This window comes from Massilia sp. Dwa41.01b (genome assembly GCF_014171775.1).
In the GTDB taxonomy this organism is placed as follows: Bacteria; Pseudomonadota; Gammaproteobacteria; order Burkholderiales; family Burkholderiaceae_D; genus Telluria.
On sequence record NZ_CP050454.1, the window covers coordinates 57,672 to 519,044 of the forward strand.

Genomic DNA, 461,373 nt, shown 5'->3' on the forward strand with positions numbered 1-461,373 from the left:
ACCGCCTGCTCGGGGTGCCGCAGCGCGGCGGCGGCGCGCTGTCGCGCAATGCCTTGGAAGACATGAAGGATGCGGTGGCGCGCGACCTCGAGGCGCTGCTCAATACCCGCTCGGTGATACCGGAACACCTGTTGAAGGGTTTTCCGGAATGCGTGCGTTCGGTGGTGGGTTACGGCTTGCGTGACTTCGCCGATTTGTCGCTGTCGAGTCCGTCGGACCGCGCGGCGATCTGCCAGTGCATCGAAAAGGCGATCGCCTGTCACGAGCCACGCCTGCGCAAGGTGAAGGCGCACCTGGAACTGCGCGACGGGGCCGTCAACCGCCTGAACTTTTCGATCACGGCGCTGCTCGTGGCCAGTGCGTCGCAGGAATCGGTGAATTTCGACGCCGTGCTGCAGCCTTCCACACTCAGCTACAGCATCAGCAAGGCAGGGCGCGCGGCGCCCGCGGGAGCGTAAATGGAACAGATGCTGCCCTATTACGAAAGCGAGCTCGGCTACCTGCGCCGCACCCTGCGCGAATTCGCCGAGCGCTATCCGAAGATCGCCGGGCGTCTCTTGATCGGCGGCGAGGTCTGCGAAGACCCGCATACCGAGCGCATGATCGAGTCCTTCGCCCTGCTCAACGCGCGCATCGCGAAGCGCCTCGACGACGATTACCCGGAATTCACCGAAGCACTGTTCGACGTGCTCTACCCGCACTACCTGCGCCCGTTTCCCTCTTGCTCGATCGCACGCATGGACACGGCCGGCGCCGGGCAGCAGAGCACGGCCGGCACCATCCCCCGCGGCACCGAGCTCACCACCCGCCCGGTGCGCGGCGCCGCCTGCACTTTCCGCACCGTGTATGAGGTGACGGTGGCGCCGCTGGCGCTGAACGCCGCCGCGTTCGCCGACATCCTGCGCGCACCGATTGGGGTGCGCGCGCCGGCCAACGCCAGCGCCTCGCTCAGCCTGAGCCTGGCCTGTACCGGCGCGCAGACGCTGGCGCAGCTGGCGCTGCCGACGCTGCGGCTGTTCATCGATGGCGAACCCTCGTTCTGCGCGGCGCTGCGCGACGCCCTGTTCATGCGCGCCTGCGCGGTCTGGGGGAAGCGGACGGCAATGGCCGCTGGCTGCCACTGGGGGCGGTGCCCGTGTGCCCCGCCGGCTTCGACGAAGACGAGGCGCTGATCGACTTCCCGGCGCGCTCGCACGCGGCTTATCGCCTGTTGACGGAATACTTCTGCTTTCCCGAAAAATTCAATTTCTTCGATATCGACCTGGCCGCCGTCTGCGCCGCCCTGCCCGCGAGCACCAAGTCGGTCACGCTGCACCTGGCCTTGTCCAGCATCCGCAGCGACTCGAACACGGCCCGCCTGCTCGGCACCCTGTCGGCCCATAACGTGCTGCTCGGCTGCACGCCGGTGGTGAATTTGTTCCGCCAGCGCGGCGAGCCGATCCGCCTGACCCACGCCACGGCGAGTTACCCGGTGCTGGCCGATGCGCGCCGCGCCTTTGCCTACGAGGTGCAGGCGATCGATTCGGTGAACCTGGTGCGGCAGACGCCGCAAGGCGAAACCATCGTTGAATTCCGCCCCTTCTATTCGCTGCAGCACGCCCAGACGGCAGAGCAGCACGGGCATTACTGGGCGATGCGGCGCGACGAGACCCTGCTCGAGCGCAGTCCCGGTTTCGAGACGCACATCACCATCGTCGACATCGACTTCGACCCCGCCGCCGTCGAGACCGACACCCTGAACCTGGAACTGACCTGCTCGAACCGCGACCTGCCCGCCCTGCTCAGCTACGGCCAGGCTGGCGGCGATCTGTTCCTGGAAGGGGGATCGAGCGTGCGCAGCATCAGCTTCCTGCGCAAACCCACGGCTTCCTGCCGCTTTCCCAGCGGCCGCGGCGCGCACTGGCGGCTGATTTCGCACCTGTCGCTGAACCACCTGTCGCTCAGCGCCGGCGGCGTGGATGCCTTCCGCGAAATGCTGGCCCTGTACGACCTGCCGCGCTCGCCCGCATCGCAGCGCCAGATCGGCGGCATTGTCGCCATCGAACAGAAAGCCACCAGCGCCTGGCTGGCAGGCAATCCGTTTACCTGCCTGGTGCGCGGCGTGCAGGTGCGCTTGAGCATCGACGAGGAAGCCTTCATCGGCAGCGGCATCCACGGCTTTGCCCACATCGTCGAGCGTTTTCTTGCTCTGTATGTGCATGCCAACAGTTTCACGCAACTGGTCATCGTGTCCGCGAAAAGCGGGGAAGAATTATTCACATGCACACCCAAAAGCGGCGATTTGAGCCTGCTGTAATCGAGCGCCTGTTCCGCGAGCCCTACCGCTTCGAGTATTTCCAGGCGGTGCGCCTGCTCGAACTCTGGTTGAAACGCAATGGCGCGCCCGGTCAGGGACTGGTGGCGAATTTTTTGCGCTTCCAGAACTCGACCTCGCTGCGCTTTCCGGCAAGTCAGTTGGAAGCCATCCAGACCGAGCCACGGGGCATCGATCTCAAGGCCAGTACGCTTGGCGCGGCGCTGGCCTCTAGTGAAATGAAATGGATCCGCATCACGCCTTCCTTCATGGGCCTGCTGGGTGGACACGGGGTGCTGCCGCCGCACTATACGGAACGGATCGCCGACCACCTGTTCAACGAAAAGGACGAGGGCGCGCGCGCCTTTCTCGACACCTTCTCGAACCGCTCGCTGGCGCTGTTTTATGCGGCCTGGCGCAAGTACCGCCTGCACCTCAAATATGAACTTGGCGGGCAGGACCGCTTCCTGCCGCTGCTGCTGTCGCTTGGAGGCTTGGGCAATACCGCCCTGCGCGCGCGCCTGGCGCAGCCCGAACGAGGTGCCGTACTGGACGAGTCGCTCGGCTACTTTGCCGCCTCGCTGCGCCAGCGGCCGGTGTCGGCGGTGCAGGTCGGGCGGGTGCTGTCGGCATATTTTGGCCAGCTTGTCCGGGTCGAGCAGTTCGTCGGTGCCTGGTACACGGTGCCGCTGGAACAGCAGACCCTGCTCGGCAGCGACAACGCCGTGCTCGGCAGCCGCGCGATTGCCGGCGAGCGCGTCTGGCAGCGCGACCTGCGGCTGCGCCTCGTCGTCGGGCCACTCGACTATGCCGGTTTCATCGGCTTCCTGCCCGGCGGGCAGGCAGCGCGCGCCCTGGCCAGCCTGCTGGTGCTACTGGTGGGTGTGACGCTCGAAATCGAAGTGGAACTGGTGCTGCGCGCGGCCGATGTGCGCCCGGTGACCATGCGCGAAGGCAGCACGCTGGGGCGGCTCGGCTGGGATACCTATCTGGTGGCCGGCCAGGAAAGCCAGGACCGGCAGGATGTGCGCTACGCGATCGCCATGGAGTAAGCGCGCGCCACAAGCACCCCGGCTGCGTTGCAGCGCCGCACCGCAGCGGCTGCTAGAGGCTCCCTCAGCGTGCATCCGCCGTGCATGCTTACAAAAAAAGCACTTTCTTCTGGAAGCCCGTCTGTGCCTGCGATATGATGCTTTTTTGCAATTTTGAATGCATCGGAGCGCAGCATGATCGTCGGGATTGACCTGGGCACCACCAACAGCCTGGCCGCGGTATGGGAAAACGGCGCGGCGCGCCTGATTCCGAACAGCGTCGGCGAATTCCTGACACCTTCCTGCGTCAGCGTCGACGAGGACGGCTCGATTCTGGTCGGACGGGCCGCGCGCGAACGCCTGCAGACGCATCCGAAGGCGAGTGCCGCCAACTTCAAGCGTTTGATGGGCAGCGACAAGACGCTCCAGCTGGGGAAAAAAAGTTTTCGCCCTGAGGAACTCTCCGCCCTGATCCTGCGCTCGCTGAAGGAAGACGTCGAGGCGGCGCTGGGCCAGCCGGTGCTTGAAGCCATCATCACCGTCCCTGCGTACTTCTCCGACGCGCAGCGAAAAGCGACCCGCGCCGCCGGTCAATTAGCCGGCCTGAAAGTCGAACGCCTGCTCAACGAACCCACCGCGGCGGCAATGGCCTACGGCATCCACCTGCGCGACAGCGAATCGAAATTCCTCGTCTTCGACCTGGGCGGCGGCACCTTCGACGTGTCCGTGCTCGACCTGTTCGAAAACGTGATGGAAGTGCGCGCCTCGGCCGGCGACAATTACCTGGGCGGCGAAGATTTCGTCGGCGTCCTGGTCGAGCGCTTCTTCCAGGAAGCGAAAGTGCCGCAAGCGCTGCGTGGCGACCCCCAGTTCATGCAGCGCCTGCACGCCCAGGTGGAACTGGCCAAGCGCGCGCTGAGCGAGGCGCCGCAGGCATCCATCCGCGTCGGCGACGGCAAGGCGGATTACGGCATGACGCTCGACGAAGCAAGCTTCGAGAAAGCCTGCGCCGATTTGCTGGCACGCCTGCGCCACCCGGTCGAGCGCGCCCTGCGCGACGCCCGCCTGCCGATCGCCCAGCTCGACAACATCGTGCTGGCCGGCGGCGCGACGCGGATGCCGATCGTGCGCCGGATGGTCGCGCGCATGTTCGGGCGCTTCCCGTCGGGCGACATCAATCCGGACGAAGTCGTCGCCCTGGGGGCGGCGGTGCAGGCCGGCCTGAAGATGAACGATGCGGCCCTCGACGAAGTCGTGATGACCGATGTCGCCCCGTATTCGCTCGGCACCGATACGTCGATCAGCCTCGACAACGGGAACATGTCGCACGGCCATTTCGACCCGATCATCGAACGCAATACCGTGATCCCGGTCAGCCGCGTCAAGCGTTACTACCCCGTGCAGGACAACCAGGCCCAGGTCGACCTGAACATCTACCAGGGCGAAGCGCGCATGGCGGCCGACAACATCAAGCTCGGTCAACTGAAGATCAAGCTGCCGCCCGGCCCGCGCGACCAGAACGCCGTCGATGTGCGCCTGACCTATGACGTGAACGGCCTGCTGCAGGTGGAGGCGACGCTGGTGCGCACGGGTGAAGTGCACACGCTCGTGATCGAAGGGAATCCCGGCCTGTTGACCGAGGCGGAGATCGCCCAGCGCCTGGTGGCGCTGTCGGAACTGAAAATCCACCCGCGCGACCGTATGGAAAACCGTACCCTGCTGGCACGTGGCGAGCGCCTGTACCAGCAGCTGCGCGGCGTGGCGCGGGAACAGCTCGGCAAGCAGATCACGCATTTCGAAACGGCGCTGGAATCGCAGGACCGCCACGTGATCGCTCCGGCCCTGGTCGAATTCCGCAAGGTGCTCGACTACTTCGAGCACCAGAGTTTCCTGCTCCCGGACGATTGAGATGGAAGCGACGCACGACTTCCTGCTTGCGCTCGGACTGGACGAACAGGCCGACGAACGCGCCATCCGCCGCGCTTATGCGAAAAGGCTGAAGGGGATCGACCAGGCGCAGGATGCAGCCGGCTTCCAGGCCCTGCGCGATGCCTACGAGACGGCGATGGACTGGGCGCAGTACCGGCAATACGAGCACAGCGGGCAGGAAGAGTCAGCGCCTGGCGAGCACGAGCCGACGCATGCCGTCCATGCCGAGCTGCCTCCTGCACACAGCGGGACCGTCGCGCTCGACAGCGCCGGCACCGCAACGGTGGCCCAGGAAGCGGCAGCTGATCCGGTCGCGCCTGTCGAAGAGCCGGCCGAAGCCCTCAGCGAGGCCGAACGGGCGCTGGACGCCGTCTGGGAGCGTTACCTGGCCGACGTCAACGCGCTTGCCGCACGGGAGCAACTAGCCGACGTCGACGCCTGGGAGGCGGTATTGCGCACGCGCCTGGCCGACGCTGAACTCATCAACATCGATGCTCGCCTGCAGTTCGAATGGCGCATCGTCAGCATCCTGGGAAACGGCTGGCGTCCCGGCCACGAAACCCTGTTCCCGGCGGCGATCAATGTCTTCGGCTGGGACCGCGAGCGCCGCGCGCTGGCGCAGTTCGGTTACTACGGCAATCTGCTGAACCAGGCGATCGACGAACGCACTGTGTTCTTCGCGCAGGAAATCACGATGCGCTCGGTGCAGCAGAGAATTACCATGCTGCTGCGCCGTGAAAAACAGGCCGATACGCTCGAGATCGTGCAGAGCATGCGCGAGCTGCGCTCGATGCAGGCGCGTTTTCCGGCGCTGCTGTTCCTGGTCACGAATCCCGACAACGTCGCGCACTGGGACGCCACCTGGGCCGCGCACGATCCCGACCAGCCGCGTGTGTTCAGTCCACGCGAGAAAGCGGCACGCTGGTTCCTGCGCATCGTGCTGGTGGCCTTCGCGTTCAAGTTTTTGCACTTCATGTACGAACTCGATTCGCCACTGGTGCCGGCCGAGCCTGCGGCAGATGCCGCGCATCAGGAAGCGGGGCGCGGCGAACCGCCGACGCACGCCCAGCTGCTCGAGCACCTGGCACCCCTTGCTTACCAGCTGCCGGGGAATGCGCCTCCCGGCAACTATATGGTCAAGCTCGGCGTCTCCCTGGACGAGGACGGCAAGGTCAAGACCGTGACCACGCTGACGCAAACGGCGCTGCCCGGCTTTGACGAGGCGGTTGCCGCCGCGATCTGGGCCGCCAAACCCTTTCCGGCCACAACTGCCAGGTTTTTTTTCGTCGACATGACCGCGCATATCGCGCCGCCGGCCAAAGGCAAGCAGTCTGGCACGAAGGCGCTCTAAACCTACACGATCCCGCCATTCACCCGCAGCGTCTGCCCATTCACCCATTCCCCTTCCGGTCCGACCAGGAAGGACACGGTGTTCGCAATATCCTCGGGCGTACCGAGCCGCTCCAGCGGCGCCGCCTTGGCCAGGCGTTCGACCAGTTCCGCCGGCTTACCGTCGAGGAAGAGTTCGGTCGCGGTCGGCCCCGGTGCCACCGCCATCACCGAAATACCCTTGCCGCGCATTTCCTTGGCAAAGATGTTCGTAAAGGTCTCCACCGCCGCCTTGGCGCCCGCGTACACGGCATAGCCCGGCATGGCCAGGCCGATGACGCTGGTGGAAAAGTTGACGATGCGTCCGCCATGGCGCAGGCGGGTGGCGGCCAGGCGCAGCATGTGGAAGGTGCCGCGCGTGTTGATCGAAAAAATGCGCTCGTACAGGGCGTCGTCGGTATCGGCCAGCAGCGTCGTGCCGGGCTGGATGACGCCGGCGTTGTTGATGACGACATCGATCTCGCCAAACGCTGCCTGGGCTTCGTCGAACAGGCGCGCCGCGTCCGCGCTGCTGGCGACGTCGGCCTGGATGGCGACGGCGCGTCCGCCCCGGGCGGCAATCATGTCGACCACTTCCTCGGCATCTTCTCGCCGGCTGGCGTAATTGACGGCCACTGCGAAACCATCGTGGGCAAGGCGCAGCGCGATGGCGCGGCCGATGCCGCGTGAAGCGCCGGTGACGATGGCGGCTTTTCCGTTGGACATGCTCTTCTCCAATTCAGAATGAGGATCGCAGTGTAGAGCTTCGCCCAGGAGCGTGCTGGCGTCCCTTCAGTTCCACTTGCCGGCGCGTCCGCCGACGCTGTAGCGCCCCGCTCCTAGCAGAGCGACGGCGATGGCTGCGATGAAATACATGCCCTGCAGTTCGAGCGCCCAGCCACCCGTGGGCGACATCGTGAAGAACTGGGACGTATGCACCAGCAGCACGGCGACGACCATGTTGCCGGCCACGATCAGGGCCGCGGGCCGGGTCCAGATGCCGAACAGGATCAGCAAGGGCGCGATGATTTCACCCACATAGACGAGGTAGCCGATCGCTGCCGGCAATCCCATCTGCGCCAGTGCTCCGGTCACGAAACCGATGCCGCTGCTGAGCTTGGAGAAGCCGTGAAACAGGAGCAATATCGCCAGGACCACGCGCAGCAGCAGCTTGCCGAGGTCCTCGCGCTTGGCTGCGGCGGGCGCAATCGTCTGGGTGTTCATCGCTCTGCTCCTGTGGCGGGTGGTGGCGGAAGCCGGTGTACGGCCTGTATTGTCGTTCAGTCACGGCCATCTTAGGGGGAGCACACTGGCACCGGCGCACAGTTCGGTGGCGATGCGTTCACGAGAGGTAGTTCGCCAGGCCGTAGACGTCGATGAAGTCGAGCAGGGCACTCAGCGCCGCCGGACGGTGGCTGCGTCCAGGATAGACGGCGTAATAACTGTTGTCGGTCGGGCGGTGTTCCGGCAGCACCAGCGCCAGGCTGCCGTCGGCAAGCGCCTCGCGCACCATGAACCAGGGCAGCAGCGCGATGCCGGCGCCAGCGAGGGCCAGCCCGCGCAGCGTGTTCAGGTTATTCGCACGCAGCGGCGCGTGGGCGGCGTTGACGGTAATGACCTTGCCTTCGCTGTGCAGCGGCCACTGCGGCAGCACCCCGTGCAGCAGCAGGCGGTGGCGGTCCAGTTCGAGCGGATGGGCCGGCATCCCATGCGCGCTCAGGTAGCCAGGCGCCGCCACCAGCACGCGGCGGATGGTGCCGACGCGGCGCGACACGAAGCTCGAGTCGCCCAGCTGGCCGGTGCGCAGCGCCAGGTCGATGCGCTCGGCGACCAGGTCGAGGTGGGAATCGGTGATCACGCATTCGACGGTGACGACCGGGTGGCGCGCGTGGAAGGCGGCCAGCAAGGGCGGCAGCAGCAGGATGCCCGAGGCTTCCGGCGCCGTCAGGCGCAGGTGGCCGCCGGGCTCGTCGCGCAGGCGCGAAATGGCGGCGTCGGCGGCGTTCGCCGCCTCCAGCATGGCGCGGCAATGGCTGAGGTAAACCTGGCCGGCGGCCGTCAGGCTCAGGCGGCGCGTGGTCCGGTGCAGCAGGCGCATGCCGAGCGCGGCCTCGAGTTCTGCCACGCGGGCGCTGACTGTCGATTTCGGCAAGCCCACCGCCGCGGCCGCCGCCGTGAAGCTGCCGCTGGCAGCCACCTGGGCAAACAGCGCCATCGCATCGAGTTTCATTGTCCGGCTTCCTGGATAGTCTTTTCGGATTATAGCGACTAATCAGATCAATCTCGGGTGGGTACACTGGCTGCCATCCAATTCGATAACAAGGAAACACCATGAAAGCCATTGCCGCCTTTGCCTCCCTGCCCGCCGACAACGAAGCCGCCCTGCAGGACGTCACCCTGCCCGACCCGGTCGCCACCGGCCACGATTTGCTGGTCGAAGTGCATGCGGTCTCGGTCAATCCGGTCGATACCAAGATCCGCCGCGGCTTGCCGGCCGAGGGGCAGCTTGATGCGAAGGTGATGGGCTATGACGCCAGCGGCATCGTGCGCGCCGTCGGTCCGGAAGTCACGCTGTTCCGCCCGGGCGACCGCGTCTGGTACGCCGGTGCGATCAACCGCCCCGGCAGCAACAGCGAACTGCACCTGGTCGACGAGCGCATCGTCGGGCGCATGCCGATCAACCTCGGCTTTGCCGAAGCAGCGGCGCTGCCGCTGACGGCAATTACCGCCTGGGAACTGCTGTTCGACCGCCTGGGACTGGAATTCGGCGCGCACGCCGGACAAAAACTGCTGGTGGTGGGCGCGGCCGGCGGCGTCGGCTCGATCCTGGTCCAGCTGGCGCGCCAGCTGACCGGCATCACCGTGATTGCCACGGCTTCGCGTCCGCAGACCCAGGAATGGGTGCGCATCCTCGGTGCCCAGCACGTCGTCGACCACAGCGGCCCGATCGACGCGGCGCTGAACGCAGCCGGCCTGGGCGAAGTGGATTACGTGGTCAGCCTGACCCACACCCACAAGCATTTCGAAAGCCTGGTGAATGCCCTGAAACCGCAGGGAAAACTGGCGCTGATCGACGACCCGGAACCGATCGACATCCGCATCATGAAGCGCAAATGCCTGTCGCTGCACTGGGAACTGATGTTCACCCGTTCGCTGTTCACGACGCCGGATATCCAGGAGCAGCACCGCCTGCTCAACGAAGTGGCGCAACTGGTCGAAGATGGCCGCATCCGTACCACGCTGGCCGAGCACTTCGGCCCGATCAATGCCGCCAACCTGCGCCGCGCCCATGCCTTTATCGAAAGCGGGGCGGCCAGCGGCAAGGTGGTGCTGGAGGGTTTCGAAGGGTAATGCGGCCCGTTTAAGGTTGTCTCCCGGCATTTTTAGAAGGCTGCGCCGGGAGTGCGAAAACAAGCGCAGTCAACGATATTACTGTTTATAACATTTATATGAAATAAATTGAATAAACAATATGGTCATTGCGGGGACGAAGAAGCCTCCGGCAGCGGCACCGGACAGTTTTCCTTGACGATCATGTCGTTGATGCCGCGCTTGTAGTCCTCCAGCGGCGGCAGGCCGGCTTCCTTGCGCCGCAGTTCCACCTGCTTGCGGTCGTCGAGCGGATAATAGTTCCAGTTGCAGGCATCGACCTGGCGCAGCTGGGTGCCGAAGAGCTGGGGACGTTCTTCCAGCAGGGCGACACGGTCGGTCGTGATGGCCAGGTAGAGCACCGGCGCTTGCCTGTGCGCGACGGCCGATTCGAGGTGACGCAGCAGGCGGCGCTGGAAGGGCAGGTCGGTGCTGGCCGTCTGCGCCAGTGCCCAGGCCAGGCCGGCTGCGCGTGCACCCACGCCCGGGCCTGGCCAGCCGCAGGCGTCGAGCAGTTCCGCCAGGCGCGCCGCATTTTGGCGTTCCACCCATTCCAGCTGCTCGATGCGGCGCGCCGCCAGCGCATCCTCGGGCGGCGCCAGGTAATCGACGCCCACCCGCAAGGCTTCGGCCGACTCGCGCATCCCCGCCAGTTCCTGCGCGTAGCCCGCGCAGACCGGTGCCGCCTGCGCCGCCACCGGCGCCATCAGGGCTGCCAGCCAGAACACTGCCGCCTTTCCGAGGTGTGCCATCGTTCTGTTCTCAAAATTGCAATGATTAAAGCCTAACACGGGTCTGCGCAGCGGGCGGGCGCACGCTTGCCGCGGAGTGCGGCAGCAGGCGCGGTGTTGCGGACGGACGCGCCGTGGCCACGCCCTGCCCTGCCTGTCGCCACAGCGCCCGCGCCCGCCTTCTGCTACAGTAACCGCTCCCATTCACCGCCTCCGGCCCAGCATGCTGAAACCCTCCGTCCTCGTCGCGTTTGTCCTCTCGGCCTGTGCCTGCCACGTTGCTTCGGCCGCGATTCCCGTCTACGGTTTCATCGTCAAGAACACCTATCCGCACGATCCGAAAGCGTTTACCCAGGGCCTGTTCTTCCGCGACGGTCACCTCTACGAAAGCACCGGCCTGACCGGCCAATCGACGCTGCGCCGCGTGGAACTGAAAACCGGCAAGGTGCTGCAGAAGACGGCGCTGCCGCAGGACGTGTTCGGCGAAGGGTCGACGGCCATCGGCGACAGTATCCTCGGCCTGACCTGGCAGGCGAAGACGGGCTATATCTTCGATGCCAAGACGCTCGCCATGAAGGGCCGCTTCCCCTACGAGGGAGAGGGCTGGGGCCTGGCCAGCGACGCGAAATACGTCTACATGAGCGACGGCAGCGCCAGTATCCGCGTGCTCGATCCGAAAACGCTGAAGGAAGTTCGCCGCGTTCCGGTCAGCGCCGACGGCAAGCCGATCGACTCGCTGAACGAACTGGAAATGGTCGACGGCGAACTGTATGCCAACGTCTGGGGGACCGATGTCATCGCCCGCATCGACCCGGCCTCGGGCAAGGTGGTCGGCTGGATCGACTTGAGCGGCCTGCTGCCGCGCGAAAAACGCGGCACGGGTTCCGTCGATGCCGTCCTGAACGGCATCGCCTACGATGCGAAAACCCGCCGCCTGTACGTCACCGGCAAGCTGTGGCCGAAATTGTTCGAAATTGAGCTGGTCAAATTCGAAGGCCGCTGAGTTCGCTCAGGCGGTGACGGCAATCACCACCTTGCCGAAGTGCGAGCCCGATTCCATGTAGCGGTAGGCTTCTTTCGCCTGGTCGAAGGTGAACACGCGGTCGACCACCGGCTTCAGGTCGGCCACCGCTGCGAAGCGCATGACTTCCTCGAGCATGGCGCGGCTGCCGACGAAAATGCCGACCATGCGCTTGGCGCCGGCCAGCAGGGCGGCCGGATTGACTTCTCCCCCGAAACCGCTGACGCCGCCGATGATGGCGACGCTGCCGCCCATGGCGCAGGAGGCGACCGAACGGTTCACCGTGCCCTGGCCGCCCACTTCCAGCACGACGTGCGCGCCGATGCCGTGCGTCAGGCGCAGCACTTCTTCCTGCCACTCGGGCGTGATGCGGTAGTTGATCGTGTGGTGTGCGCCCAGTTCGCGCGCGCGCTGCAGCTTCTCGTCGCTCGAGGAGGTAATGATGGTGCGCAGGCCGGCCGCTTTCGCCAGCTGCAGGCCGAGCACCGAGACGCCGCCGGTGCCGAGCAGCAGGACGGTGTCGCCCGGCCTGATGTCGTTGCTCGATTCGAAAATCGCATTCCAGGCCGTGACGCCGGCGCAGGGCATGGTGGCCGCTTCCACATAGTTCAGCTGCGGCGGAATCTTGACGAGTGCCTCTTCGTGCAGCACGACTTCCTCGGCGAGCATGCCGTCGATGTCGCCGCCTAAAGCATGGCGGATCTTCGCCGCCGAGCTGCGGCCATCGAACCAGTGCGGAAAGAAGGAGCCGGCAACGCGGTCGCCCACCTGCAGGCGCGTCACGCCGTGGCCGGTGGCCAGCACTTCGCCGGCACCGTCCGAGCACGGAATGATGGGGTTATCCACATTCACCAGGTAATTACCGCTGGCCACCATCAAGTCGCGGTAATTCAGCGACACCGCATGCACGCGCACGCGCACCTCGAACGGGGCCAGTTCGCGCTGCGGAAAGTCCACGCACTGCAACCCGTCGATGTTGTCGCCAGGGAGAATCTGGTAAGCCCGCATCATTGCCTCCTGTGAGTGAGCGGTAAGTGAGAAAAGTCGCGGTCCATTCTACGGCGGCCGCTGCCCTGTCCTGGTTCGCTTGATGTACTTACATCGGTTTCGCCACCATCAGCCAGAAGATCGCGACAAAGGCGGCAAAGGCGGGAATGCCGAGCGCAACCCAGGTCCTGAAATAGCGCCAGTACTGCGGCGGCAAGGCGGTGTTCGTGCGCACCGCTTCGGCGGCCAGGTCGCGCAGGCGGATCTGGATCCAGACCACTGGCAGCCAGCAGGCGCCGGCCAGCACGTACAGTGCCACCGACCACATGATCCAGGTGCTGTGGAAGGGGTAGCCCGCCAGGTGGATCATGTAGAAGCCGGTGGCCGGCTGGATCACGGCGGTGGTGGCCGTAAACAGCCAGTCGGCGACCACGACATTGCGGCTGACCACGGCGATCGCGCGCACGTCGCGGCTGATATTGGCAAACAGCATGTACCAGGCCGAACCGATGCCGGTGCCGAACAGGAAGGTCGACGACAGGATGTGCAGCCACTTCACGACAACATATTCCAATTTACTGTTCCTCCAGTTCGTACAACAGCCAGATCGCGGCCAGCATGGGTAAATTCTTGGTCAGGGGACCATAGGGGTGCAGCAGGAATTCGGGCAGCTTGAACGCTATCACGACCGTATAAAAGCCGATCAGGACCAATTGTGCGAGCCAGAGCGGGCGGCGCCGCGGCAGGAAGGCGATGCCCAGCCCCAGCAGCAGGTCGAAGCCGGCCGCGCCGTACAGCATCAGCGGCTGCAGGCTGGCGGGAATGCCGGTGCGCGCCAGCAGATCGTAGCTGGCCTCGACCGGGTACAGGCCGAAGGAAACGATGGCCGTGGCGATCCACACGGCGACGATGCTCCAGCGTAGCAGCGGCAGCAGCCAGCCCAGCTTGGCCAGGGTGCGCTCGGCCTGCGGTTCGGCGATGAATTCAGCGATGCCTTTCGGCGGGCGGCCCAACAGCGCGGTGATGGCGGCAGGGTCGCCGGCGTTGCCGCGGTCGAGCATGCGCAGGGCGTCCTCGTCCAGCAAAGCGCCGGGCAGCCAGCGCCCGCCTTTCGCCATCAGGCGCGCCAGCGCCCCGGGCAAGGGCAGCACGCGCAGCCGGCCCATGCCCATGGCGCTGCGCAGCGCCGCCAGGTAATCGGTGAACGGCAAGGCCTGGGGACCGACCAGGGGCACCCGCTGCGCCCTGCCACCGGGCACGGACGGCTGCCGCAACAGGGCCAGGATCGCGCCCACCACGTCGTCGATGTGCACCGGCTGCACCAGCTGCGGCGCGTTGCCGAAGCGCACCGCGAACGGCAGGCTGGCAAGCATCTTGAACACCCGCGCGCTGGTGCCCTCCTTCCCGTACACCAGCGAGGGCTGGACGATCCAGGCGCGTTGCCCCGCGTGCAGCGGCAGGCTGGCCAGGAAGTCGTCGCCGGCTTTCTTGCTCAGGTGGTAGCGCGTCTCGGCCTCATCGTCCGCGCCCAGGGCCGACAGCTGGATGATGGTCTGCACCTGCGGGGAGTCGGCGCAGGCGGCGAACAGGGCGCGCGGGGTTTCCAGGTGCAGGCGTTCGAAGGTCTGGCTGCCGGACTCGCGGAAGATGCCGACCGTGTTGATGACGGCGTCGATGCTTCCCTCCGCGGAAGTCAGGCGCGCCAGCCAAACCGATTTGCCGGTATCGTTTGCGAAGTCAGCCTGCACGTAGTTCAGGCGCGGATCATGGCTTGTTTTCGGTGTGCGCACCGCGCACACGACCTGGTGGCCGTCGGCCAGCAGCGCCTTCAGCAGGTGCTGCCCGATGAAACCGCTGGCGCCGGTCAGCAAGATCCGCATGCAACTTCCTTTCACCCGAGTCGAAGAGGATTATCAATATGGCAGATTGGTCAACATCCATGCAACGCGGCCTGGTCGGTGGTGCCGCGTCCAGTATCGTCTCCACCGCCGCGCTGGCCCTGCTCGGCCGCGGCGAGGCCGGCAGCGCCTACGCGCCGACGAATGCCGTCAGCCACTGGATCTGGGGCGACGAAGCGGCCGAACACGACGGCTTTTCGCTGAAATACACCATCACCGGCTACCTGATCCACCATGCCAGCGCCACCTTCTGGTCGGTGCTGTTCGAAAAGCTGGCCGGCGAAAAGCTCGACCGCAAGGACCTGCGCGTAACGCTCGCCGCGTCCGCCGCTACTTCGGCGATCGCCTGCTTTGCCGACTACAAACTGACGCCGAAGCGCCTGCACCCCGGCTACGAGAAGCGCCTGTCGAAAAAGTCGCTGGCCGGCGTGTATGCCGCCTTCGCAGTCGGCCTGGCCATCGGCGCCATCGCCCTGCGCCGGAATTGACCGTTCGGCCAGTCTAGAACAGACGGGAAAATCGTGCCGCCGCCCTTTATTTGTGCGCTGCTGCTGCACGGCCTGCTTGGCCTGGCCGATATTGTCGTCAACCACGAGCTGCTGGCGAAATTGCCGGCCCGGCCCGGGGCCGCCGAAGAGGAAGGCCTGCACGCGGCGCGCGAAGCGATTTTCGCCTGCCTGTTCGCCTCGCTCGCCTGGTACGCGTGGCACGGGGACTGGGTGTGGTGGATTGGCATCCTGCTGCTGGCCGAGGTGATCGTCTCGGCGCGCGACGTCGTCGTCGAAGGCGACACACGGGTGCTGCCCGTATCCGAGCGCGTCCTGCACCTGCTGCTGTTCATCAACCTGGGCGTGCTGATCACCCTCGCGGCCTATGTCGCGACCGGGTGGCATGCCGCCCCGGCCGGACTGGCGCGCGTCGATTACGGCTGGGCAAGCTGGATTTTGTCGGCGCTGGCGCTGGGCGCCGCCGCCTGGGCCTGCGCGACGCCCGCTCGGCGCTGCGCCTGGCCCGGCATGGCATGGCATAAGGCTGGGCGGCTTCACCGCCCAGCCACCATCGGGTCTTAGAGCCTATCCCGGTAGTCCGGAGTCGCTGCTGGCGCGCCTGACAAACGCGTGCTGCGTTGCTCGTCGTTGCATGGCCAGCCATGCGGCCTCCTCGCGCCTTGCCCGCGCTTGCCATGCATCGCCACCAGCTTTCCCCGGACTACCGGGATAGACTCTTAGAACCCGTAGTTGGCCCGCGCGTACACGAAGCGTCCCGAACGGCCGAATGGCGAATAGTTCGAGAACGGCGTGTTGCCGCTCGGGTTCAGCGCCGGCGGCAGGGTTTCCGGATACTGGTCGAACAGGTTGTCCGCACCGAGCGCCAGCGTCAGCTTGGGCGTGACCGCATAGCGCGCTTCCAGGTCGACCACGGTGCGAGCCGCCAGCGGGAAATCGGCCGCGGGCGTGGTACCCGGCGTCATCGTCTTGCCGTAGCGGGTAGCGCGGAAGGTGGCGCCCAGGGGACCGAGTTTCCAGTTCAGGTTGGCGCTGAGCTTGCTGCGCGGCTGGCCTTCCTCGATCGCGATGACATTCGCGCGGTCGAACAGCACCGGTGCCGGATTCAAGGCCGCGAGCTGGGCCGTGACCGGTACTTTGGTGACCTCGGTGCGATTGAAGTTCGCCGCCAGCGTGGCGTCGAAGCGCCCTGCCGTGCCGGCGGCGATGGGCCAGTTCATCACGATGTCGACCCCGTCGGTGGTGGTGTCGACGCCATTGATGAAGAAGCGCCCGCCGGTGACGCCGATAAACCCCTGCGAGGCGATATAGGCGGCGACATTGGTCTGCAGCAGATTCTCGGACAGGACGATGCGGTCGCGGATCTTGATGCGGTAGGCGTCGATCGTGATGCTCACCGGGTCCAGGCGCAGCACCGCGCCGAGCGACAGGTTGAGCGACTTCTCGGCATCGAGCGGCTGTGCGCCGAGGGCGGCCGCGACCGGATTGGTCGGCTGGAAGGTCGCGATTTCGTAGGGGATGCCGTCGACGAAGTTGGTCGAGGTGGAGGTGAAATTCTGCTGCTGCGGCGACGGCGCGCGAAAGCCGTTCTGCACCGAGCCGCGCAGAGCGAAGCTCTTGCTGAAGTCGTAGCGGCCGGCGAGCTTTCCTGCCAGGCTGTTGCCGAAGTCCGAGTAGTGTTCGGCACGCACGGCTACCGAGGCCAGCAGCTGCGGCGTCAGGTTCGCTTCCAGGTCGACAAAGGCGCCGACCGCGCTGCGGTGGGTATCGATCTCGTTGGCCGGGCGAAAGCCGGGGAACACCTGGGCGCCGGGGGCCGCCGGCTTGCCATCGGCCAGCTTCTGGCCGCCATAGCTCCACGATTGTTCTTCGCCGGCGAAGAGTTCATAGCCTTCGCGCCGCACTTCGGTGCCGACGGCAACGTTCAGCGGCGACGACAGGCCGGGCACATCGAAGGGACGCACGCCGGTCAGGTTGAACACCAGCTGGTCGTACGAGAAGCCGCCGGCATCGAAGACAGTCTTGCTGGTCGGTCCGATCGAGCGGTTCAGCGTGTTCTGGATTTCGAATTCCATCCGGTTCTTGCCGTAGCCGAGGGAGGCGTCGAGGTCCCAGCTGCCCATTGCCCAGGTGACGCCGCCGGTGACGGAAAAGTCGTCGACGGTGGGCGCGATGATGGGCAGGAAGCCGTTCGGGTAGATCGAGGTCAGGTTGCGCACGTCCTGCGGGATGCGGAAATAGCCGGCCGAACGCGCTTCGCGGTTCTGGTAGCTGGCCCAGCCATAGACCTTGACGCCGTTGCCGAGGTTGTTGCCGGCGTTCGCGAACAGCGTGGTCTGCTGCATTTCCGGGTCGCCATACCAGGCATTGAAGCGATTGATCGTGTTTTCGCGCGGATCGAAGGCGCCGTTGGCCAGGCGCGCGTATTGCTGGCGCATGTCGTAGCCGCTGCGTTCGGTGCGGTTCTGGTCCTTGTACTCGGCGGCGATCGTGATGTGGCCGCTCTCTCCCCAGGGCAGGCCCTTCCAGGCACTGACCGTCGTGCTCTGGCCGTCGGTGCGTTCGCGCGAGGCCGGGCCGCTCCAGGTAGCGCCGCCAGGTGCCACATCGTTCCGGAGGTCGTATTCGGTGATGCGCGCGCCATAGGTAATGGCCGCTTCGCCGCCGTCCCGGTCGGTACGCAGGCGCAGGTTGACGACGCCGGCGATCGCATCCGACCCGTACTGGGCGGCGGCGCCATCGCGCAATACCTCGATGTTCTTGACGATCGCGGTCGGGATCGTGTTCATGTCGACGGCGGCCGAGCCGCGCCCGACGCTGCCGTTCAGGTTGACGAGGGCGGAAGAATGACGGCGCTTGGAGTTGACCAGCACCAGGGTCTGGTCGGGCGCCATGCCACGCAGCGTGGCCGGGCGGATGGTGTCGGTGCCGTCCGTCAGCGAGGGACGCGGGAAGTTCAGCGAAGGCAGCGCGACCGACAGCGCCTGGTTCATCTCGGTGGTGCCGGTGTTCTTCAGGGTGTCGGCGGAAATGATGTCGACCGCGGACGCGGTGTCGAGGGCGCTGCGGTTCGCTACCCGCGTGCCCGTCACGACGACGGTGGCGGCAGTGCCTTCGGTGGCGGTGCTGTCCTGCGCCCAGGCGGTGCTTGAGAACATCGCGGCGATCGAAAACGCCAGCACCGTCTTCTGTGTCACTCTTCTTTGCATGTTGTTCCCTCACGTGGATTGGCCAAGCGGAAAGTGCTGGAACCAGTCTGGAGGGCACGTTTGGAAGTGTCAAACTGCAACACGATCCTTAGTGAAAAATGCAACAGTTGTACTTACGTAAGGTGTCTGTAAGGCGGATCGGCCTACGGCTCAGTGCGCGGCGGCAGGTGTTTTCTTGCCGCGCAGTTTATTGACGATCGTGACGACCAGCAGCACCAGGGCACCGACGACGACGCCGGCCAGCGCGTCGATGACGGTCGGGGTAATCGCATGCAGCAGGCCGCCGAGAACGGGCACTTCTCCCATGCGCTCGGCCGCGCTCTCGGCGAAGTGGTGCAGCGGTTCCCAGTTGTGGCCGATGATGCCGCCACCCACCATGAACATCGCGGCCGTGCCGACGACGGACAGGAATTTCATCAGGCGCGGCGCCGCCGCCAGCAGCAGGCGTCCCAGGCCGCGCGCAAAGCCGCTGCTGCGCTGGCTCAGGTACAGCCCCGCATCGTCGAGCTTGACGATGCCGGCCACGAGGCCGTACACGCCGATCGTCATGACCAGCGCAATGATGACCAGCACCGCCACCTGCTGCATGAACGGCATGCTCGAGACCGTACCGAGGGAAATGACGATGATTTCCGCCGACAAAATAAAGTCGGTGCGAATGGCGCCCTTGATCTTGTCTTTCTCGACCGCGCACATGTCGACGTTCTGGTCGGCCAGGGCTGCCGCCAGGCGTTCCTCGTTGGCCGCGTCTTCCTCCGGGCTGTGCAGGAATTTATGGGCCAGCTTTTCAAAACCCTCGAAGCAGAGGAAGGCGCCGCCGATCATCAGGAGGGGCACGATCAGGGCCGGCACGAAGGCGGAAATCAGGAGCGCGGCCGGCACCAGGATCGCCTTGTTCATCAGCGAACCCTTGGCCACGGCCCACACCACGGGCAATTCGCGCTCGGCGTGCACGCCCGTCACCTGCTGGGCATTGAGTGCCAGGTCGTCGCCGAGCACGCCAGCGGTCTTCTTCGCCGCCACCTTGCTCATCAGGGTGACGTCGTCCAGGACGCTTGCGATGTCGTCGAGTAATGCCAGCAAACTGCCTGCAGCCATGGGTCCTGCTCCTGTGATTATCAATATGGCAGCATCTTAACCGAGGGCAGGGTCATTCAGCACACAGTTCAGCCTCGTTAATTGCGTTTCAGTCCCGAAAAAACGCAGCTCGTCGCTTTCGCAGCGCGGCAATAGCGGGACGTACGTATAGTCAGTATCAAGGGCTGCGGTAGGGCAGCCTCCCCCAGACGAAGGAGACCAGGATGAACCAGACCCACGCCGCCGCCAGCCAGCTTGCCCCAGTTCACGCCGCGCCGGTGCGCCGCACGCGTCCGCCGAAGCGCAAGACCCGCATCACGATCTATCTCGACGACGAGGTGCTGAACGAGTTCCGCAACTTGTCCGAGCGCTGCGGTACCGGCTACCAGACCCTGATCAACGCCGCCCTGCGTACCCGCCTGGCAACCGGGGGCGCCGAACCGAGCCTGCTGTGACGGGCGCGCCTTGAAAATGCCCCCGCGCGCGCGGGAGCGTGAAAGATTACACGTGGCAATTATTTGTGCTACTCTTTCTGCTCTTTCAACCCCGGAGGCACCATGAAAAAAGGCGAACTGATCGCGGAATTTGCCAAGCGTACCGAGATGTCCGGTACCGCTGCCAACAGCGCGGTCAACACGATCATCGAGATCATCACCGAGCGTCTGAAAAAAGGCGACACGGTCGGCATCACCGGCTTCGGCACGTTCTCGGTGACCAAGCGCGCAGCGCGCAAGGGTCGCAACCCGGCAACCGGCGAAGTCATCAAGATCGCCGCGTCGAAGACCCCGCGTTTTGCTGCCGGCGCCACCCTGAAGGCCGCCGTCAATCCGCGCAAGAAGTAATCCCGTCACACCGTATTGTCGGCATGCAGCCGCGGCCCCGGCCGCGCGCATGCCGTTTCTGCTTTACCCTTTCCTTCTCTTCGACTCCCGAGTTGCTCCCATGAGTTTCGCCACCTGGATCGCCTTCGTCATCGCCGGCACCGTCATTGCCATTTCTCCCGGTTCGGGCGCCGTCCTGTCCATGTCGCATGGCCTGGCTTACGGTGTGCGCAAGGCCAGCGCCACCGTGCTGGGACTGCAGCTGGGCCTGATCCTGGTGTTGATCATCGCCGGCGCCGGCGTCGGTTCGCTGGTGCTGGCCCATGAAGGGGCGTTCAGGGTCGTCAAGTGGACCGGCGCGGCCTACCTGGTCTACCTCGGCGTGTCGCAATGGTTTTCGAAAGTCGCTACTGGCCCGGTGGCCAGCAGCGCCGGCCTGGCGGCGCATCCGTCCTTCGGCAAGCGCGTGCTGACCGGTTTCCTGACGAATGCCACCAACCCGAAGGGCATCATCTTCATGGTGGCGATGCTGCCCCAGTTCATCTCGAAAGATGCCCCGCTGCTGCCGCAGCTGCTGATCCTGGGCGTGACGATGGTGACCATCGACAGCCTGGTGATGCACGGCTATGCGACGCTGGCCGCCTCGATGCAGGGGCTGTTTCGCAACCCGCGCGCGATGCGCATCCAGAACCGCATATTCGGCACCGTGCTGGTGGCTGTTGGCCTGACCCTGGTCTTCGTCGAGCGCGGCGCGTAAACTGCCTTTTTGCGGCAAGCGCAGGCGTGCTCGTGTTTCAGTCACGCACCAATTGCAACCTTCTGTAAGCCCGATTGCCGCGACAGGCACCGTTGCGGTGTAATCAGGTCGACGCATTCCGTCCCACCCGCCTGGAGCCCATGATGAAACGCCGTTTATCGACCACCGCAACGCTGCTGGCATTGGCGGCCTTTTCCACCCTGGTGCTGGCGGACGAAGCCCCCGGCCGGGTCGGCCGCGTTTCTCTCACCCAGGGCCAGGTCAGCATCAGCACGCCGGGCGAAGCCGCCAGCACCGCGCTGGTCAACTGGCCCGTCACCTCGAACCACACGATTTCCACCGCGCCGGGCGCGCGCACCGAGCTGCGCATCGGCTCGACCGCGATCCGCCTGGACGGCGATTCCGCGCTCGACGTCGTCGAACTCGACGACGACCGCTTGCGCCTGCGCCTGCATTACGGCAGTGCCAGCATCCGCGTCGTCAATCCCGAGGTTGCCGCGGCTTTCGAACTGAGCACCCCGCAGGCACGGGTGATCCTGCAGCAGCCCGGGCGCGTGCGCGTCGATGCCGAACGGGTGCGCGACACCAGCAGCGTCAACGTGTTCGACGGCGTGGCCGTGGTCGAGGGCGGCGGCGAGCGCCTGACCCGTGCGCGCCGGCCGCAGTGCCGAGATGCAGGGGCAGGATCTGCGCACCACGCAGGCGGTGCCGGACGCGTTCGACGACTGGGTGGCCGTGCGCGACCGCGCCAGCGACGCCGTGCTCGCCACCCGCTACGTGCCGGCCGAGATGACCGGCTACGAGGATCTCGACCGCTACGGCAGCTGGCAGAGCAGCAGCGAATACGGCAGCCTGTGGCTGCCGGCGGTCGCCAGCGACTGGGTGCCCTACCGCGACGGCCGCTGGACCTGGATCGCCCCCGGGGCTGGACCTGGGTCGACAACGCTCCCCGGGCTACGCGCCCTTCCACTATGGCCGCTGGGTGCACGTCAACCGGCGCTGGGCCTGGGCGCCGGGCCGCCACGACCGCCATCCGGTGTGGGCGCCGGCCCTGGTCGGCTGGGTGGGCGGCAGCGGCTGGAACCTGAACTTCAGTGCGCGTCCGCAGCTGGCACAGGGCTGGTACCCGCTGGCCCCGCACGAGCGCTACGTGCCGCCCTACGTCATGTCGGAGGAACGCCTGCGCCGCCTGAATGCGCACGGCTGGGGCGATGGCAAGCACGATCGCCGTGATGGCAAGCACGACGGCAAGCACGACTACCGCCGCCGGGGCCTGACCGTGGTGCCGCAGGACCGCTTCGCCCAGCGTGGCGAAGTCGTGGTCGGGCGCGAGCCGCGCACCACGCCGCCGGCGGCCTGGCAGGGCGCGCCAACGGCCCTGCCGCCGGCTCCGCTGCAGGCCTGGCGCGGGCGTGACGGACGCGACGAGCGGCATGGCGGCGAGCGCGATGGCCGCTGGGAGGGCCGGCGCGATGGCCGCCAAGACAACGCCGAGCGCACACGCGCACCGGTCGCCATGCCCGCGCCGGTACCGAGGGCGCAGCCTGCGCCGCTGACGGCGGCTGCGCAGGCGGCCGGCCAGGCGGCAGCTGCGGCAGCCGCGGCCACATCCCCGCAAACAGGTTACGTGCGCCAGCCGGGCGTCATCATGACGGCACCGCCGGCGGGGTTTGCCGGACGCGAAGCGCAGCGCGAAGCACGTGAAGAACGCGATGGCTTCGAAGGCCGCCAGCGCCGCGGGTTCGCGCCGGCGCCGCGCGACGAGGGCGCCGCGGGCGTCATCGGGATACCGCGTCCGGCACCAAGCGCCAGCCCGGCGCCGCAGCGCAGCAGCGCAGCCGCGGTTCTGGAAGCGGTGTCGGCCAATGCGCGGGCGCAAGCGCAAGCGCAAGCGCAAGCGCAAGCGCAAGCGCAAGCCCGGGCGCAAGCACAGGTCCAGATGGCGCGGCCGGTGGCCACCGAGGTGGCACCACCGCAGCGGGTCATGTCGGCGCCGACGCCCTCCCCGGCCCCGTCCGCCGCGTCCTCGGCGGCCCAGTCGGCCGCATCGGCCGCGGTCGGACGCCGCTCCGACAGCGGGCCGAGCCCGCGCGCCGGCTTCCACCAGCGCGAGCGTTGACGCGGGCGGGCGGCAAGGCAGCCGCCTGCCCGGTCCGCACACGCCTGCGCGGACCGGGCTACAATACCCTTTTGCACTGGAATTGCCATGGACCCGAAAGAATCCCTCATCGAATACCCGAGCGACTTCCCGATCAAGGTGATGGGCCCGACGCACGAGGCCTTCGCCACCACGATCGCCGAGGTGGTGACCGGCTTCGACCCCAGCTTCCACCACGGCCGCATGGAAGTGCGCCCTTCGGGCAAAGGCAACTACACGGGCCTGACCTGCACCGTGCGTGCCACCAGCCGCGAGCAGCTCGACGACATCTACCGCACGCTGTCGGCGCACCCGATGGTCAAGATCGTCCTGTAAGCACTGCAGCAAGGGCGGCGGCGCCTGCCCGTCGCCGGGCAAGGCCGGGTACGCTGGCATATAATGACGGAGCTGAGCGTGCAAGGCGCTCGAAACCATTTCCGACCGGATTCCCATGCAACCCACCCGTCCCGCCGGCCCGATCATTCGCGCGCTGGGCCGCGCCGACTACGAACCCACGTTTGCCGCGATGCGCGCCTTTACCGACGCGCGCACGCCGCAGACGCCGGACGAACTCTGGATCGTCGAGCATCCGCCGGTCTTCACGCTGGGCCTGGGCGCCGACCCTGCCCACCTGTTGCAGGGGGAAGGCGTACCGGCGCATGACATTCCCGTGGTGCAAACCGATCGCGGCGGCGAAGTGACCTACCACGGTCCCGGCCAAGTGGTGATCTACCTGCTGATGGACCTGCGCCGCAACAAGCCGGGCGGCAAGTTGTATGCCCGACAGTTTGTGGAAAAAATCGAACAGGCGGTCATCGACGTGCTGGCGGCGTATAATCTCGCCGGTGAGCGCATCGCCGGCGCGCCCGGCATCTATATCGCCGAGGGCCCGCGCCGCGGTGCCAAGATCGCCGCGCTCGGCTTGAAAGTGCGCGGCAATGGCTGCACCTATCACGGAGTCTCGCTGAACGTGGCGATGGATTTGGCTCCGTTTTCATGGATCAACCCCTGCGGTTATTCCGGCCTCTCCACCGTCGACATGCGCACGATGGGCATCGAGGCGCCACTTGCCGATGTGCAGGCTGCACTGGCGCAGGCGCTGGTGCTGCACCTGGCGCAAGGCCTCAAGCCTGCCGAACCGAACAACTCCAACTGAAGCCCGTCTGGGCCCTGAGCGACATGACTACCGAAACCGAAACCGGTCTGAATTCTGCCTCGAACGCCGCCTACAACGCCAGCGACAAGCAAAAAGGTGCCAGCAAGACTTCGCGCATCCCGATCAAGATCGTGCCGATCGCCGAGGCCGAACGCCTCAAGAAGCCCGAATGGATCCGAGTAAAAGCGGCCACCGCCTCGTCGCGCTTCTACGAGATCAAGGACATCCTGCGCGCCAACAACCTCGTCACCGTGTGCGAGGAAGCAAGCTGCCCGAACATCGGCGAATGCTTCGGCAAGGGCACGGCCACCTTCATGATCATGGGCGACAAGTGCACGCGCCGCTGCCCGTTCTGCGACGTCGGCCACGGCCGCCCCGACCCGCTCGACGTCAACGAGCCGGGCAACCTGGCGAAAACGATCGCCGACCTGCGCCTGTCGTATGTCGTGATCACCTCGGTCGACCGCGACGACCTGCGCGACGGCGGCGCCGGCCACTTCGTCGAGTGCATCACGAAAACGCGCGCCCTGTCGCCGAATACCAAGATCGAAGTACTGGTGCCGGACTTCCGCGGCCGTTTAGAGAAGGCACTGAACATCTTCGCCGATGGCTTGCCCGACGTGATGAACCACAACCTGGAAACCGTGCCGCGCCTGTACAAGGAAGCGCGCCCGGGCGCCGACTACAAGCATTCCCTGGTGCTGCTGCGCGACTTCAAGAAGATGTACCCGAACGTGGTCACGAAGTCCGGCATCATGGTGGGACTCGGTGAAACCGACGAGGAAATCCTGCAAGTCATGCGCGACATGCGCGAGCACGACATCGACATGCTGACCATCGGCCAGTACCTGGCGCCGTCGAACTCGCACCTGCCGGTGCGCCGCTACGTGCACCCGGACCAATTTAAAAAGTTCGAGGAAGCGGCCTACGAGATGGGTTTTGTCCACGCCGCCGTCGGTGCGATGGTGCGCTCCTCGTACCACGCGGACCAGCAGGCGCACAACGCGGGCGTGGCTGCCGCCTGAGCGTCCACAACAAGAAGACAGCCTGGCGCATTGCATTGGTGGGCAGTCAGGCTTGTCGGATTGATGTCTGCAGCATCTTCAACGCGCTGTCGGGATTTATTCTTTATCTTCCCGAACGCTGTTCAGCCGATGAACACGGCCTTATCATTCATGCATGGATGATAAGGCCGTTTCATTTGGTGGCGGCGACGACGCGCTCACGTGCGGGAAGAAGTTGAGTGGTTTCCGGAAAGGACGAGAACGTGAAGTTCAGTATACGAAAACCGATCGAGCTGACCTTATTTGCGGCCATCGTCATATTATTGGCTTTTTCATCACTTATTTTTAAAGAGCCGACATTCGATGCATTGCAAGAGGAATGCAGGGCTACTTGCCTGAAGCAGGAAAAATTTGGAAGAATGGTCAAGCGGGACGAACCTTTCACTACCAAACCATCTGGACAACACTTTGACTGTGTTTGCGGAGCGTGAGCCGTACACGCGCTGCCGCAGCGTCTATTCCCACGGTGACCATGGCGCGCGCGTCTTGTATGGCTGCCAGCGCGTTTGTCGCTTGGGTTCACACTTCCATGTTGCGACAAGCAAGGCAGTAATGGGCCAGAGTCAAACGCACACCTGACCAACCCGGGCACGACAGGGAGGCCGTTTTGATTGCGACGCCCCATCCACACCTTGCGGAACGAGAGCAATATCCCGTCCGCGCTATAGTGATAGCAAGCAGACATCACCTTCAATGACACATGAGTAATTCCCGCTACGAAACTGACGAGAACGACACGGGCGACGACGACGCCTTCCTCGGACGCGAGCTCGGCCTGGCCGAGCGCGGCATCGAGCTGGTCAAGATGGAAGGGCGCGTGTTCCTGCGTTTTTCCGGAGAAGTGCGCTACGAAGGCTTGCGCGTACCTTATGCGCTGGTACCGGCGCGCGGCGTGCTGGCCAAGCCAAGTAAATGGCGCAAGATGGATTTGATTGCCCGGCGCGAATTGATCGAGGAACGCACCGGCGACAAGGCGCTGGCCGAGCTGCACATGGACGCCGAGGAATTCGTGCGCGACATCGCCGAGCAGGCCGACGATGCCGGCTTCGATCCGCGCCTCTTCCTGGGTGTGCTGGACGAACTGGAAACCTCGGAGCCGGCCGACTACGTGTTCGAGCGTATCCGCCAGCGCGTCGAACACGCGATCGAGCGCGAGCAGGAAGAGCGCCACGCCGCCCGCACCAAGGAAAGCATCAACCTGGCCGAGTACCCGCAATCCTTCGAAGTCGCCAGCCGCATGCAGCGCAAGTTCATCGCCCTGCTCGGCCCGACCAATTCCGGCAAGACCCACCGCGCGATGGAAGCGCTGGCGAAAGCGCAGAGCGGCGCCTACCTGGCGCCATTGCGCCTGCTGGCGCTGGAAAACTACGAACGTTTATTGGCGGCGCGTCCGCATGGCGAGGAACTCAAGGTCAGCCTGATTACCGGCGAAGAACGCCGCATCGCCGAGGGCAGCACCCACGTCGCCAGCACCGTCGAGATGCTCGACAGTAAAACGCCGATCGAAGTCGCCGTCATCGACGAAATCCAGATGCTGGCCGACCGCGACCGCGGCGCCGCCTGGACCGCCGCCGTCTGCGGCGCGCCGGCGTCGACCGTCTACCTCGTTGGCGCACCGGAAGCGCGGCGTGCCATCGAGGCCCTGGCCGAGCGCCTGGAAGTGCCGCTGGAGGTGCATGTGCTGAAACGCATGGCACCGCTGGCGATGGAACCGTCGCCCGTACGCAAACTGACCAATTTGCGCCGTGGCGATGCCGTCATCGCCTTTTCGCGGCGCGACGTCCTGATGTGGCGCGACATGATCACGGAAAAGGGGCTATCGGTCGCCACCGTCTACGGCAACCTGTCGCCGGAAGTGCGGCGTGCCCAGGCCGAGCGCTTCCGGGAAGGAAAGGCCGACATCGTGGTCGGCACCGACGCGCTGGCCATGGGCCTGAACATGCCGATCGCGCGCATCGTCATGACGACGGCCGTGAAATACAACGGTGTCGAGGAAGAAGAGATTTCGGCGGCGCTGGCCAAGCAGATTGCCGGCCGCGCCGGCCGCTACGGCGTGCACGAGGAAGGTTTCGTTGCCGGTTACGACGACGACACCCATGAAGTGATGCGCGCCCTGATGAAGGAAAAGATCCCGCCGGTGCCGTCCAGCGGCTTCGCGGTCGCGCCATCGCTCGAGCAGTTGCACCGGATTTCATCGGTCACCCACGAAACCTCGCTGGTGAAACTGTTAAAACGGTTCGTGCACAACATCGACGTGCCGGACGGCTTCTTCTATCCGCGCATCACGGAAGACCAGAACGAGCGCGCCGAATGGCTCGATACCCTGGACCTGTCGGTGGCCGAGAAATTCATGCTGTCGCTGGTACCGATATCAAGCCGGGTGCCGATGCTGCAAAGCGCCTGGGAGCACTGGGCCCTGTCGCTGGCGAAGAAAAAGGTCTGCAAGCTGACGCCCCATTCGCAGGAATTGTTCTGGATGAATTTGCAGGAGGTGGAAGACACCTGCCGCATGTATTCGGCCTACGCCTGGCTTGGCTACCGCCAGCCCGACTTTTTCCCGAGCATCGAAGAAGCGCAGAAACTGGCGCGCGAGGCGGCCGAGCGCGTCGATTCCCTGCTGCAGCAGCAAAACGCGGCCACGCGCAAGCGTCATGCCGGCAGTGGCGGGGGCAAGCCGAAGCGGCGCGCGTAGGGTGGCCGGCTCCACCCGACGCCAGGCATTCCCGCTGCTCCAGCGCCGCCCACGCGTTCACACCATGCAAGCACCGGGGCGGCTGGACACCAGGCTGCGGCTATTGCGCGAAGCAACCCCAGCCGTCGTTCTGCCCGCCGAGCTCGGTAGCATCGCGCGCCAGCAGGCGTTCGTAAGCGGTGACGTTGGCGTGGGTGGGAACGATGACCGGGTGCGCCTGCACCTGCCAGGGAAAGCCCGGCTTGTCGTAGCGCGAGAACGAGACCTTCTGGCCTTCGCGCAGCAGGTAGTTCGCAAAGCGTAGCGCATCTTTCTCTTCCGGGAAGATGACCGAAAAGTCGACCTCGCGCGCCTTTGCCAGGTCGTCGCCGTCGTGTCGCATGTTCCACAGGACGTTGCCGTTTTCGTCGTCGGGAAATTGCAGAAAGTCTCGTTCCATGGTGTCCCTGTGTGCTGCGCCGCGTTGCCCCTGGCGTGGGGCGTCTTGCACGCGCTGGCGGCGCCCGGTGTAGGATGCCTGATTCTACAGTTGGGAATACCATATGGACAATAAATATACGCCCGAAAGCCTGAACCGCTTCGGCCAGGGCACGCTGCCTGCCCACCTCGGCATCGAGATCACGGAAGTTGCCGAAGGCCGTGTCGGTGCGCGCCTGCCGATCCAGCCGCACCTGCTGGCGCCGAATGGCTACCTGCACGCCGGCAGCGTGGTGACGCTGGTCGACACCGCCGCCGGCTATGCCTGCATCGCCCACCTGCCGGAAGGGGCGCACAGCTTTACCACGATCGAGCTGAAATCGAACCACCTGGGCACTGCGCGCGCCGGTGCGATCGCCTGCGTGGCCACGCCCGCCCACCTGGGCCGCACCACCCACGTGTGGGATGTGACGGTCACGGACGAAACGAATGGCAAGACGATCGCCCTGTTCCGCTGCACCCAGATGATCCTGTATCCGAAAAACGCCGCTTAAGCGTTTCGACGTAACGGTGCTGGCGGGGCGATCTTAAGGTTGCGGCGGCACGCAGGCCGCCGCCATGCCGGCGGCGGTGCCGCCCACGGCGGGTAAATCGGATGGCGCCTTGCCGTTGCCGACGAGGATGGCCGGCTGGCCTTTGTAAGTCAGGGTCAATTGCTCGCCCGCGTAATTGGCCGGGGTTTTCGGCACGAACACGGCGAAACGGTAGTTCAGGTCGGGATAGAAACCGCTCTGGAAAATCTGCTCGGGCGGGCCTTCCTGGATTTCGGCGGCAATCGCGTCGAGGAGGGGCGTGGCGTCGCCGCGCGTGTTCAGCTCGGCCTGGCCCTGGTAACGCAGTGTGTACGGGGGCAGGCCGCCGTATTCGCGGCCTTCATAGCTGACGCGGAAATTGTTGACGTTGTAGTGGAAGCCGCGCCGCGCGTGCTCGGTGACGTCGACGTTGCACAGCACGAAAATGGCCCAGAAGCCGTGCGCATCCACCGGCGACAGGTGGCCGACACGGTACAGGGCCGCCGACAGCGGGATCGGATTGGTAAAGCGGATCTCGTGTGCATTGGCCACATGCTGGTATTGCAGGACAGCCAGCGGCTGCGGGCGCGGCCCGGCGCACGCTGCCAGGCCGAGCAGCGCGGCAACGACGGTTATCCTGCGAATTGAGTGACCCATCCTATCTCCTTGGCGAGCATGAACGCAGGCTCGCGCTCAGCGAACGCATCAAGCTTGGCCGATTCCGGCGCCGCAGGCTTGCGTTAAGTCAGGCGTGCTGTGGCGCTCGCGCCTATACAGCCGGGCCTGCGAGCCAGTTTAATGACAGATCGGCATCACGGCAAGGCGGACACGACAGTAGAGGGCAGCCGCACGCTGTTTCAGCCGGCAGCCAGCGCCTGGCGCAGCAGCGCATGGACTTCGGCGAAATCCGGTTCGCCGACATAGCGTTTGAGGATGCTACCGTCCTTGCCGATCACGAAGGTGGTCGGTGTCAGGGTGACGTCGCCGAAGGCTTTTGCCAGGTCGCCGCCAGCGTCCAACGCGACAATGAAGGGCAGCTTGCGCGTTTCCGTGAAATTGAGGACGTAGTTGGGCGGATCGTACTGCATCGCCACGGCGACGAATTCCAGGCCCTGCCCCTTGAACTTGTTATACGTGTCGACCATCGCCGGCATCTCGCGCACGCAGGTCGTGCACGAGGTTGCCCAGAAATTGACCATCACCACCTTGCCGCGCAAGGCCGGCGTGCTGATCTTGTCGCCGGCAATCGAGATGAAGGTGACGTCCGGCGCCTTGGGTGTGGAGAAGAACGCGGCATAACCGCCGCCCGCCAGCGCGAGCACGAGCGCGCCGATGGCGGCGGGCCGGATCCATGAGCGGGTGGTGCGAGCGGTCATGAGGTCAGCGCAGGATTACAGGGCGACCGAGGAGGTCTTCGGATACTGGGCCCGCAGTTCCTCTTCGGTGAGGTACTCGAAGATCTTGACCACGCGCTGGACGCCGGAGACGCTCTTGGCGATGTTCGCGCCGAGGTCGCCTTCGCGCTGGGTCACGCGGCCCATCAGGTAGACGGTGCCGCGCTCGGTGACGACCTTGAACGAGGTGGCCGAGATGGTCTTCATTTCGACCAGGCTGGCCTTGACGTTGCCGGTGATGATGGCGTCCGAGGAGCGCGAGGTATAGCTCGACGGGCCGGAAATGGCCAGCTCGTTGATGACGTTCACCACGTTCTCGATCTTGCGCACTTCCTGCTCGACGGCGGCTTTCATCGCCTCGTCGCGCACTTCACCGGTGAGCAAGACTTTGCGGTTATAGCTGGCGATGTTGACGTGGCCGGCCGAACCGACCAGTTTCGGCACCTGCATCTCGGCCTTGACGGTGATCGCCTTGTCCTCGGTCTGCGCGCCCAGCGTGCGGCGGTCCATGGTGGCGGCCGCACCCATGGCGGCGCCACCGATGACCAGCGGCACGCAGCCCTGGAGCGAGCCCAGCAGGGCTGCGCACAGGACGGCTTTCGCCAAAGGGCTGTTCAGGCCGCGTTCATTCATTCTCGTCTCCTCCGAATAGCGCGACGTCGATGCCGTCGCAAATAGCGTGAATTGCCACCAGATGCACTTCCTGGATGCGCGCGGTACGGCTATGCGCCACGTTGATGTGCACGTCGGCGTCGGTCAGCAATTTCGCCAGCGCGCCCCCGTCCTTGCCGGTAAAGGCGACGATGCGCATTTCGCGCTCGAGCGCGGCTTCGACGGCGGCGAGCACGTTGCCCGAATTGCCCGAGGTCGAGATCGCCAGCAGGATGTCGCCGGCCTGGCCGAAGGCCTGCACCTGCTTCGAGAAGATTTCCTTGTAACTGTAGTCGTTGGCGACCGCGGTCAGGATCGAGGTATCGGTGGTCAGGGCGATGGCGGGCAGCGGAAAGCGCTCGCGCTCGAACCGGCCGACCAATTCGGCCGCGAAGTGCTGGCAGTCGGCGGCGGAACCGCCATTCCCGCATGCCAGGATCTTGTTGCCGTTGGACAGGGCGCCGAACATGAGTTCGATCGCCTGCGAAATAGGGAGCGTCAGGCTTGCTGCCGACTTCAGTTTGAGGTCGGCGCTCTCCTGGAAGTGAGCGAGGATGCGTTGAGTGTTCATAGCCGAAGATTATAGTGCAGTGGCAAGCCGGGACGGCAAAGCGTTTTAAGAATTGCTTACATTTCAACGGTGTACTGGTGTTTCGTACGGGGCCGCGTACGGTTCGTCGCGCTCACGCTTCGATCACGTTCTGCAGCCACTCCAGCTGGTCGCCATCGATGGCAACGACGTCGAAACGGCAGGGCGGCGTCACAGGCAGGCGTTGCAGATATACCTGGGCGGCGCGCACCAGGCGCCGGATCTTGGCCGGGGTGATGCTGGCGGCCGCGCCACCATGGCGGCGGTCGGCGCGCTGGCGCACCTCGACAAAGACCGGGGTGGCGCCGTCGCGCATGACGAGGTCGATTTCCCCGCCCTTGCAGCTGAAATTGACTTCCACCAGGGCGCAGGCCGGCGCGCTCGAGGTGGCGCAGCGCCGCCTGTTCCCACTCGCGGCCTGGGCCTGCTTCGGCGAGAGGCGCGGCGGCCACATGTCATCTCCCGGCCGCCACCGGCTCGTAGCCGATACCGTCGCGGTACACGGCCGTGGCCTCGTCGCGCCGCAGCGACCAGGCGCCATTGTTCATGCGCACGCTCAGGCGCCCGGTCACGCCGTCGAGCTCGAAATTGCTGCCGGGGCGCTGCACCAGTTCGCGCGCAAGCCGGAAAGCGTCGATGCCGAGCGCGTACAGGCGCTGCATGTCGAGCGACTCGAGGTCGACCGGGCGTGGATACACCATCACGCTCGGGTGGTCCGGCTGGATGGTCCAGGGCAGGTCGAGCAGGCGCACGCCGTCCAGTTCGGGTACCGCCAGCCCCGGTTCGCGGCCCGGGTTGGCGGCCGAGACGCCATAGGTCGGCAGGGAAGTGCCCAGCGCGCTGCGTACCTGGCGCAGCCCGCCGGCATCGAGCGCGGCGAACACGAGTTCGGGACGCTCGCTTTCCAGCGCGCACACGCAGCGCGGCCAGCGCATTGCCGTCGACATAGCCCTCGTTCACGGGCAACTCCACGCTCAGATTGGTGCGGCCGAGCCGGTTCCAGCGCGCCGCGAAGGCGCCGGCCACGCGCTGCTGCCACGCCGCGCTGCCGCCCAGCACCGGGCGCGGCCACCGGGGTGTTCCGCCGCGGCCCAGTCGGCCACCTGGCGCGCTTCGTCTTCCAGCGACAGGCCGACCACCAGCATCTGCGCCGGCAAGGGCCGGTCGAGCTGGGGGGTGGGTCAGCGCCAGCGTCGGCTTGGTCACATACTGGCTACCGGCCACCGCGGCGACATTCGGGCGGGCCAGCGGGCCGACGACGATGTCGTTGTCGGCCACCGCGCGCGCATAGGCGGTCCAGCGTGGACTCGGGCGAATCGCCGCTGGCGACGATGTTGACTTCGATGCCGGCGCGGTCGCGCTCATGGCCGGCCAAAAAACCGGCGCGCACCGCATCGGCGGCGCGGCCCAGCGCGGGAGACTGCAAGGGCAACAGCAGCGCAACGCGCGCGCCGTTGCCGCTGCGGGCGCTCGCCTGCGGACCATTCCCTTCGTCGGGGTAGAGTTCCACGGGAGACGTCACCGTTTCCGAGCGCTCCGGCTCGGCGGGCGGCGGTGGACGTACCGCACTTGTGTTTGGCACAGCGGGCGCGCACAATCCGCCCGGTACGCCGCAACCCCGATCGGGGGGCAAAGGTGTATTGCCGCAGCCGGCAATCAGGCCGAACACGGCGGTGGCCAACAGGCCGTTTAGTATTTTTATACGCATCGCATCCTCAACATGACCGAGAATCAGTCTTCCCATCAGCCCATCGATATCGCCAAGCTCCCTGTGATGGCCGAGGCAGCCCAGCAGTCTTATCCTACAGCAACACTGTACGTCGTGGCGACGCCGATTGGCAATGCTACCGACATCACGCTGCGTGCGCTGCACCTGCTGGCCCTGGCCGACGTGGTTGCTTGCGAGGATACGCGTAAAACCGGCGCCCTGCTCACCCGTTACGGCTTGAACAAGCAGATGGTGGCGGCGCACCAGCACAACGAGCGCGAGGTGGCCGACAAGCTGGTCGCGCGCCTGCGCGCCGGCGAACGGTGGCGCTGGTGTCCGATGCCGGCACCCCGGCCGTGTCCGATCCGGGCGCGCGCATCGTCGACGCCGTGCGCGCGGCCGGCCTGCGCGTGATCCCGCTGCCGGGCGCCTCGGCCTCGGTGGCGGCGTTGTCCGCGTCCGGCCTGGTCAACGACCGTTTCAACTTCGTCGGCTTCCTGCCGGCGAAGTCGAAGCAGCGCGAAGCGGCCCTGCTGGAACTGGTACGGGAACCCGCCACCCTGGTGATCTATGAAGCGCCGCACCGCATCGTCGACTGCGTCGAGGGGCTGTCGAGCGTGTTCGAGCCGACCCGCCAGGTCGTCTTTGCGCGCGAGCTGACCAAGATGTTCGAGGAAGTGCATCGCTGCCAGTTGCAGGAGGCGCTGGCCTGGGTCAGGTCCGACCAGCACCGCGAACGCGGTGAATTCGTCGTGCTGGTCGAGGGCGCGACGCTCGAGACCGACGCCCAGGATATCGAGGCCGAACGGATCCTGCAGATCCTGCTGACCGAATGCAGCGTCAAGCAGGCGGCCAACCTGGCGGCGCAGATCACGGGGCGCAAGAAGAACGCTTTATATGAGCGTGCCTTGCAGATCAAGGGCGAATGATCGAACGACGTAGGGCGGCCTAAGCCACCGCCACCGGCCGCAAATGCGCGCTCTGTCGGCTGCTGCCCTGCAAGGCCCCATTGAAACAGGCGGCGAAGCTGGCCTTGTCGGCGAAGCTGGACACGAGCGAGTGGCCATAGGTCACCACCGCTTCGTTGACCCCATGGCGGCGGCGCTGGTAGGCGTCCAGCGCCTCGGTCAGCGGCAGCATGCCCGACAGCGCAAGCCCGAGCTGCTGCGCCAGTTCCCCCGCGTCTTCGATCGCCAGGTTCATGCCCTGGCCGGTGATCGGGTGCACGTTGTGGATCGCGTCGCCCAGCATTGCCACGTTGTGCCGATGGTAGGTGTCGAGGTTGATGCGCCCGATCGGAATCCCTTTGAAGATGCCGGTGTCCGTCACTTCGTCCACCGCGTCGGCGCTGGCCTCGCCGACGAAATGCCGCAGGCGTGCGCGCAGCAGGGCGCCGCTGCGGTCGGCCATCAGCTCGCGCATTTCTTCTTTCGGAAAACTGACCACCACCCGGCCCTCGCTGGCGCTGACCGGATAAAAATAGGCCAGGCCGTGGCGGGAGTCGACATACAGCCGGTTGCACTCCTCCACGCTGGGCACCAGCCGCGTCGTCCCGAAGCACATCGGCGCCGGGTAGACGGTGCGTTCGGTGGTGATCGCCAGCAGCCTCCTCGTATAAGACGCGAAACCGTCGGCGCCCACCATCACCGTGGGGGCGACCGTGTGCCCGTTATCGAGCGTGACGGTGGCGACCCCGCCGTCGGCACGCGATGCCACGCTGGCGATGCGGGTATTGAACAGGCATTCGATGCTTTCGAAACGCGTCATCTGTTCCAGCACCAGGTTGCGCAGGCGCTCGCAGGGAATCAGGATGAAGTAGCCCAGTTCGTCGTTGGCGCGGTAGTCCACCGTGCACAGGGGTTCGCGGTCGTGGAAGACGCGCAGCAGCTCGCGCCGGCGTCCGCCGATGGCGGCCACCTCGTCCAGCAAACCCATGTTCTCGATGACGCGGATGCCGGCCGGCTTGAGCAGGTCGGCGCCGCTGAGCATGCGCCCGCGGTCGGCATGCTCGACCAGCAGCACGCGCCGCCCCTGGCGTCCCAGCAGGTAAGCCAGGGTGGCACCGGCGATGCCGCCGCCGTTGATGAGGACATCGACCTGTTCGTGTGCCATTGTGGCCCTATGCCTGGACGGGAACGTAGTTGGCGATATTGAAGAAGCGGTAGGCGTTCAGGGTATCGAGCCCGGGGAAGCCTTCCGGATGGATGCGCCCGTGCACGGCGCCGCTCGGCGTGAAGCCCGCCAGTGCCAGCGCCAGGCGGAACTCGTTATACGGCATCATGAACTGGCGCGACAGGAAGTGCATGCCCCAGTTGAAGGGATGCGGCAGCTTCTCCACTTTCATCCAGGCCGCGTCGTCCTGCGGCGTCTCCTCGATCAGGTTTTCGGCCCAGGGGCTGTGGGCCTCGACCGTCAGGAAGCCGTGCTCGATGAAGGGCTTCCAGCGTCCCATGAAGTCGACCAGGTCGGCCGCGGCGACGAAGCCGGGCACCAGTCCCTGCGCGTCCGAATAGGCCACGCGGAAGGCATTCTTGAGCGTGGCGAGCGTCCATTCGCCTGCCGGCAGCGCCGCGCCGTAGAAGGTGGCGGCGACATCGGCCAGCAAGGCACGGTTGGCGCTGTCCGGTGGGCCTGCAGCACGCGCTCTGCATCGGCGTCGCTGCGGATCTGCAAACGCCGGTTATGGACCAGGAACATGAAGGTGTGGACGAAGTCGCGCAGGCCGGGCGCGCGCAGGCTGCCGTCGGCGCCGCGCATCCGCAGGCCGCTGTCGCGCACCGCCTCGTCGTATTTGGCCGGGTCGGAGATGTCGGCGTGCAGCACGCGCGTCTGCACGCCCTCGTGCCCGTCGAAGGCCGACAGGGTTTCGCGCGCGCGGCTGCGCGCCGATTCGTTGTAGTCGGCGCCGATCACCAGCAGCGGGTGGGTAGCCAGATGGCGGCCGCGCGCCGTGTGCCCGATGACGTAGTCGGCCAGGCGCTTGAGTGCCGTGCCGTCGCCGCAGCCCATGTCGGCAAGGCCGGCGGGCTGCTGGTCGAGCGGCGTCTCGTCGAAGATGCGGTGGATGATCTTCTGCGAAATCTCGCGCGAGGCCGGGCCCGAACCGGCACCGCTGGAGGCGTAGATGTTCATCACCCGGTCGATATGGGTGTCCTGGTCGATGCCGAGCGGGTCGGGGTCGCCGAACAGCAGGTCCTGCAGGCGCGCGTACGAGCGCAGGTAAGAGGCGGGCAGGGCGGCGAAGGGCGCCGCGATCGGGCGGTACACGTCGCGCGCGCTCGGTCAGGCGCACGCAGGTAGCGCCGGGGTTGAATTCCACCTGGCCGAGGCGCGCCAGCAGGCGCCAGGCTGCCGCCGGGAAGACCGGATCGGTGTTGGCGCTGCCCGGGGCCAGGGCGATCCAGGTGCGCTCGTTGCCGACGGCGCCGAAGATCGACGGCGCCACGGCCGTGCGCTTGTTGTTCTTTGTTCGAACACGGGCATGTCGAGCGCGATCAGGTCGGTCCGGCCAGCAGGCCGTCCATGGCCGTGACGAGCTGGGTGCGTACGCGGCGGGCGAGGGCGGTGTCGTCCTGGTTCTCGCCCAGGCCCCAGCCCTGCGCGCTCGTCGACCAGCGCCACATAGGTGGCCAGCGCTTCCGGATCGATCAGGCGGCGGTGGCACAGTGCGTGGCAATGCTGCAGCACGGCGGTGGCCGCGGCCAGGCGCTTGAAGGTGGCCAGGTGGGCTTCGACGATACCGACCGCGCAGGCGCCGGCCGGGGTCAGCGAATAGCGCATGGTCCGGTCGCCGCCTTCGCAGCGCAGCCAGCCTTGCAGCGCCAGCAGGTTGAAGGCGCCCCACAGCGTGCCCGGGTTGCGCTCCGGGTCGGCCTTCTGGCTGCGGGCAAAGGCCAGCATGGAGCGGGTTTCGCCCGGTGCCAGGTCGCGGAAGGCGCCGCTTTCCACCAGCTTGGTCAGCGTGGGAACGATGACGATCCCGTTCGCCCACTGGAAGCTGTGGCTGTAGGCGAGGATTTTCAGAGCGTCGGCGCTCTGCATGCGCAGGCTGGCGTCGCCGTCGGCCTGGACGCAGGCGATCGGACCGGCGCCCTCATCGAGTTCGACCCGCAGGCCGCTTGTTGCCGGCAGGCCGAGGAGGGCGCGCGCCTCGGCGCCATGCGAGTGCAGGTAGGCGTTCAGTTGCGCGGCCAGCAGGGTGTCGCGGCACGGAAAATCGAGTGGTTTGTTCATTTTTCTGTCCCAAGCTTGGATGAAGTGTGTTGGTGTTATCGGGTTCGCTCACCGAAGGCGCCGGGCAGGGCTACTGTTCCAGCTTGCTCTTCGATGCCTTGCCTACCGTAAGCCTGCCGCGTACGCAGCTCTTGCCGCCCTGGCTGGCCAGGACCTTGAAGTGGACGAATTCTCCCAGGCGCTCGTCGACGTCCACGCGCAGTTGCAGCAGCGTGCCGGGAAACACCGGGCGGGTATTGCGCACTTCCGTGCGCAGCAGGATGTAGATGTCGTCCGGGTCGGGTGGCGAAGCCGCCCGGCGCGCTTCCAGCGCCATGAACATGGCGCAGGTCTGCGCCAGCGCTTCCGTTACGAGCACCCCGGGCATGACCGGGAAATCCGGAAAGTGCCCCTGGAACCAGGGCTCGGCACGCGAGACGGCTTTCACCGCGTCGAGCGATTCGCCTGGCAGGTAGGCACCCAGGGCGTCGACCAGCAGGAAGGGCTCGCGGTGCGGAATCAGGCTTTTCACATCGATGCGGCGCACGTCGACCGGGTCGGCGTTCCCCGATTGCAGGGCGAGGTGTGCGCTCATGCGCGGCGCTCCATCACCAGCGCGCCGAACTGCCCCTGTTCGTCGAGCGAAACGATGCCGAGCCGGCGCAGGACCGGCGGCTGGCTGCCGAGGATGTGCGTGCGCACCAGGTCGGCATCGCCCCACAGCACTTCGCGCGCCAGTCCCGGGGCCAGCAGCGTGCCGCAGGATTCGCCATAGCCGTACAGGCGCTCGCCCGGCAGCAGGCTGTTGCTCACACCGAGCCCGCCGATGGCGCTGCACAGGGCATCCATGTCGAGCAGGGCGCTGCCGCAGGCGAGGATCACCGCGTCGAGCGCGGGCGTGCCGAAGCGCGCCTGCGCCTCTGCCTTCAGCGCCTGCGCCAGCTCGAGCGCGCCGGCAGCGGCCTTCATGCGGATGCGCGGCGCGTAGAACACAAGGCCCGCATCGACCGGGGCGGGAACCAGCGCGTGCACCACCGCCACCTCGCGCTGGACGGCAAACGCGGCCCGGTGATAGTCCGACGCCACCTCGACCCCGCCGACGAGCGCGCAGTCGATCGCCCCTTCCACCAGGCCGTGCAGGGCTGTTTGCAGCGCATGCATGCCGCCGCTCTGGCCGGCGGCGATGGTGCAATTCGGCCCCGTGATGCCGATATAGCTGGCGAAATGGCTGCCCACCACATTGGCCAGGGTATTCGGCGCCAGCAGCGGGCTGGCCTCGTCCGGACCGTGCACCTTGATGCACAGGTCGAACTGGTAGTCGTCGCGCAGGTTGACGGTTTCCTCGCAGGTGTAGACGCCGATGCGCTCCGGTGCCGAGGAGAGCAGCTGCGCCAGGCGCGCCTCGTCGAGCACGGCCACCGCGGCGCCGCCGAACAGGCGGGTGGCGTCGCTCAGGTAACGGATCTTGCGGCCGAGGCGGCGTTCGCTGTCGTAGTCCGCCAGCGGCGCCTGCAGCGCGGCGTGGCGCTCCGCCAGGCCTGGCAGCAGTGCCGGGCTGCTGGTATCGGCCGCCAGCGTGTAGCGGCTGTTTGCAATCGCAAATTCCATCGTGGTCTCGCTCTGTGTGGTTATGGGTGGGCGGGTTCGAATCGGCTGAACAGCACGGTGGCGACATTGCCGCCGAAGGCGAAGGCGTTGCTCATCACATGGCGCATCGGCAGCGCGCGCGCGGCCGGGCACGACGTCGAGCCTGACGGGGAAGGCGCTGTCGATCTCGGTCGTGTTGATGGTCGGCGGGGCCACCTGGTGGTGCAGGGCCAGCGCGCAGGCCACCGCTTCGAAGGCGCTGGCCGCGCCCATGCAATGGCCCAGGCTCGACTTGATCGAACTGACCGGCAGGCTGGCGAGGCGCTCGCCGAACACGCGGTGCATGGCGACCGCTTCGGACTGGTCGTTGGCGGCGGTACCGGTACCGTGCGCGCTGACATAGTCGATGTCGTCCGGGCTCAAGCCGGCCAGCTGCAGCGCGCGGCCCATGGCGGCGACCGCGCCGCGCCCTTCCGGATGCGGTGCGGTGGCATGGTAGGCATCGCAGGTCAGCGCATAGCCGGTGACTTCGGCGTAGATGTGGGCGCCTCTAGCGAGGGCGTGTTCGTATTCTTCCAGCACCAGCATGGCCGCGCCTTCGCCCACCACCATGCCTTCGCGCCGCTGGTCGAAGGGACGGCAGGCGGTCGAGGCCGAGGCGCTCAAACGGTGGAAAATCGTGTAGCAGGCGCGGCTGAACGGGTCGGCGCCACCCACCGGGGCCATGCTTTCCTGGCCGCTGCGGATGCGTGCGAAGCCGCTGCCGACGGCGTAGTTGCCGGCCGCGCAGGCGTTCACGAAGGTCATCGCGCCGCCCTGGCAACCGAAGCGCCGGGCCACCACGGTGGAGAGGAGCGAAGCGCCGAAGTTGGCCAGTCCTTTGCCCTCTTCCGGCGTCAGCACGGATGCTTCGTTCAGGTCGTGACGGTCGATGACCTGTTCCACGAGATCCTGGTTGCCCATCGTGGTACCGATCAGGACCGAGCAATCGTTGCCGTCGGCGAGCACCGCACCCAGGCCGGCGTCGCCCAGCGCCATGCGCGCCGCCGCCAGCGCATACCCGACCGCCTGGCCATACTCGCCCAGGCTCGCGTCCTGCGCTTCCGGCAAGTCTTCCCAGTCCTTGATTTCCGCCGCCAGGTCGCGCGGATACAGGGCGTTGGGCAGGCGGGTCAGCCTGTCCACGCCGCTGACACTGCCGGTCAGCGCGTTCCAGAATGCCTCGGTGCTCGATCCGACCGGGGAAACCACGCCCAGGCCGGTGATGACGACTCGTTTATTTGCCATTGGAAGTCTCCTTATGCGCTCATGCCGCCGTCGATGACGAGGGTCTGGCCGGTGATGTAATCGGCGTGCTGCGACAGCAGGTACAAGACGGCGTCGGCGACTTCGTCGACGCGGCCCATGCGCCGCAGCGGAATCCGTTTGTGCAGCTTCTCGCGCGCCGCTTCCGGCATCGCGCCGACCATGTCGGTGTCGATGAATCCGGGCGCGACGGCATTGACCTGGATGCCGAAGCGGGCCACTTCGGCCGCCAGCGTCGCCGTCAGCGCCAGCAGGGCCGCCTTGCTGGCGGCGTAGTTGGCCTGGCCCGGAGACGCGCGCAGGCCCGAGACCGAGGACATGTTGACCAGCTTGCCCTCGCTGCGGCGGATCATGCGCTCGAGAACAAAGCGCGCCATGTAGGCGCTGCCGTTCAGGTTGACGTCGATGACACGGTCCCAGTCGGCCAGCGGCATGGTCAGAAAACTTTTATCGCGGGTGATGCCGGCGTTGTTGACCAGGGCGAAAATCGGTCCCTGCGTGGATTCGATCTGTTCGACCAGTGCACTGGCGGCGTCGGGGTCGCTGATGTCGGCGCGGTAGGCGCTCACCTGGCGGTCGGCGCCGCGCAATTCGGCCACCATGGCGTCGGCGATAGCCGCTTCGTTCTGGTAAGTAAACGCCACGCGCGCCCGCAGTCGGCCAGGCGGCGCACCACGCCATGGCCGATGCCGCGGGTGCCGCCGGTGACCAGCACCAGTTTGTTTCTCAAATCTACGAACATGCTTGACTCGGGAGGTTGAAGAAGAGGCCGCCGCGATCAGGCCGGCCATCCGGCGCATGCTGGCCAGGTGCAGGTCGGCGGGAACGAAACCTTCCGATTGCGGCGCCCATTCGCGGTGCAGGGCGCGGGCGAGCAGGTCGAGCCGGGCGCGATGCTCGGGATGCGCTTGCTCGAGGTGACCGATGTGCGCGTGAATGCGTTCTTCGAGGCGCCGGCAGGCTCGCAACGCGTCGGCGACGCCGTTCGTGGCGGCGGCACCGGTGAGCATGCCGCCGTGCCCGGGGATCAGCTGACGCAGCGGCAGGGCGCCCAGTGTCGCCAGGGTGCCCGGTAGCGGGAATAATCATCGAACACGAGCGGGTGCCATGCGCCGCTGGCCTCGTTGCGTTCGCCCAGCGCATCCGAGGCGAACAGGCGCGCACGGCGTTTGTCGTGAAACACGATCTGATCGTCGGCGTGGCCAGGCGCGGCGATCGCGCGCAGCGCATGTTCCGGTCCCAGCACCAGCAGCTCGCCGGCCGCCACGGGCGTCACCGGCAGCGTCTCCCGGTGCGCGCGTCCAGCCGGCCGGCGCCGGACCGATGCGCGCATTCATGCTGTCGATGAAAGCTTGCGCGCGCGGACTGCCCCATCCGGCGGCGCTGGCGCTGGACGCGAGGATGCGTACCCGCGGCAGGCGCGGTACCAGCCAGGGCAACAGGGCGCAGTGGTCGTAGTGCATGTGGGTGACGAGCCAGTGGCGCACGTGCGCCGGGTCGCCGACGATGGCGAGCAGCTGCTCCCACACGATCGGGGCGGCGGCACTGACGCCGCCTTCCACCAGGCCCAGGCGGCGGGGCCGGTACGTAGCAGGAACACCGGTACTTCGCTGTCGCCCAGCAGGTACAGGTCGTCGTCGATGCGGCCGGGCCCACGCAGCAGCGTGGCGCTCATGGCTTGCGGTAGAGGGCTGCGCCCCAGGTCGCACCGGAGCCATAGGTGAGCATCAGCACCAGTTCGCCGGATGCGATGCGGTCCCAGTTCATGGCCAGCGTCGCGGGCATCGAGGCCGAGGCCATGTTGCCCAGCTGGTCGACCGTCAGGTGCAGCTTTTCGGCCGGGATTTCGAGGCGCAGCTGCACTTCGTCGAGGATGCGCAGGTTGGGCTGGTGGCAGATCACGTGGTCGATGTCGCGGATGCCCAGGCGATGGCGCGCCAGCATCGCGCGGGCGATGCGTACCAGGGTGCCGCTCGCATGCTCGAACATGGGCCGTCCGCGCATGACGAATTCGGTGCGGCCGGCGTCGATGTCGGCCGGGCTCAGGAAACGTTCGCCGGCGGTACCGGGGGCGGCGGTCATCAGGAGGTCGAAGTAATGGCCGTCGGCGCCGAGTTCGAGGTCGATGATGCCGCGGTCAAGCGCGGCACCGCCCTGGACCACGGCCGCCGCGGCGCCGTCGCCGAGCAGGATGGCGAGGTTGCGCCCCGCATCGGAGCAGTCCATGCGCTTGGACAGCACCTCGCCGCAGACCACCACCACGTTGCGGTATTGCCCGCCCCGGAGCAGGCCGTGCGCCAGGCGCAGGCCGTACAGGAAACCGCTGCACTGGGCGCGGATGTCGACCGCCGGCGTGTGCCCGAGGCCGAGCTCCGCCTGGATCAGGCAAGCCTGCGAGGGATCGTGGTGGTCGGGCGAGAGGGTGTTGACGATCAAGAAGCCGACCTCGTCGGCCCCGATGCCGGCGCTCGCCAGCGCGCGCTGCACAGCCGGCACCATCAAATCGCGCGTCGTTTCACCGGGAGAAACATGCCTGCGCGTGATCACGCCGGTTCGTTCCAGAATGAATGCCTCGGTCGTATTCATGCGCTGCTCCATCGCAGCGTTATTCATCACATTATGCGGCAAACATAATCCGATCCCGCTAATAAACGAATTGCTCATAAGTAATTATCCTTATTATTGTGCATTCATTCGACCAGGCAAATTCCGCAGAAAGATACGCAGCATTCCATCCCTCGTCAATCGATAAATTTATTTTTTGTAAACGTTGACTCTGCAGTATTTCTTGGGTTTAATGAGCGGCCTTTAGGATTGCTCGGAATGTACGGAATAATCAAAACGGGTAATCCATGCCGATAGAATAATCAGGTCGCATGAATATGCACGGGGGATGGCGCTGATAATGAAAACCGCTATTTATTTCGGTTCCACCTCCGGTAATACGGAGGAGGTAGCCGATTTGATTGCCCGCTATCTCGGCATGCATCAGGTCGACAAATACGACCTTGCCCGTACCGGCCTGGCCGGCGCCGATGCCTATGACTTGCTGGTCTTCGGCATCCCGACCTGGGATGGCGGCAACCTGCAGGGGGACTGGGAGGACCGCTGGCAGGAGTTGTCCCGGATTGATTTTTCGAATCGCCTGGTGGCCCTGTTCGGGCTGGGCGACCAGTACGGCTACAGCGAGACTTACCTCGACGGCATGGGAATGCTGCATGCGCATTTGAGCGGACTGGGTGCGCGCATCGTCGGCAGCTGGCCGGCCGCCGGCTACAGCTTCGAGAGCAGCAAGGCGCTCTGCCAGAGGGAAGGACGCTTCGTCGGGCTGGCGCTCGACGTGGAATCGGAGGGGCACCTGACCGAGCCACGCGTCATGGAATGGTGCCGTCAAGTGGTTGAGGCCGCGGCCGAACGGACCGTCTCCGCTGCTGTTACCTGTGCTGTTACCTGATTCCTAGGAAGCAAATGTCACCAGATAATCTTGCACGTGAATTGCTTGAGCGAAATATCGTGCCCGACGCACCGCTGTATTACTACGGCAACGAGATCGTCACGCATGGTGCTTTCAAGAAACAAGTGCTGCGTTATGCCAGTTTGCTGGAGGAGCGCGTACAAGCCGGTCAATTCGTCGTCATCGCATTGAACGATTCGCCGGTATTATCCGCGCTATTCCTGGCGTGCATCGCGCTCGGTGCCGTCCCGGTCATGGTCAATCCACGTTTGTCGGCCGGCCAATTACGGGCGATATGTGTCGATTGCCAGGCCAGCATATTCATTGGGCATGAAGAGCGTTATGAAACCGTCCAAAATATGCTTGGGGAATTGATTCCCCAGCCTGTCTTATATATGCGCAGTACCAGTAATTATCTCGACCAGGACCAGGATCTCGACATTTTCCTGATGGGCGGGTCCGAACGCTGGAATGATTTCCACTTATCCGCAGCGGATAGCCTCTGCTATCTGCAGTACACCTCCGGCTCCACCGGAACGCCGAAGGGCGTGATCCACACGCGGGCGACGACGCTCGGGTTTTGCCAGAGTTTCGCCGGCGCGCATTTAAAGCTGCGAAGCGAAGACCGCCTGTACTCCGTACCCAAGATGTTTTTCGGCTACGGCATGGGCAACAGCCTGTTCTTCCCCCTGTTCAGCGGCGCCAGCGCGGTACTCGACGAGCGCTGGCCCGACCCGCGCGCTGTCGCCGCCAACCTGGCGCGCTACCGTCCCACCGTCTTCATGGCCGTGCCCGCGATGTACCGCGCCCTGCGCGCCGATGCCGCCGTGCTGGCATCCTGCGTGCGCATCGCCTTCTCGGCCGGCGCCTCGCTGCCCGCCGCCGAATTCCGGGCCTGGCAGGAGCGCGGCGTGGAGATCTGCGACGGTATCGGCGCCACCGAGGTGGGCCATGTATTCCTTGCCAACGCGCCGGGCCGGGCCCGCCCCGGCGTCACCGGCCTGCCGCTGCCGGGCTATCGCTGCGCGCTGCTGGGCGAAGAGGGCCAAGCCGTGACCGACGCCGGCGGATCCGGCGTGCTCGTGGTGAGCGGCCCCGGCGTGAGCCCCGGCTACTGGAACAGCCCGCGCCATGGCGACGCGGCCTTTGCCGGCGGCACCTACCGCACCGGCGACCTGTTCCTGCTCAACGAAGACGGCAGCTATACCTACCAGGGACGCGAGGACGACAAGTTCAAGGTCAACGGACGCTGGGTGGTGCCGATTTCGGTCGAACGGGCGCTATGCGACCGCTTCCCCGACGTGGCCGAAGCGGTGCTCGTTCCCTCCACCCGCGAGCACGATGGCGCCAAGCCGACCCTGTTCATCACGCTGCAGCCGGGCGGCCAGGCGCTCGACAAGGACGGCATCGACCTGTGGCTGCGCGGCAGCTTCGAATCGCACCACCTGCCACGCCGGATCGTCCACCTCGACGCGATGCCGCGCAACGACAACGGCAAGCTCGTGAAACACGAATTGATCGCCCGGGCCGCGGCCCTGCTCGGCGAGGAGGCACACGCCTGATGCGTATCCTGAACTGCGCCGTGCAGATGCCGGCCGAAATCGACATGGCGATCGACGCGCTGCTGCCTGCGGCCCAGGCGACGCTGGCCGGTGCCGGCCTGGCCGCTACCGACATCGACATGATCGTCACCATCTCCGTCTCGCCCGACCACCTGGCGGTCGACCCCTGCATCATCGGCCCGCGCATCGGCCACTCGCTGCAAAGGCCCACGGGTGCCGAGCACGCCTACGTGTTCGACCTGATGGACGCCAGCGTGGCCAAGGCCCTGCACCTGGCCGACATCTTCGCCTTCCAGCAGGGCTACCGGCGCGTGCTGTTCGCCCGTGCCGAATGCGGCCACGGTGTGCGGCCCGATCCCGTGTCCGGCTTTGCCGTTCCCGATGGTGCCATGGCGCTGCTGTGCGAGCCCACCGGCACCAGCCGCTGGTGCAGCCGCACGCTCGACGGGGTCAAACCGCTGATGTTGATGCTCAACGAGACGATTCGCCACGCCGGCGACCAGACCACGCAGGTGCGCTTCGCCCCGCCGCCCGACATTGGCGCCCGTTACGCCGAGGCGGCGCGCGCCTGCGTGGCCGAACTCCACGGGCAAGCGTGGGACGGCGCCCGCCATCTCGTCGAGCACTGGCAGATGGACGGCAGCGGTAGCGGCCCCTTCGACAGCGCCCTCGGCCTGGCGCCGCTGCTGGCGGAGGGCGCCGCGGGTGAACTCACCCTGCTCAGTTTCGACCCCTTCGGCCCCGCCGCCGATGCCGTCACCGTGAGTTACGGGAGGAGCGCATGATGGAGCACCGCGTCAAGATTGCCGCCATTACCTGCGAGATGCCGCGCGAGCGCATCCGCAACGATTCCCCGTGTTCGCACGCCTGCCGGAAACGCCGGCGCGCTGGTGGCGCTTCTGGGGCATCGAGGAGCGTGGCCACTTCAGCGCCGCCAACGACGAGAGCGAGCTGCTGGCCGCCGAACGCGCCTGCCAGCGCATCCTGGCCACGATGGGCTTGCGCCCGGACGACATCGACATGCTGATCTGCTCGTCGTCGGCGCCGACCCTGAGCGACAGCGCCGGGGTGCTGCCGCACGCGGGCGTGCGCATGCATCCGCGCCTGTCGCGCGTGCTGCGCGAGCGCCTGGGCGTCACCCGCGCGCTGGCCTTCGACACCCAGGTCGAATGCGCCAGCTTCATGCTGAACATGAACATCGGCGCCAGCTACATCCGCAGCGGCCGGGCCGAGCGCGTGCTGGTGGTGTGCAGCGAATACGTGTCGCAAATGCTCGACTTCACCTCGCACAGCTGCACGATCTTTGCCGACGGCTGCGCCGCCGCCCTGCTCACGCGTGGGGGCGAAGGCGACGTGGCCGACCTGATCGCCGTCGACCAGTTCTCCAACGCCGATCACTACGAGGTTGCGACTGGCCGCTTCCGCCACGAGGAAGGCGATACCCGCAAGGAGGGGCCGGTCAAGCCCTACTTCACGCTGTCGGACAACGGCCAGGCCGAGCTGCAGGAATTCGTCCCCGAAAACGTACCGAAAGCCGTGGCACGCGCGCTCGCCAGGACGGCGCTGACGCCGGCCGACATCGATTTCTTCGTCTTCCACCAGCCTTCGCCGATCCTCGTCTACAGCTGGGCGAGCGGCATCGGCATCGGCGAGGACAAATACCTGATCAGTACCCGCGACACCGGCGTGATGGTGTCGGTGGCGGTGCCGCACAACCTGTGGATGGCGCTGGAGCAGGGACGCATCGCGCCGGGTGACACCATCGTGCTGGCCGGCGCCGGGATCGGCTGGGGCTTCCTTGCCCAGGTATGGAACGTCGACGGCATCGTCGCGTGTTAATTCACCTTGATTCACTTTCATTGAGAGAAGCCACATGCTAGACCTGCACACCACCATCCGCAACCTGATCATCGAAGCCGCCGAACTCGATGAGGACACCGAGATCGGCCTGACCGACTCGCTGCACGACCACGACGTCGATTCCCTCGCCGGCCTGGAAGTGACGGTCAACCTCGAGAAGAAATACCAGATCAAGATTCCGCCGGCACGCTATGAGGAACTGGTCAGCATCGGCGCCATCGCCGCGATCGTGCAGGAACTGATCGACGCCAAAGCGGGAACGGCGGCGCAAGTGGCGCAGCCTGCCTGACAGCGTCCATGTCCGAGGAACGCCTCAAGGTCGATGAGCTGGTGGTGGGCGCGGGCCTCACCGGCCTGGTCTACGCCAACGTCGCCGCCGCCCACGGGCGGCGCGTCGCCGTCGTCGAAAAGCACACCAAGCCGGGCGGCTACGCGACCAATTTCGATCGCAAGCGCAAGTTCGTCTTCGACTGCAGCCTGCACAAGATCACCGGCTTCGGTCCGCGCGGGAATTTGCAGGACGCGCTCGAGCGCGCGGGCCTGATGCAGCACATCGACTTTCACTACTACGACGAGCTGACCACCTTCATCATCGGCGAGCGCCGCATCGCGCTGCCCTGCGACGGCGAACGCCTGGTCGCGGCACTGCTCCAGCACTTCCCGCACGAACGCGCGGCCCTGGCCCGCTTCATGGCCGACGTCGGCAGCTACGGCTACCAGACCTACATGCTGGCACGGGTGGCGCTGGGCGAGCACCAGCTCGACATGGAAAGCTTCGCCGAGTCGCGCCGCCTGGCGCGCATGACGGCTTTCGATTACTTCAAGGCCGTGTTCAGCGACCGCCAGCTGATCACCCTGCTGTGTTCGCTGGCGATCAACCTCGGCGTGGAAGCGATGGAGGCCGATGCACTGTACTTCCTGCACTTCGCCTACACCTTCATGCTGACCCGCAAAGCCTATGTGAAGGGTTCTTCGCAATACCTGTCCGACACCCTGGCGCGCGAGCTCGAACGCCGCGGCGGCACCCTGCTGCTGGGCGAACGCCTGCTCGGCATCGAGACGGCAAGCGGCCGGGTGGCGGGTGCGCACACGCGCCGGCGCCGCTTCGAGACAGATCACATCGTGTTTACCGGTTGCCCCCATCACGTCGTCGAGCTGCTGCCGCCGGCCGTGGCCGTGGACGACTTCCAGAAAAAGCTCGACAAGCTCGAATTCGGCCTGGGCGCCTTCATCGTCTACCTGGGCCTGTCGGCGCCGCCGGCGGCGATCGGCATGCTGCAGTCCGATTACCTGATCGCCGACGAAGCTTATCTCGACGGCGCTGCGGCCGGGGCGGACTGCCCGCTGCGCTACCAGCGACGGCCGCTGTCGGTCTCGAACTACCACGCGCTCGACGCTTCCTACGGCTACGTGGTGCAGCTCGAGATCCTCGAACAGCAGGACGACTGGCTCGACCTGCCGCGCGAGGCCTACAAGGAAAAGAAGCGCGAGATCGCCGAGCAGGTCATCAACCGGGCCTGCCGCTATTTTCCGCAACTGCGCGATGCCATCGAATACATGGACATCTCGACCCCGCGCACGAACAAGAAGTACACCAATTCCGGAGGGGGCTCGTCCTTCGGCTACAAGCCCGTACCGAAGCGCAACGTCAGCTTCCTGAAAAGCCCGCCGGTCGACGGCATCCAGTTCGTCGGCACCTGGGTCAACGGCGCCGGCTACGAGCCGGCCATGTGCCTCGGCTTCACCGCCGCGACGCTACGCCACGAAAAGCTGCGCAAACTGAACGAACAGAACCAACAGATCCAACCAAGGGGACATGCTGAACATGGAAGCACAAGTGGAAGCGATATTCGCAGAACCGAAGAAGCAGCGCCTGTTCTCGCTGACTAGGAAGCTGATCGACACCTCGGAGCGCGGCGGCATGACCATGCTGGCGCACCACCCCTGGGACATGGAAGTCGGCACGCCCTGGATCCGCAAGAAGGAACGCGTTTCCATCTACGGCACCCCCTACTGGGACCTGGCGAGCGAGGACGAGATCCGCCGCCTGGCGCTGGAGGAAACGGTGTCGTGGTGGTCCGGCTTCATCGGCCTGGAAGGACTCGTCATCGAGTACTACATGCGCGTGGTGAACCGCGGGACGTTCGCGAAGCTGCCGCACATCGAAGAGTACATGAAGCACTTCATCAAGGAAGAGCTGATCCACACGCTGGTGTTCAAGAAGGCGATCGCCTACTTCGGCTCCGAAGTGTTCCCGATGCCCGAGTTCATGCGCAGCTTCTACGACGACAACGCCGGCACCGGGGAATACCCGCTGATGGCGGTGTACATGACGATGCTGATCGAATGGGTGGCCGACCTCTACCAGCAGCTCGACGTCGACGCCGACTACATCCACCCGCTTGCCAGCGCGGTCGTGCGCGAGCACTGGAAGGAAGAGGTACGCCACATCAAGTGGGGCCAGAACATGATCATCGGCCTGGCCGATACCGACCCCGAGTTCCAGCACGCGATCCGCGAATTCACGCCGATCTACATGCGCCAGCTGGTCGACCAGGGCGTCACCAATGTCGACTGCTTCAACCGCGTCGGCATGGCCCATCCGGCCTTCCAGGACCACGAGGCGCTGCTCGAGGCGGTGCTCTACAGCGAACACCGCAAGCGCCTGAACATCGAACTGTGCGTGCCGATGGTGCGCTACTTCGTCGCCGCCGGCATCTACGACGAGGCCTATCACGACCTGTGGGTGGAGCAGGGCTTCGGCACGGAACTCGACATCGTCCTCAACAAAAGGAGCCTCGCAGCATGAACAGCGCACGCCTGAACACCATCGACGAGGTCATCGCCTCCATGCCCCAGCGCTTCCAGCCGGAAGCGAGCCGCAAGCTGCAAGCCGATTTCCAGTGGCAGATCAGCGGCCCCGGCGGGCGCAACTTCTGCCTGCGCGTCAACGACGGCAGCCTGCAGGTCGTCGATGGCCTGGTGCCCGAACCGAGCGTCACCTTCTCGACCGACGACGTCACCTACCTGCGCCTGGTGAATGGCGACATCAAGGGCATGACCGCGATCCTGACCCGCAAGCTGACCATGCGCGGCAGTATCTACCTGGCCAGCAAGATGGACGTCATCTTCAAATAAGCCCCATTGCACGACAAGGAACACGATGCGTTTACGACATTTGCTGTACATGAGCGGCTCGGCGGCGCTGGTGCTGGTCGGCGCCGGCCATCTGGCCACCGCGCTGCTGGCGCCGGTCACCCCGGCCCAGCAGGCCATGATCGATTCGATGAAGGGTTTTGCCATCGCCATGCCGGGCACGGTGGCGAACCTGTACCAGTTCCACCAGGGCTTTTCGATCATGATGGGCGTGCTCCTGATGAGCTATGGCGCGGTCACGATGCTGTTCGTGAAGGCGGCCTCGATGGCGGCGGCGCTGCGCACCCCGGTGCTCGGCTTTAACATCCTGGTGGCGCTGGTGTCCCTGCTGTTGTCGATCCAGTTCTTCTTCGTGGTGCCGGTCGCGCTCACCGGCCTGGCCTGCGCCTGCTACGCGCTGGCCTGGCTGCTCGGCCTGGGTGCGCCCAAGGTGGTGCATCCATGAGCCACGCCGCCCATTGCGTCAGCCTCAGCGGCGTAAACAAGACCTATTACCTCGATACCGTGGGCGTGCCGGCGCTGCAGGACATCCACCTCGAGATCCGCCCCAACCGGTTTACCGTGCTGTCGGGCGCCTCGGGCAGCGGCAAGACCACCTTGCTGAACCTGATCGGCTGCATCGACCGTCCCGACAGCGGCGACATCGTCGTCGCCGGCGAGAGGGTAGCTGCGATGGACGACAACGCCCTGTCCGACTTCCGTGCGCGCCACATCGGCTTCGTGTTCCAGAACTTCAACCTGCTGCCGGTGCTGTCGGCCTATGAAAACGTCGAGTATCCGCTGCTGTTGACGGGCATGTCCGCAGCGCGCCGGCGCGAACGCGTGCGCAGCCTGCTCGACGCGGTCGGCCTGTCCGAACGCGGCAACAACCTGCCGGGCCAGCTCTCCGGCGGCCAGCGCCAGCGCGTCGCCATCGCACGGGCCCTGGCTGCCTCGCCCAAGCTGGTGCTGGCCGACGAGCCCACCGCTAACCTCGACAGCAACACCGGCGCCGCCATCATCGCCCTGATGCGCAGCATGCAGCGCGAGCACGCGGTGTCGTTCGTCTTTTCCTCCCACGATCCGCAGGTGCTGGCCGAAGCCGACGACGTCGTCACCATCCGCGACGGCCGCATCGCCGCGGTCGAACGGCTGGCCCTGAAAGGCGTCGCATGAAGACCCTGATCCTCGCCCTGCGCAACCTGATGCGCAACCGCCGCCGTTCTCTCACGACCTTGCTGGCCATGACCATCGGCGCCTGCGCCGTGCTGCTGTTCGGCGGCTACAGCACCAACATCAACTACGGCCTGCAGACGGATTACGTGCAGCGCAGCGGCCACCTGCAGATCCAGCACAAGGATTATTTTGTGTACGGCACCGGCAACCCGGCCGCCTATGGCATCGAGAACTACCAGCAGGTGATGGATGTGGTGCGGCGCGACCCGGTGCTCGCGCCCATGATCGAGGTGGTCACGCCGACCCTGCAGCTGGGCGGCATCGCAGGCAATTTCGCGGCGGGCGTGTCGCGCACCGTGCTGGGCGCCGGCGTGGTCGTCGACGACCAGAACCGCATGCGCGGGTGGAACGACTATGCGCTCGACTTCCGGCGCGAGCCGCTCGGCCTGACCGGTACCAGTCCTGAGGCGGCCGTCATCGGCACGGGCGTGGCGCGGGTACTGCAGCTGTGCGAGCCGCTGAAGGTCGGCCGCTGCGAGCAGACGGGCCAGACTCGTCCAGCCGCCGCGGCCGGGACGCCTTCCGACACCCCGTCCGACATCGCATCGCTGGCGGCACTGGAAGGGCCGGCGCCGAAGGCCGAGGGGCAGGCCCGCATCGAACTGCTGGCGGCGAACGCGCATGGTGCGCCCAACGTCGCCGCGCTGCAGGTGGTCAAAGCCGAAGACCAGGGCATCAAGGAACTCGACGACGTCCATGTCGCGCTGCACCTGGAGCAGGCCCAGCGCCTCGTGTACGGCAACGAGACCCCGCGTGCCACCGCCGTCATGGTGCAGCTCAAGCACACCAGCCAGATGCCGGCGGCCCAGGCACGCCTGCGCGAACTGCTGGAGACACACTTCAAGGGCCGCAATCTCGACATCCTGGAATTTGCCACCCTGAACCCCTTCTATGGCCAGGCCACCGACATGTTCGCCGCCATCTTCGGCTTCATCTCGCTGCTGATCGGCGCCATTGTCCTGTTCACCGTCGGCAACACGATGAGCATGGCGGTGGTCGAGCGGACCGTGGAAATCGGCACCCTGCGCGCCATCGGCCTGCGCCACAGCGGCATCCGTCGCCTGTTCGTGTGCGAAGGCGTGCTGCTCGGCTCGATCGGCGCCCTGGTCGGCGTGGTCGCGACCTGGGCGCGGCCTGGCTGATCAACCACAGCGGCTTTACCTGGACGCCGCCGGGACGGGTCGAACCGATGCCGCTGCAACTGAGCGTCTGGGGCGAAACGCCGATGATCATCGGCACCGGCATCGGCCTGATGCTGGTGGCCACCCTGTCCGCCTGGCTGCCCGCGCACCGCGCTTCGCGCCTGAACATCGTCGACGCCCTGCGTCATGTTTGAGAAAGTCCCCGCATGAACTTGCCTACTCTGTTCACGGTGGCCGCCCTCCTGGGCGGCGCCGCCCTCACCGTCGCAGCCGCCGAAACGCCGTCTGCCCAGGCGATCCTGGCGGCCAGCGACAAGATCCGCAACCCGGAAAAATCGTTCAGCATGAACGCCACGCTGATCGAATACCGCGCCGGCAAGCAGACCGACAGCAATGTGCTGGCGGTGTATTCGAAGGCTGACCCGGCGAGCGGGCAGTTCAATAACCTGATCCGCTTCGTCACGCCGGCGCGCGATGCCAACAAGCTGATGCTCAAGAACGGCAACGATCTGTGGTTCTTCGACCCGTCCACCAGCGCCAGCGTACGCATCTCGCCGCAGCAGCGCCTGCTGGGCCAGGCGGCGAACGGCGACGTCGTCACGGTCAACCTGTCGAAGGATTACCAGGCGACGCTGGCCGGCGAAGAAGAAGTGGCCGACGGCGAAAAGAAGCCCCGTGCCAGCTACAAGCTGGACTTGCGCGCCGCCGCCCCGGACGTCACCTATGAACGCATCGAGATGTGGGTCGACAAGGCCAGCAGCCGGCCGATCAAGGCACGCTTCTATACGGCGAGTGGACGCCTGCTGAAAACCGCCTATTACCGCCACTACAAGGCCCAGCTGGGCCAGGAACGCCCGACCGAGACCGTCATCATCGACGGCCTCGATCCGGGCTGGGTGACAGTGATGCGCTTTGCCGACTATGCCTGGCGCGACATTCCCGACAGCTGGCTGCAGCGCGATTACCTGCCGCGCTTCCGGCCATAAGCCGCGATGAAACTGGTTTTCATGATGGCGGCCGCGCTGCTGGCCGGGCCGGCACATGCCGGTGCGCCGCCCGACACGCGCGATGACACCGACCTGGCGGCGCTGGCGCTGGCCGACGCCGCGCCCGATGAAAGGGCAAGGCCGGCGACTGGCAGGTCGCGCTGGAAGCTGCAGGGGTAGTTGCCGAACCCCGCGACGGCAGCGGCAGCTACAGCGACCGCCGCGCCACCGTCGACCTGCGCTTCGACAAGGTGGTGGCACCGGGCTGGCGCGTCGTCCTTGCCAACCGCCTCGACGTCTTCGGGCGCCGCACCGAGGCCGGGCACCACGCGGTCAATACGCTCAAGGAAGCCAGTATCAGCTGGCAGAACACACCCAACACCATCGTCGACCTTGGCCGCATCAACGTGCGCCAGGGCGTGGCCACCGGCTACAACCCGACCGATTATTTCAAGCGCAACGCGGTGCGCGCGATCACCTCGGCCGATCCCGACACGGTGCGCAAGAACCGGCTTGGCACGGTGATGCTGCGCGGGCAGGTATTGTGGGACAGCGGATCGCTGTCGGCCCTGTATTCGCCCAAGCTTGGCGACCGTCCCAGCGGCGCCCCATTCGCCTTCGACGCCGGCGCCACCAATGGCAGCGAACGCTGGCTGGTGAGCGCGAGCCAGAAGTTCGGAGCGCGCATCACGCCGCAATGGCTGCTGTTCAAGGAAGAGGGACGATCGCCGCAACTGGGCATGAATCTCAGTGCGCTGCTGAGCGACGCGGCCGTGCTCAATCTCGAATGGTCGGGCGGGCGCGCGCCGACCTGGGAAGCGGAGCTGTTCGGCGTGGCCGGACCCGCCCGCTACGCCAACAAGGCCGCTGCCGGCGTGACCTACACGACGCGCAGCAAGCTCTCGCTCACGCTGGAAGCCGAATACAACGGCTGGGCGCCCGACCGCGCGGGCTGGGACGCGCTGCGCGCCGGGTCCCTCGTCGACTACAGCCGCTACCGCACCCTGATGCGCGACCGGCTGGACCTGCCTACCCGGCGTGCGCTGTTCTTTTACGGTAGCTGGCAGGACGCCGGGCTCAGGCACCTCGACCTGACGCTGATGCGCCGCCATAACCTCGACGACCGCAGCGGCCTGGCCTGGCTGGAAGGGCGCTACCACTGGACGCACGCCGACCTGGCCCTGCAGTTCCAGTACAACGGCGGCCGTGAGCGCAGCGAATACGGCGTGCTGCCGGATCGGCGCCGCTGGCAGCTGGTGTCGACCTTTTACTTCTGACGCGCTGGCGCGGCGCCTACCACTTGCAGCCGCTGTCCTTCTTGTCCGCCAGGATCAGGAGCGGGCCGAGCAAGCCGCCCGGCAGGCCATCCTTGCACAGGGGGCGCTTGGCCGCGCCGATCGCGCGCGCTGCCCGGCTTTCCGTCTCCAGCGGCTTTTCCGGGAACTGGCCGATGGCCGTGCCTTCCTTGGCGGGATCTTTCATGTTGGCCAGCGAGCGTGCCATCTTGCGCGCCGCGTCGGGGTCGAAACGCGGCACATCGGTTGGCGCCTCGGTTGGCGATTCGGGAGCCTGCCGCACCGTGAACGCATCGGGCTGCGCCGGCGTAGGTACGGGATCGACCGCGATCACGGGACGCGGCCGTTGCGGCTGCGTACGCCGCGCTGAAGACGGAGCCGGCCGCGAGGGCGGCGCTGCCTCGACCTGTGGCGCAGGCAGCGGCTGGGGAGGCGGCCGCAGGCGCACCGCGAGCGGACGCGCCGGCGCCGCGGGTTCGCCAGGTGGCGCGCTGCGCTGCAGGTTCAGCACGAGCAGGTGCAGCGCCAGCGAGACCGCGATCCCGGCCGCGATGCGTCGGTTCGACCAGTTGCTTTGTTCTTCGGGCGCGATGCCACTCCCTGCTGCCAGTTTCACAATGCTTTCATCCCCGACGTAAGAAAATTCCACAAAATGAAAACCCGACCTTGACCGGATGAGTCCCAGCCGCTATGATGCGTGTCTTCGGAGTGTAGCGCAGCCCGGTAGCGCACCTGGTTTGGGACCAGGGGGTCCAAGGTTCGAATCCTTGTACTCCGACCAGTATTAAGAGAAAAGCCGACAGCGAAAGTTGTCGGCTTTTTTCGTTTTCGCCTTTTTTTTCATGGACATTGCCGGTACGTAGGGTGGGCTCCGCCCACGCGGTGATCGTTATCGTCAAGATCATCGATCGCCGCGTTGGAACCGTTGGCGATCACCGCGTAGGCGGGGAACCCGCCTGCCCTACGATGCCGGTTCAACCCGCCCGTTTCGCCGCCAGCGCATTCCCCGCGCGGCTGGAACCCTTGCGTCCCAATACGCCTGAAATGAACTGGCCGGCATCGACCACCTGGTCGAGGTCGATTCCCGTCTCGATCCCGAGGCCATTCAACAGGTAGATCACGTCTTCGGTGGCGACGTTGCCGGTGGCGCCTTTCGCGTAGGGGCAACCGCCCAGGCCGGACACCGACGAGTGGAAGATCTGCACGCCCACTTCCAGGCTGGCGTAGATGTTCGCCAGCGCCTGGCCATAGGTGTCGTGGAAGTGGCCGGACAACTGCTGCAGCGGGAATTCACGGCTTGCCGCCAGCATCACTTCCTGCGTCTTGCGCGCGGTCGACACGCCGATGGTGTCGGCGATGTCGATCTCGTCGCAACCGAGGTCGCGCATGCGGCGCACCACGTCCGCCACGGATGCCAGGGGCACCTCGCCCTGGTAGGGGCAACCGAAGGCCGTGCTGATGCTGCCGCGCAGGCGCATGCCGTTCGCTTTCGCCGCCTTTGCCACCGGCTCGAAGCGGGCAATGGATTCGGCGATCGAGCAGTTGATGTTCTTTTGCGAGAAGGCTTCGGAGGCCGAGCCGAAGATCACGACTTCGTCGGCCCGGCTTGCCAGCGCCGCCTCGAAACCCTGCATGTTTGGGGTCAGCGCCGAATAGATCGTGCCGGGCTTGCGGGCGATCCCGGCCATCACCTCGGTGCTCGTTGCCATCTGCGGCACCCATTTCGGCGACACGAAGGAGGCGGCCTCGATATTGACGAAGCCGGCACGCGTGAGGCGGTCGACCAGTTCGATCTTGACCTGGGCGCTGATGGTGTCCTTCTCGTTCTGCAGGCCGTCGCGCGGACCGACTTCGACGATCTTGACCTTCTTCGGCAGGGTGGCTTGGCTGTTCATGTCGACTCCTCGGTATCGTTCAGTATCTGCTTAATATCCCAGTGCGCGGTCGACGATGTCCGCGACCGGCCGGCCCGCTTCGAACGCGGCGATTTTATCCACGATCTGCAGCACCGCTTCCTCGCGCAGCGTGACGGCGGAGATGTGCGGCGTGATCGTGATGCGCGGCTCGTCCCAGAACGGGTGCTGGGCCGGCAGCGGCTCGTTGCGGAACACGTCCAGCGTGGCGCCGGCGATGTGTTTCGCGCGGATCAGGGCCAGCAGGTCCGGCTCGGCCACCTGGGCGCCGCGCGCGACGTTGATCAGATACGCCCCCTGCGGCAGCGTTGCCAGGCGACGGCGGTCGAGCAGGTTGTTCGTTTCGCTCGTCAAGGGCAGCAGCGACACCAGCACCCGGGTGCCACGCAGGAAGTCGTCGAGCGCATCCAGGCCGGCATAGCAGGCGACTCCCGTCACTTCCTTGGGCGTGCGGCTCCAGACGCGCACCGGAAAACCAAAGGCGCGCAGCGCCTCCACCACCGGCAGGCCCAGTTTGCCGATGCCCATGACGCCCACCGTAAAATCTTCTTTGCGGTACACCGGCAGCGGCGACCACAGGCCGTGGCGGCGCTGCTCCTCGTATTCGTCGAAGCGGCGGAAGTAGCGCAGCAGTGCCCAGGTGACGTATTCCGCCATCTGCATCGCCATGCCGGCGTCGCCCAGGCGCACGATCGGCACGGCGGGCAGGGCGTCGCCGAATTTCAGCACCGCGTCCGCTCCCGCGCCCATCAGGAAGATCGCCTTCAGTCCTGCCAGCTGCGGCAGCAGGTTGGGCGAGGGGCTCCACAGCACGGCGTAATCGCAGGCGCCGAGCGTATCGCCTTCCTGCCAGCCGACGGTCTCGGCGCCGGGCAGGGCGCGCGCGAAATCCTCGGCCCAGGGACCGATCTGCCCATCACCACGGTACAGCAGGACGCGCATCAGGCAGCCTTGAAGGCCAGCAGCGGCGCGCCGTCGGCTACCTGGTCGCCCACCGCGTACAGCACCTCTTCCACCAGGCCGTCCCCAGGCGCGGCAATGGTGTGCTCCATCTTCATCGCTTCCATGATGACCAGCGGCGTACCCTTCTTGACTTCCTGGCCCGCCGCCACCATCACGGCGACGACCTTGCCCGGCATCGGCGCGGTCAGGCGGCCGCCGGCGGCCTCTGCCTCGCCGGCATGGGCCATCGGGTCGTTATAGGCAAGCGCGACATGCTCGCCCCCCGTGAATACATGGAACAAATCGCCGTCGCGGCGCACGGTGCCGTGCATGGATTGCTCGCCCAGGCGGATCGACAGCATGCTGCCCTCGCGGCCGTTGACCGTCAAGGGCTGCTTTCTGCCGTCGATGTCGAGCTCCCAGCCCTGCGGATGATAGGTCACGCCGACCTGGTAGGCGCCGCCTTCGAGGCTGGCAGCATGCTCGTCGGCGAAGGACAACTGGCGGCGGTAGTCGCCGTTCAGGCGCCAGCCTTGCGCCTGGCCCCACGGGTCGGCGGCATGGTTCGATGCGCGGCTCGAGCGCGCCTTTTCGGCCTCGATCAGCGCCACGGCGGCCAGGGCCAGCGCGCCGTGTGGCGCCGCTTTCGATGGCGGGAACAGGGTGGCGCCATTACGCTCGATCAGGCCGGTGTCCAGATCGGCCGTCGAGAAGGCCTCGCCTTCGACCAGGCGCTTCAGGAAGGCGATATTGGTGGCCAGGCCCACGATCTGGAATTCGGCGAGCGCCTGCGACAGCCGCGCCAGCGCTTGCGTGCGGTCGGCGCCCCAGACGATCAGTTTCGCAATCATCGGGTCGTAGAACGGAGAGATCGCATCGCCTTCGCGCACGCCCGAATCGATGCGCACGGCAGCCGGCGCCACGCCCGCCACGCCGCCCAGCTCGAAACTCACGGCGTTCGGCGTGTCCATGTGGCGCAGCGTGCCGATCGATGGAAGAAAACCTTTTTCCGGATTCTCGGCGTAGATGCGCGCCTCGATCGCATGGCCGTGGATGCCCAGTTCATGCTGCTTTTTCGGCAGCGGCTGGCCCGCGGCCACGCGCAGCTGCCATTCGACCAGATCGGTACCCGTGATCATTTCCGTCACCGGATGCTCGACCTGCAGGCGCGTGTTCATCTCCATGAAGTAGAACGAACCGTCCTGGTTGGCGATGAACTCCACCGTGCCGGCGCCGACATAGCCGACGGCGCGCCCGCGGCCACGGCCGCTTCGCCCATCGCCGCGCGGCGGTCCTGCGCCATGCTAGGGGCCGGTGCTTCTTCCAGCACCTTCTGGTGACGGCGCTGCACCGAGCAGTCGCGCTCGTGCAGGTAGACGCAGTTGCCACGGGTGTCGGCAAACACCGGATTTCGATGTGGCGCGGGCGGATCAGGTATTTTTCGACCAGCACCTTGTCGTCGCCGAAGGAGCTGATCGCTTCGCGCTTGCAGGAGGCCAGCGCGGCGACGAAGTCCTCGCTGCGCTCGACCACGCGCATGCCCTTGCCGCCACCGCCGGCGCTGGCTTTGAGCAGCACCGGATAGCCGATGCGGTCGGCCTGGGCGTTAAGAAAAAGCGGATCCTGGTTGTCCCCGTGGTAGCCCGGCACCAGCGGCACGTTGGCGCCTTCCATCAGCTGCTTCGCCGCAGACTTCGAACCCATCGCGCGCATCGAGGAGCCCGGCGGGCCGATGAAGACGAGACCGGCGGCGGCAACGGCTTCCGCGAACTCGGCGTTCTCGGACAGGAAGCCGTAGCCCGGGTGGATCGCCTGGGCGCCGGTGGCTTTCGCTACTTCGATGATCTTCTCGCCGCGCAGGTAGCTTTCCTTGGCGGCGGCGGGGCCGATCAGCACGGCCTCATCGCAGACCGCAACGTGCTTCGATCCGGCGTCCGCTTCCGAATACACGGCGACGGTACGGATGCCCATGCGGCGCGCGGTGGCGGCGACACGGCAGGCGATTTCGCCACGGTTGGCGATCAGGATTTTGCTGAACATGCGTTGGTCTCGCTTTATCGTTTTTCGTGTTGGTGAAGAGGGGTTCAAGCGCTGCAAAGCGGCTCCGCAGCCGCTTTTGCTGGTCGCTCAGCAGCCGCAGGCTTCCTTCGGCGCCGACTCCAGCGTGGCCGAGCGGGTTTTCAGGCCCAGTTTCGCCAGCAGCGCGCGGTCGTCTTCCGCTTCCGGGTTGCCGGTGGTGAGCAGCTTGTCGCCATAGAAGATGGAATTGGCGCCTGCCATGAAGCACATCGCCTGCACCGCTTCGCCCAGCTGGCGGCGGCCGGCCGACAGGCGTACGCGCGCCTGCGGCATGGTGATGCGCGCCACGGCAATGGTACGCACGAATTCGAGCGGATCGAGCGGGTCGAGCCCGTGCAGCGGCGTGCCTTCGACCTGCACCGTGGTTCACGGGGACGGACTCCGGATACGGGTTCAGGTTGGCCAGCTGGACCGGGAGGCCGGCGCGCTGCTCGCGCGTTTCTCCCATGCCGACGATGCCGCCGCAGCAGACCTTCAGGCCGGCCTGGCGCACGCGGCCCAGGGTATCGAGACGGTCCTGGTATTCGCGCGTCGAAATGACGTTGTTGTAGAAGTCCGGCGCGGTGTCGATGTTGTGGTTGTAGTAGTCCAGGCCCGCGTTTTTCAGCTGTTCGGCTTGTCCCTCTTCCAGCATGCCGAGGGTGGCGCAGGTTTCCATGCCGAGCGCTTTCACTTCGCGCACCATTTCCTCGACCTTGGCCATGTCGCGCTCCTTCGGGCTGCGCCAGGCGGCGCCCATGCAGAAGCGGGTGGCGCCGCTGGCTTTCGCCTGGCGCGCGGCGTCGAGCACGGTGTCGATGTCGAGGATTTTCTTGGCTTCGACGCCGGTGTCGTAGCGCGCTGCCTGCGGGCAGTAGCTGCAGTCTTCCTCGCAGCCGCCGGTTTTAATCGACAGCAGGGTCGCCAGTTCGACGTCGCCGTCGGGGAAGTGGGCGCGGTGCGCCTGCTGGGCGCGGAACATCAGTTCGTTGAACGGCAGTTCGAACAGGGCCATCACGTCGGCCAGCGGCCAGGTGGCGTTCGGACGCTCGGTGATCGGCGCGGTCGGGCGGTGCAGGGCGATGGTCTGGGGTGCGTTCATGAGGTCATTCCTTGGTAACGGGACCGCGCGTCGACGGCCAGCCCGGCAGTCCCGCGAGATCGATGAATCGGGCCGCGTTGGCGGCGCTAGCTTGTTCGAGGCGCGGCACGACTCCCAGCAGCGGGGCCGGGATTCGGGCAGACAGCGCCTCGATGTTCTCGTCGAAAAAGCGCATGTCGGGGTCGGCGGCATTGGCGACCCAGCCGGCCAGCACCAGGCCGCGCGCGACGATCGCCTCGACCGTGAGCAGCGCATGGCTGATGCAACCCAGGCGCATGCCGACGACCAGGATGACCGGCAAATTCAGCTGCGCGGCCAGGTCGGCGCTGTCGAAATCGTCGTTGAAGGGCACGCGGAAGCCGCCCACGCCTTCGACCACGACCGCGTCGGACGCGGCCAGGATCTCGGCATAGGCCGCGATGATCGGCACGGCGGTAATCGTCACGCCTTCGAGGGCGGCCGCGATATGGGGCGCGGCCGGCTCGCGCGCAGCATGAAGGGCGTCGTGATATTGGGCGGCAGGTGCACGTTACCGGCGGCCGCGAGCATGTCGGCGTCCTCGTTGTGGAGTTCACCGTCGCGCAGTTCGGCACCGGCGGCAACCGGCTTCATGCCGCAGGCACGGCGGCCGCGCTCGACCAGTTTATGCAGGATCGCGCTCGAGACCAGGGTCTTGCCGATCTCGGTATCGGTGCCGGTGACGAAACAGCAAAAGCGCGATGGCAGGCCTTCGGCGGCGAGCGCTGGTACCAAGGACGGGACCGCCGTCACCGCCGGTTTCGTTTGCGCGAGCGGCAGCGCGGCCGTCTCGACCGGTTCCTGGGGTTCGTTCAAATTCTTCATCACGCTCCTTCCAGTTCGTTCAATGCGCCGGCCAGGCGCGCGACCTCGTCGTGGGTGTGCACGGCCGACAGCGTCACGCGCAGGCGTGCCGTATTGGCAGGCACCGTCGGCGGCCGGATCGCCGGCACCCACAGGCCGCGTCCGTACAGCAGCGCGGCCGCCACCCGCAGGGCCTCGTCGTTGGCGCCGATGATGACCGGCTGGATCGCAGTGTTCGATGCCGGCCGCTGCCAGCGCCGCAGCGCCAGTTCGTTGCCGAGCTGCTCGACCAGCGAAGCCAGGTGCGCGCGCAATGCTGCACCCTCGTCGCTGGTGATGATGTCCAGGCTGGTGAGCAGCGCGTGCGCCAGCGCCGGCGGCGAGGCCGTCGTGTAGATGTAGGGGCGGGCGCGCTGCACCAGCAGTTCGATCACGCTCGCATGCGCGGCCACGAAGGCCCCGGACACGCCGGCGGCCTTGCCGAGGGTGCCCATGTAGACCAGCTGCGGCGAGCGCAGGCCGAGGTGTTCCAGCGCGCCGCGTCCCCGGGCACCGAGCACGCCAAAGCCGTGGGCATCGTCCACCACCAGCCAGGCGCCGTAACGTTCGCACAGCGCCAGCAATTCGCGCAGGGGCGCCAGGTTGCCGTCCATGCTGAAGACGGAATCGGTGGCGACGATTTTTGTCGTGGCGCTGCTGGCGGCCAGCTGCGCCGCCAGGGCCGCGACGTCGCCATGGGGATAGATCGAGACTTGCGCACGTGCCAGGCGCGCACCGTCGATCAGCGAGGCGTGATTCAGCGCCTCCGAAAAAATGGTGGCATCGGCATCGGCACCGAGCGCGGTCAGCATCGCCAGGTTCGCCATGTAGCCGGTGCTGAAATAGAGCGCGCGGGCGTCCTCGATATGCGGGCTGGCCAGTTCGGCCAGGCGTTCCTCGAGGATGGCATGGGCGCGGCTATGGCCGCTGATGAGGTGCGAGGCGCCGCTGCCGGCGCCATACAGCTGGGCGCCTTCGCGCAGCGCTTCGGTCACGCGCGGATGCGCGGCCAGGCCCGGTAGTCGTTGCTGCAGAAGGCCAGCACGGCGCGCCCGTCGACCACCTGCAGCGGCGCGCAGCGGGTGTCGGCCACCCGGCGCCTGCGCGTCAGGCTCTGCGCTTCCAGGTCCGCCAGCCAGCTTGCGCTGGACGCTGTCGATGAGGTTCATGGCCGGGCCCGCGCTCACTTTGCCATCACCGCGTCGAACACCGACTTGACGCGCACGCCGACCAGGTCGATTTCCTCTTCGCCGAGGATATAGGGCGGCATCAGGTAGACGGTGCGTCCGATCGGGCGCAGCAGCAGTTCGTTGTCCAGCGCCGCCGTGAAGAAGCGGCGCGCAAACGTGGCCGCGCGCGTGCTATCGGCCTCGATTGCGTCGAACGCGAAGATCATGCCGCGCTGGCGAAAGTGGTGCGCCGCCTCGTGCTCGGCCAGGGGCGCAAGCGCGATGGTGAGCTTGGTCGCCAGTTCGCGGTTGCGTGTGAGGACGTCGTCGTCGCGGAAGATCTGCAGCGTCGCCAGCGCGGCGCGGCAGGCCAGCGCGTTGCCGGTGTAGGAGTGCGAATGGAGGAAGCCGCGCGTGATGTCTTCGCTATAGAAGGCCTGGTAGATCTCGTCGGTGGTCAGTACCAGCGACAAGGGCAGGTAGCCGCCACTGATGCCTTTCGACAGGCACAGGAAGTCCGGCCAGATCGCCGCCTGCTCGCAGGCGAAGAAGGTGCCGGTACGGCCGCAGCCCACCGCGATTTCGTCGGCGATCAGGTGCACGTGGTGCTTGTCGCACAGCTCGCGCAGCAGTTCCAGGTACAAGGGGTCGTACATCGCCATGCCGGTCGCGCACTGCACCAGCGGCTCGACGATCATTGCCGCGATCTTGCTGCCGCGCTCCTCGAACAGGCGCTCGACATCCTTCAGTGCGCGGCGTGCCACGTCCTGGCTCGATTCGCCTTCAACGGCGTTGCGCGCGTCCGGGGACGCCACCACGTGCGAGGCGCGCAGCAGCGGGCCGTAGGCGTCCTTGAACAGCGGGACGTCGGTGACGGACAGGGCGCCGATGGTCTCGCCGTGGTAGCTGCCCTGCAGGCAGACGAATTCCTGCTTGTCGGGGTAGCCGGCGTTGCGCCAGGTATGAAAGCTCATCTTCATCGCGATCTCGACCGCCGAGGCGCCGTCGGAGGCGTAGAAGGCATGGCCGAGCGCATGCCCGGTGAGGGCGGCCAGCTGCTCCGACAGCTCGACCACCGGCTCGTGGGTAAAGCCGGCCAGCATCGCGTGCTCGAGTTTATCGAGCTGGTCTTTCAGGGCCGCGTTGATGCGCGGGTTGGCGTGGCCGAACAAATTCACCCACCACGAGCTGATGCCGTCGAGGTAGCGCCCGCCCTCGTGGTCGTATAGCCACGCGCCCTTGGCATGGCTGACCGCGATCAGCGGCACCTCTTCGTGGTGCTGCATTTGCGTGCACGGGTGCCAGACGCTGCGCAGGCTGCGGGCAATCCAGTCGGAGGAGGTCTGTTGCTTCAAAATGAATCCAATACTTCGTCAGTTCAGCCAGGACGGCTTGCGCTTGTCCAGGAAGGAGGCCACGCCCTCGCGTCCTTCGCTCGACGCGCGGATCGCCGCGATGCGCGCGGCCGTGTCCTGCAGCAGCGCATCGGTGACCGGCAGGTTCACCACTTCGCGCACCAGCTTTTTTGCTTCCACCACGGCGTTCGGGCTGTTCGTCACCAGCGCTTTCACGAGGGCGGCGACGGTCGTGTCGAGCGCATCCGGTTCCACCACCTCGTGCGCGAACCCCATGCGCGCAGCGCTTGCAGCGTCGAAACGCTCGGCCGTCAGGAAGTAGCGGCGCGCGGCCTGCTCGCCCATCGCCTTGATCACGTACGGCGAAATCGTCGCCGGGATCAGGCCCAGCTTGACTTCGGACAGGCAGAAGTTTACTCCAACGGCGGCCACCACGATGTCGCAGGCCGCCACCAGGCCCATGCCGCCGGCGTAGCAGTCGCCCTGCACCTTGGCCACCGTGGGTTTGGGGCACAGGTAAATCGTGCGCAGCATGTCGGCCAGGCGCGCGGCGTCGGCCAGGTTTTCCTCGTGCGAATAGCCGGCCATCTTCTTCATCCAGTTCAGGTCGGCGCCGGCGCAAAAGGCCGGGCCGTTCGCGGCCAGGACGATGGCGCGCACCAACTCATTCCTGCCGAGTTCGTCGAAGGCCAGTGCCAGCTCGGCGATGGCGGTCTCGTTGAAGGCGTTGCGCAGCTCCGGGCGGTTCAGGGTGACAGTCGCCACCTTGTCGGTGATCGCGATGGTGAGGGTCTGGTAATCCATGCTCATTGTTCTCTCGTCCTTACATCCGGAACACGCCGAACTTGGTCTCTTCGATCGGCGCGTTCAGCGCCGCCGAGAGACCCAGTCCCAGCACCATGCGGGTGTCGGCCGGATCGATCACGCCGTCGTCCCACAGGCGCGCGCTGGCGTAATAGGGGTGGCCCTGGTGCTCGTACTGTTCCTTGATCGGCTGCTTGAAGGCGGCTTCTTCTTCAGCGCTCCATTGGCCGCCCTTGCCCTCGATGCCGTCGCGTTTCACGGTGGCCAGCACCGATGCCGCCTGGTCGCCGCCCATCACGGAAATGCGCGCGTTCGGCCACATCCACAGGAAGCGCGGCGAGAAGGCGCGGCCGCACATGCCGTAGTTACCGGCACCAAACGAGCCGCCGATGATGACGGTGAACTTCGGCACCGAGGCGGTAGCGACAGCGGTCACCATCTTGGCGCCGTTGCGGGCGATGCCCTCGTTTTCGTACTTGCGGCCGACCATGAAACCGGTGATGTTCTGCAGGAAGACCAATGGAATCTTGCGCTGGCAGCACAGCTCGATGAAGTGGGTGCCCTTCAAGGCCGATTCGGAGAACAGGATGCCGTTGTTGGCGATGATGCCGACCTTGACGCCATAGATGTGGGCGAAGCCGCATACCAGGGTGGTGCCGTATCTCGCCTTGAATTCGTCGAATTCGCTGCCGTCGACCACGCGCGCGATGACTTCGCGCACATCGAAGGGTTTGCGGGTATCGACGGGAATGACGCCATACAGCTCTTGCGGCGGGTATGCCGGCTCCACGCTTTCGCGGGTCGCGCCCTGCACCAGTTTGGTGCGGTTCAGGTTCGAGACGATGGTACGGGCCAGCGACAGCGCGTGCAGGTCGTTCTGGGCCAGGTGGTCGACCACGCCGGACAGGCGGGTGTGGACGTCGCCGCCGCCCAGGTCTTCGGCGCTGACGACTTCGCCGGTCGCCGCTTTCACCAAGGGAGGGCCGCCGAGGAAAATCGTGCCTTGCTCCTTGACGATGATCGACTCGTCGCTCATGGCGGGAACATAGGCGCCGCCGGCCGTGCAGGAACCCATGACGACGGCGATCTGCGGGATGCCTTTTGCCGAGAGATTGGCCTGGTTATAGAAAATGCGGCCGAAATGGTCGCGGTCCGGGAAGACGTCATCCTGGTTCGGCAGGTTGGCGCCGCCCGAGTCGACGAGATAAATGCAGGGCAGGTTGTTCTGCTCGGCGATTTCCTGGGCACGCAGGTGTTTTTTGACCGTCATCGGGTAATAGGTGCCGCCCTTGACGGTGGCGTCGTTACAGACGATCACGCATTCCTGGCCGGCGACGCGGCCGATGCCGGTGATGATGCCGGCCGCTGGCGCCGCATTGTCGTACATGTCGTAGGCGGCCAGCTGCGAAAACTCGAGGAAGGGCGTACCCGGATCGAGCAGCATCTGCACGCGGTCGCGCGGCAGCAGCTTGCCGCGGGCGACGTGCTTGGCGCGCGCCGCTTCGCCGCCGCCTTCGGCGATTGCCGCCACTTTCGCACGTAGATCGTCGACGATGGCCTGCATGGCCGTCGCGTTCGCTTTGAAGTCTTCACTGCGCGGGTTGAGTTTGCTCTCGATGTGGGGCATTGCCGTCCTCTGTGTATGCGTACTCGGGTCTTGCTCGGGTTTTTATTCGGGGAAAGTGCCGTCCAGATAAAACCAGCGCGGCGTACCGCCGAGAATCGGATCGGCTTCGCGCAGGAAGCGGCTTACTTCGTGCAGCCGGTGGGCACGACCACCCACTTTGAAGCGGGCGACAAATTCCACCGTAGCCCGATCGCTGTCTCGATCGCTATCTGGATGATCCGGCAATTCTGCTTTACGTTGACGTAAACGTAAAGCAGATTTTATCTCAAGGCCGAGCCAGCGCAGCTTCTCGTCCTGATCGAGGATCGCGTCTTGCGGCCTGGTGCTCGGGTGCCAGGTGGCGCGCAGGTAGGCTTCGTTGCGCTGGGTATAGGCGGTATAGCGCGAGCGCATCAGCGCTTCGGCCGTGGGCGGCAGCGCCGTGCCTGCGATATAGGGACCGCAGCAGGCGGCAAGCGAGGCGCCGCCGCAAGGGCAGGCGCCGGAGGTCTGTGGTGTCGGCATGACGCGATTATCCGCGATTTCGGCAACATGCAGCCGCCGCGGGCAATGCGAGGCAGCACCCGCCCAGCCACCGCCGCCGCGGTGCGGCAGGGTCCTCGCTCGGCGACTTGTTCAGGTGCCGGCGTCGCGCACGGTCAGCGTGACCGTAAACGTGCTGCCGGTGCCGGCGCCGTCGCTGTGCGCGGTAACCTTGCCGCCGTGCAGCGTGACGACGTTCTTCACCAGCGCCAGTCCGATGCCCAGGCCGCCCTGGGAGCGGTCGGGCGTGCGCTCGGCCTGGGTGAACAGGTCGAACACATGGGGCAGCAGGCTGGCATCGATGCCGATGCCGTTGTCCTGGATGCGGATGTGCACGAACTTGTCGTCGCGTTCGACCGTCAGCACGATGCGCCCGCCGCGCGGCGTGTACTTGGCCGCATTGTTGAGCAGGTTGGCCACTACCTGCACGAGGCGGTTCGGGTCGCCCATCACCTCCACGCCGGCATCGGCGGGCGCGATCACGAGGGCGTGTTCGCGCGCCTCGACCAGGGGGCGCGACTGCTCGACGGCGCTGTGCACGATGGCCGCGATGTCGACAGGAACGTTTTCCAGCTGGATCAGGCCACGGGTGACGCGCGAAATGTCGAGCAGGTCGTCGACCAGCGAGGTCATGTGTTTCACCTGCCGGCTGATGACTTCGCTGGAGCGGCGCACCCGGTCCTCGCTGGCGATGCCGATCTTCAGCAGTTCGGCGGCCGAGGCGATCGGCGCCAGCGGGTTGCGCAGTTCGTGGGCCAGCATGGCGAGGAATTCGTCCTTGCGCAGGTCCTGTTCTTTCAACGAACTGTAGAGGCGCGCGTTTTCGAAACCGTTCGCGGCGATCGAGGCCAGTTGCACCAGGATCGCTTCGTCCTGTTCGGTGAACTCGCCCTCGATCTTGTCCGATGCCTGGATCAGGCCGATATTTTTCCCCGTGCGGTCGATCAGCGGCACGGCCAGCCAGCCGCGCATGGCGGGGTGCTCGCCGGCATGGGCACCGAAGCCGCGCCAGGCCGGATGGGCTTCCAGTTCCTGCTGGGTCAGGCGCATGGCGCGGTTGGTGCGGCAGACCTCGGCATAGATGCCGGTGCCCTCGGTCGGCGCCCGATAGCCGCGGTAACTTGCATACTTGTCGGACAGCGAGACCGCGTTGATTGCCTGCGTCCGGTTGTCGCCCTCGGTCAGCGAGACCACCGCCTGGTGCACGCGCAGGATGGCGCGCACTTCCTCGACGAGGCCGTCGGCAATTTCCGTGCTCGACAGGGCGCTGCCCAGGGTGCGCGAGGCTTGCGCCACCTTGGCCAGCAGGGCCGAATGGTGCTGCTCGCGGCCAAGCCGCTCGGCCAGCTCGGCCTGGGCCATGACCATCTCGTGGATGTCCTTGTTGGCACCGATCCATTCGCGCACGCTGCCGTCGGTGTCGATGATCGGGATGCCCTTCACGGCGGTCCAGCGGTAGCTGCCGTCGGGCTGGCGCAGGCGGTATTCGGTCTCGAAGACGTCGCGCCGCGCGACGCAGTGGAGCCAGATGCGGCGGGTCTGTTCACGGTCGTCCGGATGCAGCGCGTCCAGCCAGCCGTACTCTTTCCACTCGTCGTAGGTCTGGCCGGTAAGGGCCCGCCACGTGGGCGAATCCTCGAGCACGCGGCCGTCCGCGGTAGTGGTCCAGACGGTCTGGGAAGTGGCCATCACGAGCGAGCGGAAACGCTCTTCGCGGATGCGCAGCGCCTGCTCGGCCTTGACGCGGTCGGTGATGTCCTCATGCATCAGCAAGACTTCGAGGATGCGCCCTGCGCTGTCCTTGATCGGGTGGGCACGCGCCGTCACCCAGCGCGCCCGCCCGCTGCCGCCAAGGGCGACGACGTCGTAGTGGTTCGCCGGGATGACGACCGATTCCCCGGCCATTGCCCGTTTCAGGTAGTCGGCGACCCCGTTGTCCAGCAACTGGGGATCGGTCAGGACGTTGTAGTCGGCGCTGTGGACGAGGTGCCAGAGTGCCGAGTCCCTGGGGATCTGCCACAGCTCTTCCCAGGCGCGGTTGACACGCAGGGTACGGCCATCGGGTGCCAGGATCTGGAAGCTGGTGGGCGCCTGCTCGAACAATTCCCGGAAGCGGGTGTCGGAACTGGGTTGCTGGTCGAGACCGGAGGGTGGCAGCGGAAGGTCGAGCGACATGTCGGGATCGTGTGGGCCGGGACCGTACGGAACAATAGGGTAGATGAACAGGATTGCTGCGGCTGAGCTGCTCGCGAGCCGCATCATGTCATAGTTTGATGTTCCCCGCAGGATTTATCCTTGCCCGCCGGCAGCAGCGGGAGGGAAGACCTGGAGCGCCTGACAAAACCTTCATGGCAAGGCGCAGCGGCGAAGACAGTACACCTGTACGGCGAGACGCTGCAACGCAGCTATGGAGTTTTTGTTGGGCGCTCTCATTGGTGAAACTCCTCGGCCGAGGCGAACAGGTCCCAGGAGGCGATGAACAGTGCCGCAATCAGGGGGCCGATCACGAAACCGTTCAGGCCGAACAGGGCCATGCCGCCGATGGTGGACAGGAGTACCAGGTAGTCCGGCATCTTCGTGTCCTTGCCCACCAGCAGCGGACGCAGCAGGTTGTCGACCAGGCCGATCACGATCACGCCGAAGGCAATCAGCACCACGCCCTGCCAGACCGCGCCCGTGACGAGGAAATACACCGCCACCGGCGCCCAGACGATGGCCGCGCCGACCGCCGGCAGCAGCGACAGGAAGGCCATCACCACCGCCCACAGGAGCGGCGCCTGCACATCCAGGAACCAGAAGATCAGTCCACCGAGCGCGCCCTGGGCCGCGGCGACAAGCACGTTGCCCTTGACGGTGGCACGGATGACGGTCGTGAAGTTATTGAACAGGCGCTGCTTGTAAAACTGGGTCAATGGAAAAGCCTGGCGGATGCGCCCGGCAATCGACTGGCCATCGCGCAGCAGGAAGAACAGCAAATACAGCATCACCGTCAGGCCGACCAGGAAGTCGAAGGTATTGCGGCCGATATTGACGGCCTGGCGCGCCGCCGTCTGGCTCAGCTGGGTGGCGCCTTCGGACAGTTTTTGCTGGAGAGAAGCGAAGTCGGTGACCTCGAAGCGTTCCAGCAGGCCAATGACCCAGTCGGGCAGGGCGCTGACGATGCGCTGGAAATAGGCACCGAAATCGATGTGGCCGGAACCGACCTGGGCGTAGATCGCCAGCGCCTGCTTGACGAGCGAGGCGCCGATCAGGGACATCGGCAGGATCACCATCACGATGATCGACAGCAGCGTGAGCAGGGCCGCCAGCGTCGGCTTGTGCCCGGTCTTGCGCAGCAGCCAGCGGTACAGCGGCGCGAACAGGATCGCCAGCACCACGCCCCAGAACACGGCGCCGGAATACGGCAGCAGGATCCAGCCGAAGGCGAGGGTGACGAGGGTCAGCAGTAACAGGAAGAATTTTTGCTGCAGGGTGAACTGGTTCATGGGCTCGGCGATCGTTGTGTCATTTCGACACCATCATAGTCGATCCGCCCAGCGGTGGCCGCAATTGCGGCATGTACCGCGCCGCGCGGCCGGCTTCAGCGCTGCAGCGCCAGCATGTCGAGCGCGAAGGGCGGCGCCTTTCCCAGCATCAGGTCGGTCAGTATGCGCGCGCTGCCGGCGGCGAAGGTAAAACCGAGGGGGCCGTGGCCGACGTTCAGCCACAGGTTCGACAGGGGAGAAGCGCCGATGATCGGGGCGCTGTTCGGGGTTGCCGGGCGCAGGCCGGCCCAGGCGGATACCTGGCTGTAGTCGGCCGCGTGCGGCATCGTTTCCTGTACCTGCCGGGTCAGGCTGCCAATGCGCTTCGGATTCAATCGCAGGTCTTCGCCCACCATGTCGACCATCGCCGCCACCCGCAACTTGTCGCCAATGCGCGCATACAGCACCTTGCGCTCGAAATCGGTCACGCTGATCTGCGGCGCGGTGTCGGTGGTGCGGATCGGCGCCGTCAGGCTGTAGCCTTTCAGCGGGTACAGGGGCAGCTTGACACCCAGGTGCGCGGCCAGGTGGCGGCTTTCGATGCCGGCCGCCAGCACGAAGGCATCGCCGCCGATGGCGCCGGCCGTCGTATCGAGGCCGACGACGCGCCCACCGGTGGCGGCAATATTGACTACCTCGGCCTGGATGAAGCCCCTGAAACGGGGATGTGCCCCGATGCGCGCGGCCAGCGCGGTGCAGAAGGCATGGCAGTCGGCCACCGCCTCGCCGGCGTTATGGATGCCCCCGCGAGCAGGTGGCGCGCCGCGCCCGGGCCGGTTCGCGTTCGGCGCATTCGGCCGCGCTCCAGATGGCGCCGCCATTGGCTTTACGGGCCGCCGCGTCGAACACCTTGGCCGAGCGGTACACCACCAGCTTGCCGGCGTCGCGCCAGGCAAAGTCGCTTGGGGAAACGATCGATCCCAGCTGCTGCATGCCGGTGCGCGACAGTTCTCCCAGTTCCAGCAGCTTGGCCGTGGTGCGGCGGTTGGCCGCGGCCGTGCACTGGCCGAGGAAGCGTGCCAGCCAGGTCCACTGGCGCAGGTCGAATTCGGGCCTGAAGCGCAGCGGGCCATGCTCCCGAACAGCCAGGCGACCGCCTTCAGCGGCACGCCGGCATCGGCCAGCGGCGACACATAGCGGTAGCTCAGCTGGCCGCCATTGCCATAGCTGGCGCCGCTGGCCACCTGGGCTGCGCGCTCGACCACGGTCACGCCGAAGCCCGCTTCGAGCAGCCACCAGGCCGAACTCAGGCCGACGACGCCGCCGCCGATGACGACCACCTGTTCCCTTGCTTGCGACATGTTTTGCTGGATTCCTCGCTGCATCCCGACACTTTATTGTTGTTGACCGACGTGGGTACCCGCACCAGGGAAGAGCTTAGGTGCAAGACCGTATCGCCCGCCAATGAAAGTGGCAGCCCACCTCATAACCGGCAGTCATGTGCGTTCTGCCGGCCATCCCCCTGCATCAGCCGGCAATGGCGTGACGAAACATGCTGCTCAAGATCTGCTCCTCGAAGCGCGCCAGTGCCGAATAGCGCCCTTGCTGCGTTTCCGGATCGGCCGAGGTGCCGCCGACGAGCACGATCAGGCCGTTGCGGCGCTCCCGGTCCAGCGCGAACACCGAGCGCAGGCCATAGGCGTCGCCGAGGTGGCCGACGGCGTCGAAACCTTCCACCAGGCGCCGCCCCGGTTCGTCCGGGAACTGGGCATTGCCCAGCCCCAGACCTTGAAGAGGCCATGCAGGGTGTCGCCATTTTGCCCATCGGCGCGCCACCCGGGTGTGAACATGCGCTCGAGCGTGGCCGCCTGCAGGATGCGCTGGTTGCCATGGCGGCCGCCGTTCATCAGCATCAGCATCACGGTGCCGAGCTCGCGCGCCGAGATGCGCAGGCCGCCGGTCGGGCTGAACGGGGTCGCGTTCTCGCCGAGGACGTAGCGTTCGAGGCCAGGCGGGGGCGGTGGGGGACGAACAGCGTCGGTTCTGGGCGATCCAGGGACCATTCGCATCCCACACTTCGGTGTCGACGGTGCGCTTGCGATACAGGGTGGCAAGGTTACCGAGTGCCGCCGGCGCCAGTTCGGCCGGGTTGTAGCCGGCCTCCAGACCGAGCGGCGCCAGCAGCAGCTGCCGCATCAGGCGGTCGAAACGCGCGCCGGCCACGCGCTCCATCAGGGTGCCGATGATGCCCCAGCCGAGATTGCAATACGTGAAATAAGCGCCGGGCGCGGCCGCGTTTGCCCACATGCGGCCCTCCCCATGCAGCGGGCCGCCAGGCATCAGGAAATCGCGCAGCGGGGTACCGGCCGGGAAGGAATAGCCGGCGTCGTCGCGCAACGAGGACGTGTGGGTCAGCAACTGGCGCAGGGTGATGGGGCGGTCGGGGAAGTGCGGGTTGCGCAGGCTGAAACCGAGCGCTTGGGAAACGTCCTCGTCCAGCTTGACCTTGCCCGCCTCGACCAGGCGCATCAGGCCCAACGTCGTCATCATTTTCGAAACCGAGGCGATGCGGTACAGGGTATCGGGCGTGGCGGGGGCATCGGCTTCGCCAGGCCCGCCGATGCGACGGCGGCCGAAGGCGCGCGCATACACCGGTTTGCCGGCGCGGATGGCCAGCACCGACAGGCTGGCCAGTTCGCATGCCGGGTCGGCGGCGATGGCGGCCAGCTCCGCGTCGAGCCGGGCGAAACCGCTGCGCTTGCCGGAGGCCGGCGCAGCCGCCAGCACCGGCCCCATTCCGCCCAGCAATGCAAGTCCGAGCAGTGCTCTCCTGCTTCCGTTCATCTGTCCCCCGAGTTGGCGCCCGCCTGGGCCGGTCGAGCATACGACGCGTTGCCCGCGCCTCCCAATGAAATGGCGTGAACGCGGCATAAGCTTTTGTTATGCTGCCGCGGCGGGCGCATCCGGACGATGCGCCTGCAACATTCTACGGTCGCAGCTGCCGGGCTGCCGTACACTTGGGCACAGCACCGCCACCAGAACATGAGTAAGCCAATGACCGACTTCAAGGTCGATGCCAACGACAATTCGCCGCTGTACATGCAGCTGGCGCGCAAATTGACCCAGGACGTGCGCGAGGGCCGCTACCAGGCCGACCAGGCGCTGCCTTCGGAGCGCACCCTGTCCGAGCAGCAGGGCGTCTCGCGCGTGACCGCCCGAAAAGCCATCGACCAGCTGGTCGAGCAGGGCCTGGTGGTGCGCCGCCGCGGTTCGGGCAACTATATTGCACCGCGTATCGAGCAGCCGTTGTCGAACCTGTCGAGCTTTTCCGAGCAGTTGCAGCAGCGCGGCTATACCCCGAACTCGCACTGGCTGAAACGCGAGGTCGCCGCGGCCGACCCCGACGAGCAGCTGGCGCTGGGCCTGTCGCCGGGCGCGCGGGTGGCGCGTCTGGCCCGCCTGCGCCTGGTCGACGAGGTCGTCATGGCCTATGAAACGAGCGTCATTCCCGCCAGCGTGCTGCCGCGACCGCAGGAAGTGGCCCATTCGCTGTATGCCTACCTGGACGGCAGCGGCCAGATGCCGGTGCGCGCCCTGCAGCACATCCGCGCCATGAATGCATCAAAAGAACTCGCTGCGCGCCTGGGCGTGCCGGAAGGGCAGGCAGTACTATTCATTACCCGCGTCGGCTATCTGGAATCGGGGGTGGCCGTCGAACTGACGCATTCTTATTGCCGCAGCGATTACTACGATTTCGTGGCCGAGCTGCGCCGCGCTCCGGGCTGAAGTCAACGAGCAGGCGCCGCATAACTTTTCGGAATAATGACGGGCCTTCCTTTCATGGAAGATGTTAGTCAATTGGTATTACACTGGTTTTGTCAATCATTCCGTTAGAACCATTTCCGCCATGCTGAAGACCGAAACCCCAGCCCAGGACCACGCCCTGCTCGACCAGTACCCGACCGTGGAGCTGGTCAATGCGCTGGTGGACGATCAGCGCACTGCGGCCGATGCGGTGCGCGTCGCCGCCCCCGCCCTGGCCGCCGCCGTCACGGCCGCGCTGCCGCGCATGGAGGCGGGCGGGCGCCTGGTGTATGTCGGTGCCGGCACCTCTGGCCGCCTCGACCTGCTCGACAGCGTGGAACTGTATCCGACCTTTTCCTGGCCGCACGAGCGAGCCGTCGCCCTGCTGGCCGGCGGCAACGAGGCGATGTTCGTTGCCGTCGAGGGCGCGGAAGACGACCTGGAGCAGGGCGCGGCCGACCTGTGCGCGGCCGGCGTGAATGCCGATGACGTGGTGCTGCTGATCGCCGCTTCCGGCGCCACGCCCTATGTATTGGGTGCCCTGCGCGCCGCGCGTGAACTCGGCGCCCTGACGATCGGCTTTGCCAACAATGTCGACGCCCCGGTGGCGAACGAGGCCGAGATCGGCGTGACGCTCGACACTGGCCCGGAAATCATTTCCGGCAGTACCCGCCTGAAAGCGGGCACGGCGCAAAAAATTGCCTTGAACACTTTTTCGAGCGCCTTGATGGTGCGTTTGAACAAGGTTTATGGCAACCTGATGGTAGACTTGAAGGCGACCAACGCCAAGCTGGTGCAGCGTGCGATCCGCCTCACGGCCTTCGCTACCGGTGCCGACGAGGCCGCTGCCCGCGCGGTGCTGGAAGAATGCGATTTCCACGTCAAGACCGCGATCGTGGCCTTGTCCAGACAAACAGGTGTCGAGCAGGCAAAAGCCTTGCTGGAAGCGACGCACGGCAGCGTACGCCTCGCCCTGGCCGGTTAAAACGGGCCATGGCCGGTTTGCCGTTGGCCTGATTCGCCGCGCTTGCCCGATCACGAAAGCCTTATGCAAACGTCTCAAGCAAAAACTCCCTGGCTGTGGGTGCCCTCGCTGTATTTTGCCCAGGCCATTCCCTATGTCGTGGCGATGAGCCTGGCCACGGTCATGTACAACGACCTGGGTGTCTCGAATACCGAGATGGCCTTCTATACCAGCCTGCTCTACCTGCCCTGGGTCATCAAGCCGCTGTGGTCGCCGATCGTCGACATGCTCGGCACCAAGCGCCGCTGGACCATCCTGCTGCAGGCCGTGGTGGCCGCTTCCCTGCTGGGGCTCGGTTTCGCGCTGAACCTGCCCTCCTTCTTCATGATCAGCCTGGCGGTGATGTGGGTGATGGCCTTCAGCTCGGCCACGCACGACATCTCGGCCGACGGCTTCTATATGCTCGGCTTGCGCCAGAAGGACCAGGCGGCCTTCGTCGGCGTGCGCAGCACTTTCTATCGACTGGCAACGATCGTCGGCGGCGGCCAGATCCCGATCCTGGCGGGGTTGTTGACGGGGTATCTCGGCAGCAAGCACCAGGCCTGGTCGATTTCCTTCTTCGTGCTTGCCGCCATCTTCACCGCCGCCTGCATCTGGCACGCCTTCGTGCTGCCGCGCCCCGACAGCGATCACGCGATCAAGCGTGGCGCCAACCCGCTCGGCGATTTCTTCGGCACCTTCGTCGCCTTTTTCCGCAAGCGGGACATCTGGTTGATCGTCGGTTTCATTTTGACTTTCCGCCTCGGTGAAGCCCAACTGCTGAAACTCGTGGCACCGTTCATGAAGGACTCTCTCGCCAAGGGCGGCCTCGGGCTCTCCACCACCCAGTACGGCCTGGCATATGGCACCGTCGGCATCATTGCGCTGACCATCGGCGGCCTGGCCGGCGGCTATTTGATCTCCCGTATCGGCCTGAAGCGCGCACTCTGGCTGATGGTGCTGGCGGTGCACTTGCCGGACCTGGTCTTCGTCTACCTGTCGCAGGCGCAGCCGCAGAATTTCTACGTCATCTGCGCCTTCCTCACCGTCGAGCAGTTCGGCTACGGCTTCGGTTTCACCGCCATGATGCTGTACATGATCATGGTGTCCGATGGCGAGCACAAGACGGCGCACTACGCGATCTGCACCGGCCTGATGGCGCTGGGCATGATGGTGCCGGGCATGTGGAGCGGTGCCTTGCAGGAATATCTCGGCTATAAAAACTTCTTCATCTGGACCTGCCTGGCGACGATTCCCGCCTTCGTCATGGCGGGGTTGGTGAAAATCGATCCGGAGTTCGGCAAGAAGTAAGCATCCGGCCCGGGCCGCGGCGCCCTTGCCGGTCAAGCCCGTGGGGGCCTTCGTATTGTGCGCGGATGAGCGCCGCGCATTGCTGGTATTCTCCGCATTCTTCCGGCTGCCTGGCGTGAACCGCATGTCCGCCTGTGCACGCCGGCAGCGCCCGTTCACGATCGATGGCATGGATGTGCTGGCCCGGGTCGTGTGCTGCCGGAAGTAGTTTGTCAACGTATAAAAGATCAGGGAATCGAGGAGCGGTAGTGGGAGCAGATTTGAAGAAACGGGCGTTCACGCTGGCGGCCCTGGCGGGGATGTTGGGCGCGGGAGGCTTCCTGGCCAGTTGCTCGACGCCGCAGCAAAAAGGGGCAACGACGGCCAGCGGTACCATCGTCGCCAGCGGCCCCCTGCCGCCGGCCGCGCCGCGCGAATTCCGCGCCGCCTGGGTGTCGACGGTGGCGAACATCGACTGGCCAAGCCGGCAGAACCTGAATGCGGCCCAGCAGCAGGCCGAGGCGATCGCCATCCTCGAGCGCGCCAGGGCGATGCGCCTGAACGCGATCGTGCTGCAGGTGCGCCCCTCGGCCGACGCCATCTATGCCTCCAAGATCGAACCCTGGTCGGAATACCTGACTGGCGCCCGGGGCCAGGCGCCGCAGCCCCGGGTACGACCCGCTGAAATTCTGGGTGACCGAGGCGCATGCGCGCGGCCTGGAACTGCACGCCTGGTTCAATCCCTACCGCGCACGCCACGATGGCGCCCGCTCGCCGGCCGCGCCGAACCACATCACCCGCTCGAATCCGGCCGCCGTGAAACGCTACGGCAAGTACATGTGGATGGACCCGGGAGAAGAAGCGGCATCGAAGCAGACGCTCGACGTCATCCTCGACGTGGTGCGCCGCTACGACATCGACGGCGTCCACATCGACGATTATTTTTATCCTTACCCGATCGAGGCGACGCCGAACGGCGCCGGCAACGAGGCCGCGCTGGAGGGCAAGGCGGGCGCGAAGGAGCTCGACTTCCCGGACACCCCGGCCTGGGAGCGCTACCTCGCCAAAGGCGGCAAGCTCGACCGCGCGTCCTGGCGGCGCCAGAACGTCAATACACTCATCGAGGACATGTACCAGGGCATCCACCGCGAAAAGAGCTGGGTGCGCTTCGGCATCAGCCCCTTCGGCCTGGGCCGTCCGGACCGGCGCCCGCCCGGCATCCATGGCTTCTCGCAGTACGATAAATTGTATGCCGATGCCGAATTGTGGCTGCAGAAGGGCTGGCTCGACTACCTGTCGCCCCAGCTCTACTGGCCGCGTGCACAGCCGGCGCAGGCCTATGACGTGCTGCTCGACTACTGGATCAGCCAGAACCCGCAGGGCCGTCACATCTGGCCGGGCCTGTTCACCAGCCGCATTGGCGCCGCGACCAAGGAATATCAACCGCAGGAAATCCTCGACCAGATCGGGGCAACCCGTGCACGGCCCCAGGCAGGCGGTCACGTACACTTCAGCATGGTGGCCTTGATGCAGAACCGCAAGGGCATCACCGACCAGCTGCGCAATGGGTCCTACGCGACGCCGGCGCTGGTGCCGGCCACGCCCTGGCTGGGCAACGCCAAGCCCGGCCTGCCCAAAGTGAAGGCAACGCGGGCGGCCAAGGGCATCGAGCTGACGTTTGCGGCCGGCAAGGCGAATGCCTTGTATGCCGTGTGGGCGCGCCATGGCGGCGAGTGGACCTTCGAGGTCGTGCCGGCGTCGAAGGTCGAGTGGACCCTGCGCGCGACGATGCCCGGCTGGGGGCGCCGGACGCCGTGTTCGTCGGCGCCGTCGACCGCCTCGGGATCGAAGGCGACCGGGTGCAGGTGTGGGGCAAGGCGTAGGGAAGCGCTGATCTATTCACGGCGGCGTCTCGGCCACGACAAAATGCGCCCTGCGGCGTTGCAAATCCTCGCGATACCACGCGGTATCGCTGCGGTTTGCGCCTTGCACGGCACATTTTTCGTGACCGATTCCGTCCAGCCGGAATAAATCAGTGCTTCCCAAGGCCTTGGGCGTCCAGCCATCGCATAACCTGCATTCATGCAATAACGGCAAGCATTCATTCGCAATGCATGCCGACAGGACGTAGACTTGTTCCAAATGACTTCTTTTCCTGATTCCGGCATCGGCCTGGGCATCGATGCCGGCGGCACCCAGACCCGCTGGGCGCTCGCCGGTGCCGGTGGCGCCATCCTTGGCGAAGGTACCGTTGCCGGTCTGTCCGCCCTGCAGATGGCCACGCATGAAGGCCGGGCGCGCGTGCATGCCACGTTTACCGGGCTGGCGCAGGCGGTACTGGCGGTGGCGCAACCGCTTCGCGTGCGTGCCGGCCTGACCGGGTTCGGCGGCGATGGCGAACAATTGCAGGCCTGGCTGGCCGCGTTGCTGGGCATCGAGCCCGCGGCGGTAGCGATGTGCAACGACATCGAGATCGCCTACCGCGCCAGTTTCGAACCCGGCAAAGGCTACCCGGTCTATGCCGGGACCGGATCGATCGGCGCCTTTATCGATGCCGCCGGCGCTTTCATCGCGCCGGCGGGCGCGGGTAGTGCTCGACGATGGCGGCGGCGGCTTCTGGATTGCCCGCGAAGCACTGCGCGCCATCTGGCGCCGCGAAGACGGGTGCCCGGGCAGCTGGGAAACGTCGCCCATGGCACGTGCCGTGTTCGATTACGTCGGCGGTGCCGACTGGGCGTATTCGCGCCAGTTCATCTATGGCCGAACGCGGAGAAATCGGCAAGCTGGCCGTGGTCGTGGCCGCCAGCGCCGGGCAGGACCCGGTCGCCGACGCCATCCTGACGGAGGCCGGCCGTGAACTGGCACGCCTGGCACAAGCCCTGATTGCGCGCTTCGGGCCGCGTCCGGTGGTCCTGTCGGGACGCGCCGCCGAGCTGCATCCGATCATCGCTGCCAGCATGCGCGCGAGTCTGCCGGCCGCCACCATCACCCAGCGCGCCACCCGTGCCCACCATGCCGCCGCGCGCCTGGCTGCGGCCGATGCCGCGCAGGGCGCTACCGCTGCGGCAGCGGGCGCCACCTGATCAATCAATCAACGGACAACTGATGAAAAACCTAGCAGCCACCCTCCTGATCGCCTTGCTGGCCGGTTGTACCACTACCGGACCGAATGTTGTCGACAAAACCTTTAACGCCAAGGGCCAGGCCAGCCGCGTGCGCTTCCTGGTGCTGCATTACACGGTGTCTGACAAGCCGGCCTCGCTGAAGATCCTGACCGAGCAGCAGGTGAGTGCTCACTATCTGCTGACCGACGACCCCACGCCGAAGATCTTCGGCCTGGTCGATGAGAGCCGCGCCGCCTACCACGCCGGCAACTCGAGCTGGAAAGGCTTTACACAGCTCAACAACAGCTCGATCGGCATCGAAATCGTCAATCCCGGCTGGCAGGACACCCCGAACGGGCGCGTGTATGCACCCTTCCCGCAGTCGCAGATCGACGCCCTGATCCCGCTGGTGAAAGACATCGTCGCGCGTCACAAGATCGCCCCGGAAAACGTGCTCGGCCACAGCGACATCGCCCCGCTGCGCAAGCAGGATCCGGGACCGATGTTCCCCTGGTACCAGCTGGCGCAAGCCGGGCTGGTGGTCTGGCCGGACGCCAACCGCGTCGCCGCCGTGCGCCAGGTGTTCGACATCCAGGCGCCGGACGCGGCCTGGTTCCAGAAAAACTGGCCAGCCACGGCTTTTCGCTGACCCAGAGCGGCGTGTTCGACGAACCGACCCGCACCGTGATCGCCGCCTTCCAGATGAAGTATCGCCCGGCCAATATTGCCGGCGAACCGGATGCGGAAACGGCCGCCATGCTGGAAGTATTGACGACCCCGGTCAATGCGCCGCTGCCGCCGGTGCCGCCGCCACCGGTGCCGGTATTCCGTCCGGCTCAGCCGGAGGGCAGCCTGCCCGTGGACCCGGGCGTGCCGCCGGTACCGCCGGTACCGACAACGCCTGCCGTGCCGCCGCTGCCCCAGGTACCTGGCTTGCCGGCCGTGCCACCCGTGTCGCCGCTCCCGGCCACGCCCGCCGTGCCGGTGCCGCCGGTGCCGGCGCCGCTCCCGGCGGGCGCACGATGACCATCGCTGCGTTTCCTGTTTCCCTGTATCCTTCGGCCAGTTCGCGCCTTGCGCGGGCGGTCTTGTCGAAGGATTGAAGCAATGCGCCTGCGCCACATCGAAGTTTTCCACGCCATCATGCAGGTCGGCACCATCAGCGGTGCCGCCCAGGTTCTCCACATCTCCCAGCCGGCCGTCACGAAAGTGCTGCAGCACGCCGAGCTGCAACTGGGCATGCCGCTGTTCGAGCGTGTACGCGGCAAGCTGTATCCGAAACCGGAAGCGCACCTGCTGTTCGCCGAGGCCGAAAAATTGCACCGCAACCTGCAAGGCATCCAGCGCCTGGCCGCCAGCCTCAAGGGCCGCGCCGTCGAGACCGTGCGCCTGGTGTCGACGCCGACACTGGCGATCAGCGTGCTGCCGCAGGCGATGACGGCCTGGCGCCGCCGTTTCGCCCAGACCCGCTGCGAACTGGCGACGTATCACACCAGCGAGATCGTCAACGCCTTGCGCCTGGGCGAAGCCGACCTGGCCCTGTCGTTGCAGGACCCGCGCCACCCCGGCATCGTCGCCGAACCGATCGCGCAAGGGCAATTGACCGTCATGGCGCCCGTTGGTACCTGGAGCGACGCCGAGTGCGCGCAGCCGCTCGATGCCGCCGGCCTCACGGGCGAACTGATCGGCCTGGCCGACAACGATCCGCTCGGCGAAATGGTGCTCGCTTCCTGCGAGGCGCAGGGCATCACACCCGTCTTCCACACCGTGGTGCAGACCTACCAGATCGCCCGCTCGCTGGTCGAGGCCGGTGCCGGCACGGCCGTGCTCGACCCGTTCACGGCGGCGTCGGCAAACGCCGCCAAGGTGCAATGCCGGATCTGGGCGCCGGCCATGCCGGTGCAGCTCTACCTGCTGACCGCCAGCCACCCGCGCCGCTCTCGCACGGCGCGCGCGAACTGGCCAACTGCATCGGCGCCACCGCGCGTGCCTGTCTTGAACGAGGATGTCAATGAGTCAGTCGAGCCCGGGCCAGTCCTTGCCCGGCCTGAGCCTTGCCAGCGAAGACATCGCCGGCAGCCCGGAATTTCGCCACCTGTCTTCGATCGCGGGCATCGCGGTCGACCTGCGTTACGCCGGACCCAACAACTTCGTCGGACGCGACCTGTACTCCCCCCTTCGACTGCGCCTGGCTGCACCGCGACGCCGCCGCCGCGCTGGAAACGGCGGTGGCCTGGCTGGTCGTCCAGGCGCCCGGCCATACACTGCTCGTGCTTGACGCCCTGCGCCCGCAGCGCGTGCAGCAGCAATTGTGGGATGCGCTGGAGGGGACGGGCCTGCAGATGTACCTGGCCAATCCGGCGCGCGGCTCGATCCACTCCTACGGGATGGCGCTGGACGTCACCATTCTCGATCCGCACGGCGCCGAGCTCGACATGGGCACCGGCTTCGACGACATGACGGATGTGTCGCATCCGGCGCGGGAAGAAGCATTCCTGGCCAGCGGCCAGCTTCATGCATCCCACGTGGCCAACCGCCGCTTGCTGCGCGGCGCCATGCTCGCTGCCGGCTTTTCGGGCATCACCACCGAATGGTGGCATTTCGACTGCGGCGACCGCGAACGCGTGCGCGCTACCTTCCGCCGCGTCCTGTAGCGGTTCCTTGCTTCCAGCCTGCGGGCTGGGCCGATGTCCGGATGCCGCCTTGCGCGCCAATTCGGTCCTCCGTTTTGGTTCCCATCGGGTGCCCGCGCACACTTGAGTTGTCTCAGCCTTTGGCAGGCCCGCACCGGGACAATCTCCTTATCGACGAGAGGTTGATGGTGAGGCTGGACGTGCAGCCCCGTTTCCTCTCGCGCAATGGCTTGGAGCGCCAGGCACCATCTTCGGCAAGGCAACCCGTCGACGTCCGCATGCGACCACGACGCGGTGATCTCTTGCGACGATAGGTTTGCCCGGCGTTCCCATTCCCCAACGGACAGGAGAGGTGCGCAATGAAACGTTTGATGATGGCCGCGGTCGTGGGCTCGGCCCTGGCAGGGTGTGCCACGGGCGGCGGCGAGCTGTTCGCCGCGCGCGACACGACGGTGGAATACGTACGGGTGTTCGACATCAAGACCGGGGCGCCGGGTCCGGCGGTGGTGCGCGCCGCCAGCGAAGGCATCAGCCGCAACATCGGGAACGCCGCCCTCGCCACGCCCCTGCCCGACACGGCCGAGCTGCAGGAACAGCCGGGTCGCTTCAAGCTGGCCGAAACACCCGGTACGGCGCTCGGGCCGAGCTGCGACGGCGCCAGCTGGACGGCGAAAGCGCGGCCGGAAGTGCGCGGCGGACAAGACGTGCAGATCGTCGCCTGTCTGTTCCCGTACAAGCTTGGCTACCAGCTCGACATGTACGCCGCTTTTGTGAAGAAGGAAGGCGGCTGGCTTGCGTGGCCCCGTCGCGCCGTCGGCAAGATCATGGGCACGCCCGAGAAATACGTCGAGAAAACCATGCTCGACGTCGTACGCAGCATCCGCGAAACCACCAGGGGACAGGTGGCACTGGTCGAAGCGCGGCCCGAGGTCGCGGGTGCGCCCTGGCTGGAACCGATCGGCAGCGCGCCACGGACGAGCGACGCTGCCAAGCCTTAGCGTGCGCGGATCCGCTCCCGTCCACAGCCCGTGCCCGAGGGCGCGGACCGCGGCGCCGCGTCTTACCCGCCCCGGGTTTTCCGCGGCGACCAGGCAGGTCTGTGCCGCGTCGGTAAAATTTACAGCGCGAAATTAACCAGATGTATAACTAGAGAAGGATCAACAGCTTACACGGCTGGCACGACAATTGCTGAGCTGGTTGCGCAGCACCTGCACATGCTTTGCAAATAAGCAGGACATGCATTGCACATACATGCACATAACGCGCATCAGCAAACTAGGGGAAACCATGAAGATCCAACGCATCCTGAAGCAATTGTTCGTTGCCGGCGCCCTGGTCGCCGGCGTCAGCCAGGCGCAAGCCGGCGTGATGACTTTTTCGGACCTGGTCGATTTCGAGAATTATTCGGAAGCGGGCATGGACATGTACTCGTCGGATGTCTGGAACTGGCCGGAAGCGCAGATGGCCCACATCGACTTCGGCGAGGCCGGTTTCGTCCTGAACAGCGGCGCGCAGTTCAACCTGAACAGCATCGACCTGCTGGCCGACGGCGGTGGCGGTACGGCGCGCTTCTCGGCCTACCTGGACGGCGAACTGCTGGGCTGGATCGACGTGGCGACAGCCGGCACCTACGCCTTCGGCAACCTGTTCCAGGGCATCGACGAGCTGCGCGTATCCGTCATCGACAACCACTTCAGCTTCGATAACCTCGTCTTCAACGAAGACGGCAGTACGGACGTGCCGGAACCGACGAGTGTCGCCCTGCTGGGCATGGGCATGCTGGCCCTGGCGGCACGCCGCCGCAAGCAGGCCTGAGTGTATTCCCGCCAGGCCTGAGCGGTCGTTACGGCCCGGCCGGGCAGGTTGCAGGCCGGTCCCGTTGACCAGGAGGGCCTCATCCGACAAGAGTTGCTCCCCGTCACGCACCAGCGGGACGCCAGTGCACGGGCCGGCCTGCGGCGCTCAGCGTGCGCTGGCGGCTACCGGCATGGCGGCCGGGGCGATGCCGCTGCGCCGACGCCGGCGCCGGCAATGGCGGCTGGCCGCCCGAGCGCGCTACCCAGTCGACCAGCGCATCGACCACGGCGCGCCCGCGGCCTCTCCGGGCGAATTCGTCGTTCACGAAGGCCACCACCACGTTCTGCACGCCCGTTGCGTCCGGCACATACCCGGCCAGCGCCACCACGTTGCGCAGCGTACCGGTTTTCAGGCGGGCGCGACCGGCGGCCGGGCTGCCGTTCAGGCGCCGGCGCATGGTGCCGTCCGTTGCTGCGATCGGTATGCTGGCCAGGAATTCCGGTGCCCAGTTGCTGCGCAGGCCAGCGCGCAGCAACTGTCCCATTTGTAGCGGGCTGATGCGCTCGATGCGCGACAGGCCGGAGCCGTTTTCGATCACGAAGCCGCTGTCGTCGATGCCGTGTCCGCGCATCCAGTTGCGGATGGCCATATCGGCGCGGGCATAGGTAGTCTGGGGCGCCTGCGTCAGTGGATCCGCCAGCGGCGGCAGCGGCCGGCTCCCCAGGACCGGGTCCGATGCCAAAGCCCCCATGGAGAGGAAGAGGGTACGCGCCAGTGCGTTGTCCGAGGGTTTGTTCGTGTCGCGCACGACTTCCGGCAGCGCGCGCGCCCTGTGTTCGGCCAGCAGGCGCGCATCCTGCGGCGTACTGCCAGGGAGCGTCCTGCCGCTCAGCTTGCCGCCAAGCTGTTTCCACTTCAGGCGGAACAGGCCGTCGATATAGTCGTCGCGGTCGAGAACGTTGATGCTGTTAGTCCGCGCACAGTTCTTCGGATAGGTGCCGTTCAGCACGACCTTGATCTTGCCATCGCTGCCAGGTACGGCTTCGGGCAGCTTCCAGCCTTCTTCCCAGCGGGCGCAGTCGGCGTCGATCAGGCGCATGTTCGAACTGATCGTCACCCCCGCCAGCGCCGGCTGCATGTCCAGCTGCAAGCGCGTGCTGGTCGAACGCATGTCGATCTGCAGCATGTTCTTGTTGATCAGGAGCGCATCGGGAATGACGTTGTAATACGCCTCGGGTGACTCGTCGAAGGGCGGCAGGCCGACATCAACTCGCGCCGGATTGAACAGCGTGCGGTCGAGCACCAGGTTGCCCTCGATGCGGCGGATACCGGCATTGTGCAGGGCGCGCAGCATGCCTTCCAGCACCTCGCCGGACAGGTCGGCGTCGGCGCCGCCGCGCAGCACCAGGTCGCCCTTTAATATCCCGTTGTTCAGGTCGCCGTTCGTCAGCAGCTCGGTACGCCCGCGAAAGACCGGGCCCGGTGCTCGAGGCCGACCAGGGTCGTCACCAGTTTCATGGTCGAGGCCGGCTGCATGGGGCGCTCGGCCAGGTGTGCGAGCACGGTCTGGTCGCCGCGCAACACCAGCAGGCTCACCGCGTCGGACGCCAGGCCCTGCTCCGCCAGCACCCGCGCGACCGGTTCCGGCAACTGGGCGGCAGCCGGCAGGCAGGCGGCGAGGGCGGCAAGGACGGCAACATGAACGAAGTGGCGGCGCATGCAGGTCCTTAACCGAAGAAGAGGTAGGCAACGAAGATGGCGGCGACCACGCCCGCGAAGTCGGCAAACAGGCCGCAGGAGATCGCGTAGCGGGTCTTGCGGATGCCTACCGAGCCGAAGTACAGGGCGACGATATAGAAGGTGGTGTCGGCCGAGCCCTGGAAGATGCAGGCGAGACGGCCGACGAACGAATCCGGGCCGTAGGTCGTCATGGTGTCGATCATCAACGCGCGCGAGCCGCTGCCCGAGAGCGGCTTCATCAGCGCGGTCGGCAGCGCCGGGATGAAATCGGTGTTCATGCCCAGCTGGACGAATAACCACTCGAAACCGCGCACGACGAAGTCGAGCACGCCGGCGTTGCGCACCACGCCGATCGCCACCAGCATGCCGACCAGGTAGGGAATGATGGTGAGCGAGGTCTGGATGCCGCCCTTCGCGCCTTCGATGAACGCTTCATAGACGTTGACGCGCTTCTTCAGGGCGCCGACCATGAAGGTCACGATGATGGTGAACAGGACCAGGTTGGCGGTCACATTCGATACCAGCTGAATCTGGTCCTTGGTCAAATAGTTGCTGAAGTAATAGATCAGGCCCCCAATCGCTGCCGTCATCGCCGCGATCCAGCCGCCCAGCACCGGATCGAACAGGTTGATGCGCTGGCGGATGCCGACGATCATGATGCCGGCCATGGTGGCCACATAGGTCGCGATCAGGCAGGGGATGAAGATATCGGCGGGATTGGCCGCGCCCAGGATCGCCCGTTGCGCCATGATCGCCAGCGGAATCAGGGTCAGGCCCGAGGTGTGCAGCACCAGGAACATGATCTGGGCGTTACTTGCCTCGTCCTTGTTCTGGTTCAGGGTTTGCAGGCTTTCCATCGCCTTCAGGCCAAAGGGCGTGGCGGCGTTGTCCAGGCCGAGCAGGTTGGCCGAGAAGTTCATCACCATGTGGCCGTTGGCCGGGTGGTCCTTGGGCACTTCCGGAAAAATGCGGGAGAAGAAGGGAGCGATGATGCGTGCCAGCACGTTGATGGCGCCGGCCTTTTCGCCGATGTTCATGATGCCAAGCCAGAGCGTCATGACGCCGGCCAGCGGCAGGGCGATGTCCATCACCGCCGTCTTGGCCGACGAGAAGGTGCCGTCGACGATGCGCTTGAAGATTTCCGTGTCGCCGAGGAACAGCCATTGTCCGAGAGCGGCGACGAAGCTGACGAGGAAGAAACCAGTCCAGATGTAATTGAGAGCCATGAGTCAGTCCAAATGCGGGCGCATTGCCCCGGGCAGTGCCGCTGGGGGATGCCAGGGCGCTTGCCACGCGTTGTATGGCCGCCTGATCCGCCGATAGCGCGCGATCATTGCAGCTTTCCTGCGCACGATTGTGCAGCGGAGAGTATAGGCGCAGAGCAAGCTGCAAGGATGAAAGAATGCAGTTGCGCCATGCGGAAAAGTTATGTGTGCCGGGTTGCGTTTGCTGTCGTGCCTTGTCGCGCATATGATACGCAAGGCCCAACCACGACCTCCACACATGAGACTTTGCACGGCCTGCTCTTCCTTGTTGCTTGCACTTGGCGCGCTGATGCCGTCCTTGCCATGCACCGCGCAGGCGGCTGGGGGAGCAGGCGCGGACACGGGTACGCCGAAAGTGCTGCACATCTTCCTGTCCACCAGCGAAACCGGCCTCGATCCGGCGGTGGCGTCCGATAATGCCACCCTGTCGCTGCTGGAAAACCTGTTCGACCCGCTGCTGCGCTACGACTACCTGGCGCGCCCGGCTCGGCTGCGCGGCAATACGGCGACCGCCCTGCCCGAGGTCAGCGCCGACGGCCGCACCTACACCTTTCGCATCCGTCCCGGTATCTATTTCACACCTGACCCGGCTTTTAAAGCGAGCAAGCGCGAGATGACGGCGGCAGACTATGTATATAGCCTGAAACGCCTGTACGACCCGGCGCTGAAATCGCCCTGGTTGTATATGTTCGACGGCAAGATCGAAGGCGACGCGGTATTGAAGCGCCGCTTCGATGTCGACGCCGACGTACCCGGCCTGCAGGCGCCGGACCGCTACACGCTGCGCATCCGCTTGGCGGCGCCCGACAACAATTTCCTGTTTTATATGGCAACGCCCGCCTCAGGCGTGGTCGCGCGCGAAGTCATCGAAGCGTATCCCGGCCAGGCCGGCAACCATCCGGTCGGCACCGGTCCCTTCATGGTCGGCGACTGGAAGCGCAGCGACCGCATCGTGCTGCTGGCCAACCCCGCCTCGACGGCCGTGTTCCACGCGCAGCCGGGGACGAATCCGGAAGACCGCGCGATTGCGGCCGCCCTGGAGGGCAAGCGCCTGCCGCGGGTCGACCGGGTAGAGGTCAAGATCGCCGAGGAATTCCAGGGCCGCATGCTCGGTTTCCTGAACGGCGAATACGATTACCTGGAGCAGGTGCCGGAATCGATGACGGACATGGTCATTCGCAATGGCCAGCTCAAACCCGAGTTGGCCGCACGCGGCATGCAGCTGTCGCGTTTCCCCGTGCTACAGACCTATTACATGTGGATGAACATGAACGATCCGGTGCTGGGCGGCTACAGTCGCGACCGGATCGCCCTGCGCCGCGCGATCGCGCTGGCCTACAACAGTGCCGAGGACATCGCGCTATTGAAGAAGGGCTTTGCCATCAAGGCCGAGTCGCCGCTGCCGCCGAATGTGCTCGGCTACGATCCGCACTACCGCAGTCCCGTCCCCTACGACCCGGCGCTGGCGAACGCCCTGCTCGACCGCCACGGGTATGGCAAGCGCGACGCCGAGGGCTTTCGGCGCGCACCGAACGGGCAGCCGCTGACGCTGACCATGCACAGCGAAGCGACCGTAGGCGGGCGCCTGCGCGACGAACTGTGGAGAAAATGCCTGAATTCCATCGGACTGCGCGTGGTGTTCAAGTCCGACAAGAAGACGGAGATCATCAAGGCCTCGCGCCTGGGCCAGGTGACGATGTTCGAAAGTAACTGGATCGCGGATTTCCCAGACGGCGACAATTTTTACCAGCTGCTGTACGGCCCCAATGCCGGCCGCGCCAACTACGCGCGCTTCAACTTGCCCGCCTATAACGAACGCTATGAAGCGGCGCGCCAGCTCCGGGACGGCCCTGCACGCCAGAAGCTGTATGGCGAAATGAACCAGCTGATCCACGCCTATAACCCCTGGGTACCGCTGACCCATGTGCTGTCGGCCGATCTGCGGCACCCGTGGCTAAAAAACTACAAGCGCCATCCAGTGGAATTCACCAACTGGCGCTACCTGGACATCGATGTTGCGCAAAGGGCACGCTCGACCCGGCAGCCTTGATAGAAAGTGTGAGTTTTCCCTCTATTAACATTCCCGGAAGTTATACTTCCCGCCGGTTATTTCATTGGATGGCGCCACACCCCGCGCGTACTCTCGAAACGAACCATGCCGTCATGACATGGCGGACCCAACAAGCGACGCACCGCCGCATTATCCACAGATCAAGATCGCGACACCTTAGGAGAGACCGCGTGAAGTTAAAGAAGCTAGCACATCTGATTGCCCTGATCGGGGCAGTAAGCCCGGCAGTCGCACAGGAGCTGCAACAGAACACCCCGATGGCGCGCGTCGAGGTGACCGGCAGCAGCATCAAGCGCATTGCCAGGGAAGGCGCGCTGCCGGTGCAGGTGATCACCTTCGACCAGATCCAGAAGCAGGGCATCACGACCACTGAAGAGCTGGTGCGGACGATTTCGGCCAACGGTACCGGTGCCGACAACATGACCTCCGGTAATAACGTCTTCGGCGCCGATGCCGACCGCGTCAGCGGCGGCGCCTCGTTCGCTTCGCTGCGCGGCCTCGGCCCGAACAGCACGCTGGTGCTGCTCAACGGCCGCCGCATCGCCACCCACGGCGGCAGCGGCAAGGCGGTCGACCTGAATTCGATCCCGCTCTCCGCGATTGCCCGCGTCGAGATCCTCAAGGATGGCGCCTCCGCGATCTACGGTACCGATGCGGTTGGCGGCGTCGTCAACTTCATCCTGCGCACCAATTACCGGGGCATCGAAGCGTCGGCCACCGTCAACGCCACCGAAGCCGGCGGCGGCACTACCCGCCGTGCCACCCTGCTGGCCGGTCATGGCGACCTGGACAAAGACCGCTTCAACGTCATGGCGGCGGTCACGGTCGACAAGAACGACATGCTGCACTCGCACCAGCGCGGCTTCGCCAACGGCTTCCAGCCGCAGCGCGGCCTGTCGCCGGACACCACCGGCACGCCGTTCGCGAACCAGCTCAGTGGCGCGGGCACGGCGCTGGGCGCGAACTTCACGGTACCGGGCGACGCCACCAAATACCTGCAGGCCAACCTGCTGAGCTTCCAGAACAAGTGCGACACGATTCCCTACATGTCGCAATACCAGAGCCAGCTCTGGCCGGACGTCACGCCGGTGACGCGCACGCGCTTCTCCTGCGCCTATGACTACGGCGCCGACTACGTCATGATGCCGCCGGCCGAGCGCGCCAACGCGATCGCCCGCGGTTCCTTCCAGATCGCGCCGGGCCATCGCCTGTTCGTCGAAGGCATGGCCTCGCGCTCGCAGGTGACGTCGATCCTGACGCCAATGCAGATCTCGGCCTCGCTGGCCAACGGCGCCGTCTACCCTGTCGGCGGCCCGTACTACCAGGACCTGTCGCAATACGTCGCCACCTTCGATAGAACGAAGCCGATCGCCTACAAGTGGCGCGCCGTCGATTTCGGCAACCGCGAGATGGACAACACCACCGACAGCGCACGCCTGCTGGTCGGCCTCGAGGGCACCGTCGACAAGTGGGACTACAAGCTCGGCCTGTCGCGCGCGATCAGCAAGACGCAAACCACGCTGACGAACGGCTATGCCTACACCACGCCGATGTACCAGGCGCTGGGCACCGGCAAGATCAATCCCTGGCTCGCTCCCGGCCAGACCCAGACCGCCGAGGCGATGGCGCTGATCGAGTCGACCAAGTTCCGTGGCGACCTGCAGCACGGCCGCACCTCGCTGACCCAGCTCGACGGTTCCGTGTCGGGCGAAGTGTTCAACCTGCCGGCCGGCGCCGCCGCCGCTGCCGTCGGTTTCGACCTGCGCCGCGAAGGCTATGGCTATGGCCAGGATGCCGACGCCACGGTCGTCTGGCAGGCGCCGGGCAACGCCGCCCTGCAGGAAGCCACGCGCGACGTCAAGGCCGTGTATGCCGAGCTGATCCTGCCGGTATTCAAAAACCTGGAAGTCCAGCTGGCCGTGCGCCGCGACGACTACAGCGTGATCGGCGCGACCACCAATCCGAAGGTCGCCTTCCGCTTCCAGCCGGCGAGCTGGCTGCTCTTCCGCGGTTCGGCCAACAAGGGCTTCCTGGCGCCGAGCTTCACCCAGCTGTATTCGGCCTCCCTCGACGGCGAACTGCCGAACGGGACGATCGATCCGGTCGGCTGCCCGCTGAACCCGGGGAACCCCGACTACTGCGCCATCGCGCGCCTCGACTTCAAGGCCGGCGGCAATTCGTCGCTGCGTCCGGAGACCTCGAAGCAGGGTACGCTGGGTGTGGTGGTCGAGCCGGTCAAGGGCTTCTCGGCTTCGCTCGACTACTGGATGATCAACACCCAGGACAAGATCCTGAACCGCACCCCACAGGTCATCCTCGCGAACCAGCCCGCGCTGGCGGAAAACGTGATCCGCAACCCGGCCAACGGCGCCAACATCGGCACCATCGAGTACGTGCGTTCGGGCTGGATCAATGCCGGTGGCGCCAAGACGCGCGGGCTTGACCTCGGCCTGCGTGCCGACGGCAAGTGGACCGACGTGAAGTGGAGCGCCGCCCTGGACGGTACCTGGACCCAGAGCTTCAAGTTCGCCGAGATCGCCGGCCAGCCGTACAAGGAATACGTTGGCCAGTTCTACACGCGCGACCTGTACCTGCGCTGGAAGCACAGCGCGACGCTGACGGCCACCCGCGGGGACTGGAGCGCCATGCTGAGCAACTACTTCGCCAGCGGCTACAAGGACCAGGTACCGAACGGCGGCAAGGGCACGCCGCCGGCTGGCTTCGATCCGGACGTGTCGAGCTATACCCGCTTCGGCCTGTCGACGACCTACACCGGCTTCAAGAACACGTCGATCACTTTCGGCATCCAGAACCTGTTCGACCGCGACCCGCCGTTCACGGCGCACAACGTCGACGAAGTCGTCGGTGCCGGCTGGGATCCGCGCGTGGCCGATCCACGCGGCCGTTCGTACTCGCTGACGCTGAAGTACACCTTCCTCTGATCGCAGGAGGCGATAAGCTGCAGGCAGGGCGAACACGCGCCTGGCCTGCAGCTTTTTTCATTTCCGATTCCCGCCACCACGCCATCGATGCCCACGTTCCGCAGCCCGCCTCCGCAGGGTGAACCTCTTCTCGGCGAAGCGCTGGGCAGGCGCGCGTTTTGCGCCCGCCTGGCGGCGCTGGCGCTGGCGGGCAGCTGCGCGCCAGCCCTGGCCGCGCGCGCGCAGGGCTGGACGTCGCACAACGCACCACGCCATGACAACCCTGATCAAACCCCCACGCCTGCGCCAGGGAGACGGCGTCGCCCTGATCGCGCCCGGCGGCTACGCCACCGACAAGCTGATCGCCAAGGCCCGCGCGAATATCGAGCAACTGGGACTGCGCGTGCACGAAGGCGCGCACCTGCGCGAGGTGTACGGCAACTATGGCGGCACCGTCGAACAGCGCCTGGCGGACCTGCACGCCGCTTTCGCGAACCCCGACGTGAAGATGATCTGGCCGATCCGCGGCGGCTCCGGCTGCATCTCGCTGCTGGCGCACCTCGATTACGCGCTGATCCGTGCTAACCCGAAAATCCTGTTGGGCTACTCCGACATCACGGCGCTGCACCTGGCCATCCTGAGGCATGCGGGCCTGGTGAGCTTCCACGGGCCGGTGGCCTCGTCCACGCTGAGCGACTACACGCGCGAGCACATGCTGGCGGTGCTGTCCGATCCGCAGCCGAGCTACACGATTCCGATGGCACTGGAAAACAGCCGGCGCGCCCTGGAAAAACCCCATTTCGGCCTGCACACCGTGCACGGCGGCGTGGCGACCGGCCCCCTCGTGGGCGGCAACCTGAGCCTGGTGGCGGCGCTGGCCGGCACGCCCTATGCGGCCGATTTCAAGGACAGCATCCTGTTCCTGGAAGAGGTCAACGAGGCGCCCTACCGGATCGACCGCTGGATGACTCAGCTCGACCTGTCCGGCGGCTTGTCAAAAGCGGCGGCGCTGATGGTGGGCATCTGCGACGACTGCGGCCCGGAGCATGAAGAGATTTCGCTGACGCTGGAACAGACGCTCGACCTCCACCTGCAGCCGCTGGCGATTCCCGCCGTGACCGGCTATTCGATCGGGCATATCCGCGACCAGTTCACGGTCCCGATGGGTATCCGCGCCACGCTCGATACGGAGCGGCAGACGTTGACGTTGCTGGAAGCGGCCGTCAGCTGACCGGCGTCACGCTGCGGCGCGTCAGCGGAACATGGGAGGCCGAACGTCGTCAATGGTGTCTACCACCGTAAAACTGTAATAGGTTGCATACGCCATCTCACAGGGCGCCCCCCGGCACATGGCAGGTTTGTACTCATCGAGCATCATCACGCTGGCGATATACTTGACCAGTTTTTCCCCGTCTTCCTGGTCTTCCAGGGTCGGTTTGCGCAAGACCATCGCCTGCTTTGCCTTGCCGTCCGCGCCGACGATGATGCGAATTAACAGGTCACCTACCGCGTTGCCCGCGGAGTGATTGAGCTTGTGAACCGCTTCGAATACCTTGCGCGTCCCATTGCGTGGATAAGGTGGGTCGTCACCCTGTTCAAGCGCGGGGTATTGAATACGGACCCTGTTGCGCTGTCCTTCGGTTAGGGCTTCCCAGGTCGCGTCAACCGGGGTGGGTCCCGTCACCGGGTATGCCCCTGGCTTAGTAGTGCTGAAATAGGGAGTAGAGTCGATTACCGGCGCCGGAATTCCGGCGGGACGGCCATCTTCGAACTGACCATCGAACTTGCGATTGCTTCCGGCAAAGGTCATGATCCCACGTCCATGCGGCTTGTCGTCTTTCCACTGGCCGGCGTAGCTGCCGCCGAGGCTATAGGTCGCCTCGCCCCAGCCGTTGAGCTGGCCGTTCTTCCACTCGCCCTTGAACTCGGAGCGGTCGTAGCGCACCAGGATCCCTTTACCTTCATACTTGTTGTCGATCACGTCGCCTTCGTACTGGTTGCCGTTCACGAATTCGATATAGCCGTTCCCATGCGGCTTGCCGCGGCGCAGTGTGCCGGTATAGGTATAACTTACGGTCTTCAGCTCGCCTTCGCCCTGCAGCTCGCCACGCAGCAGGCTGCCTTTCAATGCATAGCGGCGGCCTTTCTCGTCCTTCCATTCCAGCGTGCCCGTGCCGCTGGCGAAACCGTCCTTGCACATCCCGTTCCAGTCAACCCGGTTCTCGCGCGGAGCCGGCTCCAGCGGGGCAATCTGGCAATCGTCGGTACCGGCATGACCGGCAAGGCGCGCCGGCGCAGCCAGTGCCTCCGGCATCGCGGCAAGGCCAAGCAGCAGGGGCAGGATAGCCGTCTTCATCATGGCCATATCAGTCCTTGTGGAAGTTGAAGGGCACGCGCGGCAGCGTGCCGAAATGGATCGCCATTTCGTAGGCCATCTCGCAGGGTTCGCCCTGACAGCGCGCGGGTTTGTACTTGTCGAGCATGAGCAGGCTCGCGTAGGCCTCCGCCAGTTCCTTGTTCGGGTGGCCGTTCCCGCCCTCGGGGATCTGGTACACGGCCGCGCTCCTGGCCTTGCCGTCCTTGCCGACCAGGACATGGATGCGCAGCATGCCATCGGCACTGTCCAGGTTGCTTGACGCCTTCTGGAAAGCTTTCATGACTTCTTCCGGGCCCTTGCTCGGGTAGGGCGGATCGTCACCGGCCGCGAGCGTGGTGTAGGGGTAGCGCGCCGTGTTCTTTTGCGCCTCGGTCAAGCTGTCCCAGGCGGCGTCGTGCTGGCCGCCATAGGTCGTGCTGCTCGAACTCCAGCGCGTGGGAGTGGCGAGCGTGCGTTTGGTGTCGTCGAATTCGCGCGGACCCTGGCCCGCCACATAGCCATAGGCAAACCGGCCTTCGTACTGGCGGCCACTGCCGGCATACACGATCTTGCCCTTGCCGTGGAAGCGGTTGTCTTCCCATGTGCCGCTGTAGCTGCCGCCCAGCGTGAAGGTCTCTTCGCCCCAGCCTTCGCGTACGCCGTTCTTCCATTCGCCCGTGTAGCGCGAACGGTCGGCACTGATGAAGATGCCCTTGCCTTCGCGCTTGCCGTTCACTACACCGCCTTCGTACATGCCTTCGCCGCCGGCATACTTGAAGAAACCTTCGCCATGCGGCACGCCCCTACGGACCGTGCCGGCGTAGTCGTATTCTCTGGTCTTGAGCTCGGCCTCGCCGCTGACTTCGCCACGCTCGAGCGTGGCCGCAAGCGTGACCGGCTTGCCGGCAGCATCGCGCCACTTGAGCACGCCCTTGCCCTGGGCGTGGCCGTTGGTGCAGGCACCGTTCCAGCGCAGCTCGGCGCCGGCGGGAACGGTATCGAGCGCGCCGATGCGGCAATCGGCCTTGCCAAGGGGAGCCGGCGGTTCGGCGGCGAGTACGCCCTGGGCCAGCAGTGAAGTGGTGAGAAGGAGGAGAAGTCTAGGCATGCGGACACCGGGAATAGTTTCAACTACCAAGAATCTACCATGTCATCTTGATAATCAGAAACTATTTTCCGAGCCAGTCGCGGTGGCTCAGAGCTTGCGCGTCATGTACACATACCCGTGCTGCTCGCCATCGATGCGATACAGGTCCGGCAGCTCTCCGGCGAAGACGAAACCGCAGCGCTCATACAGCCGGCGCGCCGGGGCGTTCTGCGACAGCACTTCCAGGTCGACCCAGTCGATGGTCTCCTGCGCGCGCGCCCAGTCGAGCGCAGCGGCCATCAGGTGCTCGCCAAGACCCCGGCGGCGCCAGTCGCGGTGCACGCCCATGCCGAGCAGGCAGCGGTGGCTGGCGGCGCGCTCGGGGCGGGCGCGCAGGTCGACGTGGCCGGCAATGGTGCCGTCCGGCGCCAGCGCCATCCAGGCGCGGCGCCAGCCGGGCGCGCCGACCGCGGCGCCCAGGTCGATGGCAAAGGCGCCCCGTTTATCGAGCGGAAAGCGCGAGTCGGCGCGCGCCATCGGCTGGAACAGGGGCGTGCTGTCGCGGCCGTTGTCCTGCAGGTGGTCGTCCAGGTAGAGGAACAGCGCCGGGAGGTCGGCTTCCCTGACCTCGCGGATGGCGGGCATGAACTGGTCGCCCATGTCAGCGCAGCAGGAACAGCAGGCTCGCCAGCAGCAGGCCGCCGCTGACGGTGCCGGCAAAGGCGAAGCCGAGGAGGACCAGATTGCGCTTGCGCCGTTCGTTCACAGCGCGCGCGCGATCAGGATCTTCTGGATGTCGCTGGTGCCTTCATAGATCTGGCACACGCGCACGTCGCGGTAGATGCGCTCGATCGGGAAATCGGCCACGTAGCCATAGCCGCCGAAGACCTGCATCGCGTTCGACACCACGCGCTCGGCCATCTCGGAGGCGAACAGCTTGGCCATTGCCGCTTCCTTCAGGCAGGGCAGTCCCGCATCCTTCATCGAGGCCGCATGCAGGATCAGCTGGCGCGCCGCTTCGATCTGCATCGCCATCTCCGACAGGCGGAACTGCACCGACTGGTGCTCGAAGATCGCCTTGCCGAAGCTTTCCCGCTCCTTTGCATAGCCAAGCGCCGCCTCGAAGGCTGCACGCGCCATGCCGACCGACTGCGAGGCGATGCCGATGCGTCCGCCCTCCAGGCCGGACAGGGCGATCTTGTAGCCCATGCCTTCTTCGCCGATCAGGTTTTCGACAGGCACGCGGCAATTCTCGAAGACGATCTGCGCCGTGTCGGAAGAGTGCTGGCCCATCTTCTGTTCCAGGCCGGCGACGATGTAGCCCGGGGTATCGGTCGGCACCCAGAAGGCGCTGATGCCTTTTTTACCCGCCGCCCTGTCGGTGACGGCCATGACGATGGCCACATCGCCGTATTTGCCGCTGGTGATGAACTGCTTGGTGCCGTTGATGATGTAGTGGTCGCCATCGCGGACCGCCGTGGTGCGCAGGGCGGCGGCGTCGCTGCCGGTATGCGGTTCGGTCAGGGCAAAGGCGCCGAGCAGTTCGCCTTGCGCGAGGGGACGCAACCAGCGCTGCTTCTGTTCTTCGTTCGCGTACATCATCGCGATCGAGCAGACCGGGCAGTTGTTGACCGAGATGATGGTCGAGGTGCCGCCGTCGCCGGCCGCGATCTCTTCCAGCACCAGCGCCAGCGACACGTAGTCGAGACCGGCCCCGCCATATTGTTCCGGCACCGCCACGCCAAAGGCGCCCAGTCCTGCCAGCTCCTTCAGTTCGGCCTTCGGAAAATAGTGTTCCTTGTCCCAACGGGCGGCGTTGGGCGCCAGGCGCTCCTGGGCATAGCTGCGCAGGGCGTCGCGGATCATCTGGTGTTCTTCGGTCAGGATCATGGTGTCTCGTTGAGGTGTTATTCAGCTTGTCGTTCGCGGCTTACCAGGGAATCGGGCTGCCGTCGTGGTTCAGGAAAGTGCCGTTCGCTTGCGGGCCGGCGTTTGCCAGCAGGGAGCGCAGGTCGCGCACGCTCTGCTCGACCGGCACCGGGGCGCTCGCGCCGCCCATGTCGGTCTGGACCCAGCCGGGGTGGAAGGCGATGCAGGTGGCGCCTTGCGGGCCATAGGTGAGCGCGGTGTCGCGCAGCACCGAGTTCAGGGCCGCCTTGCTGGCGCGGTAGAGCGAACCGTTGCCGCTCGTGCGCGCGCCGATCGAGGCCATGACGGAGGACAGCACGCCGAGCTTGCCGCGGGTGGCGGCCACCAGCGGCGCGACGACCGGCAGCAGGCGCATCGCCGCCAGCACGTTCGTGTGCATCACGGCGTCGAATTCATCCTGGGTGGGGAAGCCGTCGTGGCGCGGGCCGTACAGGCCGGCGACCAGCCAGGCGGTGTCGATCTTTTCGTCGTCGAGCTTCCAGCCGAGGCCAGCGATGGCATCGGCATCGGTGACGTCGAGTTGATGTGGCTCGGCGCCGAGCGCGGCCAGTTCGTCCAGGTCCTGCGCCTTGCGTGCGGTGGCGATCACGCGCCAGCCATCAAGCCGGTATTGGCGCGCCAGCTCGTGGCCGATGCCTCGCGAGGCGCCGATGATGAGGGCAGTTGGCAAGATCGTTTGCTCCGGTTTGCTTTGCAGTTTGCGACGGTACGACCGCGTGGGCATGAATGCCCACCCTACGTTACGCCGCGGTCTCGATTCTTTTCACGCGACGGTTGCGCATCGTAGGGTGGGCATTCATGCCCATGCGGTACAAATTACGCCAGGTGGGCGCGCCATCGAAGCCACTGGCTTCAATGGCCCCACGCGGTACAAATTACGCCAGGTGGGCGCGCCATCGAAGCCACTGGCTTCAATGGCCCCACGCGGTACAAATTACGCCAGGTGGGCGCGCCATCGAAGCCACTGGCTTCAATGGCCCCACGCGGTACAAATTACGCCAGGTGGGCGCGCCATCGAAGCCACTGGCTTCAATGGCCCCACGCGGTACAAGGTCTCCGAGTCGAAGACACCCCGGAGACCGCTACAACTTACACCATCTCGATCGCCATCGCCGTCGCTTCACCGCCGCCGATGCACAGCGATGCCACGCCGCGCTTGCCGCCGGTCTTCTTCAGCGCGCCGAGCAGGGTGACGATGATGCGCGCGCCGGAAGCGCCGATCGGGTGGCCGAGGGCGCAGGCGCCGCCGTGGATGTTCACCTTCTCGTGCGGGATCTCGAGGTCGCGCATGGCCGCCATCGGCACGGCGGCAAAGGCCTCGTTGATCTCGAACAGGTCGACATCGCCCGGCATCCAGCCGGTCTTCTTGAACAGCTTGTGCATCGCGCCGATCGGGGCGGTCGTGAACAGGTTCGGTTCCTGGGCGTGGGTGGCGTGGCCGATGACGCGGGCGATCGGAGTCAGGCCCAGTTCCTTGGCCTTCGATTCGCGCATCATGACCAGGGCCGCGGCGCCGTCATTGATCGACGAGGACGAGGCGGCCGTGACGGTGCCTTCCTTCTTGAATGCGGGCTTCAGGGACGGGATCTTGTCGATCTTCGCCTTCATCGGACCTTCATCCTTTTCGACCAGCAGTTCGCCGGTACGGGTGGCCACGCTGACCGGCGCGATTTCCCAGTCGAAGGAGCCGTCGCTGTTGGCGGCCTGGGCGCGTTTCACCGAGGTGATGGCGAAGTTGTCCTGGTCTTCGCGCGAGAACTGGTACGTCGCCACGCATTCTTCTGCGAAGGTACCCATCGAACGGCCTTCGCCGGTCTTTTCGTTGCGCGAATAGGCATCTTCCAGGCCGTCGTACATCATGTGGTCGAACATCGGCGCGTGGCCGATGCGGTAGCCGCCGCGGGCTTTCGGGATCAGGTAAGGAGCGTTGGTCATCGACTCCATGCCGCCGGCGACGACGATGTCGGCGCTGCCGGCCACCAGCTGGTCATGCGCGAAGATCGCGGCCTGCATGGCAGAGCCGCACATTTTCGACAGGGTGACGGCGCCGGTCGACAGCGGCAGGCCGGCCTTGATCAGGGCCTGGCGCGCCGGGGCCTGGCCTTGTCCCGCCATCAGGCAGTTACCGAAGTAGACGTGTTCGACCGACTGGGCATCGACGCCGGCGCGTTCGACCGCGGCCTTGATCGCTACCGCGCCGAGGTCGCTCGCGGACTTCGAGGAAAAATCGCCCTGGAAGGCGCCCATCGGGGTACGGGCGGCGCCAACGATAACGACTGGATCATTCATTGCAAGGTCTCCAAAGAGGATGGCGCCGCTTCGAAGGCGGGCGCCGGGGTGGTATGCGCGGTATGCGTGGCGTGATGAAAACGGATCTGCTGCGGGTAGGGGAAGATGTCCTGCACTTCGCCCCCCAGGATGCGGTCCTTGTGCGCTTGCCAATAGGCGCGCGTCAGGAGTTCCGCATGGTGCTTCATAAAGTAGTGCCGGATCTTCGGATTTCCAAGTAGAAAACGTCCGAATTGTTCCGGAAAGACGTCGTGCTTGCCGATCGGGTACCAGGGTTCGGACGCCATTTCGTCTTCCTCGTTGCGCGCTTCGGGAATGTCGCGGAAGACGCAATCGGTGAGGTATTCGATTTCGTCGTAGTCGTAGAACACGACGCGGTTCTGGCGCGTCACGCCGAAATTTTTATACAGCATATCGCCGGGAAAAATATTCGCGGCGACCAGGTCGCGGATGGCGTTGCCGTATTCGCGGATGCCATGCTCGAGCATGGCCTCGTCGCCCGCTTTTTCCGCATTCGTGAGAAAAATATTCAGCGGCACCATGCGCCGCTCGATGTACAGGTGCTTGATGATGATGCGTTCGCCCTCGATCTCGACCAGCGAAGGGCAATGGTGCTGCAGTTCGGCCAGCAATTCCTCGCTGAAGCGCGCCAGCGGAAAGGCGACATCGGAATATTCCAGCGTATCGGCCATACGTCCGACGCGGTCGTGGTGTTTCACGAGCAGGTATTTTTCCTTGACCTGGGCGCGGGTCGTCTCTTTCGGCGCCGGATAGAAATCCTTGATCACCTTGAAGACATAGGGGAAAGAGGGCAATTCGAAGACCAGCATCACCAGGCCGCGAATGCCGGGCGCGCTCTGGAAACGGTCGGAACTGTGCTTCAAATGCTGCAGGTAATCGCGGTAGAACAGCGTCTTGCCCTGCTTTTGCAGGCCCAGCACGGTATAGATTTCGCTGCGCGGTTTACGCGGCAGCAGGTTGCGCAGGAATTGCACATAGGCCGAGGGCACTTCCATGTCGACCAAAAAATAGGCGCGCGTGAACGAAAACAGCACGGCGATCTGTTCCACCTCGGTGAGCACGGTATCGAGCACGAGTTCGCCGCGGCGCTTGTGCAGGATCGGGATCACGAAAGGATATTCGCGTGCGCCATTCACGGCACGACCGACGACATAGGCGCCCTTGTTGCGGAAGAAGAGGCTCGATAGCACCTGGAACTGCAGGTTCGGCTCGGCCCGATCCAGGCCGAATTTCTCGACCATGCGCGCGGCGACTAAACCGATATCGCGCTCGAGTGCGGCAAACGGGCGATCGAGCTGGAAATTCGTGACGATGCGGCGCAGGGCGAAATGCAGGCCGTCCGCCGCCGGGTAATACACGCGGTAGGTCGGCAGCAATTCGTCGGTTTCGATGTACTCGGTGGAGATCACCGGGCGCACGAAGATGTAATCGTTATGGTAATAGCTGCGGTGCAGAATCTTGCAGCTGACCGAATTGAAGAAGGTTTCCGCCAGTTCCGGCTGCTTGTGGCCGGACAGCAGGCCAATATAGTGCAGCTTGATCTCGCGCCAGACGCCTTCGTGCAATTCTTCCGGCACGTATTCGGCTTCGAGGGCTTGCACGGCTTCCTTGACGCGCTCGTCGTAGTAATCGATGCGGGCACGGGCGGCAGCCTGGGCGGTTGGCCAGTCGCCGCGCTCGAAATGACGCCGCGCCGCCTGGCTGGCCGCGCGGAACAGGCGGTAATGCTTGTCGAAGCCATCGAGAATGGTGCGCGCGACGTCGAAGGCTATCTGGGACGATAGCAGCTTGGGGAACGCAACTTGTGTCATCGTTCGTCTCGCGCGGTGTCTGGTGGAGCGGCTATTTTATTGCATCGTAGGGTAGGAGGCTCTGCCGCCTACGCGTTCAACGACAAGGTGCTAAACGGCGACGTGGTGTGCATCCGCTGTTTGAACGCGTAGGCGGGAGGACCCGCCTACCCTACGATGCGCGACCGTTCAGCTTACGCCGTCTCGCCAAACAGCTCGCGGCCGATCAGCATGCGGCGGATTTCGCTGGTGCCCGCGCCGATTTCGTAGAGCTTCGCATCGCGCCAGAGACGACCGACCGGATACTCGTTGATATAACCATTGCCGCCCAGGGTCTGGATGGCTTCGCCCGCCATCCAGGTGGCCTTTTCGGCGCTGTACAAAATCGCGCCGGCGGCATCCTTGCGCAGGGCACGCACGGCAGCGGCGTTGTCGGCGCGGTCGCAGGCCTGGCCGACGGCGTACACATAGGCGCGGCAAGCCATCATGGTCGAATACATGTCGGCGATCTTGCCTTGCATGAGCTGGAATTCGCCGATCGCCTGGCCGAACTGTTTACGTTCGTGAATATAGGGAACGACCACATCCATGCAGGCCGACATGATGCCGAGTGGGCCACCGGACAGCACGGTGCGCTCGAAATCGAGGCCCGACATCAGCACGTTGACGCCCTTGCCGACGCCGCCCAGCACGTTTTCGACCGGCACTTCGCAATCCTGGAACACCAGTTCGCCCGTGTGCGAGCCGCGCATGCCGAGTTTGTCGAGCTTTTGCGCGATCGAGAAACCTTTGAAACCTTTTTCGATCAGGAAGGCGGTCATGCCGCGCGGGCCGGCTTCCAGGTCGGTTTTGGCATAGACGACCAGGGTGTCGGCGTCCGGACCGTTGGTGATCCACATCTTGGTGCCGTTCAGGACGTAATGGTCGCCCTTCAGGTCGGCGCGCAGTTTCATGCTGACGACGTCGGAACCGGCGTTTGGCTCGGACATGGCCAGGGCACCGACGTGCTCGCCCGAGATCAGTTTTGGCAGGTATTTGCGCTTTTGCTCTTCGCTGCCGTTGCGCTTGATCTGGTTGACGCACAGGTTCGAGTGGGCGCCGTAGGACAGGCCGACCGACGCCGAGGCGCGCGAGATTTCTTCCATCGCGACGATGTGGGCCAGGTAGCCCATGTTGGCGCCGCCGTATTCCTCGCTGACGGTGATGCCGAGCAGGCCGAGTTCGCCCATTTTCTTCCACAGGTCCATCGGGAACTGGTCGCTGCGGTCGATTTCGGCAGCGCGTGGCGCGATTTCGCTTGCTGCAAACTGTTGGACTGCTTCGCGCAGCGCGGCGATGTCTTCGCCATGGTCAAAGGTCAAGCCTGGAAGATGCAGCATGTCGTCGTCCTCTCGGTGAACGGGTTAGCAATTTTGAACCTGGTTATCATACTCGCGTGTGACGTTAACGTAAACGTCAAGTAAAGGCGGGGGCAGGGCGCCCTCGGCCGAGCCGATCAGGCGGCTTTGCTGGCGCCGGTCGGCCGGTTGTCCGCCGCGTTCTCGGCCAGCAGCCGGCGGCATTCTTCCTCGTGTGCGGCAATTTCTTCCAGGGCCATCTCGATGTCGGCGCGCTGCTGTTCAAGGGTTTCGCGCTGGTGCGCCAGCACGCCGAGAAAACGGTCGATCTGGGCGGTGGTATCTTTCGGCGACTCGTACATGTCGACGATACTCTTGATTTCCGACAGAGTCAGGCCCAGGCGCTTGCCGCGCAGCGTCAGTTTCAGGCGGGTGCGGTCGCGCGGGGTGTAGACACGGTTGCGTCCGCCGACGCCTTCGCGGCTGGGACTGAGGAGTCCCTGGTCTTCGTAGAAGCGGATGGCGCGCGCGGTGATGTCGAATTCGCGTGCCAGTTCGGCGATGGTGTAGGTCGTGGCCATGAAAGTGCGGGTGAAAGTGGCAGAGCGCGGAATCGCTTAGAATCCCGATTCGGGCCGGTTGCGTTTCCGTTTACGTCAACGTCAACTCCATTGTAGCGCGCCCGACCCATCACGAATACGAAAGATTGTCATCATGAACCCGCTCGAGTCCCAGCTGGCCTATCCCTTCGGCGACGAACTGCCCACGCCCGGCACGGTGCGCATGGTCGCGCCCGGACTGGGCTGGCTGCGCATGCCGCTGCCCTTCGCGCTCGACCACATCAACCTGTGGCTGCTGGACGACGAGCGCGAGGGCCGCGCCGGCTGGAGCGTCGTCGATACCGGCGTCGCCACCGATCCCACCCGCGCCGCCTGGGAACAAATCTTCACAGGGACGATGGCGGACAAGCCAGTGCTGCGCCTGTTCGCAACCCACTGCCACCCGGACCACGTTGGCCTCTCGGGCTGGCTGTGCGAGCGTTTCGCGGCGCCGTTCTGGACGACGGCCGGCGAGTTCGGCTTCGCCCGCATGATGGCGGCCGCCTTGCCGGGCGTCGATGGCCCCTCGGCCATTCCCCATTTCGAGCGCCACGGCCTGACCGACCCGCTCATGCTCGAACAGATGCGCAGCCGCCGCAATTATTATCCCTCGCTGGTGCCGAGCGTGCCGGAAGCCTATACCCGCCTGCAGGATGGCCAGCAGCTCCGGATCGGGCAGGCCGGCTGGCGCGTGATTACCGGTTTCGGCCATTCGCCGGAACATGCGGCCCTGTATTCGGACGCGTTGAAGGTCTTGATTTCAGGCGATATGGTGCTGCCGCGCATTTCGACGAATGTGTCCGTGTTTGCCGTCGAACCGGAGGGCAATCCGCTGCAGCAATATCTCGACTCGCTGGACAAATTCGCCGGCCTGCCGGAAGACACATTGGTGCTGCCTTCGCACGGGCGGCCTTTCCGCGGCCTGCACACCCGCATCGCGCAGCTGCGCCAGCACCACGTGGCGCGCCTGGCCGAGGTACTCGAAGCCTGCCGCACGCCGCACAGCGCGGTGGACATCGTACCGATCATGTTCCGCCGCCAGCTCGACGCACACCAGCTCAGCTTTGCACTGGGCGAGGCACTCGCGCACCTGCACAAACTTTGGAATGATGGTATGTTGGAGCGAGTAACCGGTGCCGATGGCGTTTTACGTTTCCAACTAATCTGATTGATCACTGATCAACTGATCTTAAACCAGCCAGAGCCGGATTCCGTGGGTGTCCCAGCCCACTCCGGCCTCGACTAGACCGCGATTTGCCCACACGCGTATCTATCGTGCGACAAATGTTGTTTCCTATTAGATACAATTCAGATACATTCATGCTGACTAGAAATTTTGTGGCATGATCGCGAGTTCCGCGAAAAATCTCTTCAATCTCCACTTCTTTGTTAAGTAACGCTCGGCCCGATGTCACACAAATGGTCTTAACGGCTATGCAACTGACATTTATGGTCGAGCATGAAATAGTGCCATCATGAACTCCACGAACGAACGGGAGAGCTTTAGCGAGCGTCTCCAGCAGGCGCTGAAGAACGCCCATTACTCACCGGACAGCCCGACCCGCCTTGCGCGCGAATTCAATATTCGCTTCGAAGGCCGTCCGATCACGGTCCACGCTGCCCGCAAATGGCTGGTGGGCGAAGCCATTCCGACCCAGGAAAAGCTGCGCATGATTGCGCAATGGCTGGGTGTGCCGGCTGATTGGCTGCGCTTCGGCGGCCCGGAAAACCCGGGTGCCCAGGCCGACAGCGGCGGCGGCGCGCGCTTCGAATCGGCCGACGTCAAGCTGATCGCCGATCTGCAGCGCCTGGACGAGCACCATCGCCAGCTGGCACGCGAATTCATCCGCATGCTGGTACGGGTCAACCACCAGGCAACGACGAAGTAAGCCGGTTCCTTCCCTACTATTGCTTTTTCGCTTACAAATTTTCCTCCGAATCAGGCAGTACAAACGCCTGTGACTGGCGCATAATCAATTCGTCACAGCAGAGGATCGTGCCGCCAATGAAAAGCAACTACATGAATACCGCCCAGCTGAAGGAACTCATGACCGCGCCGCCGATGACGGCTGCGCGCCATGCCGAGGTGATGCGCAAACGTATCGCCCAACGCAGGATGCTGGAGGAAGCAAGGGAGTTGAAGAAGGCCGAAAGCGACTACCTGAAGCGTTAAGCGTTGAGGTGGGCGCTGGCGCGGCAAGTCGCTGGTTTGCCGTCTGGCGTATCCGTGTGCCTGGTTGGCGCCGGGGTGGTATCCGGTCGAGCCGCCGGTCCGGTATCGAACCGGGCTGAGGAGACCGGCTGCCGATGTGGCAGGGTGGTTCCAGTTGTCCGTCAGTTGCCGCTGTCGGCAGCCCCGCGTATGCCCGACCAGCGCGGCGCTTCGCCGTTTTCGAACCCGAGCAGGTCGAGCACGCGGTCGATGCTATGGTCGACCAGCTCATCGATGCTGGCCGGACGGTGATAAAAGCTGGGCAGGGGCGGAAACACGATGCCGCCCATTTCGGTGACGGCCGTCATATTGCGCAGGTGCGCGAGGTTGAGCGGCGTTTCGCGCACCATCAGGATCAGGCGCCGGCGTTCCTTCAGGATCACGTCGGCCGCGCGTGCGACCAGGTTGTCCGCCAGCCCATGGGCCACGGCGGCCAGGGTCTTCATCGAGCAGGGCGCGATCACCATGCCGTCGGTCTGGAATGAACCGCTGGCAATCGTCGCGCCAATTTCACGGTGTTTATGCACGACGTGGGCCAGCGCTTCGACCTCGCGCCGTGCCATGCCCACTTCCTGGTGCAGGGTCAATGCCGCCGCGTCGGACACCACCAGGTGGCTCTCGACGCCGGGCAGGGCGCCCAGCCGCTGCAGCAGCCGCACGCCATAGACCGCGCCGGTCGCGCCGGTGATGCCGACGACAATACGGCGGCCGGCGTCCCGGCGGGGTCGGGTGCTGCTCATTACTTCTTGAACATTGCCTGCAGTTCGCCGGATTCGTACATCTCATTCATGATGTCGGAACCGCCGATGAACTCGCCGTTCACGTAGAGCTGCGGGATGGTCGGCCAGTTCGAGAAGTCCTTGATGCCCTGGCGCACTTCCGGATCGTCCAGCACGTTGACGGTGGCGATGTTGTCGACGCCGCAAGCTTTCAGGATCTGGATGGCGCGGCCCGAGAAGCCGCACTGCGGGAACTGGGCGGTGCCCTTCATGAACAGCACGACCGGGGTGTTGGTCACGGTGTCTTTGATCCAGGTTTGTACGTCGCTCATGTGAGTATGCCTTCGGTGAGAAATGGAATGGATGGCGCCATTCTATAAGAAATCGCCCGCGCCGGTGCGGCGCCAGGGTCCGCCGCCGCGGGGCAATTGCGGTATGATCGCCCCCGCTTTCCCTTTCCGCTTTTCCTCTTCCCGTACCGCTCGGAGTCATTCATGCAACAAGCCCCCCGTACCGCGCCTTCCGCGGGTTTCAATCTCCTGCTGGGCGTGCTGCTGGGCGCCCTCGGCGTGTTCCACCTGGCGACCGGCGCCCAAGGCGATGGCCTTGGCGGCATCCTGAAAGGGCTGGCGCTGCTGGCCTATGCCCTCGTGCTGGTACGCGACGCCCTGCACATCAGGAAAACCGGCCAGCCCGCCATGCCGCGCCGGCGCCTGAACACGATCGGCCTGGCTTGCCTCGCGCTGTATTTCGTTGGCGTGCTGGTCAAGAATGGTCCGGCAATGATGTAGGCTTGCCCAGGCAAACCGCATCTTCGCGGCCGACATAGCGCCCGTAATGCGGGATGACGCGGTAGCCGTGGCGTTCATAAAAAGCCACCGCGCGCAGGTTCACGCGGCGCGTCTCCAGCCAGATCTCGCGGTAACCGAAAGCCCGTGCCTGCGTTTCCAGCGCGGCCAGCAGCTGGCGGCCGGCGCCGCTGCCGGGCTGCGCATACATGCGCTTGATCTCGGCAACGTCGGCATCGAGCGGACGCAGGGCGCCGCAGCCGAGCGCCGTGCCTGACGCGTCGCGCGCCAGCAGGAACACGGCACGCGGCATGCGCACGTCGCCGGCATCGAAGGATGCCGCTCCGCTGTCGCCGCAGATCGCGGCCAGCGCCGCATCGAGCGCCGCGATGAGCGCCCGGGCCTCCAGGCTGTCCGGATCGGCGGGCGCGCAGGCGAGCATGGCTTACTTCTTCAGCTTGGCAAACGCCGCCGCCATCGCGCCGCTGCTCGGCGCCGGCGCCTCCGTTCCTGGCGCCCGTGCTGGGCCACGCGCTTGCGGTCCTCGCGGTCGCCGCGCTGCTGCGGCTGCGCGCCCGGCTGCGGCGCCGCGTCCGACAGGCGCATGGTCAGCGCGATGCGTTTTCTCTTCGGGTCGACTTCCAGCACTTTGACTTTCACGACCTGGCCCGCCTTGACCACCGTGTGCGGATCCTTGACGAAGGTGTTCGACAGCGCCGAGATGTGCACCAGGCCATCCTGGTGCACGCCGATATCGACGAAGGCGCCGAAGGCGGCCACGTTGGTGACCACGCCTTCGAGGATCATGTCCGGACGCAGGTCCGAAATGGCTTCCACGCCTTCCTTGAAGGTGGCGGTGGTGAACTCGGGCCGCGGGTCGCGCCCCGGCTTTTCCAGTTCCTTCAGGATGTCGCTCACGGTCGGCACGCCGAATGTCTCGTCCGCATATTTGGCCGGATTCAGGGTCTTGATCAGGGAAGTGTCGCCAATGACCGCCTTCATGTCGCGCTTGACGTCGGCCAGGATCTTTTCCACCACCGGGTAGGACTCAGGGTGAACCGCCGAGGCGTCGAGCGGATTTTCGCCGCCCACCACGCGCAGGAAGCCCGCCGCCTGCTCGAAGGTTTTATCTCCCAGGCGCGGTACCTTCTTGAGGGCTGCGCGCGAGGGGAAGGCGCCCTTCATGTCGCGGTAGCTGACGATGCTCTGGGCCACGCTGGAAGACAGGCCGGAGACGCGCGCCAGCAGCGGTGCCGAGGCCGTGTTCACGTCCACGCCCACCGCGTTCACGCAATCCTCGACGACGGCGTCGAGCGAGCGCGCCAATTGCGTTTGCGAGACGTCGTGCTGGTACTGGCCGACGCCGATCGATTTCGGGTCGATTTTCACCAGTTCCGCCAGCGGATCCTGCAGGCGCCGGGCAATCGACACCGCGCCGCGGATCGAGACGTCCAGATCCGGCAGTTCGCGCGACGCGAATTCCGAGGCCGAGTACACCGAGGCGCCCGCTTCGGAAACGACGATCTTCGTGAGCTTGAGTTCGGGTCTCGCCTTGATCAGGTCTTGCGCCAGTTTATCCGTCTCGCGCGAAGCGGTGCCGTTGCCGATCGAGATCAGCGACACATTGTGTTTGGCCGCCAGCTGGCCCAGCACGTGCAAGGAACCATCCCAGTCGTTCCGCGGCTGGTGCGGGTAGATCGTCGCGGTGTCGACCACCTTGCCGGTGGCATCCACCACGGCGACCTTCACGCCCGTGCGCAGGCCGGGATCGAGGCCCATGGTCGCGCGCTGGCCGGCCGGTGCCGCCAGCAGCAGGGATTTCAAATTGCGCGCAAACACCTGGATGGCATCGAGTTCGGCCTTTTCGCGCAGGGCGCCCATCAATTCCGTCTCGATGTACATGAAGCTTTTCACGCGCCAAGTCCAGCGCGCGGTGTCGAGCAGCCATTTGTCGGCCGGACGCCCGCCCGCGCTAATGCCGAAGCGCGCGGCGATGCGGCCTTCGCAGGGGTTCAGGGGCGCGTCCCACTTTGGCTTTTCCGCCTCGCTGTCCAGGCGCAGGGTGACGTCGAGGATGCCTTCGCGGCGTCCGCGCATCAGCGCCAGCGCCCGGTGCGAAGGGATGTTCGCCAGCGGCTCGGAATAATCGAAATAGTCGGCGAACTTCTCGCCTTCGTCCTGCTTGCCCTCGACGACTTTCGAGTCGACCACGCCATGCTCCTGCACGTATTCGCGCAGCGACTGCAGCAGGGTCGCGTCTTCGGCGAAACGCTCCATCAGGATCTGGCGCGCGCCGTCCAGGGCTGCCTTGGTGTCCGGTACGCCCGGATTGTTGACGCCGTCGGCATTCGTGAACGCCTCGCGCAGGTATTGCGCCGCCAGCGTTTCCGGGTTGAGCGTCGGGTCGGCCAGCAGCGCGTCGGCCAGCGGAGACAAGCCCGCTTCGACCGCGATCTGCGCCTTGGTGCGGCGCTTCTGTTTATAGGGCAGGTATAAATCTTCCAGGCGTGTCTTGTCCTCGGCCAGTGCGATCGCTTCGAGCAATGCCGGCGTCATCTTGTTCTGTTCGGTGATCGATTCGATGATCGCGGCGCGCCGGTCTTCCAGCTCGCGCAGGTAGCGCAGGCGCTCTTCCAGCAGGCGCAACTGGATGTCGTCGAGGCCGCCCGTGGCTTCCTTGCGGTAGCGCGCGATGAAGGGAACGGTGGCGCCTTCATCCAGCAGGGCGATGGCGGCGGCCACTTGCGCCGGCTTGGCGGCGAGCTCAATGGCGAGACGTTGTTCGATGGTAGGCAGCATGGGACAGCAATCCGTGGTGAGCGTGAGTCAGGCGGGCAATGATACGCAAACCGGCGCAATGCGCCAGTCTTGACAGCCACCCCTGAACATGCACCCATGCATCGTGGATGTGGTGAAATTTCATGCAGTAAAGATTTCTCGGCTACGTGCGATTCCGAACAAAACTGAAGTGCCCGTATGAGAGATAATGTCGTTTGTTGTTTTTTTTCATACAGACTCCAGAGACCCATGCACACAGTTGATTCCCCACGCGAACACGCGAGCGATGCCCCGGCACCGCGCGCGACGCCGGCACGCGCCCCTGCACTGCCCGCACCGGTGGCGACCTGGCTGCAACGGGTGGAGGCGGCTGCCCATCCGCAACCGAAGCTGACCATCGAAGTTGCCGATCCGAAGGCCACCCAGTACAAATTTGTGTACGTGATGGCGCCCACCAGTGGCGGTCGCCACGTCGCTGTCTGCCTGTGCAAGGCCAGGTTGCGCCCAAATGGCGAGGTGGCGGCGGCCAGCCCGGTCAACGAAGTGTTTTCGCTGCTGTCGGCACCGCCGGCCTATCTGGAGGGTGAAGACGAAGACCTGGTGCGTTTCTTCATCGCCATGCGCAGCGGTTCCTCGCAGAGCACCAGCGCCACCGAGCCGAAGGGCAAGGTTGGCGCCATCCTGCTCGAGATGCTGCTCGCGCAAGGAAAATTGTTGTGGGCGAACTCCTGGTCCGATATGGCCAATGGCCTCGTGTACCCGTTGCAGGCCGGGCCGACCCGGCAAGCCAACCTTGCTTGGCGCGACGAAGGCCGCGCGGTCAAGCTCGGCTGGTCGGTGGAGCCGGCCAATGGCGCCAATCACCCCGGCGCCGACCTGATCGACTACATGCTGCCGACCGATCCGCCCTGGTACATCGACAACCTGTCCTGCGGGCCCTTGTCCCTGAACCGTGGCGGCGTCGACATTTCCCTGGCCGAGCTGCAAGCCCTGGTGGCCCAAGCGCCTGTCCTCACCGGCAACGACAAGAAACGCGTCTCGCAATTGCTGCTGGCCCATGGCCTGCAAGCCTTGATGCCCTTGCCGCAGCCGCTGACCCAGCGCCTGCGCGACGACGTGCTGCCGCAGCCTTTCCTGATGCTCGATGCGGTGGCCCTGGCCGACAGCGGCAGCCAGCGCTGGCACGATTTCGCCGTGCTTTCGTTCGATTACGACGGCCAGCGGGTGTCTTTCGATCCGGCCCAGCGCGTGGTGCGCCAGATCGGCGACGTCACCGAAATCATCGAACGCCATGCCGCCGCGGAGGCGCAGGCGCTCGAGAAACTGACTGAACTCGGCTTCCGCAAGCCCGCCACCGCGCCCCTGAACGGTGTGGCTGGCGCCTTGCAGCTCGACAGCCAGGCGCACTGGCTGCGCTTTGCCGAAAACGACCTCGATGCCTTGCTCGATGCCGGCTGGCACCTGCAGAAATCGAACAAATACCGCTACGACGTGGTGCCGGTCGAGGACTGGTATGCCGAGATCGACGAACCCGAGGAAGCGGGCAAAGCCTGGTTCGAACTGGAACTGGGGATCATCGTCAATCGCCAGCGCGTGCCGCTGCTGCCGGTGCTGGTGCAACTCATCCGCAACGCGCCGCTCGAATTCGACCCGGCCGTGCTGGCCGCGCACGGCGAAACCGACCAGATGCTGGCTACGCTGCCGGAAGGCCTGCGCGTCGCCCTGCCGTGGGCGCGCGTGAAACCGATCCTGGCCACGCTGGGCGAACTGTATTTCAACGACAAGATCAAGAACCGCGTACGCCTGTCGACGCTCGACGCCAGCCGCCTGGAAGAACTGGCGCGCAGCGTCGAATTGCGCTGGTCCGGCGGCGAGCAACTGCGCGAAACCGGCCGCAAGCTGAGCCAGTTCGGCTCGGTGAAGAAGGTCGCTGCGCCCGCCGGCCTGCAGGCTACCCTGCGCGACTACCAGCTCGACGGCCTGTCGTGGATGCAGTTCCTGCGCGAATACGACCTGGCCGGCATCCTTGCCGACGACATGGGTCTCGGCAAAACCGTGCAGACGCTCGCCCATATCCTGACGGAAAAGGAAGCGGGCCGCCTGACGCACCCGGCTCTCGTCATCGCGCCGACCAGCCTGATGACCAACTGGCAGGAGGAAGCCGCCCGCTTCGCGCCGAGCCTGCGCGTATTGCTGCTGCAGGGCAAGGAACGGATGGACCTGTTCGACCAGATTGAACAAAGCGACATCGTGCTGACCACCTACGCGCTGCTGCCCCGCGACGAGGAAAAGCTGCGCGAGCACCATTACCACCTGGTGATCCTGGACGAATCGCACTACATCAAGAACACCCGCTCGAAGGCGGCGCAGACGGCCGGCTCGCTCAGTGCCAACCACCGCCTGTGCCTGACCGGCACGCCGCTGGAAAACCACCTGGGCGAATTGTGGTCGCAGTTCCATTTCCTGCTGCCGGGCCTGCTGGGCGAAGAAAAAGCCTTCAATACCCAGTTCCGCCACCCGATCGAGCGCCAGGACGACCCGGTGCGCCGCACCCTGTTGAATCGCCGCATTCGCCCCTTCCTGCTGCGTCGCACGAAAGACAATGTGGCCAAGGAATTGCCGGAGAAAACGGAAATGGTGCGCCGCGTGGAACTCACCGGCCCCCAGCGCGACCTGTACGAAACCGTGCGCCTGGCAATGGACAAGAAGGTGCGCGAGGAAATCGACCGCAAGGGCGTGGCGCGCAGCCAGATCGTCATTCTCGAAGCCTTGCTGAAACTGCGGCAAGTCTGCTGCGACCCGCGCCTGGTGAAAACCATGCCTTCCAAAAAGAACACGGCCGCGATATCCGCCAAGCTGACCGACCTGATGCAGATGGTTGACGATTTGCTGGAAGAAGGCCGCAAGATTCTTGTCTTCTCGCAGTTCACCAGCATGCTGGCGCTGATCGAGGAAGAACTGGCTGCGCGTGGCATCCGCTATGCCCTCCTCACCGGCGAAACGCGCGACCGTTCGGCGCAGGTGGCTGCCTTCCAGCAGGGTGCGGTGCCTATTTTCCTGATCAGCCTGAAAGCGGGCGGCGTCGGCCTGAACTTGACGGCCGCCGACACCGTCATCCACTACGACCCGTGGTGGAACCCGGCGGCGGAAAACCAGGCGACCGACCGTGCCTGGCGCATCGGCCAGGACAAGCCGGTGTTCGTCTATAAACTGATCGCGAAAGGCACGCTGGAAGAAAAAATCCAGCAGCTGCAGCAGAAAAAGTCGGAACTGGCGCAGTCGATCCTGGCCGAAGGCGAGTCGCAGAAGATGGCGCTCACCCAGGAAGACCTGCAAGCGATCTTCGCCCCGCTCGACGAGCAGTAGGCCACACGCGACGCAGTGCCCCGGCCGCCCGCCACGCCACCTTTTTCCCGGCCTTGTTGGCTGTTCCGGGACAGAAGGCGGCTGGCGGGCGGCGTGCATTTCGGGGCGCCGGATGGGTCCCGGCACGCTGCCATTTAACAACGTTTAACGTTTTGTAGTAATGTTCAATTTTAAGTAAATAATATTGCTGCAACGCCTGCCTATACAAAAAGCCGTTGCCAGCGATATACTCGTTGGCTGCAAGCATCCTGGGTAAGCCAGGTTTCCACATTTTTGGAAGGTATTGGATGAACCGCAGTGCCAGCATCGACTGTTCCGGCAATGCCGGTCCGCAACTGGCCGAGCAGTTCCGCGTCATCGCCGAGCTCGGCGGCGACATCGCCTTCAGCATCGATTGCGCCAGCGGTGAATTGCGCTACGTCAGCCCTGCGATCGAACAACTGCTCGGATACACCCCTGCCGAAGTCATCGCCGGCTTCATGCCGGACGCCCGTGGTCCGCTTGCCGGGCTGGTCGCCGGCTTGCCGGAACGGATGCGCCGCCTGCGTGCCGGCGACCGCAGCCGTTTGCGCCTGGTGCGCCAGACCGAGCTGCGCGGTCCGCACGGCTATCCGGTGCCGGTGGAGATCATCTCGTCGCTGCTGTGCGGCGATGACGGCGAACCGTCGGCCCTCGTCGGCCTGGTGCGCGACCTGTCGCCACGGCGCCTGCGCGAAGCCGAGCAGAAGCGCTTTGCCAGCATGCTCAACCACGAGTTCCGCACGCCGCTCTCGACCATCGACGGAGCGATCCAGCGCCTTGAGGCGACCGCGACCCATGCCGACGAATCCACCCGTGCCCGCTACCGCAAGATTGCCCTCGCCACCGATCGCCTGATCGCCATGCTCGACGACTATCTGTCGCCCGAGCGCATGGCAAGTATCGGCGCCGAGCGCCAGCCGACCTCGCTGGCACCAGGCGTGCTGCTGGAAGAAGGTGCGGCCCGGTGCGCGCCGCCGGACGCGTCGCCAGCATCCACACGGGGAACTGCCGGCCGCGCTGCGTTGCGAGCCGGAAGGCTTGCGCCTGGCCTGAAGAAGGTCCTGGTCGATAATGCGATTGCGTATTCGCCGCCGCTATCGACCGTCACCCTGTCCGGCCGCCTGGCCGCCAGCGGCATCGAACTGGCGGTGCGCGACCATGGCCCGGGCGTGCCGCCGGGCGAAGCCGAGCGCGTGTTCGAAAAGTTCTACCGCGGCAGCAACGCCGCCGGGTTGCCCGGCAGCGGGCTTGGCCTGTACATGGCGCGCTCGGTGGTCGAAGTCCATGGCGGCGTGCTCAGCCTCGTCAGCCCGCCGGGCGGCGGCGCCGAGTTCCGCATCTGGTTGCCGGTGGCGGCGTCCAGCCTCGCCGGCGCCAGGCAGCTTGCGCGGCAACAGCCGAGCAGTGATAATCCCGTGCGACCTGTCATTACGGACAGGGAAGCCAACACGAAGAACATGGCCACTCCATGACGCAGATACTGATTGTTGAAGACAATGGCGACTACGCCGGCGACATGGCCGAGTTCCTCCGCGAACTCGACCACGAAGTCACCATCGCCACGTCTGCCGGCGAAATGTGGGCCGCGCTGACCCGCACGCCGGCCGCCGTCGTCGTGCTCGACCTCGGCCTGCCGGATGAAGACGGTTTTACCGTGATTCCGCGCATGCGCCAGCTGTATCCCGAAATCGGTTTACTGGTACTGACCGGACGTGTCGCCTTCGATAACCGCATTCTCGGCTTGCAGCTGGGGGCCGATCACTATCTCACCAAGCCGATCAAGTTCCCCGAACTGGCCGCCCACATCGAGGCGCTGGGCCGGCGCGTGCGTCCGAGCGAACCGGCCCCGGCGCCCATCAAATGGACCTTGCGCGTGAGCGCGCGCCAGCTGGAACTGACCGGCAAGGTGATCGACCTGACCGAAAAGGAATTCAATTTCCTGCACCTGCTGACCATCAACACCCGCCCGGTTCCGCGCGCGACGATCGTCGCCGGCATGGGCGGCGACGACCCGGACGCCAGCCGCCGCGTCGACATGCTGGTGTATCGCCTGCGCAAGAAGGCGCGTACCGTGCTGGGCGAAGATTTGCCGCTGCGCAGTGCGTATGGAGAAGGGTATAGCTTGTCGGCGGGGTTTACGCTGGCGTAGTTGCTTTGCAGTTGTAGGGTGGGCTCTCGAGCCCACGCGGTATAGGACTATTGCATGCGAGGGACTTGGCAACCACCCCGATGCGCGAACGTTGGACAGCGTGGGCACGAGTGCCTCGCCGGCCGCGCCCACCCTACAAAATCGGGACAGAGTCGTATCTGATCCCGGGCCGTGCCAAATCAATTGGGGACACAGCCGCACGAGCGCGCTAGAATAGGCAAATCCGCCTATATCGATCCTCATCATGGCCCGCCAACCTCGCCTCATCCTCCCGAAACAGCCCCACCATATCGTCCAGCGCGGCAATAACTCACAGGCCGTGTTCCGCGAACCCGAGGATTACGAACGTTTTCTCGGCTGGCTGAAGGAAGCGGCGAAGTTCTACCGCGTCGCCATCCACGCCTATGCCCTGCTGCCGAACCACGTGCACCTGCTGGCCACGCCCGACGACGAGGCAGGTCTGGCGGCCATGATGCAAAAGCTCGGCCGCTTCTATGTTCCCTGGTTCAATAACAAATACGCCCGCACCGGCGGCCTGTTCGAAGGCCGTTTCCGTACCGCCGTGGTCGATACCGACCGTCATTTCCTGATGTGTAGCCGTTTTATCGAGCTGGCGCCGGTGCGCGAAGGCGAGGTGGCCGACCCGGCCTTTCACGCCTGGTCGAGCTATGCGCATCACGCCGGGCTGCGTCCAAGCGAGGTCGTTACGGACCACGCCCTGTTCTGGAGACTGGGCAATACGCCCTTCCAGCGCGAAGCAGCCTATATCGACCTGGTCGGGCAGGGCATTGCCGCGGACGAGCTGGAACAGATCGCCGGCGCCGTGCGCAAGGGCCAGCCGCTCGGCTCGCACGCCTTCAAACTCGAGCTCGAGCGCAAGAGCGGGCGCCGCATCCTGCCCGCCAAGCGTGGACGACCCTTCAAGGTCCAGCCGCCGCTCTCCCTGTAAAGATCACTGCCGCGCTGCAGCGCAGCGCGTAGCGTCCGCCCGCATCTGCCGTCCGCCAGTTCAGCACAGGGGAAACGACGAAAAAGCGGGCTCGCAATTTCCTGCCGCCGAGCTCCGCCAAAAATGAATTTTCGCTGTCGAGAGGGCGTCTGTTTCGCTGCTTTCCGACCTGTCCCCAATTGGATGTTCACGATCCAAGTCAGCAGTTAATTCTACTCCGACCCCTATTGTTGTTCTTGCCGTCTCTGTTGCGTTGCACTATTCTCGGCTTTCAACCCCTGAAAAAGCTGTGGAGAGATGCGCATGATTGCCCAAGGTTTATACGATCCCGCCAATGAACACGACGCCTGTGGTGTCGGCTTCATCGCCCATATCAAGGGCAACAAAAGCCATTCCATCATCGACCAGGGTTTATTGATCCTGAAAAACCTGGACCACCGCGGTGCCGTCGGCGCCGATCCGCTGATGGGCGACGGTGCCGGCATCCTGATCCAGATTCCCGACGAATACTTCCGCGACGAGATGGCAAAGCAGGGCGTGGAGCTGCCGCCGCCCGGCGAATACGGCGTCGGCATGGTGTTCCTGCCGAAGGAACACGCCTCGCGCATCGCCTGCGAACAGGAAATCGAACGCGCCGTGCGCATCGAGGGCCAGGTCGTGCTCGGCTGGCGCAACGTGCCGGTCGACGACAGCATGCCGATGTCGCCGCGCGTGCGCGCCAAGGAACCGGTGATCCGCCAGATTTTCATCGGCCGCGGCCCCGACATCATGGTGACCGATGCGCTGGAACGGAAGCTGTACGTGATCCGCAAGTCCTCCGGCCACGCGATTCAGGCGCTGAAACTCCTGCACGGCAAGGAATTCTTCGTGCCCTCGATGTCGGCGCGCACGATCGTCTATAAAGGCCTGCTGCTGGCCGACCAGGTTGGCGTCTATTACAAGGATCTGCAGGATCCGCGCTGTGTCTCGGCCCTGGCACTGGTGCACCAGCGTTTTTCGACGAACACTTTTCCGGAATGGCCGCTGGCCCACCCCTACCGCCTGATCGCGCATAACGGCGAGATCAACACCGTCAAGGGCAATTTCAACTGGACCCGCGCGCGCGAAGGGATGATGAAGTCCGCCGTGCTCGGCGACGACCTGCATAAACTCTTCCCGCTGATTTACGAAGGCCAGTCCGATACCGCCTGCTTCGACAATGCGCTCGAATTGCTGGTCATGGCCGGTTATCCGATCGCCCAGGCGATGATGATCATGATTCCCGAAGCCTGGGAAAACCATACGTCCATGGACGACAACCGCAAGGCATTCTATGAATACCATGCGGCGATGATGGAGCCCTGGGACGGCCCGGCCGCGATGGCATTTACCGACGGGCGCCATATTGGCGGCACGCTGGACCGCAACGGCCTGCGTCCGGCGCGCTATGTCGTCACCGAAGACGACCTGGTCATCATGGCGTCCGAATCGGGCGTGTTGCCGATTCCGGAATCGCGCATCGTCAAGAAATGGCGTCTGCAGCCAGGGAAAATGTTCCTGATCGACCTCGAAGCGGGCCGCATCATCGACGATAAGGAATTGAAAGACACCTATTCCAACGCCAAGCCGTATAAAGCCTGGATCAAGTCGGTGCGCATCAAGCTCGGCGAAATCAAGCTGTCCGAGTCGCAGTTGGCGCAGGGCCGGGTAAAAGACCAGCCGGCACAGGGCGACAAGGCCGCCATTTCGCTGCTCGACCGCCAGCAGGCCTTCGGTTATACACAGGAAGACCTGAAATTCCTGATGGCGCCGATGGCGGTACTGGCCGAAGAGGCAACCGGTTCGATGGGCAACGATTCGCCCCTGGCCGTGATGTCGAACAAGCTCAAACCTTTGTATAACTACTTTAAACAGTTGTTTGCACAGGTAACGAATCCGCCGATCGACCCGATCCGCGAAAGCATGGTGATGTCGCTGGTCTCCTTCATCGGACCAAAGCCAAATTTGCTCGACACGAACAACGTCAACCCGCCGATGCGCCTGGAAGTGTCGCAGCCGGTGCTCGGTTTCGACGACATGGCGCGCCTGCGCGCGATCAGCCTGCACACCGGTGGCAAATTCAAATCCTACGAACTGAATATCTGCTACCCGACCGCCTGGGGCAAAGAGGGTATCGAAGCCTCGCTCGCCTCGCTGTGCGCGGAAGCGGTCGACGCCGTGAAATCCGGCCACAACATCCTGATCGTGTCTGACCGCGCACTGTCCGGCGAACGGGTCGCGATTCCCGCGCTGCTGGCCACCTCCACCATCCACCAGCACCTGGTGGCACGCGGCCTGCGCGCCTCGACCGGCCTGGTGGTGGAAACCGGTTCGGCGCGCGAAACCCACCATTTCGCGCTGCTGGCAGGGTATGGCGCCGAAGCCGTGCACCCCTATCTGGCGCTGGAAACCCTGGTCGACCTGGCCCAGCACCTGCCGCACCCGATGGAGCCAGCCACCGCGACCTATAACTACACCAAGGCGATCGGCAAGGGCTTGCTGAAGGTGATGTCGAAAATGGGTATCTCGACTTATATGTCGTATTGCGGCGCGCAGATTTTCGAAGCCGTCGGCCTGAACAAGTCGCTGGTCGACAAATACTTCCGCGGCACTTCGTCCACCGTCGAGGGCATTGGCCTGTTTGAAGTGGCGGAAGAAGCGCTGCGCCTGCACCAGCTGGCCTTCGGTAACGATCCACTGCTGGCCCATGCCCTCGACACCGGCGGCGAATACGCCTTCCGCGTGCGCGGCGAAGACCATATGTGGACGCCGGACGCGATCGCGAAACTGCAGCATTCGACGCGTGCCAACAATTTCAGCACCTATAAGGAATATGCCCAGCTGATCAACGACCAGAGCCGCCGCCACCTGACGCTGCGCGGCCTGTTCGAATTCAGGATCGATCCGAGCAAAGCGATTCCCCTCGGTGAAGTCGAGCCGGCGAAGGAAATCGTCAAGCGTTTCGTGACCGGCGCGATGTCGCTCGGTTCGATTTCGACGGAAGCGCACGCGACGCTGGCAATCGCCATGAACCGCATCGGCGGCAAGAGCAATACGGGCGAGGGCGGCGAAGATCCGCGCCGCTACCTGAACGAATTCAAGGGCATCAAGATCAGCAAGGGCGAGACCCTGGCTTCGGTATTGGGATCGGATCGCGTCGCGGTGGACATTCCTCTGGAAGACGGCGATTCGCTGCGCTCGAAAATCAAGCAGGTAGCATCGGGCCGTTTCGGCGTGACCGCCGAATACCTGAACGCGGCCGATCAAATCCAGATCAAGATGGCGCAGGGTGCGAAACCGGGCGAAGGCGGCCAGCTGCCGGGCCACAAAGTATCGGAATACATCGCGTCCTTGCGTTTCTCGGTACCGGGTGTCGGCCTGATCTCTCCGCCGCCGCACCACGATATTTATTCGATCGAAGACCTGGCGCAGCTGATCCACGATCTGAAAAATGCGAATCCGAACGCCTCGATTTCCGTGAAGCTGGTGTCGGAAGTGGGCATCGGTACCGTGGCCGCGGGCGTGTCGAAGGCCAAGGCCGACCACGTGGTGGTGGCCGGTCACGACGGCGGCACGGGCGCTTCGCCGCTGTCGTCGGTGAAGCATGCCGGCACGCCATGGGAGCTGGGTCTTGCCGAGACGCAGCAAACCCTGGTGCTGAACGGCTTGCGCAGCCGCATCCGCGTGCAGGCCGACGGACAAATGAAGACGGGGCGCGATGTGGTGATTGCCGCCATGCTGGGCGCCGACGAGATCGGTTTTGCGACGGCGCCGCTGGTGGTGGAAGGCTGCATCATGATGCGCAAGTGCCACCTGAACACTTGCCCGGTCGGCGTCGCCACGCAAGACCCAGTGTTGCGCGCGAAGTTCCAGGGGAAACCGGAACACGTGGTGAATTACTTCTTCTTTGTCGCCGAAGAGGCGCGCCAGTTGATGGCGCAGCTGGGCATCCGCACCTATGAGGAACTGATCGGCCGCGCCGACCTGCTCGACAAATCGCAGGCGATCGGCCACTGGAAGGCGCAGGGTCTGGATTTCAGCAACATCTTCTACCAGCCGAAGAGCGATGCGCCACATAACCTGTTCCACAGCGACGCCCAGGACCACGGCCTCGACCGCGCGCTCGACCATAAGCTGATCGCGCAGGCCAAGGCGGCGCTGGAGAAGGGCGAACGCGTCTCCTTCATTTCGCCGGTGAAAAACGTGAACCGCACGGTGGGTACCATGCTCTCGGGTGAGGTGGCCAAGCGCTACGGTCATGCCGGGCTGCCCGACGACACCATCCACATCCAGCTGCAGGGTACGGCCGGGCAATCGGCGGCGGCCTTCCTGGCGGCCGGCATCACGCTCGACCTGGTGGGAGAGGGTAATGACTACGTCGCCAAGGGCTTGTCGGGCGGGCGCGTGATCGTGCGTCCGAACACCGAGTTCCGCGGCTGGGCGGTGGACAACATCATCGTCGGCAACACCGTGCTGTACGGCGCGATTTCCGGCGAAGCCTTCATCAATGGCGTGGCCGGCGAACGCTTCGCCGTGCGCAATTCGGGCGCCACGGCCGTCGTCGAGGGCCTGGGTGACCATGGCTGCGAGTACATGACTGGCGGCACCGTGGTCGTGCTGGGCGAAACCGGGCGCAATTTCGCAGCGGGCATGTCCGGCGGCGTCGCCTATGTCTACGATCCGAAGGACGAGTTCGCCGGCCGCTGCAACACGACCATGGTCAACCTCGAGCGTGTGGCGTCGACCAAGGAACAGTCGGATGTGTCGAGCTGGCACAGCGCCACCCGCAACGGCGCACGCGAATCGGACGAAGCGATCCTGCGCCGCCTGATCGAGCGTCACTTCAAGTACACGGGCAGCACCCGCGCACGCAACCTGCTCGACGACTGGGCCAACAGCCGCGGCAAGTTCGTCAAGGTCTTCCCGACCGACTACAAGCGCGCGCTGGAAGAAATGCACAACAGCAGCATGGAAGAAGCGAACGACAAGGTCGAGCTCGCGGCGTAAACGTATGCGCATACCGTAGGGTGGGCGGCTTTGCCGCCCACGCGTTCAACGATCGCATGCTGTACTGCGCAAATGATAAAACCGGTTTATTCCGGCATCGCATCAAAGGATAACAACGTGGGCAAAATCACCGGCTTCATGGAATTCGCGCGTCAGGAAGAAGATCACCTCGACCCTGGCGCACGCCTCAAGAACTACAAGGAATTCGTCATCACCCTGACCGATGCGCAGGCCAAGGTGCAGGGCGCGCGCTGCATGGATTGCGGCATCCCCTTTTGCAACACGGGCTGCCCGGTCAACAACATGATCCCGGACTGGAACGACCTGGTCTACCACAGCAACTACGCGGCCGCGGTCGAGAACCTGCACTCGACGAATAATTTCCCGGAATTCACGGGACGCGTCTGCCCGGCCCCCTGCGAGGCGGCTTGCACGCTCAACATCAACAATGAACCGGTCGGCATCAAGTCGATCGAGCGCAAGATCGCCGATGCCGGCTGGGAACGCGGCCTCATCACGGCGCAGCCGGCTGCCGTAAAAACAGGCAAGACGGTGGCGGTCGTCGGCTCCGGTCCTGCCGGCCTGGCCGCCGCCCAGCAACTGGCGCGCGCCGGCCACGCCGTGACGGTATTCGAGAAGAGCGACCGCATCGGCGGCCTGCTGCGCTACGGCATCCCCGACTTCAAGATGGAAAAGGACCTGATCGACCGCCGCATCGCCCAAATGCAGGAAGAGGGCGTGACCTTCCGCACCAGCGTCCTGATCGGCAAGGATTTCCCCGCCAGCGTCAGCAACATGGCACGCGACACCATCTTCCCGGAAGACCTGCATAAGGACTTCGACGCCGTCGTCATGGCTGGCGGCGCCGAGCAGCCGCGCGACTTGCCGGTACCCGGGCGCGAACTGAAGGGCGTGCATTTCGCGATGGATTTCCTGCCGCAGCAGAACCGCGTGAATGCCGGCGATAAATTGAAAGACCAGTTGAAAGCGGCCGGCAAGCACGTGGTCGTGATTGGCGGCGGCGATACCGGTTCGGACTGCGTCGGCACCTCGAACCGCCATGGCGCCGCTTCCGTCACCCAGTTCGAACTGATGCCGCAGCCGCCGGAACTCGAAAACAAGCCGCTGGTCTGGCCTTACTGGCCAACGCGCCTGCGCACCTCGTCCTCGCACGAGGAAGGCTGCGAGCGCGACTGGGCAGTGGCCACCAAGCGCTTCGAGGGCAGGAACGGCAAGGTGGAAAAGCTGATCGCCTGCCGCGTCGAGTGGAAGGACGGCAAGATGATTGAAGTTCCCGGCAGCGAATTCGAAATGAAAGCCGACCTGGTGCTATTGGCCATGGGATTCGTGTCGCCGGTACAGCAGGTGCTGGACGCCTTTGGCGTGCAGAAGGATGCGCGCGGCAATGCGCGGGCGCCGGTCGAAGGCGAGACGGCGTACCAGACCTCGGTGCCGAAGGTGTTCGTTGCCGGCGACATGCGCCGCGGCCAGTCGCTGGTGGTGTGGGCAATCCGCGAAGGACGCCAGTGCGCCCGCGCCGTCGACGAATTCCTGATGGGCACGTCGGTGCTGCCGCGCTGACATGCCGTGCTCGGCTGCGCATCGGGAACCCTGGCCCCATGCGCAGCGCCTGTCAATACACTGATGTTGTAAGGAAATGTTAGCTTGCGTCAACGAAATGCAAGCTTGACAAATATGCATATCTCAACAAAAACAGTGACTTACGGCACGAAATATCTGACTTTTCGGTTAGTAGTGTTGTAGGCATACGTCGGAGGGCTGGCGGAAACGGGGGTGCGCCAAGCAGGGATTGCCGTTTCTGCACTACAATACGGGATTCCCCAAATCCGAATAGCCCCAGTGCCTAACCTTGTAGAAATACGTGATCTCGAGTTCGCCTATGGTGATCGCAAGATCCTGTCGAACCTGCGCATGGACTTCCCGCGCGGCAAACTCATTGCCGTCATGGGCGGCTCCGGTTGCGGCAAGACGACGGTGCTGCGCCTGATTGGCGGACAGATCCGTCCGCAACGTGGCGCAGTGCGGGTCGGCGGCGAGGTCGTTCACGAGCTGCGCACCGAAGGCCTGTACCGGCTGCGTCGCCGCATGGGCATGCTGTTCCAGTTCGGCGCCCTGTTCACTGACCTGACCATCTTCGACAACGTCGCCTTCCCGCTGCGCGAGCACACCGATTTGCCGGAAGAACTGATCCGCGACCTGGTGCTGATGAAGCTCAACGCGGTGGGACTGCGCAATGCCCATAAGCTGAAACCGGGCGAAATCTCCGGCGGCATGGCCCGCCGCGTCGCCGTCGCGCGCGCCATCGCGCTCGATCCGGAACTGATCATGTACGACGAACCCTTCGCCGGCCTCGATCCGATCTCGATGGGTGTGACCGCTAACCTGATCCGCAACCTGAACGATGCGCTCGGTTCCACGTCCATCCTCGTCTCGCACGACGTCAACGAAACCTTCGCCATTGCCGACTACGTTTATTTCATGTCCGCAGGCAAGATCGTGGCCGAAGGCACGCCGGCCGAACTGCGCGTCTCGCAAGACCCGTACGTAAAACAGTTCGTCAATGCCGAGCCCGACGGTCCGGTGCCCTTCCACTATCCAGGTAAATCGCTGGCCGACGACCTGGGCCTGGGAGCGAAGCGATGATCGTCCGTATCATGGAAGCGTCCGGCCGCACCGCGCGCGAAGCCATCGAAAGCCTCGGCTTTGCCACGCGCGCCTTTTTCACCCTGCTGCGGTTTTCGCCGGGCGCGTTTCGCCGTCCGTCGCTGATTTCCGAGCAAATCCACTTCATCGGCAATTACTCGCTGCTCATCACCATCGTCTCCGGCCTGTTCGTCGGCATGGTGCTGGGCCTGCAGGGCTATTACACCTTGACCCAGTTCGGCGCCGAGCAGAAACTCGGCCAGGTGGTGGCGCTGAGCCTGGTACGCGAACTCGGCCCGGTCGTGACGGCGCTGCTGTTCGCAGGCCGCGCCGGCACCTCGCTCACGGCCGAGATCGGCCTGATGAAGGCAGGCGAACAGCTGTCGGCCATGGAAATGATGGCCGTCAATCCGGTGCAGCGCGTGCTGGCACCGCGTTTCTGGGGTGGCGTCATCGCCATGCCGGTGCTGGCGGCCGTGTTCTCGGCGGTCGGCATCATCGGCGGCTACCTGGTCGGCGTGAAGCTGCTCGGCCTGGACCAGGGCGCATTCTGGTCGCAGATGCAGGCTGGCGTCGATGTCGGCAAAGACGTGATTTCGAGCATCATCAAGAGCTTCGTGTTCGGCATCGCCGTCACCTTCACCGCGCTGTTCCAGGGTTACCAGGTCAAGCCCACCCCCGCCGACGTGGCGCGTGCGACGACCCGCACCGTCGTGATCGCATCGCTGATGGTGCTGGGGCTGGACTTCGTCATGACCGCACTGATGTTTAATCACTAACTGTTTCGTTTGGCCGCGCACAGACGGCCGGATTATTAGGAAATACTATGCACCGTAAAATCATCGACGTCTGGGTCGGCCTGTTTGTCCTGCTGGGCGCTGCCGCCGTGCTGTTCCTCGCCCTCCAGGCCGGCAACATGAGCACGCTGTCGTTCACCAAGACCTATGCCATCGTCGGCAAGTTCGACAACATCGGCGGCCTCAAGCCGCAGGCGCCTGTCAAGAGCGCCGGTGTCGTGGTGGGTCGCGTGGGCGAGATTTCGTTCGACGATAAGAGTTATCAGGCGCTGGTGCGCCTCGACATGGACCAAAGCTACAACTTCCCGAAAGACTCGTCGCTCAAGATCCTGACGGCGGGCCTGCTGGGCGAGCAATACATCGGCATCGAACCGGGCGGCGACACCAAGAACCTCGTCGACGGCGATCGAATCAACCGTACGCAATCGGCCACCGTGCTGGAAGACCTGATCAATCAGTTCATCTACAGCAAGGCCGCCGAAGGAAAGGAAGGCGAATGAACAGCAATAACATGAACACGCCGCGCTGGCGTGGCCTGGCCCTGGCGCTTGCCGCCGGCGCCCTGCTGGCCGGTTGCGCGAGCCCGAACAACCCGCGCGATCCGCTGGAAAAATTCAACCGCGCGACCTTTGCTTTTAACGACACGGTCGACCGCGTCGCCCTGAAGCCGGCCGCGACCGCCTACAAGAAAGTGCTGCCGGGTTTCGTGCAAACGGGCGTGGGCAATTTCTTCGGTAACTTGTCGGATGCCTGGAGTGGTGTCAACAACCTGCTGCAAGGCAAGGGCGAAGCGGGCATGACCGATTTGACCCGCTTTACGCTCAATTCCACCTTCGGCATCGCCGGCATCCTCGATATCGCCTCGGAAGCCGGGTTGCAAAAACACAATGAAGACTTCGGCCAGACGCTGGGCGTATGGGGTGTTCCTTCCGGTCCCTACTTGATGTTGCCATTGTTGGGCCCATCTACCATCCGTGATACCGCTGCATTGCCGGCAGACATGTGGGCCGATCCCTGGTCGCACAAGACGCCGGTGAACTGGCGCAATGTCGGCACCGGCGTGCGTGCGGTCGACCAGCGCGCATCCGTGCTCGAGGCATCGAACCTGTTCGAGGAAGCCGCCCTCGACCGTTACGAATTCATCCGCGACGGTTACCTGCAGCGCCGCGAAAGCCGGGTATTCGACGGGGACAGCGAGCGTGCGGACGAGGCGAAGGACGCCAGGGACGCCACGCAGGCCAAGGACGACGCGGCTGCCGACGCCGCCGACGCCGCCAAGGCGGCGGCGTCAGACTCGCCGGCATCGAATACCCAGGTGACGCCCGAGCCGGCCTCGACCGAGACCGAAACGCAGCGCAAGTAATGTTGTAGGAAGCCCGTGCATCGCATAACGCGCGCCCGGCTTCACCCCGCAACCGACCAGAAAAGAGAGATCCCAATGAAACCAATCGCCCACCTCATCGCCACCGCAGCAACCGTCGCATTCGCCACCAGCGTGATCGCCGCCCCGGCCCCGGCCACCAATGAAGCCCCGGACGTGCTCGTCAAGCGCATCAGCGCCGACGTCATCGACACCGTCAAGGCCGACAAGGATATCCAGTCCGGCAACCGCAACAAGATCATGGAACTGGTCAACTCGAAGATCCTGCCGTATGTCGACGCCGAAAAGATGACGGCGCAGGCCGCCGGCCGCTTCTGGCGCCAGGCCACCCCGGACCAGCAAAAGCGCCTGTCGGAAGAATTCCGCACGCTGCTGGTCTACACCTATTCCGGCGCGCTGTCGCAGATCAAGAACGAAACCATCGAGTTCAAGCCGATGCGCGCCAGCGCCGAAGACACCGACGTCGAGGTGCGCTCGCAGGTGAACGTCACCCGCGGCGAGCCGATCACGCTGAACTACCGCCTGGCCAAGGGTGCACAAGGCTGGAAGATCTATGACATCAACGTGCTGGGCGCCTGGCTGGTCGAGACCTACAAGGGTACCTTTGCCGCCGAGATCAACAAATCCGGCGTCGACGGCCTGATCACCAAACTGGCCGACCGCAACAAGCAGCTGGCCAGCAAGCCGCTGAAAGCACCGAAGTAAATGGCCGAAGCAAACCCCATGCTCTCGCTCGACGCCCTGACCTTCCAGACCGCGAACGCGGCGCTGGAGCAGGGCTACGCGGCCATCACCGCCGGCGAAACCGTGTTCGACCTGGGCGGCGTGCGCCAGGCCGACTCGTCCGGCGTGGCCCTGCTGCTGGCCTGGCAGCGCCACGCGCGTGCCGCCGGACGCAAGCTCACCTTCATCAATGTGCCGGCGAATATCGATGCGCTGACGCAGCTGTATGGGTTGGACGGGGTGCTCGAGCGGGCGTGAGGTTTACGCATGGCGCTGACGCGATGATTTTCGTAGGGTGGGCACCCTGTGCCCACGCGTAAAATTTGCGCACCTGCGACGCGTCACCTGGGAGCAAGTCCGATAACGCTTATTCCCTGCTGCGTAAGTTATCGGTCCGCATTTGGCACTGAATTCGCGGAGCAAACATTTCCACTGCCGCGAACGTTTTCGATGACACTGCTTTACGAGTGGGCACGGGGTGCCCACCCTACGTCTCCACGCCCCAGTAACGGTCGGGGCACCTCCAGCCTCTTGCATTCCTGATTTCCCCTATAATGGGTCGTTTCCCCGCTCGGCCCTTGCGCGCCTGTCGCCGCGGCCACCCCGAACAAGAATGACAGCGATCCAGATAAACAGCGTCGAGAAAAGCTACAAGGGCTTCCAGGCCCTGAAGGGCGTTTCCCTGACGATCGAACAGGGCGAGTTCTTCGGCCTGCTCGGGCCGAACGGCGCCGGCAAGACCACCCTGATCTCCACCATCGCCGGCCTGATCCGGCCCGATGTCGGCAGCGTGACCATCCACGGCCACGACGTCGTCACCGATTTCCGCGAAGCGCGCAGGAAACTCGGCGTGGTGCCGCAGGAACTGGTGTTCGACCCCTTCTTCACGGTGCGCGAGACGCTGCGCCTGCAGTCGGGCTACTTCGGCATCAAGAACAATGACAAGTGGATCGACGAGGTCATGGACAACCTCGACCTCACGAACAAGGCCGACGTCAATATGCGCGCGCTCTCGGGCGGCATGAAGCGGCGCGTGCTCGTGGCGCAAGCCCTGGTCCATAAACCGCCCGTGATCGTGCTCGACGAGCCGACCGCCGGCGTCGACGTCGAACTGCGCCAGACCCTGTGGAAGTTCATCGCGCGCCTGAACCGCGAAGGGCACACCGTGGTGCTGACCACCCATTATCTGGAAGAAGCGCAGGCCATGTGCCAGCGCGTGGCGATGCTCAAGCTCGGCCAGGTCGTCGCGCTCGACAGCATGAGCGCACTGCTGCGCCGCGTGTCGGGCTCGCAGCTGATCGTGCACCTGAAAAGCGGAGAATTGCCGCCGGAGCTGCGCCACCTGGTCTCGCACGACGAGCATGGCAACGGTACTGGCAACAAATACAGCCTGCGCGTGAACGACTATTCCGAAGTCGAGCCGATCCTCGCGCGCCTGCGCACGAGCGGCGCCGTCGTCGACGAAATGCAGCTGCAGCAGGCCGACCTGGAAGACATCTTCCTGCAGATCGTCGGCGACGGCCAAGCCGGAAAGGGCGCACTGTGAATTTCATTTCCACTGGTTTCCGCACCCTGTTCTACAAGGAGATGCTGCGTTTCTGGAAGGTCGCTACGCAAACCATCGCCGCGCCCATCCTCACCGCCATGCTGTATCTGCTGATCTTCGGCCACGTGCTCGAGGGCCGCGTCGAGGTGTATAAAGGCGTGAGCTACACCGCCTTCCTGATTCCGGGCCTGGTCATGATGAGCGTGCTGCAGAACGCCTTCGCCAACGCGTCCTCGTCGCTGATCCAGTCGAAGATCACCGGCAACCTGGTGTTCATCCTGCTGCCGCCGCTGTCGCACTGGGAAATCCTGTCGGCCTATGTGCTCGCGGCCGTCGTGCGCGGCGTCGCCGTCGGTGCCGGCGTGTTCGCCATTACCGCCTGGTTCGCGCACCTCTCCTTTGCCCAGCCATTGTGGATCATCGTGTTCGCGCTGCTGGGCGCAGCCATTCTTGGCACGCTGGGCGTCATTGCCGGCATCTGGGCCGATAAATTCGACCAGCTGGCCGCGTTCCAGAATTTCCTGATCATGCCCGCCACCTTCCTGGCCGGTGTGTTCTATTCGATCCACTCGCTGCCGGCCTTCTGGCAGGCGGTCTCGCATTTCAATCCGTTCTTTTATATGATTGACGGGTTCCGCTACGGCTTCTTCGGCGAGTCCGATGTTTTGCCGTGGACCAGCCTCGCCGTCGTCTCCGTATTCTTCGCCGTGCTGGCGGCGGTAGCGATCAACCTGCTCCAGCGCGGCTACAAGCTGCGCCACTGAACGTATAGCACCCGACAAGCATCACACAGATAACTAGGAATTAACGTGGCGACCACTCCCGAACTGATCCACAGCTACATCAGCAATGGCCTCGAATGCACCCACCTGCAGGTGGAAGGCGACGGCCAGCATTTCACTGCCCTGATCGTGTCGCCCGCCTTTGCCGGCAAGCGTCCGATCCAGCGCCACCAGCTGGTGTACGCGGCCCTCGGCGACCGCATGCGCGAGGAAATCCACGCGCTGTCGATGAAAACCCTGACGCCTGAAGAATACGGAGGCTAAGCATGGACAAACTGCAGATCGTGGGCGGCAAACGCCTCAATGGCGAGATCGCCGTCTCGGGCGCGAAGAATGCGGCCTTGCCTATCCTGTGCGCGGGCCTGCTCACCGCCGGCGACGTCGAGCTTTCCAACGTGCCGCGCCTGCACGACGTGAAAACCATCCTCAAGCTGCTCGAGCAGACCGGTTTGAAGGTGACCCAGGACGACGAGAACGTCACCCTGAACGGCGCGAACATCACCAGCCTGGAAGCACCCTACGAGCTGGTCAAAACCATGCGCGCGTCGATCCTGGTCCTGGGGCCGCTGCTGGCGCGCTTCGGCGAAGCCAAGGTCTCGCTGCCGGGCGGCTGCGCGATCGGTTCGCGTCCGGTCGACCAGCACATCAAGGGCCTGCGCCAGATGGGCGCCGAGATCACGATCGAAGGCGGCTACATCCATGCGAAAGCCAAAAAGCTCAAGGGTGCGCGCATCCTGACGGACATGATCACCGTCACCGGCACCGAGAACCTGCTGATGGCCGCGACCCTGGCCGAAGGCGAGACGATACTGGAAAACGCCGCGCGCGAGCCGGAAGTGACGGATCTCGCGAACCTGCTGGTGGCGATGGGCGCGAAGATCGAGGGCATCGGCACCGACCGCCTGGTGATCCAGGGCGTGGCCGAGCTGCATGGCGCCAAGCACGCCGTGATTTCCGACCGCATCGAAGCGGCCACTTTCCTGTGCGCCGTGGCGGCGACCGGTGGCGACATCCTGCTGACCAACACCCGCACCGACATTTTCGATGTCGCGCTGGGTAAGCTGCGCGAAGTCGGCCTGCAGCTCGACATCAAGCAGAACACCATCCGCGCCCGCATGGATGCGCGCCCGCAGCCGGTATCCTTCCGCACCACCGAATACCCGGGCTTCCCGACCGACATGCAGGCGCAGTTCATGGCTGTGAACACCATCGCAGCGGGCCCCAGCCAGGTGACCGAAACGATTTTCGAGAACCGCTTCATGCACGTGCAGGAGATGAACCGCCTGGGCGCATCGATTGCCACCGAAGGCAATACCGCCTTCATCAAGGGCGTCGAGCGCCTGGTAGGCGCACCGGTCATGGCCACCGACCTGCGCGCCTCGGCTTCGCTGGTCATTGCCGGCATGGCCGCCGAAGGCACGACCCTGATCGACCGCATCTATCACCTCGACCGCGGCTACGACCGCATGGAAGTGAAGTTGTCGAAGGTCGGCGCCGACATCGTGCGCATCAAATAAGGTGCTTATGGGCATTGCAACGCAATCGAGCGACCAGGGCCTGATCCTGGCGCTCTCGAAAGGCCGGATTTTTGAGGACACGCTGCCGCTGCTCGAAGCGGCAGGCATCACCGTCACGGAAAATCCGGAAACCTCGCGCAAACTCATCCTGGCAACCAACGACCCGGCCGTGCGCGTGCTGATCGTGCGCGCCACCGACGTGCCGACCTATGTGCAGCACGGCGCGGCCGACTTCGGCGTGGCCGGCAAGGACGTGCTGCTCGAGCATGGCGGCGAGGGCCTGTACCAGCCGGTCGACCTGAACATCGCCTGCTGCCGCATGTCGGTGGCGGTCAATGCCGGTTTCGACTACGAAACCGCCGTGCGCCAGGGCGCGCGCCTGCGCGTGGCGACCAAGTTCGTCAACACGGCGCGCCAGCACTTCGCCAGCAAAGGCGTGCACGTCGACCTGATCAAACTGTACGGCTCGATGGAGCTGGCGCCCCTGGTCGGCCTGTCGGACGCGATCGTCGACGTCGTCTCCACCGGCGGCACCCTGCGCGCCAACAACCTGGTCGAAGTCGAGAAGATCATGGAGATCTCCTCGCGCCTGGTCGTGAACCAGGCCGCGCTGAAACTCAAGCGCGAGCGCCTGCAACCCATCATCGAAGCATTCGAACGAGCTTCCAAACGAACGCAACAAGGCTGAGCCATGGCTGTCCAGATCCGCACACTCGATTCCACCGCAGCGAACTTCAAGGAGGAGCTGCATGCGCTGCTCGCCTTCGAGGCCGCCACCGACGATGCGATCGAGTCCGCGGTAGCGCAGATCCTGCGCGACGTGAAAACGCGCGGCGACGCTGCGGTGCTGGAGTACACCAACCGCTTCGACCGCGTGAACGCGTCGGGCATGGCCGCTTTCGACCTGAGCCAGGACGAGCTGCAGGTGGCACTGGACTCGCTGCCGGACGCCCAGCGCGCCGCGCTGCAAACGGCCGCCGAACGCATCCGCGCCTTCCACGAACGCCAGAAGCAGGAACTGAACGGTTTTACCTACACCGAGCAGGATGGCACGCTGCTCGGCCAGCGCGTGACGCCCCTGGACCGCGTCGGCATCTATGTCCCCGGCGGGAAAGCCGCCTATCCCTCGTCGGTGCTGATGAACGCCATTCCCGCCAAGGTGGCGGGCGTGAAGGACATCGTGATGGTGGTGCCAACCCCGGATGGCGTGAAAAACGCGATGGTACTGGCCGCCGCCGCGATTGCCGGGGTCACGCGCGTGATCACCATCGGCGGCGCCCAGGCAGTCGGCGCGCTGGCCTATGGTACCGAGACAATCCCCGCGGTCGACAAGATCGTCGGCCCCGGCAACGCCTATGTGGCCGCCGCCAAGCGCCGCGTGTTCGGCACGGTCGGCATCGACATGATCGCCGGACCGTCCGAGATCCTGGTGCTGTGCGACGGCACCACCGACCCGGACTGGGTGGCGATGGACCTGTTTTCGCAGGCCGAACACGACGAACTGGCCCAGGCCATCCTGCTGTGCCCCGACGCCGGCTACATCGCCCGGGTCCATGCGAGCATCGACAAGCTGCTGCCCACGATGCCGCGCGCCGCGACGATCTCGACCTCGCTCACCGACCGTGGCGCGCTCGTCAAGGTGCGCGACATGGAAGAGGCCTGCGCGATTGCCAACGACATCGCCGCCGAGCACCTGGAAATCTCGGCCGAGAACCCGCAGCATTGGGCCGAGCAGATCCGCCATGCCGGCGCCATGTTCCTCGGCCGTTTCTCGTCCGAATCGCTCGGCGATTATTGCTGCGGCCCGAACCACGTGCTGCCGACTTCGCGCACGACGCGTTTTTCTTCGCCGCTGGGCGTGTACGACTTCCAGAAACGCTCGTCGATCATCCAGGTGAGCGAAGCGGGTGCCCAGACCCTTGGAAAAGTGGCGGCCGAACTGGCCTATGGCGAAGGCTTGCAGGCGCACGCACGTAGTGCGGAATTAAGGCTGCAACCCGTCCCCCTGAAACAAGCATCATGACGGACTGGGTCGACCAGGTCTTCTGCGAGGATGCGCTGTCCGGGCTGGCGCGCATCCCTGATGCCTCGGTCGACCTGATCCTGACCGACCCGCCCTACAATCTCGGCAAGGACTACGGCAACGCCTCCGACCAGCAAAGCGTCGAGGCCTATCTCGCCTGGACCGAGGAGTGGATCGCCGCGGCGCTGCCCAAGCTGAAACCCAACGGCAGCCTGTACATCTTCCTGACCTGGCGTTTCGCGCCCGAGATCTTCGTCATGTTGAAAAAGCGCATGACGATGATGAACGAGATCATCTGGGACCGGCGCGTGCCCTCGATGGGCGGCAGCGTGCGCAGCTTCTCGTCGGTGCACGACACCATCGGTTTTTTCGTGAACCGCAAGGATTACTATTTCGACCTCGACGCGGTGCGCATCCCCTACGACGAGGCGACCAAGAAGGCGCGCTCGCGCTCGATTTTTGTGGGCGCCAAGTGGCTCGAAGTGGGCTACAACCCGAAGGACGTCTGGAGCGTGTCGCGCCTGCACCGCGAGCATCCGGAACGCGCCGACCATCCGACCCAGAAGCCGCTCGAGATCATCGAGCGCATGATCAAGGCCTCCTGCCCGGCGGGCGGCGTCGTGCTCGACCCCTTCATGGGCAGCGGCACCACGGCGCTGGCGGCCAAGCGCCTGGGGCGCCGGTTCGCGGGCTTCGAACTCAATCCCGCGTATTGCGAGATCATCGAAGCACGCCTGGCCGCGCCGGAACTGCCGCTCACCATCAAACAGCGCAAGAGCATCGCCCGCGCAGCCAAGGCGGCCGTCAATCGCCTCATTGAGCCAGCCACTGAGCCAGCCACTGAGCCGGCCACTGAGCCCGCCATCGACCCCGCCACCGAGGAACAAGCATGAGCTTCATCGACAACCTGATCGCCAACGTCATCCGCGCCGACATCCGTTCGATGGGCGCCTATGCGGTGCCCGATGCGAGCGGCTTCATCAAGCTCGACGCGATGGAAAACCCGTACGAACTCCCGGACGCGCTGCGTGCGGAACTGGGCCGGCGCCTGGCCGACGCGGTGCTGAACCGCTACCCGCTCGGCTCCTACGCGACGCTGAAAGAAAAGGTCCGCGCCACGCTGGGCGTACCGGCGGGCTACGACGTCCTGCTCGGCAATGGTTCGGATGAGCTGATCCAGATCATCGCCACCACGGTGGCCAACCAGGAGCGCCGCGCGTCCATCCTGGCGCCGGTACCGGCCTTCGTCATGTATTCCCGCTCGGCCCAGTTTGCCGGCGCAGACTTCGTCGGCGTGAAGCTCAATAAAGACTTCTCGCTCGACATGGAAGCGATGCTGGCGGCGATTGCCCTGCACCAGCCGGCTGTCGTGTTCCTGGCCTATCCGAACAACCCGACCGGCAACCTGTTCGCCGTCGAGGACATCGAAGCGATCCTGCACGCGGTGGGCGAGAACGGCATGGTCGTGGTTGACGAAGCCTATCAACCGTTCGCGCGCGCGACCTTCATGGACCGCCTCGGCGAATTCGAGAACCTGATCGTGATGCGCACGGTGTCGAAGCTGGGCCTGGCCGGTATCCGCCTCGGCTACATGGCGGCCGCACCAGGCCTGCTGGCCGAATTCGAGAAGGTGCGCCCGCCCTACAACGTCAACGTGCTGACCCAGGTGGCGGCCGAGTTCGTGCTCGAGCATGTGGACGTGCTCGACGCCCAGGCCGAGCGCATCAATGCCGAGCGCGAGCGCCTGGCGAGCGAACTGGCGGCGCTGCCTGGAGTCGAAGTATTTCCGTCGGCAGCGAATTTCATCTCGCTGCGCGTACCCGATGCGGCTGCCGTCTGCGAGAAACTCCTCAACGAGAAGGTGCTGATCAAAAATTTGAGTAAAATGCACGGGATGCTGGCCAATTGCATCCGCGTGACGGTCAGTACGCCGGAAGAAAATTCCGCATTCCTTGACGGCCTGCGGGCAGCCTTGCAGCCCGACACCTGACTTCACGAGCACCCTTTCATGACCCGCACCGCAGACATCACCCGCGACACCAACGAGACGCAGATCCGCGTCGCGCTCAATCTCGACGGTACCGGCCGCCAGAAGCTCAACACCGGCGTGCCTTTTCTGGACCACATGCTCGACCAGATTGCCCGCCACGGGATGATCGACCTGGAAGTCGAGGCCGTGGGTGACCTGCACATCGATGCCCACCATACGGTCGAGGACACCGGCATCACACTGGGCATGGCCATTGCCAAGGCGGTCGGCGACAAGAAGGGCATGACGCGCTACGGCCATTCGTATGTGCCGCTGGACGAAGCGCTCTCGCGCGTGGTCATCGATTTCTCCGGCCGTCCCGGCCTGGAAATGCACATTCCCTGGACGCGCGCGATGATCGGTAGCTTCGACGTGGACCTGACCGGTGAATTCTTCCGCGGTTTCGTCAACCACGCCGGCGTGACCCTGCACATCGATAACCTGCGCGGCGTGAACGCGCACCACCAGTGCGAAACCGTCTTCAAGGCGTTCGGGCGCGCGCTGCGCATGGCGACCACGCTCGACGAGCGCGCCGCCGGCATCATCCCTTCGACCAAAGGCAGCCTGTAAAGGGATTGACGAAGCGATGACAAACAAGATCGTGGTGATCGATGGCCTGGGCAACCTGCGTTCGGTAGCGCAGGCGCTGCGCGCAGCCGCGCCCGAGGCTGACATCCTGGTGTCGAACACGGCCGCCGATATCGATGTGGCCGACCGCATCGTGCTGCCGGGACAGGGCGCGATGCGCGATTGCATGCGCAGCCTGCGCGAGTCCGGTGCCGAGGAAGCGCTGCTGCGCGCGATGAAGACCCGCCCGATCATGGGCGTGTGCGTCGGCGAGCAGATGCTGTTCGACGCGAGCGAAGAAAACGAGGGCACGCCGGGCCTGGGCATCCTGCCGGGGAAAGTCGTGCGCTTCCAGCTCGATGGCAAGCTGCAGGCGGACGGCTCGCGCTTCAAGGTACCGCAGATGGGCTGGAACCGCGTGCGCCAGACGCGCGCCCACCCGCTCTGGGACGGCGTCGAGGACGGCAGCTATTTCTACTTCGTGCACAGCTATTACGTCGCCCCGGAAGTGGCGACCGACACCATCGGCGAAGCCGACTACGGCGGGCCGTACACCTGCGCGGTGGCGCGCGATAACATCGTCGCCACCCAGTTCCACCCTGAAAAGAGCGCGGCCGCCGGCCTGCGCCTGTATGCGAATTTCATCCACTGGAATCCTTGATCTCCACGCCCACTTTTTCGTCACCTAACTCACTACGACCATGCTGCTGATCCCCGCCATCGACCTGAAAGACGGTCACTGCGTTCGCCTGAAACAGGGCGATATGGACCTCGCCACCGTCTTCTCCGAAGACCCCGCCGAAATGGCCCTGCATTGGCTCAAGAAAGGCGCGCGCCGCCTGCACCTGGTCGACCTGAACGGCGCCTTTGCGGGTAAACCAAAGAACGAAGCGGCGATCAAGGCTATCCTGAAAACGGTGCAGGCCTACGCGCTCGAGAACGACATCGAAGAGATCCCCGTGCAGCTGGGCGGCGGCATCCGCGACCTCGATACCATCGAGCGCTACCTCGACGACGGCATCAGCTACATCATCGTCGGCACCGCCGCCGTGAAGAACCCGGGCTTCCTGCACGACGCCTGCGGCGCCTTCCCCGGCGCGATCATCGTCGGCCTGGACGCGAAAGACGGGAAAGTGGCCACCGACGGCTGGAGCAAGATGAGCGGCCACGAGGTCATCGACCTGGCCCAGAAATTCGAGGGTTATGGCGTCGAATCGATTGTCTACACCGACATCGGCCGCGACGGCATGATGGGCGGCGTGAACATCGAAGCGACCGTGCGCCTGGCGCAAGCCGTGCGCATTCCGGTCATCGCCTCCGGCGGCCTGCACAACCTGGCCGACGTCGAAGCGCTGTGCGCGGTACAGGACGAAGGCATCGAGGGCGTCATTTGCGGCCGCTCGATCTACGAAGGCACGCTCGACCTGGAAACGGCGCAGGCACGCGCCGACGAACTGACCGAGGGCGAGGAAGCCTGAGGCTTTCAATCGAATACTTATGCTGGCAAAACGCATCATCCCCTGCCTGGACGTGACCGGCGGGCGCGTCGTCAAGGGCGTCAATTTCACCGAGCTGCGCGATGCCGGCGACCCGGTCGAGATCGCGCGCCGCTATGACGGCCAGGGCGCCGACGAAATCACCTTCCTCGACATCACGGCGTCGAGCGACGGGCGCGACCTGATCCTGCCGATCATCGAAGCGGTGGCCTCCACCGTCTTCATTCCCTTGACGGTCGGCGGCGGCGTGCGCAAGGTCGAAGACGTGCGCCGTCTGCTCAATGCCGGTGCCGACAAGGTCAGCATGAACACCTCGGCCGTGCAGAACCCGCAGCTGGTGCGCGAAGCCTCGGACAAGCACGGCTCGCAGTGTATCGTCGTCGCCATCGACGCCAAGCAGGTCGCGCCTGGTCAATGGGAAGTGTTCACCCACGGCGGCCGCAATGCCACCGGCATGGATGCGGTGGAGTGGGCGACGACGCTGGAAAAGCTGGGCGCGGGCGAACTGCTCTTGACCAGCATGGACCGCGATGGCACCAAGTCCGGTTTCGATCTGGGCCTGACGCGCGCCGTGTCGGATGCGGTCGGCATTCCGGTGATCGCCTCGGGCGGCGTCGGCGGCTTGCAGGACCTGGCCGACGGCATCTTGCGGGGCCATGCCGATGCCGTGCTGGCGGCCTCGATTTTCCACTACGGGCAGCACACGGTCGGTGAAGCGAAACGCTTCATGGCCGAACGCGGCATCCCGATGCGCCTGGCCTGACTATGCCGAACACGATCACAACCAGCGCCGCGGCGAATGCCAGGTGGCTCAAAAAAGTCCGTTGGGACGAGAACGGCCTGGTGCCAGTCATCGCCCAGGAAGCCTCCACGGGCGACATCTTGATGTTCGCCTGGATGAACCGCGACGCCCTGGCGCGCACCGTGGAACTCGGCGAAGCCGTCTACTGGAGCCGCTCGCGCAGGAAACTCTGGCACAAGGGCGAAGAATCCGGCCACACCCAGAAGGTGCTGGAAATGCGCCTCGATTGCGACGAGGACGTGGTGCTCCTGAAAATCGAGCAGGCCGGCGGCATCGCCTGCCACACCGGGCGCCACTCCTGCTTCTTCCAGAAATTCGATGGCGAAGAGTGGCAGGCGGTCGAGCCCGTGCTGCAGGATCCGGAAACGATTTACTCGAACACGAAGAAGACCCCATGAGCACCACCCTCGCGCGCCTGGCGCAGACGATCGAATCGCGCAAGCTTGAAAACGGTGGCGACCCGGCCACCTCGTATGTGGCAAAACTGTTCGCCAGGGGCGACGACGCGATCCTGAAAAAGATCGGCGAGGAAGCCACCGAGACCGTGATGGCCGCCAAGGATGCGCGCGTCTCCGGGAACCCTGCTGGCCTGCTCTATGAAGTGGCGGACCTGTGGTTCCACTCGATGGTGCTGCTGGCAAAATTCGACTTGCATCCGCAGCAGGTGCTGGACGAACTGGCACGGCGCGAAGGCCTGTCCGGACTGGAAGAAAAGGCGGCGCGCAAAGACGCGTAAGCTGTGCGATCGTCATCGCAGCGTCACCGTTCGCATGTAAGATGGATCGGATTGCCCGGCGCAGATAGCAGCACTTGCCGCAGCAACACAGACTGGAGACAACATGGATAACTGTATTTTCTGCAAGATCGTCGCCAAGCAGATTCCGGCCGCCGTCGTCTTCGAAGACGAGGACGTACTCGCCTTCAAGGACATCAACCCGGCCGCGCCGGTGCATTTGCTGGTCATTCCAAAGCAGCACGTGAGCACGCTGTCGGACGTGACGCCCGAGCACACGGCGGTGCTGGGCAAGATGCTGGCGCTGGCGCCGAAACTGGCGGCCGAGCACGGCGTGGGCGTGACGATCGACGCCGATGGCAAGCCCAGCGGCGGCTTCAAGACCCTGATCAACAGCGGTCCGAACGGCGGCCAGGAGGTGTACCACTTGCACTTGCACATGTATGGCGGCCAGCGCCCCTGGCGCGGCCTGGGTACCTGATACGTAGCTGCAACTTTTGAAGCTGCCGCGGTCGTCCCGCATGGCTTATACTGGTGCGGTACGCTTCAATGATCGAAGGGCGCCCTGCGCCCGCTGAGGAGAAAATGATGGGTTCGATGAGCATTTGGCACTGGGTAATCGTGCTGGTCGTGGTGGTGCTGCTGTTCGGTACCAAGAAGCTGGGCAATGTCGGTTCCGACATCGGCAAGGCCGTGAAAGGCTTCAAGGACGGCGTCAAGGGCGAGGAAGACAAGACGGTCGTCAATCCTGGCACGACGGCCCAGCCGCCCCAGCAAGTGGCGGACAAATCGACGATCGACGTCGAGACCCGCGAAAAGCACCGCTCGTAATCCGGCCGTCGCTCCATGATCGACCTGGGACTGTCGAAGATTGCCATCATCGGCGTGGTGGCATTGATCGTGATCGGCCCTGAAAAGCTGCCGAAGGTGGCGCGCATGGCCGGTACCTTGTACGGCCGCGCCCAGCGCTACCTGCACGACGTCAAATCCGAAGTCAGCCGCTCGATCGAGCTCGACGAACTGCGCAACCTGCAAAAGGAAGTGCACGAGAGCGCCGACGAGTTCCGTGCCGACGTCGAATACCATTTTTCGAACGCCGCCAAGGAAGTCGAGTCGGCCTGGCATGGCGACATCCAGCCCTCGATTGCGCCACCCAGCGCCACGGTCGATAACCTCGAACGCAAGGCCAAGGACTTCCGGCGCAAGAAGCTGGTGCGTTCGTCCGCCATTCCCGCCTGGTACAAGCACCGCCACGGCGGCAAGACCCGGGTGCTGTCGGGCGCCGCGCGCGTGCGCAAGTTCCGCCCGGGCGTCAAATCCAATTCTTCCTTTTTCTAAATGAGCGACGAAGCACCGGTCGAAGAAACCTTCATTTCCCACCTCGTCGAGCTGCGCGACCGCCTGGTCAAGGCCATCATCGGCGTGGCGGCGGTGTGCATCGTGCTGATGATCTGGCCGGGGCCGAAGGAGGTGTACGACTACCTGGCCGCGCCCATGCTGGAGTCGCTGCCGACCGGCGCCAAGATGATCGCCACCGGCGTCATCTCGCCCTTCCTGGTGCCGATGAAGGTGACCTTGATGTTCTCCCTCATCGTGGCGCTGCCCTGGGTGTTCTACCAGCTGTGGGCATTTGTCGCGCCTGGTCTGTATGCGCACGAGAAGCGCCTGGTGCTGCCGCTGGTGATCTCGTCCTCGCTGCTGTTCATTGCCGGCGTCGCCTTCTGCTATTTCTTCGTCTTCAAGCGCGTCTTCCACTTCATCGCCACTTTCTCGCCCTCATCGATTGCGGTCATGCCCGACATCGAGAACTACCTCGATTTCGTGATGTCGATGTGCCTGGCTTTCGGCGCCACCTTCGAGGTGCCGATCGTCGTCGTGATCCTGGTGCGCATGGGCATCGTCAGCATCGCGAAGCTGAAGGAGATCCGCCCCTACATCATCGTCGGCGCCTTCGTCATCGCCGCCATCGTCACGCCGCCGGACGTGGTGAGCCAGCTGGCACTGGCCATTCCGATGTGGCTGCTGTTCGAACTGGGCTTGCTGGTGGCGCCGCTGTTCGTGCGCATGACCCAGGCACCGGAAGAGGCGGCCTGACGCCGGCGGGCCAAAAAGGAAAACCGGGCACGCCCGGTTTTTTTTCGTCCCCGATCGGCTAAAGCCGGCGCCTAACGCGCGCCCGGCTTTAGCTTGCCGACATGCTCGAGCAATTCCTGCGTGCGGCCCTCGTTCACCAGCACGGCCGGCGTCTGCCCGCCCAGCGGCGCCAGCGGCGCATTCATCCAGGCATCGGCGGCATCGTCGCTTCCGAGCACCCCACGGGCGGCATGCATCACCGTGTAATAGGCCTGCGCCTTGCGCGATTGCGCTTCGAAGCGCGCCCGCAATGCGTCCATCGAGGTACTGCTGATCGGTTCGTCTTTGCTCATGAAATTCCACAGTCGTTTGGTGCCTAGCGCATTCCGGGATGATACCGGAACGGTTGTCAGTGGAGGACATCCTCTAAGTGCAAAAAAGCATCATATATTCGCTTTTGTATATACATCCATATCTAATTGATATAATTAGCGGTTCGCAATTAGCAGAAAATCAATAGCTATCTGCTGCCTGCCTGTCAATCGCCCGTTTGCTCACTAGCCAAGGAACAGTATGAAAGATTCCCGATCCGCCCTGTCGCTGCCCCGTTGCCGCACCCTGATGTTCATGGCGATTGCCGCTGCCTTCCCGATGGGCGCCGCGCTGGCGCAGGAAGCGGCCGCGGCCCAGGAAACCCCTGCGGCCCAGGAAACCCCTGCGGGCCAGGAAAACGCCCAGGGCGGCCAGCGCCTCGACGTCGTGATCGTGACGGCCCAGCGCCGCGCCGAGAACATCAAGGACGTGCCGATGGCGATCACCACCCTCAGCGGCGACAAGCTCGAGTCGATCTCGGCCGGCGGCGTGGACATCCGCTTCCTGGCCGGCCGTTCGCCGAGTCTGAACGTGGAATCGGATTACGGCCGTTCCTTCCCGCGCTTCTACATCCGTGGCCAGGGCAATACCGATTTCGACCTGAACGCCTCGCAGCCGGTCGGCCTGGTGGTCGACGACATCGTCCAGGAAAGCCCGATGCTCAAGGGCTTCCCGGTGTTCGACACCGAGCAGGTGGAAGTGCTGCGCGGCCCGCAGGGCACGCTGTTCGGCCGTAACTCGCCGGCCGGCGTCGTCAAGTTCGATTCCGTCAAGCCGGTGCTCAAGCAAACCGAAGGTTATGCCAGCGCCGGCTTCGGCAACTACGGTGCCTTCAATGCCGAGGGCGCGTACAACCTGCCGATGGGCGACACGGTCGCCGCGCGCCTGTCGCTGCAGAGCCAGAACCGCGACAACCGCGTGCACAATCCGCGTCCGACCGGTACCCGCGAACTCGAAGGCTACAGCGATAACGCGGCCCGTTTCCAGGTGCTGGTCCAGCCGAGCAAGCAGTTCTCGGCCCTGTTCAACGTCCACGCCCGTGACCTCGACAGCAACGCCACCCTGTTCCGCGCGAACATCATCAAGCAGGGGACCAACGAACTGGTCGACGGCTTCGACTACGACAGCTACCCGACCGACGGCGTCAACAAGCAGACCTTGCGCACCAAGGGCGCCAACATGCGCCTGCGCTGGAACCTCGACGGCGTGACCCTGCATTCGATCACCGGCTACGAGTCGGCCGACTTCTACAGCCGCGCCGACGTCGATGGCGGCTACGGCGCCGTGTACGCGCAGCCGATGGGCCCTGGCTTCATCCCCTTCGTCGTCGAGACGGCCGACCTGCTGCCGAAGCACAAGCAGCTGACCCAGGAATTGCGCGCCGAGTCCAACTCGTCGGGCCCGCTGCAGTGGATCGGCGGCCTGTTCTACTTCAAGGAAGACATCCAGATCGACAGCATCAGCTTCGATTCGCTGGCACCTGGTAACCCGCAAAACCCGTTCTACGCGACGCAGAACCAGGACACCAAATCGTGGGCGGCCTTCGGTTCGCTGAACTACACGGTGTCGGACAAGCTGAAACTGCGCGCCGGCCTGCGCTACACCAGCGACAAGAAGGAATTCTCGGCCAAGCGCGTCGAAGCGACGACAGCCGGCCCGTTCGGCATCGACAGCGATTCGAACAATGTCAGCTGGGACGTCAGCGGCACTTATGCACTCAACAAGGACACCAACCTGTTCGCCCGCGTGGCCACCGGCTACCGCGCGCCGAGCATGCAGGGCCGCCTGAACGGCCTGGGTGACCGTCCGTCCTTCGCCGACGCCGAAAAGGCGCTGAGCTACGAGGCCGGCATCAAGCAGGAACTGTTCGACCGCCGCGCGCGCGTCTCGGCCAGCGTGTTCCAGTACCGTGTAAAAGACAAGCAGCTCACCGCCGGCAGCGGCGTGGTCAACATGAACCAGCTGATCAACGCCGACAAGGTCACTGGCCAGGGCGTCGAGCTCGACTTCCAGGCCGTGCTGAGCGACACCCTGCGCATGAGCCTGGGCGGCAGCTACAACGATACCGAGATCCAGGATGGCTCGCTGTTCGTCCAGCAGTGCGGCAACTTCGCCAACACGGCCGGCGTCGCCGGCTGCACCGTGACCGACCCGGCCGGTCCTTTCCCGGGCACCGTGCGCATCGACGGCAACCCGATGCCGCGCGCACCGAAGTGGCAGGCGAACTTCACGCTGCGCTACAGCGTGCCGCTGGGCGATGGCGACTTCTTCGCCTACACCGACTGGGCCTACCGCAGCACCTACAACATGTTCCTGTACGAAGCGAAGGAATACAAGGCCAAGTCGCTGCTCGAAGGCGGCCTGCGCCTGGGCTACAAGTGGGGTGACGGCAAATATGAAGTGGCCGCCTTCGCACGCAACATCACCAATGAGGTGCAGGTCGTCGGCGCCATCGACTTCGACAACCTGACCGGCATCCTGAACGAACCGCGCACGCTGGGCGCGCAGTTCAAGGTCAACTTCTGATTCGGCGTGGGTGCAAACGTCCGCGGCGTTCAAGCGGACGATAAAAAAGCCGGCTCCCTTGGGGCCGGCTTTTTGTTTTCTGCCGATACCACAGGGGCAAGCGGCCAAGCCAGGTTGGCGCTTATCCGGCCACGGTATTCCTACCTGCGCCGGTGCCGCGGCGCGGCCAGTAGGTCCACAGCACGCCGCCGAGGCAGGCCAGCAGGATGAAGGGCCATTCCATGCCGCCGGTGCCGCCGCCGACCACGAACCAGCCATTCGGATAATGGAAATGCACCAGCCCGAAGCCGACCACGACCATGTGGCCGATGCAAGCCGGTACGACCCAGCGGTTCGCCAGCAGCGCGAGGCTGCAAACCGTTTGCAGGACGAGCACGGTCCACGCGAGGACCAGCCCGAAAGGATAGCCCAGCGACCCGAGATAGCTGCCGAAACCAGCGATGTCCGCGTAATGGGCGAAGCCGTGCAGCGGATGCATCAGGATGATCAGCGCTACCCCGATGCGGACGATGTCGATTCCCTGGGCTGGGCGATGCTTCGGTGTGTCGACGGGCGAGTACGGCATCTGGCCTCCTTGTAAATACGGCAAGTATGGCACAGGACAGGTTGTGTAGAACATTGGACTTGCCGGCATCAGGCCTGGCAATCAAGCAGGGACATTGCCTTTCACGGAACCGTATCGTTGAACCCATTTCTCAATGTCGGACCTGCCCACGGTCTCCCGTCGCCATCTGCCTATCCGCCCAAGGACACGCTAGACAATCTGGAGTAAGCCAAACAAGACCGGCGCCAACGCAAAACCAAGCAAGTAACGGCTCGGCAGATGTGCTGGACGGGGAATGAACGACAGGACGATCCCGCCAATGAGAATGGCCACGTACGCGCCAAAGCCCATCACCCAGCTGGCACTCGCCATATTGCCGGGCGCCGGCTCGGTCAACTGGGGGTAGGCAAGATAGGCCAGCACAAGGATGGCCGGTGTGAGCGCTCCCAGGACAACGACAGCCTTGTGCCGCATGTAACCGGCGATAACGCACAGCAGGATCATGGCAGTGGTACCGACCTCGAACAGCGCGGCGGCGACCGTGAACTGGGAATCTGACATGGTGTCCGTATGGTGGGGTTGGGTGAACGGAGCTCTTCGCGGATTGTGGACGCATCGTAGCGTCCGTTTTGGGCCCAGAGCAGACCTGGACGAGCTATCTCTGAATTCAGGCACCACTTTTAGGGGAGTTCACGCTGGAGTGGTCAGCGTTTTTGCGCAGTCGATGGAATGGAAGGGTCGGGCTGATCCGGCAGGCTGCGCTCGCCGTCCGCGACACCACGTGCGAACGCTTCGCCAACGGCACCCATCGACATGGGACCGACTTCGCGCTGGGCGCGGCGCTGGTCCAGGTAGAACTCGATATACATTCCCTTCGACGGACCCTCCGGCAGGCGCCGGATGCGCCCGCGCAGGTATCCCAGGCGATACGCTGCATCGACAAGTGCACTTCCTGCTTGACTCTCATCCATGTGTACGTTCCGTCTCAATGCGGTCATTACGTGCGCTCAGCGTGCGCCAATCATCCTGGCCCCATGCAGCGGATTGCTGAGGCCGTGTCTGAATGTCAGGCCTGACCCCGATTTTCGAATTTCAATTCGCTCCGCTTATGCTGGCCAGTGACGTCAACTTCTTCTCGGCCTTCTTGTCACCCTGAGCGGCCGCCTGCTTGAGCAGCTTCATGGCGGCAGCCACATCCCCGGGTTGTTTGCGCTCCAGCCGGATGATAGCGGCGTTATAGGCTGCCACTGGATTATTCAGCGCAGCACTCTCTTCGTACGATTCCAGTGCGCTTTCAGGACAAAGCATGAAGATTTCCTTCGCGGCAGCTACCTGCAACAAGCCGGCGGCATCACGGGTTTCCTTGAATCTGGCTTCCAGATCGATTGCCCAGCCGGCTACCAGCGAGGCCATCACATCCTCATTTTTGCCCACCCAGTAAGGGCCGCTGAGACGGGCAGTAAACGCCTGGTGCGTTGTGCGCAGCGCGCCGTTCTGCGATATCCACACAAACCCATCCTGGCCGGTAACAGGTTTTCCACCGAGTGCCGCCGACAGTTTCTGCGCCAAGGACCTGGAGCCAGGGGCAGGTGCAGCATCGCTCCAGGACGCGACGAGATCGACGCGCTTGAAATTGCTACCTTGCTGACTCACCATGGCCGCTACCTCATCAATGTCGAGGATGCGGTAGTCCTGATCATATAAATGCCATGGACTGCTATGGCTAGCGATGGAAAGCACTTCAGGCCCGTCGTCAGGGACTGCACGCATGTATTCTTGCAGAACTTCATCCGCGCGCCTGCACTGGCCGCTCGCAGGGTCGCACTGTTTAACGTTGACGGCTCCCTGCAATGGAATCGCAGTAGAGCAGGCGGCCTGCGCGTTGCAGCAGGAAGCAACAGCAAACAGAAATGCGGCGAGTTTCATCATCGGGATTTCATGTCGTATTTGGAGGGTCGCTCCGAATGTCTTTGGTCAGATGACCTAACGCAGGTTCTGCCCGAAGTGCACTCGAAGCTTGGGATGGTCAATCGACGCTGTTCTGATCTTGTTTTCCCATCGCCGCGCTAGTTGGGATTTCGCGAGGCAGAGTAGCGTCGACACATGACGCCATGCGCGGCGTCGGTTTGATCTTGTCGCCCAGTTGCCGGACCAGTTCGGATTCAGCGATGTCCAGTTTTTGCCTGATGAGCTTTTGTGCCGCGCCGTATTGCTCAAGCCCGTAGTCGTCGCCTACGTTCACATGCATCAAATGGACCCCGCACGGATTGCAGGTGCGGCTCGCGCCTAGGTCAAAGGCGATGTCGAGTTTTCCGTCGTTTCTTTCCGCAAACCCTGGCAGCGCGAATTTGAAATGCATTTCGATATGATTGCGAAAGCGATTTTCGTTCACATACTGGAAGCCAGCCTGGTGATACGCCGCACGATACACGGCCAGCAGGGACTTGGGCGCTATCTCGACAATGGGGCGCTCGGGCGTCACGGGTCGGCATGCAAGCGCATCGGACACGATGGCAGTATTGGCGACCAAGAGCAGGACATACGCCCGTAATGCAATCTTGCTCGTCATGGTAGGTCTTCCTGAAAATTTCATTCGCATGGCGCGCATGCAGGTTTATGCCTTCCCGCGCCTGAAGAACTTGCCGATCGCGGCCAGCAGGCCGAAGGCGGCGATGGCGATGATCTTGGCGAATTTCAGGGCGAAGGCGCCGATGACGGCGAACAGGCCAAGCTTCTTGGCGGCGACGCCCGTTACCAGCGCGGCGATGCCGTATTCGGCCACCTTGTCGGTGGAGGCATTGAAGTCCGCATAGGTCTTGCCGGGATTGAAGCTGGTGCGCGCGAGCAGGGCCTGGGCGAAGGGTTTGTTCGCTTCCAGCGAATCGAAGCCGGACACCAGGTTCATCGACAGGTAGCCTTCGCGGCCCAGCACATAGGTATTGTAGTTGGCGCCGTGTTCCTCGTTCGACGCGCCCTTGTCCTTGCTTTCGATGGCCCAGACCAGGCGGTGCGAGGCCTTGTCGTAGACCGGTTTCTGGCTCCAGCCGACGATCTCCATTTCCGGCATGCCGCGCGCCTGGCGCTCCTTGTTGCCCTCTTCGGTGCCTTCCCTGATGCTGGAGAGGAGTTCGTCCGCCTTCCAGTCGGCCGCTTCGTCGTCCTTGATATAGCCGGCGTCGATGTAGCGCGGCACCACGAAGCTGTTGCTGTCGGGCGGGACGATGATGCCCAGGCGCGAGGCATCCTCGCCATTGCCCATCGCCTTCATCAGCCCGTTTGCCTGCGGCTGGGGGATGAAGGCATACCCTGCGGGCAGTTTCAGGCTGGCCTGCTTGCCCAGGGCGATCTCGGCCGGTCCGGTCTTCGCCACCGCCTTGGCAGCCGCGATGGCCGCGTTCATCTCGGCTTCCTGGTCGATCTTGCCTGTTTGTGCACCGGCGCTCGTGGCGGCAAGGAGGAGGGCGGCGCAGGCCGTGCGTGCAAACCGGGCAGTGTTCATGACGTTCCTGTTGGATGGCCGGCCGCGCCGGCGGTGGTGATCGAATGAGGGTGAACGCAGGACGGTGCAGGCGTCTGCTTGTATTTTAAGCGGCGTGGAACTGGCAAATACTCACCAATTGTTGCTCATCTGAAAATATGCATGCGGCGGCCTGACGCTGGGGCGGCGCCATCGCCAGAGGGACAGCCATAAAAAAACCGGGGCCGCAGCCCCGGCAAGACTTGCACCTGACGGGATTTACGGGCAGTTGCCGATGACGTAGTAACCGGGCGCGGTCTGCGCCAGCGTGGTCGTATAGAAGGTGTTGTTCAGGCCCATGTTCTGGTTCGAGCCGTTCGCCAGTGCATAGCCGCCGCTCGCATGCGCGCGACCGGCCGTCACGTGGGCATAGTTACTGGACGTGGTTGCGGTGCAGCTGCCCGTAGTGCTGGCGGTGACGCTGGCCGAACGTGCGCTTTCCACGCCGCCGTTGCCGAGCGCGGACACCTGGTAGCTGTAGCCCGTGGAGGCGGCCAGGCCGGTATCGGTGTAGCCGGTCGCCGTCACGGCCGCGCCATTGACCTTGCTGCCGTTGCGGTAAACGTTGTAGCCAACGGCGCCGTTCGAAGCGTTCCAGGTCAAGCTGATGCTGCTGGCGCTGCGCGCGCTGATTGCCAGGCCAGCGGGCGCCTGCAGGGCGGGTGCGCTGCCGACCAGGAACTGGCTGATGCTGCAGGCGTTCGAGGTCAAGCCGGTGCTGCTGTCGGTGGCCGTGACGCTGCCGCTGTAATAGCCGTCGGCGCGTCCCGCATACGCCTTGCTGAAGCTGGCGCCGCTGCCGGCGGCGGCGTCGTTCACCGGCGTCGGCCCGTTCAGCACCACCTTGTAGCTGCCGATGGTGCCGCTGCCCGCCGCGCCATTGACTGTCACGGTCGACCCGGACACGCTGGCGCTGCACGAGGCCATGGTTGGCGGCGCCACGCGGGCCACGCGCAGGTTGTTCCTGAACCAGAAATCCATCACGAAGGACGGGTAGTTGACCTTGGTCGCATCCACGTAGTTGCCGTTCTGGCCGCCAGTGCCGGCGGGCCAGGCGTGGCCCATGCCGGTGACCGTGATTTCCGAGGTGCGCACTTTACCGTTTGCATCCGTATAGGGAATGTTGCTGCCGCCGGTGGGCACGCTCACGGCCGCGCCTTTGGTGTAGCTGCCGCCGTAGGCGATGCGCATCGCGGCCGCGTCGAGGGGACCATAGCCCTGCGCCACCGTATAGTCGTTGGTTCCCCAGATGACGCCGGCGATCTGGCTGCCGAACTGGGACGCATTGGTGCCGGCCAGGTTCCTGCAATTGTTGGCGGCCGTGGTGGCCGTGTAGCCGGAGGGGACCATGCCGATCTGCGAGGTCGACACGCCAGGCGGCGGACCGGCATTGATGCCCAGGCCCGCGAACACGTCCGGCGCCAGGCAGCCCATCACCATGGTCTGGGCGCCGCCCGAGGACAATCCGGTGACGTACACCTGTTTCGGGTCGATCGCGTACTGCGGGTTGCTCAAGAAACGGTTGATCAGGTCGAGCAGCACGCCCGAGTGGCCGGTGCTGCGGCTGTGCGTCGATTTCGCCCAGTCCCAGCAGTGCACACCATAGACATTGCCGGTCGCATTCGGCGCCAGGATCACGGCGCCGTACTGGTCGGCGGCCGCTTTCCAGTTGTAGCCCCTGTCGCTGCTGCCGTCGATGACGTCGCCGGCGGCGGTCTGCGAGCAGCCGTGCAGCACCAGCACCAGCGCGCGCTTGCCGCCCAATGCCGGCGCGGTGGCCGGCCAGTAGTAGTAACCGGTGAGGGCGCCGCCGTTGACGGTGTCGCTCGCCCAGGTCTGGTTGCCGGACCAGGTGCCGGGACCTGCTTGAACCTGGGCCTGGGCGATGGCCCAGGGGGCGAGTGCGGCGAGCAGCACCGCCTGGCGCGCGGTCCTGTTGAAAAAGCTGAATGTCATGGAAGCCTCCGTTGCGTGAAGCACGTTGAAGAGCCGGGCGTAAGGACGTGACGAGGCCACTCGGATCGCGCCGGATCGGTGAGACAAAAAGAGAAGGGGAAGCAGCGCGAACAGCGCTAGGAGGTGGGCGAGGGAAGGGTTTTCATTGATGGTCTCCGCATGTAGATATAGTTTTGTTGTGGCGACGTGAAGTCGCCAAACTTATTCTAGGCTTCGACGAAACGCCCACAAGCGGCGCACAGGCACGCCGTTTGTGCGCTTTTGCACAGCGCGCGGAGCAGGACGGAAGCGGCGTGACTTAGAGCCTATCCCGGTAGTCCGGGGAAAGCTGGTGGCGATGCATGGCAAGCGCGGGCAAGGCGCGAGGAGGCCGCATGGCTGGCCATGCAACGACGAGCAACGCAGCACGCGTTTGTCAGGCGCGCCAGCAGCGACTCCGGACTACCGGGATAGGCTCTTAGAGCGCCTAACAAAACCTTCAGAGCAAGGCGCAGCCGCGAAGACAGTACGCCTGTACGGCGAGCGGGTGCAACGCAGCTATGGAGGTTTTGTTAGGCCCACTTAGGCCGTCTGTCCGCCGAGGAGGCGCCAGACCCCATAGAAAACCAGCGCGCCGACCAGGCCGTGGCAGCCGAAGCGCAGGATCTCTTCGCCGTAGCTGAGCCAGGCATAGGTCGTGGGCTGGCCCGCGATATAGGTGTCGACATACACGCCGTGCCAGTTGTGCCCGTCCGAGTAGTCGCCGAGCGGGCGCGGCCAGAAGAGGGCTGCCACCGGAAGCGCGCCCGCCAGCAGGCCGGCCAGGGCCAGCGATGGCCAGCTTAGCCAATCAAGCTTGCGCATCACCAGGAAGATGGGTACACCGCCAACGAGGACCACCGCAGCGGCGACGGCAATGGTCATGACGGCGAATGCGCCGATGAAGTTCGGCTGGGACTGCGCAGCGGACAAGGCATCGGGGTGGAGGGCGGCGAACACCAGTGGCTGAACCAGGGCGGCGGCGATGGCGGCGACAATGATACGCATGGGCTTCTCGGGTCGGGGCGCTGCGGCGGCAAGCTTGCCGGACCATGGCCAGCGCAGGCGGATTGGAATGCGCCAGTGTAGGTCGATATTGATGAGTTGGCAACATCTTTGCAGGCATAAAAAAACCGGGACACAGTGTCCCGGTTGTCATGTGCGGCGCCTGCCGGCTTAATTGCGCATCAGCTCCGCGATCACTTTCACCGGCGCATTGCCGTAGCTGAGGAACTGGTCGTGGAAGGCCTTCTGGTTGAAGCGCTCGCCCAACGCCTGCTTGCGCTGCTCGCGCAGTTCCATGATCTCGGCGTAGCCACTGAAGTAGCTGGTCAGCTGCACCGACGAGAGCTGCACGCGGCGCCATTTTTCGGTCGCTTCCTGGCGCGTCTGGAAGGCCTGGCGGGTCAGCAGGTCCAGGGCCTCCTCGCGTTCCATGCCGTTCACGTGTACCGAGTAGTCGAGGATGGTGTTGGTCACGCTGCGCAGGTTCCACTTCGAATACATCAGCCACATCTCGGGCGCGTTGCCGCCGTAGCCCGATTCCAGCATCATGCGCTCGCCGTACACGGCCCAGCCCTCGACCATCGCGCCATTGCCGAACAGGGACTTGATCAGCGAAGGCGAACGATTGGCGTGCACCAGCTGGGCGTAATGGCCAGGGATGGCTTCATGGATGTTCAGGATCTGCAGGATCCACTCGTTGTATTCGCGCAGGCTGCTTTCGGCCTGCTCGTTCGACAGGCCGTCGAGCGGCGTGACGTTGTACCAGGTCTTGTCCTTCGAACGGTAAGGACCGGGCGCATCGATGCTGGCGCCGGCCACGCCGCGCTGGTACATCGGCGTCTCGCGCACTTCGAGGGGTTTGCTCGGATCCAGCGTGAGCAGGTCGTTCTTGACGACCCAGTCCTGCAGTTGCGGGATTTGACGGCGGATCTCGGGGAAGAAGTTTTCGCGCGCGACGTGGCGGCTGGAGAGCCGGTCGATCAGCATGCCGATCTTCTGGAAGCGGTCGTTCGGCTTCTTCGTGTCGGCCATGTAGCGCGGCCACAGTTCGTCCGAGATCGCGTTCATGCGGGTGAGCAGTTCCTCGCGCGCGGCCAGCGCTTTGCGGTAGGTCTGCTCGGCGCTGCTGGCCGACTGGATCTCGAGCGCGAACTTCTGTTCATACAGCGCCTTGCCGATCCTGAACGAGCGCGCCTGGCCGTTGGCCGCCTGCGTCTTTTCCAGGTTGGTCAGGAAGTCGACGTAGTTCAGCACCGCGGCGCCGGCATTGGCAACGCGCTGGGCGAAGATCGTTTTTTCCTGCGTGTTCAGCGTCGATTCCGCCGCAGCCTGGCCGATATCAGCCAGCACCACCAGCGTGCCCGGCGCCTGTGCAATGGCGAGCTGGGTGTGTTCGCGCGTCGGGTTGACGATGCTCGCCTGCGCCGCCTGGTAATAGGCCGGCACGTTGGCCAGGCGCTTGAGGAGGGTGCGCAGGCGCTGGGGCTTGGCCGCGTACTCGGTGGTCAGGATCAGGTCGAGCGGCTGGGCGATGTTGTACAGCGCCGGATTCCATTCGAATTCGCCGAAGGTGGTCAGGCGCCAGCGGTCGTTCTCGAGTTTATTGATCAGGAGGGCGATGTCGGTGCGCTGGCGCGGCGACATCTGGCGCTGGTCGAGCTTGCGGAATTTTTCCAGCCATTCTTCGGCAAAGGCGAGCTTTTTCGCGCGCGTGGAGGCATCAGGAATGGTCAGCGTGGCAGCGGCGTCGAATTTGCCGACGGCGATGCCGCCTTCCGGGTCGACGCGCCAGAGCGCGGTCAGGAACTGCATCGACAGGCTGTCGGCGCGGCGGTCGAGGCGTTTTTCGCCCGACGCCGGCGCCGTGCTCGCGACGGTTTCGCGGCTCGGGGCGGCGACTGCGGCGGTGACCGCGACGGCTGCTGCGCCGGTTGCGGCAGCTTTACCCTTCTTCGATGTGCTCTTCTTCGAGGTGCCCTTGGCAGCGGCCGGCGCGCTGCGCTTGGCAGAGGCCTTGGATTTCACGACCTTCGCCGCCTTCGGTTTGGCGGTTTTCGTCGCGGTCTTGGCAAGTGCGGCGCTGGCGGGCGCCAGTGCCAGGCTGGCAAGCATGACTGCCAGCGCGAGTTTCGTCTTCATCATCTTCATCGGCCCTGTGAAATGGAGTTCAAGGCGCCGCCCAATACAGGCCAGCGCGCCAGAGTAGCACCATTCGCCTTCCCTGCGGGAGGCTGAAACAATACGTCACGTCGGGGGCCTCGGCAAACCTACTGCGCGTTGCACTGTCGGCCTGCGATGCTCGCTGTACTCGCGTACAGCTGCGCGTCTCGGCCAACATTGCTGCCGCTCGCTACGGTTTTCCGAGGCCCCCGTTGCTGGTCGGCCCGCACTTCTAGCGGGAGACCACGGTTTTGTGGCCGCGGCATGTGCGCCGCCGCGTCACCCGATATGGATGAATCGGCCACAAAGGCGGCATGATCACATGGATTGCCCGACAATGCCAGAAGCGGGGCTGTTCGCGTCAGCTATTGAAACCCTGCCGCAGCATCGCCAGCATGTCGCCGGGCGACAGGCGCGCGGCCAGGTCGCCGCCTTCGAGCAGGCTGTCGGCAAGGTCGCGCTTGTGGTGGTGCAGGTCGACGATGCCTTCCTCGATCGTATGGCGCGCCACCAGCCGGTAGATGGTAACTGGACGCTGCTGGCCCATGCGGTGGGCGCGGTCCGAGGCCTGGTCTTCCACGGCCGGGTTCCACCACGGGTCCATGTGGATCACGTAGTCGGCGGCGGTCAGGTTGATGCCGACGCCGCCCGCCTTCAGGCTGATGAGGAAAAGGTCTCCCTCTCCGGCCTGGAAAGCGTCGACGCGTTTTTTCCGTTCCTGCATCGAGGTCGAACCATCGAGGTACTGGTATTTGATGCCACGCGCGTCGAGGTGCTTGCGTATCAACGACAAGTGATCCACGAACTGGCTGAACACCAGCGCCTTGTGGCGGTTCTCGAGCAGATCGTCCGCCAGGCGCGCGAATGCGGCCAGCTTGCTGCTGCCGATGCCGAGACCCGGCGCAACCAGTTCCGGATTGCAGACGGCGCGGCGCAGCCGCATCATCTCGGCCAGGATGGCAATCGACTTCTGGCTTTGCGGTGCTTCCAGCGAGGCCAGCTTATCGAGCGCCTCGCGCCGCAGCGATTCGTACAGCGCTGTTTCTTCCGGCGTGAGTTCGACCGGCAGCACGATCTCGGTACGCGGCGGCAGCTCGGTGAGCACCTGGCTCTTGGTGCGGCGCAGGATGAAGGGCTGCGTCAGGCGGCGCAGGCGCGCACGGGCCGCGCTCTCGGCCCGCTTGTCCTGGGCTTTTTCGATCGGCCCGGCAAAGCGCAGCTGGAACTGGTCGGCCGTGCCGAGCAGGCCCGGGTTGATGAACCTGAACAGGTTCCACAACTCGCCCAGGTGGTTTTCCAGCGGCGTGCCGGTGGCCACCATGCGGAAGTCGCCCTGCAGCGCCATCACCGCAGCTGAACGGCGCGTGTGCGCATTCTTGAAGGCTTGCGCTTCGTCCATCACGATCGTGTGCCAGCGCTTTTTCGCAAACAGCGGCGCTTCCAGCTGCAGCAGGCCATAGCTGGCGACCACCACGTCGAAGGGACCGGCGTCCGCGATGGCGGCGGCACGCTCGCCGGGCCCGAACAGGGTGACGTTCAAGGTCGGCGCAAAGCGCGCGGCTTCCGCGATCCAGTTGGTGCACACCGAGGTCGGTGCCACCACCGGTGGTAGGGCCGTCCGGAGCGCGCAGCAGGATCAGGGCCAGCGCCTGCAGCGTTTTACCGAGGCCCATGTCGTCGACCAGGCAGGCGCCCACGCCCCAGTGGGCCAGGCGTGCCAGCCATGCGAAACCTTCGCGCTGGTAGTCGCGCAGTTCGGCCTGCAGCGTGGACGGCAGCTGCGGCTCGTAGTGGGCGTTGTCCGCCATCTTTTTCAGGTGCGCGCGCCAGCCCTTGTCGGCTTCGACGCCACCGGCTTCCAGCGCCAGCTCTTCCAGTACAAAACTGGCCAGCGGATGCACACGCAGCGCCTCGTCGTTCGCGTCCGTGTAGGCGGCGAGATCGGTCAGGCGCCGGTGCAGTTCGTTCGTCAGCGCCACGAACTGGTTGTCCCCCAGGGCGACGAAGCGGCCTTCGCTATGTCGAACCTTGTCGAGCAGCGAGCGCAGGTCGAGGATGCGGCCTTCGTCCAGCACGACTTCGCCGTCGGCCGCGAACCAGTCCTTGTCGCGCTTGATATTCAGGCGTACGGATTTCGACGTCACCTTCTTGCTGACGCGGAAAGGCTCGCCTTCCGGCCAGGCGATGACGACCGCGTTCGGGTCGAGCTCCTGCAATTCGCTCACCAGTTCCAGGCATTGCATCGGCTGACCGAGCAGCCACTCGTCGTGTTCCTGCTCGGCGAATTCGAGCGCGCGGCAGGCGGCGACCAGCTGGCGTTCGGCCTCGCGCTCGGCGTTGAGAATGCGTCTGGCCTCGGTGCGCACGCCATTGACGTCGGCAATGACACGTTCGGCACCGCTGCCGGGCGCGTAATACGCACCGGTGTCCGGTAGCGGCCGCACCAGGATGCGCAGGCGCAGGCCCCGGTTATAAGGCAGCAGGTGCAGGTGCAGGCGCGCGTCGGCATCGATGCGCTCGATGTCGGCGGCGCTGGCGCCGATGTCCGACTGCACCGTGACGATCGAGGAGATCGCGCCGATCGCCTGCAGCACGCGCACCTCGGCTTCCAGCGGCACCTGCAAGCCGTCGCCGACGATGGCGCCGATGCGGCGGTGCTCGTCGCGGATGCGCACCACGCGCAGGCGCGTCGGCGTCTCGCGCGTGACGACGACGTCGCCGACGCCCTCGCGCACCGGCGGACGCAGCGAGATCGTCACCTGTCCCTGCGCGGCCTTCACCAGCAGTTCGGGTTCGCCCGGCAGCAGTTCGACGCGGGTACCGGGCGCGTCGAACCAGAACAGCAGCGGATGGCCGATCAGGGCCGCTAAAGCCTTGTCGAGGTCGATTTCGTAGCGCAGGCCGCTGCTGTAGTACTGGCGCGCCGCGCCGATGCTCGATACCACCAGCAGGTCCTGCGCGGTGAGGAAGTCGAGCGTGGCGGCTTCGTCGAGCAGGCGTTTCAGGCCTACCGGCCGGCCGCGGCTCCAGGCGCCTTGCGCATCGCGCTTCTGCTCGCGCGGCTCGATTTCCTGTACGCCCAGGTGCGGGTCGTAGCGGATCAGCCAGACCAGGCGCGATTCCTTCACCACTTCGACATTGGTCGCCGGCTGCAGGTTGATCAGCGCGTTCAGCTGGCGCTCCCAGGGCTGCTCGCGCTCGAACCAGAGCGTCATGTCGGTGTAGCGGCCTTGCTGGCGCAGCGAAATCGCGCGCTGTTCGTGCTTGACGCCGCCCAGCTGCCCCAGCAGGCTGGCGAATTGGGCGCTAAGGAAGTCGAAGCCGGCGCTTTCCGCCAGCGCCAGCGCTTCTTCCAGCTGGGCGCGGCGGCTGGACAGTTGCGGCATGCCCAGCCACCAGTGCAGCAGGGCGCGGAACAGCACCGGCTGCAGGGCCGTTTCCCAGTTGCGCGAGGGGAGCACCTCGGCATCGACCGTGCCGCCACGGATCTGGCGCAGCATCGACAGTTGCTGGTAGACGGCCGTGTCGTGGCTTTGCACGGCGCGCGTGGCGCTGTCGAGATAACTTTCCGCCGCCTTCTGGTACTTGCTTTCCGTGCGCCGCAGCAGGGCCGCCACGTACAAGTGGCCGCCGATGCCGCCGAACACGGCCTTTCGCTTGCCGGTCTCGCGCCGCAGCAGCTTTAATGCAGCATCGAAACCGGCCAGCGCGGCATCGACGTCGTCGCGGAGCAGCAGCAGCAGGCTGCGGTAGAACAGCGCGCTCGAATCGTCCAGGTCCACCAGCAGGCTTGCCGCCTCGTCGAGGCGCCCACACAGGATCAGGTGCTCGGCCAGTGCCGCGCGCAATGCCATCGACGGCGCGCTGCCCGCGGCATGGTCGAGGGCATGGGCGCGAATTGCCGGCGCGCTGGCAGGTTCGCGCTGGACATGGTCGACCAGGATAGCCAGCACGTCATCGCGCAGGGCCGGGTTGATGCGTTCGATGAGGAGGCCGGCTCGAAGGGACGCGCGCAGATGTCGACCAGCGGATGCAGGTAGGCCGCTTCATGGCAGCGCAGGCAGGCCGCCAGCAGCGGCGCCACCGTCTTCGGGCCGTCGCCGCCGACCAGGGCCATGCGCAAGAGCGCCACCCCTGGCGGTAGCTGCGCAGCACCGGGTTGCCTTGCCAGTCGCGCCGCAAGAGGGTGGTGCTGTCGTAGACCTCGCGCAGCTCATTGAAGCGGCCAGTGCGCAGCAGGTAATCGATGGCCGGCCAGGCCACGCCGGGTGCATTGACGCTGCCGCGCGCGGCCACCTCAGTCGCCAGGCCCAGCGTGCGCAGCTGCGCCAGGTCGCCGACCAGCGCGCCTTCGTTTTCGTAGGCACCGAGCGGCTCGAGGTGCTCGCGCAGGCGCGTGAATCCGAACGGCTCTCCCGCCAGCGCCAGCAAGCCGAGGATCAGTTTCTGGCGCGTGCTGGTGGCGGCGAAGGCCTCGTGCAGTGCGGCTTCGGTCATGCAGCCAGGTTCTCGATCTCCAGCGCAGGCAGGCCGGGTGGCAGGGCAATGCCGAACACGCGCAGGTAGAAGGCCAGTTCCGCTTCCAGGGTGCGCACGACGCTATCAAGCTTGCGAAAGCCGTGGCCTTCGCCTTCGAGCGTGATGTACGCCACCGGCACGCCGCGTGCGCGCAGGGCGTCGACCATCGTTTCCGACTGCTGCGGCGGCACCACCTTGTCGTCCAGGCCCTGGAAGAAGATCATCGGACGGTTGAGGGCATCGGTATGGTGGATCGGCGAACGCGCGCGGTAGATCGCATCGGCCTGGGCTTTCGGCGCAATCAGGTATTCGTTGTAGTGCGACTCGAATTTGTGGGAGTCGGCATCCAGCCCGGCCAGGTCCGACACACCGTAATAGCTGGCGCCGGCCTTGAAGACGTCGTGGAAGGTGAGGGCCGACAGGGTCGTGAGTCCGCCGGCGCTGCTGCCGCGGATCAGCAGGCGCTCGGGGTCGACCAGGCCTTGCTGCGCCAGGTGGCGCGCGCCGGCCACGCAGTCCTCCACGTCGATCACGCCCCACTGGCCCTTCAGCAGGTCACGGTAGGCGCGCCCGAAACCGGTGCTGCCGCCGTAGTTTACGTCGAGCACGGCGAAGCCGCGGCTGGTCCAGAACTGGGTGGCCAGCTTCAGGGTGCTGGTGGCCATGCCGGTGGGGCCGCCGTGGCCGATGACGATCAATGGCGGCAGTTCGCCGTCCACCGCCTGGAAATCGGCATTCGCCGGCGGATAATAGAAAGCATAGGCGCTGCGGCCCTTCGCGCTCGGGTAGCGGATGCTGTGCGGGACCGACAGGTAGCCCGGCTCCGGCAGCTCCGCGATCGAGCGCGCCAGCACGGTACGCGCACCGGTAATCGGGTCGATCAGGGCGATTTCGACGGGAAGCGTCGGCGAGCCGGCCAGCACTGCCACCGCGGTGGGAGACACGCGCAGTTCGCGGATTTCCTCGTAGGGGGTGTCGATGGGCGTGAGGCTGCAGTCACGCGTGGACAGGCGTGCCAGGCGGCTGACGCCGTCCTCGATATAGGTGCAGACGATCTCGTCTTCCGAGCGGAAGCCGTACATCGAATTGCCGAAGCTCCAGTGCGGCCCGCCGAATTCGGCCTCGCGCGAACACAGCGGGTGCACCACGCCCCCTTCGAAGCGGTACAGGTTCCACCAGCCGCTGCGGTCGGAAACGAAGTAGAGCAGGCCGTCGGGCGACCACTCGGGCTGGCAGATCGATTCTTCCAGGCCGCCCGCGATCAGGCGGCCGTTGACCAGGCTGCCGTCGTCGGCGAAATCGGCCACCCAGAGTTCGGTGCCCTGCCAGGGCATGCGCGGGTGGTCCCAGCACAGCCAGGCCAGCTGGCGGCCATCGGGAGACAGGCGCGGCGCCGCATAGAAATCGTTGCCCTCGACGAGGATGGTCTCGGCGCCATCGAAGCCGACCGCGCAAATCGTATTGACGGGATAAGCCTCGCCGGCCAGGTGGTCTTCGCGTACCGCCACCAGGCGGTGTCGAGCCCGGTCGGGCACGAAGTCGGCGTAGCGCACCTGCTCCTCGCGCGTGAGCATGACGGGTGTGCCGTCGCCCTCGACCGCATATAGATGGTTGTCGGCAAAGTGCGAGAACCAGACCGTGCCGCCATCGGCCGCATAGGCGCCGCCGCCGTACTCGTGCACGCGGCTGCGCACGTTGAAGGGCGCCGGCGTCGGTTCGCCAACGGCGCTGGTGGCGGCAGCAGCATTGATGCGCAGGCGCTGCAGCGTGGTGCGGCCCGCTTCGCTGGCGCGTCCTGCCAGCCATAACACGTGCTCCCCGTCGAGCGCGATCTGCGACAGCGGAATGGCACCGGCCGCGACGACGGCGGCGCTGATCGGGGAAGTCCAGGTGCCGCAGGGGGCGGCCTGCTTGCTTGTCGGCTCGGTCATGGCGCGGGATTCGAAAATAGGGAGAACCACATTATAAGAGCGCAGGGTAGGGAGGGCGACGCGCCACGTGGAGCGTGTGAAAGAATGGTCAGGACAAGGCGCATCGTCGAAGACAGTACAAAGGTACGGCGAGACCATGCAACGCCGTCATGGCCATTTTTTCACACGCTCGTGCGCTGCGTCCGCGGGGCTCCCGCCATGCGCGGAGAATGCGATAATAGCCGTCCTCCGACGCCACCCATTGTCAGCCATGCCACAATTTGCCCCGCTCAAGAACGATACTTTCCTGCGCGCGCTGCTGCGCCAGCCGACCGACTACACCCCGGTGTGGCTGATGCGGCAGGCCGGGCGCTACCTGCCGGAATACCGCGCCACGCGCGCGCGCGCCGGTTCGTTCCTGGGCCTGGCGAAGAACCCGGACTATGCGACCGAGGTGACCCTGCAGCCGCTCGACCGCTATCCGCTGGACGCGTCGATCCTGTTCTCGGACATCCTGACCGTGCCCGATGCAATGGGTCTCGGCTTGTATTTCGCCGACGGCGAAGGACCGAAGTTCGAGCGTCCGCTGCGCAGCGAAGCCGAGGTCATGGCGCTGCAGGTACCGGATATGGCGTCGCTCGACTATGTCTTCAAGGCCGTCACGCAGATCCGCACCGAGATCAACGGCCGCGTGCCCCTGATCGGCTTTTCCGGCAGCCCGTGGACGCTGGCCTGCTACATGGTCGAGGGGCAGGGCTCGCGCGAATTCCACACGATCAAGAAGATGCTGTACGCGCGTCCGGACCTGATGCACCGCATCCTCGACATCAATGCCACGGCGGTCACGCAGTACCTGAACGCGCAGATCGACGCCGGCGCCCAGGCTGTCATGATTTTCGACTCCTGGGGCGGTGCCCTGGCCGATGGCGCCTACCAGGAATTCTCGCTGCGCTACATGGAGAAAGTCGTCAGCGGGCTGCAGCGCGAGAAGGATGGCGTGCGCATTCCGGCGATCGTCTTCACCAAGGGCGGCGGCATCTGGCTGGACGAGATGGCGAACATCGGCGCCGACGCGCTGGGCCTGGACTGGACCGTCAACCTGGGCCATGCGCGTGCGCTGGTGGGCGACCGCGTCGCGCTGCAGGGCAATCTCGACCCGGCCATCCTGTTCGCTTCCCCCGAGCAGATTCGTGCGGAGGTGGAACGTTCGCTCACGGCCTACGGGACGCCTGCCGCCGGGGCCGGCCATGTCTTCAACCTGGGACACGGCATTTCACAATTTACGCCGCCCGAATCGGTCAGCGCCATGGTGGAAGCAGTGCACAACTTCAGCCGCGCGCAACGTACCACTCGCTAGCCGGGCCGGTTTGCGGGGGCGATGTCTTTATGACACCACACATCGCTTCGCAGCGCAGCAAAATCACACTTGTTCACAAGTTTTAAAAATGCAGGCTTTGAACCTGTGGACATGTCAGGCGCAACCTTGATTATTCTAAGTGGTTGAAATTGCTGGGTTTTATGCTTCAGTTCGCTGAAGAATGCGCTTCCGGAAGCAGATTTTTCGTAACAGAAATCATAGCTGTGCCAGCCTTGTTCACAAAGTTATCAACAGCATGCGCCACTCATCAATAAAAAGTGCTGCGTTTACGGGCACTTACGCTATGCAGTGCAGATACTTGTTTAATTGGACATGCGTTTCGCGCATTTACTAGAAGAAAAATCGAAGTTATACACAATCGTTGCGTCAGAGGAAGTAGGTTGCTGTGGACTACTTTAGTTCTTGTAAGTGTTTGAAATTAAAGCGCTAATTGCGACATGAGTTTCGCTGATGCCGCCAAGGTTTGACTTAACGTAAACTTCTCCACTGGTCAAGTACAGCGCTTTCCACAAAGTTTTCCACAGGCTCTTTAGCAAGGTCGACATTGGCGTACTGCATTTTACAAATCGCGATCGATACGCCGCTCAACAGCGTGTTCGATTACGGCTGGCCTTATGAAGGCGCAGCGCCGCAGGTCGGCCAGCTGGTCCTGGTCAGTTTCGGACGCCGCGAAATCGTCGGCCTGATCGTTGCCATCGCCACCGAAAGCACGGTCCCGCCCGACAAGCTGAAGAACGCGATCGCCGTGCGCGACCAGTTGTCTCCCTTGTCCAGCCGATGGATCGCCCTTGCCGCTTTCGCCGCCGATTACTACCAGCGTCCGCTCGGCGAAGTGGCGCTGCCGGGGCTGCCGAAAAACCTGCGCGTGCCGACAACCGTCGCGCTCGACCGCGCGCTGAAAAAGCTTGCCAAGAGCGCAAACGCGGGCGACCCGGCCCCTTGCGGCATGCCGGCCTTGAATCGCGAGCAGCAGACGGCGGCCGATGCCATCGGCGGTGCCCGGGGTTTCACGCCGATCCTGCTGTACGGCGTTACCGGCAGCGGCAAGACCGAGGTGTATCTGCAGGCCTGCGCCCAGGTGCTGGCGCGCGACCCGCAAGCGCAGATCCTGATCCTGGTCCCGGAGATCAACCTCACGCCTCAACTGGAAGGCAATATCCGCGCGCGCTTCCCGGGCCTGATGCTGGCGACCCTGCACAGCAGCCTGTCCGAAGGCGAACGCATGCTGCACTGGCTGGCGGCGCACCAGGGCCAGGCGCGCATCGTGCTCGGTACCCGGCTGGCGATCCTCGCGTCCCTGCCGCACCTGCAGCTGATCGTCATCGACGAGGAGCACGACCCGTCCTATAAACAGCAGGAGGGGCTGCGTTATTCGGCGCGCGACCTGGCCGTGTGGCGCGCGCGCCAGCTCGCCATTCCCATCGTGCTCGGTTCGGCCACGCCCTCGCTGGAAAGCTGGCACCATGCCCAGACGGGACGTTACGACCTTTTACCGCTGCGCGAACGCGCCGTGCGCGACGCCGTGCTGCCGAGCGTGCGCCTGATCGACATGGAGCGCGACAAGCCGAAGGAAGGCCTGACCGGCGGCCTGCTGGCGGCACTGAGGCAGCGCCTGGAGCGTGGCGAACAATCGCTGCTGTTCCTGAACCGGCGCGGCTATGCGCCGGTGATCACCTGCGAAGCCTGCGGCTGGATCAGCAACTGCACCCGCTGCACCTCGTTCATGGTGCTGCACAAGCCCGAACACCGGCTGCGCTGCCACCACTGCAGCCTGGAGCTGCGCATCCCGCGCCATTGCCCGACCTGCGGCAACGTCGACCTGCAGCCGCTCGGGCGCGGCACCCAGCGCTTCGAAGAAAACCTGACCGCGATGTTTCCCGACGCGCGCATCCTGCGCATCGATGCCGACTCCACCCGCAAGAAGGGCAGCGCCCAGGAAGCTTTCGATACCGTGCACCGCGGCGAGGTCGATATCCTGATCGGCACGCAGATGGTCGCCAAGGGGCACGACTTCAAGAAGCTGACCCTGGTCGGCATCCTCAATCCGGACACGGCCCTGTTCTCGCAGGACTACCGGGCCAGCGAACGCCTCTTCGCGCAGCTGATGCAGGTGGCGGGCCGCGCCGGCCGGGCCGGCCTGGCCTCCGAGGTCCTGATCCAGACCCGCTACGCGGCCCACCCGCTGTATTCGGCCGTGGTGCGCCACGACTACGAGCGCTTCGCCATGAACCTGCTGGAAGAGCGCCACCAGGCCGCGCTGCCGCCCTACATGTACCAGGCGCTGCTGCGTGCCGAGGCGCCGGAACTGGCCACCGCCATCGCTTTTCTTGAAGAGGCGCGCGGCATCCTGCCCGTCGATCCCGAATCGATCACGCTGAACGACCCGATCCCGATGACGATGACGCGCGTGCACAATGTCGACCGCGCCCAGTTGCTGGTGGAATCGAATTCGCGCCCGGCGCTGCAGGGCTACCTGAAGGAGTGGCTGCACCTGCTGCGGGCGATGAAGACGCGCGTGCGCTGGTCGCTCGAGGTTGATCCGCTGGACATCTGAGCGCGCCCGCCCAGTCTCGGGCCACCGCTGTGAAACTGGCAAAATAGGCGTATCGTCATGGCGGCACAGCAAACGGAGTACAAGATGAAAAAACTACAGGTCGACGTGGCCGTCATCGGCACCGGCACCGCCGGCATGTCCGCCTACCGCGCCGCGCACGCGCAAGGCGCGCGCACCGTCGTCATCGAGGGCGGCCCGTACGGCACCACCTGCGCCCGCGTCGGCTGCATGCCGAGCAAACTCCTGATCGCGGCGGCAGACGCCGCCCATACCCTCGACGTGGCGCCGGGCTTCGGCGTGCATCCGGGCGAAAAACGCATCGACGGTCGCGCCGTGATGGAGCGGGTGCGGCGCGAACGCGACCGTTTTGTGGGCTTCGTGCTCGAGAGCGTCGAGAGTTTTCCGGAAAGCGACCGCATTCGCGGCCACGCCCGCTTTACAAGCCCGCATACGCTCCAGGTGGACGAGCACACCGAGATCGAGGCGGCCAGCTTCGTGATTGCCACCGGTTCGACGCCGGTCGTGCTGCCGCAGTTGCAGGACGTCGGCCCCGGCATCGTCACCAGCGACGACGTCTTTTATTGGGACGATCTGCCGCGTTCGGTGGCGGTGATCGGCACCGGCGTGATCGGCCTGGAACTGGGCCAGGCACTGACCCGCCTTGGCGTGCGCGTGCGCATCTTCGCGCGCGGCGGCAGCGTCGCCCACCTGAGCGATCCGGAAGTACTGCACGCGGCCACCCGCACTTTGACCCAGGAACTCGATCTGCAATTCCAGACCGAAGTCGTGCGCGCCGAGCAGCAGGGAGAACAGGTGCTGCTCACCACGCGCGACGCGCTTGGCAAGGAAACAAGTGAATCCTTCCAGTACGTACTGCTGGCAACCGGACGCAGCCCGAACGTCAAGGACCTGGGACTGGAAGAGACGGGACTGGCGCTGCAGGCAAATGGCGTGCCGGAATTCGACAGCCGCACCATGCAGTGCGGGAGCAGCCACATCTTCATTGCTGGCGACGCCAACAACGAACTGCCCCTGCTGGCCGAAGCGGCCGACCACGGCAAGATCGCCGGAGAAAACGCCGGCCGCTATCCGGACGTGCGCCCCGGCCTGCGCCGCACCCCGCTGGCGATCGCCTTTACGGAACCGAACATCGCCACGCTCGGCAGGAGCTATAAAACGCTGTGCGAGGGCGGGCGGCCGAAGTTCGCCATCGGCCAGGTCTCGTTCGAGAACCAGGGCCGCAGCCGCGTCATGTTGCAAAACAAGGGGATGCTGCGCGTGTACGCCGAATACGGCAGCTGCCGTTTCCTCGGTGCCGAGATGATCGGCCCGCGCGGCGAGCACCTCGCCCACCTGCTGGCCTGGGCCGTGCAGGCGAACCTGACGGTCCCGCAGCTGCTCGACATGCCGTTTTATCATCCGGTGATCGAGGAAGGCGTGCGCACCGCGCTGCGCGACCTGGCCGCCAACCTGGCCAAGGGCGCGAACCACACCGACCCGGCCGATTCCGAGCCGGGAACCTGAAAACGAACTTGTAGGGTGGGCGCCCCGGGTCCACGCGGTATCGCCGCTCGCGCAGAGGTATGGCGGGACAACGCGACCTTGAATGTGCTGCAAGAAAGCAGCCAATGAAACGCGTATTCCGGGTCCGCGTGGGCTCGGGGCGCCCACCCTTCCACAGCACGGTTCCGCTTCCGTCCACGCGTTCGACGCACCTCAGCGCACCTCAGCGCACCCGAGCCGTTCAGTTCAGATAACTCGCATCGAGCTTTCCGGCCGCCGCCATCTGGCGCAGGATGCGCACCGTGTCGAGGTCCGCTTCCTGGTAGGCTGATTTCTTGAATTCGTCGTACATCTTGTTGGCGGCGTCGACATGTTCGCCGGTGCCGTCGTCGTAGCTGAAGCGCACGTAGAGGCGGCCTTCGGCGGGGCACTCGATCGTCATGGTGAGGAGGGATGCCTGGATCTCGCCCTGGGCCGGCACCTCGTAGCGCACTTCCTGCAGCGGCGTGAGCAGGACCGTGTCGAGCACCACCAAATCGCCGTAGCGCAGGCGGCGCTGGAAACTGCCCGACTCGCGCTCGCCGATTTCGCATTCGTCAAGGTGCGGCACGAACAGCTTCGGCGATTCCGCGCGGATGACCAGGCCGCGCCACAGTTGCTCGCGGGTGATGGTGTCCATCAGCGGGTTGAGTGGGTCGTTAATTTCAATCAGGTGTTCAAATTTCATTGTTCGTGCTCGTGTTCGTGGGCGCGTGGCCGAAGGGGCGATGGTAACCGATCGAATCGGTGGGGGAAGTCTAGTTCGATAGCAGGATCGCGTTCTGCCGTCGTTGCAGGAAGGCGATCCCGACCAGTATGGCGAAGGAAATCGCCAGCAATACCAATGCATATGCGTGCGCAGCGCCATAATTCAACTTCTGCGCTTCATCGTAGAGCGCAATCGAGGCCACCCGCGTCTGGCCCGGGATATTCCCACCCAACATCAGCACGACGCCGAATTCGCCCATCGTGTGCGCAAAGCTGAGCGAGACGCCGGTGAGAATGCCGTGCTTCGACAGCGGCAGCACGATGGACCAGAAGGCCTGCCGGCGCGTCAGGCCCAGCGCCAGCGCCGACTGCACCATCTCGCGCCCGACGCCGCGAAACGCCGCCTGGAAGGGTTGCACCGCGAAGGGCAGGCTGTAGAGCACGGAGCCCGCCACCAGGCCGGCAAACGAAAACGGCAACGGATGGCCGAAGGCCTTCAGCCAGGCCGCACCGACGGGTTGCGTCGGCGCCATCAAGGTCAGCAAATAAAAGCCGATGACGGTGGGCGGCAGCACGATGGGCAGGCTGACCAGGGTTTCAATGAAGATGATCCCGCGCATCCGGCTGTTGTTGAGCCAATTGGCCAGCGGAATGCCAATCACCAGCAGCACAATGGAGGTAACGGCCGCCAGGCGCAGCGTCAGGCCAATCGCGTCCCACAGCTCGGGCGGGAACTGCCAGTCGGTCATTCGCGCGTGCCCGTCGACAAGGCGAAACCGTTGCGCGCCAGGATGGCACGTGCCGCGGGGGACCCGAGAAAGCGCACGAAGCCGAGCGCATGCGGATTGCCGGCGCCGGCCCGGGTGACGATGGCGCCTTGCTCGAGCGGGGCCAGGCCGTCTTGCGGCATCAGCGCAAAGCGGCCGACGCCCTTCAGTTTGGTGGCGTGCAGGGTGGCGTACGAGACGATGCCCACCTGCGCATTCCCCGTCTGGACGAACTGGGCCGTTTGCGCGATGTTTTCGCCAATCACGAGTTTCGGCTGCACCTTGTCCCAGAGGCCATCGAGCTCCAGTAAGGCCTTGGCGGCGCGGCCATACGGTGCCGTGGCAGGGTTGGCAATCGCAACGCGTTTTACACGGGCATCCGCCACCAGGGCGGCCAGGCCGCGGTGCGGGTCGACTTGCGGGTCGAGCGACCACAGTGCCAGGCGGCCGATCGCATAGGGGGTCAGCGTGGCGCCATCGGCGGCGCCGAGCTTGGCCAGTTCGCGCGGATAGTCCATGTCGGCCGAGAGCAAGACGTCGAACGGGGCACCGTTGCGAATTTGTGCAAAAAAGTTGCCAGACGCACCAAGCGATACCTTCGGCTCGACGTCGGGCGCGGTTTTGCGGTACGCGGCGACGAGTTCATCGATACAATAGCCGAGATCGCTGGCGGCAGCGACCAGTAGCGGGCGCGCCAGCGCCGGCAGGGTCAGCATGCTTGCAAGCAACAGAATAAGCACTTTTTTCATGCCGAACATTGTAGCGCGCAGCCCTGGCGGCTTCGCTACAATGCTCGGCTGCCTTCAAGAATATTTCCCATGTCCAATGCACCAAAGTTCGGCCTGAACGGGCCGCAAAGCGAAGCCGTGCTCTACCTCGACGGCCCCTGCCTGGTGCTGGCCGGTGCCGGCTCGGGCAAGACGCGGGTGATCACGCAAAAGATCGCGTACATGATCGAGCACTGCGGCTACGATCCGCGCACCATCGCCGCGCTGACGTTTACGAACAAAGCCGCGCTCGAGATGCAGGAGCGCATCGCCAAGCTGCTCAAGCAGCCCAAGCAGGCCAAGCAGTTGACGGTGTCCACCTTCCACTCGCTGGGCGTGAAAATCCTGCGCCAAGAAGCGGCTGGCGTCGGCCTGAAGGACAAGTTCTCCATCATGGACAGCGACGATTGCTACACCATCGTCTCCGACCTCGCGCTCACGACCGACAAGCAGGAAGTGCGCCGCATCCAGAATGCGATTTCGCTGTGGAAGAACGGCCTGGTGGATCCGGACGACGCGATCAAGCAGGCCAAGGACGAGGACGAAGCCCAGGCCGGGCGCGTCTACCGCAGCTATGTCGCCACCCTGCAGGCCTACCAGGCGGTCGACTTCGACGACTTGATCCGCCTGCCGGTGGAACTGTTCCGCAACAATGACCCGATCCGCGACCGCTGGCAGAGACGTTTGCGCTACCTGTTGATGGACGAGTACCAGGACACGAATACCTGCCAATATGAACTGGTGAAACTGCTGGTGACGGGCATCGGCAAGAAGCCGATGTTCACGGCCGTCGGCGACGACGACCAGGCCATCTACGCCTGGCGCGGCGCCTCTGTCGAAAACCTGAAAACGCTGCAGACCGATTTCCCCGACCTGCGCGTGATCAAACTCGAGCAGAATTATCGGTCGACCACGCGCATCCTGCAGGCGGCCAACGCCGTCATCGGCAACAACCCGAAGCTGTTCGAGAAGTCGCTCTGGTCCGAGCATGGCCTGGGCGAGCCGATCAAGGTACTCGGCATGCAGAACGACGACCAGGAAGCCGAGCAGGTTGCGATCATGATCTCGGCGGACCATTTCCAGCGCAAGAACAAGTGGTCGGACTACGCGATTCTTTATCGCGGCAACCACCAGGCACGCGTGATGGAGCAGGCCTTGCGCAAGGAGCGCATTCCCTACACCATGTCCGGCGGCCAGAGCTTTTTCGACAAGGCCGAAATCAAGGACATCATTGCCTACCTGCGCCTGATTGCGAACCAGGACGACGATCCTGCCTTCATCCGCGCCGTCACCACGCCCAAGCGCGGCGTCGGCATGGCGACCCTGGAAGTGCTGGGCGAAGTGTCGAAGCAGTGGAACTGTTCGCTGTTCGCCGCCGCCAGCAAGGGTGGCCTGGAAGCGCGATTGCAGGACCGACAATTGCACCCGCTGCGCGACTTCTGCCGCTTCATCGACGACCTGGAAAGCCGTGCCACGCGTCCCGGCCCGTCCGGCAGCGGCGACCATGCCGCCGAAGTGCTCGACGACATGATGAAAGAAATCAATTACGAGCACTACCTGTACGAGGGCTTCGATGACCGCGCGGCGCAAGCCAAGTGGCAGAACGTGATGGAGTTCACCAACTGGCTGAAGGAGCGCGGCCGCGGCGGGCGCGAGCGCGACGGCGAAGAGAAAAACCTGCTGGAACTGACGCAGATGGTGGCATTGATGTCGATGCTCGAGGGCCAGGACGAGGAGCAGGATGCGGTGCGCATGTCGACCCTGCACGCCTCGAAAGGGCTGGAATATCCGCACGTGTTCCTGGTGGGCGTGGAAGAGGGCATCCTGCCGCACAAGGGCGACCCGGACGATGCGGTCGAAAAGATCGCCGCGCGCATCCAGGAAGAGCGGCGCCTGATGTACGTCGGCATTACGCGCGCCCAGCGCACGCTGCAGATCACCTGGTGCAAGAAGCGGAAGCGCGCCGGCGAACTGGTGCACTGCGACCCTTCCCGCTTCATCAAGGAGATGGCCCTCGACGAGGGCATCGCCGCGCCCCAGGAATCGGAAATCATCAGCCCGAAGGACCGCCTGGCGAGTTTGAAGGCGCTGCTCAACACGCCGAAGCCGGACGCCACCAAGCTGATGTCATAATGCGGCCCACCTATTTGCCAGACATCTCAACAGGAAGCGCCGTGGAACACGAAGACCGTTTTGTCGATATCGAAATCAAGCTGGCGCACATGGAAGACCTGGTCGACACCTTGAACACCACCGTCTACCAGCAGGCGCGCCGCATCGACCAGCTCGAGGGCATCGTGCAGCAGCTGGCCGAGCATGTGCGCACCTTGCGCGAAGCGGGGCAGCAGATGCCGGTGAACGAAAGGCCGCCGCATTATTGATGGGGTTGTAGGGTGGGTGCGGCCGGCGAGGCACTCGTGCCCACGCTGTCGTACCGTCGTGCGCCGCATGGATAACCCAGGATCGGTGCGTCCGCGTTCAATGTTTCAATCGTTCCGATCCGCACGCGCTGTACCGCGTGGGCTCAAGAGCCCACCCTACCTAACCACCTGGCACCGTAGGGTGGAGTCCTGACTCCACGCGGTCGTACCGTAACGGGCCGCACCGTTAATTGACATCGGCACGTCTCCATCTCGATGCTTTTTATATGCATCGATACGCACGCCCCGTACCGCGTGGAGTCAGGAGCCTAGGCGGCCCCCTCCGCCCTACGTGTAGCGGCTAGCGAGCTTCCTAGCCGCTTGCCCAGGCACAGCAACGTGAGGGTGGGCGGCAAGCCCCAGGGCTCCGGAATCACGGACGCGTCGCACACGTACAGCCCGGGCGTGGACGTCTGCAAATCGGCGTCGACGCCTTCCCCGATGCGCACGCTGCCGCCCGGGTGTGCCGCGAAATGCCAGGATTTGAAGATGTGATGCGCGCCCGCTTCGCGCAGGATCGCCTTCGCCATGCCGACGCCATGGGCCAGCTTCTTGCGGTCGCTGTCCGCCAGGGTCTTGTCCGCCCAGCGCGGCCCGACGCCACCGCCGATCTCGTCGCGGATCTTGACCATCATCGACAGCGTCCGCTTGTGCGCGAACAGGCGGTCAACGCGGCCGACCTGCGCCGCGAAGGCCGCGTACATCGGTTGCGGCAAGGTCAGGTCGGCCAGCGCGATGCCTTCCTCATGCAGGGACAGGCCGGCCGCCATCGGCACTTCGGCACCGCCGTCGATGTCGTCGACGCTGCCCATCACCGCCACCACCGGGTCGCTGAAAAAGGGAGAGCAGCGCGGCCCCAGGCCGGAGGCATGCAGCAGGCGCGGGCTGCCCAGGCCACCTGCCGCAAGCACGACGACCGGCGCCCGCACCGCATGGACCTTCCCCTGCACCTCCACCTCGACGCCGGCCGCGCGGCCATTCTCCACCAGCACGCGCAGTACCCGCGCACGGTCGGCCAGATGCGCGCCATCGCGGCAGGCTTCAATGATGAAGTCGCGCGCCGTCCACTTGGCGCCGTACGGGCAGCCGTACACACAGCGCCAGCAGCCGGCGCGGCAGGACGCGGGCCGGATCATCTTGTCGAGCTTGCGCCACGCCAGGCCGAGCGCGCGGGCCGCCGCCATCATGCGCGCCGCCATCGGGCCGACCAGCTCGTCGGGCGGGGGGCGCCAGCGGCAGGTCGGCGCGCAGTGCCGCCAGCGCCGGTTCCAGGTCGATGCCATGGCGGGCGAACAGCGCCTGCGGCGGTGGCGCGGCGGTGGCGAAGTTGATCGCCGAGCTGCCGCCCAGCGTGATGCCGGCCACCAGCAGCGAGGCATCGCGGTGCAGGTAGGCGCCCTTGCCGGGTACGGCGGCGACATGGCCGCCATCTGCGTCACCGTGCCCGTCAGGGCTCGGCGCCGCCACGCTCGAGCACCAGCACGCGCAGGCCGCCCCGTGCCAGTTCGCGCGCGGTGCTGGCGCCGCCCGGGCCGCTGCCGACGACGATGGCGTCACACGAGAGGGGGAGGGCGGCGGGCATGGCTGGTCACTTCTTCGAAGGCAGGACCGAACGCAGGCCGTGCGTCACCACGAGCGGGAACACGCTGGCATGGTCCTCGTCGGCAAACACCTTCATCTGCATGCGCAGGCCGGGATAGCGGTGCGATTTCAAGGTGCCGTGCAGGTCCTGCAGGTCGGCCACCATGTCGGCCTCTTCCTCGGCGCGCGAGCGCTTCTTGCCGGGCGCAAGCCGTTCGAGGCCGCCGATGCCGAAGAAGACGCTGGCCGGCAGGTCGCGGTGCCGCTCCGAATAGACGTTTTCGCGGTCGAACATCACGCCGCCGTCGTACCACAGCGAGGGGCTGCCGAGAATGTAGTGTTCGAAGGTGCGCGGCTCGGTGAGCAGGATCTGCAGGCCGAGCAGGCTGCCGTAGGAATGCCCGACGAAGAATTTGCGGCCCATGTCGGCGCGGTAGTGTTTCGCCACCAGCGGCAGGACCTGGTCCTTGAGGAAGCGCGCATAGGCGGCCGCTTCGCCCAGCGCGACTGGCCGGCCGGGCATGTCGGAGCGGTAGTCGTGCTTGCGCGGCACCGACGGCGTGTAGTCGCGGCGGCGGCTGTACACGCCGGTATCGCCCTGGGCATACGACAGGCCCACCACGATGGTCTCTTCCATGCCCGCGTGTTTGGTCAGGCGCTGGGCGATGCCGCGCACGATGGGAAACGCATAATTGGCGTCGGTGACGAAGACGACCGGATAGCGGCGCGTGGTATCGCGGTAGGAATCGGGCAACGCAACAAACACCTGGTAGTCGCGCTTGAGCGCCGGCGCGCGCACGTCGCGCACTTCCGTGTTCTCCAGGACGTAGGGCCGGGGCGCGGCCGGGGCTGGCGGTGCGGATGCCGCGGCCGCCGCGCTACCAGCCCAGGACAAGACGATGGCAAAGCAAAGCGTTTTCAATGGTGACTCCGTGGTGGCGGCAAACCATGCCCGGAGCGTGGAACGGGGCTGGCGCACTGCGCCCGATTATAGCTTCGGGCTTCCTGTCCCTTCGTTCCGGAGGGTAGCCGTGCGTGCGGCCAGGCTGGTATGCGTGGCGCATCGGCGCAGATGACAGCATTGGCAGGAATTGACCGTTTTATGTCATTTCGCCACGCCTGCCGGCCCGGATAATCCCGATACGTCAACCCGAGGATCATCCCATGCGCCATCTGCTGTTCGTCCTGTTGCTATGTTGTCAGTTCGCCGCCGCCGCGGTCATTGCCCCCTACGAGGCGCGCCCGGGGCGCGAGCAACCCGTGGTCGCCGTCGTCGGTTTCAATGGCGGCACCGAGCTGACCGATTTCGTCGTCCCGTATGGCGTGCTGGCGTGGGCCGGGGTGGCGCAGGTGCTGGCCGTCGCCACCGGACCCGGCCCCCTCATGATGCGGCCGGCCTTGCGGCTCCAGCCCGACCTGACGACCGCGCAGTTCGACACCCGCTTTGCCGACGGTGCCGACTACGTGATCGTGCCCGCGGTGGTCAAGCCTGCGGACACGGTGCTGGTGGCCTGGATCGCGGCGCAGGCGGCCAAAGGCGCCACGGTGGTCAGCATTTGCGACGGCGCGCTGGTCGTGGCCAACGCCGGCCTGTTCAAGGGGCGCCATGCCACGGCCCACTGGGCGACCGCCTCCTACCGCAGGCAGCACTATCCGGATACGCACTGGGACGAGAATGTGCGCTATGTCGCCGACGGCAAACTCGTGTCCAGCGCCGGCATCAGCGCCGCGCTGCCAACGGCGCTGGCGCTGGTCGAAGCGATCGCCGGGCATGAACGCGCGGCCGGGTTGGCGCGCGAAATCGGCGCCGGCGACTGGAGTCCGGCGCACGACAGCGGCGTGTTCCGCCCGCGCTTCGGCGTCAATCTGAGCGCCTACCTGACCGGTTATGCCAACGGCTGGTTCCATACGCCCGAGCGGGTCGGCATCCGGGTGGCGGACGGCGTCGACGAAATCACGCTCGCCTTTACCGCCGATGCCTGGGCGCGCTCGAAGCGTAGTCGGGTGCTGGCGGTGGCGAGCGCAAATGCGCCGCTGCGCTCACGTCATGGCTTGACGATCCTGCCCGACCTGGAGGCGGGGGCGGCGGACGCGCCGGAGATGCTGGACGCGAGCGCGTTGGCAGTTTCTCCAGGCCAGGCCCGGCACGCGCCCTCGATGCGCTGGCCGGGCGCTATGGCCGGCAGACGGCGCGGCTGGTCGCGCTAGAATTCGAGTATCCACAATATCGCTAATGCGCCGCTGATGCGCCGGGCCTGCCTCATGTCATCGAAACCCACCCTGCGTGTCGTCCTGCTGGCCTACGACGACATGAACCTGCTCGACCTCTGCGGCCCCCTGCAGGCGCTGGCCACCGCCAGCCGCCGCCATGCGGGAAGTGGCAAGCCGCTCTACGAGACGGTCGTCGCCTCCGCCGCCGGTGGCCTGATCACGACCAGCGCCGGCCTGCCACTGATGACGGCTGCCATAGCGGACCTGGATCACCTGGCCATCGACACCCTGATCGCGCCAGGAGGCTGCAAGGGCCAGGACTTCTATGCGCCGCCGGCGCTGGTCGACTGGATTGCCCGCCGTGCACCCGACGTGCGGCGCATCTGCTCGGTCTGCACCGGCGCCTTCCTGCTGGCCGCGGCCGGGCAGTTGCAGGGCCGGCGCGCCGCCACCCACTGGGAATGGGCCGAGCGCCTGCGCCGGCGCCATCCGCAGGTCGAGGTCGACGCCGACCGGATTTTCGTGCGCGATGGCGCAGTATGGACCTCCGCCGGCGTCAGCGCCGGCATCGACCTGACGCTGGCGCTGATCGAGGAGGACTACGGGCACCAGGTCGCCATCGAAACGGCGCGCCAGCTCGTCATGTTCGTCAAGCGCAGCGGCGGCCAGTCGCAGTTCAGCGTGCCGCTGGCGGCGCAGGCGCGCGAAGGCGGACGCTTCGACGCGCTGCACGCCTGGGTGGCCGCCAACCTGCGCGAACAGCTGACCGTGGAGCGCCTGGCCGAGCAGGCGGGCATGGGGGCGCGGACCTTTGCGCGCAGCTATGCCAGCCAGCTGGGACGCACCCCGGCCAAGATGGTGGAAGCGATGCGCCTGGAAGCGGCCTGCCGCGCACTCGAGAACACCGCGCTGCCGCTGAAAACGGTGGCTGCCAGTAGCGGCTACGGCAGCGAGCAGAACCTGCGGCGCGTGTTCCAGCGCCAGCTCGGCGTCAGCCCGGGGCAGTACCGCAGCCGCTTTTCCGGCCATGCCGGCACTGCCTAGCATCCGCCGCCCGCCCGCTGCGACAGACAGCAGGAGCCCCCGAGCAGGCGCGCCGGAGCTGTCTATACACTTTTGTATGCAGATTGTTTCATGGTGATTGCACGACAATAAAGCCTGCTATGATCTGGCGCGCACCTGTCGGCGGCGATCGTCGCGGACAGCCTTTTCGAGTTCGTGAGAGAGACCATGAAACGACCACAAATGCTCATCATCGCAGCCAGCCTGGCGTTCGCCGGCGCGGCCTTTGCGGCTACCCCCGCGGCACCTGCCGGCGCCACGCTGGACGCGTCCAACCCGTTCGCCAAGCCGAGCGCGCTGCCGTTCAACTACCCGGCCTTCGACAAGATCAAGGACGAGCACTTCCTGCCGGCCTATGCCGCGGGCATGCGCGAGCAGCTGCGCGAAGTGGCAGGCATTGCCAATAACCCGAAGGCGCCGACGTTCGACAACACCATCGTCGCGCTGGAGCGTTCGGGCCAGATGCTGTCGCGCGTGGGCGCCGTGTTCTCGAACCTGCAGACCGCCAACACGAATGACCGCCTGAATGCCATCGACAGCGAAATGTCGCCGAAACTGGCCGCCCACAACGACGCCATCTACCTGAACCCGAAACTGTTCAAGCGCGTCGAAACGCTGCACGCCAAGCGCGCCAAGCTGGGCCTGGACGCCGAGTCGACCTTCCTGCTCGAGCGCTACTACAAGGAATTCGTGCGCGCCGGTGCCAGGCTGTCGAACGCCGACAAGGAAAAGCTGAAAGCCTATAACGGCCAGATCGCCAGCCTGCAGTCGGAGTTCTCGCAGCGGGTGCTGAAGGAAGCGAATGCCTCGGCACTGGTGATCAACACCCGCGAAGAGCTGGCCGGCCTGTCGGACGCGGAAATCACGGCTGCCGCCACGGAAGCGAAGAAGCGTGGTTTGGACGGCAAGTACGTCCTGACGATCGCCAACACCACCATCCAGGCGCCGCTCGCGCAGCTGACCAATCGCGCCGTGCGCGAACGCCTGCAGGCGGCCTCGATGAACCGCGGCTCGCGCGGCGGCGAATTCGACACGCGCGAACTGGTGCTCAAGCTGGCCAAGCTGCGCGCCGAACGCGCCACCCTGCTCGGCTACCCGAACTACGCCGCCTATTCGCAGGAACTGGAAACGGCGAAGAACCCGGCCGCCGTCAACAAGCTGCTGGCCGAACTGGCCAAGCCCGCGATCGGCAACGCGAAAAAAGAAGCTGCCGAGATGCAGAAGATCGTCGATGCCGAGAAGGGAGGCTTCCAGATCGCCGCCCATGACTGGGCCTTCTACACCGACAAGGTGCGCGCGGCCCGCTACAACTTCGACGAAAACCAGCTGCGTCCGTATTTCGAACTGAATAACGTGCTGCTCAACGGCGTGTTCTTCGCGGCGAACAAGGAATTCGGCCTGTCGTTCAAGGAGCGCAAGGATCTGCCGGTCTACGACCCGGACGTGCGCACTTTCGATGTGATCGATGCCGACGGCAAGCAGCTGGCGATCTTCATCTTCGACCCGTATGCCCGCGCCAACAAGCAGGGCGGCGCCTGGATGAACGAATACGTGTCGCAGTCGCACCTGCTGGGCAAACACCCGGTGGTGGCCAACCACCTGAACATCCCGAAGCCGCCCGCTGGCGAGCCGACCCTGATGACCTATGACGAAGTGCGCACCGCCTTCCACGAATTCGGTCACGCGCTGCACGGCATGTTCTCGAACGTGAAGTATCCGCACTTCTCGGGTACGAACGTGCCGCGCGACTTCGTCGAGTACCCGTCGCAGGTCAACGAGATGTGGGCGATCTGGCCCGAGGTGCTGTCGAACTACGCCAAGCACCACAAGACCGGCGCGCCGATGCCGAAGGAATTGCTGGACAAGGTCGTCGCTTCCAAAAAATTCAACCAGGGCTTCATGACCAGCGAATACCTGGCCGCCTCGCTGCTCGACCAGCGCTGGCACCAGCTGACCCCGGCGCAGGTGCCGACCGACGTGCTGGCCTTCGAGGCGCAGGCGCTGAAGGAAGCCGGCGTCGACTACGCTCCGGTGCCGCCGCGCTACCGCACGACCTATTTCTCGCACTCGATGAACGGCGGCTACTCGGCCGGCTACTACGCCTACCTGTGGAGCGAAAAGCTCGACGCCGACACGGTCGAGTGGTTCAAGGAAAACGGCGGCCTGTCGCGCAAGAACGGCGACCACTTCCGCAAGACCCTGCTCTCGCGCGGTGGTACCACCGAGGCGATGAACCTGTTCCGCGATTTCCGCGGCCGCGATCCGATCATCGAGCCGCTGCTGGAACGGCGCGGGTTGACCGGGCAGTGATTGCCGGCGCGGGCTGCGGCCTGCGCCAACAATGATCATCGTTCCGCGTGGGGCGGAGCTGGGAATTCGGGCAGCATGCTGCCCGCCAGCGAAGCGCCCTGCCCGACAGGGCAGGGCCCGGAGTGCCCACCCTACAAATGCGACCGTAGGGTGCGCACCCCGTGCGCACGCGGAAGCCGGCATCATGCTGGCGCCTTTAGACACCGAAAACGGTCGCGCCTCGTTGGCGCTTCAAGAAGTGCACCCACGCCTCCGTAAGACATTCACTCTTCTGCAACATAAAACCACACGAGACACCATGAACCGTCCCCACATCCTCCTGATCGCCGCGGCCAGCGCCGCTGTCGCCAATTTCGCCGTCGCCGCCCCCACGGCCCCGGCCTCGCAACTGGAAGCCTCGAACCCCTTCGCCAAGGAGAGCGCGCTGCCTTTCCACTACCCGGCCTGGGACAAGATCAAGAACGAGCATTTCGCCCCGGCCTATGCCGAAGGCATGCGCCAGCAGGCCGCCGAGATCGAGAAGATCGCCGCTAACCGCGCCGCGCCAACCTTCGACAACACCATCGTCGCGATGGAGCGTTCCGGCCAGCTGCTCAACCGCGTCGGCAGCGTGTTCAACACGCTCACCGGTTCGTACACCAACGACACCCTGATCGCCCTCGACAAGGAACTGGCGCCGAAGCTGTCGGCCCACAGCGATGCGATCCGCCTGAACCCGAAACTGTACGCGCGCGTGAAAGCCCTGTACGACAAGCGCAACAAGTTGGGCCTGGACGCCGAATCGAAGTACCTGATCGAGCGCTACCACACCGATTTCGTGCGCGCCGGCGCCAAACTCTCAAGCGACGACAAGCAGAAGCTGAAAGCGATGAACGGTGAACTGGCCGCGCTGTCGACCCAGTTCGCGCAGAACGTGCTGAAGGAAGCGAATGCGTCGGCACTGGTCGTCGACACCCGCGCCGAGCTGGCCGGCATGTCGGACAAGCAGATCGACGTCGCCGCCCTTGAGGCAAAGAAGCGTGGCCTGGACGGCAAGTTCGTGCTGCCGGTCGTGAACACCACCCAGCAGGCGGCCCTGTCGGTATTGACCAACCGCGCCACCCGCGAAAAGCTGCTGGCTGCATCGCTGGCGCGCGGCTCGCGCGGCGGTGAATTCGACAACCGCGAGGTCGTGCTGAAAATCGCCCGCCTGCGCGCCGAACGCGCCACGCTGCTGGGCTACCCGAACCACGCCGCCTACAACCTGGAAGACCAGACCGCGAAGACCACTGGCGCCGTCAACAGCCTGCTGGCCGAATTCGCCAAGCCGGCCGTGAACAACGCGCGCAAGGAAGCGGCCGAAATCCAGAAAGTGATCGACGCCGAGAAGGGTGGCTTCCAGGCCGCCGCCCATGACTGGGCCTTTTACAGCGACAAGGTGCGCCAGCAGCGCTATGCCTTCGACGCCAGCCAGCTGCGTCCGTATTTCGAACTGAACCGCGTGCTGCAGGACGGCGTCTTCTTCGCCGCCAACAAGGAATTCGGCATCAGCTTCAAGGAACGCAAGGACTTGCCGACCTATGACGCCGATGTGCGCGTCTTCGACGTGTTCGACACCGACGGCAAACAGCTGGCGATCTTCACCTTCGACCCCTACGCGCGCCCGATCAAGCGCGGCGGCGCCTGGGCCAATGCCTGGGTGGCGCAATCGAAACTGCTGGGCACGAAGCCGGTCATCGCGAATAACCTGAATATTCCGAAGCCGGCCGCGGGCGAGCCGACCCTGCTGACCTACGACGAAGTGCGCACGATGTTCCACGAGTTCGGCCACGCCCTGCACGGCATGTTCTCGGACGTGAAATACCCGCGCTTCTCGGGCTCGCGCGTGCCACGCGACTACGTCGAATTCCCCTCGCAGGTGAACGAGATGTGGATGGCCTGGCCGGAAGTGCTGGCCAATTATGCGAAGCACTACCAGACCGGCGAGGCGATGCCGAAGGAGCTGCTCGACAAGGTGCAAGCCTCGCAGCAGTTCAACGAAGGCTTCCGCACCACCGAGTACCTGGCGGCGTCGCTGCTGGACCAGGCCTGGCACCAGCTGTCCCCTAACCAGATCCCGACCGACGTGCTGGCCTTCGAGGCTGAGGCACTGAAGAAGGCGGGTGTCGACTTCGCGCTGGTACCGCCGCGCTACCGCACCACCTACTTCTCGCACACCTTCTCGGGCGGCTACTCGGCCGGCTACTACGGCTACCTGTGGGCCGAGAAGCTCGACGCCGATACCGTGAACTGGTTCAAGGAACATGGCGGCCTGACCCGCAAGAATGGCGATCACTTCCGCAAGAGCCTGCTCTCGCGCGGCGGCACGCTCGATGCGATGCAGATGTACCGCAATTTCAGCGGGCGCGATGCGCAAGTGCAGCCGTTGCTGGAGCGTCGTGGGTTGACTGGTCAGTAATAGTTGCATGACGGTGGCGGATTGTTTGCCACCGTCGCGAATGCATTGATGTTGTACCGCGTGGGCACGGGTGCCCACCCTACGTTACGCGACGGCCAGTGGCTGCGGCATAACGTAGGGTGGGCTCTTGAGCCCACGCGTTTTTTCGTGTGCACGCATACCCCCACGAATCCGGTGTATAAATCACCGGGTTCCCACCATGAAAAACAAAGCCCAGCGATGAGTGTTCAATCCCTCCACGGTATTACCTTAGAATCCCTGTTAACCCGCCTGGTCGAGCACTATGGCTGGGAGGGACTCGGCCGCCGGATCGACATCAATTGCTTCCAGAAAGACCCGAGCATCAAGTCGAGCCTGAAGTTCCTGCGCCGCACGCCGTGGGCGCGCGAGCAGGTCGAGCAGCTGTACCTCGAGACCCGCTTCACCAACTAGAGCGAGAACGCCATGCTGAACGAGAACGATTCGAACCTGAAAGCGCACCTGAAAACCCTGCACCGCAGCCTGTCCGAGACCGACGAGGTCGACGAGGAGTTGCAGATGCTGCTGCGCCAGCTCGATGGCGATATCAAGCACGTGCTCGAGCGCCGCGCAGATGCCGACCTCGACGCCAACACCTATGGCCTCGGCACCCGCACCCAGGAACTGAGCGCCCGCTTCGCCGCGCGCCACCCGACCGTGTCCTCGGCCCTGAGCGAGCTTGGCAACATCCTGTCGAGCATGGGTATCTAGCCAACCGGCAAGGCAGCGCCACAACGCTGCTGCTGAGATGGCTTCTCAGCCACAAGTCATTGATATTCAAGCCATTTTTCGGACGGGAATGAGCCGGTAAAGCGGTTTTCCGGTAAAATACCGGCCAATGAACTCCCCAACCAATCTTTTCGCGAGCGTCCCGAAGCGCTCCAGCCGCGCACCTGCCGCGCCTTTCCTGCCGATGACCCGCGCCGAAATGGACGCGCTCGGCTGGGATTCGTGCGACGTGATCCTCGTCACCGGCGACGCCTACATCGACCATCCGAGCTTCGGCATGGCCCTCGTCGGCCGCCTGCTGGAAGCGCAGGGCTACCGGGTCGGCATCATCAGCCAGCCGGACTGGACCTCTGCCGAGCCCTTCCGCGCGCTGGGCAAGCCGAACCTGTACTGGGGCATTACCGCCGGCAACATGGATTCGATGGTCAACCGCTACACGGCCGACCGCAAGATCCGTTCCGACGATGCCTACACCCCGAACGCCGAACCGAACAAACGCCCGGACCGCGCGGTGACGGTGTACGCCCAGCGCGTGCGCGAGGCCTATCCGGGCGTGCCGGTCGTGATCGGCTCGATCGAAGCCTCGCTGCGCCGCATCGCCCACTACGATTACTGGTCGGACAAGGTGCGCCGCTCGGTGCTGTTCGAATCGAAGGCGGATCTGCTGATCTTCGGTAACGCCGAACGCGCACTGGTCGACGTCACGCGCCGCATCGCCGCCGGCGAAAGCATCAAATCCATCCGCGACATCCGCGGCACGGCCTTCCTGGTGCCGCAGGGCTGGCTGCCGGACGAAGAATGGAGCGTGCACAATTCCACTCGCGTGGATGTGCCGGGCCGCATCGACAAGCAGCCGAATCCGTATGCGATGGCGCTGGAAGACCCGAAAGCCTGCGCGCTCGACAACGCCGGGCCGGAGCCGGAAGTCAAGCCGATCATGATCATGACGCGCGAACAGCGGCAAGCCGCAGCGCGTGAAAAGGCGCTGAAGACGGTCGTGCGTTTGCCCTCATTCGACACCGTCAGCGAAGACCCGGTGATGTATGCGCACGCCTCGCGCGTGTTCCACCTGGAATCGAACCCGGGCAATGCACGGGCGCTGGTGCAGGCCCATGGCGACCGCGATGTCTGGCTGAACGCGCCGCCGCTGCCGCTGGCCATGGACGAGATGGACAATGTCTACGACCTGCCCTACGCACGCGCCCCGCACCCGAGCTACGGCAAGGCCCATATCCCGGCCTGGGAAATGATCCGCTATTCGGTCAACATCATGCGCGGGTGTTTTGGGGGCTGCACCTTCTGCTCGATCACCGAGCACGAGGGCCGCATCATCCAGAGCCGCTCGGAGCCGTCGATCCTGCGCGAGATCGAACTGATCCGCGACACGACCAAGAACTTCTCCGGCACGATTACCGACCTCGGCGGCCCGACGGCGAACATGTACCGCCTGGCCTGCAAAGAAAAAAGCATCGAGGAATCCTGCCGCCGCCTTTCCTGCGTGTACCCGACGATCTGCAGCAACCTCGGTACCGACCACAGCAAGCTGATCTCGCTGTACCGCAAGGCACGCGCGATTCCCGGCATCAAGAAGATCCTGATCGGTTCGGGCTTGCGCTACGACCTGGCAGTGCGCTCGCCGGAATACGTGAAGGAACTGGTGACCCACCACGTGGGCGGCCTGCTGAAAATCGCACCGGAGCACACCGAGCAGGGCACCCTGTCGAAGATGATGAAGCCGGGCATCGGCGCCTACGACGAATTCAAGCGCATGTTCGAGAAGTATTCGATCGAGGCCGGCAAGAAGCAGTACCTGATTCCATATTTTATTGCCGCGCACCCGGGCAGCACGGACGAAGACATGCTGAACCTGGCGCTGTGGCTGAAGAAAAACAACTTCAAGCTGGACCAGGTGCAGACCTTCACGCCGACGCCGATGGCGATGGCGACGACCATGTACCACAGCCGCAAGAATCCGCTGAAGAAAGTCACGGAGGATTCCGAAGTCGTGGAAACGGCGAAGAGCGGCAAGATGAGGAAAGCCCATAAAGCATTCCTGCGCTACCACCACCCGGAGAACTGGCCGATCCTGCGCGAGACCCTGGTCAAGATGGGCCGTGGCGACCTGATCGGCAATGGCGAGCGCCACCTGGTGCCCGCCTGGCATCCGTCGGAAGAGGCGCCGCCCCCGCGGTGCGCGAAACCGGCGCACGCCAGGCACGCCAGCCGGGCGCGCCCGCCAAGCGCGGCAACGCCATGCCGGCGCCGGCGCCGGCGCCGCACCAGATCGCAGCCAACGCCCGCCGCCAGCCCGAGCGTGCGCCGGCAGGCCGCGCCCTGCCTGGCGCGCGTGGCCGCTCCCGTGGAAAAGACCCGGCCGTCGATCTTGGGAACCATCAAGACCAAGCCGAAAGCGGGACGCAAGTAAGCGGAGTCAAAGGGCGCGCTTCGCAGCGTCGCCCAAGCTGCGATCGATACGAAACCAGTGCCTGCGTTCACGCAGGCGCTGGTTTTTTTATGTCCGTTGCAGATTGACTACGTAACATTATCAAGCTTGCACCGTCGTGCTGCGATGCGGCTGAGGACCTCTTCTAAAGCCGCCAATCGTGCATACCTGATTCGTGAAACGGTGTAACATAATTCTTTTGGGAAACAAGAGTTACATTCCTGGCATGCATGCCAGGTGGATGGAGCAGTTGCAGTAGTCGCTCTGCCGTAACCTGCCCATGAGGATTCCAGTGATCGATCATCAAACTTATATGTTGGCAGTTGGCATCGGCAACCTGTCGTTTGCCCTGCTGTTGGCCGCCTATATACGCTGCACCGCCAATAGTCCGGCCCTGCCGGTATGGATGTGGGCACGCATGGCCTTCGGCCTGACCCAGCTGCTTGCCTATGCGCGTCCGCTGGAAGGCTCGCCCCTGCTGGCAGCAATGGAATCGGCCGGCTGGGTTGCCGGCCTGACCCTCGAGTCGACTGCCTATGCGATTTTCTTCGGCTACAAAAACTGGCGCCGTACCCTGGTACCGGTCTGGGGACTATGCCTGCTGCTGGCCTGTGCGGCGACACTGAACGGTTTCGCCTACGCGCAGCTGATCGGCGCCGTGTCGCTCGTCATGGGATGCGGCACCCTGCTGGCCGGCATGATGCTGGTGCATCCGCACCTGCATGGCATCACTCCACTGAAACGCCTGATCGGCGCGAGCGACCTCGTCTCCGGTGCCGGCCTTGCGTTGTGGGGCTGCATCGTCGCCGCCGGCATGCCCGAACCGGAGTGGGGCCGTACCGTGGCCTATATCTCGGGCTACCTGCTCATGCTGGTGAACGGCTTTGGTTTCATGTTGATGAGCAAGCAGCGCGACGATGCACGCATGGAGCGCCTGGCCACCACCGACGACCTGACCGGTTTACTGAACCGGCGCGCCTTCTATGCGCAGACCGAAGCGGCGCGCATGCTGGCGCTGCGCCAGGCCCAGCCGATGGCCCTGCTGATGCTCGACATCGACCATTTCAAGCAACTGAACGACCGCTTCGGCCACGCTACCGGCGACGAGGCCCTGGTCAAGTTCGCCGCCACTTGCCATGCCGCCTTGCGCGAGCACGACATCCTGGGTCGCATGGGCGGCGAGGAATTCGCGCTGGCACTGCCCGGCACCGACCTGGCGGGCGCCGTCAACGCGGCCGAGCGCCTGCGCCAGGCCGTGGTCGACACGCGCCTGCTCACCTGCGGCAACCAGTACACGATGACGGTCAGTATCGGCCTGGTCGTGATCGAGCCGGACGAAGCCCTGTCGGCGGCATTGGCGCGCGCCGACCAGGCCCTGTATGCGGCCAAGCGCGGCGGGCGCAACCGGGTGGAAGTCGGCCCGACGCGCCGCTGCGCTTAAGCTGATCCAGGCCCGTCGCTTGCCAGTGCAGCGAGCAGCTCCTGCACCACCTTCACCTGCACCGGCTTCGTGAGATGGTGATCGAAACCGGCCTCGGCTGAACGGAGGCGGTCGCTTTCGGTTCCCCATCCTGTCAGCGCCACCAGCGTCATGCCCGCCAGCCCGGGCGTGCGGCGAATGGCGCTGGCTGTCTGGTAGCCGTTCATGCCGGGCATGCCGATGTCGAGAAAGGCTACCTGCGGCAGGAATTCGCGGGCGGCGGCCAGGGCTTCGATGCCGTCGTGGGCGATGCGCGTCGTGTGCCCGCTGACCTCGAGGATCATCGACAGCGTCAGCGCGGCGTCGACGTTGTCGTCCACCACCAGCACGCGCACCGGTCCGGCGCCGGCGGCGGGCGTGTCAACCGTGTCCGGGTGCACCTGCGCGTCTCCCCTGCCAGCGGCAGCCTGACGATAAACGTGCTGCCGCGGCCGGCGCCGGGCTTCTTGCGCTGACACTGCCGCCGTGCATGTCGACGAGGCGGCGTACCAGCGACAAGCCGATGCCCAGGCCGCCCTGGGCATGCTCGGCATGGTGGTCGACCTGCTTGAACATGTCGAAGACGCTGGCCAGGGCGTCAGGCGGGATGCCGACGCCGCTGTCGCTGACCTCGATGACGGCGGTGTCGCCGTCCCGGCTCACTTTCAGGTCGATGCGCCCACCCCCGGGCGTGTACTTGGCCGCGTTGTTGAGCAGGTTGGCCACCACCTGGGCGATGCGGGTGACGTCGGCATCGACCATCAGCGGGGCCTCGGGGAGGTCGACATGCAGGCGGTGGCGGCTGGCCTCGATCAGGGACAGGCTCGTTTCCAGCGCGCTCGACAGGATGTGCTGCAGTTCCGCCCGTTCGCGCTTGAGTTCCAGCTTGCCACCGCTGATGCGGGCGACGTCGAGCAGGTCGTCGATCAGGTGCACCATGTGGCCGACCTGGCGTTCCATCATTTCCCTGACCTTGCGCACGGCCGCGGCATCGTCGCCAGTGAGGCGCAGCACGCCCAGCCCGCTGCGGATCGGTGCCAGCGGGTTGCGCAGCTCATGGGCCAGCGTCGCCAGGAATTCGGTCTTGCGGCGATCGGCATCGGACAGGTCGTCGGCCAGCTGGCGCAGCCGGGCTTCCGAGCGCTTGCGCTCGGTGATGTCGGAAAACAGGATCGCGACCTTGCGGCTGTCGGCATCGCCCATCCGTGTGGCGTACACGTCGAACCAGCGCCCGACCGCGGGCGCCTCGCGTTCGAAGCGTACCGCCTCGCCCGTCAGCCCCACGCGGCCATAGGTGTCGAACCAGAAGGGGTCGAGTTCCGGCACGAGTTCCCTGGCGGTCTTGCCGGTCGCCCCGGTCACGCCGGTATGGCGCGCAAACATCGCGTTCATTTCGAGGAAACGGTAGTCGGCCGGCTGCCCGCCGGCATCGAAGATGAGGTCGAGGATGGCGAAGCCCTGGTCGACCGATTCGAACAGGGTGCGGTAGCGTTCCTCGCTGGCGCGCAGCTTTTCCGCCGCCCGGCGGCTCTCGGTGGTATCGAGCACGATCGCCACGAAGCCCTGGAATTCGCCCTCGGCGCTGCGCAGCGCGCTGACGCTGCTGGTGGCCGGCTGCAGCGAGCCGTCCTTGCGCAGGTAGTGTTTGTCGATGACGAAATCCGGACCGCCTGCGACCAGCTTCTCTATCGCCGCCAAGGTCGCCGCCAGCGAGTCGGGCGCCGTCACGTTGGCCGCGCTTTTGCCGAGCAGCTCGGTCTCGGTGTATCCCAGCATGCCGCAATACTTCTGGTTCGCCAGCGTGATGCGGCCCTGCTGGTCCATCTGCACCACGCCGGTCGCGGCCTGGTGGACGATCTTCGCGAAGCGCTCGCGGCTTTCCAGCAGCGCGCTTTCGGCACGCTTGCGGTGGGTCTGGTCGACGCCATGGACGAGCAGTCCAGTGATGCGGCCGTCCCCATTGCGCAGGGCAGTGAAGACCAGGTCGATGAAGCGCTGCTCGAGCGGGGCACCGGGCTGGCGCTGCAGCATGACGGGCAGGTCGGTACCGAAGAAGGGTTCCCCGGTCAGGTAGACCTGGTCGAGCAGTTCCAGGTAGCCTTGCGCGGCGATTTCCGGCAGCGCGTCGCGCATTGCCTGGCCCGCCAGGTTGCGGTTGCCAACCAGTTGCAGGTAGTGTTCGTTGATGAGTTCGAAGACATGGTCCGGCCCGGCCAGCACGCACATGAAGGCCGGGGTCTGGCGAAAGATGTCTTCCATGCGCGCATTGGCGGCCTGCACTTCGCGCAGCAGGCGTTCGCGTTCGGCCTCGGCCTCGACCTGGCCGGTGACATTGCGCGAGACTGCCAGCAGGTGACGCAGCTGGCCATCGTCTCCATGCACCGGCGTCACCATCACTTCCCACCAGCGCGGCGCGCCTTTGGCGGTCGGGCAGAAGGCCTTGAAATGGCCGGTCGTGCCGATCCTGGCCTGGGCCATGGCGGCATGGAGCTGTCCCTGGCTGTCGCGCGGCCAGAGCGATTCCCAGCGCGCACCGGCAACGATGCCGAAGTCGTCGATCTCCATGGCGCACATCCCGTTGCGGTTCATCGCCAGGAGGTGCCCTTCATTGCTGAGCAACTTCACGCAATCCGGGCTGCTTTCGAAAAGCTGCAGGCCCAGGGCGTTCGTGTCGAGAGGGGAGGAGTGGTGGCTGTCGTCCTGCATTCGCTGGTTCCAGTGTGCATTCGCTCATGGGGAAAACGCCGTGGCGCAGGGGCTATCTATAGCACGGGCGGAAGAGCGGAACTGTTCGTTCGATAACCCATGGCGGGTATGGGAAGAGTCTGCAGGAAGATAAAAGCAGGATGAAAATGAAACCGTCGCGTAAACGAAAAAAGGAACCTTGCGGTTCCCTTTTTCTTGATGCTGGCGGAGCGGACGGGGCTCGAACCCGCGACCCCCGGCGTGACAGGCCGGTATTCTAACCAACTGAACTACCGCTCCGTTTTTACTGATCGGTTCCTCGTTGAAACGATATCTGGTGGGCGCTGAGAGGCTCGAACTCCCGACCTAATCCTTGTAAGGGATCCGCTCTACCAACTGAGCTAAGCGCCCCGCTCACCGTATTCGTTTCGTCTGACACTTGTCATCGCGTCTGAAGAGGCCCGAATCATAGCGTATGGGTTCGCGAATGTGCAAGGGTTTTTCCGAAAAAATGTCGAGGCAGCGTTTTTCGATGGCGGACGCGTGCCGGCCGCTTCGTACCAGTTTCATGCCAAACTGGGTCGCATTTCACGCAACGAGGAGCACACATGCCCGTCCCCGATCCCCGCCAGTTCCTGACCCGGCTGTTCGACAGCGCGCTCGTGGCGGTCGACGCCGGCGCCACCGGTGGCGCGCCACCTGCCGCCGCCGCCACGGGGACGCACGGTCGTGGTCGGCGCCGGCAAGGCGGCCGCGCGCATGGCAGAGGGCGTCGAGCGTGTGCGTGGCGGGGGCGCCGTCGGCGCTGTCGGGCCTGGTGGTGACGACGCTACGGACACGGCGCGCCGACGCGGCATATCGAGGTGGTCGAGGCCGGCCATCCGGTGCCGGACGAGGTCCGGGCTGGCGGCAGCCGAGCGCATGCTGGCGCTGGTGTCCAGCCTAAGCGCGGACGACCTGGTGCTGTGCCTGGTTTCCGGCGGCGGCTCGGCCCTGCTGTCGCTGCCCGCGCCCGGCATCACGGTCGAGGAGAAGCGCGCGATCCACCGGGCCCTGCTGCGTAGCGGCGCGCCCATCGGCGAGATGAATTGCGTGCGCCGGCACCTGTCCGCCATCAAGGGCGGGCGCCTGGCGCTGGCTTGCCACCCGGCGCGCGTCGTCACCCTGATCGTGTCGGACGTGCCTGGCGACGATCCGGCAACGGTCGCCTCCGGCCCGACCGTACCCGACAGCAGCCGTCCGGCCGATGCGCTGGCCATCCTCGAACGCTACGCTATCGCGGTGCCCGACGCGGTGCGCGCGCACCTGGCGAACCCGTCCCACGCCGCCCCCTGCCGGACGATCCTCGCCTGGCAGGCAACGAAGTGCGCGTCATCGCCACCGCCCAGGACGCGCTGGAAGCGGCGGCGGCCACGGCGCGTGCCGCCGGCGTCACGCCGCTGATCCTGTCGAACAGCGTCGAAGGGGAAGCGCGCGATGTCGCCAGCATGCACGCGGCGATCGCCAGGCAGGTGCTGGAGCACGGGCAGCCGCTGGCCGCGCCCTGCGCGTGCTGCTGTCCGGCGGCGAAACCTCGGTTACCGTGCGCGGCAGCGGACGGGGCGGGCGCAATGCGGAGTTCCTGCTGGCGCTGGCGCTCGCGCTGGGCGGCCGCCCCGGCATCCACGCGCTGGCGGTCGACACCGACGGCATCGACGGCACCGAAGACAATGCCGGCGCCATCGTGACCCCGATACGCTCGCACGCGCCGCGGCCGCCGGCCTCGATGCCCGTGCCCTGCTGGCGAACAACGATGGCTACAGCCTGTTCGCGGCTCTGGGCGACCTGGTCGTGACCGGGCCAACCCGCACCAACGTCAACGATTTACGGGCCATCCTGATCGGCGCCTAGACCCTGCCCTGTTGTTAGTCAGTCCCGCCATCGATGTCCCCTTGCGATCGACCATGGCATCGCCAACAATATCGCCTTGCAAGGACGGCAACCTTGAGACATCGTCAAGATGCGGGTGCCGGGCGACATGTGCCCACGCCGCTCGCGGCGCAGGAGGAGAGGTAACGGCTTTTCGACCTCAAGGAAAAACTCATGGCCAAGATGTCCAGGATGCACCGCCGCGTCCTGCAGGCAGAGCTGGCGGCGCTCGCGCTGGCGGCCCTGCCCGCCGTGCCGGCCCTGGCCCAGAGCAGCGATGGCGCCGCGCTGCAGACCGTCACCGTGACGGCCCAGCGCCGCACCGAAAACATCCGCGACGTGCCGCTGGCCGTCAGCGCGCTGCGCGGCGAAAAGCTCGACGTGCTCACGTCCGGTGGCCAGGGCATCCGCCTGCTGGCCGGCAAACTGCCGAGCCTGAATGTCGAATCCTCGAATGGCCGCACCTTCCCGCGCTTCTATATTCGCGGCTACGGCAATACCGATTTCAATACCTTCGCTTCGCAGCCGGTCTCGCTGATCCATGACGAAGTGGTGCAGGAAAACCCGATCCTGAAAGGCTTCCCGATCTTCGACGTCGCCAACGTCGAGGTGCTGCGCGGCCCGCAGGGCACCCTGTTCGGCCGCAATACCCCGGCCGGCGTGGTGAAGTTCGAGTCGGAAAAGCCGAACACGAGCAAGGTCGAGGGTAACTGCAATGCCTCGGTCGCCACCCACAACACGATCAAGGTCGAAGGCGCGGTCAACGTGCCGCTGTCGCAGGACTGGGCGATGCGCGTGTCGACCCTGCGCCAGCACCGCGACGACTACGTTGAGAACTACAGCGACCTGGCCATGACCCAGCGCCGTGGCGACCTCGACGGCGTACCCCGGCCGGTCCCGGCTTCATTCGACAAGAAGCATTTCAATCCCGTCATCGCCGAGAACGTGACCCAGATCGGCAACCCGTCGGTCGACACCAGCAAGGCCAAGTTCAGCTGGGACCTGAGCGGCACCTATAAGCTCACCCCGAGCGCCAACCTGTACGGCCGCGTGGCAACGGGTTTCCGCGCGCCGAGCATCGCGGCTGCCTCGGCTTCGGTGCCGATCACCGTGGCCGACGCCGAGACCATCACCTCGTATGAGGCCTGCATCAAGGCCGACCTGTTCGAACGCCGCGGCCGGGTTGCCTTCTCGGTCTATGACTACACGGTGAAGGACCAGCAGCTGAAGCGGCGGATTCACCGGCAAGCCGCTGACGGAAGGTGGCCTGCGCCTGGGCTACACCTGGGCCGACGGCAGGTACGAAGCGGCCCTGTTCGGCCGCAACATCCTCGACGAGCGCCGCATTACCGGTGCCATCGACTTCAACAACTGACGGGATTTACCAACGAACCGCGTACCTGGGGTGTGCAGTTCAAGGGCAATTTCTGATGACAGCGTGATGACAATTCACACAACTGAACGCTAGTTTGTGTGAGTTTTCTCGAAAGGCCGTGCTCTGCACGGCCTTTTTGCATGGATTCGCATCACACAAACTCTCATTCATTGCAGTCGAGAATTGGTTTTGTGATGAAAGTAACGAATTTCCACCGTATGTTATTTGGCACACATTATGTATTGGCAAATAAATCATGTTTTTGTTAATTCAAGCGTGTAAACCGTTGCGAAAGTGCCGCACGCGCTTCGAAATTCCCGGCGCACATGTTTACTCCGCAGTACATTTCTTGAGCCGCCAGCAGAGGGCACTTCGGAATCAACGCCGGAGATCATAAAACAGGGCATTTTGCCTTGACGGAAAACTACACATCAAAGGACTCAACATGAAGTCGACGCATTCGATTTACCCGTTGTTGAAGGTCGCTGTAGCTGTCTCCATCGCCACCGGTTCGCTGTGCGCCGGTTCGGCCATCGCCGCTGTGAACCTGGACGCCCAGGCCGCCGGCACCACGCAATACATCACGAACACCGATCGCCTGATCGTGAAATACAAGGCTGCCCAGGGCGGCAGTGTCGCTGCCCAACTCGGCGCCAACATGAGCACTGCGCGCCAGGCAGTGGCCGACCGTGCCGGCCAGCAGTTCGGCATGAAGCTGCAAGCCCTGCGCACGACCGCCAACGGTGCCCACGTGTTCAAGATCGACCGCAAGGTCTCGCTGAAAGAAGCCGACGCGCTGGCCAAGGAAATGATGGCGCGCGACAGCTCGATCGAGTACGCGGAACCAGACCGCATCATGACCAAGATGGCCACCGCCAGCGATCCGCGCTACTCGGAGCAGTGGGACTTCTTCGACACCACCGGCGGCCTGCGCGTGCCTGGCGCCTGGGACCTGTCGACCGGTACCGGCGTGCGCGTTGCCGTCATCGACACCGGTATCCGTCCTCACGCCGACCTCTCCGGCCAGTATGTCGGCGGCTACGACTTCATTTCCGACGCGACGATGGGCAACGACGGCAACGGCCGCGATAGCGACCCGTCCGATCCGGGCGACTGGATCGTTGCCAACGAGTGCTACGCCGGCAGCCCGGCATCGAACTCGAGCTGGCACGGTACCCACGTGGCCGGCACCATCGCCGCCAAGACCAACAACGGTGTCGGCGTCGCCGGCGTCGCCTACAACGCGCGTGTCGTGCCTGTCCGCGTGCTCGGCAAATGCGGTGGCTACACCTCCGACATCGCCGACGCCATCATCTGGGCTTCGGGCGGCACCGTGAGCGGCGTGCCGGCAAATGCCTATCCTGCCAAGGTCATCAACATGTCGCTCGGCGGCGGTGGCGCTTGCGACACCACGACCCAGAACGCGATCAACAGCGCCCGTTCGCGCGGCACCGTGGTCGTCGTCGCGGCCGGTAACGAAAACCAGAACGCCAGCAACTCGAATCCGGCCAACTGCGCCGGCGTCGTGACCGTGGCGGCAACCGGCAAGACCGGCGCCCGCGCTTCGTACTCGAACTACGGCACCGTGGTCGACGTCGCTGCACCAGGCGGCGACGGTTCCTACGGCATCCTGTCGACGCTCAACAGCGGCACCCGTGCTCCAGGCTCGGACAGCTACGCCGCCTACCAGGGCACCTCGATGGCGACCCCGCACGTCGCCGCCGTCGCTGCGCTGATGCTGGCGAAGAACTCGGCCCTGACGCCTGACCAGATCGAAGCCAAGCTCAAGAGCACCGCACGCGCCTTCCCGGGCACCTGCTCGGGCTGCGGCACCGGCATCGTCGACGCGGCAGCAGCCGTGGTCTCGGCCGGCGGCGGTACCACCGGCACGACGATCAACGAAACCGAGTCGAACGGCTCGATCTCGACCGCGAACGCCGTCAGCACCAGCGGCACCACCGTCAACGGCACCATGGGCAGCTCGACCGACAGCGACTACTTCGTGGTCCAGCTGCCGGCCGGTAAGTCCCTGTCGGCATCGCTGAGCATGGGTTCGACCGCGGACTACGACCTGTATGTCTACAACTCGTCGGGCACCCAGCTGGCCGCCAGCGAGAACGGCGCCGGCGCAACCGACAGCACCTCGGTGTCGAACACGGGCACGTCGACCGTGGCACGTTATGTGCGCGTGAAGTACTACAGCGGCCCAACCGGCAGCACCGGCACCTACTCGCTGAAACTGACCTGGTAAGCGCTGGTTAGTCAGCAAGGCAAAAAACGCGCGGCTTGCCGCGCGTTTTTTTTGCCTGCAGGCGGCGTCATTCTAAGTGCCCGCCCTACGGGCCCTTGCAACTCTCCTCAATTGACGAGATACTGTACAGAATTACAGTAGTGGCCCTGTCGCCCGAGTGAACGCCCCCGCCCGTAAAATCATCCATTGCGATTGCGACTGCTTCTATGCGTCGGTCGAGATGCGCGACGATCCGTCCCTGCGCGGGCGTCCGCTCGCCGTCGGCGGCCGTCCTGACCAGCGCGGCGTGGTGGCGACCTGCAACTACGAGGCCCGGCGCTTCGGCATCCATTCGGCCATGGCCACGGCCCAGGCGATGAAACTGTGCCCGGACTTGCTCGTCATTCCGCCGGCGATGGAAAAATACCGCATTGCCTCGCGCCAGATCATGGAGATCTACAGCGACTACACCGACCTGGTCGAACCGCTGTCGCTCGACGAAGCCTATCTGGATGTCTCGAATTCACCGCACTGCAAGGGCAGTGCGACCCTGATCGCGCAGGAAATCAGGCGCCGCATCTTCGAGACTGTCGGCATCACCGCCTCGGCGGGCGTCGCACCGAATAAATTCGTGGCGAAGATCGCCAGCGACTGGAACAAGCCCGACGGCCTGTTCCTCGTGCGTCCCGAAGAGGTCGATGCTTTCGTCGCGGCCCTGCCTGTGAAAAAACTGCACGGGGTCGGGAAAGTGACCGCCGCCAAGCTGAACAAACTCGGCGTGCAGACCTGCCTCGACATGCGCGGCTGGACGCTGCAGGAGCTGCAGCATCATTTCGGCAGTTTTGGCGCGCGCCTGTACGACCTGTGCCGCGGCATCGATTACCGCGAAGTCAGCCCCGAGCGCGAGCGCAAGTCGATCAGCACCGAGGAAACCTATACGCCGGACGTGCCCGACCTGCCAGCCTGCCTGGCGCTGCTGCCGGATTTATACGAGCACCTGCTGGGGCGCATCAAGCGCAACGCTGCCGAAAAATTCATCAACAAGCTATTTGTAAAAATCAAATTCTCCGACTTCCAGCAGACCACGGTCGAGTGCGTGGGCTTTTCGCCACACCTGCCCACCTTCGCCCGCCTGATGGAAATCGGCTGGCAACGCGCCAGCCGCCCTGTGCGCCTGCTGGGTGTCGGGGTGCGCCTGGGCGAGACCGAAAACGTCGAGCAGCTCAGTCTGTTTGACGAACGCACAACACATTAAAACGATATTGTTGCCCGCTGAAAATACGCGGACATCAGCGTGTAAAATGTCGTTCCCCTGAAATACTGAGACAACAGAAAGCAACTATGTGGTTCAAGAATCTTCAGATTTACCGTCTTCCCGCCAACTGGGCGTTTGCCCCCGAGCAGATGGAAGAGGCGCTGCAGACGCAGGCATTCTCGCCGGCCAGCAGCAACGAATTGCTGCGCCAGGGCTGGGATTCGCCACGCGGCAATGGCAAGCTGGTCCACGTCGTCAACAAGCAGATGCTGATGATGCTGGGCACCGAAAAGAAGCTGCTGCCGAGCTCGGTCATCAACCAGGTCGCCAAGGCCAAGGCGGCCGAACTGGAAGAGCAGCAGGGCTTCCCGCCAGGCAAGAAGGCGATGAAGGAACTGAAGGAACGTGTGGCCGACGAACTGCTGCCGCGCGCATTCACGATCCGCAGCAACACCTGGACCTGGATCGACCCGGTCAACGGCTGGCTGGTCGTCGATGCCGCCAGCCCGGCGAAAGCCGATGACGTCATCAAGCTGCTGCTCAAAGCCGTCGACCGCCTGCCGCTCGAATCGCTGCGCGTGCAGCGCTCGCCGGTGGCCGTGATGACGGGCTGGCTGGAATCGGACGAAGCGCCATACAACTTCACGATCGACCAGGACACGGAACTGCGTGCCACCGGCGAAAGCCGCGCCGCCGTGCGTTACGTGAAGCATTCGCTCGACCCGGAAGACATCCGCCGCCACATCGCGTCGGGTAAACAGTGCACGCGCCTGGCCATGACCTGGAACAGCCGCGTGTCGTTTGTCCTGACCGAAGCGCTGGCCATCAAGGGCGTGAAACCGCTGGACGTGATCAAGGAAGGCGAAACCGTCACCTACAGCGACGACGAGCGCTTTGACAACGACATCATGCTGATGACGGGCGAGCTGTCCAAGATGCTGACCGACGTGGTGGAAGCGCTGGGCGGTGAAGCGAAGGCGTAAGCGTTTGTAGGATGGGCACTCCGTGCCCACGCGAAAGCGTGAATAGTGTTAACGCTAACCACATGCATTTGTTGGCCAGTTGCTCCCTCGGTTAACTCTGCGCAGCAATGCCGCCAACAATGATCACAGTTCCGCGTGGGCACGAGTGCCCACCCTACGTTAAAACGGACCCATTTGGGTCCGTTTTGCTTTGCTGCTTACTTCGCCCCCGCCACCTCGTCGCTCGTCGCCGGCTCGGCACTTGTCCCATCCGTCAACGTCGCTCCCTGGCGATTCGCGTGCGGCATCGGCTTGCCCGGCAACGGCGCCAGCGCCTTGGCCTTCTCGAGGTCGATGCCGGCCACTTGCGCCACGCGGCGGCCGTAGTCCTCGTCGCAATGCCACAGGTGCCACACCATGCGCAGCTGTACCGGCTCCGGGCAGGCTTTCAAGTCGCCGCCAACATTGTTCACCAGCTCGTCACGCTCCCAGTCCGCGAACGTGCGGTAGCGGTCGCCCGCCTGTTTGTAGTCGCTGCGGGTATTCGTGGTCTGGTAGCGGCCGAGATACCCTTCCACGTGCTGGTGGTACTCGCGCTGCGGCTTGGGCGCTTCCTGGGTGCCGCCCAGCAGGCTCGGCTCGTAGTTGATGTGCTTGTTCGCGCCGCTGTCGTCGACGACATAGGTCATCTGGCCGTCGCGCTGGTTGGTGCGCGGGCGTGCCCGCTCCTGGGGTGCGTTGATTGGCAGTTGCAGGTAGTTGGGCCCGACGCGGTAGCGCTGCGTGTCGGAATAGGAGAGGGTGCGGCCCTGCAGCATCTTGTCGTCCGAAAAGTCGATGCCGTCGACCAGCACGCCGGTGCCGAAGGCGGACTGTTCAGTCTCGGCAAAGACATTCTCGGGATTACGGTCGAGCACCATGCGGCCGACCGGCAACAGCGGGAACTGGTCTTCCGGCCAGCGCTTGGTATCGTCCAGCGGGTCGAAGTCGAGTTCGGGATGCTCGCCGTCGGCCATGATCTGTACGCAGAATTCCCATTCCGGATAGTCGCCGCGTTCGATCGCCTGATACAGGTCGCGGGTGGCGTGGCTGGTGTCGTGCGCCTGGATCTCGGCGGCCTGGGCCGCGGTCAGGTTGCGCACGCCCTGCCGTGGCTGCCAGTGGAATTTCACCAGGTGGGCCACGCCCTGGTCATTCACCAGCTTATAGGTGTTGACGCCCGAACCTTCCATCTCGCGGTAGTTCGCCGGGATGCCCCATGGACTCTTGACCCAGGTGACCATGTGCAGGGCTTCGGGAGAATTGGCGACGAAGTCGTAGAAGCGCCAGGCTTCCTGCTGGTTGGTGACGGGGTCGGGTTTAAAAGCGTGGATCATGTCCGGGAACTTGATGGCATCGCGGATGAAGAAGACCTTCAGGTTATTGCCGACCAGGTCCCAGTTGCCCTCGACTGTTTTCAGTTTGACCGCAAAGCCGCGCGGGTCGCGGGCCGTTTCCGGTGAATCCTTGCCGCCGATAACGGTCGAGAAGCGCACGAAGACGGGCGTCTGCACCCCGGTTTCATTCAGTACGCGCGCGCGCGTGTACTTGCTGGCGGGCTCGTCGCCGATCTTGCCGTAGGCTTCGAAATAGCCGTGGGCACCGGTGCCGCGTGCATGCACGACGCGCTCGGGGATGCGTTCGCGGTCGAAATGGGTGATCTTTTCAATGAACTGGTAGTTCTCGAGCGTCGCCGGACCGCGCTCGCCGACGGAACGCAGCGACTGGTTGTCGCGCACGGGGTGGCCCTGGCGCGTGGTCAGGATGGGACGGTCGGACATGGCACTCTCCTCGCGGTTCATAGGAGAGAAAAGTATAGGAAGTTTGCCGATGGGGCAGCGCTCTGCTGCCCCGTGGAATATCTATTTGTGTGTTTGAGTCCGCTTGCTAGAGCGGCTGGAAGACGCCGGCCGCACGGTTCTTCGTCACGTTGTCCCAAGTAAACACCTGGCCGTTCATGCCGACGTATACACCCGGCGGCAGGGTCTGGGCGACGCCGCAGGCGAAACCGAGGTTGAAGAGGGCGTCGGAATTGGCGATTTCATAGGGAATCATGGCGCCGGTCAGCACGATCGTCTTGCCGAGGCTGGCAGCGCCGAGCACGGCGGCCGTTTGCGGCATGGTGTCGGTGCCGTGCACGATGACGATGGCTTTTTCGGTTGCCGCCTGGCAGGCTGCCAGTACGCGCTCGCGGTCGGCATCCTGCATGTCGAGCGAATCGAGCAGGGGCAGCACTTCCAGCGCGACAGGAATCGTCATGCGCGCACGCTGCAGGACGGCCGGCATGTGGCTGTCTGCAAAGCCGAGCACACCGTTGAGTTCATTGTAGTGTTTGTCGAACGTGCCGCCGGTGGCGATGAGTCGCAAAGTCATATCGGTTTATAAACGCAGTAAAAAAAGGTGGGTAATGATAGCCGCAAATGGGTGTGTATCCATATGTGACTAGGCTAGAATCAACCGGATCGGATGAGTAGACTCCTCTTTTCTCCAGGCATTGCCCTACCTAATTTCCCATGAAAGCCGTTGCTCCAGGTACCGTTATTTTCCACCGACATCGCGGGTATGGCGTGATCACCCACGTCAACCTGCTGACCGGCTGGATCTCCGCACGCTTCGGCAACGAAGCGCGTGCGCTCGATTTGAACCTGTCGACCGATGAAGTCCAGCACGCCGACGGCGAAGCGATCCTGTTCCGCCGTACGCCGCCGGACCGCATGCCCCATGCGCGCCTGATGGCTGTCGTGCGCGAACTGCACAAGGCTGGCTACCAGAAGCTGTACCTGTATTCCTGGCCCAAACCGTCGGGCCTGCACTGGCGCTGGCATCTGTTTACCGGGCAGCGCAACTGGATGCAGCGTTCCTGGCGCGAAGGCTGGTACGGTTCCGGCGCCGAATACAACAATAACCCGGTGATGGGCTGGGGCGATTTGCCCGGCGCCAGCACCGATGAACTGATCCATGCACTGGCGAAGTTCGACCCGCAGGGTCTGGCCCAGGCCCTGGGCCGCGACGAAGACCACACTGCCTGGTTTGCCGATGTTTGCGAGCAACTGCTGCCGGGCTACATGTATAGCCTGAACATGGAAAGGCCACCTGGTGGCGGCCTGATCGAGGCGCCACCGGTGCCGGTGGTGCCGGTACGCGCCGGCGTGAAGCCGTATGCCGGTCCCGCCATCGGTTGGCCGCCAGGCTGGGCGGGGCTGTGGACGGGTACCCACGTGATGCCGGCGCGGCGCATCAACCTGACGGGCGAGCCGGAGCTGCGCTGAACCGTAGGGTAGGCGGGGAGAACAGTCCAGCGGACTGTTCTCCCCGCCTACGCGTTCAACGCGAGTTGATCGGGCAGCGACCCATTTGATTACCGGCTCTGCAAACGCCCGTTGAACGCGTGGGCAGAATCTGCCCACCCTACGTCCTACCTCAACGCCTCGGGATTCAATATGTTGCTTGGTTCGCCCGCGGCAAAATTCACGATATTCTCGAACGCCGCCCTGAAATACATCTCGTAACTATCCTGCTCGACATAACCCAGGTGCGGCGTGGCCAGTACGGTCGGGATGCGCAGGATGGGCGCATCCGCGGCCAGCGGCTCGTTGGCGAACACGTCCACCGCCGCGCTGCCGGGTATGCCGCGATGTAAGGCTTCCTCGAGCGCGCCCTCTTCCACCAGTTCCGCCCGGCTCGTGTTGACGAACAGCGCGTCCGGCTTCATGCGCGCCAGGTCGGCCGCCGTGACGAGGCCGCGGGTGGCTTCCGCCAGCCGCAGGTGCAGCGTCAACACGTCGGCCTCGGCGAAGAATGCTTCCCGTGATGCAGCCGCCTCGAAACCATCGGCCACCGCCGCCTGACGGCTTGCTTCGCTTCCCCACACCAGCACGCGCATGCCGAAGGCCTTGCCATACCCGGCTACCAGGCGCCCGATCTTGCCGTAGCTCCAGATCGCGAGCGTGCGTCCCTTGAGCACCCGTCCCAGGCCGTTCAGCGCGGCATTGAAGGAGGCGCTCTGCCAGGTGCCTTCCTTCAGGTTATTCGCATAAGGCACGATCTTGCGGCTGGCTGCCATGATCAGCGCCCAGGTGAGCTCGGCCGGGGCCGTTGGCGAGCCGACGCCTTCGGCAATGGCGATGCCACGCGCCGTCGCGGTGGCCACATCCACATGCCCGCTGACCTTGCCGGTCTGCGAAATCAGCCTCAGGTTCGGCAATTTGTTCAGCAGCGCGGCCGGGAAGGCAGTGCGCTCGCGGATCAGCACCAGGGCATCGAACGGTGCCAGGCGGATGGCCAGCTGGCCGAGGCCGCGCGTCGAATTGTTGAACACCTTGACCTCGTGGCCGTCCAATATTTTGTAACAGTCGAGACCGGGCACAGCGTTCTGGTAGTCGTCAAGAATGGCTATTTTCATGGAAATTGAGCGAAGTTATGGATGAGCGCGTAAAGGAATAACGGGTTCGCGCGGAATCGAAGTAGCCCACTACAAAAGTCAACTATATTTCCTACATTTTTCGATCGGAACAGCTTGAATCGCCGTTTTACAGGTGTACAATCGGCCGAATCTTAAGGGTTTGACACCATCAAAGTGTATATCAACCCCCGCTGTATCGTTCCACCCAGCCTCGCCCGCGAGGCCATCGACATGACCGCCGTACCGCCGCTTCCGCTGGCGAACCTGGGATGCCGTAGCCATCCCCGCAGACGACGATCCTGCCGTGCCGGGACAAGAAAGAATTCTTAATTGGCATTGGAGGTACCACATGAACCAGCCCGTGATGGGCGGCGTCGCCGCACTGAACGCCCCTGCTTACATCAAACACCAGAAGCTCCTCAATTGGGTCGCGGAAATCGCCACCCTGACGAAGCCTGACGCCATCTACTGGTGCGACGGCTCCGAGGAAGAGTACGACCGCCTGTGCGCACAGATGGTCGAAGCCGGTACGATGAAGCGCCTGAACCCGGCAAAACGCCCGAATTCCTACCTGGCGCATTCCGATCCGTCGGATGTGGCACGTGTCGAAGACCGTACCTATATTTGCTCGGCAACGAAGGAGCAGGCTGGCCCGACCAACAACTGGATGGACCCGGCCGAAATGCGCACCACCCTGAACGGCCTGTTCGACGGCTGCATGGCTGGCCGCACGCTGTACGTCGTGCCGTTCTCGATGGGCCCGCTCGGTTCGCCGATCGCCCACATCGGCGTCGAACTGTCCGATTCGCCCTATGTCGCGGTGAACATGCGCATCATGACGCGCATGGGCAAGGCCGTGTACGACGTGCTGGGCGAAAGCGGCGAGTTCGTGCCCTGCGTGCACACCGTCGGCATGCCGCTGTCTGCCGGCCAGCAAGACGTGCCATGGCCATGCAACAGCACCAAGTACATTGTCCACTATCCGGAAACCCGCGAAATCTGGTCCTTCGGCTCGGGCTACGGCGGCAATGCGCTGCTCGGTAAAAAATGCTTCGCGCTGCGCATCGCCTCGAACATGGGCTACCAGGAAGCGCAAGCCGGCGGCACCGGCTGGCTGGCCGAACACATGCTGATCCTGGGCGTGGAATCGCCGCAAGGCGAGAAGAAATACGTCGCCGCCGCCTTCCCTTCGGCCTGCGGCAAGACCAACTTCGCCATGCTGATCCCACCGAACTCGTTCAATGGCTGGAAAGTCACCACCATCGGCGACGACATCGCCTGGATCAAGCCGGGCGCCGACGGCAAGCTGTACGCGATCAATCCGGAAGCCGGCTACTTTGGCGTGGCCCCGGGCACCAATGACAAGACCAACTCGAACTGCATGCTGTCGCTGCGCGAGAACGTCATCTTCACCAACGTCGCGCTGACCGATGATGGCGACGTCTGGTGGGAAGGCATGACCAAGGAAGCGCCAGCCCACCTGATCGACTGGCAGGGCAAGGACTGGACCCCGGCCTCGGGCACCAAGGCTGCCCACCCGAACGCGCGCTTCACCGTCGCCGCGACGCAGAACCCGGTGATCGATCCGGCCTGGGACGATCCGGCCGGCGTGCCGATCTCGGCCTTCATCTTCGGCGGCCGCCGTTCCACCACCGTGCCGCTGGTGACCGAAGCGCGCGACTGGGTCGAAGGCGTCTACATGGCAGCAACCATGGGCTCCGAGACCACCGCCGCTGCTGCTGGCCAGATGGGTGTCGTGCGCCGCGATCCGCTCGCGATGCTGCCGTTCATCGGCTACAACATGAGCGATTATTTCCAGCACTGGCTCGATCTCGGACGGAAAGTCGCGGAGAAGAACCCGGCCGCGCTGCCGAAGATCTTCTGCGTCAACTGGTTCCGTACCGACGAGTCCGGCAACTTCGTGTGGCCGGGCTATGGCGAGAACATGCGCGTACTGAAGTGGATCCTCGACCGTGCCCAGGGCCAGGCCGAAGGCGGCACCCAGCACCTGTTCGGCACCTCGCCGAACTATGGCGACCTGAACTGGGACGGCGTCGACTTCACCCAGGAGCAGTTCAACCAGATCACCTCGATCGACAGGGACGCCTGGCGCGAAGAGCTGAAACTGCACACCGAACTGTTCGAGAAGCTGGCTTACCACCTGCCGCAAGAGCTGGTGGCGACCAAGCAGAAGCTGGAACAGCAGCTGGCGCAATAAAATTTCTGAGGAGGGCGGCCGTGTCATGCGGCCGCACATAAAAAAGGCAGTGCCATATGGCGCTGCCTTTTTTTATGGGCGGGCGCCGGCATGGCCGCAGGGACATCCTTGCGCGTTTTTCATGCAAGGTGGATGGATCGAGACATTTTTCCAAATTCATGTTGAGCCTGCAACAGAACATGCATTACATTTGGAAATAGTTAAAAGAATTGCACGAAAGCACTGCGAACAGAGACACGTCGAGAACAATCCTGCGCCACCACCTGAGGGAGCAATGCATGAGCAAGCAACAATCGAATACCTTGCGGCCAACCATCCTGGCCTCGAGCATTGTCGCCGCACTGGTTTTGTTGGCGAACCAGGCGGTTGCACAGACGGAGACGACAGGGCAGGCCGCGCCGGCGGAACCGAAAATACAGCGGGTGCTGGTCACGGGCTCCTCGATCAAGCGGCTCGACAGCGAAGCGGCGCTGCCGGTGGAAGTGATTTCGCGCGAAACCATCGACAAGATGGGCGTCACCACCGCGGCCGAACTGGTGCGCAACATCAGCGCCAACACGGCGCCCCTGACGGACGGTCCCAGCATTTCGGACAGCACCTCGGGCCAGCGCGGCATGAACAGCGCCAACATGCGCGGCCTGGGCGTGTCGTCGACACTGGTACTGCTCAACGGCCGCCGCCTGGCCAACTTCGCCTCCCCCGGCGACAATGCCGGCGTCGACCTGAACAACATCCCCGCCGGGGCGATCCAGCGTGTCGAGGTATTGAAGGACGGCGCCTCGGCGATCTACGGCACCGACGCCATCGGCGGCGTGATCAATTTCATCACCCGCAAGGACTATACGGGCATCGACCTGGCCGCCTCCGCCGCGGGCACCCAGCATGGCGGCGCCGGCAAACGCACCGCCAGCCTCAGCGCCGGCTTCGGCGACCTCACGACCGATCGTTTTAACGTGTTCGGCGTGCTCGACTTCCAGCAGCTCGACCGCCTGCGTTCGCGCCAGCGCAGCTTCATCGCTGAGCGTGCCCTGGCCACCACGCTGCCGGCGCAAATGTCGAGCAATACCTTCCCGGTCAACGTCGATATCTCGAGCGCCCAGCGCGCCGCGCTGATAGCCGCGGGCCTGCTGCCGGCGGGCAGCACGGTCAGCCGGATCAACCCGAGCGCACCTGGATGCAATCCGCCCGCCACCGTGTATGCCGAGAAGGGACCAGGCGGGGCGGCGGGCTGCAGCTACGACTACATGGAAGACACCGAGATCTATCCGGACTCGCGCAAGATCGGTTTCATCGGCCGCGCGACTTACCAGCTCGACGCCAACAACCAGCTCTTCGCCGAGCTGGTGCAGACCGAAGCGAAGAGCAAGTACGTGCTGTCGCCGAACCCGGTCCGCATCCGCAACCTGCCGGTGAGTATCCTGCCCGAGGCCTATCGCCGTGCGTTGACGGGCCCAGGCCTGCCCGACACCTTCAGCGGCATCCGCTACCGCATGCAGGAAGCCGGCAACCGCAGCAACGAGGTCAGCAGCGAAGGCCAGCGCCTCGTGCTCGGTGCCAGCGGCAACCTGGCCGGCTGGGACTACGACCTGGCGCTGGCGCGCGCCGAAAACCGCAGCACCGACAAGTATGTCGATGGCTACGTGCTGTTCGACCAGTTTGACGCCGCCGTGCGCAACGGCACGATCAACCCCTTCGCACCCTCGTCCCAGGCGGGCATCGACCTGATCAACAGCATCAAGATCAACGACGAAGCGCGCAAGGCGAAAGGCATCTCGACCTCGATCGACGGCAAGATGTCGCGTGCGCTGGCCACGCTGCCCGGCGGCGAGCTGGCCATCGCCATCGGCGGCGAATTCCGGCGCGAGCACCAACTCTTCACGCCATCAAGCCTGCTGCAGTCGAACAACATCGCCGGCGACCGCGACAGCACGGTGCCGGCCGGCGAGCTGCTCGAAGTCGAGACGGCGGACAACAGGCGCCGTGTGGGCTCGGTCTTCACCGAACTGAATGCGCCCTTCACGAAGGAACTGGAAATGCAGTTCGCGCTGCGCCATGACCGCTACAGCGAAGTGGGCGGCACCACCAATCCGAAGATCGGCCTGCGCTGGCAGCCGAACGCGGTTCCTGCTGCTGCGCGCCTCGGCCGGCACGGGTTTTCGCGCGCCGTCGCTGTCCGACCTGAAGCGTCCGACCATCTTCGGCACCTCGGCCGGCATCCTGACCGACCCGCAATGCGTGGCGCAGGAAGGCAGCATCGATACCTGCACCGATCAGTGGAACGTCGAGCGCCGCTCGAACCCGGATTTGAAGCCGGAGAAATCGCGCCAGTTCACGCTTGGCACCGTGGTCGAACTGAACAAGCGCAGCAACTTCTCGATCGACTACTGGAACATCGAAAAGCGCGACGTCATCAGCACCCTGGGCGAACAGGTCATCATCGAGAACCCGGCCGCCTACAACGGCAAGTACATCGAACGCGACGAGGACGGCTTCATCTCGAACATCCTCCTGATGAAGGAAAACCAGGGCCGCCTGAAGACCTCGGGCATCGACCTGGCCGCCGACTGGCGCAGCGAGCGCGGACCCTGGGGACGCTTTGGCCTGAGCCTGTCGGGCACCCGCATCCTGCGCTACGACCGCCAGTTCGGCCCAGCCGAGCCCTACCGCAGCAACCTCGGCGTCTTCCTGAACGACCAGGCGATCCAGAAGTGGCGCCACCGGATCAACCTCGAGTGGGACAGCGGTCCGGTCAGCCTGACCCTGGCGAACCAGTATTCGTCCAGCTATACCGACCAGAACACGACCTACGACCCCTACACCGACGAGCTGCTGGCGCCGAACAAGGTGAAGTCGTATTCGCTGTGGGACCTGACCGGCAGCTGGGCCATCAGCAAGCACCTCAAACTCCGCGCCGGCGTGCTGAACCTGCTCGACAAGGATCCGCCGTTCTCGAACCAGGCCTATTTCTTCCTGGCCGGGTACGACCCGAGCTATACGGATCCGCGCGGGCGCAGCGGCTTCGTCAGCCTGAACTATTCGTTCCGCTAGGGAGCCGGGGGATGTTCAGGGGAGTTGCTTTTTCGCTGGCGCTGGCGCTGGCCGGCCTGGGTGGCACGACGGGAGCCGCGGTCGCGGAAGCGCCCAAGGGTTCGCTGGTCATCATCGGCGGCGGCTTGCGTGCCGAGAACGCCGCGGTCTGGGACAAGATCGTGGTACTGGCCGGCGGCAGGGGGCGCGCATCGCGGTGTTCCCGACCGCCGCCGAAAATCCCGAGCGCGAAGGCGCCCTGACTGTTGCCAACCTGAACCGCCACGGCGCGCAAGCCGTCGTGGTGCCGATCGCACCGCGCCTGGCGGGGCGCTATGTGCGCAAGGTGGCCGAGGACCCGGCGCTGGCGGCCTTCGTACGCAGCGCCGGCGGTGCCTTCTTCACCGGCGGCGACCAGGCGCGCATCACCGGCGCGCTGCGGCGCCCGGACGGCAGCAACAGCGCGGTACTCGACGCGCTGTGGAGCATGTACCGGCGCGGCGGCGTCATCGCCGGCACCAGCGCGGGCGCGGCCATCATGAGCAGCACCATGTTCTTCGATCCGCCCCCCGATGTCGCGCCGCTGTTGAAGCATGGCGTGGTCGAGGGCAAGGACATCGCCCCGGGGCTGGGCTTCATCGGCGACGATATCTTCATCGACCAGCACCTGCTGGCACGCGGCCGCTTCGCGCGCATGCTGCCGGCGATGCTGAACAAAGGCTACACGCTGGGCCTCGGCATCGACGAGGACACGGCCGCGGTGGTGGCGCCTGACCGCCAGGTGACAATGATCGGCCGCACCGGCGCCATCGTGCTCGACCTGAAGGGCGCCACGACGGACAAGGCGCAGCCGCAGTTCAACCTGTCGAATGCGCGCATCAGCTACCTGGACAACGGCGACCGCTTCGATCTGGTCAAGCGCAGTTTCCAGCATGGTACCGGCAAGGAAGCGGTCGACAAGACCCGCCCCGAACATCGCGCTGCGCTGTTCTATCCCGATATCCTCGGCAATACCGCGGTGCTCGACCTGCTCGTCAAACTGGTCGACAGCGACTTGCAGCGCGCCGTCGGCCTGGCCTTCGAGGGGCCGGCCAGCGCCGCGCCGGAACGCGGTTTCGAATTCACCTTCACTCGCATGCCCGACAGCGGGGAATACGTCGCGAACCGCGAGGACGCCTATTCCATCTACCGCATCCGGATGGACGTGCGGCCGGTGCGCATGGCGCAGCCCTTGTATACCGCCGAATAGCGGCGGCGCTCCTCAGAGCGCGGTCACCTCGGTCTTGTTGCCGTCGAAGCGGTCGAACAAGTGCCGGTGGCAGGCATACGACATCGCATCGTCGCGCTCGTAATAGCCCGCCACCCAGTCCAGCAGGAAAGGCAGTTTGCTCTGCTGCGCTTCCATCGAGTCGTACTTGTGCGGCTCCCACGGACGGCGGCGGTTGTTCTCCAGGTAGATTTCTCGCCCCGGGTTCATGAACACCAGTTCGGAACACCAGGGCAGCGCCGCTTCGACCAGGTCGCCGTAGCAGCCTTCCGCCACCCAGCTGCCGTGCGCGTGGACGAAGGCCAGCAGGTCGGCCTGTACCTGCTGCGGCGCGCGCGGCACGGCGATCTGCCCCGGCTCCCACACGATGGTGTCCAGGTCCAGGTGCGCCAGATCGTGCTGGGCGGCCAGTGCTTTCGCCCGGTACGAGTTGCCCGAGCCCGAGTTGCCAATAATGAGTAAGCGCATATCGTCGTGTATGTGATTTCCGTCGGGTATTAATATTACTTGTTTCAGGGAGTGCTTGACCCTCACGCGGCGTGAGGCCCGAGCATGGTTGCACGCATGAAGAGGAGAGACCGATGCTGTTGAAAATTGGCGAACTGGCAAAACGCACCGGCCTGACGGTGCGCACGCTGCACCATTACGACGACATCAAACTGCTGTCCCCTTCGGCGCGTTCCGATGCCGGCTACCGGCTGTATAACGAGGCCGACCTCGCCCGGCTGCACCGCATCCTGGCATTGCGCGGCTTCGGCATGGCGCTGGCCGACATCGCGAGCTATCTCACCGGAACCGACCTGCCGCTGGCTGCCATCGTCGATCGCCAGATCGCCGTATTGAGCAGCCAGATCGACGGCGCCAGCCGCCTGCGTATGCGTTTGCAACGCCTGCGAGGGCAGCTCGCCGACCGGCAGGAACCGGATCCGGCCGACTGGTTGACAACCCTGGAGCAGATGACGATGTACGACAACTATTTTACGAAGGACGAACTGGAGCAATTGCCGCTGTATCAGCGGCTCGATGAGGTCGAGGGCGAATGGAAGGCGCTCGTGGCCGAGGTGCGCGGCTTGCTCGATGGCGGCGTGGCACCAAACGACCCTCGCGCAAGGGAACTGGCGCAACGCTGGATGGCGATGGTCAACCGCGACACGGCGGCCAATCCGGTCCTGTTCGCCAAACTGAATGCGATGCACGAGCAGGAAGCCGCGGTGCAGGAGCGTACCGGGATCACGCCTGCCGTGATGGCTTTCGTGCAAGCGGCCTCCAAGGAGAACCAGCTGGCTGTCTTCGCTCGCTATCTGGATGAGGAAGAGCTGGCCTTCATGCGCGCCAACTTTGGCAAACGCGCCAGCGAGTGGCCGCCGCTGTTCGCCCGCGTGCGCACGGCGATGGATGCGGGATGTGCACCCGACTCGCCGGAAGGGCAGGCGCTGGCACGGGAGTGGTATGGCCTGTTCCGCTCGTTTGCGGGAGACGATCCGGCAACGCAACGCAAGATTCGCCAGGCGCTGGAGAACGAGCCGGCGCTGCAGGTGGGCGGGATGGTGGATGCGCGCATGCGCGGGTTTATCCGGGCGGGGCTGGAGTCCTTGCGGGCAAGTTAGCAGCTGTAACGAGGTCAAAAAAAAGCAGAGCCGCAGCTCTGCTTTTTCATTTCCTGGCTCTGCTTACTGCTTCAGCAACGGCCCCAGGTATTTGCCGGTGACGCTGGCTGGATTCTTCGCCACCTGTTCCGGCGTGCCCGTCGCGACGATCTTGCCGCCGCCGGCGCCACCTTCCGGACCCAAATCGACGATCCAGTCCGCCGTCTTGATCACGTCGAGGTTGTGCTCGATGATCGCCAGCGTATTGCCCTGGTCGCGCAGGCGGTGGATCACTTTCAGCAGCAAGTCGATGTCGGCAAAGTGCAGGCCCGTGGTCGGCTCGTCCAGGATGTACAGGGTACGTCCCGTATCGCGCTTGGACAACTCCAGCGACAGTTTTACGCGCTGCGCCTCGCCACCGGACAAGGTCGTGGCGCTCTGCCCCAGCTTGATGTAGCCGAGGCCGACATCGAGCAGGGTCTGGAGTTTACGGGCAATCACCGGCACCGGCTTGAAGAACTCGTGCGCGTCTTCGACCGTCATCTCCAGCACTTCGGTGATGCTCTTGCCCTTGTAGTGCACTTCGAGCGTTTCGCGGTTGTAGCGCTTGCCGTGGCAGACGTCGCAAGGCACGTACACGTCCGGCAGGAAGTGCATCTCGACCTTGATGACGCCATCGCCCTGGCAGGCTTCGCAGCGGCCGCCCTTCACGTTGAACGAGAAGCGTCCGGCCGAGTAGCCGCGTTCCTTGGCCGTCGGCACCGTCGCGAACAGGTCGCGGATCGGGGTGAACACGCCGGTATAGGTGGCCGGGTTCGAGCGCGGGGTGCGGCCGATCGGTGCCTGGTCGACGGAAATGACCTTGTCGAAGTGTTCTAATCCAAAAATCGCGTCGTGCGGCGCCGGTTCCGTCTGCGCGCCGTACAGGTGGCGCGACAGGGCCGGATACAGCGTGTCGTTGATCAGCGTCGATTTGCCCGAACCGGACACGCCCGTCACGCAGGTCATCAGGCCGACCGGCAGCGTCAGGGTTTCGCCTTTGAGGTTGTTGCCGGTCGCATTCGTGATCACCAGCTGGCGCTCCGGATTGGCCGGGGTACGCTTTTTCGGCACGGCGATCTTGCGGCGGCCGTCCAGGTACTGGGCCGTCACCGAATGCTCGTTCCGCATGATCTCTTCGAGCGTACCCTCGGCGATGATCCGGCCGCCGTGCACGCCCGCCCCGGGACCCATGTCGACGATGTAGTCGGCGGTACGGATCGCATCTTCGTCGTGCTCGACCACGAGCACGCTGTTGCCGATGTCGCGCAGGTGTTTCAGGGTCGCGATCAGGCGGTCGTTGTCGCGCTGGTGCAGGCCGATCGACGGCTCGTCGAGCACGTACATGACGCCGGTCAGGCCGGAACCGATCTGCGAGGCCAGGCGAATGCGCTGGGCTTCGCCGCCCGAGAGGGTATCGGCACTGCGGTCGAGCGACAGGTAATCGAGGCCGACATTGTTCAGGAACTTCAGGCGCGCCGTGATTTCCTTGATGACGCGCTCGGCGATGTCCTTCTTGGCGCCGGTCAGGACCAGCGTTTCGAAGAACTCCAGCGTTTCGCGCAGCGGACGGTCCGACACCTCATAGATCGCGCGCTGCTGGGCGCCCTGGCCGATCTTGACGAAACGTGCTTCCGTGCGCAGGCGCGCGCCGTCGCAGGCCGGGCATTTCTTTTCGTTGATGAATTTGGCAAGTTCTTCCTTCACCGCCATCGAATCGGTTTCGCGATAACGGCGCTGCAGGTTGTTCACCACGCCTTCGAAGGTGTGCTCGCGGATCACGGTGCGGCCGCGCTCGTTCACATAGGTGAACGGAATCGCGGTCTTGCCGGAACCGAACAGGACCGCGTCCTGCGCCGTCTTCGGCAGTTTGTCGTAGGGCGTGTCGAGGTCGAATTCGTAATAGGCCGCCAGGTTCGACAGCATCTGGAAATAGAACTGGTTGCGGCGGTCCCAGCCTTTCACTGCACCCGAGGCCAGCGACAGGTTGGGGAAGGCGACGATGCGCTTCGGATCGAAGAACTCGATGTGGCCCAGGCCGTCGCACTGCGAGCAGGCGCCCATCGGGTTGTTGAACGAGAACAGGCGCGGCTCGAGTTCCTGCAGCGAATAGCCGCAGACATTGCACGCGAACTTGTTGGAGAACACGGTCGACTGCTCGGTGTCCATCTCGTAGGCGACGGCGCGGCCGTCGGCCAGGCGCAGCGCGGTCTCGAAGCTCTCGGCCAGGCGCTGCTTGATTTCCGGGTTCACCTTCACGCGGTCAATGACGACGTCGATCGAGTGCTTTTCGGTTTTTTTCAGCTTCGGCAGCTCGTCGATCTCGTAGATCTTGGCCGGGTTGACGCCGCTCTGGATGCGGAAACGCACGAAGCCTTGCGCCTGCATGCCCGCGAACAGATCGCTGTGCTCGCCCTTGCGGCCGGCCACGACCGGCGCCAGGATCATCAGCTTGGTGCCTTCCGGCATGGCCAGCACGGAATCGACCATCTGCGACACGGTCTGCGCCGCCAGCGGCTCGTGCGGGTGGTCCGGGCAATACGGGGTGCCCACGCGTGCGTACAGCAGGCGCAGGTAGTCGTGGATTTCGGTGACGGTACCGACGGTGGAACGCGGATTGTGCGAAGTCGCCTTCTGCTCGATGGAAATCGCCGGCGACAGGCCCTCGATCAGGTCGACATCCGGCTTTTCCATCAACTGCAGGAACTGGCGCGCGTAGGCCGACAGCGACTCGACATAGCGGCGCTGGCCTTCGGCATACAGGGTGTCGAAAGCGAGGGAAGACTTGCCCGAACCCGACAGGCCCGTGATGACGATCAGCTTGTTGCGGGGCAGGTCAAGGTTGATGTTCTTCAGGTTGTGCGTACGGGCACCGCGGATTCGAATTTCTTCCATTAAGTTTTGGCAGGCTTTCAATAAGTTGTGCGGACCGCGCAAGACGCCTTGATGAGCGGCGTTGTCGCGACCGGCGGGCCAGTCTGGGGAATCTGTTAGTTTAACGCTTTTTCGCACTGGCTGTACATGCATCCAGTACTATTCGGGTAGCATGTGTACCAGCGATGCCAGCCTGGCATGCCCATGCGACATGCCGGGCGCAGGCTGGAACGAACCGGTCTGGCCTATGTGGGCCGATCGGCGTGCGCTTCAATGACAAACTGTTCAGGAACTGAAAATAATTCTAGGGGGACGCAGCGTAGCGTGGCGTTCGGTAGCCAGGCGGCATGTCCCTTTGTGCATGGATCAGGTCGCAAAAGAAGCTTGGCTGGACCATGCGCGCGGCATAAAAATGCTTGATTCAACGCAAAAAATCCACTTTAAGAAGTGGGCGGCTGGCCTCATAATAGCGTGCTGAAACACCCGGAGCGTCTAACAAAACCTTCATGGCTGCATGAACGTTCTGTTAGGCGCTCCCCGTTCCCTGGCGCTTAGTCAAGTTGCAGAGCCAGGGCTCACATCATCCTGAAGGAGTCTTACCATGGCATCAGTCAACAAAGTCATCATCGTCGGCAACCTCGGCCGCGATCCGGAAATCCGCTACATGCCGAGCGGCGACGCCATCGCGAACATCGCGGTCGCTACCTCGTTCAAGTCGAAGGACAAGAACACCGGCGAGCAGAAAGAGCTGACCGAATGGCACCGCATCTCCTTCTTCGGCCGTCTCGCTGAAATCGTCGGCCAGTACCTCAAAAAAGGTTCGTCGGTCTACGTCGAAGGCCGCCTGCAGACCCGCAAGTACACGGATAAAGACGGCATCGAGCGTTACGCTACCGACATCATCGCCGAGAACATGCAGATGCTGGGCGGCCGCCAGGGCATGGGCGGCGGCAACGACATGGGCATGGACGACGGCGGCGGCTACGACGCGCCGCCACAGCGTTCTGCCCCGCGCCAGGCCCCGCCGGCCCCGGCAGCCCGTCCGCAGCCACAGCGTCCGGCACCGAACTTCTCGGACATGGACGACGACATTCCGTTCTGATCGGATTGCGCATCGCCTGAACAAAAACGAAGCCTGCGGGCTTCGTTTTTTCGCCTGTGCCTGCGGGCGTGCGGCGTTTGCGGAAGGTGCCCGCCTGCGCCCGCCTGTCAGCGCGCTAACTGGCCGACCCGACGAGCGTATCGCGCCGCAAGCGCAGCGGCGCATGCGGCGTGCGGATGCCCGACGCCATGCCCCAGGCCGTCGCCCAGCGCAGCGCCTTGTCGGTTGCCGGGCCGAAAGGCCTGGCAGCGGCAGCACGGGCAAGTGCCAGCGACATGCGCTTCATCGCGTACAGCTTTCGTGGGGAGGCCTTCTTCAACATGAGGCCAGCTTACTGCGCGCGGCCGTCCCTCACCGTGCCCTGCCTAACCCTCATCGATGCTCTATCCGATGCGCATAGCCATGTTCCCTGCCGCAGCCCTCAGGCGTCCACCACCATCTCGAAGCCGCCGATCATCATGCGCTTGCCGTCGAAGGGTATGTTTTCGGGTTTCATGAACTCGGCCATGCGCGGGTCGTCCATGACTTTCGCGTTGACCTCATCGCGCCTGGCGCGCGAGGGATAGACGATCCAGGAAAAGACCACGAGTTCGCCATCGCGCAAATCGACGCTCTGCGGGAACGAGGTCAGCTTGCCCGGCTTGACGTCGTCGGCGACGCACTCGCGGAACTCCTGGGCGCCGAACTCGCGCCAGATCGCGGCGCAGCGTCTGGACATGTCCAGGTAGGCGTCGAGCTTGTCTTTCGGAACGGAACCACGAAACCATCGACATAGGCCATGACGTTCTCCTTTTATAAGGGTGTTCGTCAGACCTCATCGGCCGCGATCCATTCCGTGATGCCCTTTGTGGCGCCACAAAGGGCGTGATGCCCTTTGTGGAAGCGTTGCGCTCAGCCCAGTGCCGCCTCGATCGCCGCCACCAGCGCCGGATCGTCCGGTTTCACGTCCGGCGCGAAGCGGGCCAGCACCTGGCCGTCGCGGCCGACGAGGAATTTCTCGAAGTTCCACATGATGTCGGTTGGATTCTTCGGGCTCAGGCCGTGCTGGGCCAGTTTGGCGCCGAAAGTACTTCCTTCCGCCTGGCGTGCCTGCGGCTGGGCCGCAACGAGTTCCTGGTAGAGCGGGTGGCGTGCCTCGCGGTTCACCTCCACCTTTTCGAACATCGGGAAGCGTACGCCGTAGTTGCGCTGGCAAAAGTCTGCAATCTCGGCCTCGGAGCCCGGTTCCTGGGCGCCGAAATCGTTGCACGGAAAGCCGAGCACGACCAGGCCGCGTTCCTCGTAGCCCTCGAACAATTTTTCCAGGCCGGCGTACTGCGGCGTCAGGCCGCATTGCGATGCAACGTTGACAATCAACATGACCTTGCCGCGGTAGTCGCCCAGGGTCGCCGGCTGGCCTTCGAGGCGGCGCAGCGGGATGTCGAACAAAGTGGTGCTCATGTGGTCGGTCCTCATTATGCAGAACGCCTATCCTACCGCGTGATGGAAAACCGTGCCGGCGGCGCCACGCCCGGCCCTGAAGCTGCTTGACGGCAGCGCACGCGGCATCTTATAAGCCTCCGTGTGAAACAGGACGCCAGCACATCGCCGCAGCAGGAAGACAAAAAAGCCGCACAGGGCGCCGCACGTGCACGCCGCTACGCGCGCCTGCTTGACGGCCTGCGCGGTTTTGTGGCGCGCGAGCGCGCCGCGGCCCAGGACAGGCTGGTCGAGGCCTGGCGCCAGCCGCTGGCCGACCGCCTGGCGAAGGGCGCGTCGCAACGCTTCCTGCGCCTGGAAGCGGGTCCGGTGAGTGGCACCGTGTGGGCCTATCCCGATGAGGGCGAATCGCGCTTTCGCGAAGGCGACTTGGTGTGCCTGCACGGCGGCTCACCGCTGGTGGACATGCTGGCGCGCGAAGCGGCTTTCGAGATGGAAGAGGAGGGCCGCTGGCTGCTGCGGCTGCGCCATGCCGGCAGCGTGCTGAAAGCGGTCGGCGAACAATCCTGCTATGCCGACCCGGACGATTATGACCTGTCGCGCTATTACGACGAGGTGCTGGACGATATCGGCGAAACCCTCCCGCCCTCGCGCGCACACCGCCACCTCATGCCTCTGCTTGATGGGCGCATCAACAGTGCATTCGACCCGCGCGACTTCGAGGAAGCGGAAAGCATCGCGCTGGCGGAGGGCCTGAACGCGGCCCAGGCCGAGGCGGTCGGCAAGATCGCCGCGGCCGAGCAGGTCGCCTGCGTGCAGGGCCCGCCCGGCACCGGCAAGACCCGGGTACTGGCGCTGGCCGTACGCCTGCTGGCCGCGCGCGGCGAGCGGGTGCTGGTCACCTCGCACACCCACATGGCAATCAACAACGCGCTGAACAAGATCGCCGCCCGGGCGTACCGACGGCGAAAATCGGCCGCGAGACCCGGGGCACGGCGCTGGAACCCGGCGTGACCAGCGTCGACAGCTTCGCCGCCTGGCATGGCCGGCCGATGGATGGCGGCTACGTGGTCGGCGCCACGCCCTTCGCCACCTGCGGCTACCGCCTGGAGAATTGCGAGTTCGACACCGTCGTGTTCGACGAAGCGAGCCAGGTGACGCTGCCGCTGGCGCTGATGGCGATGCGGCGCGGCGCACGCTTTGTCTTCATCGGCGACCAGAAGCAGCTGCCGCCGGTGCTGCTGGCGCGCTCGATCCTGGACGATATTCCCGGCTCGATCTTCGCCAAGCTCACCCTGCACAACGTCGACAGCGTGATGCTGACCGATACCTATCGCCTGAACCGCGAATTGACGGCCTGGCCGAGCGCCTCCTTCTATGGTGGGCGCCTGCGCGCGGCCGGTCCGAACCGCGAACGCAAGCTGGCCTTGCACCCGCGCAGCGACGGCGACCCGTACGACGCGGTGCTGCGCGATCCGGCCAGCCTGGTGTTCATCCCGACGCTCGACGACGCAGCGCGCAGCCGCAACCCGCTTGATGCGCAACTGGTCGCCGGCCTGTGCGCGGCCGCCCTGGAGGGTGGCTTGCAGCCGCACGAGATCGGCATCGTCACGCCCTTCCGTGCGCACGGCCGCACGTTGCGCAACGCCCTTGTCGAGCAGTTCGGCTGGCACACGGCGCGCGCGATCGTGGCCGACACCGTCGAGCGCATGCAGGGCCAGGAACGCGAATTGATCATCCTGTCGCTGGCGACGGGCAGCCTGCGCTTCCTGGCGGCGATCGCCGGGTTCTTTTTCCAGCCGGAGCGCCTGAACGTGTCGGTCACGCGCGCGATGACGAAACTGGTGATCGTCGGTCCCGAGCTGCCGCCGGATTTCGTCGCGGTCGACGAGCACCTGGCGCGCCACCTCGCGCTGTATCGCGGGCTGCTCAAGCAAGCGCGCCACATCGGCATCTAGCGATGGCCCTTTTCATTCCGGAATGGACCCGCGCCAGCGGGCGCCAGTTGCAGATCAAGCGTGTATTGAACGGGCTGGACGACGCGACCAGCGTGCGCAAGGTGCTGCGCGAGGGCAGCGCCGCGCCCGAGCTGTTTATCGAGCACCTTGAGCGCGGCTGGCTGGCGCTGGCTACTGTGGACACTCCCTTCGACGCGCTCGACGCCGGCCAGCTGTTCGCCCGGAAGCCCGTGCGGCTTTCGACGCCCAGCTGGCCGCCTGGCGCGCCGCCTGCCCGCCGGCTTGCCGCAGCTGGTGATCCTGTGGGCCTGCAGCGAAGACGACACCATGCTGCTGGCGCGCCAGCTGGGCGACCTGCCCGGGCTGCGCCTGCTGTCACGCGAACGTTTTATTGAACGCGGCGCGCCGGGGCTGGCGGCGCTGCAGCGGCCACTCGACCCGCAAGACGAGGACGCCTTGCGCACGCGCCTGTTCCCCGAGTCGGCGCTGCCGCTGGTGCCGGTGGCGCGGCGCCGCTTCCGGCGCGACAACCTGGCCAGCCTGGGCGGGCTGTTCCTCGATCCGCAGCAGGAATGGGCAAGCAAACTCGACCTGGAGCTTCCGCAAGAGCAGGCGCAGGCGGCAAGCGATTTGCACGTGCGCCTGGTGAACGGCGTCGCCGGTTCCGGCAAGACCCTGATTGCACTCAGCCGGGCCTTGCTGCTGGCCGAGATGCGCCCGCACGAGCGCATCCTGGTCCTGATCCACAACACGCCGATCGTGGCGGATGTGCGCGAGCGCCTGCACCGCAGCCGTGGCGGCTTGCCCGCCAACCTCGAGATCGCGACCTATTCCGCCTGGGTGCACCGCCAGTGGCGCCGCCTGTACCGCGCGCCGCTGCAGATGCCGGGCGATCCGCAGCATCTACCCGGCCTGGTGCGCAGCTTGCGCGTGCGCTGGCCCGAACTGAAATTGAGTGAAGCCCAACTGATCGAGGAGTTCGACTTCCTCAACGAGTTGCTCGTCGCCAGCGAAGCCGAGTACATGGACACCAGCCGCGCCGGCCGCGGGTTTTCGCTGCGGGCGAAGGAGCGCGCCGAGGTCTGGCAGCTGTTCGCGGCGGTCACCGGCGCGCTGCGCGCCGACGGCTTGCGCATGTGGAGCGCGGTTGCCACCGAGGTGTGCCGCGCCGGCTCGCATGCGGCGCTCGAGCGCTATGCCCATATCCTGGTCGACGAGGCGCAGTTCTTCGCGCCCTCCTGGTTCCACACGGTGAAACTGGCGCTGGCGCCAGGCGGGCGCCTGTTCCTCTGCGCCGATCCGAACCAGGGCTTCATGAAAAGCCGCCTCAGCTGGCGCAACGCCGGGCTGGACGTGAGTGGGCGCACCAAGAAGCTGCTGCGTTCCTACCGCACCACCCAGGCCATCCTGCACACGGCGGGGACCTTGCTGGCGCGCGCGGTACAAGCCGACCCGGAACATTACCTGGAGCCGGATTTTACGGACATGGAGGAGGGCGCCGCGCCGATCCTGCTGCGCGTGGACAGCCCGCAGGACGCGGTCGACCGCGCCGTCAACGAGATCGTCAGCCTGGCGCAGACCCACGGCTTGCCGCTGTCGGCCTTCCTCGTCATCTATGGCGGCGACACGCCGAAGCACCTGCTGTACAAACGGCTGTGCCGTGCGCTCGGGGTGGAGCGGATCTGGTGGCTGAACAAGGACAAGAAGCAGCCGCCTGGCGGCTATGGTCCCGATTACCTGCGCCTGGCGAACCTGGAGACGGCGACGGGCCTGGAAGGTGGCGCCGTATTCCTGCTGGGGATGGAGAGTCTGCTGGCCGGAGGAGGGGAGAGCGAAAGCGATGCGCGCAAACTCTATATGGCGATGACGCGCGCCAGCCACCGCCTGGTGGTGCTCAGCACGGAAGAGCTGCCGCTCGAATCGCGCGCGCTCTTCCGGGTTGGGGATTAGCGCCCGGCGGCGGCGTTGTCGAGCTCGGTCAGCTGCTCCATGCGGCGTGCGGTCAGCATGGCGCGCCAGGTGGCACCCGGTACCTGCGGATGGCGAATCGAGCCGAACAGTTCGAAGGCGTCGCGGTAGGCCAGCCAGGCACGATGGGTCTTCTCGACGCCGGTCTTGCGGATGCTGCCGAGGTAGGAATTGCCGGCCGGCCGGGTCAGCATGAACTGGCGGTAGGTCGCGTTCATCTTCTCGTCCAGACTGGCGAACTCGGCTTCCGAAAAACGCTGCAGCTTGCCGGCCTCGGCAGCCAGGACGTCGGCGGCGAACATGTCCAGTTCGGCGGCCTGGGCGTCGAGCTGCAGCGAGCGGGTGGCACCGCTGCTGCTGTCGGTCTCGTAGTCGACCCGGTGCTGGGCGAAATAATGCACGGCCTTGGTCGCCATCTCCAGGCCCAGCTGCTCCTTGGCGTTCCAGTTGCGGCTGAGGGCGGCCAGCTGGGCGCCGCGCGACTTGTCGCGCTGGCGCTCGCGCATGGCGGCGCAGTGTCCGCGGCTGTCGGCGCTGGCGACGTCGTCGCAGACGTCGAGCGGGGCGCCGTCTTCTCCGCTGGCGCGCCGCCGCAGGTGCTGCACCCGGCTCTTCATCTCGTCGACCGGACTCTGGATGCTGCAGGCGTATTTCAAGGCCAGGTCGAAGCGCGGCGTCATGGCCACGCCGTTGGCATACAACATCATCAAGACCCCATTCGCATTGGTGCGGGCCGCGCAGGCATGTACGCGTTCCCAGTCGGCCTTGCCGGGTTCAGGCATGTTCAGCGTGTCGTAATAGAGAGAAGCGGCATCGCAACGCTTGCCGTCGGCTTGCCCCCTTGGTGCATGTTCGCGCGGCATGCTCAGCGCACGCACGCGCATGCACTGGCGGTACCAGTCGGCACCCCGCATGACTTCCGGCGGCGCGCCATAGACGTTGGGATAGGGCGCCGCCAGGGCCGGATCGGCCAGCAGGCTTGCCAGGACGCTGACCAGCAGCGGCAAACGGTACGCACGGGACATCGCGCTCTCCTCGAAAAAGTTTCCGTGTGGAAGCTTTAACGCTACCGCGTGCATGGATTGAGGATGGTGACATTACGCAATGGCGCGGGTTTGCTGACCTGGCACAAGGTTATTGCCGCGTTCGCCAAGTACATGCGCGATGCGAACTGCTCTTTCCTTCCGCCTTGTGAAATATTTTGGTGCTCTGCAATAAGAAAACCTTCCCGGCTTAACTGTTATTCGGTTTTCTTATTACCGTTATATGGCGTTGAATTGCACAGCGTGCGGGGCTATTGGCAAGGCCTGGCAACAGTCTTTTACACTCAAACGCACAAAAATGGATCGTCTGCATTCAATAGTTTTAACAGGTGGTGATGCCCTGTTAATTGTTAATTCCTTGAGTGTGAACGTGACGCAACGCGTATAAATTTTTTCCGCATGGAAAATGAAAAACCGCGTCAGACCCCGTAAAATTGCCTCCCATCAGCTTCCTGACGCCAACTTTTTTTCGGTTGGCGTTTGTTTTTTCTGCCCCAGTTAGCAGTCAGTTACGAACGGCAGAGCAGCAAAAAATAATTTCTTCCGGTTAGAAACTTTTCTGACGAGAACGAACTCTTAAGAAACATCTGCCGCACAAGCACTTACAAATAATTTCATACCAAATGCAAACTTCTGTTCCAGCCGTTTCCGCTCCGACCACCGCCACTGCCGCCGTATCGCGCCGCAGCAAAGTTGTCGCACAAGTTCAGCAACTGTCGCTGCCGGTGATGTTCGCCGTGTTCGGCGTGATCATGGGTTCGTGGGCCGGCCGCATCCCGGCCATGGCGTCGCGTCTGAATATTTCGCACGCATCGCTGTCGATGGTGCTGCTGTGCGGCGGTGTCGGCGCACTGCTGTCCTTCCCGGTCTCGTCCTTCCTGATGGGCAAGTTTGGCGCCCGTAAATCGCTGCTGATGTCGGGCCTGGCCCTGCTGGCCGTGCTGGTGGCAATTGGTATCGCCCCGACCGTAGAGACCCTGATGGGTGCGGTGCTGATGCTGGGCGTTACCGCCAGCACCTATGACGTCGCCATGAACTCGGCCGCGAGCAAGCGCGAAAAAGCCACTGGCAAGTCGGAAATGTCGATGCTGCACGGCCTGGCCTGCGCCGGCGGCCTGGCGGGCGCGACCCTGGGCAGCCTGATGGCCGGCCTGAAAGTCGCTCCGGCGATTCACTTCATGATGGTTGCCGGTCCGATGGCCGCGATCCTGTTCGGTGCCTACCAGGTGCTCGATATCAGCGACGACATCGAAAAGGTCGAAAAGAAGAAGTTCGCCCTGCCGCGCGGTCCGCTGGCACTGCTGGGTCTGCTGGGTTTCCTGGGCTCGATGTCGGAAGGCAGCATCGCCGACTGGAGCGGCGTGTTCCTGAAAGAACACTTCAAGGCCACCGACGGCCTGGCGCCGCTGGCCCTGTCGTGCTTCTCGGTGATGATGCTGGTCTCGCGCCTGGTTGGCGACAAGCTGAAGGCCCGCTTTGGTGCCCAGCGCCTGATCGCCACCGGTGCTCTGGTCTCGGCTGCCGGCCTGTTCTTCGCCGTACTGGCACCGAATGCGCACTTCGCACTGGGCGGTTTCGCTGTCGCCGGCCTCGGCCTGTCGCTGCTGTTCCCGTTCGTGTTCAGCGCCGCCGGTGCCCAGGGCCCGGTCGCCCTGGCCGGCGTGGCCAGCATGGCCTACAGCGGCACCCTGATGGGCCCGCCAGTCATCGGCGCCATCGCCCAGCACGTGGGCATGCAGATGGCCATTGGTTATGTCGGCGTGCTGTCGCTGGTGATCGCTTTCGTGGCCAGCCGTACCCGCCTGTTGAAATAAGCTGCTTCGCGAGCGTCCCGCAGCACCTGTGACGCTCTCCCCGCCTTCAGCGCCGGATCACGTATCCGGCGTTGCCTCTTTCAGCCACTGCCGTGGCGACCTTCCCACCAGTCCGGTGAACGCCCGCGTGAACGCGGGCGCACTCGTATAACCGGCTTCGCTGCTGACCACCTTGACCGGCATGCCCTGGCGCAGCAGCTCCTGCGCCAGGCCGATGCGCCAGCGCGTCAGGTATTCGCCCGGCGGCATCCCCACCACGTTGCGGAAGTGTTCGGTAAAGCGGGCACGCGACATGCAGGCTTCGCGGGCCAGGGTTTCGAGTTGCCAGGGTTCGTTCGGGCGGGCATGGATCGCGCCCAGCGCCAGCGCCAGCTGGCGGTCCGCCAGGCCGGCCAGCAGGCCGATCGACAGCTGGCCGTGCTCGAATTCGTGGCGCAGCACCTGGATCATCAGCACGTCGCACAGGCGGTCGAGGATGACCTCGCGCCCCTGGCTGTTGGCGGAGGCTTCGGCGAACAGCAGTTCCAGCGTGTGGTGCAGGGCCGGCATGCCTGCCAGCGGCACGTGCAGGCGTTCCGGCAAGGCGCGCGCGAGCGGATTGTCGCCGCCGTCGGCAAAGCTGATGTCGGCGCACAGCAGGCCGGCGCTGGCGCCATCGGCCACTTCCAGCGAGTGCGCACTGCCGCGCGGGTAGAACACCATGGCGGGTGTGTCCACACGGAGGGGCGGCAAGCCATCCTGGCGGAAGATCACCGGGCCGCTGCGCACCAGGTGCAGCTGCCCGGACGCCGGGTTCTCCGCAAAGGTGTTGGCGTCGCAGAAGACGCCATTGAAGAACACCCGGGCATGAAACGAATAGCGGCCGACCAGCGACGAAATCTTGTCCATAAGCTCCATTCAGACTATTGGCAGCCTATTCTGGACGATCCGCTATCCTTTGCAAAGTGATAAAGCGAAATCAGCGTTTGTCGTGAAGGGCAGGCACGTCACCCATCCGGCCACAGCCTGCGGTGCAGGTCGGCCAGTTGTTCCGGCGGCAGGCGCGGCACGCGTTGCGCGCTCAGGAGCCCGTTCTGCTCGTGCTCGACGTCGGTCAGCTGGGTGTAGCACAGGCCGGCAAGGAAGGGCAGCGAGGCCAGCCCTTCCATCAAGGTGCGGTAGCGCTGCGCCAGTTCGTCCTCGTTGCGCACGTTGCCGTACTGGTCGTACAGGCGGTCGCGCCGCCGTTCCGGCCCCTCGGGCACCAGCAGGTAGCCGCCGACCTCGGAAAACACGATCGGCTGGCCGCGGTACTGTGTCCCCTCGAGGAACAGCCTGCGGCCCTTGACCCAGGTGGCGTCCGGCGGCAGTCCGGTCTGCAGGGTGCCTGCGTAGCGTTCCAGCAGTTTCTCGACCGGGTGAGAGTAATCGTGGATGGTGCAGATGTCGGTCACGTCGGTATGCTGCCAGCCGTCGTTGTCGATCACGGGCCGCGTCGTATCGACCAGGCGCGTGCGCGCCACCATCCGTTCCAGGAAATCGTGCTGGTGCGGATGGCGCACCAGTTCCGGAAAGCCGAAGCTTTCCACCACCGGCACCCAGGCGACGATCGACGGGTGATTCGCGTCGCGCATGACGGCGCGCAGCCATTCGGCCTCGAGATGCTCTTCGGAGGCCTCGGACCACGAGCGCGCATTCGGCATTTCTTCCCACACCATCAGGCCGAGCCGGTCGCACCAGTAGAGCCAGCGCTCGTGCTCGATCTTCTGGTGCTTGCGCACGCCGTTGAAACCGAAGCGTTTGGCCCAGGCGACGTCTTCGCGCAGGGCGTCGTCCGAGGGAGCGGCCAGCAGCGTGTCCGGCCAGTAGCCCTGGTCGAGCGCCATCAGCAGGAAGCAGCGCTTGCCGTTCAGGTGGAATTGTCCGTCCTTGAGTTCGATCGAGCGCAGGCCGGCATAGGATTCCACCGTGTCGACCAGCTCGCCACGGCGCAGCAGGCGCACGCGCAATCCGTACAGGTGGGGGCTCGCCGGCGACCAGGCCTTCGGATCGGGAATCTGCAGGCGCAGCTCCAGGCTGGCGCCGTTGCTGGTACTGCGCGTGCCGGTCACCAGGCGGGCGCAGTCGGGGCTTTCCAGCACGTCGAGCTCGGCTTCCCATTCGCCCGCCGGGCCGTGGACCTGCACCGCCAGCGCCAGCCTGCCGTCGGGATGCGCCTCGAGCACGCGCAGGTGGTCGATGCGCAGCGGCGCGACCGGCTCGAGCCAGACGTTCTGCCAGATCCCGCTGGTGCAGTAATAGTAGATCCGCACCGGGGTGCCGGATGCCGACTGCTTGCCGCGCGGTTGATAGGGGTCCTGGCGGTCCTCGACGCGCAGCGTCACGCGGTTGCTGCCGGGGCGCAGGTAGGGCGCGATATCGAAGGAGAAGGGCACGTGGCCGCCGCGGTTGCGTCCGGCGACACGGCCGTTCACCCAGACGTCGGCGCGGTAGTCGACCGCGCCGAAATGGAGCAGCAGGGCGCCGCTGTCCCAGTCCTCGGGTAATGCGAAACCGCGGCTGTACCACATGATTTCGTGGATCTCGCGGCTGCCGATGCCGGAGGCCTGCGACTGGTAGGGGAAGGGAACCAGGATGCGCTCGGGCAGCGTGCGGCCGTCGAACCAGCGCTGTGCCAATCCGTGGTCGCCATCGTCGAAAGCGAATTCCCACCAGCCGTCGAGGCTGGACCATTCCTGGCGCACCATCTGCGGTCGCGGATAGGGCGCGCTGGGGCTGTCGTTGCTGCGCATGATATGGGTGAAACCGTGGTGGGGAAACCGGGACTGCCTGGATTTGCGCTTGAATAAAGTACACCTGAAAGCGGTCGAACTTACAAGCCCCCCGTGGCCTCCAACATGCGCTCACATCCCACTCATCAACCGGTATGGAACGATAGCTCACGGCGGAGGCAACGATGGTCCAAGGTCTCGATGCACGCGCGATTACCCAGTATCACGATGCTGTCCTGGGCCTGCCGGCACACGCCGACGCGCCTTCCGTCGACGCCGCCGGCGCCTGGCCGGCAATCGCCGCGAACCACCAATTTAATGGTTTGCTGTGGCGTGAAGAAGACAAAGCGCGCCGGCAGGATGTACCCGCCACCGAGATCGCGGCCGGCAAACGCCGCATCGACAGCTACAACCAGCAGCGCAACGACGCCGTCGAAGCCATCGACGAAGCGATCCTCGCCGCGCTGGAGGGGGTCACGCCCATACCCGACGCACGCCTGTCGAGCGAGACCGCCGGTGCCATGATCGACCGCCTGTCCATCCTCGCGCTCAAGATCCACCACATGCGCGAACAGACGGTGCGCCTCGATGCCGGCACCACCCATGTCGATGCCTGTACGGCCAGGCTGGGGCGCCTCGTCACGCAGCGCGCCGACCTGGCCGGCTGCCTCGACCGCCTGCTGCGCGAGGCACAGGAAGGCCGGGCCTACTTCAAGGTTTATCGACAATACAAGATGTACAACGATCCGGCCCTGAATCCCTACCTGTACGGGCAAGCCCAGCGTCCACCGATGCCGCCGGCGGCGGGCCGGAGCGTGCCGTGACGGCGGACGTCGATGTGCTGGTACCCACCTGCGGCCGCCCGGCCGCGCTGGCGGTCACGCTCACGGCCCTGGCCGCGCAGACCGGCCCGACGATGCGCATCGTCGTCTCCGACCAGTCCGAAGGCGCGGCAGCCTGCGAGCAGCCCGAGGTGCGCGCCGTGCTGCGCTACCTGCGTGCGCGCGGCATCGCGGTCGACACCTTGCGCCACCTGCCGCGCCGCGGCATGGCCGAGCAGCGCGCCTTCCTGCTGGCGCAGGCCAGTGCACCGGCCTGCCTGTTTCTCGACGACGACGTCATCGTCGAACCCGGCCTGCTGGCGCGCCTGCACACTGCGCTGCGCGCGCAAGGCTGCGGCTTTGTCGGCAGCGCCGTGCACGGCTTGAGCTACCTGGGGCAGCTGCGGCCCGAGCAGGAATCCATCGAATTCTGGGACGGGCCGGTCGTACCCGAAACGGTGCGTCCCGGCACGGCCGCCTGGGCGCGCCATCACCTGCACAGCGCGGCGAACCTGTTCCATGTGCAGTCGCGCCTGGCGCAGCGGAGCGGGCCGCGCCTGTACCGGGTTGCCTGGATCGGCGGTTGCGTCCTGTTCGATGCGGCCAAGCTGCGCGACTGCGGCGGCTTCGATTTCTGGCAGGCGCTGCCGGCCGAACATTGCGGCGAAGACGTGCTGGCGCAACTGCGCGTCATGGAGCGCTACGGCGGCTGCGGCATCTTGCCGTCGGGGGCGTATCACATGGAGCTGCCTACTACCGTCACGATGCGCGAGGTCGATGCGCCGCACGTCCTGCTGGGGCTGCCGCCTGGCGGGAGCGGCACGCAAACCGGCACGCGAAGCGATACGGAGCTCGACACGCAAATCGACAGGCGGGTCGATGGACGAGTCGATACGCAAATCGATACGCAAACTGGCACGCGAAGCGGTACGACGATTGATACGCAAGTCGATATTCAAGTCGATACGCAATTCGATATGCAAGTCGATACGCAATTCACTACGCCGGTGGGCGCGGTGGTGCGATGAGCCCGGCGCACCCGTTGTGTGCCCGCCTCCGCCTTCCAGGCAGCGCAAGCTGCGCGGTGTCGTTGCCGCCTGCCCGCGCCGTCCATCTTGAGTGCTTCATCCTGCCGATGGCATGGCGGCCGACGGAGGAGACATGATGGCGCCAGGGCGCACCGGCAAGCTCGTCGGGGTGCGCAAGATCGCCGTACTGCGGCCCAATGCCGTGGGCGATTTCGTGTTCGCGCTGCCTGCCCTGCACGCGCTCAAGCAAACTTATCCAGAAGCTGAGCTGATACTGCTGGGCTTGCCCTGGCATGGCGCCTTCCTGGCGCATCGCCCGGGGCCAGTGGACCGGGTACTGGTGGTGCCGCCGATGGCCGGCATCGGCCTGGCGCCGGACGCTCCCGACGACGGTGCCCGCCATGCATTTGTCGAGAGGTCATGCGCGCTGAAGACTTCGACCTCGCCTGCCAGATGTACGGTGGCGGCCGTTACGCCAATCCGCTGGTGAGGGCATTCGGCGCGCGGGTGACGATCGGTGCCCGCGCCGAGGACGCTGAGCCGCTGGACCGCTGGGTGCGCTACACGGAACCGACCAATCGGCGCCTGGCCCTGCTCGATATCGCTGCATTGGCGGGAGCCGGTGGGCTGGTGATGGGTCAGGAGCTGGCGGTGACGCAGGAAGACCGGCATGCGGCGGCATGCGTGCTGGAAGGGATGCCGGCGATGCCTGTCGGCGCTGCTCCTGGGCGCGCGATCGATGCAGTCGCCGGCGCAGCTCCCGGCTCGATTGACGGCCCGATTTCCGGCTCACTTCCCGGCATGGGTTCTGGCCCAAGGCCTGGGACAACGCGTGGCGAGGCTGGTCGCCCGGGGCCTGGTTCGCTTCACACGCCAGGTTGCGTTCCCATCTCCGGCCCAGCGTGCGGCCCGAATTCCTGCCCGGTTGTCGAGCCGGTTACCGGCTGGACTTCCAGCCCGTGGCCAGGCCCGATCCGCGCTCCGGTCCCGGCTCCAGTCCCGGCTCCGATCGCCGGCTCGATTCCCAGCCCAGTTCCTGGTCCGCTTTCCGATCCGGTCCCCGGCCCACCTCCCGTCCAGGTTCGCGGCTCGATGCGGGACGCAACACCAGCTGCAACATCTCGCGGGGCTTCCCGCTGCCCTCGCAAGCATAGTGCCGGGGCCGGGCCGGATGAGGCACCGCTGGTGCTGCTGCAGCCCGGCTCGACCGATCCGCGCCGTTGCTGGCCGCCGGCATCCTTTGCCGCTGTCGGCGACGCGCTGGCCGTACTCGGGGCACGCATCGCCGTCAACGGCACGGCCGCCGAAGCACCGCGGGTGCGCGCCGTGATCGGTGCCATGCGCGCACCGGCGCTCGACCTGTCCGGCAAGCTGGACCTGGGCGGCCTGTGCGGATTGATCGAGCGTGCCACCTGCGTGGTGTCGAACGACACCGGTCCACTGCACCTGGCGCTGGCAATCGGCACACCGTGCGTCGGGATTTTCTGGCTGACGAACCTGATCGACGGCATGCCGCTCCGGCCCCACCTGTTGCGGCTGGCCCTATCCCTGCGCACGGATTGCCCCGTCTGCGGCCTGCCCAACCTGAGCAGCCGTTGCGCGCACGACACCAGTTTCGTCGCCGACGTGCCGGTCGAGCAGGTAGTGGTATTGGCGAGCGACGTGCTGGCGCAGGCGGGTGCCGGGCCATCGTGAGGTAGCGCCGGGCCATCGTGATCAGTGTATCGACACCGGCTAACATGGCGGCAGCCCCGCAGCCCCGCAACCCCGCAGCCCCGCAGCCCCGCAACCCCGCAGCCCCTGCAGCCCTGCAGCCCTGCAGCCCCGCAACCCCGCAACCCTGCAACCCCGCAACCCCGCAACCCCTGCAACCCGCAACCCCGCAACCCCGGAACCCCGCAACCCCGGAACCCCGGAACCCCGCAACCCCGGAACCCCGCAACCCCGCAACCCCGCAACCCTGCAACCCGCAACCCCGGCAGCCCGGCAGCCCGGCAACCCGGCCGCATCGCATCGATGAGCCATGCGCTCCTTGGCGTTTGCGCCGCATTGGCCGCTTTCCGGTCTTTACCAGTAGGGCCACATCCCCGCCGTGCGCTGCCGTCCCGGGTCGGTGCCGGCCAGCAAGGCGCGTGCATGCTGGAGCACGGCAGCCGAACGCTGCGCGTCGGGATCCCAGATGCAGCGGTGCTGGTCGCGGTCGAGGGGGGCCCAGCGCGCGATATCGGCTTTGCTGAAGATGACAACGCTTTTCAGGCGTAGTCCGGCCGCAATGTGAGACACGCCGGTGTCGTTGCACACGAGCAGGCGGGCGTTCTTCATCAGCGCGGCCATTGCGCCGATCGAGATCGGCGCCGCCGCATTGATTGCCTTGGCCTGCATGTTGCTGGCGACCTCGCTTGCCAGTCCGGCTTCGTCTGCCGAGCCGGTCAGCACCACGCGCACGCCGAATTCCGCGGCCAGGCGGTCCGCGACCTCGGCGAAGCGTTGCGGCGGCCAGCATTTGTCGCGCTTGCGGGCGCCAGGATGGACGCAGATGTAGCTGCCGGGTGCCAGGTCGGGGGCGACGCCGCTGGCCTCGAGCTCCTGGCGGTCTGCCTGGGCGAGCGGGAATTCCAGGTAATCGCCGACCGCTTGCGCACCCAGGCGTTCAACAAGGCTCAGCAGCCGCTCGGACTCGGCACCCAGTTCAGGATAGGGGAACAGGACGGTGTGTTCGGTGGCGACCGGCTCGTCGCGGCAATAGCCGGCCATGGTGCCGGCGCCGAAGCCGGCGACGATCTCGTTGGAGACGAGGCCATTGCCATGCAGTTGCAGCGCCAGCGAAAAGCGGCGCGAGCACATGTCGGCATAGAAAGGCGTCAGCGCCTCGTGGCGGACCTCCTGCTCGGGCAGCTTGGGGTGGCCAGGGAAAGGAACGAAGTCGTCGATATAGCTGCGAAAGCGCTGCGCGAACTGGCGCGCCCAGGGCAGGCCGACCAGGGTGACCCGGGCCTTTGGCAGCGAAGCGCGCAAGGCACGCAGGGCGGGCACGGCGCACAGCATGTCGCCCAGGTGCAGCGCGCGAAACACGACGACGGACTCGATGTCGAGCCGGTGAAACAGCGGACGCCGATACACAGTTTCCTCCTTCGGATGCATGTCTGATGGATGAGTCCCACATCGTCCTGTCGTGCCAAGCTTGCGTGTCCTGTAGAACCTGACGGGCGGCGTCAGCCGGCGCCGCCGACTTCGCGGCTTCTCCGTCCACCGACGCTGCGCCATCGACCACTGCAATTCAGTAGCGCAGCAGCCGGTCCAGCACGTTGCGGGTGATGCGCTCGACCCGGCGGTCGCGCCCGTCGGCGAGCACCTGCGCCCAGTCGGTGGTGCCGCTGGAGAACACGGTGCCGCCGCGATGGAACAGGCCGAGGGTCGCCGCGTGCACGCCTTCGCCAGCCGCATGGCGCGCGCGTGCGGGGAGCTCCTGCCAGCGGTGATCGAGCGGGCAGGCTGCCAGCAGCTGATAGTCGTCGGGCGTGCCGTCCTGGTCGGACCAGGCCGACAGTGTCGCCACACCGCTCGTCGGGTCGAATTTGTCGAGCGGTACGCCGTCGCATTCGTAGCCAGCCAGCGGCGGCCAGGTATCGGCGCCGAAGCTGTCGCCATGCCTCAGGCCGGTTCCCTCGAACACCCAGTGCCCGGGCTGCTGCACGATGAAGCCGGACGTCTGGCGTGCGCCGTCCCACCAGCCGCCACCGTGACGGTAGCTGACGCCGCCCAGGCTGTCTTCCGGACGGGCGGCGCCACTGGACGGCCACCAGTGATCGAAGGCGCCGCGCGGTCCGCCCTGGTGGCAGACCAGGGCCCGGCCCTTGTCGACCAGGTGGACGCGCCACCAGCACAGGTTGGCGGCAAACCAGGCGGCGTTGCCGCCGGAGGAGACGAAATCCCTCGACGGCATCGCGTGTCTGTTCGGTCCAGTATTCGTCGTGGCCGACCGCGAGCAGCAAGCGATAGCGCAGCGGCAGCGCCGGGTCGGCGTGGATGTCGAGATCGGTACAGAAATCGGGCGCATAGCCCTGGCGCGCCAGCCAGCGGATGAAGCGTGCGTCCCAATGGGCAAAGGTCTGGCGCGGCGAGGTGGCGTCGTAGTGGTCCGGCGCGCCCCAGGTGGGCCCGCCGATGCCGCCGCCCGGCCGCCGCAGCGATACGCGTGCGCCAGGCGGGTCGATCGAGCGTGGCGGGTTGCTGTAGTAGCAGCCCCCGCCCGTGAAATTGTAGGCGTGGTAGGTGGCCAGCGGCAGCTTGTAGAGCAGGCCGGCACGGGCACCGCGGCATGCCGGTGCCCGCACGACGAACAGGGCAGCGGCACTGTCGAGCGCAAGCGACAGCGGCTGCGGACCCTTGGCCTCTTCCAGGTGGGCGATGTAGACCCCGGATGGCCAGTGTGCCGGCACCTCGAACGCGTAGGCCGGCCAGTCCCAGTCTTCGCCGGCGCCGCGCTCGCCGGCCCGTTCGCCCGGCAGCCAGCTTGAACTGTGCAGGGCCTCGAAGCCGTCGCGCCAGCGATGGAAGTGGACGCGAAAGCGGCGGCTGTCGGTGGCGACGTGCAGCACCAGCCGCTCGCCTGGCAGGACGCTGGCCTGGCCCGGATAGGCACGGATCATTCGGGCAGCTCCGGCTCGATGCGCTTGCGCAGCAGGTAGGGCGGCATGGCCAGCGCGTGCAAGGGCATGCGCCGGAACGATGCCACGGCCTGGGCCGGGGTTTCGACGATCGGTTCGTCCTTGCCGTTGAACGAGGTGTTCAGGAGCACGGGCACCCCGGTGCGTTCGGCAAAGCCCAGCAGCAGCGAGCGCAGCAGGGGATCGCCGCCGGGCCCCACCGTCTGCAGGCGGGCAGTACAGTCGACGTGGGTAATGGCCGGCACCGTGCTGGCGCGCTCGGGCCGCACCGGTGCCGCGAACTGCATGAAAGGGGAGGGGCCGGGCACGTCGAACCAGTCCCCGGCCTGTTCTTCCAGCACGACCGGTGCGAGCGGGCGGAACCACTCGCGCGCCTTGACGCGGGCGTTGATCCAGTCGCGCATATAGCCGCGGCGCGGGTCGCCCAGGATGCTGCGGTGGCCAAGCGCGCGGGCCGGGCCGAATTCGCTGCGGCCCGGTACAGCGCCACTACCTTGCGTGCGCACAGCAGGTCGAGCACGCGTGCGCACAGGGCGTCGCGACCGGGCAGGCGTTCGACCAGCAGGTCGGGGCGTCGCGCAGCGCATCCACCGCGGTATCGATGTCGTCAAACTGCGGTTCCGGGCCGAGGTAATCGTGGGTCCAGCGGAATTCCACTGGCTGGCCGGCCAGTTCGCCCAGGCCATACATGGCGCAGCCGAGGGCGGTGCCGGCGTCGCTCGGTGCGGGCGGAATGAACACGCGCCGGAACGGGGTTTCGCGCAGCAGGCGCTCGTTGGCCGAACAGTTCAGGCCAGTGCCGCCGGCGAAACACAGGTTGTCGAGTCCGGTGGCGGCATGGAGCCAGCGTGCCAGGGCCAGCAGGGCTTCCTCGAAGGCGCGTTGCCCGGCCGCCGCCAGGTTGGCGCAATCGGAAAAGCCGACGCCGGGCGTGCCGTAGAGGAAGCGGCCGCGCTCTCCCAGCAGCGCACGCCAGGCCGGCGGGATGGTGACGCGGCAGCCCTCGACCGCGAGCGGGGGCAGTCCCAGCGCCTGGGGATTGCCGTGCGGCGCCAGGCCCATCACCTTGCCCTCGTTGCCTTCGCCGGGAAACAGCGCCTGGGTCAGCAGGAAGTAGAACATGCCCAGCCCGGCCGGGCGGGCGTCATCGCGGTCCCACAGCTGCTTGTCGATGCAGGCGAAGCGTTCGCGGCTGGCGACATAGAAGGACGAGACTTCGCGCCAGTCGCCGGGTACCTCGCTTGCACCGCTCCAGTATTCGGTGAAGCCGGCGACGGGGCTGCCCTGGCCGTCGACGATCATGACGGCGGCTTCGCGAAACGGCGACGGGTGGAACACGCTGTACAGGTGGGCCACGTGGTGCGAGATGCGGGCACGGCGGCAGCCGGGGGCGAGCACGAGGGTTTCGGCCAGCTCGGCCTCGTATTCGGCCAGCGAGCCGATTTCGGCATCCGACGAATAACATTCGACCAGCACGTCGATCGGCCGCTCGAGGCCGGGCAGGGAGGGCAGGTAATGCGCGCGCAGGTCGCCTGGTTTGCCCCAGTGGTGTTTTTTTCGGGTGAGCCGTTCCTTCTGGATCGCCCAGGCCAGCTGCGAGCCATGCATGAGGCAGATGCTGGCGTCCTGGGTGCGGTTAATGCCAAGCACAACGGGTGCATCGTTCATCGTGTTCTCCTCGGTATTGTTCGGGCGATGCAGCGATCCAGTGACTCTTTGAGCATGATGAGCTGGGATTAGTTCAGCCATGCCGGCGCGATGCGGTCAGGCAGCGGACGCGGCCACACGGCGCGCCGGCCTCGGAAACCCGGACGCGCAAACACGGTCTGAGAAAGTGCGTGCCCACGCCAAACGGGGGAGGACCATGGCGTCGCTCAATCCGGTCCAGGTCCGGAAATACCTGAAGGGAGTCGACTACCCGGTGTCGCGCGCGGCGCTGCTCGACAGTGCGCGCAGCATGGGCGCCGACGAAGCGCTCTGTGCCTCGATCGAGCAATTGCCTGGCGACGCGTACCAGACGCCGGCCGATGTCAGCCAGGCCCTCGGGCGCCTGCTGCCGGGTGGCGCGCCGTGGTCCTCCGGCGCCGACGGTGCGTCCGTGGCCGGCACGCCGACGGGTGGACTGCCCCGGGACGGCAGCGATGCCTTCCTGGTGCTGGCCATGCAGGATGCGATGGCGGAGATCCAGGTCTGCGAACTGGCGCTCGAAAAATCCGGCAAGGACGCGGTGCACGCCTTTGCCCAGGCGATGATCGACGAGCACGGCCGCATGGGCCGCGACATCGAACAACTGGCCGCGCGCAAGGGCCTGCCGACACCGCAGACCATCCGGCCGGAGCAGGAAATGACGGTCGAGGAATTGGCCAGCCTGTCCGGGCGCGACTTCGAGCAGCGCTGGATCCAGTACAACATCGACCTGCACGAACGCGACGTCAAGCTGTTCCGCCAGCATGCGCTGGACCAGCGCGACAGCGAGATTCGCGCGCTGGCAGGGCAGATCGGCGAGGCGCTGGCCGGGCACCTGCAGATGGCGCACGAACTCGGCAAGACGCTGGCCATCCCTGAGCAGCGCAGCGTCGGCACGCGCCGGTCCGGCACGGTATGATGGAAGCTTGAATCCTCATCCGTGACCGACGATGCTGCAAACGCCCCCGACCTTCACGCCGCTGATGGCGCCCCAGCAACACGACGCCCCCTGACTTTCCTGTTCCATGGCGGGCGCCTGCTCGTGCGCGAACACGACCTGGCCCTGCCGGACGCCGCGGCCCTGGCGCAAATCGGGCTCGACCCGGCCCAGGTCCAGCCGGTCGGCCTGCTCGGCGAGCGCTATTGCCAGGCGGGCTGGCTCGACCAGGAGGCGGCGCTCGAAGGCTACGCCTGGCACGGCCTGCGTTCGCTGCTGTTCGGCGCCTTCGACGAGCAGCTGATGGGCGTGGCCGGGCGCGCCGCGCAGATCGCCGAATGGGCGCGCACGCACCGTTTCTGCGGCGCTTGCGCCCATCCGATGGCGCGCGTGCTGCACGAACGCAGCTTCAGGTGCGCCCATTGCGGGCACCTGGCCTACCCGCGCATTTCGCCGGCGATGATGGTCCTGATCCGCAAGGGCGACGCGGTGCTGCTGGCGATGCACGTGGCCTCGCCCACGAAACGCTTCACGCCGCTGGCGGGATTCCTGGAAGCGGGCGAATCGATCGAGGAAGCGATCCACCGCGAGGTGTACGAGGAGGTAGGATTGCAGGTGAGGAACCTGCAGTATTTCGCGAGCCAGTCATGGCCCTTCCCGCATTCGTTGATGATCGCTTTTACGGCCGACTACGCGGGTGGCGAGATCCGCGTCGATCCCACCGAGATTGCCGAGGCGCGCTGGTTCGGACCGGATGATGAGTGGCCCGAGCGCGTGCCGCAGGTGTCGGTGTCGAGCGTGCTGGTCGACGCGCACCGGCCACCGGGACGCTAGGCGCGACGCATATAAGCCGCTGGCTGCGCGGCGGCGTACTGCGGTGCCGCCGCGCCTTGCCGTGCGCACTTTGTCGAGCTGCGAGGATTACTGCACCGCTGGCGGCAAGGCCGGCGCGCCACGCACTTCCAGCGCGACGCTGCCGACCTGTGCGCCGGCCGGGGCTGGTGCGAACGACGGCACGAGCTCCACCCGCGCGCTGTCGTCGGGGCGCGCGCCGGTACCGCGCAGCTGCACCGCGCGCTGCAGCAGGTCGAACCAGAACGGGGCGCCGAACAGCGTCGTGGCGGCCGTCACGATCCAGCCCGCCACCTGCAGCGCGAAAGCGGCATTCAGGACCGGCGGAAAGCTTTGCCAGCCGATCGGCAGGGCCCACAGCTGGCGCAGGGTTTGCGCGTCCAGCGCGCTGGGCACGGCGCCGATGTGCGCGGCCAGCTGAGGCTGCTGCCACAGGGTGCGGAACAGGGCGATACTGTCGATATTGAACAGGATCGCCAGCAGCAGCGAGACCAGGAAGGAAATCAGGAGCTGGCGCCGTTTGTAGCTGCCCGACACGCGCTGCATCGCATTGTCGAACCAGCCGGCGACCAGGCGCTGGAAGCGCTCCAGGTCGCCACCGGCGCGCGCGTGCAGGGCGTGCAGTGCGCGCCGTACCTGCGGGTCGCTGACGGCATCGATATCCGCGCCGAGCCGCGCGAAGTTGCCTGGTACCTGCTGGATGCTGTCGATCAGCGCGATCGCGAAGTGCGCCGGTTCGATATAGGATGGGCGCGCCGCAAGCGCCGGTTCGGCGACCGTGCTGCCGTCGCTGTGCGGATTGACGAGCGGATGGGCATACACGGCCTGCGCCAGCGCCTCGAAGCGTGGGTCGTTCAGCATGCTTTTGATGCCGGCCAGCAGCGTATTGGCGCGCAGGCGAAAAGCCGCCGCCAGTGCCTCCTGCACCGTGGTCACGATCAGCGCCACCGTGCCATAGCAGAACGTCAAACCGATTGCCAATTCCAGTACCGAGCTTCCGAACATAGGCCGCCTCCGTCGCATGAGAACGGATTCACGCTAGCCCAAGCTTGTCAGCGTTGAGTTCGGTTTGCTCAAGAAAATGGCAGCCTCCAGTCGCTTTCGCGCATTTTCTATATACTGGCGGCAATCGCATTTTTCAGCGCATTTTTCAGGCGCACTTTCCAAGGTTTCCCCATGTCCGACAAAGAAGCATTCACCGAGCACGACTGGCGCCGCCTGCTGGCCAGCCTCGGTGAGGATCCGAACCGCCCTGGCCTGCACGAAACGCCTGCGCGCGTTGCCAAAGCCTGGAAGCACTGGACTTCCGGCTACGACCAGAACCCGGTCGAAGTCCTGAAAGCCTTCGAGGACGGTGCCGAGCAATACAACGAATTGATCGTGGTGCGCGGCATCCCGGTCTACAGTCATTGCGAACACCACCTGGCGCCATTCTTCGGCAAGGCCACCGTCGGCTACCTGCCGAACGGGAAGATCGTCGGCCTGTCGAAGCTGACCCGCCTGGTCGACATTTTCTCGAAGCGCCTGCAGGTGCAGGAGCGCATGACGATGCAGATCGCCAACGCGCTGATGGAAGTGCTGGAACCGAAGGCGGTCGGCGTGGTCGTCAAGTGCCGCCACATGTGCATGGAAAGCCGCGGCATCCGTACCCAGGGCGAAGAAACCATCACCTCCTGCATGCTGGGCGAATTGCAGCCGAACCTGGCGCTGCGTACCGAATTCCTCGCACTCGCACGCGACTGACCTGCACCCCTGCCGGCCCTGGCCGAACAGCTTTCCGCGGGCCGGCGCTGCAGTTCGGGAACCTGTTCCGGAACTTCGCCCTCAAAGGGATTTTGGGGCGACGACATGGCCAGGCCCGAATTCCCCAGCGATATTCCACGCGAGCAGTTCGAGCTCGTGCGCGACATGCTCGAAGCGGCACGGCGCAAGACGCGCCCGCGCAAGCATGACCTCTACGATGTGTATTGCGCGGTGCTGTATTTCCTGCACACGGGCATCGCCTGGCGCAGCCTGCCGCGTGAATTCCCTCCCTGGCGCACCGTGCACGAGTATTTCACCCAATGGACGATGCTGCGCGAGGGCGATCGCACCCTGCTCGAGCAGACGCTCGACCGCATCGGCCGCGATGCCGAGATCGCGCAATTGCACAGGCTGCTGAGGCCGCACTGAGCGGAGGTTTCCGGATACCGAGGGCGGCGCAGAGGCAGCCGTCCCGATGCTGCGCATGCCCAGGCGCGTGCAGTGTCTCAGCGGCTGTGTGCACTGTTAGCCACAAAAGTTCCCTTCATCGAACGCGTTTGTCTGCGCTGCGACAGAGCTTTTCACCACTGCACGCCGCTTGTCACAATCTGTTGCGATTTCGAATCGTGCGCATCTGCCGGCTGGGCTAAGCTGGACTATTGTCTTTATTGCATCCAGCCATGTTCGATCACCTGAACCAGTTCCTGTTTTCCTTTATTAACGCCGCTCCTGGCCTCGCGGGCTGGCGCCTGCACGGCGCCCTGTTTGCTGCCGAGTGGATCGTCCTGGCGGTGCCGCTGGGCCTGGTGCTGATGTGGACCAATGGCACGGCGGCACAGCGCGAAGCGGCCGTACGCGCGCTGCTGGCGGCCATCGTTGCCTTCACGCTGAGCAAAGTCATCGGCCTGATGTGGTTCCATCCGCGTCCCTTCATGGTCGGGGTCGGTCAGACTTTCCTGCATCACGCACCGGACAGTTCCTTTCCGAGCGACCACGCGACCGGCATGTTCTCGGTGGCACTGGCTCTGGTGCTGAGCAGCGTGGGCGAGGCGCGCCGCTTCGGCTATGTCCTCCTGGGACTGGCCGTGGTGGTGGCCTGGGCCCGCGTTTTCCTGGGCGTGCATTGGCCGCTGGACATGGCAATGGCCTTGGTGGTGTCGCTGGTGGGCGCGCTGCTGGCCAATGGCCGCTTCGGCCTGGCGCTGGCGGCCATGCTGGTGCCGCTGATGCGTTCGATTTACCGCCGTGTACTGGCTTTGCCGATCGCGCGCGGCTGGATCCGTCCTTAGCGCTGAGCCATACACCCCGGGCGCGCTGTATCCCTACTGCGTCGTTGGCGCCGCCGCTTCCTCGAACACCAGCTTCTTGTTCTCGTCGAGGTGGAACAGGCCGAGCGGCTGCCCGGTAACCTGTTCCGGCGCGTCCATTTTGCTGCAGCCCTGCGTTTCCACCCGCCATGCCTGTTCGCCCGCACGCAGCGTATAGATGTTCTCGCCGGAGGCGAACAATTCCAGGTCCACGTCCGACATCGGCAGCCTGCCCAGTTCGATGCGGCGCTGGCAATCCGGCATGCGCGCGGCAATCAGCTCCAGCGTGACGTCCTTCTTCCAGAACTGCTCCTGCCGCGCACGCACCGTCAGCGCGTGCTGGTTCCCTTCGATGTAATAGGTGGCCGAATCGTCGACGCAACCGGCCAGCAACAGGGGAGCGAGCAGAAGAAGTTTACGCATGCATGGAGTCCAGGTGGGGGCCGGCAGGCGCCGGCGCCGCGGCCAGTATAGAACGCGTCATTCTTGCCTTGCAACACAGCACCTGGAAGACAGGTCGGCGGCCGACACAGCGGGACTCTCCCGGACTCCCCGTTTTTGCGAAATCGGCGATGATGAATTCATGTCGTTTTCACCCTTCCTGCAATGAAGCAACCCGAATACGAACTGCTCGACACCGGCGCAAGTGCCAGGTCGACCGTCAAACCGGTCAAGATGTGGACGCGCGGCGTGCCCGTCGAACCCGGTGCCAAGGACCAGCTCGCCAAACTGGCCGAGTTGCCTTTCGTTTACCACCACGTGGCTGTCATGCCCGACGTGCACATTGGCAAGGGCTCGACCATCGGCAGCGTGATTCCGACGCTGGGCGCGGTGATCCCGGCCGCGGTTGGGGTCGACATCGGCTGCGGCATGATGGCGGCAAAAACCACGCTGCGTGCGACTGACTTGCCCGACAGCCTGGGCAAACTGCGCAGCGCCATCGAACAGGCGATTCCGCACGGAATGTCGCCGAAGACGCGCAATGCAAGAGGGCGCGACGTCGGCTCATGGGACCGCCCGCCGCCGCCCGTCGACGCCGGCTGGGCGAAACTGAAGGACGAATTCGACGCGCTGTGCCGCAAGTGGCCGAAACTGCGCGGCACGAACAACTACAAGCATCTCGGCACGCTCGGCAGCGGCAACCATTTCGTCGAGATCTGCCTCGATGAAGACAATTTTGTGTGGTTGATGCTGCACTCCGGCTCGCGCGGAGTCGGCAACGCGATCGGCACCCATTTCATCGAACTGGCCAAGCAGGACATGCGCCGCCACATGGTGAACTTGCCCGACGACGACCTGGCCTACCTGCAGGAGGGCACCCAGCACTACGACGATTACGTGGAAGCCGTCGGCTGGGCGCAGAAGTTCGCGCGCACCAACCGCGACGTGATGATGCAGAACCTGATCCACGCGGTACGTGCCGTGATTCCAAAGCCCTTCGAGACCCATGTCGAGGCGGTCAATTGCCATCACAACTATGTGCAGCAAGAGCGCCACTTCGGCCGCGACGTGATGATCACGCGCAAAGGTGCGGTCTCGGCGCGCACCGGCGAATTGGGCATCATTCCTGGGTCGATGGGCGCAAAGAGCTTCATCGTGCGCGGCAAGGGTAACCCGGAAAGTTTCAATAGCTGCAGCCATGGGGCCGGCCGCCTGATGAGCCGCACCGAAGCCAAGCGGCGCTTTACCCGCGCCGACATGGAACGCGCCACGCAGGGCGTCGAATCACGCAAGGACGATGCCGTGATCGACGAAATCCCGATGGCCTACAAGGACATCGATGCCGTCATGCGGGCGCAAAGCGAACTGGTGGAGGTGGTGCATACCCTGAAGCAGATTGTCTGCGTGAAAGGATAACCAGCAGGCGCATTGCGGCGGGCCGCAGGTGCACCACGTCCCGGATCCATCCAACCGACGAGAAGACCATGCCAGACGACGATCAACATGCCATGGCGCAGCAGGCGCCGCCCTACGTTCCACCGCAGCCTCTGACCCTGCGCATTAACGGGACAGACCACCAGCTACTGGTCGAGCCGCGCGTCAGCCTGCTCGACGCGCTGCGCGATCGTATCGGGCTGACCGGTACCAAGAAAGGTTGCGACCGCGGCCAGTGCGGCGCCTGTACCGTGCTCGTCGATGGCCAGCGCATCAATTCCTGCCTGACGCTGGCGGTGATGCACGACGGCCGCGAGATCACCACCGTGGAGGGGCTGGCGCAGGGTGACAAGCCGCACCCGGTGCAGCAAGCCTTCATGGACCACGACGCTTTCCAGTGCGGCTATTGCACGCCCGGCCAGGTGTGCTCGACGGTGGCGCTGCTGCGCGAACTGGCTGAAGGGCAAGCCAGCGCCGTCACGCGCGGCGAGCGGCTGGTGCAACTCAGCGAGGAGGAAATCCGTGAGCGCATGAGCGGCAACCTGTGCCGCTGCGGCGCCTACCAGAACATCGTCGCGGCAATCCGCACTGCGGCCAGCGTCGCCGGTCAATGAGGGAGGCAGCGTGCATTCACTGAGCTATGAACGGGCGCGCGACCTCGCCCACGCGATCGAACTGGGCAGCGAGCCCGGCAGCAAGTACATCGGCGGCGGCACCAATTTGCTCGACCTGTACAAGAGCGGCATCGAGCGGCCGGTGCGCCTGGTCGACGTCAGCCGGCTGGCGCTGAACGGGGTCGAGGAATTGACCGACGGCGGACTGCGCATCGGTGCGATGGCCAGCAACACGGTCGCGGCGAATCACCCGCTGGTGCGCACGCGCTATCGCGTGCTGTCGGAAGCGATCCTGAACGGTGCCACGGCGCAGTTGCGCAACATGGCCACCGTGGGCGGCAACCTGCTGCAGCGCACGCGCTGCTATTACTTCACCGATCCTGCTTTCGAACACTGCAACAAGCGCGTGCCTGGTTCCGGCTGCGCGGCCATCGACGGTTTCAATCGCATCCACGCCATTCTTGGTGCCAGTCCGTCCTGCATCGCCACCAACCCCTCGGACATGGCCGTGGCCCTGGTGGCGCTGGACGCGAGGGTGCGCCTGGCGGGGCCGGATGGCGAACGTGTGGTGCCGATGGCTGATTTCCACCGCCTGCCGGGCGATCAGCCGCAGTTTGACACCGTCATCGCACCGGGCGAACTGATCACGGCCATCGACCTGCCGCCGCCGTTTGCCGCGCAATCGCATTATGTAAAAGTGCGCGACCGCGCCAGCTATGCCTTCGCGCTGGTGTCGGTGGCGACCGTCCTCGACTTGCAGTGTGATGTCGTGCGCGACCTGCGCCTGGTGCTGGGCGGCGTCGCCCATAAACCATGGCGGGCCGTCGAGGCGGAGGACCTGCTGCGTGGCCAGCCCTTGAGTGAGGATGCGATCGCGCGTGCCGGCGCGGCTGCCGTGGCCGGCGCCCAGCCCTATGTCCATAATGCCTTCAAGGTCGAGCTGGTGCCGCGTGCCATCGCCCGGGCACTGCGCATTGCGGGAGGACGCGCATGAACAGCATCGGCGCACCCATGAATCGTACCGACGGCTGGGACAAGGTCAGCGGCGCGGCGCGCTACTCGGCCGAGCACCCGGTCGATAACCTGGCCCATGCGGTGCTCGTTACCAGCACCATCCCGAACGGACGCGTCAAGCGGATCGACAGCAGCGACGCGCAGCAGGTGCCGGGCCTGCTGCTGGTGATGAGCCATGAAAACGTGCTGCGGCTGCCGCGCGAGACCAGGGCCGGCAAGGTATCGCCGCCGATCGGCCGCGTGCTGTCGCTGCTGCAGGACGCCGACGTCCACTACAACAACCAGCCGATCGCCGTTGTCGTCGCCGAAACCTTCGAGGCCGCGCGCGAGGCGGCGGCGCGCCTGCGTGTCGAGTACGAGCACAAGCCGGCCCTGCTCGACTTCGAGGAAGCGAAGCAGCACGTGCATCCTCCAGAAAAAGTGCTCACGCAAAAGCCGGACACGAAACGTGGCGATTTGCAGACGGGCCTGCTGGCCGGCAGCAGTCGCATCGACGTCACTTACCGCACGCCGATCGAGCACCACAACCCGATCGAGCCGCACGCGACGATTGCGGCCTGGGACGGCGAACACCTGACGCTGTACGACTCGACCCAGTACATGAAGGGCGTGCAGCGCACCGTGGCGGGCACGCTCGGCATCGACCCGGAAAACGTCACCGTGCTGTGTCCGTATGTGGGCGGCGGCTTCGGCTGCAAGGGCTCGGTGTGGTCGCACGTGGTGCTGGCCGCCATGGCGGCAAAAATGGCGGGCCGGCCGGTGCGCCTGGTGCTCGACCGCAACCAGATGTTTGGCCCGGTCGGCCAGCGTCCGGTCACCGAGCAGCGCATGCGCCTGGCGGCGATGGGCGACGGCCGCCTCACCGGCAGCGCCCATGACACCGTCGCCTACACCTCGATGATCGAAGACTGGATCGAGCCTTGCGGGCTGATGACGCGCATGATGTACGCAGTGCCGAACCAGGAAACCTCGCACCGCCTGGCGCGCATGCACCTGGGCACGCCGACCTTCATGCGTGCGCCCGGTGAAGCCTCGGGGTCGTTCGCGCTGGAGTCAGGCATGGACGAACTGGCCCATGAACTCGGCATCGACCCGCTGCAGCTGCGCCTGCAAAACTATACCGAGCGCGATCCGGGCAAGGATTTGCCGTTCTCCAGCAAATCGCTGCGCCAGTGCTACGAAGTCGGCGCCGAGCGCTTCGGCTGGAGCCGGCGCAACCCGCAGCCGCGTTCGATGCGCGAAGGCGATAAGCTGGTTGGCTGGGGCATGGCGACGGCCACCTATCCGACCAACCGTTCCAAGGGCGCCTGTTCGGCCACGATGGCGCCTGACGGGAGTGTCGTGTTCCGCTCGAGTACCCAGGACCTGGGCACCGGCACCTATACCGTCATGACGCAGATCGCCGCCGATGGCCTGGGCGTGCCGGTCGCGCGCGTCCGTTTCGAGCTGGGCAATTCGCAATTGCCCGAGGCTCCCGTGTCCGGCGGCTCGACAACCGTCGCGAGCGTGGGGTCGGCGGTGCTGGCGGCGGGTGGCGCCTTGCGCCTGAAACTGATCGGCATCGCGGTGGCGGACGAACGCTCGCCACTGTACGGCGTCACCGCCGACGAGGTCGATGCACAGGATGGCGAACTGTTCCTGCGTGCCGATCCATCCCGGCGCGAGGCGATGGCAAGCATCGTCGGGCGCCATGGCGGTGGGCCGGTGGAAGCCATGGCCGAGGCCGAACCGGGCGACGCCAGCAAGCAGTTCTCGATGCACGCTTTTGGTGCGGTGTTCGTCGAAGTCCATGTGGACGAAGCGCTGGGCGAAGTGCGGGTGCCGCGCGTGGTCGGCGTGTACGGCGTGGGGAAACTCATGAACGCGAAGACCGGGCACAGCCAGCTGATGGGCGGCATCGTCGGCGGCCTGGGCATGGCGCTGCTCGAGGAAACCGTGATCGACCCGCGCAACGGCCGCGCCGTCAACGGCAACCTGGCGGAATACCACGTGCCGGTGAATGCGGATATCGGCCATATCGATGTGCAGGTGGTCGAAGAAGAGGATCCGCACGTGAATCCGCTCGGCGCCAAGGGCATCGGCGAAATCGGCATCACCGGCGTGGCGGCGGCAGTGGCGAATGCCGTGTATCACGCGACCGGCAAGCGGATCCGCGCGTTGCCGATTACGCTCGATAAATTGTTGTAGGGTTGGTGCGGCCGGCGAGGTGTGGCCGGCGAGGTGCGGGCTGCGGGGGCGACTCGTCACGCGGGCATCCAGCCTGCGTACCCCGACGCGGGAATCGCTGGCGGTAGCATCATCGTGCGCGAGGGTTTTGCTGCCGACAATCACCGCGTGGACGGCCGAGCCGCCTCGCCGGCCGCGTCCACCCTACGGTCACCGTGGACGGTTTCGTAGGGTGGGCACCCCGTGCCCACGCGGTACCGTCGTGTCCGCCAGTTCCGGATCGATGACTGAGCGCTCGCATCGGCTCCGCGAGCCGTACCGGATATCGATCAGCCAGTCCATACGTTTCAGACCGCGGCAGCGACCATTCACCGCAAGCGATATACGCGCGCAGTTATCGCATGGGCACGGGGTGCCCACCCTACCGAAATCCGGAGCCGCCAACGATCCGTGATCAGCGTGGTGCCCCTTCCCACCCCCCACCCAGCGCCAGGAACAGCGTCACCTGATCGCTCGCCAGCGCCGCATTCGATGCCGCCACCGCCGCCTCGCTGGTCGCCAGCGTGCGCTGGGCGTCGAGGGTGGTGAGGAAATCGGTGCGGCCGAAGCGGTACAGCCTGTCGGCCTGCTGTGCCGCCAGCGCACTTTGGTCGCGTGCCGCGCGCAGGGCCGCATTGCGGTCGAGCTCGCGCGCATAGGTGCTGAGCGCCGTCTCGGTTTCGCGCAGGGCGTTCAGCACCACGCCGTCGAAGCGCGCCAGCGCGCCGCCCGTTCCCGCTTCGGCCTGGGCGATGTGCATGCGCGCCGTGCCGGTGGCCGGCAGGCTCCACGAAATCAGGGGGCCCAGGCTGTAGCGCAGCGTGTTGCCTTCGCCGAAGCCGGACAGGGTGCCGCTGCTGCCGGCGGACAGGCCCAGGCTGATCGCCGGATACAGCTCGCCGGTGGCCACGCCGATGCGCGCGGTGGTGGCGGCCAGCTGGCGTTCGGCCTGGCGAATGTCCGGTCGCCGCCGCAGCAGGGCGGCACCGTCGCCGACTGGAATGGTCGATGCCAGTTGCGGCGCGCGTTCGCATTGGGCCACCGCCGGCGGAAAGCGGCCGGGAACGTCACCGGTCAGCACGGCAAGACGGTACAGGGCGGCGCGCCGCTGTGCTTCCAATGGTGGCAGCGCTGCGCGCAATTGTTCCAGTTGGCCCCGCGCGCGGCTGTTGTCGAGGGCGGTGCCGCGGCCAAGCTTCACCCGCTGGGCGGTGGAGCGCACGAACTTGTCCTGCAAGGCGACGGACTGCCGCGCGATCACGATCTGCTGGCCGGTGGCGCAGGCATCGGCGTAGGCGCGCGCGGTGTCGGCGGTCACCGTCACCCGTGCCAGGTCGAGCGCGGCCTGGGCGGCGTCGGCATCGGCGCCGGCCGCTTCGACGGCGCGCCGGATCTTGCCGAACAGGTCGAGCTGGTACGACACGTGCAGGCCGGTGTCGTAGCTGGCGCGGTCCGGCAGCGCGTGCGGCACGCCGCTGACAGCACCGGCCGCACGGCCGAACGCGGGCGCCGCGGACAGGTCCACGCCCGGGCGCTGCAATTGCTCGGCCTCGGCGACGACGGCGCGCGAACGCTCCAGGTTGGCGGCCGCCACGCGCAGGTCGGTATTCGCCGCCGGGGCTTGTCGACCAGGCCGTCCAGCGTGGCGTCGCGGTACAGGCGCCACCACTGCGCTGGCAGCGGCTGCGCGCTGAACGGCTTGTCGGCGGCGCCGAGGAAAGGCGTGGCCGCTTCAGGACGCGCCACGACGGCTTGCGCCGGCACCCGGTAGTCGGGACCGACCGTGGTCGAGCAGGCGGCGACCAGCAGCAGCGGCAGCAGCTTGAGGAAAGTACGGCGGGCAGCCATCATGCGCCCCGCTTATGTGAGGCCGCCATGGTGTGCGCCGGTGCCGGCGTGGCAGGGCGCGCAACGGCCGGCAGCACCTGCACGGTCGCGGTCTGGCCCGCCACCAGGCGCACATTGGCCGGCACCGGGTCGAGCGCCACCCGCACCGGAATGCGCTGGGCCAGGCGGACCCAGTTGAAGGTCGGGTTGATATTCGGGAGCATGTTGGTGCCGGTGCTGCGGTCGCGGTCCGAGATGCCTTCGGCGAAGCTTTCGACGTGGCCGCTGAGTTTCTGGCCTGCGCCCATCAGCGACACCGCGACTGGATCGCCGAGGTGGATTGCGCCCAGCTTGGTTTCCTCGAAATAGCCTTCGACGTAGAAGGAGGCCCGGTCGACCAGGGCCATCACCGGGTGGCTGGCGCTGACATACGCCCCGGGACGCAGGTCCAGGTTGGTGACGGAACCGCTCACCACCGACACCACCCGCGTACGTTCCAGGTTCAGGCGCGCGGTATCGCGGTTGACGAGCGCTTGCGCCAGCGCCGCACGGGCCTGCTCGACGCGCGACTGGCCCTGCTCGCGCGCTTCCTGGGCCACCAGGTCGCCCAGCTGGACATTGCGGCGCGCCTCGCGTTCGGCCTGGGAGAGCGACGCGCGCGCCGCCTGCTCGGCCGCTTCGGCCTGGCGCAGCGCGAGTTCGAAGCGGGCACGGTCGATGTCGAACAGGACGTCGCCGGCTTGCACCTGCTGGTTGTCGTGCACATACACCTTCGTGACCTGGCCGGTGACGTCGGGCGCGACCTGCACCACATAGGCCTTGACGCGGCCATCGCGCGTCCAGGGTTCGATTTCATAGTGGCGCCACAGCTGCCAGCCCGCATAGACGGCGCCGGCGGTGGCCAGCAGGGTGATGCCGACGCGGGTGATTGCTCGGGGATTGAATTTCATGACCATCTCAAAACAGGTTGGAACAAAGGTAGGCAAGCATGCCCAGCACGATGACGAACAGCGAAAAATCAAACAGCGCCGGATGCCAGACATGGCGATAAAAGCCGGTGCGCGCCAGCACGCGGTTGACGAGGCGCGAGACCACGAGCGCGAGCAGGGCCAGCAGCAACAGCGGCGGGAAATAGATGCCGTAGAGGCTGACTTCGCCGATCATCGGATCTCCTTTTCAAGCAGGGGTGAGGGTTGGTACGGGGGCGCCTGCGGGAACAGGTCGCGGCGGATGCCGGCCAGCGCCGCCAGCGCCTGCTGCCGCGCATTGCCCCCTGGGCGGCGGCCACCGAGCGCAGCGCATTGTCGAGCGAAGCGAGCAGGTGCGCGTCTTCCAGCGTGTCGACCTGCGGCCGCGCCGCGAAATGCTGCGCCAGGTGTTCCAGCAGCGCCCATAGCGCGGCCTGGCTGCGGCCGAGTTCGCCGCTGGCGGCGCGCAGCTGCGTCATGTTCAGGCCGATGCGCAGGTCGACCAGGGCATCGGCCGCCTGCAAATCCGCGTGAAAGCCGGCCATCGCCAGGCGCGGCGTCAGCAGGGCGATGCGGTCGACCATGCGTGCCGAGAATTCCGGCACGGAAGGCACTTGCCGGCCATCGCCGATGCGCGCCAGTTCTCCCCAGCCGGCGCGCAGCAGGCGGCGCGCGGTCCAGCCGGCACCGACGCTGCGGAACATGCCGATGACGAGCACCGCCAGCGCCAGGCCGGCCAGTTGCGCCAGCGTCGCATTGATGAAGGAGGCGGCGTCGGCGGTATTCGTGTCCTGCATGGCCAGGGTGCCGGCGATGCCGAACATGAAAGGCATGGCCTTGCCGAAGGTGGCTGGACGCGCAATCAGGACGCCCAGCACCAGGAACACGGGCGCGGCCGCCAGCACGAACATCTCGAAGCTGTGGATGGCCGGCAGCACCGCCAGCAGATAAAAGGCCGACAGCGGGATCGAATAGATTGTCCACACCAGGAAGCCTTTAATGAAAGGCACCGGGTCGTCCTGGGTGGCGAAGAAACAGGACATGACGGCGGCCATCATCGGCACCGCGGCGCCAGCCGGCCAGCCGGTCAGGATCCAGAAGGCGCAGCCGGCCAGGGTCGCGATCACGGCCGCCAGCGCGGAAACCATCGCCAGGCCGCGGTCCAGGTGCAGCGCCTGCGGCTTGACGCCGGCCAGGTCGCGGCCCGGGCGCGGCATGCGGCCGTCCGCACCTTCTCCAATCTGGCCGCGCAGCGTGCGCGCTTCCACGCACAGGTCGACCAGCGCGCGCAGGCGGGCACCCACATTCAGTTCCAGCAGTTGCGGCCAGTCCGCATGGCGCCCCGGCTGTGGTGTGAGGGCAGCGATGGCGCCATGCAGGGCGGCCGGCGTGGTGGCCAGGGTTGCGTCGCGGCGGGCACCGGTCCAGGCGGTGATATCGGCCAGCAGCGCGTGCCAGCGCGACGAGGCTTCCAGGGCGCCCAGTTCGCGCAGCGCGCAGCCGGTCTTCCACTGCGGAGAGCAGCGGCACCATCGCCGCCAGCCTTTCCTGCAGCGCGTGGATGGCCTGCGCGGTCCAGCGCAGGTGCGAAGTGTCGAAAGGCAGGTGCACGGCCATCATGCGCAATTCCGTGATATCTCCGGCCAGCTTCCTGCGATCGAGCGCGCTCTGCGGCGTGCCGCCCGGGGCCAGCGCGTCCGCAATCCAGGCCTGGGCGTCGCGCAGCGCGTGGTCCAGGCGGGCCAGCATCACCGGGCCGAAACCCTGCGGAAAGACCAGCGAATGCACGACGGTGGCGCAGCTGATGCCGAGCAGGATTTCCTCGACGCGGGCCAGCGCGATGTCGAAGATGGTGCCGGGATCGTTCACGGCAGGAAAAGCGATCAGGCCCGCGGTGTAACCGGCCAGCATCACGACATAGGAACGGGGCGTGCGGTCCAGCAGCGACAGGTACAGGCAGCCGCCCACCCACAAGGCCAGCGCCAGCGACAGCAGTTCGGGAGAATTTGCAAAAGCTGGCACGATCAGCACCGTGGCCAGCGCCCCCAGCAGCGTGCCGCCGAAGCGGTACACGGCTTTCGAGCGGGTGGGTCCTGCGAAGGGCGCGGCGACGATGTAGGCCGTCATCAGCGCCCAGAACGGACGTGGCAAGCCGATGCGCATCGCGATGTAGAGCGCCAGCATCGCGGCGGCGAAACTTTTCAGCGAAAAGAGCGCCTCGTTTTTCGACGGCAGCTTCACGCTTTGTCTGGATTCTGCTCGCTTGGCTTGCCAATGCGCGACTGGATGCAGGTCAGCACGCGCAGGCAGGCATCGATGTCGGCCGGGTCGCATTCGCCGAACACGCTGCGGCGAAACGGAATCAGGGCCGCTTCCATCTGCGCCGCGCGGGTGGTGCCGTCATCGGTCAGTTGCAGGATCTTCGCGCGCCGGTCCTGCGGATCCTCGCGGCGTTCGATCAGGCCGTTGTCGATCAGGAGGTCGACCACACGCACCAGCGAGGACGCTTCCAGCCCCAAGGCGTCGGCCAGCACGCCGGGACGCACGCCTTCCGCGCCAAGACGGCCCAGGATCAGCACGGGCAGCGCTGTGGCCTGCGACAGGCTGTATTCGGAGGCAACCTTGTCGGCCATCGATTTATACGCCCGGGAGGCCTGGGTGAGGGCGGTGGTCAGTTGCATCAGGGTGTGGTCGAGGGAGTCCATGCGCTTCGCATTTTGGTTTGATTGCGAAAGTTTAGCATGCGAAGTAATTTCTTGCTGACGCCCGCACCTGTTCGCCAATCGATACTGCCCGACGTCTTATCGTTCCGCCACCATCGACGCGATCGCCACCAGCGACAGCGGCGCCTCGAACTCGTGTTCCGGCTCCACCTTGCGCAGCGCCTCGATTGGCGCATAGCCCCAGTGCACGGCGGCAAAGGCGATGCCGGCGCGGCGGGCGGCGTCGGCGTCGGTGGCCTGGTCGCCGATGTAGAGCGCCGCGCCTGGCACCACCGCCGCGCGCCGGATCACCTTGCGGATGCGCGCGGTCTTGCCGAAGACCGAGGCGCCGCATTCGTACTGGCTGATCAGGCCGGCCAGTTCCGGCCCCAGCACCGGCGCACGTTCTGTTCCGAATTCGACGAGACGATGGTCAGCGTGATGCCGCCGCGGGCCAGTTCGCGCAGCGCGTGGTCGATATGGGGAAACAGGCGGATCTGCCCCGCATTCGCGCTCATCAGGCTCTTGAAGCTGGCGGCGGCCAAGGGGAGCTTCCAGGCGGGCATGCCGACGTGGCGCATCACCTCGCGCGTGCCCGCGTGGCGCAGGCGTTCGGCCTGGCCTGGGTCGATGCGGCTGAAGCCATGCTGGTCGGCGATCTGGTTGAACACGCTCAGGAAGAACGGAAACGAGTCGGCCAGCGTGCCGTCGAAGTCGAAGATGGCGAGTCGGTAGGTCATGGCAGTTTAAGTACTCACCCAAAAATAAATGTGTTTTTGGCTGCCAGAACCGACGCGTTGCTGCGTTGGCTCCTGCTTGCAGTGCTCGCACTGCGGCGCAGCCGCCGCCTTGCACCGCATCCGGTTCTGTTTGCCAAAATTCCCATTTATTTTCGGTCGAGTACTTAGGAGGGCGCGCTTGCATGATACACAAGCGCGCCCGCGCCGCCTTGACGCCTGCCTTCACGCCTGGGCGGCGCGTTCCGGCACCACGAAGGCCAGGCTTTCCTCGAACGAACGCAGCACCATGTCGACATGCTGCTGCACCACGTTCTGGTTGGCGGCGGTTTCGCCGAAGGGCAGGCGGATCGTCACCAGCAGCGCGTGCGGCAGGGCGGCGCGCAATTCGTCGGCCACGCGCTGCCACTGGTCCAGCATCGATTCGACCGGATAGGTGATGAACACGGTCGACACCAGGTCGGCCGTCTGCGGGCCGGGATTGTCCTGCTCGGTTCCAACGACGACCCTGCGCGCATCGATGTCGAGTTCGCGCAGGGCGCGCACCAGCAGTTCGCTGAGCAGGTCGTCGCGTTCGGTGCCCAGGCCCGCGCACAGCACCACGGAATGCGCCGGCACGTCGAGCGAGCCCTGCCAGCGGCCGAGGCGGGCTTCGCGCATCTGGCGCAGGTGGGCGCCGACATTCGCATCGAGCAGCGACACGCTGGCGCCGCCGCCGCGACGAGCCCGACACCGGCGTCAGCGTAGCGGCAACCTCGGCGATGGTGCTGCGGATGCGCGCGCCCGGTTCATTTCGATCTGGCCGCTGCGCTGTTCGGCCGCGGCCAGCGAAATGCCCGGCAGCAGGATCTGGTCGCAATAGCGGGCGAAGCTGTGGCGCGCCAGATAGGATTTCGCATCGGCCAGGATGGCGTGGGTCTCGCCGCCCAGCGCGCGCTGGTAAAAGCGCTGCGCCGTGTTCACGTTCGGCACTTCCCCCAGCAGGATGGTGACCGGTTCCAGCGCCCGCACGTGGCGCCCCGCCACCACCAGGCACAGGGTCAGTGGCGTCGACAGCAGCAGCCCGACCGGACCCCACAGGGCGCCCCAGAACAGGGCCGAGACGATCACGGCCAGCGGCGACAGGCCCGAGCTGTGCCCATATACCTTCGGCTCAACCACGTTTGCCACGAACAGTTCCAGCGCGACGAATACCGCCAGGCAGGACAGCGCCAGGCTCCAGCCCGGATCGATGGCGGCGACGAACGTGGCGATGAGCACCCCCGCCACCATGATGCCGAGGTAGGGCACGAAGCGCAGCAGGCCGCTGAGCGCGCCCCACAGCGCCGCATGCGGCACGCCGAAGCCCCACAGCAGCACGCCGATCAGGCTGCCGAAAGTGAGGTTGACGACGAATTGCGACAGGAAAAAGCGCGACACGCCGCGGGTGGCGTCGGACAGGGCGCGCACGGTGCGGCTGATCTCGGCCTGGCCCGCCAGGCGGATCGCACGGTCGCGCAGGGATTCGTGTTCGAGCAGGATGAATACCAGCAGCACCAGCACCAGGCCGGCCTCGCCGATCGGCCCCCAGGCCAGCGCGAACAGGCGTGCCAGCGTGTCGCGGGTGGTGGCGCGCGGGGCGCGGATTTCCACCGGCAGCGGTTGATTGGCGCCGGTGGTGAGCGTGCCGCGCTTGACCGTCACCGGCGGCGGGGGCGGCACCGGTGCCTGCGGCGCCACCGCGCTCAGTTCGGCCTCCAGGCGCGCGAACGGACGCTCGGTGATCTCGCGCACGCGTTCGATCTTCGAGCGGATGGCGGCGCGGTATTGCGGCAAATCGCCGGTGACGGCGACCAGCTGGAAGGCGAGGATGGTACCGGCGCCGATCACGCAGGTGCCGGCCAGCAGCACCGAGACCAGGGTCGCCGGCAGGCGCCGGAAGCCGACGCGGCGCAGGCCGCGGATCAGGGGCGCGAGCACCAGGCTCAGGATCGAGGCCAGCGCCAGCGGCTCGAGCACGTCGCGTCCGAAGTAGAGCAGTCCGAGAATGCAGGTCGCGGTGACGACCGAGCTCGAGGTCAGGTTGTTGAGCAGGGATGAATCGCGCATCGGGAACGGGAACTCCGGCATTGCTGCTGCGTTGTGGTGGTCGCTGAACCGGCAGGGCCGGCGCCCAGCAGTCTAGCATCAATGGCAACCCGGCAGTTTGCCGTCGCGTTTACCACCCACCCGCGTGCGCAGGAGCGGTTGCGCGTGGCAAACGGTGGCGACTGCGCCACCCTACGAGCGTGTGAAAAAATGGCCATGGCCGCGTTGCATCATCTCGCCGTACCCTCGTACTGTCTTCGACGATGCGCCTTGCCCTGACCATTTTTTCACACGCTCTACGGCGCGATCTCGGCGAGCGCGGCGATCAGTGCGGCGGCGTCGACCGGCTTGACGAAATGGTGGTCGAAGCCGGCCTGGCGCGACGATTCGAGGTCGCTTGACTGCCCGTAGCCGGTCAGTGCGACATAGCGCGCCACCTGCAGCGCGGGTGCGGTACGCAGGCGGCGTGCCAGCTCGTGGCCGTCGATGCCGGGCATGCCGATGTCGAGGATGAAGACGTCGGGCGGCGCGGCCAGCGCGGCGTCCTGTACCGGTAGGGGTCGTTGATCGTGTCGACCTGGTGGCCGGCCGCGCCCAGCAGGGCACCCGGGGTGGCGGCGGCGTCGACGTTGTCGTCCACCAGCAGGATGCGCAGCGGCCGCGCGGCGCACATTGCCGTGGCCGCGGGCAGGACGGGGGCCGATGGCGCCTGCGGCGCGCTCTCGCCGCCATCGACGGCAGCTCGACCGTGAAGCGCGCCCCGCGCCCCGCCCCTCGCTGTGCACCGCGACCTGGCCGCCATGCATGCCAACGATATTCTTTACCAGCGCCAGGCCGAGGCCAAGGCCGCCACCGGCCCGGTCCGGCGTGCGCTTGCCCTGCACGAACAGGTCGAACACGTGCGGCAGCAGCGCCGCGTCGATGCCGTTGCCGTTGTCGCTGACGACGATGCGCACCTTGCCGTCTTCGACATCGACCGCCAGGGTGATGGTGCCGCCGCGCGGCGTGTACTTGGCAGCGTTGGCCAGCAGGTTGGCCGTGACCTGGATCAGGCGCGCGCGGTCGCCCAGCACGCAGGCACGGGCCGAACCGAGCTGCAGCGCCAGCGCATGCCCTCCGCCCTCCACCAGCGGATGCACCTGCTCGGCGGCGCTGGTGACGACGGATTTGACGTCCACTTCGCTCTGTTCCAGCTGCACCATGCCGCGCGTGACGCGCGAGACGTCCAGCAGATCGTTGACCAGCGTCGTCATGTGGCTGACCTGGCGCGAAATGACCTCGCTGTACTGGCGCACCTTGTCGGCGTTGTGCGGCATCAGGCGCAGCACCTGGGCGGCGGCGCTGATCGGCGCCAGGGGATTGCGCAGCTCGTGCGCTAGCATCGCCAGGAACTCGTCCTTGCGGTGGTTCGCGGCCTGCAGCGCTTCTTCGTTCAGCTTGCTCTCGTGGATGTCGGTGTCGGTCCCGAGCCACTTGACGATGACGCCGCTCTCGTCGCGCAGCGGACGGCCGCGCGCCAAGATCCAGCGGTACTCGCCCGAGTGGTGGCGCGCGCGGTAGGTGATTTCGTAGGGGTCGCCGGTCGCCACGCTGTGCTCCCAGCGCGCCCGGCCGGGCTCGCGGTCGTCGGGATGCAGCAGGCTCTCGGCCCAGGCCGTGCCCTCGGCGGTGCCGGCCGCCATGCCGACAAAGGCGTAGAACTGCTCGTTGTGGTAGTCGACCGTGCCGTCGGGCAGCGCCGTCCACACCATCTGCGGCATGGCATTCGTGATGGTGCGAAAGCGCAGTTCGCTGTCGCGCAATTCCTCTTCGAAGCGCTTGCGTTCGGTAACGTCGCGGGTAGTGCCGGCCACCGCCTCGACTTCGCCGTCGGGCCCGAGGATGGGCACGAAGATGTAATCGTAGATGCGCGGTCCGACAGTGCCGGTAAAAGGCACTTCGCCACGGATCGGCTTTCTGGTCGCCTTCACCTGTTCGATCTCGCGGTCGTGCATGGCCGCATGCCAGGGCTCGTAGCCCAGTTCCAGGAAGGTCTTGCCGACCGCTTCCTCGAGCGTCTTGCCCAACAATTTCAGCAGCACGGCGTTGGCGAAGGTGAAGCGGTGCTCGAGGTCGAACACATAGACCAGGTCGGGCGTTGCCGACAGCACGGTTTCGTACAGCCGCCGGCGCCGCTCGGACTCTTCGTGCAGCGTGGCCAGTTCGCGCTCGGCGGCGTCCTGGCGCGCGGTGCTGTCCTGTTCGCGCAGGTGGCGTTCGGTCAGCAGCGCCAGCAGATCCGTGAAGTAGCCGATTTCGGCGGCCAGGGCAGGGCTCGGTGTGCGCGCGGCCGCGTGATAGAACGTCAGCGTGCCCAGTACCCGTCCGCTCGGGGAATGCAGCGGAAACGACCAGCAGGCGCCGACTCCGTGGGCCGCGGCCAGGTCCCGGTAAGGAGGTGGCAGCGGATCGCGCGCCACATCCGCGACGACGACGGGCGCGGCGCCGTGCACGGCCCGGCCGCATACGCTCCCGTCGGGGCCGATCGGCAAGCGCGCCAGCGCCGCCGCGAGCTGCGCCGGCAGGCCGCTGGCGGCGGCCATGGTGAGGTCGCCTTCCACTTCGTCGATGACGTAGAGCGCCGCCCAGGTGTCGCCGATCAGCCGGCGTGCTTCTTCCAGCAGGCTGTGCAGGATGGCGTCATGGGACGCGCCGCGCACCGCTTCCGACAGGATGTGTTTCAATCCGCCGAAATCCAGGCCTTCCGGATGTAGCCTCATCATGGGCATTCGCAAGTGGAAAATATCCGATTGTAGCGCACGGCCCAACCGTTCAGGGAGGCTTTGCGGGGCTGCGGCGCCCGTATCCGGCCCCCGCGGCCGCGCTCCACGCGCGCACGGTTTGAAAGGTGTGTTTCCTTCGCGTGAACAGCCTTACAATCTTGCTACCTTTATATCTGCGAAGCCCGATCCCATGGCCCAAATCCATCCTGCCGGCTGGCGCGAGATGTCCGTCACCGGGAATGCCGCACGCGAGATCGAAACCCTGGCCCTGCTCGAGCAGCGCCTGTCCGATACGCCCTACCACATCTACCACGGCGTGCACTGGACGAACGTCGAGCAGGGTTACTCGGTATATGGCGACGTCGACTTCATCATCGTCGCCCCGAACGGACGCATGCTGCTGATCGAGCAGGTGGCGGGCCTCCTCAACGAAACGCGCGACGGCCTGCTGAAGAATTTTCAAGGTAAACCGCGCAAGATCCGCGCCCATATCCTGCACACCATCGAGGGCCTGACGCGCCGTTACCAGGGCGAGCTGTCGATCGACTACCTGCTGTACTGCCCGGATTACACGGTGCGCGACCCGAACCTGGCCGGCATCGACCCGCGCCACATCATCGACGCCACCAACAAGGGCCGGCTGGGACGCATCATCCGCGAGGCGCTGCCGATTACCGAGAAAACCGAGGACTTCGACAAGGTGACGCGCTTCCTCGGCGACACGCTCAGCCTGCGGCCCGACCCGAGTTCGATGATCGGCTCGGCCACGCAGATGGTGACGAGATTGTCCGGCGGCCTGGCCACCTGGGCGCGGCGGCTGGAGTTTTCTCCCTACCGCCTGCGCGTGGCCGGCACGGCCGGCAGCGGCAAGACGCAGCTGGCGCTGGCCGAATATACCGCCGCGCTCGACGCCGGCCTGCGCCCTCTATATGTGTGCTTCAACCGGCCGCTGGCCGACCACATCGAGCGCCTGGTGCCGCCGGGCGGACGCGTGTCGACCTTCCACATGCTGTGCGACGCCTACATGCGCGCCCAGGACGTCACGCCGGATTACTCCTCGCCCGAAGTCTGGAACGACATCGAAAAGGCGCTGGCCGAGGTGGCGCTGCCGGAAACCTGGCAGTACGACGTGCTGATCGTCGACGAAGGCCAGGATTTTTCCAGTTCCTGGCGCGACATCGTGCTGGGCATGGTCAAACCCGGCGGGCGTGCGATCTGGCTGGAAGACCCGGACCAGAACCTGTATGGCAAGCAGATGGTGACGCTGCCAGGCTGGGTGAAGCTGCATTCCGACACGAATTACCGCAGCCCGCGCCAGATCGTGCAGATGCTCAAATCGATCGGCGCCGCCAGCGAAGCGGTGGAGGCCGGCAGCCCCTTCAAGGGCGCCGACATCGAGGAGCTGACCTATCCCGAAGGCGACGTCGAGGCGATGCTGGCGCAGACCCGGCGTGCCGTGACGACTTGCCTGGCCGCAGGCTTCGGCCGCCACGACATCGCCATTTGCTCGTTCAGGGGGCGGGAAAAGTCGGCCATCCTGAATATCGACAAGCTGAGCGACGCGCATACGCTGAAGTTGTTCACGGGTTCGTATGACCTGTTCGGCAACCCGGTATTTCGGGAAGGCGGGCTGCTGGCCGAATCCGTCTATCGTTTCAAGGGGCAATCAGCGCCGGCGCTGATTTTCACGGAAATCGACTTCGAGGAGATGACGGACCTGGTGCTGCGTAAACTCTTCGTCGGCATGACGCGCGCGCGGTTGAAGCTGGTGCTGGTGATGAGTGACCGGGCGGCGCTGCAGTTGCTGGACCGGATGTAGCCCGCCGTCCGCGGTCAGATCCCGGCCCCGTCCTGCGCCGCGGGGGGAACCTGCGTCCCGCTATGCTCCTTGGCCACCCGTACGCAGTTGCGGCCCTCGTGCTTGGCCTCGTACAGCGCCAGGTCGGCCGCGTGCATCAGCAGCTGCATGTTGTTGCCGTGCTGGGGATAGGATGCCACCCCGATCGATGCGGTCGCACCGATGCGTTTGCCGTCGTGCAGCACGTCGCCGGCGGCGATCGCCAGGCGCAGGGCTTCGGCGCGCATGAGCGCATTGTCCTGGCCGCAGTCGGCCAGCAGCACCACCATTTCTTCGCCGCCCATGCGGCAGGCGACGTCGCAGGCGCGGATGCCTTCGCGTAGCGTCAGCGCCACCTTGCGCAGGATGGCGTCGCCGCCCTCGTGGCCGAAGGTATCGTTGATGCGCTTGAAATGGTCGAGGTCGAGGATCAGCACGCTCAGGGGCGCATCGTTCCGGCTGGCGCGCGCCATCTCGCGCTTGAGCACCTCGTCGAGGTAGCGCCGGTTGTAGAGCTGCGTGAGCGGATCGACGATCGATTGCTGGCGCAGCGACACGCGCAGGCGCACATTGCTCAGCGCCAGGCCGAGCTGCTCGGCGAGCTGGCCGATCCAGGCGCGCTGGTCTTCGGCCGCGTCCAGCAGCTCGTCGCCCGCCACCGTCAGGCAGCCGATCACGTCGCCCTGCGTCACCAGCGGCAGGCACAGGCGGCCGGTATCGACCTTCGGCACGTGGCGGCAGGCCAGGCCCCCGTTCGGGCCGAACTGGTGCGGACTGCCGCGCCGCAGCGCCCAGCAATCCGTCGCTTCGATGATGTCCGGCTCGTGTTCGGTCGTGCCCCAGCCGGCCTTGCGCTCGAGGATATCGCGCGAGTTGTTGTACAGATACAGGCTGCCGGACAATTTCGGCAGCACGCGCGGCAGATAGCTGGCGATGACGCCGGCCGATTCGTCGACCGTCTCGGCCAGTTCCAGCGAATGCATCAGTTCCGCGCTACGGAAGAGCAGGGCGTTTTGCAGCGAGATGCGCTCGCTTGTCAGTTGGGTCTGGTCGGCAGCGTCCTGCGCCTTGCGCTCGGCCGCGTCACGCTGGCGCAGCACGCGCGAAGCGGCAACCAGCACCCCGGCCAGGAACAGGATGTTCGTAATCGTTGCCACGAGACTGGCGTTTGCGGCGGAATTCGAGGTCGCCAACAATTGATTGCCGAGTTCGGCACGCCGGTGCGAATACATTGCCAGTTCCTCGCCGATCAAATGGCGCAGCCCATCCATCTGCGCCTTGCCGGTGCCGGTGGCGATGAAGGTGGCTGCAGCGGCAAAACCCTGTTCACGGCGCAGGACGATTGCCTGCTCGACGTTATGCATTTTCGCTGCCGCGGCACGCTCGATGACGGCAAAGCGGGCAACCTCGCCAGGGCTGGCCATGCCTTTGCGAAGCCCCTCCTGGGTTGCAGGAATCGTGTTGATCGCCGTGTGATACGGCTCGAGAAAGCGTTCGTTTCCGGTGACAACGAAACCGCGCTGCGCGGTTTCGGCATTGAGCAGCTGCTCCAGCAAGGTCATCTGCAGCCGCTCGACGTCGGCAGCGGCGCGCAGCTGTGACATCACGGTCGTCACCTGGTTGTTGACGACCATCGGCAAAGCAGCGACGGTCGACATGACAAGGATGATCGCGCAGGCGGCGAGTTTGATCTTGGATTCGAATTTCATCTGTGGAGGCTGGGCTAACGCGGCTTCATTGCCGGCCAGCCCACAATCCCACGGCATTCTGCGGCAGCCGCTACCTGATGAGGGTAGGTTATCACAGGCCATAGGCGATTTAAGGTCTGGTGCGTAGCGGGGTTGCGGGCGGTTGTGAGGCGGACGCCCCGCTGACGAAAATCGGTTCGCGTCTCGTCAGCGCCGGGTTGGCGCGACTGGAATTGTTTCTCTAATCACAGCAACTTCTGGTCAGCGTGAAACAATTGCTAACCTTTCTCGTGGTAGCACTTGTACAAGCTCGGCTATGATGGCGGCCCGGTCGGCAATATCAGCATCAATGCGTGCTTTGGTAGGGTCGGAAAGCATTGTTGACGATAGTGCGAAGCATGAGGTGGGAATGAGCGCAGCAGGCGTAACAGCGCCCCGAGCGAACGGGGCCGGTGGTAACCAATTTTTCTTGATCAATCTGTTGAAGGCAGGGGCGGCGCAGCTGATCGTGTTGCACCACTTGGCGTTCTATGGACCGATGGCGGATCACGCGCGCCAGTTGGCGCCCGCGCTGTTCGATTGGCTGGCCGCCGATGCGCGGATTGCGGTGCAGGTGTTTCTTGTTGTGGGCGGTTTCCTGGCTGCCAAATCCTTGTCGCCGCGCGGATTGCCCGGCCTGAGCAATCCCCTTGCCACCATTTGGCGCCGCTACCTCAAGCTGGCGCCTCCGTTCTTGGTGGCGATGCTGCTGGCCATTGGTGCCTCGGCATTGGCATCGACCTGGATGACCCATGACTCCATCGCCGCACCGCCGAGTTTCGGCCAGCTGAGCGCGCATGCCTTGCTGCTGCACGATGTGCTCGGCTATGAAGCCTTGTCCGCAGGGGCCTGGTATGTGGCGATCGATTTCCAGTTGTATGCGGCGATGAGCTTGCTGCTGTGGGGATGCGGACGCTTCGCTGGCGGGCGCAATCTGCCCTGGCTGATGCCGATCGTGATGACGATCGTGGTCGCCGCTTCACTGTTGTACTTCAACCTGGATTCGGATTGGGATGTGTGGGCGCCGTATTTCCTGGGTAGTTACGGCCTGGGCGCGCTGGCATGGTGGGCAAGCGATCCTGCACGCCGCCCGCGCGCCGTTGCGCTCTTGCTGCTGATGATGGTGGTGCCCGCCTTGCTGGCGTTGACGCTGGATTTTCGCAGCCGTATCGCGGTGGCCCTGGCGGTGGCCTGTGTGTTGATGTTGTGCGGACGAACGCAAACTGCTCCAACAGGAATGTGGCCGCTGGTGAATCGCTTAGCGAAGATTTCTTACTCGGTATTCCTGATTCACTTCCCAGTATGCCTCGTGGTCAATGCCGCGTTCACTCAGTTTGTCCCCACCCAGTCCCACCTACAGGCGGCCGGCACGCTGTTCGCTTGGATCGCTAGCTTGGCAGCGGGGGCATTGTTCTTCCGCTGGATTGAGAGGCCGCTAGGGCAGATGGCGAAGTTGCGCCCTAGCTCGAGGGATGCACTTGCATTCAATGCAACCCGCTGAAAATGGGCAAGTAAAGATGGATGTGGCGCGGTTGCTTTACAATGCAAGCGCCTCACGTCAGAATGCAAGACTGCTCGTTAACACACGCCTTTTCGAAGTGGCGAAGAGGTGATCTCGACGGACAGCTGATCTAGCCGAGTTTGCGAGTTTCGGCGGAGCTCGCACTCCCAGACGACAAGCACTCGCCACCCTGCTGCTTCAAGTGCTGATTGTTTTCGCATGTCTCGCTCTATATTGGAGTTGAATTTCTCGTTCCATTGCCCGGCATTTGATGCGGGTGTCGTGGCGTAGCGGCAACCATGATGCCGATGCCAGAAGCAACCATGAACAAAAATCGCGACCTTGTACTTCGGGAGAACCAGATCTGGGGAGCCAGGCAAGTCACGAGTATGGAGACGGAAGCGAAAACCTTGTGCGTGGAGATATTTACGCACAGTCATCTCCGGCTTTGTGTCTTTTGAACGAATTCCGGCCATCATTCTCGACCGCGTGGCTGAATCGACTACGTCCATTTTTCCTGGTATCCTGTTCCCCCACGCAAGTTTTCACGTTAGGCCAAGTTGCTCATCGAACCGCTATCCAATCTTGCGGGTACTATCCCGATTGTTGACCTCTTTGCTGGACCGGGAGGTCTTGGTGAAGGATTTTCGTCGGTAAAGGGCGATCCTTTCAGGATAATTGTATCCGCAGAAATGAATTCTTCTGCGCGCAATACGCTTCGTCTGCGTGCCTTTTATCGTTTGCTCAAGCGCCAAAGCGGGAATGCGCTCGATTCGTATTACCGATTTTGCAATGGGCAGGCAGACCTTCCCCATGACGATACCAACCTTGACAAATGGATAGAGGCAGGCGAAGAAGCGCGGCAGCTGGAGCTCGGTAACCCTGCCGACAATGACGAGCTCGACCGCCGAATCTCGGCTTACGAACTCGGGCCAGATATACCTTGGGTCCTGATCGGTGGGCCGCCATGCCAAGCATATTCGCTTGTCGGACGGGCTCGCAACCGCGGAAAGGTCGAGTACCGCGCGGAAGACGATCATCGTCATTTTCTCTACAAGGAGTACCTGCGGATCATCCAGAAGTACCGCCCTGCGGTGTTCGTCATGGAGAACGTGAAGGGCATTCTTACGGCGACTGTGGGCGGGAGAAAGATTTTTGAAACGATCCTTCACGATCTTTCGGATCCCGACAGGGCAATGGAAATGCCGGCTTCCGGAAGTGGATACCGAATACACTCGCTGACCTGCCGTACCAGCTTCTCCACCAAGGATGCGCCCCGAAAAATCGATGTGCACGATTTCGTGATTAAAGCAGAACAGCACGGAATTCCCCAGGCACGGCACCGCGTAATTCTCATCGGTGTTCGCGATGACATCGGCCTTGGGTCGCCCGGGCAGATCGAGAAGGTTGCCGAGGTCACAGTCGCGCGGGTCATAGGCTCGTTGCCCAAGTTGCGCAGCCGGCTCAGCAAGGAACTCGATTCAAGCGAGAGTTGGGGGGAGGTCGTGGCGAATCACTTCCGCGAAATGGCTCGAGAGGTCACGGCTAGCAAAGCACAGGCTGAATTGCGGCATGTGCTCGAGGAGGTGTCCGCGGAGATCCCTCGGGGACTAGGGACGGGCGGCAACCAGCTTCGCAAGATCGGTTCCGACGAAGATGATCCGACATTGCTTGATGGCTGGTATTACGACCCTCGCCTTGAAGTCTGGCTGAATCACGATGCGCGAGGGCACATGCGCGCCGATCTGCGACGGTATGCGTTTGCGGCAGCATTTGCTGATGCGTTCGGCTGGTCGCCGAAGGGGCATGCCGAGTTCTCGTTGCAAGGTTTGCGGCCGAACCATGACAACTGGGAGACAGGAAAGTTCTCGGATCGCTTTCGAGTTCAGCTGCAAAATCGGCCCGCAACGACAGTAACCAGTCACATTTCGAAAGACGGCCACTATTTCATCCATTACGATCCGAAACAGTGCCGGAGCCTGACTGTGCGGGAAGCCGCAAGGCTCCAAACTTTTCCAGATAACTACTTTTTTCAGGGAAATAGAACTGAGCAGTTTCACCAAGTCGGGAACGCAGTGCCTCCGCTACTTGCGAAAAAGATCGGCGACATCGTTATTGCCCTGTTACGTGGTGGGGATGCAGGCTCTACGGCCCCTGCACAACAGGATCTCTGGGCGACAAGAGTTCCGTAACCGTTCTGTGCCGGCTGTCAGTCAGAGTGAAAACAGAGCGTGTGTTGGAAAAATGCTGCGGTGATTGTTTGTTAGTTTTAAGTGCGCAAAATAAGTGATAATGAAAGGAAATAAGTTTCCCTTGTCACTTTGAAGCGCATCACTGCATGGCCCATCACCACCACTTGGTGTTTCATCCTCGCCCTTTGCTCCTGTGGCTGAAATCCAGGTCGCAATAATGCAGGCGGACAGAAAGCTTAGTCCGCTTTTCCGGCTTGCCCTCAAGTCGGGGGCAGTGGAGGCGATTGCGCTCCACATTCATCGCGGCGAATCGCTAAATGGCCGCGATTCTGCCGGTCTCACGCCGCTGATGATCGCGGCCATTCACAACCAGCAGGATTCGTGCACGAAGCTTCTTGCCTTGGGTGCAGATGCGTCGCTGCTCAGTGCCGGCGGTAAGACGGCCGTCGAGCTGGCGCGTGACCATGGCCACCTTACGCTTGCTACACTTCTCCTGCCACGTGGTGCGCCGAATTCCGACGGGCCTCACACCGCTGAGATTGGCAATGTCCTGTTGAGCAACGGATCTTCTTCGCCTCCCGCGATCGGCGGCACGCATCTCCTGCCTCTTCAACACTGCAGCGCAGAGGGCCTTCAAATGGCTTCCGTTGACACCACGTTGGCGCAGAGCGCAGAAATCCACCCGTTAGAATTTACTGATGATCTATCCGGATGGACTGCCGACGCAAACGTTAGTGTGCCTGTTCACGATGCAGACTGCGTAATGGCAGCCGAGGGAGTTCAGCGGCGTATCTCTGAGCACCGCAGAATCAGCGACGATGCTGACTGGTCAGCAATCGACTTCGAACTTCCTGAAGCTCGCGCAGCCCAGCTTTCGCCCCGGATCGAGGATCTAGCCGCAGTTGAAGGCCTCATTGCATCCGGGTTGCGCGACGGCTACGTGACGGACGACAACCTTCAACAGGCGCTCGAAAAGGACTTTGGTTTTGAGATCGAGCGTGTGCGGGTTGTCATGGAGGGGCTTCTCGACGATCTCGGCATTCTGCTGGAGACTGTCGGCACACCCCTTCCCCAAGTGAGCCTCAGCGCCAATAACGAGGAGTTAATCGAGGTTCTTCATGTGCTCCACGATCGTCTCGCCGAACCCACCGGGCCGGAGCATATGTACTTCACTGAGGCACGCAAGTACGACCTCATCAAGCGCGAGGACGAGGAACGGCTGGGGCGGCAGATGGACAGCACCCTCGGCCAATTGACCCGCGCCCTTGCTTCGCTGCCCGAGCGCGACTGGCTGCTTTACTTTGCACAGACTGGTGAAGGCGGCGGTGTCGCCATCCATGAGCTGGAGGATGGTGACGAAATGGCTGAAGGCGGCGAGTCGCTCGAAGCTGCTTCGGAAGAGAAGGGCGCCGATAGCGTTGAGGGCGATTTCCGATCCTACGTGCAGCTCGTCCGCAGCGGCGCACCGGAGAATGGCCGTGACAGGGCAGTGCCGCGGCCCGCCCCGGTCGACCTGAAGAGGATGCTTGACGCAGCATCGCGGCTTGATGACGTTGCCGCCGATCTCGTGAACTCGTCGATTGCCGGGTACGAGCGTGCACGCGATCGCTTGGTGACTGCCAATCTTCGCTTGGCGATCTCGCTCGCGCACAAGTATCGCTACAGTGGTCTGCCGCTGGCAGATTTGATTCAGGAAGCGAACATCGGTCTCATGCGTGCTGCGGAACGATTCGATTTCCGGCGCGGCTTCAAGTTCTCCACGTACGCGACTTGGTGGATACGCCAAGGCATGAGCCGGAGTGTACAAGACACCTCACGCACAATTCGAGTGCCGGTTCACCAAGGCGAAAAAATATATCAGGTCAGCCGGGTGCAGCGCGAGCTGGAATACGGTCGCGCAGGAGAGGTGCGTCCCGAAGAAATCGCCAATCATCTCTCTCTTTCGTTGCGGCAGGTTGAGCAGATCATCCGTGCTGATATCCGGGTAATTTCTATTGAGGAGTGCGGTCCGGATCTCGAACCATTTACTCCGGATCCCTTCAGCATCGTTGACCTGCAATGTGATCCGTTGCAGAGAGCGTGTGACCGTAGTCTGGCTACGGCAATCGAACGCTTGCTTGCCGGGATCGACAAGCGAGGACGCCAAGTGATCGTAGCGCGTTTTGGCTTCGATGGCGCGGGTGGCCGGACCCTCGATGAGGTGGGGCAGCAGTTCGGCGTGACACGGGAACGCATTCGCCAGATAGAAGCAAAGACTCTTCGAAAACTCAACCATCCATCCCGTGCCGATGTGCTTGCTCCCTACGCGCCAATGGCCCGTACAGGGACCGAACCGCAGGAAGAAGAATGAAAGAAAACGGATTCCGCCACGCGCCTCCGCGCGCGGTCGCAATGATAGAAGCGCTGCGCGGATTGGGTTACAGCACCGCCACGGCGCTTGCCGACATCATCGACAACAGCATCGCTGCCGGAGCGAAAAATGTCGAGCTGACATTCGAATGGAGTGGCAAGGGAAGCCGAGTCCGCGTAGAGGATGACGGCGACGGCATGAGTGCCGTCGAGCTCGACTCTGCAATGCGTCTGGGGGAAAAGAACCCACTGGACCGCCGGGACGAAAATGACCTCGGGAGATTCGGTCTTGGGCTGAAGACGGCCTCCTTCTCCCAGTGCCGACGCCTGACCGTTGCGTCCGTTGGGCCGGATGGATTGCAGTGCCTGCGCTGGGATCTCGATGTTCTGGCCGCCAGCGAAGGCGATGGCTGGCATTTGCTGGAAGGGCCGCATGACAGCGCCGGCGAGCTGGTTGAACAGTTCGGTAGTCGTTCGCATGGAACCCTGGTGTTGTGGGAGGTCCTTGATCGAATCGTTACGGACAGCTATGGCGAACAGGATTTCCTCGACATGATCGACCGAGTCGAGCGGCATCTGGCGATGGTGTTTCATCGGTATCTCGAGGGCACGCGTCCTCGTCTGCGGCTGCGCATCGGCGGCAAGCCAGTCAATCCCTGGGACCCGTTCCTGTCAGGCCATCCGGCAAAGCCGTGGCATTCCCCGCCGGCGTCGGCTCCTGGAATGCCCGGGGTAGAGGTGGAATGTCATGTCCTTCCGCACAAGGATCGGCTGACCTCAAAGGAGCATGAGTCGGCCCAAGGGCCTGACGGCTGGACGGCACAACAGGGTTTTTATGTTTACCGTAACGAGCGGTTGCTAGTGGCAGGAAGCTGGCTTGGGCTCGGCCAAGGACGCGGGTGGACCAAGGACGAGGCACACCGACTTGCTCGCATTCGGCTCGACATACCGAATTCGGCCGACCAAGCATGGAAAATCGATATCCGGAAATCGACCGCCAGGCCCCCGGTGGAGGTCCGCGCGTGGCTCGCAAGGCTTGCTGACGAGACGCGCAGCAGGGCACGCAAGGCGTTCGCACTGCGTGGCCAGGCTCCTCGGAACCGAAACGGCGAAGAAGTCAGCCAGGTATGGCGCTCGCAGAAGTTCTCGGGCGGAATGCGCTACCGCATCGACACCGACCATCCCGCCGTGCGCGCCGTGCTTGACGACGCGCGCGCGCTGGCCCCCCAAGTACTGGCAATGCTGCGTGTGATCGAGGAGACCGTACCGGTTCAGCGGATCTGGCTCGATACGGCGGAAAACCGGGAGACTCCGCGCACGAGCTTTTCCGGCGAGCCACCCGCGGCGGTCACCGAAGTGCTGATGGTCATGTACCGCAACATGGTTCTGCTCAAGGGCATGTCGCCGGCCATGGCCCGCACCCGTCTTCTGCTGTCCGAGCCATTTCAGAATTACCCTCAACTGGTGGGCTCGCTGCCCGACCAGCCTCCCGAACTGGAAAAGAAACCATGACGTCACAAGTCGAAGCCAACAAGACAAGCGTTATCAAGATCGTGCAGGAGCTGCTGTTCAATGAACCCGACAAGAGCGCCATCACGCCCGCACTGATCGCGGAGAAGATTGCGCTGGTGCTGATGATGAATCAGCGCTGGGGTGAAGGCCTCGACCGCGACGCGGTGTCGGACGAGCTGATTCGCCGGTTCAGCGTGTGGCGCAGCCAGGACAGCTGGCTCGAGAATAATGAAGGTCACGTGCCTTGGCTGACGCCCGAGCGCAAGAAGGACTGGCGCTACTGGCAGCGGTACCGGGAGTTCCAGGAGGCCCGCATGGCATGGGAGGCCGTCGACGGCCTCGACAAGTCTTCCGACCGCATTCTTGGCATGCTGGAAGACCCACAGCGCAAGGGCCCCTGGGACCGCCGCGGCCTTGTTGTCGGCCACGTTCAGTCCGGCAAAACCGGTAACTACACTGGCCTCATCTGCAAGGCAGCCGATGCCGGCTACAAGATCATCATCGTCCTCGCCGGGATGCACAACAACCTCCGTACGCAGACGCAGATGCGTCTCGACGAGGGCTTCCTCGGATTCGAGACCAACCCATCTGCCGAAGGCATGCGGCTCATCGGAGTAGGCACCATTGATCAGGATCCGTCGATCCGGCCGAACTACGCGACCAACCGGACGGACAAGGGCGATTTCATTGCCAGCAATGTCAAGAATCTAGGGGTATCGCCAGAAGCGCTCCCGTGGCTGTTCGTGGTGAAGAAGAACAAGACCGTGCTGGCCCGGCTGCTACGCTGGATTCAGACGCATGTTGCCGACGCGGTGGAGCCGGAGACCGGCCGCAAGGTGGTCACGCACCTGCCTCTCCTGATCATCGACGATGAAGCCGATCATGCCTCCGTTGATACCGGAGCGCAGCTCTTCGATGCCGACGGCAAGGCTGACGAGGACCACCAGCCTACGGCCATCAATGGTCTTATCCGGCGGATCCTGCACGCGTTTCATCGCAAGGCCTACGTCGGATATACGGCCACGCCATTTGCCAACATTTTCATTCACGAACGTGGCACCACCGCAGAGGCAGGGCCAGACCTTTTCCCGGCAGCATTCATTCACAATCTTGGTTCGCCTTCCAACTACGTTGGCCCGGCGCGTGTGTTCGGTCTCTACAATGGAGATGAGCGTCAGGGCAGCCTGCCGCTGGTGCGCACCGTCGACGATCACTGCAGCAAGGATGGACGATCCGGCTGGATGCCGGTTGGGCACAAGAATACCCATGTTCCATCGGATGCCGATGAAAGCGCGCTGCCAGCCTCTCTGCGTGAAGCCATCGACGCGTTCATCCTTTCCTGTGCCGCGCGTCAGGTACGGGGACAGAAAGCGCAGCACAGCTCGATGTTGGTCCACGTGACCCGCTTCAACGCAGTTCAGCTCGAAGTCCACACGCGCGTCGAACAATACGTGCGCTCCATCGATCAGCGCCTGTCGCGGCGGATAGGGCATCAGCCGGTTCTGGACAGGCTGGCCGAACTGTGGGCGAATGATTTCGAGCCCACTACGGCAGAGATGGCGGAAAAGGTACCCGACGCGGGTCCCTTCAGCTTCAGCACATGGGGAGAAATCGCTGAGGTTCTGCCGCTCGTAGTCAGCGAGATCAGCGTGCGAGTAATCAATGGCACAGCTGGCGACGTGCTGGACTACACCGAAACCGCTGATGGCCTGAAGGTAATCGCAATTGGGGGCGACAAGCTGGCACGGGGACTGACGCTGGAAGGACTGTGCACGAGCTACTTCCTGCGCGCTTCGCGGATGTACGACACGCTCATGCAGATGGGACGCTGGTTCGGCTATCGTCCGGGCTATCTCGATCTCTGCCGCCTTTACACCACTTCGGACCTGATCGAATGGTTTGAACACATCGCCGATGCGTCCGAGGAGCTGCGAGACGAGTTCGACATGATGGTGGAAAGCGGCGGCACACCCCGCGACTATGGCCTGAAGGTCGTATCGCATCCGGTGCTGATGGTTACCTCGCGCCTGAAGATGCGCTCGGCACGGAGCCTGTACCTGTCGTTCAGCGGGCATGTCATCGAAACCGTGGCGCTGCATCGACAGCAACGGCAGCTCGACACGAACTTCGCGGCGTTCAATGAACTGGTCGCGGCCATGGGCGAAGGCAAGCGGGATCCGGTACAGCAGCGCCCCGCAACGGACGACCGTTGGAGCGGGGTGCTCTGGGAGGCGGTGTCGCATGAACACGTGACTGATTTCCTCAGCGCATACAGCACGCATCCTGAGGCAATGAAGGCGAACAGCCTCCTGCTTCGTGACTTCATCGTCAAGATGGTCAAGGAAAACGAACTGACAGAATGGACTGTGGCAGTGATTGGTGGCGGAAAGCCGGACAACCCCGTCAACGTTGCCGGCGTATCCGTGCAACGGGCGAAGCGTTCGGCGAAGTCGCACACGGTGGACCGGCAGTCTATCGGTCGTCTGCTGTCGCCCAAAGACGAGGGTATTGATTTCGGCATTGAGGCGTGGGAAGCCGCACTGGCGGAGACACGCAAGATCTGGAAGGAAGATTCTGCTCGATTGAAGAATCAGGCAGAGCCTGATGTTCCGAGCGGCCCTATTCTGCGGCGAGTACGGGGGCATGGTGCCCCTGGAGTACAAGCCCATCCCGAGCGGGGCGTACTGCTCGTGTATCTGGTCGATGTCGAAGGTATTCAAGGCGAACCGGCTACAGGTGAAACGCCGGTGGTCGCTTTCGGAGTGAGCTTCCCCGGAAGCCGTTCCGGTACAAAGGTCGAATACAAAGTCAATAACGTTCTTTGGGAACTGGAATATGGCGCCGCTGATTAACGAGGAAGTACTCGCTGCCTGGCGTGCGCTCGCCAGCGACACGCGTGGCGAGGGCGGCTGGCGCTGTATTCCGATTTCAGGATTGGCAGGGGGGCGTCTCCAGGCGGCTCGGCGGTTCCCGGAAAACAGTGAAGCCCTCATCATCGGGTTCTCATCAGTCGCCCTGCCTGCACCATCGATGCTACCCGCCGCGGCTGGCTTTCGCGTTGAACGCGCTTCGGTGGGACTGCCAGGCGAATGGCTTGCGCTGGTCCGTCAGGAGGAGGGGGGTATCGAACTGTTCTCGAGAATGGTAACCGATGTCGTGGCAGCAATCGCGGCGAACGCGGAGTCGTCCCATCAGCGAAAGATGCAGATTTTCCTTGGTCGCATTCGAGCATGGCAACACTTCATGAGCAGGAGCTCGGGAGCATTAAGCGCTGAAGCCGAACTGGGGTTGAGCGGCGAGCTTGTATGTCTCGAACGGCTGGTTTCCGCTGGGCTGGACCTGCATGCGGCAGTCGAGGGCTGGCGTGGGCCGCTTAATGGCCTCCAGGATTTCGAGGTCGGATCGGGTGCCATCGAGGTTAAGAGCACGCTGGCTCACGACGGCTTCCCGGTCACCATCATGTCTCTGGCGCAGCTGGATGATTCAGTGCGGCAACCGCTATTCCTTTTCGGCTGCCGCTTCGCCCTTGCGGCTGATGGTCTGTCGCTTGCCGCCAAGGTGGCTGCGCTGCGCAGTGTGCTCGAGAGCGACCCTGCGGCGGCGGCCCTGTTCGAGAATGCATTGCTGCATGCCGGGTTCGTGGACGCGCATGCAGAACATTACACCCGCTGTCTGACGGTGTCGGAAGGGCGATTCCTGCGTGTCGACGAAAGCTTTCCACGCCTCGTTGCCGCGAACGTGCCCGCTGCCATCCGCCACGCCCGCTATGAAATCGATCTGGACGGGGTCGATGTTCCCGCAGCCACGATCGAACATATCCTCACTATGACTGGAGCCATCTGAGTATGGAACTCATCGATTTTTTGCACCAGACGCAACATGACGTAAGGCAGGAAATGGCGGCACGCGCTGCCGAACCTGGAGGAGAAACACCATTCGCCGAGCTGGTTTTCACCGAGGTGGTCACACGGCACATGTCCGATATCGGGATGACTTTCGAACCCGAGATCTGCCACTATTCTGCTCGAGTAGGGGAAGGGATATTGAAGCTCAGCGGTTACGCGCTGTCCGAGGACGTCGACCAGCTCGACCTGTACGTCAGTCTGTACGAGGGCTGCGACGACCTGGTTGGGATCCCTGACTCCGAAACCACCCGCGCAGCGGAACAGTGCTCCCGCTTCCTCAACCAGTGCGTATCGGGCACGCTGTCTGCAAAAATGGACGAGTCTCACGATGCATTCGCACTAGTCCAGACGATCGAGAAGGCGTACGCAGGCCTCGAGCAGATCCGCATTTACGTTCTCACTGATCGCAAGGCCAAAACTCGAAACTTCCAAGCACGCCAGATCCAGGGCAAGACAGTCAAGCTAGAGGTAATGGACATCGAACGCTTGTTCAATCACTGGCAGGGTGGCAAGCCGCGGGACGAACTGGTTGTAAATTTCAGCGATGTCTGCGGCAGCTCCCTTCCATGTGTCTGGGTATCGGACAGCGAGGCGGAATACGACTACGCAATGACCGTGTTCCCCGGTGAAGCATTGCGCTTTCTCTACGAAAAGTATGGCCCGCGCATCCTGGAAGCGAACGTGCGGTCTTTCCTTAGCCAGACCAACACAGTCAACAAGGGGATCCGTGACACTCTGCGCGATCAGCCAGAGCGGTTCATGGCGTACAACAACGGTGTCGTCATCGTCGCAGACGAAGCACACTTGGAGCGCGCTGCCGACGGCAGTCCGGGCATTGCATGGCTCAAGGGAATGCAGGTCGTCAACGGGGGGCAAACCATGGCCTCGATCTTTTTCACGAAGAAGAAGTTCGCCGGAGTCGATCTTCGCAAGGTCCGTGTGCCTGCCAAGGTTATCGTTCTGCGGCGGTCGGACGAAGTTTCCGAGGACGCGCTGATCGCCGACATCTCTCGCTATGCGAACTCACAGAGTGCAGTAAAGGGCTCGGACCATTACGCGAACAAGCCATTCCATGTCCAGATGGAGAAGCTGGCGATGACTACATACTGTCCGGACGGCGTTGGGCGCTGGTACTACGAGCGCGCTGCGGGCAGCTACAAAGTGATGCTGGATCGAGAAGCCAAATCGGCAGTCGACCTTCGGCGCCTGCAGGATTCGATGCCGCCAAGCCGCAAGTTGACCAAGACCGATTTTGCCAAGTACCTCTGCGGCTGGATGCAGCTCCCGGATCTAGTCAGTCTAGGGGGGCAGAAGGCATTCCCGATCTTCATGAAACGGGTGATGCAGGCCGACGACGAGACGCCGAATCTTCCTGACGCCGCTGAGTACCGGCACATGATCGCGAAAGTGATCATCTTCAAAACGGCGACACGTCTGCTGAAGAGCCGTTTCCCGGCGTTCAAGGCGAACGTGACTGCCTATACCGTGGCGGTCGTCTCGCTGATGCTGGGCGACCGGATCAGTCTCGACGCCATTTGGCAGAAGCAGGGAATTTCGACGGAACTCGGCAATCAGATCGTCACGTGGTCGGACGAAGTAAACGACATGCTTCACCGTACGGCTAACGGTCGAATGCTTTCCGAATGGGCAAAGAAGAAAGAGTGCTGGGAGATGCTGTCGAAGCACGCATGGTCGAATCCTGATCAGAGTATCCCTGAAGTGGCTGCGTCACGCTCACGGCCCGTTCTCTGATCACACTACAACGCAGTTCCAGGAGCAAGAATGGTATTGAAGGATTTTCTCTCGGCCGTGCACGACGAGGTGCGCGACCGAATGGCAGCGGATGCCGCATCGACAGGCGGCGCGCCCCAGTTCGCCGAACTTGTGTTCACATCAGTATTTGCTCGCCACATGGCCGAACGGGGCATTACCTATGACTCGCAGCCATGCCGCTACTTCGCTTCCATCGACCATCACGACCTCCGGCTCAGCGGATACGCTCTTTCCGATGAGCTCGACAGACTCGACGCCTTTGTCAGTGTGTACAGCGGCGATGAGGAGCCACGCTCCATCAGCGAGCAGGACGCCCTCGATGCTGCTGAGCAGTGCGGGCGTTTTCTCGAGATGTCGGCGCGTGGCACGCTGGCCGCGCACGTCGACGCGTCGCATGACGCATTTCTGTTGATTTCCACCATCGCCAGCGCGTGGTCCGATATGTCGCACGTGCGTATCCACGTGCTGACGGATATGTGCGCCGGAACGATGCTCTTGCCATCGCTTGAAATTGGGGGAAAGACCGTCGCCGTCGAGGTAGTGGATATCGAACGCGTCTTCGATCAGCAGCAGGGTGCTGAGTTGCAATCACGTTTTCGTGCCCTCTCAACTTTTCGCGAAGAATGGATGGCATCGATTGCGGTCGACGTTCAGGCCAGTGGCGAAAGCGCGAGTGCCATCTTTGCCGACGATGCCGCGGCACGCTTGACCGATGCAGAGGAGTTCGCGGACTTCCAGCGCTGTGATTTCAACGGAACCGCTGCAGGTCGCGGCCCGATGCGTGTAAATGGCCATGCATTTGACGATACAGATGGCACTCTGGCGTTAATGGTCACTGATTTTTCCGGCGCTCAGGATATCGACTATCTCGGAACCAATGACGCTCGCCTGCACTTCGACATGCTGGAGACATTCATCGACGCGTCGTTGCACGGCGATGTGTCTAGGGACCCCGGTTTGGCGGGTACCCCCATCGCCGGCCTTGCGGCGGACATCGTTCGCATGCGGCCCGGCATTCTGCGCATTCGGATGTATCTGGTCACTGATCGGCTGTCGGACTTCGGCGGGGAACTTGAAGGAAGCGACGAGCTGTCCGGGATTGCTCTGGAACGGTATGTGTGGGATGCAGCACGCTTTCACCGCGCTTCCGAATCCGTCAGCGGGCGGGATGATCTCGAAGTCGATTTCTGTGTCGACGGTAGCAACGGGGTTCCCGCTCTGCATGCCGGGTCAGCCGACGGTGACTATGAGGGGTACCTCTGCACTATTGGCGGGGCGGTGCTGGCCGCGATTTATGAGCGCCACGGAAGCCGCCTTCTTGAGGGGAACGTTCGATCCTTCCTTAGCACAAAGGGGAAGATCAACTCAGCTATCCAGACAACCATTTCCGACAAACCGGAGATGTTTTTCGCGTACAACAACGGCATCGCTGCAACCGCCGAGGCAGTTGAATTCGATTCTGCCTCGTCGCGCATCGTCAGGGCGGTCAATCTTCAGATCGTCAATGGCGGTCAGACCACAGCGTCCCTCGCGGCCGCATGGCGCGCTGGGCACGACCTGTCGAAAATCTGCGTGCAGATGAAGCTGTCAGTACTCTCGCCGGCTCGCGCGGGCGAACTGATACCGTTGATTGCTCGATTCGCCAATAGCCAGAACAAAGTCAATGAGTCGGACTTTTTCGCAAACCACCCGTACCATCACAGGATTGAACAGCTCTCCCAGCGCGTTATGGCGCCGGCTGTCGAGGGAGAGGAGCAGACGCGATGGTATTACGAACGGTCGCGGGGGCAATACGTCAACGAGCAGAAGAATCTCGACAGCAATGGCAAAAAGCGCTTCCTCGCGATAAACCCGAAATCGCAGCTGCTGACGAAACTCGATGTCGCCAAGTACGAGAACACTTGGAAGGGATTGCCGCACAAGGTCAGCTGTGGAGCTCAGAAAAATTTCGTCTTCTTCGCTGGCTGGTTGGCGAAGCGTTGGACCGAGAACGACAGCGCGTTCGACGAACTCTATTTCAGGAATCTAGTTGCGATGTCGATCCTGTTCCGCCATACCGAGCGTCTCGTCGGTGAACAGCCCTGGTATCAAGGAGCATACCGCGCCAATATCGTCACGTACGCTCTGGCTGTGCTTCAGTTCACGGTGCTCAAGAGTGGGAAGGGGCGTCAGCTCGATCTTGACGAGATCTGGAAAACGCAGCGTGTTCCTGATGCGCTCAGCGACTACATCGCGAGCATTGCCAAGGCCGTTCTTGGTGTTTTGACTGACCCGGAGCGGCCCCGTGCGAACGTGACCGAATGGGCCAAGCAGGAAGCTTGCTGGGAGCGGGCGCGCGATGCTGTTGTTCCGCTGAGCGAGCCGGTGTTCGACAACTTGGTAGATCCAATCTCGCGCAAATACGCCGAAGGCAGTGGGGTACAGGAGGTTGGGTATGGCGTTTTCGCGAGAACGGCTGTCTTGGGAATTCGGCCAGCTCAGTGGGAAGAGCTGCGGCAATGGGGCGCTGCGAACGCCATGCTCGATGCGCGTGAAGCAGAACTGCTCCGGTCTGCCACCCGAATTCCGAAATTCGTCCCATCAGTGAAGGAATGCGAGCGGATTTGGTCAATACGGTCCAAGTTGATCAAAGAGGGTTTTGAAGAGCCAGATAAGCGTCTGAGTGCTTGATCGTCCAAGTTCCGCGGTCCGCCAAGACATGCAACGTTCGAGGAATAAAAAACGGCCTAATTAGGCTAATGCCGTTCAGTTAAGACTGGACGGCATTTTTCTTTTGGGTGTTGTAAACGGTAGCTGAGGCTGTTCACCTGCGTCATCATGTTTGATGACGCGCTTCATTTTCTCGTGCAAGCCCAGGAAGACCCGGATTGGGCACGCTTGGGACAACACTTGCCGTGCGAGTGGATCGAGCAAGCGGTTGCATACACTGGTAAAGCAAGTATTCGGCAGCGCCGCTTGCCTGCCGAACAGGTGGTGTGGCTGGTCGTCGCTTTAGCGCTGTACCGTCACCAGTCCCTCAGTGAGGTAGTCGACGACCTGGATCTGGCATTGCCGAACGCGCACCTGATGCAACGCCTTCGCCAGCGACTTGTCATGCTGCTCAATGAAGAACGGCCCGGTCGAAAACTCGACCGGGCCGTGAAGGCCTTACCTCAACGCTATACCGTTCGCGTCCTAAAAAAAGGACCTTAACTGACCTGAACGGCATTAGCCTACTTAGGCCGTTTTTTTATGCACTCGGGTCCGAATGTGGATGTTAATAACCGACGTTTAAACGTCAATATTCCCCGCCTGCAGCGCATTCGACTCAATGAAGTTCCTGCGCGGCTCCACGTCATCGCCCATCAGCGTGGTAAAGATCTGGTCTGCCGCAATCGCGTCCTCGATCTGCACCTTCAGCAGGCGGCGCACGGTCGGGTCCATCGTGGTTTCCCACAGCTGTTCCGGATTCATCTCGCCCAGGCCTTTGTAGCGCTGTTTGGAGACGCCGCGTTCGGCTTCTTCGCGCAGCCAGATCATCGCTTCGTGGAATTCGCGTACGGCGAATTCCTTCATCTTTTCGCCTTCGCCGCGGCGCATGATGGCGCCTTCGCCCATGAGGCCCTGGAAGGTCGCTGCAGCGTTCGCCAGCACGGCGTAATCGTTGCTGAGGACGAAGTCGGCGTCGATCGAGGTGACGTAGACGTTACCGTGGCGCATGCGCTCGATGCGCAGGGAATGCTTTTCGGACAGGTCGTCCGAACGCACGACCACGCGCACGGCCGGGTCGTTGATCGCCTGTTCCATCGCCTGGGCAGAGGCGCCGGCCGCGTCCAGGGTCGACATGTCGAGCGTGGTGCCGCTCATGATGGCGGTCAGTGCGGCGCGGTCGATCACGCGCGTCAGGCGCATCATGATGGCGTTCGCCAGGTTGTACTGGCGCACCAGTTCGGCCAGGGCGTCACCGTTGATTGGATCGGCGCCGTCACGCGGGATGAGCGAAGCGCCGTTCAGCGCCACCGTCATCATGTAGCTCGCTTCCTCGATGTCGTCCTTCAGGTAGCGCTCGTCGCGGCCGGCCTTGACCTTGTACAGCGGCGGCTGGGCAATGTAGATGTGGCCACGTTCCACCAGCTGCGGCATCTGGCGGTAGAACAGCGTCAGCAGCAGGGTGCGGATGTGGGCGCCGTCGACGTCCGCATCGGTCATGATGATGATGCGGTGGTAGCGCAGTTTGTCGACGTTGAATTCGTCCGGGCCGATCGAGGTGCCCAGCGTGGCGATCAGGGTGGTGATCTGCTCCGACGACAGCATTTTCTCGAAACGCGCTTTTTCCACGTTCAGCACCTTGCCGCGCAGCGGCAGGATCGCCTGGAATTTACGGTCGCGGCCCTGTTTCGCGGAGCCGCCTGCCGAGTCACCCTCGACGATGTACAGTTCGGCCAGTGCCGGGTCGCGTTCCTGGCAGTCGGCCAGTTTCGACGACAGGCCCAGGCCGTCCATCACGCCCTTGCGGCGGGTGAGGTCGCGCGCTTTACGGGCGGCTTCACGGGCGCGGGCGGCTTCCACGATCTTGCCGCAGATGATTTTCGCGTCGTTCGGCTTTTCGTTGAGGAAGTCGGTCAGGGTTTTCGCGACGATTTCCTCGACCGGGCCGCGCACTTCCGACGACACCAGTTTGTCCTTGGTCTGCGACGAGAATTTCGGCTCCGGCACTTTCACCGACAGCACGCAGGTGAGACCCTCGCGCATGTCGTCGCCCGAGATTTCGACTTTCGCCTTCTTGGCGAAATCGTTCTCGTCGATGTATTTATTGATCACGCGGGTCATCGCCGCACGCAGGCCGGTCAGGTGGGTGCCGCCGTCGCGCTGCGGGATGTTATTCGTGAAGCACAGCACCTGCTCGTTGTAGGCATCGTTCCACTGCATCGAGACGTCGACCGAGATGTTCGTGCCGTGCTCGGACATGCGGTCGCCGGTGGCCTGGAACACGGTCGGGTGCAGGACGCTCTTGGTCTTGTTGATGTATTCGACGAAGCCGCGGGTGCCGCCTTCGAAAGCGAAGACTTCTTCCTTGCCGGTGCGGTGGTCGGAGAGCTTGATGTTGACGCCGTTGTTCAGGAACGAAAGTTCGCGAATACGCTTCGACAGGATCTCGTAGTGGAATTCGACGTGGGTGAAGATTTCTTCGTCGGCCCAGAAGTGCACTTCGGTGCCGCGTTTATCGGTTTCGCCGATGACCTTGATCGGGGAAACCTCGAAACCGTCGACGATTTCGATTTCGCGGTTCTGCGGAACGCCGCGCACGAATTCCATCTGGTGCACTTTGCCTTTTTGGCGCACGGTCACGCGCAGCAGTTTCGACAATGCGTTCACGCAGGAGACGCCGACGCCGTGCAGGCCGCCCGAGACTTTATACGAATTCTGGTTGAACTTGCCGCCGGCGTGCAGTTCGGTCAGGGCGATTTCGGTGGCCGAGCGCTTCGGCTCGTGCTTGTCGTCCATCTTGACGCCGGTCGGAATGCCGCGGCCATTGTCGGCAATCGAGATCGAATTGTCGGCGTGGATGGTGACGTGGATTTCCGTGCAGTAGCCCGCCAGCGATTCGTCGATCGAGTTATCGAGCACCTCGAAGACGAGGTGGTGCAGGCCGGTACCGTCCGAGGTATCGCCAATGTACATGCCTGGGCGCTTGCGCACCGCTTCCAGGCCTTCCAGAATTTGAATCGAGGCGGCGCCGTACTCGTCCGAGGGCATCGGCGATTGGGGCATGTTATTGGCGTTATCGGACATGGACTGCTTTCTCAAAAAACTGTGTATTCAAACTGCTCAGTTCGGGGCTGCCCCTTGATTATTCAAGCAAATAAGCAAGAGGCAGCCGGCGAGACTTAGATACGCATCGGCATGACGACGTACTTGAAGTCGCCATTGTCGGGAATCGAGATCAGGGCAGACGAATTCGAATCGCCCAGCGCGATGTTCACCTGGTCGCACTTCAGGTTGTTGAGCACGTCGAGCAGGTAAGTCACGTTGAAACCGATGTCGATCTGGTCGCCGCCGTAGTCGATTTCCAGTTCTTCGACTGCTTCTTCCTGGTCGGCATTGGTCGAGCTGATCTTCATGCTGCCCGGGGTGATGATGCAGCGCACGCCCTTGAACTTATCGCTGGTCATGATTGCGGCGCGCTGCAGCGAGCGCAGCAGTTCATCGCGGCTGATCGTGAAGTCGTTCTTGTAACCCTTCGGGATCACGCGGGTGTAGTCAGGGAATTTGCCTTCGACCAGCTTCGACACCAGTTCGATGTCGGCGAAAGTCAGTTTCACCTGCGAGGCGGCGATGTCGAGGCGCACGGTCTCGTCGCTTTCTTCCAGCAGGCGCTGCAGTTCGATGATGGTCTTGCGCGGGATGATGACTTCCTGGCGCTCGAAGGTCTGGTCCGCTTCGACCTGGCAGAAGGCAAGGCGGTGGCCGTCGGTGGCAACCGCGATGACCTTGTTACCGTCCAGGACCAGCAGCAGGCCGTTCAGGTAGTAGCGGATGTCCTGCTGGGCCATCGCGAAGTGCACCATGTTGAACAGGTGCTTCAAGGTCTTTTGCGGCAGGGTGACCGAGGCGTTGTGGGTTTCGGCGACCGAGACGGTCGGGAACTCTTCGGCGGCCAGGGTCTGCAGGGCGAAGCGCGATTTGCCGCTCTGGACGGTCAGGCGCTTGTTTTGCAGCGTCATGGTGACGTCGCCCGATTCCGGCAGCGCGCGCAGGATGTCGAGCAGCTTGCGGGCGGCGACGGTGGTGCCGGTCACGTCTTCGCCGGAACCGATGTTCGCGAGCGTGGTGATCTGCACTTCGGTGTCGGTCGACAGGAAGGAAACGCTTTCGCCGTCCTTGCGGATGAGGATATTGGCCAGAATCGGCATGGTGTGCCGACGCTCGACAATACCGCTCACGATCTGCAGTGGCCGGAGAAGCGTGTCTCGGGTGGTTTTGACCAATTGCATAATTGTCCTCAGTGGGTGGTAACTTAAAGATCTACTTCGAAATGTTGCTGTAGCACTATTTTGCCGTGTGCTGGGTACAAATACAAACTTATGTAGGGTGGACGGCTTGGCCGTCCACGCGTTCGACAAGCACCCGGATGTCGATACGCTGTTATGGTTCATTTCCGCCGGTTGAACGCGTGGAGTAGTTCAGGCCGGGGGCCTGAACTACGACCCGTCCACCCTACGTTTTAACCCTTCAGCGTCTGTTCCAGCACGTGCAGCTCGTGGTTGCACTCGGCATTTTTCTGTCGGTCGCCGGCGATCTTGCGCACCGCGTGCAGCACGGTCGTGTGGTCGCGGCCGCCGAACAGCTCGCCGATCTCCGGCAGGCTCTTTTGCGTCAGCTCCTTGGCCAGGTACATCGCGATCTGGCGCGGGCGGGCGATGTTCGCCGGGCGCCGCTTCGAATACATGTCGGCGACCTTGATGTTGAAGAAGTCGGCAACCGTCTTCTGGATGTTCTCTACCGAGATCTGGCGGTTCTGCACCGACAGCAAATCCTTCAGGGCTTCCTTCACGATGTCGATCGTGATGTCCTTCCCGTGGAAGCGCGAATAGGCCAGGATCTTGCGCAGTGCGCCTTCCAGCTCGCGCACGTTCGAGCGCAGGTGTTTCGCAACAAAAAAGGCAACGTCGTCCGACAGGACCACGCCTTCCGATTGCGCTTTCTTGAGCAGGATGGCCACGCGCATTTCCAGTTCCGGCGGTTCGATTGCGACCGTCAGGCCGGAGTCGAAGCGCGAAATCAGGCGGTCGTCCATGCCGGTGATTTCTTTCGGATAGGTATCCGAGGTGATGATGATCTGCTTCTTGGCCGCGATCAGCGCTTCGAACGCATAGAAGAACTCTTCCTGCGTGCGGCTTTTCCCGCCGAAGAACTGGATATCGTCGATCAGCAGCATGTCGAGCGAGTGGTAATAGTGCTTGAAGTCGTCGAAACCCTTGCGCTGGTAAGCGGTGACGACGTCGCGCACATACTGCTCGGCGTGGATGTAGCGGATGCGGGCGCCTGGGTTATCCACCATCACCTGGTTGCCGATCGCATGGATCAAGTGGGTTTTACCGAGGCCGACGCCGCCGTAGAAGAACAGCGGGTTGTAGGACACGCCCGGGTTGTTCGCCACTTGAATGGCGGCGGCGCGCGCCAGCTGGTTGGCCTTACCGGTCACGAAGCTGTCAAAAGTCAGGTCCGGGTTGATGCGGCTCTGCTCGCGCTTCGGCGAGTTGGCGATGTTCAAGTTCTGCTGGGGTTCCGGCGCCGGGTTCATTGGCCTTAGCTGGCCCGGCTCTACCTGGTTCACGGGCGCAGGGCGCACGGCGTCCGGCTTTTTCGCGTTCAGGCGCGGATCGAGGACGAACTGCACCTCGACCGGGGCTTCCCAGTACTGGCAGGCGAGGGCGGTGATGCGGTTGGCGAACTGCGTCTTGACCCAGTCGAGCTTGAAGCGGTTGGGCGCCGCGATGCGCAGTTTGCCGTCCTCGTAGTCGAGGGCGACGAGTGGCTTGATCCACGCGCTATATTGTTGCGGCGTCAGCTCGAGCTCCAGCTGCGCGGAAGCGGTCTGCCAAAAGTTTTCCATGTGCGGTGCTTAATGATACGTAACACGCTATTTTACCCGTCTCGCCGCAAGTTATCCACAGGTTGCCGCAGATTTTTCAACGCGAGCTGGGGATAAAGACGAAGTTATCCTCAGTGGAAACAACAGCTGCCTTGACAGCCTTGCGCCAAATAGAGTCTAATTCAGGGTTCCCTGTCCGCCCACCTGTCAGCCAAGCAATTGATGGTTGATAAATGCACGGACGATGCTAAGGCGTGACGCTGGCTTAACAACTGCGAACTGTCATTGGCGCCGATTCCTGACGAGAAGACGTCAGACCCGATTTGCACACTATTTTGCTTTAAGCGAGACCACCATGAAACGTACTTACCAACCTTCCGTCGTCCGTCGCAAGCGCACGCACGGCTTCCGCGCACGCATGGCTACCCGTGGTGGCCGTCAAGTCCTGAACGCACGCCGCGCCAAGGGCCGCAAGCGTCTGGCTGTCTAAGCCAGTTCGCTGCTCGACCCGCGGCCGGTCATGCCAGGCGAAGGTTCGCACGACTTCGCGCGCGCTCGGCGCATTCTAAAAACGGATGAGTTTTCATCCGTTTTTCGTTTGCGGCCCACGCAAAAGTCCGCGCATTTCGTGCTCTATACCCGCCCCAGCCCGCTGCCCCATGCGCGGCTGGGCATTGTCGCGGCCAAGCGCTTCGCACCGCGGGCGGTCACCCGCAATACCATCAAGCGCGTCACCCGCGAACTGTTTCGTACGAACCAGATCGTGGCGGTCGACTGCATCGTGCGCCTGGCGCGTCCGGTGAACACCAAGGCTGGCCCGGCCACCAACAGCGCGCTCAAGCGCCTGCTGCACGCCGAACTGTCGCGCTTGCTTGGGTCGCAGCACCCGGACGCCCAGCGTCCACGCCGCCCGGCCCCGCCGGCGCCGGTGCCAACGCCGCCAACGCCATGAAAACCCTGCTCATCTGGATCGTGCGTGCCTACCGGCTCGTGCTGTCGCCGATGCTCGGGCAGAACTGCCGCTTTTATCCGTCCTGTTCCGGTTATGCCCTCGAGGCGCTCCAGTTGCACGGCGCGCTGCGCGGCAGCTGGCTGGCCGCGCGCCGCCTTGGCCGCTGCCATCCCCGGAACCCGGGCGGGCTCGATCCCGTGCCTCCGCGCCGGGACGGGCATTCCCACTCAGCCGCTTGCGGTTGCAACCACTCCTGATCAATACCTCAATGGAAATCAATAAACGTACCATTCTGTGGGTTGTCTTCGCTTTCTCGATCTTCATCCTTTGGGATAAGTGGATGGTAGCGAACGGCAAGCAGTCGATGTTCTCGGGCGCGCCGCCGGCCAAGGTCGCCCAGGCACCCGCCGCCAATGCCACCACCGGTGTGCCGGCCGCCGGCGCCCAGGCAGGTGCCGCGCCAGGCGCGCCTGGCCAGGCCGCAGCGCCCGCAGCCGCGCCTGCCGAACGCATCACCATCACCACCGACGTCGTCAAGGCGGAAATCGACACCGTCGGCGGCGTGATTCGCCGCCTCGAGCTGCTGAAGTACCCGGACCACTTCGACAAGACGAAGAACCAGGTGCTGTTCAATGTGGGCGGCAACAACGTCTACCTGGGCCAGACCGGCCTCAGTGGTGCGACCCCGGCCGGCGCCATGCCGAACCATAACACCGTGTTCGTGCCGCGTCCGGGCGCGCGTACGCTCGACAACGGTAACACCGTGCAGCTCGTGCTCGACGCCGAGCAGGGCGGCGTCAAGCTCACCAAGACGCTGACTTTCAAGCGTGGCGACTACGTCATCGACATGCGCCATGACGTCACGAACCTGACCGCGGCCCCGGTCCAGCCATGGCTCTACCTGCAGCTTCAGCACGACGGCAACAAGCCGGAAGGCAGCTCCTGGTTCAGCCCGAGCTTCACCGGCCCGACCCTGTTCACGCCGGAAGACAAGTACCAGAAGCTGTCCTTCGAAGCCATCGAGAAGAACAAGGCCGACCATTCGAAGAAAGCCAACAGCGGCTGGGTAGCGATTTCCCAGCACTTCTTCGTCTCGGCCTTCATCCCGGCGGACAATGCCTCGCGCGACATCTACACGCGCAAGGAAGCGACCAACCTGTACGCGATCGGCACCAACCAGCCGCTGGGCACCCTGCAGCCTGGCGCCACGGTCTCGAACACGGCGCGCCTGTACTCGGGCCCGCAGGACGAGAAGACCCTGGAAAAGATCACCCCGGGCCTGGAACTGGTGAAAGACTACGGCATGTTCGCGATCATCGCGAAACCGCTGTTCATGATCATCGATTTTATTCATGGACTGCTGGGCAACTGGGGCTGGACCATCATCGTCTTCACGATCCTGATCAAGCTGGCCTTCTTCCCGCTGTCGGCCGCCGGCTACCGCAGCATGGCGAAGATGCGCGTGGTGACGCCGAAGATGCAGGCGATCCGCGAGCGCTTCAAGAACGACCCGATGAAGATGCAGCAGGCCACGATGGAGCTGTACAAGGCCGAGAAGATCAACCCGCTGGGCGGCTGCCTGCCGATCCTGGTGCAGATGCCGGTGTTCCTGGCCCTGTACTACGTGCTGCAGGCCTCCGTCGAGATGCGCGGCGCGCCGTGGATCGGCTGGATCACCGACCTGACCCAGCCTGACCCGTGGTTCATCCTGCCGGTGCTGTACGCGATCTCGATGTTCGTCACCGCCAAGCTGAACCCGCAGCCGGCCGACCCGATGCAGGCCAAGATGATGATGTTCATGCCGCTGGCGTTCTCGGTCATGTTCGTCTTCTTCCCGTCCGGCCTGGTCCTGTACTGGGTGGTGAACAACCTTGTGTCGATCGCGCAGCAGTGGGTCATTACCAAGAAGATGACGCCGGCCGCCAAGTAAGCCGAACGCCGTCTTTGAAAGCCCGTGCATGTCACGGGCTTTTTTTATCAGCTACACTTTTCCTATGAAGCTAGACACCTCTCCCATCGCGGCGATCGCCACCGCACCCGGACGCGGCGGCATCGGCGTCGTCCGCGCCTCGGGCAAGTCGCTCGGCGTCCTGATCGAATCGCTGTTCCCCGGCACGACGCTGGCGCCGCGCCATGCCACCTATATTCCATTCAAGGCCCCCGACGGCAGCGTCATCGACCAGGGACTGGCCCTGTACTTCAAGGGACCGCATTCCTACACCGGCGAAGACGTGCTGGAACTGCATGGCCACGGCGGCCCCGTCGTGCTGCAGATGCTGCTGGCGCGCGTGCTGGAAGCGGGGCGCGCGCATGGCCTGCGCCTGGCCGAGCCGGGCGAATTCACGCGCCGCGCTTACCTCAACGACAAGCTCGACCTGGCCCAGGCCGAGGCCGTGGCCGACCTGATCGACGCCTCGACCGAGGCGGCGGCGAAATCGGCGTCGCAGTCGCTGTCGGGCGCGTTCTCCCAGGTGGTGCACCGCCTGGTCGAGCAGACCATCAATTTGCGCATGCTGGTCGAGGCCACGCTGGATTTTCCGGAAGAAGAAATCGATTTTCTCGAAAAATCGAATGCGCGCGGCCAGCTGGCCATGATCGTCGAATCGCTCGAACACGTGTTCCGCCAGGCCGCGCAAGGGGCGCTCCTGCGCGAGGGCCTGAACGTGGTGCTGGTGGGCCAGCCGAACGTCGGCAAATCCTCGCTATTGAATGCGCTGGCGGGGGCGGAGGTGGCGATCGTCACGCCGATCGCCGGCACCACCCGCGACAAGGTCAGCGAGACGATCCAGATCGAGGGCATCCCGCTGAACATCATCGACACCGCCGGCATCCGCGCGATCGACGAGGGCATCGACGTGGTCGAGCGCATCGGCATCGAGCGCACCTGGGGAGAGGTCGGCAAGGCGGACGTGATCCTGCACCTGCTCGACGCCAATCTCGGGCCGAGCGCCGCGGACGAAACCATCGTCGCCGCCTTCCCGCCCGGCGTGCCGGTGCTGCGCATCTGGAACAAGATCGATTTGTCCGGCCACCGCGCGGCGATCGACACCGCGCCGGACGCGACCCACCTGTACCTGTCGGCCAACGAGAAGACCGGCATCGACCTGTTGCGCGCGGAACTGCTGCGCATCGCGGGCTGGCAGCAGACCGGCGAATCGCTGTACTTGGCGCGTGAACGCCACCTGATCGCGTTGCGTGGCGCGCGCGAGCACCTGGAGATGGCGCGCCAGCACGCGGCGCAGGATGACCAGTCGCTCGACCTCTTTGCCGAGGAATTGCGCCTGGCGCAGGATCAGCTGTCGAGCATTACGGGGGAGTTCACGCCGGATGATTTGCTGGGGGTGATTTTTAGCCGGTTCTGTATCGGGAAGTGATGGTCTTTCGTCGGGTCGCGGCAGGCGAGGCGCTTGACCACGTGGGATCACCATCAATGATCCCGCTCCAGCTGAGGTAGCTCCGCTTCATGCCCCGTACCAACTGGCGATGATCCCGCGTGGGCTCGAGAGCCCACCCTACAAATGCTTCATGCCGCGTACTGGCTGGCGATGATCTCGCGTGGGGTCAGAACCCACTCTACGAAATCGAAGCCATGTAGTCCGTGCATGCAGCGAGCCCGGCGCATGCCTCCGCGCGGCCGTGCTAGGCTCTCCCTGAGCAAACAGAGGAGTGACCATGCCTGAGATGAACACCCGCGCACGGCGCACACTGCTGACGGGCCTGGCTGTGGCCGCCGGCGCCACGCTGCTGGCTTCCTGCGCGTCCATCCTTGGCCCGCGCGATGTCGACATCCCGCTGTCGTCACTGCAGGCCGGCCTCGAGCGCCGCTTCCCGCTCGACCATCGCCTGCTGCAGCTGTTCGACCTGCGCCTGGCGCGCCCGCAATTGCGCCTGCTGCCGGGCGACCGCGTGTCGCTGACGGTCGAGGCGACGGTGGCCCAATCCTTCCTGCGCAATCCCCTCGCCGGCACGCTGGCCTTGTCCGGGCGCCTGAACATCGACCCGGCACGCAGCGGCGTCTTCCTGGCCGAGCCGCGCATCGAGCGCTTCGACATTGGCGGGCTCGATTCCGGAGTGCAGGCCCAGCTGGCACGCGCCGCCAACGGCGTGCTCGACCGGACCATGGTGGATATCCCCATCTACAGTTTCCGCATGGAGGAGCTGCGCTATGCCGGCGTGCAGTATGTGCCAACCCGGATCGCCACCACGGCGAACGGCTTGCGCGTGTCGCTCGAGCCCGAAAAGCGCTGAACCGCACGCCCCCTTGCCAACAAGCCGTCCATGGCAGCGCGCACGCTTGCTTCGGCGCGAAAAACCTTATCAATAATGCTAAGCTTTTCTCAGCTGGCACGGCCTTCCGTGCCGTTCGCGCAGGCTATTCCGCGATCTGTTGTTCCCTTGCTGCACCTGTCGGACGACAGGAACAACGTCATTGCGGCGCAGGCAGGTTGAGCGCACACTGGGCATCGATAACGGCTGTGGCAGGGCTGCCGCGCACGGAATCCGGATTTGCGATTGATCATGCCTGGGATGTTCCACTGAAGTAATCTTGTTTGATGACTTGACGTGCTGCCGGTAAGGGGTAGACCTTGGAAACGATACAAGACAGTTTGATGAACGACAGTGCGGCAGCGGAACCGCTGGCTGCGGGGGGCGTCCAGGCACGTCCCACACGCCTGAGCCTGCCACCGAAAGGATCGTGCTGGTATTGCGAGAAGCCGGTCGACAGCGTACGCCGCTTCTGCGGCAAGGACTGCACCGACGCCTTCGACGAAGAAGCCGAATACACGCGCTGAGCGCGTTTCACCTCATCCATATGGCGGCGCAACTCGCTCCGCGTCTTTCGCGGCACGCCGCCGTTTTCAGCGTCGGGTTGTTGGCGCCGCTCTTGTGTCTGGCATTGCGTCCGGCAATGTGTCAGACCGAACGCCGGGCGGTGTGCTTTCCGGCGGCTAAGGTGCCGCGCATTTGCCGCTCATTTGCCGCCCAGGTGGCGCTCCGTTCCCGCATTGCGTGACCGGCCGAGCAGTTCCAGCGCGCGTTCGTAGTCGAAAGCCGTGACAGCCGCGCTGAGGTCGGCACTGGTACGCTCGCCGAGCTCCCTGCGCAGGGTTGCGCCTGCCGCCTCCACCAGTTCGATCGCCGCGCCGTCGCCGCTGCCGAGCAGCGCGCGCAGCCGGCCCACGACGTCGGTGCCGGTGTCCAGCGGCGGTGCGCTGCGCTCCTCCGGCGCCAGCAAGTCGTCCGGGTATGCAGGCACCGCGCCGGGCGGCATCGAGGTGCGCGAGCAGGGCGTCGAACAGGGCGTGCCTGGCGCCGGTGTCCTGAGACGCAATGCCTCCTCCAGCGCCATCGCCGCGCCATGCAAGGGTCCAGCCTCGATCATGCCGGCCGCACCCTTGAGCGTGTGCACCAGGCGCCGCGCCAGCGGCAGGTCGGCATTTGCCAGCGCACGACCGATGGCCGGGCCGGCAACGCGGTAATCGCCCCGAAAGCGCGCCAGTGCGCGCAGGTAGATCGTGCGGTTGCCCATCAGGCGCTCGATGCCGGCCGCCACGTCCACGTCGGGCACCGTTGCGGTGTCCTTCGAAGGGGAAGCGAGGGCCGGATCGGGCGTCGTCATCCGCTCACAGGGTCGTGAACGTCCAGCTGCGGCTGACAGCGACGCCGCTGACCGTGCCGGAGAAGTTCACTTCGTAGACGGTGTTTGGCGCCAGTGGCGCCAGCGGAACGATCGCCGCCGACGAGCCGCCGGTGTGGGTGTCGTTGGTCTCGGTCAGCAGGCGCACCGCCAGGTCGGCGCCGCCACGGGGACGCACCGTAAAGCTCGTCACGCGGACGGACTTGTCGATGTTGGCGTGCACGCTGATCGGATAGCCGACCTCGTTGCGGTCCGGGACGGGATCGGGCGATTCGGTGTCGCTATAAAAATTGCGCGGCACGGCCGCCATGCCATTGAAAGGCCATACAGCTACCTGGCCGCTGGGCAGGCCCGTACCGTAACCGTTGTTCGCGGTGAAGTTGGCGGTGAAATAGTTATAGCCCTGGGCCGTCGTCGCCGCGCCGGTGCCGATTTCCTTGAACACCGGCTCGAAAATCACGAAGCGGTGGTAGATCGCGGTGATCAGCTCCTCGGCCATGTACTGGCCCGAGCCGTTGTTGGTCGCGGAAATGACTTCGCCATAGGCACGGCTCGCGTTGACATTGAAGACATAACCGGCGCTCTGCAGGCGGTCGGCGAGTTCCGCACCGGTGAAGCCCTGTTTGCCGGGCGTCTGCACGTGCGTGATGGTGTTGTTGATGCGCTGGTAGTCGGAATGGCCCTGGGCCGCGATATCGATCACGCTGCTGTGGGTGAGCGTCGACATGCCAATCAGGCCGCGGCGGTAATTGATCCATTCGCGGCCGTCGAGTGCGATATTGCCGGTGGCGACAGGCGCATTCGGCGCACCGGGGATGGGCGGGTTGTTGGTGACCGGCGGTACCGGCGTGAGTGGATTGGGAATTACCGGTTGCGTCGGTGGTGCCGTCGGTGGCGCCGTCGGCGGCGTATTGCCGACCACGCCAGGAGCAGGGCTCGCGTCGCCGCCACCGCCACCGCCACAGGCAGCCAGGGTCAGGGCGGTCACGCATCCCGCCAGTATCATCCGCGCGCGCAGCAGCTCGCTCATCCGTGCACTCCTGATCAAGGTCAAACCAAGGAAAATCCATTCTAGGCGAAATTCTGTACGTATGACGTCGGCCACCGCGCCGGATACCGCGTCGGCTACCGCGCCGGATACCGCGTCGGCTACCGCGTCGGATACTGCGCCGGTACGTGCGCGACCACAGCAGCCCTGCCACGGTAGAATAAGGACATCATTTTCTTGTCCGGACATCCTTTGAACCAAGCCCGCCCCGCCCGATTGGCACGCGCCAAGTTCGCCCTGCCGAGTTTCGTCACCCTGCTGTCGATCGCCTGCGGCTTCGGCAGCATCGTCATTTCGGTCGACAATGCCCAGGTCGGCGCACCTGGCGACTACCGGCTGGCCGCGATCCTGCTGGTGCTGGCCGGCGTATTCGACGCACTCGACGGCTTCGTCGCCCGCGCCACCAACACCCAGTCGGCCTTCGGCGTGCAGCTCGATTCAATCGCGGACGTCATGAACTTCGGCTGCGCTCCTGGCCTGCTGCTGTACTGCTACGGTTTTGCCCAGATGAGCGCGGCGCACCCGACCATCGTGCGCATGGGCGGGCTGGCCTGCTTCATCTTCGTTGCCTGCGGCGCCCTGCGCCTGGCGCGCTTCAACATCTCGGTCGGACGCACCGATCCGCGCTACTTCGTCGGCATGCCCATCACGGCCGGCGCCGCCTGCGTCGCCTCGGTCGTCGTCGCCTGGCCCGACCCGGTCGTCAACAATGCGCAGGCGTTTGCCGTGATGGCGCTGATGGTGGCTGTCGGCACGCTGATGGTCTCGACCGTACGCTTTCCTAGCAGCAAGCAAAAGTTGACCAAAGGAATGTATATCGTCCTGGCGATCGCGATCCTGTTGCTGATCATATTGCGCACACGTTTCTTCGTGCTGTTCTTCCTGTTGTACGTCAGCGCCACGCTCCTGCTCAACATCGCCTGGATGAATGGCTGGCGCGGCATTGCGCCGCCGCTGGTGTATGAGGACGACGAGGTCTGATTCGACGCGGAAGGGCTCCCATGATCTCGGACGCGCTGCTGGAAAACGTGGCCAGCCATGCCATGCACTGCGCCCTGGGGTTCGAGGAAACGGAACGTGTCGTGTTCTTCCGCAAGGGGCTTGCCGCGTCCTAAATCCCGCCGCGGCGGGCAGCAGATCAGGCGAACTTGTCGAGCAGGGCAGCGAGCCGGACGGCGCTGGCGCGGGCCGCGTCCAGGTCCTCGGCCTGCTCGCTATGGGTCACCACGCTGGCCGTCAGGAGCTGCACGAAGGAGCGGTCGAGCGCCTTGCGCGCCGCCGCCATCTGCTGGGCCACCGCTTCGCAATCGGCGGGTTCGGCCGCCAGCGCGATCAATTTCTGCACACCGCGCAGCTGGCCTTCGATGCGGGCCAAGCGGTTCAGCAGGTCTTTCTTTTGCTGTGCCGAGAGGGCGCGGCCCTCGACGATTTTGACGGGCTCGGCCATGGCTGCCTCAGGCCACTTCGTGCCCGCGCGCGCGCGCAGGATGGCGAACCAGTCGCTGCGTTCCAGCGCGAATCCGGTGGCGGTGACGGCGTCGGCCACGGCGTCGATGCGTCCGCTGCCCGTGATCGGCAACGGGCGGCTTGGCAGGGCCATGATCCAGGCAAAGACGACGCTGGCAAACGATTGTCCCGTGCGTCCGGCCACTTCCTTGACGACGTCGCGCAGCGCGATGGCCTGGGCGTCGTTCGAGGTGAACAGGCGCCCGCCACCGAGCGGCGACCAGACCATGGGCGCGATGCCCAGGTCTTGCAGGCCGTCGAAGGTCTCGTCGAACATCGGACCCGTGTACAGCGGCGAGAACTCGACCTGGTTGGTTGCCAGCGGCACGCGGCGGTTGAGCGACTCGAACTGGTGGCGCGTGAAATTCGATACCCCGACATGGCGCACCTTGCCCTCCCTCTGCAGGCGCGTAAACGCCTCGGCGACCTCGTCGAAGTCCATCAGCGGGTCGGGGCGGTGGATCAGCAGCAGGTCGAGATAGTCGGTACCGAGCTGGCGCAGCGATTCCTCGCAGGAAGCGACGATGTGCGCGGCCGAGGTGTCGTAGTGCTGGATGCTGTGCGCTGGCCGTGCTGTGGAGACCAGCTTGATGCCGCACTTGCTGACGATTTCCATGCGCGCGCGCAGGCCGGGAGAGGCACGCAGCGCCTCGCCGAACAGGCCCTCGACGCTGTAGTTGCCGTAGATGTCGGCGTGGTCGAAGCTGGTCACGCCCATCTCGAGGCAGCGCTCGATGAAATCGACGCGCGCCGCGACCGGCATGTCCCATTCGTTCATGCGCCACATGCCGGCCACGATGCGCGACAGTTCGAGGCCATCCTTGCGGGTGGACAGGCGGGGGCAGGGCGCGGCGGAGTGGGTCATCGGTCGGGATTTGTAGAAATGGTAACGGTTCATTATAACGGCCCGGCCTGACCCAAGTAGCGGCAAAAAAAATGCCCGCCGGCGCGAAGCGGGCGGGCATCGTGTGCGAGAAAAAACGCTTACTTCATCATCAGGCGCATCGAATCCCAGGCGCGGCCGAAAATGCTCGCTTCCGGCACTTCTTCCAGCGCCACCACCGGCAGCACCAGCAGCGGCTTGTTGTCGACCATCATTTTGAGGGTGCCAACGCGGCCGTTGCGGGCCAGCGGTGCCACCAGCGGATCCTTGCGCTCGAGCACAGGCTTGAGCTTGCCGGCGACGCCTTTCGGCACCGTGATCAAGACGTCATTGGTGAAACCGATCTTGACGTTCGATTGCGCGCCTTTCCACACTTCCGGCGTCGCCACGGCCTGGCCCTTGCTGTACAGCTTGACGGTGTCGAAGTTCTGGAAGCCCCAGTTCAGGAGCTTCTGGCTTTCCTGGGTACGCACGGCATCCGAGCTGGCGCCCGAGACCACCGAGATCAGGCGGCGCTGGCCGGCATTGCCGTTCGGGCGGCGGGCCGAGGCGATCATGCTGTAGCCAGAGGATTCGGTGTGGCCGGTCTTCATGCCGTCGACGGTGGGGTCGAGCCACAGCAGGCGGTTACGGTTCTGCTGGGTGATCTTGTTATAGGTGAATTGCTTGACCGAGTCGATTTTGTAGAACTCGGGGAAGTCGGCAATCACGGTCGCAGCCAGGCGCGCCAGGTCGCTCGCGGTCGAGAAGTTGTCCGGGCTCGGCAGGCCGTGCGGGTTGGCGAAACGGGTGTTTTTGAGGCCCATGCGCTGCGCTTCGCGGTTCATGAGCACGACAAAGGTGCCTTCGTCGCCGGCAACGGCTTCGGCCAGGGCGACGGCGGCGTCGTTACCCGATTGCACCATCAGGCCGTGGAGCAGGTCGTTCACGCTCACTGGCGTGGCCGGATCGATGAACATCTTCGAGCTGCTGTTGTCGACTTTCCAGGCGCGGGTCGACACGTTGACCATGGTGTTCAGGGCCAGCTTCTTGTCGCGGATCGCCTGGAAGGTGACGTAGGCCGTCATGACCTTGGTCAGCGAGGCTGGCTCGATACGCGCATTCGGGTCCTGGGCGGCGATGACCTGGCCGCTGGTGGCGTCGAGCAGCAGCCAGGACTTGGCGGCGATCTGTGGGGCGGGCACGGTTTGCGCGCTCGCCGACAGCGTCAGGAGGCTGGCGGCCAGGGCCGCAATCAGTTTTTTCATGGGAGATCAGAAGTCAGTAGGGGTGGTGCGGATGCCATCGTCACGCCCTTACGCGTCAAGCGTCAGGTGTTGCCCGACAGCACGGGTTCACTGCAGTGCCACATTATAGGTCAGTACTACGCTCAATTGTCACGGCGCCACATTTGTACGACAAGATTTTTGATCGGATTGAGACGGCGGTGGAAGAAGTGGTCGGCGCCCGGGATCACGATCACCGGGATTTCCTGCGGCCGCGCCCAATCAAACACCATCTGCAGCGTGATCGTATCGTCCAGCTCGCCGTGAATCAGGATCGTGTCTTCCGGCACGCTCGGCATCGGCCATTTGCCGGCCGCGGTACCGACCAGCACCAGACGCTCGATGGCGTCGGGCTTGCCTTCGTTGAGCAGGCGCGCGTGCAGCTGGGCCTGGACAAAGGTGCCGAAGGAAAAACCGGACAGGGCCACCGGCAGGCCGGGATACTGCGCCTGCATGTGTTCCATCATCAGCTGCATGTCGTCGACCTCGCCATGGCCGCGATCGTGCTCGCCCTCGGACTGGCCGACCCCGCGGAAGTTGAAGCGGGCGGTCGCATAGCCGAGCGTGACGAAGGTGCGTGCTAGCGTTTGCGTGACCTTGTTTTCCATCGTGCCGCCGTACAGCGGATGCGGATGGGCGACCAGCGCGATGCCGCGCGGCGCGTCTTCGGGCAGGTCGAGCATGCATTCCATCTTGCCTGCATGACCATCCAGGAAAAAGCGTTTCGAAAACTTGTTCATTCGTTGGGAAATCAGATTTTCAGGCGTTCGACGATCTTGCCGCCAAGGATATGGGTGTCGATGATGTCGTCGATGTCGCTCGTGTCGACATAGGTGTACCAGGTGCCCTGCGGGTAGATGACGACCACCGGGCCCTCTTCGCAGCGCTCGAGGCAGCCGGCCTGGTTGATGCGTACCTTGCCCGGCTCGTTCAGGCCGAGGGCCTTGATGCGCTTCTTGGCATGCTTCTGCGCGATCTCGGCGCCGGATTTGCCGCAGCTCTGGCGGCAATTCTCGCCGTCGCGCACGTTCATGCAGAAGAACACGTGATGTTCATAAAAAGGTTTTTCGTCGCTCATGTCTTTTCATCCAGGTATCGGCGGCATGGCCAGCCGCCATGATACGCGTTCTGGGGCAAGGCCGAATCACCGCAGGGCGGACGCATCTACCCGCGGTTCAATTTATGCGAAGGCAGCAGCAGGAACCACAGCGCAAAGAAAGGCCACAGCAATGACAGGAACTGCGCCGCCCCGTTGAAGTTCAGGAATTTGCCCTGCACCCAGCCCTGCAAGGTCGAGGTGAAATACGGGTTGGCCGGAATCGTATTCACCACGATCAAACTCAATACCAGCGTCACCACGGCCAGCCGGCGCTGGGCCAGCTGCGGCGCGAAGGCGAGCCCGGCCAGCATGATCAGGCCGATCAGGAAGCCGCCCTCGGCGCCGGGCGTGACCCAGACGAAAGCATTGTCGGGCCGGAACAGCAGCGAGCTCGACAGTGTTTTGAGGAGCAGGGCCGCGCCCAGCATCAGCAGCATCAGGGTATAGCGCGGCGCACCACGGCGCAGCAGGCACAGCAGGGTGAGCGCGGCGCCGACCATGCCGCAGGCGGTGATGATGGTTTCCGACAGCCAGTACTGTTCGACGCTCATCGCCGGACCGGGACGCAGCATGGCGATCAGGTCGATGTCCTCGTCGAACCAGCTTGATAGCCAGCTTGACACGATCGGCAGCACCTGGCCGTGGCCGAACAGGAAGCTCTGCGGATAAATCTGCGCCAGCGGCCACAGGGCCAGCAGCACCAGGCCCTGGCTGGCATGGGGCGCGAACCATTTTTTACGCAGCCGGTACAGGCGGCCCTGGTCGAGCAGGCTGCGCGAAATGAAGGGGCCGATGCAGGCGCCGACGAAGGCGCCGGCGGAATTGGTCAGCAAATCGAGGTTCGAGGGCACGCGGCTGGGCAGGAAATTCTGCACGGCTTCCATCGAGCCCGAGACCAGGAAGCCGAGGATGGCCGCCAGCAGCGCCGCCCAGATCCCGCGCACCAGCGGATACAGGGCCAGCACCAGCAGGATCCCGAGCGGCACGTAACCGACGATGTTGACCATCACGTCGAAGCCGGTCCAGTAGCGCTGCTTGACCAGGTTCATGAACGACAGCAGCGGCAGGCCATTGCTGCGCCAGCCGGTAAACGGATACCAGCTGGCATAGACGATCAGCAGCAGATACGCCAGCAGCGCGGCGCGCGCCACGGGAGAACCGCGCGGCCGCGCGTCCTCGGGCGCCGCGTGCTGCGGGTCGGTCCCGGTCATCGCTTGCGGTTGTCGAAGCCGGCGAGCCAGGCGACGATGTCGGCAGCGGCGCCGTCGGTGCTGGCAGCCAGGGCACGTGCGCCGCCGGCGGCATCGGCACTGGGGGCCGGGGTGGCGCGTGTAAAGGTACGCTGGTCAGCCAGGGCATGGCCGTTGAAGAGCGAGGCGCGCAGGACCAGGCGGCCTTCGCTGGCGCTGGTACTGGCGAAGGTATGGCTGAAGTCGTCGATTTCGATGCGCAGGATCGGCACCGTGGTCGCCGTGTCGGTTGCCGACAGTACCTTCACGCCGGCCTGGGCCAGGCGCGACTTCAGGCGCTGGGTCACCAGGAGCAGCGGGTTGGCCGTCCAGCGGCTGTTGGCATAGGTGCGTGCCTGCAGCGGATCGGCATAGTCCAGGCGATACACCATGCGTTCGTTCTCGAAGGCCGGCGAGCCGGTCGCGTCCGTCACGACGATGGCCGCCAGTGGCGCCTGCGCCACCTGGCTCGCTGGCGGGCCAAGCGGGCCGAAATCGAACTGGGTGGTGGGCGCGGCCTTTTCGGAGGCGCAGCCGGCAAGCGACAGCAGCAGGGGCGGCGCCAAGGATGCGGGACAGGTTCATGGGGGTAATCCTCATTTGGTCGGGGCGACGAAGCCCGGTTCGCCAGGGCCGGGTTGGGCATTCGGGCCGCCGAACAGGATGCTTTGCGGACGGTCGCCGAGCGCGTCGGAGGTGCGGCGCACCGAGCGCAGGGCCGTGCGCGCCTCGTCGGTCATGCGGGTCAGGTGCGGCAGGGTGTCCGATTCCAGGTCGCTGGTGACGCCACGGAGCGAGCCGATGGCGTCGTTCAGGCGGTTGAGCGGGCCGTCCGGGGCCTGCAGGCCGGTGGCCAGGCGGTCGTAGTTGCGCACGGTGCTGGTGGCGCTGTCGGCGAAGGTGTCGAAGGAGGTCAGGCTCTGTTCGAGCTTGTCGGCCAGGCGCGGCAGCTTGTCGATGGTCGGGCCCAGGCGCTCGGGAATCTTGCCATAGGCCTCGGCGGCGCGGCTGATGTTGTCGAAGGAGCCGATGATGATCCTCTGGTTTTCGTCGCTCATCAGGTTGTTGATGCGCGCCGTGATCTGTTCGGTGCGGTCGAGGATGGCGAGACCGCGCTTTTCCAGCTGGTCGAGCAGGCCCGGACGCAGCGGGATGCGGCCGACGTGCTCGGGGTCGGTCCTCAGGAGGGGCGAACCGGTGCGGTCGTCGTCGAGCTGGATGAAGGCGATGCCGGTCACGCCCTGGTAGCCCAGCGAGGCAAAGGTGGTGGTAGTGATCGGCGAGCCTTCTTCCACCGACAGGCGGATCAATATCTGGCCGGTGACCTTCGGATCGAACACGATCTCGTCGACGCGGCCCACTTCCAGGCCGCGATAGCGCACCGTCGCCTGGGGGTTCAGGCCCGGGATCGACTGGGTGGTGATGATTTCGTAGGGCGCGAACTCGTTCTTGTCGCGGTTCAGCCAGAGGCCCACCAGGATCGCGGCCACCAGCAGCGCGATCGTGAAGACACCCGTCATCAGGGCATAAGATCGGTTTTCCATGTCACTCCTTTGGATGTTCCTCGGCGGCGCCGTTGCGTTCCTCTTCGCGTTCCTCATCGCGTTCATCGAGCACTTCGAGTGCCCGCAGGCCGCGGCCGCCGAGGAAGAATTGTTTGATGAATGGGTGGTCCACCTCCACCACGTCGCGCGATGGCCCCACCGCCAGGACGTGTTTTTCGGCCAGGACCGCAATGCGCGAGGACAGCGCAAACAGCGTGTCGAGGTCGTGGGTGACCATGACGACAGTCAGTTTCAGCTCCCTGTGCAGCGCGTGGATCAGGGTCACGAAGGCGTCCGACGCGTCGGGGTCGAGGCCGGCGGTGGGCTCGTCCAGGAACAGCAGCCGGGGCTCCAGTGCCAGCGCGCGTGCCAGGGCCGCACGCTTGGTCATGCCGCCCGACAGGTCGGCCGGCATCTTGTTGGCGTGTTCGGCGCCCAGGCCCACCATGTCCATTTTCAGCAGCACGGCATCGCGGATGACGTCGTCGGGCAGCGCGCGCAGTTCGCGCATCGGCAAGGCGATGTTGTCGAACACGGTCAGCGCCGAATACAACGCGCCCTGCTGGAACAGCATGCCCCAATGGTTGCGCATGCGCTGGAGCTGCTCGGGACCGGCCTCGCTGATGTCTTCGCCGAACACGCGCACGCAACCCCGCGTAGGGCGCTCCAGGCCCAGCATCTGGCGCAGCAGCACGGTCTTGCCGGTCCCCGAACCGCCGACGATGGAGAGGATTTCGCCCGAATAGATTTCCAGGTTCAGGTCCTGGTGCACCACGGTCTTGCCGAACTTGGTCCACAGGTTGCGGATCTCGACCACCGGCGGACCGACGTCCTCCTCGGGCTTGCGGTTGAGCTCTTGTGTGCGCTGGTTCTCCGCCATCAGAAGCCGACCCCGTTGAAGATGATGGCGAAGACCGCATCGGCCAGGATCACCACGGTGATGGCCGTCACCACCGAGGTGGTGGTGCCGCGCCCGAGGCTTTCCGTGTTCGGCTTGATGCGCAGGCCGAAGTGGCAGGACAACAGCGCGATCAGCATGCCGAAAGCCACGCCTTTCAGCAGGCCGATGGTGTAGTTCACCAGCGGCACCGCGTCCGGCAGCTTCTGCAGGAAGTAGCGCGCCGACAGCCCTAGTTCGATCTTGGCCGATACCATGCCGCCGATCAGCGCCATGGCGTCGGTCCACACCACCAGCAAGGGCATCGAGACCGCCAGCGCCACCACCTTTGGCATGATCAGGCGATAGCCATGCGAGATGCCCATCACCAGCATGGCGTCGAGTTCCTCGGTGACCTTCATCACGCCCAGCTGGGCCGTGATCGAGGAGCCCGAGCGGCCCGCCACCAGGATCGCCGCCAGCAGCGGCCCGAGCTCGCGGATGACGCTCATGCCCAGCAGGTTGACCACGAAGATGTCGCCGCCGAGCATGCGCAGCTGCTGCGCCGCCAGGTAGGCAAACACCACGCCGATCAGGAAGCCGACCAGCGCCGTGATGCCCAGGGCCTGCACCCCGGAGTGGTAGATATTGGCGGAGATTTCGCGCCAGGGCCCGGTATTCGGACGGCGGATGAAGCGTCCCAGGTCCTGGACCAGGCGGCCGATCAGTTCGACGAAACCGTGCAGGTGTTCGAAGAAGTTGAGCAGGCCGGCGCCGAGCGCGATGATCCAGTTCAGCGGGCTAATCCTGGCACGCGGCAAGTTGTGGCGGCTGGCCTTCTCGATGCGGGCGAACAGTTCTTCCTGGCGCGGATTGAGCTGCAGTCTGGCGGGGCGCTTCTTGCCCCAGGCATTCCAGAGCATCTGGGCGCCGATGTGGTCGATGCTGGCCACTTCGGTCAGGTCCCAGTCGAGCGAGGACTTGTTCTTGAGGCCTGCCAGCGTGCGGTTAATACGCTTGAGCATGCCTTTCTGGCTCAGCGCGTGCACCTGCCAGACCCCGCTCGCCATGACAGATTGCGCCGCGCCGCCGGCGGAAGGTCGAATCGTCAATATTGGCGTATTTTCAATCTGCATTGTTGCAGTGTAAAAGGAATTTGCCGACTCTGCATTGAGGGTCCCCCTAGCGTGCTCAGGCTGCCAGGTGGCGTACCTGGCGTGCCGGTGCCGCGACCGCGGCGGCCGCCGTCGTCTTGTCCTGGGCGTGGCGCTCCTGCGCCTTGGCGCCGGCGTCGATGCTGCCGGCGTAGTCGCTCGCCACCAGCGCCTGCGCTGCCTCGCGTCCCATACCCGTCACCTGCAGCCACTCGACCACCAGCTTGGCCAGCTTGTCGAGGGCGATGCGGTGGGTGGCGTCGAGTTTCGTGTACAGCCAGTCGGAGAAGGCCATGAAGTTCTCGAACGGCCGCGCGCCCAGCAATTCCTTGACCGTGTGCGCGAAGCGGCCCGAGTTCGCCACCAGGTCCCAGTAACGGGCAAAGCGCACCAGGCGCTGCATGGTCGCAAAATCGATCAGGCTGGTGGCCAGCACGGTGTAGGGCGGATACGGGTCGTAGACCATCGCGTAGGGCCCGGTGTGGCGGATGATCGGCGTGCCGCGCAGGCGTTTTAGTATGCCGAACTGGATCTCGTGCGCACCGAGGCCCACCAGCTGGTCGAAGCCGCGCGCGAAGCTCGGCACGTCCTCGCCCGGCAGGCCGGCGATCAGGTCCACGTGCAGGTGGGCCTGCGAGTGTTCGCAGAGCCAGCGGATGTTCTCGGCCGCCTTCTCGTTGTTCTGGCGCCGGCTCACCAATGCCTGCACCTCGGGATTGAAACTCTGGATGCCGATCTCGAACTGCAGCGCGCCCGCCGGAAACTGGGCGATGGTTTGCTTCAGCGCTTCGGGCAGGTGGTCGGGTACCAGCTCGAAGTGGGCATAGACCGGGTCGTCAGGGTTCGCCGCGAGCTTCTCCAGGAAGAAGCCCATGATCCGTTGGCTGGTCTTGACGTTCAGGTTGAAGGTGCGGTCGACGAACTTGAACAGGCGCGCGCCGCGGGCGTACAGCGATTCCAGCTCGGCGAGGAAGGCATCGAGCGGGAAGGGCCAGGCCGTCTTGTCGAGGGAGGACAGGCAGAATTCGCATTTAAAAGGGCAACCGCGCGAGGCTTCGACATAGATCGTACGGTGCGCAATATCCTCCGCACTATATAAAGAGTAGGGCAGGGCGATCTCGGCGATCGGCGGCTGCACGCCGGTATGGGTCTTCATCAGCGGCTTGGGGCCGTGCAGGATCTCGGCGCACAGCTTCGGGAAGGTGATATCTCCCCAGCCGGTGACGACGTAGTCGGCCAGGCGGCAGATTTCCTGCTCATTGGTTTCGAACGATACCTCCGGTCCGCCCAGCACGATCGTCACCTCGGGGGCGACGCGCTTCAACATGGCGACGATCTTCGTCGTTTCCTCGACGTTCCAGATATACACGCCGAAGCCGATGATGCGCGGACGCGTTGCCAGCAGGCGTTCGACGACCTCGGTGGTCTTGGCGCCGATCACGAATTCCTGGATGCGGGTCGTGGCGGCTAAGGGCCCCATGTTCGCCAGCAGGTAGCGCAGTCCCAGCGAAGCGTGGGCATAGCGGGCGTTCAGGGTGGAAAGGAGGATCGTCATGGGGGAAGGAAGAGGGAGGGAAACGGCAAAGGGAGCATTTTACGCGTCCGCGACGCAATCGGGGCTGGCGCCGGCCGATATTGCCTGTTAGAATGCACGCCGGAATTCAGGGATCTGTTGCCCCGTTGTGGAACAGACGCCCAGCAAGTCATGCCTGATGACCATAGCAAGTCGGTCCCACCCCTTCCCATCCCGAACAGGACCGTGAAACGACTTTGCGCCGATGATAGTGCTGCAACCAGTGTGAAAGTAGGTTATCGTCAGGCTAGTTATAAAGAAAAGCCCCGGCCCGTGTGCCGGGGTTTTTTTTCGCCTGCCGCCTGCACAGGCCTGCCTCCCGGGCGACCGCCTCGCGCCGGCACGACGCTGGCGCTCGCCATTCCCATCCCCTTGCCGCGCCCGCCCACAACCACCGCGCGCTTTGTGCTCGTTACAACAGGTTGCTTTCCATATTGCAATTATCAAAGAAGCATGCCTAGAATGCCCGCTCGGCCATTCTTCCTGAAAGCAGACCATGTTCCTCAGTAATATCGAAACCATTCCGGGCAAGACCATCACCGCGGCGCATGGCGTCGTTTCCGGCAGCACCGTGCGCGCCAAGCATGTCGGCCGCGACATCATGGCTGGCCTGAAGAACATCGTCGGCGGCGAACTGCGCGGCTATACCGAGCTGCTGGAAGAGTCGCGCGTGCAGGCGATCGAACGCATGAAGGCGCAAGCCCGGCAGATGGGCGCGAACGCCATCGTCAACGTGCGCTTTTCGACCTCGTCGGTGGCAGTCGGCGCCGCCGAGATCTATGTCTACGGCACCGCGGTTACCGTGAGCTGACATGGAACTGATCTTCCTGCTGGTGTTCTGGGTTGTGCCGCTGGTGCTGGGGTACGTGTTCGGCCAGATGAACGAGAAGCGCCATTACCGCTCGATATACGCGCGCGAGAAAACCTGGCTGGCGCTGCCGACGACGGCAAGCCGCGTCCCTTTGAGCCCCGGCCAGCCCGTGCGCTGCGAGCTCGTCAGCGGCAGCGTTGTCGTCTCGGTCGACTATTTCAAGCGCGCCGCCGCGGCGCTGCGCAAGGTGGTCGGCGGCCCTGTGAAGTCCTATGAAAGCCTGCTCGACCGCGCCAAGCGCGAGGCCGTGCTGCGCCTGAAAGAAAGCTGCCCGGGCGCCCACGAGATCGTCAACCTGCGCCTGGAAACGGCCTCGCTGTCGAAGAACATGCAAGGCGCCATCGGGTCGGTGGAGGTGTTTGCCTTCGCGACCGCGCTGTATTTTGCCGAGCAGCCCGCCAGGCACGCGGCATGAAATACACGCCCTCGCTGCCGGAACACAATGACAATGTGACGCAGGAGCATCCGCTCGCGGATTTCCTGCGCATCCTGGCCGGCCTGGGCGTGCTGGCGCTGGCCGGTTTCTTCGTGCTCGGCCTGCTGATTGACACCGTGGTCGACCACATGGATGCAGGCACCGAGGCCTCGCTCACGCGCATCATCGCCGAGAAGACCCCGGCCATGCCGCCAGGGGACCGCGGGGACGACGCCCGTGTCGCACGCGTGCAGGCCCTGGCCGACAGCCTGCGCGCCTGCGCCGGCATCAAGGGCCCGGCCACGCTCCGCTTGACCGATTCCACTGTGCCAAACGCGGTGGTGGTGCCCGGCGGGACGATTTATGTCTTCGCAGGCTTGTTCGAGCACGTGCAGTCCGAAAACGGCCTGGCCTTCGTGCTGGCGCACGAGTTGTCGCACCTGGCCCACCGCGACCACCTGCGGGCGCTGGGACGCGGCATCGTGCTCTACGGCCTGGCAACGCTGGCGACCGGCGACGGTTCGGCCCTGGCCGGCGTGCTGGCGCCAGTGCAGCAGGCGGGCGAAGCGAGCTACTCGCGCGGACGTGAAGCGGCGGCCGACGCTACCGCCTTGCAGGTGCTGCAGTGCCGCTATGGGCACGTCGGCGGCGCGACCGAATTCTTCGAATCGCTGCAGGAAAGCCACGACAGCGCCATCCCCGGCTCCCACTATTTCGCCTCGCACCCGCAAATGGGCGCGCGCATCGCGGCGATGCGGTCGGAGGCCGCCGCGGCGGGAATGAAGACGGGGGCGGTACGGCCGTTCGATACCTCGAAATAAGGCCCCCAAGGCAAGCGCAGACGAGGCGCTCGATGGTCTATTGCTATCGTCCCTGATTGCACGATCGGTATCCGACGAGATGTCGCATGAAGCCGACAAGCCGGTACCGAACCCATCAAAATGAATAGGTTTGGAAAGTCCAGCCGCCATTCACACTGACTATCCGCATCAATATAGTGCAGCTCGCCCAAGAGCGCCTGACAAAGGTAAGGCCGCACGCGCGATGCGCGCGCCCTCCATAGCCGCGTTGGGCCGCCAGGCGTACTGTCTTCGTCGGCGCGCCTTGCTCTGAAGGTGTTGTCAGGCGCGCTAAGCCAGGCGGCACCTGTTTTTCATCTCGCACGCGGCCCCGCCGCAGAAAGCGCCAACATGAAACGTCAGCCGGGCGGACACCGACGCCTTGTTTCCCTTTCCCTGCGGGCCGCGAGCGCGGCTGCCCTTGCCTTGTTGCTTGCCGGCTGTCATGGCGACCCGGACGACAAGGGTACGATCACGCCGCCCCCGCCAGTATCGCCGGCTCCGCGCATCAAGGTGGACCTTGCTCGCACAACCTACGGTGTGCCGCACGTGCGCGCGAACGATTTCCGCAGCCTCGGCTACGGACTGGCTTATGCCTATGCCCAGGACAACCTGTGCATGTTTGCCGATTCCGTGCTGACGGTGCGGGGCGAGCGCTCGTTCTTCTTCGGCGGCGACGCCAGGGCGCCGGTGCGCAGCGGCGACTCCTATGGTGCGGCCAGCGGCTTCATGGACCTCAAGAACGAAGACAGCGATTTCTTTTTCAAGGGCTATCTCGACATCGCCCAGCTGCGCGCCAGCTACGCCGCCGGTGCGGCCGAGCCGCGCGAACTGGTCGAGGGCTATGTCGAAGGCTACAACCGCTACGTGAAAAGCTTCGCGGGCCAATACCCGGCGGCATGCAACGGCGCCAAGTGGGTGCGCCCGATCACGGTCGACGACATGTACCTGGTGATGGCCGAAAAGGCCCTGCATGCGACCGGCCAGGTGTTCTCGAAAGAATTCGTCGCTGCCGGCCGCGCCGCCAGTACGCAGACCGTGGCAGCCCGCGCCAGGACCGGCAAGCTCGATCCAGCCTTCCTGCTGGCCCGCCTCGACCAGCTCGACCGCCAGGGTTTCGGCAGCAATGCGCTGGCGGTCGGCAAGGACTTGTCCAGCAACGGCCGCGGCCTGTTGCTGGGTAATCCGCATTACCCCTGGACCACGGCCGACCGCTTCTACCAGGCCCACCTGACCGTCCCCGGGCGCTACGATGCGATGGGCGTCATCATCGGCGGCATTCCCGCCATCGTCATCGGCTTCAACCGCGACATCGCCTGGAGCCATACGGTGACGACGGCCGTGCACTTCACGACCTTCCGCCTCGCGCTCGATCCGCGCGACACCAGCGGCACCACCTATCTGTATGACGGGCAGCCCGTCAAGATGACGTCGAAGACGGTCAGCGTCGACGTGCTGCAGGCCGATGGCTCCGTGGACAGGCGCAGCAAGACCTTCTGGTTCAGCCAGCAGGGCGCCGTCATCGTCAAGCCGGAGGCCGGCATGACCTGGACCGCCAGCGCCGCCTATGTGCTCGCCGATCCGAACCGCAACAACACCCGCATGCTCGAGCAGTGGCTGGGCATTGGCACCGCCACCAGCGTGCAAGGCATCAAGGCTTCGCTCGACAAGACCGTCGGCCTGCCCTGGGTGAATACGGTGGCGGCCGACCGTAACGGCAACGCGCTGTATGCCGACGCCAGCGTCGTGCCGCACATGGCACCGCAAAAATTCGCTGGCGACTGCATGCTGCTGCAGGCGGCGCTGATGTTCGACGGCTCGCGCAGCAGCTGCGCCTGGGGGCTGGATGCGAACGCCCCCGCCGGTATCTTCTCGCCGGCGAACGGTCCGTGGTTGATCCGCAGCGATTACGTCGGCAATTCGAACGACAGCTACTGGCTGAGCAATCCGAAAGCCCTGTTGACCGGGCCGGCACCGTACGGCTTCTCGCCGCTGTACGGCCGCGTCGGCGTCGAGCAGTCGCTGCGTACCCGCATCGGTTTCAAGCAGTTCGAGGAACAGGCGGCGCAGCGCGGGAAGCTGGGCCTGGCCGACCTGCAGCAACTGGCCTTCGCCAACCGCCTGTATGCGGCCGAGCTGGTCCTGCCCGAGCTGCTTCCCGCCTGCTCCGGCAGCGCCGATGCCTTGTTGGCGCAGGCCTGTACCGTGTTGGGGGCCTGGGATCGCCATGTCGATATCGACAGCCGTGGTGCCGTGCTGTTCCGCGAGTTCTGGAACACGGCGGCCACCATTCCGAACAAATGGGCGGTACCGTTCAATCCGATCGATCCGGTCAATACGCCGTCCGGCGTGGCGCCGGCCGCCATCCCGGCCATGCTCACAGCACTCAGGAACACGGCCACGAAACTGCAATCGATGGGCATTCCGCTCGACGGCCGCCTGGGCGACTACCAGACCGAAACCCGGAACGGCGTGCGCATTCCACTGCATGGCGGCATCGGTAACATCGACGGTTCTTATAACTCGCTGACGATGCGTACAGGCTTGACTGCTACCGGCTATAACGGCGTGCATTGGGGCGAAAGTTATATCCAGACCGTGGGTTTTGACGACCAGGGACCGGTTGCCCAAGCGATGCTGACCTATGGGCAGTCGACTAATCCGGCGTCGCCGTATTACACGGACCAGACGAATGTATTCTCCCGCAAGGGGTGGCCGGTGCTGCCGTTTAGCGAGGAGAAGATCCGTAGCGACCCGGGCTACCAGGCGCAGACGCTGACGGCAGAGCAATAGCGGAACAAGGGGAGTCGGCAGGAGGTGGCAGCTGCAAGGCAGCCACCTCTGTCTTTTTTTGGAGATTTTTTCGAAACGGTCTTGCGGACAGCTCATCGGCTTTGCTATGATTCGCCTCCGCTTCGCAGCGTGTGTAGCTGAGTGAAAACTGCAACGAAATCAAGTAGTTGAGTTTGCAACAGCAAATACAGAAATCTGCGGTGAAGCAAAGAAGGGGTTGACGAAGATCGCGAAACACTGCATAATCTCACTTCTCTGCTGCTGACGAACAAAACGATTCGCGACAAAGCAGCAAGGCAGTACCGAATAAAGTTCTTTAACAATTAACAGTCGATAAGTGTGGGCGTTTGATGAAGGTGCCAGCTGACTAGTTCAGCTGATTACTTAAATTATCAAATGTTCACAAAAGTATTAAGCGTTGTCTCAGCAATGAGATAACGGTCAGTATCTTGAGTGAGCGACTCCGCTAGCAATAGCGGATGACACGAAAGTGTCAACAAGCAGAGATTGAACTGAAGAGTTTGATCCTGGCTCAGATTGAACGCTGGCGGCATGCTTTACACATGCAAGTCGAACGGCAGCACGGGCTTCGGCCTGGTGGCGAGTGGCGAACGGGTGAGTAATATATCGGAACGTACCCAAGAGTGGGGGATAACGTAGCGAAAGTTACGCTAATACCGCATACGATCTAAGGATGAAAGCAGGGGACCGCAAGGCCTTGTGCTCCTGGAGCGGCCGATATCTGATTAGCTAGTTGGTAGGGTAAAGGCCTACCAAGGCGACGATCAGTAGCTGGTCTGAGAGGACGACCAGCCACACTGGAACTGAGACACGGTCCAGACTCCTACGGGAGGCAGCAGTGGGGAATTTTGGACAATGGGCGCAAGCCTGATCCAGCAATGCCGCGTGAGTGAAGAAGGCCTTCGGGTTGTAAAGCTCTTTTGTCAGGGAAGAAACGGTAGAGGCTAATATCCTCTGCTAATGACGGTACCTGAAGAATAAGCACCGGCTAACTACGTGCCAGCAGCCGCGGTAATACGTAGGGTGCAAGCGTTAATCGGAATTACTGGGCGTAAAGCGTGCGCAGGCGGTTTTGTAAGTCTGTCGTGAAAGCCCCGGGCTCAACCTGGGAATTGCGATGGAGACTGCAAGGCTTGAATCTGGCAGAGGGGGGTAGAATTCCACGTGTAGCAGTGAAATGCGTAGAGATGTGGAGGAACACCGATGGCGAAGGCAGCCCCCTGGGTCAAGATTGACGCTCATGCACGAAAGCGTGGGGAGCAAACAGGATTAGATACCCTGGTAGTCCACGCCCTAAACGATGTCTACTAGTTGTCGGGTTTTAATTAACTTGGTAACGCAGCTAACGCGTGAAGTAGACCGCCTGGGGAGTACGGTCGCAAGATTAAAACTCAAAGGAATTGACGGGGACCCGCACAAGCGGTGGATGATGTGGATTAATTCGATGCAACGCGAAAAACCTTACCTACCCTTGACATGTCAGGAATCCTTGAGAGATCAGGGAGTGCCCGAAAGGGAACCTGAACACAGGTGCTGCATGGCTGTCGTCAGCTCGTGTCGTGAGATGTTGGGTTAAGTCCCGCAACGAGCGCAACCCTTGTCATTAGTTGCTACGCAAGAGCACTCTAATGAGACTGCCGGTGACAAACCGGAGGAAGGTGGGGATGACGTCAAGTCCTCATGGCCCTTATGGGTAGGGCTTCACACGTCATACAATGGTACATACAGAGGGCCGCCAACCCGCGAGGGGGAGCTAATCCCAGAAAGTGTATCGTAGTCCGGATCGCAGTCTGCAACTCGACTGCGTGAAGTTGGAATCGCTAGTAATCGCGGATCAGCATGCCGCGGTGAATACGTTCCCGGGTCTTGTACACACCGCCCGTCACACCATGGGAGCGGGTTTTACCAGAAGTAGGTAGCTTAACCGCAAGGGGGGCGCTTACCACGGTAGGATTCGTGACTGGGGTGAAGTCGTAACAAGGTAGCCGTATCGGAAGGTGCGGCTGGATCACCTCCTTTCTAGAGTAGCACCGGGAGCTAACGCTCCATCACCAAGCGTCCGCACTTATCGACTGTTGAACAAGAAGAACACAGTTTCGGGGCTGTAGCTCAGCTGGTTAGAGCACCGTGTTGATAACGCGGGGGTCGTTGGTTCGAGTCCAACCAGCCCTACCAAGTTATTGGAAGTATCCGATAAGGGGGATTAGCTCAGCTGGGAGAGCACCTGCTTTGCAAGCAGGGGGTCGTCGGTTCGATCCCGTCATCCTCCACCATCACTTGGTAGTATCGAAGAGCCTGAAAGTACAAACGTAAGCAAGTCGTTGAAGACTGCCGCTTAGGTTTGGTCTTTTAGAGATCACTGTTGTTCTGTTCTTTAACAATCTGGAAGAAGTAAAGTTTTTTTAAGCGTGCAAACGCATCAGCAATGATGAGTGAGCACACTTAGGGTAGTAGTAAAAGTATCAACAAACATGCAACAAGCTGTACTCCTTGAACTATGACGCTCCCTGGTGTGAACCAGGGGCTAACGTTATAGGGACAAGCGAATAAGTGCACATGGTGGATGCCTTGGCGATTACAGGCGATGAAGGACGTAGTAGCTTGCGATAAGCTGCGGGGAGTGAGCAAACACACTTTGATCCGCAGATTTCCGAATGGGGAAACCCGGCCTTTTAGGTCATTGCATGCTGAATACATAGGCATGCAAAGCGAACGCGGCGAACTGAAACATCTAAGTAGCTGCAGGAAAAGAAATCAACCGAGATTCCCAAAGTAGTGGCGAGCGAAATGGGAAGAGCCTGTACGTGATAGTCGACTGGATAGTGGAACGGATTGGAAACTCCGGCCATAGAGGGTGATAGCCCCTTACACGAAATTCAGACGGTGGTACTAAGCGTACGACAAGTAGGGCGGGACACGAGAAATCCTGTCTGAACATGGGGGGACCATCCTCCAAGGCTAAATACTCGTAATCGACCGATAGTGAACCAGTACCGTGAGGGAAAGGCGAAAAGAACCCCGGGAGGGGAGTGAAATAGATCCTGAAACCGTGTGCATACAAACAGTCGGAGCGGACTTGTTCCGTGACGGCGTACCTTTTGTATAATGGGTCAGCGACTTACATTCAGTGGCGAGGTTAACCGAATAGGGGAGCCGTAGAGAAATCGAGTCCGAACAGGGCGACAGTCGCTGGGTGTAGACCCGAAACCAAGTGATCTACCCATGGCCAGGATGAAGGTGCGGTAACACGCCCTGGAGGTCCGAACCCACTAATGTTGAAAAATTAGGGGATGAGCTGTGGGTAGGGGTGAAAGGCTAAACAAACTTGGAAATAGCTGGTTCTCTCCGAAAACTATTTAGGTAGTGCCTCAAGTATCACCATCGGGGGTAGAGCACTGTTATGGCTAGGGGGTCATTGCGACTTACCAAACCATTGCAAACTCCGAATACCGATGAGTGCGAGCTTGGGAGACAGACGTCGGGTGCTAACGTCCGGCGTCAAGAGGGAAACAACCCAGACCGCCAGCTAAGGTCCCAAAGATTGGCTAAGTGGAAAACGAAGTGGGAAGGCTAAAACAGTCAGGATGTTGGCTTAGAAGCAGCCATCATTTAAAGAAAGCGTAATAGCTCACTGATCGAGTCGTCCTGCGCGGAAGATGTAACGGGGCTAAGCCAGTCACCGAAGCTGCGGATATTTTTCGAAGTACTTGTACTTTGATCGATATGGTAGGAGAGCGTTCTGTAAGCCTGCGAAGGTGTCTTGTAAAGGATGCTGGAGGTATCAGAAGTGCGAATGCTGACATGAGTAGCGATAATGCGGGTGAAAAGCCCGCACGCCGTAAGCCCAAGGTTTCCTGTTCAACGTTCATCGGAGCAGGGTGAGTCGGCCCCTAAGGCGAGGCAGAGATGCGTAGCTGATGGGAAGCAGGTTAATATTCCTGCACCGTCGTATGATGCGATGGGGGGACGGATCGCGGAAGGTTGTCTGACTGTTGGAATAGTCAGTTTCTGCTTCATAGAAGGCACTTAGGCAAATCCGGGTGCGTAATTCAAGGGAGTGGGACGAGCGGCCTTGTGCTGCGAAGCAATCGGAAGTGGTTCCAAGAAAAGCCTCTAAGCTTCAGTCATACGAGACCGTACCGCAAACCGACACAGGTGGGCGAGATGAGTATTCTAAGGCGCTTGAGAGAACTCGGGAGAAGGAACTCGGCAAATTGGTACCGTAACTTCGGGAAAAGGTACGCCCCGGTAGCTTGACCACTTTACTGTGGAAGGGCGAAAGGGTTGCAATAAACTGGTGGCTGCGACTGTTTAATAAAAACACAGCACTCTGCAAACACGAAAGTGGACGTATAGGGTGTGACGCCTGCCCGGTGCTGGAAGATTAAATGATGGGGTGCAAGCTCTTGATTGAAGTCCCAGTAAACGGCGGCCGTAACTATAACGGTCCTAAGGTAGCGAAATTCCTTGTCGGGTAAGTTCCGACCTGCACGAATGGCGTAACGATGGCCACACTGTCTCCTCCCGAGACTCAGCGAAGTTGAAATGTTTGTGATGATGCAATCTACCCGCGGCTAGACGGAAAGACCCCATGAACCTTTACTGTAGCTTTGCATTGGACTTTGAACCAATCTGTGTAGGATAGGTGGGAGGCTTTGAAGCGGGGACGCCAGTTCTCGTGGAGCCATCCTTGAAATACCACCCTGGTTTGTTTGAGGTTCTAACCTTGGTCCGTTATCCGGATCGGGGACAGTGCATGGTAGGCAGTTTGACTGGGGCGGTCTCCTCCTAAAGTGTAACGGAGGAGTTCGAAGGTACGCTAGGTACGGTCGGACATCGTGCTAATAGTGCAATGGCATAAGCGTGCTTAACTGCGAGACCGACAAGTCGAGCAGGTACGAAAGTAGGACATAGTGATCCGGTGGTTCTGTATGGAAGGGCCATCGCTCAACGGATAAAAGGTACTCTGGGGATAACAGGCTGATTCCTCCCAAGAGTTCATATCGACGGGGGAGTTTGGCACCTCGATGTCGGCTCATCACATCCTGGGGCTGTAGCCGGTCCCAAGGGTATGGCTGTTCGCCATTTAAAGTGGTACGTGAGCTGGGTTTAAAACGTCGTGAGACAGTTTGGTCCCTATCTGCCGTGGGCGTTGGAAATTTGAAGGGGGCTGCTCCTAGTACGAGAGGACCGGAGTGGACGAACCTCTGGTGTACCGGTTGTCACGCCAGTGGCATTGCCGGGTAGCTAAGTTCGGAAGAGATAACCGCTGAAAGCATCTAAGCGGGAAACTTGCCTTGAGATGAGATTTCCCGGAGCCTTGAGCTCCTTGAAGGGTCGTTCGAGACCAGGACGTTGATAGGCTGGGTGTGGAAGTGCAGTAATGCATTAAGCTAACCAGTACTAATTGCCCGTACGGCTTGTCCCTATAACCTTAGCAGGATATGGATTCAAGAAATACAGCGCTGTTTGTTGATACAGCTGCTACCACTTACTTCTTCCAGATTCAGAGCAGCGTTGCCCATTAGGGAAACGATGCTCGTACAAGTCATGCCTGATGACCATAGCAAGTCGGTCCCACCCCTTCCCATCCCGAACAGGACCGTGAAACGACTTTGCGCCGATGATAGTGCTGCAACCAGTGTGAAAGTAGGTTATCGTCAGGCTAGTTATAAGAGAAAAACCCGCTGATTGCGATCAGCGGGTTTTTTTTCGTCTTGAAAAAACCCGCCGGTCCAGGTCCATACTGTGGACCCTCACCTCCGCGGGGTTTTTTGCGTTTGGGCGGCTGTTATATACAAACGAATGCTTCTGTCGGATCCCAGCCGCGTTTCCCTGCCGCGCTCTCCATACTGATGGTCAAAATCAATTCCTTACAGCATCATCCGGTATAAGTTTTTAACTTTGCCGTGAATGGGAATGACCATGTCTCGAAACATCTTGCGCGCTGTCTTTGGCCTCGCCACTCTTGCCCTGGCCAGCACCGCCAGCGCTGCCTCTGCCCCAGCCGGCGTGAAGGATGCGCTAGCGAATGAACCCATCGGTTTGCTGCCGGGCGCGGGATTCCAGCTACGCACGGGAAAGTGCACGGACTGCCCGGTGCCGAAGCAAAACCTGTGGTATTTCGAGAACGAGATCATTGCTGTACCGGCGAGCTCGGCCGCCACCGCAAGCTTCACACCTGGCAGCGACAGGAATCGCGACGTTGCCAACTGGGCGGCGACACCTGCGTCCGCACAGCTCGCCCATCCCTCGCTTGTCTGGATGGGTGCCCCCCAGGTCCTCGAGGGGGCAACCGTTCTGCCGGGCGCGCGCACGTTGCGCACTGTCGACGGCAAGGACCTGGACATGCGGCTCGTTCCCAAGCTGTCCACCAATCGCTCGTTCGCTAACGGCGCGACGTTTTCCTATTTCGAAGGGCGCCAGGTCCGACTGCGCGGCGCGCTCGGTAGCGAAAACGGACGCCCGGTCTTTACTGCGCGCACCATTTGGCCTGCCGACTTTTCGCTCGATACCGCCAGGCTCAAGAACGCGCCACTGAAAGACTCAGCTGAGCTGACCGCGCTCGTGCGCGAGCCGCTCAAGCCTCAACAGGGCGTCGATACGCGGCTGTTATGGGAGCGTCATCCAGGACAAGCGCGCAATTGGCAGGACAAACCTGTCCTCGGCATTGTGCTCAACGGCGCGCAGGGTGACGACGACGAATCCCTGGGCGGTCATTTCGCCATCGCGACCGGACGCTTTGGGAAAAATGGCGACTGGTCGGGCTGGGCGGTGAATAATTTCTACAATCTCGATTCGGTCAGCGAAAAAGGCATTGTCGCCGCCACCGTCCCGATGGATAACTATCTCATGGACGTGAACAGCGGGCAGCAATATTACCGGCCGTCCTATATGCTGGTGGCGGTACTGAACAACCAGCGTACCGCCGTGGCCTTCCAGGGCGGCGTCCAGCGCGTATTCAACCATTTTTACCGGCACGATTTCCGCTACCGCCACGCGGCCGCCAACTGCACGGGCATCAGCGTCGACGTGTTCGAAGCACTTGGCTGGCATGTTCCGAAACGCGGCCCGACCGCGCCTATCAAATCGCTCGGGGCGTATGCTTATTTATCGGCCAAGGACGTCAGTTTCGCAAGCGGCAGGAAGATTTACGATTATCTGAACGAAGAGCAGACCCGCCTGTTCCCTGCCGTCGCCTTCGATGCGATGGGGCAGGACCTCCTGCAGCTGGTCAGTGCCGATGGAGTCCAGCCGCGCGCCCTGTCCACGTACGAGCAGCAACTGCGCGACGACGTCGAAGCGATCATGCTGGTCCGTATTGCGCAAGTGCCGTCCAGCCGCGCCAATGGCTCCGCCCCCGTGTTCTCGTTCGACGAATTCAGGTCGCGCGTACCGCAAGACCAGTCGCAATGGAAGATAGTACCCGTGGCCGACCGTCCCTTCCCGGTAGCGCTGCAGGGAGAAGGCTTCGTCGCAGAGAAAGACCCATCAGTCGTGCCGCTCCCGATCGCGGGCATAGGCGCGACCTTAGTCTTGGGAGCTGTCGCCTGGCGCCGGCGTAAGCAGGCGCAGAAGAAGACGATCGCGGCCACCCAGCCTTCTCGTGATCCTGTCGCTGTCGAGTAAAAAAGCACAGACAACAAGGCCGCATCCTTATTGCGCTTGCCCCACACCTGGCAGAGAGGGCTTCAAGAAATTTGCATCGTCGCCCCTGGTAAGCGAGATGCCAGAGGCGGCGAAGATTTTTTCTGCAACGCTCTTGCGCACGACGTCAGACCTTTGTTATGATTCGCGTCCGCTTCGCAGCAAGCTGTGTCGCTGATGAAAACTGCAACGAAATCAAGTAGTTGAGTTGACAACAGCAAACACAAAATCTGCGGTGAAGCAAAGAAGGGGTTGACGAAGATCGCGAAACACTGCATAATCTCACTTCTCTGCTGCTGACGAACAAAACGATTCGCGACAAAGCAGCAAGGCAGTACCGCCCTCGGCGGGAGCCAAAGTTCTTTAACAATTAACAGTCGATAAGTGTGGGCGTTTGATGAAGGTGCCAGCTGACTAGTTCAGCTGATTACTTAAATTATCAAATGTTCACAAAAGTATTAAGCGTTGTCTCAGCAATGAGATAACGGTCAGTATCTTGAGTGAGCGACTCCGCTAGCAATAGCGGATGACACGAAAGTGTCAACAAACAGAGATTGAACTGAAGAGTTTGATCCTGGCTCAGATTGAACGCTGGCGGCATGCTTTACACATGCAAGTCGAACGGCAGCACGGGCTTCGGCCTGGTGGCGAGTGGCGAACGGGTGAGTAATATATCGGAACGTACCCAAGAGTGGGGGATAACGTAGCGAAAGTTACGCTAATACCGCATACGATCTAAGGATGAAAGCAGGGGACCGCAAGGCCTTGTGCTCCTGGAGCGGCCGATATCTGATTAGCTAGTTGGTAGGGTAAAGGCCTACCAAGGCGACGATCAGTAGCTGGTCTGAGAGGACGACCAGCCACACTGGAACTGAGACACGGTCCAGACTCCTACGGGAGGCAGCAGTGGGGAATTTTGGACAATGGGCGCAAGCCTGATCCAGCAATGCCGCGTGAGTGAAGAAGGCCTTCGGGTTGTAAAGCTCTTTTGTCAGGGAAGAAACGGTAGAGGCTAATATCCTCTGCTAATGACGGTACCTGAAGAATAAGCACCGGCTAACTACGTGCCAGCAGCCGCGGTAATACGTAGGGTGCAAGCGTTAATCGGAATTACTGGGCGTAAAGCGTGCGCAGGCGGTTTTGTAAGTCTGTCGTGAAAGCCCCGGGCTCAACCTGGGAATTGCGATGGAGACTGCAAGGCTTGAATCTGGCAGAGGGGGGTAGAATTCCACGTGTAGCAGTGAAATGCGTAGAGATGTGGAGGAACACCGATGGCGAAGGCAGCCCCCTGGGTCAAGATTGACGCTCATGCACGAAAGCGTGGGGAGCAAACAGGATTAGATACCCTGGTAGTCCACGCCCTAAACGATGTCTACTAGTTGTCGGGTTTTAATTAACTTGGTAACGCAGCTAACGCGTGAAGTAGACCGCCTGGGGAGTACGGTCGCAAGATTAAAACTCAAAGGAATTGACGGGGACCCGCACAAGCGGTGGATGATGTGGATTAATTCGATGCAACGCGAAAAACCTTACCTACCCTTGACATGTCAGGAATCCTTGAGAGATCAGGGAGTGCCCGAAAGGGAACCTGAACACAGGTGCTGCATGGCTGTCGTCAGCTCGTGTCGTGAGATGTTGGGTTAAGTCCCGCAACGAGCGCAACCCTTGTCATTAGTTGCTACGCAAGAGCACTCTAATGAGACTGCCGGTGACAAACCGGAGGAAGGTGGGGATGACGTCAAGTCCTCATGGCCCTTATGGGTAGGGCTTCACACGTCATACAATGGTACATACAGAGGGCCGCCAACCCGCGAGGGGGAGCTAATCCCAGAAAGTGTATCGTAGTCCGGATCGCAGTCTGCAACTCGACTGCGTGAAGTTGGAATCGCTAGTAATCGCGGATCAGCATGCCGCGGTGAATACGTTCCCGGGTCTTGTACACACCGCCCGTCACACCATGGGAGCGGGTTTTACCAGAAGTAGGTAGCTTAACCGCAAGGGGGGCGCTTACCACGGTAGGATTCGTGACTGGGGTGAAGTCGTAACAAGGTAGCCGTATCGGAAGGTGCGGCTGGATCACCTCCTTTCTAGAGTAGCACCGGGAGCTAACGCTCCATCATCAAGCGTTCACACTTATCGACTGTCAATAAGAACTGTATTTAGCTGAAGCGGAAAGCTTGAGCTAAGTGTAGTTATTGTTCTTTAACAATCTGGAAGAAGTAAAGTTTTTTTAAGCGTGCAAACGCATCAGCAATGATGAGTGAGCACACTTAGGGTAGTAGTAAAAGTATCAACAAACATGCAACAAGCTGTACTCCTTGAACTATGACGCTCCCTGGTGCGAACCAGGGGCTAACGTTATAGGGACAAGCGAATAAGTGCACATGGTGGATGCCTTGGCGATTACAGGCGATGAAGGACGTAGTAGCTTGCGATAAGCTGCGGGGAGTGAGCAAACACACTTTGATCCGCAGATTTCCGAATGGGGAAACCCGGCCTTTTAGGTCATTGCATGCTGAATACATAGGCATGCAAAGCGAACGCGGCGAACTGAAACATCTAAGTAGCTGCAGGAAAAGAAATCAACCGAGATTCCCAAAGTAGTGGCGAGCGAAATGGGAAGAGCCTGTACGTGATAGTCGACTGGATAGTGGAACGGATTGGAAACTCCGGCCATAGAGGGTGATAGCCCCTTACACGAAATTCAGACGGTGGTACTAAGCGTACGACAAGTAGGGCGGGACACGAGAAATCCTGTCTGAACATGGGGGGACCATCCTCCAAGGCTAAATACTCGTAATCGACCGATAGTGAACCAGTACCGTGAGGGAAAGGCGAAAAGAACCCCGGGAGGGGAGTGAAATAGATCCTGAAACCGTGTGCATACAAACAGTCGGAGCGGACTTGTTCCGTGACGGCGTACCTTTTGTATAATGGGTCAGCGACTTACATTCAGTGGCGAGGTTAACCGAATAGGGGAGCCGTAGAGAAATCGAGTCCGAACAGGGCGACAGTCGCTGGGTGTAGACCCGAAACCAAGTGATCTACCCATGGCCAGGATGAAGGTGCGGTAACACGCCCTGGAGGTCCGAACCCACTAATGTTGAAAAATTAGGGGATGAGCTGTGGGTAGGGGTGAAAGGCTAAACAAACTTGGAAATAGCTGGTTCTCTCCGAAAACTATTTAGGTAGTGCCTCAAGTATCACCATCGGGGGTAGAGCACTGTTATGGCTAGGGGGTCATTGCGACTTACCAAACCATTGCAAACTCCGAATACCGATGAGTGCGAGCTTGGGAGACAGACGTCGGGTGCTAACGTCCGGCGTCAAGAGGGAAACAACCCAGACCGCCAGCTAAGGTCCCAAAGATTGGCTAAGTGGAAAACGAAGTGGGAAGGCTAAAACAGTCAGGATGTTGGCTTAGAAGCAGCCATCATTTAAAGAAAGCGTAATAGCTCACTGATCGAGTCGTCCTGCGCGGAAGATGTAACGGGGCTAAGCCAGTCACCGAAGCTGCGGATATCCTTTATTGGATATGGTAGGAGAGCGTTCTGTAAGCCTGCGAAGGTGTCTTGTAAAGGATGCTGGAGGTATCAGAAGTGCGAATGCTGACATGAGTAGCGATAATGCGGGTGAAAAGCCCGCACGCCGTAAGCCCAAGGTTTCCTGTTCAACGTTCATCGGAGCAGGGTGAGTCGGCCCCTAAGGCGAGGCAGAGATGCGTAGCTGATGGGAAGCAGGTTAATATTCCTGCACCGTCGTATGATGCGATGGGGGGACGGATCGCGGAAGGTTGTCTGACTGTTGGAATAGTCAGTTTCTGCTTCATAGAAGGCACTTAGGCAAATCCGGGTGCGTAATTCAAGGGAGTGGGACGAGCGGCCTTGTGCTGCGAAGCAATCGGAAGTGGTTCCAAGAAAAGCCTCTAAGCTTCAGTCATACGAGACCGTACCGCAAACCGACACAGGTGGGCGAGATGAGTATTCTAAGGCGCTTGAGAGAACTCGGGAGAAGGAACTCGGCAAATTGGTACCGTAACTTCGGGAAAAGGTACGCCCCGGTAGCTTGACCACTTTACTGTGGAAGGGCGAAAGGGTTGCAATAAACTGGTGGCTGCGACTGTTTAATAAAAACACAGCACTCTGCAAACACGAAAGTGGACGTATAGGGTGTGACGCCTGCCCGGTGCTGGAAGATTAAATGATGGGGTGCAAGCTCTTGATTGAAGTCCCAGTAAACGGCGGCCGTAACTATAACGGTCCTAAGGTAGCGAAATTCCTTGTCGGGTAAGTTCCGACCTGCACGAATGGCGTAACGATGGCCACACTGTCTCCTCCCGAGACTCAGCGAAGTTGAAATGTTTGTGATGATGCAATCTACCCGCGGCTAGACGGAAAGACCCCATGAACCTTTACTGTAGCTTTGCATTGGACTTTGAACCAATCTGTGTAGGATAGGTGGGAGGCTTTGAAGCGGGGACGCCAGTTCTCGTGGAGCCATCCTTGAAATACCACCCTGGTTTGTTTGAGGTTCTAACCTTGGTCCGTTATCCGGATCGGGGACAGTGCATGGTAGGCAGTTTGACTGGGGCGGTCTCCTCCTAAAGTGTAACGGAGGAGTTCGAAGGTACGCTAGGTACGGTCGGACATCGTGCTAATAGTGCAATGGCATAAGCGTGCTTAACTGCGAGACCGACAAGTCGAGCAGGTACGAAAGTAGGACATAGTGATCCGGTGGTTCTGTATGGAAGGGCCATCGCTCAACGGATAAAAGGTACTCTGGGGATAACAGGCTGATTCCTCCCAAGAGTTCATATCGACGGGGGAGTTTGGCACCTCGATGTCGGCTCATCACATCCTGGGGCTGTAGCCGGTCCCAAGGGTATGGCTGTTCGCCATTTAAAGTGGTACGTGAGCTGGGTTTAAAACGTCGTGAGACAGTTTGGTCCCTATCTGCCGTGGGCGTTGGAAATTTGAAGGGGGCTGCTCCTAGTACGAGAGGACCGGAGTGGACGAACCTCTGGTGTACCGGTTGTCACGCCAGTGGCATTGCCGGGTAGCTAAGTTCGGAAGAGATAACCGCTGAAAGCATCTAAGCGGGAAACTTGCCTTGAGATGAGATTTCCCGGAGCCTTGAGCTCCTTGAAGGGTCGTTCGAGACCAGGACGTTGATAGGCTGGGTGTGGAAGTGCAGTAATGCATTAAGCTAACCAGTACTAATTGCCCGTACGGCTTGTCCCTATAACCTTAGCAGGATATGGATTCAAGAAATACAGCGCTGTTTGTTGATACAGCTGCTACCACTTACTTCTTCCAGATTCAGAGCAGCGTTATCCACAAAGGAAACGATGCTCGTACAAGTCATGCCTGATGACCATAGCAAGTCGGTCCCACCCCTTCCCATCCCGAACAGGACCGTGAAACGACTTTGCGCCGATGATAGTGCTGCAACCAGTGTGAAAGTAGGTTATCGTCAGGCTAGTTATAAGAGAAAAACCCGCTGATTGCGATCAGCGGGTTTTTTTTCGTCTTGAAAAAACCCCGCCGGGTCAGGTCCATACTGCGGACCCTCACCTCCGCGGGGTTTTTTTGCGTTTGGGCGGCTGTTTTTGCCCAGGGACTGCGGCAGAGCCGCCAACGCGCAACCGAATGTAACGCCCGTTGAAAGTCCGCGTCCCCGCACTACACTCCAATCAGATTGGCAGTTTCGGAGGCGAACATGGACACGCAACTCGACGGGCACGCAGGCGTACAGGCAAGCAACCGGATGAAGCGACATGGATTACGGCGCTCTCTTGCCGCACTGCTGCTTGCTGGTGGACTGGGAGGCTGCGTGTATGCGCCGCCGTATGGCGCTTACGATCCCTATTATCCCGGCTACAGCTACCCTGCCTACGTCGGGCCGCCTGTCTCCGTCGGCCTCGGCTTCGGATATGTCGAGCACCGCCACAGCTATCACGGCGGTGGCTACGGTCATGGCCGGCACCATGGGTATGGCCGAGGCCACGGTTGGGGAAGACGCTAGGTCGTCCGGCCAAATTGGCAACGAGGGACGGCGGTTCGATGGCACGCAGGAATAGGCGGCGTATCGAACCGCGCCCAAGCCTTGGTGCGCCTGACAAGCCTCCATCGCTGTGTTGCACCCGCTCGCCGTACGGGCGCACTGTCTTCCGGTTCGCCGATGCGACGGCTGCGTCGGGTGGCCGCATCCCTTGCTATGAAGGTTTTGTCAGGCGTTCTTATTTAGCGATCAGCACCAGCGTCCCGCGCCCGCACACGCCATAACCGGCATTTTCGCCGCCTACCAGGACCTCCGTTCCCGGCGCCTGCACTTGGGAGGCGCCTTCCGCCCAGTTGCAGGTATCGGTCACGCGGTACCAGTTTTTGCCGGTGCCCGGCCATGGCAGCGTGAAATTCACCTGGGCGCTCCAGGCATTGTGGGCCACATAAATGCTCGAGGCAGGATCGCCGAACTCGGTGCCATCGATGCGCCAGGCAATCGCATGATTGGCTGAGTTATTGAAATAGGTGGCATCGGCGACACCGCCGTCCGGCCTGAACCAGCGCAGCTGCTCCATGATGTTGCCGTTGTTATCGGCGCTCGAATAGAAGTCCGCCGGACGTAGGGCTGGATGCGCTTTGCGGAAGGCGATTATCGCCCTGGTGAAGGCCTGGAAGTTCGCCTGGTCCGTGGTGCGACTCCAGTTCAGCCAGTTGGCGGAGGAATCCAGGTTATACGGATTGTTGTTGCAGTTCAGGCTGCGTAAAGCCTCGTCGCCGCCGACCATCATCGGCACGCCGGCCGACAGCATCATCAGCGCCATGCCGTTACGCGCAGCCTTTCTCTGGTCGGCAGCAATGCCTCCCTGGTCCCAGCTGTTGTTATTGTCCTCACCACCATCGCTCGGCCCATACGGCCAAGCCTGGTTATTGTTCTTGCTGTTGCAGCTATACAGGTCTTTCAGGGTGAAGCCGTCATGCGCGGTAATGAAGTTCACCGAATGCCAGGGCTTGCGGCCATCGTCTCCATATAAGTCGCTGGAGCCGGCAAAGCGCGTCGCCATTTGTCCGGTTGTCGTCGCCACCGTGCCGAGCTTGTTCTGTGCCGTGCGCACGACGTCGCGGTAGGCGCCGTTCCATTCGGCCCAGCCGCTGGGGAAGCCGCCCACTTGATAGGAATTGCCGCCGATCGCCCAGGGCTCGGCGATCAGATCGACGCCACTGCCGCCGGCCGCGGGCCGCGGCGGCAGTTCGGCGACGATGCGGTTCAGCGCGTTACCCGCATCCATTTTGTCGAAGTTAAAACAGCCGTGCTGGCAGCTGTTGCCCAGGACCGAAGCGAGATCGAAGCGATAGCCGTCCACGCCCAGCTTGTCGCGCCAGTAGGCGAGCGAATCGACAATCAGGTTCTGGGCGATCGGGTTGCGCGTATTGTAGTTGCCGCCTACGCCAGTGTTGTCCCAGGAATTCTGCAAATCCGACGTCAGGCTGTAATAAGTGGGGTTGTCGAGGCCACGCATGCCGTACAGGTTATAGGTGGTCTTGTCGGCGCTGTTCCACGCCCCGCCTTCGCCCGTGTGGTTATAGACGACGTCGATCAGCACCTTGATGCCCTTGTCGTGGAACGCTTTCACCATTTCCTTGAACTCGCGCGTCGGCCCGCCCGGGCTTTTGTCGTAGGCATAACGTCGATCGGGCGCGAAATAGGCCAGGGTCATGTAGCCCCAGTAGTTGTCGCCTTGCGTTGTAGTCGGGACATTGTCGTTGGTATCGTTCTGCGTCTCCTGTACCGGCAGGAACTCGATCGCCGTCACGCCCAGGCTGGCAAGCGCGGCCGCCTTCAAGGCGGCGCCCTTGTAGGTGCCGCGGTAGGCTGCCGTGATCGAGGTGTCGTTCATGGTCAAGCCGCGCACATGGGCTTCGTACACGACGTCGTCCTTCAGCGCGCGCGTTGGCTTGGTGCCGATCGACTGGCTGTCGCCGGCGAGCACGATGCCTTTTGGCGCCGAGGAACCGCTGTCGATGTTCCGGTAGGTAGGGCCGCTGGCGTAGATCGTGCCGTTGCTCATGGTCGACGTGGTCGGGTCATGGCTCAGCTCAAGCGCATAGGGGTCGGTCAGCAGTTTATTAGGATTGAAGCGGTTGCCGGCGGCGTCGACATCGCTGATGAAGCCAAGCCCGGAACCCTTGGTCCAGCTGCTGTGATACGGCCAGTTCGGTCCCCAGGCGCGGTAGCCATAATAGAGCGTGCCGCCCAGCCCCTGGCCGCCCAGGGTCGCGGTCGGGATCGTCACGCTCCAGACGCCGCCCGTATTGGTCATCAGGTAGCGCGCCTTTTCGGCGCTGCCGGTGGCAGTGCTGTACAGGTAAAGCTCGATCCGGGTGGCTTTGCTCGAGTGCACCTTGAAGGTGACATTCGCCTTGGTGGCGTCGTAGGCGGCGCCGAGCTTGTTGGGGTTGATTGCCGCCCAGGCCGGCGTGGCAAGCAGAGCGCCCGTGATCAGGGCGGATAGCAGGGTGCGGTGCAGCTTCATCATCGTGTCTCCGTATTGTGTGTTATCGCATCGTTTAGCCGGAGACTGGCCTGCCGCGGCGAGCCAACATGGAGTCTCCTGACTGCCTCTCAGGCGGACATGTACTTTCGCTACCTCTACTGGGCCGCTCATCAATACATCAAGGCGACGCTACTCCCGTGCTCATTCCAAGTCAATCGTGTTCAGGTAGTTTTGCTACGCGCGATCTGGCGCTAATGGTCGGTGCTGCGGTCGCGGACGAATCTGGGGCACAATGTCTTGTAATGTTGCCATTCCAATAAACAGGACGAGCATGAACGAACAGCTTGCACGGCGCGTCGTACTGGTACGGGCGATCGAAACGGCCGATACGCAGCATCAGGTCTTGAGTGAAGACGATCGAAAATATGCCAGCCGCAGCGCGCGCGAGCTGGCGGCCTGGCAGGCGGCGGACAGCAAAAGCGCCGTCACGCAGGAGCATTTCCTGGGCCAGCGCGCCGAGCAAATCCTCAAGCGCCTGGCCGAGCGCACGCCTGCATTCGGCGCTTTTCAGAAACGCGGCCTGGGCATGCCGGGCGTGTGGGCTGCCTTACCCTTGCTGGCTTTGCTCGCCGGTGCGCTGCTCGACCGCATCGCCGACCCGCACCGAGTCGACCTGCTGTCGGCGCCGCTCATCGGTATCGTGGCCTGGAATCTCCTTGTCTACCTGTCCCTGTTGGTGTGGGCTCTGGTTCCCCGCCGCAAGACGGGGCCTGCGGGTGGCGGTCTCTTGCGCCGCCTGAGTGTGGGCAAGCCGGCCGTGCCGCGCAAGCTGCCCTCGGCCCTGTCCACCGGCGTTGCCAACTTCATGGGCGAGTGGGCACTCCTCAGCGAGCCGCTCACCCGCGCGCGGCTGTCGCGCACGGTGCACCTGGCGGCTGCCGCATTCGCCCTCGGCGCTGTGTTGTCCCTGTATGCGCGTGGCCTGCTGACCCAATATATTGCCGGCTGGGAGAGCACCTTCCTCGACGCGAACCAGGTACACACGCTGCTGTCCTGGCTGTTCGCGCCGGCGCTGTTCGTGTTCCGGCAATTGCAAGGTTTTTCGCTGGCAGACATCGAGGCGCTGCGCTTCACGGCCAACACGCCGCCCGGCGGTGGCGAGCGCTGGGTACACCTGTACGGGGCGACGATCCTGCTGCTGGTGGTGCTGCCGCGCCCGGTATTGGCCGCCATTGCCGCCATGCGCGCGGCGCGCCTGAAGCGGCGTTTCCCGCTGGAGCTCGAGCACCCGTATTTCCGCAAGCTGGCCGACAGCATCGGCGCCGGTACGCCCGCCGTCCTGCGCGTGCTGCCGTACAGCTTCACGCTGGACGAGGCGCGCGACCGCGGCCTCTGGACCGTGGCGGCGATGGCCCTCGGCGCCCAGGCGCGGGTGCTGCTGCGCCCGACCGTGCCCTATGGCGAGGAACCGAAGGAGGCGCTGCGCGAGAACGGCTTCGACGAAGCCGGCGTCACCGTCACCGCCGCCCTGTTCAGCCTGTCTGCCACGCCGGAGAAGGAAACCACGGCGCCTTCCTCGACCATCTCGTACGTTCCAGCCGCCGCGGCGTGGCCGTACTGCTCGACGAATCAGGCCTGCTCGAGCGCGGTGCCGGCCAAGCCGGTCTGGAAGCGCGCCTTGCCGAGCGCATTGCCCTGTGGCGCCAGTTCTGCAGTTTCCATGGCACCGCAGCCACGATCGTGAACCTGCTCGACCCGGCGAAACGGCCGATCGAACTGGGCGCGGGACTGGCCCTGCCGGAGCTGCGCTGATGGACGCCCCGGTCAAGATCCAGTTTGCGCTGGTATCGCATACGAACAACGGCAAGACCACGCTCGCGCGCACGCTGGTGGGCGCGGACGTAGGCGAAGTGCGCGACGCGGCCCACGTCACCACCTTCGCTGAAGCCCATCCGCTGCAGACGAGCGCGGCCGGCGACACCCTGTTGCTGTGGGACACGCCCGGCTTTGGCGACTCGGTACGCCTGCTGAAACGCCTGGCCCTCGCCGGCAACCCGATCGGCTGGTTCTTGCGTGAAGTGTTCGACCGCTACCGCGACCGTCCGTTCTGGCTCAGCCAGCAGGCTTTGCGCGCGGCCAAGGAAGAAGCCGATATCGTGCTGTATCTCGTCAATTCCTCCGAGGCGCCGGGCGACGCCGGTTACCTGCCGGCGGAGATGAACATTCTCGAATGGCTGGGCAAACCGGTGGTGGTGCTGCTCAACCAGCTAGGCCCGCCCCGGCCCGGCGCCGTGGAAAGTGCCGAGCAGCAGGAGTGGAAGTCGCACCTGGCGCGTTTTCCCGTCGTGCGCGAGGTGCTGGCACTGGACGCCTTCGCCCGCTGCTGGGTGCACGAACATGTATTTTACGAAACGGTCGCGCCGCTGCTCGACCCCGCCAAGCAGCCGGGCTACGCACGCCTGCGGGCGGCCTGGGACAGCCACAACCGGCAACGCTATGCCAGCGCGCTGCGCATGACGGCCGAGCAGGTGACGAATGCGGCGCGCGACAGCGAAGCCGTTCTGGAGGAGGGCGGCGGCCTGTTGCGCGGTGCCATGAAGGCGGTCGGACTGGGGCGCGACCAGCAGAAACGCCGAGGAGGCGGCGATGGCGGCGCTGGTCGAGCGGCTCAATGGCGAGATCGGCAAGACAACGATGCGCATGCTGGTGCTGCACAAGATCGATCCGGGCGAGGCGACCAAGGTCAATGCGCGCGTGCGCGAGAATTCGCGATCAAGGCGCCGATCGACAGGGCACAGGCGGGCTTGCTCGGTGCCGTGGTGTCGGGCGCGGCAACGGGCTTGTCGGCCGATTTGATGGCTGGCGGTCTGACCCCGGGTGGCGGGGCGCTGCTGGGGGCGCTTGTCGGTGGACTCACCGCGGCCGGTGCCGCCTGGGTTTCAACCGTGGCAAGGACCGCGACAAGCCGAGCGTGCAGTTCGCCGACGCTTTCCTGCAGACCTTGCTCGTGGGCGCGGTGCTGCGCTACCTGGCCGTTGCCCACTTCGGCCGTGGGCGCGGCAATTATGTAGAGGGCGAGGCGCCGCCCTTCTGGCAGGCGGAAGTGGAGGCCGTGCTGGCCGCGCAAGGGGCTGACTTGCCGGCACTCTGGCGCGATGTGCGCGCTGCCACCGACAGCGAAGCGGCGTTGGCGCCGGTCCGTGAGCTCGTCAGCCGCGTCACCGACGCGACGCTGGCGCGGCTGTATCCGGACGCTGCGCCGCAGCTGGGCTTGCTGGCTGCGGCGAAAGATGTGGCTGGGACAATGCCGCCGTCTAGCGAAATCCGTACTGCGCGCTGAAGCCGACCACCCAATTGCGACCTGGCGCCGGTTCGTAGAAGCGGCGATTGCTGTCACCGACGATGACGGAACCGACATAGTCGCGGTCGAACAGGTTGTTCAGGCGCGCAAATTCCTTGAAACGCCATTGCCCTGACTGCTGGTGCGCCTGCAGGCGCAAGTTCACGATGCCATAACCCGGCGCCGGCACCGCCGTGTTGGCATCGTCCGGGTGCACCTTGCTGCTGGCCAGCGCTTCCAGTGCCGCCTTGAATCGTCCGTCGGCAGTGGCCCAGCCGAGTTCGCCATACAGGTTGGCGCGCGGCACGCCGGGCAGGCGGTTCCCGGCCGGGATGCTGCCGAAGCCCTCTTCGTATACCGCGCGCAGCAGATTCGCTGCAATCCGCGTGTGCAGACCGTGCGCCATCTGGCTATCGAACGACAGCTCCATACCGCGGCGCAGTGTGGCACCGGCATTGCGATAACTGGTGCGGCCGCCGCTTGCGGCATCTACCACGAGCTCATCCGTCGTACGCACCTGGAACAGGGCAAGGTCAAGGCGCGCATCCTTGCCCAGCATGAGCTTGGCACCGGTCTCCAAGTGGGTGCTGCGGCTTGGACGCAGGCGGAAATTGAAGCCGCCGCCGTTGCCGGAATAGAACAGCTCGTTCAGCGTCGGCGTCTCGAACCCGCGTGCGGCGCTGGCGTACCAGTTCAGGCCTGGCGTCACTTTATACAGGATCCCAAGCACTGGGGCGGTGCCGCTATAGTCGACATGTCCGCTGTCGTTGCCGTTGTCGAGGAAACGGTCGCTTACGTCGACCTTCAGCGAACTGCGGCGCAGCCCAGCAGTAAGTACCCACTTATCCGTCGTCCATTCCGCTTGCAGATAGGGGTCAAGGCTGGACAGGCTGTTCTGCTCGTCCCGGCGCAGGCGCCCGCGCAGCCCGAATTGATTGCCGATGAAATTTTCGAAACCCTGGCGGTCATCGTCCGAGCTGGCGTATTCAAAACCGACGGTGGTGCGCAATGTGCCGCCGGCAAGCGGGCGTACATCGCGCCAGTTGAGGTCGATACCGTGGAAGCGGCGGTCGAAGTCGACCACGCCGCCGGAATGGCTGCCTGCTTGCTGGAAGGCGCGCGAGAACGCCTGGTACTGGATCACCTGGCGGTTGCCGCCATAGGCCGTGACCTGGAGCCGGTTGGCGCCGAAGCGCTGTTGCCATTGCAGGCCGATCTGCTGGTGATCGATACTTTTGCGCGTGTCGTAGCGCTCGGCGAAGCTGCGTTGCGGCGACTGCGGGTCGCTCGTATCGATTTCGCCGGCACGCGGATCGCGAACATAGGTGCTCCAGCTGATGCCGAGCGGATCTTGCGTGTCGCGCTGGTGCAGTGCGTTGGCGACGATCGTCAGCTTGCCATCCCCGGAGTTAGGCATCGTCAGCTTGGCATAACCCTGTTCGCGGGTCGCGGCGCTATGTGCGCGGTAACCATCCGTCTGGAAGCGCGACGCGTCGAGCAGGTAGCCGACATGGCCGGCCTGCCCGCCCGCATTGATATCGACCTTGCGCATGCCGTCGCTGCCGGCGCTGGCGCTGAACTCCAGCTCCGGCGCCTGCCCCGGTTCGCGTGTAAATAACTGGAGTACACCACCGGAATGGTTGCCATACAGGGCGGAGAAGGGGCCACGCAGTATCTCGATGCGCTCGGCCATGTCCAGGTTAAAGGTTGCAGCTTGCCCCTGGCCGTCCGGCATCGTCGCGGGAATGCCGTCGGTAATCAGGCGCACGCCGCGCACGCCGAAAGCCGAGCGCGCACCAAAGCCGCGCGAGGAGATCTGCAAGTCCTGCGCATAGTTCTGGCGGTTCTGCACCACGACGCCGGGAACGGCGGCCAAGGCTTCAGACAGGTTCACGCGCGGCTGGGCGGCACCGATCCGGTCCGCACTGATCACGTCGATTGCCGCGGGGAGGTCGACACTCGCCTGCTCCGAGCGGCTGCCGGTGACGACCACGACCTGCGCTGGCGGTAGCGGAGCGTTTGCCGGCTGGGCCGCACCGAGTGCCGGCAGGGCAGCGAGCGTAGCCGGGAGCAGTCGTAAGCGGAAGAGGAAAGAGGGCATCGTCGTCGCGCCATTGTTGATCAGGCGACAATGATAGTCCTGCCCTCGATTTCGCGTTGCAGGTACGATTTCGCAGTGCACAAAAAAGTTCGTGCCGCCCTCTTGCAGAGCATCAGCGAACTTTGCTATGATTCGCCTCCGCTTCGGCGCTGCAGGAAAAGCCTAAAGGAATCAGCTAGTTAAGCTGACAACTTCGAGAGCTTGGACAGCGAGCTGAAGAAAAAAAGAAGTTGACGAGAATCAGAAATTGCTTCATACTCTTCTTCCTCTGCTGCTGACGAACAAAACGATTCGCAACAAAGCAGCAAGGCAGTACCGAATAAAGTTCTTTAACAATTAACAGTCGATAAGTGTGGGCGTTTGATGAAGGTGCCAGCTGGCTAGTTCAGCTGATTACTTAAATTATCAAATGTTCACAAAAGTATTAAGCGTTGTCTCAGCAATGAGATAACGGTCAGTATCTTGAGTGAGCGACTCCGCTAGCAATAGCGGATGACACGAAAGTGTCAACAAACAGAGATTGAACTGAAGAGTTTGATCCTGGCTCAGATTGAACGCTGGCGGCATGCTTTACACATGCAAGTCGAACGGCAGCACGGGCTTCGGCCTGGTGGCGAGTGGCGAACGGGTGAGTAATATATCGGAACGTACCCAAGAGTGGGGGATAACGTAGCGAAAGTTACGCTAATACCGCATACGATCTAAGGATGAAAGCAGGGGACCGCAAGGCCTTGTGCTCCTGGAGCGGCCGATATCTGATTAGCTAGTTGGTAGGGTAAAGGCCTACCAAGGCGACGATCAGTAGCTGGTCTGAGAGGACGACCAGCCACACTGGAACTGAGACACGGTCCAGACTCCTACGGGAGGCAGCAGTGGGGAATTTTGGACAATGGGCGCAAGCCTGATCCAGCAATGCCGCGTGAGTGAAGAAGGCCTTCGGGTTGTAAAGCTCTTTTGTCAGGGAAGAAACGGTAGAGGCTAATATCCTCTGCTAATGACGGTACCTGAAGAATAAGCACCGGCTAACTACGTGCCAGCAGCCGCGGTAATACGTAGGGTGCAAGCGTTAATCGGAATTACTGGGCGTAAAGCGTGCGCAGGCGGTTTTGTAAGTCTGTCGTGAAAGCCCCGGGCTCAACCTGGGAATTGCGATGGAGACTGCAAGGCTTGAATCTGGCAGAGGGGGGTAGAATTCCACGTGTAGCAGTGAAATGCGTAGAGATGTGGAGGAACACCGATGGCGAAGGCAGCCCCCTGGGTCAAGATTGACGCTCATGCACGAAAGCGTGGGGAGCAAACAGGATTAGATACCCTGGTAGTCCACGCCCTAAACGATGTCTACTAGTTGTCGGGTTTTAATTAACTTGGTAACGCAGCTAACGCGTGAAGTAGACCGCCTGGGGAGTACGGTCGCAAGATTAAAACTCAAAGGAATTGACGGGGACCCGCACAAGCGGTGGATGATGTGGATTAATTCGATGCAACGCGAAAAACCTTACCTACCCTTGACATGTCAGGAATCCTTGAGAGATCAGGGAGTGCCCGAAAGGGAACCTGAACACAGGTGCTGCATGGCTGTCGTCAGCTCGTGTCGTGAGATGTTGGGTTAAGTCCCGCAACGAGCGCAACCCTTGTCATTAGTTGCTACGCAAGAGCACTCTAATGAGACTGCCGGTGACAAACCGGAGGAAGGTGGGGATGACGTCAAGTCCTCATGGCCCTTATGGGTAGGGCTTCACACGTCATACAATGGTACATACAGAGGGCCGCCAACCCGCGAGGGGGAGCTAATCCCAGAAAGTGTATCGTAGTCCGGATCGCAGTCTGCAACTCGACTGCGTGAAGTTGGAATCGCTAGTAATCGCGGATCAGCATGCCGCGGTGAATACGTTCCCGGGTCTTGTACACACCGCCCGTCACACCATGGGAGCGGGTTTTACCAGAAGTAGGTAGCTTAACCGCAAGGGGGGCGCTTACCACGGTAGGATTCGTGACTGGGGTGAAGTCGTAACAAGGTAGCCGTATCGGAAGGTGCGGCTGGATCACCTCCTTTCTAGAGTAGCACCGGGAGCTAACGCTCCATCACCAAGCGTCCGCACTTATCGACTGTTGAACAAGAAGAACACAGTTTCGGGGCTGTAGCTCAGCTGGTTAGAGCACCGTGTTGATAACGCGGGGGTCGTTGGTTCGAGTCCAACCAGCCCTACCAAGTTATTGGAAGTATCCGATAAGGGGGATTAGCTCAGCTGGGAGAGCACCTGCTTTGCAAGCAGGGGGTCGTCGGTTCGATCCCGTCATCCTCCACCATCACTTGGTAGTATCGAAGAGCCTGAAAGTACAAACGTAAGCAAGTCGTTGAAGACTGCCGCTTAGGTTTGGTCTTTTAGAGATCACTGTTGTTCTGTTCTTTAACAATCTGGAAGAAGTAAAGTTTTTTTAAGCGTGCAAACGCATCAGCAATGATGAGTGAGCACACTTAGGGTAGTAGTAAAAGTATCAACAAACATGCAACAAGCTGTACTCCTTGAACTATGACGCTCCCTGGTGTGAACCAGGGGCTAACGTTATAGGGACAAGCGAATAAGTGCACATGGTGGATGCCTTGGCGATTACAGGCGATGAAGGACGTAGTAGCTTGCGATAAGCTGCGGGGAGTGAGCAAACACACTTTGATCCGCAGATTTCCGAATGGGGAAACCCGGCCTTTTAGGTCATTGCATGCTGAATACATAGGCATGCAAAGCGAACGCGGCGAACTGAAACATCTAAGTAGCTGCAGGAAAAGAAATCAACCGAGATTCCCAAAGTAGTGGCGAGCGAAATGGGAAGAGCCTGTACGTGATAGTCGACTGGATAGTGGAACGGATTGGAAACTCCGGCCATAGAGGGTGATAGCCCCTTACACGAAATTCAGACGGTGGTACTAAGCGTACGACAAGTAGGGCGGGACACGAGAAATCCTGTCTGAACATGGGGGGACCATCCTCCAAGGCTAAATACTCGTAATCGACCGATAGTGAACCAGTACCGTGAGGGAAAGGCGAAAAGAACCCCGGGAGGGGAGTGAAATAGATCCTGAAACCGTGTGCATACAAACAGTCGGAGCGGACTTGTTCCGTGACGGCGTACCTTTTGTATAATGGGTCAGCGACTTACATTCAGTGGCGAGGTTAACCGAATAGGGGAGCCGTAGAGAAATCGAGTCCGAACAGGGCGACAGTCGCTGGGTGTAGACCCGAAACCAAGTGATCTACCCATGGCCAGGATGAAGGTGCGGTAACACGCCCTGGAGGTCCGAACCCACTAATGTTGAAAAATTAGGGGATGAGCTGTGGGTAGGGGTGAAAGGCTAAACAAACTTGGAAATAGCTGGTTCTCTCCGAAAACTATTTAGGTAGTGCCTCAAGTATCACCATCGGGGGTAGAGCACTGTTATGGCTAGGGGGTCATTGCGACTTACCAAACCATTGCAAACTCCGAATACCGATGAGTGCGAGCTTGGGAGACAGACGTCGGGTGCTAACGTCCGGCGTCAAGAGGGAAACAACCCAGACCGCCAGCTAAGGTCCCAAAGATTGGCTAAGTGGAAAACGAAGTGGGAAGGCTAAAACAGTCAGGATGTTGGCTTAGAAGCAGCCATCATTTAAAGAAAGCGTAATAGCTCACTGATCGAGTCGTCCTGCGCGGAAGATGTAACGGGGCTAAGCCAGTCACCGAAGCTGCGGATATCCTTTATTGGATATGGTAGGAGAGCGTTCTGTAAGCCTGCGAAGGTGTCTTGTAAAGGATGCTGGAGGTATCAGAAGTGCGAATGCTGACATGAGTAGCGATAATGCGGGTGAAAAGCCCGCACGCCGTAAGCCCAAGGTTTCCTGTTCAACGTTCATCGGAGCAGGGTGAGTCGGCCCCTAAGGCGAGGCAGAGATGCGTAGCTGATGGGAAGCAGGTTAATATTCCTGCACCGTCGTATGATGCGATGGGGGGACGGATCGCGGAAGGTTGTCTGACTGTTGGAATAGTCAGTTTCTGCTTCATAGAAGGCACTTAGGCAAATCCGGGTGCGTAATTCAAGGGAGTGGGACGAGCGGCCTTGTGCTGCGAAGCAATCGGAAGTGGTTCCAAGAAAAGCCTCTAAGCTTCAGTCATACGAGACCGTACCGCAAACCGACACAGGTGGGCGAGATGAGTATTCTAAGGCGCTTGAGAGAACTCGGGAGAAGGAACTCGGCAAATTGGTACCGTAACTTCGGGAAAAGGTACGCCCCGGTAGCTTGACCACTTTACTGTGGAAGGGCGAAAGGGTTGCAATAAACTGGTGGCTGCGACTGTTTAATAAAAACACAGCACTCTGCAAACACGAAAGTGGACGTATAGGGTGTGACGCCTGCCCGGTGCTGGAAGATTAAATGATGGGGTGCAAGCTCTTGATTGAAGTCCCAGTAAACGGCGGCCGTAACTATAACGGTCCTAAGGTAGCGAAATTCCTTGTCGGGTAAGTTCCGACCTGCACGAATGGCGTAACGATGGCCACACTGTCTCCTCCCGAGACTCAGCGAAGTTGAAATGTTTGTGATGATGCAATCTACCCGCGGCTAGACGGAAAGACCCCATGAACCTTTACTGTAGCTTTGCATTGGACTTTGAACCAATCTGTGTAGGATAGGTGGGAGGCTTTGAAGCGGGGACGCCAGTTCTCGTGGAGCCATCCTTGAAATACCACCCTGGTTTGTTTGAGGTTCTAACCTTGGTCCGTTATCCGGATCGGGGACAGTGCATGGTAGGCAGTTTGACTGGGGCGGTCTCCTCCTAAAGTGTAACGGAGGAGTTCGAAGGTACGCTAGGTACGGTCGGACATCGTGCTAATAGTGCAATGGCATAAGCGTGCTTAACTGCGAGACCGACAAGTCGAGCAGGTACGAAAGTAGGACATAGTGATCCGGTGGTTCTGTATGGAAGGGCCATCGCTCAACGGATAAAAGGTACTCTGGGGATAACAGGCTGATTCCTCCCAAGAGTTCATATCGACGGGGGAGTTTGGCACCTCGATGTCGGCTCATCACATCCTGGGGCTGTAGCCGGTCCCAAGGGTATGGCTGTTCGCCATTTAAAGTGGTACGTGAGCTGGGTTTAAAACGTCGTGAGACAGTTTGGTCCCTATCTGCCGTGGGCGTTGGAAATTTGAAGGGGGCTGCTCCTAGTACGAGAGGACCGGAGTGGACGAACCTCTGGTGTACCGGTTGTCACGCCAGTGGCATTGCCGGGTAGCTAAGTTCGGAAGAGATAACCGCTGAAAGCATCTAAGCGGGAAACTTGCCTTGAGATGAGATTTCCCGGAGCCTTGAGCTCCTTGAAGGGTCGTTCGAGACCAGGACGTTGATAGGCTGGGTGTGGAAGTGCAGTAATGCATTAAGCTAACCAGTACTAATTGCCCGTACGGCTTGTCCCTATAACCTTAGCAGGATATAGATTCAAGAAATACAGCGCTGTTTGTTGATACAGCTGCTACCACTTACTTCTTCCAGATTCAGAGCAGCGTTGCCGATTGCGGAAACGATGCTCGTACAAGTCATGCCTGATGACCATAGCAAGTCGGTCCCACCCCTTCCCATCCCGAACAGGACCGTGAAACGACTTTGCGCCGATGATAGTGCTGCAACCAGTGTGAAAGTAGGTTATCGTCAGGCTAGTTATAAGAGAAAAACCCGCTGATTGCGATCAGCGGGTTTTTTTTCGTCTTGAACCCCCCCCGCCGGGTCAGGTCCGCACTGTGGACCCTCACCTCTGCGGGGTTTTTTGCGTTTGGGCGGCTGTTTTTCGTCCCCTGCATTGGCCTTGGCGGTCATGCTTCGCCATATGGGCTTGGCGGCTCGTCGTCCACTGGCCTCGATAAGCCGACACGAGAATCGGTAACGCTGGTACTGCGTCGACGGTGGACTATGGATCCGCCCGATTTATAACGAGCGTGCGCAACCAGCTCGTCCTAGCGCGCATCCTTCCCCTGTCCCCGCGCATTGCTGCGTGCATTCCCGCGTTTCCCCAGCAGTGCGTCAAGCCACCTGTTCCTGACAGCGCCGTCGACATCGACCGAGGTAGGCCATTCCACAGGCCATTCGATCGGAGGCAAGCCAAGGCGCGCAGCGTGCTCTTCAGCCTCATGATGGCACTGCACGATGCACGTCTGGCTGTGCAATCGATGCTCGAGGACATCGAAGCGCGCCATCATGTCGCGCTCGAAACCACGGGGCGTACCACCGCGGCCGACATTGCTGAAGCGGATGAATGCGTCGCGTGCAGAGGCCAGGTCGACGGCGGACGCAGCCGAACCCGTGCACATTCCGAAGAAAGCCTTGGACAGGGCGGGGAGCCAGTGCTGGCTCTGCGTGACGAGATGATCAAGCAGGCCGGCAATCGCGCCGTCGTCCAGCGGAGCCAGGAAAGACAGCGGGGAGTCGCGCTCGATTTGGACGACCAGGCGCTGCGCCGCGTCCTCTTCAACGGGCGCATCGGCGGGAAACAGCCAGCGCCGCTTCTCGGACGCTCCCGCAAGCGGCACCGACATGGTCTGGAACAACGCCGCATCGGCAGGGTTGGCGCCAGCCACGTAGAACACCGGGACCACGTCGAGCCACTCGCTGCGCGTGTGCGCGAACAGGAGCGCCTGGACGAACGGTCCCCGCATGCGCACCAGATCGCGTTCCGCATACAGGCGGAAGCCGGGCAGGACGAGCGGACAACCGCTTTGTTTTCCATATCCCGATAGATCGAACTCTGTTATCGCCATCTCGCACCTCCTCGCCGCCGCAATGGATGGTGTCGCTCGACATAGCGCGTGCGTATCGGACTGCAGCGTGGAACCCGTCACGCGCGATACGCCACGTCTACACAGCGTAGCCCAAGCGCGGGCGCGCGGACACTGACAGCTTTGATAGCCTTGACCTGCCTTTCACACCGTCCCTGCAGGCCGTGTGCGCAGACGGAGAAACGGTCTTGCACGGACGTAGGGGAACGCGCGCCGGGAAACGCGCGACCAGCCAGTCAGCTGCCGCGTTATGGATTGGCTGCGACAACGTCCTCAAACTCATACACGATGAGCGTGTCGTCGTTCCAGCTACTGTCGGCCAGCAGAGGGTAGTAAACGCGTTTGTTGGCAGGGTCGATCCGCAGGTTCAGCTTGCGCTCTCCGGAGACGAATGCAACGTTCGCAAGTGGTCGTGGCGCCTGGTAACGCAGACCCACCATTTTCGAACGGCACATGCCGCCGATCGCCGACAAGCTGTTGCGAGTCAGGAAAGGCATGTCCTCGCGATTGACCGCCCAGCCGATCTCGCACTCGAGCCGCAGGTCGCCCAGGCGGCGCGCGTTGTCAGGCACGCCCGGCGTATGGATATCGCCGCGCCAGCGCAGCACGCCCTTCGACTTGTTCGAAACGAGCTCGGCGTTGTCTTCCGCCGCGCCGGGCAAACGCGGCAGGATAAACGTGCCGTCGCCGGCGACCGGCAGCGGCACGTCGGTATTCTTGCCCGACAGTTTCAGCGTCACCGTGTCGAAGGCGATTTTCCTGGTGTCGGAGACGAGTTGAAACTTCAGCGGAGCCGCAGGGGCCAGCGAATGGAGTTTTTCGAATGCATCGAGACCTTTCAGCATCTGCCGATAAGGTTTAAGTTCGGGGTTTTTGACGCCACTGACTTCGACCACCTGTACGGCTTCGGTGGATGCGGGCGCAGCGTCGGTTTCCTGCGCAGAGGCGCCGGCCGAAGCCATCAGTGCGAGAAGCGAGAAGGTTGTCAGTTTCATTGGTACGCGATCCATATGACGATTGTAAGCAGATGAGACGATCGCGCGATGCACCTGTGCTCCACGCGGACGCCATCCGGAACATCAGCCCCCATCCGGAAGATCACGCACGAACAGGCGGAAGTTCTTCCACATGAACAGGCACGTAACCATCCCCAGGTAAGCCAATAACAGCGCAACGGCTGCGATCTTGAAAGTGATGAAGTCAGGGCTTTCCGCGATGATGCCGTACAGGTAAGCGCACTGCCTGAACAATACCAGGGCAAAACCACAGGTCGCCGCAAATAGTCCGTAACCATAGAGCACATCGGTCCAGGCACGCTCCTTGCGGACTGGCCACAGGCGCGGCTTCAGACGGAGATTGAAAAAGTCACGGATCAGCCAATAGCCGTCGGTATTCGGCAGCGGCGTCAGGCTGAAGATCGCGCCCAGGATGGCCATCGTCGCCGCCATCTGCACCTGCTGGGGCCCGAAGGCGAGCAGGCAGGCGCCGAAGCTACTCTGAAAGAGCGCGCCTGCCATGGCAACGACTGCCTTGCCGCGCTCGTCGGTCAGGCAAATGCTCGATACGTCCGCCGCCATCGCTGGCGTACCGCGGAAGGTCATGACCCGGATCGAGCCCGTGGCACCCGTCATCCTCAGGCAGGCGGTGGCATGGCCGAATTCATGGATCGTCATGCTCAGCAAGAGAACCGCAATCGTGATCGCGGCGTCGACGAAGGTCACTTGCATCGCCCAATGCGCGAAGTCGTGGATCCTTGCGAAATGGACGCCTGGCAGGCTGTAGAGTACCACCTGGAGCAGGACGAGAAACAACAGTCCAGGTGCCGAGAACAGCGGTCCCAGGGGACGCGCCAGCTGGCTGACAGTGCGCGAGGAGATACGCAGCCTGCGGGCGATACGGCGGCGCAAGTCCGGCGCTTGCGGCGTATCGCACACCAGGCCATGGGATGTCAAGGAGGCAAACATCTTTTCCGACACCTGTTCGCGTCCGAAAATCCGGTTGCGGTTCAAATCGGAAAAGGTCCGCATTTCGTCTGCGGTAAGGTTTTTCAATAACAAACGGCGGGTACCCTGACTGAGCACGGCGAACGTATCGCCGAGCGCTACATCATCGACGTCAAATTGATATAACGTAGTCGATTTCATTCTTGATTTCTTTTCCGAAGTGCGCGACGACCGCTGGATCGTCGCTGAACGTATCGATCCCGTCCTGGATGTTTTTGAATTGCAGTTTTGCCGGCACTTGCCACGCTTGCATGGTCCTGGTGTGCACGACATAACGCTGGTCCTGGACGCAGAACGTGACCGCACAATTCTGCGCCTGATCGAATTCGAAGAAGCGGTGGAACTGATGGAGGCGTTCGTATTCGGCCGGGTCCTCTTCGAGCGCCTGTCCAAAGGCCTGGAAAGCGGCAGGAAGATCCAGGTGGCCCGCGTTCTCGATCCTGAAATCCTTGCCTATTCTTTTCGTTATCAGGATTTCATAACCCGGATCGATCATCTCGAGCAAACGTCCCAGCGAGGAGTGTCCTTTGAAATGCCCGCCCTTGATCGGATAACGGACATCCGGCGGACTATCGAGCCGTGTCCATGGAATATCCAGCAGGAGAATGCCCGGTATCCCATCGTGGATGGCACGGCGCAAGGTTTTCACCATGCCGAGATTACTCTGGATGAATTCGAGCTGGAAGCCGTGCTGGACCGCCAGCTGCTTCAGGGAATTCCGATGGCCTTCCTGCTGCTCGCCGATCAGGCTATACACGACACCGGGCCCGCTGCGCTGCGCCATTGCCCGATAGAGCAGGGGATAAAGCGAGAAATGAAAGGATGCGAACATGCGGCCCGGCTGCGGCGCTTCCGGCCAGGGCATTTCTACCTGTGTTTGCCGAACGACATTCCGAACCATCTGGAGAGACTGGGCAAATTGACGCGCTGCCCAGTCTCTCGAGATCTCGAAAGACTCAACCGGGGTTTTTCCAAGATTAATTAAATTGGCAATCGCCAGTGCACGATTTAAATTACTCGTCTTCAACTCTACCTCAGCACCAGTTGGTCTATCGAACAATCAATTACGAAGCGTCGTATTCGCAGATGCAGCCGCAGACTTTTTCTTCGCGCATCGCGATTTCTTCGATGCTGATTGCGGTGGTGTCGGTTGCTTCAACAGCGGCAGCTTTTTCTTTGTCGGCGAAGATCGATGCGAATTTTTTCAGGGCGTCCATTTGGTATCCAGTAAAGAATTATAGAAAAAGAGCCAGACTATTTTCATAGCTGGCTCAATTTGTTTTATTAGAACATCGTGCTGCAGATGCAGATGCCTGCGTCTTCAGCCATTTCTTCGCGGCGGGTGATTTCCGAAATGTCCAGTGCGACGACTTCGGTGGTTTCTTGTTGTGCTTCGCCGTTCAGCTCGATTTGGTTCATTGTTTTCTCCAGTTTTTATAATGTGCCACCGGCTGGTGACTGCGTAAATATACGCGGGCCCTTTGCGCGATGTCAAACGATATTTAGACGGTAAAATGTCTCGTTACGCTCGGATATATTTTACGTTTTAATATATGCGAATGGCATGGCCGTTTATGTAAAGCGCATGGAATATTGCTCAATTAAAATATCGATTATTAATTCTGAATCTGATTTGTATAAAGTTTATTGAATGCTGTTGGCGGCGGCGATGACGAGGCCCGGAGGCACGCCATGCGCACGGTGTCGATGCGTGCAGCACAAATCTGCGGCGCCAAGCCGGACCTGGCGCAGCATTAGCCGCTAAAATAGCTTGATGCGCATCCTTATCGTCGAAGACCATCCCGACATCCTGGCGAACCTGTATGGTTTCCTGGAGCCGAAAGGCCACGTGCTCGACTCCGCGCGCAACGGCTATGCGGGCCTGGCGCTGGCGTCCGAAAACGAATACGACGTCATCGTCCTCGACCTCGGCCTGCCCGGCCTGAACGGCCTGGAGCTGTGCCAGAAACTGCGCAACGAATTGGCCAGCCGCACGCCGGTATTGATGCTGACGGCGCGCGACAGCCTCGCCGACAAAGTCGCCGGTTTCGACAGCGGCGCCGACGATTACCTGGTCAAGCCGTTTTCCCTCGTCGAGCTCGACGTGCGCCTGAAGGCGCTGGTGCGCCGCTCCGAGGGCCGTACCGCCGCCAGCAGCAAGCTGCGCGTCGGCGAACTCGTGTTCGATCCGGATACCCAGGAGGCGACCCGCGAAGGGCAGCCGATCACGCTCACCCGAACCGGTTACGTGCTGCTGCGCACGCTGATGGCCGCGTCGCCACGCATCGTCTCGCGCGAGACGCTCGAGCACGCCGTATGGGGCGACGACCGTCCCGACAGCGACGCCTTGCGTACGCACATCCACGCACTGCGCCAGGCCATCGACAAACCTTTTACCCACGCCATGCTGCGCACCGTCGCCGGCGTCGGTTACCGACTGGCGCTTCCCGATGCAGCCGGCTGATTCGCTGCGCAGGCGCATCGTCGTCGCCTTCATCTCCTTCGGGCTGGTGCTGTCGCTGTTCTTTGCCGCCATTGCGATCGTCGCGGTCGAGGGTATCGAAGTGCACCTTGTCGACAATCGGCTGGCCGAGGTGGCCCAGTGGGCATTGCCGCGCGAAGCCGCCGGTCTGGCGGTCGACCTGCCGGCCGGGCTGCGCTTCCACCGCGGCAATGCCATCCCCGCTCGCTGCGCGGCTTGCCGCCAGGCGTGGCCGAGGTCGACGTCGACGGGGTCGGCCTGCACGTGCTCAGCGGTAGCGATGCACGGGGCCCGTATGTCGTCGTCGACCACGAGAGCGATTACGAAAAGGTCGAGCTGGTCGTATATGCGATGTTCGCCGTCTGCTTCCTCGGCTTCGTGCTGCTGGCCGCGGCGCTCGGCGGCTATTTTGCGCGGCGGGTGGTGACCCCGATCAGCGAACTGGCCGATGCCGTCGCCCACGGCCGCAACGCGCTGCCGTCGACCGCGCGCAAGGATGAGCTCGGCATATTGGCGCGCGCTGGAAGCGCATACCGCCGAACTGCGTGCCTTCCTCGACCGCGAACGCTTCTTCACGGGCGACGTCAGCCACGAACTGCGCAGTCCGCTGACGGTGATCATGGGCGCGGCCGAGATCCTGGTGGCGAATGCGGCCGATGCCGCCACGCGCGCACCGGCAGAGCGCATCTACCGGGCGGCGCGCGACGCCGCCGAATGCGTGACCGTGTTGTTGCTGCTGGCGCGCGGGCCGGAACTCGGGCGCCTGGCGCCGGTGCAGGTCGATGCCATCGCCGCGCGCGAAGTAGAGCGCTACCGCGCGCTGGTTGCCGGCCGGCCGGTACGGATGCAGTACAGCGACGGCGCCCAGTTCAGCATCCAGGCGCCCGCCGAGCTGTGCGCCGCCGCCATCGGCAACCTGGTGCGCAATGCCTGCCAGTACACCGAGCAGGGCGAGGTCATCGTCGCGCTCGAGCCGGGACGTGTCATCGTCGAAGATACCGGCCCCGGCTTGCCCGCAGCCGTGCGCGACACGCTGGCCCAGGCGGGAAGCCACGCGGGGGTGCCGTCGCAGGGATCCGCCGGCACGGGCCTGGGCCTGTCGCTGGTGATGCGCATCTGCGAATACCTGAACGCCTCGCTCGATTACGAAGAGCGGCTTGGGGGCGGCAGCCGTTTTACCATCCGCTTCGCCGATTTCACGCCTTCTTAACACGGGGTTGATCCCCCGCTGACGTCCCTCATCCTATCCTGCCCAACAGGGTGGCCAGTTGCGGCCGCAACGTTTGGACGGATGGCAAAGTTGGACAAGTTCTTCGCTCGGCGCATCAATGCGCATTTCCTCACGCTGGTTGTGGCTTTGCTGTTGGCCACGTTCAGCAACATCAAGTTCTGGACGACCTTCGCGCAGGCCGCCGGCGGGCTGACGCTCGCCAGGCTGCCGCTGCTGGCAGGCGCGTTCGCGATCATCGTCCTGTTCTTCAATGCCTGCCTGACGCTGGCCAGCTTCCGCTTCGTCGCCAAGCCGGTGCTGATCGTGCTGGTGCTGACCGCCTCGGCCGCCAGCTATTTCATTGCCGCCTACGGCGTCGTCATCGACAAGGCAATGATCCAGAACGTGTTCGAGACGGACACGCGCGAAGCGGCCGAGCTGTTCAACTGGCACATGGTGCTGACCGTCGGCCTGCTCGGCGTGTTGCCGTCGATCCTGATTGCACGTGCACAGATCCGCTTCCCGCAAGGTGTGCGCGGTTTGCTGGGACGGGCCGGCATTGCCGGCGGCTCCCTGCTGGCGGCAGTGCTGCTGCTCGTGCTGCTGTTCAAAAGCCTGGCACCGGCCGTGCGCGAACACCGCGAGCTGCGCTTCCTGCTCACGCCCACCAATACCATCCAGGCCCTGCATGGCTACCTGCGCAACAAGTGGAGCACGCCCGTGGTGGTGGCGCCGCTAGGACGCGATGCGATCAAGGGGACGTCGTGGGCCGGACAGGCACGCAGGACGGTCACCGTGATCGTGGTTGGCGAGACGGCGCGTGCGATGAATTTCTCCCTCAACGGTTACAGCCGCGAGACCAATCCGCTGTTGTCGCGCCAACCCGGCCTGATCAATTTCTCGAACGTGAGTTCCTGCGGCACCGCAACCGCCGTGTCGGTTCCCTGCGTGTTCTCGGCACTCGGCCACGACCGCTTTTCGCAGGAAAAGGCGTCGAGCCAGGAGGGCTTGCTCGACGTGCTCAAGCATGCCGGCTTCGACGTCCTGTGGCGCGACAACAATTCCGGCTGCAAGGGCGTCTGCGACCGCGTCGCGTACCAGGACATGTCGCACCCGACAGCGGGCGACCCCTTCTGCGAAGGCGAGGAATGCCATGACGAGCGCCTGCTGGCCGGACTGCCCCAGCTGATCCGCAACAGCCATGGCGACCTGGTCATCGTGCTGCACCAGAAGGGCAGCCACGGTCCGGCTTATGCGCACCGCTATCCGCGGGGCTTCGGCCGCTTCGGTCCGGTATGCGACAGTAACGAGTTCGAGCAGTGCTCGCGCGAGTCGATCGCCGCGGCCTACGACAACACCATCCTGTACACCGATTATTTCCTCAGCAAGACCATCGACCTGCTGCGCGAGACGGCGCAGGATGCCGGCGTCGACACGGCGATGCTGTACTTCTCGGATCACGGCGAGTCGCTCGGCGAGAACAACATGTACCTGCACGGCGCGCCCTACATGTTCGCCCCCAGCGAACAGACCCGGGTGCCGATGATGCTGTGGATGTCCGACGGTTATACATCGCGCTTCGGCATCGACCGTACCTGCCTGATGGCGCGCCGTGACCAGCCGGTGTCGCACGATAACGTGTTCCATTCGGTGCTCGGCATGCTGGACGTGAACACGGCGGTGCTCAATCCCAAGCTGGACCTGTTCCGCGCCTGCACCCGGGGCAGCTGATGCGGCACACGGACCTGACCCAGGCGCCGGCGCTGCTCGGCGCGCGCCAAGTTGCGCGCCTGTGCGCCTGGCTGGCGCTGACTGCCCTTGTCATCCTCTGGATCGGCCGCTGCACCGACATCGACCTGATGCTGGTCGACGCGGTCTACGACACGGCGAACCACGTCTTCCCGTGGCGCCACGCCTGGTTGACCGATACCTTCAGCCACGTCATCCTGAAGGGTTTGCTAACGCTGGCGGCGGCCTATTTCATGCTGGCGGCGGCCTTCGACGCTTTCCGTCCACGCGCCGCGCGTGACGCCGCAAGCCGCCTGCGCCTGCGCGTGGTGGGACTGTCGGCGCTGCTGGTGCCGCTCGCGATCAGCGCACTCAAGCAGACAAGCGACGCGTATTGTCCGTGGGACCTGGCGCGCTACGGCGGCCATGCGCCTTACTTGCGGCTGTTCGATGCGCTGCCGCCCGGCGTGCTGCCCGGCCATTGCCTGCCTGCGGGACACGCTTCGAGCGCGCTATGGCTGGTGGCGCTGTGTGTCTACTGGCTGCCGGGCCGCCCGGGCGCGGCGGGAAAGGCTGCCCTGTGCGCGCTGGCCGCCGGGGGCATCGTCGGCTGGATGCAGCAGCTGCGTGGCGCGCACTTCCTGACCCACACCCTGTGGTCGGTCTGGATCGCCTGCGCCGTGGTGCTGCTGGTCGTGCTCGCACTGCAGTGGCAGCTGGGCTACCGGAGACAGGAAGCGCTGGCGCCCTTCATCGACGATCCGGTCGACGAAGCCGCGTGAGCCTGGCGCAAGGCCGCCATCGCGGCGTTGCGGGCGCGACCTTGCCGCGTGAGTCTCTTGCCGCTGTCCCGAACGGCATCCCTTGCCCCGCAGGCCCTGCCTGTCTGCTGTGCCTACAGCGGCTGCAGGTTCGCTCCGCGCAGGCCGACCAGCAGGGCGCGGCCGTCGGGCTGCACCCGGAACTCGCCGTATTTGGCCGCTTCCCAACGCTTGGCTTCGCCTTCGGTGAAGTACCAGGCATCGGTGACCAGCATCGGGTGCCCGTGCTTGTACACCAGCTCGATCAGGATGTCGCCCGGTGCCAGTGCGCCGCCGTCGTGCAGTCGCAGTAGCCTGGCGACGCCGTTCGGGCCCACGCGCGCCACCACGTGACTTGCCCGCCGCGTGGCCTGGCCGTTGGCGCCGGGGAGCGAGAAATTGAGCCGCATGTAATCGCCCTGCATCAGCGAGCGCGGATCGACCGGTGCCAGCTCGACGAAGACGGGCGCGCCCTGGCTGATGAGCGCCTCTTTTTGCCAGATCGAGAAATTCACCACGGCGAGCACGGCCAACGTGGCGGCACCGATCAGCCAACGCTGGCGGCCTTCGCGCAGCGCCGGCACCGGCTCCGGCGACGTCGTTTCGCGAACCCGCTCGTGCGGAAGCGCGAAGCCGGCGATCAGCGCCAGCGCCGCCCCTGCCGCTGCCAGCAGCAGCGCCTTGTGCGCCAGCGGCCAGGCCAGCTGGTAGTAGAAGTGACCGAGCAGCCACAGGGCGCAGAGTCCGGCCAGCGACGCCAGCACGCGCCGGCCGCTCGTCAGGGATACGATGCCGATCAGCGCCGTGGCGCCGAGCGCCGGGAAAAGGCCGACAGGGCAGCCAGCACCAGGCCGGTCCGCCGCGAACGGGATGCTGCGCAGCACGGGCCAGCGCCATGCGGCCCAGGCCAGCGCGGCGACCGCGGCGGCGACGGAGACGCCGCGCCACAGGGTAAAGGTGGAGCCGGCATCGTGGAAGGAGCTGGCCGGGTCGACGGCGCCGCCCACCACGACGGCCAGGCTGGACAGGACGGCGAGCGAGCACAGCAGGGACACCGCAGCGCCGGACAACACGGCTTCGCTCATGGCAGCCGTGCCGATCAGGTGGCGCTGGCGGCTCCAGTGGCTGCCGGCACAGCCGAGCAGCCAGGATGCAGACGCGCCGTACAGGGCGGGCCAGAAATTCGGCCAGCCGCCGTGCAGCGAGGGTGCGAGTGCGGCAACCAGCAGCGCGCCGATCGCCACACCCCACAGCGTGCGCAGCCAGTTGCGCGGCGTGGCCCAGGCCAGTACGCAGGCGACCGCCAGCAGCACCGGCGTGATGTCCTTGCGTGACAGCAGATCGGGCAGGCCGGCGCCCAGCAACACCATGCCGGCGATCAGCAGCGGCAAGCAGAGCTGTTCAACGAACAGCGGCAGCGTTTTCACACGCAAGATCAGCACCGCGGCCACCAGCACGACCGCGCCGCCAATTGCCAGGCCGGCGTTCGAGCTTCCGCTGGCGACGACCGCGACCATGAACGCCACCAGCGGGATGGCCGCGAACCAGGCGCCGATACCGCTCATCACCAGTACCGGCCAGGGGCGGTGTGTATCGGCCTGCGTGCCGGCGGCGAAGATGCCGCGTTCCACGCCTTCGCGAACGAGATGGTCCATGCGCCTGCTCATGCCTGGTCCTCCGTACCGTGCTGCCTTGCCAGCGGCAGGATCAGCCAGACCGTGAGCGCCAGCAGGCCGGCGGCCACCAGGCCCAGCAGCAGCAGGACTCCGCTTCCTTGCGAACCGCTGCCGCTCAGCAGGGCGCGCATCAAGCCACCGTCGATCAGCACATTCAGGCCGAGCGCCGCGATGCACAGGCTCACCAGGTCGAACCACCGGCCCTTGTGGGTCAGCCAGGCCGCCGCCGCGAACAGCAGCAGCGCCGCCAGGTAGTAGCCGCCCGGGGTGCGGCCGACCAGGTCGGTCACGCCGACCGCGCCGACGAGGAGCGCGGCCGACAATGTGGCCAGCCGCATCGACGCCGACCCCGCACCGGCGCGCGGCCCGAACACGGTCAGCAGGGCGGCCAGCGCGCAGGCGAGCAAGGCAGCGCAGGCCATCAGGAACAGCGCGGGCTCGAACCCGAACAGATCCAGCCGTCCGCCCCACAGGCCGAGCGCCGTCATCGCGACCAGGGTCCAGGCGCTCCAGACGCTGTCGGAACGGGCACCGAATGCCAGCGGCAACGCCAGGGCGGCCCGGGTAGCGAACAGCTGCCAGGCATCGGCACCGGTCTGGTAAGTCTGGCCGAAGAAGGCGAACAGGGCGCCGATGGCAAGCAGCGCCAGCAGGGCAAGCGGGACGCGCGCCGGACGCCACAGCGCTGCTCCGGCACAGGCACACACGGCCGCGCCTTCCAGCAAGCCGAACTGTCCTGTCCGCCCGAACGACTGCCAGTTGGCGGCAACGAAGAAGACCAGGCCCAGTCCGATCATCAGTGCCCCCAGCAACAGCAGCGCGCGGCGCAGTCGGCCGGCCAGGCCGCCAGGCTGGGCGTCGAAGGCGGCGAGCCGCCAGAGGGAGGCGAATGCGTCGGGACCGAGACGCTGCTGCGCCGCCAGTTCCAGTACCGCAAGGCGGGTTTTCATCATGGATGCTCCAGGGCGGCCAACGCCGCAACGAAGTTATGAGTCCGAATGGCGTACCGAAGTTGCGGTCGGCAGCGCAGTGGTTTGCGTCGCATCATCGCACGATCTTGTCCGTATTGCATCCTTTTATCTTTCTTTTGGGAAAGGATGACTTCCATGGACGAGCAAGCCGGACTGGCCAGGATGCTGATCGCCCCTTTGGGCCGCATCACCACGCAATACGAAGGAGCGATCCGCCCGCTGCTGGGGGAAGGCGGAACGGCGGCCCAGGGTGTCCTGGCCAACGACGAGGCGGTGCGCAAGGTGGCGCAGTTCTGCTACCCCTTGCTGCCCGGCCTGGTGCGCCTGGCGGTGAAGGAAAGTGCGTTTGTCGGCTTCGTGATGAGTAACCGCGAGCTGCTGCTGGCGCGCCTGGCAGGGCAGGCTGCGCGCGCTGCCTGATTATTGCGTGGCAACCGGCTCGGCCGTGGTCGCGGCGGCGCGGCCCCGGCTGATGCTGTCGCCGTCGCGCCGGCGCAGTCGCCAGAAGATCACCGCCGACAAGATCGTCATCATCGCCAGCGCCCAGAAGCCGTGATGCAGGGCGCCGGTGACGAGCACCGGGTTCGTTTGCGGCACATGGCCGAGGAACCAGGCGGTCACGAGCGTACCGGTGGCCAGGCCGAAACTCATCGACAGCTGCTGGAAGGAACTCGAGATCGTGCTTGCCATGCTCGAATCCTTGGCGTCGATGTCGGCATAGGCCAGCGTATTCATGCTGGAAAATTGCAGCGAGTTGAAGAAGCCTTGCATCAGGCTGATGCAGACGATGAGGATCAGCGGCGTCTCACGCCCGACCAGCCCGAACAGGGCAATGGTGAGCCCGATGCACAGCGTATTGACCACCAGCACCTGGCGATAGCCGAAGCGTGCCAGCACTTTCGGCGCGATCAGTTTCATGCCCATGGCTGCTGCCGCCGACGGCATCATCAGCAAGCCCGACTGCCAGGCCGGCAAGCCGAGCCCGAGCTGGTAGAGCAGCGGCAACAGGAAGGGCAGGCCGCCAACCCCGAGGCGCGTGACAAAGCCACCGACGACCGAGATGCGGAAGGTCCTGACCCTGAGCAGATTCAGGCGCAGCAGCGGGAACTTGCTGCGCTCGGCGTGCCACGCGTAGGTACCGAGCAGGCCGAGGGACAGCGCCAGCAGCAAGGCCATGGTGACACCGCTCAGCGAGTGCTCGCCGAAAATCTCGAGCAGCCAGGACAGGATGGCGGTGCCGGAACTGAACAGGATCAGTCCGGGCACATCGAGCGGCCGGCGCTCGTCGCCATGGTAGTCCGGCATGTGACGCCAGACCAGGAACATGGCGATCAGGCCGAAGGGCACGTTGATGAAGAAGATGGCGCGCCAGGAAGTCAGGTGCACCATCAGGCCACCGACCGTTGGGCCCAGCAAGGGCCCGATCAGCGCCGGAATGATGACGAAATTCATCGCCCCCAGCAGTTCGTTCTTGGGGAACGTACGGACGATGGCCAAGCGGCCGACCGGCATCATCATCGCGCCGCCGAGTCCCTGCAACAGGCGCGCCGCCGTCATCATTTCCGCGTTGGGCGACAAGCCGCACAGCATGGACGCCAGGGTGAAGATGCCGATCGCAATGAGAAACACGCGCCGGGTGCCGAAGCGGTCGGCCATCCAGCCGCTGACGGGGATGCCGACGGCCAGGCCGAGGATGTAGCTGGTGACGACCGATTTCAGGCTCAGCGGCGTGACGCCGAGGCTGGCGGCGATGCTGGGAATGGCGGTGTTGACGACCGTGGCATCGAGCTGCTCCATGAACAGGGCAGTTGCAACCAGCCATGGCAGATAGGTCTTGATGGTGGAAGGATTCAATCGGCGCTCATCCAGTCCTGCGCGCACGGATGCGCGCGCTCTGCCGGATTGTTACATAAATTTATGCAGGCTGAATTCAAGGGGACGGCGCAAGGAAGCGCCGTCAATACAGGCGGCGCGCGCTGCCGTCCCGCGCATCAGAACTTGTAGCGTGCGCCGGCGACGAGGAAATTGACGCCGGTATTGGGGCGCTTGATGCTGGCGTTCGAGTAGTGCTGGAATTTCACAGTCAGGTCCCACTTGTTGGCGGTGACATAGCCGACACCGAAGTGGTCGCCGAACTGGAACGCGGTGGAGAGCCGGTCGTCGGCATTGCGGTACAGTTCCGAGAACAGGTTGGCGCCGATGCCGCCCTCGGCGTACCAGCCGAGGCCATCGTCGCGTCCGTAGCGCAGGACCGGCGTGAAGCCGATGACGGCGAGGTTCTGGTGCCGTCCCGCCTCATTGCGATAGGCGCTGCCGCGCCAGTAGGCGGCCGACACATCCCAGTAGCCGCCCAGGTGGCGGCCCTTCGAGGCCAGCCAACGCGCTTCCCAGTTCGACTGCAGCGCCACGCGCGCCAGGCGCACATGTTTGCCGCTGCCGAATTCGACAGATGCCGAGTCGATCAGGCCGTTATCGGCAGCGAATGCCGGACTTGCCGCCAGAACCGCCGCGCCAAGAAAGATGCCAATTCGTGTTTGGAGAGAGGACATAATTGCTTTCATGAGGTAGGCGCCAGTCCACGCTGGCACGTGCAATAATTGTACTATTGTTAATAAAACAAGGTCGCGCGCGCTCAATCGTGCGAGGGAACCACATGACACTTCCGGTTGTCGCATTTCTTGGCATTGGCCTGATGGGCCGGCCGATGGCGCTGCGCCTGGCCGCGGCCGGGTTCGCTCCCCGTGTCTGGAACCGCAGCCCCGCAAAGGCGGCCGCGCTCGCGGGTTCAGGCGCCGTACCCTGCGCCGACCTGGGGCAGGCGGTGACGGGCGCGGCGGTCGTGGTCTCGATGCTCGAGGCCGGCCCGGCGGTTGGCGCCACTATCGCCGCAGCCTTGCCTTCCCTGGCGCCCGGCGCCCTGTGGATCGACATGAGTTCCACCCGCCACGACGAAGCGCTGGCCTTCCATGCGCGCCTGGACGGGCACGGCATGCGCTTTCTCGACGCCCCGGTGTCGGGCGGGGTGGCCGGTGCCGAAGGCGGCACGCTGGCCATCATGGCCGGCGGCAGCCTGCACGATTTCAACGAAGCGCTGCCGCTGTTTGGTGCACTGGGCAGCGCGCGCCTGGTGGTCCCGGCCGGCAGCGGGCAGGTGGCGAAGCTGTGCAACCAGCTCATTGTCGGCGCCACCATCCACATCGTGGCCGAGGCATTGTTGCTGGCGCAGGCGGCCGGCGCGGATCCGGCTGCCGTGCGCGAGGCGATCCGCGGCGGCTTCGCCGGCAGCCGCATCCTCGACCTGCATGGCCAGCGCATGCTGGAGCGGAATTTCGTGGCGGGCGGGCAGGTGAAGAGCCAACTGAAGGATTTGCACAACGTGCTCGCGGCGGCGGCCGAAGCCGGGCTGGCGCTTGCCGCTGACAGCGGCGGCCACGCGCAGTTACGAGTCGATCGCGGACGAGTTGGGTGGCGCCGACCATGCGGCAGTGCTGCTGGCGCTGGAGCGGATCAATCCGGGGCAGAGATTGGGGGGCGGCGCCGACCAGTTGGCGTAGCAGCAGCCGGAACACGTTGCGCTGTTCGAAGGTACGAACACGTGGAGTCAGGACTCCACCCTACATACCGATCCTCGTCGGGTGGAGTCCTGACTCCACGCGGTATCGGAATATGCAGACCAGCCCGATCACATTGACCGGACCGTCTGTCCAGTACTTCAACCCGCCTTCAAGCCCATCTCGACGAGCCGCACCCAATAGCTCGCCCCGATCGGCAATAGCTGATCGTTAAAATCATAACTGCCATTGTGCAGCTGGCACGGCCCCAGCCCATGCCCGCCGGCGCGGTGGTCGCCGTCGCCATTGCCGATGAAAACATAGCACCCCGGCTTCGCCTGCAGCATGAAGGCGAAATCCTCCGCGCCCATGGTCGGTTCGACAGCGGTATTCACGTTCGCCTCGCCCACGACGGCACGCATCGCCTCGATCGCAAACGCGGTCTGCTCGGGATGGTTGATCAGCGGCGGATAATTGCGCTTGAAGCCAAACTCGACGCTCGCATTGAAGCCGGTCGCGATGCCCTGCGCCATCTCTTCCATGCGCCGCTGGACCAGGTCGAGCACGCTTGTCGAAAAAGTGCGCACCGTGCCGATCAACACAGCCTCGTCGGGAATGACATTGGTGGCGCTGCCCGCATGGATCTGCGTGATCGACAGCACCGCCGTCTCCAGGGGATTGCGTTCGCGCGAAATGATGGTCTGCCAGGCCTGCGCGATCTGCACCGCCACCATCACCGGATCGATGCCGCGGTGCGGTTGCGCCGCGTGCGCGCCCTTGCCCTTCACGACCACGCGGAACTCGTTACTCGATGCCATCATCGGACCGGGAATCACGCCAAAGCTGCCTTCCGGCAGGCCTGGCCAGTTATGCATGCCGTACACCGCGTCCATCGGGAACTTATCGAACAGGCCATCCTCGATCATGCGGCGTGCGCCGGCACCGCCTTCTTCGGCGGGTTGGAAAATGAGATACACCGTCCCATCAAAGTTGCGATGACGCGACAAATAGTGGGCTGCACCCAACAACATCGCAGTATGACCGTCATGCCCGCATGCATGCATCTTGCCGGGGTGGCGCGACGCATGGTCAAATGTGTTGAGTTCCTGCATGGGCAGTGCATCCATGTCGGCGCGCAGGCCGATGGCCCGGTTCGAGTTGCCATTCTTGATCATGCCAACCACGCCGGTCACGCCCAGCCCGCGCACGACGGGGATACCCCATTCGGTCAGGCGCGCGGCCACGACATCGGCGGTGCGCTGCTCTTCGTAGCTCAGTTCCGGGTGCGCGTGCAGGTCGCGGCGGATGGCTTCCAGTTCGGTCTGGAAAGCAAGGATCGGTTCGACGAGTCTCATTTTATTCTCCCTGTTTGCATGGGCTTTCATGCATGTAGAGCATCTAACAAAACCCTTATGACTGCGTTGCATCGTCTCGCCGTACTTTCGTACTGTCTTCGACAATGCGCGTTGCCTCAAGAGCCCAGCTCTCGAGGCTCCCAAGGGCTTTGTTAGACGCTCTCATAACATTGTAGCCCGCCTCATCATGCGAAATCCAGCCTTGGTCACCGGCCCCGGCGGAATCAGATAAAGTATTGGTTTATCGAAGTTTTTTCCGAGAATTGAATCCGATGTCCGTCACCCAAGTTCGCGCCACCTGCCCCCACGATTGTCCCGATACCTGCGCCTTGCTCGTTACCGTCGAAGACGGCGTGGCAACCGAGGTGCGTGGCGATCCGGAGCATCCGACCACGGCGGGCGTGCTGTGCACCAAGGTGTCGCGCTACGTCGAACGGACCTATTCTCCGGACCGGGTGCTGTATCCGATGCGCCGCGTCGGCAAGAAGGGCGAAGGCAAGTTCGAGCGCATCAGCTGGGATGCCGCACTCGATGAGATCGCCAATCGCCTGAAGCCGATCGCCGCGCGCGATCCGCAAGCGATTCTGCCCTACAGCTATTGCGGCACCATGGGCCTGGTCCAGGGCGAAGCGATGTCGATGCGCTTCTTTAACAAGCTGGGCGCGTCCCTGCTCGACCGCACGATTTGCGCCACGGCCGGCGCCACCGGCTACAAGTACACCGTCGGTGCTTCGATCGGTACCGACATGGAACAGTTCCAGGATGCGAAGCTGATCATCATCTGGGGCGGCAATCCGATCGCTTCGAACCTGCACTTCTGGATGCGCGCCCAGGAAGCCAAGCGCCGTGGCGCCAAGCTGATCGCGATCGATCCCTACCGCTCCCTCACGGCCGAGAAATGCCACCAGCACATTGCGCTCTTGCCCGGCACGGATGCCGCGCTGGCGCTGGGTTTGATGCATGTCCTTATCAATGAAGACCTGCTCGACCACGATTACATCGCCAACTACACCCTCGGTTTCGCGGAACTGAAAGCGCGTGCGCTGGAATGGACCCCGGAACGCACCGCCGAGACTTGCGGCATCACGGCCCAGGAAGTGACCGACCTGGCACGCCTGTACGGCGGCATGGCCAAGCGCGGCGAGCCGGTCGCGATCCGCTGCAACTATGGCGTGCAGCGTGCCCGCGGCGGCGGCATGGCCGTGCGCAACATGACCTGCCTGCCGGCGCTGGTCGGCGCCTGGCGCCATGCCGCTGGCGGCATCCAGTTGTCGACTTCCGGTTCGTTCCCGGCCAACCGCACGGCGCTGCAGCGCCCCGATCTGCTGGGCGAGCGCAAGCCGCGCACGATCAACATGACGACCATCGGCGACGACCTGCTGAAGGACGCCTCGCCGGAATTCGGCCCGAAGGTGGAAGCCGTCATCGTCTACAACGCGAACCCGCTGGCGATTGCCCCGGATTCGGCGAAGGTGCAGGCCGGCTTCGAGCGTGACGACCTGTTCACAGTAGTGCTGGAACATTTTCAAACCGACAGCGCGGACTATGCCGACATCCTGTTGCCGGCCACGACACAGCTCGAGCACGTCGATGCGCACCTGGCCTATGGCCACCTGTACATGATGGCGAACAACGCGGCGATTGCCCCGATGGGCGAAGCCAGGCCGAACACGGAGATCTTCCGCCTGCTGGCCGCGCGCATGGGCTTTACCGATTCCTGCTTCCTCGAAAGCGACGACGAACTGGCGGCGCAGGCCTTCGACAAACAACACGAGCGCGCGATCCACTTCGACTGGGAATCGCTGAAACAGAAGGGCTGGCAAAAGCTGAACATGCCGGACGCGCCCTTTGCGCAGGGCGGTTTCCCCACGCCTTCGGGCAAGTGCGAGTTCTATTCGAGCACAATGGCTCAGGATGGCCTGGATCCGCTGCCAACCTATATCGCACCCTACGAATCCGTGGCCTCGAATCCGACGTTGGCGAAGAAATATCCGCTCGCAATGATTTCTCCGCCAGCACGGAACTTCCTTAACTCAACCTTTGTCAATGTACAGAGTTTGCGTGCAACCGAGGGCGAGCCGCACCTCGACATCCACCCGATTGACGCCGCCCCGCGCGGCATCGCTCACGGTGACATGGCACGTATTTTCAACGATCGCGGCTCCTTCGTTGCCAAGGCGCGCGTGACCGAGAAAGCGCGACCGGGCCTCGTGGTGGGTTTGTCGATCTGGTGGAAGAAGCTGGCCACCGACGGCAAGAATGCCAACGAAGTCACCAGCCAGCGCCTGACCGACATGGGACGGGCGCCCACTTTCTACGACACCCTGGTGCAGGTCGAAAAGGCCGCGCCCCCTCACGGACATGAAGAAACTCACCTCTAGACTCCCCCGCTTTTTCCGGCACGCGCTGATCCTCGGCGCTGCCGCCGGAATGCTTGCCAGTTGTTCTACTCTGAATTACTACTCCCAGGCCGCCCAGGGCCAGCTCGAACTCCTCTCCGACGCCAAGCCAATCGACGACTGGCTGGCCGATCCCGCCACGAATACCTCCCTGCGCCACCGCCTCGAGGCCGCGCGCCAGATCCGCCGCTTCGCCGTCCAGCAGATGGGTTTGCCGGACAACGGCAGCTACAAGAACTACGCCGCCCTGAAGCGCCCCTACGTGTTGTGGAACGTGGTCGCCACGCCCGAGCTGTCGCTGAAACCCCTGCAGTGGTGTTTCCCCGTAGCCGGCTGCGTCAACTACCGCGGCTACTACAGCAAGGAAGACGCGCAAGCCTACGCAAAGCAATTGCGCGCCGAAGGCCGCGACGTCGAAGTCGGGGGCGTGAGCGCCTATTCGACCCTGGGCTGGTTCAGCGACCCGCTCATTTCCACCTTCATCAATTATCCTGACGCCGAACTGGCACGCCTGATCTTCCACGAACTGGCGCACCAGATGAGCTATGTGCCGGGTGACTCGCGTTTCAACGAGTCCTTTGCCAGCGCGGTCGAGGAAGAGGGCGTCGAGCTGTGGCTGGAGCGCTTCGGCAATCCACAGATGCGAGACGGCTACGCGCGCTACACGGCGCGGCGCAAGGACTTCCTGGCGCTGCTGCTCAAATACCGCAAGGAGCTCGAGCTGGCCTACGCCTCGCCGCTGGACGACGCGCACAAGCGCGTCGAGAAAACGCGCTTGTTCGCCGCCCTGAAGGACGAGTACCAGGTGCTGAAAGTGAACTGGGGCGGCTATGCCGGCTACGACCGCTTCTTCGCCGAGCCGCTGTCGAACGCCCACCTGGCCTCGATCGCCACCTATAACGACTACGTGCCGGCCTTCCGCGCGATGCTGCGCGGCGAGAAGAATTTCGGCGCTTTCTACAGCAAGGTGAACCGCCTGGCCAAGCTCGAGAAGGCCGAGCGCCAGCGCGCGCTGAAGCTCTACGACGTGCCAACCGCACCCGCCACTTTCATGGTGCAACGCACCAATGGAGCGCTGCGGTAGAGGGCCTGTTCCAATCGCGCCAAAAGCGCTTGCGTATGCGAGCGCTGCCCGATAGCATCACAATCAGCAATAGCAAAGGCGCAAGCGTCTGCGCGCGCCTGTACGCTGCATGCCATGGCGCCAATCGCGTTGCGAGGGGAGCCATGGACGATAACGATTCTATTGGAGACAGAGGCACCTGATGGACAAAATTTGGCTGAAGTCGTATCCCCCTGGTGTACCTGCCGAGATCAATCCCGACCAGTACACCTCGCTCGTCCACATGCTGGAAGAGTCCTTCCAGAAGTACGCGCAGAACAACGCCTACGTGTGCATGGACAAGTTCCTGACCTATGCCGAGCTCGACTCCTGCTCGAAGCGCCTGGCAGCCTGGCTGCAAAGCCGCGGCATGGCCAAGGGCGCGCGCGTGGCGGTGATGATGCCGAATGTCCTTCAATACCCGATCGCGATCGCCGCCATCCTGCGTGCCGGCTACACGGTCGTCAACGTCAATCCGCTGTACACCCCGCGCGAACTCGAACACCAGCTGAAGGACTCGGGCAGCGAAGCGATCATCGTGCTGGAAAACTTCGCCAGCACGGTGCAGCAGGTGCTGAAGAACACCCCGGTGCGCCACGTGGTCGTGGCCAGCATGGGCGAAATGCTCGGCGCGGCCAAGGGCATGCTCGTCAACTTCGTCGTCCGCAACGTCAAGAAAATGGTGCCGGACTTCGCGCTGCCGAACATGGTGCGCTTCAAGGACGCGCTGGCGCAGGGCGCGAAAATGCCGTTCACGGCGCCGACCATCGTGTCCAGCGACGTCGCCTTCCTCCAGTACACCGGCGGCACCACCGGCGTGTCGAAGGGCGCCACCCTCACGCACCGCAACGTCATCGCCAACGTGCTGCAGACCGAAGCCTGGGCCGAACCCGCCACCTCGCAGCCGCCGCTGGTCGACTTCCAGACCATCGTCTGCGCGCTGCCGCTGTACCACATCTTCGCGCTGACGGCCTGTGCGCTGTGGGGCATGCGCGTCGGTGCCCTGAACATCCTGATCCCGAATCCGCGCGACATCCCCGGCTTCATCAAGGAACTGGGCAAGTACAAGATCACGATGCTGCCGGCCGTGAATACGCTCTACAACGCCCTCGTGAACCACCCGGATTTCGCCAGCGTGGACTTTTCGCACCTGAAGACGGCGAATGGCGGCGGGATGGCCGTACAACAGGCAGTTAATGACAAGTGGAAACAAATAACCGGGAAGAGTATCATCGAGGGTTACGGCTTGTCGGAAACCTCGCCGGTCGCCACCTGCAACCGCGCGGACGAGCAGGGCTTCACCGGCGGCATTGGCTTGCCAATCCCGTCGACCGATATCGCCATCCTCGATGACGCCGGCAATCCGGTGGAACTCGGTCAGCCGGGCGAGATCGCCATCCGCGGCCCGCAGGTGATGGCCGGCTACTGGAACCGCCCGGACGAAACGGCGAAAGTCATGACGCCCGACGGCTTCTTCAAGTCGGGCGACGTCGGCATCATGGACGAGCGCGGCTACGTGAAGATCGTCGACCGCAAGAAGGACATGATCCTGGTCTCGGGCTTCAATGTGTACCCGAACGAGCTCGAAGGCGTGATTGCCGCGCACCCGGGCGTGCTCGAATGCGCCGTGGTCGGCGTGCCGGACGAGCATTCGGGCGAGGCGGTGAAGGTCTTCGTGGTCAAGAAGGACCCGAACCTGACCGAAGCGGCGCTGATGGACTATTGCAAGGCGCAGTTCACCGGCTACAAGAAACCGAAGTACATCGAGTTCCGCGACGAACTGCCGAAGACGAATGTCGGCAAGATCCTGCGGCGCGCGCTGCGCGACGAACAGCAGCAGAAACAGAAGCAAGCAGCTTGATGCGCCGCAGGCGCGCAGGCTGAACCGGCCGCCCGGCTTTTTCGGGCGGCTTTGCATTTTATTGGACACAGCATTCAGGAAGGCAGGCAACAGATGGACAAGTTTTGGCTCAAGTCGTACCAGGCGGGCGTACCGGCGGAGATCGACCCGACGCAGTACCGCTCCCTGACCCATTTGCTGGAAGAATCCTTCCGCAAGTACGCAGGCCAGGACGCTTTTGCCTGCATGGACAAGCGCATTACCTATGCCGACCTCGACCGCCTGTCGGCGCAGATGGCGGCCTGGCTGCAAAGCCGCGGCCTGCAGCCGGGCGCGCGCGTGGCGATCATGCTGCCGAACGTGCTGCAATATCCGGTGGCGATGGCTGCGGCCCTGCGCGCCGGCTACACCATCGTCAACGTCAACCCGCTCTACACCCCGCGCGAACTGCAGCACCAACTGAACGACTCCGGCGCCGAAGCGCTGGTGGTGCTGGAAAACTTCGCCAATACGGTGGAGCAGGTGATCGCCAACACCCCGGCCCTGAAGCACATCATCGTCGGCAGCATGGGCGACATGCTGGGCACGGTGAAAGGTACCATCGTCAACTTCGTCGTCCGTAAAGTGAAGAAGATGGTGCCGAGCTGGTCGCTGCCCGGCGCGGTCTCCTTCAACAAGGTGCTGGCCGACGGCGCGCGCCTGTCCTTCAAGCCGGTCACGCAAGGCCACGACGACATCGCCTTCCTGCAGTACACCGGCGGCACCACCGGCGTGTCCAAGGGCGCCGTGCTGCTGCACCGGAACATCCTGGCCAACCTGCTGCAGAACGAAGCCTGGTTTTCGCCGTCCCTGGTACGCCAGCCGGCGGGCCAGCAGCTGCAGTTCGCCTGCGCGCTGCCGCTGTACCACATCTATGCGCTGACGGTCTGCGGCCTGCTCGGCATGCGCCTCGGCGCCATGAACCTCCTGATCCCGAACCCGCGCGACATGGACGGCTTCATCAAGGAGCTCGGCAAATACAAGATCAACGTCTTCCCGGCGGTGAACACCCTGTACAACGGCCTGATCAACCACCCGGAATTCGCCAAGCTCGACCATTCCACTTACCTGGTCTGCCCGGCTGGCGGCATGGCGGCGCAAAAAGTCGTGGCCGACAAGTGGCTGCAACTGACCGGCGTGCCCATCGTCGAGGGCTATGGCCTGTCGGAAGCCTCGCCGGTGGTCACCGGTAACCGCTGCGACATCACCGAATTCACCGGCACCATCGGCCTGCCCTTCCCGTCGACCGAAGTGGCGATCCTCGATGAGCAGGACCAGCCGGTCCCCTTCGGCCAGTCCGGAGAAATCGCCGTGCGCGGCCCGCAAGTGATGGCCGGCTACTGGAAGCGCGACGACGAGACGGCGAAAGTCATGACCGCCAGCGGCTTCCTCAAGACGGGCGACATCGGCATCATGGACGAGAAGGGCTATACCCGCATCGTCGACCGGAAGAAGGACATGATCCTGGTCTCGGGCTTCAATGTGTACCCCAACGAAGTCGAAAACGTGGTTGCTTCGCATCCGGGCGTGCTGGAAGTGGCCTGCGTCGGCGTGCCGGATAAACACTCGGGCGAAGCCGTCAAGCTGTACGTGGTCAAGAAGGACCCGGCGCTGACCGCCGAGACGCTGATGGACTTCTGCAAGGAAGAGCTGACCGGCTACAAGCGCCCGCGCCAGATCGAGTTCCGCGAGACGCTGCCGAAAACCAACGTCGGCAAGATCCTGCGCCGCGAGTTGCGCGACGAGAAGCAGAGCGCCTGACGCATATCCCGCCTGTACAGGCACAAACGCCCGACTGACCCTGGCCTTGCGGCGCCGGGTTGGTCGGGCGTTTTTCTTTGGCTAAGAGCCTATCCCGGTAGTCCGGAGTCGCTGCTGGCGCGCCTGACAAACGCGTGCTGCGTTGCTCGTCGTTGCATGGCCAGCCATGCGGCCTCCTCGCGCCTTGCCCGCGCTTGCCATGCATCGCCACCAGCTTTCCCCGGACTACCGGGATAGGCTCTAAGTACTCGACCGAAAATAAATGGGAATTTTGGCAAACAGAACTGGATGCGGTGCAAGGCGGCGAGCGCGCCGCAGTGCGAGCACTAAAAGCGCGAACCGACGCAGCAACGCGCTGGTTCTGGAAGCCAAAAACACATCTATTTTTGGGTGAGTACTTAGAACCTATCCCAGTAGGAGATGAGTCGTTGCTGACGCGCCTGACAAGCAGATGCTGCGTTGCTCGTCGTTGCATGGCTCGCCATGCGGCCTTCTCGCGCCTTGCCTCTGCTTGCCATGCATCGTCATCAACTTCCCCCTCCCTACTGGGACAGGTTCTTAGTGCTGTGTATCCTCGAAACGGAGGGCCACAGCAGGACTGCGCCTACGCCGCGACGGGCGATTGGACGTATTCCTCTGTAGCGCTCGGCGAAAGCCGGCGGGGCGATTGAGAGGTATCATTTTTGCATGGCTCGCCAGGCTCGGGCGAGTCTGATCGATTGCAGAAGGAGAACCACCATGCGCGCTTTGATCATAATGGCAGCCAGCGTCATCGGCTTGCTTGGATGCTCGACCCCGGAACAACAGGCAATGAAGCAGCAGGCTGAAATGGACCGCATGATCGCTGAATATGGACCGGCATGCAGCCAGCTGGGCTATGGAATGAACACCGATCCCTGGCGCAATTGCGTCGTCCAGCTGGCGGCAAAGAACGGTGACGGCCGTGGACGCGTCTCGACCTCCATCTTCGGCAGCTTCGGCAGCTGGGGTGGCTCCGGCGTCGGCATTGGCATCGGCGTCGGGCGCTAGCCTTAAGGCCTGAACAGACACCAGCGCAACACGGCGCTCACGCGCGGGCGATGCGTACCGATCGATTGTCCAGCGCAAACGAGGCAAGCCTTGCCTGTCCCGAGCGCGCGTCGCGTACATCGTCGAGCGCCATGAAATGCACTTGGCTTGTCTCGGGGGTGATTTCCAGCAGCATATAGCCGCGCCGGTCGCTCCTTCCGTACAGCATGTGCGGATTGCGCTCGACATTTTCCTGGGTGCGCGCCTGTGGCCGCGAACTCGAGGTCACCGAAGTACCGCAGAATTCGGGCGCAAGCACGGGATTGGCTTTTGAGACCGGCCGCGTGAAATCGCGCCGCAATTCGCTCGCATAAAACGTGTGGACGTCTCCCGCCAGCACCAGCGGATTGCCCGCGCCGCTGTTCACCAGCGTGTCAAGCAGGCGCCGGCGCGCGAGCGGATAGCCATCCCAGCCATCGGTCCAGAAGCGGCCATCCTCGGCCGAGCGTACTGGCACGCCGCTCGACTGCGCCAGCGGCGTCTGCTGCGCCAGGATGTTCCAGCGCGCGCGTGAAGTCGACAAGCCCTGGACCAGCCAGGCTTCCTGTTCCTCTCCCAGCATCGTGCGGCGCGGGTCGCGCAGTTCCGCGCAGGCGCGCGCCAGCACGACGTTGGAACCGCCGCGGCCCGGTTTCGGGCAGGCGAGGGGAGAGCGGTACTGCCGGTCGTCGAGCACGTGAAAGCGCGCCAGCCGTCCCCAGTCATAGCGCTGGTACATGCGCATGCTCTTGAGGCCGGCGCGGAGTGGTGGCAGGCGCAGCGGCATGTGCTCATAGAAGGCCTGATAAGCGGCGGCGCGGCGGGCGGCGAAGTCGCTTGATAAACGCTCGTCGATGTCTCCCGCGTAGTCGTTGGCCACCTCGTGGTCGTCCCAGGTGACGATCCAGGGGGCGGCATGGTGGGCCGCCTGCAGATCCCGGTCGGTCTTGTATTGCGCATAGCGCGCACGGTACTGGTCCAGCGTGAACGACTCGCTGGTCCTGATCGCACGGGCCGGATGCTGCAGCTGGTACGGCCCCCACTCATAGATGTAGTCACCCAGGAAGGCGACCAGGTCGGGTGCTGCCTGCGCGATGTGGCGGTGCGCCGCATAGTGGCCGAATTCCCAGTGCTGGCAGGACGCCACCGCCAGCTTCAGGCGCCTCGGCAGCATGTCCGGCGCGGGCGCGGTACGCGTGCGGCCGACCGGGCTGACCGCTTCGCCCAGCATGAAGCGGTACCAGTACCATCGGTCGGGCCGTAAGCCGGCCGCGTCGACGTGCACGCTGTGCGCCAGCTCGGGGGATGCGACGGTGCTGCCCTGCGCGGCGATCTTCCTGAACCCCTCGTCCTCTGCCACTTCCCAGCGCACCGTGAGCGCGAGCGGCGGGTTCGAGGCCGCGTTCAGCGGATCGGGCAGGATGCGCGTCCACAGGATCACTGCATTCGGCAGCGGCGAACCGGAGGCGACGCCAAGGGAGAATGGGTAGCGCGAGCCGGCCGCGGTGGCGCTGAAGCTTGCGCCCGTGACCGCGGCAGCGGTCAGGCGCGCCGCGTCCAGCAGGAAGCCGCGGCGCGCATCCCGGCCGGACTGCTGCATTATTCGGGATGCGAGATCAGCTCTTCCAGCGGCGGCAGCTGGCGTGGTTTGCGGTCCGGGCCGGTAGCGACATAGGTCAGCGTCGCTTCGGTGACTTTCACGATATTCGACTGCAGGCGGTTGCGTTCGGCGTACACCTCGACATACACGGTGATCGACGTGTTGCCGACCTTGACGATATCGGCGTAGAAGGACAGCAGGTCGCCCACGAACACCGGGTTCTTGAACAGGAAGGAATTGACGGCGATGGTCGCCACGCGGCCATTCGCGCGGCGGGTGGCCGGCAGCGAGCCGGCGATGTCGACCTGGGCCATGATCCAGCCGCCGAAGACGTCGCCATACACATTGGCGTCAGGCGGTCCCGGCATCACACGCAGTTGCGGAATTTTTCCTTCCGGGAGGCGGTTGGTGTGGGCGGGGGGGGTGTTTTCGGGCGTGGTCATCTTGAAATCTCATGAAAAGCTACAATCGTCCCGAATTGAACCATAAATCCCGGACCCCTGCCATGCGACGCTCTTCCCCCAGCTCCCTCCCGCCACCCGACGCACCCGGCAGGCAGCGCACCGACTGGGCCACCCTGCGTACCCTGTTCCCCTACCTGTGGGTCTACAAGTGGCGCGTGATGGCGGCGCTTGGCGCGCTGATCGGCGCGAAACTGGCGAATGTCGGCGTGCCGCTGGTGCTGAAAAAACTCATCGACGCCCTCGCGATCGACCCGGCCCATCCGCAGGCATTGCTGGTGCTGCCGGTGGGCGCGCTGGCGGCCTATGGCCTGCTGCGCCTGTCGACCACGGTGTTCACCGAGCTGCGCGAATTCCTGTTCGCGCGCGTCACGCAACGGGCGGTGCGCACGATTGCCCTGAAAGTGTTCCGCCACCTGCATGCGCTGTCGCTGCGCTTTCACCTGAACCGGCAAACCGGCGGCATGACGCGCGATATCGAGCGTGGCACGCGCGGCGTGAATTCGCTGATCTCGTACTCGCTCTTCAACGTGCTGCCGACCCTGGTCGAGATCACGCTGGTGCTGGGCTACCTGGTCGTCAAATACGACAAGTGGTTCTCGATCATTACCGCCGTTGCGCTGGGCACCTACATCACCTTCACCGTAATGGTGACGGAGTGGCGCACGCATTTCCGCCGCACGATGAACGAGCTCGATTCGAAAGCCAACACCAAGGCGATCGACTCGCTGCTGAACTACGAGACGGTGAAATACTTCGGCAACGAAGACTACGAAGCGAAACGCTACGACCAGGGCCTGCAGCACTACGAGAACGCGGCCGTGCGCTCGCAGACTTCGCTGTCGGTACTGAACACGGGCCAGTCCCTGATCATCGCCACCGCCGTCACGCTGATCCTGTGGCGCGCGACCGAAGGCGTCATTGCCGGCACCATGACGCTCGGCGACCTGGTGCTGGTCAATTCCTTCATGATCCAGCTGTACATTCCGTTGAATTTCCTGGGCGTGATCTACCGCGAAATCAAGCAGGCGCTGGCCGACATGGAGCGGCTGTTTGGTTTGCTCGACCAGAACCGCGAAGTGGCCGATGCGCCGGGTGCCCAGCCTTTGGTGGCGCAGGGCGCACGCGTCGAGTTTTCACACGTGGAATTCAGCTACGAGACCAAGCGCCAGATCCTGTTCGACGTCGACTTCGCCATCCCGGCCGGCACCACCACCGCCGTGGTCGGCCACAGCGGCTCGGGCAAGTCGACCCTGTCGCGGCTGCTGTTCCGCTTCTATGACGTGAACAAGGGCGCGATCAGCATCGATGGCCAGGACATCCGCAAGGTGACGCAGGCGTCTTTACGCTCTGCGATCGGCATCGTCCCCCAGGACACGGTGCTGTTCAACGACACCATCGAATACAACATCGCCTACGGCCGACCGGGCGCAAGCCACGCCGACATCGTCGCGGCGGCACGCGCGGCCTCGATCCACGATTTCATCGAGACCCTGCCGGACGGGTACAAGACGATGGTGGGCGAGCGCGGGCTCAAATTGTCAGGTGGCGAGAAGCAGCGCGTGGCGATTGCGCGCACGCTGCTGAAGAACCCGGCGATCCTGATTTTCGACGAAGCAACGTCGGCGCTGGATTCGAAGTCGGAGCAGGCGATCCAGGCGCAGCTGAAGGAGATCGCGAAGAACCGCACCACGCTGGTGATCGCGCACCGGCTGTCGACGATCGCGGACGCGCAGCAGATCATCGTGCTCGATCACGGCCGCATCGTCGAGCGCGGCACGCATGGCAGTCTGCTGGCGGCGCGCGGGCTGTATGCGCAGATGTGGGAGCGCCAGCTGGCGCGGCCGGACGAGGAGTTGGCGTCGCCGCCGGTGGAGTTGCAGGGGGAGTGAAGTAGTACGTGGCGCTGTTGCGTGAGACGCTTTCGGCCCGCATGATCCGCGTGGGCTCAAGAGCCCACCCTACGGGACACGCTACGTATCCGGTTTTCGTATGAACTCGCCGTTAGCGATGACCGTAGGGTGGGCACCCCGTGGTGAAGCCGTAATCGAGGCCATTGGCCTCGATTACCCCACGCGGATTCAAGGCACCGATAACAGAGCAGGCAACAGCCCCACGTACCGGTGCAATCCAATCAATCCGACCGCTATCGGCGAGATCATACGAAACCCGGATACGTAGCGTTTCCCGTAGGGTGGGCACCCCGTGCCCACGCGGATTCAAGGCACCGATAACAGAGCAGGCAACAGCCCCACGTACCGGTGCAATCCAATCAATACGTCCAGAACATCCGCTGAATATCCCCCGTATTGTTCGTCTTGGTCAGCGCCAGCATCAGCAAAATGCGCGCCTTCTGCGGCGACAGGTTATCCCCCGCCACGAAATCGAGCTCGTCGTCATTCGCCTCGCCATTCCTCGCCACCACACCCTGGCCGACCCGGCTCGAGCGCACGATGATCACGCCCTTCCTGCGCGCGGCACTCAGTGCGGGACGCACCTTGGCCGGCAGCGACCCGTCGCCCACGCCCGCATGCACCAGTCCCTTGGCGCCCGAACCGACCAGCGCCTCGATCGCGACGGGTCCCACGTTCGCATGCGCGTAGGCCACTTCCACCTGCGGCAGCGCCGCCAGGTTCATCACGTCGAACTCGGTGTCCACCGTGTGCTTGCGGGTCGAGGCGCGGTAAAAGAACGGCTTGCCGCCGACGATGTAGCCGAGCATGCCCAGCTCCGTCGCCTTGAAGGTGTCGGCCGTGATCGTGTTGGTCTTGCTGACATCGCGCGCGCCGTTGATCTGGTCGTTCAGCGCCACCAGCACGCCGCGGCCTACCGACTCGGGCGAGCCGGCCAGCAGCACCGCGTTGTACAGGTTGATCGGGCCGTCGGCCGACAGCGCCGTCGACGGGCGCATCGAGCCGACCAGCACCACCGGTTTCCTGCTCTTGACGACCAGGTTCAGGAAATAGGCCGTCTCTTCCAGCGTATCGGTGCCGTGGGTGATGACGATGCCGTCGACGTTGGCTTGCGCCAGCAGTGTGTTGACGCGCTTGGCCAGGGTCAGCCAGTGCTCGTTGCCCATGTTCTCGCTGGCGATCTGGAACACCTGTTCGCCGCTGACATTGGCGATCTTCTTCATTTCCGGCACGGCCTGGATCAGCGCATCGACGCCGATCTTGGCGGCGGTATAGCCGACGGTAGTCGTGCTGGTCGCGCCGGTGCCGGCGATCGTGCCGCCGGTGGCGAGGATGGTCACGTTCGGCAGCTTCGCCGGCGCAGCCTGGGTTTGCGCCTGTGCGGACGATGTGCCAACCAAGGCCAGGCAGTACAGGAACCCGAACAGCGCGGCGGCCGAGCGGGTGGTATGTTGGAACAGCATGGGACTTCTCCTTAAACGTGGCGCGGTCTTACAGTCCTTTGTAGACGACGCCTTCTTTCATGACGAATTTGACTTGCTCGAGCAGTTTCACGTCGCGCAGCGGGTCGCCATCGACCGCGACGATATCGGCCGCGAAGCCCGGCTCGATCGCACCCAGGCGTTTCGGCTGGTCGAGCAGCTCGGCCGCGTGGACGGTGGCGGCGCGGATCGCCTCGAGCGGCGTCATCCCGGCTTCCACCATGTAGCCGAACTCTTTCGCGTTGTCTCCGTGCGGGAACACGCCGGCATCGGTGCCGAAGGCGATCTTGACGCCGGCCTTGTGGGCACGCGCAAAAGTCGCCTGCAGCTGCGGGCCGATCGCCGCGGCCTTCGGGCGCACCAGGGCCGAATAGTAATGCGGATCCTTGGCCTTGTCGGCGACGTAGCGGCCGGCCGAGATCGTCGGCACGTACCAGTGGCCGGTTTTCTTGAACAGCGCGATGGTTTCGTCGTCCATCAGCGTGCCGTGTTCGATCGAATCGACGCCGGCACGCAGCGCACGCTTCATGCCTTCGGCACCGTGCGCGTGCGCGGCCACGCGGAAGCCGTAGTCCTTGGCCGTGCTGACGATCGCGCGCAGCTCGTCCTCGGTGTACTGCGAGTTCTGTCCGTTTGCCGCCTGGCTCAGCACCCCGCCGGTGGCGGTGATCTTGATCAGGTCCGCGCCTTCCTTGTAGCGGATGCGCACGGCTTGCCGGCCCTGTTCCGGGCTGTCGATCACGCCTTCGCTCGGCCCCGGCGTGCCGATCGCTTCACCCAGGAAGTGCGAGAGGTTGTTGGTCGGGTCGGCGTGGCCGCCGGTGGTGGCGATCGACTTCCCGGCCGTGAACATGCGCGGGCCGGGAATCGCACCGGCATTGATCGCGCGCTTGAGCGACACGTTCAGCGCCTGCTCGGCGCCCAGGTCGCGCACGGTCGTAAAACCCGCCATCAGCGTGCGCTCGGCATACTTCACCGAGCGGTAGGCAAGGTCGGCCGGGTCGGCGGTGAGGCGGTCGCGGTAGGAGTCGACCACCGGCTGGGTTTCGCTGGTCAGGTGCACGTGCATGTCGATCAGGCCCGGCAGGCAGGATTTGCCCGAGAGGTCGATGCGGCCGGGCGTGGCAGCGGCGGCGCCCAACGGTCCGATCGATTTCACGGTGCCGTCCTCGATCACGATGCTGACGCGCTCGCGCCAGCTGCCGCTCCTGACGTCGAGCAGGCGGCCGCAATCGACCGTCTGGGTGGCCGCCTGCGCGCCGCCCATCGCCAGCAGGATTCCTGCTGCATAAAGCTGTTTCATCGGTTCTCCTCCGTGTGTTTTTTATTGTCAAAAAAAAGGCCTCCCATCGCTGGAAGGCCCTGTGTGCGTGCCCGCGCTTTTACCGCAGCGGCGAGGTGGCGACGTCCTTTTCAGGGCTGGTCTCGGCCAGGTCGCCCTCCCATTTCGCCACCACCGCGGTGGCGATGCCGTTGCCGATCACGTTCGTCGCCGAACGGGCCATGTCGAGGAAGTGGTCGATGCCAAGCAGGAGCAGCAGGCCCGCTTCCGGGATGTTGAACTGCGCCAGCGTCGCGGCGATCACCACCAGCGAGGCGCGTGGCACGCCGGCCATGCCTTTCGAGGTCAGCATCAGCACCAGCATCATCATGATCTGGGTCGACAGCGGCACCTCGATGCCATAGGCCTGGGCGATGAAGATCGAGGCGAAGGTGCAGTACATCATCGAGCCGTCGAGGTTGAACGAATAACCGATCGGCAGCACGAAAGCGGCCAGGCGGTTCTTGACGCCGAACTTTTCCAGGCCCTCCAGGGTTTTCGGGAAGGCCGCTTCCGACGAGGCGCAGGTAAAGGCCAGCAGGGTCGGTTCCTTCAAGAGGCCAATCAGGCGCAGCACGCGCGGGCCGAGGAAGGCCATGCCGATGCCGATCAGGACCACCCACAGCAGGATGATCCCCAGGTAGAACTCGGCCATGAAGATGCCGTAGGTATGCAGCACACCGAGGCCGCTCTTGGCGATCACGGCGGCCACCGCCGCGAACACGGCGATTGGCGCGAAGTTCATCACATAGGCCGTCACCTTCAGCATGACGTGGGCGATGCCGTCGACGGCGTCGATCAGCGGCGTGGCGCGCGCACCGACGGCGGCGGCTGCAGTGCCGAAGAAGATCGAGAACACGACGATCTGCAGGATCTCGTTCTTCGCCATGCCGTCGACGATGGAGGACGGCACCAGGTGGGTGACGAATTCCTTCAGCGTCAGGCCGGAGGTGACGATATCGGTCTTCGCGTCCATCGGCGGCGCCATGCCGGCCAGGTGCATCGCGTCGCCCGGGCGGAACAGGTTCACCAGGATCAGGCCCAGCGACAGCGACAGGATGGAGGCGATGACGAACCAGCCCAGCGCCTTGACGCCGATGCGGCCGACTTCGGCCGCATTGCCCATCTTGGCGATGCCCACTACCAGGGTCGAAAACACCAGCGGCGCGATGATCATCTTAATCAGGCGCAGGAACAGGGTGGTCACCAGCGACAGCGTGTCGGCGAAGGCTTTCGGATCGGCCAGCTTGGCGTTCGCGAAATAGCCGACGACGATGCCGAGCACGAGTCCGATCAGGATATAGGTAGTGAGGCGGTTTCGATTATTCATATGCGTCCAGTGGTCGGCCTGTGCGTGCGCCCGGCGCGCCGAGTCGATCCGGGCGCCGGAGTGGTCAATTTCGGGTGATTCTGCGTGCGAACGCGGTGCGTTCTGAGTATCTTGGCAAGTTCCGCAGTATCCTAGGCGGTGTTGGTGCTGTCAAGCACGCGCAAGCTGTTGAATCGACGGGTAAACATGATTGAAATTGACAAGGTCAGCAAATGGTACGGCGACTTCCAGGTACTCGCCGAATGCAGTACGCATGTGGCGCGCGGCGACGTCGTCGTGGTCTGCGGGCCCTCGGGTTCCGGCAAGTCCACCCTGATCAAGACGGTCAATGGCCTCGAGCCCGTGCAGCAGGGATCCATCCGCGTCGATGGCGTGCCGGTTACCGACCGCAAGACCGATCTGCCCAAGCTGCGCGCGAAGATCGGCATGGTGTTCCAGAATTTCGAGCTGTTCCCGCACCTGTCGGTGCGCGAGAACCTGACGCTGGCCCAAATCAAGGTGCTGGGGCGCGGCAAGGGCGAGGCGATTGAGCGCGGCCTGGCCTACCTCGACCGCGTCGGCCTGCTGGCGCACCAGGACAAGTTCCCCAGCCAGCTCTCGGGCGGCCAGCAGCAGCGCGTGGCGATCGCGCGCGCTTTGTCCATGGATCCGGTGGCGATGCTGTTCGATGAACCCACTTCCGCGCTCGACCCGGAAATGATCGGCGAAGTGCTCGACGTGATGGTGGGCCTGGCCCAGGACGGCATGACGATGATGGTGGTGACCCACGAGATGGGCTTTGCGCGCAAGGTGGCGGACCGCGTCGTGTTCATGGACCACGGGCGCATTCTCGAGGACAGTCCGACCGATGCCTTTTTCAGTGCGCCGCAGTCGGAACGGGCGCGCGAATTCCTGGCGAAGATCATTCATTGAGATGGGAATGCGCCTGCACTTCCCGCGCCGCCGGGTCATTCAATGCGCCATCGGCGCTGTGGCCGTTCTTGGCCTGCTGTCCTTCTGCAGTTACCTGAGCCCGTTCAACAAAGCCCCGTTCGACGCCGCCCGTTGGCGTAGTCCGGAGCACGAGGACGCGCGCTGCGGCATGGTCGACGACCTGCGTAGCCGTCTGCTCGGGCGCGGCCAGGACATGCGGGGCGTTACCGCGGTGCTTGGAGAACCGCACCCTTCGCGCGAGCGCGTCTCCAGCTATTACCTTGGTTACTGCTCCACCAGCTTTGATCCGGATACGCTCGACATCGCTTTCGATGAGCAGGGCAAGATCACGTCGGTCGAGGTGGTGACGCATTGATGCGTTTGCGCGGATGGGCGCCGCCGGACAGGCTCTCGAGCCCACGCCGTCCGCCCCATGCCCGGTCACCGATTGTCAACCTGATCACACCTGGCCGGTGGGCAGGCTGGCGCGCTCTCGATGCCCCATAAGGGTAAAATGACGCCGTCCCGCAATCCGAGAGCCGCCATGTCCACCATCGAGATCCCGCAATCCATCACCATCACCCGTCCAGACGACTGGCACCTGCACCTGCGCGACGGCGCGGCGCTGGCCAGCGTGCTGCCGCATACGGCGCGCCAGTTCGCGCGTGCGATCGTGATGCCGAACCTCAAACCTCCGGTCACCACGACCGCGGCGGCCGCCGCCTACCGCGACCGTATCCTGGCCGCGCTCCCGGAAGGGATGCGTTTCGAGCCGCTGATGACGCTCTACCTGACCAACAACACCGATCCGGACGAGATCCGCCGCGCGATGGACAGCGGTTTCATCCATGCGGTCAAGCTGTACCCGGCCGGCGCCACCACCAATTCGGATGCGGGCGTCACCGACCTGCGCAACTGCTACAAGGTACTGGAAGTGATGCAGGAAGTCGGCATGCCGCTGCTGGTGCATGGCGAAGTGACGGACAACGACATCGACCTGTTCGACCGCGAAGCTGTCTTCATCGAACGCGTGATGCGCCCGCTGCGCCGCGACCTGCCGGCCCTCGCCATCGTCTTCGAACACATCACCACCAAGGACGCGGCCCAGTACGTGGCCGAGGCCGAAGGCCCGATCGCCGCGACCATCACCGCCCACCACCTGCTCTACAACCGCAACGAGATCTTCCGCGGCGGTATCCGCCCGCACTACTACTGCCTGCCGGTGCTGAAACGCGAAGAACACCGCCTGGCGCTGGTCACGGCCGCCACCAGCGGCGACGAGCGCTTCTTCCTCGGCACCGATTCGGCCCCGCATGCGATCGGCGCGAAGGAATCGAGCTGCGGCTGCGCCGGCTGCTACACGGCCCTGCACGCGATGGAGCTCTACACCGAAGCCTTCGCCCAGGCGGGCGCGCTGGACAAGCTCGAAGCCTTCGCCAGCTTCAATGGCCCCGCCTTCTACGGCCTGCCGCGCAACGAAGATACGATCACGCTGGTGCGCGAATCGTGGAACCTGCCGGCCACCGTGCCGATGGCAGAGAACGAGCTGGTGCCGCTCAACGCCGGCGAGCGCATCGACTGGAAGATGCTGTAAGTGACAGCGGCAGTGACGGCGCAAGCGCAGGACGTGCCGGCGCAGGTCGACTGGACGCGGCCCTGGTACGACACGGTGCGTCCCGCCTTCGAGGCGCTCGCGCTGGAAGGCGGCGACTTCGCGGCCGCCTTCAATCGCCATGCCGCGCTGCTGGCCCTGCGCAACCACCGCGACCTGCCAATTTCCTTCGTGCCGCAGGAATCGCTGCCGGAAGGGATGGCCTATGAAGCCTTCATCAGCGCCACCGGCAATGTACCGACGCGCGAGAATCTGCACGACTTCTTCAATGGCCTCGTGTGGCAGACCTTCCCGCTGATCAAGCGTGAACTGAATGCCCTGCAGGCGGCGCAGATTGCAGCGGCTGGCGTGGGGAAATCGCGTGGACCGGCGCGCGACGCCGCCACCATCTTCGACGAGAACGCGGCGCTGCTGGTGGTGCGCGCTTCCAGCGCCGGGCGCGCGCTGGTCGACGAATTGCGCGACCATTGCTGGGAAGCGGCGCTGTTCGAAAAGCGCGACCTGTTCGGCCGCGATGCGCGCCTCTGGCTGTTCGGCCACGCCCTGATGGAAAAGCTGGTCGTCCCGCGCAAGGCCATCACCGCACACGTGCGCATCGTCTTCGCCGATGACGCGTATTTCACCCTGGACGACGCCGGCCAGCGCGCCTGGCTCGATGCCCTGCTGGCCGCGCAGCTGCGCGACGAAGGCTTGGCCACAAGCGGCTTCACGCCGCTGCCGGTGCTCGGTGTGCCAGGCTGGTGGCCTGGGCAGGATCGCGACTTTACCTGGACTCGACCGTCTTCCGTCCAAAGCGCAGGGAAGGGCAGGCCCATGGCTGACACGGTACGCTGGGGCATCCTCGGCACCGGCAAGATCGCGCGCGCCTTTGCCAGCGCAGTGCCGGACGTGCCGGGTGCCGTGCTTGCGGGCGTGGCCTCGCGCAGCCTGGACAAGGCGCGCGGCTTTGCCGGCGAGGTCAAGGCCGGTGCCGCCTACGGCAGCTACGAGGAACTGGTGGCGGCCGCCGACATCGACCTGGTCTATGTCGCCACACCCCATCCGCAGCATGCGCAGAACGCCTTGCTGGCCCTGCGCGCTGGCAAGGGCGTGCTGTGCGAAAAGCCGTTCACGATGAACCTGCGCGAAGCCGAGCAGGTGGTGACGCTTGCGCGCACGCGTCGCCTGTTCCTGATGGAGGCGATGTGGACGCGCTTCCTGCCGGCGCTGGCGGAAGTCAAACGCATCATTGCTCTGGGTGAGATCGGCGAGGCGCGCCAGGTCGTGGCCGATTTCGGTTTCACGGCCAGCTTCGGTCCCGAGCACCGCGTGTTCAACCCAGAACTGGGCGGCGGCGCGCTGCTCGACCTCGGCATCTATCCGCTGTCGATCGCCGCCAGCCTGCTTGGCCCCGTCCTCGAGGTGCGGGCGCAAGCCGAGATGGGGCCGACCGGCGTCGACGTCCAGACCGGTTTCACCCTGAAACACGAGGGTGGCGCCATGTCGGTCTGCAGCTGCTCCTTCCTGGCGCGCACGCCGGGCGAATTGACGGTGTCGGGGTCGCGCGGCCATGTGCGCATGAATACGATGTTCCATCGCGCCACCTCGGTGACGGTGGAGCTGGAAGATGGCACGACGCGCACGATCGCCACGCCCTATGTCGGCAACGGCTACGTCCACCAGGTGATCGAAGCGCAGCGCTGCTACCTGGCGGGGCTGCTCGAAAGCCCGCACATGACGCATGACGAAACGCTGGCGCTGATGGGCGTGATGGACGAGATCCGGCGCCAGATCGGGCTGGTCTACGAGGCCGACGGCGCGCGCTAGATTCGCGACGCATCGGGCGTATGCATGTTGACATGACGGCCAGGGCAGCGAATACTCGGCCGCTGTCCAGTCAACTTCTTCCGGCCACCATGTACCTCCTTCGTCCCGCCCTCATCGCCGCCTGCCTGCTCCCTCTTGCCGCGTGGGCGGCGCCGGTCCCGGCCGACAAGCTGGCCTATGTCGGCGACTGGCAGGGCGGCGACAGGCGCCTGCAGCTTTCCCGCGACGGCAAAGTTAAATACAAGCGTGAAGAGAAGAGCAAGCACAAGAGCGAGAAGGTCGACCTGAACGTCGACTTGCAGGGCTTCGATGGCAACAACTTCAGCGTCGGCTGGGGCATTGTCAGCCTGACCTTCGTCGTCAGCAAGCCGCCGCACCGCGAGGGCGACAAGTGGAAGATGACGGTCGATGGCGTGGAGTTGACGCGGGTCGACTAGGAGCGCCTGACAAACGCTCTCGGTTGCCCCCAGCAGATAAGCATGCAGGGCAGCGAGAGGAAAGTTTGGTGAACGTTCGCTTCCGACCTATTGTGTTGAAAAAGTCGAACGGCAACAATTTTAGGTGGTCTCAGACATCCAACCGCTCCACGATCTCTCGATAGCGGCGGTTCTGGTCAGTCGAGGCTGAAAAAATTTCGGTCAGGAGGTCTACGTTGCCGAGTTTTTCAACGCAATAGGCCCGAAGCGGACACTGGCGACAGCACGATCGGACCACTAGTCCTGAGCGCTAGTAGGGTCACCCCACATTTCAGTGAACAGTTGTCGAATTTCTGCCGCAATAAACCTCCAGGCCCACTGCTTGTCAGAAGCGCTGGAATCCCACATTAAGTTCTCGGCATACGATACATCGACAATGGTCCGCAATGCATTCGGTTCGGCACGATACGCGGCAGCGAGAAAGTCGGTGTGTGCTCGGATCGTCTCCGCATCCCTACGCTTTACAGCTTCGGTTGTCCTGTCAGCGAACGCCTCTACCCAAGTGAGTGCAGTGTTGTCATCGACGGGGTCCCATCCCCTCTCTCGAAGCCAATGGTCTGTCAGGGCCGCTTCCATTGGAAAGCGCAAACGAAGTGCAGCGACAAGAGAACTATTGGGATTTCCTGGATTCATCAGGCGAAAAACCTCCTTCGAGAGCTGGAAGCAGGCGATAGCAGAACTTTATTCAAAGAACATGCGACGCCTTACGAATGTCCGCGCATGCCCGAAAACAGACCTCCAGAATGGCTCAGTGTACGGTGCTGCTGTCTGGACAGGCAAGGACTTCTGTCAGGCGCTCCAAAGGCCACACCATAACGGGCCGCGCGGGAAAATGTATGCATGTTGACAGCTTTTTCGGGCGGGCGAATACTGTCGATGCTGTTCCAATTCCCTTTCTCCCGGACCTCCCATGCGCTTACTTCGCACCAGCCTGCTCGCCCTCTGCCTGCTGTCGCCGGCCGCCTTTGCCGAGCCAGTTCCTGTTCCCGCTGAAAAGATGGCCTATGTCGGCGACTGGCAGGGCAAGGACATGCGCCTGCAACTGGCCAAGGATGGCCAGGTCAAGTACAAGCGCGATCGGCCGGGCAAAAAGCTCGACCTGAGTGTCGACCTGCAGCGCTTCGATGGCAACGATTTCGAAGTCGGCACGAGTCTCATCCGCTCGCGCTTCGTCGTCAGCAAGCCCCCGCACCGCGAGGGCGACAAGTGGAAGATGACGGTCGATGGCGTCGAGCTGACGCGGGTCGACTGAGATGACGCTGGGCGCCGTGACGCCGGTCTTGCGCATCTTCGACGAAGCGAAGGCGCGCGAATTCTATGTCGACTTCCTCGGCTTCGCGGTCGACTGGGAGCACCGTTTCGAGCCTGGCCTGCCGCTCTACCTGCAAGTGGCACGCGACGGCTGCGTATTGCACCTGAGCGAACACCATGGCGATTGCTGCCCCGGCGCGGCGATCCGCATCGAGGTCGCCGGCATCGATGCCTATCACGCCGAGCTGAGCGCCAAGGCGTATGGGTATGCACGTCCGGGCGTGGAAGACACGCCCTGGGGGACGCGCGAGATGTCGGTCAAGGATCCATTCGGGAACCGCCTGACCTTCAGCGGGTAGGATCGGCGGCGGAGCCGCCAACCTTATGCCGGTGATCCCTTGCCGCTCACGGCCGCATCCAGCCGCTTGAACAAATCCTGGTACAGGCCGCGCGTGTACTTCGTCATGTGACGGCGCGCGTGCTCGATTTCCTTCAGTTCGCGCTGCGCCAGCGCTTCCTTGCCGTTCGCGAGTGCCCACAGCGCCAGCTCGACACGCGTTTCGACGCTGCCGAAGCGCTCGGCCACATTCTCCAATTGCGCGCCGGCTTCCTCCTGGCGGCCGCTGGCCAGGTAGGCGCGGCCCAGTGCCAGCCCGACTTCTTCGGCGCGAAAGCCCGGCTGCTTCGCCTGCAGGGGCGCCAGCAGGCAGGCCGGCTGCTCCCGCCGCGTCGCCATGGGCGAGTTTTGCGCGCGCGGCGCCGAGGAGGACTTCCGGATCGCCAGCGAAGGGGCCGGCCAGGCAGGCGTCGAACTGCGCCACCGCCTGCGCCGGCTGGCCGGCGTCGAGCAGGGCGCCCGCCAGGCGCATCTGGTTGTGGGCGGTCGGGGTCAGGTCGAAGGCGCGCTGGGCCTCGCGCACGTCGCGTCCCGGATCGAGGCTGCGACCGATGGCGCGGCCGGCCAGGCGCGCCTGGCGTTCGATGCGCGAATGCGGCAGGAACACCACCGCGAAGTACACGATGCTGCCCAGGAGCGGGAAGGAAAAGAGAATGATCAGCCAGTACAGCTGGCGCCCTTGGCGCACCGCGTGCACGGCGAAGAACAGGGCGACGAGGATGTGAAGTCCGATTCCTAAGGGCATGACCGATTCCTGATGTGTATTCGATGGATGGACGCGTACGTACAACGCGCGCCGGCGACACGATAGCCGCAATGGCGGTGTCGATGTCTATCGAATTGTCACGAGGGCGCAAAAATTCAGCGATTGCACGTCGTGCCCACCCTACAAAATCCCTTCACACCTTCAGGAATTCCTCGCGCCCGCCCAGCCAGCGTGCCAGGTGCGCATCGACGATCGCGATGTGCTCCGGCGTCTCGCGCTCGAGCAGGCTGGAGGCCACGTCGCGCGCTTCTTCCACCAGCCACTGGTCGGTTTCCAGGTCGGCAAAGCGCAGCATGGCCTGGCCGGACTGGCGCGCGCCCGGAATTCGCCCGGGCCACGAATCTCCAGGTCGCGCCGCGCGATCTCGAAACCATCGGTGGTCTCGCGCATGGTCAGCAGGCGCTGCTTGGCCACCTGCCCGAGGGGACTCTGGTACAGCAGCAGGCAGACGCTCGCCGCCGAGCCGCGGCCCACGCGGCCGCGCAGCTGGTGCAGCTGCGACAGGCCGAAGCGCTCGGCGTGTTCGATCACCATCAATGAAGAATTCGGCACATCGACGCCCACCTCGATCACGGTGGTGGCCACCAGCACGTGCACCTCGCCGGCGGAGAACGCATCCATCACCGCCTGTTTCTCGAGCGGCTTCATACGGCCATGCACCAGCCCCACCTGCAGGTCGGGCAGCGCTTCGGCCAGGGTTTCGTAGGTTTCGGTGGCCGTTTGCAGCTGCAGCGCTTCCGACTCTTCGATGAGCGGGCACACCCAGTAGGCCTGCCGCCCCTCGAGCACGGCCGCGTGCACGCGTTCGATGACTTCGTCTCTCCGGTTCTGGTCGATGGCGCGGGTGACGATCGGCGTGCGCCCCGGCGGCAGCTCGTCGATCACCGACACTTCCAGGTCGGCGTAATAGGTCATGGCCAGGGTGCGCGGAATCGGCGTGGCCGACATCATCAATTGGTGCGGCACCAGGCCGTCGCTGCCCTTGTTGCGCAAGGTCAGGCGCTGGCCGACGCCGAAGCGGTGCTGTTCGTCGACGATCACCAGGCCGAGTTTCGCGAACTGCACCGTGTCCTGGATCAGGGCGTGGGTACCGATCACCAGGTGCGCTTCGCCCGATTCGACCAGCTCATTGGCTGCGGTCTTTTCCTTCTTTTTCAGGCTGCCGGTGAGCCAGGCCACCTTCACGCCGAGCGGCTCCATCCAGGCCGCGATCTTCCTGAAATGCTGCTCGGCCAGGATTTCGGTGGGCGCCATCAGCGCCGCCTGGTAGCCGGAATCGATGGCCTGCGCGGCCGCCAGCGCGGCGACCACGGTCTTGCCGCTGCCGACGTCGCCCTGCAGGAGGCGCTGCATCGGATAGCCCTCGCGCAGGTCGCGGCGGATCTCCTCGACGACCCGCTGCTGCGCGCCGGTGAGCGCGAAGGGCAGGGCGGCGAGAAAACCTTCGGACAGCGCGCCCACCGCGCGCAAATGGGGCGCGCCCTTGTCGCGGCGTGCGCGCTGGGCGCGTTTCAATGACAGCTGCTGCGCCAGCAGCTCGTCGAACTTCATGCGCGTCCAGGCCGGGTGCGATTTGTCCATCAGCGCGTATTCGTCGACGTCGACCGGCGGGTAGTGCAGCAGTTTTACCGCCGGCTCGAAGTCGAGCAGGCCGAGCTGGCGGCGCACGCCGGGCGGCACCGTATCCATCCAGCTAACCCTGCGCATCGCTTCGGCGATCGCACGGCGCAGGATCGGCTGCGACAGGCCTTCTCCCGACGGATACACGGGCGTGAGCGAGGTCGGCAGCGGCGCGTTCTCGTTCACCACTTTATAGGTCGGATGCACCATCTCGGCACCAAAAAAGCCATGCTTGATCTCGGTGCGCGCGCGCACCCGCACGCCTTCGGCCAGCTGCTTGACCTGGCTGCCATAGAAATTCATGAAGCGCAGCAGCAGCTCGCCGCTTTCGTCGGCAATCGTCACCAGCAGCTGGCGCCGCGGTTTCATGGCGATCTCGTTCTTGATGACGACGCCCTCGACCTGCGACACGTGGCCGCCGCGCAGGCAGGCTTCGCGGATCGGCACGATCTTCGTCTCGTCCTCGTAGCGCATCGGCAGGTGCAGGACCAGGTCCATGTCGCTGCGCAGGCCGAGCTTGGCGAGCTTGGTTTGTGTCGTTTTCGGGGCGGGCGGGGTCTTGGGAGCGGGCATAAAAGCGGCAGATTGATGCTGGCTGGCGTAAAATAGAGGGTTCGCCGCACTACTTGGGGCCATATTGTAAGGCCAGCGGCCATTTTCCCAGAATTGAACGACAATGTACTCGCTCTCCGACTTCGATTTCGACCTGCCGCCCGAGCGCATCGCGCAGGTGCCCCTGCCAGACCGCAGCGCCTCGCGCCTGTTGCAGCTCGATGGCGACCAGATCACCGACCGTCATTTCGCCGACATCCTCGACCAGCTGCAAGCCGGCGACCTGCTCGTGATGAACAACACGCGCGTGCTGAAAGCGCGCTTCTTCGGCGTCAAGGAAACCGGCGGCCAGGTCGAGGTGCTGGTCGAGCGTGTCCTGGACAATCGCACCGTACTGGCCCAGGTGCGCGCCTCCAAATCGCCGAAGCCCGGCAACCGCATCCGCCTGGCCGACGCTTTCGACGTCACCACCGGCGAGCGCGCGGGCGAGTTCTTCACCCTGCATTTCGGCGGCGACGTCTTCGAGCTGATCGAAGCGCACGGCCGCCTGCCGCTGCCGCCGTATATCGAGCACACCGCCGACGAATTCGATGAGCAGCGCTACCAGACCGTGTATTCGAAGGAGCCGGGCGCGGTGGCGGCGCCGACCGCCGGCCTGCACTTCGACCAGCCGCTGCTGGATAAGCTGGCGGCAAAAGGCGTGAACATCGCCTACGTGACGCTACATGTCGGCGCCGGCACTTTCCAGCCGGTGCGGGTGGAAGACCTGTCCGAGCACAAGATGCATTCCGAGTGGTACACGATCGCGCAGGAGACGGTCGATGCCGTGCGCGCCGCGAAAGCGCTTGGCCGCGACGTGGTCGCCGTCGGCACCACGTCCTTGCGCGCGCTGGAGTCGGCTTCGCAGTCGGGCGAACTGGTGGCCGGCAGCGCCGACACGGCCCTCTTCATCACGCCGGGCTACCGCTTCAAGACCGTGACGCGCCTGATCACGAATTTCCACCTGCCGAAGTCGACGCTGATGATGCTGGTGTCGGCCTTTGCCGGCTATGACGCGATCCGCAAGGCCTATGCCCACGCGATCGCCAACGAATACCGCTTCTTCAGCTATGGCGATGCCATGCTGCTCACTACCGAATCTCGCCAATAAACACCGATGCTTGAATTTACCCTGCTCAAAAAAGACACCAGCGGCCTGTCGAACGCGCGCCGCGGCCGCTTGACGCTCAACCACGGCACCATCGAGACGCCGATCTTCATGCCGGTCGGGACCTATGGCTCCGTGAAGGCGATGGACCCGATCGAACTGAAAACCGTCGGCTCCCAGATCATCCTCGGTAATACCTTTCACTTGTGGCTGCGCCCGGGCGTCGAAGTATTGAACAAGTTCGGCGGCCTGCACGGCTTCATGGGCTGGGACAAGCCGATCCTGACCGATTCGGGCGGCTTCCAGGTGTTTTCGCTGGGCGCGATGCGCAAGATCACGGAAGAGGGCGTTACTTTTGCTTCGCCGATCGACGGCTCGCGCAAATTCCTGTCGCCGGAAGTGTCGATGCAGATCCAGCGCGCGCTGAACTCGGACATCGTGATGCAGTTCGACGAGTGCACGCCGTACGAGATCGACGGCCGCGCGGCGACCAGCGAGGAAGCGGCGAAATCGATGCGTATGTCGCTGCGCTGGGCCCAGCGCTCGATGAACGAATTCACCGGCGGCGAAAACCCGAACGCGCTGTTCGGCATCGTCCAGGGCGGCATGTACGAGCACCTGCGCGACGAATCGCTGGCCGGGCTGGAAGACATCGACTTCCCCGGCCTGGCCATCGGCGGCCTGTCGGTGGGCGAGCCGAAGGAAGACATGCAGCGCATCCTGGCCCACGTCGGCCCGCGCCTGCCGGAAAACAAGCCGCACTACCTGATGGGCGTCGGTACGCCGGAAGACCTGGTCGACGGCGTGGCCAATGGCGTCGACATGTTCGACTGCGTCATGCCGACCCGGAATGCCCGCAATGGCTGGCTGTTTACCCGCTTCGGCGACGTGAAGATCAAGAACGCGCGTTATAAAGAAGACACGGCGCCGCTGGACGAATCCTGCGACTGCTACTGCTGCAAGAATTTCTCGCGCGCCTACCTGCACCACCTGCACCGCTCGAACGAGATCCTGGGCGCGCGCCTGAACACGATCCACAACCTGCACTACTACCTCAAGCTGATGCAGGAGATGCGCGACGCGATCGACGCGGACGGCTTCCACGCCTTCCGCCTGCAGTTCGCCGCCGACCGCTCCCGCGGGGTCTAAGCTCCCGTAGGGTGGGCGCCCTGTGCCCACCGGATATGGCGCACTGCTTGCTCCGCGTGGGCTCAGGGCGCCCACCCTACAACAGCTCCAGTAGGGTGGGCACTCCGTGCCCACGCGGTATGGCACGCATGAGCCATCGAGACGCCGTTCTCATCGATGCGTATGCCCGGTGTTCTAAGGCGGCATGAATACGCAACGGTTCTATACCGCGTGGGCACGGAGTGCCCACCCTACAAAGGCCAGGCCAGGCCATCCCTGCGCCAACACTCCGATTTCCAGCTTGCAAATTTTAGTTGTCATTCCCATCTACCGCGGAATGGCCGCTGGCACTTCGCCGGTGCTAGAATACAGCGCTGTTTTTTATCTCATAATCGGAGTCCTTGTGTTCATTTCCAACGCGTACGCGCAAACCACCACCGCTGCCGATCCTGGCCTGACGGGCAACCTGTTGACCTTCGCGCCCTTCATCATCATGTTCGCGGTGCTGTACTTCCTGATGATCCGTCCCCAGCAGAAGCGCCAGAAGGAAGTCAAGGAGATGATCGAGGGCCTCAAGAAGGGTGACGAGGTCGTGACCATCGGCGGTATCGTCGGCCGTGTCACCAAGGTCAGCGATGCGTACGTGCGCCTGGAAGTGGCAAACGGTGTCGAGATCGTCGTGCAAAAGAACGCGATCACCGCTCCGATGCTGACCGGAACCCTGAAGTCCCTGTAAGCGGGCGCCGCGGCCGCCGGCCGCACGCCGCTCAATATTGAACGCTGGAACACTATGAATCGCTATCCCGTCTGGAAATACATACTGATCGCTGTCGCGCTCCTGCTGGGCGCGCTGTACACGGCGCCTAACTACTTCGGCGAATCGCCGGCCCTGCAGGTGACGACCGGCAAGACGACGGTCAAGATCACGAGCGATACCACGGCGCAGGTCGCGGACGCGCTCAAGCGCGAAGGTGTTCCGGCAAACCAGGTGACGCTCGATGGCAGCGGCAACTCGACGGCGGTGCGTGCCCGCTTCGACTCCACCGATGCCCAGTTCAAGGCCAAGCTGGCCCTGGAGCGCCAGCTCAACCGCGATCAGGCCGACCCCGATTACATCGTAACCGTCAACCTGGTGAAGAACACCCCAGGCTGGATGCAGGCGCTGCACGCGCTGCCGATGAACCTCGGCCTCGACCTGCGCGGCGGCGTCCACTTCCTGCTGCAGGTCGACACCAAGGCCGTGCTGGAAACGCGCGTCAAGGGCATGCAGACCAGCGTGCGCAGTGTCCTGCGCGACGCCAACGTGCGCCACGCCGGCATCGAACGCAACGGCAACGCCATCGAAGTCGCCTTCCGCGACGAGGCAACCCGCAACGCCGCCCGCAACGTGATGGCGCGCCAGCTGGCCGACCTGACCCTGGCCGACGCCGCTGACGGCAGCGAACCGAGGCTGGTGGCAACGATGAAGCCCGAAGCGCTGAAGCGCATCGTCGAGGAAGGCGTCAACCAGAACATCTCGACCCTGTCGAAGCGCATCAACGAGCTGGGCGTGACCGAACCGGTCATCCAGCGCCAGGGCGCCGACCGCATCGTGGTCCAGCTGCCGGGCGTGCAGGACGTCGCGCGTGCGAAAGACATCATCGGCCGCACCGCCACCCTCGAACTGCGCCTGCTCGACCCGACCGTCACCCCAGGCACCGAACTGACCGCCGCCATCCCGCTGAACTCGGAACTGTTCACCGAAGGCCGCGGCGCACCGGTCGTGGTGTCGAAGGACATCATCATCACCGGCGACTACATCACCGGCGCCGTCGCCAGCTTCGACCAGAACCAGCAGCCTTCGGTGTCGGTCGACCTGAACGGCGAGGGCGGCCAGAAGATCCGCCGGGTCACCCGTGAAAATGTCGGCAAGCGCATGGCCATCCTGCTCAAGGAAAAGGGCAAGTACACCGTGCCGTCGGCACCGACCATCCAGAGCGAACTCGGTTCGACCTTCCAGATCACCGGCATCGGCAACCCGCAGGAAGCGGCCGAGCTGGCCCTGCTGCTGCGCTCGGGCGCGCTGTCGGCGCCGATGGAATTCGTCGAGGAACGCGTGGTCGGCCCGCAGCTGGGCGCCGAGAACATCTCCAAGGGCCTGCACTCGACCCTGTGGGGTTTCGTGGCGATCGCCGTCTTCATGATCATCTACTACCACCTGTTCGGCTTCTTCAGCGTGATGGCCCTGGCGGCCAACCTGCTGTTCCTGATGGCGATCCTGTCGACGCTGCAGGCCACATTGACCTTGCCGGGTATCGCCGCAATCGCGCTCGCGCTTGGTATGGCGATCGATGCCAACGTCCTGATCAACGAGCGTATCCGCGAAGAGCTGCGTGCCGGCGCCACGCCGCAGCAAGCCATTTCGCACGGCTTCGAACATGCCTGGGCGACGATTCTCGACTCGAACGTCACCACGCTGATCGTCGGCCTGTCGCTGTGGGTCTTCGGTTCGGGCGCGGTGCGCGGCTTCGCCGTGGTCCACACCCTGGGCATCCTGACCTCGATGTTCTCGGCCGTCTTCGTCTCGCGCGGCGTCGTGAACCTGTGGTACGGCCGCCGTGGCAAGAAACTGAACAAGCTGTCGATCGGTACCGTCTGGACACCCGGTGTGTCGGTCGACAAGAAATAAAGACTAGGGAAACGTCATGGAATTTTTCAAAATCAAGCGGGATATCCCGTTCATGCGCCACGCGTTGATCTTCAACGTGATCTCGGCGCTGACCTTCGTCGCCGCGGTGTTCTTCCTGGTGACCAAGGGCCTGCACTTCTCGGTGGAGTTCACCGGCGGCACCGTGATGGAACTGCGCTTCCCGCACGCGGCCGACCAGGAAAAGGTCCGCGCCTCGTTGCGCGGCATCGGCTATGAAGCACCGGAAGTGGCCAGCTTCGGCACCGCCCAGGACATCATGCTGCGCCTGCCGCCAGTGAAGAGCGCGAACGGCTCGGCCGCATCGACCCTGGCGTTCAATGCCGTCTGCGCCGCCGAGGGCGGTTCGCCGAAGCAGGTGACGGTCACCGAGAAGGGCCAGCAGGTGTCGCGCAGCGGTTGCGTGAACCCCGCCGGCGCCGAACTGGTGACGCTGCAGCGTGTCGACTTCGTCGGCCCGCAGGTCGGCGACGAACTGGCCGAGAACGGCCTGCACGCGCTGCTGATGGTGGTGGTGGGCGTGGTGGCCTACCTGGCGATCCGCTTCGAGTGGAAGTTCGCCGTGGCCGCCATCCTGGCGAACCTGCACGACGTCGTCATCATCCTCGGCTTCTTCGCCTTCTTCCAGTGGGAATTCTCGCTGACGGTGCTGGCCGCGGTGCTGGCGGTGCTGGGCTACTCGGTCAATGAATCGGTCGTCATCTTCGACCGGATCCGCGAGACCTTCCGCAAGGAGCGCAAGCTGAGCGTCTCCGAAGTCATCGACCACGCGATCACCAGCACCATCTCGCGTACCATCATCACCCACGGCTGTACCCAGATGATGGTGCTGTCGATGCTGTTCTTCGGCGGCCTGTCGCTGCACTACTTCGCGATCGCGCTGACCATCGGCATCTGCTTCGGTATCTATTCGTCGGTGTTCGTGGCGGCCGCGCTGGCCATGTGGTTCGGCGTCAAGCGTGAAGACCTGATCAAGCCGGTCAAGCAGAAGGACGAGACCGACGGCGCCGTCGTCTGAACCCGGGCGGTGCCGTGCGCCGCCATCCGACTGCATGACGTGCATGAAAAGAAAATGCCGCCCGGCTCACGCCCGGCGGCATTTTCTTTTCGCTCTTCAAGATTTTGTCATCGACTTACTAGAAATGTGACATTTCCTGCTGTTGTGTGAGTTGACGCACAGAGCAGCATGCAAGCCGAACCGTATAGTGAACCTGTCTCTTTCAGGACATCCCTAGTTTTGGACTTCACCCGCTCCTTTTGGAGCGGGTTTTTTTTTGTCCCGTCGGTACCGCGGGCACGACGACAAAAAATGTCACGAATGTGAAATGGCGCACAGATTGTGCGGGAGCCGAGAACTATAGTGGAACCGTCTCTTTCAGGACATCCCTAGTTTTGGACTTTGCCCGCTCCCTGAGCGGGCATTTTTTTTGCAGATTATCCAGATCGGGTAACGTAGGGTAGGCGGATCCCCCGCCTACGCGTTCAACCGGCGGGTGAGCTGACAGGTACAGGTAGGGTAGGCGGGTCCCCCGCCTACGCGTCCAACAGGCGGGTGATCAGGCGCGGAATTGCCAATGTGATTTGAACGCATGGGCGGGGAACCCGCCTATCCTACGTTCACAACAGCGCCGAGGTCAGGCTCTTCACTTCGTGAGCCGACTCTTCCATGATGCGCGCCAGCGTGCCGTCGCCCACCGCGAAATCGATGCTCGCGGCCGCATAGACCGTGGTGGCGCCCGGGCGTTCCAGCAGGGGCGAGCGCACCGGCGACAAGTCGTTGGCCAGCAACAGGGTGTCGCCCAGGGTTTCCGGCGGCAGTGCGCGCAGACCGTTCCACATCGCTTCGATCGCCCCCATGACGGAAGCCGGCACGCCCAGGCGCAACAACACGCCGCGGCCGATCGCCACTTCGCCGTGCTCGAGCCAGTCGTCGGCATCGCCGTCGAGCAGGCCCGGGTATTCATGGGCGCGCGACAGCATGTAGAAGCCGCCCACCTCGTGCACGATGCCGGCGAACATCGCCGTTTCCGGATCGACAAAGGAGACGCGGCGCGCGATCACCTGGCCAGCGCGGCCACGTGGGCCGAATGGCGCCACAGGGCATCGGCGCGGGCGCGCAGGCCGGGGTCGGTGATTTCGCTGCTCAGCTGGCGCACGATGACGCTGGCCGCCAGCGCGCCCAGCGTGCGGAAGCCGACGCGCTGGACCGCGGCGCGGACGTTGGTGACGTCGTTGCCCGAGCGGTTATAGGTCACGGAATTGGCGATCGCAACCGTGCGCGCCGCCAGCAGGGGCTCGGCCTGCACCAAGCGCGCGGCGGCGTCGGCGTGGCAATCGGGATCGTTCAGGGCCCGTTGCAGCCTGAGCGTGGCGTCCACATTGGTCGGGAAACTGAGTTCGCCGCGGGTAGCCTGGGCCGCGATACTCTTGAGGGCGTCGAGTCTGTCCATCGAAAAATTATACCTCCTTCGACAAACCAACTATCAGAAATTTTGCCCCAGAGCACTTTTTACAACGCGCTTCATGCTTCGCTGAAGATCGCGTCGCAGCCGTCTTTCGGTTCTTCCGTGTCCTGCAGTTCGTCGACGAGGCCCAGGTCGAACAGCTCTTCGACGGCATTCATGAAGCTGTTGAGCTTCGTGGCACCGATGAGGCGATAGATTTCGCCGGCCTCGTTGCGCACGCCAATCAGCATTTCTTCCTGGCGCACTTCTTCTTCCGGCGCCACATCGAGCAGGATGTTGCCGATGATGTGCTTGTCGAAATGGGCGGGCTTTTTGCCTGCGAGAAGGGTCGTTTTCAAGATTGTTCCTTTTGTTGTGGTGATAAGGGGGCAGGACGCCCGGCCCGGACTATGCGCTCGCGCAGCTTCCTCAGGACCTCATCCATCTCGTCGAACTCGGTGTCGCTACAGTCCACAAACAGCTGCTTGCCATGCGCCACCACCTGCGGGAACACCTCCCGGAAGACGGCCTCGCCGGCAGGCGTCAGGCTGACATGGAAGGAGCGCTTGTCGTCACTGCTGCGTGCGCGTACGACCAGGCCCTTCTGTTCGAGGCGTTCGATGACGCCCGTCAGCGTTCCCTTTGTGATCAGGGTGCGCTCGCCCAGTTCCTTGTAACTCATTCCAGGCGTATTGCCCAGCGTGGCGATGATGTCGAACTGCGGGTGCGTCAGGCCGTATTGCCGCACCGATTCGCCCGTGAACCGCTCGAAGCCCTGCAGGCACTCGGCCAGCAAACGGACGCTCTTTAGATATCGTTCCCCCATGAACAGCGATTATAGCCGCCGGCAGCCCTGGCGGCGCTTAACAATATGCCATCGTTGTCTCATTGTCTCCAGCAGAGGGAAGGGCGCCGCCGTTCGCCTTTTACGGCCGAGCGGCGTACCATACGCGTTTTTGCCGATCCACCACATGACCCGCCACCTCCACGGCATCCTTGCCCTGCTCGTCGTCACCCTCGTCTGGGGTACCACCTTCCCCGCCATGAAGGATTTGACGGGCCATTTCTCGGCCGTGTGGATCATCCTGGTGCGCTTCGCGCTGGCGGCGCTGCTGCTCTCTCCCTTCCTGTGGCGCGCGCGCCTGGCCGACCTGCGCTCGGGCATGCTGCTGGGCGTATTGCTGTTCTTCTGCTTCGTGTTCCAGGTCGAGGGCCTGGCGCTGACGACGTCCAACCGCAACGCCTTCATCTGCGGCCTGAACGTGCTGGTGGTGCCGCTGCTCGGCGTGCTGGGCGGACGCCTGCCGGAGCGCCGCATCGTGCTGGCACTCGTCATGTCGATCGCGGGCCTGGCCGCCCTGTGCTGGGACGGCGGCGCCTGGAGCACGGGCGATTCGCTCGCCCTGATGAGCGCCCTGTGCTTCGGCGTGTACATCAAGGCGATGGAAGTGCGCACCCGCAACGCGACTCGCCTGCTGAGCGTGACCGCCAGCCAGATCGGCACTGTCGCCCTGTGCGCACTGCTGTGGCTGCTGGCGCGCGAACTACCGGGCGACGCCGTGACCGCACCGCCTGGCTGGACGGCGTGGTGGCCGGCATTGGCCAGCACGGCTGGAACTTCGCCTACACGGGCGTGGTCGCTACCGCCGCCATCATCTCGCTGCAGACCTGGGGCCAGTCGCGCACCTCGGCCAACGAAGCGGCCGTCGTCTACGCCTTCGAGCCGGCCGCCGCCGCATTCTTCGGCTACTTCTGGCTGGGCGAAGCCTTGAGCCTGCGCGGCTGGCTCGGCGGCTTGTTGTTGATCTCCGGTATGATAGTCAGTCAATGGAACTCCGAAAGCCGGCCCGCCGCCGCGCTCGCTCCCGAGTGATGATCTTGCCCCGCTTAACCGATGCCGCATGACCTGTCCCTCCTGGCCCAGGAAAGGCCGCTGCGCGTCCTGCTGGTGAACGCCGGCGAGCCGGACACGCTGACCTGGTCCGGTCTGGTGCAGCCGCTGCGCATGGCCGCGAAGATCCTCGGCCCGGAACGCCTGCACGTCGATGTGCGCAGCCCCGATAAATTCACGGGCGACAGCCAGCGCCACTGGCACCGGGTGCTGCTGGCCGCCGACGAAGCGCAAGCCGGCTTAACCCCTGCCAACTTCCGCGCCCGGTCGCACGCTGCCGCGCCGCACCCTTCTGGGGCGGGGTCGGTGCTGGCGTGCTGTGGCTGGCCGAGGCGGGCGCCCTGAATGGCGCGCGCACCGCGCTGCCTTGGTCGCTGTATGCGGATGCCGACAGCCGTGCCGACCAGGCAGTGTTCACCCCGCACCTGTACGACATCGACGGCGACCGACTGACCTGCTGCGGCGGCGCTGCCAGCATCGATTTCGCGCTGACCCTGATCGAGATCATTTTGGAGCCGGCGTGCAGGCGCCGGTAAAGGAATTGCTGTGCGTCGACCGCGTGCGCGGCCGCGAAGAGCGCCAGCGCGTGGCCCTGCAGGCGCGCTTCGGCACCCTGCAGCCGAAGCTGACGGAAGCGGTGACGCTGATGGAAGCGAACATCGAGGAGCCGCTGTCGACCGACGAAATCGCCCAGCTGGCCGGCGTCTCGCGGCGCCAGCTCGAGCGCCTCTTCAAGCAATACCTCGGCACGCTGCCCTCACGCTACTACCTGGAACTGCGCCTGCAACGGGCGAGACAGCTACTGCTCGATACGAATCACTCGATCGTGCAGGTGGGGCTGATGTGCGGCTTTTCGTCGGGCTCGCACTTTTCGACGGCCTTTGGGGCGCTGTTTGGCAACACCCCTCGGGAAGAGCGGCAGCGGCGCCTGGCCGAGTGACTTACTGCGCCCAGTAATCGATCACCAGCGAGCGCGCCAGCACAGCGCCCAGCGTACCGACAAACGCCTCGTGCGCCGGATGGACCAGATAGCCATCGCGGTCCTCGTTGTTCGCAAACGTCAGCGTGAAGCAGTGGGTAAAACCGTCGTTCAGGCCTTCCGGGCTGACGTTCGTACCCCATTCGTAGGAGACGATGCCGGGAATGGCACCCGGGAGCTTGCCGAAACCGGACACGATGGCGTCGACCTGTTCAGGGGAGGCTTCCGGCTTGAAGGCGAACAGGACGACGTGGCGCAGGGCAGGGGAAGTAGCGGACATGGATTAGCGAGGTTGGCAAAAGATGCATAATCTTACCCAACCGCCCGGGAAGGGAGCACGCGCTTGTCAGCTTGCCCCTGACGCTGGCGACGCGGCTTGGCCCCGGCGCGGCCCCTCTGCAACATTCCTCATGTCCGCGATATTGTCGGTCCACGCCAGCTTGCTGTCGCAATAGATGTTGATGGCAGGGCGCAGCTGCGCCGCGTCGCGCAGGGTGCCCAGGTAGAGCATGCGCAAACCCGGATAGGTCGTGGGATTGGCATTGAACAGGGGCGTGGCGCAATGAGGGCAGAAATGCTTCGAGGTGCGCTCGGTGACGGTATAGGCACCCAGGTCTGCCTCGCCACGTATGAAGCGCAGGGTCTGCGAGGGAATCACGACATAAGTGGAAAACGCGCCGCCGTTCATCGTCCGGCACATCGTGCAATGGCAGTTCAATACCTGGACCGGGTCGCCATCGAAGGCATACGCGATCGCGCCGCAATGGCATGTTCCGTTACTCGTCAAGAGCCGCTCCCATTGTGTCAATACGCATCATTTTACGTGACTCAGCAGCGGAACGTGTCACGGAGCCTGGGTTGGCATGGCGGGCGCCGGCGTCAGGCTGACGCCTTGTGCCGCGGCCGCCTCGCGTTCCGCCGCGCAGGCACGTGCGAAGGCCGGACGCGCCTTCAGCCGCTCCAGGTAACGATCCACGACGGCGGAGAATTGCGGCCGCAATCCCAGGTATTCGGCCAGCAGCAAGGCATAGCCGACGGAGATGTCGGCGACCGTGAAGCGTCCCATGCACAGGTAATCTTGCGTGCTCAGCGGCGCTTCCAGATTGCGCAGCCGCGACAGGAACCAGCGCGTGTAGTCTTCCGCGACCTGGGCGTTGCGGCGCCCGGGCGGCTCGAAGCGCGCGTAGCGCAGGATCAGGGTTTGCGGGAAGGTCAGGGTCGCTTCGCCGAAGTGCAGCCAGTTGAGAAAAGGACCGTAGTCAGGCTCCTCGCGCGCCACCGTCATCGATGCCGGTCCGTAGCGCTCGGCCAGGTAGTGGCAGATCGCCGCCGATTCCGTCATCCGCAGCTCGCCATCGAAGAATGCCGGCACCGTTCCCAGCGGGTTGATTTCCAGGTAGGCCCGGTCGTGGACGCGCGGCGGGAAGGGGAGCATGTTCAGCCCGTAGGGAAGGCCGAGCTCTTCAAGTGTCCAGAGCACCCGGAACGAGCGCGCGGCGATGCAATGGTACAGGGTGATCATGTTCTCTCCGTTTACCTGTTGGCTTCCTCCAGATCCGCACGATAGCGCGATCTTGGCTGCGTATTGCCGACTGTTGACGCAGTTTGCACCAGGAACGCCCGATCGCGGGGTTTTGTTGCCGCTTTTTGCCTCGGCCAAAAATGAAAATCCCCGTCGCACTTATGTAAGAAGTTGACAGACCGCCTTCCTATAATGATCAGGTTCGGCGCCCGTGTCCTGGTGCGCCTGTCACTCTCACCGGATGAGGAAAAAGAGATGAATGCAAAGTTGGAAACTGGTGTCACCACGCGGCCTGTCACTCGCCAGACCTTCGACGAAGTCCTCGTCCCGACCTACGCCCCGGCAGCCATGGTGCCGGTGCGCGCATCGGGCCTGGATGTGTGGGACCAGGACGGCAAGCATTATCTCGATTTCACCTCCGGCATCGCCGTTTCCAGCCTGGGTCACGCCCACCCGGTGCTGGTCGACGCGCTGACGAAGCAGATCAACACCCTCTGGCACCTCGGCAACGGCTACACCAACGAGCCGGTGCTGCGCCTGGCCACGGCCCTGACCGAAGCGACCTTCGCCGACCGCGCCTTCTTCTGCAACTCGGGCGCGGAAGCGAACGAAGCGGCCCTGAAGCTGGCCCGTAAATACGCGCACACCAAATTCGGTGCCCATAAATCGCGCATCATTTCCTGCCTGTCGTCCTTCCACGGCCGCACGCTGTTCACCGTCTCGGTCGGCGGCCAGCCGAAGTACACCGAAGGCTTCGAGCCGCTGCCGCAGGAAATCAACCACATCCCGTACAACGACATCGAAGCGGCGCGCACTGCGATTGGCGACGACGTCGCCGCTGTGATCGTCGAGCCGATCCAGGGCGAGGGCGGTGTCATCCCGGGCAACAAGGACTACCTGAAAGCCCTGCGCGAATTCTGCGACAAGACCGGCGCCCTGCTGATTTTCGACGAAGTGCAGTCGGGTGTCGGCCGCACCGGCGCCTTCTATGCCTACATGGACACCGGCGTCACCCCGGACATCCTCACCAGCGCCAAGGCACTGGGCAACGGCTATCCGATCGGCGCCATGCTGACGACCAATGAGATCGCCCAGCACTTCAACGTCGGCTCGCACGGCACCACCTACGGCGGCAACCCGCTGGCGGCCACCGTCGCACTGAACGTGGTCGGGATGATCAACCAGCCGGCTTTCCTGGCACGCGTCAAGGAAGCGAGCAGCAAGATCTTCGCCAACCTGGAAAAGCTGAGCGCCGACTACCCGCAGCTGTTCGGCAAGGCGCGCGGCCAGGGCTTGCTCATCGGCCTGCCGCTGGCCGAAGGTTTTAAAGGCCGCGCCAAGGACATCACCAAGATCGCCGAGAAGATGGGCATGATGTTGCTGATCGCCGGCCCGGATGTGATCCGCATGGCACCGGCGCTGATCGTCTCCGACGAGCAGATCATGGAAGCGGACCGCATCCTGCGCGCCGCGGTCGACGAGTTCCTGGCCGCCGCCTGATCCACCGGCCAGTCGTCCCGCCAGAGCGGCCCGCACCTCGATGCGGGCCGTGCTTCGTTCGTAGCAAGGTGTCGCAGTGATAGGAGTTCCCATGTATGTAGTCCGTCCGGTAGAACTAACGGATGTCGGCGCGCTGGAGTCCCTGGCCGCCGTGATGACGCCCGGCGTGCACACGCTGCCGCGCACCCGCGATACCATCGCCGCTTTCGTCGAGCGCTCGATGGCCTCGTTCGCCGCCCAGGTAGACATTCCGAGCGAGGAGTCCTACCTGTTCGTGCTGGAAGACACCGCGAGCGGCGAAGTCCTCGGCACCGCAGCGGTGCACGCCTCGGCCGGCTCGAACGGCACGTATTTCGCGTTCCGCAACGACGTCATCCAGCAGGTCTCGCGCGACCTGAACATCTGCCACAGCGTCCATGCGCTGACGCTGTGCTCGGAGCTGACCGCCTGCTCGCAGCTGGCCGGCTTCCACCTGCGCGAGCACGAACGCGCCGGCATCGAGGCCGCGCTGCTGTCGCGCGCGCCCTGCTGTACGCGGTGCTGGCGCCGCACCGCTTCGGCGACCGCTTCTTCGTGCCGCTGGCCGGCGTGACCGACAGCGAAGGCCAGTCGCCGTTCTGGAATGCTCTGGGGCGCAAGTTCTTCAAGATGGATTTCCTCGACGCCGAACGCGTCATCGGTGGTGCGCGCAATCGCACCATGATCGTCGAGCTGATGCCGCACTATCCGGTCTACGTGCCGCTGCTGCCGGGCGATGCCCAGGCGGCGATGGGCCAGATCCACCCGAGCGGCCAACTGGCATTCGACCTGCTCACCGCCGAGGGCTTCGAAGCGGACGAATATGTCGACATCTTCGACGGCGGCCCGATCCTGGCGGCGCATAAACTGTCGCTGCGCTCGTTCTGCGGCTCGCAACAGCGCCGTGTCGAGGATGCGCCTGCAACGCCTGGCGACAACCTGGTCACCTATGCGGTTGCCACCAATGCCGAACGCTTCCGCGCCATCACGGTCGCCTGTCCGCCGGTCGATACCTCCGACGTCGTCTTCCTGCCGCGCGAAGCGCAGGAGGCGCTCGGTGTGCGCGCCGGCGACTCCGTCATCTGCGTCAGAATCTGAAAGAGGCACCATGTTCGTCATTCGTTCCATTCAAGCCTCCGACCTCGACGCCCTGATCGACATGGCGACCCAGGTCGGCAGCGGCATGACCACCCTCAAGCCCGACCGCAAGATGCTGGGCGACCGCGTCGAATGCGCCGTCGCCTCCTTCCACGAAGCGATTTCGCCGGAGAAGCGCGACTACATGTTCGTGATGGAAGACACCGCCAACGGCAAGCTGGCCGGGGTGTGCGCCATCAAGAGCGCTGTCGGCCTGACCGAACCGTTCTACAACTACCGCATCGGCACCCTGGTGCACTCCAGCCGCGAACTGAACGTGTTTACGCGCATGGAGACGCTGTACCTGTCGAACGACCTGACCGGGGCGTCCGAACTGTGCTCGCTGTTCCTGCAGCCGGACTACCGTACCGGCTACAACGGCAAGTGGCTGTCGAAAAGCCGTTTTCTGTTCATCGCCCAGTTCCAGCAGCTGTTCACCGAGAAGATCATCGCCGAGATGCGCGGTTACCTGACCGACGACGGCACCAGCCCCTTCTACGAAGGCCTGGGCCGCCACTTCTTCAAGATGGATTTCGATCACGTCGACGGCCTCACCGCGATCGGCAAGAAATCCTTCATCGCCGAACTGATGCCGCGCCAGCCGCTGTACGTGGACTACCTGCCGCAGTCGGCGCGCGAAGTGATCGGCCAGGTGCACCGCTCGACACTGCCGGCGCGTAAGCTCCTCGAGCAGGAAGGCATGCACTACGAGGGCTATGTCGACATCTTCGACGCCGGCCCGGTGCTGCAGGGCCGCGTGGCCGAGCTGCGCGGTGTGCGCGACAGCGTGCTGCGCGTGGCCCTTGAGGCCCGCCCGGAAGGCGAAACCGAATGCCTGCTGGTGTCGAACACGAAGCTGGACGATTTCCGGATGGTGCTGGCCCAGACCACGACCGACGGCGCCGACATCGCGCTGTCGGCGCAGGAACTGGCGCTGCTGCATGTTCAGGCGGGCGACCCGGTGCGCACGCTGTCACTCAACGTAAGGAAGAACAATGGCTAACCTGTCGAACTACATCAATGGCGAATGGCTTGCTGGCAGTGGCGCTGAGCTGGTTACCGTCGACCCGTCCACCGGCCGCCAGACCTGGACCAGCAACGAATCCACTGCGGAGGATGTGCAGCGCGCCGCCGAAGCCGCGCGCGACGCCTTCGAATCCTGGGCGCTGCGCCCACTGGAAGAGCGCATCGCCATCGCCACGCGCTTTCGCGACCTGCTGAAGGAACACGGCGAGGAGCTGGCCGCCATCATCGCCGAGGAAGTGGGCAAGCCTTTGTGGGAAGCGCGTACCGAAGCGACGACCATGGCGAATAAAATCGACATCTCCGTCCAGTCCTACGGCGCGCGTACCGGCGAGACGGCCGCCAGGGTCGCCGACGGCAACGCCGTGCTGCGCCACCGTCCGCATGGCGTGTTCGCCGTGTTCGGTCCATATAACTTCCCCGGCCACCTGCCGAACGGTCACATCGTGCCGGCTCTGATCGCCGGGAACACGGTCGTCTTCAAGCCGAGCGAATACGCGCCGCGCACCGCCGTGAAAACGGTGCAGCTGTGGGAACAGGCCGGCCTGCCGAAGGGCGTGCTGAACCTGGTCAATGGCGGCCGCAACACCGGGATCGCCCTCGGCCAGAATGACCTGATCGACGGCGTGCTCTTCACCGGCAGCAGCCAGACCGGCGCCGCCCTGCATAAGCAGTTCGGCGGCCAGCCGGGCAAGATGCTGGCGCTGGAAATGGGCGGTAACAACCCGCTGGTGGTCTGGAACCTGAACGACAACCCGAAAGACATCGACGCGGCCGTGCACCACGCCGTGATGTCGGCCTTCATTTCGGCCGGCCAGCGCTGCACCTGCGCACGCCGCCTGGTGGTGCAGGACAACGAGCAGGGCCGCAAATTCATCGACCGCCTGGTGGACGTGGCTTCCAAACTGCAGGTGGGCGCCTCGAACGCCGAGCCGCAGCCCTTCATGGGCCCTGTTGTGTCAAGCGCCGTGGCCGCGCGCCTGGTGCAGGCCCAGCTCGACATGGCAGCCAAGGGTGGCAAGGTGCTGCTGCAGATGCGCCAGCTCGACCCGAACGCCGGCTTCGTCACGGCCGGCATCGTCGACGTCACCGACGCGCAAGGCATTCCCGACGAAGAGTGGTTCGGCCCGCTGCTGCAGATCATCCGCGTAAGCGATTTCGACGCCGCCGTGCGCCGCGAATGCCACCGAATTCGGCCTGGCCGCGGCGCTGCTGTCGCCGTCGGAAGAGCTGTGGAAGCGCTTTGCCGTGCGTGCGCGCGCCGGCATCGTCAACTGGAATCGCCCGACCACGGGCGCGGCCAGCTCGGCACCGTTCGGTGGCGTCGGCAAGTCCGGCAACCACCGTCCGAGCGCCTACTATGCCGCGGACTACTGCGCCTACCCGGTCGCCTCGATCGAGACGGCTGAACTCGAAATGCCGGCCAAGCTGTCGCCGGGCCTCTCCTTCTGATTATGCGTAACGCTCGCGAATACAACTTCGATGGCCTGGTAGGGCCTTCCCACAACTACGCCGGCCTCTCGTTCGGCAACGTCGCCTCGTTCAGCAATGTGCGCAGCGCCTCGAACCCGAAACTGGCCGCGCTGCAGGGCCTGGCCAAGATGCGCGACCTGGCCGCGCGCGGTTTTGCGCAGGCCGTGATGCCGCCGCAGGCGCGTCCGAACTTCCGCCTGCTGCGCCAGCTCGGCTTCTCGGGCACCGACGCCGACGTGCTGGCGCAAGCCTGGCGCGAAGCGCCGGTGATCCTGTCCTGCGCCTGGTCGGCCGCGCCCATGTGGACCGCCAATGCGGCCACCGTCAGCCCGTCCGCCGACACCCGCGACGGCCGCGTGCACTTCACCGCCGCTAACCTGAACAACAAGCTGCACCGCTCGGAAGAGCATGTGCAGGCCACGCGCACGCTGCGCGCGATTTTTGCGAACCACGACCACTTCGTGGTGCACGACCCGCTGCCGCCAACGCCGGCTTTCGGCGACGAGGGCGCGGCGAACCACACCGCTTCGCGGCCGACCACGGTGCGCCAGGCGTCGAGTTCTTCGTGTATGGTCGCGTCGAGTTCGACCCGTCGGCACCGTTCCCGAAAAAATACCCGGCACGCCAGACCCTGGAAGCCTCGCAGGCCGTCGCGCGCCTGCATGGCTGGATCCGGCCCGTACCGTGTTCGCGGCGCAGAACCCGGACGTGATCGACCAGGGCGTGTTCCACAACGACGTGATCGCAGTCGGCAACGGCAACGTCCTGTTCTATCATGAGCAGGCCTTTGCGGACGAGGCGGCAACGCTCGAGGCGCTGCGCCGGTCTGTCGCCGGTGTCGAGGTCGACCTGGTGCCGGTGCGCGTCGACGGCGGCATGGTGCCGGTGGCCGATGCGGTGGCCAGCTACCTGTTCAACAGCCAGCTGCTGTCCAAGCCGAACGGCAGGATGGCGCTGCTGGTACCGCACGAATGCCGCGAGAACCCGGCGGTCGCGAACTACCTGGCGGGGCTGGTGGCAAGCGGCGGGCCGATCGACGAACTGCTCGAATTCGACCTGCGCCAGAGCATGCGCAACGGCGGCGGCCCCGCCTGCCTGCGCCTGCGCGTGGCGCTGACCGACGAACAGGCGGCCAGCCTGCACGGCGGCGTGATCATGAACGACGCGCTCTATGCGCAGCTGGTGGCCTGGGTCGAGAAGCATTATCGCGATCATGTGGAGCCGAAGGACCTGGCGGATCCGCAGCTGGCGATCGAGTGCATGACGGCGCTGCAGGCGCTGGAGGGCATTTTGGGTCTGCCGGGCTTGTACGATTTTTCGTGATGGCGCCGATGTTCGAACGGTGACACAGCGTGGGCTCAAGAGCCCACCCTACGGTCGCCGGGCTGTATGATTTTTGTGATGGCGCCGAGGCTCCTGACTCCACGCGGTACGGCAGCAGAACAGAGTCAACGCGGCACGCGTAGCGCCGCGCGTTTCGTAGGGTGGGCTCTTGAGCCCACGCGGTACGGCAGCAAAACAGAGATAACGCGGCACGTGAACGCGCCGCCAGCAGCAAGGAACACTTAACGCGGCACGCATAAGCGCCGCCTTGATAACGAAACACGCTTCCGGGACAAGGAAGCCGAGAGACCTGGACGGGACAACCCTGTCCACCAAACGCCGGTCCGCGCAGAGCCACAAGCCGTAGCGCGAACAGGCGACAACATTCGCTTTTGGAGAAGCAACAATGAACGACATGTCGCAAGATTTGCGTACCCAGACCCTGGCCCTGGTCAGCAACCAGCAGCAGCCAGCCGGCGGCGCATCCGACCAGGTACGCGCGCTGATCAGCGCCTGGCTCGGCTCGCTCGACGAAGAAGACCTGGCCGGTACCGCGCCGCAATCGCTGGCGCCCGTGCTGTGGGAAGGCTTCACGCAAGCGGCCAGGCGCACCGTGCCTGGCTGCCAGATCGCGCAACTGCAGTATGTGGACGCCAAGGGCAACAAGGACACGGCACTGCTGATCCTGAACGAAGACATGCCTTACCTGGTCGACTCTTTCGTCATGGTTCCCTGCGCAAGGAGCGCGTCAGCGCCGCCGGCGTGATGAACGCCGTGCTGCCGGTCCAGCGTGACGCCAGCGGCGTCGTCACCAGCGTCGGCGATGCCGGCGCCCCGCTCGAATCCTATGTGCTGGTGCTGCTCAACGACGAGCCGAGCTTCGAAGAACTCGACAAGCTGACCGCGCGCATCCGCATGGTCGCCAACGACGCCGCCGTCGTGCACCGCGATGCCGTCACCATGGGCGACCGCCTGACCGAGGTGGCCGCCGCGGCCGCCGCCAACGGTAGCCCGGCCGGCCAGGAAGTGGCCGCCTTCCTCGAATGGGCCAAGAACGAAGGTTTCGAGCCGTTCGGCTACGCCTACTATGTCGTGCAGCCGGGCCAGAACGAACTGGCACGCGACGTGCCGAGCCGCATCGGCGTGCTGAAGGACACCTCGCACCCGGTCTACGGCACCTGCCTGGCCAACATCCCCGGCGAACTCAATACCCTCTCGGCACGTGCCGAGACCCTGTCGATCGTCAAGGCCGACGTCGAAGGCACGCTGCACCGCGACCAGCCGCTCGACTTCATCGGCGTGCGTAACACCGACGCGCAAGGCAACATCCTCGGCGAACACTGCTTCGTCGGCCTGTTCAGCCGCGCCGCCACGGCGACCCGCTGGCGCGCCTGCCGTTCGCGCGCGGCCGTGTGGCGAAAGTCCTCTCCCTGGCCGGTGTGCGCCAGGAAGGCTTCCGTGCCGAGAAATTCCTCGAGATCCGGAATCGCTGCCGCGCACCGAAGCGCTGGAAGCCGATCCGGAATGGCTGGCGCAAGTCTGCAGCTCGGTCGTCTCGCTGTACAAGCAGCCGCGCGCGAAAGTCTTCGCCCGCCGCGACGTCTACGGGCGTCACCTGAACGTGCTGGTCTACCTGCCGCGCGAGCGCTACAGCGCCGCGGTGGCGGCCTCGCTGGCGCAGGCCCTGAAGGAAAGCTCGGGCGCGCATGACGTGCGCCAGCAGACCATGGTCGCCGACGGCCCGCTGGCCCGCGTCTACCTGATCGCCCATGGCGCACGCAACCCGCTCGACCTGGAAACCGATATCCAGCGTCCGCTGCTGTCGGTAATGGACGACTGGCATGACCGCTTCGCCGCGCTGACCAACGACGACGTGCAGGATCCGGCTCTGCGCAGCAGCCTGCGCAAGCTGGTCGCAACGCTGCCCGTGAACTACATCACCGCGACGGAACCGTCGGTTGCCTTCCGCGACCTGCAGGCCGTCATGAAGAACGGCCAGCCAGACCACGTGTCGGTCCGTATCGAAGCCGGCGACGCAGGAGGCGCTTCGGTGCGCCTGTACTCGGGCGACACCGTGCCGCCGCTGTCGCGCATCCTGCCGGCCCTGCATAACGCCGGCGTCGCCATCGACCGCGAGCAGACCTACAAGATCACCACCGCCGATGGCGCCCGCCACTACGTGACCGCACTGGCAGTCGATGCCGAATCGGCCGCCAAGCTGGCGAAACCCGGCATCGTCAATGTCGCCGAAGAGCTGTTCGCAGCCCTGTTCAATGGCGAAGCCGAAGACGGCCGCATGAACGGCCTGTCGATCGAAGGCGGCCTGTCGATGCGCGAAGTACAGCTGGTGCGTGCCTACATCAGCTACTGGCGCCAGCTTGGCTCGAAGTTCTCGGTGCGCTACATGGCCGAGACCCTGCGCGCCCAGCCGGCACTGGTCAAGGAGTTCGTCACCGCTTTCCTGCAGCGCTTCAACCCGGCACTCGCTGAGTCGGAACGCGCCGCGGGCAGCGCCAAGCTGGCCTCGCTGCGCGCCGGCCCTGTCGAGCGTGAACCACGCCGACACCGAGGAAATCATGGCGGCCCTGGTCGACCTGGCCCTGGCCACCGTGCGCACCAACTACTTCCAGAACGGCGGCGAGAAGATCATCTTCAAGTTCGACACCAGCAACCTGGCGCTGGCACCGGAACCGCGTCCGTACCGAGAGATCTACGTGTTCTCGCGCCGCTTCGAAGGCGTGCACCTGCGCGGCGGCCCGGTCGCCCGCGGCGGCCTGCGCTGGTCGGACCGCATGGAAGACTACCGTACCGAAGTGCTGGGACTGGTGAAGGCGCAGATGGTCAAGAACGCCGTCATCGTGCCGGCCGGCTCGAAGGGCGGTTTCGTCTGCAAGCAAATGCCGAAGGACGCCGCCCGTGAAGTCGTGGCGGCCGAAGGCGAAGCAGTCTACCGCCTGTTCATCGCCAGCCTGCTGGAAGTGACCGACAACCGCGTGCGCGGCGACATCGTGGCACCGGAATCGACCGTGCGCTACGACCAGAACGACCCGTATCTCGTGGTGGCTGCCGACAAGGGCACCGCAACCTTCTCCGACATCGCCAACAGCATCGCCGTCCAGCGCGGCTTCTGGCTGGGCGACGCGTTCGCGTCGGGCGGCTCGAACGGTTACGACCACAAGAAGATGGGCATCACCGCGAAGGGCGCCTTCGAAGCGGTCAAGCGCCACTTCTACGAGATCGGCCACGACATGAGCACGACCCCGATCACCATGGTCGGCGTGGGCGACATGTCGGGTGACGTGTTCGGCAACGGCGTGCTGCTGTCGCGCCAGCTGAAGGTGCTGGCCGCATTCGACCACCGCCACATCTTCCTCGATCCGACCCCGGACGTCGAAGTCTCGTTCAAGGAGCGCCAGCGCATGTTCGCGCTGCCACGTTCCTCGTGGGAAGACTACGATAAATCGCTGATCTCGCAGGGCGGCGGCGTGTACCCACGCTCGGCCCGTTCGATCGAGCTGACCCCGCAGGTACGTGCTGCCCTCGACATCGAGGAAACCTCGCTGGCGCCGGAAGAGCTGATGCACCGCATCCTGCTGGCGCCGGTCGACCTGTTCTACAACGGCGGCATCGGTACCTACATCAAGTCCTCGAACGAGACCCACGCGCAGGTGAAGGACCGTGCCAACGACCGCATCCGCGTCAACGGCAACGAACTGCGCTGCAAGGTGGTCGCCGAAGGCGGCAACCTGGGCGCGACCCAGGCCGGCCGCATCGAGTTCGCCCTTGCCGGCGGCCGCATCTTCACCGATGCCATCGACAACTCGGCGGGCGTGGACTGCTCGGACCACGAAGTCAACATCAAGATCTGGCTCGATACCGAAGTCAGCGCCGGCAAGCTGCCGGAAAGCCAGCGTAACAGCATCCTGAACGACATGACCGGCGACGTCGAGAAGCTGGTCCTGCGCGACAACACGCAGCAGACCCACCTCTTGACCCGCGAAGCGCAGGCGCAGAGCAACGGCGCGATCGTCGACAGCTACGCCGCCCTGATCACCAGCCTGGAATCGGAAGGCGCCGTCTCGCGCGAACTGGAACAGCTGCCGCTCGACACCGAACTGCAGCGCCGCAAAGCGCTGGGCGCCGGCCTGACCACGCCGGAACTGGCGGTGGTGGTTGCCAACGTCAAGAACCGCTTCAAGCGCATCCTGGCCGCGCTGCCGCTGACGGACGAGCCATGGGCCGATACCGTACTGCGTCCTTACTTCCCGGCGCAGCTGGTCGCGACCCGCGATCCGCTCGACCACCCGCTGGCCAATGCCATCCTGGCCACCGTGCTGACCAACGAGGCGGTCAACCGCTGCGGTCCGCTGATGATTCGCGACCTGGCCGCCGAACACCGCGTCGACGAAGCCGAAGTCGTGAAAGCCTGGGGCCGTGCCTGGTCCGCGCTGAACCTGGCGCCGGTATTCGACGCGCTCGACGCCGACGCGCTGAAGGTGCCGCGTGACGTGTCGGTGGCGGTCGATGCGCGCACCCGTGCGCTGCTGCGCGCCGTGATCGAAGGCGTGTTGTCGCTGCCGCAGGGCACGGACGGAATGGATGAGTTGTCCTCCTTGTTCGCCAACGGCGAGCAGCTGCGCCAGCTGATGCCGGCCAAGACGGAAGCCGACGGCTACGCCGGCCTGAACGCGGGCTTCGTGCAGGCCTGGAAGGCGGTCGAAACCATCGAGTCGCTGGCCACCTTCCTGTTCGCCGCCGTGTCGGTACATCGTCCAGCGGGCATGTCGCTGGCCCAGTTCCTGCAGGTCGGCATGGCGCTGCGTGAAAAAGCCGGCATCGACACGCTGGAACGCGGCCTCAAATTGCCGCCGCAGAGCAAGTCGCAGGAACAGCTGCGCAACTACGCGATGCAGGCACTGCGCCGCACCCAGCAGCGCCTGCTGTTGCAGGTGATCGAGCGTGCCGGCAGCGGCGATGCGCTGGCGGCAGTCGATACGGTGACCACGGACATGGGCTTGACCGGCTACGCGCCGGCCACCGACCTCGAACAGGCAATGCTGGACGTCTGGTCGCTGTCGGAAGGCTCGAACCCAGAACGCCTGGCTGCCTGAGGCAATGAGCGCACCCTCGACCCCCGTGGTAGCTGACGCGGTGCGCGCGCTGGCCGAAGCCGATTTCGGCCAGGTCGCGCAGCGCTTCACGGACGCCGGCTTCGTCGTCGGGCTGCCCGCCAGGGGCATCCTGACGGTGAAGGGCGTGCAGCCGGCGACGCGGCCGGCTGTGCTGCTGTCGGTTGGCGTGCATGGCGACGAGACCGGGCCGATCGAAATGGTCGCGCACGTGATCGAAGCCCTGTCGCGCGAGCCGCAGGCCCTCGCCGTTGACCTGATGCTCTGCGTCGGCAACATCGATGCCATCGCCGCCGGCAAGCGTTTCCTCGATGCCGACTTGAACCGCATGTTCAAACCGGACCGGGGCGCGCTGGCGGGCAGCGCGGAAAGCGCGCGCGCCGATGAATTGATCGCCGCCACCGACGCTTTTTTTGCCGGCGCCGGGCCGGTGCGCTGGCATCTCGACCTGCACACGGCGATCCGCGCCTCGCACTATCCGATGTTCGCGATCGTGCCGGACCTGATCGCCGAGGGGGCCAAGCGCGCGCTGATCGACTGGCTGGGGCAGGCGGCGATCGGTGCGCTCGTCATGAACCCGAAGTCGGCGGGTACCTACAGCTATTATTCGGCGGAGCACCATGGCGCGGCAGGCAGCACCGTGGAGCTGGGTCGGGTCGGCACGCTGGGGCAGAACAACATGGCGCAGTTCGCCGATTCGTCCGCGGCGCTCGATGGCCTGCTGCGCGGTGTGCCGGTGGAAGCGAAAACCCAGCCGCATGTGTTCAAGGTGGCGCAGGAGATAGTCAAGCTGTCCGACGGTTTCAAGATGGGCTTCTCGCGCGAGACACCGAACTTCGCTTCGCTCAAGCGGGGCGAGGTGATCGCCACCGATGGGGATACCGTGTACACGGTGTTCCATGAGGAGGAGCTGGTGGTGTTTCCGAATCCGGATGTGCGGGTCGGATTGCGCGCCGGCTTGATGGTGGTGCGCGTGGAATAAGCTGCGTTTTGTCTTCGAAAAAGCCGCGAGTGATCGCGGCTTTTTTATGTAGGGTGGGCGCCCCGTGCCCACGCGGACATCTGCGTCGTGACGCCGCCAGCTCCGGTGGCGCTGCGCAGTTACCTCGATTGAGCGCGCCACTGTGCACGCCTCCGCGTGGGCTCGGGGCGCCCACCCTACGATATACGCGCGAGCCCGGGTTTTCCCTTGCGCCTGCACAATTGAGCCATGTTCGCTAGACTTTGCGCTTCGAACAAGCACCGGAGTCGCCGCATGAGCAGCCTGCTGTTTTCCCCCTACCAACTCGGACCGCTCGCGCTGTCCAACCGTATCGCCATCGCCCCCATGTGCCAGTACTCGGCCGATGAAGGCCACGCCACCGACTGGCACATGATCCACCTCGGCAGCCTGGCATTGTCCGGCGCCTCGCTGCTGATCATCGAGGCCACCGCCGTCACGCCCGAAGGCCGCATTTCGCCGGACGACCTGGGCCTGTGGCAGGATTCCCAGCTCGACGCCCTGAAGCCGGTCATTGCCGCCATCCGCCGCCATTCCCCGATCAAGATCGCGGTGCAGCTGGCGCATGCGGGCCGCAAGGCCTCGAGTGCCGCGCCCCTGGCTGGGCGGCGCCAACATCAAGCCGGATGAGCCGCGCGGCTGGCAGACCGTGGCACCCTCAAGCCTGGCGCATGCCGAGGGCGAGACTGTGCCCGAGGCGCTGGATGCGGCCCGGCCTGCAGCGCATCAAGCAGGGTTTTGTGGACGCGGCCCGGCGCAGCTGCGAGCTGGGGCTCGATGCGATCGAGCTGCACGGCGCCCACGGCTACCTGATGCACCAGTTCCTTTCCCCCTTGTCGAACACGCGCAGCGACGAATACGGCGGCTCGCTGGAAAACCGCATGCGCTTCCCGCTCGAGGTGTTCAGCGCGGTGCGCGCGGCGGTGCCCTCGTCGATGTCGGTCGGGATGCGCATTTCGGCCACCGACTGGGTGGAAGGAGGATGGGAAGTGGAACAAAGCGTCCGCTTTGCCCAGGAGCTGGAAAAGCTGGGCTGCCATTTCATGCACGTGTCCAGCGGTGGCTTGTCGCCGCAGCAGAAGATTCCGGTGGGTGCCGGCTACCAGATCGCTTTCGCCGAGCGCATCAAGCGCGAAACGGGCATGCCGACGATCGGCGTCGGCCTGATCACGGAGCCGCAGCAGGCCGAACACATCCTGCAATCGGGCCAGGCCGACATGGTGGCGCTGGCGCGCGCGATGCTGTACGACCCGCGCTGGCCCTGGCACGCCGCCGCCGAACTGGGCGCCCAGGTGGATGCGCCGCCGCAATACTGGCGCTCGCAGCCGCACCAGTACAAGAAGCTGTTCGGGGAGACGCGGCTGGGGCAGCGGTAGCTGGACGGCTGTGCCGTCCAAGCGTTCAAAGCACGCCAGCATTGACGCGAGGTTTCGAGATCTGGCTGAACGCGTAGGCGGGAGACCCGCCTACGCTACGGGTGCACGTAGCCGTGGTCGACGGCGCATGGTTTACAGCAAATGATCCAGCAGCTCAGGCCCGAACACTTCGCGGTGCAGGCGCTCGGCCGGGACGCCCGCGTTCAGCAAGGCCAGCCACTGCGCCTGCATGAATTTCAAGGGGCCGCACAGCCAGACGTCGGTCGTGGCGAGGTCCCAGGCCGGCAGGCGTGTGACGTCCATGCGGCCCGCCAGCACACCCGCGGCGTCGCCAGCTTCCTCGTAAAAGGTCGCCACATGCAGGTTCGGCATGACGGCCTGGGCGGCGGCAACGTCGCTTCGCAAAGGGTGATGGCGGGCGTCGCGCGCGGCATGGGCGAAGATCACCCGGCGCTGCGGGTGCACCATGGCGATGCGGTTCAGGCTTGATACCATCGGCGTGATGCCGACGCCCGCCGACAGCAGCACGATCGGCGCATCGGACTCGGTATCGGGCGTGAATTCGCCGAAGGGATGGGTCACCTGCAGCACGCTGCCGACAGTGACGTTGTCATGGATCCAGTTCGAGACTTCGCCGGCCGGCACCTGGTCCAGCGCATCCTCGCGCTTGACGGAGATGCGCAGGCTGTCCTTGCCCGCCGCATCGGACAGGCTGTACTGGCGCAGCTGGTGGCGCCCGCCCGGCAGGTCGACGGCAACGCTGACGTACTGGCCGGCCTGGAAGGGCGGCAGCGGCTTGTCGTCATTCGGCACGAAGCGCACCGACAGCACGTTGTCGCTCTCGCGTTTGACTTCCGTGACGCGCATCGGCCGCGTCTCGCCCGGTTCGACACCGGCCGTGCTGTACATCTCGGCCTCGGCGCCGATCAGCAAATTCGCCAGCGAGTTATAGGCCTCGGCCCAGGCGTCGAGCAGGGGCTGCGTGGCCGCATCGCCCAGCGTCGTCTTGATGGCGCCCAGCAGGTGGCGCCCGACGATGGGATAGTGCTCGGCGCGGATGCCGACCGACACATGCTTGTGGACGATGCGTTTCACCACGGGTCCCAGCGCCTCCGGCGTGCCGATATTGGCGGCGTAGGCGAACACGGCCGAGGCCAGCGACTGCTGCTGGGCGCCGCGCGCCTGGTTGCCCATGTTGAACAGGCGCGTCAATTCCGGATGCTCACCCAACATGTTCTTGTAGAAGAGGGTGGTGATCGTCATTCCATGGTCGCGCAGGACAGGGACGCTGGCATCGATATACGGACGGGAGGCGGCGGAAATCATGGTAGGTTCCTTATATGGTGCATTTTGAATGCAACTTTAAGCTTCAAAAAAACGCCCGCAGCGCGAGCGATCCTTTGCCGGTTCAGGCAGAGCCGGCGGTTGTTCCACTCCAGAACATCCGGTGCATGCGGACGATCTGCTCGCCCGTGGCGCCGGCCGTCACATGGGCCAGCGTGTGGCGGTCCATCTCCTGGTAGAAGGCACGCATGCCCGCCTTCAGGATGCCGCGCAGCTGGCAATCCAGGCTGAGGCCGCATTTCGCCGCTTCGCAGTCGACCAGTTCGTCATCGCCCTCGAGTTCGCGCAATACCTGGCCAACCGTCAGCGTACTCGGGTCGGCCGCCATGCGCAGGCCGCCATTGCGTCCGCGCGTGGCCTGCACCCAGCCGGCGCGGGCGAGGTGGCCGACCACTTTCACCAGGTGGTTCAGCGGAATATCGAACTGCTTGGCGATCTCCGCCACCGTCACCGGATGGGGGCGTTCGCCGGCGCGCTCGAGGTAGATCAGCACGCGCAGGCCGATGTCGGAAAAGCGGGTCAGGCGCATTGGATGTCGTTTGGAAAGAACAGTTTTATTCTAACGCGAAAACTAGCATCAGTAATGCATATTTTACGAAAAACTATTTTCTCAACAACAGCGGAACGGCCCTATAATCGCGAACTTTGGCGGGTTTTCCTGCTCAGCCATTTCTTGTTTACTTGCGCGACTAAAGGACACTTTCGTGAATTTGACACTGGGCCAGAAGCTGTTTCGTACCAAATCGGCTGAGCGTGCGCACGAGGACAGCCAGGCCCACGGCGGCGGCCTGACCCGCTCGCTGGGTCTGTTCCCGCTGACGATGATTGGCGTCGGCGCCACGGTCGGCACCGGCATCTTCTTCACGATGGTCGAAGCCGTGCCCAAGGCCGGCCCGGCCGTGATCCTGTCCTTCCTGATCGCCGCATTGACCGCCGGCCTGACCGCGCTGTGCTACGCCGAACTGGCGGGGCGCGTGCCGGCCTCGGGCTCGTCCTATTCGTTCGCCTACGCCACCGTCGGCGAATTCGCCGCCTTCATCGTCGCCGCCTGCCTGTTGCTGGAATATGGCCTGGCCGGCAGTGCGGTGGCCATCGGCTGGTCCGATTACCTGAACAACTTCCTGCAAAACGCTTTCGGCTGGGAGATCCCGGCCCACCTGCGCTCGCCGATGTTCGTCTCGGACCACAGCAACCTGAGCGTCCACTCGGGCAACTTCAACCTGCCGCCGGTACTGCTGGTGATGATGTGCTGCGTGATGCTGGTGCGCGGCGCCAAGGAATCGGCCACGATGAACGCGATCATGGTGGTCATCAAGCTGGCGATCCTGGCCTTCTTCGCCGTCATCGCCTTCACCGGTTTCGACGCAAATAACTTCCAGCCCTTCTTCAATACCGACAACAGCAAGGGCTTCGCCGGCATGGCCGGCGTGACGGCCGCCGCCGGTACCGTGTTCTTCTCCTTCATCGGCCTGGACACCATCGCCACCGCCGGTGAAGAGGTCAAGGACCCGCGCCGCAACGTGCCGATCGGGATCCTGGCTGCCCTCGTCATCGTTACCGCCTTCTATTTGCTGGTCGCGCTGGCGGCCATGGGCGCGCAGCCTGCCCACCTGTTCGAAGGCCAGCAGGCCGGCCTGTCGGTGATCCTGCAGAACGTGACCGGCAAAGCCTGGCCGGCGCTGGTGCTGTCGGCCGGCGCGGTCGTTTCCGTGTTCTCCGTGACCCTGGTGACGATCTACGGCCAGACCCGCATCCTGTACGCGATCAGCCGCGACGGCCTGATCCCGAAGACTTTCCAGAAAGTGAATCCGCGTACCGGCGCACCGGTGAGCAACACGCTGATCGTCTGCCTGGTGGTGGGCCTGGTGGCCGGCCTGGTCGACTCGACCTTCCTGTGGGACATGGTCAGCATGGGAACGCTGACCGCCTTCATCGTCGTCTCGATCGCGGTACCGGTCATCCGCGCCAAGCAGGGCCCGAATGCCGAACACGGGTTCAAGGTGCCTTTCGGTCCCTACGTGATTCCGGGCCTCTCGATCCTCGCCTGCCTGTACATCATGAAGGACTTGCCACTGGCGACCTACCGCGTATTCTTCATCTGGATGGCGGCCGCGGTGGCGACCTACTTCCTGTACAGCATGCGCAATAGCCGGCTGAACAAGAAGGCCTAGCCCACCTCGCCAGGATGACCCAACGCCGCGCTCGACGCGGCGTTGTTGTTTCCTGGCAGAGAAGGGTGCTTGCGTCAGTGCAACACTCGCCGTACACTGGCCGGCAGAACCAGCGATCGAGACCATATGAAAGCCAACAGCAAGGTGCCGCATCTGCGGGAGGGGGAAAACCTGATCCTGTTCGACGGCGTATGCAAGCTGTGCAATGCATGGAACCACTTCATCGTCCGCCACGACCGGCAACGCAGGTTCAAGCTGGCGAGCGTGCAGTCCAGCGAAGGCCAGGCGATCCTGGCGCATTTCGGCTATCCGCTCGACCATTACGACACCATGCTGGTCGTGCACGGCGGTGCCTGTTATGAAAAAAGCGAAGCCTTCCTGCTGGTGATGCGCATGCTGGGTTGGCCCTGGCGCCTGGCGCTGCTCGCCAGGGTGGTGCCGGGGCTGCTGCGCAACTGGCTTTATGACCGCATCGCGCGCAACCGCTACCGGCTGTTCGGCAGATATGACTATTGCGCGCTGCCCAACCCTGAGCACGCAGGAAGGTACTTGAGTGGACACTAGACTGCTGAGGCGCATCCATCTGGCGGCACGCGCGGTGCTCGCCTTTGTCTTCATTTATCACGGCCTGGTACCGAAAATCCTCTGGCTCAGCCCCATCGAGACGGCCTTGACGAGCATCCATGGTGTCGATCCCACGGTCCTGTCGCCGCTGGCCGGTGGGATGGAAATCGTGCTGGGCGTGGCGCTGCTGGCCTGGCGCGGCAGCCTGGTGCCGGTGTATGCGGCGTTGCTGCTGCTGTTCGGACTGCTGCTCGACGTGATGATCGTGATGCCGGGGCTGCTGGCCGAAGCCTTCAATCCGCTGACGACGAACGTGGCGGCGATGTTCGCCGGCTATGTCGTCATCGTGACACAGCGCCACGCCAACGCGCATCGGCACTGGGCCTGAGCCCGCCCTGTCCCGATCCACGCCGCGGCCGTCGCGGCGTGTTCATTTCGGGCCGCGCGCGGGCGGATCCTGCGCCAGCGGACGCACATGGGTCAGCAGGCTGACCAGGGGCAGGTCGGCGATGACGGCGCGCCCCTGCGCCGCCTCCTGTGCCCGCAGCGGCGCGACTGCGACGGCCAGCGCACCCAGGCAAAGCCACCATGCATGCTTCATGGATCCTCCAAAGACGATGAGTTCGTAGCGCAAGCATAGCGCCATCGCGTGTTGGGGGCATCACGCTTGCAATGGATGGCCGACACGGAGGCCGAAAAAAAGCCACGCGCCTGGCGGCAGCGTGGCTTTGGCAAATGCGGCCGCCGGTCTTACACCGCGACCATTACCTGCACGTGCTTCGCGATCGGTCCTTTTGCCGATTGGCCTGGCTCGAACTCGACTTCGCTGGCGGCGCTCGGTAACTCGCCGCGCACATAGTTCGCATTAAAGAAGTATTCCTTGCCCTCGCCGTCGACGATGAAGCCGAATCCCTTGTCCTCGCTGAAGAACTTGACCTTGCCGCGCTCGCGCGCCACATTGCCGGCCAATGGCATGGCGGCGGCCGGGGCAGCGACGGCCGCCTGGGCGCTGCCTGCGGCGCCGCGCACGGCCGCGTCGAGCATGCCGATCGACTGGGCACGGGCCAGGTCGCGCTGCGAGGTCGGCGTGGCCACCGAACTCTGGTCGGCGGCAAAGGCGACCAGGCGTTCGGCCATGCTCTTGGCGACGCCGTCGGCGGTGGCCATGGCGATGATGCTGCGCTGGCCATCCTTGCCGAAGACGACCGACACGATATCCGTCACCCAGACGCGCAGGGTCGCGTCCTCGATGCGGGTGAGCGTGGAGCTCGACTGGGTGTGGCCATGGAACTGGTTACCGATATTGAGCTGCGAAGTCTGGTAGGTGCCCGCCGTCTCGATCCAGTACAGGCGCGACTTGAACTGCATGCGCGACCACAGCAGGTGGCCGATCTTGTGGCTCAGCACCGTCACCAGGCTCAAGGCGACGACGACCAGCAGCACGCGCGTGATCTGCATGCGCTCCATCTGCGCGAACTGGCCCGCGTAGTACCAGGCGACGATGCTGCCGGCGGTGGCGCAGAACGTCCCCCATGCGCCGAGCAGCACGAGCAGGCGCGAGGAGGTCTGGGCAAACGCTTCGCCCCAGCTGCGGAACTGCAGCGTGGTGGTGGGCACCGGCTGGGTTTCCTCGACGATGTAACCCTTGAACGAGCCGCGTTCGCCGCCCGAGACATCCGGCGGCACGTTGGCGTAGGCACGATTCGGAATGGCGCGCTCCCAGGCGCTCTGGAAGTCGCGGCCGATTGCCGTCCACAGCTGCGCGGGCGCGCAGTTCATGGCGATGGTGGTCTGTTCGCAGGAGACGCCGGTGTGGCCGGCGCTGTCCAGGCGCGCCAGCAGGGCGCCGAAGAACAGCAGCGAGGCGACCAGCGAGCCGAGCAACAGCAGGGTCGGCGCGATCCACAGCGGCACGATCGCAAACGCCGGCAGCAGGCGCGGAATCAGCACCGGCGCCATGATCGAAAACACGACCAGGCCGACCAGCTTCCACAGAGAGGTGTTGGCACCGGCCGTCTGGGCACCGGCCTGCGCCTTCGGGTTCCAGCGGTTCGCCTGGGTGAAGGGCGCCAGCAGCGACAGGCCGCACATCGGCAGGTAGAGCCAGGACGCGAGTCCCTCGTATTCGCTGCCCGAGAAGACGAGGTAAGACACGGCCAGCGAGAGCAGCAGCGCGCCCATTGCGATGAGCGAATGAAAGTGCAGTACGGCTGCCGCCTGCACCTGCGGCGGCGAAGTGATCAGGTTCTTGACCAGCGAATACAGCACGCCGTTGAGCGCGCCCTGCGGTTCGGGGAAATCGATCGCGCGGTGGCGCATGGTGTCGAGCAGGTCTTCGGTACCGCGGCCGACGCCGGTACCCGCCACCGGCAGCTCGGCGGCCAGGCCCAGCGGGAATTTACGCCCAAGGAAGAAGCGCGCCTGCGACAGGGCGCGCACCAGCGTCTTCACGGACACGCTCAGGAGGATGGCGGCCAGGACCAGCGCCATGAAGGCCAGCTTGTCCTCGTGCGCACCAAAGTAACGCTTTGCCGTCATCACGACGCCAATGGCGCCGATCATCGTGACCGCGCCAGTGGCGAACATGAAGATGTTTTCGAACTTAAAGGGATTCGGGAAATCGTTGAGGAGGGTGTCGGAACTGTTGAACTCGTAACTCATGGTATGGTCTTCGTGTTGTTGAACAGAAAGATTAGACCTTACCGAAGTTCTTTATTGCAACTAAATTGCTGAAAAATCTGCTGGTGGCTCGACAAGAAGGCCTTGTCGGCGGGTGTTGTCAAGATTTCACAACACTTTCTCATTGGGCATGCAGATGCCTCAAGTCCGCGGCCAACGGTCGGCGGGACGTCCCGCGTGTTTGTGCAACGAGGCTGATCGGCCGCAATCTGGCAAACGCATCGTCGGGAACTCAGCTGGTCACGTTAAAATGGGCTATCGATAAGCTACCGCTGTGCTCAACCATGAAAAAGACAGATGCGTCGATGATAGTGCCATCCGAAACAAGACAATACATCAATCATTTGGGCGGCACATTCTCAGGCCCACGCGAAACCTTGGTTGCCATATTGAATCCACACGTGGCGAACTGGTTAAAAGCGAAAACAGCGCGTACCAAACAGAGACTCGCTGCGCTTAATTTACTGAAATGCTACAACCCGGATTGCGACATTCCTGATGAGCAGATCACATCCTTCGATACAGCGCATCCCGTGGGTAGATCCAGGCCGCAAATTATTCGCGAAGCCATTGATGCATTGAACCCTGTCGAAGCAGGTGATAAAGACATGGGTCTCAAGGATTGCGATATAGCTGCGGTCCTCAGAAAAGCTAGAGAGTTGCATCTGGAAATGCTGATCACTTTTCTCTGCAACGCGTGCAATAGAAATCACCATAATTTATCGATTGACAAGATCCCGTCCAAAATTCTCAGTGAGTGGATTTCCGAAAGTAGCAAGACACCGGGCCGCTAGAAAGATGCGTGGGCGGACGATCCGCCAGGCGAAACCGGATGTTTCCTTCGTCTCCGCCAAGGACCTGCCTTGTCCGATCGATCGGCACGCGACAAGCTAATCGGTGCGGTATCGGCCTGGCACAAACGTCACGCCGATCTGTTGCCGGAAAATGCGCGGGTGCGGCAAGAAATACAGGCCGAGGCCTATGCTCCGACCGCTCCTCCGGGCCTGAAAGCCGAATTCGATGAGATGTTCGACAAACGCATGCCGCAGCAGGTAGAGAGCGACTACAAGAAACTGCTACCGCCAGGGTCATCAAATGGCTGGGCCAGCAAGGCTTTCGTATGTGGTGCGAACGCAGGCATCATCGAACATGGTCAATATGACCTGGAGCGTTTCGATCCGCAGGTAGCGGCCTATTTGCGCAAGCGGATCGCAGCGATGCGAAGCGGCACTGCAACGAACCCTTGAGGCGAAGCTGGCAGCGGAAAGCGGCTTTTCTTTCGCGGGTCAGCTGTCCACCTGCGGCGCCACCGGAAGCGGTTTTTGTCAGGCAGCTTGTAGCAATCTGATCGAATAAAAAAAGCCACGCGCCTCCCGGCAGCGTGGCTTTTCTCTTGAGAGACGACGCTTATTGGGCGTTCATTTCCTTCAGCAGGTTATCCGCCTTGTCGACATGCTTCATGTTCCACAGGATGTAGCGGATGTCGACCTGGATGTCGCGGGTGTTGGCGGCGTTGAAGTCCCAGTCCGAGATGATCGAATCGAGGGTGCCGTCGAAGGCCAGGCCGATCAGCTCGCCGCGCTTGTTCAGCGCTGCCGAACCCGAGTTGCCGCCGGTGATGTCCAGCGTCGCCAGGTAGTTCACGGGAACCGTTTTCAAGGCAGGATCGACGAACTTGCCGAAGTCCTTGGCTTTGATCGCGGCCAGCTGGGCGGCCGGTGCATTGAACTCGCCTTCGCCGGTGTGTTTCGCAACCACGCCCTTGACGGTGGTGAACGCAGTCCAGGAACCGGTGCCGTCGGCGCCGTGGTCGCGGCCGGCGATCTTGCCGAAGGTAACGCGCAGGGTGCCGTTGGCGTCCGGGTAGACAGCTTGGCCCTTGCTGTTCATGTAGGCGATCTTCGCCTTCATGTAGCCCGAGTAGGACTTCTGGATCTTGCCAGCGAGCTCTTCCTCTTTGGCTTCGTCCTTCAGGTCGGCCTCATACATGGCAACGGCGGCCTTGATGAAGCTGTCGTTGCTGGCCTTGAACTCGGCCGGGGTCTTCTTCAGCCAGGCGGTGCGCTCTTCCTTGTTGGCCAGTTTCGAACCGGCGTAGACCTTGTCGATCGCCGCCTTCAGCTCGTCCTGGCTCATGCCGGCGCGGATGCCGAGGGCGCTGTTGAAGGACGTGTCCTGTTCCTTGGCCGGCTGGGCCAGGTACTTGGTGAGGAAGTGCAGCACCAGCGCCTTGTCGACTTTTTCGTCGTAGGTGCGGTCCTGGCCGGTGATGACGGAAGTCAGGCGCGCCATGTCGCGTTCCTGGTAACCCGCTTTACGGGCGGCGTCCGGCTTGGTGCGCTCGTTGGCCAGGCGGTACAGCGAACGTGCCGAGCTCAGGAACTTCGGCTGGGCGTAACCCAGGTAGAAGCCTTCCTTGGCATGGGCATCGCGCTCGGCGATCAGTTTTTCGACGGCGTCGATGTCGCCGGCGAACTGCTTCTTGCGGGCGGCGTCGCCGTTCACCCAGGTCTTGAGCGCATTGTGTTCGGCGCTCTTGCGTGCCAGGAAGTCGCTGTCTCCGTAGGAGGTCAGCATGCCCTTGCGGTTCTTGTAGTAGTTGTTGACGTTGGCGATCTGGCCGGCGTACTTCAGCTTGGCGGCAGGATCGTTCTTCGTCTCGCGCTCGATGATGGCAAGCACGTCGCCCGACGCTTGCACGAAGGCCGGGTAGTTCCACTCGAAGGTGGACGCGACTTCCGACGGCAGGCGGTGGCGGTTGGTGCGGCCTGGATAGCCGACGACCATGATGAAATCGCCTTCTTTCGAGCCTTCGCTGGCGATTTTCAGGTGGTGCTTCGGCACGTAGGGGACGTTATCAAGCGCGTAGTCGGCGGCCTTGCCGTCGCGGCTCACGTAGGCGCGGTAGAAACCGTAGTCGCCGGTGTGGCGCGGCCACATCCAGTTATCGGTGTCGCCGCCGAATTTGCCGACGCCCGACGGCGGTGCGTGCACCAGGCGCACGTCGCGGATTTCCAGCTGTTTCAGGCGATAGAACTCGAGGCCGCCGTAGTAGCTGGCCACGGTGCAGCGGTAGCCGGCTTCCTTCTCGCAGGCGGCGACCATTTCCTTTTGATTCTTTTCGATGGCGTCGATGCGGGCCTTGCCGGTCAGCCTGGCGACTTTCTTGTCGATGATCTGGTCGGTGACGTTGGCCACTTCCTCGGTGACGAACACGCGGCTGCCTGGGGCGGCCGGCAGTTCCTCGCCCAGGGTCTTGGCCAGGAAGCCATTCGCCAGCAGGTCGCGCTCGGGCGTCGAGTTGACGGCGACGCTATTGTAGACGCAGTGGTGGTTGGTGACGACCAGGCCTTGCGGCGAGACGAACGAGGCCGAGCAACCGCCCAGGCTGACGACGGCGCCCATCGGGAATTCGGTCAGTTTGGTGAGCGTGGCCGGGTCGAGTTCGAGGCCGGCGGCTTTCAGTTGCTGGGCTACTTGTGGCAGCTGCTGCGGCATCCACATGCCTTCGTCCGCTTGTGCGGCGAAGCTGGTGAGGATGGCGAGCGAGAGGAGGGTCTTTTTCATTCGCGTTCGGTCAGAAGATTATCGGAGTGTTCGGGAAAAGCACCCGAGAGTATCCGTAATCCGCTGTTGGCTCGTCAACCGTTATTATTTCCCGCCGCCTGCGCCAGGGGATAAAGCTGTCTTTACAACTGCGAGCCAAACAGCGAGAAGATCTCGCTTCCCAGTTTTTCGATCCACGACCGGTCGCGCCACTGTTCCAGCGTGATCGGGCGCGCCCGGCGCCAGTCCTCCTCGAAAATTGCCACTTGCGCTCGTGCGAAATCGGGATCAAGGATGTTCAGGTTGGCTTCGTCGTTGATACTGAACGAGCGGTTGTCGAAATTGGTGGAACCGACCGAGACCATCAGCGAGTCGACGACCAGGCTTTTCACGTGGTACATCGTCGGCTGGTATTCGGCGATCTGGATACCTGCTTCGAGCAGCGGGCCCCAGCGTTCGCGTGAGGCCTGGCGTACCGCTTCGGCGTCGATCTTGGTACCGGGTGTAATGATGCGGATGCGCACGCCCCGTTTGGCCGCCGCGGTCAGGGCGCGGATGGCCAGGTCGTCCGGCACGAAATACGAGGCCGACAAATCGATCGACTTGCGTGCAGCGGTGATGGCCAATAAATACATCAGGTGCATGCTGTCGCTACCGCCGGTGGGCGAGCTGGAAAACATCTGCGCCGGCATGGAGCCATGCGCTTCCAGTGGCGGAAAATACGCGGGGCCGTCGAGCACGACCCCGGTGGCCTTGGTCCAGTTATCGGTAAACACGGCCTGGATCTGGCCTACTACCGGCCCCTGGATGCGGAAATGGGTGTCGCGCCAGTGGTCGGCGTCCTGCGCATTCCCGCGCCATTGGTCGGCAATGCCGACGCCGCCGGTGAAGCCGATGCGGCCATCGATGACCAGCAGTTTTCGGTGGGTACGGTTATTCAGGCGTGCCAGCTTCCACCAGACGGGCTTGTGATAGCGCTGCACTTGCACCCCTGCATCGCGCATGCGCTGGATGGCCGCGTCATCCATTTTCATGCTGCCGACGAAATCCAGCATCAAATGAACCTTGACGCCGGCACGTGCGCGTTCGGCAAGCGCTTCGGAAAATGCATGGCCGATCGACTCGGACCAGTAGATATAGGTCTCGAACGTGATCGTCTGTTTCGCCCCCCGGATTGCTTCCAGCATGGCCGGGAAGATCTGGTCTCCGTTGAGCAGGGTGTCGATCTGGTTGCCTTCGATAATCGGCGGACCCAGCAGTACGCCCATGGAGCGGCGGAACTGCGGGTCGGCGACATCGTACTGGTGTTTCAGCTGGGTCTCGATCTGCTTCTCGCTCGGCATGAAATTGAGTGCGAGAAAACCCGCGATGAGCGTGAGCAGGCAGGTGACGATCGAGATGGTGACGGGCTTGGCGCGCATGACACTTCCAGGCAAAAAAAAACCAACGCGTGGAAGCGTTGGTTATGAGGGCTTACCACTTATTGCTTTGATTAACGCACCCGGCCGCGACGCAGCAGGTTGACGATAGCCAGCAGAATGACAGCACCCAGGAACGAGACCAGCAGCGAGGAAACGCTGAAGTCGTCTGAATTGATGGTACCGGAACCAAACAGTGGCGACAGCAGCCAGCCGCCCAGGAATGCACCGATGATACCAACGACGACGTTCAGAATCATGCCTTGTTCTGCGTCGGTTTTCATGACCATGCTGGCGAGCCAGCCCAGGATACCACCCACAACGATCCAGATAATGAAGAGCATTTTGATTCCTCCTTTAGTGAAAAAAACCTACCGGGGACCAATTGATTGCCTTGGCCATGTGAAAAAGTCTACGGACCTACAGCACAGCGGGTCGGTGCGGCAACGAACGTTAGACGACGAATCTGCATGTCGCGTTCAATGCGTGTTTTTTAGCGCACATTGCATGCATTTGATTGCCATTTGGAATGTCCTGGAGTGGGTGCGTCAGCGTACAGAAGAGCATGGATGAGGGGCATATTGTTCGACCACTGGCAACCCCAAGGACGCCTAGCCAAGCCCTCGGCGGCGCGTTGCAGGGTCGCGCCGTATGGCGCACCGTCGTTGCCGATGCGCCTTGTCGAGGATTTTGTTAGGCGCCCTATGTTGCAGGACCTGATCGCACCACGAACCTTTGAAAGGGATACGTCATGAGCTACAACTCGAACAACCAGAATTCGCGCATGGTTACCGGTCTGTTCCCGGACCGCGCCAGCGCCGAACGTGCATACGGCACCGTGTCGGACCGTGGATACTCCAAGGACGACGTCAACCTGATGATGTCGGACTCGACCCGCAAGACCCATTTTGGCGATACCGATACTGAACTGGGCAGCAAGGCTGCCGAAGGCGCGGGCATCGGCGCCGGCATCGGCGGCACCATCGGCGCCGTCCTGGCCGGTATCGCCGCCGTCGGCACCACCCTGGTGCTGCCTGGATTCGGCCTGGTCGTGGCAGGTCCTCTGGCAGCGGCGCTGGCCGGTGCCGGCGCAGGCGGCATCACCGGTGACCTGATCGGCGCACTGATCGGTGCCGGCATCCCTGAAGAGCGCGCTGCGCACTATGAAGAAGGCATCAAGAGCGGCGGCATCGTGATGGGCGTGCATGCCCGTTCGGACGAAGACGCTGCCCACTTCGAGCGTTCGTTCAACGAACACGGCGCTTCGCACGTGATCGGTACCGGTGTCGGCGCCGTCGGCGGTGCGCTCGCTGGTGCCGCGATCGGCTCGGCAGCCGGTCCGGTCGGTACCGTTGCCGGTGCCGCCATCGGTGGTATCACCGGCGGCATGGCTGGCAAGGGCGCCGGCGAAGTCATCAATCAAAAAGGCGGTGACGACCTCTCGCAGCATCACCTGGCCAAGGGCGTTGGCGCCGGTGCCGGTGCCGCCGCCGGTGCGGCTGCCGGTACCGTTGCCGGTCCGATCGGCATGGCAGCCGGCGCGATTGTCGGTGGCCTGGCGGGCGGTGCTGCCGGCCGCGGCGCGGGCGAAGTCGTCAATCCGAAAGGCGATGACCGCCTGGACGAACACAACCTGGCGCAAGGCGTCGGCGGCGCCGGTGGCGCAATGGCCGGTGCCTCGGTCGGCGCAGTCGGCGGCCCGGTGGGCATGGCCGCTGGTGCCGTCATCGGCGGCCTGGCTGGCGGTGCAGCCGGCAAGGGCACGGGCGAAGTCGTCAACTCGAAGCCGGGCGACGAACTGCACGACCATAACCTGGCCAAGGGCGTCGGTGCCGGTGGCGGTGCTGCCGCTGGTGCCTCGATCGGCGCCGTTGGCGGTCCGATCGGCGCGGTCGTTGGCGCGGGCATCGGTGCCGCGGTCGGCGGCATGGCCGGCAGGGGCGTGGGCGGCATGGTCAACCCTGCCCAGGAAGACGCACACTGGCGCGACAACTACCAGACCCAGTCGCACTACACCCCGGGCTACACCTACGACGACTACCAGCCGGCCTATGCGCTGGGCTACAACGGCAAGAGCCGCTATCCAGGCAGCTACGACCAGAACGAGATGCACCTGGCCGACGAGTGGAACACCACGAAAGGCAAATCGCGCCTGTCGTGGGACCAGGCCAAGGTGGCCAGCCGCGCTGCCTGGGACAAGGTCGAGCGCGCCATTCCAGGCGACTCGGACCGTGACGGCCGTTAATTCGACCGATTGAGTTTCTCGATGTAAAAAGCCCCGCTGCCGGAAGGTAGCGGGGCTTTTTGTTTGGGGTTCGCAATCGCCAGTCCGCGGCAGATACTGTAGGGTGGGCTCTTGAGCCCACGCGGACGATGCATGTCGCTGACAGCGCAGGCAACAGCCCCAGTAAGGCATGCAAACGCTTGTGGGGCTGTTGCCTGTACCGCTAGCAGCACGCAACATCCGCGTGGGCATGAATGCCCACCCTACGGACTGGTGCTGGAACCGCAGTTGGGTTTCCTACCGCCAGTCCGCGGCCTCGACCGTAGGGTGGGCTCTTGAGCCCACGCGGACGATGCATGTCGCTGACAGCGCAGGTAACAGTCCCAGCAAGGCATGCAAACGCTTGTGGGGGTGTTGCCTGTACCGCTAGCAGCACGCAGGATCCGCGTGGGCATGAATGCCCACCCTACCGTGTCCGCCGCTGACTACGGCCACAAAAACCTTATTGCTTGATGGCCTCGACCTGGATCGCCAGTTTGACTTCCGGCGAGAAGCGCGGCAGGCCGACGTTGACACCGTAGTCGCTGCGCTGGAAGGTGGCCGAAGCGTCGGCGCCGCAGACTTCGCGCTTGAGCATCGGGTGGTCGATGCACTTGAACTTGTTGATGGTGAGGGTCAGCGGCTTGGTCACGCCGTGCAGGGTGAAGTCGCCGTCGACGGCCACCGGCGTGTCGCCGTTGAAGCGGATCTTGTTGCCCTTGAAGGTGGCGGTCGGGTACTTGGCGACGTCGAAGATGTCCGGCTTGCGGGCATGTTCGTTCATTTTTTCGTGGCCGAAATCGACGCTGTTCATGTCGACCGTGATGTCGACGCTGCCCGTTTTCGCGGCACGGTCGATCACGATGCTGCCGTCGGTCTTGGTGAACTTGCCACGCCAGACCGAAATGCCCATGTGGTCGGCTTCGAAGCTCGGGTAGGTGTGGCCCGGCTCGATCTTGTAGGTATCGGCCGCGGCGCAGGCCATGCCGGCGCTGGTGGCGAGGGTGGCGGCGATCAGGAGCTTGAATTTCATCGTGGTGGTATCCCTTGTTGGTGTGATTATTGGCCCGCAGCGATGCGGAACTTGATGACAACTTCGTCGGCGACCATGCTCGTGTCTTTCCACTCGCCCTCACCGATGTTGAAAGCCAGCCGACGGATCGGTAACTGTCCCTCGAACACTTGTTTGCCTGCTTCGGTCTTCACCGTCAGCGGAAAATTCACGTCGGAAGTTTTCCCCTTGAGCGTCAGCTTGCCGGCCACGTTCAGCTTGCCCGGACCGGCTGACTTGATCGCGGTCGAGACAAAGCTCGCTTTCGGGAACTGCGCCGTATTGAACCACTCTTTCTTGGCAACCTCGCGATTGTATTCGGCGTCGCCCAGGTCCATGCTGGCCGTCAGGATCTCGACGACCGCTTTCGATGCTTCCGGGCGCGCCGCATCGTAGTCGATGTTGGCGGTGAAGGACTTGAATTTCGCTTCGACCGGCACGTTCATCTGCTTGAATACGGCGGCGACGCTGCTCCTGGCCGGGTCGGTCTTGAGTGCGGCGGCGGTGGCGAATGCGCCGGCGAGGGCGCTGGCGAACAGCGAAGCGGCTACGAGGGCACGCAGGGGTTTCATCGCAACTCCTTGATGTGGAACGACTGGATATTAGTGGGCACGGCCGGGCAGCATGCGCTGCATGACCCCGTCGCGGTCCACCAGCAGGTGCTTGAACGCGGCCAGCACGTGCAGGACGACCAGGCCGGCGAGCAGCATGTTGAGCCAGTAGTGCAGGGCGCCGAGCACCGGTTTCAGGGCCGGATCGGCATCGATCAGGGCCGGCAGCGGAAACAGGCCGAAATATACCACCGGCACGCCGGCAGACAAGCTGTAGAAATAACCCGACAGCGGCACCGCGAACATCAACAGGTATAGCAGGCCGTGCAGCGCGCCGGCCGCCTTGCGCTGCCAGGCAATCATCGGGTCGGGATAGGCCGGCGGCGTCCTGCGCAGGCGCCACAACAGGCGCAGCGCGGCCAGCGCCAGTACCGTCACCCCGGCCCACTTGTGCCAGGAAAAATAGCGCAGCTTGGTGGGCGTCAGCCCCGGAATGTCCGTCATCACCAGGCCGAGCGTGAAGGTGGCGACGATCAGGACGGCAATCAGCCAGTGCAGGGCAATGGCAATGGGAGAGTAGCGCTGCATGCTTGATCAGGTGGGGTTTGGTTCTGGTTAGAACCAAACTATAGCAAAAAGCACCAGCCGATGTTCACCTGCCGGTTATTTCTTTTTCTACAGCAGCACCGGTTGTTAAACGTGCACAGCCGCCTGGGCCGCGCAGGTAAAATCGCGATATAGCGCGTCCATCGAACGCAGGGGCTGCCCGCACAGTGTTGAGGAACTGTATGCACAATTGTTACCCGAGTCTGCCGCGGCCACGCATGCTGGCCTTGCTGCTTGCCTGCGTCTTTGCCGGCGCCGCCCAGGCCGAGGAGCCGCAGCCCGCCGCGCCGCAGGGCGCTGACTTTGCGGACCTGTCGATCGAGGAACTCGCCAACATCCAGGTGACCTCGGTGTCGAAGAAGCCGGAGCGCCTGCTCGATGCGCCTGCCTCGGTGTTCGTCATCACCGCCGACGACATCCGCCGTTCCGGCGCCGCCACCTTGCCGGAGGTGTTACGCCTGGCTCCCAATTTGCAGGTAGCGCAGGTCAATGGCGCGGGCTATGCGATCACGGCACGCGGCCTGAATGGCGGCGGCAATAGCGCTCCGAACAAGCTGCTGGTGCTGATCGACGGGCGTTCGATCTATACCCCGCTGTTTTCCGGCGTGTTCTGGGACGTGCAGGATCTGATGCTGGAAGACGTCGAACGCATCGAGGTGATCAGCGGCCCCGGCGGTACGCTGTGGGGTGTGAATGCGGTCAACGGCGTCATCAACATCACGACCCGCGCGGCGCGCGACACGCAGGGCAGCCTGGCGGTGCTGCGCGGTGCCAGCGACGGCGCGGACATCGCGTTCCGCCAGGGCGGACGCCGTGGCGAGGATAGCTGGCGTGTGTACGGCAAGGTGCAGGGGCGCGCGCATACGGAACTGGCGAGCGGTGCAGCCGTCGACGACGCCTGGCAGTCGGGGCAGCTGGGCTTTCGTGCCGACTGGGAGCGCGGTGCCGACCGGTTCAGCCTGAACGGCAACGCCAACCGCGGTGCCTTTGACCAGCCGGCGCCGGGTACCATCGCCGTTGGCGGCACCAATCCCGTGCTCGGCACGGTGGACACGCGCGGCCTGAACCTGACGGGCCGCTGGGAGCATGCGCTGCAAGGCGGTGGCGGTCTCAACCTGCAGCTGTATTACGACTATACCCGGCGCGAAGTGCCGCCGACCTTTACCGAATCGCTCGACATTGTCGATCTGCAGTTCCAGCACACGCTGGCGCCTGTTGGCGCCCACAGCATTGCCTGGGGTGCGAATTATCGCTACAGCTGGGATCGCGTGCAGGGCAGCGACTATATCGCCTTCCTGCCCGAACGGCTGAACCAGACCTGGCTGAGCCTGTTCGCACAGGACGAGATCACGCTCACGCCGACACTGCGCGCGACGCTAGGGGCGCGCGTCGAACGCAACGACTACACGGGGACCGAATTCCTGCCAAGCGCGCGCCTGTCATGGAGCGCGGCACCTGGCCATGCATTCTGGGCGGCGGCCTCGCGTGCCGTGCGCGCGCCCTCGCGTCTCGACGCCGATGCCTACATCCCCGGCCGCCCGCCCTATATCCTGGAAGGCGGCACGCGCGTGCGCTCCGAGGTGGCGAAGGTGTTCGAGCTGGGCTATCGCGGCCAGCCCTTGCCGCGCCTGTCGTACTCGGCAACCGTGTTCTATAACGATTACGATCACTTGCGCACCCAGGAGCTGGCGCCGAGCCGAACCATGGTCGATTTCGCCAACCTGATGAAGGGGCATGCGCTCGGTATCGAAATGTGGGGCAACTTCCAGGCAAGCTCGTCCTGGCGCCTCACGGGCGGCTGGATGGCCATGCGCGAACGCATGCAGCTCAAGCCCGGCAGCAACGATGCCGCCGGCCTGCTCCGTACCGGTTTCGACCCGTCGCACAGCCTGCAGTTGCGTTCCACCTACAGCATCGACGCAACGCGTGAAGTCGAGCTCGGCCTGCGCAGGGTAGGCGCACTCGATATCGGACCGGTGCCGTCCTATACCGCACTGGACGCGCGTTTCGGCTGGCGCCTGCGGCCCGATCTCGAGCTCTCGATCGCCGGAAGGAACCTGAATGGCACCCACGCCGAATACGGCGGCGTCACCACGCGCTCGGAAGCGCCGCGCACGGTGGCGGTCAAGCTGGTGTGGCAGCGGTGACGGGTAAAAAAAGCCCACGCCATTGCGGCGTGGGCTGTCAGCCAGCGAAACGCGACATCAAATCGCTTTGGCCAGCTCCGCCGCCAGGCCGATGTAGTTCGCCGGCGTCATCTGCAGCAGCAGGTCCTTGGCGTCCTGGGGAATGGCCAGCGTCCTGACGAATTCCTGCAGGGCGTCGCGGGTAATGCCCTTGCCGCGGGTCAGTTCTTTCAGCTGCTCGTACGGGTTTTCGATGCCGTAGCGACGCATCACGGTCTGCACCGGCTCGGCCAGCACTTCCCAGTTCGCGTCCAGGTCCGCTTCGAGGCGGGCGGCGTTCACTTCCAGCTTGTTCAGGCCGCGCAGGCAGCTGTCGTAGGCCAGCAGGGCGTAGCCGAAGCCGACGCCAATGTTGCGCAATACGGTCGAATCGGTCAGGTCGCGCTGCATGCGCGAGACCGGCAGCTTGTCGGCCATGTGGCGCAGCACGGCATTGGCCAGGCCCAGGTTGCCTTCGGAATTCTCGAAGTCGATCGGGTTGACTTTATGCGGCATGGTCGACGAGCCGATTTCGCCGGCGCGCAGTTTCTGCTTGAAGTAGCCCAGCGAGACATAGGTCCAGATGTCGCGGTTCAGGTCGAGCAGGATGGTGTTGGCGCGCGCGATGGCGTCGAACATCTCGGCCATGTAGTCGTGCGGCTCGATCTGGATGGTGTACGGATTGAAGGTCAAGCCCAGGCGCGATTCGATCACGTCTTTCGAGAACGCCGGCCAGTCGAAGCCCGGGTAGGCCGACAGGTGGGCGTTGTAGTTGCCGACCGCGCCATTCATCTTGCCCAGGATCTCGACGTCGGCGATGCGTTTGACGGCGCGTTGCAGGCGCGCGACGACGTTGGCGAATTCCTTGCCCAGCGTGGTCGGGCTGGCGGTCTGGCCGTGGGTGCGCGAGAGCATTGGCAGCGCCGCATTCGTGTGCGCGATCTCGGTCAGCCTGGCGATGATGTTCTGCAGGGCCGGCAGCATTACGCCGTCGCGCGCCGCCTTCAGCATCATGCCGTGGCTGGTATTGTTGATGTCTTCCGAGGTGCAGCCGAAGTGGATGAATTCCGATGCCGCCACCAGCTCCGGCACGTCCTTCACCTGTTCCTTCAGCCAGTACTCGACCGCCTTGACGTCGTGGTTGGTGACGGCCTCGATTTCCTTGATGCGGGCGGCGTCGCTTTCGCTGAAATCGGCCGCCAGTTTGTCGAGGTAAGCACTCGCTTCGCTGGAAAAGGGCTTGATCTCGGCAAAGCCCGCCAGCGCCAGCGCCTGCAGCCACGCGATTTCGACCTTCACGCGGTGGTGCATGAAGCCGGCTTCGGACAGGATCGGGCGCAGCTTGTCGGTCTTGGCGGCATAGCGGCCGTCGAGCGGCGACAGGGCCGACAGGGAAGAAAGTGGGGCGGTAGCGGTCATGGCGGGCGGTCCGTGCAAAAACGCGGATTTTACCACTTGCGGGCTTGTCAAGCCTTGTTGTGGACACAGCAAAACCGGCTCGCATGGCCGGATTCGGGCACTCGGCCGATGTTATACTCTTATTGAATTCCTCTTTCCGAGCATCTATGAAACTCATCGGTTCGAACACCAGTCCCTATGTGCGCAAGGTCCGCGTCGTCATGGCGGAAAAGAAGCTCGACTACTCGTTCGAGCTCGACAACGTGTGGAGCGCCGAAACCCAGGTGCACCTGTCGAACCCGCTGGGCAAGGTGCCTTGCCTGGTGATGGAAGACGGCAGCACCATCTACGACTCGCGCGTCATCGCCGAATACCTCGATACCCTCACGCCTGTGTGCAAGCTGCTGCCCGCCACGAACGGGCGCGACCGCGCCGACGTGAAGGTGTGGGAAGCGCTGGCCGACGGCGTCCTCGATGCCGCCGTGCTGGTGCGCCTGGAAAAAACGCTGCGCCCGCAAGAGCAGCAAAGCTCGCAATGGATCGCCCGCCAGCTGGGCAAGGTGCACGCCGGCCTGCAAGTCATGTCCGACAAGCTCGGCGAGCAGCCTTTCTGCATGGGCAAGGCCTACACGCTGGCCGACGTCGCGGTCGGCTGCGCACTCGGCTGGCTGAGCTTCCGCTTCCCGGAAATCGGCTGGCGCGCCGACTATCCCAACCTGGCCCGCCTGGCTGACAAGCTGAACGAACGCGCCTCCTTCAAGGACACCGTGCCCTTCGAGGCATGAACCCTGCCGGCAATGCGGTAGGCGCGGTCGCAACGGTCGTCTATGGCGAAGCCCTGGTCGACGACTTCGCCACCGAGCAGGTCGTCGGCGGCGCGCCTTTCAATGTGGCGCGCCACCTGGCCGCCTTCATGGCGCCCAGCCTGATGATCACGCGCGTCGGCAACGACCGCAACGGCGACATCATCCGCGCCGAATTCGAGCGCTTTGCCATGTCGCAGGCCGGCCTTCAGGTGGATGCGATCGAAGAAACCGGCCGCGTGCTGGTCGAGCGCACCCCGAAAGGCCACCGCTTCGTCATCGTGCCGCACCAGGCCTACGATGTCATCGAACCCGAGGCGGCGCTGGCGGCCATGGCGGGCCTCAGCCCGGACACGATCTATTTCGGCACGCTCGCCCAGCGCGGCGAGCGCTCGCGCAGCGCGCTCAGGACGGTGCTGGCGGCCAGCGCTGCCACCCGCTTCCTTGACCTGAACCTGCGCGACGGCCAGGTCGAGCGCCGCGTCGTGCTCGATTCGCTGCATGCGGCCGACATCGCCAAGCTCAACGAGGAAGAATTGCAGACGCTGCTCGAGTGGACTTTCCAGTACGGGCCAGGCGACCCTCCGCTGGCACCGGGCGACACGCGCTCGGCCTGCGCCGCACTGGTAAAAATGTTCGGCCTGCAGGCGATGGTCGTCACGCTCGGCCACCGCGGCTCGGTCTATTTCGGCGCCGACGGCAGCACGGTCGACACCCGCGACACCCCGGCGCCGCCCTATGTCATCGACACGGTGGGCGCAGGCGACGCCTTTTCCGCCATTTTCCTGCTGGGCCGCCTGCGCGGCTGGCCGCTCGAACGCACGCTGGCACGCGCCAACGCCTTTGCCGGCGCCATCTGCGCCATCCCCGGCGCCGTCCCGCGCGACCTGGGCTTCTACGACGGCTGGGTAGCGCGCTGGCGGTAAAACGGTGATCGGAGTAACGTAGCGTGGACGGGTTTCCCGTCCACGCGTTCAATCCCCGTATGCATCAATGCGAGGTTTCGCGGGCCGGTTGAGCATCTGAAGGCGTGAAGGGCGCGCGTCGTTCGGCGTTGTAGGGTGGGCGCCCCGTGCCCACGCAGTGCGGACGTCGGGACTCCAATGGCATGGACGCTTTTCTTCGATGACAGGTCAGCGATCCATGTCGTCTGTACGGCATTTTGTGCTTTCACGGCGTGGGCCCGGGGCGCCCACCCTACGTTCAGAACCCGAAGCTCTCGCCCATCCCCAGCAGCGTCGCAATTCCCAGCCCCGCGAAAATCAGCGCCGCGATCCCGTGCACCAGCGTCAGCGGAATCCGGTTGGCGATGCGCTCGCCGAAATACACGGCCGGCACGTTCGCCAGCATCATGCCGAAGGTGGTGCCGGCGACGACCCAGGCCATCTCGGTGTAGCGCGCCGCCAGGGCCACGGTGGCCACCTGCGTCTTGTCTCCCATCTCGGCGATGAAGAACGCGAGCACGGTCGTGGTGAACACGCCGAATTTCGCCAGCGAAGCTTCGGTCTCGTCGATTTCGTCGGGAATCATGGTCCACACCGCCATGCCGAGGAAGGACAGGCCCAGCACCCAGCGCATCACCTGGGGCCCGAGCAGCTCGCTGACGAGGGCGCCGACGGCGGCGGCAAAGGCGTGGTTCAGGAGCGTCGCGACAAAGATGCCGCAGACGATGGGCAGCGGCCGGCGAAAGCGGGCGGCGAGCAAAAAGGCGAGGAGCTGCGTCTTGTCGCCGATTTCGGCGAGGGCGACGATGCCGGTTGCGACCAGAAAGGCATCCATAGTACTGCTGGCAAAGGGCGGATCATAACAGACTCGCCTACGCGAACCGCCCAGGCACGCGGCCGGGACTCGCTTTCGCCCGGCCGCGGGAAGTGCTATTCTGCTCGCGCCCTTCCGGCCCAGCCATTCACAGCGACGATCCAATGCACACCCGACCCCTCCTGCGCCCAGCCTGTGCGCCATCCTCGGCGCAGCCGGCGGCAGCGCCTTCGCCGGCGACCCCCTGAGCTATGCCAATATCGACCAGGTGCGCACGCGCGCCCTCCACCTCGACCTGAAAGCCGACTTCACGAAGAAGACCCTGTCCGGACACGCCGAGCTGACGCTCGACTGGCTCGACAAGACCGCGCGCCGGCTCGACCTCGACACGCGCGAACTGACGATCGCGAAGATCGAAGCCCAGGACGCGCGCGGGCGCTGGGCGCCGGTGAAGTATGCGCTCGACGCCTTCGACTCCGAAAAAGGCCAGGCCCTGCACATCGACCTCGCCACCCAGGCGCCGAAGGTGCGTATTTACTACCGCACCGCGCCCACCGCCAGCGCCCTGCAGTGGCTGACCCCGGCGCAAACCCTGTCGGGCAAGCGCCCCTTCATGTTCAGCCAGTCGGAAACGATCAACGCGCGCTCCTGGGTGCCGGTGCAGGACACGCCCTCGATGCGCTTCACCTACACGGCGCGCATCCAGGCCCCGACCGGCCTGCGCGTCGTGATGAGCGCCGATAACGACCCGAAGGCTACCGGCAAAGGCGGCTGGAAGTTCAACATGCCGCAGCCGATTCCCTCCTACCTGGATCGGCATCGGCGAGCTGGAGGCGCGCACCCTGGGCGGGCGCACCGGCGTCTACGCCGAGCCGGGCCGCATCGGCGCCGCAGCCTACGAATTCGCCGACACCGAGAAGATGGTCGCCGCCGCCGAATCGCTGTACGGTCCGTATCGCTGGGGGCGCTACGACATGCTGGTGTTGCCGCCTTCGTTCCCGATCGGCGGCATGGAAAACCCGCGCCTGACCTTCCTCACCCCGACCATGATCGCGGGCGACCGCAGCCTGGTCGACCTGATTGCCCATGAACTGGCGCACAGCTGGTCGGGCAACCTGGTGACCAACGCTTCGTGGAAGCACTGGTGGCTCAACGAAGGATTTACCACCTATGTGACGACGCGCATCCTGGAAGTGCTGTACGGCGAGGAAGTGGCGACCATGAACCTGCAGCTCGAGCAGGAAGAGGCGATCGAATCGCTGAAGGACATCCCGCAAGCGAAGCAGGCGCTGCTCACGCGCGACCCCGATACGGGGTCAAGCACCTACACCGATGAAGGCCTGGCTTACCCGAAAGGCGCCTGGCTGCTGCGCACCCTCGAGGGGCGCGCCGGCCGCGCCGTGTTCGACCCTTTCCTGCGTGGCTGGTTCGACAGGCATGCCTTCCAGAGCGTGACGACCGAGCAGTTCGTGGCCTACCTGCGCAGCAATCTGCTGGCGCAGCACCCCGAGGTGATGAGCGAAGCGGAACTGGGCGAGTGGCTGCACGGCGCCGGCATTCCGGCGGGCGCGCAGCACGCGAAGTCGCAGCGCCTGGTGGCGCTGGATGCGACCACCACCGCCTGGCTGAAGGGCGAGCTGACGACCGCGCAGCTCGACACGAAAGCCTGGACGGCGCTGGAGTGGATGAAGTTCCTGAACGATATCGACAAGGAGGCGGACAAGGCGCGCCTGCAGCAGCTCGACGCGGCTTTCGGCCTGGCGAAAAGCAGCAACGACGAAGTGGCCTTCCGCTTCCACCGCGCCGCCATCCACGCCGGCTACCGCGAAGTGCGTCCGCAGCTGCAAGCCTTCCTGATGCGCGTCGGCCGCCAGAAGTTCGTGGTGCCGCTGTACACGGCGCTGCGCGCGAACCTTGACGACCGCGCCTGGGCCGAGAACCTCTACAAATCTGCGCGCGAGCGCTATCACCCCGAAACGCAAACCAGCGTCGACAAGCTCATAAGGCAGCGTTGACAAACCTACTGCGCGTCGGATCTTTGGCCTGCGATGCTCGCTGTACGCTTGTACAGCTGCGCTTCTCGGCCAAACCTCCTTCCGCTCGCTACGGTTTCTCAACGCTGCGATGCGCTAACAAGATTCAAACGAAGGTCGAACCGACCGAAAGCAAAGGAAATCAAGAGTGCAACACATGAAACGCATTGCAGCCGCGATCCTGATCGCGTTTTCCAGCGCCGGCGCCAACGCTTGGGCCGAGACACCGGCGGCCCCCGCGGCCGAACCGGCCGTCGCATCGAGCTTCGACCTCGAGCAGGACGTCACCCGCGTGATGAAAGCCTTCGACGTGCCGGGCATCGCGATCGCCATCGTCAAGGACGGGCAGGTCGTGGCCGCGCAGGGCTTCGGCGTGCGCAAGCTCGGCGAGCCGGCCAGGGTCGACGGCCAGACCCTGTTCGAGATCGCCTCGAACTCGAAGGCCTTCACGGCAGCGGCCCTGGCGATGCTGGTCGACGAAGGCAAGCTGAAGTGGGACGACCCGGTCGTGAAACACCTGCCGGACTTCCAGATGTACGACGCCTACGTGACGCGCGAGATGACGGTGCGCGACCTGCTGACCCACCGCAGTGGCCTCGGACTCGGTGCCGGCGACCTGCTGTGGTGGCCGACCACGACCTTCACCACCGACGAGATCATCGAGCGCCTCCGCTACATCAAGCCGGCCACGAGTTTCCGCAGCAGCTATGCCTACGACAATCTGCTGTACATCGTGGCGGGCAAGATCATCGCCCAGAAGTCGGGACAATCCTGGGGCGATACCGTGCGCGAGCGCATCCTCAACCCCATCGGCATGACCGGTACCACTACCAGCCTGGCGGAAAACGCTGGCAAGCCAAATGCGTCGAACGCGCACAGCAAGATCAACGACAAAATCGCCGCCGTCAAATCGATGCCGGTGGCGAATGCGGTCGGCGCGGTGGGCATCAACACGAATGCCGAGGACATCGCGCGCTGGATGAAGGTGTTGCTCGATGGCGGCGTGGTGGAAGGCAAGCAGGGCGCGGACGGCAAACCGCTCCGCTTGTGGAGCGAAGCGCAGTCGCGCGAGATGTGGACGGCGCAGACGCCGATGAAGATCAACACGCCGAAGCCGCCGCTGGCTGCGACCAAGCCGAATTTCTATGCCTACGGCCTGGGCTTCCAGCTGCGCGACTACCGTGGCCAGCTGGTGGCCATGCACGGCGGCGCGCTGCAGGGCTTCTATTCGCGCGTGCTGCTGGTGCCGGAATCGAAGCTGGGCATCGCGATCCTCACCAATGCGGAGAGCGGCGGTTCGCTGAGCGCGCTGCAGTATCGCCTGCTCGACCAGTACATGAGCGGATCGACGCCGACCGACTGGATCAAGCTGGTCGCGGATATCGAAGACGAGATGCATGCCAAGGAGCTGGCACGCCTGAAGGGAGAGTCGAAGACCCGTGCGGCGGCATCGAAACCGTCGCTTCCGCTGGCGTCCTACGAAGGCCAGTACCAGGATCCGTGGTACGGCACCGCCACCGTCAAGCGCAATGGCAGCAAGCTGACGATGTCGTTCTCGCGCACGCCGGACCTGACCGGCGAGATGGAGCACTACCAGCACGACACCTTCATCGTGCGCTGGAAGGAGCGTAACTTCAACGCCGACTCGTATGCCACCTTCTCGCTCGACCACGACGGCAGTATCGCGAGCATGAAGATGAAGGCGGTGTCGACCGAGACCGACTTCAGCTACGACTTCCATGATCTGCTGTTCACGCCGGTGAAGGCGAAAGAGAAGCAATAACGAAAACGGGGCCGCTGGCCCCGATTATTGCGAACGCCCTTGATGTAGGGTGGGCGCCCCGTGCCCACGCTGTAGGGTACGCAAAGCGATCGATATTGCCACGGCGCCGGTACAAGGTGACGATGTACCGCGTGGGCACAGGGCGCCCACCCTACGATTCCAACGTTGGCGGTGACCGGAGGCCGTAGGGTGGGCGCCCCGTGCCCACGCGGACCGGCGATTATCGTTTCACGAACTTCAAAGTCATGCGGTCGCTCTCGCCAATGGCAACGTACTTCTCGCGATCCTTGTCCTTGTTCGCCAGCACCGGCGGCAGCGTCCACACGCCTTTTTCGTGATCCGCCTTGTCCTTCGGATTGGCGTTGACTTCCGACTTGGCCGCCAGCTTGAAGCCCGCGCTTTCCGCCATCTTGATCACATAGGCCTCATGCACGTAGCCGCTCGAGGCCTTGTCGTCCTGCTTCATCGAAGCTGGCAGGCGGTGGTCGACCACGCCCAGCACGCCGCCTGGTTTGAGCACCTTGTAGATTTCCTTGAAGGTTTTGGCAACCGCCTCGTCGCCGTTTCCCACCCAGTTGTGCAGGTTGCGGAAGGTGAGGACCATGTCGGCGCTATTGGCCGGGGCGATCTCGTAACGGGTCGGCGGCTCGAACACGGCAGGGACGGCCTTGTCGAACAGCGCCGGGTTGGAGTCGAGCTTCTTCCTGAACGCCGCGCCATAGCGCTTGCCCGGTTCGATCGCCTCGCCCGCGCCGATGTACTTGCCCTTCTCGCGCAGGTAGGGCGCCAGGATCTCGGTGTACCAGCCGCCAGACGGCACCAGCTCGACCACCGTCATGTTCGGCTTGATGCCGAAGAAGGTGAGGGTCTCGTAGGGGTGGCGGTATCCGTCGCGCTTGGCGTTGTCGGCGCGGTGCTCGCCGGCGATGACGGCTTTCAGGGCGTCGTCGGCGTGGGCGACGCCGGTGGCACCGGCGGCGCTCACGGCCAGCAGCGTGGCCAGGATCAGTCGTTTCATGGGGTCTCCGTTGGTTGTCTGGCGCCGACCCGGATGGCCGCCGCCGTTGCGCCTGATGATCGAACAAGCAACTTTGCACGTCAAGCGAAGAAGTGCATGGCCTGTCCGTCCCTTGTCCGCGCGGACAGGCGGACACCCCGCGGACACCCTTGTGCATACCGCCTCCCGCACGTCCTCCAGCGCTGTCACTGCCATGCCACAAGGGGCGTATGTACACATTGCGCTGGTACAAAGATTGCCTATTCAAATACTTGAGTTGCTGCTAATGTTGAGCGGTTTGCCGCGCGCATGGGTCTGGCGGCGACCACGCGTCCTACATATACATATGCGGCACTGCCGGTGTGCGCGCCGCCCCAAGGCAGGTCGAATCAGCAGCTTGAATTCAGGAGACAACATGGAACGTCGTACCTTTCTCAACATCGGCACCGTGGCGTTCGGGTCGATGCTCATCCCGGTGGCCGGACGTGCGATCGCGGCCGAAGAACTGCTGAGCCCGATGGCCGTCGCCGCCAAGAAGGCGCTGGCCGACACCGCGCTCAACGCCGCCACCAAGGCCGGCGCTTCCTACTGCGACGTGCGCATCGGCCGCTACCTGAACCAGTTCGTCACCACGCGCGACCTGAACGTCGAAAACGTCGTCAATACCGAATCGGCCGGCGTCGGCGTGCGCGTGATCTGCAACGGCGCCTATGGCTTTGCCGCCACTTCCGACATGACGCCGGACGGCATCGCCAACGCGGCGCGCCAGGCAGTCGCGATCGCGAAGGCCAACGCCAGGCTGCAGAGCGAACCGATCCAGCTGGCGCCGGTGAAGGGCGTGGGCGAGGTGAGCTGGGCGACGCCGATCAAGAAGGACTGGCGCAGCGTGCCGATCAAGGAAAAGGCCGAACTCCTGATCGCCGCCAACAAGGCCGGCATGGACGGCGGCGCCAACTTCATGCAGTCGATGCTGTTCCAGGTGAACCAGCAGAAGTACTTCGCTTCCACCGACGGTTCCTACATCGACCAGGACCTGCACCGCCTGTGGGCGCCGATCACCGCCACCGCGGTCGACAAGACCAGCGGCAAATTCCGCTCGCGCAGCGGCCTGGCCGCACCGGTCGGCATGGGCTACGAATACCTCGACGCCCGCCCGGAGCACAAGATCAAGGCTGCCGGCGGCGTCGCCACGCTCTACACCAAGTCCTACGACATCGTCGAGGATGCGCGCGCGGCCGGCCGCGACGCCAAGCGCAAGCTGACCGCGAAATCGGTCACCCCGGGCAAGTACGACCTGATGCTCTCGCCGGAGCACCTGTACCTGACGATCCACGAATCGGTCGGCCACCCGACGGAACTGGACCGCGTGCTGGGCTTTGAGGCCAACTACGCCGGCACCAGCTTCGCCACGCTGGACAAATGGCAGTCGAAGAAATTCAAGTACGGCTCGCCGATCGTGAACATCGTCGCCGACAAGACCACGCCGGGTTCCCTGGGCGCGGTCGGCTACGACGACGAAGGCGTCAAGACCAAAGAGTGGAACATCATCAAGGACGGCATCCTGGTGAACTACCAGGCGACGCGCGACCAGGCCCACATCATCGGCGAGAAGGAGTCGCACGGCTGTTCGTATGCGGACTCGTGGAGCAACGTGCAGTTCCAGCGCATGCCGAACGTCTCGCTCGCCGCCGGCAAGAAGAAGCTCACCCCGGACGAGATGGTCAAGGACATCAAGAAGGGCATCTACATCGTCGGCGAAGGCTCGTTCTCGATCGACCAGCAGCGCTACAATTTCCAGTTCGGCGGCACCCTGTTCTACGAGATCAAGGACGGCAAGATCGGCGACATGCTGGAAGACGTGGCCTACCAGGCCAATACCCAGGAATTCTGGAATGCCTGCAGCGCCATCTGCGACGAGCGCGACTGGCGCATGGGCGGTTCCTTCTTCGACGGCAAAGGCCAGCCGCCGCAGATCAGCATTGTCTCGCACGGCTCCTCGACCTCGCGCTTCAACGGCATCAACGTGATCAATACCGCTCGCAAGATCGGTTAAGGCAGGGAACGCACATGAGCATCTTGACCCAGGAACAAACCAAGCGCATCACCGACCGCGTGCTGTCGCTCTCAAAAGCCGACGAATGCATCGTGGGCATCGGCGGCGAACGCGCCGGTAACATCCGCTTCGCCCGCAACGCCGTCTCGACCGCCGGCCTGACCGACGACACGACACTCACCGTGCGCGTCGCCTTCGGCAAGCGCCAGGGAACGGCCAGCATCAACGAGTTCGACGACAAGTCGCTGGAAAAGGCCGTGCGCCGCGCCGAGGACCTGGCACGCCTGGCACCGGAAAACCCGGAGTTCATGCCGGCCGTCTCGAAGCAGGCGTACAAGGCCTCGAACACCTTCGTGCAGAAGACCGCCGACATCGACCCGGAAATCCGCGCACAGGCCGCCGCCTACGCCATCGAGGCCTGCCGCAAGAAGGGCCTGGTCAGCGCTGGCTTCCTGAGCGATTCGACCTCGTTCCAGACCATCGCCAACTCGAACGGCGTGTTCGGCCACCAGGCCGCCACCTCGCTCGACTTTACCTGCACGATTCGCACCGCGGACGGCCGTGGTTCGGGCTGGGTGCGCCGCTCGGCGCGCGACCTGGCGCGCTTCGATCCGCGCGAAGCGGCCGATGTCGCCATCGAAAAGGCGCTGCGTTCGGTCGATGCGAAAGCGCTGGAACCGGGCCGCTACACCGTGATCCTGGAGCCGGCCGCCACCAGCGACCTGCTGGCCTTCATGATGAACGGTTTTGACGCGCGCCGCGCGGACGAGGGCCGCAGCTTCCTCACCAAGACGGGTGGCCTGAACCGCGTCGGCGACAAGCTGTTCGACCAGCAAGTGAACATCTGGTCCGACCCCTGGGATCCGCTGGTGCCGGTGCTGCCCTGGGACCAGAACATGCTGCCGCGCGAGCGCCAGAGCTGGGTCAAGGATGGCCGCGTGGCCGACCTCGAATACTCGCAGTTCTGGGCCAAGCAGAAGGGCAAGCGCGCGGTAGGCAGCGCCGGTAACTTCATCATGGCCGGTTCCGACAAGAGCATCGAGGAGCTGGTGGCCAATACCAGGAAGGGCGTGCTCGTCACCCGCACCTGGTACATCCGCATGGTCGACCCGCAATCGGTGGCGCTCACGGGCCTGACCCGCGACGGCACCTTCTACGTCGAAAACGGCAAGATCAAGTACCCGGTGAAGAACTTCCGCTTCAACGAAAGCCCGGTCTCGATGCTCAACAACATCGAGGAACTCGGCAAGCCGACGGTGCTCGGTGGCGACGAAGGCCCGAACCCGATGGTCGTACCGGCGATGAAGGTACGGGATTTCAATTTCACGTCGCTGTCGGACGCGGTGTAAGCAAAGGGCGCGGCCGGTGAACGGTCGCGCATCGTAGGGTGGGCTCTTGAGCCCACGCGTTCAACGCACGCATGCGTTCTCGAGCACGTTTCGGAACGGCAGCTGCCGGTTGGACGCGTGGGCGGGGAACCCGCCCACCCTACGAAAAACAAAGTAACGTAGGGTGGGCACTCCGTGCCCACGCGGTGCAACGCTTCCTCATCGAGATGCATTTCGACCCGCGTACGCCGCACCGCGTGGGCAGAGCCCACCCTACGAAAAACGTGGCCGCGCAGGCCACGACACGGAGACACAATGGAACGACGCAGCTTCCTCAAAATCGGTGCCGGCACGGCCGGCGCCATGCTCATTCCGGTATTCGGCAACGCCATCGCGGCCGAAGACCTCTTGAACCCCATGGCGGTCAGCTTCAAGAAGGCATTGGCCGACGCCGCCCTGAACGCGGCCACCAAGGCCGGCGCCTCCTATTGCGACGTGCGCATCGGCCGCTACCTGAACCAGTTCATCACGACGCGCGACCTGAACGTCGAGAACATCACGAATACCGAGTCGACCGGCGTCGGTATCCGCGTCATCGCCGGCGCCTACGGTTTCGCCGCGACGAACACGATGAACCCGGACGCCGTGGCCGCTGCCGCGCGCCAGGCCGTGGCAATCGCGAAAGCCAACGCCAGATTGCAGACCGAACCCGTGCAGCTGGCACCGGTGAAAGGCGTGGGCGAAGTCGCCTGGGCCACGCCTTTCAAAAAGGACTGGCGCGCGGTACCGGTCAAGGAAAAGGCGGACATGCTGGTCGCCGCGAACAAGGCCGGCCTGGAAGCGGGCGCCAGCTTCATGACGGCGAACCTCTTCCAGATCAACCAGCAGAAGTATTTCGCCTCGACTGACGGTTCCTACATCGACCAGGACATCCACCGCCTGTGGGCGCCGATCAACGCCACCGCTGTCGACAAGGCGACGGGTAAATTCCGTTCGCGCGGGGGCCTGGGCAGCCCGGTCAGCATGGGCTACGAGTACTTCGACCTGGCCGGCGGCGGCAAGGTGCAGGCTGCCGGCGGCGTCACCACGCTCTACACCAAGTCCTACGACATCGTCGAAGACGCACGCCTGGCGGGCAAGCAGGCACGCGAAAAGCTGAGTGCGAAATCGGTCGAGCCGGGCAAGTACGACCTGGTGCTGGCGCCCGAACACCTGTTCCTGACCATTCACGAAGCCGTCGGCCACCCGACGGAGCTGGACCGCGTGCTCGGCTATGAAGCCAACTACGCGGGCACCAGTTTCGCCACGCTCGATAAATGGCAGAGCAAGAAATTCAAGTTCGGTTCCGAGCGCGTGAATTTTGTAGCCGACCGCACCACCCCGGCTTCGCTCGGCCTGATCGGCTACGACGACGAAGGCGTGCGCGCGAAAGAGTGGGACATCATCAAGGACGGCGTGCTGGTGAACTACCAGGCGACGCGCGACCAGGCCCACATCATCGGGGAGAAGGAATCGCATGGCTGTTCGTATGCGGATTCGTGGAGCAGCGTGCAGTTCCAGCGCATGCCGAACGTGTCGCTGGCCGCCGGCAAGGCGCGCATGACACCCGACGAGATGGTCAAAGACGTCAAAAAGGGCATCTACATCATCGGCCGCGGTTCCTACTCCATCGACCAGCAGCGCTACAACTTCCAGTTCGGCGGCACGCTGTTCTACGAAATCAAAAACGGCAAGATCACCAACCCGCTCGAAGACGTCGCCTACCAGTCGAACACCCAGGAATTCTGGAATGCCTGCAGCGCGATCTGCGACGAACGCGACTGGCGCATGGGCGGCTCCTTCTTCGACGGCAAGGGCCAGCCGAGCCAGGTCAGCGCCGTGTCGCACGGCTCGAGCACGACGCGCTTCAACGGCATCAACGTCATCAACACTGCACGCAAGATCGGTTAAGGAGAAAACGATGAAACAGCTGAACCAGGAAGAAGCAAAACGCATCTGCGACCGTGTCATCGGTTTTTCGAAAGCCGACGAGTGCAGCGTCGACATCAGCGGCAGGCGCGAAGGCAATGTGCGCTTTGCGCGCAACGGCATCTCGACGGCGGGCCTGAACGAGAACATGGTCCTGACCGTGCAGGTCGCCTTCGGCAAGAAATCGGGCATCGCCCAGATTAACGAGTTCGACGACAAGTCGCTGGAGAAAGCCGTACGCCGCGCCGAGGAGCTGGCGCGCCTGGCGCCGGAAAATCCGGAATTCATGCCGGCCGTCGGCAAGCAGGAGTACAAGGCCACGCCGACCTTCGTGCGTGCCACCGCCGCCATCGATCCGGAATACCGGGCCCAGGTCGCAGCCTACAGCATCGAGGCGGCGAAGAAGGCGAAGCTGGTCTCGGCCGGCTTCTTCAACGACAGCACGCGCTTCAATGCGGTGGCCAATTCGAACGGCCTGTTCGGCTTCCAGGAAGCGACGGGACTGGACTATACCTGCACCGTGCGCACCGAGGATGGCCGCGGCTCGGGCTGGGTCACGCGCTCGGCAACCGATGCGAACCGGTTCGATGCGCGCGAGGCCGTCAACGTCGCCATCGAAAAGGCGCTGCGTTCGGTCGACGCGAAAGCGCTCGAGCCGGGCCGCTACACGGTGATCCTGGAACCGGCGGCCACGTCCGAAGTGCTGGGCAATATGTTCGCTGCGTTCGACGCGCGCGACGCCGACGAGGGCCGCAGCTTCCTCACCAAGGCGGGCGGCAAGAACCGCCTTGGCGACAAGCTGTTCGACGAGCAGATCAACGTCTGGGCCGATCCGTGGAATACGGATGCGCCGGTGCTGCCATGGGATGGCAACTCGGGCCTGGCGCGCCAGCGTACCGACATCATCAAGAACGGCCGCATCGCTTCGCTCCAGTATTCGCGCTACTGGGCGCAGAAGCAGGGCAAGCTGGCGACGGCCAGCCACGGCAACATGATCATGGCAGGCGGGTCGAAGTCGCTGGAAGAATTGATCGCTTCGACCAAGAAAGGCGTGGTCGTCACCCGCACCTGGTATATCCGCATGGTCGATCCGCAGTCGCTGCTGCTGACGGGCCTGACCCGCGACGGCACCTTCTATGTCGAGAACGGCAAGATCAAGTACCCGATCAAGAACTTCCGCTTCAACGAAAGCCCGGTCACCATCCTCAACAACGTCGACGAACTCGGCAGGCCCGAGGTGATCAGCGGCGACGAGGTACCGTACCAGATGGTGCTGCCGCCGATGAAGGTCCGCGATTTCAACTTCACCTCGCTGTCCGACGCGGTGTAAATGTCCGCATCAATGTAAGCTGTCACGATGGCCCGTTACGATTTTTACTTCACCCGGCTGCTGTACGAGTCGGGTGACTGGGATGTGGACATCCGCATGCCCAGCAATGTGCTCAATTCGCTGGTCGAGTACACGACCCTGAAGGTCGATCCGGCCGAGCGCATGGTGCAGCTGGCCGACCCGAAGGTGTTCGAAGCGCCGTTCTGCTACCTGGCCGGTCACAAGCTGGTGCAGTTCACGCCCGCCGAGCGCAAGAACTTCGAGCGCTACGTGAAGGGCGGCGGCTTCGTGTTCGTGGACGACTGCAACCACGACATCGACGGCCTGTTCGCCAAGAGTTTCGAAGCCGAGATGGCGAAGATCTTCGGCGCCTCGGCCCTGAAGAAGATCCCGAACAACCACCCGGTGTATTCGAGCTTCTTCAAGTTCGACGGGCCGCCGAACACCTCGGTGGAACTGAACGGCTGGGGCGACGACCTGGTACACGAATACCTGCGGGCGATCGAGATAGGCGGGCGCGTGCGCGTGCTGTACTCGAACAAGGATTACGGCTGCGAGTGGGACTACGACTTCCGGAACAAGCGCTTCCTGGCGGTCGACAATACCCGCTTCGCGGTGAACATCATTCAATATGCGTTGGGAGCGTAGTTGTGGCGGAACAGGCTGAAGGCAAGCACGGCAAGGTGGAGTGGAGCGAGTCGGAAGTGGCCGACCTGGTGGACAAGACGGCGGCACTGAAACGCAGCATGGGGCGCGTCATCATCGGCCAGGAAAACGTGGTCGAGCTGTTGATCACCTGCCTGCTGGCGGGCGGCCACGCGCTGGTCGAGGGCGTGCCGGGACTCGGTAAAACGCTGCTGGTGAAATCGCTGGCGCAGGCGACCGACATGCAGTTCCGCCGGGTGCAGTTCACGCCCGACCTGATGCCCTCCGATATCGTCGGCACCGAGATCCTGGAAGAGGATGCCAGCACGCGCCAGCGCTCCTTCCGCTTCCAGCCGGGCCCCGTGTTCACGCAGGTGCTGCTGGCCGACGAGATCAACCGCGCGCCGCCGAAAACCCAGTCGGCCCTGCTGGAGGCGATGCAGGAGCGTTCGGTGACCTTCGCCGGGCAGACCCACATGCTGCCGCGTCCCTTCTTCGTGCTGGCGACCCAGAACCCGATCGAGCAAAGCGGCACTTATCCGCTGCCGGAAGCCCAGCTCGACCGCTTCCTGCTGCGCATCGACGTCGGCTACCCGACCGAGGACGAGGAAGTCGCCATGGTCGCGATGACCACCCAGGCCGGCCTCCAGGATGCCGAGCCGGCGATGGACCTGGAGAGCCTGCTGCGCCTGCAAGCCCTGGTGCGCGACATCGAAATCGGCGCGCACCTGGTGCGCCATGCCACGCGCCTGGTGCGGGCGACGCGGCCGCACGAGACCACGGTCTCCGCCGTGAAAAAGCACGTCGGCTGGGGCGCTGGTCCGCGCGCCGGCCAGGCGCTGGTGCTGGCCTCGAAAGCGCGCGCCCTGATGGGGGGCGCCTGGCGGTCACGCGCGAAGACGTCCAGGCGATGCTGCTGCCGGTGCTGGCGCACCGCGTGCTGCGCAATTTCGAGGCCGAGGCCGACGGCGTGGCGATGGCCGACATCCTGCAGGCGCTGCAGAGCGAGATCAAGGTCGGCTAGGGTATTGGCAACGGCACCGGAATGGCATTGGTAACCTCAAAGCTGATCGCGCACACGACGAACCTGGAACTCGTGATCCGCCATGTGCTGACCGGACTCGGGCAGGGCATCCACGCCGGGCGCGAACGCGGTGCCGGCGTCGAGTTCTCCGAGTACCGGGCGTATGCGCCAGGGGACGAGTGGCGCCGCGTCGACTGGAAGCTGCTGGCGCGCGCCGACCGCTATTATGTGCGCGAGGCCGAGCGCGACAGCCACGTCGCGGTCTGGCTGCTGCTCGATGCCAGCGCCTCGATGGCGGAACCCAGCCGCTCCATCCCCAGCTTGGACAAGCTGGCCTATGCGCGCACCCTCCTCGCCTGCGTGGCCGCGATCGCGCAGCGCCAGGGCGATGCCTTCGGCCTGGCCGTGCTGGGGAACGGCCGCGTTCACTTCCTGCCGGCCGCGCGCGGACCGCGCCAGCTGCAAAGGGTGCTGGCACAGCTGGCGCGCACCCAGGCCGAAGGCGCCTTGCCCGATGCCGCGGCCCTGCGCTCCGGGTTGCGCTTTGCCGGCGCGCCTGCATTGGTATTTGCCGCCAGCGATTTCCTCGACTGGCCTTCGTCCCTGTCGGACGTCCTGGTGCGACTGCGCCATATGCGCCACGACGTGCGCGTGGCTTGCCTGCAGACCGAGGCCGAATGCACGGGCGGTTTCGACAGCGGTCCGGCCTACCGCGACCCGGAAGGGCAGGCTGGCGTGTTCCGCTTCGGCAGCGACCTGCGCGAAGGCTACCTGCGGGAGCGCGAAGCGCATTTCGCCGCGGTTAGCGCCGCCTGCCGCGCCAACGACATCCCGAAAGTCGACGCCCGCATCGAGCAGGCGCCGGGCGAAGTACTGCGCCAGTGGCTCAAGCCAAGGGGGCGCCGATGAACAGCCTGTGGTGGTTCGCCTTGCCGATCCTGCTGCTGCCGATCTGGTGGCACCGCAAGAAGCGCATCCAGGTGCGGGCCGAGCCGCTTGCCAGCGCACGCTTCCTGCCGCGGAGCGAACCGCGCCAACGGCGCGTGTGGCGCTGGCAGGAGGTGATCCTGCTGCTGGTGCGCTGCCTGCTGCTGGCCTGCCTGATCGCCTGGCTGGCCGATCCGGTCTTTCCCGGCGCGGCGATACGGTTCTCGTGGCCGAGGGAACGGATGCGGGCTGGGTCGAACGCCAGCTGCAGGATCCACCTTTCAAGGAAGCGGCGCGCCTGGTGCTGCCGGCGCCGGACGCACTGGCGTGGCTACGCGCGCACGAGCGCGAGTTCAAGCCCGAGGCGCGCCTGCTGGTGCTGGGCGATATTCCGATGCCGGCGACCAGGCCCCAGTTCCGGCACCCGCTCACGCTGCGCACGTTGGCGAAGGCGCAGCCGCCCGTGGAAGCGCGCGTCGCCATTGTCAGCGGGCGTGCGCAGGCATGGCGCCGCATGTTCGCCGCGCTCGACGGCCCGATGCGCGTCATCGTCGAGCCGGCGCCGGGCTTGAGGACGGAGCTGATCGTCTGGGACATGCCTGACGCGCCGCCGCCGGCGCTGCGGGCACCCTTGTGGTGGGCCGCGGACCCCGGCGGCTTTACCGAACTGGCGCAAGCGAAATCCGTGGGCAGCATCCGCTATGCCGAGGGCGCGCGCGGCCGCGTCTGGACATCGAAGGACTGGCCGCCGGCCGACCCGGCGGCGGCGCGCGCTGCTCGAGACCTGGCGCAGCCTGCAATACCCGCCCCAGCCCTACACCGCGCCGCCGCTGGCGTTCGCGCCGTCGGCAGCATCGGCGTTCGAGCACGCCAGCGGCGCCTTGCGCGCCATCCTGATGTCGGCCTTGATCGCCCTGTTCATTCTCGAGAGGATCCTGACCCATGCAAGGCGACGCTGACATCGCGCGGCGCCTGTGGCGCGCCGCCCTGTTGCGCCGGGCTCCCCTGTGGGTGCTGGGCGCCTTGCCCTGGCTGACCCTGCGTTTGCTGCCGGGCCTCCTGGCCTGGGCCGCCTGGTGCATGTGGGATGCGGCGCGCCTGCGCCAGCGCGTCGCCTACGGCTGGACCGGCTGGCTGGACGCGGCTGTCCCTGAACTGGAAGACAGCAGCGCGCTGCTGGCGGAAGCGCAGACCCGCTGGCGCGGCTGCAGCGCGCGCGCCTGCCTGCTGGCCCGCGTCGATGCCTGCCTGGATGCGCGCACCGTGCGCGCCATCGTGCGCGGCCGCGTGGACATGGGGCTGTCCTGGCTGGCGCCCTGGCTTGCCTTTGCCTGCCTGGTCTGGTTCATCGGCCAGAAACCGGTAGCGGCGCTGCCTGCGGCGCCGGCGCCCGTGGCGCAGCCGGGCAAGGCGGCCCTTGTGCCGCAACTGGTGCTGACTGCCACGCCGCCCGCCTACACGGGCGCGGCGCCCAGCAGCGGCGCGCCGCGCAAGCTCGACCTGCCCGAGGGCAGCAGGGTAGCGTGGTGCCTGAAGAACCCTGAAGCGGGCAGCACGGTCGTGGAGCTGAGCGACGGCCGCAGCCTGGCGGTGGGCGGCAAGTGCGCTTCGCTGGTGGTCAATGAGTCGCTGTTCTGGCGCTGGCGCGGCGCACGCTACCTGCTGCGCGTGACGCCGGATGCGGCGCCGCTTATCACGATCAGCCAGCCGACCCAGATGATCCAGGAATTGAAACCCGACGCGTCCGGCGTGACGATGGCGCTGACCGTGCGCGACGATTACGCGGTGAGCCGCGCCACGCTGCACCTGACGCTGGCACGCGGCAGCGGCGAAAACATCAAGTTCACCGACCGCGAAATGCCGTTGCCGGCGTCGAAGGACCCGAAATTGCGCAACTGGGCCAAGCGCTGGGCGCTGCCTGAATTGGGCATGGAACCGGGCGACGAGCTGTATTTCTTCGTGCGCGCCCAGGACAACGCCGCCAGGCCGCACCTGGTGCAGTCGCCCACCTACACGCTGCGCCTGCCCGCGCCCGAACAGGAAGAGAGCGAGGAAACCTCGGCCATGCCGGTGCTGGTGAAACCGCAAAGCCTGCGCAGCCAGCGCCAGATCATCATCGACACCGAGCAGCTGATCGCGGACATGAAGTCCTCGCGTATGGGGCTTGGCGCCGTGCGCGAACGCAGCGAGGCGATTGCTGCCGACCAGGCGCAGCTGCGTCGCCGTTATGGCCAGTTCCTGGGCGAGGAGTCGACCCTGTTCGCCGGCGAAGAGCACGACGACCACGAGGAGCCGAAACAGTCGGGCGGCCAGGTCGACGTGCTGCACGATTTCGGCCATGCCCACGACGAAGCCGAAAACGCCACGCTCTACGACGAGGGCACGAAGAAGGTGTTGCGCCGCGCGCTGGTGGCGATGTGGGACGCCGAGAAGGCGCTGCGCGCCATCACGCCGAGGACCGCGCTGGCGCCGGAATACAAGGCACTCGCCGCCATCAAGGAATTGCAGCAGGCCGACCGCATCTACCTGCACAAGACCGCCTTCGTGCCGCCGCCGATCAAGGAAGAGATCCGCATGACGGGCGACGTGGTCGGCACCGCCAGCTATGAACGCACGCAGGGGAGGCGAACGAAGCGGTGCCCGCGGCGCTGCGAGCTGGTGCAGGCGCTCTCTGGCGAGGGGCCCTTGCCGGCCCTGTGGACGCGCACGGCCCACGACTGGGTACGCGAGCGCCTGCGTGAGGACGAGCAGCGCCTGGCCGCCCAGCGCGCGATCCAGGACGTGGCCGACGGCTGTGCCGCATGCCGGCCGGCCCTGCGCGCCTGGCTGCGCGCCGGCATCGACAAGGCGCCGGTGCTGCTGCAGGCGCGCCCGGTCGCCGTCACGCCGTTCACGCGCGCCTGGCAAGAAGGAGGAGCGCAATGATGGATGCCATGACGATCGCGCTCTTGCTGACCGGCCTGGCCAGCGTGGTTTTCTACCTCTGGCGCAGGAAGATCGTCGATGCGCTGCTGGCGGCAGTCGCCACTGCCGCGCTGGCGCTGCTGGCCCATGGCTGGCCGCTGCCGGGGAGGGTGGAGCCACGCTGGCGCTCGATCCGGCGCGCCCCCGGTCTCGCTGCAGGGCGTGCGTGCGCTGCAGCTGACAGGCGACGGCTTGCGCGAAGCGCAATGGCGCGACCTGCCCGCGCGTCCGCTCGCCTGGACGGCACCTGGCTCGCCCACGCTGCGCCTGGACTTCCCGCGCCGCCTGCCGCTCGGACGCATGTTCGCGCTGACGCTCGAGCGCGACGACAAGACCCGGGCGCGCCTGCAACTGCTGGATGAAAACGGCCGCCTGCTGTCCGAGACGCGTGGAACAGGCACGTTGACCCTGGCCTGGCTACCGCCGCTGGCCGAAACCCTGCTGCTGCAGGCACGCCTGCTGGACGAAGCCGGCAAGCTGCTGGCCCGGGGACCGATACCCGGTCGAGGTGGTCGAATCGCCGCCGCTGCGGGTGCGCGGCCGTTTCAGCGCGCCTTCGTTCGACCTGCGTGTGCTGAACGACCTGTTCGCCAACAGCCGCGCCCTGGTGGACTGGCAGGTGGCGCTCGGCAAGACCGTCACGCGCAGCGAGCGTGCGCGCGACAGGATCGCCACGCCGGACCTGCTGGTGATCGATGCCGCCTGGTTCGAGCGTGCGCCGGCGGCCAGCCGCAACGCGCTGCTCGAACAGGTCAAGGACGGCGGCGCCCTGCTGGTGCTGGGCGGCAGCGCCAACGATGCCGCCGTGTGGGCGCGCACGCTGGACCTGCGCCTGCAGGCGCAACCCGCCGACAAGCTGCTGCACACGCCCTTGACGCTGGCGGCGGCGCCACTCAATCCGGCGACGCGCCAGGCCGGGGCCTGGCTGGGATCGGATACCGGCCTCTGGTCGCGCGGCTGGGGAAGGGCCGCATCGGCTGGCTGGGGGCAAGCGACTGGCACCGCCACGCGATCAGCGAACCGCAGGCGCTGGCCTTGTGGTGGCAGGACGTGCTCGATGCCTTGCAGCTGAAACGGACCGAAGCGGTCGAGTGGCTGGCGCCGGCCGAGATGCCGCTGCCGGGCCAACGCCGAACTCTGCGCGCGCGGCGTGCGCGGCATGGCGGTCTTCCCGCAGCTGGGCCAGACGCTGGCCTGGCAGCGCCGGCTTGACCATGTCGACGCATCCTGCGTGGCGGTATGGCCGGCCGGGCCGGGCTGGCTGCAGGTGACGACCGTCGAGAGCGCCGGCGCGCAGCCTGTGACTGGACAGGTGTATGTGCATGCACCGGGCGACTGGCCGCAGTGGCAGGCGGCCGAACGGCGCGCGGCCACCGCACGCTATGCGGCCCGGGCACCGGTGCCGTTCACCCCAAGCGAGCGCCGGGCTGCCGGCTGGCCTTTCGCCGTGCTGTTCGCGCTGGCCATGCTGGCGCTCTGGTGGCGCGAACGGCGCTGACACCATCCGTGTGCGCCCAATGAAAAACACCCTGCAGGCTTGCGCGCCGCAGGGTGTTTTTCATTAGGCAGGCAGCCCACGAACGGGCTGCCCGGACGGCGCGTTTAACCGCGCTGTGCGCGGCGGCGCATGCCGGCGACGCCCAGCAGGGCGATGCCGAACAGGGCCACCGATGCCGGTTCCGGCACTTCCTTGTAGTCCAGGCTGACCGAGGCGTTTACCAGGTTCAGGTCACCCTTGATGTTCAGGCCAAAGCCCAGCGCCCTGTCGCGCAGCAGCGATGCCAGCGCGGCCTCGTTGCCCAGCAGCGAACCGTTCAGCGTGAAGCCGCCGGTGAAGTCGGTGGTCGTGGTGTTGATGACGGTGTTCGTCACGCTGTACTGGTAGTGCGCCTTGCACGACGAGTTGCCTGGCGATGGGACGCAGCTCTGGCCGTTGTTCTTGGCGTACTTGGTCACACCCTGTACTTCCTTGCCGGACACGACTGTGCGATTCAGCGAGGCGTCCGAAGCTTCGGTCGAGCCGGAGAAGAGGTCGGACCCGAACAGCAGGGCTGCCGATTCCTGTTCGCCGGTGCGCAGCACCGACTTGGTGACGGTCGTGGTGGTCAGGGTACGGGTGTCGCCGCCGCTGCCGGCAATGCTCGTGGTCGTCGTGTTCGAGCTCGAACGGGAAACGCCGTCCACCGAAGCGAACGAGTCGGTCGCGTCGTCCGCGAACGTGAACGTGAAATTCAGGCCGTTGACGATGAAGTTCTTCGGCAGGAACGAGGCGTCGAAGCTGCCCTTGTAGTCGCCAGCTTTCAGGTAGCCCGGGGTCAGGCTGGCGTCGAGGGTAACGACATTCGCGCTGGCCTGGGCGGCGGCGCCGAACAGGGAAGCGGCGATGGCGGCCTTGATTGCGTTTTGAATGAACATACTGTTTTCTCTTTCAGGGAGGTAGTGCTTGTAGAGGCAGTGGGTGTCCCCACCAAGCAACGATATTTTCCAATTGCAAAATTCAAACAAACAAACTTTACAATGTGGAATTGCTTGTTATCTATAAGCAACTTCTATGCCAGAAATTAATACAGTTTGATATCAATCACTTAGAAATTTGATTAATTCGAGGTGTAAGATTTTTCGACAAATAGCAACCAACAATTGCGGAAAAAGCGGAGGATGCGCGATCGGGCTGGTAGCGTGCCGGGGGCGGCAGGGCTAGACAGCGTGCAGCTGCGGCTGCTGCCCGGGCACGACCGCCAGCGCGACCCGGCCCGCGCGCCAGGTACCTGCTCCAGGTCCTGTTCGATCTCGGCCAGGCCCGCCTCTCCCGCGTCCTCGACGCGGCTGATGCCATACGCACGGTTGCGGCCATGGCCCTTGGCCAGGTACAGCGCCATGTCGACGATGTTGACGACGCGTTCCCACGAGACGTCGGTGCCCGGCAGCAGCGGGAAAGGTGCGAAGCCGATCGAGACCTGCACCGACACCTGCGCGCCGCCATGTTCGATCGTCCTGGTCGGGATCCCTGTGAGCAGGCGCCGCGCGACTTCGTCCAGCCGGGCGCGCGGGACGGACGGCAGGAAGGCCGAATTCCTCGCCGCCCCAGCGCACGATCATGTCGGTCTCGCGCAGGATGTCGCGCAAGGCGGCGGCGATCTCGCGCAGCACGGCGTCGCCGCCGGCATGGCCATGCTTGTCGTTGATGCTCTTGAAGTGGTCGACGTCGAGCAGGAAGATCGCGCCCACCGTGTCGCCGCCGGCGCCATGCTGCGTGCTGTCGTGGCAGGTGCGCATGAATTCCTGGAAGTGGCGGCGGTTGAACAGTCCCGTCAAGGGGTCGCGCGCACCCTGTTCGCTGAGCTCCTGGTTCCTGATCTGCAGCTGGGCATTCGCCTTGCGCACCTTGCGGTACAGGGTGCCGACGACGATGGCGCCGAGCGCCAGCACCAGCGCCAGCAGCCACCAGACGCGCTGTTGCAGGCGGCGGTTGTCGATCTCGATCGACTTCACCTGGTTTTCCCGGCTCAGCAGTTCGATCTGGCGCTGCTTCTTGTCCGTCTCGTAGCGCTCCTGCAGCTCGGCCATGGCTTTCTGGCGACGCTGCTCGAACAGTTCGTTCAAGAGCGCGCGTTCTCGCTGGTAAGCCACGACCGCCGCATCCTGGTCGCCGGCACGCGCCAGCGCATCGGCATATTCGCCCAGGGCCATTTGCAGGTCGGGCTTGTTGCCCGACTTCTCGAACCAGGCAAGGCCCGCCTGCACCGACTTCCTGCCCTCCGCCATGCGTCCCATCGCCAGGTAGGCCTGGCCGATATTGATGCGTGCGGTGGCGGCCAGGGCCTGGTCGTTGAGCAGGCGCGCCTGTTCGAGCGCCTGCCGCGCATACGACAGGGCGTTGGGGAAGTCGCGCAGCTTCAGGTAGCAATCGGCCAGGTTGACGAGGGAAATGCCGATCATCGGCCCGGCGTCGAGCTTGCGCTGCAGGGCCAGCGCCGACAGCTCGGCCTGCAGGGCGCGCTCGATCTGGTTCGAATCCATCGCCAGCGCATATTCGGTGCTTTTCAGGAGTGCCAGCCGGCCCTCCGAATGGATCTGGCGCGCCGCGCGCATGGCCTCGTCGAGCAGCTCGAAGCCCTTGCCGTACTCGCGCATGCGGTCGTGCAAAATCGCCAGCGAACGCAGCGAAATCACGATCAGCAGCGGGTCCCCGCTCTCGCGCGCCAGCGTGGCCGAGGCCTGCAGCTTGCCGAGGGCGACGGGGAAGTTGCCATCCTCGACGAAGGATTCGCCCGACGAGATCAGGGTGAGGACGCGCAGGCGCACGTCCTCGCTGGTGCTCGCCAGCTTCTCCGCCTGCCATACCAGCGCGTGCGACACGGTGGTTTGCCCCAGGCTGAACAGGGAATAGGCTTTGGAGAGCGTGGCGCGGGCGATGATGTCGTTGTCGCCGGTGCGGCGGCCGATGGCAAGGGCCTGGTCGCACAGGACGAGGGCCTCGGCATGCCTGCCCATGCCATGCAGCGCGTCGCTCGAGGCAACCAGGAATTCCGCCTGCTCGGCGGGCGTGCCGCGCCTGGCCTCGGCTTCCAGCTGCGCAAGCAGGGGCAGGGCGCGCGCTGCGGCGTGATGCGGGCCACTTCCTCGATCTCGACGAAACGCGCGTGCAGCGGCTTGCCGGCGGCGACGGCGCTGCCGGCCGCCAGCGAAAAAGCCGCCAGCGCAGCAAGGCTGCGCCAGTTCGTGCGAAATGGGGGAAACGACATAGATCCTCAGGGACTGCGACAAGTCCCCGAGCGGGGCACCGCCCCAGATTATAGACTTGGTTACCCTGGGGAAATGAGCGTTTTTTGCCGAATTTGACGGAAAAGCCACACACTTCCCCAGCTTGTCAAGGAGCCATCAGAACGCGTACTCCGCGCGCACGTACATCGTGCGTCCATTCACGCCGAACGGGCAGGTCTCCCAGCAGTGGGTGAAACCCATTTGCGGGAAGGGTGCCGCGCCGGTCGGGTCCCAGCGTGTCGGATAGGTGTCGAACAGGTTGTTCACCCCGACGGCCAGGCTCAGGCTGCGGGTGAGCGCATGGCGCAGCGCCAGGTCGACCAGCCATTTCGCTTCCCAGGTCTGCACATACGGTGCGGTAAAACCCTGGCCCTGGACTTCGCCGTAGTAGTTCGCGCGCAGGTTGGCGTTCCAGGCGCCGCGCGTGTAGTCGGCCGCCAGTACGTGGTGGCGGCGCGGCTGGCCGCGTTCGAGGAGCAGCACCTGGGCGTCGTCGAACAGCTGCTCGCCGCTCAGGACCCATGACTGCGAATGGCGTGCCTTGACCCTGGTACGGTTGAAACCGAGCTGGCCGGAGAGCACCAGGGTGCCGTCGGCGACGTCGCGCACCCGATGCTCGGCCACGATGTCGAGGCCGCGCGTCCTTGTATCGACCGCATTCGTGAAGAACTGCGCCTGGCCGACGCGCAAGGGGTCGAGGATGGCCTTGATCGGACAGGCCGTGCGGCTGGCGCAGGCACCGCGCTCCGGCGCGATCGTGCTGGAGAAGACGATGCGGTCGTCGATGTCGGTGCGGTAAAGGTCCGCCGTCAGCGAAAAGTTCGAGACGGGACGCAGCACCATGCCGATGCTGGCGCTGCGCGAGGTCTCGTCCTTGAGCGGCGCAATACCGAAGGCCCGGGTGACGGCGCTGCCTTCGCGCGCGGTCAGGGTCTCGGTCAGCACGCCTGCAGTGTTCAGATTTGTCGATACCGAGCTGTAGAACTTCTGCTGTACCGACGGTGCCCGGAAGCCGGTGGAGGTGCTCGCGCGCAGGCCGAAGCCGCGGGTCGGGTCGAAGCGGGCGATCAGCTTGCCGGTGGTGGTATTGCCGAAGTCGGAATAGCGCTCGCGGCGGATGGCCGAACCGAGCGTCAGCTGCTCGCTCCATTTGTGTTCGGCGTCGATGTAGAAGGCGGTGTTGTGGCGGCCCGCGTAGACCTGGGTGGCCGGCGTGTAGCCGGGGAAGCCCTGGATGCCGGCTTGCGCGATGCCGCCATGCTGGTCGCGGATGACGAGGGCCGGGTTGTTGGTCCGCCCGTACTGGTAAGAGACCGGTTCGCCCGCTTCGATGCGGTAGCTGTCGCGCCGGTATTCAAAACCGGTGGCCACGAAAATCGGCTGGCCGAGGAAGTGCAGCTGCCCCTTGGCGTCGAGGTTGAAGGTCGACTGCTGGAAGCCCAGCGTGCCGGTATAGGCCTCGCGCGGCGACTCGCCGTAGATGCCGCAGGGGCACTTCTGCTCGTACCAGTAGCTGACGTTGATCGAATCGCGTTCGTGGAACACCAGTTCGCTGCGGCCGTGGTTGAAGCTGGCATCGACATTCCAGCTGCCGCCGAGGCTTCCCCGGTAACCGAAGGCCAGCGAGGCGTCGCGCACTTCGGTGTGGATGGCCGGCAGGTAGCCGTTCGGGTACACCGCCGGCACATTGCGTGCGTCCTCGCGCGGGCGGAAGAAGCCGGCCCCTTCGCCGGTACGCTTCGAGACGCCGCCGAACAGGTACAGCTCGCCGCCGCGGCCGACCGGCAGCATCGCGTTCGTCCACAGGTAGGCATCCCTGGCCAGGCTGTCGCCGATGCGCTGGGTCACGCGCGGCGGATCGACGCGCAGCGTGTCGACGCCGGCGCGGTTGGTCTCGCCGCGGCGCCGGCCCTCGAGCGCCAGCGACAGGTAGCCGCCGTCGCTGCCCGGGGCGAAGCCGCGCGACGCGCTGGCGCCATAGGTGTCGCCATCGCCCTGCGCAGTGGTGGCGGCGCTCGCCATGGCCAGGCCGCTGCCCGCGCCGCTCTTGAGAACGATGTTGATCACGCCGGCGATCGCGTCGGAACCGTATTGGGCGGCGGCGCCGTCGCGCAGGACCTCGATATGGTCGATCGCCGACATCGGGATCGCATTGATGTCGGTGCCGGCCGAGCCGCGGCCGACCGTTTGCTGGACGTTGACGAGCGCCTGCTGGTGGCGGCGCTTGCCATTTACCAGCACCAGCAGCTGGTCCGGGCCGAGGCCGCGCAGCGTGGCGGGGCGGATGATATCGGTGCCGTCGCTGATGAAGGTGGTGCTGAAGTTGAATGAGGGGTCCAGGTCCTGCAAGGCCTTGCCCAGCTCCGGGGTGCCGGTCGAGGCCAGGTCCTTCGCGCTCACCAGGCCACCGGCACGGCGGTATCGAGCGCGGAGCGCGGCGCGCCGCGCGAACCGATCACGACGACGCTCTGGGCCGCCTCCGGGCCAGGCGCTTGCGGGTCGGATTGCGCATGTGCATGCGGAAAGGCGGCCAGCAGCGCGGCGGCCAGCAGGGTCGGGTGCAACTTCGTAGCGGTCATCGCGAATCCTCGTTGAACATGGTCAGTGACCTGAGAATGTTGCTCGCGGTAACCTCTACGGACTTGCGTTAGGACAATGCAGCCAGTGCTATACCGTTTCCTGTATCTAAGTGGCAACAGCCAGCACAGCGGCAGGTGACTTTACCGATAGCAATAGGATAGAGTTGCTAAGTTGTAATAATAAATAGCCAATAGAAAGGCAAGGCCATGGATTTAGTGTACAAAAACGAAAAAACGCTGTTCGGCATCATGCTGGTGCTGTCGATCTTCGTCTGGGCGGGCATGATTTTCGGTGCTGGCGGAGTAGTGCTGGTTTACGGCCTGATGTTCTTCCTGTTCTACTGTTTCGCGCAGTCGGCGCTGATTTCCTATATCAAGGGCACGGGTGTACGCATCACCCACGAGCAGTTCCCCGACCTGCACCAGCAGATCGGCGCCTGCTGCGCCAAGCTGGGACTGGAGCGCGTGCCGGAAGCCTATGTGCTGCAAATGGGCGGTTCGCTCAACGCCTTCGCGACCCGCTTCCTGGGGCGCGATTTCCTGGTGCTGTATTCGGACGTCATCGACAACCTGCACGACAACCCGGATGCGCTGAACTTCTACATCGGCCACGAGATCGGCCACATCAAACGGCGCCACCTGAGCTGGGCGACCGTGCTGCTGCCGGCTTCCTTCCTGCCGCTGGTGGGCGCAGCCTATTCGCGCGCCCGCGAGTACACCTGCGACCGCCACCTGGCGGCCTGCGAGCACCCGTTGAACGCCGAATTCGGCATCGCGGCGCTGGCTGCCGGCGGCAAGCGCTGGCGCACGATGAACAAGGGCGCCTATATCGACCAGGCACGCGAGACCGAGGGCTTCTGGATGTCCTTCCACGAGCTGGTCGGCGATTATCCATGGCTGGTCAAGCGCATGGCGGCGGTACGCGCGCTGGCGGCCGGCCAGGAAGTGCGGCAGCCGCGCCGCCACGTGCTGGCAACGATCATGGCGCTGTTCGTGCCGCGCACCGGCGCCACCGGTGGCGGCGGTGCGATCATGACCGTCGCGATCGTCGGCATCCTGGCTGCGGTCGCCATCCCCGCCTACGAGAAATACACGCAGAAAGCGGCCCGGCACGGATGGACCTGGGGTACCAGCAGAACGGGCAGGGAGCGGCGACCGGCAACGCCAGCCAGCAGCGCTACCAGACGGCGGTCGTCGCCAGCGCCTACCAGACCGCCCTTGACGCGACCGGCAAGATCGGCGCCTATGTGACCGAGACCGGCACGGTTCCGACCCTGGAGCAGGTCAAGCTGGACCCCGCCAACCCGGGCGCGGCCGTGCGTTCGCTGGCGATCGATCCGGAAAGTGCGGCGCTGCGCGTCGTCACCCGCCTCGCGGGCGGCGAAGGCCAGGGCGTGCTGGTGCTCGAGCCGACGATGGACGAGAACAGGAAGCTGTCGTGGTCCTGCAGTGGCGAGAACATCCCGCACGAGGCCTTGCCCGAGGCCTGCCGCTAGGGCGCCTGCGGGGCTAGTCGGCCTGGTCCTGCATCCACAGTTTCAGGCCTTCGACCCATTTCTTCGCCGGCAGGTTGTAGCGCCGCCTGATCTCGCCCGCGCGCTCGAAGAGGACGGCGAAATCGATCCGGGGCGCGTGCTTGAAGGCGATGACGACGATGTTCGCGTCGTGCACTTCGGGCAGCCAGACGACGGCATCGAAGACGGCACGCATGGCGTCCAGGTTCTTGTCGTAGTTGGCCAGTTCGCCGAACACGTTGGTCGTCATGATGCCGCCAGGCGCCAGGCAGTCGAAGCAGCCCTGGTAGAAGTCGAGCGAGTCCAGTACCGGCCCGCGCGCTTCTTCGTCATACAGGTCGACCTGCAGCGCGTCGACCCTGCCGTGGTTCGATGCGTCGAGCACGTAGTCGAGCGCATTCATCTCGCGCACCTGCAGGCGCGCGTCGTCCGGCGGCAGCTCGAACAGGGCGCGGCAGATCGCGATCACGTTCGGATTGAGTTCGATCGCCTCGACCCGGGCATCGGGAAAGCGCCGGTAGCAGAACTTGGTGAGCGCGGCGCTGCCCAGGCCCAGCTGCACGATCTGGCGCGGCCGCTCGATGAAGAGCAGCCAGGCCATCATCATCTGCACGTATTCCAGTTCGATCGCATCCGGACGCGCCAGGCGCATGGCCCCCTGTTCCCAGGAGCTGCCCAGGTGCAGCGAACGCACGCCCTCGAATTCGGTGATGGTGGCGGGCGGGTGGCCCGGCTGGGCGAAGCGCGGATCGAAGGGAGGGGGCTTGCTGGACATGGTTCGGGACGTCGGCGAGAGGAGCCGATCTTACCAGAGGGCCGCCGATCTACGGCGCGGGCAGGATCAGCGTGACCGCCAGCCCGCCGCCGTCGCGGTTCGACAGCAGGATGCGCCCGCCGTGCGCTTCGGCGATCTCGCGCGCCAGCGCCAGGCCCAGGCCCGTGCCGCTGCGCTTGGTCGAGTAGAAGGGCACCAGCGCATTGGTCAGCACGGCCTCGCTCATGCCGGCGCCGCGGTCGACCACGTCGATGCGCAGCACGTCTGGACGCGGCGCACCTGCAGTGCGACTTCCTGCGGCGCCGACCCCGATTCGTGCGCGTTTTTCAGCAGGTTGAGGAGAGCCTGTTCCAGCTGCGCCTGGTCGGCGAGTGCTGGTTCCGGCGGCAGTTCGCCGACCACGCGGAAATCGACCTGCGCCGCCAGGCGCCCGACAAAGGCGGCCCAGTCGAGCTGCTCCAGGCGCGGCGTGGGCAGCTTGGCGAAGCGCGCATAGCCGAGGATGAAGCGCTCCAGGTGGCGCGTGCGCTCGCCGATCGTTTCCGGGGATCTGCGGCAGGCGCTCGGTCTGGCCCCGGCGCACGAGTTCCGCGCCGGAGTGCGCCAGCGAGGCAAGCGGCGCCAGCGAGTTGTTCAGCTCATGGCTGATCACCCGGATCACTTTTTTCCATGTCTGCACTTCCTGGCGCCGCAGTTCGGCCGTCAGGTGGCGCAGCAGCAGCAGTTCGTGGCGCCGCCCGTTCAGGCTGAAGTGGCTGCGCGCCAGGTGATACACCTGCTCGTCCTCGCCTTGGCCGGCGGTAAACAGCCCATCGCCGCCGCGCGCCAATGCTTCGCCCAGCGCCGGCGTTGCTCCCGCCAGCAGGTCCTGCAAGGCATGCCCCTCGAGCTTGCGGCCCTCGGCCAGCAACTGGCGCGCGGCCAGGTTCGCATACACGACCGTGGGGCCGCGTCCGCCGGCATCGGCCACCAGCAGCATCGCCACCGGCGTGTTCTGCACCATCGTGTCGAGCAGCAGTTCGCGCTGCACCAGGTCGCGCCGCTGCTCGCGCAGCACCGTGCCAAGCGCGTTGTGGGCCTCGATGAGATCGGACAGCTCGTCGTTCTGCGGCCAGTGCAGGCTGAACGAAAAGTCGCCGTCGCGGTAGCTGGTGACGGTGCCTTCCAGCGCCCGGAACAGCGACAGGATCGGCTGCACCTGCGAGCGCACGGTAATGATCGCGATCGGCACCACGCAGGCCAGGCACAGGCCGAAGACGAGCAGCGGCCGGCCAGGCAGCAGGTGGTCGAGCCCGAGCGCGATCAGGATGCCGACCGCGAGCAGGGTGCCGACCAGGGCGGAAAAGCGGGTGACGAGGGAGAGGCGCATCGGATCAGCGCCCGATGCCCAGCCGCTCCATGCGTCGGTACAGGGCCTGGCGCGACAAGCCGAGTTCGCTCGCGGCCTGCGAGACCACGCCGCCGGCCCTGGCCAGCGCCGCCGCAATGGCGTCGCGGTCCGGCTCGACCTCGAACGCCGCCGCCACGGGAGCCGCCGCCGGTGCGGCCGGCAGCCCGAGGTCGGGCGCGAGGATGGTCTCGCCCAGCGCCAGCAGGTTGGCGCGCGCCATCACGTTCTTCAGCTCGCGCACATTGCCCGGCCAGGGGATGCGCCAGCAGCGCGCGCTCGGCACCGGGGTCGAGGCGCTTGCCTGGCGCGAGGAAGCTCAAGGCCAGCGGCAGGATGTCGAGCGGCCGCGCGGCAAGCGCCGGCAGGCGCAATTCGATCACGTTCAGGCGGTAGAACAGGTCTTCGCGAAAGCTGCCGGTGCGGATCATCGCCGCCAGGTCGGCATTCGTGGCGCTGATCACCCGCACCTTGACCTGCCGTTCGCGGTTCGAACCGAGGCGTTCGAAGCGGCCGGTTTCCAGTACGCGCAGCAGTTTCATCTGTCCCGCCGGCGGCAGGTTGCCGATCTCGTCGAGGAAGAGGGTGCCGCCGTCGGCCGCCTCGAACTTGCCTTCGCGCGCCTTGGTCGCGCCCGTATAGGCGCCGGCGTCGGCGCCGAACAGTTCCGCTTCGATCAGCTCGGAAGGCAGTGCGCCGCAATTAAGGACCACGAAGGGGCCTTGATTCACCTGCGAATTGGCCTGGATGATCTCGGCGATGCGTTCCTTTCCGGTGCCGTTCGGCCCCGTGATCAGGATTGGCACGTCGGCGCGCGCCACCTGGCAGGCCAGTTGCAGCACGCGCTCGGTGGCGGGGTCGGCCCAGACCAGGCCGCGCAGGTCGTATTGTTGTTCCAGCTCGCGCCGTTCGCGCCGCTCGCGCCCGACGCGCTGGGAGAGCGCGCGATTCGCCTGGCCCAGTTCGACCAGGTTGGTGACGGTGGCGAGCAGGCGCTCGTCGTTCCGTGGTTTCGGCAGGTAGTCGGCGGCGCCCGCTTTCACCAGGTCGACCGCCGCGTCCAGGTGGGTCCAGGCGGTCAGCAGGATTACCGGCAGGTCCGGGTAGCTGGCGCGGATGCGCCGGAACAGCGCCACGCCTTCCTCGCCCGAAGTGGTGTCCGCCGTGAAGTTCATGTCCCGGATCACCAGGTCGACCGGCTCGCGCGCCAGCAGCGCCAGCCCTTCCTCGGGTGAGGCCGCATGCAGCGCCGCGATGTCGTGCAGCGAAAACAGCACGTCGAGCGCGACGCCGACGGCGGCGTTGTCGTCAATGATGAGTACAGTAGGCATGTTCGTCAGGATAGCACTGCTGCGGGCTTGGGCATGCGCCCCCGGTCAGGCACTACGGGTCGCCAGCGCCGGCGAAATGCTCGCCGCGCGCCAGGCCGGCCCATACACGGCGATCACGCCCAGCGCCCAGAATACGATGCCGCCCGCGACCAGGTATTCGAGCGGCAGGCGCGCCATCTCGAGTCTGCTCACCAGGAGCTGGTTCAGCGCGACGCCCAGCAGCACGCCGCCCGCCACGCCACCACTGGTGATCATGAAGTTCTCGGTGACGAAGTAGCGCAGGATGTCGATCTTGCGCGCGCCGAGCGCGCGGCGTACGCCGATCTGCTTCCTGCGCTGGGTAACCCAGAGGCTGGCCATGCCGACGATGCCGCTGGCGGTGATCAAGAGCAGCAGCACGCTCACCGTTACCAGCATCCACGACAAGGCCACGTCGGCGCGGTAGCGGTCCTTGCGGTATTTGTCGAGCGTGGTCGATTTCAGGACCACCGGGTTCGGCGAGGCCTTGCGCAGTGCCGCCTCGACTTCGCGGATCACGCGCTCGCGCTGGCCGGGCTCGGCGCGCACGGTGTAGCGCGCACCCGGGTAGGCGCCGTACAGGCGCATCGGCGTGATGCTGGAAAATTCGCCGCGCTCGGTCACCTCGGCGCTCGTGGTTTGCAGGCGTTCCACGATGCCGACGATGCGCACTTCGGTGGCATCCTCGCCGGTACCGAAGTACATGGTCTTGCCGGTGGCGGCCGTCCCCGGCCACAGCTTCGCGGCCAGTGCCCTGGTGATGATCGCGACGCGCGGATTGGGTTCGGTCTTGTCGTCGACCTCGATGTACTCGCCTGGCAGGAAGTCGCGGCCCTCCACCAGCTTCAGGCCCCAAGTCTTGATGAGGGAATCGGGCGAAAAATAGAAGGACGAGCCGGCCGATTCGTCGACCTGCTTGCGGTCGATGGCGACGCTGTTGTTCCAGCCCGACTGCGACATCGGGATCTGGTTGACGTTCGCCGCCGCCGCCACGCCGGGCACGGCGCGGATGACTTCCATCTCGCGTTTTTGCGTGGCCAGTTGCTGCTCGGGGCCGCCGCTTGATAGATTGCGCACGCCGATCGAGAACACCGATTGTTCGTCGGCGATGCCGCTGGGGCGCGCCACGGCGTCGCGCCGCTCGCTGACGATGTGCAGCGCATTGGCCAGGATGGCCAGGCTCAGCGCCACCTGCAGCGCGACGAGGATCGCACCGGTCTTGTTGCGCAGGAGCGCGGAGAGGATGGGACGGATTTCCATGATGGGTCTCTCTTCTCGATTATTGGGACTTGAGCTGGAGCGCCGGCGTCACCTGGCAGGCGCGCCAGGTCGGCAGCAGCCCGGCGAGCACGGCGGCGAACACCGACAGCGCAAAGGTAAAGGCGAGCATCGTCAGGTCCATGCGCGCAATCGCTGCCACTTCGCTGCTTTGCATCGCGATCAGGGCCAGCGCACCGAAGGCGAGCACCAGGCCGAGCACGCCGCCGGCCAGCCCGACCACCGCGCTCTCGACCAGGAACTGGCGGAAGATCTCGCGGCGCGAGGCGCCCAGCGCGCGGCGGATGCCGACTTCGGCGGCGCGTACCGAGAATTTCGCCAGCAAGAGGCCGATCGTGTTCACGAGGCACAGCAGCAGGAAGCCAAAGGCGAGCCAGGCCGACAGTTTCGTGTCCTTGCCGACCACTTCGCGCTCTTCCATCCATTCGGTGACGTTGAACAGCCCGATCGGCGCGGCGCGCTTCATGCGGCCCAGTTTACGCTGCTCGGCCGCGTAACCGTCGAGGTAGTTCTTCAGCTCCGCGCGCTCGCTTGCGGTGCGCGTCTCGAACCAGAACTGGAACCAGGTGCATTCCGAGCGCAGGCGGCCCTCGAAGCCCGGGTCCGAGCGCTCGGAACAGTTCATGCCGCCGTTGTGGGTGGTTTCGTGGCGGATGGCGCTGGCGAGCGGAATGAAGAATTCCTCGGCGTCGCCGAACTGTTCGCCGCCGACCAGCTTGTAGTAGCGCGGCTGCGGGTTCCACTTGTCGAGCACGCCGACGACCGTATAGGGAAAGCCCAGCAGGTTCAGGCGCTGGCCGACCGGATCGGCCGCGCCATACAGTTTTTCGGCGGTTTCGCGGCTGAGCACGACGACGTCGGCGCCGCGCTCGTCGTCCTGGGCGCTCCAGGCCTGTCCATGCAGGAAGGGCACATCGAACATGGCGAAGAAGTCGCGCGTGGGCGCCAGGCCCTGGGCCGTGAAGACCGGCAGCTCCTTGCGCGGCGGCTCGATCGGTCCGCCGACACCATACAGGCCGGTGCGCCGTACACCCTGGCCGCTTTTCAGGAGGTTGACCACGTCCTTGTAGGTAACCTGGTTTTCCTGCAGTTTTTCGCCGGGGTTGTAGCCGTCGAGGGGCGCCACGTCGAAGATGGGCACGAACAGGCGGTCGCTCTTGTGCGGAATCGGGTCGCCCGACATCATGTGCAGGATCGTCAGCGTCGAGACGCTGGCGGCCACGCCGACGGCAAGCGTGAGCACCATCAGGGCGGTCAGCGCCGGGTTGCGGCGCAGGCTGCGCAGGCCGAGCTTGAAGTAGTAGCTGAACATGGTGCCTCCCTTACGCCACCGCGCCGGTGGCGAGCGACGGCCCCTTGCGCACCAGGTCCGACACCTGGCCGTCGATGATGTGCACGTTGCGGTGGGTGCGCACGGCCAGTTCCGGGTCGTGGGTCACCATCAGGATGGTGGTGCCGGCCGCGTTGATCTCTTCCAGCAGTTCCATCACGCCGCGCGCCATCTGCGTATCGAGGTTACCGGTCGGCTCGTCCGCCAGCAGCAGCTTGGGAGAGCCTGCCAGCGCACGGGCGATCGCCACGCGCTGCTGCTGGCCGCCGGAGAGCTCGGCCGGGAAGTGCTTCATGCGCGAGGCCAGGCCGACTTTCGCCAGCGCGTCTTCGATGCGTTCCTTGCGTTCGGCCGCGTTGAAGCCGCGGTAGCGCAGCGGCACGTCGACGTTGTCGAACAGGTTCAGGTCGGGAATCAGGTTGAACCCCTGGAAGATGAAGCCGAGCTTTTCGTTGCGGAGGCGACTACGCGCGTCGTCGTTCATGCCCTTCACGTTGACGCCATCGAGCACGTATTCCCCGCTGGTGAATTCCTCGAGCAGGCCGGCGATGTTCAGGAAACTGGTCTTGCCGGAGCCCGAGGGTCCGGTGACGGTCACGAATTCACCCTGGTTGACCTGGATTTCGAAGCCGCGCAGCGCGTGGGTCTCGATCATGTGGGTGCGGTACACCTTGGAGAGCTTGGTCATGCGCAGCATGGGATGTCCTTTCAGGAGAGGTTCTTATTGACGATTGATGGCTTAGTTGATCGACACGCGGGCCGCGTTCTCGAAGGCGTCGGTGCCGGCGACGACGATCTTCTCGCCGGGCTTGAGGCCGTCGACGATTTCCACGGCCGAGATGCTGGTAGCGCCCAGCCGTACCGGTGTGCGTACGGCGACGCCGTCCCTGACGACATAGGCATAGCGTCCGCCTTCGCTTTCGACAAAGGGACCACGTGCCACCATCACGACGTTCGGTTTTTCCTCGATCAGCAGGCGTGCGGTGACGCGCTGGCTCTGGCGCAGGCCCTTCGGCTGGGCGCCATCGAAACGGACCCGCGCCAGCACCTGGTTTTTCACCACTTCCGGCGACAGGGCGACGAGCTTGCCGGTGGCGGTACCGGAAGGCAGGGCGATTTCGGCGGTCATGCCCAGGCCCATGTCGGACACATAGGTTTCCGGGACTTCGAGTTCGACTTCCAGGCGCGACAAATCGACCAGCGTCATCAGAGGCGCGTTCGCGGCCACCACCATGCGGTTCTGGACGTTCAGGGTGCCGATGAAGCCGTCGACCGGGGCGCGCACGGTCAGCTCGTCCACGCGGCGCTGGGCATTCGCCATCGACAGGCGCGCGCGCTCCATCTCGTTGGTCTTGGTGCGAATCGCCAGGGCCACGTCGTCGCCTTCGAGGTTGGCCGCCTGGGCCGCGTGCTTCGCGCGGATGCCGGCCGAGTTCAGGGCGTCCTTGGCCTTCTGGTAGTCGATCTTGGCGATCACGCCCACCTGCGCCACGCTGTCGTAGCGTTCCAGCGTGCGCTGGGCCGACAGGCGCTCGATCTCGGCGACGTCGGCTTCGCGCTGGGCCAGCAGCTTCTGCTTGCGCGACAGGATCTGCTGGCGCGCCACTTCCGCCTTCAACTGTTCGTAGGTCGACTGCTCGCGTTTCAGGGCGTCGGACAGGTCGGGCGACTCGAGGACGGCGAGGACGTCGCCCTTTTTCACCGTATCGCCGGCGGCGACCTTCAGGTTGACGGTGGCGGGCGCGGTCGAGAACAGGGTCGGGCTGACGGCGGCGACCACGCGGCCGTTGACGGAGGCGTCGCGCACCAGGTGCCGCGGCCGACTTCGGCGATGCGCAGGCGGCTGGCGCTGACGGCGTGTTCGCTGTCGCCCCAGCTTTTCAGCAGCAGGGCGGAGATGACGGCGAGGAGCACGACGCCACCGGCCAGCATCGCGCGGCGCTTGAATTTCTGGCCGGGTGGCGCGGCGACGACGGTGTCTTGATGGGAGGTATCGCGGATCATGGTGGTTTCAATAACGACGTGGATGCTGTCGTTGTTGCACGATCCGTGCCAGGGGTTAAGTCCTTGATTTCATTGGGGCACACGAAGCGCGGACGGGTGTCCGGGTGTCCGGACGGGGAGGTGCGTACGTACGCGGACACGGGTGTGCCCACCGCCGTGTTCACGCGGTGTGGGGCTGTTGCCTGTGCCGTTATCGGTCCGCATCATCCGCGTGGGCACGGGGTGCCCACCCTACAGGAGACGCTGCATATCGCAGTTCCGTATGATCTCGCTGATATCAGTGACCGTAGGGGTCATTGAGGCCAGTGGCCTTGATGACAGGTTCACCGGGCACCCGTGCCCACGCGGATTGGAGAGACCACGAACGGCACAGGCAACAGCCCCACGTCCGCCTGTGATCCCCAACGTCCGCCACCCTACCTGCGCGGCAGCGGCTTGCCCTTGTCGATCACCTCGCGGCAATCGCCGCGCATGCGCGCATTGTCGTAGTCGGCCCAGCCATAGCTGTCGACATAGCGTTTATGCGCCGTCAGCCGGGCGCTGGCGATGCTGCGCGTGGGGTCTTCGCCGGGATAGCGGATGTCGCCCAGGTCGACCAGCGTGTGGAATACGTTCTCGGTCGACAGGCGCGCCGCCCGGTGGGCGCGCAGTTGCGCCACCTTGGCGGGAAAGCGCGCGCCATACGCATCCGAATACCAGGCAAAGGCCGGCACATGGAACTCGTACTGGCTGTTGTGGCCATGGAAAACCTGGCGGCAGCTGCCGTCGAACAGGGTCTGCCCGTGGTCGGCCACGTACATCAGGGCCGCTGCCTTGTCCGTCTCCTTCAGGCGCCCGACCAGCTGGGCCAGGAACCAGTCGGTGTACAGGACCGAATTGTCGTAGCTGTTGTTCAGTTGCGGCTCGATCGCGTCGTCGGTCAGCACCGGCTTGTCCACCCCCAGCAGCGACGGCTTCCACTGGTCGAAACGGGCCGGATAGCGGTGCGCGTAGTTCCAGTGGCTGCCGATGGTGTGCAGCACGATCAGCTTTTTCGGCGCCGGGTCGGCCAGGGCGCGGCTAAACGGGCCCAGCAGCACCTCGTCGAGGCTCGGCTTCGTGTGCAGGCTGCCCAGGTTGAAAAATTCGGTCGCGTCGGCTTCCCTGGCGAACACCGAGACCGGCGTATCGAACTTGCCGAACGAGGTCTGGTTCGACAGCCAGTACGTCTTGTAGCCGGCCTCCTTGAAGGCGCTGAGGAAGGATTTTTCGCTGAAGCCGTCTTTCAGGCTCTGCATCGCCGGTTTGCGCGAAATGATGACCGGCACCGACAGGCGCGTTGCCGACACCGAGGTGATCAGGTCCTGCAGGGAGACCAGGTTCGTTTCCCGTGCCAGCAGCGGATTCGTCTCACGCGCATAGCCGTTCAGGCTCCAGCGATCGAAGCGGGCCGATTCGCCCAGCACCATCACGACGACCGCCGGCGCATTGCCTGGGTCGGCCTGGACGGCGTCGAAGCGGAAGGCGGCGCTGCGGCGGTCCAGCTCGGCGAGATAGACGCGTTCCTTGTAGAAGTCCTTGGCACGCGCCACCAGGCCGAAGGGCCAGGAGCGCGCGAAAGCCTCGGCCGGGAAGGGCAGCCGGGCCCAGTGCGGCAGGGGCGGCGCGGCACCAGGCACGGACGTGGCTGCGGCGGAAGCGGCACTGCCCGCCGGGTGCGCCCTGGCCGCGACCAGGTGCACGCCGGGTCGCGCCGTCCTGGCGGCGGCACGCTCGCCTGGCGCGACGCCGTAGCGCTTTCCATACGCGAACATGGCCACGGCCAGGACCAGCAGGCCCACCACCAGCCAGCGCGAGCGGTCGTTCCAGTCGAGGTCGCGCGTCGTCCAGGCTGCGCGCCAGCTGCTGCCCCACCAGGCCAGCACGCCGACGAAGACGGTCACCAGCAGCCAGGCGCGCCCACCGAGGAATTCCATCGCCTCCATCGGGCTGGTCTCGGCCAGGATGCCCGTGTGGTGGGTGGAGATGCCCTGGCCGTAATACAGGTACAGGTAGAGCTCGACCGGGAGCGCGAGGAAGGCCGGCAGCAGCAGCGGATGGAACCAGGCCGGACGCTTGAACACGGCCCACAGTGCCATCCAGCCGATCACGGCGATGCCGGCCAGCTGTCCCGGGCGCTCCAAAGGCAGGCCGAGCGCCAGCGGCAGGAAAGCGACCGCCGACAAGGCCAGGTAGCTCAGCAGCAGGTAGAGGTTGCGGGGGCGCAGCAGGGCGCGCTGCGGCAGGGGCGGGCGCGACAGGGCACGGCGCGGCGGGTTGAGCATGGAGGCAGAATAGTGGGCGACAAGAGGGGCAGCCATTATCCGGCCTTTATCACCGGAAAAGCTATTCCCTAGCTGCAAGAATTCCAACTGCATGCCCGTCAATTGTGTCATGACTACCACAGGAGCCCGCCTTTTCCTCCCCTGTAGCCACTGCTGCGACAGCAAATCGGTTGACCGCGTTTTGCGAGGAGTCTATACTCGCGAGTTCTCGATTTATTCTGCGGGTCGTATACGCATTCACAGCCGCTCCTTCGGTGAGTGGCTTTCGGCGCCTCGGCTGTCAGACCGATACGGGACTAGGTTTCAGTCCCCGGGCAAGCTTGCCCGGGTTATCAACTGTAGTACTTTGTTGGATTAGGAACGATGCCAACCATCAATCAACTGATTCGCAAGCCGCGCGTTGCCGCGGTTGTGAAGAGCAAGTCGCCGGCACTTGAAAACTGCCCGCAAAAGCGCGGTGTGTGCACCCGTGTGTACACCACCACGCCGAAGAAGCCAAACTCGGCACTGCGTAAAGTCGCCAAAGTGCGTCTGACCAACGGTTTCGAAGTCATTTCGTACATCGGCGGTGAAGGCCACAACCTGCAGGAACACTCGGTCGTGCTGCTGCGCGGCGGTCGTGTGAAAGACTTGCCAGGTGTGCGTTACCACATGGTCCGCGGCGCACTGGATACCCAGGGCGTGAAAGACCGTAAGCAAGCTCGCTCGAAGTACGGTGCGAAGCGCGCCAAGGCCGGCGCCAAGAAGTAATCATCTGCGGTCTCGGTCATATCGAGGTCACATATAAACGTTAAGTTGAGCCGGCCGGAAGGCCGAGTAAGTGAGTGGTCATGAGGGCCCCTCGCGAGTGCGGAACAAGCACTCAACTGAAGATAAAGGAATTGAAATGCCACGTCGTCGTGAAGTACCCAAGCGCGAGATCCTGCCAGATCCAAAATTCGGCAACACGGATGTCGCCAAGTTCGTCAACGTTCTGATGCTGTCCGGCAAGAAGTCGGTCGCTGAAAACATCATCTACGGTGCGTTTGAACATATCCAGCAAAAATCGGGCAAGGACCCGCTGGAAGTGTTCGCGGCCGCGATCAACAACTGCAAGCCGATGGTCGAGGTGAAATCCCGCCGTGTCGGCGGCGCCAACTACCAGGTGCCAGTGGAAGTTCGTCCGGTCCGTCGTATGGCGCTGTCCATGCGTTGGTTGCGCGAAGCCGCAAACAAGCGCAGCGAAAAATCCATGCCACAACGCCTCGGCGGTGAACTGATGGAAGCGGCTGAAATGCGCGGTGGCGCGATGAAGCGTCGTGACGAAGTCCACCGTATGGCTGAAGCGAACAAGGCGTTCTCGCACTTCCGCTTCTAAGCATTACGGGATAGTAGGGGTTTATTCCTGCAGGGTTCACCTCATCGGGTGTCCCAGTCGGGCGAACCCTGCAGCATCAGTTGTTCAGGCCGGGCACATTTTGACTCCAAGATGCCGCCCGGTTTTGTCCATTCAAAGATTTAGGAAAAATTATGGCACGCAAGACCCCCATTGAGCGCTACCGCAACATCGGTATTTCCGCTCACATCGACGCCGGCAAAACGACGACGACCGAACGCGTCCTGTTCTACACGGGCGTGAACCACAAGATCGGCGAAGTGCATGATGGCGCTGCGACGATGGACTGGATGGAGCAGGAGCAGGAGCGCGGCATTACCATTACCTCGGCAGCGACGACCTGCTTCTGGAAAGGTATGGCCGGCAACTTCGAGCCGCACCACATCAACATCATCGACACCCCGGGCCACGTCGACTTCACCATCGAAGTGGAACGTTCGATGCGCGTGCTCGACGGCGCCTGCATGGTGTACTGCGCAGTCGGCGGCGTGCAGCCACAGTCGGAAACCGTGTGGCGCCAGGCTAACAAGTACAAGGTCCCGCGTCTGGCCTTCGTCAACAAGATGGACCGTACCGGTGCGAACTTCTTCAAGGTCTACGAGCAGATGCGCGCTCGCCTGAAGGCGAATCCGATCCCTCTGCAGATCCCGATCGGCGCCGAAGAAAACTTCCTCGGCGTGGTCGACCTGATCAAGATGAAAGCGATCATCTGGGACGACGCATCGCAGGGCATGAAGTTCGACTACCGCGAGATCCCGGCCGAACTGGTCGATCAAGCCAACGAGTGGCATGAGAAGCTGGTCGAAACCGCCGCTGAAGCGTCGGAAGAGCTGATGAACAAGTACCTGGAAGAAGGCGAACTGTCGGAAGCCGAGATCAAGGCCGCCCTGCGCCAGCGTACCATCGCATCGGAAATCGTTCCGATGATGTGCGGTACCGCGTTCAAGAACAAGGGCGTGCAGGCCATGCTCGATGCCGTCGTCGAATACCTGCCGTCGCCAGTGGACATTCCACCAGTCGCCGGTACCGACGAGGACGACCAGCCGACCACCCGCCGCGCTGCCGACGACGAGAAATTCTCGGCGCTGGCATTCAAGATCATGACCGACCCGTTCGTCGGCCAGCTGATCTTCTTCCGCGTCTACTCGGGCATGGTCAATTCGGGCGACACCGTCTACAACCCGGTCAAGGGCAAGAAGGAACGCCTGGGCCGTATTCTGCAGATGCACGCCAACCAGCGTGAAGAGATCAAGGAAGTCCGCGCCGGCGACATCGCCGCTGCGGTCGGCCTGAAAGAAGCGACCACGGGCGAAACCCTGTGCGATCCTTCGTCGATCATCACCCTGGAAAAGATGGTGTTCCCGGAGCCCGTCATCCAGCAGGCTGTCGAGCCGAAGACCAAGGCTGACCAGGAAAAAATGGGCCTGGCGCTGAACCGCCTGGCACAGGAAGATCCGTCGTTCCGCGTGCGTACCGACGAAGAATCGGGCCAGACCATCATCGGTGGTATGGGCGAGCTGCACCTGGAAATTATCGTTGACCGCATGAAGCGCGAATTCGGCGTGGAAGCAACCGTCGGCAAGCCACAGGTTGCCTACCGCGAAACGATCCGCAAGGCCGTCACCGACGTCGAAGGCAAGTTCGTCAAGCAGTCGGGTGGTCGTGGTCAGTACGGTCACGCCGTGCTGTCGATCGAGCCGCAAGAGCCGGGCAAGGGCTTCGAGTTCGTCGACGCCATCAAGGGCGGTGTGATTCCTCGCGAGTACATCCCTGCGGTCGAAAAAGGTGTGCGCGAGACCCTGACCGCCGGCGTGCTGGCTGGTTACCCGGTCGTTGACGTGAAAGTCACCGTCACCTTCGGTTCGTACCACGACGTCGACTCGAACGAGAACGCGTTCCGTATGGCCGGTTCGATGGCATTCAAGGACGGCTGCCGCAAAGCATCGCCAGTCATCCTCGAGCCAATGATGGCCGTGGAAGTGGAAACGCCGGAAGACTACGCCGGTAACGTGATGGGCGACCTGTCGTCCCGCCGCGGTATGGTGCAGGGCATGGACGAAATTCCAGGCGGCGGCGGCAAGATCATCAAGGCCGAAGTGCCTCTGTCGGAAATGTTTGGTTACTCGACCTCGCTGCGTTCGGCGACCCAGGGCCGTGCAACCTACACGATGGAATTCAAGCACTACTCGGAAGCGCCCAAGCACGTGATCGACGCAATCGTCACCGCGAAAGCCAAGTAATAGAAATACGTGCCGCGGCGGGTGTCTGCCGCGGCTACAATAACAACACAGTAAATCGTTCTTTTAAAGGAAGATCAAAATGGCAAAAGGTAAATTCGAACGGACCAAGCCGCACGTCAACGTCGGCACCATCGGTCACGTTGACCACGGCAAAACCACCCTGACGGCTGCAATCGCAACCGTTCTGTCGAAGAAGTTCGGCGGCGAAGCTAAAGCATACGACCAGATCGATGCGGCTCCGGAAGAGAAGGCACGTGGTATTACCATCAACACCGCGCACGTCGAATACGAAACCGCGAATCGTCACTACGCGCACGTCGACTGCCCAGGCCACGCCGACTACATCAAGAACATGATTACCGGTGCTGCCCAGATGGACGGCGCGATCCTGGTGTGCTCGGCCGCTGACGGCCCGATGCCACAGACCCGCGAGCACATCCTGCTGGCGCGTCAGGTTGGCGTTCCTTACATCATCGTGTTCCTGAACAAGTGCGACCTGGTCGACGACGCGGAACTGCTGGAACTGGTCGAAATGGAAGTGCGTGAGCTCCTCTCGAAGTACGAGTTCCCAGGCGACGACCTGCCAATCATCAAGGGTTCGGCACGTATGGCGCTGGAAGGCCAGCCAGGCGAACTGGGCGAAGATTGCATCGTCAAGCTCGCTGAAGCCCTGGACACCTACATCCCGACGCCAGAGCGCGCTGTTGACGGCGCCTTCCTGATGCCAGTCGAAGACGTGTTCTCGATCTCGGGTCGCGGCACCGTCGTCACCGGTCGTGTCGAGCGCGGCATCATCAAGGTCGGCGAAGAAATCGAAATCGTCGGCATCATCGATACCGTCAAGACCACCTGCACCGGCGTGGAAATGTTCCGCAAGCTGCTGGATCAAGGTCAAGCTGGCGACAACGTCGGCCTGCTGCTGCGCGGTACCAAGCGTGAAGACGTCCAGCGTGGTCAGGTTCTGGCAAAGCCAGGCTCGATCAAGCCGCACAACCACTTCACCGGCGAGATCTACGTTCTGTCGAAAGATGAAGGCGGCCGCCACACCCCGTTCTTCAACAACTACCGTCCGCAGTTCTACTTCCGTACCACCGACGTGACCGGCTCGATCGAGCTGCCAGCGGACAAGGAAATGGTTATGCCAGGCGACAACGTGTCGATCACCGTCAAGCTGATCAACCCGATCGCGATGGAAGAAGGCCTGCGCTTCGCAATCCGTGAAGGCGGCCGTACCGTCGGCGCGGGTGTCGTTGCCAAGATCATCGCCTGATAGCGTTTGATCGGCGCATCGGGCCGCCCGCAAGGGCGTCCTGATCGTACAACAGAGGGGGCAGAATTTCGATTCTGCCCCCTCTGTTCAAGTAGGAACGGTGATATACTTCCGCTCCTTTGCAGTATGTAGCACCTGACAAATCATTGCCGGCCCCGAGCCGGTTCGCTCTTTTCTAAGGAAATCGCATGTCCGCTCCAAACCAGAAAATCCGCATCCGCCTGAAAGCGTTCGACTACAAGCTGATCGACCAGTCCGCACTGGAAATCGTCGACACCGCCAAGCGCACCGGCGCTGTGGTCAAGGGCCCGGTCCCACTGCCGACCCGCATCCAGCGTTTCGACATCCTGCGTTCCCCGCACGTCAACAAGACCTCGCGCGACCAGTTCGAAATCCGTACGCACCAGCGCCTGATGGACATCGTCGATCCTACCGACAAGACCGTTGACGCACTGATGAAGCTGGACCTGCCAGCTGGCGTCGACGTCGAAATCAAGCTGCAGTAATACTTTCCACGGCCAGCGCGGAGCGATCCGCGAGGCCAGGAACATCGGGGCCGGGAAGGGCCGCCATCTGGCGAAGCTTCCCGGCCCCGATGCCGTTTACGTCGCCCGTTCGTGTTCGCTGTCGACGGCCAGTGCGGGCGCCAAAACCGGCCGCAACGGTGCCTGCATATTGCCAAAATGCTATACTCTCCTGGGCTGCACAGCGGCAACCTGCCGCGCGGCCCGTCAAGGAGACGTGCATGCACAGTATTGAAGCCAGCTGGCGCGAATCGGCCGCCAAGCTGAACGACACCTCCTGGGTCACCCTGTTCGGCTACGCCTACGCGGCCTCCTTCACCGTCATGCTGCTGAGCATGGCCCTGCCTGCCCAGTGGCGCGAGGCCACGAAGGGGCTTCCCCTGGTGCTGCCCCTGCTGTTCCTGGTAGCCAAGGACCTGGCCCAGATTCCCGACGTCGCCATCCGCCTGCGCACGCTGCGCGCCCAGGGGGCCAACCCGCTACGCCTGCTTGCAGCCTGCCTGCCACCCGGCGTCATCGGCATGGTGCGTCTCGACCGAGCCATCTGGCGCGGTTTCTTTTGCTGGCTGCGCCGCCAGCCGCAGCCGGCCCGCCCAGGCGGCGTCCAGCTCGGCTTCCAGGCCCAGGGCGCGTATTCGACCGTCATCGCCATCGGCCTGTTCGCCGTCCTCGTGGAGCTGCCGCTCGACGCCGCCATCCTGCCGCTGTTCCTGAAGGATCCCGACGAGTTGCGCACTATCCATCTCCTGCTCGGCCTGGGCAGCCTGTACAGCCTCGTCTGGCTGCTGGGCGATCGCTGGCTCGTGCGTGGCAGCTGCCACGTGCT

At 64.2% G+C, this 461,373-nt stretch carries 370 protein-coding genes, 7 tRNA genes, 10 rRNA genes and 40 pseudogenes (2 of these 427 running past the window's edge); 245 read left to right on the forward strand and 182 right to left on the reverse strand.

Annotation, left to right across the window (positions count from 1 at the left end; genetic code table 11):
- The 5 genes and pseudogenes from tssE to G4G28_RS00295 all read left to right on the forward strand — a co-directional run.
- Positions 1–458 carry the 3' portion of a type VI secretion system baseplate subunit TssE gene (gene tssE / locus G4G28_RS00275; protein ID WP_182990397.1) on the forward strand. The gene continues 28 nt to the left of window position 1, outside the view, so only the last 458 of its 486 coding nucleotides appear in the window; its start codon lies off the left edge, out of view; it ends in the stop codon at positions 456–458.
- Positions 459–2,296, forward strand: a pseudogene (gene tssF / locus G4G28_RS00280) (type VI secretion system baseplate subunit TssF).
- On the forward strand, positions 2,260–3,345 hold the full coding sequence (gene tssG, locus G4G28_RS00285) for a type VI secretion system baseplate subunit TssG (protein WP_183107926.1): 1,086 nt from the start codon (positions 2,260–2,262) through the stop codon (positions 3,343–3,345). Before tssF ends, tssG begins: the two are co-directional and overlap by 37 nt.
- A gap of 174 nt (positions 3,346–3,519) precedes the next feature.
- Entirely contained in the window at positions 3,520–5,232 is a 1,713-nt protein-coding gene (locus tag G4G28_RS00290; protein ID WP_182990399.1) for an Hsp70 family protein, read from the forward strand.
- A 1-nt stretch (position 5,233) separates the two neighbouring features.
- Positions 5,234–6,604 carry a TonB C-terminal domain-containing protein gene (locus tag G4G28_RS00295; RefSeq protein ID WP_182990400.1) on the forward strand — a complete coding sequence of 457 codons (1,371 nt, stop codon included), beginning with the start codon at positions 5,234–5,236 and terminating at the stop codon, positions 6,602–6,604.
- Between the two features lie 2 nt (positions 6,605–6,606).
- Here the strand turns inward: G4G28_RS00295 and G4G28_RS00300 are convergent, their stop codons facing one another.
- The 3 genes from G4G28_RS00300 to G4G28_RS00310 form a co-directional block, all read right to left on the reverse strand.
- Positions 6,607–7,347: an SDR family oxidoreductase gene (locus tag G4G28_RS00300; RefSeq protein ID WP_182990401.1), complete on the reverse strand. Its 741-nt coding sequence runs from the start codon at positions 7,345–7,347 to the stop codon at positions 6,607–6,609.
- Positions 7,348–7,413: 66 nt separating this feature from the next.
- Positions 7,414–7,845 carry a DoxX family protein gene (locus G4G28_RS00305; protein ID WP_182990402.1) on the reverse strand — a complete coding sequence of 144 codons (432 nt, stop codon included), beginning with the start codon at positions 7,843–7,845 and terminating at the stop codon, positions 7,414–7,416.
- Between the two features lie 118 nt (positions 7,846–7,963).
- Complete coding sequence (locus G4G28_RS00310; protein WP_182990403.1) at positions 7,964–8,851, reverse strand: LysR family transcriptional regulator; 888 nt, start codon at positions 8,849–8,851, stop codon at positions 7,964–7,966.
- A 101-nt stretch (positions 8,852–8,952) separates the two neighbouring features.
- On the opposite strand from G4G28_RS00310, the gene G4G28_RS00315 reads away from it, so the two are divergent.
- Positions 8,953–9,972, forward strand: a complete 1,020-nt coding sequence (locus G4G28_RS00315) for a zinc-binding alcohol dehydrogenase family protein (RefSeq protein WP_182990404.1) — start codon at positions 8,953–8,955, stop codon at positions 9,970–9,972.
- A gap of 125 nt (positions 9,973–10,097) precedes the next feature.
- Here G4G28_RS00315 and G4G28_RS00320 read toward each other — a convergent pair whose 3' ends face one another.
- A complete protein-coding gene (locus G4G28_RS00320; protein WP_182990405.1) occupies positions 10,098–10,742 on the reverse strand; it encodes a DUF6624 domain-containing protein in 645 nt (214 codons plus the stop codon).
- Positions 10,743–10,944: 202 nt separating this feature from the next.
- Here G4G28_RS00320 and G4G28_RS00325 point away from each other — a divergent pair, with 202 nt between their 5' ends.
- Positions 10,945–11,724 carry a glutaminyl-peptide cyclotransferase gene (locus tag G4G28_RS00325; RefSeq protein WP_182990406.1) on the forward strand — a complete coding sequence of 260 codons (780 nt, stop codon included), beginning with the start codon at positions 10,945–10,947 and terminating at the stop codon, positions 11,722–11,724.
- 6 nt (positions 11,725–11,730) lie between these two features.
- Here the strand turns inward: G4G28_RS00325 and G4G28_RS00330 are convergent, their stop codons facing one another.
- The 3 genes from G4G28_RS00330 to G4G28_RS00340 form a co-directional block, all read right to left on the reverse strand.
- Positions 11,731–12,750, reverse strand: a complete 1,020-nt coding sequence (locus G4G28_RS00330; protein ID WP_182990407.1) for an NAD(P)-dependent alcohol dehydrogenase — start codon at positions 12,748–12,750, stop codon at positions 11,731–11,733.
- 88 nt (positions 12,751–12,838) lie between these two features.
- On the reverse strand, positions 12,839–13,303 hold the full coding sequence (locus G4G28_RS00335) for a DUF2269 domain-containing protein (RefSeq protein WP_182990408.1): 465 nt from the start codon (positions 13,301–13,303) through the stop codon (positions 12,839–12,841).
- A 1-nt stretch (position 13,304) separates the two neighbouring features.
- The gene (locus G4G28_RS00340) at positions 13,305–14,609 is read right to left on the reverse strand and encodes an SDR family oxidoreductase (RefSeq protein ID WP_183107927.1); all 1,305 of its coding nucleotides are present in this window, start codon (positions 14,607–14,609) and stop codon (positions 13,305–13,307) included.
- Positions 14,610–14,668: 59 nt separating this feature from the next.
- Here G4G28_RS00340 and G4G28_RS00345 point away from each other — a divergent pair, with 59 nt between their 5' ends.
- The gene (locus G4G28_RS00345) at positions 14,669–15,115 is read left to right on the forward strand and encodes a hypothetical protein (RefSeq protein WP_229425335.1); all 447 of its coding nucleotides are present in this window, start codon (positions 14,669–14,671) and stop codon (positions 15,113–15,115) included.
- A gap of 33 nt (positions 15,116–15,148) precedes the next feature.
- Positions 15,149–15,697, forward strand: a complete 549-nt coding sequence (locus tag G4G28_RS00350; RefSeq protein ID WP_183107928.1) for a hypothetical protein — start codon at positions 15,149–15,151, stop codon at positions 15,695–15,697.
- A gap of 155 nt (positions 15,698–15,852) precedes the next feature.
- Here G4G28_RS00350 and G4G28_RS00355 read toward each other — a convergent pair whose 3' ends face one another.
- Positions 15,853–18,342 carry a TonB-dependent siderophore receptor gene (locus G4G28_RS00355; RefSeq protein ID WP_182990411.1) on the reverse strand — a complete coding sequence of 830 codons (2,490 nt, stop codon included), beginning with the start codon at positions 18,340–18,342 and terminating at the stop codon, positions 15,853–15,855.
- Positions 18,343–18,492: 150 nt separating this feature from the next.
- The gene (locus G4G28_RS00360; protein WP_182990412.1) at positions 18,493–19,440 is read right to left on the reverse strand and encodes a DUF808 domain-containing protein; all 948 of its coding nucleotides are present in this window, start codon (positions 19,438–19,440) and stop codon (positions 18,493–18,495) included.
- Between the two features lie 203 nt (positions 19,441–19,643).
- Here G4G28_RS00360 and G4G28_RS00365 point away from each other — a divergent pair, with 203 nt between their 5' ends.
- The 11 genes and pseudogenes from G4G28_RS00365 to G4G28_RS00410 all read left to right on the forward strand — a co-directional run bounded on the left by G4G28_RS00365 (position 19,644) and on the right by G4G28_RS00410 (position 28,046).
- Positions 19,644–19,874: a BrnA antitoxin family protein gene (locus G4G28_RS00365; protein WP_182990413.1), complete on the forward strand. Its 231-nt coding sequence runs from the start codon at positions 19,644–19,646 to the stop codon at positions 19,872–19,874.
- 102 nt (positions 19,875–19,976) lie between these two features.
- Positions 19,977–20,261 carry an HU family DNA-binding protein gene (locus G4G28_RS00370; protein WP_182990414.1) on the forward strand — a complete coding sequence of 95 codons (285 nt, stop codon included), beginning with the start codon at positions 19,977–19,979 and terminating at the stop codon, positions 20,259–20,261.
- A 100-nt stretch (positions 20,262–20,361) separates the two neighbouring features.
- Positions 20,362–20,997: a LysE family transporter gene (locus G4G28_RS00375; protein WP_182990415.1), complete on the forward strand. Its 636-nt coding sequence runs from the start codon at positions 20,362–20,364 to the stop codon at positions 20,995–20,997.
- A gap of 143 nt (positions 20,998–21,140) precedes the next feature.
- Positions 21,141–21,551: pseudogene (locus G4G28_RS28750) on the forward strand (FecR domain-containing protein); the annotation flags it as partial.
- 235 nt (positions 21,552–21,786) lie between these two features.
- A pseudogene (locus G4G28_RS28755) lies at positions 21,787–21,858 on the forward strand (hypothetical protein); the annotation flags it as partial.
- A gap of 121 nt (positions 21,859–21,979) precedes the next feature.
- Positions 21,980–23,116, forward strand: coding sequence for a hypothetical protein (locus tag G4G28_RS00385; protein WP_183107930.1), 1,137 nt, complete (start codon positions 21,980–21,982; stop codon positions 23,114–23,116).
- Positions 23,117–23,203: 87 nt separating this feature from the next.
- Positions 23,204–23,470 carry a DUF493 family protein gene (locus tag G4G28_RS00390; protein ID WP_182990419.1) on the forward strand — a complete coding sequence of 89 codons (267 nt, stop codon included), beginning with the start codon at positions 23,204–23,206 and terminating at the stop codon, positions 23,468–23,470.
- A 115-nt stretch (positions 23,471–23,585) separates the two neighbouring features.
- Positions 23,586–24,290 (forward strand): lipoyl(octanoyl) transferase LipB, encoded by a 705-nt coding sequence (lipB, locus tag G4G28_RS00395; protein ID WP_182990420.1) that lies wholly within the window; start codon positions 23,586–23,588, stop codon positions 24,288–24,290.
- A gap of 23 nt (positions 24,291–24,313) precedes the next feature.
- Positions 24,314–25,315, forward strand: a complete 1,002-nt coding sequence (lipA, locus tag G4G28_RS00400; RefSeq protein ID WP_182990421.1) for a lipoyl synthase — start codon at positions 24,314–24,316, stop codon at positions 25,313–25,315.
- Positions 25,316–25,557: 242 nt separating this feature from the next.
- On the forward strand, positions 25,558–25,785 hold the full coding sequence (locus tag G4G28_RS00405; protein ID WP_182990422.1) for a hypothetical protein: 228 nt from the start codon (positions 25,558–25,560) through the stop codon (positions 25,783–25,785).
- Positions 25,786–26,054: 269 nt separating this feature from the next.
- Positions 26,055–28,046, forward strand: a complete 1,992-nt coding sequence (locus G4G28_RS00410; protein WP_182990423.1) for a helicase-related protein — start codon at positions 26,055–26,057, stop codon at positions 28,044–28,046.
- A 100-nt stretch (positions 28,047–28,146) separates the two neighbouring features.
- Here the strand turns inward: G4G28_RS00410 and G4G28_RS00415 are convergent, their stop codons facing one another.
- Complete coding sequence (locus tag G4G28_RS00415; protein ID WP_182990424.1) at positions 28,147–28,485, reverse strand: ribonuclease E inhibitor RraB; 339 nt, start codon at positions 28,483–28,485, stop codon at positions 28,147–28,149.
- Between the two features lie 103 nt (positions 28,486–28,588).
- Between G4G28_RS00415 and G4G28_RS00420 the strand changes: the two genes are divergently transcribed.
- Positions 28,589–29,017, forward strand: a complete 429-nt coding sequence (locus G4G28_RS00420; RefSeq protein ID WP_183107931.1) for a PaaI family thioesterase — start codon at positions 28,589–28,591, stop codon at positions 29,015–29,017.
- Between the two features lie 33 nt (positions 29,018–29,050).
- On the opposite strand, the gene G4G28_RS00425 is transcribed toward G4G28_RS00420, so the two are convergent.
- The 8 genes and pseudogenes from G4G28_RS00425 to G4G28_RS24925 all read right to left on the reverse strand — a co-directional run bounded on the left by G4G28_RS00425 (position 29,051) and on the right by G4G28_RS24925 (position 33,179).
- Positions 29,051–29,692, reverse strand: coding sequence for a hypothetical protein (locus tag G4G28_RS00425; protein ID WP_182990426.1), 642 nt, complete (start codon positions 29,690–29,692; stop codon positions 29,051–29,053).
- Positions 29,693–29,892: 200 nt separating this feature from the next.
- A complete protein-coding gene (locus tag G4G28_RS00430; RefSeq protein WP_182990427.1) occupies positions 29,893–30,411 on the reverse strand; it encodes a peroxiredoxin in 519 nt (172 codons plus the stop codon).
- 15 nt (positions 30,412–30,426) lie between these two features.
- On the reverse strand, positions 30,427–31,062 hold the full coding sequence (locus tag G4G28_RS00435) for a BON domain-containing protein (protein WP_182990428.1): 636 nt from the start codon (positions 31,060–31,062) through the stop codon (positions 30,427–30,429).
- Positions 31,055–31,651: a phosphoheptose isomerase gene (locus tag G4G28_RS00440; protein ID WP_182990429.1), complete on the reverse strand. Its 597-nt coding sequence runs from the start codon at positions 31,649–31,651 to the stop codon at positions 31,055–31,057. The genes G4G28_RS00435 and G4G28_RS00440 overlap by 8 nt, the downstream gene beginning before the upstream one ends.
- A 112-nt stretch (positions 31,652–31,763) precedes the next feature.
- Positions 31,764–32,121 (reverse strand): annotated as a pseudogene (locus G4G28_RS24910) (YraN family protein).
- A gap of 3 nt (positions 32,122–32,124) precedes the next feature.
- Positions 32,125–32,616 carry a penicillin-binding protein activator gene (locus tag G4G28_RS24915; RefSeq protein ID WP_229507818.1) on the reverse strand — a complete coding sequence of 164 codons (492 nt, stop codon included), beginning with the start codon at positions 32,614–32,616 and terminating at the stop codon, positions 32,125–32,127.
- A 27-nt stretch (positions 32,617–32,643) separates the two neighbouring features.
- On the reverse strand, positions 32,644–32,826 hold the full coding sequence (locus tag G4G28_RS24920; protein WP_229507819.1) for a hypothetical protein: 183 nt from the start codon (positions 32,824–32,826) through the stop codon (positions 32,644–32,646).
- 56 nt (positions 32,827–32,882) lie between these two features.
- The gene (locus tag G4G28_RS24925) at positions 32,883–33,179 is read right to left on the reverse strand and encodes a hypothetical protein (protein WP_229507820.1); all 297 of its coding nucleotides are present in this window, start codon (positions 33,177–33,179) and stop codon (positions 32,883–32,885) included.
- Between the two features lie 210 nt (positions 33,180–33,389).
- Between G4G28_RS24925 and rsmI the strand changes: the two are divergent.
- Positions 33,390–34,306 (forward strand): annotated as a pseudogene (rsmI, locus tag G4G28_RS00455) (16S rRNA (cytidine(1402)-2'-O)-methyltransferase).
- 19 nt (positions 34,307–34,325) lie between these two features.
- Here rsmI and G4G28_RS00460 read toward each other — a convergent pair.
- The 8 genes and pseudogenes from G4G28_RS00460 to G4G28_RS00490 all read right to left on the reverse strand — a co-directional run bounded on the left by G4G28_RS00460 (position 34,326) and on the right by G4G28_RS00490 (position 43,145).
- Positions 34,326–35,489, reverse strand: coding sequence for an FAD-dependent monooxygenase (locus tag G4G28_RS00460; protein WP_182990432.1), 1,164 nt, complete (start codon positions 35,487–35,489; stop codon positions 34,326–34,328).
- A 7-nt stretch (positions 35,490–35,496) separates the two neighbouring features.
- Positions 35,497–37,610, reverse strand: a pseudogene (locus tag G4G28_RS27805) (class I SAM-dependent methyltransferase).
- Positions 37,611–37,680: 70 nt separating this feature from the next.
- Positions 37,681–38,184: a 3-hydroxyacyl-ACP dehydratase FabZ family protein gene (locus G4G28_RS00470; protein ID WP_182990433.1), complete on the reverse strand. Its 504-nt coding sequence runs from the start codon at positions 38,182–38,184 to the stop codon at positions 37,681–37,683.
- Positions 38,181–40,463 (reverse strand): beta-ketoacyl-[acyl-carrier-protein] synthase family protein, encoded by a 2,283-nt coding sequence (locus tag G4G28_RS00475; RefSeq protein ID WP_183107932.1) that lies wholly within the window; start codon positions 40,461–40,463, stop codon positions 38,181–38,183. Before G4G28_RS00475 ends, G4G28_RS00470 begins: the two co-directional genes overlap by 4 nt.
- 11 nt (positions 40,464–40,474) lie before the next feature.
- Entirely contained in the window at positions 40,475–41,491 is a 1,017-nt protein-coding gene (locus tag G4G28_RS24945) for an SDR family oxidoreductase (RefSeq protein WP_183107933.1), read from the reverse strand.
- A 17-nt stretch (positions 41,492–41,508) separates the two neighbouring features.
- Positions 41,509–41,814 carry a hypothetical protein gene (locus G4G28_RS27715; RefSeq protein WP_275944330.1) on the reverse strand — a complete coding sequence of 102 codons (306 nt, stop codon included), beginning with the start codon at positions 41,812–41,814 and terminating at the stop codon, positions 41,509–41,511.
- 61 nt (positions 41,815–41,875) lie between these two features.
- A pseudogene (locus tag G4G28_RS28760) lies at positions 41,876–42,199 on the reverse strand (MBL fold metallo-hydrolase); the annotation flags it as partial.
- Positions 42,153–43,145 carry a beta-ketoacyl-ACP synthase 3 gene (locus G4G28_RS00490; protein WP_183107935.1) on the reverse strand — a complete coding sequence of 331 codons (993 nt, stop codon included), beginning with the start codon at positions 43,143–43,145 and terminating at the stop codon, positions 42,153–42,155. The pseudogene G4G28_RS28760 and the gene G4G28_RS00490, both read right to left, overlap by 47 nt.
- Before the next feature lie 241 nt (positions 43,146–43,386).
- Between G4G28_RS00490 and G4G28_RS00495 the strand changes: the two genes are divergently transcribed.
- The 14 genes and pseudogenes from G4G28_RS00495 to G4G28_RS00560 all read left to right on the forward strand — a co-directional run bounded on the left by G4G28_RS00495 (position 43,387) and on the right by G4G28_RS00560 (position 55,133).
- Positions 43,387–43,935 (forward strand): flavodoxin, encoded by a 549-nt coding sequence (locus G4G28_RS00495; RefSeq protein ID WP_182990438.1) that lies wholly within the window; start codon positions 43,387–43,389, stop codon positions 43,933–43,935.
- 14 nt (positions 43,936–43,949) lie between these two features.
- The gene (locus G4G28_RS00500) at positions 43,950–45,497 is read left to right on the forward strand and encodes an AMP-binding protein (protein WP_229425345.1); all 1,548 of its coding nucleotides are present in this window, start codon (positions 43,950–43,952) and stop codon (positions 45,495–45,497) included.
- The gene (locus tag G4G28_RS00505; protein ID WP_183107936.1) at positions 45,497–46,282 is read left to right on the forward strand and encodes a hypothetical protein; all 786 of its coding nucleotides are present in this window, start codon (positions 45,497–45,499) and stop codon (positions 46,280–46,282) included. Before G4G28_RS00500 ends, G4G28_RS00505 begins: the two co-directional genes overlap by 1 nt.
- 70 nt (positions 46,283–46,352) lie before the next feature.
- On the forward strand, positions 46,353–47,336 hold the full coding sequence (locus G4G28_RS00510; RefSeq protein WP_183107937.1) for a 3-oxoacyl-ACP synthase III family protein: 984 nt from the start codon (positions 46,353–46,355) through the stop codon (positions 47,334–47,336).
- A 34-nt stretch (positions 47,337–47,370) separates the two neighbouring features.
- Entirely contained in the window at positions 47,371–47,646 is a 276-nt protein-coding gene (locus tag G4G28_RS00515) for an acyl carrier protein (RefSeq protein ID WP_182990443.1), read from the forward strand.
- An 8-nt stretch (positions 47,647–47,654) separates the two neighbouring features.
- Positions 47,655–49,247 (forward strand): NAD(P)/FAD-dependent oxidoreductase, encoded by a 1,593-nt coding sequence (locus G4G28_RS00520; RefSeq protein WP_182990444.1) that lies wholly within the window; start codon positions 47,655–47,657, stop codon positions 49,245–49,247.
- On the forward strand, positions 49,195–50,166 hold the full coding sequence (locus G4G28_RS00525) for a diiron oxygenase (RefSeq protein ID WP_182990445.1): 972 nt from the start codon (positions 49,195–49,197) through the stop codon (positions 50,164–50,166). Before G4G28_RS00520 ends, G4G28_RS00525 begins: the two co-directional genes overlap by 53 nt.
- A complete protein-coding gene (locus G4G28_RS00530; RefSeq protein ID WP_182990446.1) occupies positions 50,163–50,495 on the forward strand; it encodes an SCP2 sterol-binding domain-containing protein in 333 nt (110 codons plus the stop codon). The genes G4G28_RS00525 and G4G28_RS00530 overlap by 4 nt, the downstream gene beginning before the upstream one ends.
- Positions 50,496–50,520: 25 nt before the next feature.
- Positions 50,521–50,958, forward strand: a complete 438-nt coding sequence (locus G4G28_RS00535; RefSeq protein ID WP_182990447.1) for a hypothetical protein — start codon at positions 50,521–50,523, stop codon at positions 50,956–50,958.
- Positions 50,955–51,668 (forward strand): ABC transporter ATP-binding protein, encoded by a 714-nt coding sequence (locus G4G28_RS00540; protein WP_182990448.1) that lies wholly within the window; start codon positions 50,955–50,957, stop codon positions 51,666–51,668. Before G4G28_RS00535 ends, G4G28_RS00540 begins: the two co-directional genes overlap by 4 nt.
- Positions 51,665–53,064 (forward strand): annotated as a pseudogene (locus tag G4G28_RS00545) (ABC transporter permease). The gene G4G28_RS00540 and the pseudogene G4G28_RS00545 overlap by 4 nt, the downstream one beginning before the upstream one ends.
- A gap of 12 nt (positions 53,065–53,076) precedes the next feature.
- The gene (locus tag G4G28_RS00550) at positions 53,077–53,856 is read left to right on the forward strand and encodes an outer membrane lipoprotein-sorting protein (protein ID WP_182990449.1); all 780 of its coding nucleotides are present in this window, start codon (positions 53,077–53,079) and stop codon (positions 53,854–53,856) included.
- A 6-nt stretch (positions 53,857–53,862) separates the two neighbouring features.
- Positions 53,863–54,036: a hypothetical protein gene (locus G4G28_RS00555; protein ID WP_183107938.1), complete on the forward strand. Its 174-nt coding sequence runs from the start codon at positions 53,863–53,865 to the stop codon at positions 54,034–54,036.
- A 71-nt stretch (positions 54,037–54,107) separates the two neighbouring features.
- Complete coding sequence (locus G4G28_RS00560; RefSeq protein WP_183107939.1) at positions 54,108–55,133, forward strand: hypothetical protein; 1,026 nt, start codon at positions 54,108–54,110, stop codon at positions 55,131–55,133.
- Between the two features lie 16 nt (positions 55,134–55,149).
- Here G4G28_RS00560 and G4G28_RS00565 read toward each other — a convergent pair whose 3' ends face one another.
- Entirely contained in the window at positions 55,150–55,767 is a 618-nt protein-coding gene (locus G4G28_RS00565) for a hypothetical protein (protein ID WP_183107940.1), read from the reverse strand.
- An 88-nt stretch (positions 55,768–55,855) separates the two neighbouring features.
- On the opposite strand from G4G28_RS00565, the gene G4G28_RS00570 reads away from it, so the two are divergent.
- Positions 55,856–55,932, forward strand: a tRNA-Pro gene (locus G4G28_RS00570).
- A 193-nt stretch (positions 55,933–56,125) separates the two neighbouring features.
- Here G4G28_RS00570 and G4G28_RS00575 read toward each other — a convergent pair.
- The 14 genes and pseudogenes from G4G28_RS00575 to G4G28_RS00640 all read right to left on the reverse strand — a co-directional run bounded on the left by G4G28_RS00575 (position 56,126) and on the right by G4G28_RS00640 (position 73,755).
- Positions 56,126–57,046 carry a hydroxymethylglutaryl-CoA lyase gene (locus G4G28_RS00575; RefSeq protein ID WP_182990452.1) on the reverse strand — a complete coding sequence of 307 codons (921 nt, stop codon included), beginning with the start codon at positions 57,044–57,046 and terminating at the stop codon, positions 56,126–56,128.
- Between the two features lie 30 nt (positions 57,047–57,076).
- Positions 57,077–58,006, reverse strand: a complete 930-nt coding sequence (locus tag G4G28_RS00580) for a glyoxylate/hydroxypyruvate reductase A (protein WP_182990453.1) — start codon at positions 58,004–58,006, stop codon at positions 57,077–57,079.
- Positions 58,006–60,046: pseudogene (locus G4G28_RS27315) on the reverse strand (biotin carboxylase N-terminal domain-containing protein). The gene G4G28_RS00580 and the pseudogene G4G28_RS27315 overlap by 1 nt, the downstream one beginning before the upstream one ends.
- Before the next feature lie 87 nt (positions 60,047–60,133).
- A pseudogene (bioB, locus tag G4G28_RS00590) lies at positions 60,134–61,166 on the reverse strand (biotin synthase BioB).
- A gap of 4 nt (positions 61,167–61,170) precedes the next feature.
- Positions 61,171–62,009: pseudogene (gene bioD / locus G4G28_RS00595) on the reverse strand (dethiobiotin synthase).
- Positions 62,009–63,162: pseudogene (gene bioF, locus G4G28_RS00600) on the reverse strand (8-amino-7-oxononanoate synthase). Before bioF ends, bioD begins: the two co-directional pseudogenes overlap by 1 nt.
- Positions 63,163–63,210: 48 nt before the next feature.
- A complete protein-coding gene (gene bioA, locus G4G28_RS00605) occupies positions 63,211–64,551 on the reverse strand; it encodes an adenosylmethionine--8-amino-7-oxononanoate transaminase (protein ID WP_182990454.1) in 1,341 nt (446 codons plus the stop codon).
- An 18-nt stretch (positions 64,552–64,569) separates the two neighbouring features.
- A complete protein-coding gene (locus G4G28_RS00610; protein ID WP_182991671.1) occupies positions 64,570–65,355 on the reverse strand; it encodes an enoyl-CoA hydratase/isomerase family protein in 786 nt (261 codons plus the stop codon).
- Between the two features lie 19 nt (positions 65,356–65,374).
- Positions 65,375–66,982 carry a carboxyl transferase domain-containing protein gene (locus G4G28_RS00615; protein ID WP_182990455.1) on the reverse strand — a complete coding sequence of 536 codons (1,608 nt, stop codon included), beginning with the start codon at positions 66,980–66,982 and terminating at the stop codon, positions 65,375–65,377.
- Between the two features lie 42 nt (positions 66,983–67,024).
- A complete protein-coding gene (locus G4G28_RS00620) occupies positions 67,025–67,486 on the reverse strand; it encodes a YchJ family protein (RefSeq protein ID WP_182990456.1) in 462 nt (153 codons plus the stop codon).
- Between the two features lie 111 nt (positions 67,487–67,597).
- Complete coding sequence (locus tag G4G28_RS00625) at positions 67,598–69,679, reverse strand: PAS domain S-box protein (RefSeq protein ID WP_183107941.1); 2,082 nt, start codon at positions 69,677–69,679, stop codon at positions 67,598–67,600.
- Between the two features lie 254 nt (positions 69,680–69,933).
- Positions 69,934–70,989, reverse strand: a complete 1,056-nt coding sequence (locus tag G4G28_RS00630; RefSeq protein ID WP_182990458.1) for an AI-2E family transporter — start codon at positions 70,987–70,989, stop codon at positions 69,934–69,936.
- A 95-nt stretch (positions 70,990–71,084) separates the two neighbouring features.
- Positions 71,085–72,329, reverse strand: a complete 1,245-nt coding sequence (locus G4G28_RS00635; protein ID WP_229507825.1) for an FAD-dependent oxidoreductase — start codon at positions 72,327–72,329, stop codon at positions 71,085–71,087.
- Positions 72,330–72,495: 166 nt separating this feature from the next.
- Positions 72,496–73,755: a serine hydrolase gene (locus G4G28_RS00640; protein WP_210283276.1), complete on the reverse strand. Its 1,260-nt coding sequence runs from the start codon at positions 73,753–73,755 to the stop codon at positions 72,496–72,498.
- Between the two features lie 255 nt (positions 73,756–74,010).
- On the opposite strand from G4G28_RS00640, the gene G4G28_RS00645 reads away from it, so the two are divergent.
- The 11 genes and pseudogenes from G4G28_RS00645 (at position 74,011) to G4G28_RS00695 (ending at position 84,617) form a co-directional block, all read left to right on the forward strand.
- On the forward strand, positions 74,011–74,754 hold the full coding sequence (locus tag G4G28_RS00645; RefSeq protein WP_183107943.1) for a GntR family transcriptional regulator: 744 nt from the start codon (positions 74,011–74,013) through the stop codon (positions 74,752–74,754).
- Between the two features lie 121 nt (positions 74,755–74,875).
- On the forward strand, positions 74,876–75,757 hold the full coding sequence (locus tag G4G28_RS00650) for an N-acetylmuramic acid 6-phosphate etherase (protein ID WP_183107944.1): 882 nt from the start codon (positions 74,876–74,878) through the stop codon (positions 75,755–75,757).
- 63 nt (positions 75,758–75,820) lie between these two features.
- Positions 75,821–77,086: an MFS transporter gene (locus G4G28_RS00655; RefSeq protein ID WP_182990459.1), complete on the forward strand. Its 1,266-nt coding sequence runs from the start codon at positions 75,821–75,823 to the stop codon at positions 77,084–77,086.
- A 299-nt stretch (positions 77,087–77,385) separates the two neighbouring features.
- Positions 77,386–77,643: pseudogene (locus G4G28_RS27320) on the forward strand (hypothetical protein); the annotation flags it as partial.
- 115 nt (positions 77,644–77,758) lie between these two features.
- The gene (locus G4G28_RS27325) at positions 77,759–79,096 is read left to right on the forward strand and encodes a glycoside hydrolase family 10 protein (RefSeq protein WP_267875266.1); all 1,338 of its coding nucleotides are present in this window, start codon (positions 77,759–77,761) and stop codon (positions 79,094–79,096) included.
- A gap of 725 nt (positions 79,097–79,821) precedes the next feature.
- Positions 79,822–80,148, forward strand: a complete 327-nt coding sequence (locus G4G28_RS24965; RefSeq protein WP_229507827.1) for a hypothetical protein — start codon at positions 79,822–79,824, stop codon at positions 80,146–80,148.
- A 22-nt stretch (positions 80,149–80,170) separates the two neighbouring features.
- Positions 80,171–80,940 (forward strand): annotated as a pseudogene (locus tag G4G28_RS00675) (N-acetylmuramoyl-L-alanine amidase); the annotation flags it as partial.
- Positions 80,941–81,312: 372 nt separating this feature from the next.
- Positions 81,313–82,065, forward strand: a pseudogene (locus G4G28_RS00680) (LysR family transcriptional regulator); the annotation flags it as partial.
- 332 nt (positions 82,066–82,397) lie between these two features.
- Positions 82,398–82,823, forward strand: a complete 426-nt coding sequence (locus G4G28_RS00685; RefSeq protein ID WP_229507828.1) for a M15 family metallopeptidase — start codon at positions 82,398–82,400, stop codon at positions 82,821–82,823.
- Between the two features lie 338 nt (positions 82,824–83,161).
- Positions 83,162–83,800 carry a hypothetical protein gene (locus G4G28_RS00690; RefSeq protein WP_183107945.1) on the forward strand — a complete coding sequence of 213 codons (639 nt, stop codon included), beginning with the start codon at positions 83,162–83,164 and terminating at the stop codon, positions 83,798–83,800.
- Between the two features lie 289 nt (positions 83,801–84,089).
- A complete protein-coding gene (locus tag G4G28_RS00695; RefSeq protein WP_182990464.1) occupies positions 84,090–84,617 on the forward strand; it encodes a PEP-CTERM sorting domain-containing protein in 528 nt (175 codons plus the stop codon).
- A gap of 103 nt (positions 84,618–84,720) precedes the next feature.
- Here G4G28_RS00695 and G4G28_RS00700 read toward each other — a convergent pair whose 3' ends face one another.
- From G4G28_RS00700 to G4G28_RS00705, 3 genes are read right to left on the reverse strand one after another with little or no spacing between them, the layout of a single operon-like run.
- Positions 84,721–86,052, reverse strand: coding sequence for a D-alanyl-D-alanine carboxypeptidase (locus tag G4G28_RS00700; protein WP_308602578.1), 1,332 nt, complete (start codon positions 86,050–86,052; stop codon positions 84,721–84,723).
- Complete coding sequence (locus tag G4G28_RS27815) at positions 86,046–86,318, reverse strand: hypothetical protein (protein ID WP_308602594.1); 273 nt, start codon at positions 86,316–86,318, stop codon at positions 86,046–86,048. Before G4G28_RS27815 ends, G4G28_RS00700 begins: the two co-directional genes overlap by 7 nt.
- Positions 86,319–86,326: 8 nt before the next feature.
- Positions 86,327–87,565, reverse strand: coding sequence for a nucleoside recognition domain-containing protein (locus G4G28_RS00705; RefSeq protein WP_182990465.1), 1,239 nt, complete (start codon positions 87,563–87,565; stop codon positions 86,327–86,329).
- 328 nt (positions 87,566–87,893) lie between these two features.
- On the opposite strand from G4G28_RS00705, the gene G4G28_RS00710 reads away from it, so the two are divergent.
- From G4G28_RS00710 to G4G28_RS00720, 3 genes are all read left to right on the forward strand, one after another.
- A complete protein-coding gene (locus G4G28_RS00710) occupies positions 87,894–89,654 on the forward strand; it encodes an ABC transporter substrate-binding protein (protein WP_229425350.1) in 1,761 nt (586 codons plus the stop codon).
- Between the two features lie 191 nt (positions 89,655–89,845).
- On the forward strand, positions 89,846–92,617 hold the full coding sequence (locus G4G28_RS00715; RefSeq protein ID WP_182990467.1) for a TonB-dependent receptor: 2,772 nt from the start codon (positions 89,846–89,848) through the stop codon (positions 92,615–92,617).
- A gap of 253 nt (positions 92,618–92,870) precedes the next feature.
- Complete coding sequence (locus G4G28_RS00720; RefSeq protein ID WP_183107946.1) at positions 92,871–93,827, forward strand: LD-carboxypeptidase; 957 nt, start codon at positions 92,871–92,873, stop codon at positions 93,825–93,827.
- Between the two features lie 21 nt (positions 93,828–93,848).
- On the opposite strand, the gene G4G28_RS00725 is transcribed toward G4G28_RS00720, so the two are convergent.
- The 9 genes from G4G28_RS00725 to G4G28_RS00765 all read right to left on the reverse strand — a co-directional run bounded on the left by G4G28_RS00725 (position 93,849) and on the right by G4G28_RS00765 (position 103,986).
- On the reverse strand, positions 93,849–94,961 hold the full coding sequence (locus tag G4G28_RS00725) for an MORN repeat-containing protein (protein WP_182990469.1): 1,113 nt from the start codon (positions 94,959–94,961) through the stop codon (positions 93,849–93,851).
- A gap of 1 nt (position 94,962) precedes the next feature.
- Entirely contained in the window at positions 94,963–96,060 is a 1,098-nt protein-coding gene (locus G4G28_RS00730) for a hypothetical protein (protein ID WP_182990470.1), read from the reverse strand.
- Positions 96,061–96,147: 87 nt separating this feature from the next.
- Positions 96,148–96,699, reverse strand: a complete 552-nt coding sequence (locus G4G28_RS00735; RefSeq protein ID WP_229507829.1) for a GNAT family N-acetyltransferase — start codon at positions 96,697–96,699, stop codon at positions 96,148–96,150.
- 102 nt (positions 96,700–96,801) lie between these two features.
- The gene (locus G4G28_RS00740) at positions 96,802–97,929 is read right to left on the reverse strand and encodes an acyl-CoA dehydrogenase family protein (protein WP_182990471.1); all 1,128 of its coding nucleotides are present in this window, start codon (positions 97,927–97,929) and stop codon (positions 96,802–96,804) included.
- Between the two features lie 40 nt (positions 97,930–97,969).
- Entirely contained in the window at positions 97,970–98,638 is a 669-nt protein-coding gene (locus G4G28_RS00745) for an SDR family oxidoreductase (RefSeq protein WP_182990472.1), read from the reverse strand.
- Positions 98,639–99,057: 419 nt separating this feature from the next.
- A complete protein-coding gene (locus tag G4G28_RS00750) occupies positions 99,058–100,257 on the reverse strand; it encodes an acetyl-CoA C-acyltransferase (protein WP_182990473.1) in 1,200 nt (399 codons plus the stop codon).
- Positions 100,254–102,089, reverse strand: a complete 1,836-nt coding sequence (gene aceK / locus G4G28_RS00755; RefSeq protein ID WP_182990474.1) for a bifunctional isocitrate dehydrogenase kinase/phosphatase — start codon at positions 102,087–102,089, stop codon at positions 100,254–100,256. The genes G4G28_RS00750 and aceK overlap by 4 nt, the downstream gene beginning before the upstream one ends.
- 173 nt (positions 102,090–102,262) lie before the next feature.
- Positions 102,263–103,447 carry an isovaleryl-CoA dehydrogenase gene (locus G4G28_RS00760; protein ID WP_182990475.1) on the reverse strand — a complete coding sequence of 395 codons (1,185 nt, stop codon included), beginning with the start codon at positions 103,445–103,447 and terminating at the stop codon, positions 102,263–102,265.
- A gap of 116 nt (positions 103,448–103,563) precedes the next feature.
- Positions 103,564–103,986 (reverse strand): MerR family DNA-binding transcriptional regulator, encoded by a 423-nt coding sequence (locus G4G28_RS00765; protein ID WP_182990476.1) that lies wholly within the window; start codon positions 103,984–103,986, stop codon positions 103,564–103,566.
- A gap of 133 nt (positions 103,987–104,119) precedes the next feature.
- Between G4G28_RS00765 and G4G28_RS00770 the strand changes: the two genes are divergently transcribed.
- From G4G28_RS00770 to G4G28_RS00780, 3 genes are all read left to right on the forward strand, one after another.
- The gene (locus G4G28_RS00770; RefSeq protein ID WP_182990477.1) at positions 104,120–105,172 is read left to right on the forward strand and encodes an MBL fold metallo-hydrolase; all 1,053 of its coding nucleotides are present in this window, start codon (positions 104,120–104,122) and stop codon (positions 105,170–105,172) included.
- Between the two features lie 307 nt (positions 105,173–105,479).
- Positions 105,480–105,893 carry a hypothetical protein gene (locus tag G4G28_RS00775; protein WP_182990478.1) on the forward strand — a complete coding sequence of 138 codons (414 nt, stop codon included), beginning with the start codon at positions 105,480–105,482 and terminating at the stop codon, positions 105,891–105,893.
- A 107-nt stretch (positions 105,894–106,000) separates the two neighbouring features.
- The gene (locus tag G4G28_RS00780; RefSeq protein ID WP_182991924.1) at positions 106,001–106,177 is read left to right on the forward strand and encodes a hypothetical protein; all 177 of its coding nucleotides are present in this window, start codon (positions 106,001–106,003) and stop codon (positions 106,175–106,177) included.
- Positions 106,178–106,338: 161 nt separating this feature from the next.
- Here G4G28_RS00780 and G4G28_RS00785 read toward each other — a convergent pair whose 3' ends face one another.
- Together G4G28_RS00785 and grxD are read right to left on the reverse strand one after the other, a co-directional pair.
- Positions 106,339–106,956, reverse strand: coding sequence for a UbiX family flavin prenyltransferase (locus G4G28_RS00785; protein WP_183107947.1), 618 nt, complete (start codon positions 106,954–106,956; stop codon positions 106,339–106,341).
- Positions 106,956–107,267 (reverse strand): Grx4 family monothiol glutaredoxin, encoded by a 312-nt coding sequence (gene grxD / locus G4G28_RS00790; RefSeq protein WP_182990479.1) that lies wholly within the window; start codon positions 107,265–107,267, stop codon positions 106,956–106,958. Before grxD ends, G4G28_RS00785 begins: the two co-directional genes overlap by 1 nt.
- 162 nt (positions 107,268–107,429) lie before the next feature.
- Here grxD and G4G28_RS00795 point away from each other — a divergent pair, with 162 nt between their 5' ends.
- Entirely contained in the window at positions 107,430–107,726 is a 297-nt protein-coding gene (locus tag G4G28_RS00795) for a hypothetical protein (protein WP_182990480.1), read from the forward strand.
- On the opposite strand, the gene G4G28_RS00800 is transcribed toward G4G28_RS00795, so the two are convergent.
- Together G4G28_RS00800 and G4G28_RS00805 are read right to left on the reverse strand one after the other, a co-directional pair.
- Entirely contained in the window at positions 107,701–108,165 is a 465-nt protein-coding gene (locus tag G4G28_RS00800) for a GNAT family N-acetyltransferase (protein WP_182990481.1), read from the reverse strand. The two genes, G4G28_RS00795 and G4G28_RS00800, sit on opposite strands and share 26 nt — an antisense overlap.
- Positions 108,166–108,168: 3 nt before the next feature.
- Positions 108,169–110,522: pseudogene (locus tag G4G28_RS00805) on the reverse strand (Tex family protein).
- 228 nt (positions 110,523–110,750) lie between these two features.
- Here G4G28_RS00805 and G4G28_RS00810 point away from each other — a divergent pair.
- The 30 genes from G4G28_RS00810 to tatC all read left to right on the forward strand — a co-directional run bounded on the left by G4G28_RS00810 (position 110,751) and on the right by tatC (position 141,165).
- The gene (locus G4G28_RS00810; protein WP_182990483.1) at positions 110,751–113,867 is read left to right on the forward strand and encodes a DEAD/DEAH box helicase; all 3,117 of its coding nucleotides are present in this window, start codon (positions 110,751–110,753) and stop codon (positions 113,865–113,867) included.
- Between the two features lie 287 nt (positions 113,868–114,154).
- Entirely contained in the window at positions 114,155–115,360 is a 1,206-nt protein-coding gene (locus G4G28_RS00815; protein WP_229507830.1) for a PAS domain-containing sensor histidine kinase, read from the forward strand.
- On the forward strand, positions 115,357–116,037 hold the full coding sequence (locus G4G28_RS00820; protein WP_182990484.1) for a response regulator transcription factor: 681 nt from the start codon (positions 115,357–115,359) through the stop codon (positions 116,035–116,037). The genes G4G28_RS00815 and G4G28_RS00820 overlap by 4 nt, the downstream gene beginning before the upstream one ends.
- A gap of 244 nt (positions 116,038–116,281) precedes the next feature.
- Positions 116,282–116,986, forward strand: coding sequence for a transposase (locus G4G28_RS00825; RefSeq protein ID WP_182990485.1), 705 nt, complete (start codon positions 116,282–116,284; stop codon positions 116,984–116,986).
- Positions 116,987–117,289: 303 nt separating this feature from the next.
- Positions 117,290–122,011, forward strand: coding sequence for a glutamate synthase-related protein (locus G4G28_RS00830; RefSeq protein WP_182991674.1), 4,722 nt, complete (start codon positions 117,290–117,292; stop codon positions 122,009–122,011).
- Positions 122,012–122,128: 117 nt separating this feature from the next.
- Entirely contained in the window at positions 122,129–123,592 is a 1,464-nt protein-coding gene (locus tag G4G28_RS00835; protein WP_182990486.1) for a glutamate synthase subunit beta, read from the forward strand.
- Positions 123,593–123,871: 279 nt separating this feature from the next.
- The gene (locus G4G28_RS00840) at positions 123,872–124,675 is read left to right on the forward strand and encodes an ABC transporter ATP-binding protein (protein WP_182990487.1); all 804 of its coding nucleotides are present in this window, start codon (positions 123,872–123,874) and stop codon (positions 124,673–124,675) included.
- Positions 124,672–125,454, forward strand: coding sequence for a lipid asymmetry maintenance ABC transporter permease subunit MlaE (gene mlaE / locus G4G28_RS00845; RefSeq protein WP_182990488.1), 783 nt, complete (start codon positions 124,672–124,674; stop codon positions 125,452–125,454). Before G4G28_RS00840 ends, mlaE begins: the two co-directional genes overlap by 4 nt.
- Positions 125,455–125,501: 47 nt before the next feature.
- Complete coding sequence (mlaD, locus tag G4G28_RS00850) at positions 125,502–125,972, forward strand: outer membrane lipid asymmetry maintenance protein MlaD (protein WP_182990489.1); 471 nt, start codon at positions 125,502–125,504, stop codon at positions 125,970–125,972.
- Positions 125,969–126,835: a VacJ family lipoprotein gene (locus tag G4G28_RS00855; protein WP_183107948.1), complete on the forward strand. Its 867-nt coding sequence runs from the start codon at positions 125,969–125,971 to the stop codon at positions 126,833–126,835. Before mlaD ends, G4G28_RS00855 begins: the two co-directional genes overlap by 4 nt.
- A 75-nt stretch (positions 126,836–126,910) precedes the next feature.
- Positions 126,911–127,558, forward strand: a complete 648-nt coding sequence (locus G4G28_RS00860; protein ID WP_182990491.1) for a phospholipid-binding protein MlaC — start codon at positions 126,911–126,913, stop codon at positions 127,556–127,558.
- Positions 127,559–127,834 carry a lipid asymmetry maintenance protein MlaB gene (locus G4G28_RS00865; protein ID WP_182990492.1) on the forward strand — a complete coding sequence of 92 codons (276 nt, stop codon included), beginning with the start codon at positions 127,559–127,561 and terminating at the stop codon, positions 127,832–127,834.
- 355 nt (positions 127,835–128,189) lie between these two features.
- Positions 128,190–129,122, forward strand: coding sequence for an ABC transporter ATP-binding protein (locus tag G4G28_RS00870; RefSeq protein WP_182990493.1), 933 nt, complete (start codon positions 128,190–128,192; stop codon positions 129,120–129,122).
- Between the two features lie 41 nt (positions 129,123–129,163).
- Positions 129,164–129,886, forward strand: a complete 723-nt coding sequence (locus G4G28_RS00875; RefSeq protein ID WP_229425689.1) for an ABC transporter permease — start codon at positions 129,164–129,166, stop codon at positions 129,884–129,886.
- Between the two features lie 45 nt (positions 129,887–129,931).
- Positions 129,932–130,168 carry a BolA family protein gene (locus G4G28_RS00880; RefSeq protein ID WP_182990495.1) on the forward strand — a complete coding sequence of 79 codons (237 nt, stop codon included), beginning with the start codon at positions 129,932–129,934 and terminating at the stop codon, positions 130,166–130,168.
- Between the two features lie 2 nt (positions 130,169–130,170).
- Positions 130,171–131,421 carry a UDP-N-acetylglucosamine 1-carboxyvinyltransferase gene (murA, locus tag G4G28_RS00885; RefSeq protein ID WP_182990496.1) on the forward strand — a complete coding sequence of 417 codons (1,251 nt, stop codon included), beginning with the start codon at positions 130,171–130,173 and terminating at the stop codon, positions 131,419–131,421.
- Between the two features lie 7 nt (positions 131,422–131,428).
- The gene (hisG, locus tag G4G28_RS00890; RefSeq protein WP_182990497.1) at positions 131,429–132,109 is read left to right on the forward strand and encodes an ATP phosphoribosyltransferase; all 681 of its coding nucleotides are present in this window, start codon (positions 131,429–131,431) and stop codon (positions 132,107–132,109) included.
- A 3-nt stretch (positions 132,110–132,112) separates the two neighbouring features.
- A complete protein-coding gene (gene hisD / locus G4G28_RS00895; protein WP_182990498.1) occupies positions 132,113–133,444 on the forward strand; it encodes a histidinol dehydrogenase in 1,332 nt (443 codons plus the stop codon).
- Positions 133,441–134,337, forward strand: a complete 897-nt coding sequence (locus G4G28_RS00900) for a site-specific DNA-methyltransferase (protein WP_182990499.1) — start codon at positions 133,441–133,443, stop codon at positions 134,335–134,337. Before hisD ends, G4G28_RS00900 begins: the two co-directional genes overlap by 4 nt.
- Positions 134,334–135,434, forward strand: coding sequence for a histidinol-phosphate transaminase (hisC, locus tag G4G28_RS00905; RefSeq protein ID WP_182990500.1), 1,101 nt, complete (start codon positions 134,334–134,336; stop codon positions 135,432–135,434). The genes G4G28_RS00900 and hisC overlap by 4 nt, the downstream gene beginning before the upstream one ends.
- 18 nt (positions 135,435–135,452) lie before the next feature.
- Complete coding sequence (gene hisB, locus G4G28_RS00910) at positions 135,453–136,043, forward strand: imidazoleglycerol-phosphate dehydratase HisB (protein ID WP_182990501.1); 591 nt, start codon at positions 135,453–135,455, stop codon at positions 136,041–136,043.
- A gap of 16 nt (positions 136,044–136,059) precedes the next feature.
- The gene (gene hisH, locus G4G28_RS00915; RefSeq protein WP_182990502.1) at positions 136,060–136,701 is read left to right on the forward strand and encodes an imidazole glycerol phosphate synthase subunit HisH; all 642 of its coding nucleotides are present in this window, start codon (positions 136,060–136,062) and stop codon (positions 136,699–136,701) included.
- A gap of 40 nt (positions 136,702–136,741) precedes the next feature.
- The gene (gene hisA, locus G4G28_RS00920) at positions 136,742–137,518 is read left to right on the forward strand and encodes a 1-(5-phosphoribosyl)-5-[(5-phosphoribosylamino)methylideneamino]imidazole-4-carboxamide isomerase (protein ID WP_182990503.1); all 777 of its coding nucleotides are present in this window, start codon (positions 136,742–136,744) and stop codon (positions 137,516–137,518) included.
- 19 nt (positions 137,519–137,537) lie between these two features.
- Positions 137,538–138,299: an imidazole glycerol phosphate synthase subunit HisF gene (gene hisF / locus G4G28_RS00925; protein ID WP_182990504.1), complete on the forward strand. Its 762-nt coding sequence runs from the start codon at positions 137,538–137,540 to the stop codon at positions 138,297–138,299.
- Between the two features lie 2 nt (positions 138,300–138,301).
- Entirely contained in the window at positions 138,302–138,736 is a 435-nt protein-coding gene (hisI, locus tag G4G28_RS00930; protein WP_182990505.1) for a phosphoribosyl-AMP cyclohydrolase, read from the forward strand.
- Positions 138,733–139,074, forward strand: coding sequence for a phosphoribosyl-ATP diphosphatase (locus tag G4G28_RS00935; RefSeq protein ID WP_182990506.1), 342 nt, complete (start codon positions 138,733–138,735; stop codon positions 139,072–139,074). The genes hisI and G4G28_RS00935 overlap by 4 nt, the downstream gene beginning before the upstream one ends.
- A 103-nt stretch (positions 139,075–139,177) precedes the next feature.
- Complete coding sequence (locus G4G28_RS00940; RefSeq protein ID WP_182990507.1) at positions 139,178–139,552, forward strand: histidine triad nucleotide-binding protein; 375 nt, start codon at positions 139,178–139,180, stop codon at positions 139,550–139,552.
- A 107-nt stretch (positions 139,553–139,659) separates the two neighbouring features.
- Complete coding sequence (gene tatA / locus G4G28_RS00945; RefSeq protein WP_182990508.1) at positions 139,660–139,902, forward strand: Sec-independent protein translocase subunit TatA; 243 nt, start codon at positions 139,660–139,662, stop codon at positions 139,900–139,902.
- Between the two features lie 15 nt (positions 139,903–139,917).
- Entirely contained in the window at positions 139,918–140,409 is a 492-nt protein-coding gene (gene tatB, locus G4G28_RS00950) for a Sec-independent protein translocase protein TatB (RefSeq protein ID WP_182990509.1), read from the forward strand.
- Positions 140,410–141,165: a twin-arginine translocase subunit TatC gene (tatC, locus tag G4G28_RS00955; protein WP_182990510.1), complete on the forward strand. Its 756-nt coding sequence runs from the start codon at positions 140,410–140,412 to the stop codon at positions 141,163–141,165. It abuts the gene before it with no gap.
- 71 nt (positions 141,166–141,236) lie between these two features.
- Here the strand turns inward: tatC and G4G28_RS00960 are convergent, their stop codons facing one another.
- The gene (locus G4G28_RS00960) at positions 141,237–141,497 is read right to left on the reverse strand and encodes an antitoxin Xre/MbcA/ParS toxin-binding domain-containing protein (protein WP_229425354.1); all 261 of its coding nucleotides are present in this window, start codon (positions 141,495–141,497) and stop codon (positions 141,237–141,239) included.
- A 220-nt stretch (positions 141,498–141,717) separates the two neighbouring features.
- On the opposite strand from G4G28_RS00960, the gene G4G28_RS00965 reads away from it, so the two are divergent.
- The gene (locus G4G28_RS00965) at positions 141,718–144,042 is read left to right on the forward strand and encodes a TonB-dependent receptor (RefSeq protein ID WP_229425355.1); all 2,325 of its coding nucleotides are present in this window, start codon (positions 141,718–141,720) and stop codon (positions 144,040–144,042) included.
- Positions 144,043–144,163: 121 nt separating this feature from the next.
- On the opposite strand, the gene G4G28_RS00970 is transcribed toward G4G28_RS00965, so the two are convergent.
- The 13 genes and pseudogenes from G4G28_RS00970 to G4G28_RS01020 form a co-directional block, all read right to left on the reverse strand.
- A complete protein-coding gene (locus G4G28_RS00970) occupies positions 144,164–144,607 on the reverse strand; it encodes a DoxX family protein (RefSeq protein ID WP_182990511.1) in 444 nt (147 codons plus the stop codon).
- Between the two features lie 189 nt (positions 144,608–144,796).
- A complete protein-coding gene (locus tag G4G28_RS00975) occupies positions 144,797–145,147 on the reverse strand; it encodes a hypothetical protein (RefSeq protein ID WP_182990512.1) in 351 nt (116 codons plus the stop codon).
- A 143-nt stretch (positions 145,148–145,290) separates the two neighbouring features.
- Positions 145,291–145,557, reverse strand: a complete 267-nt coding sequence (locus G4G28_RS00980) for a hypothetical protein (RefSeq protein ID WP_182990513.1) — start codon at positions 145,555–145,557, stop codon at positions 145,291–145,293.
- Between the two features lie 121 nt (positions 145,558–145,678).
- Positions 145,679–146,515 (reverse strand): hypothetical protein, encoded by an 837-nt coding sequence (locus G4G28_RS00985; protein WP_182990514.1) that lies wholly within the window; start codon positions 146,513–146,515, stop codon positions 145,679–145,681.
- Positions 146,516–146,612: 97 nt separating this feature from the next.
- Positions 146,613–147,155 carry a hypothetical protein gene (locus G4G28_RS00990; RefSeq protein WP_182990515.1) on the reverse strand — a complete coding sequence of 181 codons (543 nt, stop codon included), beginning with the start codon at positions 147,153–147,155 and terminating at the stop codon, positions 146,613–146,615.
- Positions 147,156–147,200: 45 nt separating this feature from the next.
- Complete coding sequence (locus G4G28_RS00995) at positions 147,201–148,085, reverse strand: DUF2167 domain-containing protein (protein WP_182990516.1); 885 nt, start codon at positions 148,083–148,085, stop codon at positions 147,201–147,203.
- A 237-nt stretch (positions 148,086–148,322) separates the two neighbouring features.
- Complete coding sequence (locus tag G4G28_RS01000; RefSeq protein ID WP_182990517.1) at positions 148,323–150,059, reverse strand: PHB depolymerase family esterase; 1,737 nt, start codon at positions 150,057–150,059, stop codon at positions 148,323–148,325.
- Between the two features lie 561 nt (positions 150,060–150,620).
- Positions 150,621–151,085 (reverse strand): hypothetical protein, encoded by a 465-nt coding sequence (locus G4G28_RS01005; RefSeq protein WP_182990518.1) that lies wholly within the window; start codon positions 151,083–151,085, stop codon positions 150,621–150,623.
- A gap of 168 nt (positions 151,086–151,253) precedes the next feature.
- Positions 151,254–153,224, reverse strand: coding sequence for a DUF885 domain-containing protein (locus G4G28_RS01010; protein WP_182990519.1), 1,971 nt, complete (start codon positions 153,222–153,224; stop codon positions 151,254–151,256).
- Between the two features lie 379 nt (positions 153,225–153,603).
- Positions 153,604–154,845, reverse strand: coding sequence for a DEAD/DEAH box helicase (locus tag G4G28_RS24970; protein ID WP_308601572.1), 1,242 nt, complete (start codon positions 154,843–154,845; stop codon positions 153,604–153,606).
- Between the two features lie 79 nt (positions 154,846–154,924).
- A pseudogene (locus G4G28_RS28765) lies at positions 154,925–157,096 on the reverse strand (ATP-dependent helicase); the annotation flags it as partial.
- A 100-nt stretch (positions 157,097–157,196) separates the two neighbouring features.
- A complete protein-coding gene (locus tag G4G28_RS24975; RefSeq protein ID WP_229507832.1) occupies positions 157,197–157,739 on the reverse strand; it encodes a hypothetical protein in 543 nt (180 codons plus the stop codon).
- Positions 157,736–159,691, reverse strand: a complete 1,956-nt coding sequence (locus G4G28_RS01020) for a S9 family peptidase (protein WP_182990520.1) — start codon at positions 159,689–159,691, stop codon at positions 157,736–157,738. The genes G4G28_RS24975 and G4G28_RS01020 overlap by 4 nt, the downstream gene beginning before the upstream one ends.
- Positions 159,692–159,941: 250 nt before the next feature.
- Between G4G28_RS01020 and hemE the strand changes: the two genes are divergently transcribed.
- The 3 genes from hemE to G4G28_RS01035 all read left to right on the forward strand — a co-directional run bounded on the left by hemE (position 159,942) and on the right by G4G28_RS01035 (position 165,126).
- Positions 159,942–161,027: a uroporphyrinogen decarboxylase gene (gene hemE, locus G4G28_RS01025; RefSeq protein WP_182990521.1), complete on the forward strand. Its 1,086-nt coding sequence runs from the start codon at positions 159,942–159,944 to the stop codon at positions 161,025–161,027.
- A gap of 565 nt (positions 161,028–161,592) precedes the next feature.
- Positions 161,593–163,602, forward strand: a complete 2,010-nt coding sequence (locus G4G28_RS01030; protein WP_182990522.1) for a primosomal protein N' — start codon at positions 161,593–161,595, stop codon at positions 163,600–163,602.
- A gap of 84 nt (positions 163,603–163,686) precedes the next feature.
- Positions 163,687–165,126, forward strand: a complete 1,440-nt coding sequence (locus G4G28_RS01035) for a dihydrolipoyl dehydrogenase (RefSeq protein WP_182990523.1) — start codon at positions 163,687–163,689, stop codon at positions 165,124–165,126.
- 220 nt (positions 165,127–165,346) lie between these two features.
- Here G4G28_RS01035 and G4G28_RS01040 read toward each other — a convergent pair whose 3' ends face one another.
- The 3 genes from G4G28_RS01040 to modA all read right to left on the reverse strand — a co-directional run bounded on the left by G4G28_RS01040 (position 165,347) and on the right by modA (position 167,368).
- Positions 165,347–165,832, reverse strand: a complete 486-nt coding sequence (locus G4G28_RS01040; RefSeq protein ID WP_182990524.1) for an SRPBCC family protein — start codon at positions 165,830–165,832, stop codon at positions 165,347–165,349.
- Positions 165,833–165,902: 70 nt separating this feature from the next.
- Positions 165,903–166,601: a molybdate ABC transporter permease subunit gene (modB, locus tag G4G28_RS01045; RefSeq protein ID WP_182990525.1), complete on the reverse strand. Its 699-nt coding sequence runs from the start codon at positions 166,599–166,601 to the stop codon at positions 165,903–165,905.
- Positions 166,598–167,368: a molybdate ABC transporter substrate-binding protein gene (modA, locus tag G4G28_RS01050; protein ID WP_182990526.1), complete on the reverse strand. Its 771-nt coding sequence runs from the start codon at positions 167,366–167,368 to the stop codon at positions 166,598–166,600. The genes modB and modA overlap by 4 nt, the downstream gene beginning before the upstream one ends.
- A 69-nt stretch (positions 167,369–167,437) precedes the next feature.
- On the opposite strand from modA, the gene G4G28_RS01055 reads away from it, so the two are divergent.
- The gene (locus G4G28_RS01055) at positions 167,438–169,519 is read left to right on the forward strand and encodes a UvrD-helicase domain-containing protein (protein ID WP_182990527.1); all 2,082 of its coding nucleotides are present in this window, start codon (positions 167,438–167,440) and stop codon (positions 169,517–169,519) included.
- A 41-nt stretch (positions 169,520–169,560) separates the two neighbouring features.
- On the forward strand, positions 169,561–169,767 hold the full coding sequence (locus tag G4G28_RS01060) for a SlyX family protein (RefSeq protein ID WP_182990528.1): 207 nt from the start codon (positions 169,561–169,563) through the stop codon (positions 169,765–169,767).
- Positions 169,768–170,075: 308 nt separating this feature from the next.
- Here the strand turns inward: G4G28_RS01060 and G4G28_RS01065 are convergent, their stop codons facing one another.
- The 4 genes from G4G28_RS01065 to G4G28_RS01070 are packed head-to-tail and all read right to left on the reverse strand — an operon-like array spanning position 170,076 to position 172,309.
- The gene (locus tag G4G28_RS01065; RefSeq protein ID WP_308602580.1) at positions 170,076–170,966 is read right to left on the reverse strand and encodes a GMC family oxidoreductase N-terminal domain-containing protein; all 891 of its coding nucleotides are present in this window, start codon (positions 170,964–170,966) and stop codon (positions 170,076–170,078) included.
- Positions 170,848–171,273, reverse strand: a complete 426-nt coding sequence (locus tag G4G28_RS27820; protein ID WP_308601576.1) for a hypothetical protein — start codon at positions 171,271–171,273, stop codon at positions 170,848–170,850. Before G4G28_RS27820 ends, G4G28_RS01065 begins: the two co-directional genes overlap by 119 nt.
- Positions 171,254–171,388: an FAD-dependent oxidoreductase gene (locus G4G28_RS27825; RefSeq protein WP_202033869.1), complete on the reverse strand. Its 135-nt coding sequence runs from the start codon at positions 171,386–171,388 to the stop codon at positions 171,254–171,256. Before G4G28_RS27825 ends, G4G28_RS27820 begins: the two co-directional genes overlap by 20 nt.
- Before the next feature lie 6 nt (positions 171,389–171,394).
- Positions 171,395–172,309 (reverse strand): alpha/beta hydrolase, encoded by a 915-nt coding sequence (locus G4G28_RS01070; RefSeq protein WP_229507833.1) that lies wholly within the window; start codon positions 172,307–172,309, stop codon positions 171,395–171,397.
- A gap of 242 nt (positions 172,310–172,551) precedes the next feature.
- Between G4G28_RS01070 and G4G28_RS01075 the strand changes: the two genes are divergently transcribed.
- The 8 genes from G4G28_RS01075 to G4G28_RS01110 all read left to right on the forward strand — a co-directional run bounded on the left by G4G28_RS01075 (position 172,552) and on the right by G4G28_RS01110 (position 184,038).
- A complete protein-coding gene (locus G4G28_RS01075; protein WP_229507834.1) occupies positions 172,552–173,595 on the forward strand; it encodes a DJ-1/PfpI family protein in 1,044 nt (347 codons plus the stop codon).
- Between the two features lie 54 nt (positions 173,596–173,649).
- Entirely contained in the window at positions 173,650–174,642 is a 993-nt protein-coding gene (locus G4G28_RS01080) for a GlxA family transcriptional regulator (RefSeq protein WP_183107949.1), read from the forward strand.
- A gap of 186 nt (positions 174,643–174,828) precedes the next feature.
- Entirely contained in the window at positions 174,829–176,970 is a 2,142-nt protein-coding gene (locus tag G4G28_RS01085) for a M3 family metallopeptidase (RefSeq protein ID WP_229425363.1), read from the forward strand.
- A 298-nt stretch (positions 176,971–177,268) separates the two neighbouring features.
- Positions 177,269–179,407 (forward strand): M3 family metallopeptidase, encoded by a 2,139-nt coding sequence (locus G4G28_RS01090; RefSeq protein ID WP_182990531.1) that lies wholly within the window; start codon positions 177,269–177,271, stop codon positions 179,405–179,407.
- Between the two features lie 219 nt (positions 179,408–179,626).
- Positions 179,627–179,839: a VF530 family DNA-binding protein gene (locus tag G4G28_RS01095; RefSeq protein ID WP_182990532.1), complete on the forward strand. Its 213-nt coding sequence runs from the start codon at positions 179,627–179,629 to the stop codon at positions 179,837–179,839.
- Positions 179,840–179,851: 12 nt separating this feature from the next.
- Complete coding sequence (locus G4G28_RS01100; protein ID WP_182990533.1) at positions 179,852–180,136, forward strand: DUF4404 family protein; 285 nt, start codon at positions 179,852–179,854, stop codon at positions 180,134–180,136.
- A 202-nt stretch (positions 180,137–180,338) separates the two neighbouring features.
- Positions 180,339–182,579, forward strand: a complete 2,241-nt coding sequence (locus tag G4G28_RS01105) for a YgiQ family radical SAM protein (protein ID WP_229507835.1) — start codon at positions 180,339–180,341, stop codon at positions 182,577–182,579.
- Positions 182,580–182,910: 331 nt separating this feature from the next.
- A complete protein-coding gene (locus tag G4G28_RS01110; RefSeq protein ID WP_229425364.1) occupies positions 182,911–184,038 on the forward strand; it encodes a diguanylate cyclase in 1,128 nt (375 codons plus the stop codon).
- Here the strand turns inward: G4G28_RS01110 and G4G28_RS24980 are convergent.
- The 4 genes from G4G28_RS24980 to G4G28_RS01125 all read right to left on the reverse strand — a co-directional run bounded on the left by G4G28_RS24980 (position 184,035) and on the right by G4G28_RS01125 (position 187,152).
- On the reverse strand, positions 184,035–184,406 hold the full coding sequence (locus G4G28_RS24980; RefSeq protein ID WP_229507836.1) for a response regulator: 372 nt from the start codon (positions 184,404–184,406) through the stop codon (positions 184,035–184,037). The two genes, G4G28_RS01110 and G4G28_RS24980, sit on opposite strands and share 4 nt — an antisense overlap.
- Before the next feature lie 31 nt (positions 184,407–184,437).
- Positions 184,438–186,762 (reverse strand): PAS domain-containing protein, encoded by a 2,325-nt coding sequence (locus tag G4G28_RS01115; protein WP_229507837.1) that lies wholly within the window; start codon positions 186,760–186,762, stop codon positions 184,438–184,440.
- A 202-nt stretch (positions 186,763–186,964) separates the two neighbouring features.
- A tRNA-Asp gene (locus G4G28_RS01120) sits at positions 186,965–187,041 on the reverse strand.
- A gap of 35 nt (positions 187,042–187,076) precedes the next feature.
- Positions 187,077–187,152 (reverse strand) — tRNA-Val (locus tag G4G28_RS01125).
- A 276-nt stretch (positions 187,153–187,428) separates the two neighbouring features.
- Between G4G28_RS01125 and G4G28_RS24985 the strand changes: the two genes are divergently transcribed.
- From G4G28_RS24985 to G4G28_RS01150, 6 genes and pseudogenes are all read left to right on the forward strand, one after another.
- Positions 187,429–188,184 (forward strand): glycerate-2-kinase family protein, encoded by a 756-nt coding sequence (locus tag G4G28_RS24985; RefSeq protein ID WP_229507838.1) that lies wholly within the window; start codon positions 187,429–187,431, stop codon positions 188,182–188,184.
- A gap of 139 nt (positions 188,185–188,323) precedes the next feature.
- Positions 188,324–188,631, forward strand: a pseudogene (locus tag G4G28_RS24990) (MOFRL family protein).
- 192 nt (positions 188,632–188,823) lie between these two features.
- On the forward strand, positions 188,824–190,080 hold the full coding sequence (locus tag G4G28_RS01135; protein ID WP_374011274.1) for a TonB-dependent receptor domain-containing protein: 1,257 nt from the start codon (positions 188,824–188,826) through the stop codon (positions 190,078–190,080).
- Between the two features lie 389 nt (positions 190,081–190,469).
- On the forward strand, positions 190,470–192,275 hold the full coding sequence (locus G4G28_RS01140; RefSeq protein ID WP_182990536.1) for a S8 family peptidase: 1,806 nt from the start codon (positions 190,470–190,472) through the stop codon (positions 192,273–192,275).
- A 220-nt stretch (positions 192,276–192,495) separates the two neighbouring features.
- Positions 192,496–193,509 carry a DNA polymerase IV gene (dinB, locus tag G4G28_RS01145; protein ID WP_229425691.1) on the forward strand — a complete coding sequence of 338 codons (1,014 nt, stop codon included), beginning with the start codon at positions 192,496–192,498 and terminating at the stop codon, positions 193,507–193,509.
- A gap of 86 nt (positions 193,510–193,595) precedes the next feature.
- Complete coding sequence (locus G4G28_RS01150) at positions 193,596–194,492, forward strand: recombination-associated protein RdgC (RefSeq protein WP_182990538.1); 897 nt, start codon at positions 193,596–193,598, stop codon at positions 194,490–194,492.
- 197 nt (positions 194,493–194,689) lie between these two features.
- Here G4G28_RS01150 and G4G28_RS01155 read toward each other — a convergent pair whose 3' ends face one another.
- Together G4G28_RS01155 and G4G28_RS01160 are read right to left on the reverse strand one after the other, a co-directional pair.
- Positions 194,690–196,291, reverse strand: a complete 1,602-nt coding sequence (locus G4G28_RS01155) for a catalase (protein WP_182990539.1) — start codon at positions 196,289–196,291, stop codon at positions 194,690–194,692.
- 106 nt (positions 196,292–196,397) lie between these two features.
- Positions 196,398–196,883 carry an asparaginase domain-containing protein gene (locus tag G4G28_RS01160; protein WP_182990540.1) on the reverse strand — a complete coding sequence of 162 codons (486 nt, stop codon included), beginning with the start codon at positions 196,881–196,883 and terminating at the stop codon, positions 196,398–196,400.
- A 140-nt stretch (positions 196,884–197,023) separates the two neighbouring features.
- Between G4G28_RS01160 and G4G28_RS01165 the strand changes: the two genes are divergently transcribed.
- Entirely contained in the window at positions 197,024–197,779 is a 756-nt protein-coding gene (locus G4G28_RS01165; protein WP_182990541.1) for an L-asparaginase, read from the forward strand.
- 146 nt (positions 197,780–197,925) lie between these two features.
- Here G4G28_RS01165 and G4G28_RS01170 read toward each other — a convergent pair whose 3' ends face one another.
- Positions 197,926–198,912 (reverse strand): D-2-hydroxyacid dehydrogenase family protein, encoded by a 987-nt coding sequence (locus tag G4G28_RS01170; RefSeq protein ID WP_182990542.1) that lies wholly within the window; start codon positions 198,910–198,912, stop codon positions 197,926–197,928.
- Between the two features lie 349 nt (positions 198,913–199,261).
- On the opposite strand from G4G28_RS01170, the gene G4G28_RS01175 reads away from it, so the two are divergent.
- Positions 199,262–201,130: a phosphoenolpyruvate carboxykinase (GTP) gene (locus G4G28_RS01175; protein ID WP_182990543.1), complete on the forward strand. Its 1,869-nt coding sequence runs from the start codon at positions 199,262–199,264 to the stop codon at positions 201,128–201,130.
- A 509-nt stretch (positions 201,131–201,639) separates the two neighbouring features.
- Positions 201,640–201,885 (forward strand): annotated as a pseudogene (locus G4G28_RS28770) (TonB-dependent receptor plug domain-containing protein); the annotation flags it as partial.
- Between the two features lie 1,128 nt (positions 201,886–203,013).
- Here G4G28_RS28770 and G4G28_RS25000 read toward each other — a convergent pair.
- Positions 203,014–203,184, reverse strand: a complete 171-nt coding sequence (locus G4G28_RS25000) for a hypothetical protein (protein ID WP_229425367.1) — start codon at positions 203,182–203,184, stop codon at positions 203,014–203,016.
- Between G4G28_RS25000 and G4G28_RS01190 the strand changes: the two genes are divergently transcribed.
- From G4G28_RS01190 to G4G28_RS01195, 3 genes are read left to right on the forward strand one after another with little or no spacing between them, the layout of a single operon-like run.
- Positions 203,183–204,178 (forward strand): TonB-dependent receptor domain-containing protein, encoded by a 996-nt coding sequence (locus G4G28_RS01190; protein ID WP_229507840.1) that lies wholly within the window; start codon positions 203,183–203,185, stop codon positions 204,176–204,178. The two genes, G4G28_RS25000 and G4G28_RS01190, sit on opposite strands and share 2 nt — an antisense overlap.
- An 11-nt stretch (positions 204,179–204,189) precedes the next feature.
- Complete coding sequence (locus G4G28_RS25005) at positions 204,190–204,420, forward strand: hypothetical protein (protein WP_229507841.1); 231 nt, start codon at positions 204,190–204,192, stop codon at positions 204,418–204,420.
- Positions 204,375–205,406 carry a cyanophycinase gene (locus tag G4G28_RS01195; RefSeq protein WP_229507842.1) on the forward strand — a complete coding sequence of 344 codons (1,032 nt, stop codon included), beginning with the start codon at positions 204,375–204,377 and terminating at the stop codon, positions 205,404–205,406. The genes G4G28_RS25005 and G4G28_RS01195 overlap by 46 nt, the downstream gene beginning before the upstream one ends.
- Before the next feature lie 12 nt (positions 205,407–205,418).
- Here G4G28_RS01195 and G4G28_RS01200 read toward each other — a convergent pair whose 3' ends face one another.
- Positions 205,419–205,892, reverse strand: coding sequence for a shikimate kinase (locus tag G4G28_RS01200; RefSeq protein ID WP_182990545.1), 474 nt, complete (start codon positions 205,890–205,892; stop codon positions 205,419–205,421).
- 113 nt (positions 205,893–206,005) lie between these two features.
- On the opposite strand from G4G28_RS01200, the gene G4G28_RS01205 reads away from it, so the two are divergent.
- Positions 206,006–207,031, forward strand: coding sequence for a MerR family transcriptional regulator (locus G4G28_RS01205; RefSeq protein ID WP_182991678.1), 1,026 nt, complete (start codon positions 206,006–206,008; stop codon positions 207,029–207,031).
- 63 nt (positions 207,032–207,094) lie between these two features.
- Here the strand turns inward: G4G28_RS01205 and uvrA are convergent, their stop codons facing one another.
- A complete protein-coding gene (gene uvrA / locus G4G28_RS01210) occupies positions 207,095–209,944 on the reverse strand; it encodes an excinuclease ABC subunit UvrA (RefSeq protein WP_182990546.1) in 2,850 nt (949 codons plus the stop codon).
- A gap of 580 nt (positions 209,945–210,524) precedes the next feature.
- Between uvrA and ssb the strand changes: the two genes are divergently transcribed.
- The gene (gene ssb, locus G4G28_RS01215; protein WP_182990547.1) at positions 210,525–211,025 is read left to right on the forward strand and encodes a single-stranded DNA-binding protein; all 501 of its coding nucleotides are present in this window, start codon (positions 210,525–210,527) and stop codon (positions 211,023–211,025) included.
- A 115-nt stretch (positions 211,026–211,140) separates the two neighbouring features.
- On the opposite strand, the gene G4G28_RS01220 is transcribed toward ssb, so the two are convergent.
- From G4G28_RS01220 to G4G28_RS01230, 3 genes are all read right to left on the reverse strand, one after another.
- Positions 211,141–211,311, reverse strand: a complete 171-nt coding sequence (locus G4G28_RS01220) for a hypothetical protein (RefSeq protein ID WP_183107951.1) — start codon at positions 211,309–211,311, stop codon at positions 211,141–211,143.
- A gap of 135 nt (positions 211,312–211,446) precedes the next feature.
- Positions 211,447–211,743, reverse strand: coding sequence for a DUF1428 domain-containing protein (locus G4G28_RS01225; RefSeq protein WP_182990549.1), 297 nt, complete (start codon positions 211,741–211,743; stop codon positions 211,447–211,449).
- A 173-nt stretch (positions 211,744–211,916) separates the two neighbouring features.
- Positions 211,917–212,465, reverse strand: coding sequence for a glutathione peroxidase (locus G4G28_RS01230; protein WP_182990550.1), 549 nt, complete (start codon positions 212,463–212,465; stop codon positions 211,917–211,919).
- A 123-nt stretch (positions 212,466–212,588) separates the two neighbouring features.
- Here G4G28_RS01230 and G4G28_RS01235 point away from each other — a divergent pair, with 123 nt between their 5' ends.
- The 4 genes from G4G28_RS01235 to G4G28_RS01250 are packed head-to-tail and all read left to right on the forward strand — an operon-like array spanning position 212,589 to position 216,352.
- Complete coding sequence (locus tag G4G28_RS01235) at positions 212,589–213,458, forward strand: AAA domain-containing protein (protein ID WP_183107952.1); 870 nt, start codon at positions 212,589–212,591, stop codon at positions 213,456–213,458.
- Positions 213,455–214,402, forward strand: a complete 948-nt coding sequence (locus G4G28_RS01240; protein WP_183107953.1) for a DEAD/DEAH box helicase — start codon at positions 213,455–213,457, stop codon at positions 214,400–214,402. Before G4G28_RS01235 ends, G4G28_RS01240 begins: the two co-directional genes overlap by 4 nt.
- 2 nt (positions 214,403–214,404) lie before the next feature.
- Positions 214,405–214,797, forward strand: a complete 393-nt coding sequence (locus tag G4G28_RS01245) for a hypothetical protein (protein ID WP_183107954.1) — start codon at positions 214,405–214,407, stop codon at positions 214,795–214,797.
- Positions 214,730–216,352: a DNA/RNA helicase domain-containing protein gene (locus G4G28_RS01250; RefSeq protein ID WP_183107955.1), complete on the forward strand. Its 1,623-nt coding sequence runs from the start codon at positions 214,730–214,732 to the stop codon at positions 216,350–216,352. Before G4G28_RS01245 ends, G4G28_RS01250 begins: the two co-directional genes overlap by 68 nt.
- On the opposite strand, the gene G4G28_RS01255 is transcribed toward G4G28_RS01250, so the two are convergent.
- Positions 216,349–217,395: a lysozyme inhibitor LprI family protein gene (locus G4G28_RS01255; protein ID WP_182990554.1), complete on the reverse strand. Its 1,047-nt coding sequence runs from the start codon at positions 217,393–217,395 to the stop codon at positions 216,349–216,351. The genes G4G28_RS01250 and G4G28_RS01255 overlap by 4 nt on opposite strands.
- A gap of 641 nt (positions 217,396–218,036) precedes the next feature.
- On the opposite strand from G4G28_RS01255, the gene G4G28_RS01260 reads away from it, so the two are divergent.
- Positions 218,037–219,227, forward strand: coding sequence for an MFS transporter (locus G4G28_RS01260; RefSeq protein ID WP_229425370.1), 1,191 nt, complete (start codon positions 218,037–218,039; stop codon positions 219,225–219,227).
- Positions 219,228–219,284: 57 nt separating this feature from the next.
- Here the strand turns inward: G4G28_RS01260 and G4G28_RS01265 are convergent, their stop codons facing one another.
- Together G4G28_RS01265 and G4G28_RS01270 are read right to left on the reverse strand one after the other, a co-directional pair.
- Complete coding sequence (locus tag G4G28_RS01265) at positions 219,285–220,115, reverse strand: AraC family transcriptional regulator (protein WP_182990555.1); 831 nt, start codon at positions 220,113–220,115, stop codon at positions 219,285–219,287.
- A gap of 98 nt (positions 220,116–220,213) precedes the next feature.
- Complete coding sequence (locus G4G28_RS01270; protein ID WP_183107956.1) at positions 220,214–221,998, reverse strand: glycoside hydrolase family 2 protein; 1,785 nt, start codon at positions 221,996–221,998, stop codon at positions 220,214–220,216.
- Positions 221,999–222,162: 164 nt separating this feature from the next.
- On the opposite strand from G4G28_RS01270, the gene G4G28_RS25010 reads away from it, so the two are divergent.
- The 4 genes from G4G28_RS25010 (at position 222,163) to G4G28_RS01285 (ending at position 225,521) form a co-directional block, all read left to right on the forward strand.
- The gene (locus G4G28_RS25010; RefSeq protein WP_229507843.1) at positions 222,163–222,801 is read left to right on the forward strand and encodes a DUF4254 domain-containing protein; all 639 of its coding nucleotides are present in this window, start codon (positions 222,163–222,165) and stop codon (positions 222,799–222,801) included.
- Positions 222,798–223,826 (forward strand): glycosyltransferase family A protein, encoded by a 1,029-nt coding sequence (locus tag G4G28_RS25015; RefSeq protein ID WP_229507844.1) that lies wholly within the window; start codon positions 222,798–222,800, stop codon positions 223,824–223,826. Before G4G28_RS25010 ends, G4G28_RS25015 begins: the two co-directional genes overlap by 4 nt.
- Before the next feature lie 136 nt (positions 223,827–223,962).
- The gene (locus tag G4G28_RS01280; RefSeq protein WP_183107957.1) at positions 223,963–224,316 is read left to right on the forward strand and encodes a glycosyltransferase family 9 protein; all 354 of its coding nucleotides are present in this window, start codon (positions 223,963–223,965) and stop codon (positions 224,314–224,316) included.
- Positions 224,317–225,011: 695 nt separating this feature from the next.
- Positions 225,012–225,521: a glycosyltransferase family 9 protein gene (locus G4G28_RS01285; protein ID WP_229425372.1), complete on the forward strand. Its 510-nt coding sequence runs from the start codon at positions 225,012–225,014 to the stop codon at positions 225,519–225,521.
- Positions 225,522–225,893: 372 nt separating this feature from the next.
- On the opposite strand, the gene G4G28_RS01290 is transcribed toward G4G28_RS01285, so the two are convergent.
- The 5 genes and pseudogenes from G4G28_RS01290 to G4G28_RS01300 all read right to left on the reverse strand — a co-directional run bounded on the left by G4G28_RS01290 (position 225,894) and on the right by G4G28_RS01300 (position 230,161).
- Positions 225,894–226,946, reverse strand: coding sequence for a glycosyltransferase family 9 protein (locus tag G4G28_RS01290; protein WP_183107958.1), 1,053 nt, complete (start codon positions 226,944–226,946; stop codon positions 225,894–225,896).
- Between the two features lie 157 nt (positions 226,947–227,103).
- A complete protein-coding gene (locus G4G28_RS25020; protein ID WP_229507845.1) occupies positions 227,104–227,769 on the reverse strand; it encodes a N,N-dimethylformamidase beta subunit family domain-containing protein in 666 nt (221 codons plus the stop codon).
- 40 nt (positions 227,770–227,809) lie between these two features.
- Positions 227,810–228,475 (reverse strand): annotated as a pseudogene (locus G4G28_RS27830) (N,N-dimethylformamidase beta subunit family domain-containing protein); the annotation flags it as partial.
- On the reverse strand, positions 228,472–228,999 hold the full coding sequence (locus tag G4G28_RS25025; RefSeq protein WP_229507846.1) for a carbamoyltransferase C-terminal domain-containing protein: 528 nt from the start codon (positions 228,997–228,999) through the stop codon (positions 228,472–228,474). The pseudogene G4G28_RS27830 and the gene G4G28_RS25025, both read right to left, overlap by 4 nt.
- Positions 228,983–230,161 (reverse strand): carbamoyltransferase N-terminal domain-containing protein, encoded by a 1,179-nt coding sequence (locus tag G4G28_RS01300; protein WP_229507847.1) that lies wholly within the window; start codon positions 230,159–230,161, stop codon positions 228,983–228,985. Before G4G28_RS01300 ends, G4G28_RS25025 begins: the two co-directional genes overlap by 17 nt.
- A gap of 196 nt (positions 230,162–230,357) precedes the next feature.
- Here G4G28_RS01300 and G4G28_RS01305 point away from each other — a divergent pair, with 196 nt between their 5' ends.
- Entirely contained in the window at positions 230,358–231,098 is a 741-nt protein-coding gene (locus G4G28_RS01305) for a DUF4142 domain-containing protein (RefSeq protein WP_182990559.1), read from the forward strand.
- A 21-nt stretch (positions 231,099–231,119) separates the two neighbouring features.
- On the forward strand, positions 231,120–231,950 hold the full coding sequence (nudC, locus tag G4G28_RS01310; RefSeq protein WP_308601601.1) for an NAD(+) diphosphatase: 831 nt from the start codon (positions 231,120–231,122) through the stop codon (positions 231,948–231,950).
- 87 nt (positions 231,951–232,037) lie between these two features.
- On the opposite strand, the gene G4G28_RS01315 is transcribed toward nudC, so the two are convergent.
- Entirely contained in the window at positions 232,038–232,973 is a 936-nt protein-coding gene (locus tag G4G28_RS01315) for a hypothetical protein (RefSeq protein WP_182990561.1), read from the reverse strand.
- 171 nt (positions 232,974–233,144) lie between these two features.
- Between G4G28_RS01315 and folE the strand changes: the two genes are divergently transcribed.
- The 3 genes and pseudogenes from folE (at position 233,145) to G4G28_RS01330 (ending at position 235,000) form a co-directional block, all read left to right on the forward strand.
- Positions 233,145–233,711, forward strand: a complete 567-nt coding sequence (gene folE, locus G4G28_RS01320; RefSeq protein WP_182990562.1) for a GTP cyclohydrolase I FolE — start codon at positions 233,145–233,147, stop codon at positions 233,709–233,711.
- 105 nt (positions 233,712–233,816) lie between these two features.
- A pseudogene (locus tag G4G28_RS01325) lies at positions 233,817–234,092 on the forward strand (transposase); the annotation flags it as partial.
- Positions 234,093–234,391: 299 nt separating this feature from the next.
- On the forward strand, positions 234,392–235,000 hold the full coding sequence (locus G4G28_RS01330) for a phosphatase PAP2 family protein (protein ID WP_182990564.1): 609 nt from the start codon (positions 234,392–234,394) through the stop codon (positions 234,998–235,000).
- Positions 235,001–235,033: 33 nt separating this feature from the next.
- Here the strand turns inward: G4G28_RS01330 and G4G28_RS01335 are convergent, their stop codons facing one another.
- A complete protein-coding gene (locus G4G28_RS01335) occupies positions 235,034–235,441 on the reverse strand; it encodes a hypothetical protein (protein ID WP_229425375.1) in 408 nt (135 codons plus the stop codon).
- A 183-nt stretch (positions 235,442–235,624) separates the two neighbouring features.
- Between G4G28_RS01335 and G4G28_RS01340 the strand changes: the two genes are divergently transcribed.
- Genes G4G28_RS01340 through G4G28_RS01355 form a run of 4 tightly spaced genes read left to right on the forward strand, consistent with a single transcriptional unit; the run spans position 235,625 to position 240,708 of the window.
- Positions 235,625–236,875, forward strand: a complete 1,251-nt coding sequence (locus G4G28_RS01340) for an RtcB family protein (RefSeq protein ID WP_182990565.1) — start codon at positions 235,625–235,627, stop codon at positions 236,873–236,875.
- Entirely contained in the window at positions 236,860–237,507 is a 648-nt protein-coding gene (locus tag G4G28_RS01345; RefSeq protein WP_374011343.1) for a (2Fe-2S)-binding protein, read from the forward strand. Before G4G28_RS01340 ends, G4G28_RS01345 begins: the two co-directional genes overlap by 16 nt.
- Before the next feature lie 10 nt (positions 237,508–237,517).
- Positions 237,518–238,501, forward strand: a complete 984-nt coding sequence (locus G4G28_RS01350; protein ID WP_182990567.1) for a xanthine dehydrogenase family protein subunit M — start codon at positions 237,518–237,520, stop codon at positions 238,499–238,501.
- Entirely contained in the window at positions 238,498–240,708 is a 2,211-nt protein-coding gene (locus tag G4G28_RS01355; protein ID WP_182990568.1) for a xanthine dehydrogenase family protein molybdopterin-binding subunit, read from the forward strand. Before G4G28_RS01350 ends, G4G28_RS01355 begins: the two co-directional genes overlap by 4 nt.
- A gap of 433 nt (positions 240,709–241,141) precedes the next feature.
- Here G4G28_RS01355 and G4G28_RS01360 read toward each other — a convergent pair.
- The 10 genes and pseudogenes from G4G28_RS01360 to G4G28_RS01395 form a co-directional block, all read right to left on the reverse strand.
- Positions 241,142–242,577: pseudogene (locus G4G28_RS01360) on the reverse strand (efflux transporter outer membrane subunit).
- Positions 242,574–243,503, reverse strand: coding sequence for an HlyD family secretion protein (locus G4G28_RS01365; protein ID WP_183107959.1), 930 nt, complete (start codon positions 243,501–243,503; stop codon positions 242,574–242,576). The pseudogene G4G28_RS01360 and the gene G4G28_RS01365 overlap by 4 nt, the downstream one beginning before the upstream one ends.
- A gap of 7 nt (positions 243,504–243,510) precedes the next feature.
- Positions 243,511–243,717 carry a DUF1656 domain-containing protein gene (locus G4G28_RS01370; RefSeq protein WP_182990570.1) on the reverse strand — a complete coding sequence of 69 codons (207 nt, stop codon included), beginning with the start codon at positions 243,715–243,717 and terminating at the stop codon, positions 243,511–243,513.
- A 160-nt stretch (positions 243,718–243,877) separates the two neighbouring features.
- Positions 243,878–245,855, reverse strand: a pseudogene (locus tag G4G28_RS28775) (FUSC family protein); the annotation flags it as partial.
- A complete protein-coding gene (locus G4G28_RS01380) occupies positions 245,759–246,226 on the reverse strand; it encodes a MarR family winged helix-turn-helix transcriptional regulator (protein ID WP_182990571.1) in 468 nt (155 codons plus the stop codon). The gene G4G28_RS01380 and the pseudogene G4G28_RS28775, both read right to left, overlap by 97 nt.
- 96 nt (positions 246,227–246,322) lie before the next feature.
- Positions 246,323–246,619 (reverse strand): HAD hydrolase-like protein, encoded by a 297-nt coding sequence (locus G4G28_RS25040; protein ID WP_229425377.1) that lies wholly within the window; start codon positions 246,617–246,619, stop codon positions 246,323–246,325.
- Positions 246,592–246,963 carry an HAD hydrolase-like protein gene (locus G4G28_RS25045; protein WP_229425378.1) on the reverse strand — a complete coding sequence of 124 codons (372 nt, stop codon included), beginning with the start codon at positions 246,961–246,963 and terminating at the stop codon, positions 246,592–246,594. The genes G4G28_RS25040 and G4G28_RS25045 overlap by 28 nt, the downstream gene beginning before the upstream one ends.
- Positions 246,964–247,185: 222 nt before the next feature.
- Positions 247,186–247,662 (reverse strand): hypothetical protein, encoded by a 477-nt coding sequence (locus tag G4G28_RS25050; protein WP_229507848.1) that lies wholly within the window; start codon positions 247,660–247,662, stop codon positions 247,186–247,188.
- A 36-nt stretch (positions 247,663–247,698) separates the two neighbouring features.
- Positions 247,699–249,069 carry an AI-2E family transporter gene (locus G4G28_RS01390; RefSeq protein WP_229507849.1) on the reverse strand — a complete coding sequence of 457 codons (1,371 nt, stop codon included), beginning with the start codon at positions 249,067–249,069 and terminating at the stop codon, positions 247,699–247,701.
- 254 nt (positions 249,070–249,323) lie between these two features.
- Entirely contained in the window at positions 249,324–251,789 is a 2,466-nt protein-coding gene (locus G4G28_RS01395) for a PAS domain-containing protein (RefSeq protein WP_183107960.1), read from the reverse strand.
- 190 nt (positions 251,790–251,979) lie between these two features.
- Between G4G28_RS01395 and G4G28_RS01400 the strand changes: the two genes are divergently transcribed.
- Positions 251,980–253,608 (forward strand): ATP-binding domain-containing protein, encoded by a 1,629-nt coding sequence (locus G4G28_RS01400; RefSeq protein ID WP_182990573.1) that lies wholly within the window; start codon positions 251,980–251,982, stop codon positions 253,606–253,608.
- Between the two features lie 14 nt (positions 253,609–253,622).
- Here the strand turns inward: G4G28_RS01400 and G4G28_RS01405 are convergent, their stop codons facing one another.
- Positions 253,623–255,335, reverse strand: a complete 1,713-nt coding sequence (locus G4G28_RS01405; RefSeq protein ID WP_182990574.1) for a diguanylate cyclase — start codon at positions 255,333–255,335, stop codon at positions 253,623–253,625.
- Between the two features lie 388 nt (positions 255,336–255,723).
- On the opposite strand from G4G28_RS01405, the gene G4G28_RS01410 reads away from it, so the two are divergent.
- A complete protein-coding gene (locus tag G4G28_RS01410) occupies positions 255,724–256,854 on the forward strand; it encodes an acyltransferase (protein ID WP_182990575.1) in 1,131 nt (376 codons plus the stop codon).
- Positions 256,855–256,931: 77 nt separating this feature from the next.
- Here the strand turns inward: G4G28_RS01410 and G4G28_RS01415 are convergent, their stop codons facing one another.
- A complete protein-coding gene (locus G4G28_RS01415) occupies positions 256,932–257,366 on the reverse strand; it encodes a very short patch repair endonuclease (protein ID WP_182990576.1) in 435 nt (144 codons plus the stop codon).
- Positions 257,367–257,414: 48 nt separating this feature from the next.
- On the opposite strand from G4G28_RS01415, the gene G4G28_RS01420 reads away from it, so the two are divergent.
- From G4G28_RS01420 to G4G28_RS01455, 8 genes and pseudogenes are all read left to right on the forward strand, one after another.
- The gene (locus tag G4G28_RS01420) at positions 257,415–259,046 is read left to right on the forward strand and encodes a DNA cytosine methyltransferase (protein ID WP_229425380.1); all 1,632 of its coding nucleotides are present in this window, start codon (positions 257,415–257,417) and stop codon (positions 259,044–259,046) included.
- 217 nt (positions 259,047–259,263) lie between these two features.
- Positions 259,264–261,396 (forward strand): sigma-70 family RNA polymerase sigma factor, encoded by a 2,133-nt coding sequence (locus G4G28_RS01425; RefSeq protein WP_182990577.1) that lies wholly within the window; start codon positions 259,264–259,266, stop codon positions 261,394–261,396.
- Entirely contained in the window at positions 261,393–262,907 is a 1,515-nt protein-coding gene (gene mzaB / locus G4G28_RS01430; RefSeq protein WP_229425381.1) for an MZA anti-phage system associated ATPase MzaB, read from the forward strand. The genes G4G28_RS01425 and mzaB overlap by 4 nt, the downstream gene beginning before the upstream one ends.
- Complete coding sequence (gene mzaC / locus G4G28_RS01435) at positions 262,904–265,759, forward strand: MZA anti-phage system associated Z1 domain-containing protein MzaC (protein WP_182990578.1); 2,856 nt, start codon at positions 262,904–262,906, stop codon at positions 265,757–265,759. The genes mzaB and mzaC overlap by 4 nt, the downstream gene beginning before the upstream one ends.
- Complete coding sequence (gene mzaD, locus G4G28_RS01440; RefSeq protein WP_182990579.1) at positions 265,743–266,750, forward strand: MZA anti-phage system associated PD-(D/E)XK motif protein MzaD; 1,008 nt, start codon at positions 265,743–265,745, stop codon at positions 266,748–266,750. Before mzaC ends, mzaD begins: the two co-directional genes overlap by 17 nt.
- Positions 266,751–266,752: 2 nt before the next feature.
- Complete coding sequence (gene mzaE, locus G4G28_RS01445) at positions 266,753–268,564, forward strand: MZA anti-phage system associated AIPR family protein MzaE (protein ID WP_182990580.1); 1,812 nt, start codon at positions 266,753–266,755, stop codon at positions 268,562–268,564.
- A 30-nt stretch (positions 268,565–268,594) separates the two neighbouring features.
- Entirely contained in the window at positions 268,595–271,255 is a 2,661-nt protein-coding gene (locus G4G28_RS01450) for an AIPR family protein (protein WP_182990581.1), read from the forward strand.
- Between the two features lie 147 nt (positions 271,256–271,402).
- Positions 271,403–271,642, forward strand: a pseudogene (locus G4G28_RS01455) (transposase domain-containing protein); the annotation flags it as partial.
- Between the two features lie 213 nt (positions 271,643–271,855).
- Here the strand turns inward: G4G28_RS01455 and gyrB are convergent.
- From gyrB to dnaA, 3 genes are all read right to left on the reverse strand, one after another.
- Positions 271,856–274,357 carry a DNA topoisomerase (ATP-hydrolyzing) subunit B gene (gene gyrB, locus G4G28_RS01460; RefSeq protein WP_182990582.1) on the reverse strand — a complete coding sequence of 834 codons (2,502 nt, stop codon included), beginning with the start codon at positions 274,355–274,357 and terminating at the stop codon, positions 271,856–271,858.
- 95 nt (positions 274,358–274,452) lie between these two features.
- On the reverse strand, positions 274,453–275,559 hold the full coding sequence (dnaN, locus tag G4G28_RS01465; RefSeq protein ID WP_182990583.1) for a DNA polymerase III subunit beta: 1,107 nt from the start codon (positions 275,557–275,559) through the stop codon (positions 274,453–274,455).
- A gap of 230 nt (positions 275,560–275,789) precedes the next feature.
- Entirely contained in the window at positions 275,790–277,181 is a 1,392-nt protein-coding gene (gene dnaA / locus G4G28_RS01470; RefSeq protein ID WP_182990584.1) for a chromosomal replication initiator protein DnaA, read from the reverse strand.
- Positions 277,182–277,515: 334 nt separating this feature from the next.
- Here dnaA and rpmH point away from each other — a divergent pair, with 334 nt between their 5' ends.
- From rpmH to G4G28_RS01505, 7 genes are all read left to right on the forward strand, one after another.
- Positions 277,516–277,650 carry a 50S ribosomal protein L34 gene (rpmH, locus tag G4G28_RS01475; protein WP_040378179.1) on the forward strand — a complete coding sequence of 45 codons (135 nt, stop codon included), beginning with the start codon at positions 277,516–277,518 and terminating at the stop codon, positions 277,648–277,650.
- A 108-nt stretch (positions 277,651–277,758) separates the two neighbouring features.
- The gene (locus G4G28_RS01480) at positions 277,759–278,112 is read left to right on the forward strand and encodes a ribonuclease P protein component (protein ID WP_308601614.1); all 354 of its coding nucleotides are present in this window, start codon (positions 277,759–277,761) and stop codon (positions 278,110–278,112) included.
- The gene (yidD, locus tag G4G28_RS01485; RefSeq protein WP_182990586.1) at positions 278,109–278,369 is read left to right on the forward strand and encodes a membrane protein insertion efficiency factor YidD; all 261 of its coding nucleotides are present in this window, start codon (positions 278,109–278,111) and stop codon (positions 278,367–278,369) included. Before G4G28_RS01480 ends, yidD begins: the two co-directional genes overlap by 4 nt.
- 11 nt (positions 278,370–278,380) lie before the next feature.
- Positions 278,381–280,042 carry a membrane protein insertase YidC gene (yidC, locus tag G4G28_RS01490; RefSeq protein WP_182990587.1) on the forward strand — a complete coding sequence of 554 codons (1,662 nt, stop codon included), beginning with the start codon at positions 278,381–278,383 and terminating at the stop codon, positions 280,040–280,042.
- 64 nt (positions 280,043–280,106) lie between these two features.
- Positions 280,107–281,486 carry a tRNA uridine-5-carboxymethylaminomethyl(34) synthesis GTPase MnmE gene (gene mnmE, locus G4G28_RS01495; RefSeq protein WP_183107961.1) on the forward strand — a complete coding sequence of 460 codons (1,380 nt, stop codon included), beginning with the start codon at positions 280,107–280,109 and terminating at the stop codon, positions 281,484–281,486.
- Positions 281,487–281,784: 298 nt separating this feature from the next.
- Complete coding sequence (locus tag G4G28_RS01500; RefSeq protein WP_229507850.1) at positions 281,785–282,360, forward strand: DUF1439 domain-containing protein; 576 nt, start codon at positions 281,785–281,787, stop codon at positions 282,358–282,360.
- Between the two features lie 338 nt (positions 282,361–282,698).
- Entirely contained in the window at positions 282,699–282,905 is a 207-nt protein-coding gene (locus tag G4G28_RS01505; protein ID WP_229425385.1) for a hypothetical protein, read from the forward strand.
- Between the two features lie 179 nt (positions 282,906–283,084).
- Here the strand turns inward: G4G28_RS01505 and G4G28_RS01510 are convergent, their stop codons facing one another.
- Positions 283,085–283,732, reverse strand: coding sequence for an Hpt domain-containing protein (locus tag G4G28_RS01510; protein ID WP_183107962.1), 648 nt, complete (start codon positions 283,730–283,732; stop codon positions 283,085–283,087).
- A 4-nt stretch (positions 283,733–283,736) separates the two neighbouring features.
- Positions 283,737–284,780 (reverse strand): CAP domain-containing protein, encoded by a 1,044-nt coding sequence (locus G4G28_RS01515; protein ID WP_182990589.1) that lies wholly within the window; start codon positions 284,778–284,780, stop codon positions 283,737–283,739.
- A gap of 210 nt (positions 284,781–284,990) precedes the next feature.
- Between G4G28_RS01515 and pssA the strand changes: the two genes are divergently transcribed.
- Positions 284,991–285,779, forward strand: a complete 789-nt coding sequence (gene pssA / locus G4G28_RS01520) for a CDP-diacylglycerol--serine O-phosphatidyltransferase (RefSeq protein ID WP_229425387.1) — start codon at positions 284,991–284,993, stop codon at positions 285,777–285,779.
- Positions 285,780–285,805: 26 nt separating this feature from the next.
- Positions 285,806–285,913, forward strand: a pseudogene (locus G4G28_RS01525) (N-acetyltransferase); the annotation flags it as partial.
- Between the two features lie 23 nt (positions 285,914–285,936).
- Here the strand turns inward: G4G28_RS01525 and G4G28_RS24665 are convergent.
- The 11 genes and pseudogenes from G4G28_RS24665 to G4G28_RS01575 all read right to left on the reverse strand — a co-directional run bounded on the left by G4G28_RS24665 (position 285,937) and on the right by G4G28_RS01575 (position 295,910).
- Complete coding sequence (locus G4G28_RS24665; RefSeq protein ID WP_182990590.1) at positions 285,937–286,245, reverse strand: metal-sensitive transcriptional regulator; 309 nt, start codon at positions 286,243–286,245, stop codon at positions 285,937–285,939.
- A gap of 7 nt (positions 286,246–286,252) precedes the next feature.
- Positions 286,253–287,169, reverse strand: a pseudogene (locus G4G28_RS01530) (aldo/keto reductase family oxidoreductase).
- 119 nt (positions 287,170–287,288) lie between these two features.
- On the reverse strand, positions 287,289–288,434 hold the full coding sequence (locus tag G4G28_RS01535; protein ID WP_182990592.1) for a D-alanyl-D-alanine carboxypeptidase family protein: 1,146 nt from the start codon (positions 288,432–288,434) through the stop codon (positions 287,289–287,291).
- Positions 288,435–288,556: 122 nt separating this feature from the next.
- Positions 288,557–289,192 (reverse strand): alpha/beta hydrolase, encoded by a 636-nt coding sequence (locus G4G28_RS01540; protein WP_182990593.1) that lies wholly within the window; start codon positions 289,190–289,192, stop codon positions 288,557–288,559.
- Positions 289,193–289,203: 11 nt separating this feature from the next.
- Entirely contained in the window at positions 289,204–289,530 is a 327-nt protein-coding gene (locus G4G28_RS01545) for a ferredoxin (RefSeq protein WP_182990594.1), read from the reverse strand.
- Positions 289,531–289,616: 86 nt separating this feature from the next.
- Entirely contained in the window at positions 289,617–290,762 is a 1,146-nt protein-coding gene (locus G4G28_RS01550; protein ID WP_183107964.1) for a VanZ family protein, read from the reverse strand.
- Entirely contained in the window at positions 290,759–291,346 is a 588-nt protein-coding gene (locus G4G28_RS01555) for an ABC-type transport auxiliary lipoprotein family protein (protein ID WP_183107965.1), read from the reverse strand. Before G4G28_RS01555 ends, G4G28_RS01550 begins: the two co-directional genes overlap by 4 nt.
- 30 nt (positions 291,347–291,376) lie before the next feature.
- Complete coding sequence (locus G4G28_RS01560; protein WP_183107966.1) at positions 291,377–292,324, reverse strand: MlaD family protein; 948 nt, start codon at positions 292,322–292,324, stop codon at positions 291,377–291,379.
- 1 nt (position 292,325) lies between these two features.
- Positions 292,326–293,204 (reverse strand): ABC transporter ATP-binding protein, encoded by an 879-nt coding sequence (locus tag G4G28_RS01565; protein WP_182990597.1) that lies wholly within the window; start codon positions 293,202–293,204, stop codon positions 292,326–292,328.
- Positions 293,204–294,337 carry an ABC transporter permease gene (locus G4G28_RS01570; protein WP_182990598.1) on the reverse strand — a complete coding sequence of 378 codons (1,134 nt, stop codon included), beginning with the start codon at positions 294,335–294,337 and terminating at the stop codon, positions 293,204–293,206. Before G4G28_RS01570 ends, G4G28_RS01565 begins: the two co-directional genes overlap by 1 nt.
- Before the next feature lie 55 nt (positions 294,338–294,392).
- Positions 294,393–295,910: a B12-binding domain-containing radical SAM protein gene (locus G4G28_RS01575; RefSeq protein ID WP_183107967.1), complete on the reverse strand. Its 1,518-nt coding sequence runs from the start codon at positions 295,908–295,910 to the stop codon at positions 294,393–294,395.
- Between the two features lie 153 nt (positions 295,911–296,063).
- Here G4G28_RS01575 and rrf (G4G28_RS01580) point away from each other — a divergent pair.
- From rrf (G4G28_RS01580) to G4G28_RS01650, 15 genes are all read left to right on the forward strand, one after another.
- Positions 296,064–296,176, forward strand: a 5S ribosomal RNA gene (gene rrf / locus G4G28_RS01580).
- A gap of 248 nt (positions 296,177–296,424) precedes the next feature.
- Positions 296,425–296,739 carry a YbjQ family protein gene (locus G4G28_RS01585; protein ID WP_182990600.1) on the forward strand — a complete coding sequence of 105 codons (315 nt, stop codon included), beginning with the start codon at positions 296,425–296,427 and terminating at the stop codon, positions 296,737–296,739.
- A gap of 1 nt (position 296,740) precedes the next feature.
- Positions 296,741–297,214, forward strand: coding sequence for a YbjQ family protein (locus G4G28_RS01590; RefSeq protein ID WP_182990601.1), 474 nt, complete (start codon positions 296,741–296,743; stop codon positions 297,212–297,214).
- On the forward strand, positions 297,211–298,035 hold the full coding sequence (locus G4G28_RS01595; RefSeq protein WP_183107968.1) for a M48 family metallopeptidase: 825 nt from the start codon (positions 297,211–297,213) through the stop codon (positions 298,033–298,035). Before G4G28_RS01590 ends, G4G28_RS01595 begins: the two co-directional genes overlap by 4 nt.
- A gap of 369 nt (positions 298,036–298,404) precedes the next feature.
- On the forward strand, positions 298,405–300,846 hold the full coding sequence (locus G4G28_RS01600; protein WP_182990604.1) for a penicillin acylase family protein: 2,442 nt from the start codon (positions 298,405–298,407) through the stop codon (positions 300,844–300,846).
- Positions 300,847–301,355: 509 nt separating this feature from the next.
- A 16S ribosomal RNA gene (locus G4G28_RS01605) occupies positions 301,356–302,886 on the forward strand.
- A gap of 79 nt (positions 302,887–302,965) precedes the next feature.
- A tRNA-Ile gene (locus G4G28_RS01610) sits at positions 302,966–303,042 on the forward strand.
- Between the two features lie 22 nt (positions 303,043–303,064).
- Positions 303,065–303,140: transfer RNA gene (locus G4G28_RS01615), tRNA-Ala, on the forward strand.
- Positions 303,141–303,403: 263 nt separating this feature from the next.
- Positions 303,404–306,295 (forward strand): 23S ribosomal RNA (locus G4G28_RS01620).
- A gap of 125 nt (positions 306,296–306,420) precedes the next feature.
- Positions 306,421–306,533 (forward strand): 5S ribosomal RNA (rrf, locus tag G4G28_RS01625).
- The 16S, 23S and 5S rRNA genes sit together here with 2 tRNA genes alongside, the layout of an rRNA operon.
- A 259-nt stretch (positions 306,534–306,792) precedes the next feature.
- A complete protein-coding gene (locus G4G28_RS01630; protein WP_182990605.1) occupies positions 306,793–308,496 on the forward strand; it encodes a hypothetical protein in 1,704 nt (567 codons plus the stop codon).
- 574 nt (positions 308,497–309,070) lie between these two features.
- Positions 309,071–310,601: ribosomal RNA gene (locus tag G4G28_RS01635) — 16S ribosomal RNA — on the forward strand.
- A gap of 277 nt (positions 310,602–310,878) precedes the next feature.
- Positions 310,879–313,754 (forward strand): 23S ribosomal RNA (locus G4G28_RS01640).
- A 125-nt stretch (positions 313,755–313,879) separates the two neighbouring features.
- Positions 313,880–313,992, forward strand: a 5S ribosomal RNA gene (gene rrf / locus G4G28_RS01645).
- Positions 313,993–314,232: 240 nt separating this feature from the next.
- Positions 314,233–314,538, forward strand: coding sequence for a hypothetical protein (locus G4G28_RS01650; protein WP_229425391.1), 306 nt, complete (start codon positions 314,233–314,235; stop codon positions 314,536–314,538).
- 214 nt (positions 314,539–314,752) lie between these two features.
- On the opposite strand, the gene G4G28_RS01655 is transcribed toward G4G28_RS01650, so the two are convergent.
- Entirely contained in the window at positions 314,753–317,050 is a 2,298-nt protein-coding gene (locus tag G4G28_RS01655) for an isoamylase (protein WP_229425392.1), read from the reverse strand.
- A gap of 289 nt (positions 317,051–317,339) precedes the next feature.
- On the opposite strand from G4G28_RS01655, the gene G4G28_RS01660 reads away from it, so the two are divergent.
- From G4G28_RS01660 to G4G28_RS27835, 3 genes are all read left to right on the forward strand, one after another.
- Complete coding sequence (locus G4G28_RS01660; protein WP_308601625.1) at positions 317,340–318,752, forward strand: DUF2868 domain-containing protein; 1,413 nt, start codon at positions 317,340–317,342, stop codon at positions 318,750–318,752.
- 67 nt (positions 318,753–318,819) lie between these two features.
- Positions 318,820–320,079, forward strand: a complete 1,260-nt coding sequence (locus tag G4G28_RS01665; RefSeq protein WP_308601627.1) for a GTPase — start codon at positions 318,820–318,822, stop codon at positions 320,077–320,079.
- On the forward strand, positions 320,010–320,348 hold the full coding sequence (locus G4G28_RS27835) for a hypothetical protein (RefSeq protein WP_308601629.1): 339 nt from the start codon (positions 320,010–320,012) through the stop codon (positions 320,346–320,348). The genes G4G28_RS01665 and G4G28_RS27835 overlap by 70 nt, the downstream gene beginning before the upstream one ends.
- On the opposite strand, the gene G4G28_RS01670 is transcribed toward G4G28_RS27835, so the two are convergent.
- The gene (locus tag G4G28_RS01670) at positions 320,323–322,449 is read right to left on the reverse strand and encodes a TonB-dependent receptor (RefSeq protein ID WP_182990607.1); all 2,127 of its coding nucleotides are present in this window, start codon (positions 322,447–322,449) and stop codon (positions 320,323–320,325) included. The genes G4G28_RS27835 and G4G28_RS01670 overlap by 26 nt on opposite strands.
- Before the next feature lie 522 nt (positions 322,450–322,971).
- On the opposite strand from G4G28_RS01670, the gene G4G28_RS01675 reads away from it, so the two are divergent.
- The 5 genes from G4G28_RS01675 (at position 322,972) to rrf (G4G28_RS01695) (ending at position 328,133) form a co-directional block, all read left to right on the forward strand.
- Positions 322,972–324,502 (forward strand): 16S ribosomal RNA (locus G4G28_RS01675).
- Between the two features lie 79 nt (positions 324,503–324,581).
- Positions 324,582–324,658, forward strand: a tRNA-Ile gene (locus tag G4G28_RS01680).
- 22 nt (positions 324,659–324,680) lie between these two features.
- Positions 324,681–324,756 (forward strand) — tRNA-Ala (locus G4G28_RS01685).
- Positions 324,757–325,019: 263 nt separating this feature from the next.
- A 23S ribosomal RNA gene (locus tag G4G28_RS01690) occupies positions 325,020–327,895 on the forward strand.
- Positions 327,896–328,020: 125 nt separating this feature from the next.
- Positions 328,021–328,133 (forward strand): 5S ribosomal RNA (gene rrf, locus G4G28_RS01695).
- 296 nt (positions 328,134–328,429) lie between these two features.
- On the opposite strand, the gene G4G28_RS01700 is transcribed toward rrf (G4G28_RS01695), so the two are convergent.
- The 6 genes from G4G28_RS01700 to G4G28_RS27330 form a co-directional block, all read right to left on the reverse strand.
- On the reverse strand, positions 328,430–329,230 hold the full coding sequence (locus G4G28_RS01700) for a hypothetical protein (protein WP_182990608.1): 801 nt from the start codon (positions 329,228–329,230) through the stop codon (positions 328,430–328,432).
- Positions 329,231–329,496: 266 nt separating this feature from the next.
- A complete protein-coding gene (locus G4G28_RS01705) occupies positions 329,497–330,243 on the reverse strand; it encodes a hypothetical protein (RefSeq protein ID WP_182990609.1) in 747 nt (248 codons plus the stop codon).
- Between the two features lie 84 nt (positions 330,244–330,327).
- Positions 330,328–331,392, reverse strand: a complete 1,065-nt coding sequence (locus tag G4G28_RS01710; protein ID WP_182990610.1) for a hypothetical protein — start codon at positions 331,390–331,392, stop codon at positions 330,328–330,330.
- Entirely contained in the window at positions 331,364–332,278 is a 915-nt protein-coding gene (locus G4G28_RS01715) for a hypothetical protein (RefSeq protein WP_182990611.1), read from the reverse strand. Before G4G28_RS01715 ends, G4G28_RS01710 begins: the two co-directional genes overlap by 29 nt.
- Positions 332,279–332,315: 37 nt before the next feature.
- On the reverse strand, positions 332,316–332,468 hold the full coding sequence (locus G4G28_RS01720; RefSeq protein ID WP_182990612.1) for a hypothetical protein: 153 nt from the start codon (positions 332,466–332,468) through the stop codon (positions 332,316–332,318).
- A 67-nt stretch (positions 332,469–332,535) separates the two neighbouring features.
- The gene (locus G4G28_RS27330) at positions 332,536–332,670 is read right to left on the reverse strand and encodes a hypothetical protein (protein WP_267873657.1); all 135 of its coding nucleotides are present in this window, start codon (positions 332,668–332,670) and stop codon (positions 332,536–332,538) included.
- Positions 332,671–333,025: 355 nt separating this feature from the next.
- On the opposite strand from G4G28_RS27330, the gene G4G28_RS01725 reads away from it, so the two are divergent.
- From G4G28_RS01725 to G4G28_RS01740, 5 genes are all read left to right on the forward strand, one after another.
- A complete protein-coding gene (locus G4G28_RS01725) occupies positions 333,026–333,715 on the forward strand; it encodes a response regulator transcription factor (RefSeq protein WP_182990613.1) in 690 nt (229 codons plus the stop codon).
- Complete coding sequence (locus tag G4G28_RS27840; RefSeq protein WP_308601635.1) at positions 333,702–334,160, forward strand: hypothetical protein; 459 nt, start codon at positions 333,702–333,704, stop codon at positions 334,158–334,160. The genes G4G28_RS01725 and G4G28_RS27840 overlap by 14 nt, the downstream gene beginning before the upstream one ends.
- A gap of 69 nt (positions 334,161–334,229) precedes the next feature.
- On the forward strand, positions 334,230–334,943 hold the full coding sequence (locus G4G28_RS27845) for a HAMP domain-containing sensor histidine kinase (protein WP_308601637.1): 714 nt from the start codon (positions 334,230–334,232) through the stop codon (positions 334,941–334,943).
- A 90-nt stretch (positions 334,944–335,033) separates the two neighbouring features.
- Positions 335,034–336,674: a phosphoethanolamine transferase gene (locus G4G28_RS01735; protein ID WP_229425394.1), complete on the forward strand. Its 1,641-nt coding sequence runs from the start codon at positions 335,034–335,036 to the stop codon at positions 336,672–336,674.
- On the forward strand, positions 336,674–337,453 hold the full coding sequence (locus G4G28_RS01740) for a phosphatase PAP2 family protein (RefSeq protein ID WP_183107969.1): 780 nt from the start codon (positions 336,674–336,676) through the stop codon (positions 337,451–337,453). The genes G4G28_RS01735 and G4G28_RS01740 overlap by 1 nt, the downstream gene beginning before the upstream one ends.
- A gap of 113 nt (positions 337,454–337,566) precedes the next feature.
- On the opposite strand, the gene G4G28_RS01745 is transcribed toward G4G28_RS01740, so the two are convergent.
- A complete protein-coding gene (locus G4G28_RS01745) occupies positions 337,567–339,126 on the reverse strand; it encodes a GDYXXLXY domain-containing protein (protein WP_183107970.1) in 1,560 nt (519 codons plus the stop codon).
- Between the two features lie 8 nt (positions 339,127–339,134).
- Positions 339,135–340,100, reverse strand: coding sequence for a DUF2157 domain-containing protein (locus G4G28_RS01750; RefSeq protein ID WP_210283277.1), 966 nt, complete (start codon positions 340,098–340,100; stop codon positions 339,135–339,137).
- A gap of 153 nt (positions 340,101–340,253) precedes the next feature.
- Here G4G28_RS01750 and G4G28_RS01755 point away from each other — a divergent pair, with 153 nt between their 5' ends.
- Positions 340,254–340,538, forward strand: a complete 285-nt coding sequence (locus G4G28_RS01755; protein ID WP_183107972.1) for a hypothetical protein — start codon at positions 340,254–340,256, stop codon at positions 340,536–340,538.
- On the opposite strand, the gene G4G28_RS01760 is transcribed toward G4G28_RS01755, so the two are convergent.
- Together G4G28_RS01760 and G4G28_RS01765 are read right to left on the reverse strand one after the other, a co-directional pair.
- On the reverse strand, positions 340,539–341,972 hold the full coding sequence (locus G4G28_RS01760) for a DHA2 family efflux MFS transporter permease subunit (RefSeq protein ID WP_183107973.1): 1,434 nt from the start codon (positions 341,970–341,972) through the stop codon (positions 340,539–340,541).
- 137 nt (positions 341,973–342,109) lie between these two features.
- The gene (locus G4G28_RS01765) at positions 342,110–342,667 is read right to left on the reverse strand and encodes an acyloxyacyl hydrolase (RefSeq protein WP_182990620.1); all 558 of its coding nucleotides are present in this window, start codon (positions 342,665–342,667) and stop codon (positions 342,110–342,112) included.
- 155 nt (positions 342,668–342,822) lie between these two features.
- On the opposite strand from G4G28_RS01765, the pseudogene G4G28_RS01770 reads away from it, so the two are divergent.
- A pseudogene (locus tag G4G28_RS01770) lies at positions 342,823–343,672 on the forward strand (NAD(P)-dependent oxidoreductase).
- Between the two features lie 158 nt (positions 343,673–343,830).
- Here G4G28_RS01770 and G4G28_RS01775 read toward each other — a convergent pair.
- Complete coding sequence (locus G4G28_RS01775; protein ID WP_182991687.1) at positions 343,831–345,024, reverse strand: M20 aminoacylase family protein; 1,194 nt, start codon at positions 345,022–345,024, stop codon at positions 343,831–343,833.
- A 272-nt stretch (positions 345,025–345,296) separates the two neighbouring features.
- On the opposite strand from G4G28_RS01775, the gene G4G28_RS01780 reads away from it, so the two are divergent.
- From G4G28_RS01780 to G4G28_RS01800, 5 genes are all read left to right on the forward strand, one after another.
- A complete protein-coding gene (locus tag G4G28_RS01780; RefSeq protein ID WP_182990622.1) occupies positions 345,297–347,405 on the forward strand; it encodes a molybdopterin-dependent oxidoreductase in 2,109 nt (702 codons plus the stop codon).
- Complete coding sequence (locus G4G28_RS01785) at positions 347,386–348,507, forward strand: aminopeptidase (RefSeq protein ID WP_182990623.1); 1,122 nt, start codon at positions 347,386–347,388, stop codon at positions 348,505–348,507. The genes G4G28_RS01780 and G4G28_RS01785 overlap by 20 nt, the downstream gene beginning before the upstream one ends.
- Before the next feature lie 181 nt (positions 348,508–348,688).
- Positions 348,689–350,386 (forward strand): long-chain-fatty-acid--CoA ligase, encoded by a 1,698-nt coding sequence (locus tag G4G28_RS01790; protein ID WP_182990624.1) that lies wholly within the window; start codon positions 348,689–348,691, stop codon positions 350,384–350,386.
- 93 nt (positions 350,387–350,479) lie between these two features.
- Entirely contained in the window at positions 350,480–352,165 is a 1,686-nt protein-coding gene (locus tag G4G28_RS01795) for a long-chain-fatty-acid--CoA ligase (protein ID WP_182990625.1), read from the forward strand.
- A 738-nt stretch (positions 352,166–352,903) separates the two neighbouring features.
- A complete protein-coding gene (locus tag G4G28_RS01800) occupies positions 352,904–353,194 on the forward strand; it encodes a hypothetical protein (protein WP_182990626.1) in 291 nt (96 codons plus the stop codon).
- A gap of 37 nt (positions 353,195–353,231) precedes the next feature.
- On the opposite strand, the gene G4G28_RS01805 is transcribed toward G4G28_RS01800, so the two are convergent.
- Positions 353,232–354,812, reverse strand: a complete 1,581-nt coding sequence (locus tag G4G28_RS01805; protein WP_183107974.1) for an alkaline phosphatase — start codon at positions 354,810–354,812, stop codon at positions 353,232–353,234.
- On the reverse strand, positions 354,812–355,255 hold the full coding sequence (locus G4G28_RS01810) for an acyl-CoA thioesterase (RefSeq protein ID WP_182990627.1): 444 nt from the start codon (positions 355,253–355,255) through the stop codon (positions 354,812–354,814). The genes G4G28_RS01805 and G4G28_RS01810 overlap by 1 nt, the downstream gene beginning before the upstream one ends.
- Positions 355,256–355,317: 62 nt before the next feature.
- Between G4G28_RS01810 and G4G28_RS01815 the strand changes: the two genes are divergently transcribed.
- Positions 355,318–357,165, forward strand: coding sequence for an ABC transporter ATP-binding protein/permease (locus G4G28_RS01815; protein ID WP_182990628.1), 1,848 nt, complete (start codon positions 355,318–355,320; stop codon positions 357,163–357,165).
- Between the two features lie 380 nt (positions 357,166–357,545).
- On the opposite strand, the gene G4G28_RS01820 is transcribed toward G4G28_RS01815, so the two are convergent.
- From G4G28_RS01820 to G4G28_RS01830, 3 genes are all read right to left on the reverse strand, one after another.
- Entirely contained in the window at positions 357,546–358,649 is a 1,104-nt protein-coding gene (locus G4G28_RS01820) for a type II asparaginase (RefSeq protein ID WP_182990629.1), read from the reverse strand.
- A gap of 28 nt (positions 358,650–358,677) precedes the next feature.
- Complete coding sequence (locus tag G4G28_RS01825) at positions 358,678–359,970, reverse strand: amidohydrolase family protein (RefSeq protein ID WP_183107975.1); 1,293 nt, start codon at positions 359,968–359,970, stop codon at positions 358,678–358,680.
- A gap of 79 nt (positions 359,971–360,049) precedes the next feature.
- Positions 360,050–361,318, reverse strand: a complete 1,269-nt coding sequence (locus tag G4G28_RS01830; protein WP_182990631.1) for a dicarboxylate/amino acid:cation symporter — start codon at positions 361,316–361,318, stop codon at positions 360,050–360,052.
- A 186-nt stretch (positions 361,319–361,504) separates the two neighbouring features.
- Between G4G28_RS01830 and G4G28_RS01835 the strand changes: the two genes are divergently transcribed.
- The 8 genes and pseudogenes from G4G28_RS01835 (at position 361,505) to G4G28_RS01870 (ending at position 367,734) form a co-directional block, all read left to right on the forward strand.
- Positions 361,505–362,230: an amino acid ABC transporter ATP-binding protein gene (locus tag G4G28_RS01835; protein WP_182990632.1), complete on the forward strand. Its 726-nt coding sequence runs from the start codon at positions 361,505–361,507 to the stop codon at positions 362,228–362,230.
- A gap of 7 nt (positions 362,231–362,237) precedes the next feature.
- Positions 362,238–362,606 carry a hypothetical protein gene (locus tag G4G28_RS01840; RefSeq protein WP_182990633.1) on the forward strand — a complete coding sequence of 123 codons (369 nt, stop codon included), beginning with the start codon at positions 362,238–362,240 and terminating at the stop codon, positions 362,604–362,606.
- A gap of 168 nt (positions 362,607–362,774) precedes the next feature.
- Complete coding sequence (gene pyrC / locus G4G28_RS01845; RefSeq protein WP_182990634.1) at positions 362,775–363,824, forward strand: dihydroorotase; 1,050 nt, start codon at positions 362,775–362,777, stop codon at positions 363,822–363,824.
- A gap of 33 nt (positions 363,825–363,857) precedes the next feature.
- Positions 363,858–364,663, forward strand: a pseudogene (locus G4G28_RS01850) (DUF3025 domain-containing protein).
- Entirely contained in the window at positions 364,656–365,648 is a 993-nt protein-coding gene (locus tag G4G28_RS01855) for a Gfo/Idh/MocA family protein (RefSeq protein WP_182990635.1), read from the forward strand. The pseudogene G4G28_RS01850 and the gene G4G28_RS01855 overlap by 8 nt, the downstream one beginning before the upstream one ends.
- Before the next feature lie 89 nt (positions 365,649–365,737).
- Positions 365,738–366,085, forward strand: a complete 348-nt coding sequence (locus G4G28_RS01860; RefSeq protein WP_182990636.1) for a hypothetical protein — start codon at positions 365,738–365,740, stop codon at positions 366,083–366,085.
- Between the two features lie 949 nt (positions 366,086–367,034).
- Entirely contained in the window at positions 367,035–367,376 is a 342-nt protein-coding gene (locus G4G28_RS01865) for a hypothetical protein (protein WP_182990637.1), read from the forward strand.
- A gap of 1 nt (position 367,377) precedes the next feature.
- Entirely contained in the window at positions 367,378–367,734 is a 357-nt protein-coding gene (locus G4G28_RS01870) for a glyoxalase superfamily protein (protein ID WP_182990638.1), read from the forward strand.
- A 23-nt stretch (positions 367,735–367,757) separates the two neighbouring features.
- Here G4G28_RS01870 and G4G28_RS01875 read toward each other — a convergent pair whose 3' ends face one another.
- Positions 367,758–368,111 carry a hypothetical protein gene (locus G4G28_RS01875; protein WP_183107976.1) on the reverse strand — a complete coding sequence of 118 codons (354 nt, stop codon included), beginning with the start codon at positions 368,109–368,111 and terminating at the stop codon, positions 367,758–367,760.
- On the opposite strand from G4G28_RS01875, the gene G4G28_RS01880 reads away from it, so the two are divergent.
- Positions 368,110–368,511, forward strand: a complete 402-nt coding sequence (locus tag G4G28_RS01880; RefSeq protein WP_183107977.1) for a hypothetical protein — start codon at positions 368,110–368,112, stop codon at positions 368,509–368,511. The two genes, G4G28_RS01875 and G4G28_RS01880, sit on opposite strands and share 2 nt — an antisense overlap.
- 160 nt (positions 368,512–368,671) lie before the next feature.
- Here G4G28_RS01880 and recG read toward each other — a convergent pair.
- Positions 368,672–370,731: pseudogene (recG, locus tag G4G28_RS01885) on the reverse strand (ATP-dependent DNA helicase RecG).
- Positions 370,732–370,834: 103 nt separating this feature from the next.
- Here recG and queA point away from each other — a divergent pair.
- The 5 genes from queA to secF all read left to right on the forward strand — a co-directional run bounded on the left by queA (position 370,835) and on the right by secF (position 376,689).
- Positions 370,835–371,860 carry a tRNA preQ1(34) S-adenosylmethionine ribosyltransferase-isomerase QueA gene (queA, locus tag G4G28_RS01890; RefSeq protein WP_182990640.1) on the forward strand — a complete coding sequence of 342 codons (1,026 nt, stop codon included), beginning with the start codon at positions 370,835–370,837 and terminating at the stop codon, positions 371,858–371,860.
- 6 nt (positions 371,861–371,866) lie between these two features.
- On the forward strand, positions 371,867–373,006 hold the full coding sequence (gene tgt / locus G4G28_RS01895; RefSeq protein ID WP_182990641.1) for a tRNA guanosine(34) transglycosylase Tgt: 1,140 nt from the start codon (positions 371,867–371,869) through the stop codon (positions 373,004–373,006).
- A gap of 382 nt (positions 373,007–373,388) precedes the next feature.
- The gene (gene yajC / locus G4G28_RS01900) at positions 373,389–373,721 is read left to right on the forward strand and encodes a preprotein translocase subunit YajC (protein ID WP_182990642.1); all 333 of its coding nucleotides are present in this window, start codon (positions 373,389–373,391) and stop codon (positions 373,719–373,721) included.
- Between the two features lie 54 nt (positions 373,722–373,775).
- Positions 373,776–375,653: a protein translocase subunit SecD gene (gene secD, locus G4G28_RS01905; RefSeq protein WP_182990643.1), complete on the forward strand. Its 1,878-nt coding sequence runs from the start codon at positions 373,776–373,778 to the stop codon at positions 375,651–375,653.
- 16 nt (positions 375,654–375,669) lie between these two features.
- Complete coding sequence (secF, locus tag G4G28_RS01910; protein WP_182990644.1) at positions 375,670–376,689, forward strand: protein translocase subunit SecF; 1,020 nt, start codon at positions 375,670–375,672, stop codon at positions 376,687–376,689.
- A gap of 599 nt (positions 376,690–377,288) precedes the next feature.
- Here secF and G4G28_RS01915 read toward each other — a convergent pair.
- The 3 genes and pseudogenes from G4G28_RS01915 to G4G28_RS01925 all read right to left on the reverse strand — a co-directional run bounded on the left by G4G28_RS01915 (position 377,289) and on the right by G4G28_RS01925 (position 378,941).
- Positions 377,289–378,121: pseudogene (locus G4G28_RS01915) on the reverse strand (HDOD domain-containing protein).
- Between the two features lie 71 nt (positions 378,122–378,192).
- Complete coding sequence (locus G4G28_RS01920; RefSeq protein WP_182990645.1) at positions 378,193–378,474, reverse strand: hypothetical protein; 282 nt, start codon at positions 378,472–378,474, stop codon at positions 378,193–378,195.
- A complete protein-coding gene (locus tag G4G28_RS01925) occupies positions 378,471–378,941 on the reverse strand; it encodes a MarR family winged helix-turn-helix transcriptional regulator (protein ID WP_182990646.1) in 471 nt (156 codons plus the stop codon). Before G4G28_RS01925 ends, G4G28_RS01920 begins: the two co-directional genes overlap by 4 nt.
- Before the next feature lie 217 nt (positions 378,942–379,158).
- On the opposite strand from G4G28_RS01925, the pseudogene G4G28_RS25055 reads away from it, so the two are divergent.
- From G4G28_RS25055 to G4G28_RS01935, 3 genes and pseudogenes are all read left to right on the forward strand, one after another.
- Positions 379,159–379,413 (forward strand): annotated as a pseudogene (locus G4G28_RS25055) (multidrug DMT transporter permease); the annotation flags it as partial.
- 335 nt (positions 379,414–379,748) lie between these two features.
- The gene (locus G4G28_RS25060) at positions 379,749–379,988 is read left to right on the forward strand and encodes an EamA family transporter (protein WP_229507851.1); all 240 of its coding nucleotides are present in this window, start codon (positions 379,749–379,751) and stop codon (positions 379,986–379,988) included.
- A gap of 21 nt (positions 379,989–380,009) precedes the next feature.
- A pseudogene (locus tag G4G28_RS01935) lies at positions 380,010–380,946 on the forward strand (GlxA family transcriptional regulator).
- A 1-nt stretch (position 380,947) separates the two neighbouring features.
- On the opposite strand, the gene G4G28_RS01940 reads toward G4G28_RS01935, so the two are convergent.
- From G4G28_RS01940 to G4G28_RS01950, 3 genes are all read right to left on the reverse strand, one after another.
- Positions 380,948–381,265, reverse strand: a complete 318-nt coding sequence (locus tag G4G28_RS01940; RefSeq protein WP_182990648.1) for a Dabb family protein — start codon at positions 381,263–381,265, stop codon at positions 380,948–380,950.
- A gap of 66 nt (positions 381,266–381,331) precedes the next feature.
- The gene (locus G4G28_RS01945) at positions 381,332–381,772 is read right to left on the reverse strand and encodes a GFA family protein (protein ID WP_182990649.1); all 441 of its coding nucleotides are present in this window, start codon (positions 381,770–381,772) and stop codon (positions 381,332–381,334) included.
- Positions 381,773–381,829: 57 nt separating this feature from the next.
- Positions 381,830–382,507: a glutathione S-transferase family protein gene (locus tag G4G28_RS01950; protein WP_182990650.1), complete on the reverse strand. Its 678-nt coding sequence runs from the start codon at positions 382,505–382,507 to the stop codon at positions 381,830–381,832.
- Positions 382,508–382,762: 255 nt separating this feature from the next.
- Between G4G28_RS01950 and astC the strand changes: the two genes are divergently transcribed.
- From astC to G4G28_RS01990, 8 genes and pseudogenes are all read left to right on the forward strand, one after another.
- On the forward strand, positions 382,763–384,007 hold the full coding sequence (gene astC / locus G4G28_RS01955; protein ID WP_182990651.1) for an acetylornithine/succinylornithine family transaminase: 1,245 nt from the start codon (positions 382,763–382,765) through the stop codon (positions 384,005–384,007).
- A gap of 91 nt (positions 384,008–384,098) precedes the next feature.
- Positions 384,099–385,123, forward strand: a pseudogene (locus G4G28_RS01960) (arginine N-succinyltransferase).
- 10 nt (positions 385,124–385,133) lie between these two features.
- Entirely contained in the window at positions 385,134–386,165 is a 1,032-nt protein-coding gene (gene astA / locus G4G28_RS01965) for an arginine N-succinyltransferase (RefSeq protein WP_182990653.1), read from the forward strand.
- Positions 386,158–387,637 (forward strand): annotated as a pseudogene (gene astD / locus G4G28_RS01970) (succinylglutamate-semialdehyde dehydrogenase). The gene astA and the pseudogene astD overlap by 8 nt, the downstream one beginning before the upstream one ends.
- 2 nt (positions 387,638–387,639) lie before the next feature.
- Positions 387,640–388,981: pseudogene (gene astB, locus G4G28_RS01975) on the forward strand (N-succinylarginine dihydrolase).
- Positions 388,982–389,387: 406 nt separating this feature from the next.
- A pseudogene (locus G4G28_RS01980) lies at positions 389,388–394,092 on the forward strand (NAD-glutamate dehydrogenase domain-containing protein).
- Positions 394,093–394,096: 4 nt separating this feature from the next.
- Positions 394,097–395,092, forward strand: coding sequence for a succinylglutamate desuccinylase (locus G4G28_RS01985; protein ID WP_182990656.1), 996 nt, complete (start codon positions 394,097–394,099; stop codon positions 395,090–395,092).
- 273 nt (positions 395,093–395,365) lie between these two features.
- A pseudogene (locus G4G28_RS01990) lies at positions 395,366–396,486 on the forward strand (NADH:flavin oxidoreductase/NADH oxidase).
- A gap of 132 nt (positions 396,487–396,618) precedes the next feature.
- On the opposite strand, the gene G4G28_RS01995 reads toward G4G28_RS01990, so the two are convergent.
- Positions 396,619–397,812, reverse strand: a complete 1,194-nt coding sequence (locus G4G28_RS01995) for a globin domain-containing protein (RefSeq protein WP_182990658.1) — start codon at positions 397,810–397,812, stop codon at positions 396,619–396,621.
- An 82-nt stretch (positions 397,813–397,894) separates the two neighbouring features.
- Positions 397,895–398,359, reverse strand: a complete 465-nt coding sequence (locus G4G28_RS02000; protein ID WP_182990659.1) for an Rrf2 family transcriptional regulator — start codon at positions 398,357–398,359, stop codon at positions 397,895–397,897.
- A 175-nt stretch (positions 398,360–398,534) separates the two neighbouring features.
- Here G4G28_RS02000 and G4G28_RS02005 point away from each other — a divergent pair, with 175 nt between their 5' ends.
- The 3 genes from G4G28_RS02005 to G4G28_RS02015 all read left to right on the forward strand — a co-directional run bounded on the left by G4G28_RS02005 (position 398,535) and on the right by G4G28_RS02015 (position 400,953).
- On the forward strand, positions 398,535–400,001 hold the full coding sequence (locus tag G4G28_RS02005) for an APC family permease (RefSeq protein ID WP_182990660.1): 1,467 nt from the start codon (positions 398,535–398,537) through the stop codon (positions 399,999–400,001).
- A gap of 126 nt (positions 400,002–400,127) precedes the next feature.
- Positions 400,128–400,565: a thiol-disulfide oxidoreductase DCC family protein gene (locus G4G28_RS02010; protein ID WP_182990661.1), complete on the forward strand. Its 438-nt coding sequence runs from the start codon at positions 400,128–400,130 to the stop codon at positions 400,563–400,565.
- Positions 400,555–400,953: a DoxX-like family protein gene (locus G4G28_RS02015; RefSeq protein ID WP_182990662.1), complete on the forward strand. Its 399-nt coding sequence runs from the start codon at positions 400,555–400,557 to the stop codon at positions 400,951–400,953. The genes G4G28_RS02010 and G4G28_RS02015 overlap by 11 nt, the downstream gene beginning before the upstream one ends.
- A 42-nt stretch (positions 400,954–400,995) precedes the next feature.
- Here the strand turns inward: G4G28_RS02015 and G4G28_RS02020 are convergent, their stop codons facing one another.
- The gene (locus G4G28_RS02020; RefSeq protein WP_183107978.1) at positions 400,996–401,166 is read right to left on the reverse strand and encodes a hypothetical protein; all 171 of its coding nucleotides are present in this window, start codon (positions 401,164–401,166) and stop codon (positions 400,996–400,998) included.
- Positions 401,167–401,315: 149 nt separating this feature from the next.
- Positions 401,316–403,226, reverse strand: a complete 1,911-nt coding sequence (locus G4G28_RS02025) for a cold shock domain-containing protein (protein ID WP_182990663.1) — start codon at positions 403,224–403,226, stop codon at positions 401,316–401,318.
- Between the two features lie 302 nt (positions 403,227–403,528).
- Between G4G28_RS02025 and G4G28_RS02030 the strand changes: the two genes are divergently transcribed.
- Positions 403,529–404,038 carry a hypothetical protein gene (locus G4G28_RS02030; RefSeq protein WP_182990664.1) on the forward strand — a complete coding sequence of 170 codons (510 nt, stop codon included), beginning with the start codon at positions 403,529–403,531 and terminating at the stop codon, positions 404,036–404,038.
- A 69-nt stretch (positions 404,039–404,107) separates the two neighbouring features.
- Entirely contained in the window at positions 404,108–404,491 is a 384-nt protein-coding gene (locus G4G28_RS02035; protein ID WP_182990665.1) for a hypothetical protein, read from the forward strand.
- Positions 404,492–404,651: 160 nt separating this feature from the next.
- Here G4G28_RS02035 and G4G28_RS02040 read toward each other — a convergent pair whose 3' ends face one another.
- The 3 genes from G4G28_RS02040 to G4G28_RS02050 all read right to left on the reverse strand — a co-directional run bounded on the left by G4G28_RS02040 (position 404,652) and on the right by G4G28_RS02050 (position 408,552).
- Positions 404,652–406,811 (reverse strand): S46 family peptidase, encoded by a 2,160-nt coding sequence (locus G4G28_RS02040; RefSeq protein WP_182990666.1) that lies wholly within the window; start codon positions 406,809–406,811, stop codon positions 404,652–404,654.
- 122 nt (positions 406,812–406,933) lie between these two features.
- Positions 406,934–408,211 (reverse strand): phosphatidylserine/phosphatidylglycerophosphate/cardiolipin synthase family protein, encoded by a 1,278-nt coding sequence (locus G4G28_RS02045; protein WP_374011275.1) that lies wholly within the window; start codon positions 408,209–408,211, stop codon positions 406,934–406,936.
- Positions 408,212–408,282: 71 nt separating this feature from the next.
- Positions 408,283–408,552, reverse strand: a complete 270-nt coding sequence (locus tag G4G28_RS02050; protein ID WP_091876165.1) for a GlsB/YeaQ/YmgE family stress response membrane protein — start codon at positions 408,550–408,552, stop codon at positions 408,283–408,285.
- 407 nt (positions 408,553–408,959) lie between these two features.
- Here G4G28_RS02050 and G4G28_RS24675 point away from each other — a divergent pair, with 407 nt between their 5' ends.
- Positions 408,960–410,453 (forward strand): hypothetical protein, encoded by a 1,494-nt coding sequence (locus G4G28_RS24675; protein WP_229507853.1) that lies wholly within the window; start codon positions 408,960–408,962, stop codon positions 410,451–410,453.
- A 481-nt stretch (positions 410,454–410,934) separates the two neighbouring features.
- Here G4G28_RS24675 and G4G28_RS02060 read toward each other — a convergent pair whose 3' ends face one another.
- The 3 genes from G4G28_RS02060 to G4G28_RS02070 are packed head-to-tail and all read right to left on the reverse strand — an operon-like array spanning position 410,935 to position 412,661.
- Complete coding sequence (locus G4G28_RS02060) at positions 410,935–411,504, reverse strand: YceI family protein (RefSeq protein WP_182990668.1); 570 nt, start codon at positions 411,502–411,504, stop codon at positions 410,935–410,937.
- 26 nt (positions 411,505–411,530) lie between these two features.
- Entirely contained in the window at positions 411,531–412,094 is a 564-nt protein-coding gene (locus G4G28_RS02065) for a YceI family protein (protein WP_182990669.1), read from the reverse strand.
- A gap of 30 nt (positions 412,095–412,124) precedes the next feature.
- Positions 412,125–412,661, reverse strand: coding sequence for a cytochrome b (locus tag G4G28_RS02070; protein WP_182990670.1), 537 nt, complete (start codon positions 412,659–412,661; stop codon positions 412,125–412,127).
- A gap of 236 nt (positions 412,662–412,897) precedes the next feature.
- On the opposite strand from G4G28_RS02070, the gene G4G28_RS02075 reads away from it, so the two are divergent.
- Entirely contained in the window at positions 412,898–414,826 is a 1,929-nt protein-coding gene (locus G4G28_RS02075; protein ID WP_229425396.1) for a TonB-dependent siderophore receptor, read from the forward strand.
- A gap of 57 nt (positions 414,827–414,883) precedes the next feature.
- Here the strand turns inward: G4G28_RS02075 and purB are convergent, their stop codons facing one another.
- A complete protein-coding gene (gene purB, locus G4G28_RS02080) occupies positions 414,884–416,263 on the reverse strand; it encodes an adenylosuccinate lyase (RefSeq protein WP_182990672.1) in 1,380 nt (459 codons plus the stop codon).
- Positions 416,264–416,409: 146 nt separating this feature from the next.
- Here purB and G4G28_RS02085 point away from each other — a divergent pair, with 146 nt between their 5' ends.
- On the forward strand, positions 416,410–417,027 hold the full coding sequence (locus tag G4G28_RS02085; RefSeq protein WP_182990673.1) for a glutathione S-transferase N-terminal domain-containing protein: 618 nt from the start codon (positions 416,410–416,412) through the stop codon (positions 417,025–417,027).
- On the forward strand, positions 417,024–417,971 hold the full coding sequence (locus G4G28_RS02090; protein ID WP_182990674.1) for a PfkB family carbohydrate kinase: 948 nt from the start codon (positions 417,024–417,026) through the stop codon (positions 417,969–417,971). Before G4G28_RS02085 ends, G4G28_RS02090 begins: the two co-directional genes overlap by 4 nt.
- A gap of 277 nt (positions 417,972–418,248) precedes the next feature.
- Here G4G28_RS02090 and G4G28_RS02095 read toward each other — a convergent pair whose 3' ends face one another.
- Positions 418,249–418,824 carry a TMEM165/GDT1 family protein gene (locus G4G28_RS02095; protein ID WP_182990675.1) on the reverse strand — a complete coding sequence of 192 codons (576 nt, stop codon included), beginning with the start codon at positions 418,822–418,824 and terminating at the stop codon, positions 418,249–418,251.
- Positions 418,825–419,071: 247 nt separating this feature from the next.
- Between G4G28_RS02095 and G4G28_RS28780 the strand changes: the two genes are divergently transcribed.
- The 3 genes from G4G28_RS28780 to G4G28_RS02105 all read left to right on the forward strand — a co-directional run bounded on the left by G4G28_RS28780 (position 419,072) and on the right by G4G28_RS02105 (position 422,619).
- Positions 419,072–419,893 carry a hypothetical protein gene (locus G4G28_RS28780; RefSeq protein ID WP_374039757.1) on the forward strand — a complete coding sequence of 274 codons (822 nt, stop codon included), beginning with the start codon at positions 419,072–419,074 and terminating at the stop codon, positions 419,891–419,893.
- Positions 419,778–420,818 carry a leukotriene A4 hydrolase C-terminal domain-containing protein gene (locus tag G4G28_RS25075; RefSeq protein ID WP_374039789.1) on the forward strand — a complete coding sequence of 347 codons (1,041 nt, stop codon included), beginning with the start codon at positions 419,778–419,780 and terminating at the stop codon, positions 420,816–420,818. The genes G4G28_RS28780 and G4G28_RS25075 overlap by 116 nt, the downstream gene beginning before the upstream one ends.
- A 175-nt stretch (positions 420,819–420,993) precedes the next feature.
- Complete coding sequence (locus G4G28_RS02105; RefSeq protein WP_182990677.1) at positions 420,994–422,619, forward strand: serine hydrolase; 1,626 nt, start codon at positions 420,994–420,996, stop codon at positions 422,617–422,619.
- Between the two features lie 220 nt (positions 422,620–422,839).
- On the opposite strand, the gene G4G28_RS02110 is transcribed toward G4G28_RS02105, so the two are convergent.
- Positions 422,840–423,637 carry a class I SAM-dependent methyltransferase gene (locus G4G28_RS02110; protein ID WP_182990678.1) on the reverse strand — a complete coding sequence of 266 codons (798 nt, stop codon included), beginning with the start codon at positions 423,635–423,637 and terminating at the stop codon, positions 422,840–422,842.
- Between the two features lie 394 nt (positions 423,638–424,031).
- Here G4G28_RS02110 and G4G28_RS02115 point away from each other — a divergent pair, with 394 nt between their 5' ends.
- The 14 genes and pseudogenes from G4G28_RS02115 (at position 424,032) to G4G28_RS02170 (ending at position 437,353) form a co-directional block, all read left to right on the forward strand.
- On the forward strand, positions 424,032–425,669 hold the full coding sequence (locus tag G4G28_RS02115; protein WP_182990679.1) for a TldD/PmbA family protein: 1,638 nt from the start codon (positions 424,032–424,034) through the stop codon (positions 425,667–425,669).
- A 14-nt stretch (positions 425,670–425,683) separates the two neighbouring features.
- On the forward strand, positions 425,684–427,018 hold the full coding sequence (locus G4G28_RS02120) for a TldD/PmbA family protein (RefSeq protein ID WP_182990680.1): 1,335 nt from the start codon (positions 425,684–425,686) through the stop codon (positions 427,016–427,018).
- A 294-nt stretch (positions 427,019–427,312) separates the two neighbouring features.
- Positions 427,313–428,947 carry a TldD/PmbA family protein gene (locus G4G28_RS02125; RefSeq protein WP_182990681.1) on the forward strand — a complete coding sequence of 545 codons (1,635 nt, stop codon included), beginning with the start codon at positions 427,313–427,315 and terminating at the stop codon, positions 428,945–428,947.
- Between the two features lie 10 nt (positions 428,948–428,957).
- Positions 428,958–430,295 carry a TldD/PmbA family protein gene (locus tag G4G28_RS02130; protein ID WP_182990682.1) on the forward strand — a complete coding sequence of 446 codons (1,338 nt, stop codon included), beginning with the start codon at positions 428,958–428,960 and terminating at the stop codon, positions 430,293–430,295.
- 27 nt (positions 430,296–430,322) lie between these two features.
- Positions 430,323–430,943 carry a DUF4159 domain-containing protein gene (locus G4G28_RS02135; RefSeq protein ID WP_182990683.1) on the forward strand — a complete coding sequence of 207 codons (621 nt, stop codon included), beginning with the start codon at positions 430,323–430,325 and terminating at the stop codon, positions 430,941–430,943.
- 98 nt (positions 430,944–431,041) lie between these two features.
- A pseudogene (locus tag G4G28_RS27850) lies at positions 431,042–431,503 on the forward strand (AAA family ATPase); the annotation flags it as partial.
- Between the two features lie 347 nt (positions 431,504–431,850).
- The gene (locus tag G4G28_RS27855; RefSeq protein ID WP_308602376.1) at positions 431,851–431,964 is read left to right on the forward strand and encodes a hypothetical protein; all 114 of its coding nucleotides are present in this window, start codon (positions 431,851–431,853) and stop codon (positions 431,962–431,964) included.
- Positions 431,965–431,985: 21 nt separating this feature from the next.
- Complete coding sequence (locus tag G4G28_RS02145; RefSeq protein ID WP_183107979.1) at positions 431,986–432,873, forward strand: DUF58 domain-containing protein; 888 nt, start codon at positions 431,986–431,988, stop codon at positions 432,871–432,873.
- Positions 432,870–433,040: pseudogene (locus tag G4G28_RS25080) on the forward strand (hypothetical protein); the annotation flags it as partial. The gene G4G28_RS02145 and the pseudogene G4G28_RS25080, both read left to right, overlap by 4 nt.
- Positions 433,041–433,117: 77 nt before the next feature.
- Entirely contained in the window at positions 433,118–433,927 is an 810-nt protein-coding gene (locus G4G28_RS02150) for a hypothetical protein (RefSeq protein WP_229508133.1), read from the forward strand.
- The gene (locus G4G28_RS02155; protein WP_183107980.1) at positions 433,834–435,816 is read left to right on the forward strand and encodes a hypothetical protein; all 1,983 of its coding nucleotides are present in this window, start codon (positions 433,834–433,836) and stop codon (positions 435,814–435,816) included. Before G4G28_RS02150 ends, G4G28_RS02155 begins: the two co-directional genes overlap by 94 nt.
- Positions 435,813–436,217, forward strand: coding sequence for a hypothetical protein (locus G4G28_RS02160; RefSeq protein ID WP_183107981.1), 405 nt, complete (start codon positions 435,813–435,815; stop codon positions 436,215–436,217). The genes G4G28_RS02155 and G4G28_RS02160 overlap by 4 nt, the downstream gene beginning before the upstream one ends.
- 146 nt (positions 436,218–436,363) lie before the next feature.
- Positions 436,364–436,927 (forward strand): DUF4350 domain-containing protein, encoded by a 564-nt coding sequence (locus G4G28_RS02165; RefSeq protein WP_183107982.1) that lies wholly within the window; start codon positions 436,364–436,366, stop codon positions 436,925–436,927.
- 87 nt (positions 436,928–437,014) lie between these two features.
- A complete protein-coding gene (locus G4G28_RS02170) occupies positions 437,015–437,353 on the forward strand; it encodes a hypothetical protein (protein WP_183107983.1) in 339 nt (112 codons plus the stop codon).
- A 104-nt stretch (positions 437,354–437,457) separates the two neighbouring features.
- Here G4G28_RS02170 and G4G28_RS02175 read toward each other — a convergent pair whose 3' ends face one another.
- From G4G28_RS02175 to G4G28_RS25085, 4 genes are all read right to left on the reverse strand, one after another.
- Positions 437,458–438,270: a PEP-CTERM sorting domain-containing protein gene (locus tag G4G28_RS02175; RefSeq protein WP_182990684.1), complete on the reverse strand. Its 813-nt coding sequence runs from the start codon at positions 438,268–438,270 to the stop codon at positions 437,458–437,460.
- Between the two features lie 282 nt (positions 438,271–438,552).
- Positions 438,553–440,622, reverse strand: coding sequence for a diguanylate cyclase domain-containing protein (locus tag G4G28_RS02180; RefSeq protein WP_183107984.1), 2,070 nt, complete (start codon positions 440,620–440,622; stop codon positions 438,553–438,555).
- Between the two features lie 114 nt (positions 440,623–440,736).
- Positions 440,737–443,019 (reverse strand): TonB-dependent siderophore receptor, encoded by a 2,283-nt coding sequence (locus G4G28_RS02185; protein ID WP_229507855.1) that lies wholly within the window; start codon positions 443,017–443,019, stop codon positions 440,737–440,739.
- A complete protein-coding gene (locus G4G28_RS25085) occupies positions 443,016–443,198 on the reverse strand; it encodes a hypothetical protein (RefSeq protein ID WP_229507856.1) in 183 nt (60 codons plus the stop codon). Before G4G28_RS25085 ends, G4G28_RS02185 begins: the two co-directional genes overlap by 4 nt.
- Positions 443,199–443,405: 207 nt before the next feature.
- Here G4G28_RS25085 and G4G28_RS02190 point away from each other — a divergent pair, with 207 nt between their 5' ends.
- Both G4G28_RS02190 and G4G28_RS02195 read left to right on the forward strand, forming a co-directional pair.
- Positions 443,406–444,449 carry a M48 family metallopeptidase gene (locus G4G28_RS02190; protein ID WP_183107985.1) on the forward strand — a complete coding sequence of 348 codons (1,044 nt, stop codon included), beginning with the start codon at positions 443,406–443,408 and terminating at the stop codon, positions 444,447–444,449.
- Positions 444,446–444,694: a hypothetical protein gene (locus tag G4G28_RS02195; RefSeq protein ID WP_183107986.1), complete on the forward strand. Its 249-nt coding sequence runs from the start codon at positions 444,446–444,448 to the stop codon at positions 444,692–444,694. Before G4G28_RS02190 ends, G4G28_RS02195 begins: the two co-directional genes overlap by 4 nt.
- Before the next feature lie 13 nt (positions 444,695–444,707).
- Here the strand turns inward: G4G28_RS02195 and G4G28_RS02200 are convergent, their stop codons facing one another.
- The 10 genes and pseudogenes from G4G28_RS02200 to G4G28_RS02235 form a co-directional block, all read right to left on the reverse strand.
- A complete protein-coding gene (locus G4G28_RS02200) occupies positions 444,708–445,487 on the reverse strand; it encodes a spermidine synthase (protein WP_182990686.1) in 780 nt (259 codons plus the stop codon).
- A gap of 49 nt (positions 445,488–445,536) precedes the next feature.
- Positions 445,537–446,856: a PAS domain-containing sensor histidine kinase gene (locus G4G28_RS02205; protein WP_275944331.1), complete on the reverse strand. Its 1,320-nt coding sequence runs from the start codon at positions 446,854–446,856 to the stop codon at positions 445,537–445,539.
- Between the two features lie 4 nt (positions 446,857–446,860).
- The gene (locus tag G4G28_RS28785) at positions 446,861–447,097 is read right to left on the reverse strand and encodes a helix-turn-helix domain-containing protein (protein WP_374039790.1); all 237 of its coding nucleotides are present in this window, start codon (positions 447,095–447,097) and stop codon (positions 446,861–446,863) included.
- A 193-nt stretch (positions 447,098–447,290) separates the two neighbouring features.
- Positions 447,291–448,205 (reverse strand): annotated as a pseudogene (locus G4G28_RS28790) (sigma-54-dependent transcriptional regulator); the annotation flags it as partial.
- Between the two features lie 45 nt (positions 448,206–448,250).
- A complete protein-coding gene (locus G4G28_RS02215) occupies positions 448,251–449,483 on the reverse strand; it encodes an ABC transporter permease (protein ID WP_183107987.1) in 1,233 nt (410 codons plus the stop codon).
- Between the two features lie 19 nt (positions 449,484–449,502).
- On the reverse strand, positions 449,503–450,813 hold the full coding sequence (locus G4G28_RS02220) for an ABC transporter permease (protein WP_182990688.1): 1,311 nt from the start codon (positions 450,811–450,813) through the stop codon (positions 449,503–449,505).
- 10 nt (positions 450,814–450,823) lie between these two features.
- Positions 450,824–451,528 carry an ABC transporter ATP-binding protein gene (locus G4G28_RS02225; RefSeq protein WP_182990689.1) on the reverse strand — a complete coding sequence of 235 codons (705 nt, stop codon included), beginning with the start codon at positions 451,526–451,528 and terminating at the stop codon, positions 450,824–450,826.
- Between the two features lie 42 nt (positions 451,529–451,570).
- Positions 451,571–452,638: an efflux RND transporter periplasmic adaptor subunit gene (locus G4G28_RS02230; protein ID WP_229425404.1), complete on the reverse strand. Its 1,068-nt coding sequence runs from the start codon at positions 452,636–452,638 to the stop codon at positions 451,571–451,573.
- On the reverse strand, positions 452,554–452,835 hold the full coding sequence (locus G4G28_RS25090; protein ID WP_229425405.1) for a hypothetical protein: 282 nt from the start codon (positions 452,833–452,835) through the stop codon (positions 452,554–452,556). Before G4G28_RS25090 ends, G4G28_RS02230 begins: the two co-directional genes overlap by 85 nt.
- Positions 452,836–453,251: 416 nt before the next feature.
- Positions 453,252–455,138, reverse strand: coding sequence for a phosphoethanolamine transferase (locus tag G4G28_RS02235; protein WP_183107988.1), 1,887 nt, complete (start codon positions 455,136–455,138; stop codon positions 453,252–453,254).
- A 363-nt stretch (positions 455,139–455,501) separates the two neighbouring features.
- Between G4G28_RS02235 and rpsL the strand changes: the two genes are divergently transcribed.
- The 6 genes from rpsL to G4G28_RS02265 form a co-directional block, all read left to right on the forward strand.
- Positions 455,502–455,888, forward strand: coding sequence for a 30S ribosomal protein S12 (rpsL, locus tag G4G28_RS02240; RefSeq protein WP_056336781.1), 387 nt, complete (start codon positions 455,502–455,504; stop codon positions 455,886–455,888).
- Between the two features lie 136 nt (positions 455,889–456,024).
- Positions 456,025–456,495 (forward strand): 30S ribosomal protein S7, encoded by a 471-nt coding sequence (rpsG, locus tag G4G28_RS02245; protein WP_182990690.1) that lies wholly within the window; start codon positions 456,025–456,027, stop codon positions 456,493–456,495.
- A gap of 152 nt (positions 456,496–456,647) precedes the next feature.
- Positions 456,648–458,753: an elongation factor G gene (fusA, locus tag G4G28_RS02250; protein ID WP_182990691.1), complete on the forward strand. Its 2,106-nt coding sequence runs from the start codon at positions 456,648–456,650 to the stop codon at positions 458,751–458,753.
- 79 nt (positions 458,754–458,832) lie between these two features.
- Entirely contained in the window at positions 458,833–460,023 is a 1,191-nt protein-coding gene (gene tuf / locus G4G28_RS02255) for an elongation factor Tu (RefSeq protein ID WP_182990156.1), read from the forward strand.
- Between the two features lie 188 nt (positions 460,024–460,211).
- On the forward strand, positions 460,212–460,529 hold the full coding sequence (gene rpsJ / locus G4G28_RS02260; protein WP_036209000.1) for a 30S ribosomal protein S10: 318 nt from the start codon (positions 460,212–460,214) through the stop codon (positions 460,527–460,529).
- 239 nt (positions 460,530–460,768) lie between these two features.
- Positions 460,769–461,373 carry the 5' portion of a hypothetical protein gene (locus G4G28_RS02265; protein WP_183107989.1) on the forward strand. 319 nt of this gene lie beyond the right edge of the window, so only the first 605 of its 924 coding nucleotides appear in the window; its start codon is at positions 460,769–460,771; its stop codon lies beyond the right edge, outside the window.

Coding starts and splice junctions, on each gene's coding strand:
- tssG (WP_183107926.1), top strand. CDS start 2,260: ATGCACACCCAAAAGCGGCGATTTGAGCCTGCTGTAATCGAGCGCCTG.
- G4G28_RS00290 (WP_182990399.1), top strand. CDS start 3,520: ATGATCGTCGGGATTGACCTGGGCACCACCAACAGCCTGGCCGCGGTA.
- G4G28_RS00295 (WP_182990400.1), top strand. CDS start 5,234: ATGGAAGCGACGCACGACTTCCTGCTTGCGCTCGGACTGGACGAACAG.
- G4G28_RS00300 (WP_182990401.1), bottom strand. CDS start 7,347: ATGTCCAACGGAAAAGCCGCCATCGTCACCGGCGCTTCACGCGGCATC.
- G4G28_RS00305 (WP_182990402.1), bottom strand. CDS start 7,845: ATGAACACCCAGACGATTGCGCCCGCCGCAGCCAAGCGCGAGGACCTC.
- G4G28_RS00310 (WP_182990403.1), bottom strand. CDS start 8,851: ATGAAACTCGATGCGATGGCGCTGTTTGCCCAGGTGGCTGCCAGCGGC.
- G4G28_RS00315 (WP_182990404.1), top strand. CDS start 8,953: ATGAAAGCCATTGCCGCCTTTGCCTCCCTGCCCGCCGACAACGAAGCC.
- G4G28_RS00320 (WP_182990405.1), bottom strand. CDS start 10,742: ATGGCACACCTCGGAAAGGCGGCAGTGTTCTGGCTGGCAGCCCTGATG.
- G4G28_RS00325 (WP_182990406.1), top strand. CDS start 10,945: ATGCTGAAACCCTCCGTCCTCGTCGCGTTTGTCCTCTCGGCCTGTGCC.
- G4G28_RS00330 (WP_182990407.1), bottom strand. CDS start 12,750: ATGCGGGCTTACCAGATTCTCCCTGGCGACAACATCGACGGGTTGCAG.
- G4G28_RS00340 (WP_183107927.1), bottom strand. CDS start 14,609: ATGCGGATCTTGCTGACCGGCGCCAGCGGTTTCATCGGGCAGCACCTG.
- G4G28_RS00345 (WP_229425335.1), top strand. CDS start 14,669: ATGCAACGCGGCCTGGTCGGTGGTGCCGCGTCCAGTATCGTCTCCACC.
- G4G28_RS00355 (WP_182990411.1), bottom strand. CDS start 18,342: ATGCAAAGAAGAGTGACACAGAAGACGGTGCTGGCGTTTTCGATCGCC.
- G4G28_RS00360 (WP_182990412.1), bottom strand. CDS start 19,440: ATGGCTGCAGGCAGTTTGCTGGCATTACTCGACGACATCGCAAGCGTC.
- G4G28_RS00365 (WP_182990413.1), top strand. CDS start 19,644: ATGAACCAGACCCACGCCGCCGCCAGCCAGCTTGCCCCAGTTCACGCC.
- G4G28_RS00370 (WP_182990414.1), top strand. CDS start 19,977: ATGAAAAAAGGCGAACTGATCGCGGAATTTGCCAAGCGTACCGAGATG.
- G4G28_RS00375 (WP_182990415.1), top strand. CDS start 20,362: ATGAGTTTCGCCACCTGGATCGCCTTCGTCATCGCCGGCACCGTCATT.
- G4G28_RS00390 (WP_182990419.1), top strand. CDS start 23,204: ATGGACCCGAAAGAATCCCTCATCGAATACCCGAGCGACTTCCCGATC.
- lipB (WP_182990420.1), top strand. CDS start 23,586: ATGCAACCCACCCGTCCCGCCGGCCCGATCATTCGCGCGCTGGGCCGC.
- lipA (WP_182990421.1), top strand. CDS start 24,314: ATGACTACCGAAACCGAAACCGGTCTGAATTCTGCCTCGAACGCCGCC.
- G4G28_RS00410 (WP_182990423.1), top strand. CDS start 26,055: ATGAGTAATTCCCGCTACGAAACTGACGAGAACGACACGGGCGACGAC.
- G4G28_RS00415 (WP_182990424.1), bottom strand. CDS start 28,485: ATGGAACGAGACTTTCTGCAATTTCCCGACGACGAAAACGGCAACGTC.
- G4G28_RS00420 (WP_183107931.1), top strand. CDS start 28,589: ATGGACAATAAATATACGCCCGAAAGCCTGAACCGCTTCGGCCAGGGC.
- G4G28_RS00425 (WP_182990426.1), bottom strand. CDS start 29,692: ATGGGTCACTCAATTCGCAGGATAACCGTCGTTGCCGCGCTGCTCGGC.
- G4G28_RS00430 (WP_182990427.1), bottom strand. CDS start 30,411: ATGACCGCTCGCACCACCCGCTCATGGATCCGGCCCGCCGCCATCGGC.
- G4G28_RS00435 (WP_182990428.1), bottom strand. CDS start 31,062: ATGAATGAACGCGGCCTGAACAGCCCTTTGGCGAAAGCCGTCCTGTGC.
- G4G28_RS00440 (WP_182990429.1), bottom strand. CDS start 31,651: ATGAACACTCAACGCATCCTCGCTCACTTCCAGGAGAGCGCCGACCTC.
- G4G28_RS24915 (WP_229507818.1), bottom strand. CDS start 32,616: ATGTCGACGGCAATGCGCTGGCCGCGCTGCGTGTGCGCGCTGGAAAGC.
- G4G28_RS00460 (WP_182990432.1), bottom strand. CDS start 35,489: ATGGCACACGAACAGGTCGATGTCCTCATCAACGGCGGCGGCATCGCC.
- G4G28_RS00470 (WP_182990433.1), bottom strand. CDS start 38,184: ATGAGCGCACACCTCGCCCTGCAATCGGGGAACGCCGACCCGGTCGAC.
- G4G28_RS00475 (WP_183107932.1), bottom strand. CDS start 40,463: ATGGCAAATAAACGAGTCGTCATCACCGGCCTGGGCGTGGTTTCCCCG.
- G4G28_RS24945 (WP_183107933.1), bottom strand. CDS start 41,491: ATGCTCACCGGTGCCGCCGCCACGAACGGCGTCGCCGACGCGTTGCGA.
- G4G28_RS27715 (WP_275944330.1), bottom strand. CDS start 41,814: ATGCGCGCATCGGTCCGGCGCCGGCCGGCTGGACGCGCGCACCGGGAG.
- G4G28_RS00490 (WP_183107935.1), bottom strand. CDS start 43,145: ATGAGCAATTCGTTTATTAGCGGGATCGGATTATGTTTGCCGCATAAT.
- G4G28_RS00495 (WP_182990438.1), top strand. CDS start 43,387: ATGAAAACCGCTATTTATTTCGGTTCCACCTCCGGTAATACGGAGGAG.
- G4G28_RS00500 (WP_229425345.1), top strand. CDS start 43,950: ATGTCACCAGATAATCTTGCACGTGAATTGCTTGAGCGAAATATCGTG.
- G4G28_RS00505 (WP_183107936.1), top strand. CDS start 45,497: ATGCGTATCCTGAACTGCGCCGTGCAGATGCCGGCCGAAATCGACATG.
- G4G28_RS00515 (WP_182990443.1), top strand. CDS start 47,371: ATGCTAGACCTGCACACCACCATCCGCAACCTGATCATCGAAGCCGCC.
- G4G28_RS00520 (WP_182990444.1), top strand. CDS start 47,655: ATGTCCGAGGAACGCCTCAAGGTCGATGAGCTGGTGGTGGGCGCGGGC.
- G4G28_RS00530 (WP_182990446.1), top strand. CDS start 50,163: ATGAACAGCGCACGCCTGAACACCATCGACGAGGTCATCGCCTCCATG.
- G4G28_RS00535 (WP_182990447.1), top strand. CDS start 50,521: ATGCGTTTACGACATTTGCTGTACATGAGCGGCTCGGCGGCGCTGGTG.
- G4G28_RS00540 (WP_182990448.1), top strand. CDS start 50,955: ATGAGCCACGCCGCCCATTGCGTCAGCCTCAGCGGCGTAAACAAGACC.
- G4G28_RS00550 (WP_182990449.1), top strand. CDS start 53,077: ATGAACTTGCCTACTCTGTTCACGGTGGCCGCCCTCCTGGGCGGCGCC.
- G4G28_RS00555 (WP_183107938.1), top strand. CDS start 53,863: ATGAAACTGGTTTTCATGATGGCGGCCGCGCTGCTGGCCGGGCCGGCA.
- G4G28_RS00575 (WP_182990452.1), bottom strand. CDS start 57,046: ATGAACAGCCAAGCCACCCTGCCGAAGAAGGTCAAGATCGTCGAAGTC.
- G4G28_RS00580 (WP_182990453.1), bottom strand. CDS start 58,006: ATGCGCGTCCTGCTGTACCGTGGTGATGGGCAGATCGGTCCCTGGGCC.
- G4G28_RS00610 (WP_182991671.1), bottom strand. CDS start 65,355: ATGGATTACCAGACCCTCACCATCGCGATCACCGACAAGGTGGCGACT.
- G4G28_RS00615 (WP_182990455.1), bottom strand. CDS start 66,982: ATGCCCCACATCGAGAGCAAACTCAACCCGCGCAGTGAAGACTTCAAA.
- G4G28_RS00620 (WP_182990456.1), bottom strand. CDS start 67,486: ATGCCGACACCACAGACCTCCGGCGCCTGCCCTTGCGGCGGCGCCTCG.
- G4G28_RS00625 (WP_183107941.1), bottom strand. CDS start 69,679: ATGTCGCTCGACCTTCCGCTGCCACCCTCCGGTCTCGACCAGCAACCC.
- G4G28_RS00630 (WP_182990458.1), bottom strand. CDS start 70,989: ATGAACCAGTTCACCCTGCAGCAAAAATTCTTCCTGTTACTGCTGACC.
- G4G28_RS00635 (WP_229507825.1), bottom strand. CDS start 72,329: ATGTCGCAAGCAAGGGAACAGGTGGTCGTCATCGGCGGCGGCGTCGTC.
- G4G28_RS00645 (WP_183107943.1), top strand. CDS start 74,011: ATGAGTAAGCCAATGACCGACTTCAAGGTCGATGCCAACGACAATTCG.
- G4G28_RS00650 (WP_183107944.1), top strand. CDS start 74,876: ATGCTGAAGACCGAAACCCCAGCCCAGGACCACGCCCTGCTCGACCAG.
- G4G28_RS00655 (WP_182990459.1), top strand. CDS start 75,821: ATGCAAACGTCTCAAGCAAAAACTCCCTGGCTGTGGGTGCCCTCGCTG.
- G4G28_RS24965 (WP_229507827.1), top strand. CDS start 79,822: ATGGCCGAACGCGGAGAAATCGGCAAGCTGGCCGTGGTCGTGGCCGCC.
- G4G28_RS00690 (WP_183107945.1), top strand. CDS start 83,162: ATGAAACGTTTGATGATGGCCGCGGTCGTGGGCTCGGCCCTGGCAGGG.
- G4G28_RS00695 (WP_182990464.1), top strand. CDS start 84,090: ATGAAGATCCAACGCATCCTGAAGCAATTGTTCGTTGCCGGCGCCCTG.
- G4G28_RS27815 (WP_308602594.1), bottom strand. CDS start 86,318: ATGCGCCGCCACTTCGTTCATGTTGCCGTCCTTGCCGCCCTCGCCGCC.
- G4G28_RS00705 (WP_182990465.1), bottom strand. CDS start 87,565: ATGGCTCTCAATTACATCTGGACTGGTTTCTTCCTCGTCAGCTTCGTC.
- G4G28_RS00710 (WP_229425350.1), top strand. CDS start 87,894: ATGCCGTCCTTGCCATGCACCGCGCAGGCGGCTGGGGGAGCAGGCGCG.
- G4G28_RS00720 (WP_183107946.1), top strand. CDS start 92,871: ATGACAACCCTGATCAAACCCCCACGCCTGCGCCAGGGAGACGGCGTC.
- G4G28_RS00725 (WP_182990469.1), bottom strand. CDS start 94,961: ATGGCCATGATGAAGACGGCTATCCTGCCCCTGCTGCTTGGCCTTGCC.
- G4G28_RS00730 (WP_182990470.1), bottom strand. CDS start 96,060: ATGCCTAGACTTCTCCTCCTTCTCACCACTTCACTGCTGGCCCAGGGC.
- G4G28_RS00735 (WP_229507829.1), bottom strand. CDS start 96,699: ATGGGCGACCAGTTCATGCCCGCCATCCGCGAGGTCAGGGAAGCCGAC.
- G4G28_RS00740 (WP_182990471.1), bottom strand. CDS start 97,929: ATGATCCTGACCGAAGAACACCAGATGATCCGCGACGCCCTGCGCAGC.
- G4G28_RS00750 (WP_182990473.1), bottom strand. CDS start 100,257: ATGAATGATCCAGTCGTTATCGTTGGCGCCGCCCGTACCCCGATGGGC.
- aceK (WP_182990474.1), bottom strand. CDS start 102,089: ATGACACAAGTTGCGTTCCCCAAGCTGCTATCGTCCCAGATAGCCTTC.
- G4G28_RS00760 (WP_182990475.1), bottom strand. CDS start 103,447: ATGCTGCATCTTCCAGGCTTGACCTTTGACCATGGCGAAGACATCGCC.
- G4G28_RS00765 (WP_182990476.1), bottom strand. CDS start 103,986: ATGGCCACGACCTACACCATCGCCGAACTGGCACGCGAATTCGACATC.
- G4G28_RS00770 (WP_182990477.1), top strand. CDS start 104,120: ATGAACCCGCTCGAGTCCCAGCTGGCCTATCCCTTCGGCGACGAACTG.
- G4G28_RS00775 (WP_182990478.1), top strand. CDS start 105,480: ATGAACTCCACGAACGAACGGGAGAGCTTTAGCGAGCGTCTCCAGCAG.
- G4G28_RS00785 (WP_183107947.1), bottom strand. CDS start 106,956: ATGAGCAGCACCCGACCCCGCCGGGACGCCGGCCGCCGTATTGTCGTC.
- grxD (WP_182990479.1), bottom strand. CDS start 107,267: ATGAGCGACGTACAAACCTGGATCAAAGACACCGTGACCAACACCCCG.
- G4G28_RS00795 (WP_182990480.1), top strand. CDS start 107,430: ATGCAACAAGCCCCCCGTACCGCGCCTTCCGCGGGTTTCAATCTCCTG.
- G4G28_RS00800 (WP_182990481.1), bottom strand. CDS start 108,165: ATGCTCGCCTGCGCGCCCGCCGATCCGGACAGCCTGGAGGCCCGGGCG.
- G4G28_RS00810 (WP_182990483.1), top strand. CDS start 110,751: ATGCACACAGTTGATTCCCCACGCGAACACGCGAGCGATGCCCCGGCA.
- G4G28_RS00815 (WP_229507830.1), top strand. CDS start 114,155: ATGAACCGCAGTGCCAGCATCGACTGTTCCGGCAATGCCGGTCCGCAA.
- G4G28_RS00820 (WP_182990484.1), top strand. CDS start 115,357: ATGACGCAGATACTGATTGTTGAAGACAATGGCGACTACGCCGGCGAC.
- G4G28_RS00825 (WP_182990485.1), top strand. CDS start 116,282: ATGGCCCGCCAACCTCGCCTCATCCTCCCGAAACAGCCCCACCATATC.
- G4G28_RS00830 (WP_182991674.1), top strand. CDS start 117,290: ATGATTGCCCAAGGTTTATACGATCCCGCCAATGAACACGACGCCTGT.
- mlaE (WP_182990488.1), top strand. CDS start 124,672: ATGATCGTCCGTATCATGGAAGCGTCCGGCCGCACCGCGCGCGAAGCC.
- mlaD (WP_182990489.1), top strand. CDS start 125,502: ATGCACCGTAAAATCATCGACGTCTGGGTCGGCCTGTTTGTCCTGCTG.
- G4G28_RS00855 (WP_183107948.1), top strand. CDS start 125,969: ATGAACAGCAATAACATGAACACGCCGCGCTGGCGTGGCCTGGCCCTG.
- G4G28_RS00860 (WP_182990491.1), top strand. CDS start 126,911: ATGAAACCAATCGCCCACCTCATCGCCACCGCAGCAACCGTCGCATTC.
- G4G28_RS00865 (WP_182990492.1), top strand. CDS start 127,559: ATGGCCGAAGCAAACCCCATGCTCTCGCTCGACGCCCTGACCTTCCAG.
- G4G28_RS00870 (WP_182990493.1), top strand. CDS start 128,190: ATGACAGCGATCCAGATAAACAGCGTCGAGAAAAGCTACAAGGGCTTC.
- G4G28_RS00875 (WP_229425689.1), top strand. CDS start 129,164: ATGCTGCGTTTCTGGAAGGTCGCTACGCAAACCATCGCCGCGCCCATC.
- murA (WP_182990496.1), top strand. CDS start 130,171: ATGGACAAACTGCAGATCGTGGGCGGCAAACGCCTCAATGGCGAGATC.
- hisG (WP_182990497.1), top strand. CDS start 131,429: ATGGGCATTGCAACGCAATCGAGCGACCAGGGCCTGATCCTGGCGCTC.
- hisD (WP_182990498.1), top strand. CDS start 132,113: ATGGCTGTCCAGATCCGCACACTCGATTCCACCGCAGCGAACTTCAAG.
- G4G28_RS00900 (WP_182990499.1), top strand. CDS start 133,441: ATGACGGACTGGGTCGACCAGGTCTTCTGCGAGGATGCGCTGTCCGGG.
- hisC (WP_182990500.1), top strand. CDS start 134,334: ATGAGCTTCATCGACAACCTGATCGCCAACGTCATCCGCGCCGACATC.
- hisB (WP_182990501.1), top strand. CDS start 135,453: ATGACCCGCACCGCAGACATCACCCGCGACACCAACGAGACGCAGATC.
- hisH (WP_182990502.1), top strand. CDS start 136,060: ATGACAAACAAGATCGTGGTGATCGATGGCCTGGGCAACCTGCGTTCG.
- hisA (WP_182990503.1), top strand. CDS start 136,742: ATGCTGCTGATCCCCGCCATCGACCTGAAAGACGGTCACTGCGTTCGC.
- hisF (WP_182990504.1), top strand. CDS start 137,538: ATGCTGGCAAAACGCATCATCCCCTGCCTGGACGTGACCGGCGGGCGC.
- hisI (WP_182990505.1), top strand. CDS start 138,302: ATGCCGAACACGATCACAACCAGCGCCGCGGCGAATGCCAGGTGGCTC.
- G4G28_RS00935 (WP_182990506.1), top strand. CDS start 138,733: ATGAGCACCACCCTCGCGCGCCTGGCGCAGACGATCGAATCGCGCAAG.
- G4G28_RS00940 (WP_182990507.1), top strand. CDS start 139,178: ATGGATAACTGTATTTTCTGCAAGATCGTCGCCAAGCAGATTCCGGCC.
- tatA (WP_182990508.1), top strand. CDS start 139,660: ATGGGTTCGATGAGCATTTGGCACTGGGTAATCGTGCTGGTCGTGGTG.
- tatB (WP_182990509.1), top strand. CDS start 139,918: ATGATCGACCTGGGACTGTCGAAGATTGCCATCATCGGCGTGGTGGCA.
- tatC (WP_182990510.1), top strand. CDS start 140,410: ATGAGCGACGAAGCACCGGTCGAAGAAACCTTCATTTCCCACCTCGTC.
- G4G28_RS00960 (WP_229425354.1), bottom strand. CDS start 141,497: ATGAGCAAAGACGAACCGATCAGCAGTACCTCGATGGACGCATTGCGG.
- G4G28_RS00965 (WP_229425355.1), top strand. CDS start 141,718: ATGAAAGATTCCCGATCCGCCCTGTCGCTGCCCCGTTGCCGCACCCTG.
- G4G28_RS00970 (WP_182990511.1), bottom strand. CDS start 144,607: ATGCCGTACTCGCCCGTCGACACACCGAAGCATCGCCCAGCCCAGGGA.
- G4G28_RS00975 (WP_182990512.1), bottom strand. CDS start 145,147: ATGTCAGATTCCCAGTTCACGGTCGCCGCCGCGCTGTTCGAGGTCGGT.
- G4G28_RS00980 (WP_182990513.1), bottom strand. CDS start 145,557: ATGGATGAGAGTCAAGCAGGAAGTGCACTTGTCGATGCAGCGTATCGC.
- G4G28_RS00985 (WP_182990514.1), bottom strand. CDS start 146,515: ATGATGAAACTCGCCGCATTTCTGTTTGCTGTTGCTTCCTGCTGCAAC.
- G4G28_RS00990 (WP_182990515.1), bottom strand. CDS start 147,155: ATGACGAGCAAGATTGCATTACGGGCGTATGTCCTGCTCTTGGTCGCC.
- G4G28_RS00995 (WP_182990516.1), bottom strand. CDS start 148,085: ATGAACACTGCCCGGTTTGCACGCACGGCCTGCGCCGCCCTCCTCCTT.
- G4G28_RS01000 (WP_182990517.1), bottom strand. CDS start 150,059: ATGACATTCAGCTTTTTCAACAGGACCGCGCGCCAGGCGGTGCTGCTC.
- G4G28_RS01005 (WP_182990518.1), bottom strand. CDS start 151,085: ATGCGTATCATTGTCGCCGCCATCGCCGCCGCCCTGGTTCAGCCACTG.
- G4G28_RS01010 (WP_182990519.1), bottom strand. CDS start 153,224: ATGATGAAGACGAAACTCGCGCTGGCAGTCATGCTTGCCAGCCTGGCA.
- G4G28_RS24975 (WP_229507832.1), bottom strand. CDS start 157,739: ATGACCGAAGCCGCACTGCACGAGGCCTTCGCCGCCACCAGCACGCGC.
- G4G28_RS01020 (WP_182990520.1), bottom strand. CDS start 159,691: ATGACCGAGCCGACAAGCAAGCAGGCCGCCCCCTGCGGCACCTGGACT.
- hemE (WP_182990521.1), top strand. CDS start 159,942: ATGCCACAATTTGCCCCGCTCAAGAACGATACTTTCCTGCGCGCGCTG.
- G4G28_RS01035 (WP_182990523.1), top strand. CDS start 163,687: ATGAAAAAACTACAGGTCGACGTGGCCGTCATCGGCACCGGCACCGCC.
- G4G28_RS01040 (WP_182990524.1), bottom strand. CDS start 165,832: ATGAAATTTGAACACCTGATTGAAATTAACGACCCACTCAACCCGCTG.
- modB (WP_182990525.1), bottom strand. CDS start 166,601: ATGACCGACTGGCAGTTCCCGCCCGAGCTGTGGGACGCGATTGGCCTG.
- modA (WP_182990526.1), bottom strand. CDS start 167,368: ATGAAAAAAGTGCTTATTCTGTTGCTTGCAAGCATGCTGACCCTGCCG.
- G4G28_RS01055 (WP_182990527.1), top strand. CDS start 167,438: ATGTCCAATGCACCAAAGTTCGGCCTGAACGGGCCGCAAAGCGAAGCC.
- G4G28_RS27825 (WP_202033869.1), bottom strand. CDS start 171,388: ATGCCCGCCGCCCTCCCCCTCTCGTGTGACGCCATCGTCGTCGGCAGC.
- G4G28_RS01075 (WP_229507834.1), top strand. CDS start 172,552: ATGCGCCATCTGCTGTTCGTCCTGTTGCTATGTTGTCAGTTCGCCGCC.
- G4G28_RS01080 (WP_183107949.1), top strand. CDS start 173,650: ATGTCATCGAAACCCACCCTGCGTGTCGTCCTGCTGGCCTACGACGAC.
- G4G28_RS01085 (WP_229425363.1), top strand. CDS start 174,829: ATGAAACGACCACAAATGCTCATCATCGCAGCCAGCCTGGCGTTCGCC.
- G4G28_RS01090 (WP_182990531.1), top strand. CDS start 177,269: ATGAACCGTCCCCACATCCTCCTGATCGCCGCGGCCAGCGCCGCTGTC.
- G4G28_RS01095 (WP_182990532.1), top strand. CDS start 179,627: ATGAGTGTTCAATCCCTCCACGGTATTACCTTAGAATCCCTGTTAACC.
- G4G28_RS01100 (WP_182990533.1), top strand. CDS start 179,852: ATGCTGAACGAGAACGATTCGAACCTGAAAGCGCACCTGAAAACCCTG.
- G4G28_RS01105 (WP_229507835.1), top strand. CDS start 180,339: ATGACCCGCGCCGAAATGGACGCGCTCGGCTGGGATTCGTGCGACGTG.
- G4G28_RS01110 (WP_229425364.1), top strand. CDS start 182,911: ATGTTGGCAGTTGGCATCGGCAACCTGTCGTTTGCCCTGCTGTTGGCC.
- G4G28_RS01115 (WP_229507837.1), bottom strand. CDS start 186,762: ATGCAGGACGACAGCCACCACTCCTCCCCTCTCGACACGAACGCCCTG.
- G4G28_RS01135 (WP_374011274.1), top strand. CDS start 188,824: ATGGCCAAGATGTCCAGGATGCACCGCCGCGTCCTGCAGGCAGAGCTG.
- G4G28_RS01140 (WP_182990536.1), top strand. CDS start 190,470: ATGAAGTCGACGCATTCGATTTACCCGTTGTTGAAGGTCGCTGTAGCT.
- dinB (WP_229425691.1), top strand. CDS start 192,496: ATGCGCGACGATCCGTCCCTGCGCGGGCGTCCGCTCGCCGTCGGCGGC.
- G4G28_RS01150 (WP_182990538.1), top strand. CDS start 193,596: ATGTGGTTCAAGAATCTTCAGATTTACCGTCTTCCCGCCAACTGGGCG.
- G4G28_RS01155 (WP_182990539.1), bottom strand. CDS start 196,291: ATGTCCGACCGTCCCATCCTGACCACGCGCCAGGGCCACCCCGTGCGC.
- G4G28_RS01160 (WP_182990540.1), bottom strand. CDS start 196,883: ATGACTTTGCGACTCATCGCCACCGGCGGCACGTTCGACAAACACTAC.
- G4G28_RS01165 (WP_182990541.1), top strand. CDS start 197,024: ATGAAAGCCGTTGCTCCAGGTACCGTTATTTTCCACCGACATCGCGGG.
- G4G28_RS01170 (WP_182990542.1), bottom strand. CDS start 198,912: ATGAAAATAGCCATTCTTGACGACTACCAGAACGCTGTGCCCGGTCTC.
- G4G28_RS01175 (WP_182990543.1), top strand. CDS start 199,262: ATGAACCAGCCCGTGATGGGCGGCGTCGCCGCACTGAACGCCCCTGCT.
- G4G28_RS01190 (WP_229507840.1), top strand. CDS start 203,183: ATGACCGCTACAGCGAAGTGGGCGGCACCACCAATCCGAAGATCGGCC.
- G4G28_RS25000 (WP_229425367.1), bottom strand. CDS start 203,184: ATGGCGCAGCGCGAACTGCATTTCCAGTTCCTTCGTGAAGGGCGCATT.
- G4G28_RS25005 (WP_229507841.1), top strand. CDS start 204,190: ATGTTCAGGGGAGTTGCTTTTTCGCTGGCGCTGGCGCTGGCCGGCCTG.
- G4G28_RS01200 (WP_182990545.1), bottom strand. CDS start 205,892: ATGCGCTTACTCATTATTGGCAACTCGGGCTCGGGCAACTCGTACCGG.
- G4G28_RS01205 (WP_182991678.1), top strand. CDS start 206,006: ATGCTGTTGAAAATTGGCGAACTGGCAAAACGCACCGGCCTGACGGTG.
- uvrA (WP_182990546.1), bottom strand. CDS start 209,944: ATGGAAGAAATTCGAATCCGCGGTGCCCGTACGCACAACCTGAAGAAC.
- ssb (WP_182990547.1), top strand. CDS start 210,525: ATGGCATCAGTCAACAAAGTCATCATCGTCGGCAACCTCGGCCGCGAT.
- G4G28_RS01220 (WP_183107951.1), bottom strand. CDS start 211,311: ATGAAGCGCATGTCGCTGGCACTTGCCCGTGCTGCCGCTGCCAGGCCT.
- G4G28_RS01225 (WP_182990549.1), bottom strand. CDS start 211,743: ATGTCCAGACGCTGCGCCGCGATCTGGCGCGAGTTCGGCGCCCAGGAG.
- G4G28_RS01230 (WP_182990550.1), bottom strand. CDS start 212,465: ATGAGCACCACTTTGTTCGACATCCCGCTGCGCCGCCTCGAAGGCCAG.
- G4G28_RS01245 (WP_183107954.1), top strand. CDS start 214,405: ATGGCCCTTTTCATTCCGGAATGGACCCGCGCCAGCGGGCGCCAGTTG.
- G4G28_RS01250 (WP_183107955.1), top strand. CDS start 214,730: ATGCTGCTGGCGCGCCAGCTGGGCGACCTGCCCGGGCTGCGCCTGCTG.
- G4G28_RS01255 (WP_182990554.1), bottom strand. CDS start 217,395: ATGTCCCGTGCGTACCGTTTGCCGCTGCTGGTCAGCGTCCTGGCAAGC.
- G4G28_RS01260 (WP_229425370.1), top strand. CDS start 218,037: ATGCAAACTTCTGTTCCAGCCGTTTCCGCTCCGACCACCGCCACTGCC.
- G4G28_RS01265 (WP_182990555.1), bottom strand. CDS start 220,115: ATGGACAAGATTTCGTCGCTGGTCGGCCGCTATTCGTTTCATGCCCGG.
- G4G28_RS01270 (WP_183107956.1), bottom strand. CDS start 221,998: ATGCGCAGCAACGACAGCCCCAGCGCGCCCTATCCGCGACCGCAGATG.
- G4G28_RS25010 (WP_229507843.1), top strand. CDS start 222,163: ATGGTCCAAGGTCTCGATGCACGCGCGATTACCCAGTATCACGATGCT.
- G4G28_RS01280 (WP_183107957.1), top strand. CDS start 223,963: ATGGCGCCAGGGCGCACCGGCAAGCTCGTCGGGGTGCGCAAGATCGCC.
- G4G28_RS25020 (WP_229507845.1), bottom strand. CDS start 227,769: ATGCCGTCGAGGGATTTCGTCTCCTCCGGCGGCAACGCCGCCTGGTTT.
- G4G28_RS01300 (WP_229507847.1), bottom strand. CDS start 230,161: ATGAACGATGCACCCGTTGTGCTTGGCATTAACCGCACCCAGGACGCC.
- G4G28_RS01305 (WP_182990559.1), top strand. CDS start 230,358: ATGGCGTCGCTCAATCCGGTCCAGGTCCGGAAATACCTGAAGGGAGTC.
- G4G28_RS01315 (WP_182990561.1), bottom strand. CDS start 232,973: ATGTTCGGAAGCTCGGTACTGGAATTGGCAATCGGTTTGACGTTCTGC.
- folE (WP_182990562.1), top strand. CDS start 233,145: ATGTCCGACAAAGAAGCATTCACCGAGCACGACTGGCGCCGCCTGCTG.
- G4G28_RS01330 (WP_182990564.1), top strand. CDS start 234,392: ATGTTCGATCACCTGAACCAGTTCCTGTTTTCCTTTATTAACGCCGCT.
- G4G28_RS01335 (WP_229425375.1), bottom strand. CDS start 235,441: ATGCGTAAACTTCTTCTGCTCGCTCCCCTGTTGCTGGCCGGTTGCGTC.
- G4G28_RS01340 (WP_182990565.1), top strand. CDS start 235,625: ATGAAGCAACCCGAATACGAACTGCTCGACACCGGCGCAAGTGCCAGG.
- G4G28_RS01355 (WP_182990568.1), top strand. CDS start 238,498: ATGAACAGCATCGGCGCACCCATGAATCGTACCGACGGCTGGGACAAG.
- G4G28_RS01365 (WP_183107959.1), bottom strand. CDS start 243,503: ATGAAATTCAATCCCCGAGCAATCACCCGCGTCGGCATCACCCTGCTG.
- G4G28_RS01370 (WP_182990570.1), bottom strand. CDS start 243,717: ATGATCGGCGAAGTCAGCCTCTACGGCATCTATTTCCCGCCGCTGTTG.
- G4G28_RS01380 (WP_182990571.1), bottom strand. CDS start 246,226: ATGGACTCCCTCGACCACACCCTGATGCAACTGACCACCGCCCTCACC.
- G4G28_RS25045 (WP_229425378.1), bottom strand. CDS start 246,963: ATGACCTACCGACTCGCCATCTTCGACTTCGACGGCACGCTGGCCGAC.
- G4G28_RS01390 (WP_229507849.1), bottom strand. CDS start 249,069: ATGCCGGAGTTCCCGTTCCCGATGCGCGATTCATCCCTGCTCAACAAC.
- G4G28_RS01395 (WP_183107960.1), bottom strand. CDS start 251,789: ATGATGAGGCTACATCCGGAAGGCCTGGATTTCGGCGGATTGAAACAC.
- G4G28_RS01400 (WP_182990573.1), top strand. CDS start 251,980: ATGGCCCAAATCCATCCTGCCGGCTGGCGCGAGATGTCCGTCACCGGG.
- G4G28_RS01405 (WP_182990574.1), bottom strand. CDS start 255,335: ATGAAATTCGAATCCAAGATCAAACTCGCCGCCTGCGCGATCATCCTT.
- G4G28_RS01410 (WP_182990575.1), top strand. CDS start 255,724: ATGAGCGCAGCAGGCGTAACAGCGCCCCGAGCGAACGGGGCCGGTGGT.
- G4G28_RS01415 (WP_182990576.1), bottom strand. CDS start 257,366: ATGGACGTAGTCGATTCAGCCACGCGGTCGAGAATGATGGCCGGAATT.
- G4G28_RS01425 (WP_182990577.1), top strand. CDS start 259,264: ATGCAGGCGGACAGAAAGCTTAGTCCGCTTTTCCGGCTTGCCCTCAAG.
- mzaB (WP_229425381.1), top strand. CDS start 261,393: ATGAAAGAAAACGGATTCCGCCACGCGCCTCCGCGCGCGGTCGCAATG.
- mzaC (WP_182990578.1), top strand. CDS start 262,904: ATGACGTCACAAGTCGAAGCCAACAAGACAAGCGTTATCAAGATCGTG.
- mzaD (WP_182990579.1), top strand. CDS start 265,743: ATGGCGCCGCTGATTAACGAGGAAGTACTCGCTGCCTGGCGTGCGCTC.
- mzaE (WP_182990580.1), top strand. CDS start 266,753: ATGGAACTCATCGATTTTTTGCACCAGACGCAACATGACGTAAGGCAG.
- G4G28_RS01450 (WP_182990581.1), top strand. CDS start 268,595: ATGGTATTGAAGGATTTTCTCTCGGCCGTGCACGACGAGGTGCGCGAC.
- gyrB (WP_182990582.1), bottom strand. CDS start 274,357: ATGTCCGATAACGCCAATAACATGCCCCAATCGCCGATGCCCTCGGAC.
- dnaN (WP_182990583.1), bottom strand. CDS start 275,559: ATGCAATTGGTCAAAACCACCCGAGACACGCTTCTCCGGCCACTGCAG.
- dnaA (WP_182990584.1), bottom strand. CDS start 277,181: ATGGAAAACTTTTGGCAGACCGCTTCCGCGCAGCTGGAGCTCGAGCTG.
- rpmH (WP_040378179.1), top strand. CDS start 277,516: ATGAAACGTACTTACCAACCTTCCGTCGTCCGTCGCAAGCGCACGCAC.
- yidD (WP_182990586.1), top strand. CDS start 278,109: ATGAAAACCCTGCTCATCTGGATCGTGCGTGCCTACCGGCTCGTGCTG.
- yidC (WP_182990587.1), top strand. CDS start 278,381: ATGGAAATCAATAAACGTACCATTCTGTGGGTTGTCTTCGCTTTCTCG.
- mnmE (WP_183107961.1), top strand. CDS start 280,107: ATGAAGCTAGACACCTCTCCCATCGCGGCGATCGCCACCGCACCCGGA.
- G4G28_RS01500 (WP_229507850.1), top strand. CDS start 281,785: ATGCCTGAGATGAACACCCGCGCACGGCGCACACTGCTGACGGGCCTG.
- G4G28_RS01510 (WP_183107962.1), bottom strand. CDS start 283,732: ATGACGACGCCCGATCCGGCCCTCGCTTCCCCTTCGAAGGACACCGCA.
- G4G28_RS01515 (WP_182990589.1), bottom strand. CDS start 284,780: ATGAGCGAGCTGCTGCGCGCGCGGATGATACTGGCGGGATGCGTGACC.
- G4G28_RS24665 (WP_182990590.1), bottom strand. CDS start 286,245: ATGGCCGAGCCCGTCAAAATCGTCGAGGGCCGCGCCCTCTCGGCACAG.
- G4G28_RS01535 (WP_182990592.1), bottom strand. CDS start 288,434: ATGAAAAAACTGATTGCGGCCCTGGCCGCCAGCCTCCTGACGCTGTCG.
- G4G28_RS01540 (WP_182990593.1), bottom strand. CDS start 289,192: ATGAACAAGTTTTCGAAACGCTTTTTCCTGGATGGTCATGCAGGCAAG.
- G4G28_RS01545 (WP_182990594.1), bottom strand. CDS start 289,530: ATGAGCGACGAAAAACCTTTTTATGAACATCACGTGTTCTTCTGCATG.
- G4G28_RS01550 (WP_183107964.1), bottom strand. CDS start 290,762: ATGACCGGGACCGACCCGCAGCACGCGGCGCCCGAGGACGCGCGGCCG.
- G4G28_RS01560 (WP_183107966.1), bottom strand. CDS start 292,324: ATGGAAAACCGATCTTATGCCCTGATGACGGGTGTCTTCACGATCGCG.
- G4G28_RS01565 (WP_182990597.1), bottom strand. CDS start 293,204: ATGGCGGAGAACCAGCGCACACAAGAGCTCAACCGCAAGCCCGAGGAG.
- G4G28_RS01570 (WP_182990598.1), bottom strand. CDS start 294,337: ATGCAGATTGAAAATACGCCAATATTGACGATTCGACCTTCCGCCGGC.
- G4G28_RS01575 (WP_183107967.1), bottom strand. CDS start 295,910: ATGACGATCCTCCTTTCCACCCTGAACGCCCGCTATGCCCACGCTTCG.
- G4G28_RS01585 (WP_182990600.1), top strand. CDS start 296,425: ATGTTCCTCAGTAATATCGAAACCATTCCGGGCAAGACCATCACCGCG.
- G4G28_RS01590 (WP_182990601.1), top strand. CDS start 296,741: ATGGAACTGATCTTCCTGCTGGTGTTCTGGGTTGTGCCGCTGGTGCTG.
- G4G28_RS01595 (WP_183107968.1), top strand. CDS start 297,211: ATGAAATACACGCCCTCGCTGCCGGAACACAATGACAATGTGACGCAG.
- G4G28_RS01600 (WP_182990604.1), top strand. CDS start 298,405: ATGAAACGTCAGCCGGGCGGACACCGACGCCTTGTTTCCCTTTCCCTG.
- G4G28_RS01630 (WP_182990605.1), top strand. CDS start 306,793: ATGTCTCGAAACATCTTGCGCGCTGTCTTTGGCCTCGCCACTCTTGCC.
- G4G28_RS01650 (WP_229425391.1), top strand. CDS start 314,233: ATGGACACGCAACTCGACGGGCACGCAGGCGTACAGGCAAGCAACCGG.
- G4G28_RS01655 (WP_229425392.1), bottom strand. CDS start 317,050: ATGATGAAGCTGCACCGCACCCTGCTATCCGCCCTGATCACGGGCGCT.
- G4G28_RS01660 (WP_308601625.1), top strand. CDS start 317,340: ATGAACGAACAGCTTGCACGGCGCGTCGTACTGGTACGGGCGATCGAA.
- G4G28_RS01665 (WP_308601627.1), top strand. CDS start 318,820: ATGGACGCCCCGGTCAAGATCCAGTTTGCGCTGGTATCGCATACGAAC.
- G4G28_RS01670 (WP_182990607.1), bottom strand. CDS start 322,449: ATGCCCTCTTTCCTCTTCCGCTTACGACTGCTCCCGGCTACGCTCGCT.
- G4G28_RS01700 (WP_182990608.1), bottom strand. CDS start 329,230: ATGGCGATAACAGAGTTCGATCTATCGGGATATGGAAAACAAAGCGGT.
- G4G28_RS01705 (WP_182990609.1), bottom strand. CDS start 330,243: ATGAAACTGACAACCTTCTCGCTTCTCGCACTGATGGCTTCGGCCGGC.
- G4G28_RS01710 (WP_182990610.1), bottom strand. CDS start 331,392: ATGAAATCGACTACGTTATATCAATTTGACGTCGATGATGTAGCGCTC.
- G4G28_RS01720 (WP_182990612.1), bottom strand. CDS start 332,468: ATGGACGCCCTGAAAAAATTCGCATCGATCTTCGCCGACAAAGAAAAA.
- G4G28_RS27330 (WP_267873657.1), bottom strand. CDS start 332,670: ATGAACCAAATCGAGCTGAACGGCGAAGCACAACAAGAAACCACCGAA.
- G4G28_RS01725 (WP_182990613.1), top strand. CDS start 333,026: ATGCGCATCCTTATCGTCGAAGACCATCCCGACATCCTGGCGAACCTG.
- G4G28_RS27840 (WP_308601635.1), top strand. CDS start 333,702: ATGCAGCCGGCTGATTCGCTGCGCAGGCGCATCGTCGTCGCCTTCATC.
- G4G28_RS27845 (WP_308601637.1), top strand. CDS start 334,230: ATGAGCTCGGCATATTGGCGCGCGCTGGAAGCGCATACCGCCGAACTG.
- G4G28_RS01740 (WP_183107969.1), top strand. CDS start 336,674: ATGCGGCACACGGACCTGACCCAGGCGCCGGCGCTGCTCGGCGCGCGC.
- G4G28_RS01745 (WP_183107970.1), bottom strand. CDS start 339,126: ATGGACCATCTCGTTCGCGAAGGCGTGGAACGCGGCATCTTCGCCGCC.
- G4G28_RS01750 (WP_210283277.1), bottom strand. CDS start 340,100: ATGATGAAAACCCGCCTTGCGGTACTGGAACTGGCGGCGCAGCAGCGT.
- G4G28_RS01755 (WP_183107972.1), top strand. CDS start 340,254: ATGGACGAGCAAGCCGGACTGGCCAGGATGCTGATCGCCCCTTTGGGC.
- G4G28_RS01765 (WP_182990620.1), bottom strand. CDS start 342,667: ATGTCCTCTCTCCAAACACGAATTGGCATCTTTCTTGGCGCGGCGGTT.
- G4G28_RS01775 (WP_182991687.1), bottom strand. CDS start 345,024: ATGAGACTCGTCGAACCGATCCTTGCTTTCCAGACCGAACTGGAAGCC.
- G4G28_RS01780 (WP_182990622.1), top strand. CDS start 345,297: ATGTCCGTCACCCAAGTTCGCGCCACCTGCCCCCACGATTGTCCCGAT.
- G4G28_RS01785 (WP_182990623.1), top strand. CDS start 347,386: ATGAAGAAACTCACCTCTAGACTCCCCCGCTTTTTCCGGCACGCGCTG.
- G4G28_RS01790 (WP_182990624.1), top strand. CDS start 348,689: ATGGACAAAATTTGGCTGAAGTCGTATCCCCCTGGTGTACCTGCCGAG.
- G4G28_RS01795 (WP_182990625.1), top strand. CDS start 350,480: ATGGACAAGTTTTGGCTCAAGTCGTACCAGGCGGGCGTACCGGCGGAG.
- G4G28_RS01800 (WP_182990626.1), top strand. CDS start 352,904: ATGCGCGCTTTGATCATAATGGCAGCCAGCGTCATCGGCTTGCTTGGA.
- G4G28_RS01805 (WP_183107974.1), bottom strand. CDS start 354,812: ATGCAGCAGTCCGGCCGGGATGCGCGCCGCGGCTTCCTGCTGGACGCG.
- G4G28_RS01810 (WP_182990627.1), bottom strand. CDS start 355,255: ATGACCACGCCCGAAAACACCCCCCCCGCCCACACCAACCGCCTCCCG.
- G4G28_RS01815 (WP_182990628.1), top strand. CDS start 355,318: ATGCGACGCTCTTCCCCCAGCTCCCTCCCGCCACCCGACGCACCCGGC.
- G4G28_RS01820 (WP_182990629.1), bottom strand. CDS start 358,649: ATGCTGTTCCAACATACCACCCGCTCGGCCGCCGCGCTGTTCGGGTTC.
- G4G28_RS01825 (WP_183107975.1), bottom strand. CDS start 359,970: ATGAAACAGCTTTATGCAGCAGGAATCCTGCTGGCGATGGGCGGCGCG.
- G4G28_RS01830 (WP_182990631.1), bottom strand. CDS start 361,318: ATGAATAATCGAAACCGCCTCACTACCTATATCCTGATCGGACTCGTG.
- G4G28_RS01835 (WP_182990632.1), top strand. CDS start 361,505: ATGATTGAAATTGACAAGGTCAGCAAATGGTACGGCGACTTCCAGGTA.
- G4G28_RS01840 (WP_182990633.1), top strand. CDS start 362,238: ATGCGCCTGCACTTCCCGCGCCGCCGGGTCATTCAATGCGCCATCGGC.
- pyrC (WP_182990634.1), top strand. CDS start 362,775: ATGTCCACCATCGAGATCCCGCAATCCATCACCATCACCCGTCCAGAC.
- G4G28_RS01855 (WP_182990635.1), top strand. CDS start 364,656: ATGGCTGACACGGTACGCTGGGGCATCCTCGGCACCGGCAAGATCGCG.
- G4G28_RS01860 (WP_182990636.1), top strand. CDS start 365,738: ATGTACCTCCTTCGTCCCGCCCTCATCGCCGCCTGCCTGCTCCCTCTT.
- G4G28_RS01865 (WP_182990637.1), top strand. CDS start 367,035: ATGCGCTTACTTCGCACCAGCCTGCTCGCCCTCTGCCTGCTGTCGCCG.
- G4G28_RS01870 (WP_182990638.1), top strand. CDS start 367,378: ATGACGCTGGGCGCCGTGACGCCGGTCTTGCGCATCTTCGACGAAGCG.
- G4G28_RS01880 (WP_183107977.1), top strand. CDS start 368,110: ATGGGCGAGTTTTGCGCGCGCGGCGCCGAGGAGGACTTCCGGATCGCC.
- G4G28_RS01875 (WP_183107976.1), bottom strand. CDS start 368,111: ATGGCGACGCGGCGGGAGCAGCCGGCCTGCCTGCTGGCGCCCCTGCAG.
- queA (WP_182990640.1), top strand. CDS start 370,835: ATGTACTCGCTCTCCGACTTCGATTTCGACCTGCCGCCCGAGCGCATC.
- tgt (WP_182990641.1), top strand. CDS start 371,867: ATGCTTGAATTTACCCTGCTCAAAAAAGACACCAGCGGCCTGTCGAAC.
- secD (WP_182990643.1), top strand. CDS start 373,776: ATGAATCGCTATCCCGTCTGGAAATACATACTGATCGCTGTCGCGCTC.
- secF (WP_182990644.1), top strand. CDS start 375,670: ATGGAATTTTTCAAAATCAAGCGGGATATCCCGTTCATGCGCCACGCG.
- G4G28_RS01925 (WP_182990646.1), bottom strand. CDS start 378,941: ATGGGGGAACGATATCTAAAGAGCGTCCGTTTGCTGGCCGAGTGCCTG.
- G4G28_RS01940 (WP_182990648.1), bottom strand. CDS start 381,265: ATGTCCGCTACTTCCCCTGCCCTGCGCCACGTCGTCCTGTTCGCCTTC.
- G4G28_RS01950 (WP_182990650.1), bottom strand. CDS start 382,507: ATGATCACCCTGTACCATTGCATCGCCGCGCGCTCGTTCCGGGTGCTC.
- astC (WP_182990651.1), top strand. CDS start 382,763: ATGAATGCAAAGTTGGAAACTGGTGTCACCACGCGGCCTGTCACTCGC.
- astA (WP_182990653.1), top strand. CDS start 385,134: ATGTTCGTCATTCGTTCCATTCAAGCCTCCGACCTCGACGCCCTGATC.
- G4G28_RS01985 (WP_182990656.1), top strand. CDS start 394,097: ATGAGCGCACCCTCGACCCCCGTGGTAGCTGACGCGGTGCGCGCGCTG.
- G4G28_RS01995 (WP_182990658.1), bottom strand. CDS start 397,812: ATGATTTCCGCCGCCTCCCGTCCGTATATCGATGCCAGCGTCCCTGTC.
- G4G28_RS02000 (WP_182990659.1), bottom strand. CDS start 398,359: ATGCGCCTGACCCGCTTTTCCGACATCGGCCTGCGCGTGCTGATCTAC.
- G4G28_RS02010 (WP_182990661.1), top strand. CDS start 400,128: ATGAAAGCCAACAGCAAGGTGCCGCATCTGCGGGAGGGGGAAAACCTG.
- G4G28_RS02020 (WP_183107978.1), bottom strand. CDS start 401,166: ATGAAGCATGCATGGTGGCTTTGCCTGGGTGCGCTGGCCGTCGCAGTC.
- G4G28_RS02025 (WP_182990663.1), bottom strand. CDS start 403,226: ATGAGTTACGAGTTCAACAGTTCCGACACCCTCCTCAACGATTTCCCG.
- G4G28_RS02030 (WP_182990664.1), top strand. CDS start 403,529: ATGAAAAAGACAGATGCGTCGATGATAGTGCCATCCGAAACAAGACAA.
- G4G28_RS02040 (WP_182990666.1), bottom strand. CDS start 406,811: ATGAAAAAGACCCTCCTCTCGCTCGCCATCCTCACCAGCTTCGCCGCA.
- G4G28_RS02045 (WP_374011275.1), bottom strand. CDS start 408,211: ATGCGCGCCAAGCCCGTCACCATCTCGATCGTCACCTGCCTGCTCACG.
- G4G28_RS02050 (WP_091876165.1), bottom strand. CDS start 408,552: ATGCTCTTCATTATCTGGATCGTTGTGGGTGGTATCCTGGGCTGGCTC.
- G4G28_RS24675 (WP_229507853.1), top strand. CDS start 408,960: ATGAGCTACAACTCGAACAACCAGAATTCGCGCATGGTTACCGGTCTG.
- G4G28_RS02060 (WP_182990668.1), bottom strand. CDS start 411,504: ATGAAATTCAAGCTCCTGATCGCCGCCACCCTCGCCACCAGCGCCGGC.
- G4G28_RS02065 (WP_182990669.1), bottom strand. CDS start 412,094: ATGAAACCCCTGCGTGCCCTCGTAGCCGCTTCGCTGTTCGCCAGCGCC.
- G4G28_RS02070 (WP_182990670.1), bottom strand. CDS start 412,661: ATGCAGCGCTACTCTCCCATTGCCATTGCCCTGCACTGGCTGATTGCC.
- G4G28_RS02075 (WP_229425396.1), top strand. CDS start 412,898: ATGCTGGCCTTGCTGCTTGCCTGCGTCTTTGCCGGCGCCGCCCAGGCC.
- purB (WP_182990672.1), bottom strand. CDS start 416,263: ATGACCGCTACCGCCCCACTTTCTTCCCTGTCGGCCCTGTCGCCGCTC.
- G4G28_RS02085 (WP_182990673.1), top strand. CDS start 416,410: ATGAAACTCATCGGTTCGAACACCAGTCCCTATGTGCGCAAGGTCCGC.
- G4G28_RS02090 (WP_182990674.1), top strand. CDS start 417,024: ATGAACCCTGCCGGCAATGCGGTAGGCGCGGTCGCAACGGTCGTCTAT.
- G4G28_RS02095 (WP_182990675.1), bottom strand. CDS start 418,824: ATGGATGCCTTTCTGGTCGCAACCGGCATCGTCGCCCTCGCCGAAATC.
- G4G28_RS25075 (WP_374039789.1), top strand. CDS start 419,778: ATGCTGGTGTTGCCGCCTTCGTTCCCGATCGGCGGCATGGAAAACCCG.
- G4G28_RS02105 (WP_182990677.1), top strand. CDS start 420,994: ATGAAACGCATTGCAGCCGCGATCCTGATCGCGTTTTCCAGCGCCGGC.
- G4G28_RS02110 (WP_182990678.1), bottom strand. CDS start 423,637: ATGAAACGACTGATCCTGGCCACGCTGCTGGCCGTGAGCGCCGCCGGT.
- G4G28_RS02115 (WP_182990679.1), top strand. CDS start 424,032: ATGGAACGTCGTACCTTTCTCAACATCGGCACCGTGGCGTTCGGGTCG.
- G4G28_RS02120 (WP_182990680.1), top strand. CDS start 425,684: ATGAGCATCTTGACCCAGGAACAAACCAAGCGCATCACCGACCGCGTG.
- G4G28_RS02125 (WP_182990681.1), top strand. CDS start 427,313: ATGGAACGACGCAGCTTCCTCAAAATCGGTGCCGGCACGGCCGGCGCC.
- G4G28_RS02130 (WP_182990682.1), top strand. CDS start 428,958: ATGAAACAGCTGAACCAGGAAGAAGCAAAACGCATCTGCGACCGTGTC.
- G4G28_RS02135 (WP_182990683.1), top strand. CDS start 430,323: ATGGCCCGTTACGATTTTTACTTCACCCGGCTGCTGTACGAGTCGGGT.
- G4G28_RS27855 (WP_308602376.1), top strand. CDS start 431,851: ATGCTGCTGCCGGTGCTGGCGCACCGCGTGCTGCGCAATTTCGAGGCC.
- G4G28_RS02145 (WP_183107979.1), top strand. CDS start 431,986: ATGGCATTGGTAACCTCAAAGCTGATCGCGCACACGACGAACCTGGAA.
- G4G28_RS02155 (WP_183107980.1), top strand. CDS start 433,834: ATGCAAGGCGACGCTGACATCGCGCGGCGCCTGTGGCGCGCCGCCCTG.
- G4G28_RS02160 (WP_183107981.1), top strand. CDS start 435,813: ATGATGGATGCCATGACGATCGCGCTCTTGCTGACCGGCCTGGCCAGC.
- G4G28_RS02170 (WP_183107983.1), top strand. CDS start 437,015: ATGGCGGTCTTCCCGCAGCTGGGCCAGACGCTGGCCTGGCAGCGCCGG.
- G4G28_RS02175 (WP_182990684.1), bottom strand. CDS start 438,270: ATGTTCATTCAAAACGCAATCAAGGCCGCCATCGCCGCTTCCCTGTTC.
- G4G28_RS25085 (WP_229507856.1), bottom strand. CDS start 443,198: ATGACCGCTACGAAGTTGCACCCGACCCTGCTGGCCGCCGCGCTGCTG.
- G4G28_RS02190 (WP_183107985.1), top strand. CDS start 443,406: ATGGATTTAGTGTACAAAAACGAAAAAACGCTGTTCGGCATCATGCTG.
- G4G28_RS02200 (WP_182990686.1), bottom strand. CDS start 445,487: ATGTCCAGCAAGCCCCCTCCCTTCGATCCGCGCTTCGCCCAGCCGGGC.
- G4G28_RS02205 (WP_275944331.1), bottom strand. CDS start 446,856: ATGCGCCTCTCCCTCGTCACCCGCTTTTCCGCCCTGGTCGGCACCCTG.
- G4G28_RS28785 (WP_374039790.1), bottom strand. CDS start 447,097: ATGGCGCGCGCCAACCTGCTGGCGCTGGGCGAGACCATCCTCGCGCCC.
- G4G28_RS02215 (WP_183107987.1), bottom strand. CDS start 449,483: ATGGAAATCCGTCCCATCCTCTCCGCGCTCCTGCGCAACAAGACCGGT.
- G4G28_RS02220 (WP_182990688.1), bottom strand. CDS start 450,813: ATGTTCAGCTACTACTTCAAGCTCGGCCTGCGCAGCCTGCGCCGCAAC.
- G4G28_RS02225 (WP_182990689.1), bottom strand. CDS start 451,528: ATGCTGCGCATGACCAAGCTCTCCAAGGTGTACCGCACCCACATGATC.
- G4G28_RS25090 (WP_229425405.1), bottom strand. CDS start 452,835: ATGATCCGCGATACCTCCCATCAAGACACCGTCGTCGCCGCGCCACCC.
- G4G28_RS02235 (WP_183107988.1), bottom strand. CDS start 455,138: ATGCTCAACCCGCCGCGCCGTGCCCTGTCGCGCCCGCCCCTGCCGCAG.
- rpsL (WP_056336781.1), top strand. CDS start 455,502: ATGCCAACCATCAATCAACTGATTCGCAAGCCGCGCGTTGCCGCGGTT.
- rpsG (WP_182990690.1), top strand. CDS start 456,025: ATGCCACGTCGTCGTGAAGTACCCAAGCGCGAGATCCTGCCAGATCCA.
- fusA (WP_182990691.1), top strand. CDS start 456,648: ATGGCACGCAAGACCCCCATTGAGCGCTACCGCAACATCGGTATTTCC.
- tuf (WP_182990156.1), top strand. CDS start 458,833: ATGGCAAAAGGTAAATTCGAACGGACCAAGCCGCACGTCAACGTCGGC.
- rpsJ (WP_036209000.1), top strand. CDS start 460,212: ATGTCCGCTCCAAACCAGAAAATCCGCATCCGCCTGAAAGCGTTCGAC.